The following is a 455,258-nucleotide window of genomic DNA, read 5'->3' on the forward strand; positions in this document are numbered from 1 at the left end:
TGGCCCTGCTCCGCGACACGACCACCGAACCGCGCCCCGACACCCAGCTGGAGGCGCTGACGCTGGCCGTGGCCGCCGACCTGCCGGTGCTCCTGTGGGGTGAGCCGGGGATCGGCAAGACGGCGGCCCTGACCCAGCTCGCCACGTCCCTGGACCTTCCGCTGACCACCGTGATCGCGAGCGTGCACGAACCGTCCGACTTCTCCGGACTGCCCGTCGTCGGCGACGACCCCGCGGCGCAGGGGGTACCGATGGCCCCGCCGGACTGGGCCGTGCGCCTGGTCCGGGCCGGCCGGGGTCTGCTGTTCCTGGACGAGCTGTCCACCGCGCCGCCGGCGGTTCAGGCCGCCCTGCTCCGGCTCGTGCTGGAACGGCGGATCGGTGCCCTGCGGCTGCCGCCCGCGGTGCGGATCGTGGCCGCCGCCAACCCGCGGTCCTCGGCGGCCGACGGCTGGGAGCTGAGCCCGCCGCTGGCCAACCGGTTCGTCCACCTGCAGTGGACACACGACCACGAGGTCGTCGTACGCGGCCTCGGCGGAACGTGGCCCCGGGCGACCCTGCCCCGGCTCGCGCCCGAGAAGCTGGCGCGGGCCGTGGACCTCGCCCGCCGCGCGGTGTGCGGGCTGCTCACCGCCCGCCCCACACTCGTGCACCAGATGCCCAGCAGCGAGACGCGGCGCGGCGGCGCCTGGCCGTCCCCCCGGAGCTGGGAGATGACGCTCTGCCTGATCGCCTTCGCGACCGCCGCCGGCTCCTCCCGGGAAGTGCTGTCCCTGCTGGTCAGGGGCACGGTGGGAGACGGTCCGGGGCTGGAGCTGCTGGCGAGCCTGGACCGGATGGACCTCCCGGACCCCGAGGTGCTGCTTGCCGACCCGGCGAGCGCCGAACTGCCCGAGCGCGGGGACCTGCGGCAGGCCACCCTCGACGGTGTGGTCGACGCGGTCCGCCGGAACCCGGAGAAGTCCCGCTGGGACGCGGCCTGGGCGCTCCTGGTCCGGGCACTGGAGACCGGGGCACCTGACCTGGTGGTCGTCCCCGCGACCACCCTCGCCTCGCTGCGCCGACAGGACTGGGACGTTCCGGCCACGATCGAGCGGCTCGCCGGAGTGGTCTCGCTGTCCCGGCGGGCGGACCACGCGGCGGCCCGGACCGCGGCCGCCGCGAAGGCGGGCCGATGAACGCGCGACAGGAGCCGCGCCCGGACGCGCCCACGACCCTGGACCTGGACAAGCTGTTCGCCGCCCGGCTGCACGCCGCCCGGGTCCGGCCCTACCTGGCGACGGCACTGTTCGCCCTGCACACCGTGGAGTCGCGGCGCGTCCCGACGATGGCGGTGGACCGGAACTGGCGGTGCTACGTCTCGCCGGCCTTCGTCGAGCGGACGCCGGTGGAGGAACTGGCGGGCGTGTGGGTGCACGAGGTGTCGCATCTGCTGCGCGACCACCACCGCCGCAGTGACCGGGTCGCGCGGGAACGCGGTTTGACCGGTCCCGGGGATCGGCTGCGGATGAACATCGCCGCGGACTGCGAGATCAACGACGACGTGTTCGGTGACGGGCTGGCCCGGCCCGAAGGCGCCGTCGAGCCGGAGACCTTGCGGCTGAGCCCGGGACAGCTGATGGAGGACTACCTTCGTCAGTTCCGGCTCGGACCGAGGATGCAGGACCTGGCCTGGCTGGACTGCGGGAGCGGCGCCGACGGGCTGGACCGGGAGTGGGATCTGGGGCCCGACGGCGCGCACGGGCTCAGCGCGCAGGAACAGGACGCGGTCCGGTTTCGGGTGGCGCACGGCATCTCCGGCCGCCCGGGTGAGGCCCCGCGGGGATGGCAGCGGTGGGCGGAGGAGGCGTTCCACCCGCCGCAGCCCTGGCGGGACCTGCTGGGAGCGGCGGTCCGCGCGGCGGCCTCCGGCACCGGGGCGGGCGAGGACTACACGTACGGCCGGCCGTCGCGCCGCTCGGCCTCGATGCCCGGCGTCGTGCTGCCGAGCCTGCGCCGCCGCCCGCCTCAGGTGTCGGTGGTCATCGACACCTCGGGGTCGGTCAGTGACACCGAACTGGGCAGCGCGCTCCTGGAGGTCGCCGCGATCGCCCGTGCCGTGGGCGGCCGTCGCGACCTGGTCACCGTGGTTCCGTGCGACGCGGCGGCCCGGATCGTGCACCCGCTGTGCCGTGGCGAGGGAATTCCGCTGCTGGGCGGCGGCGGCACGGACCTGCGCGCCGGCTTCGCCAAGGCGCTCCGGGCGCGGCCGGGGCCCGATGTCGTCGTGGTCCTGACCGACGGCCAGACGCCCTGGCCGGCCACCCGGCCGCCGTGCCGGACAGTGGTGGGCCTGTTCCCCCGGCATCACCAGTCCTGGAACGAGGACGACCCCGACTACGAACCGGACGCGCCGCCCGACTGGGCGCGCGTGGTCGACATCGGATCGGCTCCCGCGGCCCGGTGAGTCATGATGGAAGGGGCAGGGACAGGACTCGGCACCGCCACGGTGCGAAGGAGACCGGACCATGACCATTCATCCCGCCATTCATCCCGCCGAGCAGAGCATCCGCAGCACTCCGGAGGGGCTCCTGTGGGAACCCAGCGAACGCTGGGTGCGCGGGCGCAAGGGCGATGTGACCGTCGTGGACAGCAGGCACCCGGTCCTCGTCTGGGAACCCGGCGTCCCCGTACCGCAGTACGCGTTCCCGCGCGAGGAGGTCCGCGAGGATCTGCTGCGCCCGGCCGAGCGGCCCCCGACGGGCAGCCACACCGGGTCGCGGACCTTCTACGACCTCACGGTCGGCGGAGTGGTGGTGGAGAACGCGGCCTGGACGTTCCCCGCCGAGGACCTGGCCGGTCACATCGCCTTCGAGTGGTTCAGGCACTGGGACAGCGGTCTCGACCACTGGTACGAGGAGGAGGAAGAGATCTTCATCCACCCTCGTGACCCGCACAAACGCGTCGACGCCCTGCCCAGCGGCCGTCACGTCCAGGTGGAGGTCGGCGGCCTGCTCGTCGCCGACACCCACCGGCCGGTGCTGCTCTACGAGACGGGTCTGCCGACGCGGTACTACATCCCCCGCGCGGACGTCCGGCTCGACCTGTTCGAACCCACCGACCACAGCACCGGCTGCCCCTACAAGGGCGTGGCCCGGTACTGGACCTGGGCCGGGCCGGGCGAGGTGCCGCGGAACATCCTCTGGAGCTACCCGGATCCGTTGCCGCCGGTGGCCGCCGTGCAGGGGCTCCTGGCCTTCTACAACGAGGCCGTGGACATCACCGTGGACGGCGAGCGCCGGGCCCGTCCCGTGACGCCGTTCACCGACGGTCTCAAGGTCTGAACTCGGGGCCGTGGACAGCCCTCCGTCGCGGAAACGTTCAATCATCCTGCCCTGTGCCCCGTAGGCTCGCCCTCGTTGATCGACGAGGACTGTGGCGGCGAGCGTGCTGCCGCCTGTGCCGGGGGCGGGAACTTGACGCACGACAGTGAACTGATCCTGCCCTTACCGGCATTGCTGAAGGCGCACGCCGAGGCGTCCCCGTCGCGTGTGGCGTTCGCCGACGGCCATCGCGCCGTCACCTACGCCGAGTTGGAGCGGCGCACCGGCCGGCTGACCGCCCACCTGGCCCGGACGGGGCTTCGGCGCGGCGAACGGGTCGCGATCTGTCTGGGCGACCGCGTGGAGCTGGTGGAGAGTGTCCTCGCCGCCGTCCGGGCGGGGGCGGTGGGAGTGCCCCTCAACCCCCGGTCGTCCGACGCGGAACTCGCTCACTTCCTCGAGGACAGCGACGCCTCGGTCCTCGTCACCGACCCGTGGCACCTGGCCCGGCTGCGCCGCCTGGGCCCCGGGCACCGTGGCAGGCGCGTGCTGGTCACCGGCGAGGAAGCCGCCACCGCGGACTCACGTTCCGTGCCCGTGGATCTGCCCGACGGCGCCGCCCTCTTCGACGACGTGGCACGCACCGAGCAGTCCGAAGCGCCCCGGGACGACCTCGGGCTCGACGAGCCGGCCTGGATGCTCTACACCTCCGGCACCACCCACCGTCCGAAGGGCGTGCTGTCCACCCAGCGGGCCGCCCTGTGGTCGGTGGCGGCCTGCTACGCACCGCTGTTCGGGCTCTCGTCCGAGGACCGGGTGCTGTGGCCGCTCCCGCTGTTCCACAGTTTCGGGCACTCCTTCGCGGTCCTGGGCGTCACCGCCGTCGGTGCGAGCGCCCGGATCAGCGGCGGCCTCCTCGCGCCCGGTGGCCTGTGGGAAGAGCTCCGCGCGCCTGGTCCGGCACTGGGCGGCCCCTACACGGTGCTGGCCGGGGTGCCCGCCACGTACCACCAGTTGACGGCGTCGGCCGGTGAGGCGGTGATCCCCGCGCGTCTGCGGACCTGTGTCGTGGCGGGCGCGCCCAGTGCGCCGACGCTGCGTCACCGGGTCGAGGAGGTGCTCGGGGCGCCGCTGCTCGACGCGTACGGCAGCACCGAGACCTGCGGCATGATCGCGGTCAACCGTCCGGACGGGCCCAGGATCGACGGTTCCTGCGGGCCGCCGGTGCCGGGCATGGAGGTGCGGGTCGTCGACCCCGGCTCCGGCGACGACGCCGTGGACGGGGCCGAGGGCGAGATCTGGGTGCGCGGGCCGAGCCTGATGACCGGCTACCACCACCGGCCCGAGGAGACCGAGGCGGCGCTGCGGGACGGCTGGTACCGCACCGGGGACCTCGGCCGACGCGTCGACCACGGTCATCTCACCCTGACCGGCCGGGTCAGCGAACTGATCATCCGCGGTGGGGAGAACATCCATCCCCCGGAGGTCGAGCAGGTCCTGCTGCGTTGTCCCGGTGTGCGGGACGCGGTGGTGGTGGGCCGGCCGCACGATGTCCTCGGCGAGGTCCCGGTGGCCTACGTCGTCGCCGGGCCGGACGGCGTGGAGCCGCGGCAGGTGCTGGCCGAGTGCCGTGCCCGGCTGGCCCCCCACAAGTGGCCCGTGGAGATCCTGGAGATCGCGGCCGTACCGCGTACGGCGTCCGGCAAGATCGCCCGGCACGCGGTCCTCCCGGAACTGGCCCGGCCGACAACCCCCGCCCCGATCCCCGCTTCCGCCGCGACGGCGACCGACGGGGCCCTGCGCCGGCGGCTGCTGTCCCTGCCGCCGGAGGGACGGGAGCGGGCGCTGCGGGCGGCGGTCCTCTCCGAGGCGGCGGCGGTCTGCGGCTGCGGACCGGACGAACGACTCGACGGTGACCGTCCTTTCACCGATCTCGGGCTGACGTCGGCAGGCGCGGTCACGCTGATCGACCGCCTCGGTGAGGCGACCGGGCTGGCGCTGCCCTCGACGCTGGTCTTCGACCACCCCACGCCGGCCGCGCTGGCCCGGCGGGTGCACGAGGCCCTCTTCGCCCCGGTGTCCACGGCGTCGCCCGAGGTGCGTACGGCGGAACGCGCGGACGATCCGGTGGTGATCGTCGCGATGGGCTGTCGCTGTCCCGGCGATGTCGACTCCCCCGAGGACCTGTGGCAGCTGCTGTCGGAGAGGCGGGACGCGATCTCGGACTTCCCCACCGACCGGGGCTGGGACCTGGCCGCCCTGTACGACCCCGACCCGGACCGGATCGGCACCTCCTACACCCGCAGCGGCGGATTCCTGCACCGGGCCGCCGAGTTCGACGCGGGGCTGTTCGGGATCTCGCCGCGCGAGGCGCTGGCCATGGACCCACAGCAGCGGCTGCTCCTGGAGACCTCGTGGGAGGTCTGGGAGCGGGCCGGAATCGACCCGGCGGCGCTGCGCGACAGCGACACCGGGGTGTTCGTCGGTGTGATGCACGGCGACTACTCCGCCCGCTTCACCCACCACGAGCTGGAGGCCCACCTGGGCCTGGGCTCGGCCGGGAGCGTGGCGTCCGGGCGGATCTCCTACGTGTACGGTCTGCGCGGACCCTCGATCACCGTCGACACCGCCTGCTCGTCCTCCCTGGTCGCGCTGCACTGGGCGGCGCGGGCACTGCGCTCGGGCGAGTGCTCGCTCGCTCTGGCAGGCGGGGTCACGGTGATGGCGACACCGAAGCCGTTCACCGCGTTCAGCCGCCAGCGGGGGCTCGCTCCCGACGGCCGCTGCAAGTCGTTCTCGGCGGCGGCGGACGGCACCGCCTGGGGCGAGGGCGCGGGACTGGTGCTGCTGGAACGGCTGTCCGACGCCCGTCGCCACGGTCATCCGGTGCTGGCCGTGCTGCGCGGCTCCGCGGTCAACTCCGACGGCGCCTCCAACGGACTGACCGCTCCCAACGGGCAGGCCCAACAGCACCTGATCACCCAGGCGTTGGCCGACGCCGGACTCGGGCCGCAGGACGTGGACGCGGTGGAGGCGCATGGCACCGGCACCACGCTCGGCGACCCCGTCGAGGCGCGCGCCCTGCTCGCCACCTACGGCCAGGGACGGGGCGAGGACCGGCCGCCGCTGTGGCTGGGCTCGGTCAAGTCCAACCTCGGCCACACCCAGGCCGCGGCAGGGGTCACCGGGGTCATCAAGATGGTGCAGGCCATGCGGCACCAGGAGCTTCCCCGGACCCTGCACGCCGAGACACCCAGCCCGCACGTCGACTGGTCGGCCGGCCGGGTGGAACTGCTGACCGAGGCCCGCCCGTGGCCGGCGACGGACACCGGTCGGCGCCGGGCCGGTGTGTCGGCCTTCGGCATCGGCGGGACGAACGCGCACGTGATCCTGGAGGAGGCGCCTCGACCGCCCGACTCCCCGGCGCGGGCCGCGGCGCCGCCGGTACCCGTGCCGACGCGGGAGCCGGTGCGGGTGCCGGTGCCCTGGCTGCTCTCCGGCGCCGACGAGGCAGCCCTGCGGGCCCAGGCACGCGAGCTCGCGGCCCGTCTCTCGTCCCGGCCCGACCTCTCGGCTGCCGACATCGGTTTCTCCCTGGCCGTGTCGAGGTCGGCGCTCACCCACCGGGCGATGGTGCCGGCCGATGACAAGGACCGCGCACGGGCCGCGCTGACCGCGCTCGCCGAGGGCCGCGACACCGTCGGCTCGCTGCGGGCCGTCGCGGATCCGGGGCTGCGCACGGCTTTCCTGTTCACCGGCCAGGGAGCCCAACGCGCCCGCATGGGCGCTGAGTTGAGTGCGGCGTTTCCGGTCTTCGCGGCCGCGTTCGAAGAGGTCTGCGGGGAGCTGGACGCCCGTCTGGAACGGCCGCTGGGTCGGGTGCTGTCCGCCGCGCCCGGTACGGCGCAGGCCGCCCTGCTCGACCGTACGGACTTCACCCAGGCAGCTCTGTTCGCCTTCGAGGTGGCTCTGTTCCGGCTGCTTGAGTCGTGGGGCGTGCGCGCCGACCATCTGTCCGGCCACTCCGTGGGAGAACTGGCCGCGGCCCATGTGGCCGGCGTGCTGGACCTGCCCGACGCGGCGGCACTCGTCGCGGCCCGCGGCCGGCTGATGCAGGGCCTGCCCGCGGGCGGGGCGATGGTGTCCCTGGACGCGACGGAGGAGGAGGTGCTCGCCGCGCTCGCGGACGCCGCCGGTCGGGGCGCCCGGCCGGAGATCGCCTCGGTCAACGGCCCGCGCTCGGTAGTGATCTCCGGCGCACGGGACGCGGTGCTGGCCGTCGCGTCCCGGTTCGAGGCGCGCGGCCGCAGGACGGTACGTCTGCGGGTCTCTCATGCCTTCCACTCGCCCCTGGTCGAGCCGATGCTCGACGACTTCCGCCGGGTCGCCGAGGGACTCGACTTCCGGCCACCGCGGATCTCTGTGGTCTCGGCCCTGACGGGTCGTCCGGCCGGGGCGGCGGAACTGTGCTCCGCGGAGTACTGGGTACGGCACGCCCGACGGCCGGTGCGGTTCGCCGACGCCGTGCGATGGCTCGGCGACAACGGGGTCTCGGCGTTCCTGGAGGTCGGCCCCGGTGCCGCGCTCACGGTGGCGGCCGAGGACTGCCTGAGCGTTCCGGACGGCACAGGTCCGGTGTTCGCGGCCGCGACCCGCGGCGGCGAGCCCGAGCCGCAGACGCTGGTGTCCGCCGTGGCCCGCCTCCATGTGCGCGGGGCGCGCGTCGACTGGCCCGCGGTGTTCGAGGGGTCCGGGGCGCGGCGGGTGGACCTGCCGACGTACGCCTTCCAGCGACGGAGGTACTGGCTCGACGCGCCACGCAGCCCGGCGCCCGCGCAGGACGCCCAGCGTCATCCGCTGCTGGGCCCGGCGTTCACCGTGCCGGACACGGACCGGACGGTGTTCTCCGGTCTGCTCTCCCGTACGACCCATCCCTGGCTCGCCGATCATGTGGTCGCCGGGTCCGTCCTCGTTCCCGCGACGGTGTTCGTGGAGTTGGCCGTTCGCGCGGGCGACGAGGTCTCAGGCGGCGCGCTCGACGAACTGGTGGTCCTGGCCCCGCTGGTCCTGCCCACGGCCGGGAGCGTACGCGTCCAGGTGGTGGTGGGCGGGCCGGACGACTCCGGCCGGCGCACGGTCGACGTCTTCGCACGGTCCGACGATTCCGCCGCCGGGTCCGCGGCGCCCGCACCCGAGGCCGCCTGGATCCGGCACGCCTCGGGTCTCATCGGACCGACGGCCGAACAGGCCCCCACGGCCACCTCGCCCACGGGACCGTCGGTGTGGCCGCCGCGGGGCGCGACCGAGGTCGATCTCACCGACGCGTACGACAGGCTCGCGGACGGTGGCCTGGCGTACGGGCCGGCCTTCCGAGCGGTACGGGCGGCCTGGCGGCTCGGTGACGACCTGTTCGCCGAGGTACGGCTGCCCGAGGCGGAGTCGTCGGACGCGAACCGGTTCGGGATCCATCCGGCGCTGCTCGACGCGGCACTGCACGCGTCCGTGCTCTGCGGCGGGGAATCCGGCGCGATCCGCGTGCCGTTCGCGTGGAACGGCGTACGGCTGCACGCGGCGGGCGCCTCGGAGGTACGGGTCCGCGTCTCCCGGGCCGGGACGGACGCGGTCTCGGTGACGCTCGCCGACCCGGCGGGCCGACCCGTCGCGGAGGTCGCGTCCCTGACCACGCGGGAGATGCCGTCCGCGACGGACCACGACGTGGCGCGCCGCGCACTGCTGCGGCCCGACTGGATCACGGCTGATTCGCCCGGCGGCGAATCCCGCGCCGCCACCGGGTCCTGGGAGCTGGTGGATGAGGACGGGCTGGACCTGCGCGCGTCGATCCCCGAGATCACCGGCACCGGCACCGGCACGACCGGACCGGACACCGTCGTCGTCACCGCCGTCCATCCGGCCACGGACGCCGATCCGCTGACCGCCGTCCACGAGTTGACCGCCAGGGTGCTCCGCACGGTGCAGGACTGGCAGGACGACCCGCGTACCGCGGGCGCCCGTCTCGTGGTGGTGACGCGGAACGCCACCACGACGGAGCCGGATCTGGCCGGGGCCGCGGTGTGGGGGCTGGTGCGCACGGCACAGTCGGAGCTGCCCGGGCGGGTCGTCCTCGTCGACGTGGACGGGCGACCGGAGTCCCTGCGGCTGCTGCCCAGGGCGGTGGCCACCGGTGAGCCCCAACTGGCCGTCCGGGCTGGGCGGTTCAGCGTGCCCCGACTCTCCTCGGAGAGCACCAACTGGGCCGCTGGGGCCACCGGCTCCGGCAGGTTCAGTGCGGACGGCACCGTGCTGATCACCGGCGGTACCGGTGCGCTGGGCGCGGAGCTCGCCCGCCATCTCGTCGCCTCGCACGGCGTACGACACCTGCTGCTGACCGGACGGCAGGGGCCCGGGGCGCCGGGCGCCGAAAAACTGCGCGGTGAGCTGGCGGAGTTGGGTGCCGAGGTGCGGATCGTCGCCTGCGACGCGGGCGACCGTGCCGCGCTGGCCGAGCTGGTCAAGGGCTGTACGCCGGCGCTGACCGCGGTGGTGCATGCCGCCGGGGTCTTGGACGACGGCGTACTGGCGGCTCTGACTCCCGAGCGGATGGCCGCGGTGCTCCGGCCGAAGGCGGACGCGGCCTGGCATCTGCACGAGGTGACCCGGGACCTGGATCTGTCGGCGTTCGTCCTGTTCTCGTCGGTGTCCGGGCTGCTGGGACGCGCCGGTCAGGGCAGCTACGCTGCGGCGAACTCCTTCCTGGACGCCCTGGCCCACCACCGCACCGCGCTGGGGCTGCCCGCGCTGTCGCTGGCGTGGGGACCGTGGAACTCCGGCGGGGGCATGGCGGCGGAACAACTCCGGGAGCGGGACGGGAAGTACGAGGACGTGCTGAGGGCGTTCTCCGTGGAACAGGGCCTGGCACTGTTCGACGCGGCGCTGCGCGTGGCCGAGCCCGTGCTGGCGCCCATCATGCTGGACCGCGCCCGCCTGAGGGACGCCCCGGCGCCGCTGCCGCCGCCGCTGCGTGGAGTGGTACGCCCGCGCACGCCTGCGGCCGGGGCCGGACCCGCGCCCGGAGCGGAGCAGCCGTGGGAGCCGGGAGCCTGGCGTAAGGTGCTGGCCGCACTGCCCGTCGCGCAACGGGTGGACGCGCTCGCGGAGTTGATGCGCGCGGACGTGGCGGCCGTGCTCGGCCACCCGGACGCCGACGCGTTGCCGGCCGGCAGGTCCTTCGCCGAGCTGGGTTTCGACTCCCTGATGGCGGTGCAGGTCCGTAACCGGCTGAGCATGGCCCTGCGGCTCAGGCTGTCGGCGGCCGTGGTCTTCGAGCATCCGACGGCCCACCAACTGGCCCGCCACGTACTCGGCCAGCTCGACGACCTGCCCGACGACCCGCCCACCGCCGCCGAGGAGCACGGGGGGCATGAGGGGCACGCACCGGGGTCGGATCCCGCCCCTGCGGAGGACCGGCCCGCGCGGACCCTGTCGTCGCTCTACCGGCGGGTCTGCGAGGCCGGTCAGGTGGTCGCCGCGATGCGCATGCTGGTCACGGCGTCCTGGGCGGTACCGACGTACGGCCCGGCCGACATTCGGGCGCATGCCCTGCCTCCGCTGCGGCGCGCCGAGGGGCCCGGCGGCGGCCCGGTACTGGTGGTCTTCACCGGGTACCATCCGCCGTTCGCCGCCCCGGGCGGGGAGTGGGCCCGTTTCCACAGCTGCTTCCAGGGCGAGTTCGACGTCCTCGAACTCCCGCACCCCGGCGTCGGTGCGGGCGGGGCCGTACCGGCCGACCTGGAGACGCTCGCCCGGACCCACGCCGAGACGGTGCTCCAGCACGTCGGAGAGCGGCCGTTCGTCGTCGTGGGTGTCTGCACCGGAGGCGCCGCCGCACACGCCGTGACCCGGCGGCTCGAAGCGGTGGGGTCGGCTCCGCTCGGGCAGGTGCTGCTCGACACGTACCTCATCGACGACGGCAACAGCGACAAGGAGTGGCTGCTGTCGCTGCCCGCCGTCATCGCGCCCCGGCTGGGCGGCGACCAGTTCACCGGTGACGAGGACAGCGGGGTGGCCGCGCTGGGCGCGTACACCCGCATGTTCCTCGGCTGGGAGCCGGAACCCGTCCGCACCCCCACCCTGCTGGTCCGCGCCACGGAGCCGACCCCCGCGATGGCGGCGGGCGCGGAGCCCGACGAGTGGCCGACGTCGTGGCCGCTCCCGCACACCGTCGTCGATGTGCCCGGCGACCACTTCTCGTTCCTCCAGGACCACGCCCCCGGCACGGCGGCGGCCGTGCGCGCCTGGATCGGCTCGCTCGGCCGGCCGGGCGCGCGCTCGGCGCCGGCCACGGAAGGAGACCGGTGAATCCCCTCGGTGAGCGGACGGCGTCGGAGGAGTTCGACGTCGTCGTCGTGGGCGGCGGCCCGGCCGGTGCCACCGCCGCCACCGCCGTCGCGCTGCGCGGCCACCGCGTCCTCCTCCTCGAACAGGAGACGTTCCCCCGCTACCAGATCGGCGAGTCGCTGCTGCCCTCCACGGTGCACGGGGTGTGCCGGATCCTCGGCGTGGAGGACGAGGTGGCCCGGGCGGGCTTCAAGCCGAAGCGGGGCGGAACGTTCCGGTGGGGCCGCAACCCGGACCCGTGGCAGTTCTCGTTCGCGCTGTCTCCCCGGCTGGCCGACCCGACCTCGTACGCCTACCAGGTCGAGCGGTCCCGGTTCGACGCGATCCTGCTGGACAACGCCCGCCGGGTCGGCGTGGACGTGCGGGAGGGCTGCCGGGTCACCGGCGTCCTCGCCGACGAGGAACGGGTGCGGGGCGTCGGCTGGGCCGGGCCCGGCGGCGAGGTCCGCGAGGCGCGGGCCCGCCATGTCGTGGACGCCTCCGGCAACGGCAGCCGGATCCACGGCGAGGTCGGCGGCCGGCGGACGTACTCCGACTTCTTCCGCAATCTCGCAGTGTTCGGCTACTTCGCCGGTGGCGCACGGCTCCCGCGACCGAACGACGGCAACATCTTCTGCGTCGCCTTCGACGAGGGCTGGCTGTGGTACATCCCGCTGCGGGACGACCTCACCAGCGTCGGAGCGGTCGTGAGCAGGGAGAACGCCGCCGAGATCCAGCGGGACCCGGAGGCTGCCTGGCGTCGGATGATCGACGCGTGCCCCGAGGTCCGGGACCTCCTGCACGGGGTGCCCCGGGCCACCGAGGCGCCCTACGACCGGGTCCGGGTGCGCCGGGACTGGTCGTACTGGAAGTCCCGGCTGTGGCGGCCCGGCATGGTGCTGGTCGGCGACGCGGCCTGCTTCGTCGACCCCGTCCTGTCCTCCGGCGTGCATCTCGCCACGTACGGCGCCCTGCTGGCGGCCCGGTCCCTCAACAGCGCCCTCGACGGGACGCTCTCCGAGGACCGTCTGTTCGACGAGTTCGAGGCCCGCTACCGGCACGAGTACGGCCTCTTCCACGAGTTCCTGGTCGCTTTCTACGACATGCACCAGGACGAGCGGTCCTACTTCTGGAAGGCACGCAAGGTCACCCACGTCGGGTCGACGGAGGTGGAGGCGTTCGTGGACCTGGTGGGCGGACTGGCCTCCGGCGACGCCTCCCTCGGCGGGCCGACGGCGGCGGGCTCCCGCCTCGCGGCGGCCTCCTCGGGGCTCGACGAGGCCGTGGGCCGGCTCCCGGACTCCGACGGCCTGCGCAACCCGCTGTTCGAGTCGGCCACGGTGCGTCAGGTGTTCCAGGAGGGCGCCGTGCTCCAGGAGCGCGGCGTGTTCGGCGGCCCGCTGGAGAACGAGTCACCCGTGCGGCCGGGCGGCCTGGTGGCCTCGGAGGACGGCCTGACCTGGGAGGAGCCCGGTCGCTGAGTCCGGCGCGGGCGCCGGCCCGGCGTCAGGCGGCGGCCCGGCGTCAGGCGGTGCCGAGAAAGCTCAACCGCACCTGACGGTTCGGGTTGTCCCCGTTGGTGTCCACCAGGCACACCGACTGCCACGTCCCCAACTCCAGCCGCCCGTCCACCACCGGGAGCGTCGCGTGCGGGGGCACGATGGCGGGCAGGACGTGATCGCGGCCGTGGCCCGGGCTGCCGTGGCGGTGCTGCCAGCGGTCGTCGGCGGGGAGCAGGGTGCGCAGGGCGGCGAGGAGGTCGTCGTCGCTGCCGGCGCCCGTCTCGATGATCGCGACACCGGCCGTGGCGTGCGGGACGAAAAGATTCAGCAGGCCGTCGCGTCCGGCGGCCACCTCGCGCAGGAAGGCCTCGCAGTCGCCGGTGAGGTCGGCGATCCGCTCCGTGGAACCGGTGGCCACGTTCAGGACTCGGGTGGTGAAGGCGTCAGACATACCCCCATCCTCACCCCCACATCACGTTTCACACCCGCCCGGTCGACCACCAGCCGATACGAGCGTTTCGCTCTGCGAGACGCCATTGACCCTGGCCATGTCATCTGGCTACGTTCGACGGCATGTTGCGTTCAGCCATGCTCACCACGCGCGGTCATATCGACCTGCTGCGGGTGACCTCCGCCGCGTGTCGCCGCGGCTGCTGACGCCCATTTCGCGCTGCGCTTTTCTCGCCTTCGCTTCCCTCTCTTCGCTTTCTCCTCGCCCGGTCCGGATCTGACTGCCGTCTGATCCGCGCCGCCACCCCCGCACGTCCCGGTCACTCCTGAGACGTGGCGGCGTCCGGGCGCGCCCCTCACCAGCCGCTCTCCCGCCCATGGAGCACTCATGAGCATCAGCCACGCCCCACCTGGCTCTCCAGAACCCGATATTTACGGCATATCATCCTCTAGTCCCGCCGAGCCTGACGCCGCCGGGCAACGTCCGCTCGACCTCCTCCCCCTCGTCCCCAGCTCCACCCGCCGCACCCGCGTCCCCCGCTGGCTGCGTCGCACCACGGGTCCGCTGGTGTTGCTGGCTCTGTGGCAACTCCTCAGCAGCACCGGCGTGTTGACCCCCGAGGTGCTCGCCTCACCGGGACGGATCGCGCAGGTGGGCCGGGATCTGCTCGCCGACGGTTCGCTGACCTCCGCGATGGGCACCTCACTGCGGCGCGTGGCGGCCGGACTGCTGTTCGGCGTCGTCGTCGGCACCGGACTCGCCCTGGTCTCGGGCCTGTTCCGGATCGGCGAGGACCTCGTGGACGCTCCCGTCCAGATGCTGCGGACCGTGCCCTTCGTGGGTCTCATCCCGCTGTTCATCATCTGGTTCGGGATCGGCGAGACACCGAAGATCGCCATCATCACGCTCGGCGTGACCTTCCCGCTCTACCTCAACGTGTACGCCGGCATCCGCGGTGTGGACTCCCAGCTGATCGAGGCCGGGGAGTCCCTCGGACTGTCGCGGTGGGGTCTCGTCCGGCATGTCGTCCTGCCGGGCGCGCTGCCCGGGGCGATGACCGGCCTGCGCTACTCCCTGGGCATCTCGTGGCTGGCCCTCGTCTTCGCCGAGCAGGTCAACGCGGACTCCGGCATCGGGTTCCTGATGGTGCAGGCACGGGACTTCCTGCGGACCGACGTGATCGTGGTCTGCCTGATCGTCTACGCCTTCCTCGGCCTGCTGGCCGACTTCGTCGTCCGTACCCTCGAAAGGCTGCTGCTGCAATGGCGACCGACATTCACCGGCCGGTGAGCCCTCAGGTGTCCCCGCTCTCCACGGCGTCCGACGCGTCCACGGCACCCCCTGCGTCCCCGGCGCCCCCCATCTCCCAGGCCGTCCGCGTCGAGGGACTGACCCGCTCCTTCGACGGCCGCGCCGTCATCGACGACCTGCGACTCGACATTCGCCAGGGCGAGTTCGTCGCCCTGCTCGGCCGCAGCGGCTGCGGCAAGTCCACGCTGCTGCGCATCCTCGCCGGTCTCGACCGTGAGATCCAGGGCACGGTCCTCGTACCGCGCCGCAAGGCCGTCGCCTTCCAGGCGCCGCGGCTGATGCCGTGGAAGAAGGTGTGGCGCAACGTGCTGCTCGGACTGCCCGGAAGGCCAGAACGTGCCCTCGCCGACCGGGCCCTCGAAGAGGTCGGACTGGACCACCGCTCCGACGCCTGGCCCAAGACGCTCTCCGGCGGTGAGGCCCAACGTGCGTCACTGGCACGGGCGTTGGTTCGTGAGCCCGATCTGCTGCTGCTCGACGAGCCGTTCGGCGCACTGGACGCTCTCACCCGGATCAAGGCCCAGCGCTTGGTGGGCGAGTTGTGGCGGCGACGCGGCTGCGCCGTCCTGCTCGTCACGCACGACGTCGAGGAGGCCGTGCTGCTCGCCGACCGGGTCCTGGTGATGGACGACGGTGTCATCGCGCACGAGCAGCAGATCGACCTGGACCGGCCACGCGACATCACCGACCCGCGGTTCGCCGAGCTGCGCGCCGAACTCCTGGAGCGCCTCGGAGTCGACGCGGCCGCCGAAGCCGCCTGAACCACCGTGCCTGATCAGCCACGGCTGATCCGCCCCCCAGCAGCACAGCACAGAACGGATCCCCCATGCGACCACGCCTCGTCCCTGCCGCCCTGCTCCTGCCCTTCGCTCTCGTCCTCACCGCCTGCGGCGGCAACTCGTCGGCCAGTACCGGGATGGGCGACGGCACCGACGGTCAGGGCTCCCTCACGCTCGACGTCGGTGACCAGAAGGGTGGTTCCGAGGCCATCCTGCGGGCCGCCGGAGAGCTCAAGAACCTCAAGTACAAGATCAAGTGGTCCACGTTCACCTCGGGGCCACCACTCCTCGAAGCGGTCAACGCCAAGGCCGTCGACGTCGGCGGCGTCGGCAACACCCCGCCGGTGTTCGCGGCCGGCGCCAACTCCAAGATCTCGGTGGTGGCCGCCTGGCACGGTACGTCCAAGGGCGACACGATCCTCGTCCCCAACGACTCGAAGCTGACGGACCCCAAGCAGCTCAAGGGCAAGTCCATCGCCGTGGCACAGGGCTCCTCCGCCCACTACCAGCTGGTCGCCAGCTTGAAGAAGGTCGGGCTGACCATCGGCGACGTCAAGGTGAAGTACCTCCAGCCCGCGGACGCGCTGGCCGCGTTCACCTCCGGCAAGGTCGACGCCTGGGCGGTGTGGGATCCGTACACCTCACAGGTACTCCAGGCCCAGCAGGGCCGCGTGCTCACGACCGGCGACGGCATCACCAACGGCCTCAGCTTCCAGGTGGCCTCCCCGGACGCGCTGAAGGACAAGAAGAAGTCCGCCGCCGTCAAGGACTACCTGGACCGGCTGCGCCGCGCCTACGCCTGGGTGTACGACCACCCCAAGGCGTGGGCCAAGGCGTGGGCCGAGGACACCGGACTGCCGTACGAGGCGGCGCTGGCCGCGGTGAAGCGCAGCAACGCCTCCCGTGTTCCGGTCGCGGTCGACAAGCCGCTCATCGCCTCCGAGCAGGAGATCGCGGACGCCTTCACCGGCCTGAAGCTGATCCCGCGCAGGGTGGACTTCGGGAAGTTCGTCGACACCCGCTTCAACGGTGACCTGCCTCCGTCCACGACCACTCCGCGCGTCTTCAAGGAGAAGTGACATGACCGTACGTCTCCACTGGTTCCTGCCGACGGGCGGCGACGGCCGCACCCTGGTCGACCGGCACGCGTACGCCTCCAACGGGTCCGGCCCGGTGCGCGGGGTGCGTGCGCCCGACATCGAGTACCTGGCCCAGATCGCCAAGGCTGCCGAGCAGTTGGGCTTCGAGGCGGTGCTCACCCCGACCGGCACGTGGTGCGAGGACGCCTGGCTGACGACCGTGGCGCTGGCCCAGCACACCGAGCGGCTGAAGTTCCTGGTGGCGTTCCGGCCGGGGCTGATCTCGCCGACGCTCGCCGCGCAGATGGCGGCCACCTACCAGAGGGTCACGCGCGGGCGGCTGCTGCTGAACGTCGTCACGGGCGGTGACTCGACCGAACAACGCCGCTTCGGCGACCGACTCGACCACGACCGCCGGTATGCCCGTACGGACGAGTTCCTGTCGGTGGTCCGCGGGGTGTGGCGGGGTGAGCCGTACGACTTCCACGGCACGCACTACCAGGTCGACGGCGGGCTGACCGCGCTGCCGCCGGACCCGGTGCCGCAGGTGTTCTTCGGCGGGTCCTCCGCTGCCGCCGGGCCGGTCGCCGCGCGGCACGCCGACGTCTATCTGACCTGGGGCGAACCGCCCGCGCAGGTCAAGGAGAAGATCGACTGGATCCGCTCGCTCGCCGAGCGGGAGGGCCGCACGGTCCGGTTCGGGATCCGGTTGCACACCATCTCGCGCGACTCGGCGGCGGAGGCCTGGGCGACGGCGAACCGGCTGCTCGACGACCTCGACTCGGACAGCGTCGCGGCGGCGCAGACGGCGCTCGGCCGCAGTGAGTCGGTGGGCCAGCAGCGGATGCTGGCCCTGCACGGCGGCTCGCGCGACGAGCTGGAGATCCATCCGAATCTGTGGGCGGGCGTGGGTCTGGTGCGCGGCGGCGCGGGCACCGCCCTCGTCGGCAGCCATGCCGAGGTCGCCGACCTGATCGAGGAGTACCACGCGCTGGGCGTCGAGCACTTCGTGCTCTCGGGGTATCCGCACCTGGAGGAGGCGTACTGGTTCGGGGAGGGGGTGATCCCCGAACTGGCGTCCCGTGGGCTGGTCGAGACCGCGTCGGCCGGCAGGCCCTTCCTCGTGGGCGGCGGGCGCTGACCGCAGGGAAGATCCACCGGCTTCGCGGTGTTGGTAGAACCGTGAACAACACGCGCGAGGTCGAGGTGGTCGTCATAGGCGCCGGGCAGGCCGGACTGGCCGGCGCCTATCACCTGCGCCGCTCGGGGTACGAGCCGGACCGGGACTTCGTGGTGCTCGACCACTCCCCCGGCCCCGGCGGCGCCTGGCAGTTCCGCTGGCCGTCGCTGACGTACGGCAAGGTGCACGGGATGCACGCCCTGCCCGGCATGGAACTCACCGGCGCCGATCCGGCCAGGCCGTCCGCCGACGTCGTCACCGAGTACTTCGACAGGTACGAGCGCTTCTTCGACCTGCGGGTCAAACGGCCCGTGGAGGTCCGTGCCGTGCGCGAGGGCGAGGGCGGCCGTCTGCTCGTCGAGACCTCCGACGGGACCTGGGCGACTCGGGCGCTGATCAACGCGACCGGGACCTGGGACCGGCCCTTCTGGCCGCGTTACCCGGGCCAGGAGACCTTCCGTGGGCGCCAGGTGCACACCGCGCGCTACTCCGGGCCCGAGGAGTTCGCCGGGCAGCGGGTCGTCGTGGTGGGCGGGGGCGCGTCCGGCACCCAGCACCTGCTGGAGATCGCTCCGTACGCGGCCGCCACCACCTGGGTCACCCGGCGGCCGCCGGTGTTCCGCGAGGGGCCCTTCGACGAGAACGTGGGCCGGGCCGCGGTCGCGCTGGTCGAGGAGCGGGTACGGCAGGGGCTGCCGCCGAAGAGTGTCGTGTCGGTGACGGGGCTTCCGCTCAACGACGCGATCCGTCAGGGGATCGCGGACGGGGTACTGGACCGGCTGCCGATGTTCGACCGGATCACGCCCGACGGTGTGGCGTGGAACGACGGCCGGCACGTGACGGCCGACGTCATCCTGTGGGCGACCGGATTCCGGGCCGCCATCGACCACTTGGCGCCGCTGAAGCTGCGCGAGCCCGGCGGCGGCATCCGGGTGGAGGGCACCCGCGCGGTGGCCGATCCACGCATCCACCTCGTCGGCTACGGCCCGTCGGCGAGCACCATCGGCGCCAACCGGGCGGGACGCGCGGCGGTACGGGACATCAGGCGGCTGCTGGCCGAGGAACGCGTGGCCGCCTGATCAGCCGGTGGCGGCCGGGCTCCGCTGATGGAGCCGGTTGAACTCGGCGACATTGCGCTGGTGCTGCGCGTAGTCGGCCGTGAAGCGCGTATCGCCCCGCTTGACCGTGACGAAGTACAGCCAGTCGCCCGGGGGCGGACTGATCACGGCGCGCATCGCGTCCTCACCCGGGTTCGCGATCGGGGTCGGCGGCAGACCCATACGCTGGTATGAGTTGTAGGGGCTGTCGATCCGGGTGTCCGCCTCGGTGGTCTTCAGTGTGGAGCGGTTGAGCGCGTAGTTGATGGTGGAGTCCATCTGCAGCGGCATGCCGCGCTTCAGGCGGTTGAAGACGACCCGGGCCACCTTGCCCATGTCGGCCTTGGAAGCCGCCTCGGCCTGCACGATGCTCGCGACGGTGACGGCCTGGTAGACGTTCATGGCGTTGCGCTGCGCGCCGGCCGCGATCGGGGCGCCGTTGAACGTCTTGTCGGCGGTGTCGACCATGCACCGCAGCATCTGCTCCGGGGTCGTCTTCTCCTTGATCGGGTACGTCGCCGGGAAGAGGTAGCCCTCCGGGTTGCCCTTCGCGTCGGTCGGCAGCTTCAGGCCCGCCTTGCCCAGCGACTTCTTGGTGGTTCCCGCGGGCAGGGCGAGGGCCTTGTCGACGGCGTCGTAGACCTGGCCGGCGCGCCAGCCCTCGGGGATGACCAGGGCGGCGGGCTTCTTCTCCGCGTCGCTGTCCAGGGTCAGCAGCGGCACCGCCACGGCGGTGCCTGCCACGACGGCCCCGGTCACGATCAGGGCGAGACGGCCCCGGCGCGTCAGTCGGATCCTGCTCCGTGGCGGTGTGTTCATGTGCATGCGGGCACGGTAACCCGCCAATCTCTACAAACCCGACATATCGTCAGCTTGTCGACTCCAGTCGGGCGTCTCGGCGGACCAGGGCCGCGTACCGCCCGTCCCGCGCCAGCAGCTCCTCGTGCGAGCCGCGTTCGGCCACCTGCCCGGAGTCCAGCACCACGATCTGGTCGGCACCCCGGATGGTGGACAGCCGGTGCGCGATGGTGATCGTCGTCCGGTTGGCCGACAGGGCGTCGATCGCTTCCTGGACGGCGTGTTCGGTGCGGGTGTCCAGGGCGCTGGTCGCCTCGTCGAGGATCAGTACCGGCGGGTCGCGCAGGATCGTCCGGGCGATGGCCAGCCGCTGCTTCTCACCGCCGGAGAAGCGGTGGCCGCGTTCGCCGACGACGGTGTCGTAGCCGTCGGGCAGGGAGGAGATGTGGTCGTGGATCTGGGCTGCCTTGGCCGCCTGCTCGATCTCCCCGTCGGTGGCGTCCGGCTTGGCGAAGCGCAGGTTGTCGGCGACCGAGGCGTGGAAGAGGTACGTCTCCTGGGAGACGACGCCGATCGCCCGGGCGAGGGTGTCGAAGTCCAGGTCGCGCACGTCGACGCCGTCGAGGGTGACCCGGCCGCCCGTCACGTCGTACAGCCGCGGCACCAGATAGCCGAGCGTGGACTTGCCGGCGCCGGTCGGGCCGACGACCGCGAGACCGCTGCCCGCGGGGACGGTGATGTCGATGCCGTCGAGGATCGGGCCGTCCTTGCCGTCGTAGCGGAACTCGACGCCCTCGAAGCGGACCTCGCCCTTGACGCGGTCGAGACGCACCGGCTGGTCGCGCTCGGTGATGTCGATGGGCAGGTCGAGGTACTCGAAGATGCGCTGGAAGAGCGCAAGCGAGGTCTGGATCTGCACGCCGGTCGACAGCAGGCTCACGGCCGGGCGGAACAGGCCCTGCTGGAGCGAGACGAAGGCGACGATGGTGCCGATGGAGATCTGGGTGCCCTCCGTCTGGAGGGCGAGACCCGCGGTCCAGTAGATGAAGGCGGGCATCGCGGCCATGACGATCGAGATGACGGCCATGCGCCACCGTCCGGCCATGTTCGACCGCACCTCGAGGTCGACCAGTCCCTCCGACTCCTCGGCGAAGGAGCGGGTGAGCGAGTCGGAACGCCCCATCGTGCGGCCCAGCAGGATGCCGCTGACCGACAGCGACTCGGTGACGGTCGCCGCCATCGCGGCCATCTGCTTCTGGCGCTGGGTGGTGATCTTCTTGCGTTCGTTGCCGACCCGGCGGCTGATCCACACGAAGACCGGCAGCAGCACCAGGGAGACGACGGTGAGCCGCCAGTCGAGGGCCACCATCGCGATGATCGTGGCGACCACGCTGGTCAGGTTGGAGACCAGGGAGGTGGCGGTCGAGGTGACGGTGGCCTGCATGCCGCCGATGTCGTTGGCGATGCGGGACTGGACCTCACCGGTGCGCGTGCGGGTGAAGAAGGCGAGGGACATCCGCTGCAGTCGGCCGTAGACCGCGGTACGCAGGTCGTGCATGACGCGCTGGCCGACCGTGGTGGAGATCAGGGTCTGCAGCACACCGAAGACACTGGTGAGGACGGCGCTCAGGATCATGCCGAGCGCGAGCAGGCTCAGCAGGCCGGTGCGGCCCTCGGGGATGGCGACGTCCAGCGTCTCCTTCAGCAGGAACGGGGTCGCCACGGTGACCAGCGACGCGGCGCCGACCAGCAGACCGACGATCCCGAGCCGGGCCCGGTACGGCTTGAAGAGCTTGAGGATGCGGCGCACCTGCCGGGGCTGTTCGGTCGAGGTGCCGGGAGAGGGGGTCCAGTCGATGTGGTCGCGGGGCATGGTCTCCTACGGAGGGTGAGGTGATGAGGATTTACGGAGCTTAGCTCATTGTTACCTATACTCACAATGAACATGGTCCTGATATTGTTCCCCCATGACCACCCCTGATTCCGACGGCCTGCTCGCCGAGCAGCTGCTGCGGCTGACCCGTCGGCTGCAGCGCATCCAGAAGCGCCATCTGGAGCAGCGTGGTCTCGGCATCACCCCGGCCCAGTCCCGGCTGCTGCGCACCCTCGCGCACTGCGACGCGCCGCCCCGGATGGCGGACCTCGCGCAGCGGCTGGAGGTGGTACCCAGGGCCGTGACCACGCTCGTCGACGGGCTGGAGGCCAGCGGCAAGGTGCGCCGGGCGCCGGACCCGACCAACCGCCGGGTGATCCGTGTCGAGCTCACCGACGACGGACGCAAGGCCCTGCTGGAGCTGCACGGCGCACGCAGGTCCGCCGCGGAGGAGATCCTGGCCCCGCTGACGGGCGGACAACGGGAACTGCTCGGCGGACTGCTGGACACGCTGGTGGACGCGGCGCCGAAGCCGGGGCGTGGGCGGGGCTGCTGAGCGGCTGAGCGGCTGAGCGGCTGGGTCAACGCGCCGTGGGCCGCGCTCCGTACTGCTGGAGCGCGGCCCACGATCTGTCCTGTCGCGGTCGTCAGTCGGCTTCCTGGGCCGGTTCCTTGGCCGGCTGGGCCGGTACGGCCGCCAGCCCGCCGTCGGGATCGGCCGCGACCGGCGCCACCGGGGCGTCGGCGCCCGGCGCCTTCGTCGCGGACGACTCCCCCTTGCCGCCGTCCGCTTCCGGGACGACGGGCACGATCTCGTCATCGCCTTCCGTCGGCACGATCGCGCCGTCCAGGACCTTCTTCGCCCTGTCGGCGTCCAGCGCGCCCTCCCAGCGGGACACGGCGAACACGGCGACACAGTTGCCGAGCAGGTTGGTCACGACGCGCATCGAGTCCATGATGCGGTCCACGCCGAGCAGCAGGGCGACGGCGCCGGCGGGGATCGCGCCCAGCGAGGAGGCGGTCGCGGACAGGGCGAGGAAGGCCGAACCGGGGATGCCCGCCATGCCCTTGCTGGTCAGCATGAGCACCAGGACCACGGTGATCTGCTGGCTCAGGCTCAGGTCCACGCCCACGGCCTGGGCGATGAACAACGTGCCGATGGACAGGTAGAGCGAGGCGCCGTCGAGGTTGAACGAGTAGCCCGTGGGCAGCACCAGACCCACCGCGTCGTCGCGGGCACCGGCCCGGCGCAGCTTCTGCATCACCCGCGGCATGACCGACTCGGTGGACGCGGTGCCGAGCGCGAGCAGCATCTCCTCGCGGATGTAGCGGACGAACTTCCAGAGGCTGAGCCCGGTGACCGCCTTGAGAGCGACGCCGAGCAGCACGAGGAAGAGTGCGGCGGCGACATAGCACAGGATGATCAGCTTGGCGTAGGTCTCGATCACGCCGAGTCCGTACTGGCCGATCAGGGAGGCCATCGCGCCGAACACCGCGATCGGGGCGAGACGCATGATGAAGCCGACGATCGCGAAGATGATCTCCTGGGCCTGCTCGACGGCGGGCAGCACCTTCGGCACCTTGGTGTGGCCGAGGTGCAGCAGCGCGGCACCGACCAGGCAGGCCAGGATCAGCACCTGCAAAAGCTCGTTCTCGGCGAACGCGCCTATGAAACTCTGCGGCAGCGCGTTGAGGACGAACTCGGTGGTCGAGGGCAGCGAACCGCCCCCGGTCTGCGCGTCGACCGCCGAGGGGTCGAGCTGGGACGGGTCGACGTTCATTCCCGAGCCGGGTTGCACGATGTTGGCGGCGAGCAGCCCGATGAGCAGGGCGACGGTGCTCGCGACCTCGAACCAGACGAGGGCCTTGAGTCCGATCCGGCCGAACGCCTTCAGGTCACCGGCCTTGGCGATGCCGACGACGACCACGCAGAACACGAGGGGGGAGATGATCGTCTTGATGAGACGGGTGAAACCGTCACCGAGCGGTTGGAATTGCGTGGCCGCGTCCGGCCACAGCTTTCCGACGACGATTCCGAGGACGAGCGCGCAGGCGACCTGCGCGAAGAGAGAGGTACGCAGTATGCGTGCGACGCGTCGCGGCAGGGACGGGACGGACGGTGGCACGGGCACTCCTTGAGGGGGGACGGTGACACTCAGAAGCCTGAACGGGACTTCTGCGATACGGAAAGCGCATTCCGTGCCGTTCACTGTGGAGGTGCCGTCGATCCCGCACAAGACCACCGTGTTTCCCTCGCGTAAATCCCGCCCGCATGTGACGCATCGCACGCAACTGCCCTCAGCAGCCTCGGTGATCCCGGGTGAGCAGTCCCTGAACGGCCGTCAGAGAGCGGTCGTAGCACCCGGATGACCCGCGGATCCGATAACGCTCGCTCGTCTTACCGACCGCGTGCCGCTGGTCCCGGGGCACGTTCGCCGTGTACGTCGCGTCACCCGTGTAGGTGTCGTCCAGCCGCGTCCAGGCGGTGCGTCGACCGTCGCGCGCGTGAGTCACCGCGGCACGGTCACCGAGGGTCAACGCGGTCCGCAGCCGGTCGCCGGCGCCGAGCGTGGTGGTGCCGTCCATCGTGTACGTCCGCCGGGTGTGCGTCGTACGGGCCGGTCCGCGCCCGTCGACGGTGACCGACTCCTCGTCCGCCCAGGTGGCGTCCAGGGCGTCGACGGTTTCTCCGTCGGTCCAGCGGTGCGTAGAGGTGTTGGCGAGTGCGCGGCTGACGGTGGTCGTGACCCTGCCGTGCGAGGTGTCGACGTATCCGGCGACGGTCAGCCGATGCCCACCCTCGGTGGCCACGCGATGTTCCGTACCGGGCGTGTACGTCGAGGAGTTCACGAGGTCCGCGCTCCTGTGCGTGGTGAGCTTCCCGCCCACCTGCGTGCTCCCGGTGTCCTGGTCGACGAGAACGTTGACCGGGGTGCTCCAGCCGCTCTGCCCCTCGGGGACGCCGACGACCGATACCTCGACCCGGTGCGGGCGGCCGTCGTTGAGGATCCCCGCGAACGGCGTCAGGTCGTATTCGATCGGCTTGATGTCCATGGCGCGCGGACCCGGAACCACGTACCAGAGAAAGGGGTTGGACCAGCCTCCGGTCCACACGGTCGGGAACGGCGCGGCGATCCCGGCGAGGCGGCCGTCGACCTTGATCTGCACCTCACGGTAGGGGCCGCCCGCGGCCTGACAGGAGTACGGGGCCGAGTCGGGCACCGTCAGATACCAGTACTCCTCACAGCCGCCGCCGGATCCGGTGGCGTACACCTCGGCGACGATGCGTTCGCTGTTGCGCGGAGTGGTGAGGGTGTTGTCCTTGAGGGTCAGCACGCGGTCCGGCGCCGGGGCCTGCCTTCCCGCGTAGAAGGTGAGCGTGACCTTCACGTCGATGACTCCGGTGTACGTGTCGTCGACGACGTTCCCGATCAGCATCTCGACATCCCGGCTGCCGCGGAAGGTGTCGCTGTAGCGCGTGACGTCCTTCTCGACGGACCACTCGATGCCGTCGGGCGAGGGCTGGGGCGTCGACGTACGGAGGATCTCGACGCCGCCGACATGGACGTAACCGAGCCGGTCGAACTGCCGTCCCTTGACCTTGCCGTCCAACCGCAGCACCACCTTGCTCCAGCGGTCGCCGCATCGCTCGGGGGGCGTGTAGGAGCCCCGGTACGGCGTGAAGTCACGGAACTGCGCCTCGGCGAGGGTGACTCGGCAGGACTTCCCGGCGGGCTTCGGCACGGGTGGGGCCGCGGTGACCGGGTCGTGCCAGTCGGTCCCGAACTCGGCCGGTATGTCGGCGGGTTGGGCTGGGGTGTCTCCGGATCCGACGTCGGCTCGCGCGGGTTGGACCGGGGCCCGGGCGGCTGACGCTGATGCGGCTGAGTCGGCTTGGGCGAGGGGCAAGGCCGCCTGGGCCGGGCTCGTCCCGAGGAGGGTGCTCGCCAGGAGGGTCGCTCCGGCGAGCATGGACATGGTGATCCGTCTCTTCATGGCCGGTGTTCTACGGCGAGTCGGGCACCCTCCGCAATGAGGCCTCCCCCCGGAGACCTCAGGTCCGCAGGTCGGCCCTGTCCCCCATGACGACCACGGGATGCCGCTGCGGATCGAGGGTGCGCAGCAGATACCGCATCGCCGACCTGGGCAGGCTGACGCAGGCCGACGTGCCGCTGCCGTGGTCCATGTGCAGCCAGATCCCGCCGCCCTCGGACTGTCCTCGCGGGCGGGTCGGGTCGTTCGGCGGGGTGCCCTTGACCCGGTTGTAGTCGATGGCGATGACGTAGTCGAAGTCGTGCCAGTACGAGTTGGGCCACCAACGCGGGGCCGCGAAGGCGGCCGACCGGGTGTAGGGAAGCCGGGCCCCGGGGTCCGGGAGCACACCGCCCGCGTCGCTGAGCGTGAACACGCCGACGGGACTGCGGTGGTCACCCTCGTGGTGGTTCGTGGTCCAGCCCTTCTTGCCGTTGTGCGCGGGCCAGTTGCCGGTGCGGTCCCAGGTGGTGCCGTGCCGGGTGTAGAGGACCACGGTGGACTCGGCGGAGTTCCTGCCAGCGCCGTAGACCGCGACGACCTGGCGGGTGTCGGCGGGGATCCGCCGCCGCAGCCGGTCGCCGATGTCGGGGATGCGTGTCGGGTCGGTTTCCTGGCGGGTGTCGGCCGGGTTGCCCGCGGCTCTCGTCCCCGGTGCGCCCCGTCCGGCGGCCGGGCCCGGACCGCCGCAGCCGGGCAGCGAGACCAGGAGGGCTCCCAGGGCCGCCGTCGCGAGCGCGGCACGCCGTACATCACCACTGCGCATCGCTCCATGGTCGCATCGCGGGCAGCCGGTTCTGTTCGCCGCAACGGAAAACCGGTTGCTTCCGACCATGCCGCGACGCGAACCTTTCACGGTTTGTTGCCGCCGTTCGCGGCCCCCTCCCCCCACCCCCCTGACACGAGCCACTGGGACGTCATGCAGATTCAAGACCTTCCGTACCCCGACCCCGGTTCGCCGGACGCGCGCTCGGGTCCCCGCTTCCTGTGGTGGCTCTTCCGGAACCAGCTGGGCGGACAGCTCAAGTCGCTGGCCTGGGGCCTGCTGCACTTCGGGTCCGTCTCCGTACTGCCGTTCTGTGTCGGCCTGGCCGTGCAGGCCGTCGTCGACCGCTCCGGTCACCGGCTCGCCCTCGCGGGTGCCCTGCTCGCGGTGTGCTGCGTCGCCAACGCGGTCGGCGAGACCTTCCTGCATCGCACGGCGATCACCAACTGGATCACGGCCGCCGCGCGCGTCCAGCAGTTGCTGGCCCGCAAGGCCGCCCTGCTGGGCTCGGCGCTGACCCGACGGGTCGCGGCCGGCGAGGTCGTGGCCGTCTCCACGGGCGACGTCGAGAAGATCGGCTGGTTCGTGGAGGCCGTCTCCCGGTTCACCGCGGCGGCGGTCACCATCGTGCTGGTCTGTGTCGGCCTGGTCGTCTACCAGCCGGCGCTCGGCGTGGTCGTCGCGGTGGGCCTGCCGCTCCTCGCCCTGGCGGTGCTGCCGCTGCTGCCCCGGGCGACCCGACGTGCCGACATCCAGCGGGAGAAGGCGGGGCGCGCCACCGAACTGGCCTCGGACACCGTGGCCGGTCTGCGCGTCCTGCGTGGCATCGGCGGCGAGGACCTCTTCCTCGACCGCTACCGCCGCGCCTCCCAGGAGGTGCGCCACGCGGCCGTGCGCAGTGCCCGGATGTGGTCGCTGATCTCCGCGATCCAGGTCCTGCTGCCCGGACTGCTGCTGATCGGGGTCGTCTGGTACGGCGTCCGCCTGGCTCGGGAGGGCCGGATCGACGTCGGTGAACTGGTCACCGTCTACAGCTCGGTGATGCTCCTGACCTATCCGCTCAGGCACTTCGAAGAGATCGCGATGGCCTACTCCTTCTCCCGCCCGTCGGCCCGGCGTGCCGCTCGGGTGCTGTCGCTGGAGCGTGCCACGGACACCGGGGGCTCGCGCGCCGCCGAGACCCCGTCAGGCGACCTGTACGACCCGGCGACCGGTCTGCTCGCGGTCGCCGGCCGGCTCACCGCCGTGGTGTGCGGCGACCCGGACGCGGCGGGGCTGCTGGCGGAGCGGCTGGGCGGACACCCCTCGGAGGAGGGCGCGTCGGTCCTGCTGGGCGGTGTGCCGCTCGACGACCTGCCGCTCGACTCGGCCCGAACGGCCGTCCTCGTCCAGGACAAGGATCCGGTCCTGCTGTCCGGCTCGCTGCGTGAACTGCTCGACGTGCCCGCCTCGGGCGGTGTCGGCGCCGAGGAGGCGCTGGCGGCCGCGCAGTGCGGGGACGTCCTGACCGCCCTCGTGCAGGGGTCGGTCGACGCCGAGGACCCGATGGACGCCCGGATCACCGAGCGGGGACGGTCCCTGTCCGGCGGCCAGCGGCAGCGGCTCGCACTGGCCCGGTCGCTGGTGACGGACCCGGAGGTGCTCGTCCTCGACGAGCCGACCTCCGCCGTCGACTCGCACACGGAGGCACGGATCGCGGACGGGCTGCGGGAGCTGCGCACCGGACGCACGACCGTCGTGTTCACCTCCTCCCCGCTGCTCCTGGACCGGGCCGACCGGGTCGTGCTCGTGCACGAGAACGAGGTCGTGGCGGTCGGGGTGCACCGCGAGCTGGTGCACAAGGAGCCCCGGTACCGGGCCGTGGTGACCCGGGACACCGACGCGGAGGCCGCCGAACCCGAGCAGGGGACGACAGGGTCCGAGCGGGCCGACGTGCTGGAGGCGGGCGACGTGCCTGCTTCCGGCCAGGCATGGAGCGCGGGCCAGGCACTGGACACCGCCGAGGTACTGGACGCACTGGAAGAGATCGAGGAGACAGCATGATCGGCGTGGCGCCCCCGGCGTACGACCCGGCGGCCCCGACGACGGCGAACACCCTGCCCGTCGGCACCACCGCGACCGTCCGCGCCTACGTGGCCGAACTGTTCCACCGGCACCGCCGTGCCTTCCTGCTCCTGATGACCGTCAACACGGTGTCCGTGGTCGCCTCGATGGCGGGGCCGTGGCTGCTGGGCGGGCTCGTGGAGCGGGTGTCTGACGGGGCCCGCGAGCTCCACCTGGAACTGACGGCCGGACTGTTCCTGTGCGCGCTGGCCGTCCAGGCGGTGTTCGTGCGGGAGGTGCGGCTGCGCGGGGCCATGCTCGGCGAGCGGATGCTGGCCGACCTGCGCGAGGACTTCCTGGTCCGGTCCGTCGGGCTGCCTCCGGGGGTCCTGGAGCGAGCCGGGACGGGCGACCTGCTGTCCCGGATCACCACCGACATCGACCGGCTGTCCAACGCGATGCGGGAGGCCGTGCCACAGCTGACGATCGGCGTGGTGTGGGTGGCCCTGCTGCTGGGCGGGCTGGTGATCACCGCGCCGCCGCTGGCGGCAGCGGTGCTGCTCGCCGTACCGCTGCTGCTCGTGGGCTGCCGCTGGTACTTCAGACGGGCCGGAGCGGCCTACCGCTCGGAGGCCGCCGGGTACGCCGCCGTCGCCGCCGCGCTCGCGGAGACCGTGGACGCCGGACGCACCGTCGAGGCCCAGCGGCTCGGCGCCCGCCGCATCGCCCTGTCGGAGCGGCGCATCAAGGAATGGACGGCCTGGGAGCGTTACACGCTCTGGCTGCGGTCGGTGCTCTTCCCCGTCGTCAACGTCACCCATGTGATGATCCTCGCCTCGGTGCTGATGGTCGGCGGTGTGTTCGTGCTGCAGGGCTGGATCGGCATCGGGCAGCTCACCACGGGCGCGCTGATCGCGCAGATGCTCGTCGACCCGGTCGGGCTGATCCTGCGCTGGTACGACGAGCTGCAGGTGGCCCAGGTGTCGCTGGCCCGGCTGGTCGGGGTCCGGGAGATCCAGCCCGACGCCGGTGACGACGCGGTGGCCCCCGACGGGCGGGACGTGCACGCGGACCAGGTGCGTTTCGGCTACCTCGAAGGCGTGGACGTGCTGCGTGAGGTGTCGCTGGCGGTCGCCCCCGGCACCAGGATGGCGCTGGTAGGCCCGTCGGGTGCGGGCAAGTCCACGCTGGGCAGGCTGCTCGCCGGGATCTACGAGCCCCGGGACGGCCGGATCACCCTGGGCGGCGCCGAGCTCTCCCGGATGCCCGCCGAGCGGGTCCGGGCGCATGTGGCTCTCGTCAACCAGGAGCACCACGTCTTCGTGGGGTCCCTGCGCGACAACCTGCTCCTCGCCCGGACCGAGGCGGCCGACGCCGAGCTGTGGGCGGCGCTGGGCGCGGTGGACGCGGACGGGTGGGCGCGCGCCCTGGACGACGGCCTGGACACCGAGGTCGGCTCGGGCGGGCTGGCGCTCACTCCCGCCCAGGCGCAGCAGATCGCGCTGGCCCGGCTGGTGCTGGCCGACCCGCACACGCTGGTCCTGGACGAGGCGACCTCCCTGCTCGATCCGCGAGCGGCCCGCCATCTGGAGCGGTCCCTGGCCCGGGTCCTCGACGGCCGCACGGTGGTCGCGATCGCCCACCGGCTGCACACCGCCCATGACGCGGACGTCATCGCCGTCGTGGAGAGCGGCCGGATCAGCGAGCTGGGCAGCCATGACGAGCTGGTCGCGGCCGACGGGGCGTACGCGGCGCTGTGGCGGTCCTGGCACGGCTGACGGCGCGGCTCCGCCGGAGCGAGTGCGGTGTCGGGGGCGGCACGGGGCGAGGACGAGTGGTCCTCGGCCCGTGCCGTTGCGCGGTGCCGAAGTCGAGTGGAAGGCTGGAAAGCGGCACCGGCTCGGGGAGCGTTCGCGAACCGCGCGGTTCACCGACGGGCGCGGCTTGTGCACCGTACGTCTGCGGTCCGCCGCCGGCCACGGGGAGAAGGAGCCCGGCCCCATCACCTGGAGGTACCCGTGAACAGCGCCGACGGATGGGGAGACGACGTCTACCAGCCCGACGGATCCGAGATCCAGGACGACGCGGGGCTGCTCGACGCGGAGGACACCCTGGACAACGACGGAGTCGGTGACCCCCTCGACCGCGGCTGGTCGCCTCCGGACCGCCCCTGGGCGGTGGAGCACACCGGTGTGACGGCCGCGGAGCGCCACACGGGCGAGACGCTGGACCAGCGGCTCGCCGAAGAGCGTCCCGACCCGCCCGCGCCCGACGGCGACGGCCTCGGTGACTGCGACGGAACCGACGGGGAACTCCTCGACAACGAGGTCGGGGCGGCCCGCTCCGGCCGTCTGGTGGCGCCGGACGAGGGTGCGCACGAGGACGAGGAGAGTGCGCTGGTCGCCACGGACGTGGGTATCGACGGCGCTGCCGCCTCCGCGGAAGAGGCCGCGGTGCACATCGTCGACGAGGAGGCGCGGCCCGGCTGACCCCACCGGCCCCGTGCCGTCGGCCGTCCCACCGACGCCGCACAAGGAGGACCCATGCAGCAGGACAAACGGCCCGACTACCACCCCGTCGTCTTCCGCGACCGCTCCGCCGGGTACGCCTTCCTCACCCGGTCCACCGCGACCAGCGACCGGACCATCGAGTGGGACGACGGCGAGACCTACCCGGTCGTGGACGTGGAGATCTCCTCGGAGAGCCACCCCTTCTACACCGGCACGGCCCGCACGGTGGACGCGGAGGGCCGCGTCGCCCAGTTCGAACGGCGCTACGGCGGCGGGGCGGACCGACGATCCGGCGGGCCGTGAGTCCCAGGGGCCGAACCCGGCGGATCGTGAGCCCCCGCGGCCGAGGACGGCGGTCGCGTCGCGCGGCCCGCTCAGATGAAGTTGAGCGCCGCCGCGCAGCCCACTCCGCCGAGCAGCATGAACGCCGGCATCAGCACCTTCAGCTCTACCCAGCTGCCCGCCCGGAAGCGCATGAACTTCGGCGGACCGATCGGATACCAGCGCTTGCGGCCGAGCGGGATGGGCCACAGGATCGGGCAGCCCGAGACCGTCAGCGCGTCCCCTATGTCGTGCACGAGCGCGCCCAGCACGATCGGCAGCCCCAGCCACAGGTACTCCTGGCCCGGCGCCGTGAACAGCCAGTCCGAACCGTTGCCCGGCTTGTCCAGGACACCGGCGACGATCCACGCGCTGGTCGCGGCCAGCAGCCAGACCAGCACATCCGCACTGGAGCCACGGGTCGCCCGCCACAACAGACCCTCGATGGCCAGCACCATGTGCACGAACAGGATCGCCAGCACGGCCCAGCGGCCACCGGTGATCGCCGCCGCCGAGGCGCCCGCGCCGATCAGCGCGGCCCACACCCAGGTGTGCGTGAGTGTCCGGTGTCCACCGGAACGACGCGGGTCGCCCTGCTTCTTGGTGGCCTTGTAGACGGCGTAGGAGAGCTTGTCGACGATCTCGCACAGCCCGCGGGAGATGGGTCCGAAGGACCGCGAGATGGTGGCGGCCTTGTGGTCGAGATCGGGGGCGAGCGCGGCGCCGGCGCAGATCAGAGCCCCGGCGAGGAGGACCGGCCAGGGCATCGTGTGCCCTGCAGCCGCGGCTGCCGCGCCGACGCCCAGCCAGGCGGCGGCCCCCGACAGTGAGTGTGCTGGTCCCATCATGGCCGGTGTCCGCCCCATTCCTCGTGTGCCACTGTGCAGTTGACTTGGCGCGCTGACGCGCCGTCGGCGACACAGCGTAGCGTTCGTGATCTTCGCGCCCGCAGCCGATTCCCCCATCGGGCCGGAGGGCAGGCAAGATGGGTGGGTGACCCTCATCGATCAGCTGCCGCCGACCGCCGACCCCGACGCCCTCTATGACGCCTTCGAGTCGTGGGCCCAGGAGCGCGGTCTCACGCTCTACCCGCACCAGGAGGAGGCGCTGATAGAGGTGGTCTCCGGTGCGAACGTGATCGTGTCGACGCCCACCGGCTCCGGCAAGAGCATGATCGCCGCGGGCGCGCACTTCGCGGCACTGGCCCGTGACGAGGTCACCTTCTACACGGCACCGATCAAGGCGCTCGTGTCGGAGAAGTTCTTCGAGCTGTGCAAGATGTTCGGCACGGAGAACGTCGGCATGCTGACCGGCGACGCGTCCGTCAACGCGGACGCCCCCGTCATCTGCTGCACGGCCGAGGTGCTCGCCTCGATCGCGCTGCGGGACGGACGGCACGCGGATGTCGGCCAGGTCGTGATGGACGAGTTCCACTTCTACGCGGAGGGGGACCGCGGCTGGGCCTGGCAGATCCCGATCCTGGAGCTTCCCCAGGCGCAGTTCGTCCTGATGTCGGCCACCCTCGGCGACGTCGCGATGTTCGAGAAGGACCTGACGCGGCGCACCGGCCGGCCGACGTCCGTGGTCCGCTCGGCGACCCGCCCCGTGCCGTTGTCCTACGAGTACCGGCTCACTCCGCTCACGGAAACACTGACCGAGCTGCTGGACACCAAGCAGGCGCCGGTCTACATCGTGCACTTCACGCAGGCGCAGGCCGTGGAGCGGGCGCAGGCGCTGATGAGCATCAACATGTGCACGCGCGAGGAGAAGGACCAGATCGCCGACCTGATCGGGCACTTCCGCTTCACCACCAAGTTCGGCCGCAATCTGTCCCGGTACGTGCGGCACGGCATCGGCGTCCATCACGCCGGGATGCTGCCCAAGTACCGCCGCCTGGTGGAGAAGCTCGCCCAGGCCGGTCTGCTGAAGGTCATCTGCGGTACGGACACCCTCGGCGTCGGCGTCAACGTGCCGATCCGGACCGTGCTGTTCACGGCGCTGGCCAAGTACGACGGCGTTCGCGTACGCACGCTGCGGGCCCGTGAGTTCCACCAGATCGCCGGACGTGCCGGACGGGCGGGCTTCGACACGGCGGGCTACGTCGTCGCGCAGGCTCCGGAGCACGTGGTGGAGAACGAAAAGGCGCTCGCCAAGGCGGGCGACGACCCGAAGAAGCGCCGGAAGGTGGTCCGCAAGAAGGCGCCCGAGGGCTTCGTCGGGTGGACGGACAGCACCTTCGAGAAGCTCATCGCCTCCGACCCGGAGCCACTGACGTCCCGTTTCCGGGTGACGCACACCATGCTCCTGTCGGTGATCGCCCGGCCCGGCAACGCCTTCGAGGCGATGCGGCACCTTCTGGAAGACAACCACGAGCCGCGCAAGCAGCAGCTCAGGCATATCCGCCGCGCCATCGCCATCTACCGCTCGCTCCTGGACGGCGGGATCGTGGAGAAGCTCGACAAGCCGGACTCCGAGGGCCGCGTCGTCCGCCTCACGGTGGACCTCCAGCAGGACTTCGCGCTGAACCAGCCGCTGTCCACCTTCGCGCTCGCCGCGTTCGAGCTTCTCGACCCGGAGTCGCCGTCCTACGCCCTGGACATGGTGTCCGTCGTCGAGTCGACGCTGGATGATCCGCGGCAGATCCTCGCCGCCCAGCAGAACAAGGCGCGCGGGGAGGCCGTGGCCGCGATGAAGGCGGACGGCGTGGAGTACGAGGAGCGCATGGAGCGCCTCCAGGACATCAGCTACCCGAAGCCTCAGGAAGAGCTCCTCTTCCACGCGTACAACACCTACCGCAAGAGCCACCCCTGGGTCGGTGACCACCCGCTGTCCCCGAAGTCCGTCGTCCGCGACATGTACGAACGGGCCATGTCCTTCACCGAGTTGGTGTCCTTCTACGAGCTGGCCCGCACCGAGGGCATCGTGCTGCGTTACCTCGCCGGGGCCTACAAGGCCCTGGACCACACCGTCCCGGACGACCTCAAGTCGGAGGACCTCCAGGACCTGATCGAGTGGCTCGGCGAGATGGTGCGCCAGGTCGACTCCAGCCTGCTGGACGAGTGGGAGCAACTCGCCAACCCGGAGGTCATGACCGCGGAGGAGGCTCAGGAGAAGGCCGACGAGGTCAAGCCCGTCACGAGCAACGCGCGCGCCTTCCGCGTCCTCGTCCGCAACGCCATGTTCCGTCGTGTCGAGCTCGCCGCCCTCGACCAGGTCGAGGAGCTCGGTGAGATGGACGCGGACTCCGGGTGGGACGCCGACGCCTGGGGCGAGGCGATGGACAAGTACTGGGACGAGTACGACGACCTCGGTACCGGACCCGACGCCCGCGGTCCGAAGCTGCTGCTGATCGAGGAGGAGCCGCAGAACGCCCTGTGGCGGGTCCGCCAGATCTTCGACGACCCGAACGACGATCACGACTGGGGTATCAGCGCTGAGGTGGACCTCACGGCCTCCGACGCCGAGGGGCGTGCGATCGTTCGTGTCACCGAAGTCGGACAGCTGTGAGCACAGGAGAATCCCACCCATGACGAATCCGGCCGAGAAGCTCGTCGATCTGCTCGACCTCGAGCAGATCGAGGTCAACATCTTCCGCGGCCGCAGCCCGCAGGAGTCGCTGCAGCGTGTCTTCGGCGGCCAGGTGGCCGGCCAGGCACTGGTCGCCGCCGGCCGCACCACGGAGGGCGACCGTCCCGTGCACTCGCTGCACGCGTACTTCCTGCGTCCGGGCCGGCCCGGTGTGCCGATCGTGTACCAGGTCGAGCGGGTGCGGGACGGGCGGTCCTTCACGACCCGCCGGGTCACCGGGGTGCAGCAGGGCCGCACGATCTTCAATCTCACCGCCTCCTTTCACAAGCCTGAACAGGCGAGCTTCGAGCACCAACTGCCGCCGGCCCGCGAGGTTCCGGCACCGGACTCCCTGCCGACGGTCACGGACGAGATCCGGGAGCATCTGGGATCGCTGCCCGAGCAGTTGGAGCGGATGGCCAGGCGTCAGCCGTTCGACATCCGCTATGTGGACCGGCTGCGCTGGACGTCCGAAGAGGTCAAGGACGCCGAGCCGCGCAGCGCGGTGTGGATGCGTGCGGTCGGGCCGCTGGGCGACGACCCGCTGGTGCACACCTGCGCGCTGACCTACGCGAGCGACATGACCCTTCTGGACGCCGTCCGTATCCCGGTCGAGCCCCTGTGGGGTCCGCGCGGGTTCGACATGGCGTCGCTGGACCACGCCATGTGGTTCCACCGCCCGTTCCGCGCGGACGAGTGGTTCCTGTACGACCAGGAGTCCCCGATCGCCACGGGCGGACGCGGGCTGGCCCGCGGCCGGATCTACGACCTGGAGGGTCGGCTGCTCGTGTCGGTCGTCCAGGAAGGCTTGTTCAGAGCTCTCTAGGCCGGGAGCTTGCGCGCCGCAGCCGGCCGAACAGGACGCGGGACGGCTGCGGCCCGTCGGTCACGGCGGTGGCCGGCCGCGGTGCCGGGTGGCACTGTGTGGGGACAGGGCGAGGAGTGGCGCGAGGGGCGGGACGGTGATCGCGAGCCACCGCCAGAAACGCCGTCAGCTCGGCCCTGTACAAGCCGATCTCGTCCGCGTGCTCCGCCGTCATGATCCGCTGGGTGAGCCGCGCGACGGGCGAGCCCGGCACGCCGTGGGCGGGCGGCCCGGGTCGGAAACGGTTCACGTGGGAGCGTTCATAGGGGTCCGGGACGAACTCCGCGACGTGAACGGGATCAAGGAAGGCGGCCACCGCCCCGGCACGTCCCCACGGCTCCTCGGTCCGTCGCAGCAAAAACCCCAGGTGGCGTGTGCGCCAGTTGCGGGGGCGCAGGTCCAGGCCCTCGCCCAGCAGCTCGCGTGGTCCGGCCTGCATACGGGCGTGGAGCCGCGGGGCGTGCTCCTCGGCGCCTGCGACCTCCCGTAGCTCTTCGGCGAGGTAGAGCCAGATCACGGCGTGCCGTCGGGTGAGATGGAAGGTCACCGGCGACACCGTGCCCAGCCGGGCGAGGCAGGTGAAACGGTCGGGGCTCACGCCCATGACGGCCGCGCCCTCCTCGGTTCCCACGGTCCTCACCCGCGCCCGCAAGGAGCCGGGGAAGCCCTCGCTCGCGCGCAGCCGCTCGATCTCGGAGCGGGGGACGTGTCGGCCTCCGCCTCCTTCGTCAGGCAGTGTGCGGATGTGCCCGAGGTTCACGGCGAGGTCGAACTCGCTTCGCTTCAGTCTCAGTTCACGGGCCGCGCGACTGGACGCACAGGCAAGGTGACGTGGCCTCGTGATGGTGTCGGTCGGCATGTCCCGTCTCCCCCGTGGAGTGTGCTCACGCTGTGTGCGTTCGCGGTGACACAAACCGTAGCCGGTCCGACCCGCCTCCTGGCAGGCCTGTGGATAACTCCGCTGGAGCTATCGAAGCAGCAGGTCAGAGGTCCGATGCCGGGCTTCGCTCGGGCTGTCGGGCGTCCACGGCCAGGTGCTCACCGACCCGGTTGACGAGCAGCGTCATCTCGTAGGCGATCTGACCGATGTCCGCCTCCGCGCCGCTGAGCACACACAGGCAACTGCCGGTGCCCGCCGCGGTGACGAACAGCACCGCGTCGTCGAACTCGATCATGGTCTGGCGCACCTGTCCCGCGCCGAAGTGCCGTCCGGAGCCCTTGGCCAGGCTGTGCAGTCCCGAGGAGACGGCGGCGAGATGCTCCGCGTCCTCGCGGCGCAGTCCGGTGCTCGCCCCCGTCACCAGCCCGTCGGTGGACAGGACCAGAGCGTGCCGTACGTGTTCCACCCGCTCGGTCAGGTCGTCCAGCAGCCAGCCAAGTCCCTGGTTGTGCAGCATCGTTCCCCGTCTCCCCGTGCGACGTCTCCTCCCTGGCCGGAGGATCTCTCCTCGCCAGCCTTCCCCACGACCGGCGTCCGGGCAAGGAGGATGGGGACATGGCACAGAACATGACCGACACCGAATGGCGGGCGTTCGTCTCGCACGGCACCCGCACCGCGAAGCTGTCGACCGTACGGGCCGATGGGAGCCCGCACATCGCACCGATCTGGTTCCTGCTCGACGGGAACGAGGTGGTGTTCAACACCGGCAAGACCACAGTGAAGGGACGGAATCTGGCCCGGGACGGCCGGGTCGCGCTGTGCGTCGACGACGACCGGCCGCCCTTCCACTTCGTGGTCCTCCAGGGCCACGCCCGGGTGATCGAGGAACTCGACGAGGTCCGGCACTGGGCCGGCCGTATCGGGGCGCGGTACATGGGCGAGGAGCGGGCCGAGGAGTTCGGCGCCCGCAACGGCGTCCCCGGCGAACTGCTGGTCCGCGTCACGATCGACAAGGTTCTGGCGCAGAAGGACCTCGCCGACTGAGCACCCGCCCGTACCGGGTCACGGGCGGGTCATCCCACCGAGTCGAGCAGCCGGGCGGTGTGCATCCGCCCGGCGTACTCGACCAGGCTGATCAGGACCTCCTTGCCCGAGTCGCGGTCACGGGCGTCGCAGAGGACCACGGGTGTGCCCGGGTCCAGATCCAGGGCGCGCGAGACATCCTCGGCCCCGTAGGACCGTGCGCCCGTGAAGCAGTTCACAGCCACCACGAACGGGATGTGCCGGTGCTCGAAGTAGTCCACCGCGGGGAAGCAGTCCTCCAGGCGGCGGGTGTCGGCGAGGACCACCGCTCCGAGGGCTCCCTGTGACAGTTCGTCCCACAGGAACCAGAAACGGTCCTGGCCGGGGGTGCCGAACAGGTAGAGGGACAGACCTGAGCGGATGGTGATCCGTCCGAAGTCCATGGCGACCGTCGTGGTGACCTTGTGGTCGACGCCGTCGGTGTCGTCCACCAACTGCCCTGCTTCGCTGAGCAGTTCCTCGGTGCGCAGCGGCCGGATCTCGCTGACGGCACCGACCAGGGTGGTCTTGCCCACGCCGAATCCGCCGGCGACCAGAATCTTCAACGCCAGCGCGGTCGTGTCGCCGTCCTGGGCGTCGGAGTGCTCGGAGACCATCGATCACTTCTCTCGGGAGGGCCGGGTCGAGTCGGCGTCGTACGCGTCCGGGTGGTGGTGAACCTTCATCTACAGAGCTCGCAGTCCTTCGATCACCTCACGCAGGATCCGCTCGTCAGGCAGCCGCGCGGGCGGCACCGGGCGGCTGACGGTGACCAGGCCGAGTTCCAGCAGGTCACCGAGGAGGACTCTGACCACGCCCACCGGCAGATCGGCGCCCGCGCCGAGTTCCGCGACCGACTGGGTCTCGGTGCGGCACAGGTCGACCAGGGCGCGGTGTTCCGGACCGAGCGCGGTGTCGTCGTCGAAGCCGGGCGCGCCAGGGTCCAGCGTCACGAGGGCGATCAGGTCGAAACGCACTCCGGTGGGGCCCGGTTCGGTGCGGCCGCCCGTCATGGCGTAGGGACGCACCAGCGGCCCGGCCTCGCCGTCGTACCACTGGCTGCCCGGCTCTCGCGGGGCGTGTGTCAGGTTCTCGGTCATCTGGGTGGACCGCCTCGTGGCCTCATCCGGCTGCGGGGGGCCGCGCGCCGATGCGGGGGGCCGTGTACAGGTGCTCGCCGACGCGTTTGACCAGCCGTGCCATCTCGTAGGCGACCAGGCCTATGTCCGCCGTCACCGCGGTGAGGACGGCAAGGCAGGAACCGTCGCCCGCGGCGGCCACGAACAGGAAACCGTCGTCCATCTCCACCATGGTCTGGCGCACGCCTCCGGCCCCGAAGTGCCGGCCCGCGCCCTTGGCCAGGCTGTGGAAACCGGAGGCAACGGCGGCGAGATGTTCGGCGTCCTCGCGGTGCAGATCGGTGGAGGCGCCCACGGCGAGGCCGTCGTTGGACAGGACGACCGCGTGCCGCACCTCCCCCACCCGCACCACCAAGTCGTCCAGCAGCCAGTCCAGTTCGCCGGACCTCTGGGCGGCTCTCATGCTCGAGTCCTGGATCATGCGGGGTCTCCTTCGCTGCTGTCGCTGCCCGCTGGGAAGTCTGGGAAGTCTGGGGAGGCACCGTTGCCGGGCCGCCTGCCGCCGCCGCGGGTCCAACCGTCGCGGTAGGCAGCCATGCGGTCCCTCACGAGTTCGGGGGTGCGCCCCTCGTCGCTCGGGCGGGCGGACGTCCACGCCGGTTCCTCGGCCACCCGTTCGCGCAGTTGCGGGGCGAGGCTGGCCTGCCGGACCCGGCGGGGCAGGTCGTCTGAGTCCTCCAGGAAGGCGTCCTGGGAGGGGTCCCGGGAAGCGTCATCAGGGGTTTCCGGGGAGACGTCGTCGAGGTCGTCCGGCGAGACGTGGTAGAGGTCGTCCGGAGGACGGTGCAGACGCAGGGTGGCGACTCCGGGAGGCGGGTTGCCGGCCGTGGCCCGCGCGTCCGTGGCCGCCCGGACACCCGCGGGAGGTGAGTCGTCGACCGTGGCACGGCGCTTCGTGGTGGTCCGGGGAGCGGCCAGTGCGGGCCGGTCGGCCGAGGCGGGGACGGACTCCTGACGCGGGTCGGCGGCGGCCACGCGGGCGTGCTCGTGTTCCGCCCGCCGGGTCGCGTCCGCCGACCGGTGAGGCGCCGGTTGTGCCGCTCCGGCGTGCAGCAGCGCGGTGGGCAGCAGAACGACCGCGGTGGTGCCGCCGTAGGGCGAGGTCCGCAGGTGCACCTTGATGTCGTGCCGGGCGGCGAGCCTGCTCACCACGAAGAGCCCGAGCCGGTCGCTGTCGAACAGGTCGAGGGCCTCGGACTGTTCGATGCGCCGGTTCGCCTCGGCAAGGGTCTCCTTGCCCATGCCCAGGCCGCGGTCCTCGACCTCTACGGCGTAGCCGTTGCCGACGGGCTCGCCGGTGACCCGCACACGGGTGTGCGGCGGCGAGAACTGGGCGGCGTTCTCGATGACCTCGGCGAGAAGGTGGGTGAGGTCGGCGACGGCCGTGCCGGTGACGGACGCGTCCGGCAGTTGGCGCACCTCCACGCGCGCGTAGTCCTCGATCTCGGAGACGGCCGCACGGACCACGTTCGTCAGGGAGACCGGCAGGCGCCACGCGCGGCCGGGCGCGGCGCCGGAGAGGATGATCAGGCTCTCGGCGTGCCGCCGCATCCGGGTGGTGAGGTGGTCGAGCCGGAACAGGTCGCTCAGTTCGTCCGGGTCGTCGGAGCGGCGTTCCATGCTGTCGAGGAGGCTGAGCTGCCGGTGGACCAGGACCTGGCTGCGGCGGGCGAGGTTGACGAAGACGCCGGAGATGCCGCTGGCGAGTTCGGCGCGCTCGACGGCGGCCCGGAGCGCGGCGCGGTGCACGGTGCCGAGCGCCTCGGCGACCTGTCCGGCCTCGTCCTCGGCGGGCCGTCCGGGCGGTGCCTCGGCCCGGACGTCGATCTCCTCGCCCGCGCGCAGTCTCCGCATGGCCTCGGGGAGTTTGCGGCGGGCGATCTCCAGGGCACTGTTGCGCAGGCTCACCAGCTCGACGACCAGGCCCCGGCCGATGCGCACGGAGATCACCAGGGAGGCGGCGACGGCAAGGAGGCCGAGGAGGACGGCGGCGCCGGCCGGGGTGAGCAGACCGCGGGTGAACGGGTCGGCCCGGTCGGAGACTTCGCGTCCCGCGTCCGCCTCGATCGCCCGCATGTCGTCCCGCACCCGCGCGTGGGCGTCTTCCCAGGCGGCCCGCGGTGCCGCGGCGAGCGCACGTCCGCCCGGATCCGCGGCGAGGACCTTGTCCTCGGTGGCGCCGACGGTGCCGTAAGGGCTGCCCCCGGCGACGTCGAGCCAGGCTGCGCGTTCGTCGCCTCGCAGGTCGGCCACGGCGGACTCGGTGAGGGCCCGGCGGGTGTCGACGGCGCCGGTGAACAGCCGCAGCCTCTCGCCCGACAGCCCACCGGCCAGGCGTGCGCTGCCGAGGACGGCGTCCTCTTGGGCCAGCGCCTCCTGCGCGCGGGAGAACTCCAGCAGCACGCGCGCGTCGGAGCCGAGTTCCGCGTCCTGGATGCCGGTGAGGGCACCGCCCACGCCGAAGGCGTTGGCGATGGTCTTCGTGTACCGCCCGTACGTCTGGTGCCAGTCCGCCCGGTGGTCGAGTACGGCGGTGCGCAGTGCGGGCAGTCGTTCGGCTCCGGCGACGAAGGTCTCGAGCCGCTGTGCCACGCCGGCGGGCAGTTCCTCGCTGTCGGCGACGGTGTTGCCGTCGCCGAGCCGGAGCCTCGCCACGGCGCGGTCCGTGCGCACGCCGAGGTTCTTCAGGTCGCCGCTCTGCCCGGCTGCCGGGTCGGTGGCGTAGCGGACGGCGGCCGCCCGCTCGGTCTGGAGCGCGGCCACCGCCTCCGCGACCGGGGTGCGGATCGTGGTGTCCACGCGCTGCAACTGCCGGAGCCTGGAGATGTCCTGGGCGGTGGAGACGGTGGCGAACGCCCACAGGGCGAGCAGCGAGACGACCGGCACCATCAACAGGCAGACGATCTTGGCTCGCACCGTCCGCGGTCGGAGGCGCCAGCGTCCCCCGTGCGCGGGCGGCGCGTCCGGTATCGCGTCCAGGGGTTCGTCCGGGTGTTCGTCGGCGGGCGGTCCGGCGTGCGCGCGACGGCCGCGCGCGGGGGCCTGGTCCGGCGTCTCGGCGTCGGCTTCGGGGGTCCTACGTGGTGTAGGCATGGCCTCCTCGCTCGGGAGTGGGTCGGGGCGCCCGTGCGGGCGGGGCAGGCGGGACGGTCGCGGACGGCCCCTGGGTCAGACAGGGCCTAGGAGGCCGCGTTCTCGACCGGTCGCTGGGCCGAGGCGGAGGCCTGACGCTCCCCCGTGGTGGGCGACAGCGCGACGAAGGCCGAGGTCAGGAAGAGGTAGGAGCCGAGTCCGACGGCGAGGGGGAAGATGAACTGCATCGCCGTGGCTCCGGGCAGGGGCGCCCCGGACGGGGCGACGCGCACGCTCACCGCGAACATGCCGGTGTAGTGCATGCTGCTCACGGCCGCCCCCATGATCAGGGAGGCGAGGGTGACGGCGACGGGTGACTTGATGTTGAGGGCGGCCCACAGGGCCGCTGTCGCCGCGACCACCGCGATCAGGACGGAGAGCCCGACGAGCGCGGGATCGTAGGCGACGTCGCCGTGCAGGCGTACCGCGGCCATGCCCAGGTAGTGCATGCTCGCCACGCCGAGTCCGGTGGTGAGCCCGCCGAGGAAGAGGGCGCGGGTGCGGTCGCGGCCGTAACCGACGGCGAAGACGCCGGCGCTGACGACCACCACGGCGACGAGCAGGCTCGCGATCGTGAGCGGCACGTCGTAGCGGATGTCGGTGCCGTGGACGCTGAAGCCGAGCATCGCCACGAAGTGCATGGTCCAGATGCCGGTGCCGATCGCGGAGGCGGCGGTGACGAGCCAGTTCCGGCGCGAGCGTCCGGTGGCGCCGAGCGCGCGGACGGTGCAGCGCAGCCCGAGGGCGGCGCCGATGCAGGCCATCACGTACGACAGCACGGGGGTCAGCCACCCGAGGGCTGCGTGGTCCAGGTGTCCCATGGCCCCGGGACGCTAGTCGGGACAGGGACACACAAAGGGGGCTCATTTCGAAAACGGTTGGAATATGGCGCAGAGGTGTAGCTGAACGATCGCGGCACGCTCGAACGTGTGCACCCGACCGTCATCCGTGTCGGTGAGAGATCATGCGGGGCATGAGCGACGACCAGACACACGTGCGGGAGTTCTTCGCGGCCCGGGCCGCCGACTGGGACGCGCGATTTCCCGATGACGGCCCCGTCTACGCCGCAGCGGTCGCGGACCTCGGGCTGCGTGCGGGAGACCGTGTGCTCGACGCCGGCTGCGGCACCGGGCGCGCCCTGACGCCGCTTCGAGCGGCCGTGGGGCCTTCGGGAGTGGTCGTCGGGGTGGACCTGACCCCGGCGATGCTGGAGGCCGCGGTACGGGCCGGACGGGATCGCGACGGGCAGTTGGTGCTCGCCGACGTGGCAGCGCTGCCACTGCGCTCGGGGGCGCTCGATGCCGTGTTCGGGGCGGGGCTGGTCTCCCATCTCGCTTATCCGGCGAAGGATCTGCGTGAGTTGGCGCGCGTGGTGCGTTCCGGCGGCACGCTGGCCCTGTTCCACCCGATCGGCAGGGCGGCGCTGGCCGCGCGCCAGGGCCGGCGGATCACGCCGGACGATCTGCGCGCGGAACGGAACCTGCGTCCGCTGCTGGCCGGATCCGGGTGGCGCATGACGTCGTACGTCGACGAGGACGACCGCTTCCTGGCCCTGGCCGTCCGCGAGGGCTGACGGTCTTCGTCCGGCGACCGCGAGCGCCGCGCCGGTCAGCCCGTCCCTGGAGACGGCGGCCGCGTCGGTCGGTCCGAAGAACTCGGCGGCCGCGTCGATCCGTCCGTGGAACACGACCGCCGCCTTGGTTGGTCCATAGAAATCGACCGCCGCATCGGTCAGTCCGTGGAGGTGACCGCCCCAGGGGCCGTGTGGCGTACCGGGCAGCCACGGAGGCCCGGGACGGGGCGGGTGCCGAGGTCCTCCAGGCGGTAACCGTTCGGGTAGCCCTTGATCTCCCAGTTCTGCCGCGCGTGATGGGGCGCCCGCCGGGGTGGCAGCAGCCGGACGGCTCGTCCGCGCATCCGGACCGCGCCGCGGACGAGGTCGCGGGTGAGGGGGCCCGGGGGTGTGTAGCGGAAGGCCTTCAGGAGCGGTTCGTCGAGCAGGGCGAGCGTCGAGGCGCGCAGCAGCGGGGCGAGGGGGCGTGGATACCACGAGGCCATCAGGGCGAGCGTGGCGTCCGAGACCCGTCGGCCTTGCTCGTCCCAGGCGAAGTGCGCCTCTTCGTAGGCGTCGAGGCAGGTCTCGAACTCCTCGTAGGACTCCGGTACGTCCTTGATGCCCAGGTGCCGCCCCAGGGTGCGGTAGTGGACGGCGGAGGCGACGATCTCGTGGCGCGACAGCCTGCGCCAGGCGTAGGCGTCGATCCAGCGCCTGGGCACCACGACGAACGTGCAGAGTACGTACCGCATGTCGTCGTTGCTGATGTCGTAGCTGCGATGCATCTGGTTGACGCGGCGGATCGCGGTGCGGCCCTGCTCACTGTCGAAGCCGTGTTCGACGACGGCGTCGAGGAGGAGCGCCGTGTCGTCGTAGCGCTTCTGGGGCCGGTCCGTGAACTCCGCGGTCTCGGCGAGCAGGCGACCGATGCGGGGCACGGCGTAGGTGCGGTACAGGGCCAGTTCGAGTGCGCGGCTGAAGTCCCAGGGGAACTCGTACGCGGCGGAGAGGCGATAGATCTCCAGGGCGTCCTTCTCCGGGTCCATCCTCCGGATCTGTTCGAGCCGCGCGAAGCGCTTCACCGCGCCGTCCCCCTTCTGCCGCCGGAGCTTCAACTCTACGTTGAGTAGCAGAAGATGCACGACCAGTCAGGGCAGCCAAGGGGGCACGATGGTCAGCATGTGGGGCAGGGTCCGCGAGTCGGGTGCCGGTTTCCTCAACGCGTTACGCACCGAGGCCAAGTCCGGCCGGGAGGTTCGCTCGCACAACCTGTTCGAGGCCGCGGCCGCCCATGTCGCGGCCTGCGCGGAGGACGACCAGGAACGGATCGAGGAGACCGCGGGCTGGGTGTCCCCGGAGGCCCTGTCGTTCGGGGTGAACGAGCTGGCCTGCCGGGCCGTGATCGCGCTCGCGAGGGAGCGCGACGAGTCGCCCCGAACGGTGGCGCGTTCGCTTCTGGGCCTGCCGACAGCCTGAGGTATCGGCGACTGATGGTCGATTCGCCCCCTCCGGCCGGAAAACTGCAGGCCGGTCGGGCAGCGGAATCGTGACAAGGGCCTTCCTGGCGCACTAGATTGCGCGCCGTTGGACGAACCGAAGGGGAGGCTGGGATGGCCGGGACGGACGAGGACACCGTCGCCGCCGCGGACGACGCGCTCTATGTGCTGACGGCGGTGCTGCTGACGCCGGCGAAGTTCCCGAGCGTGCTGGGCGACGACTATCCGGAGGCCTGCGCGGCGCTCGGCCTCGCGCCGATGGCCGACGGATACGGTCTGGTGCTCGGCCAGGACGGCGACGGCTCCAGGTGGACGGTCGTCGTCGACGACGTGTCACTGGTCGCCGTCGCCATCGCGTCCTGGGACTGCGGCATGGAGCACGATCTGTCGCCGGACGAGCGCACGGTGGTCGCCGCACTGCCCGGCTGGCCCCTGGCGGTCGCCGTGTCGGCCCCGGGCGTGCCGGCGCCGCACGATCCCGGCCCCGAGGTCGCGGACTGCGCTCCGCTGACGCCGCCGGACACCTCCAGGTGGGGGCCGGCCCAGCGGCGGCTGGGCGCCGACGAGATCGCGCTCCAGTGGGCGACCTGGCGGGAGCAGATCAACGACGCCGAGTTCCCGACGCCGGGCGGAGATGACTCCTCCGTCTCCGGGGACGGCGAGTCCGCCGACGCTCCTGAGGGGGGCGCCGCCGCGGAGGGCACCGGAAGCGGGGTTCCGCGGCAGGAGGGGTCCTCGGGCGGCCACAGTGGCATCCGGCGTGTCCTCGCGGAGGCGCGTGCCTACGTGGACGCGCCGCCGCCGCTCGGCCGGGTCAGGTCGTCGTTCGCCCCCGGAGACGCGCGGACCCTGCGTGCCGACGGTCCCGGTTGGTCGCTCGTGGCGCGGACCGACGACATCGCGTTCGTCCTCCTCGACGAGGAGCCCGGTGAGGTCCTCCCGGTGGGCCGTGGGCCGGAGCTGCCGGGCCTGCTGGAGGCACTCGACAAGATGGCCGTACGCCCGCTGTGACGCCGTGCCGACCGGTCGCGCCGCAGCGGCCGGTCCGCACGACCACGGCCGGTCCCCGCGCCTACGAGCGGTACGGCATGTCCACGGGCGGTACGGCACGTCGACAAGCGGTACGGCACGTCGACAAGCAGTACGGCGCCAGCCCGGACCGCCCGACGGTCGAGTGCTCGCCGCTCGCGGACCACGCCGCCGGCCGGCCCGTGAGCGGCCCGCGATGTGGCCGACTCGGGCGCGCCGGCCGACGTCCTGGAGCGTCGAGGGGATCTCCTGTTCGCAGCCGAGGTGCCGCTCGGGCGCGGCGGGCCGTCAGCGGCCGAGCTCCTTGCGGGACACGCGGCGCAGCCTGCGCCGCTGTGAGGGGTCCAGCGTGAGGTAGGCGGCCGCGGGGACTCCCAGGATTATCAGAAGCGAGGCCCACCAGGGCAGCCAGATCAACAGGATCAGTCCGACCGCCACACCTCCTGCGGCGATCTTCGCGTTCTTCGACATGTGCGTCGCCTCCTTCGCGGCCACTGCCGCTCTCTGTCCAGAAGAACGGGTCCGTGCCTCCCACGGTTCCGGACCGTGACCCTGAGATACCCCTGAGGCATCCCTGAGGGGCACCCCTATCCGGCCCGCAGGGGCTCTCCCACCTCGTGCATGTGGCGCAGGGCCTGCCGGTAGGAGTCGACGAGCCCGGTCTGCGTGTAGGTGATACCCAGTTCCTCGCAGTGGGCGCGCACCAGGGGCTGGGCGAGCCGCAGATGCGGGCGGGGCATGCTGGGGAAGAGGTGGTGCTCGATCTGGTAGTTGAGGCCGCCGAGCAACCAGTCGGTCACGATGCCGCCGCGGACGTTGCGTGAGGTGAGCACCTGGCGGCGCAGGTGCCCCCAGGGTTCGCCGTTCGCGTCCGGCATCTCCATGCCCTTGTGGTTGGGTGCGAAGGACAGCCCCAGATGCAGCCCGAAGAGGGCCTGGTGGAGGGCGGCGAACGCGAGGGCCTGCCCGGGCGTCATGGACGCGAGCAGCAGCGTCACGTAGCCGACGAGGTGGCCGACCAGCAGCACCGCCTCCACCCGGCGCTCCCTGGGCGACTGGCGGCGCAGGTCCTTGAAGCCCTGGATCTTCAGGGCGATCCCTTCGAGGAGGGTGAGCGGGAAGAACAGCCAGGCCTGGTGCCGGGTGAGCCGGCGCCTGAAGCCGGTCCGCTCCTTCGCCTGCTCGCCGGTGAACACGAGGACGTCGGCGGCGACGTCGGGATCCTTGTCGATGTGATTGGGGTTGGCGTGGTGCCGGCTGTGCTTGTGGTTCCACCAGGAGAAGCTCATCCCGAGCAGCAGGTTGCCGTGGACGAGACCGATGAGGCGGCTCACCCCTCGGTCGCCGGTGATCTGCGCGTGCCCGGCGTCGTGACCTATGAAGGCCGTGCGCGCGCCGAACACGGCGAGCACCGGGGCGAGGAGCAGGACCCACCAGGAGCCGCCGAGCAGGACGATGCCGGTGACCACCCCGGTCAGAGCGAGCGCGTTGAGGGCGATGACGCGCGCGTACCAGCCGTGCCGACGCGCGAGGAGGCCCTGGCTCCTGACCGCGCGCAGCAGGGGCGTGAACTCGCTCGAGCCGGGCGGCGGGCCGGACGCGTCCCGTGGGCGGAGTGCGAGGGCTGGCGTGTTCTGGGGCATGTCGGAGCTCCGGGCTCTCTCAGGGAAACGCGCTGACCTGAGGAAACGTACGTTTTCATCACATGCGGCGACCATGAGGACACCCCCCGTGTGCGCGCGGGGGTCAGCACCGCGCGGCAGGGGGGTTGATGCCACCTCGCGACGAAGTGGCCCAGATCACGGTGTGAGCCTTGCGGGGAAGTCGTCGGAGTGCTGTACCCTCGGCGACTCCGGCTCAGTAGTCAAGTTTGAAGAATGCGCCATATCTGTGCAGTACCGGCAGCAGCCAGCCGGACACGGCCTCGGGTCCCAACTCAACCCGCTTTCCAGAGGAGCCTCTTGTTGTCGCAGGTCAACGACCCCGCCACGGGCCAGGTCGAGTGGGAGCAAGCTCACGTCTCCACTCTGTACGAGGTGCTCACCGGGCGGATCTCCGAGGCACAGACACGTCTGACGGATGTGCTCAAGGCCCCGGCCGAGAGCGCGAGCGAGGCGCACGAGCGGGAAGTCACCGCTGAGCGTCTGGCGAAGGAGATCGGTCGGCTGCGAGGAGCCGAGAACGGGCTGGTTTTCGGCCGGATCGACCGGGCCGACGGCACCGTCCTGCATATGGGCCGGATCGGCATACAGACCGACGAGGAAGACCTGCCCCTCCTGGTGGACTGGCGTGCGAACGCGGCGCGGCCCTTCTACGAAGCGACGCCGGTCCACCCGATGGGCCTGCGGCGCCGCCGCCACCTTCGTCTGGAGGAGCGCACGGTGGTCGCGGTGAGCGACGAGTTGCTGGACGGCTCCGCCCCGACGGATGGGGACGTCGTCGGTGACGGACCCCTGATGGAGGCCCTTTCAGCGCGGCGTACGGGTCGGATGCAGGCGGCGGTCGCGACGTTGCAGGCCGAGCAGGACGACATCGTCCGCTCCGCTCACCGCGGGGTGTCGGTGGTCCAGGGCGGCCCCGGCACCGGCAAGACGGTGGTCGCTCTGCACCGGGCGGCCTATGTGCTGTACGCGTTCCCGCGCGCGGCCGAGCACGGTGTCCTGATGGTCGGTCCGAACGCGCGGTTCCTGGAATACATCTCCCAGGTCCTCCCCTCGCTCGGCGAGAACGATGTCGTCCTGGCGACCTGCCAGGAACTGGCAGGCGTCTTACCGGACAGAGCGGAGCCGCTCGACGGAGCGCGGCTCAAGGGCAGCTCGGCGATGGCCGACGCACTGGCCGGCCTGGTGCGCGGTCATCAGGCTCCGAGCGGCGGCTTCACCGTGCGGATCGGACAGGAAACGGTTCGCCTGCGGGACGACCTTGTCACCAGGGCACGGGACGCCGCCTTGGCGAGCGGGTCGGGACACAACCCCGCGCGTCAGGTGTTCAAAGAACTCCTGGTCGAGGCCGTCACCGACGCGCTGGAGCGCAGCACGGGCGACATCCTGGAGCAGATCGACGCCGAAGTCGCCACGCTGACCGGCTTGGACCTCGACCGCGCGACGGCGTCCGACCTGCGCCGGCTCGGCCACGACGACGCACCCGGCGCGGGACCTGCCGATGAATTCGACGCGGAGGCCGTCCGGGCCGGCCTCCTTGACGACGCCCACGTCGACCGCACGGTGGACACGCTGTGGCCGCGACTGGTGCCCGGCGAACTCGTACGTGCCCTGCTGACAAGCCCTGACACTCTCGCCGAGCACCTGCCCGGGCTGACCGAAGACGAGCGGTCGCGACTGCTGCGCACCGCGGAAGACGCGTGGACCGATGCCGACGTGCCCCTCCTGGACGAGGCGGCGAGCTTGATCGACGGCCCGCCGCAGCGCACGTTCGGGTACGTCGTCGTCGATGAAGCACAGGAACTGACCGCCATGCAATGGCGGATGATCGTACGACGATGCCCGGGCAAGGCGATGACGCTGGTGGGCGACTTCGCCCAGGCGGGCCCGGCCACGACGGCACGTGACTGGAAGGAGGCATTGAGCCCCCACGTCGGCCCGCGCTTCAACCTCCATACTCTGACCGTCAGTTACCGCACCACTCAGGAGATCTTGGGTACCACCCGGGAGCTTCTCGTACGGATCGCTCCGGACCAGACGCCGACCCGGTCCCTGCGCCATGGGGAGGCTCCCCGCACCGTGCCGACGCAGCCGGATGCGCTTGGCGCCACGGTCGCCCGGGAGGTGCGGACCCAGGCCGCCGCTCACCCTGCTGAGCTCATCGGGGTGATCTGCGCCGAATCGAGGCTGGAGGAGCTGACGAGTGCGGGGATCGCCGAGCACGCGCGCATCGTGCCGGCGTCCGAAGCACGCGGCCTGGAGTTCGACGAGGTCGTCGTCGTGAGTCCCGAGGAGATCGTCACCGCCCGCCCCGGCGGGGAGAGGGATCTCTATGTGGCGCTGACTCGGGCCACCAAGAGGCTCTGCACGATCACCGTCCGGCCCGTGTGACGCATCACCGTGCGTCTGTGTCGCACCGAGGGAGCTCAGTCGTCGGCTCGGACGAAGACAGGCTTGAGATGGTTCTCCGGCAACGCGGTCGGGAGGTCCTCCCAGTCGATGACATGGGAGACGACCTTCCCCGGAGCGACCTGACCCGAGGCGGCGAGTGCGAGGGCGTCGGGGATATGGGCGCGTACGCTGTCGCGCGCGATGCGCAGGGTGACGCCGGTGAGATACATGTCGAGCAGGGGCAGTTCGCCGGGGCGGAAGTGATTGCCGGCCGATTCGCAGATCCCCTCCGGGGCCAAGCACTTGACGGCCAGGGCGAGTTGGTCGACACGACCGGTGGCCTCGACCGCGATGTCGAAGGCCTGCGGGATCGGCTCCATCGCTTCAGCCGTGGAGGCACCGAACCCCCTGGCGATCTCGCGGTGTCCGGGCTCCGGATCGACGTAGAGCACCAAGGAGGCGCCGAGGGCGCGAGCGATGTCGCAGACGTAGAGGCCGATGCTGCCGCGGGCGACGACCAGCACGCGCGCTCCGGGGCGGGCCTTGAGGTGGGGGGCGACCAGGCGCCAGGCCAGGGACCAGTTGTCGCTGGCGGAGGCCATGGCGACCGGATCGAGGCCGGCGGGCAGGGGTACGAGCATGGCGTCGGCGTAGGGCACGCGGACCAGGTCGGAGAAGAGCCCGCCCCAAGTGCCGCCGACCGGGGCGCCGTACATCGCCAGGTGGGGCACGGCGGCGCAGTGCGCGGTCAGCCCGGCGCGGCAGCGGTCGCAGCTGCCGCAGCTGATGGACCAGGGAACGACGACCAGGTCGCCGGGGGTTACGGCGCTCACCGAATCGCCGGTCTCGACGACCCTGGCGACGCACTCGTGGCCGAGGGCGAAGGGCGGCTCGACGAGGCCATGGCCGGCCAGAATGGACGAGTCGACGTCGCACGGGGTTGCGGCGACCGGAGCGACGATCGCCTCTCCGTCCGACCGGAGCTTGGGGTCGGGCGCCTCACGCCACTCGACGGTGCGCCTGGCGACGTACGTCAGTTCACGCATCGGCGCGCTACTCCTTCGCCGGGGCCGTGAGACGGATCATCGGCATGGGCATCTCTCCTGCTGGTGCGACGGCACAGGTCTATGACGGCCGTCATAGACGGCGGCCACGCTAGACTATGACGGCCGTCATATCCAGCGGCAGCAGAAGGGATCGTGCAGGTGACCAAGCCCAGCCCGTCGGCACGCGAGCGGATCGTGACCGGTGCGGCCGACATGATCAGCCGGCGCGGCCTGAACGCGACGAGCATCCGCGAGACGGCCAAGTACGCCAGGGCCCCGCTCGGATCGACGTACCACTACTTCCCCGAGGGCAAGCAACAACTGGCCACCGAAGCCGTCCGTTTCACGGGCGAGTGGACCGCCCGTTGCCTGCGCAAGGAGCTGGCGGCGGGTCCGGTCGTCGGCCTCCAGGCCTTTCTCGCCCTGTGGCGCAAGATCGTCGTCGACAGCGACTTCCGGGCGGGCTGCCCCGTACTCGCCGTCTCCATCGAGGAGCCGCCCGCCGACGAGACGCCTACCGCCCTCACGGCCGCCGCCGACGTCTTCACCACGTGGGAAAGCCTGCTCGCCACCTCGTTGCGGGAGCACGGCGCCGAGCCCGATCAGGCGGCTCAGCTCGCCACGCTCGTCGTCGCCGCCGTCGAGGGAACCGTGGCCATGTGCCGCGCGAAGCGCAGCACCCAGCCCCTCGACCACATCACGGAACAGCTGCAGGCGCTCATCCTCGCCACGATCAAGGACTGAGCCGCCCCCTGGTCGACAATCATGCCCGCGGCGCTGAAGCCCCTGATCAGGTCGGGCGGGACGTTCAGCCCGGGGGACGGCTCGACGGCCACCTCATCTGCCCGCCGGGTGCACATGAGGGCTCCCTGGCCCGTGGGAGTTCCGCCTCCATCACGCGGTTCACCACCGCCGAGCAACGACACGAGCTGCTCAGGCCACCGACCAAGATGGGCGACTCCTTGCGCGCACACGGGATCGGCATGCCCTCCCCCAAGCAAGGGTGACCCCCAACCCGCCGGGCCCGCACGATGTGCCGCAACCCCGCGAGCGACCGCTACAAGCAGCCCCTCCAAGCACCCCTTCCTTGCTAACCGGATAATTGTCCGGTACGTTTTCATGACAGCGGACAGTTGTCCGCTTAGGCCCCCCGCTACGCCACGTACGTGATCAGCGGGAGCGGAGGCGCTACCCACACCCCTGACCACACGGAAGGCACCAAGCCATGAATCTGCTCATCCTCGGTGCGACCGGCCCGACCGGTCGCCACGTCGTCGACCTGGCCCTCGAAGCCGGTGACACGGTCACCGCCCTGGCCCGCAGGCCGGAGGCGCTGGGCGACCTGGCAGATCGGGTCAACGTGGTCGCCGGAGACGCCACCTCGCACAACGACGTCGCGAAGGCCATGATCGGACAGGACGTCATCATCTCGGCTCTCGGCAGGAGCACATCCCTGCGCGCGGACGACCTGTTCACTCGCGCCGCGGCAGCCGTGACCGGCGCGGCCAAGGAAACGGGCATATCGCGCCTGGTGTGGCTGTCGTCGTTCGGCGTGGGTGACACCTACCGGTCGGCGAGCGCCTTGCAGAAGGTCTTCTACAGCACGTTCCTGCGGAACATCTACGCGAACAAGGAGATCTCCGAGAAGGGGATCCGCTCCAGCGGCCTGGACTGGACGCTGGTCTACCCGACCATGCTGACCAAGAACCCCGCCAAGGGCACCTACCTCGTCGGCGAGCGTCTCCCGATGAAGGGCAACCCGACGATCAGCCGCGCGGACGTCGCCGACTTCCTGTACAAGGCGGCCCGCAACCCCGAGTGGATCCAGCGCGACGCGGTCATCACGGACTGATGCTCCCGCCACATCCGGCTCAACCGGTCTTGGGACGGGCGAGTCCGAGGTCGTAGGCGAAGATCACGGCCTGGATGCGGTCGCGGGCGCCGATCTTGGCCAGGATGCGGCGGACGTGGGTCTTGACGGTGGACTCGGCCACGACGAAATGGGCGGCGATCTCGCCGTTGGTCCAACCCTTGCCGATGGCGACGAGGATCTCGCGTTCCCGGTCGGTGAGAGCGCGCAGTCTCGCTTCCTGAGCCGGGCCGTCGACATGTTCCGGTACGTGCTCGGCGTATTCGTCCAGGAGGCGACGGGTGAGCGCGGGGGCGATCACAGCGTCACCGCCGGCGACGGCCCGGATTCCGGCGAGCAGTTCTTCGGCACGCACGTCCTTCAGGAGGAACCCGCTGGCACCCGCGCGGAGGGCGGCATGGACGTATTCGTCGAGGTCGAAGGTGGTCAGCACGAGAATGCGGGAGCGGTCACCGGCGGCGACGATGCGGCGAGTGGCCTCGATGCCGTCCATGCCGGGCATGCGGATGTCCATGAGGACGACGTCGGGGCGTAGTTCCGCCGTCAGGCGGACGGCTTCGGCGCCGTGTGCTGCCTCACCGAGTACGGCGGTCTCGGGGGCGGACTCCAGCAGGAGGCGGAAGGCGTAGCGCTGAAGCGGCTGGTCGTCGACGATGAGCACAGTGGTCATCGGTCACCTCCTTGGGGAGTGAGGTCGAGGGTGACCTCCACGTTCCAGCCGCCGTCGGTCGCGGGTCCCGCGCTGACGACCCCGCCGTACAGTGCCGCTCGCTCACGTATGCCCACCAGTCCGTGTCCCTCCTCGCTGGGCGGTTCGGCCGGGCCCGGCGGGCCGGTGTCCTTGACCCGGATCTCCAGCCGGGTGCCCTCGACGACGATCGACAGGTTCACCCGGGTCTCGGCACCGGCATGCTTGAGCGTGTTGGTGAGGGCCTCCTGAACGATGCGATACGCCGTCAGCTGCACCCCCGTGTCCAGGGTGTCCATGTCGCCGACAGTGCGGTAGGCGACCTCCGGGCCGGCGGCCCGCACGCCGGCGCACAACATGTCGATGTCCATCATGCCGGGCTGCGGGCTGAGCGGGGCGCCGGACGACGACGTGTCCGCCGCCTCACGCAGCACACCGAGCACCCTCCGCAACTCGCCCAGAGCCTGACGGCCGGTGTCGCCGATCAGGTTCAGTGCCTCCTTGCCGCGTTCCGGAGCGGCATCGGCGGCGTACGCGCCGGCATCGGCGAGGGAGACGATGACGGCCAGGTTGTGTCCGACGATGTCGTGCATCTCGCGGGCCACCCGGGCCCGTTCGGTGGCGGTGGCCAGTTTGCTGCGCTGGTCGCGTTCGATCTCCAGCTGGGCCGCCCGTTCCCGCAGCCCGGCGAGCTGGGCCCGACGAATCCTGATCATGAGTCCGAGGGCCACTGCCGCGGTCGCCGTACTCAGCAGGAAGAAGAGGGCGTCCGCGACGGACACGGACGGAGACACGCGGAGCGCCGGCAGCACCATCGCGCCCGCCATGAGGGCGCAGGCCCAGGGCAGCTGCGTGAGCCTGCCGTGCAGGGCCAGGCTGTACAGGGCGACAAAGAGGGCGACGTCCGCGCGCAGTCCGGCGTTGAGTGACCACTGGAGCAGGAACACGGCCGCGATGACACCGAAGGCCACCAGCGGCTTCCGCCGCCGCCACAGCAGGGGCAGCACCAGCCCGGCCTGCAGTGCCAGCGTCGCCGCCAGGGGCAGCTCGGTGAACATGAGGTTCAGCTTCCGCGGGCCGTCGTCCCCCGCGCGCTCGGGCAGCACGTCCGGCAGACAGAACATCACGACGATCACCACGACCGTCGCGGTGTCCAGTGCCCATGGATGGGCGCGGTCCACCTGCCGCAACCGCTGGCCGCCGCGGTTGAGCCGGGCGACGAAGCGCCCCATGCCGCCGGTGTGATCGATGCTCACGGCAGTTCCCTGGGTGTCCGGACGCCTCAGACGTCTTTGCGCTTGAGCCGGTATGCCGCGCCCGCCAGCGCGAGCACCGTCCAGCAGAGGATCACCGCCAGGCCGGCTCCGGGGGACAGGGCGGAGGGGTCGGGTGTCAGGGTGTACATGGACTCCCCCGCGTTGCTCGGCAGGTAGGGACCGACGTTGTCCTGCCAGGAGCTGGGAAGGAGCCGGGTCAGACCGGGCGCCAGGACGAACACGCCGACCAGCACCGAGATGCCGCCCGCCACCGACCGCAGCAGCGCCCCCAGCGCGACACAGGTCACGCCGATCAGGCCGAGGTAGAGCCCCGCCCCCAGCAGGGACCGTACGACGCCCGAGTCCGACAGGCTCTGGGCCGCCGAGGTGCCGGAGACGATGCGGTTGCCGACCAGGAACGTGATAGCCACGCCGGCCGTACCGACCGCCGTGGCCACCAGCCCGTACAACCCCGCTTTGGACCACAGCACCGGCAGCCGACGCGGCACCGCCGCCAGCGTCGAGCGGATCATTCCGGTGGAGTACTCCCCCGCCATCACCAGCACACCGAGGACACCGAGGGCCAGCTGCGCGAAGGGGATACCGAACAGGGACAGGTCCACGGCCTTGGAGGTGGCGAAGTCGCGGTCCAGATTGCCGGCATTGAACTGCAGGGAAACGATCAGCCCGAACACCAGCAGGAACAGCAGGCCCAGGGTCAGAGTGATCCACGTCGAGCGCAGGGACCACAGTTTGGCCCACTCCGAGCGCAGTACCCGCCATCCGTTCACCTTGTAGCCGGGGCGATCCGGAGGGGTAGGGGTCAGTTGGGGCTCGGCGGTCGCGGTGAGAGAACTCATGCCACCCTCCCAAGGGTGTCGGCGCCGGTCGTGGTGCCGTGGTATTCCACCGCATCCCTGGTCAGGTCCATGAACGCCTGTTCCAATGACACCGCCCGCGCGCTCAGCTCGAACAGGGGGATTCCGTGCTCGGCCGCCTTCAGGCCGATCTCGCGTGCGGTGAGCCCCGTCACCTGCAGTTTCTCGGAACCGACCTGACCGGTGATGTCGACGCCCGGCCCCGCCAGGACGTCCCGCAACCGCGCCGGATCCTGCGTCGCCACATTCACCGTGTCACCGCCCGCCTCTCGGACCAGGTCCTGCACGGTCGTGTCGGCCAGCAACCGCCCGCGTCCCACGATGATCAGGTGGTCCGCCACCAGGGCCATCTCGCTCATCAGATGCGAGGAGACGAACACCGTCCGCCCCTCCTGCGCGAGCCCCGTCAGCAGGTTGCGGATCCACAGCACGCCTTCCGGATCGAGGCCGTTGACCGGCTCGTCCAGCATCACCGTCTGCGGATCCCCGAGCAGTGCCGCCGCGATACCGAGCCGCTGGCCCATGCCCAGGGAGAAGGCCCCGGCCCGCTTCTTCGCCACACTGCCCAGACCGGCCAGATCGATGACCTCCTCCACCCGGCTCCGTGGAATCCCGTGCGTCAGCGCAAGCGCGTTGAGGTGGTTGAAGGCCGACCGGCCCGGGTGGATCGACTTCGCCTCCAACAGCGCGCCGACCTCCTGCAAAGGCGCCCGGTGCTGAGCGTAGCGGCGACCGTTCACGGTCACGGACCCGCTCGTCGGGGCGTCCAGTCCAACGATCATGCGCATCGTGGTGGACTTCCCCGCGCCGTTGGGCCCCAGGAACCCGGTCACGGTCCCTGGCTTCACGGCGAAGTCCAGCCGGTCCACCGCGGTCTTCTCCCCGTACCTCTTGGTCAGTACCCGCGCCTCGATCATCAGCATGCCTTCCCTCGGCCCCGGGCGCCTGTCGGACGCCTCACCAGCAACGTTAGGAAGCGGACGGCCCCGATCCGGTCGACCCGCGGGCTGAACCACACGGATGACGTCATACCGTGGTACGACGCCGGTGTCCGACTCGGGGCGGTCCGATCGGCCGAAACGGAAGAGACTCCCCCACTCCCCCGTCGCCCCCTTGCCTTCGGCTCAGGGCTGCGGGAACTCCCCGGCCAGGGACGGGAACAGCGATTCGATATCGCTGGGAAAGCCGCTCGGCACCTCGGTCGGGAACCACGAGGGCAGATCGCTGGGCAGTCCGCTGGGCACCTCGGTCGGCGGACTGAACGACGGCAAGGGCGAGCGGCCGGTGCCGGCGCTGCTCCCGGCGGGCGGCTGCTCGTCCGGCGCGTCGTCGCTCCCCGAGCTCATGAGGACCACCGCGACGACCGCCACGGCGGCCACGAGAACGACCAGCAGGGCGTAGAGGGGGCCGCGCCACCTTTTCGAGGGTGGTCCGTGGTGGCCGTAGCCGTCAGGAGGAGGTCCGTCGTGGCCGTAGCCGTCAGGTGGCGGTCCGAAACCGCCGCCCGGAGGCGGGGTGTTGTCCGGCGGTCCGGGCGGTCGAGGGGGTACCGGCGGCATGCCCATACCCCCCAGAGTCGCCCCGAACCGGTCAAGTCGAGACCCCCGCACGGAAGTTGATACGGACTCATGCCATGGACCGCACGATTCCGGCACATTCCGCGTGGGGAGCTCAGCTGGAGCCGCTCAAGGCGGCACGCGCACGTGCGTCAGCCACGCGCTCCCAGCAAGTGGTCCATCGCCAGCTGGTCGAGCCGCTCGAAGGCCATCCCGCGCGCGGCGGCCGCCTCGACGTCGAACCCCTCGAAGGCCGTACGGTCCGCGAGCAGCCCCTTGAGGCCGTCGGCCGCGGTGGGCTGCGCCAGCTCGTCCAGCCGCGAGGCGCGCAGGGCTTCCTGGACCTCGGGGTCGGCGCGGAAGGCGGCCGCGCGGTCCTTGAGGATGAGGTAGTTGCGCATGCAGCCCGCGGCCGACGCCCACACACCGTCGAGGTCCTCGGTGCGCGGCGGCTTGAAGTCGAAGTGCCTCGGGCCCTGGTATCCCGCATTCTCCAGGAGGTCGACCAGCCAGAAGGCGGCCCGCAGGTCGCCCGCGCCGAAGCGCAGGTCCTGGTCGTACTTGATGCCGGACTGGCCGTTGAGGTCGATGTGGAAGAGCTTGCCCGCCCACAGGGCCTGTGCGATGCCGTGCGGGAAGTTCAGCCCGGCCATCTGCTCGTGGCCGACCTCCGGGTTGACGCCGTACAGCTCGGGCCGCTCAAGTCGCTCGATGAACGCCAGTGCGTGGCCGACCGTGGGCAGCAGGATGTCGCCGCGCGGCTCGTTGGGCTTGGGCTCGATCGCGAAGCGCAGGTCGTAGCCCTGGTCGGTCACGTACTCGCCGAGGAGGTCGAAGGCCTCCTTCATGCGGTCGAGGGCGTCGCGTACGTCCTTGGCGCCACCTGACTCGGCGCCCTCACGTCCGCCCCAGGCGACGTAGGTCTCGGCGCCGAGCTCGACCGCGAGGTCGATGTTGCGGATCGTCTTGCGCAGGGCGTAACGGCGCACATCGCGGTCGTTGGCGGTGAAGGCGCCGTCCTTGAAGACGGGGTGCGTGAAGAGGTTGGTGGTGGCCATCGGCACCTTCATGCCGGTCGCGTCGAGGGCCTCCCGGAAGCGCTTGATGTGGGCCTCGCGCTCGGCGTCGGACGAACCGAAGGGGATCAGGTCGTCGTCGTGGAAGGTCACACCGTGGGCACCGAGCTCGGACAGGCGCCGCACCGACTCGACCGGGTCGAGGGCCCGGCGGGTGGCGTCGCCGAAGGGGTCCCGTCCCTGCCAGCCGACGGTCCACAGGCCGAAGGTGAACCTGTCCTCGGGGGTGGGCTGGTAGTTCATGCCGCGGCTCCTTGTTGCTTGCGCTGATGGCTGCGTGCTTGCGACTGATTGATGCGTTGCTTGCGACTGCTGTGTCGCTGGGGACTCTGCGTGGCGTGCGACTGCGCAGTGCCGACTATTTCGTCATGGCGATTTACAAATTAGTATGCCGACGCGTCTCTGGGAAGGGACAAGATGTCTTCAGGCAGGGACGCATACGCAGTGAGAGACATGAGCCGCACTTAGGGAGAGCCCGATGTCAGCAGCCGAAGGTCCGCTCGTCGTCGGTGTGGACACATCCACCCAGTCCACCAAGGCTTTGGTCGTCGACGCGTCGACCGGACGGGTGGTGGCCGGCGGACAGGCCCCGCACACCGTGTCCTCCGGGGCCGGCCGCGAGAGCGACCCGCGCCAGTGGTGGGACGCGCTGGGTGAGGCCCTGCGCCAGTGCGGGGACGCGGCGCGCGAGGCGGCCGCGGTGTCGATCGGCGGGCAGCAGCACGGCCTGGTCACGCTCGACGCCCAGGGGGAACCGGTGCGTCCGGCCCTGCTGTGGAACGACGTGCGCTCGGCGCCGCAGGCACGCCGGCTGACCGAGGAGCTCGGCGGCGCCAAGTTCTGGGCCGAACGCACCGGCTCCGTTCCGGCCGCCTCCTTCACGGTCACGAAGTGGGCCTGGCTGGCCGAGCACGAGCCGGAGAACCTCCGCGCCACCAAGGCCGTACGTCTGCCCCACGACTACCTCACCGAACGGCTCACCGGCCAGGGCACGACCGACCGCGGCGACGTCTCCGGCACCGGCTGGTGGGCGTCGGCGACGGAGACGTACGACGACGAGATCCTCACCCACGTGGGGCTCGATCCCGCCCTGCTGCCCCGTGTGGTCCGCCCCGGCGAAGTGGCCGGTACCGTGCGCGACGGCCACGACCTGCCGTTCGCCAAGGGCACCCTGGTCGCTCCGGGAACCGGCGACAACGCCGCCGCCGCGCTCGGGCTCGGCCTGCGTCCCGGCACCGCCGTGCTGAGTCTGGGCACCTCCGGCACGGTCTACGCGGTGTCCGAGCGCCGCCCCACCGACCCGACCGGCACCGTGGCGGGCTTCGCCGACGCCCACGGCGACTGGCTGCCGCTGGCCTGCACCCTGAACTGCACCCTCGCCGTCGACCGCGTCGCCGCGCTGCTGGGTCTCGACCGTGAGGCGGTGGCGCCGACGGACGTCACCCTCCTCCCCTACCTGGACGGCGAACGCACCCCGAACCTTCCGAACGCCTCCGGGCTGCTGCACGGCCTGCGCCACGACACGACCGGAGGCCAGCTTCTGCAGGCCGCGTACGACGGCGCCGTCCACGCGCTGCTCGGCGCACTCGACCTGGTCCTCGACGAGGACGCCGACCGTTCGACCCCGCTGCTGCTGATCGGCGGCGGCGCCCGGGGCACCGCGTGGCAGCAGACCGTCCGCAGGCTGTCGGGGCGTCCCGTCCAGGTGCCCGAGGCCAAGGAACTGGTCGCGTTGGGTGCGGCGGCCCAGGCAGCAGGCCTGCTCACCGGCGAGAGCCCGGGCGCGGTCGCCCGACGCTGGAACACGGCGGCCGGGCCGGTGCTCGACGCCGTGGAGCGGGACGAGGCGGCCCTGGCAAGGATCTCCGGGGTACTCTCCGACGCGTCCCCGCTGCTGGAGCGGGGGACGGACCCGAGCTGACGGACACCTGGTGACGCACGACAGTCGACGTGCGCGGTCCGGCCGTCAGCCGGCGCCGGACACCATCGACCGAGAACGGGCGGAGGCATGACCGCACCGCTGCACGAGACCCACCCGGGCGGGCCCGGGCGTGCGCTGCCCGACACCCAGCAGGGCATGCGGCGGCGCAACCTCGCCCGGGTCATGCACGCCGTGAGTGCCGAGGGGCAGCTGTCCCGCGCCACCGTCGCCGCGCGCATCGGTCTCACCCGTGCCGCGGTGTCGAGCCTGGTCGACGAACTCATCCGGTCCGGACTGCTGGAGGAACTCGGTCCGGAGCGGCCCGGCCGGGTGGGCAGGCCGGGGTCGGCGCTCGCGGTCAGCGGGCGCGGACCGGCCGGGATCGGCGCCGAGGTCGGCGTCGACCACCTCGCGGTCTGCGCGGTCGATCTGCGGGGGCAGGTGCGGGCCCGGGCGGTGCGGCACGGCGCGAACCGGGGCCGCTCGCCCGGACCGGTGGTCGCGGAACTCGCCGACCTGGTCCGCCGGGTCGTCGCCGAGGCGGAGACCGAGGGGCTGTGGGCCGCCGGCCTGGCCGTGGCCGTACCGGGGCTGGTGGCACGAGACGCGCGGACCGTCGTACGCGCCCCGAACCTCGACTGGCACGACACGGACCTCGGTGCCCTGCTGCCCGCCGAGTTCACGCCGACCGTGGGCAACGAGGCCAACTTCGGTGCCCTCGCCGAGCTCTGGCTCGGCGGCGGCACCCCGCGCGACTTCCTGCACGTGTCCGCCGAGATCGGCATCGGTGCCGCGGTCGTCGTGGACGGCCGACTGCTGCGTGGAACCCGTGGTTTCGCCGGCGAGTTGGGACATGTGCCGGTCCACCCGGACGGGCCGGACTGCCCGTGCGGCGGACGCGGCTGCCTCGAGCAGTACGCCGGTGAGGAGGCGGTGCTGCGGGCGGCCGGTCTGGAGCCGGGCGAGGACCGCGTGGGGCTGCTCGCGCAGCGGGCCACGCAGGGCGACGAGACCGTACGGGCTGCCCTGCGCGGCGCGGGAGAGGCGCTCGGGACAGCGCTGACCGGGGCGGTCAACCTGCTGGACCCCGAGGGCGTCGTCCTCGGCGGTGCGCTGGCGGCGCTCGCGCCCTGGCTGCTGCCGTCACTGCGGGACGAGCTGGCCCGCCGCACGGCGGGGCCGGCCTGCCCGGTGTCCGTGTCCCGGCTGGGTTCCGAGGGGCCGTTGCTGGGGGCCGCGCACTCGGTGGTACGGGCGGTGCTGGACGATCCGGCGATGGTGGCCGAACGGGCCTGACCGCTGGGCGACTTCGCGGGGCGGGTCCTGCTGGTTCACGGGCGCGGGTCCTGCCGGTTCACGGGCGCAAGCCCGGCTGATTCACGGGCGCAGGTGCGGCCGACCCACATGTGCACGGCGGTTTCACTCGTCCGGGTGAGCGAGTTGTCCCCAACCGTGCCGTCGTCCACCGAGGCAGACGACGTCCGGCTGCCCAACCGGCAAGCGCCGTACCGTGATTCACGCGGGGCGCAGCGGTTGTGCACAGCTGCCGCGTCCGGCTGACGAGGGATCACATGTCGGCAAGGGCACCGACACCAACTGCGCCTGCGTGGCCAAGATCCGCAAACAACGGCCGTCCGAGCGCGAAACTCACAAAGGGTGCACGCCCTGCTTCGGCAGGCAGCGGCGACGCTACGAGGCTGAGCGCGCGCCCCCGCCCCACCAGTGAACCTCCCCCACCTTCGAAAGGCACTCCGTATGGAACGCGCAAGACCGTTCCCGAGCAGGCGACGGCTGTTGCAGGGCGCCGTCCTCGCCGCCGTCCCGACCGCGCTGCTGCCCGACGCGCTCGCCCGAGCGCAGGGCCGGGCCGTCGACTATCCGTCGGCCGAATGGCAGCCGGCGGTCGCGTCCAACTACACGGTCTCTCATCGTCCCGACTCCTATCCCCTCGACTTCGTGGTCATCCACGTCACCCAGGAGACCTACGCCGACACACTGGCCATCTTCCGCGACCCGCAGCGGCAGGTGTCCGCGCACTACGTCGTCAGGTCCGCCGACGGTCACGTCGCGCAGTGCGTCCGCGAGGCCGACATCGGCTGGCATTCGGGGAACTGGGACTACAACACCCGCAGCATCGGCGTCGAACACGAGGGCTGGGTGGACCGGCCCGCCTACTTCACCGACGCGCTGTACGAGCAGTCGGCCAGGCTGACGGCCGCGATCTGCGCGAACTACGGCATCCCCAAGGACCGGGAGCACATCATCGGACACTACGAGGTACCGGGCGCGGACCACACCGACCCCGGCCCCGACTGGGACTGGGACCGCTACATGAGACTGGTCGACCTCGCCTGACCTAAAGGACAGAACCACCGGCGGTGCCTGCTCGCCGTTCGGGAGCACGGTCGAAACGGTTGTCCGCGCGCGTACCCGGAGTGACGATGTCCCCAAGAGTTCGCCTGTCGGGGAGGCCGAGTTGTCCGAACCCTGGGTGGCCCTGGAGCCGGGGGCCGACCCCGCCGAGCGTGTGCGGATGCTGCTGCGCGCGCACGAGACGTTCACGGAGGCCGGCACCGTGCCGCGTCCGGTGCGTTCGGTGGTGGCCGACTCCTGGCGGCGTTCGGCGCGGGCAGGGGTGGGGCCCGACGGCACCGCGAGCGTGGAACTCTCGGACGGTGACCTCGGCGCGTACCGGGCCGAGCACCCGCTGGCACGGGTGATGCCGCTGTTCCGTGAACTGCTGGGCACGTTCGCCGCGGACGGCGAGCATCTGCTCGCCGTGTGCGACACGCGCGGCCGGCTGCTGTGGGTCGAAGGTCATCCGGCCACCCGCCGCCAGGCGGACCGGATGAACTTCGTCCCGGGTGCCCGGTGGGCGGAGACCGCCGTGGGGACGAACGCGCCGGGCACGGCGGTCGCCCTGGACCGGCCGGTGCAGGTGTTCGCGGCCGAGCACTTCATCCGGCGGGTACAGCCCTGGACCTGCGCGGCGGCCCCGGTGCACGACCCCCGCTCCGGGCGGGTGCTCGGGGCCGTCGACATCACCGGCGGGGACGGCCTGGCGCATCCGCACAGTCTGGGGTTCGTGCAGGCGGTGGCGCGAGCCGCCGAGTCCCAGCTGGCGCTGCTGCTGCCCGAGCAGCCGACACTCGACACGCCGCAGCTCAGCGCGCTGGGACGTGACGAGACCCAGCTGTGCGCCGGCGGGCGAAGGATCCGGCTCAGCCGTCGGCACAGCGAGATCGTGGTGCTGCTGGCCCGCCGTCCGGAGGGCCTGAGCGGCGAGGAGCTGCTGTGCGCGCTGTACGAGGACGAGTCGGTGACGCCGGTGACGCTGCGTGCCGAGCTGGCACGGTTGCGCCGGATACTGGGCCCGGGTCTGCTCGCGTCCCGTCCCTACCGCCTCACCGTGCCGGTCGAGTCGGATGTCGCCGTCGTCGAACGGCGGTTGGAGAGCGGCGCCGTGACGGCGGCGGCGAGTGCGTACACCGGTCCGCTGTTGCCCGGCTCGCAGGCACCGGCGGTGGTGCGGCTGCGGCGGCGCCTCGCCGACGGCTTGCGTTCGGCGCTGATCGCCCGCGGGGACCCGGACCTGCTGGCGGACTGGGCACACGCTCCCTGGGGCGAGGACGACCTGGACGTATGGCGGGCGCTCGCCGCGGTACGGCCGACGGCGGCGGTGCGGGCACGTCTGGCGGCGCTGGAGTCCGAGTTGGCGTCGGCGCCGCGACATCGGTAACGCGATCTGAGCTCTTCGAACCGCGGAGCACCGCAACGTACTTGCAACCTCCCGCTTCCTAGCCTCGGGCTGTCAGCTGCCCGACGGCGGGCAGCGCTTGTGAGGGAGGCAGAGCAGGATGACCCGATACGCGGCGCCCGGAACCGAGGGTGCGATCGTCTCCTACCAGGCGCGCTACGACCATTTCATCGGCGGCGAGTACGTGCCGCCGGCCCGCGGACAGTACTTCGAGAACCCGTCCCCCGTGAACGGGCAACCGTTCACGGAGGTCGCGCGCGGCACCGCGGCGGACGTGGAGAAGGCACTCGACGCGGCGCATGCGGCCGCCCCCGCCTGGGGCCGGGCCTCGGTGACCGAACGCTCCGACATCCTGCTGAAGATCGCCGACCGGATGGAGGCACACCTCGAACCCCTGGCGGTGGCGGAGAGCTGGGAGAACGGCAAGCCCGTCCGGGAGACGCTGGCGGCCGACATCCCGCTCGCCATCGACCACTTCCGCTACTTCGCGGGAGCGATCCGTGCGCAGGAAGGCTCACTCGGCGAGATCGACGACGACACGGTGGCGTACCACTTCCACGAGCCGCTGGGCGTCGTCGCGCAGATCATCCCCTGGAACTTCCCCATCCTGATGGCCACCTGGAAGCTGGCCCCCGCCCTGGCGGCGGGCAACGCGGTCGTCATCAAGCCCGCCGAGCAGACTCCGGTCTCCATCCACTACTGGATGAGCCTCATCGCGGACCTGCTCCCTCCCGGTGTGGTGAACATCGTCAACGGCTTCGGCGCGGAGGCCGGCAAGCCGCTGGCATCCAGCCCGCGGGTGGCGAAGGTGGCGTTCACGGGCGAGACCACGACGGGGCGGCTGATCATGCAGTACGCCTCGGAGAACATCAAGCCCGTCACCCTGGAACTCGGCGGCAAGTCGCCCAACATCTTCTTCGACGACGTATGGGCGCAGAACGACGACTTCCGCGACAAGGCACTCGAAGGCTTCACCATGTTCGCGCTCAACCAGGGAGAGGTGTGCACCTGCCCGTCCCGGGCGCTCATCCAGCGGGGCCACTACGCCGAGTTCCTGGAGGCGGCCGTGGCACGTACGGAGCTGATCAAGCCGGGTCACCCCCTGGACACCGACACCATGATCGGCGCCCAGGCCTCCAACGACCAGCTGGAGAAGATCCTCTCCTATCTGGACATCGGCCGGCAGGAGGGCGCGAAGATTCTCACCGGCGGTGAACGCGTCCAGTACGACGGCGAGTTGAAGGGCGGCTACTACGTCCAGCCGACCATCTTCGAGGGCGACAACCGCATGCGGATCTTCCAGGAGGAGATCTTCGGACCGGTGGTCTCGGTGACGTCCTTCGACGACTTCGACGACGCGATCAAAATCGCCAACGACTCCCTGTACGGGCTCGGCGCGGGCGTCTGGACGCGGGACATCAACACGGCCTACCGCGCGGGCCGGTCGATCCAGGCGGGCCGCGTCTGGACCAACTGCTACCACGCCTACCCGGCACACGCCGCCTTCGGCGGATACAAGCAGTCGGGAATCGGACGTGAGACGCACAAGATGATGCTGGAGCACTATCAGCAGACGAAGAACATGCTGGTGTCGTACTCGCCGAAGAAGCTGGGATTCTTCTAGACACAGAAAAAGGGCGCCTGACCAGGGCAGATGCCCGTCAGGCGCCCTTCGCGATCGAATGGGTGGCTGTACGGTGCCGCCGGGACGTACAGCCACAAGAACGCCGAGTGGTCCGACGCACGGATGGAGTTCAGCAGTACTGACGCACCACCATGATCACCGGCGGCCGAACACCAAGGTCCCCGACGGATTCAAGGCTTAGACTTCGGGGTGATCCGCGCGGTTGCCCCCCGAAAACCTGACCGCGCCTGCCAGTTCGGACAGGCATCCCTCAAGGAGGGCGCTAGTTGAAAGAGCGGTTACGGTTCTCGCTTCTGGGACCGGTCAGGGCGTGGCGTGGCCAGGACGAGATTGCGCTCGGCCCACCCCAGCAGCGGGCGGTGCTGGCCGTTCTGCTGCTGGCCGAAGGCTCGCAGGTGTCGGTGGGCAGACTCGTCGACGCGGTGTGGGGGACCGAAGCGCCGGCCTCCGCACGTGGCATTCTGCGTACCTACATTCACCGGCTCCGGAAGGTGTTGGAGCCCGCCGGGGACACGTCATCGTCCATGATCCGTGCCGCGGGGGACGGCTATCAACTCACCTCGCCGGGCGAGCTGGATCTGAGCGTCTTCCGGGAGCTGGTCGCCCAGGCCGAGCGGACGCGAGGTGCGGGAGACGCCCAAGGCGCGGCGAAGTGCCTGGGTGATGCGCTCGGTCTGTGGCGGGGGGCGGCGTTGGCCGGTATCCGGGGCGAGTACGCGGACAGCCAGCGGCAGCGGCTGAACGAGTTGCGTCTGTCGGCGGAGGCGGCCCGGCTGGCGGTCGAACTCGACCTGGGTGGCCATGAGAAGGCGGCCTCGGAGCTGACCGGTCTGGTCGCCGAGCATCCGCTGGACGAGCGGTTCCGGGAGATGCTGATGCTCGCCCTGTACCGCTCAGGGCGGCAGGCCGCGGCCCTCGCCACCTACCGCGAGGCGCAGACGCTGCTCGCGGGCGAGCTGGGCGTCGATCCCGGGCCGGCGCTGCAGGCGACGTACCAGCGCGTTTTACAGGCCGACGCCGGTCTCCTCACTCCACCGGTTCCGGTCGAGGCCACCCCCGTACCCGCCCCGGTCCCGGTCGAGCCCGCCCCCGTGTCCGCATCGGTCCCTGCCGTTCCGGCCCAACTGTCCACCGGTCCAGTGGTGTTCGTCGCCCGGGACTCCTCAGGAGAGGAGACCGGAGGTCCGGATACCCGTACCCGCCGGCTCCGCTGGATGCTGCTGGCCGGGTCCGGCCTGGCGACGGTCCTGCTCGCGTGCATCCCCTTCCTCATACCGGGCTCGGACTCCGACGAGGGCGATTCGACAGCGGGTTCTTCGACAGCGGGTTCTTCGACAGCGAGCCCCGCCCCCTCCAAGCCTGCTTCAGGCGTGGCAATACAAAGTCACGCCTCCGACAGGTGCATCGACGGCGGCACCCTCGGGGGCGCGCAGCTGCAGATCGTGGACTGCTCGAGCAGCGACAGACAGTACTGGCAGATCGTGTCCGAGGACAGGCTCATCCGGATCTCGGGCAAGTGCCTGGACGTCGCAGGCGGTTCGACAGACAACGGCGCGGCCATCCAATTGGCCGACTGCAACGGCAGCGGCTCCCAGAGGTTCCGGCTCAACCCCGCCCACGACCTGGTCAACCTTCAGGCTCACAAATGTGTGGAGGCCACGGATCCGCGCGGCAGCAACCGTACGCCGCTCCGGCTCTGGACCTGCACGGGCGCCCAGAACCAGAAGTGGAGCGCGGTCATCTGATCCATCGACCGCTCAGGCGCCGACCCCGACCTGCCCGTCCTGCTCCTGGCTCACCCGCCCAAGCTCGTCGACCGGGCGGCAGCCTCCGGCATCGACCGGCGCCCAGGTCGTTGCCTGGGGCGCCCGGATCTACGGCAGCGATCTCATGCGCCAACGCCGATCTGCCTCATCATGTCCTGCATGTCGAACAGGACGAACTCCTCGGTCATGAGGTCGTCCTGCCACTTCGCGATGGTCGTGAAGAACGTGGTGAACGACTTCCCCGTCGGCTCGATCACCTGGCCCCCGAGGGTCAGGGTGCCCGTAAAGGTTCCGCTGAGCCTGCCCATCGCGACCGACCACGCGCCCTGTCCGAACTGCACGTCGTAGGGGTCGTTGTGCACCTTCAGGTCGGGGAACGCCGCGACGAAGAACTCGGTGTCCCGTCGGTGCGGGGGGATGCCGACGGTCTCCGGCATCCCGAAGACATGCGCCGTGACATCCGGGGCGTGTCGGTGGTCGAGGAAGAAGTCGTAGTCCCGCGCGTTGAACGCGTCGTCAGCCGCCTTCATGAGGCGCAGCAGGCGCGCGGTCTGCTCGCTGGGCTCGCCCGTGCCGGTGCCTCGGTCGAAACCGTCGCGGTCGACCGCGGAAGGCGCCGCACCCGGGTAGCCGAGCTCGCTGTGCGGGGTGGAATCGATGCCGCTCATGTGCGTGATCCTTTGATCCTACGATGGGCTCTCTCATGGTGAGTTACTCCCTGAAGGAGTAAATTTCACGGTATGAGCCGCATGGAAGCCTCACAAGAACGCACTTTGGGGACAGCTGCTCACCTCCCGGTGAGCGACCCGCGGCCGGTCGGACGGCTGTCGATCCCGTCGGCGGACGATCCGAGGTGCTCGGTCAGGGATGTGCTGGACCGGATCGCGGACAAGTGGACCGCTTTGATCATCACGATCCTCGCGGAGGGGCCCATCGGGTACGCCGAGCTTCGCCGGTCGGCGGCCGGCGTCTCGCACAAGATGCTGGCGCAGACGCTGCGCAAGCTCGAGCGTGACGGCCTCGTGGACCGCACCGTCCTGGATGCGCGTCCGGTCAGGGTGACCTACTCGCTGACCCCGTTCGGGGAGACGATCGTCCCACCGCTCACGGCGCTACGGAACTGGGCGAACACCCATGGGCCCGAACTGGTCGCCAACCAGGTCGCCTGGGATCAGCGCACACCATGAGGGGATGAGGTGCCGTCGCCCTGTTGGCACCCGTGCCCCATCAGGTCCTCGGCAGGAGGACGACTCCGTCGTCGTCGGCGTGCAGAATGTCGCCGGTGGTGAACGTGACCCCACCGAACGACACGGGCTCGTCCACGGCGCCCGCGCCGGCCTTCCCGCTCTTGCGAGGGTTGGTCCCCAGGGCTTGGACGCCTATGTCCATCCCGGCGAGGACGGCGCTGTCGCGGACGGCTCCGTACACGACGACACCGGCCCAGCCGTTGGCACGCGCCCGCTCGGCCATCAGGTCCCCCAGAAGCGCGGTCCGCAGCGAGGCTCCACCGTCGACGACCGCGACATGGCCCTCACCGGGGGTGCGGAGCAACTCGTGCAGCAGGGCGTTGTCGCCGGGGCAGGAGAGGGTGCGTACCGGGCCGGCGAAGGAGCGGACGGCCCCGTACGAGGTGAACTGCACGTCACAGACTCGTAGTTGATCGCCGTACTCGTCGACGAGGTCGGCGGTGGCGAGCGGGGATGTACTGGGCATGGCAACTCCGGGGGTGGTGTCAGGAGGGCGCTGGTTCGATTCCTGACCCTGTGGGTGACGGCACCGCCCGACGCCGTCAGGGTCGTGTCAGATTCCGTTGCTGGAGTCGGGATGGCCGAGCCGCCACACCGCTGTCGCACCGAGGCTGGTGTCGATGTGCTTGCGCATGATCTCCGCCGCGCCTGCGCCGTCTCCGAGGGCGACGCATTCAACGAGCGCGTCATGCTCCCTGGCCTTCTGGTCCCGGGCGCCCTGGCCCGGGTCCGTACGGAGGGCCAGCAGACGATAACGGTCGGCCTTGTCCCACAGCGCCTCCAGCGTGCCGATGAGCAGGTCGTTGTGGGACGCCGTGTAGATCGCGGCGTGGAAGCGGCGATGGGCCACCAACTGCTCGACGCTCGGGTGCGGGTGGAGTGGGGCCAGTCCGGCCGCTGCGGCGCGGATGGCCTGGATGTCGGCGTTGGTACGCCGTTCGGCGGCCAGCGAGGCGGCCAGTGGGTCCAGGGACCGGCGGATCTCCAGCAGATCGCGCGCTTCTTCAGCGCGCAACGGTGAGACCCTGGCGTCCCGGTGGGCGTCCAGCTCGACCAGACCCTCGCTCTTGAGGCGGCGCAGCGCCTCGCGCAGCGGCGTGGTGCTGATGCCGATGAAGCTCGCGAGCTCCCGTTGCTGGATCACCGAGCCGGGCTCCAGTTCCCCGGAGAGAATCCGGTCGCGGACCTGGCGGTAGGCGAAGTCGCTCTTCGTCTCGAAAGCCTCAACCGGCTGCGACATGCGGTCCCCTCTGGCGTCATCACGACGGTTATAACCTACAGAGTCGGCGTCGACTCCGCTAGGGACATCTTACTCCCCGAGGTCATACAGAACCGTGCCGGGCCAGTTCAGCAGGCCTGCCGTCAGGCTCGACTTTCACATCCGCAGCCTTCGGGCCTTCGGAAAGGGTTGACGTCATAGGTTATAACCGTCACTGTTTGCGGCGACTCACCTGAGGCGCACGTCGGGTCTCTTCAAGGAGGAAGAGCATGACCGCAAACCCCCGCAGCACCGCGCCGGACGCCGGCCGGGCCGCCGCGACAGCACCCCGCCGCTGGTCCCGGGCCGCCCTCGCACTCGGTGCCGTGGCCTCCCTCGCTCTGGTCTCCGCCTGCGGCGCCGGAGAGGACGAGCCGGGCGCCGACAACGTCATCGAGTCCGGCAAGGCGCCCTCGTACTACCCCGCCGCGTACAAGGACGTCATCGCGGCGTCGAAGAAGGAGGGCGGCGCCCTCACCATCTACTCCAACACCGACCAGGAGAACTGGGCGCCGGTCTTCCGCGACTTCCAGAAGAAGTACCCCTGGGTCAAGAAGCTCTCCGCGAACAACCTCGACAGCGACGAGGTCTTCCAGCGGGTCCTCAGCGAGCAGGCGACCGGCGGCTCACCCGCGGACGTCCTGGTGTCCAACGCCTCGCAGGCATGGGCCGACTTCGCCGAGCGCTCCGGGACCCTGCTGCCCTACAAGTCGCCCGAGCTGGCCAAGCTTCCGGCCAACGCCGCGCTACTCCCGAACGTCTCCGCGATGTCGATGGACCCGCTGTCCATCATCTACAACTCCTCGCTGGTCAGCGGGAAGCCGACCGGGCTGAAGTCGCTGGCCGACATCGTGGCCAAGGACCCCGGCAAGTACAAGGGCAAGATCACCACCCGGGATGTGACCGGCGCGTTCGGGTTCTCGGTCTCCCACGCCTTCACCGAGGGCCGGCCCGGGGCCTGGTCGCCGCTGGAGAAGCTGCTGCCCCTCGGCAAGGCCGAGTCGTCCTCAGGGACCCAGCTGGAGAAGGTCCTCTCGGGCGAGTACCTCGCCGGCTTCTTCGTGAGCGCCGCCCCCGCCTATCCCAAGGTGGAGCAGAGCGGCGGCCTGCTGGCCCTGACGTTCCTCGACGACGGCACCGTCGTCATGCCGCGCGGCATCGGCATCGCCGCCAAGGCCCCGCACACCGCGACCGCGAAGCTGTTCAACGACTTCGTCCTCTCGGCGGAGGGGCAGCGCGCCGTCGCCGAGGGCGGCCTCACCTCGTACCGGGACGGCATCGAGGCCACCGACGGCCGCCACACCTACCAGGAACTGGTCAAGGCGGTCGGCCGGAAGAACGTCATCGACGTCAAGTACGCCAAGGTCCCGGACGCCGAGGTGAAGGCCTTCACCACACGCTGGGACGGACTCCTCGGCCGCTGATCCGCGAGACCTCCGAAAGGCGCTCAGAACATGCCTGCTACCAAGACGCCACCGTCGCCCTCGCCACCCGGCACCGACCTCCCGCCCCGGACCAGCGGCCACCCGGCCCCCCGGTACCGGCGCGTCCTCGGGCGCGGGCGCGAGGTGTGGCTGCACTACGCGGTCATCATCGTCCTCGCGCTGCTCGTGCTCGCGCCCATCGTGCCGACGCTGTACCAGTCGCTGCTCGACCGGCCGCTGTACGAAGCCGGCGGCGTGCTCAGCCTGGACAACTACGTCAAGCTGTTCACCGAGGCGGGCTTCGGCCGGGTGGCGCTCGACACGGCCTACTTCGCGGTCCTCACGACCCTCTTCACCCTGATCATCGCGATCCCGATGGCGGTGGCCGTCGTCAGGACGAAGATCCCGGGCGGACGTCTGCTGGCCGCCGCCATGCAGTGGCCGTTCTTCATCTCGTCCCTGATCCTCGGCTTCGGCTGGATCACCATGTACGGCCCGGCCGGCTTCGTCAGCGTGCAGGTCGCCGACGTGCTGGGCAGCGTCCCCTGGAACCTGTACTCCATCCCCGGAATGGCGCTCACGGAGGCCGTGGCCCTGGCGCCGATCGCGTACACGTTCTGCGCGCAGGCGCTGCGCCAGAGCGACGCCTCGCTGGAGTCGGCCGCCCAGGTCTGCGGTGCGGGGCCGCTGCGCATCCTCTTCCAGGTCATCCTGCCGATGCTGCGCCCGCCCATCGTCTACAGCTCGATCCTGGTCGTCTCGATCTCGGTGGAGACGCTGAGCGTGCCGCTGCTGTACGGCCAGCCGGCCGACATCCAGGTCTTCTCGACCTTCCTCTACCGCAACGGACTTCAGTCCATCAACCCCGACTACGGCGTGCTCGGCGCGGCTTCCGCCATCATCCTCTTCGTCACCGTCGGCCTGGTCGCGGTCCAGGCCAGACTCCTCAAGGACGCCCAGCGGTTCGTCTCGGTACGGGGCAAGGCCACCCGCCCCCGCCGCCTCGACCTGGGCCGGCTGAAGTGGATCAGCCTTCTCTCCATCGTCTGCTACGTCGTGCTGGGCGCCCTGGTGCCCATCGGAGGCCTGATCTTCCGCTCGTTCACCCTGGTCTTCACCCCGCTCCAGTCCCCGCTGAAGACCCTGACGACAGCCAACTACGAGCGCATCTTCAGCTACACCGCCTACGTCGACTCCATCGTCAACAGCCTGATCGTCGCGGGCGTCGGCGCTGTCTCGGTGAGCGTCCTCGGACTGCTGGCCGTGATGGTGGCGCGCCGCTCCACCTTCCGCTTCCGCAGAGCCACGGAGTACCTCGCCCTCGCCCCGCAGGCGATGCCCGGGATCATCGTCGGTATCGGCCTGTTCTGGGCCTTCGCCTACGCCCCGTTCGGTATCGGCTCCCTGCTCCAGGGCACCCTGTGGGCCATCATCATCGGCTTCGGACTGCGCGCCCTGCCCAGCGGGTTCGGCTCCCTGGCACCGTCGCTCCTGCAGATCGGCCAGGAACTCGACAACGCGGCCCGGGTCTCGGGCGCCGACTGGATCAAGGCCTTCACCATGATCCTGGCCAAGCTCCTCACCCCCGCCTTCGCCGGCGCGCTCGTCCTGACCTTCGTGACGATGCTCAAGGAGTACTCCCCGGCCGTCTTCCTCGGCTCGGCCGACAGCAAGATCATCGGCACCACGATGCTCGAACTCTGGGTCCAGGGAAACACCGGCTCCGTCGCCGCACTCGCCACCCTACAGATCGCCATCACCGCGGCCTTCGTCGGGCTCGCCGGACTCCTCCTGAAGGGACGCAACAACGATGCCTGACGTCAAGGTCTCGCACCTCAAGAAGCAGTTCGGCGGCAATGTCGTCCTCGACGACGTCGACTTCACCATCCGGGACGGCGAGTTCTTCACCCTCCTCGGTCCCAGCGGCTGCGGAAAGTCGACCACCCTCAACTGCGTCGCCGGGCTCGAACAGCCCACCAGCGGCTCGATCTCGGTCGGCGACACCCCCTTCGTGGACACGGAGAAGAAGCTCTTCGTGCCGCCCGAGGGCCGCAACCTGGGCATGGTCTTCCAGTCGTACGCCCTCTGGCCGCACAAGACCATCGCCGCCAACCTGGCGATGCCGCTCCAGATCCGCAAGGTCGACAAGGCCGAGCAGCGCCGGCTCATCGACGACGCACTGGACAAGGTCGGCCTGCTGCATCTGCGTGAGCGCTACCCCCACCAGCTGTCCGGCGGCCAGCAGCAACGCGTCGCCCTGGCCAGGGCGTTGGTGTACTCGCCGAGTGTCCTGCTCCTGGACGAGCCGCTGTCCAACCTGGACGCCAAACTGCGCGAGCAGGCCCGTGCCTGGCTCAAGCGGCTCCAGGAAGACCTCGGCATCACCACCGTCTACGTCACCCACGACCAGGACGAGGCCCTCGCCCTGAGTGACCGCATCGCGGTCATGTCCGGCGGCCACATGCTCCAGGTCGGCACTCCCCAGGAGATCTACGAGACCCCGGCCACCGCCGAGGTCGCCGCGTTCGTCGGCCGCTGCAACTTCCTCAAGGCCACGGTCACCGAGACCACGCGGGACGGTGCCGCCCTGAGGCTGGCGGCCAACGGCCAGGCCGTGTCCGTCGCTACGGCCCAGCGTCTGGACGCGGGCGAGAGCGTCACCGTCGCCATCCGGCCCGAGCGCCTGTCCGTCCTCGCCACCGCCGACCAGGCCGCGCCGGGCGCGAACGTCATCAGCGCCGAGGTCCTCACCACCTCGTATCTGGGCTCCCGCTTCGAGTACGACCTCAAGGTCGGCGACCTGGTCGTCCAGGTCGTCAGCGACCGCGGCGGCCTCACCGGCGCCATCGGCCTCGCCGTCGAGCCGGAAGCCTGCCTGGTCTACACCGACACGGTCGCGCTCTCGGAGGACGCCCAGGCCCTCCTGACCGTCACCGGCTGACACCCGCCCACAGCATCATCCGTCCACATCGACATCCCCATCGACAGAGGAGTCCCGTGACCACCGCCGACACCCCCCACCGCTACACCCTCGGCGTCCTGTACGGCGACGGCATCGGCCCCGAGATCGTCCCGGCCTCGGTGCTGATCGCCGACGCCGCTCTCGCGGCCGCAGGCGCCCCGCCCGTCACCTGGAAGGAACTGCCTCTGGGATTCCGGGCCATCGAGGAGTTGGGGGAGGCGACCCCCAAGGCCACCCTCGCCGCCCTCGCCGAGACCGACGGATGGCTCCTCGGCCCCCACGACAGCGCGGCCTACCCCGAACCGTTCCGCTCCGAACTCAACCCCAGCGGCACCATCCGCAAGCACTTCGACCTGTACGCCAACGTGCGCCCCGCCAAGTCGTTCGTGGGCGGCAACGCCCTCGTCCCCGGAACCGACCTGGTCATCATGCGGGAGAACACCGAGGGGTTCTACGCCGACCGCAACACCCACCGCGGCACCGGCGAGTTCATGCCCACACCCGACGTCGCCATCGCGATGGGCATCATCACCCGGACCGCGTGCGAGCGCATCGCGCGGGAGGCGTTCGAGCTGGCCTCGCGACGCCGCGGGAAGGTCACCATCGTCCACAAGGCCAACGTCCTCAAGCTGACCACCGGCTTGTTCCGGGACGTCTGCCGCGAGATCGCCCAGGGCTACCCCGGCGTCGCCGTCGACGATTTCCACATCGACGCCATGACCGTGCACCTGGTGCGGCGGGCCCACGAGTTCGACGTCGTGGTCACCGAGAACATGTTCGGCGACATCCTCTCGGACCTGGCCGGCGAACTGGCCGGATCGCTGGGTATCGCGCCCTCCCTGAACGCCTCGCAGGACCGCGCGATGGCGCAGGCCGCACACGGCTCCGCGCCCGACATCGCGGGGCGGGACCTCGCCAACCCGGTTGCGATGATCCTTTCCACCGCCATGCTGCTGGAATGGCTGGGCGCCCGGCACGAGGACGAGGCGCTGGTGCGTGCCGCGCGGATCGTCGAGGAGGGCGTGGCCGCCACCCTCGCGCAGGGCACCAGTACCAAGGACATGGGCGGTTCGGCGGGATGCCGTGAGTTCGCCGAGGCGGTCGCGACCTCGATCGGGCAGCTGTGAGCGGGCACCGGGCGGACCGGCCGCCCACGGTGGCCGTCATCAACGCCACCCCGGCGTCGGTCGAACCGGCGGGAACGGCCCTCGCCGAGGGCTACCCCGAGGCATCGGTGTGGAACCTGCTGGACGACCGTCTCATGAGCGACGCCGAAGCGTCCGGCGGACTCACTCCCGCCCTGTCCGACCGGATGCTGTCCCTGATCGCCTACGCCGTGCGCGGCGGCGCCGACGCCGTGCTGCTGTCCTGCTCCTTGTACGGGCCGGTACTGGAACAGGCCCGTCAGCTCCATGGGCTTCCCATGCTGAGCTCGGACGAGGAACTCTTCGCGGAGGTGGCCCGTCGGCGGTTCGGCAGTGTCCTGCTCCTCGGTGCGCTCGCCCCCGCGGTCCAGGACTCGGTGAACCGGCTGGAGCGGGTGCTCTCCGAGGTCGCGGACGGCAAGCGCACGGAAGTCATCGGCCGCACCGCGTCCGGCGCGGCCGGGGCCGCCGCGCGCCAGAACCTCGACGCCCTGGAGACGTCACTGACCGAGGCGGCCACCCCGTATCTGGGGGATGTCGACGCGGTGGTCCTCGGTATGTTCTCCCTCGCTCCCGCACGGGCCGGTGTGGAGAAGGCACTGGGTCTGCCGGTCCTGAGCGCTCCGCTGCTCGCCGCCCGTGCCCTGAGGGAGCAGGTCACGGCGGTGACCGCGCCGGGCCTCGGCGCCGTGCAGGAGGGCCCGCGATGACCGGCCGCCCGTGGCTCGGCTGCGTCGCCGACGACTACACCGGCGGTACGGACGTTGCCGCGGGGCTACGCCGCAGCGGTCTGTCGACGGCCCTGCTGTTCGGTGTCCCGGGCCCCTCCACGGCGATCCCGGACTGTGCGGCGCTGGTGGTGGCGTTGAAGACCCGCACGGCGCCCGCGGCCGAGGCCGTCGCACAGTCGGTGGCCTCCGTGCGGCGGTTGGCCGACGCCGGGGCGCAGCGGTTCTACGTGAAGTACTGCTCGACCTTCGACTCCACCGCCGAGGGGAACATCGGGCCCGTCGTCGACGCGGTCCTCGACGAACTCGGCGAGGACCAGACCCTCCTGTGCCCGGCGTCGCCCGAGCACGGCAGAAGCGTGTTCCACGGGCACCTCTTCGTCGGCGACCGCCTGCTGTCCGAGTCCTCGATGCGTACGCACCCGCTGACCCCGATGACCGACTCCGACCTGCGCCGGGTGCTCGCTTCGCAGACTCCGCACCCGGTCGGTCTGCTCGGCCACGACGCCCTGGCCGCCGGCCCCGACGCGGCCCGCCGGACCCTTGCGGACCTACGTGGGTCGGGCGTCCGGCACGTCGTGGCGGACGCCGTCGACGAGGCGGACCTCGAGGTGCTGGGAGCGGCCGCTCAGGGGCTGCGCGTCGTCACCGGTGGGGCCGGCCTGGCCCGCGCCCTGGCCGGGACCCGGCGTGCCGGGTCCGCCGAATCCCGACCGGCACGGTCCGTTGTCCCCACCGGCCTGCCTTCGGGTCCGTCGGTCATCGTCGCGGGCAGTTGCTCAGCTGCCACCCTCGACCAAGTGGCCCGCGCGCGAGCGGAGTTCCCGTCCTACCGGGTCACTCCTGCCACCAGCGACGATCCCGAGGAGATCTGGCGCGGGATCCGCGCATGGCTGAACGGACACGTGGGCGGTGGCCCCGCGCTGGTCTACGCGTCGGCCACCACCGAGGAACGGGCGGCGACCCAGCGGGTGTTCGGCGAGAAGACCGTTGAGATCCTCGAAGGACTGCTGGCCCGGGCGGCCGACCACGCCGTCGCGCTGGGCGCCCGCCGTGTCGTGGTCGCCGGCGGCGAGACCTCGGGGGCCGTCGTCCAGGCCCTGGGCATCACGTCGGTGGTGGTGGGTGAGGAGGCGGATCGCGGTGTGCCCTGGTGCCTGACCTCCGGCCCCGACCCGATCCGGCTCCTCCTGAAGTCGGGCAACTTCGGGGCCCCTGACCTTCTGGTGCGGGCGGTGAACACACCATGACCACCCACGAGAGCCACGCCCGGCGGCAGATCGCCGAGCTCGGCGCCTCCTTCTTCACCCGCGGACTCACCTTCGGCCGCACCGGAAACATCAGCGTCCGGGTCGGCGAACGCGTCCTGGTCACCCCCACCGGAAGCTCCCTGGGGGCGCTGGACCCGGACGCGCTGTCCGTCATCGACACCGCCGGAACGCATGTCGATGGTCCGGCACCCTCCAAGGAGGCGTTCCTGCATGCCGTGATGTATCGCGCCCGGCGGGAGGCCGGTGCCGTCGTCCACCTGCACAGCACCCACGCGGTGGCGGTCTCCTGCCTCGCGGACATCGATCCGCGCGACGCCCTGCCGCCCCTGACCGCGTACTACGCGATGCGGATCGGACGGCTCCCGCTGCTGCCGTACCACGCGCCCGGCGACAGCGCCCTGGAGAGCCTGGCGGAGTCCACCGCCGCACAGCACCACGCGATGCTGCTGGCGAACCACGGCCCAATCGTCGCCGCGACGGATCTCGCGGGCGCGGCGGACGCCGTCGAGGAACTGGAGGAAACGGCGCGGCTCTTCCTGCTGCTGCGCGGTGAGCGGACCCGTCCGCTCACCCGGGCGAGGGCGGCCGAGCTGCGACTCCGGTTCGCCCCCGACCCCCTGTCGTACCCGACTTCCCCGGGGTCACCCCCGATTCATCCGCCGTGGAGGCATTGTGATGGGCCGTAACCACCTGGCGGGCTCCGGGCTCGACGCCCTGGGCACCCGGGCGCGCCTCGACGTCGCCGGCCAGTCGCTGTCGTACCACCGCATCGACGGGCTGTCCCCCGCCGACCTCCCGGTCAGCCTGCGGATCCTGCTGGAGAACGTGGCCCGCTTCCACGACGGCACGAGCCGCGGCGACGACCAGGTGCGGGCGATCCTGTCGCGCGGAGCCACGGGAACACCGGTCGACCTGTACGCCTCACGGGTGTTCCTGCACGACACCAACGGTGTCCCCACAGTCGTCGACCTGGCCGCCATGCGGGACGCCATGGCCGCCCTGGGCGGCGACCCGGGTCTGGTCAATCCCGTCATCGCGTCCGAACTCGTCATCGATCACTCGGTCATCGCCGACGTCTTCGGACGCCCGGACGCGCTGACCCGCAACGTCGAGCTGGAGTACGCCCGCAACGGCGAGCGGTACCGCTTCCTGCGGTGGGGACAGCAGTCGCTCCAGAAGTTCGCGGTCGTTCCTCCCGGCACCGGGATCATGCACCAGGTCAACGTGGAGCACCTGGCCCGAGTGGTCATGGTCGAGGACGGCCTCGCGTTCCCGGACGTGTGTCTGGGCACCGACTCCCACACCACCATGGTCAACGGACTCGGCGTACTGGGCTGGGGCATCGGAGGCATCGAGGCGGAGGCCGCGATGCTCGGCCAGTCCATGTCGGCCCTCGTCCCGGACGTCGTCGGCGTACGCCTCACCGGCGAGCTTCCCGCCGGGGCCACAGCCACCGACCTGGTGCTCACCCTCACCGAACTCCTGCGGACCCACGGGGTCATCGGCAAGTTCGTCGAGTTCCACGGCACCGGTGTCTCGGCCCTGCCGGTCGCCGACCGGGTGACCATCGCGAACATGAGCCCCGAGTTCGGCTCGACCTGCGCGCTCTTCCCCGTCGACGGCGAAACCCTGCGCTATCTGCGGTTCACCGGGCGGTCCGAGGCTCAGGTCGCACTGGTCGAGGCGTACGCCAAGGAGCAGGGCCTGTGGCACCACCCCGCAAGCGCGCCCCGGTTCACGGAGACCGTCGACCTCGACCTGTCCACCGTCGTCCCCTCGCTGGCGGGTCCCTCCCGGCCCGAGGACCGTGTTCCGTTGGACCAGGCCAAGTCCCGCTTCCGTACAGCCGTGGAGTCCCTGCGTCAGCAGGGCGCGAGCGGCAGTAGGCGGACGCGGACCTCGAACACCGCCACCGTCGTCATCGACAAAACCACGCACGAGTTGTCCGACGGGGCGGTGGCGGTCGCGGCCATCACGTCCTGCACCAACACCTCCAACCCGGCGGTCATGGTGGCCGCGGGTCTGCTGGCCCGCAACGCCGTCAGGGCGGGACTGCGCAGCAAGCCCTGGGTCAAGACCACCCTGAGCCCCGGCTCACGGGTCGTCATGGGCTACTACCGGCGGGCCGGCCTCCTCACCGATCTGGAGGCCCTCGGCTTCCACTTGGCCGGGTTCGGGTGCATGACGTGCATCGGTGCCTCGGGCCCGCTCATCGGCGCGGTGTCCGAGGCGGTGGCCGACACGGGTCTGACCGTGACGTCCGTCCTTTCGGGAAACCGCAACTTCGAGGGCCGTATCCAGCCCGATGTCGCCATGAACTACCTCGCCTCGCCTCCCCTCGTCATCGCCTACGCCCTCGCCGGCACCATGGACATCGACCTCCGCACCGAGGCCCTCGGTCACACCCCGCAGGGTGAGCCTGTCCATCTGCACGACATCTGGCCGGATCCGGCGGAGATCGAGACCGTGATGGCCGCGAGCATCGACGCGGCCATGTTCACCGACGCCTACGCGAACGTCTTCGCCGGTGACCGACGGTGGCAGGACATCAGCGTGCCCACCTCCGAACGGTTCGCGTGGGACGCGGATTCCACGTACATCCGCCGGCCTCCCTACCTCGACGACATGACCCGGGAACCCGAGGCCGTCAAGGACATCACCGGGGCGCGGGTGCTGGTCAAACTCGGTGACCAGGTCACCACCGACCACATCTCCCCCGCCGGCGCCATCACCGCCTCCAGCGCGGCGGCCCGGTATCTCTCGCAACTCGGCGTACCTCGACCGGAGTTCAACACCTACGCATCCAGGCGGGGAAACCACCAGGTGATGATGCGGGGCGCGTTCGCCAACGTCAGGCTGCGCAACCAGGTGGCACCGGGCACGCGGGGAGGCCGGACCCGCAACTTCCTCGCCGACGGCCGCGAGGACTCGATCTACGATGCGGCGGCCGACTACCGCGCGGCCGACGTCCCCATGGTCGTCGTGGCCGGCCAGGACTACGGCGGTGGGTCCTCCCGGGACTGGGCCGCCAAGGGGCCGGCGCTGCTGGGCGTCCGCTCGGTGATCGCGCAGTCCTTCGAACGCATCCACCGGTCGAACCTCATCGCCATGGGCGTCCTGCCGCTGGAACTCATCGACGGCGGCCCCGACGACCTGGCACCCACAGGAGCCGAGACGATCACCATCCGCGGACTGGAAACCCTGAACACCGGTCAGATCCCGGCCACGGTCGGCGTCCTCTCCGACGGCCGCGAGTTCACCGCCCGAGTCCGCCTGGACACTCCCCGCGAGGCCGACTACTTCCGGCACGGAGGGGTCATGCCGTACGTCCTGCGCGGGCTGCTCGCGGGCGGGGCCGACACCGAGCAGGCCGATCCCACTCCGAAACACACGTCGACGAAGGAGGAACGATGACGCGTACCAGGCGAGAATTCGGCACGTTGGTCATGGCGGGCGTGGGGGCGACGGCGATCCCGTCCGCCCTGACCATGAGTACGGCGGCGGCCAAGGGCGCCGAGGAGGCCGGTCCGGCAACGGCCGGGGCTGCCGCGGAGGTGCCCTGGGGCGGACCGCTGGCGCCGGACAAGCCGCTGGCCAAGGCGTACGACGACGCGGCCAGGGCGCTGGCGGAGGTCGATGACAACCCGGTCATCCGCTGGCAGTACCGCGTGTGGTGCCGGACGGGTTATCGCAGCCCGGGCAGCGCGGGCACCGGGCAACCCGTCGACCAACTGGTCGACCCGGCCGTCGACTTCGTCTCCCCCAAGGGTTTCCTGTACAAGGACTACGTCCGTCCCATGCCGGCGGGCGGAGTCAGGTTCCTGGACAACGCCTGGTACTTCGGCACCGACTTCACCGGGCTCGTGATCGTCCGCACCCCGGACGGGCTGATCATGCTGGACGCGCTCACCACACCGGACGACATGCGCACCCAGTTCCTCGACCAGGCCGCCGCCGCGGGCCTCGACCCCCGGGACATCCGTTACGTCTTCCTCGGCCACGCTCATCCCGACCACGTCGGCGGCGCGAATCTGATCAGGGACGACTACGCGCCGAGAGCGAAGTTCGTCATGGGACAGCCCGACGCCGCGGCCATCAAGGCACAGCGCGCCGACCTCAAGAGGCGGAAGGACGAATACACCAAGGAGGAGTACCTGGCACGGCTCGCCAGGATCCCCAGCCGCATCGACATCGAGGTCGAGGCCTATCCGGGCCACACCGTCGGCATGAAGAGGATCCAGGTCGGCCGGCGGACCACGGCGGTCGCCATGCTCGCGCCCGGGCACACGGTCGGTCAGATGTGCGTCATCGTGCCGGTCGTCCACCAGGGGAAGACCCACAAGCTCGTGGTGTGGAGCGGTAACGACAACATCGAGGCGGCGGCCCAGTACGCGATCTCGACCGACTTCGTCCAGGGGCTCGCCGGCCAGGAGGGTGCGGACGTCTTCATCAACACGCACGCCTACCAGGGGGCCGTCTACAGCCATCTGCGCGCGCTCAAGGCCGACCCGTCAGGGCCGAACCCCTTGGTGATGGGCCCCGCCGGTGTCCAACGCCACCTGGGGATCTTCGGCAACGCTCATCGTGCGCTCGCCCAGCGCGTCCTCGACGGGACGTGGAAGGCGATGTAGCAGGAAAGGGAGAGCCCGGGGCCCGGTCCCACCGGGCCCCGAACCGGTGTCTCACTTCTCCAGGACGAAGATCGGCTTGTGGCCGGCGCGGCCTGAGGTCAGCACGTCGGGGATCTCGTCCCAGCCGTGGATCGAGCTGGTGACCAGCTCGGGGTGGAGCGTACCGGCGGCCACCGCCTCCAGGGTCGGTGTCATGTTCGGTCGCGCGTGGCCCTTGCCGTTGTGGAAGTGGACGCCACGCTGGTAGAGCGAGAGCAGCGGGAGCTGGACCTCGTCGAAGTAGATGCCGACGCTGTTGACGTATCCCTCGGGCATGACCGACAGCAGCGCCTTGCGCAGCCGCTCGGGGTTGCAGCTGGCGTCCACGGCGAGGTGGAAGTCCTTCTCGCGCCTGCCGTGGATGTCCTGGACCTCGGCGCCGAGCTGCTCGGCGACCTTCATCCTGACCGGGTCGTCGTCGTAGTACACGGTGCGGGCGCCGGCGCAGTGGACCGCGACGTCGACGCAGTACAGGCCGATGGAACCGGTTCCGCCGAAGACCGCGACCTTCGGGTCGGAGATCCCGGCGACGGTCGGCATCACCGTCTCCCAGCCGAGAGCGAGGTTGTCGCCGATCGAGGCCAGGTGCACGGGGTCGACCCCGGCGGGCAGCTTGGCGAGGTTGAAGTCCGCGTAGGGAACGCGGATGAGTTCGTCGAACGTCCCGCCCCAGGCCCCGTTCACCGGCAGGCCGTACTGGGCGTCGCCGTACAGGAGACAGCGGGCGGGGTGTCCGAGCTCGCACTGCGCGCAGGTACCGCACGCGATGTGCCAGGCGACGCCGACGACGTCACCGACCGCGACATCCGTGCAGTCGGGGCCGACCTCGACCACCGTGCCCACGCACTCGTGGCCGATCGGGAACGGGCCGAATCCGGAGAACGGCGTCTTGTCGTCGATGACATGGTGGTCGAGATCGCACGTCGTCGCCGCGAGCGGACGCACCAGCGCGTCCGTGCCCTCGACGAGGGTGGGGGCGTCGACCTCGTCGAAGCGCAGGTGCCCGGGGGCGACGAACATCAGGCTCTTCATGGGAAAGCTCCTCGGTTGCGTGGGGGATTCCGGGCCGGACGGTGTGTCCGTCGGCCCGGTGCCCGCGTGCGGTCAGATGGCGCCGGACTCCGGGGCGCCGGCGGGGATCGCCTCCAGGGCGAGCGCGTCCGGCGGGCCGACCAGTGCCTGCGCCAGGGCGACGCCGACCTCCCGCATCGCGGCGCCCTTCATGTGCGCGCCCAGTGCCTCCTGCGAGGCCCACTTCTCGATCATGACGAACTCACCGGTGGTGCCCGCCTTGCGGTGCAGCGCGTACAGCAGGCACCCGGGTTCGGCGTGCACCGCGGGTATCGCCGCCTTGAACGTCTTCTCGACCAGCTCTTCCTGGCCCGGCTTCGCGACGATGGTCGCCACCAGGACTACCGGCTCGGACATGAGTACACCTCTCGCTATCTCTCGCTATAACAGTCGTCATAATTTTGGCAGATGGTGCGGGCCGCCGGTCACAGCGGCTGGCTGGACCTTGGTTCTTCGCGCGGATTCCGAGCACCTCGATCCAGGCCCGCGAAAGCGGCCTTGACGTACTGGGCCGTGCGGTCGCTGCCGAGGATCCCGGTGCCCATGTTGTTCATGGCGTACGAGATCGCGGCCCGGCGTTCGAGGTCGATCACGACCACCGACCCGCCCCATCCGGTCCAGAAACAGATCCGTCCTGGTGGGAGATACGGCACCGCCGGGGACGGCAGTCCGAACCCGATACCGAAGCGCAGGTGCGCCCCGAGCACCAGGTCCGGCCCGTCGGTCTGCTCATGGAAGATCAGGTCGATGGTCGACGGCGACAGCAGGCGTACGCCGTCGAGCGTGCCGCCGCAGGCGATGACGGAGTGGATCCTGGCCAGTGACCGGGCGTTCCCGTGGCCGCCCGCCGCGCCGATCTCGGCACGACGCCACTCGGGGCGCCACGATTCGTCGGCACCGCCGAGGGGACCGGTGAAGGTCTTCATCGCCACCCCGTCCGGATCGGCGCCGGCGAGATCGCTCGACCGGTACGGCGGCGGTACGACATCGGCGACCCTGGCGAACTCGGAGTCCGGCAGGCCGATGTGGAAGTCGGCGCCGAGTGGACCGGCGATCTCCTCGGCGACGAACCGGCCCAGGGTGCGACCGTCGATCCGCCGGACCAACTCGCCTATCAGATGTCCGTAGTTGAGCAGGTGGTAGCCGGACGCGGTGCCTGGCGGCCACCACGGCGCCTGCGCGGCCAGGCGGGCCGTCGACGCCGGTACGTCAAGGACGTCCGCGACGGTCACCGGTCGGTCCCACCCCGAGACGCCGGAGGTGTGCGACAGCAGGTGCCGGACCAGCACTCCGTCTTTGTCGCGCGCGGCGAACTGGGGCCAGTACCGGGCCACCGGGGCGTCGACGTCGAGCAGTCCCCGCTCCACCAGCAGCAGCGCCGCCAGTGAGGTGACCGTCTTCGTGCAGGACCACACGTTGGTGATCGTGTCGCGCCGCCACGGTGCCGTACGGCCCTGGTCGGCCCATCCGCCCCACAGGTCGACCACCGGCTCCCCGTCGACCAGGACCGCGATCGAGGCGCCGAGTTCGTCGCCCGTGTCGAGGTTCCCGGACAGCCGCGCGGCCACCTCCGCGAAGCGCTCGTCGCACACTCCGTGCAGGTCCGCCACGGTCAGCCTCCGATCCGGACGGTGTCGTCGCCGGCCGGCCGCACCGACGCGCGCGGAACGCCGCGCAGTTCGCGACGAAGGCTGGCGCGGGCGATGTCGGCGGAGTCCAGCAGATAGGTCTGGCGCATCCGCCAGGGCGCGCGGTGGCCCTGCCGGGGAAAGTCCTGGACGCCCCGCTGGACGTAACCGGAGGCGAGCTCGATCATGGGCCGTTCCCGGACGCCGGGCTCCGCGGGCGGGGTGACCGCCGCGAGGTCCGCGCGGCGCATGTGGTTGAGGACCCGGCACACCAGCCGCGCGGTGAGATCCGCCCGCATCGTCCAGGACAGGTTGACGTAGCCGAAGCAGAGCGCGAAGTTCGGCACATCGCTGAGCATGGCGCCCCGCCACAGCAGGTGGCACGCGGGCTCGACCGGTTCGCCGTCGACGCTCACCGTGATGTGACCGAACGCCAGCATGCGCAGCCCCGTCGCGGTCACCACGATGTCGGCCGGCAGCACCGTGCCCGACCGCAGCCGCACGCCCTCGGCGACGAAGCGGTCGATGTGGTCGGTGACCACGTCGACCTCCTCGCGCTTGATCGCCTTGAACAGGTCCGCGTCGGCCGTGATGCACACCCTCTGGTCCCACGGCGCGTACGACGGGGTGAAGTGCTCGCGTACCGCCTCCTCCCCGATCCGCCGCACGGCGACCCTGGTCAGCAGCGCCCGCGCGCGGTCCGGGAAGCGTCGGCAGTAGTGGTAGAAGGCGTTGGAGTAGGCGGCGTTGCGTGCCCTGACGATCCGGTGCGCCAGCCCGGCAGGCAGTCGCCGCCGTACCTTGGCGGCGAACCGGTCCTTGCGCGGCAGCGCGGTGATCCAGGTCGGCGTGCGCTGCAGCATGGTCACTTTCGCCGCGTCGCGGGCCATCGCGGGGGCCACGGTGATCGCGGTCGCGCCACTGCCGATCACGACGACACGCTTGCCGGTGTGGTCGAGTCCGTCGGGCCAGAACTGCGGATGTGCCACCGTCCCGGCGAAGGACTCGATCCCCGGGAACTGCGGGTCGTGCCCGCGCTCGTAGTCGTAGTAGCCGGTGCACATATACAGGAACGTGCAGGTCACGGTGGACCGTCGTGGCCCGTCCTCGCCGGCGCTCCGCTCGACGGTCACCGTCCAACGGGCTTGCTCACTCGTCCAGTTGGCCGCGATCACCTTCGTGGAGCAGTGGATGTGGCGGTCGATGCCGAAGCGGTCCACGGTGCGTCGCAGGTAGTCGAGGATCTCGTCCCCGTCGGCCATGGAGTTCTCGCCGGTCCATGGCTGGAAGGGAAAACTGAGCGTGTAGATGTCGGAGTCGGCACGCACCCCCGGATACCGGAAGAGATCCCACGTCCCGCCCAGGGACTCCCGCGCCTCCAGTACGGCGTACGACCGGTCGGGGCACTGCGACCGCACCCGGTATGCGGCGTCGATACCGGATATGCCCGCGCCGACGATCAGGACATCGACATGCGCGGGCAGCGAGGCAGAGTGCGGGGAACCGGTCATGGCAGTCGATTATTGAAGCGCCCGGGCGGCTCCGCTTGACCCTGGACGACAAATATTTAACCCTGCGCGACACCCGGCGATGGGCGCCTGTCCTTGGCCTCACGACGGACCTGCGACGGCGTTTTACCGAACCACCGGCGCGCCGCACGCGTGAGTGCCGCCTGTCCGGCCAGCTCGACCAGTGACGCCACCTGCGAGAACGGCATGTCGGTCCCCGTCAGGAGCCGGTGCGCGGCGTTCTTGCGTACGTCGTCGAGTATCGCCTGGAACGAGGTGCCCTCCTGCGCCAGCCGCCGCTGCAAGGTGCGCGGATGCAGGTGGAGCCACTCCGCGATCAGATCGATCCGCGCCGGGAATGTGCCCAGCGCGCGGCTGACCGCCGACCTCACCGTGGGCGCGAGTCCCTCGCGGGGATCGGTGTAGTGCGCCTCCAGGTACTCCACGACCATGCGCCGTAGTTCGGGGTTGACCGGGGTCGACATCGGCTGGGCGAAGAGCTTCGTGGGCACCCGCAGCAGGGCCCGGCCGGTGTCGAAGTGGACCGGGGCGCCGAAGAACTTGGTGTACACGGACTCGTCCGTGAGCGGCGGATGGGGCAGGTAGACCCCGAGCAGCTCGTATCCGCCGCTCATGGTGATGAGATTGCGGTGCAGCAGCCCGAGGCCCGCGTCGATCGTCTGCGGCTCGTACGGGATGTCGGGATGCAGCATCCGGTACTCGACGGCTCCCACACCCGCATAGCGCTCGGGATCATCCGCACGTGACATGTGAATGCCCTGGTTGTGCACGAAGAGGAACCGTGACGCGCAGTCCAGGCCCTCCCCGACGGTGTCGCAGTTCCCGACCGCCAGGGCCAGCGGGCCGAGCATCGACATGTCCTGGTACGCCGCCAGACGCAGGCCGAGATCCGGACAGTCCAGTTCCTTCGTGGCGCGGCGCAGGATCCGTCCGGCCGTCACCGTCGGCAACAGTCCATGGTCGGAGTCCAGGTCACCGGGCGACACACCGAACTCGGCCAGCAGGCCCGCGCCGTCGCCGCCGAGCTGGTCGATGAGGCGGTCGATGCCCCGGATCGCAGCGGCCCGGATCTCCATCTGCATAGGTCAACGCTTTCAGTGAGGGGCGGGAGTTGGTGGCACGGGTGCCGCTGTGGGTCGAGAACTCACCCTGCCGACACGGGCCACGATCGAACTGGGTCCCCGCCCGGCGTTTCACGCTTCAGACGCCCAGCGCGGCGCGCACCGCCTTGACCCGCTCCTCGGTGAACACCCCGCTTTCCAGCAGCGGCAGGACCGACAGCACACCCCCGGACGAGCCCCAGCTGCCCTCGTCGATCACCCGGAAGTTGACCCACCAGGCCGGCGCCGGCTTCTCCAGCCCGCAGGCCGCCGCCAGAGCGGCCAGGACGCGCTCGATGACCTCGGCGCGCACCTCACGCTGCCAGGAGGCGTCCATGACCGCGATGTCGATCACCATCACATCGACCTCCGGTTCGACATCCGCCAGCAGCCGGCCACCGATGGCCATCATGTCCCGCTCACGCTCCACGAAGTGCACCTGGAACCCGACCCGGGCGGCCGGGGCGTGCTGCCCCACCTCGGGCACCAGAACCGCGTCCGTCAGAGTCCCGGCCAGCTCACGGCGCTGTTCCAGGCTCAGGCGACCCGTCGGGGTGTTCACGGTGATGATGGTCATGACATCCTCCTATGACAGTCGTTATAGGCGGCAGGTTACCTGCCCCTATAACGACTGTCCTACCCCGGCGGCCCCTCCGGGACGGTCCAGGACGAGCCAGGGTGGGATCGCCGCCGTCCGGCCGCCGTGGGCGGCTCGGCCCGCATATCGGGCGCAGGTCGCCGCCGGTGCGGCCTTGGACACCCGGTCGGCGGATGTCGGAGAACCGTCGAATGAGACGGCTGGATGTCGATTTCCCGGGCTCTGCGGGGTGTGGCTGGGCTTCTGGGCCCATTGGCCGGAAAGTGATCCCGGCGCGACCGATTGCGCGTCGATATGGAGGATTTTGTGAACGTCGCAACAACGGCGACCGGGTCACGGCAGAGTCCGAGGGCCACGCTCGTCATGGCCTGCGTCGGGGTGTTCGTCGCGTATCTGCCGGTCACCAGTGTCTCGGTGAGCCTTCCTGCCATTCAACGGGCCCTGCACACGTCGACGTCGCAACTGTCGTGGATCTCCGACGCGTTCGTCCTGCCCATGGCGGCCCTCATCCTGACCGCCGGTGTCTTCGGTGACGTGCACGGCCGCAAGAAGGTCTTCCAGGCGGGCTTGTTCTTCGCCGCCGTCGGAGCGACCGTCGCGCTCAGCGCGCAGTCGGTCCAGATGCTGTGGGTCGGGCAGGCGCTGGCCGGGCTGGGCGCGGCCGCGCTGCTGCCCACCACGTTGGCACTGATCAGCCACGCCGTGCCCGACCCGCACGAGCGGGCCAAGTTCGTCGGGTTGTGGGCCGCCGCCCTGATGACGGCGCTGGCCGCCGGCCCGCTGATCGCGGGCGTGATCCTCGATCATGCGGCCTGGCGCTGGATCTATCTGCCGTCGATACCGGTGGCCGTCCTCACCATGGCCGTCGCGGCGCCGCTGGTGGCCGACTCCAGGGCACCCGGCTCGCGTCGGCTGGACTGGCCCGGCCAGATCACCGCCGCACTGGCGATCACCTCGCTCGTCTACGGCGTGATCGAGGGCGGCGCCGACTCCTTCTCCGAGCCCCGGGTGATCGTCGCTCTGGTGCTCGCCGGCGTCAGCGCCCTCGCGTTCGTCCGGGCCGAGCGGCGCAGCGCGAGCCCGATGCTGGACCTGGCGCTCTTCCGCAGTGCCGCGTTCAGCGCCACCACACTGATCGCGATGATCAGCTTCCTGGGGCTGATCGGTTTCTTCTTCGTCCTCAGTCTCTACTTCGGCCTCGTGCAGCGGCTCGGCACCCTGGACGCGGGCTATCGGCTGCTGGCGGTGACGGCGGTGTGTCTGATCGTCGGGGTCGCCGTCGGGCCGTTGATGCGTCGTGTCTCGGCGCGGCTGCTGATCACCACCGGTCTGCTGATCACCACGGGAGCGCTGGTGTCGCTGACCGCGCTGGACGCGCACACGTCGTTCGGTGCGCTGGCCTGGCGGCTGGCCCTGTTGGGCCTCGGTCTGGGCCTGGTCGTCACACCCATGACTGCCACCGCGGTGGCGTCCGTGCCGCATCACCTGGCCGGTATGGCGGCAGCGGGCAACAACGCCTTCCGGCAGGTCGGCGGTGCGCTCGGCCCGGCCGTACTGGGTGTGCTGCTGACCACCAGGACCACCGACACGCTGCCCGGCCACCTCGCCGACGCGGGTGTGGACGGCGCGACGGCGCAGCGGATCACCGCGGCCGTGGACGCCGGCGGGCTGGGCGTGGTGGCCCGGATGGACCTGGGAGCGGACACCGGGCGCGCCCTGGGCGCCCTCTCGGAGGCCTTCATCGACGGCCTGCGCCTGTGCCTGATCGTGGCCGCCTCCCTCGCGCTGCTCGCCGCGCTCGTCGGGGCGGTGCTGCTGCGCACTCCCCGAGCCGCGACCCGGACGACGTCCGAGACGGCAGAGCCTTCCCCCCGTCGAGAGCCGCTGCCGGCCGGGATCGGTGGGCAGGACGCGCTGCGAGCCGCGTCCCCGCGGACGCCCGGGCACGGCTCCGCGAGTGGTGCGGTCGACGCGCCGGTGCCGGCGGGCTCGGGGGCGGTTCTCACCGGCCGGGTCAGTGCCGCCGACGGTGACAGCCTGGAGGGTGCCACGCTGACCCTCATCTCACCGGCCGGGCAGCAGGTCGGCCGGGCGGTCGCCCGCGACGCCGGCCGCTACCAGTTGGCCGCTCCAGCAGCGGGACCGTACGTGCTGATCGCCGCGGCCGACGGCCACCAGCCCCAGGCGACCACCCTCGTGCTCGGCGGGGAACCGCTGTCCCATGACGTGGCGTTGGCCGGAGTCAGCAAACTCGCCGGCACCGTCGTGTCGGCCGGTGACGGGAGGCCGGTGCGGGACGCCACGGTCATGGTCACGGACTCCCGCGGCGACGTTCTGGGCAGCGTCCTGACCGACGCCTCCGGCGGGTTCGACTTCGGTGAGCTGCCGGCCGCCGACCTCACCGTCACGGTGGCCGCCGAGGGCTTCCGGCCTGCCGCGCTCCCGGTCCAGGTGTCCGGGGCAGGAACCACCGAGGTGGAAGTGCCCCTGCGACCCGGCGCCCGGCTACGGGGTGTCGTGCGAGCGGGCGCCGGCCACCAGGCCCTGGCCGACGCGCGGGTGACGCTGGTGGACGCGGCCGGCAACGTGGTGGGCACCACGACCACGGGCCACGACGGCGCCTATGCCTTCACCGACCTGGACGCCGGAAGCTACTCGGTGATCGCCGCCGGGTATCCGCCCGTGGCCGACGCGATCACCGTGGACGGCCACGCTCCGGGCGACGTCCACCTGGAGCTGGCTCACCCGGGCAGCTGATCGCCATCCGGCCGATCGCGCGGACACGTACCGGGTCCGGTCCCCCCGGGGCACGGATGGCGGATCCGGTGCGGGGCGCCATCCGTGGGGACGGGAGCGCGCCCGCTGAGGCCCGGGCCCTTCAGGGCCCGGGCCTCACCCCACTGGCCGGGACCGCCTCCGACGACAGGGAACCGTCCGTCTCCCGTTGTCGGATCATGTCAGTGACACCCGCCTCGAACGCAGGAGACAACCGTGCACTCCCAGGTGCCCGACGCACTCGACCTGAAGCTGCTGCAGGCGTTGCAACTGGACGGCCGGGCGCCCTTCAACCGGATCGCGGACGTCCTGGGCGTGTCCGACCAGACCGTCGCCCGCCGCTTCCGCCGACTGCGCACGGCGGTGCGGTTGCGGGTGCTCGGCATCACCGACGAAAGCCGGCTGGGCCGCAGCACCTGGCTCCTGCGCCTGCGCTGTACGCCCGACGCCGCCGAACAACTGGCGGGCGCGCTCGCCCGGCGTCCGGACACCGCCCACGTCAGCGTGATCTCCGGCGGTACCGAAGTGATGTGCGCGATGAAGCCCCGCACCCGGCAGACCAAGGGACTCCTCCTCGACCGCCTCCAGCGCACCCCCCGTGTCACCTCGGTCAGCGCCCACTGCCTGCTGCACCACTTCTACGGAGGACCGGCCGGCTGGCTCAGCAAGATCAACGCCCTCAGTCCCGAGGAGCAGACCGCCCTCAGCCCCCCGGCCGTCGAGCCGGCCGGTGCTCCCGTCGCCCTGGACGACGCCGACGAAGCGCTGCTCGACGTCCTCAGCCGTGACGGACGCGCCCCGCTCACCGAACTGCAGGCGAGCACGAACCTGCCGGAGTCGGCGGTCAGACGACGCCTGGACCGCCTGCGTTCCACCGGAGTCCTCTACCTGGACGTGCAGTTCAACCACGAGCGCCTGGGGCACGGCGTCGTCGCCATGCTCTGGCTCACCGTCGCCCCGGCTTCCCTGGCCGACGTCGGACACACCCTGGCCACCCATCCCGAGGTGCGCTTCGCCGCGGCCACCACCGGCCAGGCCAACATCGTCGCCGCCACCCTCCACCCCAGCACCGGCGACGTGTACACCTACCTCAGCGACAAGATCGGAGCCCTGGACGGAGTTCGTTCCATCGAGACCGCCCTCACCCTGCGAGAAGTCAAACAACTCACCTACGAACCTGCCCGCTGAAGAGGACGGGCGGGAGCGGCCGCTCGAGCGGATGGTGGGCGGGACGGCCGACGGCGAAGGTATGTCACGCGAGGTCGGCGAGGTCCTCCTCGGTGAGGACGATGTCGGCGGCGGCCACGTTGTCCTCCAGGTGGGCGAGGGAGCCCGTGCCGGGAATGGCCAGGACCACCGGGGAGGCGGCGAGCAGCCAGGCCAGGCCGACCTGGCGCACGGTGGCACCGTGCCGGGCGGCCACCTTGGCCAGGCGCTCGCCGCCGAACTCCTCACCACCGCCGGTCGGCCAGAAGGGCACGAACGCGATGCCGGCCTCCTCGCAGGCCGCCAGCAGCTCCACGTCACCGCGCTTGGCGGCGCTGTACGCGTTCTGCACCGCCGCCACCGGCGCGATCGCACGGGCTTCGGCGAGGTGGTCGACATCGACGTTGCTCACGCCGAGGTGACGGATCAGGCCCTCCTCGCGCAGCGCCGCGAGCGCCTCGAAGCGGTCCGCGAGGGACTCCCCCCGCGGCACCCCTCCCCTGGCGCCGACGCGCAGGTAGACCAGGTCGAGGCGGTCCACGCCCAGGCCATCCAGGTTGGCCTCGACGAAGCCGCGCATGTCGGCCGCGGTGCCGTGGGAGAAGCCGTCGAGGCTGACGTGGGGACCCACTTTGGTGGCGATGACCAGTCCGTCGGGGTACGGGTGGAGCGCCTCGCGGATCAGGGTGTTCGCCCGCACCGCACCGTCGCCGCTGAAGTAGTAGTCGGCCGTGTCGAGGTGGTTGACGCCGAGTTCCACGGCACGGCGCAGCACGGCACGGCCGCCTTCGGGGTCGCGAGCGGGACCGCGCATGCCTTGTCGGGACGGCAGGCGCATGGCGCCGAAGCCGAGGCGATTGACGGGCAGGTCGCCGCCGAGGCGGAAGTCTTTGCTCATGACAGCAGCCTGCACGCTTGCCCACCTGGCGACGAGCGCCTGACAGTTTGCTGCCACGGCACAATGGACGCATGCCACAGACCATGGTCCTCCACGGTGATCTCGAGCTCCGGGCACGGGTCAGGCCCCTGGTGGAGCCGGACGACGCGGAGTGGGTCAACGTCGCACGCGATCTGGACACCTGGCCCGGTGCCCGCGAGGCCGCCCGCCTGCGGATGCGCGGTGAGGGGGCACACCACGCCCGCAAGCTGTACAGCCTCACGGTGCTCGCCGACGAACGCGACCGGGAGGCCCTGCGCGAGATGGTCGCCCATGGCATCCAGGTGCGCGTCGCCGCCGCGCCCTTCCTCCAGGGAACCGCCTTCATCGACCGGCGCACCATGATCCTCACCGGCCCCGCCTCACCCGCGTCCGGTCACCGCGACCGTACCTACACCATGAGCACGGAACCCGCTCTCGTCAGCGGCGCGTACGCACTGTTCGAGGCCGCCTGGGAGACGGCCACCGACCTGGCGGCCTTCCTCGCCCCCGGCCGGCCCCACATCGACGCGCAGGCCCGCGCGGTGCTGCGCACCCTTGGCTCCGGCATGACCGACATGGCGGCCGCGCGGGAGCTGGGCATGTCGCTGCGCACCTACCGCCGCAGGGTCGCCGAACTCCTCGTCGTCCTGGGCGCGGACTCACGCTTCCAGGCCGGGCTGCGCGCGGGCGAACTGGGCCTGACCCGCGGCTGATCGACCGCGGGCGGCCGTGGAGCAAAGCGCCGGTGAGCACGTCATCGGCACTCGGGGCTGTGTGATTGCCGTCAACGGCACAGAGGTGTGCGAACTCTGTCCGGACCTGTCCGACCGGCAGCGGGGGCTGCGAACGTGCCGCTGCCGCGCTCGGTAAGCGGCTGTGGTCACGTCCTCAGAGGTGATCCCTGGTCGGCGACAAGGCCCGCCGGCCGGTCGCGTGCCAGAACGCGTTGGCGACGGCCGCGGCGGAGCCAATGTTGCCGATCTCACCAATGCCCTTGACGCCCACCGGGTCGTCGGGGTCCGGGTCGTCCACCCAGTACGCCTCGACGGCGGGTATGTGCGCGTGCGCGGCGATGTGGTAACCCGCCAGGTCGGCGCCGACACGAGAGTCCGGTCGACAAGCCCGTCGTGGTGGACGGAGGGGAGGGTCAGAGCCCGGCGATCGTGGCAGAGGTGGCGCGCAGTGCTTCGGCGGCCTGACCGAGGTCGGCGTGGACGAGCCGGCCGGCGGCCTTCACGATCTGTCCGGCCACCAGGACCGTGTCGACGTTGTGCGGCTGCGCCGCCGTGACCACCGCCGCGATCGGGTCACGCTCGGCGGTGAGCATGTTGATGTCGTCCAGGCGCAGCAGGATGACGTCGGCCTGCTTGCCGGGGCGCAGCGAGCCGGTACGGTCGGCGAGGCCCAGCGCGGCGGCACCGTCCAGCGTGGCCATCCGCAGGATGTCCGCGGCGGTCAGCGGTGAGTCGTCGGCGATCTGACTGCCCAGCAGTGCCGCGCGCATCACGGAGAACATGTCGCCGGGTGCCGCGGACACCGCGTCTACTCCGAGGCCGGTGGTGACGCCGGCGCGCCGCAGGCGACCCGCCACGGGCGCCTTGTTGCCGAGCATGGCCTCCGCGCCGGGCGTGGTCGCGGCGGTGGCGCCCGAATCGGCGATCAGCTTCAACTCGTCGTCGCCGATCGTGTTGCCGTGGATGTAGAGGGTCCTCTCGCGCAGCAGTCCGGCGTCGCGCAGGGCGAAGACCGGCTGTGCGCTGACAGGGGTGGCGGCGACGTGAAACGTCACAAGCAGGTGCAGGTCGTCCGCCATGCGCCATTCCTCCGCCACCGTCCCGATCGGGGCGAAGGAGGGGCCGAGCGGGGCGTACGCCATGGTGACGAGCGCGTTGTCGTCCGCCAGGCGCTCGGTGCGCACCCGGTGCACGTCCGCCAGGTTCCCGTCCGTGGCGGTGATGGGGGTGCCGTAGCCGAAAACGGCACGCAGCCCCGCCGCATGCAGGGCGTCGATGGCGGCGTCCGCGTGCTCGGGCGAGTAGGCGATGTGCGAGTAGTCCAGCTGGGTGGTGATGCCGGAGTCCAGGCACTCCAGCGCACCGGCCAGGGTGGCGATGTACACGTCCTGAGGTCTGAACTTCGGGCCGCTCTGCCCCAGGAGGCGGAAATAGCCGCCGAGGTCGGTGCCCACGGCCGCGCCGCGCAGCGCCGACTGCCACACGTGCCGGTGAGCGTCCACGAACCCCGGGAGCACGATGCGGTCGGTGGCGTCGAGGACGGTGGCGCCGTCCGACGGCAGGCCGGGGCCTACGGCGGCGATCTTGCCGCCCTCGATCAGGACGTCGGTGCGGGGAAGGACGACCGGGTCGGGCTCGGTGTCGATGACGTGGCCGTTGCGGATCAGGATGCGAGTGTCGGACATGACGCCGCCTACCTCTCTGAGGGAAAGCTCAATATGAAGACGGACAACTCCCCGTCTTCGCGACGGAAGATCGGCTCATGGAAGCTGGTCGCCCCGGGGGGCGTCGACAGAGCGCCGGGGGCGCCGGGACGCGTCAGTCGGTGATCACAGCACTGCGGTGGACCCACTCATCGCCGCGCACGGTCTGGTACATGAAGGCGGCGACGTCAGCGCGACTGATGGCCGGGTTGCCCTTCATCGGCAGCCGGTCGCCGGCGTGGAACGTGCCCTGGGCGGGGCCGTGGGTCAGCCGGGTCGGAAGGACCACGGTCCAGTCCAGCCCGCTGTTGCGGATCCGCTCGTCCGCGATCTCCTTGTCGGCGTAGATCGCCCGCGTGACCGTACGGTAGATCAGCTTCTGGGCGGTACTCGCCCAGTCGTAGGTGTGACCGACACCGAACGACGACAGCCACACCAGCCGTGAGACACCTGAGGCGCGGGCCGCACCGACAACCGCTGCCGAGGACCGTGTGAACAATTCGCCGGCCGTCACCGCACTACCCCGGCCCAGGGCCGAGAGAATCGCGTCGTGACCGCCCGCCACCGTGGCGATGTCCCGTTGCGAGGTGGCGTCACCGATGACCGGCGTCACCTCCTCGGCCAGGTCACCCAGGGCCTCCGGGTCGCGTACGAAGGCCGTGACCGAGTCGCCCGAGCGCACAGCCAGATCGACGAGATGACGTCCGGTGGGGCCGGTCCCACCGAGAATGAGCAGTTTCATGACAGGGATACCTTCCACGAGAGGGACCCCGAAGCGGACAGTTATCCGTTACCGACGAAGGTAGTGGACAATTGTCCGGTCAGCAATCCCGCTTACCAGGTCGACGTCACCTCCGTCCCGGAGGCCGGGCACGCAGGCCGTCCATGACCAGGTCCAGGAGACGGCCGGCCTGGGCACGCCAGTCACCGTCGACGTCGACCTGCCAGATGCCGGCGATGACCCGGAGGAAGTCCTCACTCCAGGGAGGACGAGCATGCAGTGTCCACCGCCATGCTGGGGCCGCCCATGTCCAGCGTTGCGGTAGAAGGTCCCCTGCCCCACCCCCGCCTTCTCGGCGATCACGCTCAACGACACCTCCGCCGAACGCGACAGCTCGACCAGCACCACTTCCCGGATGCGCTCCCGGTTGCGCTGCGCGTCAGACCATGGAACATCCTCCGGCCAAGGCCTGCTCACGGAGAGAGTTCTCCCAGTCGTCCGAGTTCCGTCTCGGTGAGCCGGAACGTCTGTGCGCCGGCGATCTCCTCGGCCTGCTGCTGCTTGGAAGCACCCGGGATGGCCACGACGGTGTCGCCGTAGAAATGGATCAGCCAGTTGAGCGCCACCTGGGCGCGAGAGACGCCGTACGCGTCCGCGATGGCGCCCATCTCACGCATCAGTGGGCGGCTGCGGTCCAGGTCCCGGGCCCGGCCGAACATGACCTTGCGCAGCAGTGGCGCCTGCCGCATGGCGTCGGGGTCGTCATGGAAGCGTCCGGTGAGTATGCCGGTGTGCAGCGGCGAATACGCGATCAGCGTGATTCCGAGTCTGCGGGCGGCGTCCAGCACGCCGTTGCGCTCGATGCTGCGGTTCAGCAGGCTGATCTGCACCTGATTGGCCGCCAGCTCGACGCCTTCGGCACGCAGGGCCGCAGCAGCCCGGGTCATCTGCCGGGCGCTGAAATTGCTCACCCCGACCGACCGGATCTTGCCGGCCCGCAGGAGTCTCGCCATCTCGCGCATCTCGCTCTCGACAGACGACAGCCCCCACGGTTGATGGATCTGGTACAGGTCGATGGGATAGTCCTGCAGCGCACTGATCCGGTCACCGATCGTGCGGGCGATACTGGAGGCCCGGCGGCCGAACGGCAGCCACTTGGTGGCGATCACCACCTCGCCAGGCCGTACACCCGCCGTACGCAGCCCCGTGGTCAGCGCCCGTTCGGACTCCCCACTGCCGTACCCCTCCGCCGTGTCGAACCAGTTCACCCCGCCCGACAACGCGGACTGGACCACGGCGTTCGGCTCCCGCGTCGGGTAGACCCCGGCGGTCATGCCGGTCATGGCCATCTGCGCACACCCCAGACCGATCGGCGTGATCTCGATGTCGCTCCGGCCGAGCCTGCGCCTGTCAGCCATCTCACCCTCCAAGGAACATGGCGGTATCCGAGTCGATCTTCAGGTCTTGGGACGTTCAGGCACCCCGAGCGGCCCGCTGACCCGCGTCACGGTGGATCGCCGTCGGGGCCTCGGTGAGCGGACGCCTGTTAGGCGACCGGCATGCGCCAGGGCCTCGCACAGCAGGGGCACGTCGAACTTGGCGTCGTGCGTGAGGACGCACAGGACGGTGCGCGGGAGAGCCACGGCGGTGCCGTCGCGGTCGACGGCGAGGGTCGCCCCCAGCTCCCGTGGCGCGCTGCCACTGACGCCGACCACGGTGGCGACGGTGAACTCCCTGCCCTCGTCGAGCCATCGAGTCAACTCCTGTGCGATGTCCAGCACTTCACGCCTGCGCAGACAGAACGCGATGGGGTCCGACGGACGGGTGACCGGGAGCAGCCCTGCGGCCAGCCGGACGATATGGGCCGGTCGGAATCGACCAGCCATACGCTTCAATGGTGGGAAACGCCCGTAGCGGGTCATGGGACCTTGCCTGTGCGGCACAATCGCACCCCTAAGCGGACTACTGTCCGATACCCTGGGGAAACGTATCGGACAGCAGTCCGCTTAGCAAGTGGGCTCAACGGGCTCGGGGTGTGAACCCTGGAGGAAGGGGAGTGGAGCCTTGAGGAACGATGGACCTCAGCGCTCGGACGCGCAGCGCAACCGGGAGCGCATCCTGGAGGTGGCCCTGGTCGAGCTGTCGCGTTCGGCGGATGTGCCGTTGAGTGTCATCGCCAAGAAGGCGGGGGTGGGGCAGGGCACCTTCTACCGAAACTTCCCCAACCGCGAGGCACTCGTCCTGGAGGCGCACCGGCACGAGGTGCAGCAGCTCACCGAGGGTGCGACCGAGCTGCTCGAGACCAAGGCACCGGACCAGGCCCTGCGCGAGTGGATGGACAGGCTGGCCCGCTTCGCGGTGGCCAAGGTGGGACTCGCCGAGGCGATGCGCCAGACCATCGGCACGTCGACCGCCTCGGCGCAGCCTGGGTACGCGCTGGTGGTCGCGGCGATCACAGCGCTCCTCGACGCCAATCACGAGGCCGGCACCATCCGCCCCGGCGTGACCGCCGACGACTTCATCCTGGCCATCGCCGGCATCTGGCAGATCGATGTCCACGGCGACTGGCACGCCCAGGCCGCCCGGCTCCTGGACCTGATCATGGACGGCCTGCGCGCCGGCGCGCCCGGCCCACGCTGACGGCAGAGCGGGCGAACCAGCCACCGACACGGGGCCCAGCAGGAAGAGGGGGCAGTGGGCCCGGGTGTGGGTGACGTTGGTGGTGCCGCCGGTGGACAGCATCAGGGAACGTGCCAGCTGGTTCGGCTTCATGCGATACGGCTCACCGGACCTGCGCAAGGCCACCAGAACGTCGAACTCGGTCCCGGTCAGGCCGAGTTCGTCCAGTTCACGCCGCGTACCGCGATCCAGGGCCGTGGCAACGGATGCGTCAGCGACACCTGGGCCCTACCCGCTCTGCTCCTGCGCCAACTGCTTGACGCGCCACAGCACGGGCGACGTCTCCGCGTGCGCCACTCCCGGGAGGCTGCCGAACCGTTCGGTCAGGTACCGGAACAGCTCGTGGGAGTCACGGGTGGCGACGACGGCCACCAGGTTGCACGGGCCGCCGGCTATCGCCCCGACGTAGGAGACCTCGGGGTGGCGCGCGAGAGCCTCACCCACGTCCCGCAGCGCGGAGGGTACGGCGGTGACCCACAGGAAGGCCCTGGTGCCGAACCCGAAGCGGTCCGGCGCGTATTCCACGTCGAGATACACCGCTCCGGACCCGATCAGCTGGGAGAGCCGGCGTCTGACCGCCGTCTCGGAGCGGCCGGTGACCCGAGCCAACTCGGGGTAGGTGGTCCGGCCGTCCCGCTCCAGCGCGCGGACCAGCGGTTCGTCGTCCTCCGTGATCCGTACCGGCGCCGCCGCCTCCGGTTCGCCGACCGGGTCCCGCAGTTGTGCGGCCTCCTGTGGCGTGAGGGCGGGTGTCTTCTCCAACCAGCTGGACGGCCCTCCGAAAAACCTGTGCAGGAACTGGTAGGCGTGGATCCCTACGATGGTCGGGGTGCGCGGCAGCTTGGCGAGGATGAGGTCCTCGTACTCCCCGCGCGAGCGGACGCGCATCCTGCAGAAAACCTCGGTGCCGGCCGACGCCACGGTGATCCACGTCGTGTCGGGGCGGCGAGCCAGGGCCCTGGCGATGGTCTCCGAGCCGTCCGGCGTGCAGCGCAGCCGCAGCAGCCACTCCTCCTGCCCCAGGCGGATGCCGTCGCGCGCCCCCACCACGCGCAGCCCCACCGAGGAGCGCAGCTTCCTGAAACGCCGGGCGACCGTCTGGTCCGAGACGCCCAGCGCCTCAGCGATCCGGCTGAAGGGGGCGCGGCCCGCGACTTCCAAGGCGTGCACCAGTTTGAGGTCGACGAGGTCGAAGGCGTCGGATGGCACTTCCCCCACCCCCTCCCATGTCGGAATCCGGCAGTGGTGCCGTCGCGGCTAGGGAACGGTACCGCCCTGTCCCAGGCTGCGGAACGTTCACATCTCAAGTTTTCAGGAGAAGGCCGATCATGCCGAAGTGGAGGCCGCTGATCGCGGCTTGTCTGGGAACGTTCATGCTGTTGCTGGACGTGTCGATCGTCATCGTGGCCATGCCGGACATCGCGAAGGCCCTCGGCGCCTCGGTGTCCGACCTGCAATGGGTCATCGACGTCTACGCGCTCGCGCTCGCCGCCCTGATGCTGGGTGCCGGCGTGGCCGCGGACATCATCGGCCGCCGCCGGGTCTACATGGTGGGGACGGCGCTGTTCGCCCTGTCGTCCCTGGCCTGCGGTCTGGCGCCGAACGTGACGATGCTGGTGGTGTTCCGAGGCGTCCAGGGCATCGGTGGCGCCGCCATGTCCGCCACGACGCTCTCGCTGATCGCGGCCTCGTATCAGGGCCGGGACCGCTCGATCGCGCTCGGCGTGTGGGGCGCGGTGACCGGGGCGGCGTCCGCGCTCGGCCCGATCGTGGGCGGTGCGATCACGGAGAGCGTCGGCTGGTGCTGGATCTTCTTCGTCAACCTGCCGTTCAGCGCCCTGGCGATCTGGCTGACCCTGCGGGCGATCCGCGAGACGAAGTCCGCCGGCGGACGACACATCGACTGGGCCGGAACGGCGGCCTTCGCGCTGTTCGCGGGCGCGACCACGTTCGCCGTGGTCCGGGCCGGGGAGGTCGGCTGGGGGGCGTCACCCACGCTGCTCGCCTTCGCCCTCGCCGCGGTGGGACTGGTCGGCTTCGTGCTGATCGAGCACCGGGTGACCTCACCCCTGCTCGATCTGCGGCTCTTCCGCAGGCCCGCCTTCGTGGGTGTGATGACCGGGTCGCTCGCCCTGAACGGGGTGGCGTTCGGGGTGCTTCCGTTCACGTCGATCTGGCTGCAGAGCGTGCTGGGCATGGGTGCGATCGGTACGGGTCTCGTGCTGCTGCCGCTCGCCACGGCCGCGTTCGTCGTCGCCGGGCTGGGCGGCCGGCTGCTGCACTCGGTGCCGCCGCGGCCGGCGATCGGCGTCGGCCTGCTGCTGATCGGCGCCGGGACCCTGGGGCAGGCCGTTCTGCACGCCGGCTCGTCCTGGCCGGTGCTCATCGCGGGTCTCGTGGTGACGGGCTTCGGGGCCGGCCTGGTGAATCCCTCGGTCGCGGGCGCCGCCCTCGCGTCCGTGCCACCCGAGAACGCCGGGATGGCCAGCGGGGCGGTGAACACCTTCCGGCAACTCGGATACGCGTTCGGCGTGGCCGTCTTCGGTACGGTCGCCACCGCACGCATGGAACACTCCCTCTCCGCCGCCCCCGATCCCCGGGCCGCCGCCCACGCCCTCGCCGGCGGCGGGGCGGACGCGCTCAGCCGGTTCATCCCGGCGCGGGACCTGCACGCTGCCTTCGCCAGTGGGCTCGACGCGGCGTACGTCGTGGCCGGCGGGCTCGGCCTGCTCGCGGCGATCCTGGTGTTCGTCCTCGTGCCGAGTACGCGCGGCACCGGTCCGACGCCCGAGGGGCCGAAGGCACACTCGGCCCGCCTGGAAACGGAGACCGCCTGATCGCGACGGTGCACTCGACCAGATGTGCGGACAGCCGCGTAGGACGGGAGGACGACCATGATTGCCTGGGCTCGGCGCCATGCCCGCGCTGTGGACATCGCGTTCGTGGTCGGCTTCGCCGTGGTCATGATGCTGCCGTTGCCCCAGAGACCGGCGGCGTGGCAGAACAGCTCCCCGCTGTGGCACGCGATCCTGGCAGCCCTTCTCGCCGGCCCGCTGCTGCTCCGCTGGCGTCGGCCGCGTCCGGTCTTCGGGTTCCTGGTGCTGGCCACGTTGGCCACCTGGGCGCCGGCCGGTGGGTACGTCGGGCACCTAGCCCTCCCGATCGCCGGGTACGCCATGGCCGTGTCGGTCGAGCGTTCCCTCGCGGTACGGGACACCGCGGCGGCCCTGCTCGTCCTCCTGCTGCCCACGCTGTGGACCATCCCGGACGGCACCGCCGGAGCCGTGCTCGAGGCCGAGGCATGGACCGCGCTCGGCTGCGTCCTGGGAATGGCCACGGCGAGTCAACGTCGGTACTTCCGGGAGGCACGGGAGCGGGTGCGCGCGGCCGAGCTGTCCCGGGAGGAGGAGGCCGCCCGACGAGTGGCGGAGGAACGGCTTCGCATCTCCCGGGAACTGCACGACGTCATCGCCCACCACGTCGCGGTGATCAACGTCCAGTCCGGGGTCGCCGGGCATCTGCTGCGGACCGACCCCGACGCGGCCGAGCAGGCCTTGCACACGGCCAGGGTTTCCGCGCAGACCGTCCTGGCGGAGCTGGGCGGAGTGCTGGCCGTTCTCCGGCACGACACGGGCGCCGAGGGGCTGCGGGCACCGACTCCCGGGATCGACCGGATACCGGACCTGGTCGCGACCAGCAGCGGACAGGGACATGCCGTGAATCTCGAGGTCGAGGGGACGTCTCAGGAGACTCCCGACGGCGTCGGACTCACCGCCTACCGGGTGGTGCAGGAGGCGCTGACCAACGTCCACAAGCATGCCCCCGCGGCGGCCGCCCGCGTTCGGCTCAGCTGGGAACCACAGCGGCTCACGGTCTCGGTGACCAACGAGCCCGGGACGTCGCCGACCGATCCTCCGGCGGCGGGCAACGGGTTGGGCTTGATCGGTATGCGCGAACGAGTGGCGGCGGCCGGCGGTGCCCTGACTGCCCAAAGGCTTCCGGACGGCGGGTTCCTGGTCCGTGCGCAGCTTCCCCTGGAAGGGAGAACGTCATGACCGTCCGTGTCCTCCTCGCCGACGACCAGAGTCTGATCCGCAGCGGGTTCCGCGCGTTGATCGATTCCGCGCCGGACCTCGAGGTGATCGGCGAGGCCGGTGACGGTGACGAGGCGGTGGAGCTCGCCCGGACCTCGAAACCCGACGTCGTGTTGATGGACGTACGGATGCCGGGCCGGGACGGATTGTCGGCCACGGTCGAGATCTGCGCCGATCCCGGCCTGACCGGTACCCGCGTCCTGATCCTGACCACCTTCGAGGTCGACGAGTACGTCTTCGAGGCGCTGCGCGCGGGGGCGAGCGGGTTCATCGGCAAGGGGATCGCGCCCGGGGAACTGCTGGAGGCCATCCGCGTCATCCACCAGGGCGAGACCCTGCTGTCCCCGCAGGCCACACGTCACCTGGTCACCGCCTACCTGACCCAGCCCCGCCCCGGCGCGAACGCCCTGAACAAGCGACTCGAGGTCCTCACCGAGCGGGAACGCGAGATGGTGGCGCTGGTGGCCACCGGAGTCAGCAACGACGAGATCGCGGCCGAACTGGTTCTCTCTCCGCTCACGGTCAAGACGCACATCAATCGGGCGATGACGAAACTCCATGCCCGTGATCGCGCCCAGCTGGTGGTCATCGCCTATCAGACCGGACTGGTCGACCCCGGACAGGCCCGGCCCGACGCTCCACCCGGCTGACCGGTTCGGGCGGGCTCCACCCGTCTGCGACGAGGGGCGCTGGAAGTCCGCTGCTGCGCGGCAAGCCTGGCCCGCTGACCGGTTCTGCGGGTGTCCACCCGTCTGCTGCGTCCGCGGTACGTCGACGAGCCTGCGCCCGGACGATGCCCGGGACAAGCGCCGCTCGCCAAGGTGGACGGCATGGTCACCACTCGCGACATCACCGCCCAGGGCCTTCGGCCCCCGTCCACGATTTCTGCTCGCGGCCACGCGTCGACGGGCGAGCAGGAGCAGGGCCCTCCCCCGGGCTCACCACCACGACCACGCATACCGTTCACCGCGACAGGCCGTGCGGCCGGCGGCCGTCTCGTCCTGGCCGCGGCCGCCGTCTACGCCGTCCTGTGGATGTTCCTGCGGGACCAGACCGCCTCCCTGCAAGGGCAGTTCGGCGAGCTGGTCGGCGCGGAGGCGGTGCTGTCGATGACCGTGTCGGCCGTGCTGGCCGTCGGCTCCCCTCGGGTGGATGTGGCGTTCGGTGGTGCCGGGCGCCGTCAGCGCTGGCATCGCGGAACCGCGCTCATCGGCCTCGCGCTCGTCATCGCGCACCTGCCGATCGTCGTCGACAACTACGAGGACCCCGTCGGGGTCATCCTCGCCGTGGTGAGCCTCCTGCTGTTCGGGATCCTGACCGGGCTCGCGGTGCTGACCCCCGGCGGATGGTTCGGGCGTCGGCGCGGACCGCTCGGCTGGATAGCACGCCTGCGCTACGACCGCTGGAAGGCCATCCACCGGCTGACGGCCGGCGCGCTCCTGGCGGGGATGGGCCACGGCCTGCTCGACTCCAGCGCCCTCAGGCACCAGCCGGTCCTCGCCGCGATCTACCTCGCGATCTGCCTCGCCGGGACGGCCGCCCTCGGCTATCAGCTGATCCTGCGCCGGTCCCTCCTCCGCGGCTCCGAGCACCGCGTCCTGGACGTCCGGCAGGTCGCCGCCGACGTCCGGGTCATCACGATGCGCCCGATGGGTGAGCCGTGGGCACCGGCGCCGGGACAGTACGTGGACGTCGAGTTCGCCGGAATCCCACACGGCGCTCACCCGTTCACCGTCGTCCGCTCCGACTCGGACGGGACGCTCCAGATCGCCGTGAAGGCCAACGGCAACGACACCATGGCCATGCACGACAGGATCGGCACCGGTGCCCGGGCCTGGGTCCAGGAGCCGCGCGGGGACTTCCACTACCAGCGCGTGGACGAGCGGCAGATCTGGATCGCGGCCGGGATCGGCATCACGCCGTTCCTGAGCTGGATCCGTTCACTGTCAGAAGCTCACCAGGGCGTCGTCGACCTGTGGTACTCGGTCAGGGGCCTGACCGAGGCGCCCTTCCTCGACGAAGTCACCGCCGCGGCACGAGCCTTTCCCTGGCTGCACCTGCACCTGGTCGTCACTCAGCGGGACGGGCGCCTCACGGCGCAGCGAGTTCTCACCGAGGGCATGGCCGGACGAGACGCCTCGGCGTTCCTCTGCGGCCCGCCCGCCATGATCCGCACCTTCGCGCGGGATCTCCGGGCCCTGGGCCTCATCGGGTCCGTTCACCACGAGGCGTTCTCGCCCAGGTGAAGTCCGCCGGACCGCGCACCGGCTGTCGAGGAGTTCCGCCTCGGGGCCGGGCCGGCAGCGCACTCTACGGCGTGGCGCGACGGGTGCCCGCCAGGGCTTCCACGGCTGCAGCGACCTGGCAGGGGTTGGAGATCATGGTGAGGTGGCGGGCTCGGGGGATGAGGATGGGGGGTGGTGCGCCGATGCGCCGGGCGGTCTGCTGCGGGGTCTGTGTGCTGAACATGCCGTCCTGGGCGCCGAACACCACGGACTTGGGGATGCGGACGGCGGCGAGTCGGGCCACCTGGCCGGCGGGGAGGCCGGGCACACTCTGGCCGATCATGTTCCACAGCGCGGTCTCGGCGCCCGGTACCCGCAGCGGCCGGCGCCACTCGTCCACTCCGGCGGAGTTCAGCGGCGGGCAGGCCGGTCCGCACTGGGCGTCGTAGAAGGAGCGGATCAGCCAGTCGGAGCCGAGGCCGAGACGCAGCAGGCTGGTGCGGTAGGGGTCGATCAGCAGGTATGTGAGGCCGGACGGCGGACCGACGCCGGTGTCCAGGGCGTCCCCGTCGAGCAGCATCACGCCCCCGATTCGTGCTGGGGCGCGCAAGGACGCCTCGGTGACGACCGCGGCTCCGCTGGAGTGGCCCACCAGCAGCGGGCGTTCGCCGGGTCCGCCCAGATGCATGGCGCTGAGGAAGCCCAACAGCTGCCGGGTGAGGTGGGCGACGGAGTAGGGGCCACGGCGTTCGCTGTAGCCGTCTCCGGTCAGGTCCAGCGCGTAGACCCGGTGATCGCGGGCGAGGATCGGGGCGAGGCGTGACCAGGTGTCCGCCTGCTCGAAGGCACCGTGGACGAGGACGACGGGCGACCCGCTCGTCCCCCAGGTCCGGTACCGGGTGCGGACATCGGCCGCCTGCACATAACGCAGCCCTCGCGGCGGAGCGGCACGCCCCGCGGTGCACACGTTGTAGACCAGGGAGGCCGTGGTGACCGCCGCGAGCAGAACGGTGCAGAGGTATGCCGCGCGTCGCGGCCACCGCCTGAGCCGAGGACGGCGCCGCGGGGGCACGCTCTGCGCGGCGTCGGAATCCACCGGCCGGGTTTCGGCCGGACCGGCCCGATAGTCGGCGTCCACGTCGATGTGACTCAGAACCCGGGAAAGACGCGCCGTAGGTCGTCCAGTGTCAGTGCGGCACCGGTGAGGGACACGCTCGTCGGCGTGTACGCGGGCGCGTGCCGGCCGGTCGTGAGGCGCAGCCACCACTCCGCGGGCGCGCTCAGCACCGCGTCGGGGTCGGCCGGCGCGTCGCCGAGCGCGACCGTCTCGTCGAGGTGGAGGCCGAAGGACCTGTCGGGCGCGGTGGTCCGGATCGCGAGGCGGACCGGACGACCGTCCACGGCGTCGGCCTTGCCGAGGCGGCCGATGAGGAGACCGGCCTGGTCGAGCAGCGGCCCGGTCGCGTCCGACGCCAGGACGGCCGCCGGATCGAAGGCGACCTCGACGTCCCAGGTGTGGAAGGTGAACTCGCTGAGCCGCAGGCCCGCCACGGTGGCCACATCCACGGGCATCGGCAGGAAGCCGAGGTTGATCCGCAGGTTCTCGCGCGTCTGCGCGTCGAGGCTTTCGTAGCGGGTCACCAGCGTCTCGTTGGCGGGGACGAAGCCCTCCGCCCGCTCGCCCGGGGACATCGCGTCCCAGCGTGCCCACACCGACGTGTTGAAGTCCGCGTCCTTGGGGCCGGTGCCGTCCAGAGCGCCCTCGAGGACGGCCAGGGCGATCTCCGCACCGCTGCCCAGGTGGCTGAGCACCTGCGACACATCCCACGCGGCCGCTCCGGACTCCTTGGTGAGGTCGGCGGCACCGAAGCCGCGCACCAGTGAGGCAAGGTGATCGTGTCCGCTGCGCAGGGCGGCGATGATTCGGTCGGCGCGTTCAGTCATGCTCGTCTCCACAGTGGTAGGCGGTTTCCAACGGTCGTCTGCGTGCTCATACTGCGCCTCGTCCGCGAGCAACCGCGGGTGAGGGGCAGCGCGTACCCGTGCGAGCACCTCTCGGCCCTCAGTCCAACGGCCTTGCCGTTTCCAGCAGTTGCCGTCCGGCCGCCCTTGAGGTCGATGAGATGAACAGTGCACTGGCTGTCCAGCAGGATGACGTCGGCCTGCTTGCCGGGGCGCAGCGAGCCGGTACGGTCGGCGAGGCCCTTGTCACGCGGAGCCGCCTCAGACCGTGGTGACGACCTGGTCGTAGTCCAGGCGCGGGGAGCGCGGGAACCAGGCACCCTCGCCCGGCTTGCCGATGTTGACGACCATCAGGGGGGTGTGGTCGTCGTCCAGGAACTCCTTCTGGACACCCGCGAGGTCCACGCCCGTCATCGGACCGGCGGCGAGACCGGCGGCGCGCACGCCGATGATGAAGTAGGCGGCCTGCAGGGCGGCGTTCAGGGGGGCGTGCTTCTCTCGGAACGCGCGCTCACCCCAGACGAGGTCCTTGGCTTGCGGGAAGTGCGGGTGGAGCTGCGGCAGATGCTCGTGGAACTCGTTGTCCGCGGACAGGATGGCGACCAGCGGTGCGGCGGCGGTCTTCTGCTGGTTACCCTCGAAGAGGTGCTTCACGAGGCGCTGGCGGGCCTCGGCGGAGCGGACCAGCGTGATGCGCAGCGGCGACCCGTTCATGGAGGTCGGGCCATACTTGACCAGGTCGTAGATCGCCTGCACCTGCTCGTCGGTCACCGCCTCGTCGGTGAAGGTGTTGGCAGTGCGGGCCTCGCGGAACAGCAGGTCCTGGGCGGTGGGGTCGAGAACGAGAGACATGGGGAACTTCCTCGGGTGGCGTCTCGATCCGAAGCGGACAATTGTCCGTTTCGGCTGACGTGACGAAGGTACGCGAAGGACGCTTAAAGCCTCAATAAAAACCGGGGCGAGTGATCAGCGTCACAGAGGGCGCCCCGGGAACGGCTGACGGACCCCGGCCTGCCGGCCTCGGGCAGCGTGGAGGGCATTGTCCAGCAGCATGGCGATGGTCATCGGCCCCAGGTCCCTGGTCCGCGAGTGGCACATCGCCACCGTCGCGTCGCGAGCGAGCAGCAGCTGTGCCGCGGGCGCCCCACGAGGACTGTGGCCAACCCGGGGGCGGTGCCGCCCCGCGCCACCAACTCGCCGACTCCGGCGGCGACTTGCGCTCTCAGCGCCGAGGACGTGTCGCCGGGGGTGCCGCTCCCCCGGTTGCTCGCCCTCTACCAGCGCGGCCGGTTTCCGTTCGACGGACTCGTGACCAGGTACCCGTTCGACGGGATCGAGGAGGCCGCCGCCGACGTCAGTCCGGGGCGATGATCAATGCCGTCCTCAGGATGCCCGATCGTTCATTGAGGCGCTGTCAGGACCTGCACCTCGGCGAGTGCGAGTTGGTTGGTCCCGGCGAGTTGGACGCGGACGTATCGACCGGTGCGCCCCACGTCGATCGTGCTCGGCCTGCCGGCCTGTTCGCTCTGGTGCGTCGACCACACTCCTGGCTGAGTGAGGGTGTCGCTGAGCGAGGCGGAGGTGAACGGCGTGTCGGACACGAAGACGTAGTAGTCCGCGAGCCGGTCGGCGCAGCAGTCCGCCCGGTTGTGGACGGCGATCTTGTCGATCGGGTAGGAGGCTCCGGTGTCGACCTGCCACCAGGGTTGCGTGTCGGTCTTGGTGCCCGCGTAGTCACGCAGGTCGTCGTCCACGGCATAGCTCGCCGGGTAGTTGGACGAGATGGTCGAGGACTGCTCGGCGGGTTTGCCCAGCGCGACGTCGGGCGCCGGAACCACGCCGGACGCCGCGCCGGCGGGTGTCGTGACGGTCACCGAGGTCACTTTCGTGCCGGAGGGTGGGGTGGCAGTCAGGAAGGCAGGCGAGTGCACCGTCACGGACGCGGCGGGCTTACCGGCGAAGCTCACCCGGGTGCGGGCCGTGAATCCGTCCCCGGCCACGAAGACCTTTCCGTCCGCGGCCTGGGCGTAGCTGACCTGCGGGGCCCGGTCGGTCACCAGATCCCGGAAGTCGTCCTGCAGGCCGGCGTCACGTATCGTCCCCGACGGCAGGTCGCTCGCCGTCGGCCGTAGGGGTAGGGCCTTGTTGTCCGTGTAGGTGACGTCGATTCCGCCGGGCGGCGTGCAGTGGTACTGGCCGATGGGCTGCGCTGAGTAGTTGCCCGTCACGTCGAAGTGTCCGGTGGTCTGGCAGCCGCCCTGGGACAGCTTGCCGTTCCATTCGACATTGCCGTCCCAGTTGATCCACTTCGCTCCCGCGTCGTCGTACCAGGTGAAGTTGACGTTGCCCTGGTCGTAGGCGACGTTGCCGGTGGCGTGCAGTCCGTGCGCGATGCTCGCGGCGCGGTCGACGGAGCCGTCGGCGGCGAGGACGGTCCGGCCCTGGTGGCCCTCGGCGTAGATGGCGCCGCCGTCGCCGAGTACCTGCATGAAGCCGTGGATCAGGTTGGCGCTGATCGTGTTGTCGCTGTTGATGTTCGTGGTGTTGTCGGGGTGGTCGACGTTGTCGACGTGTCCCTGGATGACGCCCGCGCTGATCCCGGTGTACGGGACGTCCCGGATGTCGTTGTGCGTCACCGCGGTGTGCTGGGTGAAGAACAGCGTGATGGCCGCCGCGCTCGGGTAATCGGTGCCGACGTGCTCGATCAGGTTGTTGTCGATCGTGTTGTACGCGTTGATCTCCCGGTCGTCCGCGCCCACGTCGGACGGGTGCGGGTCGGTGGTGTCGCCGAGGATCACGCCGTTGCCGGCTATGCCGCTGAACACGTTGCCCTGGATCGTGTTGTGCCTGCTGCCGTACTCGAAGACCAGCCCCGCCGCGCCCAGGCCGGTGAACGTGTTCCGTTCGAAGGTCACGTCGTGCGCGGCACTCCACTGCACATTGCCCGGCTGACGGGTCAACGAGCCGAACGGGCAGGTGCCCGGCGGGGTTCCGAACGTGCATGTCCCCTGCGGGTGGGTGGGGTCGTCGCCGGTGAGCCGCAGGTTGTCCTGCACGTCGGCGAACCCGGCGGCCGAACTCGGCTCGTTCCAGGTCGCGTACGCGAACCGCAGCCCCCTGAACGTGATGTCGTGCACCGGCTGATCGAGGGTGCCGGCGCCAGTGACCAGCGCGGTCAGACGCGGTGCCTCGATGTCGAGACGGTTCACGTCCTGCCCCGGCAGCGGAACGTAGTTCAGCTCATGCCGCTTCGGGTCGAGATACCACTGCCCGGTGTGCAGGAACGGGTACGCGTTCTCCATCCGGGTCGGCGCGGTGCCCGGTTTCATGTTGGGCAGGCCTCCGGATGCCTGGGTGAACACCGGGCGGCTGGTGATGTTGCGCCAGCAGGGCTGCTGCATCAGCACGGTGGCCCCACTGACGGAATCGACACGGCAGCGCGACTCGGTCCAGTCCCCGTTCTTCCCGGTGTAGGCGAACTCCACCCGCGACATCGCGGCGGCACCGATCCGGTCCCGCAGTGCGGCGGCCCAGTCCGACGAGGTGGTGTAACCGCCGTCGGCGGCCGCGAAGGTGACGCCCTGCTCGTCCGGGGTGGTCTGCGCGATCGGCGCCTGCTTGCCGTCGACGTAGATCTGCCGTGTGGCGAGGCCCGTGGGAATCGGAGCGGACCAGACATTCTTCGCCGGATCGGTCAGCCGCCAACCCCTCACCCGCGTCGCGCCGTTCAGCACCGGACGAGCGCCGGGTGCGGAGGTCCAGGTCACCCGGTGCCCGTTGCGGCCGGAGTCGGCCGGTCCGAACCGCAGGGGCGCGGTGAGCCGGTACGTGCCGTCGGACAGCTCTACGACGACATCCCTGCCCGCGCCCTGGTCTCCGGCCAGCACCTGCCGCTCACGTTGCTGCGCGCCGAGCAAGGAGCAGGGCCGCGACAGGGTGCACGCCGATCCGGACCCGTCCGGTGCCACGCGGAGCAGCACAGGTGGTGCAGCGGGCGCCGCGGAGGAGGAGGTCGCGGTGCCGAGAGCGCCGACGAGCAGTGCTGCCGTCAGGCCGGACACCAAACGAACCAATCTATTCATCGGACCTCCGAGCGTCCGGCTGACACCCACATGGCCAGCTGTGGAATGAGCTCCTGCCCCCCGGCCGTCGCACAGCAGCCAGGGTGTTATCACCGTTCAGATAGGACGTCAAGCCAATGTAGCTGCGGTGACGGGCACGACGGGTGGACGACTTGGAACATCGATCAAGCCTTCCAACTTCGCGAAGGCATCCGATGTTTGCAGCCGGAGCGTAGGCGCAAGGCGCAACGGGGGTCAAGACGTGCGACCGCCGCCCGTCCGTCCGACGCGGTGTCGCCGTAGCGGCGGCGGATGAGGCGGGCGGGGTCGCCGCCGACGATGCCGGAGCCGGGAACGTCGTCGACGACAACGGAGCCGGAAGCGATGATCGCTCCGTGACCGATGCGGACGCCGGGGATCACCGTGGTCCGGTAACCGAACCGGACGTCATGCCCTTCCACATCAGCGGCGAGGTGACGAGCGGCTTCAGCAGCGCCCGGCGTCATGATTGCTTCCTTCCTGACGGGATGTGTGCACTCAGACCAGGGTGGAGATGCAGAACGGGTGGCCTGCGGGGTCCAGCAGGACCCTCCACCGATCAGGGTCGGGCTGGGACTGGGGCTTCACGGCCCCAAGGGTCAGCAGTTGCGCTTCGGCGGCATCCAGGTCATCGACGCCCACCTCGATGTGGGCCTGCTTTTCCTGGGACGAGTCCGGCCAGGTGGGACGGCGGTAGTCGTCCAGCCGGTTGAACCCCAGTCCGGCCCCGCCCTCCTGGCCGAGCAGGACGAAGTGGTCCGTGGAGAACAGCATGGGCAGGCCGAGGACCTCACCGTAGAAACGGGCCAGTACGGCGGGGTCGGGGCAGTCGAAGGTGACCGCCGAGTAGCGAAACGCGGGTGCGGACGTGTTGTTCGTGGTCATGACGAGGACACTATGACCGGACCAGGACAGATTCGGTCCTGGTCATGTGGAACACTTCAGCGCGTGATCAGCGCCTCCGCCCGCCTGCTGCGACTGGTCGCCTTGCTGGCCGCCCGGCCGAGCTGGACCTGCGCCGAGCTGGCCGGTCGGATGACGGTCACCGACCGCACCGTGCGGCGGGACATCGCCAAGCTCCGGGAACTCGGCTACGCGATCGAATCCGACCCCGGACCGTGGGGCGGTTACCGTCTCCGTGCCGGATCCCGGGTGCCTCCGCTGATCCTCGATGACGAAGAAGCACTCGCCGTCGCCATCGGGCTGCGCGAAGCGGCACTGAGTGGCGCTCTCGGCGGCGACCAGGCCGCACTGTCGGCGCTGCTGAAACTGCGGCAGGTTCTGCCGCAGCGGATCGCCCACCGGCTGGGCGAGATGGACGCCTCCTTCGTGCACACCCCCAGAGCCGACAAGCCGCAGATCACGCCCGGCCTGCTGCTGGAGCTGGCCGCAGCGTGCCGCCAGGGCGAGCGCGCCCGTCTCTCCTACCGCGACTGGGAAGGGAACGCCACGGTCCGAGACGTCGACCCGTACCGCCTCGTCCACACCGGACGCCAGTGGTACTTCGTAGCCCGGGACGTGGCACAGGGGCAATGGCGCACGTTCCGGGCCGACAGAGTCGACCGACTGCACCCCACCGGGCACCCGGTGGAATTCACCGACCCACCCGACCCGGCACTGCTCGTCTCCCGCTCCGTCTCGACCGGCCCCTACCTGCTCCAGGCGACGGTCCACGTCCCGATGCCCATGGACCAGGTCCTGCGGCTCATCCCATCGACAGTCGGCGCCCACCGCCCTGACGGCCCCGACGCCACGATCGTCGACATCGGCGGCCCCGACGCGGACGGGCTCGCCAAGTACCTCCTCAGCCTGGCCACACCCCTGCGCGTCCTGTCGCCCGAGACGGTACGCGAGGCCTTGCTGCGCCGTACCCGGGAACTCCTCGCGAACAACGCGAACGACCAGTCTGAGCAGCGGAGTTGAGGGGGAAGCGCGCGGCCGGGGCCGCCGTCCGGCCTCGTCCCCGTGTCACAGCGCCGTGAAGGTCCACAGCAGGTTGGTGCTGCTGTCGTACGTCCACTGCTTGGTGACGGAGCCGGAGGAGACGTTGCCGCCCCCGTCCAGGACGAGGCCCGTGGTGCGGTTGGCGATGGAGTAGCGGCCGTCTCCGCGGTGGGTGATCGTCCACTGCTGGTTGGCGGCGCCGTTCCAGGCGGCCTGGCGGGCGGGCGAGCCGCCGGTGGTGGCGCCCCAGCCGTCGGCGACCATGCCGTTGGTGCGGTTGACCAGCTTGTAGTAACCGCCGCCGACCTCGACCGCCTGCCACTGCAGGTTGGGGCTGCCGTCCCAGGTCCACTGCTTCAGGTCGGATCCGGAGGCGACGTCGCCGCCGCCGTCCAGGGACAAGCCGTCGGTGACGTTGGTGATCCGCAGGTATGTCGAGGGGTTGAACTGCACCTTCAGCGACGTGATCGCGTCGTTGTTGCCGGTGACCCGCAGGTCGGGGCTGTCGGCTGTGAAGGTCCAGGAGGTGCCGGTGAAGTCGTCCCCGGAGTAGCCGATCACCTGGCAGCCCGCGGCCGGCCGGAGGGAGGAAAGGGTCCGGGCGCTCAGTCCGGCTGACGTCAGGGCGCTCGCGGTGTAGTCGCCGAGGGCGAGCACGGCACCGGTGCCGGCGTAGTCGACGTCCGTGAAGCAGGCGGCCCCGGCCAACGGCCGCTGGCCGGGGATGACTCCGGAGAAGGCGAGCTTCAGGACGTAGGCATGGGCGCTGAACGGCGCCGAGGACGGCAGGGTCACCGTGAGACCGGTGGAGGTCTGGGTCGGCGTCGGCAGGCTGATGTAGCTGCCGGCGGTCGAGTCGAGCAGCTTCACCGAGGTCAGCGAGGAGAGGTCGATCCGGTTCGAGTCGAGGCTCTTGATCGTCACCGAGCTGCCCGGCCAGCCGAGGACGGTGGCGTACAGGACGTTGTTCGCCTTGTTGCGGGTGAAGCGGATGTCCTGCGCGGTACCGGCCGTCGGCTTGGTGAACGCTCCGCCGCCCATCTTGGTCGGGCCCTCGCCGTACGTGGTCCACGCCCGGGTGTCGTACACCGACTCACCGAAGCGCTTCAGGTAGTCCCCGATGCCGAGCAGGATGTCCTTCTGCGCCTGCGGAATCGTGCCGTCGGGCATCGGCGCGATGTTCAGCAACATGCTGCCGTTCTTGCTGATCCGGTCGAGGAACGAGTGCAGCATCTGCGGGATGGTGTAGTAGCCGATCCCCTGGGTGTAGCACCAACTGCTGCTCGAGATGCTGTCGTCGGTGAGCCAGTACGGGGAGGTGAGGTCGGCCGGGCCGCCGCGTTCGTAGTCGAAGACCTCCCCCTTGCCGTTGAGGCCGTCCTTGTAGGTGGCGACGACCTCTTTGCCCCAGCTGTTGGCCTGGTTGTAGTAGTACGACAGGAAGTTCAGTCGCTGGGTCTCGTCGACGGCGTCCAGCTTGAAGTCCTGCCAGAGGATGTCGGGCTGGGCGCGGTCGATGACCTCCTTGAGCTTGTCGTACCAGAGCTGGTTCTCCGCCGCCGTACCCAGCTGCCCGTAGAGCTTCTTGAGGCTGGGGTCGGTCTGGGCGGGCGCGTAGTCGTAGTAGCCGTTGTAGTGGTACGCGTGGTGCATGGCCACCAGCAGCTTGAGGTTCTTGGCCCGGATGGCCTTGGAGAACAGTCGCAGCAGGTTCAGCCCCGGGCCCTTGTCGACCGAGTTCCACTCGTTGACCTGGCTGTCCCACATGGAGAACCCGTCGTGGTGCTCGGCGACCGGGCCTGCGAACCTCGCACCGGCGTCGACGAACAGCTGCGCCCACTCGTCGGGGTCGAAGTTGCCGCCCGCCGACTTCAGCTTCGGGGCGAACTTGACCGTGTTGCCCGCCAGGTCCTGTGCTCCGACGATGAAGTTGTGGAACGGCCACGCCGACGGCTGGCCGTAGGTCGCGACGTGGTGCTTGTTGGCGTTACTGCCGCTTTGGTACATGTTGCGCGGGTACCACTCGCTGTCATAGGCGGGGACGCTGAAGGCACCCCAGTGGAAGTAGACACCGAACTTGGCGTCCTTGAACCATTCCGGGGCCGCGGGGTGCTGGTCCACCGAGTTCCAGTCGGGCGTGTAGGTGCCGGGCGCGGCCTGAGCGGGGCCCACGTCGAACACACCTCCGACCACGGTCGCCGCGGCCACACAGGTGGCACCGGCCAGGAACTGACGTCTGTTGACCGAACTCGACATGGAGACATCCCTGATGCGGAGTGGGGGGGCAGCGCCACTCACCGAGCCCGAGGCGCCGGCGGTTAGCACGAAGATCGACCATGTAACCCGGGATGTCAACGGGTATCAAGGGATGAAAGAAGCCAAGCGGCAGGCTTTTTGTCGCTTTCTTCCCCTTGTTTGCGTCTTGTGATCGTCTAGACATTCTATGTCTTGGAGACTGGACAGCGACCCGAACCTCACCTATACATACATCCCATCTCTCTCAAGGGGACCGGTCTCCTCTTGCCCCCCCTCACAGGAGTTGCCGCCGTGTCCGCCACCGAGCCCTCATCCGCCCGCATCACCGCCCTGGACATCCTGGACGTGCGGTTCCCCACCTCCGAACACCTCGACGGCTCGGACGCCATGAACCCCGAACCGGACTATTCGGCCGCCTACGTCGTCCTGCGTACCGACGCCGGCGACGGGCTGGAGGGCCACGCCCTGGCCTTCACCACCGGCCGCGGCAACGACGCCCAGGCCGCCGCCATCGCCACCCTCTCCCCGCACGTGGTGGGCCTGTCGGTGGAGGAGGTCTGCGCCGACCTCGGCGGCTTCTCCCGCTCCCTCGTCCACGACCCCCAACTGCGCTGGCTGGGCCCGGAGAAGGGGACCATCCACATGGCGACCGGCGCGGTCGTCAACGCCGCCTGGGATCTGGCGGCCAAGCGCGCGGGCAAGCCCGTATGGCGCTTCCTCAGCGACATGTCGCCCGAGGAACTGATCGCCCAGGTCGACTTCCGCTGGCTGTCCGACGCCCTCACCCCCGGGGAGTCCCTGGAGATCCTGCGCCGTGCCGAACCGGGCCGCGAGCGGCGCGTCGGCCACCTGCTCGACCAGGGCTACCCCGCCTACACCACCACGCCCGGCTGGCTCGGCTACTCCGACGAGAAACTGGCCCGCCTGGCCCGCGAGGCCGTCGCGGACGGCTTCACCCAGATCAAGCTGAAGGTCGGCGCGGACCTCGAGGACGACGTGCGGCGCCTGCGGGTCGCCCGCGAGGCCGTCGGCCCGGACATCCGCGTCGCTGTCGACGCCAACCAGAGATGGGACGTCCAGCCCGCCATCGACTGGGTGCGGGCCCTGGCCCCCTACGACCCGTACTGGATCGAGGAGCCCACCTCCCCCGACGACATCCTCGGCCACGCCGCCGTCCGCGAGGCCGTCAGCCCCATCAAGGTCGCCACCGGCGAACACATCGCGAACCGCGTCGTCTTCAAACAACTGCTCCAGGCCCGCGCGGTCGACATCGTGCAGATCGACTCCGCGCGCGTCGGCGGCGTCAACGAGAACATCGCGATCCTGCTGCTCGCCGCGAAGTTCGGGGTGCCGGTCTGCCCGCACGCCGGCGGCGTCGGACTGTGCGAGATGGTCCAGCACCTGTCGATGTTCGACTACGTCGCCGTCTCCGGCACCACCGAGGACCGGGTCATCGAGTACGTCGACCACCTGCACGAACACTTCGTCGACCCGGTTCGCGTGACCGACGGCCACTACCTGGCCCCGACCCTGCCCGGACTGGGCGCACAGATGCACCCGGAGTCCCTGAAGGAGTACAGCTACCCCGACGGTCCCGTCTGGTCCGCCCGACGCATCCGTCTATCATCAATGTCACCCTCGGTATGCGGAATCCGGAACAGGTCGGACGGAACGTGAAACTCCACGCTCAGCGGATCCCGGACAGTCTCTGCGACGCTCTCCGTGCTCAGGGACTGATCAGGTCGGACATGCCCGAGGGGCACGCTGAGGGAGGGAGTCGCGTTGTCTCTGACGGACAAGGCCATCGAGCAGATCCGTGAACTGATCCGGACCGGCGCCCTGCCCCCCGGCTCGAAGCTCCCGCCCGAGCCCGACCTGGCGGCCCAGTTGGGCCTGTCCCGCAACCTCGCCCGTGAAGCCGTCAAGGCGCTGGCCGTCGCCCGGGTTCTGGAGGTCCGCCGCGGCGACGGCACCTATGTCACCAGCCTCCAGCCGAGCCTGCTCCTGGAGGGCCTCAGCGGGGCGGTGGAGCTGCTGCAGGGCGATTCGGCCGCGCTGCAGGACCTCATGGAGGTACGGCGGCTGCTGGAACCGGTCGCCACCGCGCTGGCCGCCACCCGGATCACCGACGAGCAGTTGTCGGAGGTGGAACGGCACCTGGACGCCATGCGCGAGGCCCGCGAGGACGTCGAGCGGCTCAACGCCCACGACGCCGCCTTCCACCGCGCGGTCGTCTCGGCCACCGGCAACGAGTCGCTGCTCACCATCCTGGAAGGCATCTCCGGCCGCACCCTGCGCGCCCGCATCTGGCGCGGGCTGATCGACGCCCAGGCCGCGGGCCGCACCCTGGCGGAGCACGAGGCGATCTTCAACGCCCTCCGCACCAGGGATGCCGCCCTCAGCCAGGCCGCCGCTCTGCTGCACGTGAGCAACACCGAGCACGGGTTGAGAGCGCACCTCCGCTCAGGTGACGCCCACTCCCGGCCGTGAGGGCGGCAGGTGTCTCGTCAGCGGGCGGACAGGCTCACGGTGCCCCCACGACCGTGACGGCGATCGGGTAGCTGCCGACCTTGATCGGCGGGCCCGTCTCACCGTCGGCGGTCAGGATCGGTACCACGGTGCCGTCGGCGCCCACCGCGGCGTACGCCACCGCCCCGTCGGGGGTGTAGGCGAGCTGCGTGGGCTGCTGGCCGAGGAGAACATTGCTGCGGACCTTGCCGGTCGCGAGGTCGACGAAGGCGGCGGTGTAGGTGTCGTTCACTCCCACGGCGAGGGTCCTGCCGTCCGGGCTGACGGTCAGCCCGAAGGGTGAGCCGCCGACGTCGATCGGGGTGCCCGGGGTGTGCGTGGCAGTGTCGATCGGCAGGACCGTCTTCGCCGTCTGCTGCCCCACGTACACCGTGCCGCCGTCCTGGCTGACGGCGATGCCGAAGGGGCTGTTCGCCACCGGCACCGCGGTGCCCGCCGTACGGGCGGCGGTGTCCACGGGGACGACCTGGTTGCCGGTGCGGCAGGCGACCCACAGGGTGGCGCCGTCCGGGCTGATGGCCAGGTTCTCGGGTCCGGCGCCGACGGGGATCTCCGGGCCCGCCGTCAGGGTCGCCAGGTCGACCGGCTGCACGGCGTTGTCGCTGTACGCGGAGACCCACAGGGTGGTGCCGTCCGGCGACAGTGCCAGGCCCGCCGGGGTGGGGCCGACCGGCACCGTGGCGGTGACCTCGCGGGTGGCGGTGTCGATGACACTGACCGAGCCCGAGCCCTGGTTGGCGACGTACAGGGTCTTACCGGAAGGGTCGGCGACCATCGTGCCGGGCAGCTTGCCGGCGGTGATGGCGTCCTGCGCGGTGCCGGTGGCCAGGTCGATCGGGGTGACCGTGCCGGAGACGAAGTCCGCGTCGAAGGCGGTGGCGCCCTTCAGGCTCGCCGCCGTGGTCATCACCGAGCCGGTGGCGCCCTGGGTGGCGGAGACCGCCCGCAGTTGGGCGAAGCCGGTGGCCGCGTCCCGCGGGGCCGTCGCGGTCCACTTCAGGGTGGCGGTGGCACCCGCGTCCAGCCGGGCCGGCGGCGTGCCCTGGGGCTCGGCCGTCCAGCCGTCGGGGGTGTGGAGCGACACGTCCGGCAGGGCGACCGGGCGGCTGCCGTGGTTGGTGAGCGACACGGTGACGCCGGTCTGTTGGCCGGCCGGGACGACCGGGGCGCCGACAGTCAGGGCACCTGTCACCTGTGAGGCTGCGGGCGCCGCCGTCCACCGCTGGCCCGTGCCGCCGGTGTCGTACCGCTGGACGAGCGCCGTGCCCGCCCCGCCGGAGGGCGCGGTGAGCACGCGTCCGCTGAGCGCGGAGCGCACCACCAGCCCGTCAGCGGTCGGTTCGGCGAGCCACTTCTGGGCGTCCGAGTCGGCCGCGCAGTCCGCGGTGACGACGCGGGCGTTCTGCGCGTACGACTGGCCGGAGACCTCGGCGCAGCGTCCGTCCGCCTGCGAACGCAGGGTGTACACGCCGTCGGCGTCCTCCGTCAGCAGCCAACCCCCGGCCACATCAGCACCGTTGGCGGTGACGAGCGAGCCCGTACGGTCCCCGGCTCCGGCCGCGACGGCGTACGAGCCGTTGCCCGCCCGCAGGGTGTACACGCGGTCCCCGGGAAGCGCGCCCGCGCTGTCGTAACCGGGGGCGTGGCCTACGGCCTGCTCGACGGGCTGGAAGTCCGCGTAGGAGGAGACGAGCGCGGTGCCGCCCCAGTTCTTCTGGGCGAGCGCCCGCAGCGGCCCGAACAGGCCCTGTTCGACGGAGTGTTGGGTGTCCCCGTAGGCGGCGGGCCACACGCCCATGGCGGAGCCCAGCAGATGGGGGTCGTCGGCGGGCAGGGTGAGGCCGCCACTGAACAGGGAGGGCGTGAACGTCTCGTAGATCCACTGGGCGTTGGGCGGGCCGCCGCTGGCGTAGTACAGGGAGTCGGAGACGTTGACGAGGTCGTTGCCGTTGGCGGCGATCTCGGCGGGGGTCGTCCGGCCGTCCTGGTGGATCCAGTAGTCGACGACGACACCCGGGTCGAGCTTGGTGGGCAGGCCCTCGTAGAGCTGGTCGTTCCAGACGTGCAGGGTGCGGCCCTTGCTCGCGACGTAGTCGTGGACGCGGTTCTGCCACAGCACCCAGGAGTCGGCGGCGGGAGCGTTTGAACCAGCCTGCTCCTGGGCCCACTTCACCAGCGAGGGGTACTGCTCATAGCCCGCCGCGGAGCTCAGGTACTCGTCACCGCCGCCGTACCAGACGCCGCCCGGGAACTGCGGCATCTGCTCGTCGAGGAGGGACTTGACGTACGGCAGGGCTTTCGGATCAGCCATGTCGAGGTTCGACGGGCTGGCGGCCCCGGAGGAGTCGACGGCCCGCAGCTCCGGGTGGGCGGCGAGGTAGTAGTCCATGTGGCCCGGCGTGCCGACCTGTTGGACGACCTGCACGTGGTAGCGCTTCCCCGCGCTGACGATCTGGCGCACCTGCGCGGGCGAGTACACCGGGTCGGTGGCGGAGTTGTTCTCCGGGTGCGCGGTACTGGCGATCCGCATCTCCAGGTGCAGCTGGTTGTACTTGAGGTACGACATGTCCTTGATGAGCCGGACCAGCCAGGGCACCGAGAAGAACTTCGCGCAGTTGCACAGGGAGATGCCGCGGTACGGGTAGTCCGGCCAGTCCTTGCCGGTTCCGGCCGGGAGCGTGTGTTGCTGGGTGAGCATCTGGAGCACGGAGCGGGTGCCCCAGAAGACCCCGGTGTCGGTGGCACCGCTGACCACGGTGGTGGCGGCGACGGAGAGGCGGTATCCCTCGGCCTCGGGCCGTACGGACGGGTCGGTGCGCAGGACGACGTCGTGCGGCCGGGCGGGGCCCGGGACGACATCGATGTCACGGCCGAGCAGGTTGCCGAGGTCGGCGGCGAAGGTGCGGGCTGTGGCGGCGAGTTGGGGATCGTCGCTCACCACGCGGGTCGAGGCGTCGGCGGTGAAGGACCCGGCGGAGCCGGCCGCGGTGGTCCACTGCTTCAGTGCGGGAATCGTCCAGGGTCTGCCGGCGCCCGCCGCCACCGCGGGCGGCGCGGCTGACAACACGCCCAGTAGAAGCCCGGAGGCGACGAGCAGTGGCAGCAAAACACGGCGGATCGCGCTCATGCGGAACTCCTGCCCGAGGGTGGCCTCTGGTTCTCCGACCGGCATCCTGATGATAGGAGCCACCCATTCCTGATAACAAGATGAATCGTTGAACCAGAGCAGGCGGAGGAGGGTCGCTCAGGCGGTCGGGGGCTGTCCGGACCAGGCGGCGCGCAGGAGTCGGCCGAGGCCTTCCGCGGTCACCTCGCGGGGGTTGGCGTAGGGGTTGGCCAGCGCGACCTGCACGATTCGGTCGATGTCGCTCTCGGCCATGCCCAGTTCGCGCAAGGACCGTGGGGCACCGAGCTGGCCGGCGAGCTCCCACAGATGCGTGGCCGGGTCGGCGGAGGTTCTGAGGGCGCGGCCGAGCGCGGTGGCCGCCTTGGGTGCCGCGACCTGGTTGTAGGCGAGGGCGTGCGGGAGCACCACGGTGTGGGTGGGGGCGTGCGGCAGGTCGAGGGTGCCGCCAAGGGCGTGGCAGAGCTTGTGGTGCAGGGACATGGTGGTGGCGCCGAGGCAGGCGCCGCACAGCCAGGCGCCGTACTGGGCACGGGCGCGGGCGTCGAGGTCGGTGCCGTCGGCGACGACGTCCGGGAGTGCGGCGGCCAGTGCCCGCACGCCTTCCTCGGCCATCAGGTCGATGACCGGGGAGGCGTCCGGCGCGTAGAGGGCCTCGACGGCGTGCGCGATCGCGTTCATGCCGCTGGTGACGGAGACGGCTGGCGGAAGGGTCACGGTGAGCGCGGGGTCGTACAGCACCGAGACCGGCAGGACGCGCGGGTCCTTCCCGGTGCGTTTGACGCCGTTCTCCGTCATGCCCCACACCGGCGTCATCTCGGACCCGGCGTACGTCGTGGGGACGGCGATGATGGGCAGGCCGTACTGGAGGGCGACGATCTTCCCGAGGCCGATCGCCGAGCCGCCGCCGACGGCGACGCAGCCGTCCGCGTTCACCTCCTTCGCGCGCCTGCGGGCCTCGGCCGCCGACTCGGCGGGCACGTGCATCCGGGCGTGGGGGTGGATGTCCGCCGTTCGGGCGCCGATGAGACCGGCGACGGTCTCGGCGAGCTCCCGCTGTTCGGGCGAGCAGAGCACCATGACCCTCTTGAGGCCGGCGTGGTCGATCTCGTCGGCGAGCCGGTCGAGGGCGCCGTGGCCCATGACCACACGCATCGGGAGCGCCTGGTAGCTGAAGTCGAGCGGAGTGTTCATCGGGCGTCCTTGTTCGTCTCGGGCTCGACGGCGATGTCGAACTCGGCCAGCCGGAACGGAGCGGTGACCCGGTAGGCGCCGGCCTTTTCCTCGTCGTCGACCTGCGCGAAGTCGACGACCAGGCTCTCCTTGACGGCGAAGACGGCGTCCGAGTCCAGGTAGGGGCCGTCGGCGACGAAGATGTGCGTCGTCAGCGGCCGGTGGCCGTCGGCCTCGACGATGAAGTGGATGTGGGCCGGGCGGTACGGGTGCCGTCCGGTGGCGTCGAGCAGCACTCCCACCGGGCCGTCGGTCGGAATGGGGTAGTGGCTCGGCACGACCGTGCGGAACCACACGCGGCCTTCGTCGTCGGTGCGGAAGAGACCGCGTCCGTTGCCGAGCGGCTGGACGTCGGGCTGCTGCACGTCGTAGAAGCCGTCCTCGGTGCACTGCCAGACATCGACGTTCGCTCCGGCGAGCGGGCTGCCGTCCGCCGAGGTGACGCGGAGCGACACGACACCGGGCTGTCCGGTGCCCACGAGATCGATGGTGTCCCCGCTCTCCCGCTTCGGGGACTCCACGACGTGGAACGGCCCGAGGACCGTGCTCTCGGTGCCGCCGCCCTGCTCGTTCACCGTCTCGACCAGCATGGAGACACCCAGTACGTCGGAGAGGAGGATGAACTCCTGACGGGTGGGATCGCATGTCTGCCCGACCGCGGTGAGGTATTCCACGGCGTACTCCCACTCCTGGATCGTGGGGCGCAGCTCACGGACGTAACCGTGCAGATGGCGGACGAGTCCCTGGAGCAGGTCACGCAACCGGGGGTCCGGTGTGTCGCGGAAACTGTCGACGGCCGCGGCGGTGACGGCCTCCGCTGCTTCCTCGGTGCCGGACATGACATACCTCCAGGGGTGGCGGGCGTTCTTCGGCCGGGGCCGTGGTCGCGGCGTGCGGCCGCTCCCGTTGTGCGACGAGGGCGGCGCAGCGCGGACGGTCGACCGGGCTGAGGCCACGTTACGAAGTCTCAGCCGGGCGGCGATATCCGCGGAACGCGACGGGCAGCCGGATCACGCGACGACTTCCTCTCACCCCTTGTTCTCTCACCCCTTGTTGACGAGGCGAGGCGGGGTTAAGAATGACGCATGGGCCGGTCACTGTTGGCGAGCCATGTGCTGTGCCGCGATTCGGGCTTCGAGGATTTCCGCGAACGCCTCAACGACCTGTTCTATCCGGCCGAGGTGACTCCGTTGTCGGGCACCGAGGGCCCCGGCGGGGAACTCCGTGGCACCCGCACCGAGCACATCACCATCGGCCTGATGACGTTCGGGCAGCGCACCCGCGTCGATCCCGGGCGGACGCCGTCGCACTACCACGTCAATGTCGTGTTGCGAGGGTCCATCGAAGCAGCCACCGGACGGCAGGAGATGACGGCCGGCGCGGGTGACGCCATGGTCTTCACACCGACACAGCAGCACCGGCTGCTGAGCTGCGACCACGGCGCGAAACATCTGGGAATCAAGATCGACCGGAGCCTTGTCGAGGCGGAACTCGAGGCCCTCCTGGGCCGCCCGCTGCAGGCCCCGCTGGACTTCGCGTTCGGTTTCGATCTGACGTCCGCGCCCGCGCGCAGCTGGCGCAACACCCTGGACCTGCTGCTGGCCGAGTCCGACAGCACCGGTGGGCTCATCGGCCGACGCGTGGTCCAGCAGCACGTGGAGCGCCTCCTGGTGAGCAGTCTGCTGCTGGCCCAGACACACAACTACACGGAAGCGCTGCACCGTCCGCAGCCTCCCGCCTACCCGCGGACGGTACGCAAGGCCGTCGACCTGATCGACACCCGCCCCGAGACCGCCTTCACCGTCGGGGACCTGGCCCAGGCGGCGGGCGTCAGCGCCCGACGCCTCCAGGAAGGCTTCAGCGAGTACGTCGGCGTGACCCCGATGACCTATCTCCGCAACGTCCGTCTGGACCGAGTCCACGCCGAACTCCTGACGGGTGCCACGGCGGTCACCGAAGCGGCCGGGCGGTGGGGCTTCACCCACCTGAGCCGGTTCTCCGCCGCCTACCGCCGGCGCTTCGGTGTCGCGCCCTCCGAGACACTGAGCAGGTCGGGCGGCCCTGCCTCGGTGAACGAAGAGGCCTCGGGTGGGCGGCGCGGGTAGGCCGACCTGGGGGGGTGTTTCCTTCGGGCCTTCACGACAGGGGGACCTGCTCGGCGTCGTAGCCGTAGATCCAGCCGTTGCCCACCAGAGGGTCCGAACCGGCGAGTGCCGTGTCGCGTGCCTGCTGTTCGGGGCCGTCGGGCAGGTGGTTGATGTCGCGGCGGGCATGGCTGATCTGCTGGAGACGCGTGGTGCGTTCGATGCGCACCGCCTCGTACCGCTTCAGCGCCCGCTCGGGGTCGTCGGTGGACTCGGCCAGGCAGCGCGCCAGCACCGCGGCGTCCTCGATGGACTGGGCCGCGCCCTGGGCGAAGAAGGGGAACATGGGATGGGCGGCGTCCCCGAGCAGGGTGGCCCGGCCCCGGCTCCAGCGCCGCAGCGGCGCCCGCTCCAGCAGCGCCCAGCGGCCGGGCAGGCCGCCCGCGTCGATGAGGTCCGTCACCCTCGGGTCCCAGCCGGCGAACTCGGCGTGGAACTCCTCGATCGTGGCCGTCGCGCTCCATGACTCGTCGGTGTAGTCCCCGGCGGGGGCGAAGGCGACGACGTTGACGGCCCGTCCGCCGTTGATCGGGTAGTGCACGAAGTGCCGTCCGGGTCCCAGCCAGAGGGTCTGCGCGGGGCGCAGGGCGAGCTCGGGTGCGACGTCGGCGGGCACGACGGTGCGGAAGGCGCAGATGCCGGAGTACTCCGGCGGCGCGGGTTCGGCGACCGCGCCCCGCACCACGGAGTGCACGCCGTCGGCGCCGATGACGATGTCCGCCTGCGCGCTGCTGCCGTCGGCGAAGCGCAGTCGCAGGCCGTGCGGGGTCTCGTCCATCGAGGTGCAGCGGGCGCCCAGGCGGATCCAGTCGCCGGGCACGGCCGACTTGACGGTGTCCAGCAGGGCGGCCCGGTGGACGGCGTAGGTGCGCTCGCCGTAGAGCCGCTCGCACACGTCGCTCAGCTTCTCCACCGACAGCACGCCGCCGTCCGCCCAGCGGCGGAACTCCCAGCCCCAGTCCAGTGGCACGGCCCGGCGCAGGAGGTGTTCCACGACGCCGAGACGGCGCAGCAGCCGCACGGCGTTCGGGGCCACCACGAGTCCGGCGCCGACCTCGCCGAGCGCGGGCGCCTGCTCGTAGACGGTGGCGGTCAGCCCCGCGCGGTGCAGGAAGGCCGCGGCGGCCAGACCGCCGATGCCGCCCCCGATGACGGCGATCCGCGGACCGGACAGGTGGGTGGGCTCGGATCGGGTGGGCATGTTTCCACTCCTCTGCTGCAAGGGAGAGCGTCCTGCTGACCTGGATCCTGGCCGGGGCCCCGAGAGCACCGAAAGTGCTACGTTCATTCAATGGACAGGCCGTTCCGTGGCCCCGTCGGGGAGCGGAGGGCCGATGCCGCGCACCAGTCAGCCCGGTCGCAGTGTGAGTTCGCGGCTGCTCGACGTTCTCTTCGCGTTCCGGCCCGGCCGGTCGCGCCTGTCCCTGGCCGAGCTGACCAGGAAGACCGGCCTGCCTCATGCCACGGTGCGCCGGCTGGCCCTGGAACTCGTCGAGGCGGGGGCGCTGGAGCGGGCACCGGACGGCTCCTTCAGCGTGGGCATCCGGCTGTGGCAGTTGGGCACCCTGGCACCCCTGAGCGTCCCGCTGCGCACCGTCGCCCTCCCGTTCATGGACGACCTGCACACCGCGCTGCGCCAGCACGTCCAGCTCGCGGTGCTGGAAGGCAGCGAGGCCGTGCTGGTGGAGCGGCTGTCCGCGGGGAACGCGGTGGACGTCATGTCGAAGGTCGGCGGGCGGCTGCCGCTGCACTGCTCCGGCGTGGGCAAGGTACTGCTCGCCCACGCCGGCCCCGAGCTGATCGAGCAGGTCCTCGCGCGGGGTCTGTCCGCGTACACCGAACGCACGGTCACCGATCCGGCGCGGCTGCGGGAACAGCTGGACGAGTGCCGCGAGACCGGCGTGGCCGTCGTCCTCCAGGAGGCGACACCCGGGGCCGACTCGGTGGCCACCCGGGTCCTCGACGACGAGGGCAAGGTCGTCGCGGCCCTGTCGGTCGTGGTGAGCGCCGGTTCGGTCGATCCGCGGACGGTACGGCCGGCGGTCATCGCCTCCGGTCTGGCCGTGTCCCGCCGACTTGGCTGGCGTCCCTCGGCGGGAGTCGGGCACGCGGGGTCGTCCAGCTCTGCGTGACCCGTCAGGTGGTCAGCCCCGCGTCGCGGGCCAACAGGGCCGCCTGGACTCGGTTGGTGACTTCCATCGTGGCCAGGATGCGGCTGACGTGGGCCTTGACTGTGCTTTCCCGCATGGTGAGTTGGGCGGCGATGTCCGCGTTGGTGTCGCCTCGGGCCAGCAGGGTCAGCACATCCCGTTCGCGGGGGGTGAGCCGGTCAAGCCGGGCCCGGGCCGCCGTGGCCTGCGGCTGGTTGGTGGCGTGGTAGCGGTCGATGAGGCGGCGCGCCGCGCTGGGGTGGAGCATGGCCGAGCCGGCCGCCACCAGGTGGACGGCACGCAGAATTTCGGCCGGGTCGGTGTCCTTGAGCAGGAACCCGTCGGCTCCGGCGGCGAGGGCGTCGTAGACGTATTCGTCGAGGTCGAAGGTGGTCAGGGTGATCACCTTCGGGGCGTGGGAGAGGGACCGCAGCCTGGTGGTGGCGGTGATGCCGTCCATGCGGGGCATGCGCACATCGACGAGCGCGACGTCGATGCGGTGTGCGGTGGCTTGCTCGATGGCCTGGAGACCGTCGGCTGCCTGGGCGACGACCTCGATGCCCTGGTCGCCGTCGAGGAGGTCGGTCAGGCCGAGGCGGACCAGGGCGTCATCGTCGACGATCATGGCGCGGATCATGTGCGGGTGCCGTTCTGTTCGGTGCCGACCTGGTGGGGGATGCGAGCGGTCAGTCTCCAGGTCCCCGCTCCGGCGGGTCCGGCGTCCAGACGACCGCCGAGGGCGGTGACGCGTTCGCGCAGACCGACGAGCCCGTAGCCGGCGCCGACCGTGTCTGTGCGCGCGGCGCCAGGGGGGTTGGTGACCTCGACCCGTGTCGCGGGCGGCCGGTAGTCGACGCGGACGGTCACCGCGGCGCCGTCGGCGTGCTTGCGGGCGTTGGTCAACGCTTCCTGGACGATGCGGTACACGCCGAGACGATGGGTGGTGGGTGCCTGCTCGGGAAGACCGTCGACCGTCAGCTCTATGCGTTGCCCGGCGGCACGGGCCTCGTCGACCAGTTCCCGCACGTCTCTCAGAACGGGTGCGGGGGTGCCGTCCGTCGGAGTGGAGCCGGGGTCGCGCAGAACACCGAGGACGTCACGCAGGTCGGCCAGAGCTTCGGTGGATGTCGTCCGCAGCAGGCCCAGGCGTTCGGCGACCGGCGCGGGCAGGGTGTCGCTCTTGGTGACCAGGACACCGCTGTGCAGAGCGATCAGGCTCAAGCGGTGGGCGAGCACGTCGTGCATCTCCGCGGCGATACGGGACCGTTGTGTGGCACGAGCGGCTTCCACCCGCAGTTCCGCTTCGACCCGCAGGTGCGCCACCTGGGCGGCCAGCGCCCGCACAAGACGCCGCCGGTTGCCCAGCCACAGGCCGACAGCCATGGCCAGCAGCGGCACGAACAGGGTGGAGGCGTACCGCTGCTCTCCCCACAACGTGGTTGCCGGGTAGCTGAACAGGTTGGCGCCCAGCGCGGCGACGGCACATCCCGCCGCCACCCGCGCCCGGCCGTCCACGGCCAGATCGAACAGGACGACCGCCAGCAGCGGCAGCAGGGGCCACCCCAGCCACGCGGTGGCCACGGTGACCACCAGCGGCGCGACCGGCCCGCGCAGACCGGGCACCAGCAGGCCGACTCCGCACAGCAGGGCCGCGGCGGTGACCGGGGCCAGATAGTGACCGCCGCGGACCGCCGCACCGTTCAGTACGGCGACCAGCACGAGTACCGCGACGAGCGTCACGCGCCCCCAGGCAGCCCACCTCGGGCCTTCGCTCCAGCTCACCCTGGCCATCCTAGGCAGGCCGCGGTGTCTCCTGACCCGACGATCCGCTCCGCAGACCCCCTACTTTCGTAGGGGGAGGCGGTCGCACAACGACGGATGTGATGGTGGGCGCGGATTTCTAGCGTCGAAACCATGAACGACTGGACCACCTCCTCCCCCGACCCTGTCCTGGCGCGGCGCCGTACCGAAGGCTGGATGTTCCTGAGGGAAGCGGCCCGCGACCTGCGGACCACCGGGGCGATCGCCCCCAGCGGCAAGGCTCTCGCCCGCGCTCTGACCGATCCGCTCCGGGCCACGGCTCGCCCGTCGGCCGTCCTGGAAGCGGGCGCCGGAACCGGCGCGGTCACCCGTGTCCTGATACCTCAGTTGTCCCGGGGCAGCCGTCTGGACGTCGTCGAGGCCAACCCACGCTTCGCCGCGCGACTGCGTCACCTCGTCGCCACGCACCCCCATCCGGCGGGCCTGCCCGGGCGGGCTGCCGTGCACCAGACGTACGTCGAGCACCTCAGCACCGAGCAGCGCTACGACGTCATCGTCTCCGGGCTTCCCTTGACCAACTTCGCCCCTGAGCAGGTCGAGCGCATCATGGCTCGGTACATGGAGTTGCTGCGCCCCGGGGGCGCCCTGACCTACTTCGCGTACATAGGCACCCGCGGGGCCCGTGCGCTGACCGCGTCCCGAGCGGAGGCCCGTCGGCACGCCGAGGTGAACGAGGTCATGGCCGCATATCAGCGCCGCTACGCCACCGGCCGCTGGACCGTGTGGGCCAATCTGCCCCCGGCGCACGTCTGGCACCTGCGACGCCCTCTCGCCCCTCCCCACGACCGGGAGAGCCACCGGGTCGTGGCCGGTCGGTGAACGCGCTCTCCGACATCCTCGGCCACCTTTCCGCTGCTTGTGTCTACACCGTGGTGGCCCTGGCCGTGCTGGCCGAGTCGATCCTTCTGATCGGTGCCTTCGTCCCCACGCTCACGCTGCTGCTGACCGCGGGCGCGCTGGCCCGCACGGGCCAGGTCAGCCTCCCTGCCGTGGTCGGGACGGCGGCCGTCGCCGTCGTCGCGGGTGACTTCCTCGCCCACCGCACCGGAAGGCTCCTGGGTCATCGACTGCGTTCGGGTCGCGCGGGGCGTCGTATCCCCGGCGCGGCCTGGCGCCGGGCCGAGGCACTGATGACTCGCCATGGTGGTCGTGCCGTCTTCCTGGCTCGCTTCCTGCCGGTGGTCCGCACCCTCGCCCCTCACTTCGCGGGGGCCACCCGGCTGCCGTACCACCGCATCGCTCCCTACGGCGCCACCGCCGCCTGTCTGTGGGCCATGGCCGAAGTCGGCGCCGGATACGCCGCCGCGAGCTCTGTCCAGCGCGTTCTCTTCCTGGGTGGCCCTGCCATCGCCCTGCTCTGTCTGTGCGCGATCGGTGCCGCGGTCCCGTGGGTGAAGAGACGCCAGGCCTCCGCATCACGCTGAAGCGGTCCACCAGCGCTCGACCTCACAGTGCCGGCGCCAACGGCTCGCCCGGCAAGCCGAGTTGCGGGGGGCCGACACTCAGGCGGGCTTCGCCTCCTGGTTGGTGACGAAGTCGCCCGGCATCTCCGGGCTCCAGACAGCGGCCGGGCAGTCCCAGTCGTTCGGCTTCCAGTCCTCGGTCTGGTCGATGTCGGACACCATCCAGCTGGAGTGGTGCAGACCGGGGTGGGCCGCCGGGACGACCCGAAGACGTGGTGGTCGCCGGGGCCCGAGTTCATGAACGTGGCTGTGCCGGGGATGCGGTCCGACAGCCGGAGGCCGAGGATGCGGGCGTAGAAGGCCTCGGAGGCGACCAGGTCGGAGCTGAAGATCAGCATGTGTCCCAGGCGCTGGCGGCGGGGCTTCGCGTCCGCGTTCAGCGAGCGGGCCTGATCGGTCCGCCGGACGCGGTCGCCGACGTTGACGTCCTGCGCGTCGGTGGTGCCGAACTCGCGCCAGGAGGCGATCTGCTCGTCACGGAGGTTGATCAGGTTGCCCTCGTTGTCGTGCAACCACAATCCGCCGGGCAGGTCGGCCCGGTCTGACGTTCTGACGTCAGGACTGACCGTTGCCCGCGATCCCCAGCGCGGTGCGGGTGGCCACGGGTTCGTACTCCGGGGCGATGTCCGCCAGCACGTTCAGGGCGGTGCGCGCGAGATGATGTGCGATCACGCGTACCGCTTCGTCCTGGTCACTGAGCCGCAGCGCCTCAAGGAGTGCTTCGTGCTCGGCGTTCGCCCGGGCCCAGGAATTGTGTACGCCCAGTCGGGCCAGCCGGATGTAGCGCTCGCTGTGCTCGCCGAGCGAGGTGAGCATGCGCTGCAGGTGCGGTCCCACCGCCTGCGTCGCGATGCGGTGGAATTCCTTGTGCGCCGCGTGCCACTCGTCCGAGCGCTCGTCGGCCGCCATGTCCTGCATGCGCTTGAGTGCTTCGCCCATGGTCTCCAGGTCCCCGGGCGCGATCGACTTGGCCGTCACGCTCACCGCGAGCGCTTCGAGCATGATCCGGGCCCCGTAGACGCCGTCCAGATCCTGGGGGTCCACGGCGCGCACCTTCGCCCGCTGGTCGGGCTGTGCGTCGATGAGCCCTTCCTCCTGGAGCAGCCGGAACGCCTCACGCATCGGCGTGCGGCTGACGCCCAGCTTGCGTGCCATCTGAGCCTGCAGCAACGTGGACCCCGGCGGCAGTTCACCGCTGAGGATCATCTCCCTCAGCCGTCCGTGCACGTCCAGGGCGAGTCGGCGTCCGCCCGCGGTCGGCTCGGGTGCGGTGCCCGCCGACTTGGCCGGGACCGGCGGCGCGTCGTTTCCGTTGCCTGTCGGCCGTGGCTCCTCGGGGGTCTCACCCTTCCTGCTGCTCATGTCCGGAGTCTACCCAGGTGTATGCAGCTGCGGCACGCGGAAGCGACAACGTGCCGCATTCGGCGGATATATCGCTGGAGGCTCGCTTGAAGGCGTGGCTTCACTGTATCCACTCGCCGGGAGGCGCGACGGGTGTCACTCCAACGGCCGCCGGCCCGCCTCACCGTCCGGGGTGGGGCCGATCAGCGACTGGAGCGGGCGGGAGGGCTGCCAGTCCGGCATGAAGCGACGGCGCAGGCCGGCCACCGCCTCCAGGCCACGCAGGGTCACGCCGGGTGGGGTGGACAGTCCCGCGGGCCCGAGGAGGCCGGGCGCCGCGGCCCGTGCGACGCCCTCCGGCAGGCCGTGGCGCACCAGAGCCGCTTCCACGCCCGACGCCCCGGAGGCCAGGAGCTTCGCCGTGCTCAGACGACAGACCTCGAGGTAGGCGCGGATGTGCCGTGCGGTGGCGATGGCGCGGGCGGCCACCACCACTCCGGTGAGGAGACCGGGCGCCACCTGAAGGTGGCCACCGAGGCGCGGGTAGCCCTTCTCCGCGGCCAGGACGTCGAACGGCGGGTGGAGCGTGGTCCCGTCCACGGCGCCTGTCGGCAGGACCTGGAACCTCTGCAACGTGCCGCCCACCGCGACGAGTTGACTGTCGTCGACCGGCGAGTGGGCGACATCGGCGAGCACGGCACGCAGGACGAACGCGAAGGCGCTGTGCGCGTTGTCGACCGCCCACCGCAGACGTGAGCCAGGCGTCCGGGGCGAGGGCCGTGCCGGCCGAGCACGCGGGCGGGACCAGCAGGTCGGGCCCCGTCCCGGGCGCCGACCGGCTGTCGGCAGGCCACGCCGGTGTGGGGCACTGCCTGCGTGGACCTCAGGCCTCAGGGGTCTGCTCGAGCATCGCGAGGGTCAGGACGTTCCCGCCGATGCCCCAGCCGCCGTCGGCCACCTCCTCGACGAGGACCATGGTGTTGGCGCGGGCCCGTTCCCCGTAGATCTCCACGTAGAGTTCGGTGGTGCGGGTGACGATCTTCTCCTTCTGCTTCTCGTCGAGGGTGCCGGCAATGACCTTGAAGTTGGCGAACGGCATGGTGGGTCTCTTTCCTGGAAGTGGCGTCAAAGGGAGTTGCCTGCGGTGCGGTGTGGGGCATGCGGTGTCGGCGGCTTGACCGGCGTCCGCGCCTCGGTCAGACGATGCCGCCGTTGGCGCGGATGACCTGGCCGTTGACCCAGTGGCCGGCCGGCGAGGCGAGGAAGGCGACCACCTCGGCGATGTCGGCGGGGGTGCCGAGCCGTTCCAGTGGGGGCTGGGCCGCAAGGCGGGCGACGGTCTCCTCGTCCTTGCCGTCGAGGAACAGGTCGGTGGCGGTGGGGCCGGGGGCGACGGCGTTGACGGTGACGTCCCGGCCGCGCAGCTCGCGGGCGAGGATCATCGTGAGCGCCTCGACTGCACCCTTGCTGGCGCTGTAGGCGCCGTAGCCCGGAAAGGCGAGGCCGACCACGGACGTGGAGAAGGTGACCATCGCCCCGCCGCTGCGGATCTTCCGAGCGGTCTGCCGGGCGACGACGAAGCTGCCGCGGATGTTGGTGCGGTGCACCGCGTCCAACTCGGCGAGGTCCAGGTCGGCGACCGATGACAGGTACATTCGGCCGGCCGCGTGGACGACCACGTCGACGCCGCCGAACTCGGACTCGGCGGTGTCGAACAGCGCGGCGACCTGCTGCTCGTCGGCGACGTCGGCCTGGACGGCGACCGCCCGGCCACCGGCGGCCGTGACCTCCTTGACAGCGGCCTCGGCCAGCTCACGGTTGCCCGCGTAACCGACCACCACGGCGAATCCATCGGCGGCCAGCCGACTCACCGTCTCGCGACCGATACCGCGGGAGCCGCCGGTGACGATGGCGACCCGGGGGCGGTCAGCGAGATGGCCGGAAGGGTGGCCTTCGGGGTGGTTGAGCGCCCTGTGACTGGGCGCGGTATGACTGGGCTCGGTGTGACTGGGCGCGTTTTCCTGGGTCGACATGGAGACTCCCGCGAGAGTTGCCGGACAGGGACTGCCACGACGGGATGTTCGTGGCGGGAGGGGGCGGTCGGCGTCGTCACCTGCCGCTCCCTGGCGTACGGCTCCAGCGTGAACCGGCGCTGCCGCGCCAACCAGGGCTGTCCCTACCCAGGGGTTGCCACCCCCTGGCTCAGGCCCCCGGCAGGAGCGACGATGGGGAGCGTGAACCACTCCGAACTCGCCGCCTTCCTGAAGTCGCGACGCGCCCTCATCCGCCCGTCCGACGTCGGTCTCCCCACGGGCCCGCGACGCCGGGTGCCGGGACTGCGGCGTGAGGAGGTCTCCCAACTGGCGGGCCTGTCCGCCGACTACTACACCGAGTTGGAACGGGGACGCGGCGCCCAGCCCTCCGCTCAGGTGCTGGCCGCCCTGTCCCGGGCGCTGCGTCTGAACGGCGACGAGCGGGACCACCTGTTCCATCTCGCCGGCCGTCTCGTGCCCCCGGCCGCGCACGGCCCGACCGCGCACGTGCAGCCCGCCCTTCTCGGCCTGCTGGACCAGCTCACCACCACCCCCGCCCAGGTCATCACCGACCTGCACGAAACCCTGGTCCAGAACCACCTGGCCGCCGCGCTGATCGGCCGGCCCCCGACGGCGCGCGGTCCCGAAGCCAGCTTCGTCCACCGCTGGTTCACCGACCCGGGCGCCCGCGCCATCTACCCGGTGGAGGACCACCCCCACCACTCGCGGGTCTTCGTCGCCGACCTCCAGGCGGTCGCCGCACGACGCGGCGGTGACACCGAGGTGCAGCGGATGGTGGCCGCGCTACGGCGGCGCAGCCAGGAGTTCGCCGACCTGTGGGACACCCACGACGTCGCTCTGAGACGTACCGACCACAAACGCATCGTGCACGCCACGTTGGGCGTCATCGAGCTGGACTGCCACAGCCTGTTCAGTGAGGACGGACGTCAGCGTCTGCTGTGGTTCAGCTCCCCACCCGGCACCGAAGGCGCCGCCCAGCTGGAGCTTCTCTCCGTGATCGGCGCCCAGGACATGACGCCCCGTGCTCCCGAACTCGGACGCCCACAGACCTGAGTCCGACGAGCCTAGGAGTATCGCGGCCACCTCGCGCCGCTGCGTCGGGTGTGGTGCGGGGCTGCTGTCGAACGCATGGACAGCGACAACCTTCTGGGACAGTTCCTGCGAGCTCGGCGCGGCCTTGTGCAGCCCGAGGAGCAGGGCCGCGTGCGGAACCCCTCGGTACAGGTGGTCGACGCACTGGCCCGGGCGCTGTTGCTGGACGACGAGGCGACCACCCATCTGCACCGGCTGGCCCGGCCCGTGCCGGGTCGTTCCCGCAGGCACCCCTCGCGTCAGCGGGTGAGCCCCGCCCTGGCGCGGATGATGAACAGCTGGGACGGCACACCGGCCGTGATTCTGGGGCGCTGCATGGACGTGCTGGCGCACAACTCCCTGGGCGTGCCCTGTTCGCCGGCCACACCTACAGCGGGGACCTGATGCGGCTCGTCTTCCTCGATCCCGACGCCCGGGATTTCTACCCGGACTGGGACCGGGTCGCCGCCAACACCGTCGGCGGTCTGCGCGAGGCAGCGGGAACCGACTACGACGACCCGCGGATGATCGAGCTGGTGGGCGAGTTGTCGCTGAAGAGCGAGGCGTTCCGCACGTTGTGGTCGCGTCATGACGTCCGCCAGAAGAGACATGAGACCAAACGCCTCTCATCACCTTCGGTGTGCCGTACGTGACTCCACCCCTGGTGGACCAACTGGGCTGCGAGGTCGGGTCGTTCGTGCCCGTCCCGGGTGCTGCCGGCCCTGCCACCGCTTTCGCGCTACGGGCGCTGCCGCGCGGGCCGGATGACCAGCTCGTTGACGTCGACGTCGGCGGGCTGGCTGATCGCATAGGAGATCGCACGAGCGATGGCATCGGGCGGGATGGCGGCCGCGCGGTAGGCCTTCATCGCCGCCGCGGCTCCGGGTTCGGTGATGGTGTCGGCCAGTTCGGACTCGACGACGCCGGGTGAGACGGTGGTGACCCGGATGAACGGCTCGACCTCCTGCCGCAGCCCTTCGGTGATCGCCCGGGCCGCGTACTTCGTGGCGCAGTACACGGCGGCCGTGGGAACCACGGAGTAGGCGCCGACCGACGCGATGGTGACGAAGTGTCCGCTCTGTCGGCGCTGGAAGTGCGGCATGGCCGCGGCGATGCCGTGCAGCAGTCCCTTGACGTTGACATCGACCATCCGGTCCCACTCGTCCACCAGCAGGGAGTCGAGCCGCGACAGCGGCATGACTCCGGCGTTGTTGACCATCACGTCGACGTGCCCGCGAGCGGTGACCGTTTCGTCGACGAACCCGGCCACGTCGTCCCGGTCGGTGACATCGAGACGGCGCACGTCGATGCTGCCGCCGTCGGCTCGGACGCTCTTCGCCAGGTCGGCCAGCCGATCCTCTCGACGCGCACCGGCGACGACATGGTGGCCCTCCGCGGCGAGCCGCCTGGCGATGCCTTCGCCGATGCCACTGGTGGCACCCGTGACGAGTACGACCTTCCGGCCGCCCTGCTCGGTGATCTCCGAGGTTGTCCCAGTCATCGCGTCCTCCTCGCTCGGTCGGGGCGAAAACCCCGGCAACGGTTCGTTCACCCGTGAACTTGCCGTGTTTTCGACTGCCGGAGAAGGCTGGGATCTTCCTAGGAGCGCCGCACCCCCCAGGCCGGCCGACGAGGACACGGCGGCCTGGACGGACGCTCGACTCGCCGCGCCGCGCCGCCAGGAGAGAGCGGCCCGTCAAGCGGCTCGTCAGACGGCGACGAGTTCCATACCGAAGTAACCGCCGCTCACGGGGTAGGTTTTCGAGCGGCGCCAGCCCGAGGCCGCGAAGAGGGAGTCGAATTCGTCCAGATCGCGTTCCTGGCCGTTGGTCATCGTGAGCATGGCCATGTCCGCCCGGGTGGCGAAGTCGGGCTCGCCGATCTCGCCGATGACCATCTCCACGACCAGTGCGCGTCCCCCCTCGTTCACGGCTGACCGGCAGTTCCGCAGGATGTCCGTGCACTGGTCGTCGTCCCAGTCGTGCAGGATCGTCTTCAGGAGGTAGAGGTCCGCGGGAGGGACCTCCGTGAAGAAGTCGCCCGCGACCGCGCTGAAGCGGTCGGACAGACCACGCTTCTCGGCGGCGCCGCGTGCGCTCCCGACGGCGTGCGGCAGGTCGAGTACCTGTCCGCTCAGGTGGGGGTGGGCCTCCATCAGCGCCAGGACGAAATCACCGTTCGCCCCGCCGACGTCGACCACGCCGGACACCCCGTCGACGGAGACCGCGTCCACGACACCGTGCGTCACCAGGCCGGACAGGTCCCCCATCGCCTCAGCGAAGAGCGCGGCCTCGTCAGCGTTCTCAGGTTGCGCGAAGTACTCGAAGATGTCCGCGCCCAGCGCCCGCTTGCTCTGGGAGGTTCCTTGCGTTCCGGGTCAGTGTCCGCGCGGCCAAGCTGCACGACACGGTGATCGCCGACTTGTACGGTGAGTCGCTGGCCGGTGGCACCCGGGGTTCCTCCCACCACCTCGACGACACGGTCCTGGTGCATGTGATGCGGCGCGGCAGGTGGCGCTTCGTCCGACCGCGCGACGGCGGCGAGGCTTCGGTGCCGGCCGGGCAGTTCATCGTGCGGCACAACGGCCCGCCGGTGCGTTTCGAGATGGAGCCGCGTACGACGGCGAGTGTGCTGATCCTGCCTGCCTCGCTGCTCGGACCGCGGATCGGTGACCGGCCGGTCGTGGGGCCTGCCGACTCGGCCGAAGCGCGACTGCTCACGGCCTACACCAAGGTGGTCGAATCGACCCTGGACGACCTCACCCCGGCCGGTGCGCAGGCGGCCCGCAACTGCCTGGTCGAACTGGTCAAGGGGGTACTGACGCGGGGGTTCGACGACAAGGAGCCCCGGCTCGCGCCCGCGCTGGCCCAAGCGGCGAAGGAGCTCGTGGACAGCCGCCTCGCCGATCCCGACCTCTCCCCCTCCGCCCTGGCCCGCGAACTCAACGTCTCCGTACGGACACTGCACAGGGCGTTCGCAGCGGCCGATGAGACGGTGAGCGCGTATGTCCGCCGCAGACGACTGGAACACGCCCGGCTCGAACTCGCCTCACCGGGTGGCCGACCCAGCGTGTCGGAACTCGCCGCCCACTGGCGGTTCGCCGACAGCAGTCACTTCATTCGCGCCTTCAAGAAGCAGTACGGCCAGACGCCCACCCAGTTCGTCCGGTCGAACACCCGTGATGGAGCACGTCTGGAGCGCTAGACCCGTACTTCGCGGGTCGTTGATTCGTATGGTGTGACCGGTCCGGGGGTGTCCTGGGCCGGTGGTGTGGCGTTGGGTGGGGTGTGTCGATGACTTCCCGGTCCCCGCGGCCACGGTCTCAGCGTCAGCGCATTGAAGTGGTGGTGACGTCCGTGGTGGAGAAGCGTCTGGGCGCTCTGCCTGTCGCTGCCGCGTTTCTGCGCCGGCTGGATGTCGCCGGGATCGTCGACGAGGTGTGTCCTGGTGGCGCGAGTGCGCTGGTGACGCACGGGCAGGTGATCGAGGCGCTGGTGGCCAACCGGCTCACGTCGCCCGCGCCGCTGGTGCGGGTGGAGGACTGGGCCAGGTGCTGGGCGGTGGAGGAGGTTTTCGGGATCGAGCCCGGTCTGCTCAACGATGACCGTCTGGCCCGGGCACTGGATGCGATCGCCCCGCATCTGGAGCACATCGCGGGCACGGTCGGAGCGCGTGCGATCGGTGCGTTCGGGATCGATGTGGCCCGGATGCACTGGGACATGACCAGCATGTCCGTGCACGGGGCCTTCCCGGCTGAGGGCCAGGAGGAGGACTTTCCCGTCATCGGCTACGGGCATCCCAAGGACCGGCGCTTCGATCTGAAGCAGGTCCAGGCCGGGCTCGCGGTGTCGGCCGACGGCGGCATCCCGCTCCATGCCCGGGTCTTCGGCGGTGGTGCGGCCGAGGTCAGCCAGGTCGTCGGCGCGATGAAGGACCTGCGGGCCATGGCCGGTGAGCGCGACTTCCCGATGGTCGCCGACTCCAAGCTGGTGTCCTACTCCATCATCCGGGCCCTGCTGGCGGCCCGGGTCCGGTTCATCGCCCCGGCCCCGGCCGCGCAGGTCGAGGACGTGGTCTATGCCTCTCTCGATCCCGCGCAGGCCACCGTCGTGGACTGGGCGCCGGACCGGGACGCGGACAAACCGCCCGAGCTGCGCGAGACCTACCGCGTGCTGGAGGACACCCACACCCTGACCGGGCCCCGCAAGAGCGATCCTCCGCTCACCGTGCGAAGGATCCTGGTCCACTCCACCGCGAACGCCGCCGGCCGGCAGGCCGCCCGCAGCAAGCGTCTGGCCAAGGCTGCCGAGGACCTGAACAAGCTCACCACCGCGGCAGGCAGACGCCACTACAAGACCCGGGAGAAGATCGTTGCCCGGATCGGTGTCTTCGCCGCCATGCGCCGTGTCACCTCCTGCCTGCGCTGGACCGTCACCGACAACGGCGACGGCACCCCGGCCCTGACTTGGCACTTCGACCAGGACGTGCTGAACGCCGAGGCCGCTGTCGACGGCTGGTACGCACTGCTGACGTCCGTCCCCGCCGACCCCGCAGGCCCGGCCGAGGCCCTGATCCACTACAAGGGCCAGGGCGCCGTCGAGCGCCGCTAACACGACTTCAAAGGACCTCTCGCGGTCGCGCCGGTCTTCGTGCAGCACAACCGGCGCTTCGCCGCCCTGATCCAGGTCATCTGCCTGGCCCTGCTGGTCTTCTGTCTGATCGAGCGGCAGGTCAGACGCGCGCTCGGCCCCGAGCAGACCATGAGCGGCCTCTACCCCGACAACCGCCGCGTCCGCCCCACCGGCCGCATGATCTTCTACTACCTCGGCGAACTCACCCTGCGGATCGGCCACGTCACCGACCCGCCCACCGTCCAGATCACCCGCGGCGTCCAACTCCACCTCCTCGACCTACTCGACACCGACATCGGACAAACCCGCTGGCCACAGACCTGTGACTGAGTGTCCTGGCTGGTCAGTCCGGCCATTGCAGAGGGCCACGCAGCCTGGCGGGAACCTCAGCGTCTCCGGGCCCAGTCCGCCTGTGTGATGGGATGTCCGCCAACGCTCGCAGGGGGCGGGGATACGTCGCAGCGACGAACGAGGACAGGAGACAGGGGGCCATGACGAGCGGGCACCAGACTCACGGGGCAGGCTCCGGCCAGCAGCCGTTGCAGACACGCGCCCTGACCCGTGAGGCCGGGCGGGTACGGCAGCTCCTGGCCGCCGGGGAGTGGCGCCCCGCCGCGGCGGACTCCGAAGCAGCAGCGCGCGTTCTGGCTCGCCTCACGGCCCCGCCTCCAACCCGGCGGGCAGCAACCACACGGACGCTGGCCACGGACCGGGACCGGCGCCTCCAACGCATCCTGCGAACCACCCTCCACCACCTCGACGCAGGCACCGTCAGCCCGCCCGCAGCCGCCCTCCTCGCCGCCGTCGCCCGCGCCTTCCTGCCTTGGCACACCACCCCGAACCCACCGGGCGCAGCGGCGGCCCCGAGATACGGGTCCCCGGTGGGCACAGCGGACGGCCCGGCCGTGCCAAACACAGAGGCGGGCGAGGCCCTGCTCCCCGATCTGATCGCACTGTTCGCCGCGCTGGCCTCGGCGAGCTCACCCGGGACCGTCCCGCTCACGCCCCCGGCCGAGCCCTGGCAGGTTCAGTACACGGGCCGCTTCCGTCGTTACGGCAGACCCGCTTTCGGGGTGTGGACGGCCGAGACCATCGGCTGCCCGGCATGCGGGGGGAAGGCCGGCCCGTGGACAGTGACCTGCGACTGGCGCCTGATCTCGCTGGGCTGCCAGTGCGGGGCGGTGACCCACAAGCACGGCCTCGCCTTCTCCGAAGTCTGGCTCCTCCTACCAGACCTGTGACCGAGCGTCGTGGCCGACCGCCCACACAACGACGCTCAGTCACAAGACCTAAAACGGCGCCCCGCGAAGTCCGGGGCTAGACGGTGGAGCCCGCAGCCGACAGGTCCTGACGGTCCCGGGACCGCGGACACGGGGCCGGACAGCTCGTCGTCATCGTCGGGGGTGCGGAGTTCTCACCCCTTCGCCGCGTCGTACTCCTCACGCGCCGTCTGGATCGCCGCCATCCGTCGCTCCGTCCACTGCGCGAGGCCGCGGACCTGTTCGGCGGCCTCCCGGCCGAGGTCCGTGAGGGAGTAGTCCACGTGGGGCGGGATCACCGGCTTGGCGTCGCGGTGGACCATGCCGTCGCGTTCCAGGGTCTGCAGGGTCTGGGTCAGCATCTTCTCGCTGACCCTGCCGATCACCCGGCGCAGTTCGCCGAAGCGGTAGGAGCGGTCCAGCAGCGCGATCAGCACCAGGGTGCCCCAGCGGCTGGTGACGTGTTCCAAGGCCACGCGCTGCGGACACATCGTGTCGCCGCCGGCCATCCGCACACGGTCCACAAGCTTCGCCTCACTTACGTCCACACCCGTACCCTACTTCCCGAGCGGCACTTCCGAAAAGATAGTGCCCCTCCAGTGGAGCCGGCCGTCGCCCTGCCGACGGATCACGCCGTCTCCGTCGGCAGGGCAGGCGCGAGCTACTCGCCCCGGGATCCGGAGAACCGGCCGCGCACGACGACGAAGCCCGCCGCGGCCAGCCCCAGCAGACCCGCGATCAGCCCGGCGATCCCGAGCCCGCGGGCCGTCGAGTCGCCGGCGGACGCGGCCGACGTGGAGCTGCCGGCACTCTTCGGTGCCCCTGAAGGGGTCGTCGAGGTGGTCGAGGCGTCACCGCCCTCGCCCGTCGCGGCCTTGGCCGTGAGCTTGACGACCGGCGCCGGGTTCTCCGCCTCGTCGTCACCCGACGTCGCTACGTCGATCCAACGGACGATCTTGCCGTCGGAGTACGTCTGGAGTGCCTTGAAGGTCAACTGGCCCGTATTGTCCGGGAGTTGACCGAAGGCGACGTCGAAGTCCTCGTACTGGCCGGGCCTGATCCGCCCGCCGGTCCAGGTGATCTCCGAGGCCGCGTCGGTGATCGTGCCGTCGTCGGTCCTGACCGGCGTCTTCAGCTTCGTGTTCGTCACCTTGGCGGTCCAGCCGTCGTGCGGGGAGACGAGCACACCGAGGACGGGGTGGTCGGTGGGCAGGAAGACCTGGACCTTGGTGGTGTCGGCGGTGTCCTCCTCGTCGGGGACCCGGAAGGTGAGGAGGCCGTCGGTGGCGCCCTTGGCGTAGCTGTCTGGGTGGACGGTGACATGCGCGGACGCGGCGCCGGCGGCGGTGAGCACTCCGGCGGCGGCGAACGTGGCGACGAGGCCGACACGGCGCAGAGCAGTGCGTGTTCTGGACATGAGTGGGTGGGTCTCCGTACTGGGGGAGGGAGGTCAGGGTCGGATGACGTACGACATCTCCTCCGGCGGTCCGCGCCGGTGTACGGCGTACCGCAGCCGCAGCCGGTGCGACGGCCGGGTCTCATGGGCGAACCGACGTACCGGACGCGGTAGGACCGGTCCGCCCCGCGCTCCCTTCGCCACCTGCCACCAGGCGGCGAGCCCCGGTACGCACGCGACCGCCCACCGCAGCAGCGCCCACAACGCGGCCTCACCGCGCCGCAGCCACCAGGTCAGGACGACGGCCGCGCCGGCATGGGCGGCGGTGGCGTGCGGCGTCAGGGCATGGGCGTGGGCGTCGGCGGTGGACATCCGCATGCCCTGCATGGCCGTCACGGCATGCGGGCGGGCGGCGTCGAACACGAAGTGCAGCCCGCCCTGGACGGCCAGCGTCCCGCCGCCGATGCCGGTCAGTGACCGTTCCCGCCCGCTGAACAGGCAACCCGCCAGGAAGACGGGGACACCGCTCGCGAGCTGCAACCACACCGGCGGGGCCCCGCCCATGGCCAGCGCATGTCCCGCGGTGGCGAGCAGCACACACAGCACGGCGAACACCGCCGCGCGCAGGCTCCGGACCACCGGGGACGCACTCACATCCGCTGATGCTGCCACGCGGCCGAAGACGCTCTCTCCCCGCCTCCGCACAGACGGCCCGCCTCCTCCTCGGGAGTCGGACGCGGACCCTGTTCGGTTCCCGCCTCACCGGGTGAAAGCGGAGCAGTGGAAGCGGCCGAAGGAGCACCGGCGCACACTCGACGCCCGGCGCGCTTCTCGCCCGCACCGGCACCGCGCGTCCGCCTCGCCGCCGCCGGGTATCCCCCGGACAGACCTCGCGACCGCCGGCCCCGGACGCCGGCGCGACGCGACCCCATGCCCACGGAGGTGGAGCACCATGACCGACACCGGCGCGCTGCGACCCGTCGCGACGTTCTGCGGAGAGTGCGACTGCGGCTGTCCCCAGCTCTTCGTCGACCCGAACGCCCCGGCCGAGCAGCGGATCATCCTCACCGACGACTTCGGCCAGCGCGTGCAGATGAGCTTCGACCAGTTCTCCCACCTGGTCGCCGACGCCAAGGCGGGCAAGTTGGACGGTATCGCGCTGCCCTGACACGACGTGCCGGCGACTGTGACGCAGTCGTCGGGTCCGTGGGGGCTACGAAGTGGTAACGACACGCAACCGTGCGCCAGTTCGCATGGTCCAGTCCCCTATGAAGATCTCTTTCCTGCTCCACAACGCCTACGGAATCGGAGGCACGATCACCACCACCTTCAACCTGGCCCAGGCACTCGCCGAGCGCCATGACGTGGAGATCGTCTCCGTGCTGCGGCACCGCGAGCACCCGAGCTTCACCCTGGACCCGAGGGTCTCGCTGCGGCCGCTGGTGGACCTCAGGCAGGAGAAGGAGCACCCGTCACATCTGCGACCGGCGAAGGTCTTCCCCCGCTCCGAGTACCGGCACAAGCAGTACAGCGAGTTGACCGACCAGCGGATCGGTGAGTGTCTCGCCTCGATCGACGCCGACGTGGTGATCGGGACCCGGCCGGGGCTCAATGTGCATCTCGCGCTCCAGGCGCCGCGCCACGTCGCCCGCGTCGGGCAGGAGCACCTCACCCTGGACAACCACTCGCCCCGGCTGCGGAGCGCGTTACGCAACGCCTACCGTCGGCTGGACACGCTCACCACGGTGACCGAGGCGGACGCCGCCGCCTACCGGCGCAAGATGAGGCTGCCCGGGGTACGGGTGGAGGCCCTCGCGAACAGCGTGCCGGATCCCGGTCTTTCGGCCGCGGACGGCACCGCGAAGGTCGTCGTCGCGGCCGGCCGGCTGGTCCCGGTGAAGCGGTACGACCTGCTCATCGAGGCCTTCGCCATGGTCGTCGCGGAACGCCCGGACTGGCAGCTGCGCATCTACGGCAAGGGTGAGCAGCACGACCGGCTGCGGGAGCTCATCAGCAGGCTCGGGCTGTACAACAACGTCTTCCTGATGGGTGCGGTGGCGCCCATGGAGGCCGAGTGGGTCAAGGGCTCGATCGGAGCGGCCGCCTCCAACTTCGAGCCGTTCGGGATGACGATCGTCGAGGCCATGCGCTGCGGTCTGCCGGTGGTGAGCACCGACTGCCCGTACGGACCGGGTGAGATCATCAAGGACGGCGTCGACGGCCGGCTGGTGCCGGTCGGGGACCGTGACGCGATGGGTGCGGCCCTGCTGGAACTCGTCCGTGACGACGAGCGGCGCCGCCGCATGGGACGTGCGGCCCTGGAGAACGCGCGGCGGTTCGCCCCCGGCCCGGTGGTCGAGCAGGCCGAGCGTCTGCTGGCCGAGGCGGTCGCCGCGCGAAGAGCCGGACGACCGGTCGCCCAGGAACGCACCCCCGTGCGCCGGGTCCTGGTCAGCAAGGGATTCGCCGCCCGCGACACCGCGATCACCGCGGCGGGCAGCGCGCTGCGTGTCGTACGAGGGGGGCAGCGGTGAGCGGGAGCGCAGGAGAGACGGAAGGGACAGCGGCGGTGGGCTCGGAACCCGAGGTGCGGCCACGCGTCGGCTGTGCGGTCGACGCGGACGGCCGGATCACGTTCGACGTGCCGGCGCGGCCGGCGGAGGCCCGCCAGGTGCTGCTGCGGCTGCGTCCGAAGAAGGGACAGCCGGAGAAGATCCTCCACGTCCTCGACCTGGAGCCGGCCGGCGACGGCCGCCGACGGGCCGTCCTGGAGACCTGGCCCGTTCTCGCGGAAGGCCGGTGGGACGTCCACCTCCTCCAGGACCCCGACTCCCGGCGGCTGCGGCTGCTCCCGGGACCGCGCGACCTGCGGGTCCTCGTCGACGGTCACCTCCGTGACCGGCAGTCACCTCTCGCCGTCCGGATTCCGTACGTGACCAAGGACGGCCATCTGGCGATACGTGCCTGGCGACGCACCGCCCACGCGGAGGCCGCCGGCATCGAGGTCACGGACCGGTCGATGACGGTCGGCGCCCGCCTGCACGGCGCCTCGCTCGGGAAGGGAGCCGTGGTGCGCCTGCGCCGGCGGGGCGGCGACGGTGCCGTACGCACCCTGCAACCACACGCCGGGGACGACGACCGGAGCTTCTCCTTCACCGTCGACTACGAGGAGTTGGCCACCGGGACGGACGGCGGGAGCGGCATCTGGGACGCCTTCGTGCTGCCCGCGCCGGAGGCGTCGCCCATCCGGATGGCCAGGCTCCTCGACGATGTGGCGGACCGTAAAGAGGTGTTCGTCTATCCGACGGTCACGGTCGGAGGGGCCCTCGTGCACCCCTACTACACCGTCGACAACGACCTCTCCGTGAAGGTCACGAAGACCGGCTGAGGCCCAGGGCCGGCGACTACGCCGCCGCCCCGTCCTCCGACGCGATCTGCGTCACCTCGCCCGGCTTCTGCGCGAACTGCGTGTGGTACAGCTGCGCGTACCGTCCGTCCAGGGCCAGCAGGTCCTCGTGGGTGCCACGTTCCACGATCCGTCCGGCCTCGACCACCAGGATGAGGTCCGCGCTGCGGATCGTGGACAGCCGGTGGGCGATCACGACGGCCGTCCTGCCCTCCAGCGCCTCGGTGAGCGCCTCCTGGACGGCCGCCTCGGAGGTGTTGTCCAGGTGGGCGGTGGCCTCGTCGAGGATGACGACGCGCTGGCGGGCCAGCAGCAGCCGGGCGATGGTCATCCGCTGGCGTTCGCCGCCGGAGAGCCGGTAACCGCGTTCGCCGACCACGGTGTCGAGGCCGTCGGGCAGGGAGCGTACGAGGTCGTCCAGGCGGGCGCGGCGCAGGGCGTCCCACAGCTCCTCCTCGGTCGCCGTGGGGCGGGCGAGCAGGAGGTTGGCGCCCACGGTGTCGTGGAAGAGATGCCCGTCCTGGGTGACCATGCCGAGGGTCTCCCGAAGGGACCGCGCGCTCAGATCACGGACGTCGACCTCGCCGACCCGGACGGCGCCCTCGTCAACGTCGTACAGCCGCGGCAGCAGCTGGGCGACGGTCGACTTGCCGGCGCCGGACGAGCCGACGAGGGCGACGGTCTGTCCGGGTTCGGCGCGGAAGGAGATGCCGTGCAGGACCTCGGCGCCGCCCCGGGTGTCGAGGGCGGCCACCTCCTCCAGGGAGGCGAGGGAGACCTTGTCGGCTGACGGGTAGCCGAAGCGGACCTGGTCGAACTCGACGGCCACCGGACCGTCGGGGACCTCACGGGCGTCCGGTTTGTCCTCGATCAGCGGCTTCAGGTCGAGCACCTCGAAGACCCTCTCGAAGCTGACGAGGGCGCTCATCACCTCGACGCGGGCGCCGGCCAGCGCGGTGAGCGGGGCGTACAGGCGGGTCAGGAGCAGCGCGAGGGCCACCACGGCGCCCGGGTCGAGGGTGCCGCGCAGGGCGAACCAGCCGCCGAGGCCGTAGACGAGGGCCAGCGCCAGGGCCGACACCAGGGTCAGGGCGGTGATGAACACGGACTGGGCCATGGCCGTCCGTACGCCGATGTCCCGGACCTGGCGAGCGCGGACCGCGAACTCCTCGGACTCCTGATCGGGACGGCCGAAGAGCTTGACCAGGGTGGCGCCGGGCGCGGAGAAACGCTCGGTCATGCGGGTGCCCATCGCCGCGTTCAGCGCCGCGGCCTCCCGCTGCATCCGGGCCATCCGGCTGCCCATTCGCCGGGCCGGGATCACGAACACCGGCAGCAGCACCAGCGCCAGCAGGGTGATCTGCCAGGAGAGCGTGAGCATGACGGCGAGGGTGAGGACCAGCGTGACCAGGTTGCTGACCACTCCGGACAGGGTGTTGCTGAAGGCACGCTGGGCGCCGATGACGTCATTGTTGAGACGGGAGACGAGCGCACCCGTACGAGTGCGTGTGAAGAACGCGACCGGCATGCGCTGCACATGATCGAACACAGCGGTGCGCAGATCGAGGATGAGTCCCTCTCCGAGCGACGCCGACAGGCGTCTGCCGAGGATGCCGAGCGCCGCCTCCGCGACCGCGATCAGCGCGATGAGCAGGGCAAGCCGGACGACGGTGCCCTCGTCGTCGCCCGAGACGATCGCGTTGACGACCTTTCCGGCGAGCACCGGGGTGGCGACGGCGAGCAGCGCGGTCACCACCCCGAGGGCGACGAACCGGGCGATGCGGCGGCGGTGCGGGCGGGCGAACGCGCCGATGCGGCGCAGCGTCGCGCGGGCGAGGGGTCGTCGTTCCTGCTCGGCGTTCATGACACTGTGCAGTTGTGTCCAGGCCGTGGTCTCCATGCTCATAGGAAGGACCGTAGAGCCTCAAGCTTGCTTGAGGTCAAGGGAACCCCGCTGTCCGTCCCTGCGAAGGATCCGATGACCGTACGTAAGCCCATGTCCCCGCTTCCGCAACCCGCAGTTGGCGCAGGATGGGAAACCTCTCCGACTGTGACAGCGGTACATCTCCCCGATATCCCCGACCGCCCCGACTTCTTGCAGGTCTGCGACGTCAACGACGTCTCCGACCTCGCTGACCTCTCCGAGCGCTCCGACATCCCCGAGGGACGGCTCCCCCGCCGCGTCCCGATCCGTCGGCTGCGCCAGATCCTGTGCCTGCTTCCGCTCCTGCTCGTCACCGTCGTCGCCGTCCAGCACCGGTCGGTGCTCGCCGAGGGCTTCGGCCATCTGCGGCACGCCCAGTGGCCCTGGCTGGTGGCGGCGATCGGGGCGACGTGTCTGACCTGGGTCGCGGCCGCCGTGACCCGGCAGGGTGCCGTCGTCGAGGCGTTGCCGAAGCGGAGGCTGCTGGCCACCCAGTTCGCCGCTGGCGCGGCCAACCATCTGCTGCCGACCGGGCTGGGCGCGAGCGCCGTCAACCTGCGGTTCATGACGGTGTGCGGGCTTCCGCTGGCCCGTTCGTCCGCCGCGCTGGCGCTGTACATGCTGGCCGAGACGGTCGGCCGGCTGAGCCTGCTGGCCGCGCTGCTCTTCGCCTTCCCCGACGCGCTGCGGCTGGGTCCCCTCCTCCCTGACGGGGCGGTCGGCCCGCTGCTGCTGGTGGTCGGCGCGGCCCTGCTGGTCGCCGCGGGGGTGCTGGCGTCGGTACGACGACTGCGTACCGCCGCGTGCTCCTTCCTGCGCACCGCGTTCGGCGAGGCGCGCTCGGTGCACACCCGGCCCGCGCGGGCGCTGGCCCTGTGGGGCGGCGCGCTGGCGTTCCCCGCGTTGCAGGCGTCCGTGCTGACCGCGGTGGGCCAGGCGCTGGGGCTGCCGGTGCCGCCCGCGCACATGGCGGTCGCGTACCTGGCGGCGACGGTGGCGGTCGCGCTGGTGCCCACCCCGGGCGGCATCGGTTCGGTGGAGGCGGCGCTGGTCGTGGCGCTGGTGGCGGCGGGCGGCCCGGCCGCGGTCGCCACCGCCGTGGTCCTGGCCTTCCGGATCATCACCGTCTGGCTCCCGCTGGTGCCGGGGGCGTTGACGCTGGGCGCCCTGGTACGGCTGAAGGTGATCTGACCGGCTCCCGCGGCACCGACGCAGCCGGGGCCGGGCCGGTCGAACCGCCGGGGAAATCGTCCGAAACCACGCCGTCCGGCCGCCGTCCGGGTACGAACTCCTGTGCCGGATACGGCAGGATGAGCGGTCGCGCGGGCCACGGGGGGCCAGTTGGCCCGCACGATCGCACATCGGAATCGAGCAGGTGGCAACGTGACGCAACTTCACATCCGGCCGTCGGTGCAGGCCTTCGCCGCAGTCCTCCGTGCCGGAGGTGACCGGTGAAGCGAGCCCTCACCGTGGACGACCTGGTCATCGCGGGAATCGCCCTGGCCGCGGGCCTGCTGGCGGCGTTCCTGCTGCGGATGCTGCTGCGCTGGCTCGGCAAGCACGCCGACCGCACCCGCTGGGGCGGCGACGACGTCATCGTGGACGCGCTGCGCACGGTGGTGCCGTGGGCGGCCATCGCGGGAGGTGCGGCGTCCGCGGCGGCGGCGCTGCCGCTGCTCTCCGCGGTCCAGCACACCGTCAACCAGACCCTGACCGTGCTGCTGATCTTCGTCGTCACGGTGGCGTCGGCCCGGGTCGTCGCCGGCCTGGTGCGGACGGTGACCCAGTCCCGCTCCGGGGTCGCCGGGTCGGCCACGATCTTCGTGAACATCACCCGGGTGCTGGTGCTGGCGATCGGCTTCCTGGTGGTGCTGCAGACGCTGGGCATCTCCATCGCGCCGATGCTCACCGCCCTGGGGGTCGGTGGTCTGGCGGTCGCCCTGGCTCTCCAGGACACCCTGGCGAACCTCTTCGCCGGTATCCACATCCTCGCCTCCAAGACCGTCCAGCCCGGCGACTACATCAAGCTGAGCAGCGGTGAGGAGGGATACGTCGAGGACATCAACTGGCGTCAGACGACGGTCCGCGCGCTCTCCAACAACCTGGTCGTGATCCCCAACGGGGAGCTCGCGAAGACCAACATGACCAACTTCATGCGTCCCGAGCAGCAGTTGACGATCCTGGTCCAGGTGGGCGTCGCCTACGACAGTGACCTGGAGCACGTGGAGCAGGTCACCTGCGCGGTCGTCACCGAGGTGATGACCGAGATCACCGGCGCCCTCCCCGATCACGAGCCGGTGGTCCGCTTCCACACCTTCGGCGACTCCAGGATCGGGTTCACGGTGATCCTGGGCGTCGGCGAGTTCAGCGACCAGTTCCGGATCAAGCACGAGTTCATCAAGCGGCTGCACCGGCGCTACCGCGAGGAGGGCATCCGGATTCCGGCGCCCGCGCGGACGGTCGCCCTGCAACAGGGCACGGTGGTCATCCCGCAGCAGCGCGGCGCCGCGGAAACCGAGCCGGGCGAAGTCGCCTCCACCCGGCTCGACTGAGCCGCCGCCCCGGGCCGGGCCCTCGCCCCGCCCGGGCCTCGCCCCGCCCGGGCCTCGCCCCGCCCGGGCCTTTACAGGGTGGCCGAGTTGTCGTGGTAGTGCCCGTTCCTCCGGGTGTTCGGCGCGACGAGCGTCGCGGTCGCCGGGGTGACCGTCCAGTCCGGGTGGCCGGGCATCCGCGGGGTCTTCGTGCCGTACAGCCAGTCCCGCAGGAAGCCCGACAGGTCCTGGCCGGACACCTCGGAGGCGAGGGTGATGTAGTTCTCCGTGGTCGCCGCGGAGTTGCGGTACCGGTCCAGGAAGGCGCGCTCGACGGAGCCGAAGGCGTCCTCGCCGATCAACTGCCGCAGCGCGTACAGGACCAGGACGCCGCCGAGGTAGCGCTGGCTGTCGAAGAGGTTCGTCGCGTTCGGTGAGGCGACCGGACCGGAGGTTTTTCGCCACTGGTCGCCGCGCGCGTAGGTGTCCTTCATCCGGGCTTCCATGGTGGTCAGCCCGAGAGAATCGGTCCAGCCGCGCTCGTAGCGGTAGAGCAGCCCGTAGAAGTCGGCGTGGCCCTCGTTCAGCCAGAGGTCGGCCCAGGTGGCGGGGCTGACGCTGTTGCCGAAGTAGGAGTGGACCAGCTCGTGCATCATGTGCGAGCCGATCTTCGACTCGTCCTGGAGCAGGAAGTTCGGCTTGTAGAGGGTGAGGGTCTGGGTCTCCAGTCCCGTGAAGTCGAAGGCGTTCGCGGCGTCGGAATTGCAGGGCAGCAGCCCGTACGTCTCGAACGGGAACGCGCCGAGCCGCCTCTCGATCCAGCTCAGCTGCCCCGCGGTGAGGGAGAGCGCCGGTTCCAGGGCACTGGCGCGGGCGGTCGGCACGACGTCCCTCAGGGGCAGTCCGCCCGGGCCCTTGCGGTCCTTGACGATGTAGTCGCCGACCGTGATCTGCACCAGTTCGGTGGCCATCGGCTCACGCGACCGGTAGGTGTACGCGGTCCGGCCGTCGGTGAGGGTCTCGGTACTGACGAGGAGGCCGCTCGCGACCCCGCGCAGGCCGCTGGGCACGGTGACGCGGAAGGTGAAGGCCGCCTTGTCCTGCGGGTGGTCGTTGCAGGGGAAGACGGTGTGCGCCGAGTTCGGCTGGGGGCAGACGGCGAAACCGTCCGGGGTGGGGACCCAGGCGGTGTGCGCGAGGGACCGGCGCGGGTCGGCGGTGTACGCCACCACGACGGTGGCCGTGCTCGTGTCCGGCAGCTCGCGCACGGGCGTGACCCGCAGTTTCTCGCCGACCTGCTCGAAGTCGGCCCCGCTGCCCGCGACGCGGACGGACGTGATGTCCAGGCCGAGGGCGTCCAGGGAGAACCGGCTCAGGGCCTGGGTGGTGAGGATCTCCAGTGTCGCCGTGGCGGTGACGAGCCTGGTCGTGGCGTCGTACGCGAGGTCGAGGGCGTACGCGCGGACGCGGTATCCGTCGTTGCCGAGGCTCGGGAAGACGGGGTCGCCGAGGGTCTCGGCGCCCGGGGAGGCGGCCGCCGGGGCGGCCTGGGCGGCAGATCCCACGGTCAGCGCCGTGGCCACGCCTATCAGGGCGGTGGCCGGTGCGGTCACTCTGGTGCGATATCTCATGGTCCGCTTTCGCTCGGGCGGCCGGGTGGTCGGGTCCGGCCGCCGGTCAAAGGGCGATCACCGTGCATGACCACGGGAACGGACCCTCGGTTGCCTCGGCGGATGCGTCGCGTCTCGCTGGAGTGTGTCCAGAAGTACCCGAGGACCCCTGTCGAGACCGGGTGGGTCACGAGATATCTTGATGTCGAGCAATGTTGCAGACGTGGAGCGGAGCACCCGGTGACTGACTCGACCATCATCTATACGCACACTGACGAGGCCCCGGCCCTGGCGACGTATTCCTTCCTGCCGGTGGTCCGGACGTACGCCTCGCAGGCGGGTGTCGCCGTGGAGACGCGGGACATCTCGCTGGCCGGGCGCATCATCGCGTTGTTCCCGGAGTACCTCACCGAGGACCAGCGGATCCCGGACGCGCTGGCGGAGCTCGGCGAGCTCGCCAAGACGCCCGAGGCGAACATCATCAAGCTGCCGAACATCTCGGCGTCGATCCCGCAGCTGAAGGCCGCGGTCGCCGAGCTCCAGGCGCAGGGCTACGCACTGCCGAACTACCCGGACGACCCGAAGACCGACGAGGAGCGGGACATCCAGGCCCGCTACGACAAGGTCAAGGGCTCCGCGGTCAACCCGGTCCTGCGGGAGGGCAACTCCGACCGTCGCGCCCCCGCGTCGGTCAAGAACTACGCCAAGAGCCACCCGCACCGCATGGGCGCCTGGACCCCCGAGTCCAAGACGAACGTGGCGACGATGGGTGTGGACGACTTCCGCTCCACCGAGAAGTCCGTCGTGATCTCCGAGGCGGGCACGCTGCGCATCGAGCTGGTCGGCGACGACGGCTCCACCACCGTGCTGCGCGAGTCGGTACCGGTCCTCGCCGGCGAGGTCGTCGACGCCTCGGTCATGCACGTCGCGCCGCTGCGTGAGTTCCTGACCGCGCAGATCGCCCGCGCCAAGGCCGAGGATGTGCTGTTCTCGGTGCACCTCAAGGCCACGATGATGAAGGTCTCCGACCCGATCGTCTTCGGTCACGTGGTGCGCGCCTTCTTCCCGAAGACCTTCGCGAAGTACGGCGAGACGCTGGCCGCGGCCGGCCTGACCCCGAACGACGGTCTGGGCGGTATCCACAAGGGCCTGGAGGCTCTGCCCGAGGGCGCCGAGATCAAGGCCTCCTTCGACGCCGAGCTCGCCGAGGGCCCCGCGCTGGCGATGGTCGACTCCGACAAGGGCATCACCAACCTGCACGTGCCGTCCGACGTGATCGTCGACGCGTCGATGCCGGCCATGATCCGCACCTCCGGCCACATGTGGGGCCCGGACGGCCAGGAGGCCGACACCCTCGCGGTGCTGCCGGACTCCTCGTACGCCGGTGTCTACCAGGCCGTGATCGACGACTGCCGCGCCAACGGCGCCTACGACCCGTCGACGATGGGTTCGGTCCCGAACGTCGGTCTGATGGCGCAGAAGGCCGAGGAGTACGGCAGCCACGACAAGACCTTCGAGATCCCCACCACCGGCACGGTCCGCCTCGTCGACCAGGCCGGCGACGTGGTGATCGAGCAGACGGTCTCCGCCGGTGACATCTTCCGCGCCTGCCAGACCAAGGACGCCCCGATCCGGGACTGGGTGAAGCTGGCCGTCACCCGCGCCCGCGCCACCGGCAGCCCCGCCGTGTTCTGGCTGGACGAGACGCGTGCGCACGACGCCAACCTGATCGCCAAGGTCCAGGCGTACCTGGCTGAGCACGACACCGAGGGCCTGGACATCCGGATCCTCAACCCGGTCGAGGCGACCAAGCTGTCGGTCGAGCGCATCCGCCGCGGCGAGGACACCATCTCCGTCACCGGCAACGTGCTGCGTGACTACCTGACCGACCTGTTCCCGATCCTGGAGCTGGGCACCAGCGCCAAGATGCTGTCGGTGGTCCCGCTGATGGCGGGTGGCGGTCTGTTCGAGACCGGCGCCGGCGGCAGCGCCCCGAAGCACGTGCAGCAGCTGGTCAAGGAGAACTACCTGCGCTGGGACTCGCTCGGTGAGTTCTTCGCGCTGGTCCCGTCCCTGGAGCAGTTCGCGACGGCCACCGGCAACACCCGCGCCAAGGTCCTCGCCGACACCCTCGACCGCGCCACGGCGACCTTCCTCAACGAGGACAAGTCCCCGACCCGTCGCGTCGGCGGCATCGACAACCGCGGCAGCCACTTCTTCCTGTCCCTGTACTGGGCGCAGGAGCTGGCGAAGCAGACCGACGACGCGGACCTGGCGAAGGCCTTCGCGCCGCTCGCCGAGACCCTCACGGCGAACGAGCAGAAGATCGTCGACGAGCTGAACGCCGTCCAGGGCAAGCCGGCCGACATCGGCGGCTACTACCAGCCCGACCCGGCCAAGGCCGCGAAGGTCATGCGCCCGTCGACCACGTGGAACGACGCGCTGGCCACCCTGAGCTGACGCCGAGCCCCTCCCGGGGCAGTCGCGTGACTCCGCCCCGACCGGCGACCAGCCGGCCGGGGCGGAGCCGTATGCACAGCGCCTGCCGTCGCCGCCGCGTACACCGGCGAGGGCGGCGGTCCTTACGCCCTGACCCCGCTTGCCACCGCTGTGGCACCTTGATCGTGCACCACACCGCCGACCACGTCCCCGGGAGCAGCGCCATGACCTCCGCCGCACCGTCCTTCGAGCTGCTGCCCGGCGCCGGTGAGTCGCCGGTGATCCTTCATGTGCCGCACTCCTCGCGGGAGATACCGGCCGATGTGCGGGACGGCATCCTGCTCGGTGACGCGGAACTGGAGCGGGAACTCGACCACATCGTCGACGCGCACACCGCCGAGCTCGCCGCCGCGGCGACGAGGCTGTCCGGCGTCGCTCCCTGGCGGTTCGTCAACCGGCTGTCCCGGCTGGTCGTCGATCCGGAGCGGTTTCCGGACGAGCGGGAGGAGATGCTCGCGGTGGGGATGGGCGTCGTGTACACCCGCACCACGCACGGCGCCCCGCTGCGGTCCGCGGACACCGATCCCGAACCGTTGGTCGCGCGGTACTTCGAGCCGTACGCGCGGGCGATGACCGACGCCGTGGCCGGGCGGCTGGCCGCCACCGGGCGGGCCGTCGTCATCGACGTGCACTCCTATCCGACCGCGGCGCTCCCCTACGAGTTGCACGGCGCCGGGCCCCGGCCGCCCGTCTGTCTGGGCACCGACCCCTTCCACACCCCCGAAGGCCTGCTGGGCGCTGCCCGGGAGGCCTTCGGGGGGCTCGGCGAGATCGGGCTGGACAGCCCGTTCGGCGGGACCTACGTGCCGCTCGAGTTCTACGGCCTGGATCCCCGGGTGAGCGCGCTGATGGTGGAGATCCGCCGGGACACGTACATGAGCGAGCCGGGCGGGCCCGCCGGGCCGGGTCTCGGCCGCCTCGCGCAGGCCCTGGCCGACCTCGTGGGGGCGGTGAGCGGCTGAGGAAACGTCAAAAGGACGTACTGGGTGCGGAACCAGCCCTCTTCCTTGAACGGTCACCCGGTCCGCGCCACGTGGGCCGCCCAGTCGAGGATCTGCACGGCCGCTCCGGCGGCCTCCAGGCCCCGGCAGTGGGCGTGGTGCCGGCGGGCGATGCCGTCGAGGTCGAGGAGGGGGCCGAAGGCCGGGTGCGCGGCCAGGCGGCGGGCGTAGGCCCACAGGGCGTGGTGTCCGGCGACGCGATGCACTGCGGCGGCGTCGAGGTGGTTGCGGTGCACGGTGTCCAGTCGCACCAGGGTGACCCACAACTCGACGTCGGCGACGGTGAGATGGTCACTGATCAGGTAGTCCTGGAACGCCAGCCGCCGCTCCAGCACGCCGAGCGCGGCCAGCAGTGTCTCGAGCGCCCTCGCCCGCTCGGACGGGTCGGCCCCGGCCCGGCCCGCGCGCTGCGCGGCCTCGTTGATGTCCCGGGCACACATCCGCTCGACGGCCTCGATCTCGCTCTCCGTCCCGCACGGGTACAGCGCGGGCCGCCCGGCCCCGAAGTGCCGGGCCAGGTCGCGTGTGATGTCCGGGGCGTGGGTGGAGACGATCCGCCCGGACCAGTCGTCGCTGAGCACCGGCCCGACGGCCGGGCCGGTGTACCGGTGGGCGCTCGCGTCGTACAGCGGACGCAGCACGGAGTGACCGCCGTCGGGGCTGTCGGGCACGGCGTCCAGACACGTCACCGGACAGGCGTCGCCGAGACCGAGGAGAGCGTGCACGACGGCGATGCGCAGGCCGTCGGAGCAGACAGGTGACAGATGGAGGCGATAGCGGCGGGGCACAGCGTAGTGGCCACTGCGCGCGTCCCGGCCGATCCGGCCGCGGAACGCGGGGGCGCACTGGGCGGACGGAGCGGCGGCGAGCGGTGTGACGGACATGGATCTCCCCGGGGGTGATGCGCGGACGTACGCGCGGCGGAAGCGTTCGTCGGGCCGTGGCCGGCCGCTGTCCACCCGGGCGCGACGGCCGGTGGGGGCACCGGGGTGCGGCGGGCGCGCGGGGTGGGGCGGCTCAGCCCGGGGCGCTGATCGCGCTGCGGACCCGCTGCAGATCGATGTGCCGGCGGGAGGTCAGAAGAGGGGACGGTCGAGACGTACGGCTCACCCGGCCGGACACCGCCTCAAGACGCCCCATGATTCCCTACCTGTTCACTAGGATTCCTTTCCGAGTGTCGATCCGCAGCGAGTCGGCGTCAAGGGGGCGTCCAGTGGGCGGGCACCGCCCTGCGGGCCGCTACTCCGGCGGTGTCGGCGTGTCGTGGGTGCGGTACATCGCCTGGACGTCCAGCTCCAGCTGCACCGTCGGACCGACCACCGCGATGCCGCGGGCCAGCATCGTCCGCCAGTTGAGGGTGTAGTCCTCGCGGTGCAGCTCCGCCTTGGCCAGGGCCGCGCAGCGCAGTTCCTCGCCGTAGCCGCCGTTGACCATGCCCAGGTACGTGGTGTCCAGCGAGACCGAGCGGCTCACGCCGTGCATGGTGAGGCCGCCCTGCAGCGACCACTTGGTGCCGCCCCGGTAGGCGAAGCGGGTGCTGACGAAGTCGATGTACGGGTAGCGGTCGACGTCGAGGAAGTCGGCGGAACGCAGGTGTGTGTCCCGGGTGTTGTTGCCCGTGGTGATGCTGGACGCGTCGATGCGCACCTGGACACGGGACTGGGTCATGTCCTGGGCGATCTGCAGGCCGCCCTGGAAACGTTCGAAACGGCCGTGCACATGAGCCATGCCGACGTGTTTGGCGACGAAGCGGATCGCCGTGTGCGGCGGGTCGAAGAGCCAGGTCCCGGGAACCGGGAGTTCGAGTTGCCGGGCTGACTGGAGCCACACGCGCCGCGGGGAGGGACCGGCGTCCGCGACGATGTCGAAGGTCTCGCGGTGCGGTTCCAGCCCCTCGGCCACGATCAGCAGGCTGTAGCTGCCCGGGGGCAGGACCGCCATGAAGAAGCCGTACGGATCCGTGGCACCGCGCGCCGCGACCCGGTGGTTACGGAGTTCCGTCACCGTCACCTCGGCGGCGCCCATGGGTTCGTTCAGCGGGTCCAGGACCTCGATGACGGCGGCACCCGCACCGGCCGGGACGGGAACCGTGAGGCCCGCGGCGCCTCCGGGGGCACGATTGAGGCGCCGCCGGAGCAGTCCGAGGGGCATGGTGTTCACCTTTCGGTTTTCGTGAGTCAGTGAGTCGGTGAGTCAGTGAGTCGGTGAGTCTGTGAATTTGTGGAGCGGCGGGTGTGTGGATCGGCGGCTTTGTGGGTCATTGGGTTCGCGGGCCGCCCACCTGCGGGGCCGCGGCTGTTCCAGGGGCTGCTTCCCGTGGTTGCCGTCAGGCATGCCCGAGGATCTGGCGCACCGCCGCGTCCAGCAGCCGCTCGGCGTCCTCAGGGGTGGTGGCCGCCGTGGCGTGCCGGAAGGCGACGTACCCGTCCGGCCGTACGAGCAGCGCTCCCCCGTCGGCCACCTCACTCAGGCGCGCCCAGTCCCCGTACGGGTCCTCGTACTCCTGGCCGGGCCCGATGACGACGGAGGCGATCTCCAGGTCCTGGGCACGGGCCGCCCGGAGCCAGTTGGCCCCGCCGATGCCCGTGATCAGGGTGAAGCGGCCCCTTCCGACGGTGTCGATCGTGGACAGGGTGCGCGTACCCGAGGTGATCCAGGCGTGCGGGAGCCTGGCGCCGGGGCGGGAGGTCGGCTGGTGGTACAGCTCGGGATCGCGGTCGAAGCCGGGGTCGGCCGTGCCGTCGGGGACGACCGCCGCGGAGGCGTACCGCTGGTTGAGGTCGACGCCGTGCGCGTTGAACTCGTACACCTTGAACGCGATCGCCGCGCGCAGCTTCGCTCGCTGCTCCTGAGCCGCGGGGGTGTCGTCCTTACGCGCGTCGATGTTGGCCCACAGCTGCTCGGGCGTCTGCGGGGCGAGCCCGTCGAGGGCCTCGAAGACGGGGGCGGTCTCGCCGATGGACTTGTTGGCGCGGGTGACGATCTGCCTGCCGATCGGCGCGCGTTCGGCGGTGTAGGTGTCCAGCAGCTCCGGGGCCGCGGTGCCGTCGAGGACGAGCTTGAGCTTCCAGGCCAGGTTGTAGGAGTCCTGGATGGAGGTGTTGGAGCCGAGGCCGTTGGACGGCGGGTGGCGGTGGGTGGCGTCTCCGGCGCAGAACACCCGGCCGCTGGAATAGGTCTCCGCGTACATCTCGTTGACGGTCCAGGCCGAGGACGACTTGATGGTGACGGGGATCTCGTCGTCTCCGACCAGCTGGCGGACGATCGACTCGGCGTACTCGGTGGTGAGGTCGGGGGCGCCCGCGGTGACGTCGTACCCCCAGACGATCATCCACTCGTTCCAGGGCCGGACGCAGCGCACCAGGCCGGCGCCGATGCCGCCGACGGTGGCACCCGGGGCGAGCACCCAGTACAGGGTGGACGGGCGGTGGGCGGTGTACTTCGACAGGTCCGCGTCGAAGACGATGTTGATGCTGCCGGCCACCCCCATCTGGCCGCCCATCGGCAGCCCGGCGTCCTCGGCGACCTGCGAGCGGCCGCCGTCGGCTCCGATCAGGTACTTGGCACGGATGGTGTACTGGTCGCCGCGCAGCCGGTCCTCGACGGTGACCGTCACCCCTGAGGCGTCCTGGACGTAGGACTTGTAGACCGTGCTGAAGCGCAGGTTCGTACCGCGCGCGACGGCCGCGTCGACGAGCACCGGCTCCATGAGGTGCTGGGGCATGTCGCACATGCGGGTGGGGCTGGCGAGTTCGTGTGCTGCCTGGACGAGCGGGTCGTTGCCCCAGGAGCGGACCCGGCCGAGTTCCTCGCCGGCCAGGCTGGTGCAGAAGGTCGTGTCGCCCATCAGGTGCTGGGGCGTGGCCTTGGCGACGACCTCCTGCTCCACGCCGAGGTCGCGCAGGACCTCCATGGTGCGCTGGTTGGTGATGTGCGCGCGGGGTGTGTCGGCGAGGCTCGCGTAGCGGGTGACGACGATGTTCGGTACGCCGTAGGTACTCAGGGCGAGCGCTGCCAAGGCGCCCGCGGGGCCACTGCCGACGATGAGTACGTCGGTCTCGACATCGGGCTCGACGGTGTGCACGGGGAACGCTCCAGGGAATGAGAACAGGCGCCGACTGTTCAAGATCATGTACGGGAACGCGGAAGTCCGGGTGTCTCAATAAGAGACACCAGATGGGACATGCCACAGTTTGTTGCGCATTCAATCGCTACCGGTAGGGTGAGCGACGCCGTGACCACCGCAGAGCATCCCTCCGCCCGCCCCGCGCTCGCTACGCTGCGCGAGGCCCGCCGGCAGTTCCTGATGGGACGTCGACTGCCGGACGACGTGCCGGAGGACATCGCCGCCGCATGGCGGCGCGCCCGGTTCCTCGGCGTACGGCACGATGTACGGGATCCCGCACCGCGGCATTCCGTACGACCGGCTCCGTCCTCTCCGCTGGCGGCGGTCCGGCCCGTGCTGGAACGGATCGCCCCGGCCCTCGACAGCGGGCGGGCGTCGCTCGTTCTCACCGACGAGCGGCTGCGGGTGCGGTGGTCGACCGGGTTCGCGCCGGTCGACCTGCGTCACCTGGACCTGTCCGAGCAGGTGGTCGGCAACAACAGCGCGGCCCACGCCCTGCGCACCGGCCGCCGCGCCGAGGTGCACGGCCCCGAGCACTTCCTCGATCTGTGGCAGGACATCTGTGCGGTCAGCGTGCCCGTGCGGGCGCCGGGCAACGGACAGGCCCTGGGCACGGTGACGGTGGCCTCCAGGCTGTGCGCCGAGTGCGGGCCGCATCCGGGGGCTCCGCTCGCCGAGGCCGCGGCGATCGCCGTGGAGGCGGAACTCCTCGCGGGGTCCCAGGCGGCGGAGCGGGTGCTGCTGGACGCGTATCTGCGGGCCGCCGGGGAGCGAGGGCGCGCGGTCGTCGCCCTCGACGGACGCAGCCGTCTGGTCAGCGAGGCCGCGGGGCGACTGCTGTCACCCGAGGCGCTGGAGGAACTTGAGCGGCGGACCATCGACCTGCTGAGAAACCCGGACCACTGGGCGAGACCGGGGGCGGGGACCGAGACCGGGGCGGCCTGGGGGTCTCGCGGGTCCACGGGCGGTGCGGCGGCCTCCTGCCGCTTCCCGTTCGCGGACGGCTCCGGGGGTTTCGCGACCGTCACCCCCGTGCCGCACCTCGGCTCGGTCGTCGGTGCGGTGGCCGTGCTGGAGGCGGCGGGGCAGACGGTGGAGGCGGCGGGGCAGCCGGTGGCGGCGGCCGGGCCGGCTGTCGTGGGGCTCGTCGGCCGGTCCCTGCCCTGGCGGCACGCGGTCGGCCGGGCGATGGAGCTGGCCCGGTCCCCCGAACCTCTGCTGCTCGTCGGCGAGCGCGGCACCGGGAAGATCTCGCTCGCCCGGAAACTCGTCACGAACCCGTCGGTCGTGGACGCGGCGGAATCCGAAATACGGTCGGAACTGGGCGAGTTGACGGAGGGCGGCCGCCCCCTCCTGGTCCGTCACGTCGAGCGTCTCACGCCGCCCGACACGGCAGCCCTCAACTCGCTGCTGGAAGCACATCCGGGCGCACCCCTCGTCGTCACCTACACCCCCGGCCCGCCTCCCGGCCCGTGCCTGCAACGGTTCCTGGACACCCTCGCCGCCCGCTCGGTCACCCTGCCCGCACTGCGCGAGCGGACGGAGGACATCCGGGACCTGCTCGCGGCCCTGGCTCCCCCGCCCGCGCCGGGACGTCCCCCGCTGACCTGGACGCTGGACGCGCTGCGCGCTCTGGAACGGCATCCGTGGCCCGGCAACCTCACCGAACTCTCCCGCGTGGTACGGGCGTTGGCCGAGACCCGGAGCACGACGGGCCCCGTCCGGCGCGCCGAGCTGCCGGACTCCGTACGGGAGGGACCCGCGGCCCGGCGCCTCAGCCCGATGGAACACGCCGAGCGCGCCGCCATCCTGGAGGCCCTGCACCGCCACGGCGGCAACAAGGCTCGGACGGCGACGGCACTGGGTATCGCCCGCGCCACGCTGTATCGGAAGCTACGGGGTTATCAGAGCCATCAGGGCTGAGCCGGGTACGGCCCAAGGCCCCGCCGGCCTCGTGTTCATCACCGGTCGGCCCGCGCGGGGACGTCGTCGAGGAAACCGCCCGACTGGTGCTCCCAGAGCTTCGCGTAGGCGCCGTCCGCGGCGAGCAGCTCCTGGTGGGTGCCCTGCTCGACGATCCGTCCGCGGTCGAGGACGACGAGTCGGTCCATGCCGGCGACGGTGCTCAACCTGTGCGCCACCACCAGTGCCGTCCGCCCCTCCATGAGCCGCCACAGCGCCTCCTGGACGAGGATCTCGCTCTCGGAGTCCAGGGCGCTGGTCGCCTCGTCGAGCAGCAGGATCGGCGCGTCACGCAGGATCGCCCGGGCGAGTGCGACGCGCTGACGCTGCCCGCCGGACAGCTTGATGCCCCGCTCCCCCACCATGGTGTCGAAGCCCTCGGGCAGCGCGTCGGCGAACTCCGTGACGTGTGCCGCCTCGGCCGCGCGGCGGATCTCCGCGTCGGTGGCGTCCGGTCGGGCGAACGCGATGTTCTCCCGCAGGGTGCGGTGGAACATCGCCGGGTCCTGCGGCACGTAGGCGATCAGGCTGCGCAGGTCTGCCTGGCGCAGCCTGCTGATGTCCTGGCCCCCGATCAGGATCCGGCCCCCGTCGATGTCCGTCATCCGGAGTAACAGCCGGCTGAGCGTGGTCTTGCCGCCGCCCGACCGGCCGACGAGACCGATCCTCGCCCCGCTGGGCACCGCCAGGTCGAGGCCCTGGAAGAGCGGCTCCGCTCCCGCGTGGGCGAACTGCACCTTATCGAAGCGGACGTCGGCGGCCCCGGGCCCGAGCGGCTCCGGCGACGCCGGGTCGAGCACGGTCGGCGGGGTCAGCAGCAGCTCGGTGAACTGCGCGGCCTCCGTCATCGAGCTCTCCAGCCGACGGTAGATCTGGTTGAACTCGAACATGATCCGCGTCGCGTTGGTGTAGTACGTGAAGGCCACCACCACCGCCTCGACACCGAGCCTGCCCCCGCCGAGCGCGACCGCGAGCAGCAGTCCCAGCACGTTGGTCAGTACGGACATCGGCGCGACCAGCGTGTCGATGCGCAGGTTGCCGTAGTCCCACGACCTCAGCGTGAGCCGCCGCGACACGGCGACCCGGGACCGATGCTCCGCGGCCTCGCGTTCCTCGGCGGCGAACGCCCGGACGGTGTCCATGTTCATCAGGCTGTCCGCGACATGGCCCGACACCCGGGCGATCGCCTCCTCGCGCCGGTCGACGAGCGCCTGGCGGCGGCGGATCAGGGGCACCACGCACACCGCGGTCAGCGCGATCATCACCAGCAGCCCGGCCACGAGCAGCGGTTCATAGCGCCACAGCACCACCGACCCGAACGCCAACGGCACGAAGCTGCCCACCACCTGGAACGTCAAGGTGTCGACGAAATCCTCGAAGCGGGAGGCGAAGCTCAGGACCCGCTTGGTCAGCGACCCGGCGAAGTTGTCGTGGAAGAACGCGGCGTCCTTGGCGAACAGCTCGTCCATGCCGATCACGTACAGGTGCTCGATCCCGCGGGCGTCAAGACGGTTCATGCAGTGCAGGCCGACGCGCCACATCGCCTCCGCGAGCAGCAGGACACCGGCGAAGCCGAGGACGTAGGGCAGCGTGGTACCGACGGCGATACCGGGGTCGTCGGCGATGTTGCCGACGAGCTTCGCGACGATCAGCGGTGCGATGTAGTTGAGGCCGATGTTGCCCAGCGCGCACGACAGCATCGCGGGCACCGTCAGCCACCGGAGCCTGACCAGCTCCCGTCCGTAGTAACGAAGTGCGAGGAGCACGGAGCCCCTGGCCCTGGTCCTGCCCCAAGGGGCCTCGCGCGATTCCGACGATCCCATCCTCACTCCGTGATCTCGTACGGCACCCCGCCATATGCGTCGAAACCGCAGTGTCCTGCGACGGCGGCGACGGCGTCCACGCGTTTTTCTCAGCCAAAGCCCTGATGGCACGCTGACCGACCAAGCTCCTTCCGCAGGCGCCTCACGTCGCCCCACCGCACCCCACCTCTGTGCTTCTGGTCACACGGTCATCGCCTTCTGTCATTTACTAGGACGTCCTACTATTTCTTCAGCCAGAGCTCCCCCGATCTGTCCGGGAAGGCCCCGATGAGCGACCTGCACCGCCCCGTGCATCCTGTCCGCCTGGTCACCGCGTCCGCCCTGTTCGACGGGCACGACGCGTCGATCAACATCATGCGACGGATCTTCCAGTCCCAGGGCGCCGAGGTGATCCACCTGGGACACAACCGGTCGGTGCGGGAGGTCGTGGACGCGGCGCTGGAGGAGGACGCCCACGGTGTGGCGGTCTCCTCCTACCAGGGCGGACATGTCGAGTACTTCGAGTACCTGGTCGAGTCTTTGCGCGCCCAGGGAGCGGACCACGTCCGTGTGGTGGGCGGTGGCGGCGGCGTGATCGTGCCCGAGGAGATCACCCGGCTGCGCGGGAGCGGGGTGACCATCTTCTCTCCCGAGGACGGGCAGCGGCTGGGCCTCGCGGGGATGGTCAACTCGGTCGTGCGGGACTGTGACTTCGACCTGTGGGACGGCAAGCCCGCCGACCCGGCCGCCGTGCTGGCCGGTGACCGGTTCGCGGTCGCCCGCGCCATCACCGGCGCCGAACTCGGCAAGCTGCCGCCACGGTTCCTGGCGGACCTCGGTGCCCCGGCCCGGCCGGTTCCGGTCCTCGGCATCACCGGCACCGGAGGGTCGGGGAAGTCGTCGCTGACCGACGAATTGGTGCGCCGCTTGCGTGTGGACCAGCAGGACAAGCTGCGGATCGCGGTGATCGCGGTCGACCCGACCCGGCGCCGTGGCGGCGGGGCGCTGCTCGGTGACCGGATCCGGATGAACTCCCTCGACGGGAGCCGGGTCTTCTTCCGGAGCCTGGCCACCCGCGGCAGCCGCGAGCTGCCCGAGCACCTGTCCGACGTGATCGACGTCGTGAAGGCCGCCGGGTTCGACCTGGTGATCGTGGAGACGCCGGGCATCGGCCAGGGCGACGCGGCGATCGTGCCGTTCGTCGACACCTCGCTGTATGTGATGACGCCGGAGTTCGGTGCCGCCTCGCAGCTGGAGAAGATCGACATGCTCGACTTCGCCGACGTGGTGGCGATCAACAAGTTCGAGCGGCGCGGCGCCAAGGACGCGATGCGCGACGTCGGCCGTCAACTGGTCCGCAACCGTGAGGCGTTCGGCATGCGGCCCGAGGACATGCCGGTGTACGGCACGTCGGCGGCGACCTTCAACGACGACGGCGTCACCGCCCTGCACCAGCACCTGAAGACGGTGCTCGCCGAGAAGGGGCTGCCCCTGTCGGAGGGCGCGCTGGCGCCGGTCGACGTGCGCCATTCCTCCGGCATCCGACAGGTGGTGCCGGCGGACCGGGTGCGCTACCTCGCCGAGATCACCGACACCGTCCGCGCCTACCACACCGAGACCGGCCGCCTGGCCGAGGCGGCCCGGCGGGTGCAGCGCCTGGAGACGGTCAGGGGTGAGCTCGTCGACGCCGGCTCCGACCCCGGGAACGTGCAGTCGCTGCTCGACAACGCCCGCAGGCAGCTCCCGCCCGACATCGTCGAGCAGATCGAGACGTGGCCGTCCGTCGTCGCCGCCTACTCCGGTGACGAGCAGGTCGTGAAGGTCCGCGACAAGGAGATCCGCACCAAGCTGACCCGCGAGTCCCTCTCCGGCAACAAGATCCCCCGCGTCGCGCTGCCCCGCTTCACCGACCACGGGGAGCTGGTGGGGTTCTGGCGCCGGGAGAACCTGCCCGGCTACTTCCCCTTCACCGCGGGGGTGTTCCCCTTCAAGCGCGACGGTGAGGACCCGGCGCGGATGTTCGCCGGCGAGGGCGACCCGTTCCGCACCAACCGACGCTTCAAGCTGCTCTCCGAGGGCCAGCCGGCCACCCGCCTGTCCACCGCCTTCGACTCCGTCACCCTCTACGGCCGCGACCCGGACGAACGCCCCGACATCTACGGCAAGGTCGGCACCTCCGGCGTCTCGGTGGCCACCCTCGACGACATGAAGACGCTCTACGACGGCTTCGACCTGGTCGCGCCGACGACCTCGGTCTCCATGACGATCAACGGGCCCGCGCCGACCATCCTGGCGTTCTTCCTCAACACCGTCGTCGACCAGCAGAGCGACCGCTTCCGGGCCGTCGAGGGCCGTGACCCCTCACCCGAGGAGGCGGCCGACCTGCGCGCGCACGCGCTGGCGAACGTGCGGGGCACCGTGCAGGCCGACATCCTCAAGGAGGACCAGGGCCAGAACACCTGCCTGTTCTCCACCGAGTTCTCGCTGCGGATGATGGCGGACATCCAGGAGTGGTTCATCGAGAACAAGGTCCGCAACTTCTACTCGGTGTCCATCTCCGGCTACCACATCGCCGAAGCCGGCGCGAACCCCATCAGCCAGCTCGCCTTCACCCTGGCCAACGGCTTCACCTATGTGGAGGCGTACCTGGCCCGGGGCATGCGCATCGACGACTTCGCGCCCAACCTGTCGTTCTTCTTCTCCAACGGCATGGATCCCGAGTACTCCGTCCTCGGCCGCGTCGCCCGCCGCATCTGGGCCGTCGCGATGAAAGAGAAGTACGGCGCGGGTGAGCGTTCCCAGAAGCTGAAGTACCACGTCCAGACCTCCGGACGCTCCCTGCACGCGCAGGAGATGGACTTCAACGACATCCGCACCACTCTCCAGGCGCTCATCGCCATCTACGACAACTGCAACAGCCTGCACACCAACGCCTACGACGAGGCGGTCACCACCCCCACCGAGGACTCCGTCCGACGGGCCCTGGCCATCCAGCTGATCATCAACCGGGAGTGGGGCCTCGCGATGAACGAGAACCCCCTCCAGGGGTCGTTCATCATCGACGAGCTCACCGACCTGGTCGAAGAGGCGGTCCTGCAGGAGTTCGAGCGGATCAGCGAACGCGGCGGCGTGCTCGGCGCGATGGAGACCGGCTACCAGAGGGGCCGCATCCAGGACGAGTCGATGCTCTACGAGCAGCGCAAGCACGACGGCACCCTGCCCATCATCGGCGTCAACACCTTCCGCAACCCGCACGCCGACACCGCCGAACCGGGCGCCATCGAACTCGCACGCGCCACCGAGGACGAGAAGCAGTCCCAGCTGGATCGGGTGCGCAGCTACCAGGCCTCCCACCACGAGCCGGCCCACGTCGCCCTCACCGCCCTCAGGCACGCGGCGATGGAAGGCGGCAACGTCTTCGCCGTCCTGATGGACGCCGCCCGGGTCTGCTCCCTGCAGCAGATCACCGACGCGTTCTTCGAGGTCGGCGGCCAGTACCGCCGTAACGTCTGACCCAACGAACAGGACAACAGATGGATCCCGTCACCCGTCTCGGCGTCGTCGGCTGCGGCCTCATGGGCTCCGGCATCGCCGAGGTCGCCGCCCGCAGCGGCATCGACGTCCGCGTCGCCGAAGCCACCCCCGACGCGGTCGAGGCAGGCCGCCGCCGTATCACCGCCTCCCTCGACCGGGCGGTGGGACGCGGCAAACTCGGCGAGGAGCACCGCGAACAGGCCCTCGCCCGGCTCTCCTTCACCCACGATCTCAGCGACCTCGCCGACCGTCAGTTCGTCATCGAGGCCGTCGCCGAGAACCGCGACATCAAGACCGACATCCTGCAGAAGCTGGACAAGACGCTGGAGGACCCGGCGGCGGTCCTGGCCACCAACACGTCGTCGATCCCCATCGTCGACCTCGCCGTGGTGACCGGACGGCCGGGCCAGGTCATCGGCATGCACTTCTTCAACCCCGTGCCCGTGCAGCACCTGGTCGAGCTGATCCCCGCCCTCACCACCAGCCCGGACACGATCGAACGCACCCGCGCCCTGGCCGCGGCGCTCGGCAAGCAGCCCATCCAGGCACCCGACCGCTCCGGCTTCGTGGTCAACGCCCTCCTGGTGCCCTACCTGCTCAGCGCGGTCCGCATGGTGGAGTCCGGCGCCGCGCGCCCCGACGACATCGACCAGGGCATGGAACTCGGCTGTGCCCACCCCATGGGCCCGCTCCGCCTGCTCGACCTCATCGGCCTGGACACCGCCCAGGCCGTCGCCGAGTCCATGTACGAGGAGTTCAAGGAGCCGCTCTACGCGCCGCCCGCCCTGTTGCGCCGCATGGTCGCCGCCGGCCACCTCGGGCGCAAGAGCGGTCGCGGGTTCTACGCGTACGACTAGGGCGTGTTGCCAGGCGTCGCTCGGCAGGCGGGACTTTCGCAACGTGCCCTAGCCGGCGCCGGCCGGCTGAGGTCGGCGGGCCCGGTCACCGCGGCATGCTCCCGTCGGGCTCCGGTGCGGGAGCACGGTCGACGATCGGGCCCCCCACCGTGCCGTACCGGCGCAGCAACCACACTCCGTACCCGGCGTGCAGGACGTAGACGCACACCTGCCACCAGTCGGGAGCCGCGCCCGGGGAGCGGATCTGGAAGAAGTCGTCAAGCGCGTGCACGACGACCATCGGCCACACCGACCCGATCGCCCAGCGCAGAGCGGCGCAGGTGAAGCCGAACAACCCGGCCGACAGCATCTGCCACAGGGTGTCGCCCAGCGGCGCCCCGAAGAACAGATGGTTCTGCAGGTGCCCGGCGCCGAACAGGACACCCACACCGACCGCGGCGCGCAGCGGGCCGAGCGGGGTGAGTGCCTGTTGCACCAGGCCGCGGCTGTACACCTCCTCGTTGATCCCCACCCACAGCAGTGAGACGAGGGAACCGACCAGGACGGTCGGGGTGCCGGTGAGGCCCGCGAGGGCGTACGCGCCGGCGACCAGGAGCATGGGCGCCGCCAGCCACCAGCGCCGCGGCCTGCCCAGGGAGGCGACCCCGGACACGCGCAGCCACCCCCAGCGCCACAGCACGAAGCAGGCGCCCGCGGTGCAGACCGCGTTGACCAGCGCGGCCCCGAGATCCGGGAACCAGGACGGGGCCAGCGGCGGCAGGACCACCTTGGCGCACAGCACCAGCACCACGTGCCAGGCGAGCGTCAACTCCAGCGCGCCGACGAGGGGATGACGGGACACGTGCTGCTTCCAGCGCTCCATCACGGGCTGAGCGTACCGACGGACATCGGCCGCGTCCCCCGGCGTTTCAGGACACCGCTGAACCGACTCGCCGGCCGGGAACCCTCCCAGGAGGGGCAGCCGCACGAGGACTCAGTCGCCGTTCCTGGAGTTCTCCCACTGCAGGAACCTCTGGCGGGCCCAGAGGCTCAGCAGTGCCGTTCCGCCGACCAACAGCGGCACCGGGTCCCGGGCAGGCGGAGCAAGCACATATCCCAGTGCGGTGGCCGTGCAGACGGTCAGCGGAATGAACGCCGCCGCGCCTTCCATCCCCCATCGCACCCTCGGTTGCGCAGTGCCCAGGACGCTCGCCCCGCCGGGCACCCAGGGGCTGACAGCGACCACCAGCAGCCCCGCGGTGACGCAGGCGTCGACCAGCTGACAGGCCATCACGTCGGGGCCGTGCGGGCCGACCGCCCACAGTCGCCCGGTGTCGCCGATCAGCATGAGGGACACCCCGGCGATCCCGACCCACAGGGTGCCGCTCTGGTCGCTCCGTACGAGACGGCGCAGGGCGAACAGAAAACTGAGGAACGCGACCTCCGCGGCCCACAGGACACCGACCATGCCCGCCCCGAGCCGCCAACCGTCAACGGCCCCCCGCAGCAGCACCCACCCCGTCATGAACACCGCCCCGGTCGTGACGACCCCGTCGAGGACGCGCCGCCGCCACACCTGCCGACCTGTACCGGCGTCGGCCGCGACCACCAGACCGGCCACCCCCAGGCCGATCGTCAGGGTCACGCCGGTGACCACCACAGAACCCAGCACCGACGGCCCGTCCCCTGCCGATGCCGGAGGCTGAACGGACAGCACGGTGACCGCTCCCCGGTACACACCTCCGGCTACCGCGGAACCCCCCAGCAGCAGCAGACGCGTCCGCACCCTTCCGCTCGTTCCCCTCGCGCGGAGCATCAGGGAGGCCGCCAGCCCCCAGCACCCGGCGGACGGCCCGAAAGCCGTCATCCGCACCGCCCCGCCACCGGCGGCCCACAACACGCCGAACGTCAGCACTGTTCCCAGGAGACCTGCCACGCCCACCGCGCCCCAGGTCCGCGCCCAGGTCCTGTGGAAGCGGCCCACCCGGCGCCTGAGCACGCCCGGCGACTTCCCCAACCCCGACATCAGGTGCGCCTTTCCACCGGCCCGCCGCCCGCAGGGCCTCACCCTCAGGCCCTGGATCCATGGGGGAAGCGTAAGATCCGGCACCCGGCACAGATCGAAACCATCGGTTCATTCACTCGTACTGCGTAAGCCGGGCGCGGAACCACCTGGATGTGCCGCGGGGAACCGGTCCCCCGGGAATGGCCGAGGGGCCGTTTCAGATCTCCTCTGAAACGGCCCCTGAGCTGCGACTTCGTAAAGTCGGGACGACAGGATTTGAACCTGCGACCCCTTGACCCCCAGTCAAGTGCGCTACCAAGCTGCGCCACGTCCCGATGCGCTCGCACGGTCGCCCGTGTGAGCGCGCGGGTCAACCCTACCCCATGCGCGCACGTCAGCCGCGCGCGCCGGGAGCCGCGACCACCTGCTCCTCGGCGGCGGCGCCGCCCGCGGCGCGGAGGCGGCCCGTCGTACGGCCGTCGCGTCGGACCGGCACCAGCAGCGCGGCCAGCGCCGCGGCCAGGCAGAGCACGGCGAGCAGGGTGAAGCCGTGGGTGTAGCCGGAGGCGTACGGCAGGCCCGAGGGCTGGAGGCGGCCGGTGACCAGGACGCTGGTGACCGCGGCGCCGATGGAGCCGCCGATGGTGCGGATGTTGGCGTTCATCCCGGTGGCCGCGCCGGTCTGGTCGGCGGGGACGCTGCCCACGATCAGGTTGGCCATGGAGGCGAAGGCGAGACCGATACCGAGGCCGAACAGTCCCGCGACGAGGGCGATCTGCCATTGCTCGTCGTGCCAGAGGGCGAGGATGCCGCAGGCGAGCGCGCCGAGCGCGGCGCCGGTGGTCAGGAGGGCCTTGGCGCCGAGGGCCGGTTCCAGGCGGCCGCTGAGCACGCCGGAGAGGAACATCGCGAGCAGCATCGGCAGCATCAGCAGTCCGGCGGCGGTGACGCTCGCGCCGAAGCCGTACCCGGCCGACGACGGCGTCTGCACGAATCCCGGCAGGAAGGACCAGATCGCGTACATGCCGGCGCCGAAGAGGAGTGCGGCGGTGTTGGTGGTCCACACGGTCGGCAGCCGCATGACCCGCAGGTCGATCAGCGGGGTGCTGGAGCGGGCCTCGACGGCGAGCCACAGCGCGAACAGGACGAGGGCGGCGGCGAACAGGCCGAGCACCCGCGCCGATCCCCAGCCCCACACGGCCGCCTGACTGAGCGGCAGCAGCAGGGCGACCAGCCACGCCGACAGCAGCGCGGCGCCGAGCCAGTTGACCTGCCCCCGCGCCCTGGTGGGCGACTCGGGCACATACCGGACGGCTATGAGCGTGGCGGCGGCCACGATGGCGACCGGGATCCAGAACAGCCACCGGTAGTCCAGCGCGCTGACGATGGGTCCGGCGGCCACCATGCCGACGCCGCCGCCCGCCGCGATCACCGCGGACAGGTTGCTGATGCTGCCGCTCACCTCGGAGGGAGCGAACTCGTCCCGGATGATGCCGAAGGACAGCGGGAACAGGGCGCCGCCGACGCCCTGGACGACCCGGGCGACGATCAGGAGTCCGATGCTCGGCGCGAGCGCGGCGAGCAGACAGCCGACGGCGACGGTCACCAGGACGGCGACGAGGGTGCGCTTCTTGCCGATCAGGTCGCCGACCCGGCCGAGGATCGGGGTGAAGATCGAGGCGGACAGCAGATAGGCGGTCATCACCCAGGTCGCGGTGGACTGCGAGGTGTGCAGCGCGTGCTGGACGGTCGGCAGAGCCGGCGCGATCAGCGACTGCAACATGGAGAACACACCGGCGCCGGCCGCGAGGACGGCGAAGGTGAGACGGGTGGACTTGGTGGGCATGAAACGTGCCTCTCCGAACACGGGGTGCGGCCGAAGCCTCGACCCACGGTCGTGCGGCCCGGTGCGCGCATGGGCGGCACGGGGGACGGCCGTGGTGAGCGGTCGCGGAAAGGTGATGGACCCACGGGCCGCGTCGTCGCGGGGCCGTGGTGAGTACGGTGCGGGGATCGCGGGGGTGTCGTCCCGTCGCCGATGCGTGCGGCCGCACGCATCCAGGGCGGGCGCACCCCGCACTGGTAAAGTGGAGGTACCCCTCCACTGTAGCGGAGGGGTACCTCCGCTTCAACCTCGTCCCCCGCCCGGGAGGCAGCCGTGACCCCCCAGCCGTTCCCCGTCAGCGAGCTCGTCGCGTCCCGGCGACCCCACCGGAAGGACGCCGCCCGCAACTACGACGCCCTGCTGGCCGCCGCCCGCGAGGCGTTCGCGGAGCACGGCGCGGAGGCCTCCCTCGAGGACATCGCCCGGCGCGCGGGCGTCGGCATCGGCACGCTGTACCGGAACTTCCCCACCCGCCGCCAGCTCTTCGAGAGTGTCTACGCGGACGAGGTCAACGCCCTGTGCCAGGCCGCCGAGGAGGTGGCCGACCGGGGTCCCTGGGAGGCTCTGACCGCCTGGCTGGACCGGTTCGCGGGGTACATGGTCACCAAGCGTGCCGTCCGCGAGGCACTCAACGACGAGTCGGAGATCTTCGCCGCGTGCCGCGAGTCGATGTACGCGGCCGGCGGCCCGCTGCTCGAACGGGCCCAGAAGGCGGGCGAGGCGCGCACCGACATGGACTTCACCGACCTGCTGCGGATGGTCGCGGGCATCACCGGGACGACCTTCGACGACGACGCCCAGCGCGACCGGGTGCTCTCCGTCGCCCTCGACGGTGTGCGCGCCAGACACTGAGACCCGTTTCGACGCGAGGCCCCGCCCGGCACGCCGGTGAGCAGGTTCCTCGTGCTCAGTGCGCGCCGACCAGTCCCTGCTCGGCGCCACCTATCGCCTTGATCTCCTCCAGCGTCTTGCCCTCGCGCCACGCCTTCGCCGACTCACCCCGCTCACCGAAGGTCAGGCAGGCGATGGTGACCTTCTCCCCGCGGGAGGCGGCCAGCGCGATGGCTCCGCCGGTCCGCCACACGAAGTCCCCGGCGTGCGCGGTGATGACGAGTGTCGACAGGTGTGCGCCCGCCTCGCGCGGCTCAGTCGCGCAGCGCCTCGATCACGCTGGTGAGGTGGGCACGGACGGCCGCCCCGGCAAGATTGTCGACAATTTTGTCCGCCGTATTGGTTCAGGGTGCGGGCGGGATCTCCAGCCGCTCTCGTCCGGTACCGGTCCGGCGGATCAGGTCGCGGACGCGGGGTCCGGCGCGCCCGTCGGCGGTGGTGCCGTCGTTCCGCGGATCTCCAGGGTGGGCGTGGCCAGGTGGGTCCGGCCCGCTCCCCCGGCTCCCTCGAAGCGGTCCAGGAGGCAGCGGGCGGCGCGTCGGCCGACCTCGTGCCCGGCGTTGTCGACCGTGGTGAGCCACAGGTGGCGCAGCCGGGAGATGCTCGTGTTGTCGTAGCCGGTGACGGACAGGTCCTCGGGGACCCGCAGGCCCAGTTCCTCGGCGGCCGAGAGCACGCCGACGGCGGCGATGTCGTTGACGGCCACGACGGCGGTCGGCCGCTCGCGTCGGCTCAGCAGCCGGACAGCCGTGCGGAAGCCGCCCTCCTCCGTCATGTCTCCGGCCTCGACGAGCGCCCGGCCGGCCGGGCCGTGGGCGCGCATCACCGCCTCGAAGCTGCGCCGGCGCAGCTCGCCGACGGCTCCGTAACCCGCGAGGTGCGCGATGCGGCGGTGGCCGAGCGCGATGAGGTGCTCGGTGACCAGCCGGGCGCCCCGCTCGTCGTCACCGGCGACGACGTCCACCCCGTCCGGCACCGGCTCACGGGCGCCCGCGACGACGACCGGCATCCGTGCGGCGACCGGGCCGAGCGCGGCCGCGTCGGGGAGGGTGCCGACCACGACCAGGCCGTCGACCTGGAGGTCCAGGAAGGGCCGGGCGAGGTCCTGGCCGGTGCGACGGTTGAGGCGGGCGTCGCCCAGCAGCATGTGCAGACCGTGGTCGTGCAGCAGCGAGTTGAGGCCGTCGAGCAGGTCCACGAACCAGGGGTTGCGCAGGTCGTTGAGGAGCACGCCCACCGTGCGGGTGCGCTGCTCGCTGAGGCTGCGGGCGGCGGCGTTCGGCCGGTAGCCGAGTTCGCGGACGGCCCGCAGCACCGCCTCCCGTCGCTCCGGCCGTACCTGCTCGGAGCCGCGCAGCACCAGCGAGACCAGCGACTTGGAGACCCCGGCCCGCTCGGCCACGTCCCGGATCGTCGGCTGTCTCATGTCCTGGACCGTTCCACGGCTTATCGGTCTTGTCAAAGGGCAGTGAAGGGCCGACGGAGGGCGGACAGAGGGCAGGCGACGGGGCTTGACACCCGTCGGCGTGCCGCCCAGGGTGGAACGGGAAGAGGAATGGACCGGTCCAAAAGAGGGTGGCTCATGGTGGATACGCTCGGTGTCGCGGTCGTCGGGTTCGGCTGGATGGGCCGGGTGCACACCCAGGCGTACGCCCGGGTCCCGCACCACTATCCGCGGCTCGGCCTGCGCCCGGAGCTGGTGACCGTCGCCGAGGAGGTGCCCGGCCGGGCCGAGGAGGCCGCCGAGCAGTTCGGCTTCGCCTCGACGACCCGTGACTGGCGGGCCGTCGCCGACGATCCGCGGGTCAAGGCGGTCAGCATCACGGCCCCGAACTTCCTGCACCGCGAGATCGGTGTGGCGATGGCCCGGGCCGGCAAGCACATCTGGATCGAGAAGCCGGTCGGCCTCAGCGTGGCGGACGCCCGGGCGGTGGCCGACGCGGTCACCGCGGCGGGCGTCCAGGGCGCGGTCGGCTTCAACTACCGCAACGCGCCCGCCGTCGAGACGGCCCGGTCGCTGATCGCCTCCGGCGACATCGGCACGGTCACCCATGTCCGGATCCGGCTGTTCAGCGACTACGCGGCGCACCCCGAGGGGGCGCTCAGCTGGCGGTACGAGCGGGAGCGCGGCGGCAGCGGAGTGCTGGGCGACCTGGCCTCGCACGGCGCCGACCTGGCCCGCCATCTGCTCGGCGACATCACCTCCCTCACCGCCGACACGGCGATCTTCGTACCGGAGCGGGCCCGTCCGACCGGTGTCACCGCCGGCCACAGCCGTGCCTCGGGCGGCGAACTCGGCCCGGTGGAGAACGAGGACTACGTCAACTGTCTGCTGCGCTTCGCCTCCGGCGCCCGCGGCGTGCTGGAGGCCTGCCGGGTCTCGGTCGGCGAACAGAACAACTACGGCTTCGAGGTGCACGGCACCAAGGGCGCGGTGTTCTGGGACTTCCGCCGGATGAACGAACTCGGCGTCAGCCGCGGCGACCGCTACCAGGACCAGCCGGTCAGCACGGTGTATGTCGGCCCGGGCGACGGCGAGTTCGGCGCGTTCCAGCCCGGAGCGGCCAACGCGATGGGGTACGACGACCTGAAGGTCGTCGAGGCGTACCGCTTCCTCCGGTCGGTCGCCGAGGGCACCTCGCACGGGGCCACCCTCACGGACGCCGTGCACAGTGCCGCCGTACTGGACGCCATGGCGCGGTCCGCCGAGAGCGGGACCTGGGTGGACGTACACCCGGGAGAGTGGCTCTAGGACCACCCCGGATCCGGTTCTCAGGCCCCGCGACGGCAGGCCCCGGGGACGGCAGGCTACGAGATGTCGGCACACACGCCGGCCGATCCGCCTCACCGACTTCCGGGGGAATCCATGAACGAGATCTTCGCCAGGCGCCTGACGGGCCTCGCGGGCATCATCAGCGCCGCCGCCCTGATCGTCGAAGTACCGCTGTACTTCGTCTACTCGGGCCCGCCGCCGGACGCGAACGTCCTGACCAGGCTGCTGCTGGGAATCGTCGCGCTGGCGTTGCTGGTGGTGTTCATGACTGCCTTCCGGGAACTGGTCAAGCGGGTGAGTCCCGCCCACGAATGGGTCGGGTCGATGGCCTTCGCCACCGGACTGGTCTACGCGACGGTCACCCTGGTCTCCAGCGGTCTGGAGGCGGGCGCGGTCATCGCGGCCGACCGCCCGATCGACCCGACCATCGACGTCAGTGGCACCTACATCCTGTACGGGTCGATCTCCCGGCTGATGCTGGCGCTGTTCCTGACCGCGTTCGGGTACGCCGTCTCCCGCACCCGGCTGCTGCCGCGCTGGACCGGCCGGTCGGCGTACGTCCTCGCGGGGATCAACGTGGCCTTCGTGCCGTCCCTGTTCTTCGGCAACACCCCGGCCCACTTCTACGCGGCGAACGGCTGGGGCACCACCGCGCTGATGGGCGCCGTGCTCAGCTACTGGCTGCTGGCCCTGGGCATCTCGTTCTACCGCAGCGCCGGAACACCGGTACCGGTACCGACGCCGACGCGCTGAGAGCGGCGGCCCCGCCTCACCCTGCCGTCGCCTGGGGCGGCATGTTGTATGGCGTGACCACCTGGATCGCCGAGGGCAGGGTCGGGCCGGCCGGGGGCAGGGCACCGTGGGCGCGCATCACGATGTGGCAGGCCTCGCGCATGTCCTGGCGCAGGTCGTGGTGGAGGACGGCGGACAGGCGGTGCTCGCGCAGCAGGCGGGTGTTGTCGTGGTCGAGGTCGTGTGCCACGAAGACCGCGCACGGTCGGTCCAGGTCCTCGAAGGCCCGCAGGGTGGCGATGTTGCCGCCGCCGATCGAGTAGACCGCACGGATGTCCGGGTCGCGTCGCAGCGCGGCCCGGACCAGGTCGTACTGGGTGGCGTCCAGCCCCTGCCCCTCGGCGATCTCGACCAGGGCGCGCCGCGGGTGCCGGGCGCGCATCGCGCCGCGGAAGCCCATCTCGCGCTCCTCCTCGTTGCGGAAGAAGCCGCTGCTGAGGCTGGTGAGCACATTGCCGGGACGGTCGCCGAGCCACTGGCCCATCAGGTAGGCGGCGGTCGCCCCGGCGGCCCGGTTGTCTATGCCGACGTAGGCGAGGCGCGCCGAGGAGGGCAGGTCGGTGACGAGGGTGACGACGGGGATGCCCGCCTGAGCCAGCCGTCCGACGGCGGCGGCGACCTCGGGGACGTCCGGCGCCTTGAGCACCACCCCTTGCGATCCGCGCCGGGCGATCCGCTCCAGGGTCCTGGTCAGTTCCTCCACGGGGCCGGTCTCCCGGAAGTGGAAGCGTGAGCGCACGACCGCCGGGTGCAGGGACGGCAGCTCGGCCTCCAGGGCGGCCTGTACGGCGGTGGAGAACCGCTCCGGGGTCTGCATCACGATGTCGATCATGAAGGTACGGCCGACCAGCCGGACCTGGGTGCGCTGGCGGTCCAGGTCCGCGATGGCCTGACGGACCTCACGCTGGGTGCTCTCCCGCACCCCGCCCCGACCGTTCAGGACCCGGTCGACGGTGGCCTCGCTCAGGCCCGCCTGACGTGCGATCTCACGGATCGGGAAGGGGTGGCCCACCGACGGCTCCTTGAGGGGTTTTTGATGGCTTGCCGCTGGTTGTTCGAGGGGTTTGTACTGACAAGAATGACAGAGCCGTGTCGCTGCCCCGCGACCGGCCCGTGTCGCATCCCGTGACCGAAAGAAGGACGACGATGTCCCTCACCGCCGCTCAGCAGCGGGCCTGGCTGACCGAGCAGGACTGTGATCTCGACGTCTTCCGCTCACTCGTCGAGCGCACGACGGACCTCGCCGACCATCCGCACGCCTCGGCCGTGGAGGACAACGTCCTCGTCTACGACAGTGAGCGCCTGCGCTCGGCGGGCCCGACCCGTGAGCTGCGGGCCGAACTGATCCACGCCCTCGCGGACGGCCCCGGCATCGTCGTCTTCCGGGCCGCCTTCCCCGACCCGGCCGTCGTCGACCGGCTCACCGGTGTCTTCGACGCCCTGATCACCGAGCAGCGCGCCTCGGGCGCCGCCGCCGGCGACCACTTCGCCGCGCCGGGCGCCAACGACCGGGTGTGGAACGCGCTGGAGAAGGCGGCCCTCTACGACCCCGAGGCGTTCGCCGACTACTACGCCAACGACATCCTCGCGCTGGTCTCGGGCGCCTGGCTGGGCCCGGGCTACCAGGTGACCTCGCAGGTGAACGTGGTCAACCCGGGCGGCGCGGCGCAGACCGTGCACCGCGACTACCACCTGGGGTTCCTCTCCAACGAGGCGGCCGCCGCCTACCCCGGGCATGTGCACCGTCTCTCGCCCGCGCTCACGCTGCAGGGCGCGGTGGCGCACTGCGACATGCCCGTGGAGTCGGGCCCGACGCTGTACCTGCCGTACTCGCAGACCTTCGAGCCCGGCTACCTCGCCTGGCGACTCCCCCGGTTCCAGGCGTACTTCAAGGCCCACCACGTCCAGCTCCCGCTGGCGAAGGGCGACGCCGTCTTCTTCAACCCGGCGCTGTTCCACGCCGCCGGCACCAACCACACGCTGGACGTACGCCGCGTGGCCAATCTGCTCCAGGTGTCCTCGCCGTTCGGCCGGGCGATGGAGACGGTGGACCGCCAGGCGGTGGCCAACGCGGTCTTCCCCGTGCTGCGCAGGCGTCTGGCCGACGGTGCGGGTGAGGAGTGGCTGGAGCGGGTGATCGCGGCGAGCGCCGAGGGCTACCCGTTCCCCACCAACCTCGACAGCGACCCGCCCGTCGACGGTCTGGCCCCGCCTTCCCAGGCGGACGTCGTACGGCGGGCGCTGGAGCAGGGATGGACCCCGCGGGCCCTGCGTGACGAACTGCGGGCCGGCGCCGTACGGCGCGAGAGCTGAAAGGGCTAGGAACTCATGGGACTTCTCGACGACAAGGTCGTCCTCGTCAACGGCGGCAGCCAGGGCGTGGGCGCCGCCATCGCCCGGGCCGCGGTCCGGGAGGGGGCGCGGGTCGCCGTCACCGGCAGGCGCCCGGAGCCCGGTGAGGCGCTGGTGGCGGAGCTGGCGGCGGCCGGCGGCAAGGCGATGTTCGTGCGGGCCGACCTGGCGGACGCCGAGCAGGCGAAGGGGTCCGTGGCCGAGGTGGTCGGGGCGTACGGCCGCATCGACTGCCTGGTGAACTCGGCCGGCCTCACCTCCCGGGGCACGCTCCTCGACACCACACCCGAGCTGTTCGACCAGCACATCGCGATCAATCTCAAGGCCCCGTTCTTCGCCATGCAGGCCGCCGTCGCGGACATGGTGGGCCGCGGTGCGCCCGGCACCGTCGTCAACATCATCACCTCCTCCGCGCACGGCGGGCAGCCGTTCCTCGCCCCGTACGTCGCCGCGAAGGCCGGGCTGATCGGTCTGACCCGCAACGCGGCGCACGCGCACCGCTTCGACCGGGTGCGGATCAACGGCCTGAACATCGGCTGGACCGCGACCGAGGGCGAGGACGCCACGCAGAAGGCCTTCCACGGCGCCGGGGACGACTGGCGCGAGGAGGCCGCCGCCCGGCTGCCGATGGGCAAGCTCGGCCAGCCGGACGAGATCGCGGACTTCGTCGTCCTCCTGCTGTCCGAACGGTCCGGAGTGGTCACCGGTTCGGTGATCGACTGGGACCAGAACGTCCTCGGCGGCCTCGACTGACCCTCCCCCCTCCGCTCGTAAGAACCCGCTCGTAACCCGCTCGTCAGACTCCGCTCGTCAGACCCCGCACCCAAGGAGCACCACCCTCATGCGCATCGGAATCCTCGGCCTCGGCCGTATCGGCGCCTTCCACGCCGAAACCCTCTCCGGGCTCGACGCGGTCGAGTCGCTCGTCCTGGCCGACCCGTTCGCGGACGCCGCCAAGTCCGCCGCCGAGCGGTTCGGCGGTGAGGTCGTGGACTCCCCCGAGGCCGTACTGGCGGCCGGGGTGGACGGCATCGTCGTGGCGGCGGCCACCGACGCGCACCCCGCGCTGATCCTGGCCGCCGTCGAGGCGGGTGTGCCCGTGTTCTGCGAGAAGCCCGTCGCGAAGACCATGCGCGAGGGCGTCGAGGTACTCAAGGCCGTCCAGGGCACGAACGTGCCGATCCAGATCGGCTACAACCGCCGCTTCGACGCCGGCTTCGTCGCCGCCCGGGCCGCCGTGCGGGGCGGCGAGCTGGGCAAGCTGCACACCATCCGGTCGACCACGCTGGACCCGGCGCCGCCGCCGGCCGCGTACATCGCCGCCTCGGGGGGCATCTTCCGGGACTGCTCGGTGCACGACTTCGACATCATCCGCTGGGTGACCGGCCGGGAGGTGACCGAGGTGTACGCGGTCGGCGGCAACCGGGGTGCCGACTACATCAAGGAGGCGGGCGACGCCGACACCACCGGCGCGATCCTCACCCTGGACGACGGAACCATCGCGGTGGTCTCCAACTCCCGCCACAACGCCCGGGGTTACGACGTCCGCATGGAGATCCACGGCTTCACCGACTCCATCGCCGTCGGCCTGGAGGACAAGCTGCCGCTGCGTTCGGTCGAGCCCGGCGTGACCTTCCCGGCCGGTACCCCGCACGACTTCTTCATGGACCGCTTCACCGCGGCCTACCGTGCCGAACTCACCGCGTTCACCGAGGTCGTGGCCGGCACCCGGCCCTCCCCGTGCACGATCGAGGACGCCCTGGAGGCGGGCTGGATCGCCGACGCCTGCACGCTGTCGCTGCACGAGCACCGCCCCGTCACCATCCAGGAGGTACGCCAGGCATGAGCGGACCGGGTCCGAAACCGCTGCGCATCGGCGTGCTGGGCGCGGCACGCATCACCGAACGCTCCCTGGTGGACCCGGCCCGGGCGGCCGGCCACCGCCTGGTCTCGGTGGCCGCCCGCGAGCGGTCGCGGGCCGAGGCCTTCGCGGCGGCCCACGGCGTGGAGCGGGTGGCGGACTCCTACGCCGACCTGCTCGCCGACCCCGAGGTCGACGTCGTCTACAACCCGCTCGCCAACGGCCTGCACGGGCCGTGGAACCTGGCCGCCCTCGCGGCGGGCAAGCACGTCCTGACGGAGAAGCCGTCGGCGAGCAACGCCGAGGAGGCAGCCGAGGTACGGGAGGCGGCGGTGAAGGCGGGCACCGTCTTCATGGAGGGCTTCCACTACCTCTTCCACCCGGTCACCCGGCGCCTGCACGAGATCCTGCGCAGCGGTGAACTCGGGGAGCTGCGACGGGTGGAGACCATGGTCGCCATACCGGCGCCGGAGGACGGCGACCCCCGCTGGTCGCTGCCCCTGGCCGGCGGCGCCGTGATGGACCTGGGCTGCTACAGCCTGCACGCGGTGCGGATGCTGGCCCCCTGGGCGGGCGGCGCGCCGCGGCTGGGCTCGGCGCGGGGCGGGCAGCGGGCGGGGGCGCCCGGGGTCGACGAGTGGCTGGACGCCGAGCTGGAGTTCCCGGGCGGGGCCACCGCGTCGGCGCGCTGCCACATGGCGTACGACCGGCTGGAGATGAGCTGCCGGATCGTCGGTTCGCGGGGCGAGGCGAGCGCGCCGAACTTCGTGCTGCCGCAGCTGGACGACCGGGTCGTGGTGCGGACGGCGCAGGGCGAGCGCACGGAGCGGCTCGGTACCCGGTCGTCGTACGCGTACCAGCTGGAGGCGTTCGCGGCGGGTGTCCGCGAGGGCACCGAGCTGCCGCTGGGCGCGGACGACGCGGTGGCGACGATGGCGCTGATCGACGAGTGCTACCGCGCGGCGGGGTTCGAGCCGCGGCCGCGCACCACGCTCGCGGACTGAGGGCTCCAGGGGAATCCCGCGGAAAGAGGGCCGGGGGTTCCCCGGCCCTCTTCCGTGTCCCGGTCAGGAAAGTCGTCGGGAGGGCCGATGGCGGAAAGCCGTCAGGAGGACCGACGGCGGAAAGGCGTCGGGAAGACCGACGGCCCGTCATTCCCGGTACAGCACGGGCTGCTCGACGAGGTCGACCTCGACCCTGCCGCCCTCCTCCAGCGACCGCACTCCGGCCTCGCACACCGCCGCCGCCGCGTAGCCGTCCCAGACGCTCGGGCCGGTGACCTCGCCGCGGCGGGTGGCGTCGACCCAGGCCTGGATCTCGCGGTCGTAGGCGTCGGCGAAGCGTTCGGTGAAGTCCTGGTCGATCGTGCCGCCCCAGCGGCCCGCCATGTTGGTGACCATGGCGTGGCCGTCGCCGATGCGTGCGGTGCCGCGTTCGCAGACCACTTCGGCCTGGACCTGGTAGCCGAAGCCGCAGTTGACGAACATCTCGACGTCGACGATCGCGCCGCCGTCGGTCTCGAACACGACGAACTGGGGGTCCTGGAGGTCGTCGGGCGCGTTCGCCGACGGTCGCGGACGCAGCACGGTGACCGCCGTGATCTCGTGCCCGAGCAGCCAGCGGGTCACGTCCGTCTCGTGCGCGACGGAGTCGCTGATGAGCATGTCGCTGGTGAACCCGGACGGACTGGCCGCGTTGCGATGCCGGTTGTGCAGCATCAGCGGGCGACCCAACTGCCCCGTGTCCAAGAGGGACTTGAGCTTCATGTACTCGGCGTCGTAACGCCGCATGAAGCCGACCTGGACCCGGCGTCGCCCCAGCCTCACCTCCGCCTCCATGACCCGTGCCGCGGCGGCCGCGTCCGGGGTGAGCGGCTTCTCGCACAGGACGGGCAGGTCGCGCTCGAAGGCCGCCAGCAGGGCCGCCTCGTGGGCGGGGCCGGGGGAGGCGACGAGGACGGCGTCGACGTCGGCCGCCGCCATCGCGGCGGCGGGGTCGGTGTGGGCGGTGCAGCCGTCGACGGGTGCCGCGACGGCCCTGGCGCGTTCCGCGTCGACGTCCACGACGGCGGTCACCCGGGCTCCGCTGACGCGTTGCTGGATCCGGCGCACATGGTCGGCGCCCATTCGTCCGGTGCCGATGACGGCGATTCCGAGCGGATCACGCTGGGTCATGGTCGTCCCTCCGGGATTCGGGCGCCGCGGGAACTCAGGAGGCGGGGGCTCTTGGACCGGAGGGGCCGCGGTGCAGGCCGGTGAGGACCGTACCCGCGGACACCTTCAGGTTCCGTCCGTCCGGGACGCCGTCTCAGGCCTTCTCCTCGCCGACGGTGGTGGCGGGGGCGGGGGTGGTGGCGGGCAGGTCGCCCTCTCCGGGGAGCTCGTCGACGTCGACGCCGCGTACCTGGGCGAGTTCGTGTTTGAGCGCGGTGAGTTCGGCGCCGCCTGCCATGTGGTCGGTGAGCTCGTCGAGGCTGACCTGGTCGCGGGAGGCGTTCAACTCCATGGTGCCCAGGCGCAGGACGCTGAAGTGGTCGCCCACCATGTAGGCGTGGTGGGGGTTGTGGGTGATGAAGATGACGCCGAGGCCGCGGTCGCGGGCGGCGGCGATGTACTTCAGCACCACGCCGGACTGCTTGACGCCGAGGGCGGCGGTGGGCTCGTCCAGGATCAGGACGCGGGCGCCGAAGTAGACGGCGCGGGCGATGGCCACGCACTGGCGCTGACCGCCGGAGAGGGTACCGATGGGCTGTTCCAGGTCGTCCAGGACGATGCCCATGTTGCGCAGTTCCTGGTCGGCGGTCTTCTTCATCGCCTCGATGTCGAGGCGGCGCACGGGCCAGGGGCCCTTGGTCATCTCGGAGCCGAGGAAGAAGTTGCGCCACACCGGCATCAGGGGGACGGTGGCGAGGTCCTGGTAGACGGTGGCGATGCCCTTGTCGAGGGCCTCGCGCGGGGTGGAGAACCGCACGGGGGCGCCGTCGACGAGGAAGTCGCCCTCGGTGTGCTGGTGCAGCCCGGAGATGATCTTGATGAGGGTGGACTTGCCGGCGCCGTTGTCGCCCAGCACGCAGGTGACCTTGCCCGGATGGACCGTCAGGTCCACGCCGTGCAGGGCACGGACGTTGCCGTACGCCTTGCCCGCCCCCCGCAACTCGACGATCGGGGCGTCGTCCTGCTGCTCGGGCTCGGTGTCCGCGAGGACGGCTCCGTGCGTACCGGTCTTGTTGGTCGTCATAGGGGTCACCTCCGGGTCGCCGACTGGCGGACCCACAGATTGATCAGGACGGCGCCCAGGAGCATCACGCCGAGGAATGCCTTGAACCAGTCGGGGTTCCAGCCGGCGAAGACGATGCCCTGGTTCACCATGCCGAACATGAAGGCGCCGAAGACCGGGCCGATCGCCGAACCGTAGCCGCCGGTCAGCAGACAGCCGCCGATGACCGCCGCGGCGATGTAGATGAGCTCCTGGCCCACGCCCTCGCCGGACTGCACGGTGTTGAAGGTGAACAGCTGGTGCATCCCGACGAACCAGGCGCCGAAGCCGACCAGCATGAACAGGGAGATCTTCGTGAAGGTCACGGGCACGCCGACCGCCCGTGCGCTCTCCTTGTTGCCGCCGACCGCGAAGATCCAGTTGCCGTACTTGGTGCGCAGCAGCACCCAGGTGGCCAGCGCCGCGAAGATCAGCCAGTACACGATGGTGATCTTCACCGTGACACCGCCGACCTGGAAGGTCGAGGCGAAGATCTTCTTCGCCTGGTCGAAGCCGTCCATGGTGCTGATGTCGTCGGTGGCCACGTTGGTGGTCACCAGCTTGGTGACCGCGAGGTTCACACCTTGCAGGATCAGGAAGGTGCCCAGCGTGACGAGGAAGCTGGGCAGGCCGGTCTTGACCACCATCCAGCCGTTGAAGAAGCCGATCGCCAGCGACACGATCAGCGCGACGATCACGCCCATCCACACGTTCAGGGTGAGTTGGTAGCTGAGCATGCTCGCGGTCAGCGCCGAGGTGATCACCGCGACACCGGACGACAGGTCGAACTCGCCGCCGATCATCAGCAGCGCGACCGGCAGGGCCATGATCCCGATCGTCGACGACTGGTACAGGATCGTGGACATCGCGCTGCCCTCGCGCACCGGGGGCGCGGCGATCAGGAAGAACACGTACACGGCGGCGGCACCGAGGAAGACACCGACTTCGGGGCGGGCCAACAGCCTCAGGGCCAGGGGGCGTTGCGACGTCCGGCCGTCGGACTGCTTCGGGCCGGGGGCCGGCGGTGTGGTCACCGCCGGCTCAGCCTGCTGGGTCATACCGCTCACCGGGTGCCCTTCGCGGCGTACGCGGCGATCTTGTCGACGTTGGTCTTGTCGACGAAGGCCGGACCGGTCAGCACGGGCTGCTCACCGCCACCGCTGTAGTTGCCGTTGTTCTTGTAGAGCCACAGGGAGTCCACCGCGAGGTAGCCCTGGAGGTAAGGCTGCTGGTCGACGGCGAACTGGATGGTTCCCTTGTCGATCGCCCCGGTCAGTTCCTTGTTGAGGTCGAAGGTGGCGATCTTCGCCTTGCTGCCCGACTCGGACACCGACTGGACCGCGGTCAGCGCGAAGGGGGCGCCCAGGGTCACGACATAGTCGATCGACTTGTCCTGGCTGAGCTTGGCGGTGATCGTCGACTTCACGGACGGCATGTCGGCGCCGTTGACGAAGAGCGTCTGGGTCTTGCCCTTGAACGTCTTCTTCACGCCGTCACAGCGCTGGGTGAGGCCGATGTTGCCCTGTTCCTGGACGACACAGACGGTGCTCTTGGCGCCGGCCTCGTTCAGCCGCTTGCCGAGCGCCTCGCCCGCGACGGTCTCGTCCTGGCCGAAGAACTCCATCAGGCCGAGCTTCTGCCAGTCGCTCACTCCGGAGTTGAGGCCGACCACGGGTATGTTCGCGGCCTTCGCCTTGCTCACGACGTCCTTCATGGCGTCCGGCTTGGCGAGGGTGATGGCGATGCCGTCGACCTTCTGGTCGATCGCGTTCTGCACCAGGTTGGCCTGGTTGCCCGCGTTCGGGTCGGCCGAGTAGACCAGCTTGATGTTGTCCTTGGCGGCCGCGGCCTCCGCACCCTTGCGGACGATGTCCCAGAAGGTGTCGCCGGGCGCCTGGTGGGTGACCAGCGCGACGGTCATCCGGGGAGTGGTGGCCTTGCCCGCGGAGGCACCCGACCCACTCTCCTCGGCCTTCTTGCCGCCGGAGCTGCTGGAGCAGCCAGCGAGGGTGAGGGCCGCTGCCGCGGCCACCGCCACGACGGGTACGACTCTGCGGGAACGGAAGCGAGAAGAGCGGTCCATCTTTCCTGCACCTCACTGTGCGACGGGAGAACGTCGGGAAAGGGAAGGGATCACGGGGGATCCGAGGAGGCCCGGGACCTGGCGGGTTCCGGGTCGTGCGCCGCGAAAAAGCGACAACTGCGCTGGGACGGGATCCAATCCCTTGACACGGCCGCTGTCAATACTTTGTAAAGACATCATTTCACGAGCAGGTCCGAATGTAAGTACAAACTATTGACAGTGTCACCCTTCGAGTCCTACACCTGGAACAACGGGTCCCGTGGGACCCGCTTCCCCAGTCCGGACCGAGGAGTGTCGCGCATGGCAGGCTCAGCCCAGCACTTCGACGTGATCAGTATGGGCCGTATCGGAGTTGATCTCTACCCGCAGCAGGCCCGAGTGCCGTTGGCGCGCGTGGAGACCTTCGGGAAGTTTCTCGGCGGTTCGGCGGCGAACGTGGCGGTCGCCGCCGCCCGGCTCGGCCGCCGCGCCGCGGTGATCACCCGCACCGGCGACGACCCCTTCGGCAGCTATCTCCACCAGACGCTCACGGAGTTCGGCGTCGATGACCGCTGGGTGACGCCGGTGGAGGGTCTGCCGACCCCGGTGACGTTCTGCGAGATCTTCCCGCCGGACCACTTCCCGCTGTACTCCTACCGTCGGCCGAGCGCCCCCGACCTGCGGATCCACACCGACGAGTTGGACTACTTCGCCATCCGGTCGGCCCGGATCCTGTGGATCACCGGTACCGGTCTGAGCGGGGAACCGAGCCGGTCGGCCACGCTCGCCGCGCTCAAGGCCCGCGGCCGGTCCGGGACGACCGTCTTCGACCTGGACTGGCGGCCGGCCCTGTGGAACGACACCTCCTGGGCGGACGCGGAGGAGGCCCGCCCGTACTACCGGGAGGCCCTGCGGCACGCCACCGTCGCCTTGGGCGATCTCGACGAGTGCGAGATCGCCACCGGAGTGCGCGAACCGCGGGCGTGCGCCGAGGCGTTGCTCGCGGCGGGCGTCGAACTGGCCGTGGTGAAACAGGGCCCGGACGGCGTGCTCGCCGTGCACCGGGACGGTACGGCGGTAGCGGTGCCGCCGCTTCCGGTCGAGGTGGTCAACGGGCTCGGCGCGGGCGACGCGTTCGGCGGCGCGCTGTGCCACGGGCTGCTGTCCGGCTGGGAGTTGCCGGACGTCCTGCGGTACGCCAACGCGGCGGGCGCCCTGGTCGCCTCCCGCCCCGCCTGCTCCGCCGCGATGCCGACCTGTCCCGAGGTCGAGGACCTGCTCGCCGGCGTACCGCGACCACGCGCGGCGCAGCCGCTCCCCGCCCAGCCGCACCTCGTGGACCCGGGCGCGACGCTCCCGAGCGCGACGGCCTGACCGGAACCCTTCGTGAGTGCCCGCCCCCTGTCCCCCGCCCCTTCCCAGTGAGGTCCCGATGAGTCACCCCACGAGCGTCCGCCTGACCGTCGCCCAGGCGCTGGTGCGGTTCCTGTCCGTCCAGTACACCGAGCGGGACGGCGTACGGCACCGGCTGATCGCCGGTACCTGGGGCATCTTCGGCCACGGCAACGTGGCGGGTGTCGGCCAGGCGCTTTTGGAGGCAGGCATCGGGGAGGGGGCCGCGATGCCGTTCCACCAGGGCCGCAACGAGCAGGCGATGGTGCACGCGGCGGTGGGTCACGCACGTCAGCTCAACCGCCTCTCCGCGCAGGCGGTGACCACCTCCATCGGGCCGGGCGCGACGAACCTCGTCACCGGCGCGGCCCTCGCCACCGTCAACCGCCTGCCGGTGCTGCTGCTGCCCGGCGACTACTTCGCCACCCGCGCCGCCGACCCGCTCCTTCAGCAGCTGGAGCACCCGACCGAGGCCGACGTGTCCGTCAACGACACCCTGCGCCCGGTCTCGCGTTACTTCGACCGCGTCACCCGGCCCGAGGCCCTCATCCCCTCGGCGCTGAACGCGATGCGGGTGCTGGCGGATCCCGCCGAGACCGGCGCGGTCACCCTCGCACTGCCGCAGGACGTGCAGGTGGAGGCGTACGACTGGCCGGCGGAGTTCTTCGCCGACCGGGTGTGGCGCGTACGGCGTCCCGCGCCCGACCCGGTCGAACTGGCCGAGGCGGTACGGGCGATCCGGGCCGCCGAACGCCCGCTGATCGTCGCGGGCGGCGGCGTGCACCACAGCGAGGCCGAGGCCGCGCTGCGAGCCCTGGTGGACGCCACCGGCATCCCGGTCGCCTCCACCCAGGCGGGCAAGGGCTCGCTGCGCCACGACCATCCCGCCGACCTCGGCGGCATCGGCCACACCGGCACCGCGGTGTGCGACGACATCGCCCGCACCGCGGACCTGGTGATCGGTGTCGGAACCCGCTACAGCGACTTCACCACCGCCTCCGGCACGCTCTTCCAGCACCCGGGCGTCCGGTTCCTGAACCTCAACATCACGGCGTTCGACGCCCACAAGCTGGCGGCCCGAACGCTCGTCTGCGACGCGAGAGCCGGCCTGGAGGCGCTCGCCGCGGGCCTCGACGGCCACCGGGTGGATCCCGCGTACGCCACCGAGTACGGCGCCGGCAAGGAGCGCTGGGAGCGGGTCGTGGCAGCCGCCTACCGTGCCGACGACGAGCACGCCGTACCGACCCAGACCCAGGTGCTCGGCGCGCTGGACTCCGTGGTCGGCGACGACGACGTGGTGATCAACGCGGCCGGCTCACTCCCCGGCGACCTGCACAAGCTGTGGCGGGCCCGCGGCCCGCGCCAGTACCACCTGGAGTACGGCTACTCCTGCATGGGCTACGAGATCCCGGCCGCGATCGGCGTCCAGCAGGCCACGCCGGGCACCGCCGTGTGGGCGCTGGTCGGCGACGGCACGTACCTGATGATGCCGACGGAGATCGTCACCGCCGTCCAGGAGGGTCTGCCGGTCAACCTGGTCCTGATCCAGAACCACGGCTACGCCTCCATCGGCGGCCTCTCCGAGTCGGTGGGCGGTGAGCGTTTCGGCACCGCCTACCGCTACCGGGCCGCCGACGGGACCTTCTCCGGCGCCCCGCTGCCCGTCGACCTCGCCGCGAACGCGGCCAGCCTCGGCATGGACGTACTGCGCGCCAAGACCGTGCGGGAGTTGCGCGAGGCGCTGGGCACGGCCCGCGCCTCGGACCGTCCGACGTGTGTGTACGTCGAGACCGGCGCCGATGGCCCGAGCGCTCCCCCGGCCGAGGCCTGGTGGGACGTGCCGGTGGCCGAGACCGCCTCCCGCGCGGCCGCCGTACGGGCCCGTGAGGAGTACGACCGCGAGGTCGCCACCCGCCGCCACCACCTGTGATGCCCCGCTCCCGGCCTTTGGAGGAAGGTACGTCCATGGCGAAGACCGGCGGGGATCCGCGTGCCATGGCCGCCCCCGCGCTCAGCTCCCTGGACTTCGCGCTGGACCGCGGCAGTCCGGTGCCGCTGTACTACCAGCTCGCCCAGCAGCTGGAGGCGGCGATCGAGCACGGCGTCCTCGCCCCCGGCAACCTGCTGGGCAACGAGGTCGACCTGTCCGTACGTCTCGGCCTGTCCCGTCCGACGGTCCGCCAGGCCATCCAGTCCCTGGTCGACAAGGGACTGCTGGTGCGCCGCCGCGGGGTCGGCACCCAGGTGGTGCACAGCCAGGTCAAGCGCCCGCTCGAACTCAGCAGCCTCTACGACGACCTGGAGGCGGCCGGACAGGGACCCGCCACCCGGGTGGTGCGCAACGAGGACGTCGTCGCGTCCGCGGACGTGGCGGCCGCCCTCGGGGTCGCCGAGGGCTGCGAGGTCACGTGCCTGGAGCGGCTGCGCTCCACCCACGGCCAGCCCGTGGCCTTCCTGGTCAACTACCTGCCCGCGGGCCTGCTCGACCTCGACACCGCCCGCCTCGGGTCGACCGGCCTCTACCGCATGCTGCGCACCGCCGGCATCACCCTGCACAGCGCCCGCCAGACCGTCGGCGCCCGCAGCGCCACCGCCGAGGAGGCCCACCTCCTCGACGAGAGCCAGGGCGCCGCCCTGTTGACCATGCAGCGCACCGCGTTCGACGACACCGGCCGCCCGGTCGAGTACGGCACCCACATCTACCGCGCGTCCCGGTACACCTTCGACTTCCAGCTGCTGGTCAGACCCTGATCCCCGTTCCTCGACGGCACCGCGCGGTCAGCCGCCACAGGGAGGTGACCTCGGCCGCGCGGGCGGTGTGCAGAGGATCGCGGGGGTCCCGTGACCTCGGGTGCCTGGGGCGGGTGTCGAGCCGCCCGACGACGCGCAGGCCGGCCTCGTCGATGAGGGCGAGCAGGTCCTGGCGGCTGCGCAGACCGAAGTGTTCGGCCAGGTCGGAGAGGACGAGCCACCCCTCGCCGCCGGGGGTGAGGTGGGCGGGGAGCCCGTCGAGGAAGCCGCGGAGCATGGCCGAGTCGGGGTCCTGTACGCCGCGTTCGAGGTCCGAGACGGGCCGTCCCGGCAGCCACGGCGGGTTGCAGACGACGAGGTCGGCGCGGCCGTCCGGGTACAGGGCCGGTCCGGTCACGGCGACGCGCGCGGCGACACCGAGCCGCTGGACGTTGTCGCGCGCACAGGCCAGGGCGCGCGGGCTGATGTCCGTGGCCACGACCTGTTCGAGGCCGCGCCGGGCGAGGACGGCGGCCAGCACTCCCGTCCCGGTACCCAGGTCGAACGCGGTACGGCCGGGGACGGGAGCCTGCGCGACGAGGTCGACGTACTCACCGCGGACCGGGGCGAACACCCCGTAGTGCGGGTGGACCCGGGCCCTCAGGGCCGGTACCGCCACGCCCTTGAGCCGCCACTGCCAGGCACCGAGCACGCCGAGCAGTTCCCGGAGCGAGATCACCACGGGGCCGCGCGACGGACCGTAGGCCGCCGTGCACGCCTCCCGTACGTCGGGTGCCCGGCGCAGGTTCAGGGTGTGACCGTCCTCCAGCTGGACGAGCAGCCTGCCGAGGACCCGGGCGCGGTGGGCCCGGGCCCGGCGGTGCAGACGGTAGGCCTGCACCGGGTCGCTCTCCGGCACGCGCGCGGTGCGGTCGACGCGTCGGCCCATGGCGGTCAGGAGCTGACGGGCGCTCTGATAGTCGCCCCGCCAGAGCAGCCCGACACCCTCGCAGGCCAGGCGGTGCGCGGTGGCGGCGCGCAGGCTCTCGTCGGCGACGACGATCCGGCGCGGCGGCGGGGTCTGGCCCTCGGAGTGCCAGCGGGCGGCGTGGGTGGTGTGGTCCTCGGTCCAGTGGATGGTGGACACGACGTACTCCTCGTGAAGGAACGTGCAGGGGCACGAAGAGCACTTCGACGAGGGGCGTGGCGAACCGCCCGTGACGGGCACGGGCGATCGCCCGGGCCATGGCACGGGTCAGTCGGGCCGACAGGCCCGGGTTCGGGCCGGGGGTCGGGCCGGGGAGGTTACCGCTCCCGCGTCGAAGCGCGTGAGGAGCGGTCGCCGAGCACCATGCCGAGTGTCACGAGGGGTCCTTCACCGTAGAGGGCCGGTCAGGTTATCAGTCGTCCCCGAGCTCCCTTCGAGTCGAGGGCGCGCGCGGGGGGTTGGGAGGCTCAGCGGGCGAACGGCCCCTCCAGGGCGGCCCATTGCAGGAGCATGATGGTCTTGGCGTCGGCGATCTCCCCGGTCCGGATCATCTCCAGGGCGCGGCGGAAGGGCAGTTCGAGGATCTCGATGTCCTCGCCCTCCTCGTCCAGGCCGCCCCCTTCGTGGGTGTGGGTCGAGGGTCCGTAGGCGGCGGCGTAGAAGCTGACGCGTTCGGTGACCGAGCCGGGGCTCATGTAGACGTCGAAGACGTGCCGGACCTCGCCGATGGTGTGCCCGGTCTCCTCCACGACCTCCCGCCGTACGGCGATCTCCGGGTGCTCGTCCTCGTCGTCGAGGAGCCCGCCGGGGGTTTCGACCAGCATGCCGTCGGGATGTCCGTTGACGTACACCGGGAACCGGAACTGCCGGGTGAGCAGCACGGTCTCCCGTTCGGTGTCGTACAGCAGCATGGTGGCGCCGTTGCCGCGGTCGTGGGTCTCGCGCTGCTGGGTCGTCCAGGTGCCGTCGGCGTGCCGGTAGTCGAAGGTGGTGGCACGCTCGACGTACCAGTGGCTGGAGAGCAGGGTCACGTCGCGCACCCTGACGCGCGGGTTGCCGGTCAGGTCGAGGCCGGTGCGGTCGAGTCCGGTGCGTCCCCGGCGGTCGGGGGTGTCGGCACCGGCGGTCATCGGGGGCCTGCCGGGAGGGAGGCGGAGTACGAGTTGGTCATGCCCGCTTCTACCACTGCGGGCCGGGCGCTCGGGGGTCACCTGCGGTTTCCGTGTCCCGCGCGCCCGGGACCAGAGGTTCAGGGCGGCTCAGGAGCGGGTCTTGTGAACCATGGAGAACTCGTCGGCCTCGGCGAGGTCGAAGTCCCCGTGGTCGCTGCCGAGCCCCTGCGCCACCAGCGCGGCCGCCGCGCAGCCGAGAACGGCCGCCTCACGGGGTGTGCGGCTGAGGCTGATCCCGCGCAGGAAGCCCGCGGAGAACGCGTCGCCGCACCCGGTGCTGTCGACGACGTCGATCGCGAAGGCGGGGACCGTCTCGGTGCCCTCGGCTGTCACGACCAGCGCGCCGTCGCCGCCGCGGGTCACCGCGACCACGCCGACACCGGCGGCCAGGAGCTTCTGGGCGCCTGCCATCAGGTCGTCCTCGCCGGTGAAGCCGAGGAGTTGGTCGTCGTTGGGCAGCAGATGGTCGACGTACGGCAGCGCCTGCTCGATCTGGTCGAAGCCGCCGAGTACACCGGGCGCGAGCAGGTCCATGGAGGTGACCACACCGTGCTCCTTGGCGTGCGACAGGATGCGCGCGGCGACGTCGACACCGATCAGCTCGGGGCCGCCGAGATGCAGGTGCGTGGCCTCGGCGATGGCGTCCCAGGGCACGTCGTCGAGGCCGTAGGTGACGTTGGCGCCCAGCAGATGGAGGGAGGGGCGGTCGCCGTTGGGACGGATGGGCAGGACGCTCGCGGAGGTGGAGGTGTCGACGCGGCGGACCAGCAACTCGGTGTCGATGCCCGCCCGGTTGAGCAGGCTCACCAGCAGGTCACCGGTGGGGTCGGTACCGATCGCGCCGGCGGTGCGGACCGAGGCGCCCAGCTTGGCGAGGGTGAGGGCGGTACCGCCGGCCGTTCCGGCGGCGGTCATCCGGATGTCGTCCACCAGGGTCGCGCCCTGTCCCTCGGGTATCTCCTCCACCGGGCGTACCAGTACGTCCAGTACGTGCACGCCCATCGTGACGACCTTCATCGGGGTCCCTCCTGCTCGGGTGACAAGGGCTGGGTGGTGCCGTAGTTCCTTGCGAGCGCGGCCTCGATCACCGCGAGCTGCTGCTGTTCGTCGAGGACGCGGGGCGGGCCCAGGGCCGCCGCGCGCTGGTAGACACCACAGGCCCACTCCAGCAGCAGCGCGTGTTCGACCGCCTTGTCGAGGGTCGGTGCGTGGGTGAGCGAGCCGTGGTTGGCCATCAGTGCGGCGCTGCGGCCCTCGAGCGCCGCGAGCACCGATTCGGCGAGTTCCGGGGTGCCGAAGGTGGCGTACGGCGCCACCCGCACGGTGCCGCCCAGGGTGAGCAACTGGTAGTGAATGCAGGGTAGTTCGTCGAGGACGCAGGACAGAGCGGTGGCCATGGGGGCATGCGTGTGCACGACCGCGCCGGTGCCGTGGCGTCGATAGACGCCCAGGTGCAGGTCCAGCTCCGAGGTCGGGCGCAGGGTGCCGGCCACGGTCTTCCCGTCGAGATCGACGACGGTCACCTGGTCCGGGGTCAGCTCGGCGAGCACCGCGCCGGTAGCGGTGATCGCGACCCGCTCCCCCGCACGCACGCTGACGTTCCCCGCCGTACCGATGAGCAGGCCCTCGGCTCCCAGCCGGCGGCACGCGGCGGCTACCGCGGCCCGCTCCTCGTCCAGCGCCGAGCTTGAGTCGGTCATGCGCGCGACGCTAACCTAAACCTGAAACAATGTCACATTCACTTGTGGAGGTCGTTGTCGCGTGAACGAGCCGACCACCGACCTCGGCCGGACGGCGGGGCTCGCCTCCCTCCGGCGCACCCCCCAGCAGGCGCGCAGCAGGGCGCGCCTGGCCCGGGTTCTGGAGACCGCCGAGCGGGTGCTGGTCGACGAGGGGGTCGAGGCGCTCACCACCACCCGGATCGCGGCGGAGGCGAGGGTGTCGGTGGGGTCGCTGTACCAGTACCTTCCCGACCGGGGCGCGATCATCGAAGCACTGGCGGCCGGCTACTTCGCGAAACTCGAAGCCACGATGGACGACCTCGTCGGGGCCGCGGCGGCCGAGCGCTGGAGCGACCCGGTCGGTGTCCTCATCGACGCGTACACCGAGATCTACCGCACCGAACACGGTTTCCGCGCCCTCTGGTTCGGCAGCGGCCTGACCGAGCGGACCCGCACCGCGGACCGCGAGCACAAGCGCCGGATGGCCGACGGGATCCGCCGCATCCTGCTCGCCCTCGGCCTCGCCACCGACGACGAGGCGCTCGCCCGTTCCTGCCATGCCGCGATCCTCACCGCCGACGCGCTCGCCCAGGAGGCGTTCCGCAGCGACACCCGGGGCGACGCGGCCCTCCTCGACGAGGCGAAGACCATGCTGCGCGGCTATCTGACGGCCGTCACGGCACGCTACTGAGCCCTGGCCGGTCCGCCGGTGGTGAAGCGGGTCCGCCACAGGTCCCGGAGCAACGCGATCTCGGCCATGTGGTGGATGAATTCGATGTTGGCCCCCGCCAGCACGGAGGCGAACGGGTAGTCGGCGTCGTTGCTGTACGGGTACTGCGAGAACCCGACCGTGTCGAGCTCCTCCTCGGTGACGGTGGCGACGCTGTCGCGCCAGCGGTCGATCACCTCCCAGAACCGCTCGAGTGCCAGGCCGGCGGAGGGGGTGAAATCGACCAACAGCTTCGGCTCCTGGCGCCGTTCACCGAAGGTCCACTCCCAGGGGCCCGCGAAGTGGAAGTGCAGATGCCCCAGCCGCCACGCGATGGTCGTGACCGGGGTGTCGTCGGGCTCCGGCTCAGCGGTGCCGGCGAGGATCTGCTCGACCCGTTCGACGCTCACGCTCCAGTCATCGGCGATCTCGGCGACGGTCATGCCGCCGGCCGCCTGCCGGGCGACCTCGGCGTACTCGCCTGCCGGGATCTGCCCCGCGCCCAGATCGAGCACCCACTCGCCCGGCCCGAACGCCCTGGGCGTCACCGCCTCGCCCCGGCGCCGGATCGACCAGCAGTCGGGCACCGGCTCCCACAGGTACTCCTCGTCGCCGAGCCCCGCCAGGCGCGCCCGGGCCGTGTCCCTGGCGTCGTCGAACTGGCCGAGCAGTAAGCCCAAACGGTCGGTCCGCACACCCTCGGTCCCCATGCCTGACTCCCTCGCCGTCGCGTCTCGTACCTCATCGCTCAGGCGGAAGCTAACGGCTCGTCCCACGGGGCGCGACCGATTTCCTCGGGGAAGACAGCCCGGAGACCGGCCGCACCTGCTGGATCGCCGGGTACGGGATGCGGATCCGTGCCCTGTGCGGCGCGGTCGTCAGTCCGCCCGCACCGGGTGCGTGAGGTTCGCTCCGGTCGACGGGTCGAACACGTGGGCCTTGGCCATGTCGACCCGCATCTCGACCGGTTCGCCCTCACGGGCACGCGTGGCGGCGTCCAGGCGGGCCACGATCTGATGGGTGTCGGCGCCGGTGTCCCGCACGCCCGAGTCCGCGGCGAGCTCCTCCAGTTCGGTGGTCGTCGCGGGGCCGCCCTCCGCGGTGAAGTAGACGTACACGTCGGAGCCCAGCGACTCCAGTACGTCCACGGTGGCGGTGAACGTCGGGCCCGTCCGTTCCCGCTCGTGGGACAGCGCCGCGTCCTCGAAGGCCTCAGGTCGCAGCCCTAGGATGACCTCGCGGGGCGCGTTCGCCTCTTCCAGCGCCTGCCTCGTACGGTCGTCGAGGGGCAGGTCGCCCAGGGGCGAGCGCAGGGCACCGTCCTCCAGGGTGGCGTTGAGGAAGTTCATCGCCGGGGAGCCGATGAAGCCGGCGACGAAGATGTTGCGCGGGAGGTCGTACAGCTCGGCGGGTGTGCCGATCTGCTGGACCAGGCCCTGCCTCATGACCACGACGCGGTCGCCGAGCGTCATCGCCTCGGTCTGGTCGTGGGTGACGTACACGGTGGTCGTGCCCAGGCGCCGCTGCAGCCGGGAGATCTGGGTGCGCATCTGTACCCGGAGTTTGGCGTCCAGGTTGGACAGCGGCTCGTCCATCAGGAACGCCTTGGGATCACGGACGATCGCCCGTCCCATCGCCACCCGCTGGCGCTGACCGCCCGAGAGGTTGGCGGGCTTGCGGTCCAGGTGCTCGGTCAGGTCGAGGATCCGGGCGGCTTCCGTCACCTTGGCGTTGACGGTGTCCTTGTCCACCTTGGCCAGGCGCAGCGGGAAGCCCATGTTCTCCCGGACGTTCATGTGCGGGTACAGGGCATAGCTCTGGAACACCATGGCGACGTCGCGTTCCTTCGGAGCCAGGTCGTTGACGACTCGGCCTCCGATGCGCAGGGTTCCCTCGGTGATGTCCTCAAGTCCGGCGATCATGTTCAGGGTGGTGGACTTGCCGCAGCCCGACGGACCGACCAGGATCACGAACTCGCCGTCGGCGATCTCGAGGTCCACGTCCTTCACGGCGAGGGCCCCGTCGGGAAAGCGCTTGGTGACTCCCTCAAGGATGATCTCGGCCATGGATGGTGCCTCCTTGCCTTCATGCCTTCCGGGTCCGAGCACTGGGGTCGGTGTCTCGGTCCGGTGGCCGGTCTGCCGCGGTCGGCCCGTTCACCCCTTGACTGCCCCGGAGGTCAGTCCGGCGACGATCCGCCGCTGGAAGAACAGGACGAAAACGATGATCGGGATGGTGATGACCACAGCGGCGGCGGCGATCGACCCTGTGGGCTGCTGGAACTGGGAGCTCCCGGTGAAGAAGGCGATCGCGGCCGGCACCGTGCGCGCGGCCTCGGTGGAGGTCAGCGAGATCGCGAACAGGAAGTCGTTCCAGCAGAAGATGAACACGAGAATGGCCGTGGTGAACACGCCCGGCGCGGCCAGCGGCACGATGACCCTGCGGAAGGCCTGCGCGGGCGTCGCCCCGTCCACCTTGGCGGCCTTCTCCAGGTCCCAGGGGATCTCCCGGAAGAACGCCGACAGGGTGTAGATCGCCAGCGGCAGCGAGAAGGTCATGTACGGGATGATCAGCCCGATCCAGGTGTCGAAGATCCCGATGTTCCGCTCGATGTTGAACAGCGGTGACACCAGCGAGATCGGCGGGAACATGGCGATCAGCAGCGACATGCCGATGAGGACCCGCTTGCCGGGGAACCGCAGCCGGGCCACCGCGTAGGCGGCCATGGTGCCGAGCACCACCGCGATGACGGTGGCGATCAGGGCGATGCCGATCGAGTTGATCAGCGCCCTGGTGAACTCGGAGGTCGCGAAGATGCCCCGGTAGTTCTCCCAGGTCCAGTCCCTCGGGATGTAGTCGCCGTCGGTGAGGGTGCTGGGGTCCTTGAACGACAGCGCGGCGATCCACCACACCGGGAACAGGGCGTACAGCACCACCACGACGTTGATGACGGCCCATCGGGCCGCGTGCGTCTTTCCTACGGCGGCCATCAGCGCTTCACCTCCGCGCCCGGAGCGGCCGCGCCGAACAGCTTGACGAACGTGAAGGCGATGATCCCGACACAGATGAAGATCAGGACCGAGATCGCCGACCCGATGCCCAGGTTCAGCGCGGTGAACAGGTTGTCGTACCCGAGGATCGACACGGAGCCCGTGTCCTGGGCGCCCGCGGTCAAGATGTAGATGTTGTCGAAGATCCGGAACGCGTCCAGGGTGCGGAAGAGCAGCGCCACCAGGATGGCCGGCTTCATCAGCGGCAGCATGACCTTGATGAACCGCTGCCAGGGCGTGGCGCCGTCCACCATGGCCGCCCGCAGGGTCTCCTCGGGGACCAGGGCGAGGCCCGCGAGCAGCAGCAGCGCCATGAACGGGGTCGTCTTCCACACCTCCGCGAGGACGATCAGCCACAGGGCGGGCCACTGTTCGGTCAGCGGGGCGTCCCCGCTGGGCAGCAGTCCGGCGAGGTAGCCGAGGTCCGGTGTCCAGGCGTACTGCCAGGAGAAGGCGGCGACCACGGTGACGATGCCGTACGGGATGAGGACCGAGGTGCGCACGACGCCGCGCGCGAAGATCGTGCGGTGCATGACCAGGGCGAGGCCCATGCCGAGGGCCAGTTCGATGGCCACGGACACGACGGTGATGAACAGCGTCACCCAGAACGCGTCCCACCAGAACGTCGAGGTCAGCACGGCCCCGTAGTTGCTCAGGCCCACCCACTTCGCCTGTCCGGGAAACCGCAGGTCGTAGCGCTGGAGAGACAGGTAGACGGCGTATCCGATGGGGTAGGCGGTCACCGCGAGCATGACGATGACGGCGGGTGCGCACAGCAGCCAGCCGAGCCGTCGCTCCTGCCGGGCGCCCGCCGAGACCGCCGCCCGCTCCTGCTTGGAGGGCTCCGTCTTCGGGGGCTGGGGGGCTCCGGCCGGTTCGGCTTGCGTGCTCACGGGATCACACCCTCGGATCGCAGGGCATCGTCGATCTGGTCCCTGATGGTGTTGATGGAGCTCACCGGCTCGATCGCCGACGGCGGGGAGAGCGTGTGGGAGATCGCGATCGAGATGTTCTGGTAGGCCGGAGTGAGCGGACGTACGCTCGCCGCTTCCAGGGAGGTCAGCACCTCACGGGAGAACGGGTATGCCTTCATGAACGCCGGGTCGTCGTACAGGGCGCGCAGGGTGGGCGGCAGTCCGCCGTCGAGCGCGGCGGTGAGCTGGTTCTCCCGGTCGCGCAGGCACAGGGCCGCTTCGAAGGCCAGGTCGGGGTGGCGCGAGTAGGCGCTCACGGCCAGGTCGATGCCGCCGATGGTGGGACGGGCGGGGCGGCCCGCGTCGGCCCGGGGGTACGGGGCCCACCGGAAGTCCTTGAACAGGTCCGGGTTGTTCGCCTTCATCGACGGATAGACGAACGGGTAGTTGATCTCGAACGCCGCCGTTCCCGACTCCATGGCGAGGCGGTTCTGGTCCTCCATCTGGTTGGACAGGGAGGGGTCCGCCGCCGGGGATTTCGCCAGCCGCCGCATGATCTCGGCGGATCTGACGGCCGGCGGGCCCAGGGAGGGCTCGGTCGCGGCCGGGTTGAGGATGGAGCCGCCCGCGCTGTTGATCAGCGTGTTGAACCAGACGGTCAGGCCCTCGTACTGGGCGCCCTGGATCTCCACGAAGTGCGGTTTGCCCTGCTTGGCGAGGGCGCGGGCCATGGCGATCATCTCGGCCCAGGTCTTGGGCGGGGTGGGGACCAGGTCCTTGCGGTACCAGAGGAGTTGGGTGTTGGTGTTGTACGGGACCGCGTACAGCTTGCCCTTCCAGGTCGAGGTCTGCAGCGGTACCCGCAGGGTTCCCTCGGTGGCCTGCTGCTTCGCCGCTCCGGTCCACTCGCGGATCCAGCGGGCCTCGGCGAACTCCGCGGCCCAGGTGACGTCCAGGCCCAGGATGTCGAGGGAGTCGTCCTGGGCGGCGAGCCTGCGGACCATCTGCTGCCGCTGGCCGTCGGCGGCGCGCGGAAGCTTGTTGTAGCTGATCCGGTAGCGGCCGCCCGACGCCTGGCTGCACCGGTCGGCTGCCTTCTGGAGCGCACCGGAGTCGTCGGGGAAGTTGTACCAGTTGAGGGTGGGCCTACCGGAGCCCTCGTCGCTGCCGCAGGCGGCGAGCACCGACGCCAGCAACGGCAGTACGGCGAACGCCCGCAGCCATCGCGTCCCGCTGCGACGTCTCTTCTGACCCGAAACGGGCCGGCAGCCGCACCTCACGTTCACGCGCTCCACACCTCGCTTCCGGACGGTGGCACGGGACCAGGGCCTCGCGGCGTTCCTCCGGCGAACACTAGGTGCCACAAAAAGCAAGATCAAGCACATATCGCACCAAATCACCCACGTCGGCTCTTCGGTGGAACCGAGTCAAGGTGCGTTACGGGGCCACCCCATGGCGCCCGGCCCCCATCCGGCGCCCGTCCAGCGCCCGTCCGACCCCCAGGGACGACGAAGAGGCCACCTCCGGTCCACCGGAAATGACCTCCGACCTGCTACTTCACAAGTCGGGACGACAGGATTTGAACCTGCGACCCCTTGACCCCCAGGAGTGAGCGTCGAAGGTACTTTCTGGATATAGCAGACTTAACCAGGACGCAGGGTGGGTGCAGAAAGCTCCCTCTGGGGCACACTCGTCGGCTACGACTTCACGGCAAGGGCCGAAGGTGGCACCCGGGCACCCCGATTGGGCGGGTGCGGAGGTTCGTTGTCGACCTGCTGCTTCTCGGCGGTGACATGGCTGTTACGGCCTGTGAAGCCGCCGCCCTGGCGGACGGCGCCTCCGCCCGAGGCCGGCGAGCCCCGTCGGCCGGCAGCGGTGGGCGCCGCGGCGCGTCGCCTCGGGGCCAGTACCGCGCGCAGCGCCGGGGTCAGGCTGTGACGGATCTCGGACGGGGTGAGGGCGGCGGGGGTGGGGAGGGGGTTGAGGTAGCGGGTGTAGATGAGGCCGCCCAGGATCGTCACTACGGCCGTGGCGCGGGCGGTCGCGTCCCGGCCGCCGAGAAATTCAACAAGCCGGCCCAGCAGCTCGCGTTCCAGGTATTCGCGGATCACCTCGGCGGCTTCGTCGCCCTGGATGGTGAGCTGCTGGAAGTCGGCGTCCTCCCACAGGTCGGTCACCGCGTCGATCAGGCGGTCGGGGAGGGTGGCCGGATCGCCGCCGAGGACGTCGTCCACCGCCAGCGCACTGGCGCACTGGAACTGCATCATGTCTGCGAACAGGCCCTTTTTCGAGCCGAAGTGGTACGCGATCAGCGCCGGGTCGACTCCGACGGCCCCGGCCACCGCGCGCAGGGTGGTGCCCCGGTAGCCGTGCTCCAGGAACAGCGAACGGGCCGCCGAGACGATCGACTCACGGGTCGGCGGGTTGCCGCGGGGGCGGCCTCGGGTGCGGGCGGGGGCAGGGCGGGCGTTATTCATCAGCGTTGAGCCTGCGTGGAGTGAGCAGCACAGTCAAGGGCGTTCCCGCTACCCCACGAAGGGATGACCCGACACCATGCGTATCGCAGTCTTCGGCGCCAACGGACCGACCGGCCGCCGCCTCACCGAGCAGGCCCTGGACGCCGGCCACGAGGTCGTCGCCGTGACCCGCAGACCCGGCTCCCTGTCCGCGCGGCCCGGCCTTGCCGTGGCCGTCGCCGACGCCACCGACCCGGCGGCTGTCGACGCCGCGATCGACGGCACTGACGCCGTCCTCTCAGCGCTGGGCGCGCGCTTCAGCAAGGAGACCATCACCACCTACTCCGCGAGCGCCACCGTCATCACCGGGGCCATGGCCCGCCACGGCATCAAGCGGCTGCTCGCCGTCAGCTCCAGCATCGCCGACCCGAACTGGCGCCCTACCGGCGCGCACTTCTTCAACCATGTGCTCGACCCGCTGGTGAACCGACGTCTCGGCCGTACCCTCCACGAGGACATGCGCCGTATGGAGGCCGTGATCCGTCAGACGGGCCTCGACTGGACCTTCGTCCGGCCTTCGGGCCTGTTCGAGCACCCCGTCGTCACGGACTACCACACTGCCGAGACCAGCGCCGACGGCGTCTTCACCGCCCGTGCCGACCTCGCCGCGAGCATGCTGCGCGAATTGACGGAGCGGCGGTACGTCCGTACGGCCATGGGCGTCATCACCACGGCCGTGAAGCCGAACATCGCCAAGCTGATCTGGGACGAGGGCGTGCAGAAGAAGTGAGCCGCCCCACCTTCCAACTTTCGTCCGTCGCACGAGCGTTCCTCACTCTCCCGCACACGGCCACCCTCACCACCCTCCGTCCCGACGGCACCCCGCACGTCACCCCTGTCCGCTTCACCTTCGACGCGGCCACCGGCCTGGTCCGGGTGACCACCCGGGCGGGGGCCCGCAAGGCCCGGAACGTGAAGGCGGCCGGCCCGGCGGCCCGTGTGGCGCTCTGTCAGGCGGACGGCTTCCGCTGGATCACACTCGAAGGCCGGGCCGCCGTCACCGATGCCCCCGCTCATCTGGCCGAGGCGGTCCGCCGCTATACCGTCCGCTACCGCGCGGACCCGCCCACCCCGCTGGACCTGGTCGTCGTCGAGATCGCCGTCGCCCGCGTCCTGAACCTCATCCTCTGAATCCCCCGTGTCGAAAGCGAAGTGACACCGCCATGCCCACCCTCCCCATCCTCGATTCCACCCTCTACTACCGCGAGTCCGGCGACCCCGACGGGCTGCCCTTCGTCTTCCTTCACGGCAACCCCACCTCCTCCCACCTGTGGCGGAACGTCCTGCCGGGGGTGGCCGCGCCCGGCCGCCGCCTTCTGGCCCCCGACCTCATCGGCATGGGTGACTCCGGCAAGCCCGACCTCGCCTACTCCTTCGACGACCACGCCCGCTACCTCGACGCGTGGTTCGACGCCCTCGGCCTTACCGACGCCGTCCTCGTCGGCCATGACTGGGGCGGCGCGCTCGCTTTCGACCGCGCCGCCCGCCTCCCGGGCACCGTCCGCGGCCTCGCCTTTACGGAGACCATCATCAAGCCGCTGGTCGGCGACGAATTCCCGGCAGCCGGGCGGAAGTTGTTCGGTCTCCTCCGCACCCCCGGGGTAGGCGAGGAGATGATCCTGGAGAAGTCGCTGTTCATCGAGGGGCTCCCGGACACACTCGCCACCCCGCTCGACCCTGCCGACCTGGAGGTCTACCGCCGCCCCTTCCCGACCCCGCACAGCCGCCGCCCGGTACTGGCGTGGACGCGCATGATGCCGCTGGACGCCGAGCCCGCCGACGTCGTGGCCCGCATCGAGCGGTACGACGCCTGGCTGGCCGCCAGCCCCGAAGTCCCCAAACTGCTCGCCGCGTTCGAGCCGGGACCGGGCTCGATGACCGACCAGGGGACCGTGGCCTGGTGCGAGGAGAACATCGCGTGCCTGGAGGTCTCCCGCCACGGCCTGGCCGGCCACCACACCCCGGAGGACCGCCCCGAGGAGCTGGCCTCGGCGATCAACGACTGGGCCGACCGTCACGGGCTGGCACGCCCGTAGGCGTCCTCGATCACGGCGGTGCCGATCCGCGCCGCCCGCGACCTCCTGCCCGACCCCGGCACCCCTCTGCCACCACATCCCGTCCCGGACCTGCGCGAACTACGCGCCGGCGTCGTCCTCCACCAGTTCGAAGCCTCCACGCAGCGCACCTTGACCGGGTCAAGGTGCGCTTCACCCCAATCAAGTGCGCCGGCCCCCAGCCAGTCCCCAAGAATGATCAAGGGGCCATTTCAGATCTCCTCTGAAATGGCCCCTGACCTGCGACTTCGTAAAGTCGGGACGACAGGATTTGAACCTGCGACCCCTTGACCCCCAGAAGTAAGGGGCAAGGGTAATTTTCTGGATAGAACGGATCTAATCAGGACGCATGATGTGCGCAGCAGGATCCCTCGTGCGCCATCGCGCACACTGTGTGGTCCCCAGCTGGTCCCCACCGACGGTCATAGCTCTGCCGCCAGGACGCTCCCTGAAACGTGTCGACGCCATGGCTAGGTCCACCGGCTGGACGCTGCCGCACAGGTACCGTCTCCCCGAGGGCGACATCTTCTCTCTGGGGCATACTCGTCGACTACGACTCCGTAAGCCGTCTGCCCGGAACGGAAACGCCCCGTATAGTCGCCCACCACGTCATGCCAGAAAGCCCGCTCTCGGTAGCCTCTCTGGTGAACTACGCAAGCCTTCGGTAAGCCCCCGTAGTCGGTTGCTGGTGCCCTGGAGCGGGGTGAGTTCGCTGTCGGATGGGATGGCGTCCCGTGAAGTGGTGTAGCCGGGCAGTGGCCCGGAACGCGCGGGTGTCTGCCCGGGGCGTACATCCGCTGGCGGTGCATGCTCCCTGAACAAGGGCAGACCACCGCACAAGTCTCCCTGGTGAACGGCCAGTTCAACCGGAGGAGCATTCGATGGCCCTGTCCCAGTCTGAGCTGATGCGGCTGCTTGAGTCACTGCGTCAGGCCGATGGAGTTGAAGCAACCAGGGTGGTCTGCGAGCGCATCCTGCAGCAGCTCATCGAGGCCGAGGCCGCCCAGTTGATCGGTGCCGCCCCGGGCGAGCACCCCGACAAGCGCACGACCTGGCGCAACGGCCACCGCGACCGGCTGCTGACCACCCAGGCCGGCGACCTGGACCTGAAGATCCCGAAAGTGCGGACCGTATCGTTCTTCCCCTCCCTACTGGAACGCCGACGGCGCATCGACCGGGCGCTGTTCGCCGTGGTGATGGAGGCATACGTGCACGGCGTGTCCACCCGCAGCGTGGATGACCTGGTCAAAGCACTTGGGGCGGACTCCGGGATCTCCAAGTCCGAGCTCTCGCGGATCTGCGGTGAGCTGGACGAGGAACTGACCGCGTTCAAAGAACGGCCGCTCGCCTGTCGCATAGCGGAGGTGCGCGCAGAGCGAGGGGTGAACCGCCGGGTTCGGTAGAGATCTCAGAGGGCCGGCGCTGTCGGCGAAGTACACAACGCCGGTGCCGGCCACCGGCGATGCCTCGATCGGGGAGTCGTTGGGCAGTGTCCAGCGTCGCTGTCCGGTGTCCGCGTCGACCGCCACCAGATCGAAGAGATCATCAAGGACATAGACGGCGCCGTCGGCTATGGCCGGCGTCCGGTAGGGAATGCCTCCGCCGGGTACCTTCCACAGCGTTCTGTCGCCGACGTCGACACCAGTCATCGCTCCCCTGCCCAGGCATCGTTGGCCTTCCGCGTTCACCCGGCGCCCTTGTGCGCGACCAGACCGCGCAAGCCGGCAATGAAACGAACCCCGACATGTCGCTTTTGGGCAGCGCAACCGTGAATCCGCGTGCTCCTACAGCCCGTTGGCCTCACCGGCCTCGCAACTCTCGGGTCCCGTTACGGTCGAAGCCGACGCGAGACGGCTACGACGGATCGATGGGACAACGCGGACCGGCCGGAGAGTTGGACGCCGCACGGGCGGTGGACTCCCGGCCCGGCGCCGCGGGACGGCGTCCACAGCCGATGGCAGCGCCGCGTGCCCGCCCATCCCGTCCGTGGCCGGACGAGCCGCGCGGGGGGCGGTATCCGCGAGGTTCGGGCCACAGGCACCGGCCTGTCGCGCACGTCGCGCGGGCTCTCGGCATCCGTCCCGAGGCTCCGCGCGACGGGGTGAGACGGGTCTCGGCTGAACGCGTTCATCGTCTGGTGAGCGGGAGGCTCAGGACCCCGCGGTCGTGCCCGACGATCAGGTCCGGACCCGCGGTGGCCAGACAGGTGAGCACCACATCCAGGGCGATGTGCCCCACCGCGCCGGTCTCCGGTTCCCATACCCGCAGCCGGTGACCGTGACGGGTGCCGGTGACCAGGACCGTATGGCCGCCGTGCAGGGTGGAGGCGGTGATGACCGGCAGGCCCCCGGTGCCTGTCGAGGCGGGCAGACCGTCGCCGACCGGGGCACCGGTGGCAAGGTCCCACAGCATGACCACGCCCTGGTTGTCCCCGGTGGCCAACATGGTTCGGTCGGGTGTGGGCACAGCCGCCACGGCTGCCACCCGGTGGTCGGCATCGGCGAGGGCACGGGCGCTCAACTGCACGGCCGCGCCGCGTTCCCAGGGGTCCTCGACGGCCGGGTCCCACACATGAAGGCGGCCCGCGGTGTCCGCGGCCGCGATCAGTGTGTGGTCGGCGGAGATCGGGACGGCGGCGATCGACTGGATCGGACTGCCATAGGGGTTGAGGCGCCCGACGCACTCACCGGTTTCCGGATCCCACAGCCGGACGGCGCCTTTGGGGGTGGCGGTGACGAGCAGGGTGCGGCCGTCGGGGACGATCGCGGTACACATTCCGGTCACCCCGCCAGGCCAGTCCCCGGCCGGTTCGCGGATCGGCTGCCCGGTGGCGGGGTTCCACAGGGCGATCGTCCCGGTGTCGCCTCCGCTCGCCAGAAGGACGCGGCCGTCGGGCAGGGGCAGGGCCGTCATCGAGCGGATACGGTCACGATGTCCTGGCAGCGGGGCATGGACGAGCCGGGCGTCGGCCACGTCCCACAGGCACACCACGCCCCTGTCCCCGGCGCCGGCGCCGGCGCCGGCCACGAGCGTCGGCCGACCCGGGCGGGACACCACCGCCAGCGCGTTCACACCCCCGGATGAACCGGGCGCCGAATCGGAGAACACCGACATACGGCCCCAGGGGGTGCCGTCGGCCGCGAGCACCGCGTTCCCGTCCTGCCGGAACCGAATCGCCGCTTCACCTGTTCGTCCGGGCGCCGTCGACTCCACCGTGGCGGCCGACTCGTCGGAGTCCGCCCGCGCCTCCGTGGGACGGTGCCGGGGGCTCGCACCGGCCGGGTTCTCCGCCAGGCCGTCGGCGATCGTCCACGTCCGCTCGCAGTCCCAGCAGCGGAAGTCTCCGGTGAGCGCCATCAGTTGGCTGGCCAACTCCCTTGCGTCCTGTTGCGGGGTGCCCGCGACCGCCACCATGACGACGACCAAACACAGGACGGCTTGCCCCGGTGTTTCGGGGGGTACCCCGACCATCGCGACTTCGCGTGCCACCCGCAGGAAGGGCTCCCACTCCTCTCCCACCGCTTCCTCTCGCAATACTGCAGCGACCTCGCCCCAGGTATGTCCTCCCTGCCTGACATGGGCGGGATCAGGCAGCCCCGGAGCCTCGGCGGGCGGACGTGCAGGGTCGACGAAGAAGTCGGGGATCTCGGTATCGCTCTCGCACTCGGGACATATCAGCAGGAGGTCAGCTTCCCGGGGATCGGGGAACCGCCACAGCGCTTCGCCCATGTGGTGGCCGGCGAAGGCCACGCAGGCGAGCACGAGGTGGGCGCAGACCTGCGGAGCAGTATCGGCGGCAAGGAGGCTTCGGGTGGCCGCCCGCTCGGCGAGACGCAGTGCGGCGCCGAACCCCGTCTCGAGATCGGCCGGGACAGGGGGCCTGTCCTCCGCGGTCACGATGCATCCCAAGTCCACCCAGAAGTCGGCGGTCTGTCCCGGAGGCAGGGCCGCTGCCGCCTCGACGAGATGCGGGAGAGCGGCATAGGCCCCGTCGAAGACGGTCCCGTCGTCCATCAGACCGCCGGCCAGGTACGTCCAGGTCTGCCTCCATCCATCGCCGCTCCCGGTGGCAGCCGCGGAGGACAACTGCTCCAGGAGTGCTTTCACCTCTTCGACCTTCACACCGTCGAGGTCAAGCCAACGAGGGCTGTGCAGGGGCAGCTTGGGAATCATGGAACGAGTCTCGCAGGCAGCACTGACAATCAGGAGGCTGCCCCGGATCAGCTCATCATCCGATCGGCGACCACTGCCACGGAACGGGGGACGATCCGCTCCAGGACCGGCAGAACAGGATCCCAGTCGCCCGCAACCATCACGACCTGCGCGGCGAGCCTGCGGGCGTGGGACGGCTCGGACAACTCCACGAGTGCGGCCAAGGCGCGGGCTCGTGTCGCGCGGTGGGCGATCGAGCGGGTGAGAGCCTCGGCCCGGGCGTGATCGCCGTGCCGGGCCGTCTCCCGGACGACCGCGACCAGTGCCTCGCCCTGCGCCCAGCGGTCGTTGATCGAGTGAACGAGAGCCTCGGCCCAGTCTGGATCGCCACGCCGGGCCAGCTCCCGGACCACTTCGATCAGCGCCCTGTCCTGTGCCCTGCGGTCGTTGATCGTGTGGGCGAGAGCCTCGGCACCGCCCGTGTCACCGGACCGGGCCAGTTCCCCGACGACGTCCGCCTGCCGCGCCACGGACAGATCGGGGTCGAGACGGCCGGCGAGGGCCATGGCCCGCTCGACCTGCCCATGCCTGGCCAGCAGGAGTGTCACGGACCTCAGCAGAATGTCGTGATTACGGCCGTCGCCGGTCTCGAGCAGTGTCTCGGCCCGGTCGGCAAGGGCCAGGACCACGTCCTGGTCGGCGCTGTGAACGACCGCGTCCAGCACACAGGCCATGTCCCAGGCGTCGAGCGGGGATCCGGGAGGGAACGGGCGAACGGCGGCCTCGTCCAGGTCTCCTTCCGGGACCACCATGTCCTGTTCGGCGGCTTCGCCGAGCGCCCACCCGCATACCGTGCCCCCGGCGCCGACGGCCGGTCCGGGCGGGGTGCGCAGGAGAGCATCGAGCCGGTCAAGGTCTCCCGCCAGCGCCTCGCGGGCCAACACCACTGCCAGGGGCCGTGGCTCGGACCACCCTGTCGAGTTGCGGGAGCGGGTGATGTCCTCCACGCGGTCGGCAAGTGCGGCGGCCCGGTCATGGTCGCCGCTTGCGACGGCCACCTCCACGAGGAGGGCGAGCACCTGTTCCGTCCCGTCGGCGGCGTAAGAACTCACCACGTCGTCGGCGCGAGCGGCGAACCTGAGCGCCTCATGGATGTCGCCGCTGTCCGCCACCGCCTTCGCCAACAGGGCCCAGGCCCACCCCCAGTTGTGCGGGTAGCGGATCCTCTCCGCCAGAGCGACGGCCCGGTCACGCTCACCGGCTCGGGCCCACGCCGGCACGAGGGCGACCAGTGCCTGGTCCCGCACCTGCCGTCGGGGAATCGACTCGGCCAGCGCCTGAGCGCCGCCCAGGTCTCCCGCGCCCGCCGCGGCCTGCACCAGCGCCAGTAGTTCCGTACCCTGCTTGAGCTCGTCACTGATCGTGTACGCCAGCTCAGCCGCGCGGACGAGGTGGCCGGTACGGGCAAGCGCTCTCGGGAACCATCCACTGGTGAGACCGGTGTTCGAGTGCCTGCCCACCGACAGCCGCAGAAGGGTCAGCAGGCAGGGCTCGAACCCCCCTTGCGCGATGTCCCTTCTCACGTCGTTCTCGGGTGCCAAGCCGCGACGTAGCTCCCGTTCCCGCGCCATGAAAAGCTCTGGCCCCCACTGGGCCAACCCCTCTGACATGTCTGGTGCCCCCTTGGCGAAGCCCCTCAACTGCGCACCTGCGCAGGCGGCCCAACAGTAACGGGGCCCCGACCTGACGGAGTCTCGCCAGTGGCCTGGCCGAGACGCTGGTCCCGTTGGCGCGCAGGAGGGCGACAGCGTGCCCGCGCAGCTGAATCGCCGCAGAGATCCACGCACCCGCTGAGCCCGTTGTTTCAACAGGGCAGCAGTGAACCTCTCGTGGCTCTCAGCTCGGACATCAGCTTCGACGATGCCTCGGCTGCGTGATTTCCCCGATGCGGTGATCCCCAAGAGCATCTACAGTCGTCTCGGTCACATTTCTGGGGGCGTATGAAATATCGAATGCTGACCGCCGGTGTGGTGAACCTGCTGATGGGAGACGGCGAGACAACTCCGAAGGGCATCGAGACCACCGCCCTGGAAATGGTCCGCACGGGCCGACTGCAGGGTGAAGAGAAAGCCGACGGTACGGTGACCGTACGGATCGTCCCGCAGACCGCCGACTCGGCACCGCTGCGGCCCGTCGAGGAACTGGTGGTCGAACGGATCCGCCGACGCTGCCGAAGCGGTGTCGACCGCGTGCCGATAGGCGCCCTCGGGCCAGGCGACGGCGACGAGTTCTGGGTATGGTGGCGCGGCTTTCAAAACAGTGTCCGCAACGAGGCGACCGCCCTTGGCCTCATACGGCCGGCCCGGAACAAGTACGTGACGCTGCTGTATCGGGGTGCGCCCCTCGCGGCCTGGTTCGGCGCCCTGTGGGCCTGCGTTTCGTTCAGTCCCGAGTGGATGCGGATCATTCTCACAATGGTCCTCGTGCCCAGCCTGTTCGGGCTGCTGCGGCTGTCAGACGTCCCGCTCGAATCCAGGCCCAGGTTGACGGCCGCCGGACGGCAGGCCGCGCGCGAGTGGCGGACCCACGACCGCGCTGGAGAGCATCGGCTGCCCAAACGCCAAGTGGGAGTGGCTGGTCCCGAATCGGCGCTTCCCGTGCGCGAGCCGCAGCGGATCTGGTCCGCGTACGGCAGATCGTGGCACGTCGTGGACGCCGGGCCGCTGGACACCCCGCGCTGGGGACACCTGTGGCAGCTCGTGCTGCTGACCGTGGCCGTGTGCGCCGCCTTTGGCGCCCTGGTCGCGGTGACCCTGACCGCGCACCGCCCGGCGTTGGCCTGGGAATGGGACACCGCTCCGTTGCTCGCCGGCGTACTGCTGTGGGGTTTGTGGCTGCCGGCCCGACGCCGGGTCCTGGCCGTTCCCGACGAGGCGAGCTTTCGCGGTGCGGTCATCTCACGCTGGGACTATTACACCCACTACGACGACCCGCCCACGGACATCACGCACTACTGCTCCTCCATCGAGGACCCGGCAACACGGAAAGCCTGGTCCTTCGAGGTCGACCAGTGGACGCGGCCGATGTTCTCACGCGCAGCGAACCCCGAGCTCAAGGACCGGTTCCGGGTAGGGGACGTCGTCGATGTCCACTGCAGCCCGCGTCGGCGGAAGATCCATCAGATCAGTGTGGTCGAGGCCGTGTCGCGGACCGAGTGACGATTCCAGCGACGAGGCGTCGTAACCGCTATCGGTTCGAACTACCACGCAGCCGTAGACGCTGGGGCGGCCAGAACCTCCGGGTACGCGTCCAGGATGGAGGCACAGAGGAAGCCCAGCAGCGGACTGGTCGGTACAAAGCGGTACTTCCCGCCAGACGGTGGCGACGAACCTCGCGCCTCGGCCGTCCGCCGGTCCCTGCGTCCAGGGCGCGAGCTATACCGCAACGCGGGCATCCTCTCAGCCGAGTTGTGTCCGACCCCCCGGACGGCCCTCTAGGTGCCGGATGGCCCCTGTCTCACGCTGGCCCAAGCCGCACTCGTCCACGTCGACCCTTGAAGCCTCCACTCCCGAGACCTACTTGACAGTCGGCGCCGACGACCTGCTCCGCCACTGACCGACGTCGAGGCCACCGGCACGGTGAAGTTCGCAGACCATGCATGCACATGCCGCAGGGAACCTCATCGCCGCTGGGGGCGCCCTGGACCTTATTGGGCCGTCCGGCTGCATCAACGGGCAGCATTAGGGTTCAACAGCCGTAATTGGCACGAGCCAGCAGGCCCATCGACATCCGTGCCACACGCCGCCTCAGGGCCAAGCCGGCGCGATGCCAGACGTCGATAGCTGCCAGCCTCCGGGAGGTCACGTCCGATGAAGTGGTGTACCGACGGCCATTCCACGAGACGGGCCCCGCCGCCATCAGCTGTCCGGGACGCACTAGAAAATCACAGGTCAAACCATGTATCCGCGCCACCGGCCTGCCATCTGCGGCGCACTTTGACTGGGTCAAGGTGCGCCACAGCCCCTTCAACGTGAACTGGTCCCCAAGCGGTCCCCAAGAATAATCAAGGGACCGCTTCAGATTTCCTCTGAAACGGCCCCTGACCTGCGACTGTCTCCAGTCGGGACGACAGGATTTGAACCTGCGACCCCTTGACCCCCAGTCAAGTGCGCTACCAAGCTGCGCCACGTCCCGATGCGCCCCCCACGGTGAGCCGTGGGAACGCGCGGACAGAACTTTACCGCACGTCGGGGGCCTGCTCGATGAGGGAGGGCGTGGGGTGGTCGCGGCCGTCGGGGGCCGGCGCGGGACAATCGACGTATGGGCAGTGCATCCGCAGGACGGCAGGCCGGCGCGCGGGACCGGGACGACGAGGGGCGGGCCCGCAACGCCCGGCCCCGGGACGGGCTGGGGCGGCCACTGCCGTACGGCTCGGACGGTGTCGCCCGGCAGCCCGAGGGTGTTGTCCGGGCCCCGCGGGAGAGCGTCGCGGAGGCGCAGTCGCTGTTGGACGGGGGAAAACCGTTCCACGCGCACGAGGTGTTCGAGGACGCCTGGAAGTCGGGGCCCGAGGGCGAACGCGCGTTGTGGCGGAGCCTCGCCCAGCTCGCCGTGGGCCTGACCCACGCGGCCCGGGGCAACGTGACCGGCGGCGCCCGGCTGCTGCGGCGCGGCGCGGACGCGCTGGCGGAGTGGGCGTCGGCCACCGGGCGTCACCGACCGTACGACATGGACCTGCCGGGGCTCTCGGCGTGGGCACGGGAGCTGGCGGAGACCGTGGAGCGGGACGGCGGGGGCGTGGACGCGCGGGATCGGGCGCCGCGGCTGCGGGGGGTGTCGTAACCACGACACCGGGATCGCCGGAAACCGCGGCGCCCGCGGGCGTCGGCGTGGACGCGGTGTCCGCGGTGTCGGTGGGGTGGGGCAGACTCGGGGCGTGCGAAAGATTCATGTCATCGGTATCGGCGCGGGCGACCCCGACCAGCTCACCCTGCAGGCCGTCAAGGCGCTGCGCGACACGGACGTGTTCTTCGTCCTGGACAAGGGCGAGGTGAAGGCGGACCTGGTGGGACTGCGCCGGAACATGCTGGACGCACATGTGCCGCGGGGGACGTACCGCGTGGTCGAGGCGCGTGATCCGGAGCGCGACCGGGCCGCGGGCGGCGCCGCGTACTCCCCGGCCGTCGGGGACTGGCGCAGCGCCCGCGCGGAGATCTACGCGCGGCTGATCGCCGAGGAGTTGGGCGAGGGCGAGAGCGGCGCGTTCCTGGTGTGGGGCGACCCCGCGCTGTACGACAGCACGATCGGGATCCTGGACGAGATCCTCGACCGGGGCACGGTGGACTTCGTCTACGAGGTCGTGCCGGGGATCAGCAGCGTCTCGGCGCTGGTCGCCCGGCACCGCACCGGCCTGAACCGGGTCGGCCGGCCCGTGCAGATCACCACCGGCCGGCGGCTCGCCGAGGGATTCCCCGAGGGCGTGGACGACGTGGTCGTGATGCTCGACGCCCATCAGACCTTCCTCCGGTACGCCGACCAGGACATCGACATCTACTGGGGCGCCTACATCGGCACGCCGGACGAGATCCTCGCCGCCGGCCCGATCGCCGAGACCGCGCCCCGTATCGAGCGGCTGCGCGCCGAGGCCCGCGAGCGCAAGGGCTGGATCATGGACACGTATCTGCTGCGCAGGCGTCGCCGGGACTGACGGCCCGCGCGCGAAGGGCGTGGGCCCCGGTCAGTGCGGGTCGAGGCCGAGCCAGGCCAGTACCCCCGCCACATCGGGCACCGTGGTGACGGCTTCGGGCAGGGGCGGTCGCTGTACGACCACCACCGGCAGGCGCAACGCGCGTGCGGCCGTGAGCTTGGCGGCCGTGGCCCCTCCCCCGCTGTCCTTGGTCACCAGGACGTCGATGCGCTGGTCGCACAGGAGCGCCGTCTCGTCGGCCACGGTGAACGGCCCCCGGGCCAGGAGGACTTCGGTGTGCGGCGGCGTCGGCGGCTGGGGCGGTTCCACCGACCGTACGACGAAGTGCAGGTCCGTGAGGTCGGCGAAGGCGGCCAGGCCCAGCCGTCCGGTGGTCAGGAACACCCGTCGGCCGAGCCGCGGCAGCAGGTCCGCGGCCGCCGACAGGGAGGTGACCGGATACCAGCGGTCCTCGGGGCCGGGGTGCCAGCCCGGGCGGCGCAGCACCAGCGCCGGGACACCGGTCGCCGCCGCGGCCCGTGCCGCGTTCGCGGTGATCGACTCGGCGAAGGGGTGGGTGGCGTCGACGAGTGCGTCCACGCGCTGCTCGCGCAGCCAGTCGGCCAGCCCGTCCGCTCCCCCGAAGCCCCCGATCCTGACCTCGCCGGTGATTGCCCCCGGACGCGCCACGCGCCCGGCGAGCGAGGTCGTGACCCGGACACCAGGACGCGCCACCAGGGCGGCGGCCAGCTCACGGGCCTCGGCGGTGCCACCGAGGATGAGGACGTGCGTGGACATGGCGAGAGCCTACGAGGTCCCGGACGCGGGCGTACGCCAGCCGCCGCTGCTGGAACCTGTCCCAGCAGCACCTAGCGGAGCAGCAGTTGCAGGCCGCCCACGATCGTCGCCGCGATCACCAGCCGTTCGAACAATCGCTGGTTGATCCTGTTCACCGCCCATTTGCCGATGAACGCCCCCGGCACCACGAACACGGCGAGCGCCGCGTCGAGGAGCAGCGAGTGGCCGTCGATCAGGCCGAGGCCGACGCTGAAGGGCACCTTGGACACGTTGACGATCAGGAAGAAGAAGGCGGAGGTCCCGAGGAAGCCGAGCTTGCGGAAGCCCGCGGAGAGGAGATACATCGACATCACCGGGCCGCCCGCGTTGGCAACCATCGTGGTGAAGCCGCCGAGGACGCCGTACGAACGGGCCTTGACGCGGCCCGCCCGGCTGGCGACGGTGTCCGGCTGCTCCTGCGCGTCGGCCGTGCGACGGCGCCACACCGTCACTCCGGCCATCAGCAGCAGGATCGCGCCGATCGAGGTCCGGACAACCCCGTCGTCCGCCCACACCAGGAACAGCGTGCCGGCGACCACGCCCACGGCGACCGCCGGGAACAGCCGCCACAGGGTGGGCCAGTGGGCGTGCCGACGGTAGGTGAGCACGGCGAGCACGTCTCCGGCGATCAGCACCGGCAGCAGGACGCCGGTGGAGGCCCGGGCGGGCAGGACGGCCGCGAAGATCGCCAGGCTGACGGTGTTGGCCCCACTGACGGCGGTCTTGGAGAAACCGACGAGGAGGGCGGCGAAGGCGAGGGCGGCGAACTCCCAGCCGGATATGTGCCAGAGGGTCATCGTGTTCATGCGAACACCGATGCTATGTGCAAGGAACCGGGGCCCGGAGGAGCGTCTCGTCAGGTGGCCGGTGCCGGCACGGTTCCCGCGTCGTGGTGCGGCAGCGCCGTATGGATGGGTCGGCCGGCCCCTGGGAAGATCCCCAGGAGCCGCACCGACCCCCCGGAGGAGACATGACCGACTCCCGCGAGCACGTCCTGCCAGGAACCCGGGGCGCGATCAGCGCGCGGGAGTGGCCGGCCGAGCGACCCCGGTATGTCGCGCTGCTCGTCCACGGGTACGGCGAGCACATCGGCCGGTACGAGGAGCTCGCCGGGGTTCTGGTGGGGCACGGAGCGGCCGTGTTCGGGCCCGACCACGTCGGGCACGGAAGGTCGGCGGGCGAGCGCGTCCTGATCGAGGACTTCGAGGACGTGGTCACCGACGTGCACACCGTGGCCTCGGCCGCCCGGAGCGCGTATCCGGACGTACCGGTGGTGATGGTCGGGCACTCCATGGGCGGTCTGATCGCGGCCCGCTACGCACAGCGTCACGGCGACGCCCTCGCCGCGCTGGTGCTGTCCGGACCGGTGATCGGCACGTGGGAGCTGCCCGAGCGGCTGCTGGCCCTGGACGAGATCCCCGACACGCCGATCAGCCCGGCCGCGCTGTCGCGCGACCCTGCGGTGGGGGCGGCCTACGCGGCGGATCCGCTGGGGTGGCACGGACCGATGAAGCGGCCCACGCTGGAGGCGTTCGCGCGCACCCTGAAGACCGTGTCCGGCGCCGGTGACGTGGGTCGGCTCCCGCTGCTGTGGCTGCACGGCGAGGAGGACCGGCTGGTGCCGCTCGCCGGGAGCCGGGTCGGCGTCGAGGAACTGAGCGGCGGCCGGCTGACCGAGCGGGTCCGCCCGGGTGCCCGGCACGAGGTGTTCCACGAGACGGACCGGGCGACGGTCTTCGCGGAGGTGACTCGCTTCGTGGACGAGGTGCTCACCAGCTGAGACAGCACACGTCAGGCGAGGCCACGAGGTGTTTGCACCACTTCGACCTGGGCACCCGCGCTGCCATGGAGTGGTTGCGCCGTGCTGCCTGCGTGGGGACGGACCCCGAGGTGTTCTTCCCCGTGGGCACGACCGGACCCGCGCTGCGAGACATCGCGGCCGCCAAGCGGGTCTGCGCCCGCTGCCCGGTGGTCCCCGAGTGTCTGGCGTTCGCGCTGGACTGCGGGCAGACCTCGGGCGTGTGGGGCGGGACCTGCGAGGAGGAACGGGACGCGCTGCTCCGTTCGGCCGGACAAGACGCCAGAAGGAGAAGCATCGTATGACTGTCGTGAAGAGCACGATTCCCGACTCCGCCCGGCAGGTGGTCGGGGACGCGCTGCAGAGCACTCTGGTGGACCTCGTCGGGCTGTCCCTGATCGGGAAGCAGGCCCACTGGAACCTCGTGGGACCGCGTTTCAGGTCGATCCACCTGCAGCTCGACGAGGTGGTGACGGCCGCGCGCGAGTTCTCCGACACCGTGGCGGAGCGCGCCGCGGCGCTCGGGCTGCCGCCGGACGGCCGGCCGGAGACCATCGCGTCGGCGTTCACACTGCCGAGCCCGAAGGACGGCTGGGTACGGGACACCGAGGTCGTCCAGGTAATGGTCGAGGCCCTGGAGGCGGCCATCGGGCGACTGCGCGAGCGTATCGAGGCGACCGACAAGGCCGACCCCGTCTCCCAGGACCTGCTGATCACCATCACCGCCGAGCTGGAGAAGCAGCGCTGGATGTTCGACGCGGAGAACTGGCCCAGGGCCGACTGACCGGCACCCGTACCATCCCGGTCCGAACTCGTATGCAAGGAGGGGCACTTGATGACCGACGCCCTCGAAATGGACGCCCTGTGGGAGGACTTCCACCGCGCGGTGAACATGACCTCACAGGAGCTGGCCGCCTGGCTGCGGGTGCGTGAGGCCGACGAGAACGCGGAGCCGCTGCCGGAACACGCGGGCACGCCCACGGGAGAGCACGTCCTGGCCATCCTCCAGAAGCGGCGCACGGATCTCACCGAGGACGACATCCGCGTGATGTACGACGTCGTGGACACCGTCTCCGAACAGATGACCGCGGAGAACGAGCCCGAGGCGGAGGAGACGCGCCGTCGGCAACGCCTGATGACGATCGGCCACGACCCGCTGAGGCCGTGATGTGAGCAGTGAACGGCAGGGTGCGCGTCACCGCGTCACCCCCCGGCAAACGCGTCGCCCCCCGGCAAAGACGAACAGCGTCGCCCCGGCCCCAAGCGGGCCGGGGCTGCCGCGGTGCGGCGGAACGGGCGGGCACGAGCCGCGCCGCCGCGGCGTCAGTCGTCCTTCGGCCGGCCCGCGATCAGTCGTTCCAGGCGGTCGAAGCGCTCGTGCAGGGCGTGGACGTCGGTGCCGATCTCGCGGGCGATCCGGCCGCGCCGTTTTCTCTCCCGGCCCACGAACCAGGTGGCCAGGGCCGCCGTGACCATGCCGTACGTGGTGATGCCGACGACCATCATCACCGCGCCGACGATCCGGCCCCAGAGGGTCACCGGGTAGAAGTCGCCGTATCCGACGGTGGTCGCCGTCTCCACCGACCACCACAGGGCTCGCGGATAGGTCGTCAGGTTGGCGTTCCTCGCGCCCTGTTCGGCGGCGATCACGGCCCATGAACCGGTGAGCATCACGACCACGAGGATGATCAGCGCGGCACCGGCCGCCCTCAGGTGGAGGGAGTGTCCCTCGCGGTCGAGCAGCGCCGCGACCGCCCTGGCGAGGAATCCGGGCAGCATGACCGCTCCTTGGGGTCCGGGGGCCGGGTGCGGACGGTGTCGTACACAGGACAGTGTCGTCGTGGGGGCGCGGTCGGGCATGCCGGGCGGGGCGTTCGAGTCGCCGTCGTCGAAGCGGTCCGCTCACCCGAACGGGCCGGTGCGCTGGTGTGCCGCGAGGGCCGGTGGTCGGCTGGGGGCATCTGTCGATCCTGGAGGCGTCCCGTCATGACCGCTCGTCCGCCCCGCGCCCCTCGCCGCACGGTCACGGGGGGTGCCCCCGCCGTCCGCTTCCTCGCGTCGGCCCTGGCGGCGGGTGTGCTGCTGACCACCTCGGCCTGCTCGGACGACGACAGCGGCGGGCAGGGTTCGGATGTCTCCGCGTCGCCCGTCGTGGACGGGACCCGGGTACCCTCCCCGCTCACCACGACGTCACCCACTCCCTCGGGCGGCCCCCGCCTCACCGTGGCCGGAGCGCGGGCCGCGCTGATCACCGAGGCTGACATCGAGGACGACTGGACGAAGGTCGCCGACGCCGCGTCCTGGCGCGACAAGCTGCTGGTCGACAAGGTGGACGTCGCCGACTTCCTCACCGCCAAGGCCGACGCCGCCCATTGCCAGCGGCTGCTCGACTCGCTCTACGACCAGGACCTGCTGGGCAAGCCGTCGGGGGCGTCCGCGCTGACCGGCTTCGAGGAGGCCGACTCCCGGCTGCTCTACCAGGTCGCCTCGTACGGCCAAAAGGCCCTGGACGACTCCCTGGACTGGCTGAAGTCCCTGCCGACCCAGTGCGACCAGTTCACCGCGGTCGACTCGGCGGGCGACAAACGCACGGTCCAGGTGACCGAGAACCCGGTGCCGAAGGAGGGCGACGCCCGGCAGGGACTGCAGGTGGTCGTGCAGGGCACCGCGGACGACGTGCCCACCACGCTCACCCTGGACGTGGCCGTCGTACGGGTGGGCACCGACGCGATCACCGTGACCGCCGGCGGGCCCCACGGCGGCGCGAACGACTCCGTCGAGCGGGCGGTCCAGCAGGGCACCCCGCGCCTGAAGGACGTGCTGGCGGGCCGGACACCGGCCGCGGACCCGAGTGAGGTCGACTGACCGCCTCCCGCGTCTCCCCCGCCCGCCCTCGCCGCCCTGCCGTCCACCGCCGCCCGCACCTCCGCGGCCGTTCCCGGGACAACGCTGATCATCGGGCGGCACAATGGCGACGACGGCAGGCGCGAGAAGGAGCACAGACGTGAGCGACGGCCACACCCCCTCAGACACGCCCGCGAGGCTGAACACCGCTGTGGCGCACAACGCGCGCGTCTGGAACTACTGGATCGGCGGCAAGGACAACTACGAGGTCGACCAGCAGGTCGGGGCCCAGGTGGCGGGAATGTTCCCGATCATCCGGGAGGTCGCCCGCGCCGACCGCTGGTTCCTGGGCCGCGCGGTGCGGTTCCTGGCCGAGGAGCGGGGCGTACGGCAGTTCCTCGACATAGGCACCGGGCTGCCCACGGTCGACAACACCCATGAGATCGCCCAGCGGATCGCACCGGACTCGCGGATCGTCTACGTCGACAACGACCCGATCGTCCTGGTCCACGCCCGCACCCTGCTCACCAGCACCGCCGACGGCGTCACCGACTACATCGACGCCGATGTGCACGACCCGGACGCCATCCTCGAACGCGCCGCGAAAACCCTCGACTTCGACCAGCCGATCGCGGTGATGATGCTGGGCATCCTCAACTTCGTGCTGGACGCCGAGAAGGCCCGGGACATCTCCCGCCGAGTCATGGCCGCGATGCCGTCCGGCAGTTACCTGGCCCTCACCCACCCCACCTTCGACGCGGACCTCGGCGGCGAGGGCCAGATCCCGGCGATGACGTTCTGGAACGAGAACGCCACCCCGCCGATCACCGCCCGCAGCCGCGCGGACATCGCCGCCTTCTTCGACGGACTTCAGCTGCTGGAGCCGGGGCTGGTGTCGTGTTCGCAGTGGCGTGCCGAACCCGACTCCCCCGTCGTGGTACCGCAGTTCGGCGCGGTGGCCGTGAAACCCTGACGCAGGCGCCGACCCGGCCACGGGTCCGGCCGGGCTCGCCGAGGAGGACGTATGACCACGCTTGCCGACCCCGTCCCCGGCGGGCGTCCCGGGGACGTCGAACGGGCCGCGGCGCTCGCCGGGGAACTGTCCGGGCGCGGCGTGCACGGCATCGTCCTCGCCTACGTCGACACCGCGGGTGTCACCCGGGTGAAGACCGTCCCGACGGCCCGGCTCACCGCGGCGGCGGCCTGGGGTGTCGGCATGTCCCCGGTGTTCGACACCTTCCTGGCGAACGACTCGATCGTCACCACCGACGTGCTCGGTTCCCCGGACGGCGATCTGCGGCTGTATCCCGACCTGGACCACCTGGTGGTGCTGGCCGGGCAGCCGGGCTGGGCGTGGGCGCCCGTGGACCGGATCACCCAGGAGGGCGCGCCTCATCCGGGGTGCGGCCGGACCGTCCTGCGCCGGATCGTCCGGGAGGCCGCCGACCACCACGGCCTCACCTTCCGGGCCGGTATCGAGGTCGAGTGGTCCGTGAGCCAGGTGCCGTCCGGCGGGGACTTCGTGCCGGCGACGACGGGACCGGCGTACAGCGCCACCCGGCAGGTCGAGCTCAGCGACTACACCGCCGACCTGCTGGCCGCGTTCGCCGCGCAGGGGGTCGAGGTGGAGCAGCTCCATCCCGAGTACGCGGCCGGGCAGTTCGAGGTGTCCGTGGGCGCGCTCGATCCGGTGGCGGCGGCCGACCGGAGCGTGCTGGTGCGGCAGACCGTCCGCGCGGTGGCGGCCCGTCACCACCTCGCCGTCTCCTTCGCTCCGGCGGTCTTCGCGCAGGGGGTCGGCAACGGCGGCCACATCCACCTCTCCGCCTGGCGGGACGGCGTGAACCTGCACTCCGGGGGCGCGGGCCGGTACGGCATGACCAAGGAGGCCGAGTCGTTCACGGCGGGAGTCCTCGCTCACCTGCCCGCCCTCACCGCGGTGACCGCTCCGAGCCCGGCGAGCTACCTCCGGCTCAGACCGTCGCAGTGGGCCGGGGTGTTCACCGCCTGGGGCCGCGAGACCCGGGAGGCGGCGGTACGGGTGATCACCGGAATGTCGGGCGCGCGCGACCAGGCCGCGAACCTGGAGGTGAAGCCGGTCGACCTGGCCGCCAACCCGTATCTGGCGCTCGCCTGCCTGATCGCCGTCGGCCTGGACGGGGTGACGTCCTCGGCCGCGCTGCCCGAGGAGATCACCGGGGACCCGGCCCGGTTCGGGGCCGAGGAGGCGGCGGCCCGCGGTGTGCGCCGACTGCCCACCTCGCTGGACGAGGCGGTCGAGGAGTTCCGCGAGGACGCACGGCTGCGGGACGCGCTGGGCCCGGTCCTCGCGGACGCGGTGATCGCCGTACGGCTCGGGGAGAGCGCCGCCGTCCACGGGCTGGACGACGAACAGGTGGCGGCGGCGTACCGGTGGACGTACTGACGTGGGCACGGGACCCGTCCACGAGAAGCTCGCCGCGGTGCGGCTGGTGGACCACCACTGCCACGGGGTGGCCACGGACGACCTGGACCGTCCGGCGTTCGAGTCGCTGCTCACCGAGGGCGAGCCCTGGCCGGGGATCTCGCCCTTCGACAGTCCGGTCGGGGTGGCCGTACGCCGCCACTGCGCTCCCCTCCTCGACCTGCCGCGGCACGCCCCCGCCGACGAGTACCTCGCCCGCCGGGCCGAACTCGGCGCCCTCGAGGTAAACCGCCGGTTCCTGACCGCCGCGGGCACCGGTGTGTTCTGCGTGGACACCGGCCACACGCCGATCCCCCTCAGCACACCACGGCAGGTGGCGGAGGCCGCCGACGCCACCGCGTACGAGGTGGTGCGGCTGGAGAGCGTCGCCGAGTCCGTGGCCGCCGGCGGAGTCGAACCGGACGGGTACGCCGATGCGTTCCGTGCGGCGGCGGAGGCGGCCGTGCGACGGCCGGGTGTGGTCGCGGTGAAGTCGGTCGCCGCCTACCGCACCGGCTTCGACCTGGATCCCGTGCGGCCCTCGGCCGCGGCGGTCACCGAGGCGGCCCGCCGCTGGCTCGCCGACGGGGGCCGGCTGGCTGACCCGGTGCTCGTACGGCAGCTGCTGTGGACGGCCGTGGACCTGGGGCTGCCGCTTCAACTGCACACCGGGTTCGGTGACGCGGACATCCGTCTGCACCGGGTCGATCCCACGCATCTGACGGACTGGCTGCACCTGACGACCGGCACGATCCCCGTGCTGCTGCTGCACTGCTGGCCCTACCAGAGGCAGGCCGCCTACCTGTCGGCGGTGTTCGAGCAGGTGTACCTCGACGTGGGTCTCACCCTGCACCATGTGGGCCCCGCCCGGGCCCGGGCGATCCTGGCGGAGGCGCTGGAGATCACCCCGTTCCGCAAACTGCTGTACAGCTCCGACGCCTATGGTGTGGCCGAGTTCTACCACCTCGGCGCGCTGGCCTTCCGCCAGGGCCTCGCCGGTCTCCTGCAGGACCGGGTGGACGCCGACGAGCTGAGCCTGCCGGACGCCCTGCGGATCGCCGCCTGGGCCGGTGCGGACAATGCTCACCAGGTCTACCGCTTTCCAGCCACCTCCTGAAAGTATGATCAAGCAATGTCTGACATGACCGATACCACGCCCGGTTGGCTGAGTTCCGACGAGCTCGAGTCCGCGCGCGCCCGCATGCCGATCCTGTACGTCGAGGCGGTGCCCGTGCGCGTCGACGACAGCGGCGAAGTCACCAGCATCGGACTGCTGCTCCGCATCGGTCCGGACGGGACGGTCAGCCGGACCCTGGTGTCCGGCCGGGTGATGCACCACGAGCGCGTCCGGGACGCCCTGCTGCGCCACCTGGAGAAGGACCTCGGCCCGGTCGCCCTGCCCCGGGTGCCGACCTCCCTGCAGCCCTTCACCGTGGCGGAGTACTTCCCGACCCACGGCGTCACCCCGTACCACGACCCGCGCCAGCACGCGGTGTCGCTCGCCTACGTGGTCCCGGTCACCGGCGACTGCCGCCCCCGGCAGGACGCCCTGGACCTGGTCTGGTTCAGCCCGCAGGAGGCCCTGTCCCCGGCGGTGCAGAGCGAGATGCCCGGCGGCCACGGAGTCCTGCTCAAGCAGGCACTGGCGCATGTGGGCTGCGTGGTCTGAGGCCCGCCGTCCTGCTGGGGGCGGGCGCTGTTCAGGCGCCCGTCACAGTGAGGCCCCGGCGCACTGGACGAGCTGCTGGCCGGTGATCGCGCCGCCGTCCGGTCCGAGCAGGAACGCGGTCAGCCCGGCGACCTCGTCGGCGGAGACGAACCGGCCGAGGGGCGGATGTGCCGGAGGCGTGCGGGCGCGGCCGGGGTCGGACAGCATCGGCGTGTCGGTGGGGCCGGGGGCGACGACGTTGACGGTGATGCCGCGGCCGGCCAGCTCGGCGGCCCAGGAGCGGGCGAGCGCGGGCAGCGCGGCCTTGGTCGCGGCGTACTGGCTCTTGCCGGGCACACCGGTCGCGGTGCGGCTGCCGACGAGGACCACACGGGCCCCGTCGGGCAGCCGGTCCGCGAGCGTGTCGACGAGGATCGTGGCGGCCTGGACGTGCACCCGCCACATCAGCTCGCCGTCGTCGGCGGACAGTTCGCCCAGCGGTGCGGAACGCTGCAGGCCCGCGGCGTGGACGACCGCGTCGGGGGCGGGTACCCGGTCGAGGATCCGGACCAGCGCGGTGGGCTCGGCCAGGTCCGCCGGGAGCCAGGTCAGTCCCGGCGCGGGTACCGGGCGGCGTCGGCTGATCCCGGTGACCCGCCATCCGTCCCGCAGCAGGCGACCACTGATCGCCTCGCCGATGCCCGAGCTGACGCCGGTGACCAGGGCGTGCCGCGCCTCAGACATGACAGACCCGGGCGTGGGACAGGGTCACGGCGTGTGCTCCGGCTCGGTGGAGTGCGCCACCTCGGTCAGGACCACCTCGACGCCGCGCCCGCGCAACTCGTCCACGATCGACGGGTCGGCGCCGTCGTCGGTGACGAGGGTCCAGTCGGCGGGGAGCTTCGCCCAGGCGTGGAAAGGGCGGCGGCCGAGTTTCGCCGCGTGCGCGAGGACGTAGACATGGTCGGCGCGGCGGGCCATCAGTTCCTTCAGCCGCGTCTGGCGCAGGTCGGCCTCGCAGATGCCGTGCTCGGGCGAGATGCCGTCGGTGCCGAGGAAGACCCGGTCGAAGGTCATCCGTTCCAGCGCCGCCTCGGTCAACGGGCCGACGAAGCCCTGGCTCAGGGGCCGCAGGGTGCCGCCGAGACACTCGACGTGCACGGTCTCGACGTCGGAGAGCTCCTGCAGGGCCGTCAGCCCCGTGGTCGCGACCGTCAGTTCCTTCGCGGAGCGCAGTTCGTGGGCGAGGGCGCCCACGGTCGATCCGGCGTCCAGCAGCACGGTCTCACCGGCACGCACCTCGGCGGCGGCCCGGCGCGCGATGGCACGCTTCGCCTCGAACGCCTCACCCGTGCGCTGCCGGAGCGACGCCTCGGGGTGGGCGGTCAGCGCCATGGCGCCGCCGTAGGTCCGGGCCAGACGGCCGTCGGCGGTCAGCCTGGCGAGGTCCCGGCGGATCGTGGAGGCCGTGACGCCGAAACGCTGCGACAACTCCTCGACGCTGGTGAGGCCGGTCGTGGTGGCCACGTGCAAAATCAGTTCACGCCGGGCCTTGGATTCGATGGGAGACATCTGTCGTGGAGTCCTTTTCTGCGGAGTCCTCTGCGGCGCGGACTGCGAATACCGCGCGGACCGCGAAGCGGCGGTCTCAGCGGACCGGTACGGACGACATCTCGGCTGCCTGGCGCATGGCCTCGACCATGCTACCGGCCTCGGCCACACCCTTGCCCGCGATGTCGAAGGCCGTTCCGTGGTCCACCGAGGTACGGATGACGGGCAGCCCGACGGTCAGGTTGACGCCCGCCTCGATGCCCAGCACCTTCACCGGGCCGTGTCCCTGGTCGTGGTACATCGCGACGATCAGGTCGTAGTCACCGCGCCCGGCGAGGAAGAAGGCCGTGTCCGCCGGGAGGGGGCCGCGGGCGTCGATGCCGTCCGCGCGCAGCACCTCCAGAGCGGGGACGATCTTCTCCTCCTCCTCGCCGTAGCCGAACAGTCCGTTCTCGCCGGCGTGCGGGTTGATGCCGCAGACACCGATGACCGGCTTCGCGACACCGGCCCGGACCATCGCCTCGTGACCGCGGCGCACCGTGCGTTCGACCAGGCCGGGCTCGATCCGCTGCACGGCGTCGATCAGGCCGATGTGGGTGGTGACGTGAATGACCTTCACCTTGGGGGTGGACAGCATCATCGACACCTCGTCCGCGCCGGTGAGGTGGGCCAGCAGTTCGGTGTGGCCCGGGTAGAGATGCCCGGCCAGGTGCAGGGCCTCCTTGTTGAGCGGCGCGGTGCAGATGCCGTGCACGACGCCCTTCATCGCGAGGCCCGCGGCGACCCGTACGTACTGGTAGGCGGCCTCGCCGGCGGGGGCGGACAGTTCGCCCCAGGGCAGGTCGGCGGGGAGCAGACCGAGGTCGACGACGTTGACCCGGCCCGGCGGGAACTCGGCCTCGGCCGGGCTGGTCACGGTGACGATGTCGCAGTCGGTGCCCTGGATCGCGGCGGCCTGCCGGAGCCGTTCGGCGTCGCCGATGACGACGGGGCGGCAGCGGGCGAGGGTGTCCGGGTGCAGCAGCGCCGGGACGATCACCTCGGGGCCGATGCCCGCGCCGTCCCCCATGGTCACCGCGATGAGCGGCAGCGAACGGTGGTGGTCGGCGGTCGGGGTCACGTTCACCGGGAGGTCTCCTTGCGGTGGGAGGTGGGGAAGGTCCGGCCGGAGCGCCGTGGCGATCCGCAGCAGGGAGTCGGGGTCGCCGAAGCTGCCGGGCCGGGTGACGACATGGCGTCCGTCGGGTGTGCGTGCGTGGACGGCGCCGTGGTGGATCTGGCCGAGCGGCGCCAGGTGCGGAACACCGAGCGCGTCGAGGACGCGGCGGGCGGTCTCACCCCCTGTCAGGACGAGGTCGGCGTCGCCCGCCCGGTCGGCGGCGAGGCGGGCGAGTCCGGACACCAGACGGCGGGCCGAACCGGGCCGGATGCCCGGGCCGCTGTCGATGCTGAGGACGGTGACACCGTCCGACGCGTCGTCAGACGGATCCGACGCGCCCTCGGGTGACGGGGCGTCGGAGTTCGGGACGCCGGAGTTCGGGACGTCGGAGTTCAGAGCGTCGGGGTGCACGCGTACATGGCGCGCGCCGAGCTCCGTAAGGTGCGCGATCTGCGCAGGCGCCGCGGGGTCGGCGGTCCCGACGACGACCAGAAGGGGACGTCGCCGACGCCTCCCGGCCGGAGCCGCAGCCCGAGTGCCCTGCTCCGCCCCGGTCGGCGCCGGTACCCCCTCGGTACGCCTCAGCAGGCGGCCGACCGACGCGGCCAGGCCGCCCGTGCCCACCAGACGGACCCCGGGCCCGCACGCGAGGGCCGCCTCGACGATCAGGTCGAGGTCGGTGTCCGTCTCGGCGTCGCACACCGGCAGGTGCCCGAAGGCGATCGCGGCGCGCAGTGCGGCGGGCAACGCGTCGCCCCGTACCGCGTCCAGCGGGACGAGCGTCGTACGGCCGTCGTCGAGCGCGGCGGGGATCGACGACGGGGGTGCGGCGCTCTCCGCCCGCCAGGCGTCCGTGGTGTGCAGGGGGACGCCGTCGAGATGGACGACCCCGCCGCGGACCGTGCGGCCGACGGCGGGCAGGGCGGGGGCGACGACGACGCCCTCGGCGCCGTCGGCACAGGCGGCCGTCTCGGCGGCGAGGTTGCCCCGCAGGAGCGAATCGACCTTTTTCAGCACCAGCACGTCCGGGGGCACGGCGTGCAGGGCCTCGCGTACCCGCCGGGCCGCCTCGGCGGCGGGCAGGTTCCGGCAGTCGAGGTCGACCACGAGTGCCTCGCCGTCCGGCAGCGGGGCCGAGGAAACCAAGGAAAGGGGACCGAGCACGATCCGGCTCGGCACACCGAGCGCCACCGCCGTCTCCGCCGCCCCGGACAGGTCGTCGGCGAGGGCGAGGACACGCCGCGGCGCCCGCTCGCCGCGCAAGGGGGAGGGGAAAGACACGTCATCCTCCTGGACCCGTAGTGGACCGGTGGTCGAACGAGGCACGCGGGGCGACCTCGCCGCTCGATGATGACACAGCCTGCGCGATGTGCGCGAGACCCCTTGCGTGATTCGCGCAACCGTGGAACGGTTTCCGGCGCGACAGAAACCGACGGCGTCCTGCGGGACCGGACGTCGTCCCGAGCCCGTCGCCGCACAGAAACCCCGAGAGGTCGACGATGACCCGAACTCCCCCGAGTGAGACGCCCAGCCGTCGCACCCTGCTGCGCGCCGGCGCCGCGGGCGGCGCCGGTCTCGCTCTCTCCCCGCTGGTCGGCTGCGCCGGCCCCACCGGCTCCCCCGGCCCCGGCACCCTCACGCTCGGGCTGAACCGCTCACTGGTCAGCCTGGACAACAAGCTCAACCAGTTCGACGCCGCGGTGACCGTGCAACGGGCGGTGCGCCAGGCCCTCACGGCCATCGGTCCGGACATGCGACTCGGACTGGTCCTCGCCGACCGGTTCGAGATGACCGCACCGACCACCTGGAGCGTCCGCCTGCGCGACGGGATCCGCTACTCCGACGGACGGCCGGTGACCGTCGACGACGTGGCCACCGCGGTGCGGATGTACGGAAAGGTCGCCGGCTCGTTCATCCTCGGCCTGTTCCCCGAACTCCCCGAGGTGGAGGCGACCGGCGAGCGCACCTTCCGGCTCCACACCCGCAAGCCGGTGCCCGTCCTGGACCGGCTGATGGCCAACATCCTCATCACCCCCGCGAAGGACAACCGCCCCGAGGAACTCCGCTCCGGCGTCGGCACCGGCCCCTACCGGGTGGCCGGCGCGAACAGCGGCGCGGGCGAGTACACCCTGGCCCGGGTCCCGGACTACTGGGGCAGGCGGCCGTCCGTCGAACGGGTCCGGGTCCGCTTCGTGCCCGAGGAGTCGAGCCGGGTCGTCTCCCTGCGCAGCGGCGAACTGGACGTCATCGACACCATCACCCCCGACTCCGCCGAACAGCTCACCGGGCTGCCCGGCGTGCACCTGGAGCGGACCTCCGGGGTGCGGATCTGCCAGCTCTTCTACAACTTCCGCAAGCCGAGGAAGCACCCGCTCGCCGACCCCCGGGTGCGCCGGGCTCTGTCGTACGCCATCGACGGCGAGTCCATCGTCCGGGACGTGCTCACCGGCTCGGCCGAGCAGGCCCGGGGAGTCGTCCCCCTCAGTCTCCAGGGCGCCGAGCGCACCGGCGGCTACGTCCACGACCCGTCACGGGCGCGGCAGTCGCTCCGGGCCCTGGGCGCCGACGGACTGCGGATCAGGATCATCTGGGAGTCGGGCGAGTTCGCCGCGGACGCCTCCGTGATGGAGGCCGTCGCGGAAATGCTGAAGGAGGTCGGTGTCCGCGCCGACCTGCGACAGTTCGAGCCCGGCGGCGACATCCTCAAGTGGCGCCAGGGCAAGGGCGGCGACTGGGACGTCATCGGCAACGGCTTCCCCGGCCCCACCGGTCAGGCCGTCACCATGCTGCAGGCGATGTACGCGGGCACCGCCGAGGACGAACGCACCGGTGACGCGTTCATGGGCTATGTCGTCCCGAGCATCGCCCGCCAACTGTCCGACGCGGCCACCGAGACCGACACCGCCACCCGCGACCGCAAACTGGCCGTCGCGCAGCACGCCGTCTGGGACAGCTGGCCGGCGATGTGGGCCTTCGTACCGAAGACCGTCCTCGCCCGGCGCGCCCGCGTCGAGGGCATCCGGCTGCTGCCGGTCAACTCCTACGACCTGACCGCCCTGCGGCTGGAGGGCTGAGCCGTGACCACGTACCTCGCCCGCCGTCTCGGGCAGAGCCTGCTGACCGTCTTCCTGACCCTCTCCACGGTCTTCGTGCTGGTCAGGCTCGCTCCCGGAGACCCCGCCTCCGCCTACGCGGGGCCGACCGCCACCAGCGCCGACCTGGAGCGGATCCGCAGCCAGTTCGGCCTCGACAAACCCCTGATCACCCAGTACGGCGTCTTCCTGCGCGACCTCTTCAGCGGCGATCTCGGCACCAGTTACTCCTTCCACGACTCCGCCCTCAACGTGGTCCTGGACCGTATGCCGTACACGATCACGCTCTCCGTCGCGGCGATCGCCGTCACCGTGGCCGTCGCGGTCCCCCTCGGCGTGTGGATGGCACGCCGCGCCGACACCGCGCGCGAACTCGGAGCCAACGTCCTGACCATCGCCGGGCAGTCCATGCCGGACTTCTGGACCGGCGTGATGCTGCTGACCGTGTTCGCCGTGCTGATGCCGGTGCTGCCCGCCTCCGGCTTCACCTCCTGGAGCGGCCTCGTCCTGCCGACGCTCACCATCGCGACCCTCCAACTCGCCCTCATCTCACGGCTCGTACGCCGCGAGATGACCGCGGCGCTCGCCTCGCCCTACATCACCGTGGCCCGCTCACGCGGTGTCTCCGAACGGGCCCTGACCTGGCGGTACGCCCTCGCCAACTCGTCCGTCCCGCTGGTCACCGCGATCGGCACCCGCTTCGCGGCACTGCTCAACGGAGTCGTCGTGGTCGAGGTCGTCTTCGGCTGGCCAGGGGTCGGCTCCCTCGTCGTCCGCGCCCTGGAGACCCGCGACTACCCGCTCATCCAGGCGACCGTCCTGGTCACGGCGACCCTCGCCATCCTCGTCCAGCTCCTCGTCGACCTCGCCTACCCGCTGCTCGACCCGCGGGTACGACTCGGAAAGGCGGCCTGACATGTCCGCCACGCTCACCCCGTCCGACTCCACCGCCCGGCCCAGCGCCGTCACCGCGAGGCAGCTGGCCCGCGCCACCGCCACGAGGCAGCGGCGCACCGCCCGCCACAAGCTGTGGGCCGGAGCCCTGTGCACCGCGCTGGTCGCCCTGCCGGTGGCCCTCGCGTCCCTGCTTCCGCTGCCGGACCCGGACGCCCAGAACCTCGCGGGGCGCCGGCTGCCGCCGCTCACCGACGGGCACCTGTTCGGCACCGACCAGCTCGGACGCGATCTGCTCTCCCGCATCCTGCACGGTGGTCAGGTGTCGCTGTCCGTGGGCATCCTCGCCGTCCTCGTCTCCGGCGTCATCGGGATCACCGCGGGCTCGGCGGCCGGCTACTTCGGGGGCTGGATCGACACGGTCGTCAGCCGGCTCCTGGAAGCGCAGCTGGCGCTGCCCCTGCTGATGATGCTGCTGCTCGTCGTCGCCCTCTTCGGCCCGTCGGTCACCGTCATCACGTGCGTGATCGCCATCGCCCAGTGGCCGGAGGTGGCCCGGCTGACCCGCTCCCTGGTCCTCGTCGAGCGCGAGAAACCCTATGTGGCGGCCGCCCGTCTGCTCGGCATGCGCAGCTGGTCCGTCCTGGGGCGGCACATCGTCCCCAACATCCTGCGCCCCGCGAGCCTGGTGGTCCTGCTGCTGCTCGCCCAGGCCGTGCTCCTGGAGAGCGCCCTCAGCTTCCTGGGCGCCGGACCGCAGCGGCCGTTCGCCACCTGGGGCCGCATCATCTCCGACGGCCAGGACTACATCACCACCTCCTGGTGGCTGGTCACGCTCCCCGGCCTGGTCATCGCCGTCCTCGTGGTCGGCGTCAACCTCATGGGAGACGGTCTGCGCGACCGCATCCGCACGACGAAGCCGGCGAAGGGAGCCTGAGCCATGACCCGCGACACCCCGCCGCCCTCCGGCGCCCTGCTGGAGGTCGAGGACCTGCAGATCGAACTGCTCACCCACCGCGGCGTCGTCCGCGCCGTCGACGGCGTGAGCTTCACCGTCGGACGCGGTGAGACCGTCACGCTGATCGGAGAGTCCGGCTCCGGCAAGTCCACCACGGCGATGGGCGTGCTGCGGCTGCTGCCCGAAAGACTCGCCGTGCTGTCCGGCACCGCCCGCATCGGCGGCGAGGACGTCGTCGCCGACCCCGAGGCGGCCCGGCGGGTGCGCGGTCGCACCGTGTCCCTGATTCCCCAGGACCCGATGACCGCGCTCAGCCCCGTCCACACCATCGGGCGGCAGCTCGGCGACGCGCTGCGGCTGCGCCACCCCGGCGTGTCCCGGGCGGAGGCCCGCGAGCGCGGCACACACCTGCTGGACCAGGTACGGATCAGCAGGCCCGAGACCCGCTGGAAGGCGTACCCGCACCAGTTCTCCGGCGGCATGCTGCAGCGCATCCTGATCGCCGTCGCGCTGGCCGCCGAACCGCGGCTGCTGGTCGCCGACGAACCCACCTCCGCCCTGGACGCGACCGTCCAGGCGAGCGTCCTCGACCTGCTGATGGAACTGCAGGAACGCACCGGCGTGGGCATGCTGATGATCACTCACGACCTCGGGGTCGCCCGGCTGGTGTCCGACCGCATCCACGTCATGAAGGAGGGCCGGTTCGTCGAGTCGGGGCCGGCCGAGCAGATCGTCGAGCGGCCCGCGCACCCGTACACCGGGAAACTGCTCGCGGCCGTCCCGAGCCTCGGGCCCTGGGACGAGGACGGGCTCGACGCCCACAGCGCACAGGGAGCAGCCCGATGAGCCCAGCAGCAGTGACACCGGACGCGGCCGACCCGTCAGCGTTCCTCGCCGTCGAGGACCTGGTCGTCGACTACCCCACGCCGACCGGCACCGTGCGGGCCGTCGACCACGTCAGCTTCAGCGTGCCCCGGGGCGGCTCGCTCGCCGTCGTCGGCGAGTCGGGCAGCGGCAAGTCGACCATCGCCTGCGCGATCGTACGGCTGCTCAAGCCCGCCTCGGGGCGGATCGTGCTGGACGGCACCGACCTCGCCGCGCTGCCCGAGCGGCGCCTGAGGCCGCTGCGGTGCCGCGTCCAGATGGTCTTCCAGGACCCCTACGGATCCCTCGCCCCGCACCTGACCGCCCTGGAGATCGTGGCCGAACCGCTGCGCGTGGCGGGCGTGCGGGACAAGGCCGAACGGCGCCGCCGCGCCGCCGAACTGCTGGACCGGGTAGGACTGCCGACCACCGCGCTCGAACGACGTCCCGACGAGTTCTCCGGCGGCCAACGGCAGCGCATCGGTATCGCCCGCGCCCTGGCCTCGAAGCCCGACCTGCTGGTGTGCGACGAGGCCACCTCGGCCCTCGACGTGTCCGTGCAGGCCCAGGTCCTCGATCTGCTGCGCGAACTGCGCGAGGAGACCGGCATCACGTACATCGTCATCGCCCACAACCTCGGCGTGGTGCGCGAGATCAGCACCGACGTCGTCGTCCTGAAGGCGGGACGGGTCGTCGAGCGCGGCCGTACCGCCGATGTGCTCGCCGCCCCCGCCGACCCCTACACCCGCGCGCTGCGCCGCGCGGCCCTCGACCCCACGGCGATCAGGGGACTCAAACCCCGCACCCGGGCGGCCACGACCCCGGCCACGGCGGAGTCACGCACGTCCGACACCCCCGACACCCCCCTCACCGTCTCACCGGAAGGAACCGTCACATGACCACCGGCATCGAACTGCCGAACGTGCCCGTGCCCCTGTCCCGGCTGGTGCTCGGCACCATGACGTTCGGGGACACCGTCGACCGGGCGGGCGCCGCGGACATGCTCGGGACGGCGTTGGAGGCGGGCATCACCGGGGTGGACACCGCCAACGGCTACGCCGGCGGCGAGAGCGAACGCATTCTCGCCGAGCTGCTGCCCGCGCACCGCGACCGGATCGTGCTCGCCACCAAGGCGGGCATGCCGCACCCCGACCAGGGGGAGCACGCCCCGCTGTCCGCCCCCGGTCTGCGGGCCGCTCTGGACGGCAGCCTCAAACGCCTCGGCACCGACCGGGTGGACCTCTTCTATCTGCACCAGCCCGACCGGACCACACCCCTCGCCGAAACCCTCGCCACCGTCGCCGAGTTCGTCGCCGAGGGAAAGGTCCTCGCGCTCGGGGTCTCCAACTACGCGGCCTGGCAGATCGCCGAACTCATGCGCGTCGCCGACGAGGTGGGCGCCCCACGCCCGGTCGTCGCCCAGCAGCTGCACAACCTGCTCGCCCGCCGGATCGAGGAGGAATACGTCGAGTATGCGGCGTACGCCGCCGCCACCGGTCTGCGCACGATGGTCTACAACCCGCTCGGCGGCGGCCTCCTCACCGGACGGCACCGCTACGAGAAGGCACCCGAGGGCGGACGGTTCGGCGACTCCCGGCTCGCTGACATGTACCGGCAACGCTACTGGGACCCGCGCCTGTTCGACGCGGTCGCCGAACTGACCCGGGTCGCCGAGGGCGCGGGCATCCCGCTCGCCGAACTGGCTCTGCGCTGGCTCCTGGACCGGGACTCGACCGACGCCCTGCTGCTCGGCGGTTCCCGCACCAGCCACCTGCGCGCCAACCTCGCCGCCGCCCAAGCCGGACCGCTGCCCGCCGACGTCACCGACGCCTGCGACGAGGTCGGCGCCGGCCTGCGCGGCCCCATGCCCGCCTACAACCGCTGAGCCTCCCCCACGGAACCCCGAAGCACCCTCCCGCGCTGCCCCTCTCTTCCCCCCCGCCCCTGTGAGGAACAACCGCCCATGACCCCCGCAGAGTTCACCGCCGCCCTGCGCGCCCGCGAGCGACTGCTCGGCTACTGGTGCCTGATGGACGCGCCGGTGGCCACCGAACGCATCGCCCGCCTCGGCTACGACTACGTCGCCCTGGACGCCCAGCACGGCCTGTTCGGCTACTCCGGCATGCTCAACAACCTCCTCGCGATCGACAACCGGGGCTCCACGGCCGTCGGCCTGGTCCGGGTGGAGGCCAACGACCCCGCCCCGATCGGCCGTGCCCTCGACGCGGGCGCGACCGGAGTGATCGTGCCGCTGGTCGACACGGCCGCGCAGGCCGCCGAGGCCGTCGCCGCCGTCCGCTATCCGCCGCTCGGCCGGCGCTCCTACGGTCCGATGCGCTCGGCGCTGAGGATCGGCCCCGACCCGGCCGACGCGCACGACGCCACGGTCGTCCTCGCCATGATCGAGACGGCCGAAGGGCTCGCCGACGTGGAGGCGATCTGCGCGACGCCGGGCCTCGACGGCGTCTACGTCGGCCCTTCCGACCTGCGCATCGCCCTCGGCGGCGCCTCGTCCACGGACCCGGCCCTGGCCGACGCGTTCGAGGCCGCGCTCGGCACCGTACGCGAGGCGGCGGCCGCCGCGGGGATCGCCGCGGGCATCCACAATCCGGACGGCACGAGCGCCGCCAAGCGCCTCGCCGAGGGCTTCACCTTCGCGACCGTCGCCTGCGACCTGGTGCACCTCGAGCAGACCGCCCGCGATCACCTGGCCGCTGCCCGGACCCCTGGAGAAGCACGGTGACGAACCCACTCCTCGACGCCTTCGACCGCATCGACACCACGCTGCCGACACCGGCCGTGCAGAACCACGCCGCCAACCTCACCGTGCTGGCCGGCGGGGAGCTCGGCTGCGTCTGGTTCGGCGGCACGCAGGAGGGCATGGCGGACATCAGTGTGTGGTTCTCGCGCCTCGCACCGGGCACCACCACATGGACCGAGCCGGTCCGTCTCTCGGACGACCCGACACGCTCCGAGCAGAATCCCGTGCTCTTCCCCACCCCCTCCGGCGCCCTGTGGCTGCTGCACACCGCCCAACGGGGCGGAGACCAGGACACCGCGGAGGTACGGCTGCGCGTCAGCCACGACAACGGCACGACCTGGGAGGCGACCCGCACGCTGTTCGCCGCGACGCCCGGGGGCGGTGGCGTCTTCGTCCGTCAGCCCCCCGTCGTCCTGCCCACCGGTCGTCTGCTGCTGCCGGTCTTCCGCTGCCTGACCTCGCCCGGCGAGAAGTGGTCGGGCGACCTCGACACCAGCGCCGTCATGATCAGCGACGACGAGGGCGGCACCTGGCGCGAGGAGCCCGTGCCCGGATCCACGGGCCTGGTCCACATGAACGTCCACCGGTTGCCGGACGGCTCGCTGCTCGCCCTCTACCGCAGTCGGCGCGCCGACGCCGTGCACCGGTCCGTGTCGCTGGACGACGGTGACACCTGGAGCGAGCCGGAGCCGCTCGGGCTGCCGAACAACAACTCCTCCATCCAGTACGTCCCGTTGGACGACGGGCGTCTGGCCCTCGTCTACAACCACAGCAGCGCCGCCGACGCGACCGCCCGCCGCGTCTCCCTCTACGACGAGATCGACGACACGGGCGGACTCGCCGACCACAGGGCACCGGGCGGCTCTGCGACCACGGCCGTCCGGCAGACTCCCTCGACCGCGTTCTGGGGTGCCCCGCGCGCCCCGCTCAGCCTCGCCCTGTCGTCCGACGGCGGCCTCAGCTGGCCGCTGCGCGCCGACCTGGTGACCGGAGACGGCCACTGCCTGACCAACAACTCCCGCGACGGCCTCAACCGCGAGCTGTCCTATCCCTCGGTCACGCAGACACCGGACGGCGCCCTCCACATCGCCTACACCCACCACCGCAAGGTCATCCGCCATATCCGGCTCAGCCCGCGGGAGCGGTGAGGTGAACGCCCGCTCCCCGGGCCTTCGGGCCCGCGGGCGGCGGTCGCGTTCGACGTCGAACCCATTGACCGAGATGCCGGCGGCGCCCCAACGAGCTGATCATGGAAGCCGCACACAGCCATGCGAAAAAGGGCCCCCGCAGGCTTTCGCCTGCGAAGACCCTTCGCACTGTCGGGACGACAGGATTTGAACCTGCGACCCCTTGACCCCCAGTCAAGTGCGCTACCAAGCTGCGCCACGTCCCGATGCCCGTCTGACCTGGGGTTTCCCCCGGTCGATCGCGCATGGAAACAATACCGCACTCGGGTCGGTGGTCGCGCACCCGTTTGTCCGCGACCGCCCTCGAACAGAGTCCGGCGAGCCTCGGTCGTGGCAGCCGAAGCCCCCTCCACCCCGGCTGCCACGTTCGTCCCGGATCATGCCACGCGGCACTGACAACGCCCGAGGAGTCCTCAGTCCCCGGTCGGCACTCCCAACTCGGGGTAGGCCTCCAGGAGTCGGGAGGGCGCCGCCTGGCGCCAGGAGTCGGCGAGGATGTCCCGCAGTTCGTCCTCCTCCAGGGCCGAGAGACGGGCCCGCACCCAGGCGAACTGCGCCTCGTGAGAGGCGATCCAGAATTTCGCCGGCTCCGCCAGGACCAGTTCGTCGCGCTCCTCCTTGGGGCAGCGCACCGCGAGGGAGGTCTCGTCCTCGGGCAGCGTGGCGAACATCTTCCCCGCCACCCGGAACGTGGGCATGTTCCACGCGACCTGCTCCGTCGTGTCCGGCAGGGACAAGGCGATCCGTCGTACGTCTTCGGCATCCGGCATGACAGGCACGGTAGCGGCTCCCACTGACACTCACCTGGTGAGAACGGTCGCCAGGGATTCAGGGCGAACGCGGACGCGCGCGGCGGCGGCGTCGCGGCCGGGTTCACGACCGGGCCGCTGTCCACACGGCCGGGTCACATCGGCGCCACGTCCGCCAGCGCGTCCAGCACGGGGCGGATCAGAGGGTGTCCCTCCGCTCCTCGGCGTACCGCCGCGAACACCCGACGGGTGGGCGCGACCCCGTCGACGGGGCGCACCACCACGCCCGTAAGGTCCATGCCGCGCAGGGCGGAGCGGGGGACGAGGGCGACGCCCGCGTCCGCCGACGCCAGGGCGACCACCGCGCGGAAGTCGTCCGAGGAGTGTTCGAGGCGGGGCTGGAATCCCGCGCTCTCACAGGCGAGGACCACGACGTCGTGACAGGGGTTGCCCGGGTAGGGGCCGATCCAGGGGTCCTTCGCCAGTTCCGCGAGGGGCACCTCGTCGTCGTCGGCGAGGCGGTGGCCGACCGGGACGACGGCGTCGAAGGGCTCCGCGTACAGCGGAACGTGGACCAGACGGGGGTCGTCGGCGGGCGGAGCGCCGCGGTACTCGACGGCGACCGCGACATCGACCTGCCGGTCGAGGACCATCGGCAGGCTGGCGTCGCCCTCGGCGTCCTGGACGCGGATGCGGATGCCGGGCGCGGTTCCCTGGAGGCGGGCCACCGCGGGCGCGACCACCAGGGCGATGCCGGTGGCGAACGAGGCGACGGTGACCGTGCCGGCCTCCCCCGAGCCGTAGGCGGCGAGCTCTGCCTCGGCCCGCTCCAGCTGGGCGAGGACCGTGTGGGTGTGCCGGAGCAGGATCTCGCCGGCCGGAGTGAGCCGTACCCCTTTGGCGCCGCGCTCGACCAGCCGGTGGCCCGTCTCCTGTTCCAGGGCCGCCAGCTGCTGCGAGACCGCCGAGGGGGTGAGATACAGCGCGGCGGCAGCCGCCGTCACCGTGCGGTGGTCGGCCACCGCACGAAGGATGTGGAGCCGCCGCGCTTCGATCATGCGAGGGATTATCGCAAGGTGTCCGGCCGGTCGACGGCGGTCAGTTCCGCCCCTCGGCCTCCCCCTCGGTCTTCCTCTCGGTCGCTCCATCCTCTTCGCCCGCCAGCTCCGCCCGCGCCGCCACGAACGCGTCCACCGCGCGGTTCACGTCGCCCGTGGAGTGTGCGGCCGACAGCTGCACGCGGATGCGGGCCTGCCCCTGCGGTACGACCGGGTAGGAGAAGCCGATCACGTACACCCCGCGTTCCAGCAGCAGCTCCGCCAGGCGGCCGGCCCGCGCCGCGTCCCCGATCATCACGGGGGCGATCGCGTGGTCGCCGGGCAGTACGTCGAAGCCCTCCTCGGACATCCGGCGGCGGAACAGGGCGGTGTTCTCGGCGAGCCGCACCCGCAGGTCGTCCGCCGACTCCAGCAGGTCGAGCACCTTGAGGGAGGCCGCGGCGATCACCGGGGCCAGGGTGTTCGAGAAGAGGTACGGCCGGGAGCGCTGGCGCAGCAGCGCGACGATCTCCGCGCGGGCGGCGACGTATCCGCCGGAGGCTCCGCCGAGCGCCTTGCCGAGGGTGCCGGTGATGATGTCGACGCGGTCCATCACGCCGTGCAGTTCGGGGGTGCCGCGCCCGCCGGGGCCGACGAAACCGACGGCGTGGGAGTCGTCGACCATGACCATCGCGTCGTAGCGGTCGGCGAGGTCGCAGATCTCGCGGAGCGGAGCCACATAGCCGTCCATCGAGAACACACCGTCGGTGACGATCAGCCGGCGCCGGGCCGTCTGCGCGTCCTTCAACTGCCGTTCCAGGTCCGCGAGATCGCGGTTGGCGTAGCGGAAGCGGCGGGCCTTGGACAGGCGGATGCCGTCGATGATCGACGCGTGGTTCAACGCGTCGGAGACGACCGCGTCCTCGGGCCCCAGCAGCGTTTCGAACACACCGCCGTTGGCGTCGAAGCAGGAGGAGTACAGGATCGTGTCCTCCTGACCGAGGAAGGACGACAGGCGGCCCTCCAGTTCCTTGTGCACCTCCTGCGTGCCGCAGATGAACCGTACGGAGGCCATGCCGTAGCCCCAGCGGTCCAGGGCCGTGTGAGCGGCGGCGATCACTTCGGGGTGGTCGGCGAGGCCGAGGTAGTTGTTGGCGCAGAAGTTGAGGACCTCGCCCGGGCGGCCGCCCCCGGACACACCGACGGTCGCGGACTGCGGGGTGTCGATGACGCGCTCGGGCTTGTGCAGACCGGCGGCGCGGATCTCGTCGAGGGTGGCGCGCAGGTCGTCGCGCACGGAGTCGAACATCGGGAAGCTCCTGAGGTGCTCGCGCTGGAGGGGAGTCGGGAAGGAAGTCGCGTCGTTCAGGCGGTCCAGTCGAGGATGACCTTGCCGCCGCGACCGCTCGCCGCGTCGGCGAAGGCCGCCTCGAAGTCGCGGTGGCCGTACCGGCCGGTGATGACGGGCGTGAGGTCGAGCCCGCCTTCGAGCAGGACCGACATGGCGTACCAGGTCTCGAACATCTCCCGGCCGTAGATCCCCTTGACGGTGATCATCGAGGTGACGATCCGGGCCCAGTCGACCGGGAACTCCTCGGACGGCAGGCCCAGCATCGCGATCCGGCCGCCGTGCGTCATGTTGGCGATCATGTCGCGCAGGGCCTCGGGGCGGCCGGACATCTCCAGTCCGATGTCGAAGCCCTCGCGCAGGCCGAGTTCCCGCTGCCCGTCGGCGACGGTCGCCCGGGTGACGTCGAGCGCGAGGCTCACGCCGATCTTCCGGGCGAGCTCCAGCCGCTGCTCGCTCACGTCGGTGACCACCACGTTGCGGGCGCCCGCGTGCCGGGCCACCGCGGCGGCCATCAGACCGATCGGGCCCGCGCCGGTGATCAGGACGTCCTCGCCGACCAGCGGGAACGACAGCGCGGTGTGCACGGCGTTGCCGAACGGGTCGAAGATCGCGGCGACGTCGAGGTCGACCGGGACGCGGTGCACCCACACATTCGCGGCGGGCAGCACCACGTACTCGGCGAACGCCCCGTCGCGGCCGACGCCGAGGCCGACGGTGGCCCGGCACAGGTGCCGCCGGCCGGCGAGGCAGTTGCGGCACTTGCCGCACACCAGGTGGCCCTCGCCGCTGACCCGGTCACCCGTCGTGATGTCGGTGACGTCCCGCCCGGTCTCGACGACCTCGCCGACGAACTCGTGCCCGACCACGAGCGGGGTACGGATCGCCTGCCGCGCCCAGCCGTCCCAGGACCGGATGTGCAGGTCGGTGCCGCAGATGCCGGTGCGCAGCACCTTGATCAGTACGTCGCCGGGTCCGACGGCGGGCTCCGGGACGTCCACGAGCCACAGCCCGGGTTCCGCCTTCTCCTTGACCAGCGCCTTCAACGCTACGGCTCCTGAAGTGAGACCCCGGGGCCCGGGCATGCCGAAGAAGCCCGCGTCCGGGGAGAGGGGTGTGATCGCGAAGCAATCTGCCGTACGGCGGCGCCGCCGTCCATCGAGGATTTCTTAAGCCGCGCCACAGCTGCGCTTCACACCCCCCGCATCAACCTGCGGATCGGCTGCACGCACCACATGGTCGTAGGAGGACACACAGCACCCGAACGTCAGCGAGAATCGAACGGGGACGACCTGTCCGGATCGGCCGGCCCCGGAGCTCTCGCCCAGCACTCGGCCAACTGACGTGGAGCCGCTCATGACCACCGCACGGGACCTCGCGATCGTCGCCCTGGATGTGGCGGCCGACCAGCCGGTGGAGCAGGGCGATCTGTCGCTCGTGCTCGCGGGAGCCGAGGTGTGCGACCTCATCGAGGCGCACGCGCTCGTCCTGGACGGCGATCGCATCCTGCCGAGCGTCCAGGTACCCACCGGCGACCGCCTGCTGGACGAGGCGGCCTCGGCGCTCGTACGGCAGGATCCGTACGAGTCGGTCGAGGACTGGCTGTGGCGCCGGGGCCGAGGGCTGTCCTCCGCCTACGTCGACGACCTGCACCGGATCGGCCTGACGACCCGGCCGCGGGGCCGCCGGATCGCGCTGCGGACCGGGCGGACCACGCTGGTGGACTCGGCGGCCCGGCGCGAGGCCGCGGAGCGCTGGACGGCGGGCGAACCCGTCCTCGCCACCCTGGCCGCGGCGGCCGGGATCGGCGACGAGCCGGCCGACGGCGCCGAGGACCTCGCGGGCGACGCGGTCACGACCGTACTGGCCGCCGTCGGCGACGCGGTGATGGAGCTGGAAGCGGTACGCCAGCGGAAGGCGATCGAGAACGCCGCGTTCGACAACGTGTGGCGCGGTTACTAGGAGGGCCGGGTCAGGCCGGTTGTGGAGTGATTGCCGCCGTCAAAGCAGTGGGAGTCCGTCGGTCTCGGGTCGCTCCAGCCGGGCCGCCAGCTCCGCCGCCGAGGCCTTGATGGTCTCCAGGCCGGCCCTCCCCCACGGCCGTGGCTCCACGTCGAGGACGCACATGGTGCCGAGCACCATCCCCGTGCTGTCGATCAGCGGTGCGCCCAGATAGGAGCGGATGCCGAACTCGTCGACGACCGCGTTGCCCGCGAACCGCGGGTAGTCACAGACGTCCTCCAGGACCAGCGCCTTGCGCCGGACGACCACATGGGGGCAGAAGCCCTGGTCGCGGGAGAGCTCACGTCCCATCACCGGCGTGCTGCCGTCGGCCTTCACGACGCGCGGCGCCACCGTCGGCAGGTGCAGGCCCGCGAAGAACTGCCGGTTCTCGTCGATGAAGTTGACCATGGCGTACGGCGAACCGGTGAGCTCGGCGAGGTGGGCCGCGTAGGCGTCGAGGGCGGGCTCCGGGTGTTCTCCCAGGCCCAGCAGGGCCAGCCGCCGGGCACGGGCGGGGGCCTCCGTGTCCTCGGGGGTGAGCAGCAGTCGACCGGCCGGGCGGGGCAGGTCGTACCTCATGGGCGGGCTCCGTCGCTGTGGACGTACGTCATATGCGGCTCCATGGCGGGGTGTGCGGGGATCACATGTGGGCGCCGTGGCTCGGCGCGGGGGCCGGGCTGTGGGCGATGAGGTGCCGTACCAGGGTGAGCAGGGTCTGCACCCCTGAGCTGGAGATCCGGGCGTCACAGCGGACGACCGGGATCTCCGGCGCGAGGTCGATGGCGGCACGGACCTCCTCGGGGTCGTAACGGTACGAGCCGTCGAACTCGTTGATCGCGACGATGAAGCCGAGGCCACGCTGTTCGAAGAAGTCGACGGCGGCGAAGCACTCCTCCAGCCGGCGGGTGTCGGCGAGGATCACCGCGCCGAGCGCACCCTCCGACAGCTCGTCCCACATGAACCAGAACCGCTCCTGTCCGGGGGTGCCGAACAGGTACAGCACGTGTTCCGGGTCGAGGGTGATGCGGCCGAAGTCCATGGCCACCGTCGTCTCGACCTTGTTCTCGATGCCTTCGAGGTTGTCGGTCGCGGCGCCGACCGTGGTGAGCAGTTCCTCCGTGCTGAGCGGGGCGATCTCGCTGACCGCGCCCACGAAGGTCGTCTTGCCTACTCCGAACCCTCCCGCCACCAGGATCTTCAGTGCGGTGGGGAAGGGGTCAGAGCTGTCGTCGTAGTCCATCGAGCACTGCCTCCAGAAGGGCCCGGTCAGTCTGGTCGTGGTGGAACTCGGGGGGCTTGGTGGTCAGCGCCCCGCAGTCGACGAGGTCCGCCAGCAGCACCTTGGTGACCACCGCCGGCAGCTTGAGGTGTCCGGCGATCTCGGCGACCGAGACGGGCACCCGACACATGTCGAGTACCTGGGCGTGTTCGGGGCCGAGGTAGCCGAGGGGGGTGGCTCCGGTGGCCATCACCTGCGACAGCAGGTCGAGCGCGATGCTGGGCCGGGTGCGGCCGTTGCTGACGGTGAAGGGGCGCACCAGCCGACCGGCCGCGTCGTCGAGCCAGGGCTCGTCGCCGACCGCCGCCACCCTCAAGGCCTCATCGCCGTGGGTTCGACGGCGTGCTGTCGGGGTGCGGTCATCAGGTAGGGGCGGACGCTCTTGACCAGCATCGCCATCTCGTAGCCGAGCACGGCGGCGTCAGCCTCGCGGCCGGCCAGCACGGCGAGACAGGTACCGGAACCGGCGGTGGTCACGAACAGCAGGGTCGAGTCGAGTTCGACGACGACCTGCCGGACGTGTCCGCCGTCGCCGAAGCGGACGCCGGCGCTGCGGCCCAGGGAGTAGAGGCCGGAGGCCAGGGCCGCCATGTGGTCGGCGCTGTCGGGGTCGAGGCCGTGGACCGACTTCACGAGCCCGTCGCAGGAGAGGAGTACGGCGCTGGTGGTGTGCGGTACGCGCTGCACGAGGCCGCTCATCAGCCAGTCGAGATCGGATACCTGGCCGGTCGGCGCTTCGCTCGCCATGGTGGATCGACTCCTTGAGGTACGAAGGTCTGCGGGAGCGCTGGGGGGTGGGGTGTACACGGGGGTGGTCATCCGGCGGGTGCGCTCCCGTCGTGCCGGGTGTGGTGATCGAGGCCGAGGTCGAGGTCCAGACCGGGCACGGTCCCGCTGTCCCGCGCACCGCGTGCTTCGAGGGACACGGGCGGGTGCGGGGGGCGCGCCTCGGTTATGCGGGACCGGTCCGTGGGGAGCGGATACAGGGGGCGTACGTCCATGGAGGGAGCCGGGGTCATGTTGGTGGCGTCCATGTGAGTAGCGCCTGTGTCGGCTGGCCCCGTGTAGGTCGACGCCATGGGGGTGGGCGCCATGTGGGTCGGCTCCATGTAGGTCGGGGCCGTGTGGGTCGGGCCCGGGTCGACTGGCGCCATGGGGATGGACGCCATGGAAGTCGTCATGTCGCCGGGCGTCGCCTCCAGGTGCTGCTGGGTCTCGGCGAGGCCGATCCCGCGTTGGAAGGCCGCCATCAGGCCCGGGTCGTGGCCCTGCAGCTGGCCGGCCGGGGACTCCGAGTCCTGGCGTGGCGTCGGGCCGTCGCGCAGCTGGGGTGCGATGTGCTCCTGGGCCCGGCGTCTGGGCAGTTGGGGCTTGCCCATGGTGCCGCGTACGGCGCCGACACGCGGGGTGGGCGGGGCGACCGTGTGCTCCGCGACGAGCGGCCGGTCGTCGGCCCTGATGCCGGGCGCGGCCTCCGCGGGCGTGGGCCGCTCCCCGCGGGCACCGCGCACGGGAAGCGGGGCAGGCCCAGCGGCGTGCGAACCGGACCCCGACCCCGAACGTGAACGCGAGGCGGACTGCTGCGGACGCCCGCCGGATGACGGCCGGGAGGACAGTGTGGGCGGCGTACCTCCCGGTCCGGGCGGCGCCTCCCGGGGCGTCACCTCCAGCCCGGTCTGACGCGGCGGCACCGCCGAGTCCGCGGTGCCGGTCGTCCCGGGTCGGTCGTCCGGCGGCTGCGGTACGGCTCCGGAGGCGCCCGGCGCCGCGCCCAGGAGGGCCTGCGGTACGACGAGCACGGCCTGGACGCCGCCGTAGATGTTGGTCTGCAGCCGGACGTGGATGCCGTGCCGTCTGGCGAGTTGCGAGACGACGAAGAGACCGATGCGACCGTCCGCCAGCAGGCTGGCCACATTCACCTGATCGGGGTCGGCGAGCAGGGCGTTCATCCGGCTCTGCTCGCCGACGGGCATGCCCAGTCCGCGGTCCTCGACCTCGACGGCGAGTCCGGAGGTGACGAGGTTGGCGCGCAGCAGCACCTGGGTGTGCGGGGCGGAGAACACGGTGGCGTTCTCGACGAGTTCGGCCAACAGGTGGATCACGTCGGCGACGGCGTGACCGCGCAGCTCACCGTCGATCGGCGGCACGAGTTTGACGCGGGAGTACTGCTCGACCTCGGCGATGGCCGAACGCAGCACCTCGGTCATGGAGACCGGGTTGCTCCACTGCCGACGCGAGACGGCACCGCCGAGCACGGCGAGGTTCTCGGCGTGCCGGCGGATGCGGGTCGCGAGGTGGTCGACGTGGAAGAGACCCTTGAGGAGGTCGGGGTCCTCGATCTCGTTCTCCAACTCGTCGAGGATCGAGATCTCGCGGTGCACCAGCGACTGCAGTCGGCGGGCGAGGTTGAGGAAGACCTCCAGCTTCTGTTCGCTGCCCGCCTGGCTGGAGAGCTGTGCGGCCTGGACGACGGCGGTGACGGCCCCGTCGTGCGCCCGGGTCAGGTCCGCGGCGAGGAGTTCGAAGTCGTCGGCGTCCTCGGGCGGGCCGCCGCGCGGATCGCGCGGGGGCGGGGCCTCGCCCCGGCGCAGGGCGTCGACCAGGGCACGCAGATCGGCCTCGCCGCGCGTGCTGCTTCGGCGCAGGGCGCCGATCCGGTCGCTGACGGACCGGGCCGCGCGGTCGGCCGCCACGGCGGCGATCAGGATGCCGGCGCAGGTCACCGAGACCGCGCCGCCGAGCACGCACCACAGGGGGAGGCTGGGCCGCACTCCGGTGGAGCGCACGACGAACAGGACCGCGGCGCAGCCGCTGAGGGCGACGGCGACGGGTGGCAGCACGGCAAGACGCAGCAGCTGGGGCCGTATGTGGGTCTCGGGGAGCGCGGGAACGGCGCGGGCGGCCGGCCGACCGTGCCGCCCGCCCTCACGGCGGTCTGCGCGGGCGGCCGGTGCGCGGAGGTGAGACATCGGTGTCCTCGTCGTACTGGTCCGTCGGTCCTGGTTGCCAGGGTGCGCATGCCGGTATGCGTGCCGGTGGACACGCGCATGCGGGCGTCGGTCGGGAGAACCGAACTTTTCGGCCCTGCGTCGCCCGACGGGCACTGACAGTAGTCGTCAGCGCATCATGTGCGGTGGGCAGTTGACAAACTCACCCGAGGAGCGTCCCGCTCTGGTATGAGGTCTCGTACGACAGACCGATAAGTTCCACGAGGACAGGTCGATGCACGATCGATGTGCGATCACACCTGGTCAGAAGCGGTCAAGAAAAAGCGGCGAGGGCCGGGGAGCGCTGTGCTCCCCGGCCCTCGCCGCCGCTCGATCCGCGTCCGCGGTCAGCCCGCGACCACCGTCTCGGGGTCCCCGGTGCCCTCGACCGCCCCCTTGGCGATGTCACTGTGTGTATCGGCCTTGGCCTCATCTCCGGCCGTCGGTTCGGCCGGGGTCCTGACCTCCGCCGCGCCGCGCGTGTCGCCGAGCGCCTCGGCGGCCGGCCAACCGCCCGCCGGTTCGAGCGCCACACTCCGCCACCAGGGGTTGGCCGGAACGTTGTCGGCGCTCGGCTCGAAGGGTTCGCCGGGCCGGGGCAGGGCGATCGGGGCGCCCGTCGCCAGGGAGGCGGCGAGGGTGCCCTCACCAGGGTCGGACCACGCGTGCGTCGCCAGGTTGAAGGTCGCCCAGTGGATCGGCAGCATCACGCCGTGCGGCTGTCCGCCCTGGAGGTCGAGGTGGGCGCGCATGCCCTCCTCGGGGGTCATGTGGATGTCCGGCCAGAACTCGCTGTAGGCGCCGATCTGGATCATCGTGGCGTCGAACGGGCCGTGCTCGGCGCCGATGTCCTTGAAGCCCTCGAAGTAGCCGGTGTCGCCGCTGTGGTAGATCCGGTGCTCGTCCCCGGCGACGACCCAGGAGGCCCAGAGCGTGTGCTGGGTGTTGCGCAGGCCGCGACCGCAGAAGTGGCGGGCCGGGGTCGCGGTCAGCGTGAGCCCGCCGACCTTGGTGGCCTCGTGCCAGTCCAGCTCGCGCAGCCGGTCGGCGGACACTCCCCAGTGCTCCAGGTGGGCGCCGACGCCCAGCGGCACCGCGAACAGGGTGTCGGTGCCGGCCAGCGCGTTGATCGTGGGCATGTCCAGATGGTCGTAGTGGTCGTGCGAGATCACGACGACGTCGACCGGGCCGAGGGCGGCCAGCGGGAGGGGCGCGGGGTGCAGGCGCTTGGGCCCGGCGAAGGGGAACGGGGAGCAGCGCTCACCCCAGACGGGGTCGAAGAGCACGCGCCGTCCGTCGATCTCGGCGAGCACGCTGGAGTGGCCCATCCAGGTCAGCCTCAGCCCGGTGGCGGGGGGCTTGGCTATGTCGGCGAGCGTGGTCGGGTGGACCGGAATCGTGCCGTTCGGGCCTCGGCGGGCGCGCTCGTCCTTGTCGAAGAACTGCTTCGCGAGCTCCAGCGTCGAACCGGAGGGCCGGGTCCGGGCGGTGCCCCCGGGATTCTGGAAGACCCCGTCCTTGAAGTGGGGCGATCTGCGGATGCGCGCCATGCGCTCACCGCTCGGGTCCGCACCGAAGGCCGCGGGCCGCAGCGCGCGGAGCCCGGAGCTCGGGGAACGGAATCCGGTCACGGTGTACCTCCAGGGGGAGTCGGTGAGGCAGTCCAGTATGGACGGTCCCGCTGACAGAACAGTCGCCGCCGGTGATTCCATTCCGCTTTGACAGGGCGCGACCCCGTTCGAATACTGACCCACCAGTCAGTAGTCGTCCCTGGCGAGCGCCATGCGGCCCCGGGAGGCTCGTCATCCCGACCGAGGAGACCGCATGACCAGCCCTCTGATGTCGCTCACCTGGACCGACCACGTCACCGGACGCCGGGGTTTCCTGGTCGTCGACCGGTTGGTGCGCGGTGTCTCCAGCGGCGGGCTGCGGATGCGCGCGGGCTGCACCCTGGACGAGGTGGCCGGTCTGGCGCGCGGAATGACCATGAAGGAGGCCCTGCACTACAACCCGGAGGGCCGGTACATCCCTCTGGGCGGCGCCAAGGGCGGCATCGACTGCGATCCCCGGGATCCGGGGGCGTACGAGCTCCTGGTGCGGTACCTGCGGGCCATGCGGCCGTACATCGAGAGCTGCTGGACCATGGGCGAGGACCTCGGTCTCACCCAGGATCTGGTGGACCGGGCGGCCGCCGAGGCGGGGCTCGTGTCGTCCGTGCAGGCCGTGTATCCGCTGCTCGACGACGAGACGGCGGCCCGGCGGCGGCTCGCGGACGCGTTCGCCGTCGAGGTGGACGGGATCGGGCTCGACGAACTGGTCGGCGGCTGCGGCGTCGCGGAGTCGGTGCTCGCGGCCCTGGACCGGGCCGGTGTGCCGCACACCGGCACCCGGGTCGCCGTTCAGGGCCTGGGCACCATGGGCGGTGCCACCGCGCGCTTCCTCACGCGCGCGGGGCTCACCGTCGTGGCCGTCGCCGACGTCAAGGGCACAATCGCCAACCCGGCCGGTCTCGACATCGAGTCCCTGCTCGGTGCGCGGGACGCCTACGGGACCGTCGACCGCGCGGCCCTGCGACCCGGCGACCGTGAGCTGCCCGGCGACGCGTGGCTGTGCGCGCGGGCGGAGGTACTGGTGCCGGCGGCGGTCTCGTACGCCGTGGACACCGCGAACCAGGAACGGATCACCGCGCGCTGGATCGTCGAGGCGGCCAACATGCCGGTCCTGCCGGAGGCCGAGGAGTCGCTGGCCGCGCGTGGGGTGACGGTCCTGCCGGACGTGGTCGTCAACTCCGGGACGAACGCCTGGTGGTGGTGGACGCTGTTCGGCGACATCGGCCCCACCGCGGACGAGGCGTTCACCCACACCCGCCGCTCGATGCGCGCGCTGGTCGAACAGATGCTGGCCCGCGCGGAGGCCGACGGGACGACCCCGCGGGCGGCGGCACACGCCATCGTCGCGGACCGGCTGCCGGTGATCGCGGAGCGCTTCGGGTGGTACCGGTGACGTCGGGCCCGGCCCGCCGCCGCCCACGGTGACGATCAGGAGGTCGAGGACACCCCCTAGGCTGACTGCGTGACGAGAGTGCGGTTGAGCGTGACGGAGCGGCGCGAGGAGTTGCTGCGCGCCACCGTCGAGCAGATCGAGGCGCGGGGCGCGGTGGCGGTCAGGATCGCCGACGTGGCCTCGGCACTGGGCGTGAGCAACGCGTTGGTGCTCTATCACTTCTCGACGAAGGAGAAGCTGGTCGCCGCCGCCTTCACCTACGCGGCCGAGGACGACCTCGCCCAGCTGCGCAAGCTGCTCGGCCGGCGCACCACGGCACTGCGCCGGCTGCGGGCGGCCGTGCGCTGGTACGCCCCGACGGGCCAGGCCAAGGGCTGGCGGCTGTGGATCGAGGGCTGGGCGGCGGCGCTGCGCGAGCCCGCCCTGCGGGAGGTCACGCGCGACCTCGACCGGCAGTGGAAGGCGGCGCTCGCCGAAGTCATCGCCGAGGGTGTGGCCGCGGGCGAGTTCGCCTGCCCGGACCCGACCGGCACCGCCCTGCGCCTCACGGCCCTGCTCGACGGTCTCGCCGTACAACTGACGTCCTACGGGGGCGCGGTCCCGCAGGCGCGGGCGCAGGAGTGGGTGGACGAGGCGGTGGCCCGGGAACTGGGGCTGGCGCGGGAGGCGTTGACCCCGTAGGGCCGCGCCGGACGACAGGCCCGTGACGTGCCGGGCCTGATGACGTGCGCGTGGTTGGCCGGCCGGCCACGACCCGCGGGGCGGGGCCGGCCGGGCAACCACGCGCCCCTCAAGCCACCCAGCTGATCCGCGTCTTGATGTCGTCCGGCGACAACGCGCCCTTGGCCGTCACATGGTCCCCCGACGACTCCCCGCGCAGCCGCCGTCCGATCCACGGCACCAGGTACTCGCGCGCCCAGTGCACGTCGTCCCGCCGGATCTCCAGGGTGCCGCGGGCGGGCTGCGGCGGCCAGGGCTGGTCCGGGTCGGCCGGGACCTCCAGGCCGAGGACCTGGCCCGCGCGCAGCGCGACACGCGTATGGCCCTCGGGTGAGAGGTGGAGCCGGTCACCGTCCCAGGCCCTGCGGTCCTGAACGGTCTTCAGGGACCACAGGTCGAGCACGGGACAGCCGTAGCGGTCGGCGATCGCCCGCACATGCCCGTTGTAGGTGGCGATCTTGCCGCGCAGATGCTTGAACACGGGCACGCCGCGGGTGTCGAACCCGGTCGTCACCATCACCGTGCCGGCCACGGAGGTCAACCGCACCACCGCCCGCTCGAAGCGCTCCGCGACCTCGTCGGGGTCGGTGCCGGGCCGCAGGATGTCGTTGCCGCCCGCACAGAAGGAGACCAGCTCCGGGGCCAGTTCCACGGCCTTCGGCAGCTGGTCCGCCACGATCTGGTCGAGCAGTTTCCCGCGCACGGCGAGGTTCGTGTACCGGAAGTCGCCCTCGGGCCGCCGGTCCGCGAGCAGGACCGCGAACCGGTCCGCCCAGCCGACCAACGCCCCGTCGGGGCCGGGGTCGCCGACGCCCTCGGTGAAGCTGTCCCCCACCGCCACGTACGACCCGATCACTGATCTGTTGTCACTCTTCGAATCGTCTGCCACATCGGCCCATGATTCACCTTCGGATGTGAGCTACGCGACCGTAGGAAGGGGTTGACGTGCGGTGAGATAAGCCACCTTCCAAGGATTGGTCAAGCCAGGAATAGCCTTCTCGTCAGTGCTGTTGACGCGGCAATCGCCACACCCGGAATCCGGAGATCCGGAAGTGGCTCCAGGTGGTCCGGAAGCCGAAGTGCCCGCTCGTGTACGGCTCGGGGTCGGTGAGGTCGAAAACGAGCCGTCCGTTGTTCCACCACCGCACGGTCGAACCGTCCGAGACGATCCGGACCCGGTTCAGCCGGTTCGCCACCAGCAGGGGCTCCGTGTAGTCGTACACCAGCGGACGCACGCCCGCCTCGCCGACGTAGCGGCGCATCCTGGTCGTGGTGTTCGTGTTGGCGCCGTATCCGACGTAGTACGTCTTGAGGTGGTCGTACTCGGCGAGCGCACCGCTCCTCGTGGAGGCGAACAGGTCGTCCGGGGAGCGGACGTCGACGGCGTTCCAGAAGTTGTTGAGGTCCGACACCCGGTCGTTGACCCCGCCCTGCGACACCGGTGTGGCGGTGTACTCCAGGACGTACGGTCCTTCGAGCCGCTGCCTGAACCAGACGGTCGCGCCGGCGGGCACGTCGACCTCCAGGATCCCGTGGGAGGCGGTGACGGTGCCGCCCTTCTCGAGTTCCACGGCCCATCGGCCGAGGCCGTGACGGAAGTCGTCACGGGCGATGAGGTGGCGGTGGCGGGGCGAGGCGCTCGCGGTTGCCGCCGGGGCGAGGGCGGCCATTGCGGCGCCGGCGGCCAAGGTCGCGAAAGCTCTGCGCGTGGTCGTCACGGGAGACGACTCCTTCCGGGCGATCGACAGGTACGGCAGGGGGAAAGCGCTTACACAGAAGCGGAGTTCACTGTGCCCGTTCACCCCGCGCGCTGTCGACGGATCACGCTCTTCGGGCCTCAGGACCGCGATGCGATGGTCGGGAATTGGCCAGTGGAGGGACGGAACGTATCGCTGTGGACCCGGACATACGAAAGCGGGCCGGACGTACCGAACGCCGGCCCCGGACACACCGAAGGCCGGACCCGGGGATCAGGGGTCCGGCCTTCGGCAGCGTGTGAGGCAGGTGGTCGTGCGGGCGTCAGCCGACCGAGACCCCCTTGGAGCGGAGGTAGGCGATCGGGTCCACGTCCGAGCCGTAGTCCGGCGTGGTGCGGATCTCGAAGTGCAGGTGCGGGCCGGTCACGTTGCCGGTCGCGCCGGAGAGACCGATCTGCTGGCCCTCGGTCACCGTCTGACCGCTGGAGACGGAGATCGAGGACAGGTGCGCGTACTGCGCGTAGTAGCCGTCGGCCAGCCTGATGACGACCTGGTTGCCGTACGCGCCGCCCCAGCCCGCGGAGACGACCGTGCCCGCGCCGACGGCCTTGAGCGGGGTACCGGTGGGGACGATGAAGTCGACGCCGGTGTGGTAGCCGCTGGCCCACATGCTGCCCGGCACGTGGTAGCCCGTGCCGATGGTGGCGCCATCGACCGGCAGGGTGAAGCCGTTCGCGGTGCTGGTGGTGGCGGCGCTCTGCTCGACGACCGTCGACGTCTGCGACGCGGACGACGCGGACGACGAGGACGCCGACGATGACGACTTCGATTGCGGCTTCGGCTTCGGCTTCGGCTTCGACGAAGAGGCCGACGACTCGGCCTTCTTGCCGATCGTGAGCTTCAAACCGGGGTGAATCAGCGACGGATTGTCGCCGACGGCCTCACGATTGTCGGCGTAGAGCTTCTGCCAGCCCCCGCTGACGTGCTGCTCCTCGGCGATCTTCGCGAGACAGTCTCCGGCTCGCACGACATAGGTCTTCACACCGGAAGTCCGTGCGGCCACCGACTTCTTCGCGGCAGTCGGAACTGACGACTGAACGACATTCTCGGAAATGGACTGGGCACTCGCCGCATGGGCGCCGGTGGCCCCCAGAAACGGGAGGGCGAGTGCCGCGCCGCCGGCTCCGGCGACGGCGATGGAACGGGCGAAGCGCTGGGTCTTCGGTTGGCGATGCTTACCCCTCGCGGGCATGGCGAATTCCTCTCCGGCGCCTGCGAGGTGAGCTGTCGGGTGCGGACTGGAGATGTCCGGCCATACCGAGGTACGACTTGACCCCAAGCCTGTTCCGGAGACCGGAACAGGCGGTTCTACCTGTGGGTCCCCCGCTCCTGCCATGTACGGGTGAGTGTGTGCGGTCTCCGGGCGGCGGCAGGATTGGGCGTCCGTCCGGATCGGTGGCGAACGTAAGCGACTAAGACGCACAGGGACAAGCGGAAGGTTGCACCCAAATGCGCTTCCGTTGATCCGTAATGGGAATTCCTGGTCACCCTCGGTAAATCAAGGGTCATCCACTTCTCGAATTCCCTTGAAAGGCATAAGAATTACGTGAACATGACGCGCGACGGACGGTCACGAATATGACACTCCTCACGCCCCACTCCCCAGGTCGCCCCATTTCAGGCAGAGTTGGAATGAAGACGCCAATTCGGGCAGAACTCTCAGATGCGGCGCAGCCGGATAACCGTCGCATCGAGGTCACCCCGGAGGCCGGTCCGCAGTCCATGGTGCAGCAGTACGGCCCCTCGGTGAACTTCGCCCGTTTCACGGCATTCGTACGATGCCGCCGGGTCGAGTCCGCGCAGCCGCAGCGCCGGCACCGGCTCGCCGTGGTGCTGCGCCTGGAGCCAGGCCAGGACGACCGTCTCGTCACCGAGGACGTACTGCACCGCGCTCGATCCGCCCGTGGGCGGGCGCAGTCGATAGAGGTCGCCACGCTGGACGAGGGGACGGATCTCCTTGTAGAGAGTCACCCAGTCACGGGCCTCGGCGAGCTCTTCCTCGGTCCATTCGGCGAGGTCCCCGCCGACTCCGAGCACCCCGGCCATCGCGCTGACGAACCGGAACCGCAAGGTGCTGACCCGGCCGTTGAGCTGAGTGTTGGGGCTGTCCGTGACCCAGGCGGCCATCACCCGCGCGGGGTGGATCTGGCTGAAGCCGTGCTGGATCGCGAGCCGGTCGAGCGGGTCGGTGTTGTCGGAGGTCCACACCTGGTCGGTACGGCTCATGATGCCGAGGTCGATCCGGCCGCCACCGCCGGAGCAGGACTCGAAGGCGACGCCCGGGTGCGCCTCGCGCAGCCGGTCCAACAGGCGGTACAGCGCGTTCACGTGATCCACCCACAGGCGCTGCGGGTAGGGGTCCTCGGGCCAGCCCGCGTCGGTGAAGCAGCGGTTGAAGTCCCACTTCACATAGTCGATCGGGGCGCTGGAGAGCAGCCCGTGCAACTGCTGCCAGAGGTACTCCTGGACGTCCTCGCGCGCGAGGTTCAACACCAGCTGGTTGCGCTGTTCCGTCCGCTTTCGCCCTGGTTGGTACTGCACCCAGTCCGGGTGGGCGCGGTAGAGGTCGCTGTCCGGATTGACCATTTCCGGCTCGACCCAGATGCCGAACTGCATACCGAGGTCGTGCACGGAGTCTGCGAGGGGCCTCAGGCCGCCGGGGAAGCGGTCGGGGTTGGGCGTCCAGTCGCCGAGCCCGGCGCGGTCGCTCGTGCGCTTCCCGAACCAGCCGTCGTCGATGACGAACAGCTCGACGCCCATCGCCGCGGCCCGGCGGGCCAGCACCCCCTGCTGCTCCTCGGAGATGTCGAACTCGGTGGCCTCCCAGGAGTTGAACAGCACCGGCCGGTCCCGGTCCGCGTCCGGGATGACGTACGCCCGCTGGTAGGCGTGCCAGGCGCGGCTCGCCCCGCCGAAGCCGGCGTCGCTCCACAGGCCGGCGAAGACGGGGGCGGTGAAGGACTCCCCCGCCTCCAGACGGAGCAGGCCGGAGTCGTCGTACCCCGCACCGCCGGTGATCTGCACGCGCATGTCGGGCAGTTCGGCCACCGCGATGCGCCAGGACCCGGACCAGCCGAGGGCGCAGCCGTAGACCTCGCCGCGCTCCTCGGTCGCGTCGGTGTCGAGCGCGACCCACGGCAGGTACTGGTGCCCGGTGTGGCCGCGGCGGCTGCCGATGACCTTCTCGCCGTAGGTCAGGGGGGCGCGCGTCAGCTGGGACTCCGCGGCCCAGCGGCCGTGCAGGTGCGACAACCGCCAGCCGGTCTCGCGGTCGGGCAGGGTCCAGGTGGCGGAGTCGGCGCGCAGGAGCTCCACCGTGGGGCCCTCGTTGTCCAGGCTCACCCAGCGCTCCACGACGTCGTGCCGCATGCGGTAGTGCAGGGTGATCGTGAGGCCGCCGTCGCGGAATCTGAGCCGCAGTTCGTCGTCCTCGGCACGCTCGTAAGCCTCGAAGACCCACTCGGTGCCGCGCCGCTCGTCGGTGCGCACGGACAGGGCGGGGCGGACGAAGCGGGGGCCGCCCTCGACCGGGTACTCCTCACGCCCGTCCAGCGCAGACTCGAAGCCCCGGTGGTCCGGCAGGGGGAGCAGGGCGAGGGCCTCGGCGTCGGCGAGCGCGATCCGCGCTCCCCAGTGCAGGTGCAGCAGCTCGTGACCCTCGGTGAGATGGAGGGCGTAACTGCTGGTCGGCCCGGACAGAATCCACGTACGGCCATTCTCGGCGATCTCCAGCATAGGGTCCCTCACAGATACGAACAGTCACGAACAGGTGCACTCAAGCATCAACATCATCAAGGTCGGCGTGCCCTTGACGCAACGCCTGTGGACAACTGCTTGGCCTACGAAGCCATGTCGTATGGTCGGGTGAGTGCCCGCCGTCGAGCCGCGTCGACGGCACCGACTGGGAGGATCCCCCGTGACACAGCAGGTCCCGTCGACCGAACCCGAGCTGTCCGGAGTGCGTAACTTCCGTGACGTGGGGGGCCTGCCGACCGTGGACGGCCGCCGGGTGCGGCACGGGGTGCTGTTCCGCAGTGGCCACCTCGCGCACGCGACCGCCGAGGACGCGGCGTTCCTCGCCTCCCTGAACCTGCACACGATCTTCGACTTCCGCAACGCGGCGGACCAGAAGCTGGAGGGGCCCGACGTCGAGCTGCCGGGGGTGCGCAATGTGAACCTCCCGCTGACGGATCCGGCCCACGGCAGCGAGTTCTGGACGATGGTCCGCGACGGCCGGATCGACGAGCTGCGCGAGACCCTGGGCGACGGCAAGGCCGCGGACCGGATGATCAGGTCCTACCGCGCCATCATCAAGAAGCGCACCGCCGAGCACTCCCTGGTGCTGCGCTCGCTCGCCGAGGACAGTGTCCCCGCGCTCATGCACTGCGCGGCGGGCAAGGACCGTGCGGGGCTGTCCGTGGCGGTGACACTGCTCGCCCTGGGCGTCGAGCGGGAGGCGATTTTCGCCGACTACCTGGAGTCGAACGCGAAGCACCGCCGCTACAAGGTGCGGCGCTCCAGCTCCGCCTCGGCCTACACCCCCGAGGTCATGGAGCTGCTGAGCCCCCTCTTCGAGGCCCGTGCCGCATATCTGACGGCCGCCTTCGAGACGATCGAGGAGACCTGGGGCGACGTCGACACGTACCTGGAGAAGGGGGTCGACGTCACCCCGGAGATCCGGGAGCGGCTGCGCGAGCGACTGCTGGACTGAGGGCCCGGGTCCGGGAGTTCGCACCCGGAGGCCTGGCTGGCCCTCCGGCAGGTCACTTCTGGGCGCCCAGCTCGAACAGGAAGTAGATGAAGGCCGCGAACACGTGGCCGACGGCGATGTAGATGATGAGGCGCACCCACAGGGCGCGGGGGAACTTCTCCTCCATGTCACTCATGGCATGTCTCCAGGGGTGGGGCCCAGGCACAGTGTGGCCGTGGGGCTCTGCAGCAGGGTGTGGACGAACAGGAGCTCGACCCCGTCGGGGTCCTGGGCGGCGATACGGTGCGGGGTCAGCGAGTCGAAGTGCGCGCTGTCGCCCGGTCCGAGCCGGTGCGTGGTGTCCCCGAGGCTCAGCCGCAGCCGTCCCCTGAGGACGTGCAGCCATTCCTCGCCGGGGTGCACCCGCACGACGTCGCCCTGGGAGCCGTACGGGACGTGGACGCGCAGGGCCTGCATGCCTCGGCCGGACGCGCCGGCCTGCCAGTAGGTCCAGCCGCCGGCCGCGGTCGGTTCCATGTCGGCGGCGCGCACGATCGCGTCCCGTTCCGCGGCCGTCTCACCGAGCAGCTCCGAGACCGTCGTACCGTAGATACGGGCCAGCGCGAGCAGCATCGGCAGCGAGGGCTGGCGCTGCCCGGTCTCCAGCCGGGAGAGGTGGGCGGGCGACAGCCCCGCGGCCCGGGCGGCGGCCTCCAGGGTGAGGGAGGCGCGGCGGCGCAGGCCACGCAACTGTGGCGCGACCTCGGGCAGGTCGGCGACCGGCCCGGACGGCGACTCGTTGTCGGCTTCCGGTGGGATCATGTATCCATTGAGCCGCGGATTTGCCTCAGCGGCAAATTCCTTGCCTCAGAGGCAAAAAACACCGGTCCCACGTACGCGGAGCCTCCAGCATCCCGGGTGCCCCGCGCACGGTCGTCCGTCTATCGGTTGGCCACCGCCTGCTTGATCAGCGTCTTGCTGAAGTCCCACATCAGCCCGCCCCCGCTGTGCGCGTCGTCCATCACGTCGGTGAAGGCGTCCACGAACCGGTTCACCTCCTCTTCCCCGATGACCAGGGGCGGGATCAGCTTGATCACCTCCAGGTGGTCGCCGGAGACCTGGGTGAGGATGCGGTGCCGTTGCAGCAGCGGGACGACCACCATCTGCGCGAACAGTCCCTTGCGGGCGGCCTGCAGCATGGTCCAGCGGCTGCGCAGCTTCAATGACCGGGGTCTGCCGAACTCGATGCCGATCATCAGCCCCCGGCCGCGGACGTCGGCGAGCAGCTCGTACTTGTCGACCAGCGCCGACAGCCGGGACTTCAGCAGGTCGCCGGTGGTCCGGGCGCCCGCGACGATCTGCTCGCTCTCCATCACGGACAGCACGGCCAGTCCCGCCGCCATGGCCTGCGCGTTGGACCCGAAGCTCGCCGAGTGCACCAGCACCCGGTCCATGGACGAGTAGACCTTCCGGAAGATCCAGTCCTTGCCGAGGGTGGCACCGACCGGCACATAACCGCCGGACAGCGCCTTGGCCACACACACCAGGTCGGGTTCGACGCCTTCCTCGTGCTGGTAGGCGTAGAAGTCGCCGGTGCGTCCCAGTCCCGTCTGCACCTCGTCGGCGATGAGCAGCGCCTTGTGCCGGTGCAGCAGCTCCTGGGCTGCCCGCAGATAGCCCGGTGGCGCCTCGTGCACGCCCTTGCCCTGGATGGGCTCGACGACCAACGCGGCGACGTCGCCCTTCTTCACCTCCCGGGCCAGGGCGCCGAGATCACCGAGCGGGACGGCCGTGTCGGGCAGCAGCGGGGCGAAGCCGTCCCGGAAGCCGTCCTCGCCGTTGACCGACAGCGAGCCGGTGGTCAGGCCGTGGAAGGCGTGCTCGCAGTACAGGATCCTGGGTTTGCCGGTGGCGTAGCGGGCGAACTTCAGCGCGGTCTCGACCGCCTCCGTCCCGCTGTTGCCGAAGAACACCCGGTCCAGGTGCGGACTGTGGGCGAGCAGCTTCTCGGCCAGCAGCCCGGGCAGCGGCTGACAGTCGAAGCGGGTCAGGTCGGCGAGCTGGGCGTCCAGGACGTCGTGCAGGGCCTTGCGGACGACGGGGTGGTGGCGGCCGAGGCCCATCACCCCGAATCCGGCGAGCATGTCCAGGTAGTCGTTGCCGTCCGCGTCCCAGAAGTGGGCGCCCTCGCCGCGCTCGTAGACCTTGTCGAAGCCGATGGTGTGCAGCATGCGCGGGAGCTGGTGGTTCAGGTACTTGGTGTGCAGCTCGTAGCGCTCGGCTCCGCGCTCGGCCAGCAGCGCGCCGAGGTCGAACTCCCCGGCCTGCGAGGAGGGCGACGCGGATTTGGCGGTCGTCATTCCTGTTCCTCCTTGGACAGCGCTTTCCGTTCCGTCGTGACCGACGTTTTCCTCTCGGACGACGGCTCTTGTTCCGCCCCGGACGGCGGTACCTGGACGGCCGGGCCCGAGTTCTGGGCGGGCAGGACCGCCGCCTTGACGGCCAGACTCGCGCCGATGCGTCCGGCGACCTCCACCGGGGTGAGGCCGATGTCGGCGAGCACCTCGCCCCGCTTGGCGTGCGCGAGGAACTGCTCGGGGATGCCGAAACGCCGTACCGGTACGTCGACTTCGGCATCGCCCAGGGCGAGCGCCACCGCCGCGCCCACCCCGGAGGCGCGGCTGTTGTCCTCGACGACGGCGACCAGGCGGTGTGCCGCGGCGAGGCCGGGGAGCGCCGGGTCGACGGGCTTGACCCAGCGGGGGTCGACCACGGTGCAGCCGATGCCCCGGGCCTCCAGCAGCTCGGCGGCCTGGAGGCAGACCGGCGCCATCACGCCCACGGCGACCAGGAGCACCTCGGGCCGGTCCGCGCGGTGCAGGACGTCCAGGCCGCCCACCCGGTCGACCGCCGGAATCACCGGCCCCACCGATTCCTTCGGGAAGCGGACCAGGGTGGGCGCGTCGTCCACCGCGACGGCCTCCCTGAGCTGAGCCCGCAGCTGGTCGGCGTCGCGCGGCGCGGCGATCCTGAGGCCGGGCACGACCTGGAGGATCGACATGTCCCACATCCCGTTGTGGGAGGGCCCGTCGACGCCCGTCACTCCGGCCCGGTCCAGCACGAAGGTGACGCCGCAGCGGTGCAGGGCGACATCCATCAGGAGCTGGTCGAAGGCGCGGTTCAGGAACGTCGCGTAGACGGCGACGACGGGGTGCAGTCCGCCCGTCGCGAGGCCGGCCGCGGACACCGCCGCGTGCTGTTCGGCGATGCCGACGTCCCACACCCGGCCCGGGAAGCGGGCCGCGAAGGCGCCGAGTCCCACCGGGTGCAGCATGGCCGCCGTGATCGCCACGACGTCGTCGCGCTCCTCCCCGATCCGCACCATCTCCTCGCCGAACACCGAGGTCCAGGACGGCCCGCCGGACGGCGTGAGCGGCTCGCAGGTGAGCGGGTCCATCACCCCGACGGTGTGGAAGTGGTCCTCCTCGTGCGCCAGCGCCGGTTCGTAGCCGCGCCCCTTCTCGGTGAGGCAGTGCACGAGCACCGGCCCGTGGAAGCGTTTGGCACGCCGGAGCGCCGACTCGACGGCCTTGAGGTCGTGCCCGTCGATCGGGCCGACGTACTTGAGTCCGAGGTCCTCGAACATGCCCTGCGGCGCGAAGGCGTCCTTGAAGCCCTTCTTGGCGCCGTGCAGCGATTCGTAGACCGTGCCGCCGACCAGCGGGGTCCGCAGCAGTACGTCCTTCCCCCAGGCCAGGACCCTCTCGTAGCCGTCGGTCGTACGCAGCGTGGCCAGGTGGTTGGCGAGGCCGCCGATGGTCGGCGCGTAGGACCGTTCGTTGTCGTTGACGACGATGATCAGCGGCCGGTCCTTGGCGGCCGCGATGTTGTTGAGCGCTTCCCAGGCCATGCCGCCGGTCAGCGCGCCGTCGCCGATGACCGCGACCACATGGCCCTGCCCGCCCTGCACCTGGCGGGCCTTGGCGAGACCGTCGGCCCAGCCGAGGGCGGTGGAGGCGTGGCTGTTCTCGATGACGTCGTGCTCGGACTCCTCGCGCGAGGGGTAGCCGGAGAGGCCGCCCTTGCCGCGCAGTTTGGAGAAGTCCTGACGTCCTGTCAGCAGCTTGTGCACATAGCTCTGGTGGCCGGTGTCCCACAGGATGCGGTCCAGGGGCGACTCGAAGACCCGGTGGAGCGCGATCGAGAGTTCCACCACCCCCAGATTGGGCCCGAGGTGCCCGCCGGTCCTGGCGACCGCCTGCACCAGGAACTCCCGTATCTCTTCGGACAGTTCACCGAGTTCCGCCTCGGACAGCGCCTTCAGGTCACGTGGTCCCCGGATGTTCTCCAGAATGGTCACGTCAGGCCCCCTATCGGTCCGTGCTGTTCAGCTCACGGTGACGGCCGGCTCCCCCGAGGCGACGCCGTCCTGCTCCATCTGTTCGGCGATCTTCATCGCCTCTTCGATCAGGGTCTCCACGATCTTCGACTCGGGGACGGTCTTGATGACCTCGCCCTTCACGAAGATCTGCCCCTTGCCGTTGCCGGAGGCGACGCCGAGGTCGGCCTCGCGGGCCTCCCCCGGGCCGTTCACCACGCACCCCATGACGGCGACCCGCAGCGGCACCTCCATGCCCTCCAGGCCCGCCGTGACCTCGTCGGCCAGCTTGTAGACGTCGACCTGGGCGCGCCCGCAGGACGGACACGACACGATCTCCAGCCGCCGCTGCCTGAGGTTCAGCGACTCAAGGATCTGGATGCCGACCTTGACCTCCTCGACGGGCGGTGCGCTCAGGGACACCCGGATGGTGTCGCCGATGCCCCGGCTGAGCAGGGCCCCGAAGGCCACCGCCGACTTGATCGTCCCCTGGAAGGCGGGGCCGGCCTCGGTGACACCCAGGTGCAGCGGATAGTCGCACTGCTGCGCCAGCAGCGTGTAGGCCTGGACCATCACCACGGGGTCGTTGTGCTTCACCGAGATCTTGATGTCCCGGAAGCCGTGCTCCTCGAAGAGCGAGGCCTCCCACAGGGCCGACTCCACCAGTGCCTCGGGCGTCGCCCTGCCGTACTTCTGGAGCAGGCGCCGGTCCAGCGATCCGGCGTTGACCCCGATCCGGATCGGCGTGCCGTGGTCCTTGGCGGCCCGCGCGATCTCCTTCACCTTGTCGTCGAACTGCTTGATGTTGCCGGGATTGACGCGCACGGCCGCGCAGCCCGCCTCGATCGCGGCGAACACGTACTTCGGCTGGAAGTGGATGTCGGCGATCACCGGGATCTGCGACTTGCGCGCGATGGTCGCGAGGGCGTCCGCGTCGTCCTGCGTGGGGCAGGCGACGCGGACGATCTGACAGCCGGACGCGGTGAGTTCGGCGATCTGCTGAAGGGTGGCGCCGATGTCGGACGTACGGGTCGTCGTCATGGACTGCACCGACACCGGGGCCCCGCCCCCGACCGCGACCGGCCCGACCTGGATCCGCCGCGACACGCGCCGCTCGGCGATCGGTCGGACCGGTACCTCGGGAACGCCCAGGGAAACGGCGTTCACGGCGCTAGTCGCGGTTTCCGTTGACGGTCTCGCGCATGGCCCGCAGCGACTCCTTGAGCGACCCCATGGTGGCCAGCACCGCGGTGGGCTCGTAGCCGCAGTGCGCCATGCAGTTGGCGCAACGCGGGTCCTTGCCGCGGCCGTACTTGTCCCAGTCGGTCTCCTCGATGAGTTCGCGGTACGTCGGCACGTACCCGTCGCTCATCAGGTAGCAGGGGCGCTGCCAGCCGAAGAGCGAGTAGTTCGGGATCGCCCAGGCCGTGCACGGGAAGTCGACCTTGCCCTCCAGGAAGTCCAGGAAGAGCGGGGAGTGGTTGAGCCGCCAGCGGCGCCGGTTGCCGCCCGAGAACGCCTTCTTGAACAGCTCGCGGGTCTGCTCCACGCCCAGGAAGTGCTCCTGGTCGGGTGCCTTCTCGTAGGCGTAGGCGGGCGAGATCATCATCTCGTCGACCTTGAGGTCGTCGTTGAGGAAGTTGAGCACCTCGATGATGGTCTGGGGGGTGTCGGTGTTGAAGAAGGTCGAGTTGGTGGTGACCCTGAAGCCCCGCCGCTTGGCCTCCTTGATCGCCTCCACGGCCTCGTCGAAGACGCCCTCCTTCGCGACCGACTCGTCGTGCCGCTCCCGCAGCCCGTCGATGTGCACGGCGAAGGCGAAGTAGGGAGAGGGGGTGAACTTGTCCATCTTCTTGCGCAGCAGCATGGCGTTGGTGCAGAGGAAGACGTACTTCTTCCTGGCCACCAACTGCCGTGCGATCTCGTCGATCTGAGGGTGCATCAGCGGCTCACCGCCGGCGATGGACACCATCGGCGCACCGGACTCCAGAACCGCTCCGACGGCCTGCGCCACCGGCATGCGCTGCTTCAGTACCCCGGCCGGGTGCTGGATCTTGCCGCAGCCCTCGCACTTGAGATTGCATGCGAAGAGAGGTTCCAGCTCCACGATGAGCGGGAACTTGTCCCGCTTGCGGAGCTTTTGTTCGGCCAAGTATGTAGCGACCTTGATGGACTGACGCAGCGGCATGGCCATCTGGCTCACCTCCGGGGGAGCAGCAAGGAACGGTGCCATTCATAGAAAGCGGGAAGGACCGATCGAAGTACACGGAAAGCTGATATTCCACCGCGCACCGTGCCGATCCGGACGAGTTCATGTTCTGGAGCGTCCACGACCACCCGGACGGCCGCAACCGGGCGCTCACGCGTGCGGGCGGCGGTCAGGAGCGTGGCCGCGGACTCCATGTCGACCGCGATCGCGCCGGTCGCGAGCAGATCCGACCGTTCGTGACCGCGGACGACGTGATCGGAACCGGTGAGCGGCCCGGTGTGGACGGTGCGCCCGGGAAACGCCCGTGCCAGCTCCTTCACGAGCCGGTCGGTGCCGACGCACGGCACGGTGCCGCGCGGGTCCCGGGTCTCCTCGGCGACGACCAGGTCACCGGGGTGCATACCGGGGGCCAGCCCGGCGCAGAAGCCCGTGGCGAGCACGGCGGCCCCGTCGAGCTCCGGGTCGGCCAGGAGTCGGGTGACGGCCCGCTCGGCCGCCTTCGGTCCCATGCCGGTGCGCAGCACGGTGACCGGCCCGTCGGCGCCGCCGCGGTCGCCGATGCGCAGGGCGAGGTGCTCGATGCCGAGCGCGCAGGCGATCAGCAGCGGTGCCGGAGCGGGCTGGGTGCCCATCACCCGGCTCCGGCCCCGGAGAACGGCTCTCCGTGGACGTACCGGCCCAGCGCGGTGAGCGGGAACACCTGCCGGTAGAGGTGGTAGTTGATCGAGAAGTCCCATGGGAAGCCGGTGCCGGTGAAGTACGGCTCGTCCCAGGAACCGTCCTCGCGCTGGGTGCTCGCGAGCCACTCGATGCCACGCTCGACGGCTTTGGAGTCCCGCTCCCCCGCCGCCAGCAGCGCCATCAGCGCCCACCCGGTCTGTGAGGCGGTGGAGGCGCCCCGTCCGCTCCACTCCTTGGCGTGCTTGTAGGAGCGCAGGTCCTCGCCCCAGCCGCCGTCGTCGTTCTGTACCTTCTCCAGCCAGGCCACCGCCCGTCGGATCGCCGGGTGCGAGGCGGGGATCCCGGCCGCGGTCAGGGCGGGCACCACCGACCCGGTGCCGTAGACGTAGTTGACGCCCCAGCGTCCGAACCACGATCCGTCCGGCTCCTGTTCGGCCAGCAGCCATTCGATGCCGCGCCGGGTGCGTGGATCGTGCGAGAGACCCTCGACGGCCAGCATCTCCACCACGTGCGCGGTGACGTCGGCGGACGGCGGGTCGATGACCTCCCCGAAGTCGCAGAACGGCAGCCGGTTGGGGAACGGGCTGGTGTTGTCGACGTCGAAGGCGCCCCACGCGCCGTTCTTCGACTGCATGCCGAGGTTCCAGCGCACCCCGCGCCCGATCGCGTTCTCCACCCGCTCCGGGTCGTGGTGCTTGACCCGGCGCAGCGCGAGAACGACCTCCGCGGTGTCGTCGATGTCCGGGTAGTTGTCGTTGTGGAACTCGAACGCCCAGCCGCCCGGCGGGAGTTGGGGCCGTTTCACCGACCAGTCCCCGGGCCGCACGATCTGTTCACCGAGCATCCAGTCGGCTGCCTTGACCAGTTGGGGATGATCGGCGGGCACCCCCGCGTCGGCGAGCGCGATGGTCGCCAGGCAGGTGTCCCAGACCGGGGACTGGCAGGCCTCGATCATCCGGGCCCCGTCCTCGCGCCACACGGCGAACCGGTCCAGCGACTCGAGTCCCGCGCGCATCACGGGGTGTTCGAGGTCGTAGCCGAGCAGGTGCAGGGCGATCACCGAGTACACGGCCGGCGGCTGGATGCCGCCCCAGCAGCCGTCGTTCTCCTGCCGCTCGATGATCCAGCGGGCGGCGGAGTTCATCGCGGCCTTGCGCAGCTTGCGCGGTGCGACCCTGCGCAGCGCGTGCAGGGCCTTGTCGAGTCTTTGGAAGGCGCCGTCCCAACTCACCACGGGTGCCAGGGGCTTGGGCGGATTGGGGAGGGCCGGGTCGGTGTGCAGCTCGTCGAGCGGGAAGGGCGCGGGCCGCACCGGCCGCTTCGCGGAGACGATCGTCAGCGGGACGATGGTCTGCCGGGCCCAGCACCCGAAGTCGTAGATGTTGAGGGGCACCCAGGTGGGGAAGTAGATCAGCTCGGGCGGCAGTTCGGGCAGGTCCTCCCACTTCCACCAGCCGAACAGCGCCAGCCAGATGCGGGTGAAGACCCGGGCGGCGGCGATTCCGCCGCGCTCGCGGATCCAGGCGGAGGCCTTCGCCATGTGCGGGGCGTCCGGTGCGTCGCCGGCGAGGCGCAGGGCGACGTACGCCTCGACGGTGGTGGAGAGTTCGCCCGGGCCGCCGTAGAAGCTCGCCCAGGCGCCGTCCTCGCGCTGTTCGCCGCGGACGAAGAGCGCGGCGGCCCGGGTCGTCTCCTCGTCGCGGATGCCCAGGAACTGCCGCAGCAGCAGATCCTCGGCGTCCATGGTGACGTTGGTCTCCAGGTCGCCCTTCCACCAGCCCTCGGCGTCCTGTCGGGACAACAGGAAGTCGGTGGATCGTCGCACGGCACGTACGGCGGTGTCCCGTACGTCCGCGCTCACGGACATGGTGGTGGCTGTTTCGCTGGCCGAGGCTGCGCGGGGCGGCAGGGCCCCGGTGCTTCCGTCGGTCGTCGCTGTCATGGCTTCCCCTTCGTGCAGTCGTACGAGTCGTGCTGCTGTGGGTCCGCCGTCGGCCGGTGCTGTTCTTCCCGCGACACCGGCCGGCGACTACGCGAGGGCTATTCGACCGATAGTGATCATCTCTTTCGTACGACGACGAAGTCGGCCAGCGCCGTGAACCGCGCCCGTACCCGGTCGGGCATGTCCACGGCGTCGAGGGCCTCGATGGCGATGGTGTGCTGACGGCGAGCTTCCTCGGTCGTCCACTCGCGGCCGCCCGCGTCCTCGATGAGGGCGGCGCGGGCCGCGAACTCCTCCTCGGAGAAGTTCTCGAAGTCGCTGCTCTTGGCGTCGGCGGCGAGGATCTCGCCGAGCCGCTCGGAGGCGGCACCGCCCGCCGCGAGCGCGGCCACGACCGGCAGGGACTTCTTGCGCTGGCGCAGATCGCTCCAGGTCTGCTTGCCGGTCGACACCGGGTCGCCCCAGATGCCGAGGAGATCGTCGACGGCCTGGAAGGCGAGGCCGAGGTGGTAGCCGTACTTCTCCAGCGCGTCGGCGGTGCGGTCGTCCGCGCCGCCGAGCACCGCTCCGATGGAGCTGGCGCAGGCCAGCAGGGCGCCGGTCTTGTTGCCCTCCATCTCCAGGCACTCCTCGACGCTGACGCGGTCGCGGTGCTCGTAGGAGATGTCCTGCGCCTGCCCGTCGATCAGTGCGCGGGTCGCGGTGGTGAGGCGGCGGGTGGCGCGTCCCGCGTCGGCCGTGCCGAGTTCCAGGAGGACCTCGTTGGCGAGGGCGAACAGGGCGTCGCCGACCAGGATGGCCTGGGCGGGGCCGTGCACCTTCCAGACGGTGTCGCGGTGCCGGCGCTGTTCGTCACCGTCCATCAGGTCGTCGTGCAGCAGGGAGAAGTTGTGGACCAGCTCGACGGCAACCGCGCCGGGGATGCCGGTCTCGGGCGCGGCGCCGGTGACCTCGGCGGACAGCACCGCGAGGGCGGGCCGGACGGCTTTGCCGCCGTCGCCGTCCGCGGGGTTGCCCTGGGCGTCGATCCAGCCGAAGTGGTAGGCGGCGACGGTGTCCATGGGAGGTGCCAGGCGGTCCACGGCCGCCCGCAGCACCGGTGTGGCCAGGGTCCGGCCGCGCTCCAGGAGCGCGGCGACGTCCACCGCGGTCCTCCGGGCGGCCGTCTCGGCCTGGGGCACAGTGGGCACAGTCTCTCCTCTTGTTGCGGTACCGGAGGTGCGGGGACCTGCCGTGCCGTGCTGATCGGCCTTCACCGGGCCCCACCTCGCAGTGAGACGCCGGTTCCCTCCCGTGTCGGGCCGGGGACCTGGGGGGTGTCGTCTCCCGGGACGACGCGATGGGCCGTTTCCTCGAACTCGAAGAGACGGTGGGGGCGGGGGCGGCCCAGGGCGGAGAGCGCGGCGTCGGCCGCGCTCACTCCGCTGCGGACCGCGCTCTCCATGGTCGCGGGCCACCCGGTGGCGGTCCACGCCCCGGCCAGGTAGAGGCCGGGTGCCTTGGTGCGGGCACCGGGCCTGAGGCGCCCGACGCCGGGGGTGGGCGCGAACGTCGCCGTGCGCTCCCTGGTCACGAAGAAGTCCCGCACCTCGGCCCCCCGGGTGCGGGGCAGCAGCCGTTCCAGCTCGGGCAGATAGCGCTCGCGCAGGGCGGCGACCGGTTCGTCGATCTCGTCGTGCGCGGCCGACTGGGAGAGGGCGAGGTACTGGCCCCGGCGCAGCCCGGACGCCTCGGTCCGGTCGAACACCCACTGCACGGGGGTGCCGAGGGCCGCGAAGAACGGTGCGTCCAGCACCTTCCGGTCGTAGACGACATGGACGTTGAGGATGGGTGCGGTGCCCATCCGCAGCAACCGTTCGGGGGCGTCGAGGGCCCCGTCGGGCAGCAGATCGTGGGCCTCGCGCTGCGGTACGGCGAGGACGACGGCGTCCGCCCGGAGCGTCCGCCCGGGAACCTGAACGTTCCACGTCCCGTTCTCGTCAGTAGAGATGGAGGTGACGCGTGTACGGATCTCGGTACGCACGCCCGCGGAGTCGAGCGCCTTGCGGGCCAGCCGGTCGTGCAGTTCGCCCAGCGGTACGTGCGCCCACCCGATGTCGGCCGCGCCCGGGTCGGACAGCAGACCGGTCTTGAACACCATCGCGGCGAGCCCGAGCGAGGCGTCGCCCGCGACCGCGTTGAGGGTGGCGACCCCGACCAGGTCCCACAGGGCCTCGACGGCACGCGCCGACTGACCGTGTGCGGTCAGCCAGCTGCCGAAGTCCTGGGTGTCCAGGGTCGGATCGGCGAGGTCGAGCCCCTTGAGCGCGAGCGCGGCCCGCCCGACCTTGGCACGTTCGGTGAGCGAGAGATGCGGATACGTGGCGAGGCTGCGCCCCAGATGCAGGGGCACCGGCAGCGCGTCGCGCCGCAGCCTGCCGAGCCGCCGTCCCTCGGGCCGGTCGACATCGAGTACGGGCACGTCGAGGCGGTCCTGCAGCGGAGCCAGCGCCGCGCCCTCGATCCGGTCCAGGAACCAGCGGTAGGCGGTGCAGCAGCGCAGGTAGACGTGCTGTCCGTTGTCGACGGTCAGTCCGTCGCGCTGGAAGGAGAAGGCGAGCCCGCCCAGGCGTGGCCTGCCTTCGAGCAACGTCACCCGGACTCCGGCGTCGGCGAGCGCGAGCGCGGCGGTGATTCCGGCCAGTCCGCCACCGATCACGACGGCGTCCGACCCGAAGCGTCCGTCCGCGAGCGGCTCGTCGGACCGCGTGCCGTCGGTCATCGTGCGCCCTCCCCTGCCCGGCCCCCGCACAGGTCGAACGGGGCACGGCTGATCGTCGCAGTCAGGGACGCCGTAGCCCGCCGGAGGGTTGCGTGCCGCTTTTCTCCGGCGGCATCACCTTGGACCGGATTGTCCATCAGGTGCGCCTCCTGACGGTCATACGGGTCACATGCCGGGCGTCCAGGCCGGACAGGCCGCGCACGGCGACATACGCCTTCTCCCGCCCGGGCAGCGAGACCCGGCCGCGCAGCACGGCCTCCGGGTCGCGCTCGATCCGGTCCAGGAGGCGGCGGTAGATGCCGGCCATGGCGGCGACACAGGCGCCGCTGCGCCGGTCGAGCATGGGGAGCAGCCGGTAGCCCTCGGCGAACAGGGCGCGGGCCCGGCGCACTTCGAAGTGCACGAGGCCCGCGAAGTCGGCGCCCTCCGGTGGTTTCGGCCCGTTGAAGCCGGCCGAGCAGCCGAACTTGGCGAGGTCGTCGGCGGGCAGGTAGGTACGCCCTCCTTCGGCGTCCTCGCGGATGTCCCGCAGGATGTTGGTGAGCTGGAGCGCGAGCCCGAGCGTGTCGGCGTACTCCGGCGCGCGTTCCACGCCACGCGCCCCTGGTTCCGTACCGAACACCCCGAGCGACAGCCGCCCGATGGCGCCCGCCACGCAGCGGCAGTAGACCTTCAGGTCGTCCCAGGTCTCGTAGGTCTCGCCGTGTACGTCCCTCAGCACACCGTCGATGAGTTCGTCCAGGCCGCCGAGCGGGATGGGAAAGACATCGGCGGCGTGCGCGAGGGCGACCGCGACGGGATCGGTGTCGTCCTCGCCGACCGCTCCGTCGCGGACCCGAGCCAGCATCGCCCGGGTCTCGTCGAGTCTCTTGCTCTTGACCTCGTCCGCCAGCACGCCGTCGCCGATGTCGTCGACGCGCCGGGAGAACGCGTACAGCGCCGACATCGCACGGCGCTTGGGCGTCGGCAGCAGCCTGATGCCGTAGGCGAAGTTACGGGCCTGCTGCCCGGTGACGGTCTCGCAGTAGCTGTAGGCGGCGAGTACCGGTGCGGACACGTATGGTTCCGACTCCACGGTCCGGATCACCCCTCTCCTCGCAGAGTGACGCCCACCTCGCGCAGCAACCGCAGTGTGCCGGGCTTGGGCGGGCCGGGAAGTACGTCGTATTCGGCGGCGGCGATCGCTCGGAGCGCCGCCCTTCCTCCCGCCACGAACCCTGCGAGCAGCAGCTTCAACCTGCCGTGGACGCTACCCACGAGAGGGGCGCCTTCATTCAGGAGGTCGCGGGCGCGTTGTGCTTCGTACGCAACCAGCGCACGCACCGAGGCGCCCCCGGTTTTCCTGGCGAGATCCGTTTCCTGGACGTGAAAGCGCTTCATGTCCTCGGCGGGCAGGTAGACGCGGTCGCGACCGAGGTCCTCGGCGACGTCCTGGAGGTGCTCGACGATCTGCAGGGCCGTGCAGATCTCGTCGGAGCGGCGGATCCGCTCGGGGGTCGAGGTACCGGTCACGGCGAGGACCAGGCGCCCGACGGGGTTGGCGGACAGCTCGCAGTACGCGAGGAGGTCGCCGTAGGTCTCGTAGCGCGTGACCGTCTGGTCCTGGCGGTTCGCGGCGATCAAGCCGAGGAAGGGCTCGGGGGTGAGCGCGTGACGGCGGACGGTCGGCTGGAGGCGGCGCAGCAGCGGGTGGCGTGGGGTGGCGTCGAAGACACGGCGGAGGTCGGCTTCGAAGGCGTCAAGGAGCGTCATCCGGTCCTCGGCCGCCGCGGGCGGCACACCGAGCAGACGGGCGTCGGCGCCACCGGGTGCGAGGTCGCCGTCACCGATGTCGTCGACGAGGCGGGCGAAGCCGTAGACGGCCATGAGGTCGGTGCGCCAGGCCGCGGGCAGAAAGAAGGGCGCCACGGGAAAGTTCTCCGCGGCGGCCTTGTCGAGCGTGCCGCGCTCCGCCGGGCCGGGGCGGATCGTACCGGTTCCCGTCATCGCCGGCTACCCGGAGCGGGGACGGCACACGCTGCGTGGAGCTGGGGAGTTTCCGTAGCCATTGCCGTCACATCTCCCGTTCTACACCGCCGACCCAATGCGCACTATTTCGGACACGCCGCCCGACCGTTCGTGCGACGGCTCGGCGGAGGATGTCGTGCATTATCGCCCCACTTGCCGCGTTTTCGGGACCGGTACAGCTTACGTTGTACAACGCGGCGTGGTTCGCTGGGGTGTCCTGCAGATCACAACAACACACCGATTGGGCCCAAGATTCCCAAGCCGGGCCGAAGTTGACGTTTCCTTTGCAGACGCGGAGGCCCGCCGGAGCAGTTCCGGCGGGGTCCGGGGAAGCGCAGCGGTCCCTTTTCGCCCGGGCGCGGATGGGCTACTTGCCCGTGAACTTCTCGTACTCCTTGAGGACCTCGTCGGTCGGGCCGTCCATACGCAGCTCGCCGCGTTCCAGCCACAGGACGCGGTTGCAGGTGTCACGGATCGACTTGTTGTTGTGGCTGACGAGAAACACCGTGCCGGCCTCCTTGCGCAGCTCCCGGATGCGCTCCTCGGAGCGCTTCTGGAACTTGCGGTCGCCGGTGGCCAGCGCCTCGTCGATCATGAGGACGTCGTGGTCCTTCGCGGCGGCGATGGAGAAGCGCAGGCGGGCCGCCATCCCGGAGGAGTAGGTGCGCATCGGGAGGGTGATGAAGTCGCCCTTCTCGTTGATCCCGGAGAAGTCGACGATCTCCTGGTAGCGCTCCTTGATCTGCTCGCGGGACATTCCCATGGCCAGCCCGCCCAGTATGACGTTCCGCTCGCCGGTGAGGTCGTTCATCAGGGCCGCGTTGACGCCGAGCAGGGACGGCTGGCCGTCGGTGTACACCTTGCCCTTCTCGGCGGGCAGCAGGCCGGCGATGGCGCGCAGCAGGGTCGACTTGCCGGAGCCGTTGGAGCCGATCAGGCCGACCGCCTCGCCGCGGTAGGCGACGAAGGAGACACCCTTGACGGCGTGCACCTTGCGCACCCCGCGCGCCGCATCGTCGGAGCCTCGCTTGACGATGCGGCTGAGGGCCGCGGTGGCGCTGCCCTTGCCGGTCTTGGCTCCGTTGACGCGGTAGACGATGTGCAGCTCGTCCGCGATGACGGTGGGGATCCGCGCGTCCTCGATGTTCTCAGCCACGGCCGTACCGCTCCTCCGCCTTCCAGAAGTACACGAAGCCGCCGAGCGCGAAGAGCGCGGCCCAGCCGCCGGCCGCCGCCCACACGTGGTCGGGCAGGTTCTCGGAGCCGTAGCCCTCGATGAGGGCGAAGCGCATCAGGTCCATGTAGATCGCGGCCGGGTTCCACTGCAGAATATTGGCGATCCAGGCCGGCTTGTCCTCCAGCATGATCTTGATGGAGAACATCACGCCGGACGCGTACATCCAGGTACGCATCACGAACGGCATCAGCTGGGCGAGGTCGGGGGTCTTGGCGCCCGCCCGGGCCATGATCAGCGACAGGCCGGTGTTGAAGAGGAACTGCAGGGCGAGCACCGGGACGATCAGCACCCAGGACAGGTCCGGGTAGCTGCCGAAGGCGATCACCACGATGAACACCACGACCATCGAGAACAGCAGTTGCTGGAGCTGCTGCAGCGCGAAGGAGACCGGCAGCGAGGCGCGCGGGAAGTGCAGCGCGCGGACCAGGCCGAGGTTGCCGGAGATCGCGCGGACGCCCGCCATCACCGAGCTCTGGGTGAAGGTGAACACGAACACGCCCGTGACCAGGAACGGGATGTACACGTCCCGCGGCATGCCGCGTCCGGCGTTCAGGATGACGCCGAAGATGAAGAAGTACACGGCCGCGTTCAGCAGCGGGGTGGCCACCTGCCACAGCTGCCCGAGCTTGGCCTGGCTGTACTGGGCGGTCAGCTTCGCCCGCGAGAACGCGAGGATGAAGTGGCGCCGGTCCCAGAGCTGGCGGACGTACTCGGCCAGGGACGGCCGGGCGCCGCTCACGGTCAGTCCGTGTTTGGCGGCGAGCTGAGCCGCCGTGAGGCCCTCGTCGGCGGGCCCGGGCACGCTCACCGCGACCGTGCCGTCGTGCGTTGTCTCACTCACTAGTGGAAACTTTCGTGTTCGAGATGCGCAGCCCGTGCGGGCATGCCATGGCCGAGGGCCCCGGTACGGGCCCGGGGCCTCGGTACGGCCCGGTTGCTGTCGGATACGAGCTTGTCAGATGACGGGGGGCCGGCCCAGTCGAGTCAGCCGCCACACGGTACGCCACTTCATGGCCCGGCGCGGCCCGCACGGTGTGCTCCAGCCTTCCCGGAAACCGCCGAACCAGGCCTTCAGCGCGGACCGCGAGGGGCGCCGAAGCAGCGTGAGCAGCAGCCAGACACCCAGGTAGACGGGGACCAGGGGCGCGGGGAGGTTCCGGCGGGCGAGCCAGACCCGGTTGCGGGCGACCATGCGGTGGTAGACCGCGTGCCGTGAGGGCGCGGTCGTCGGGTGGTACAGCACCATGTCGGACCGGTAGTCGATCATCCAGCCCGCGTCGAGGGCCCGCCATGCCAGGTCGGTTTCCTCGTGTGCGTAGAAGAACTCGTCGGGAAGTCCGCCGACTTCGGCGAAGACCTTCGTACGGACGGCGTTGGCGCCGCCGAGGAAGGTGGTGACCCGGGAGGAGCGCATCGGGTCGGCGGCGCGCAGCCGCGGGACGTGGCGGCGCTGGGTGACTCCGGTCTCGGGGTCGGCGATGCGGAAGCTGATGATGCCGAGTTTCGGGTCGGACGCGAAGGCCTGCCGGCACAGCTCGGCGGTGTCGTGGCCGGCCAGGAGGCCGTCGTCGTCCAGGAACATCATGACGTCGACGTCGCGGCCGCCGGGGCCGAAGGCCTCGATACCGACGTTGCGGCCACCCGGGATGCCGAGGTTCTCCGGCAGCTCGATGGTCCGCACACCTTCGGGGACGTCCGGGACGGGCGAGCCGTTGCCGACCACGACCACCTCGACCCGGTCGCCGTCCTGCTTGGCGACCGAGTCGAGCAGGGCGCGCAGCTCGTCGGGGCGGTTGCCCATGGTGATGATCACCGCGCCGACCTTCAGGCCCGGGTTCATCGCAGCCTGCTCGACACGAGGATGGACACGAGGTGCAGCACGGTCTGGAGCAAGGCGATGCCGGCCAGCACGGCGACGCCGAGCCGGGTGAAGAACAGGTCGCCGCGCGCCTGGTCGACGATCGCCAGGACGAGGATCAGCAGGGACGCCTCTATACCGAGCACCAGCCGGTGGAACTTCAGCGCGGCGGCGGCCTTGCGGGCCAGCGCCATCCCGGAGGAACGCGGCTCGGACGCGGCCTCCTTGACCGGCGGCAGTCCGTTCTGGTGGCGGGCCACCCCGACCAGGTCGGTCTCGGCCTTGATCAGGATCGCGCCGAGGGCGGCGAGCGTGCCCAGGAAGGCCCACAGCCAGTCGATCCGCCCGGAACCCCACAGGTCGGCGGCGCGCAGACCGAAGCCGACGAGCACGGCGGCGTCGGTCAGATAGGCGCCGACCCGGTCCAGGTAGACCCCGCCGAGGGAGTACTGCTTTCTCCAGCGGGCGATCTCACCGTCGACGCAGTCCAGCAGCAGGTACAGCTGGACCATGACCACGCCGAGCACGGCCCCCGGGATCCCCGGCACCAGCAGGGCCGGGGCCGCGAGGACGCCGCAGACGGTCATCAGGTACGTGAGCTGGTTGGGCGTGACCCTGGTGTTGACCAGGTAGCGGTCGACCCGCAGGGACACCTCTCGCATGTAGAGGCGCCCCATCCAGTGCTCACCGCTGCGCCGGTCCTTCACCCCCGCGGGGTGGACGACCGGACGGAGTTCAGCTACCGATGGCCTTGACATAGTCGGCGTAGATGTCCTTGATCTGTTCGGTCTTGAGGTCGAGGTGTTCGAGGATCGTGTATCGGCCGGGCCGGGTCTGAGGGGCGTACTCCACGGCACGGACGAACTCGTCCGTGGTGAAGCCGATCTCCTCCGGCAGCACCGGCAGCCCGTGGCGGCGCAGTACCTCCGCCATGGAGGCCGACTCCTCGTGGGCTCCGCGCAGGTACATCGCGAAGGCCGCGCCGAGTCCGCACTGCTCGCCATGGGCGGCGGCCCGCTTGGGGTAGAGCACGTCGAAGGCGTGGTGGATCTCGTGGCAGGCCCCGGAGCACGGCCTCGAGTCACCGGACACGGACATGGAGATCCCGCTGAGGACCAACGCCTCGGCGAGTACTTGCAGGAAGGCGTCGTCACCGACTCCGCCGGGGTGGCGCAGTACCGCTTCGCCGGCCTGGCGGGCCATCGCCGCGGCGAGACCGTCGACCTTCTCGCCGTTGACCCGGTTGGCGAGCTCCCAGTCGGCGACCGCGGAGATGTTGGAGATGACGTCGCCGATGCCGGAGCGGACGAAGCGGACGGGTGCCTCGCGGATCACGTTCAGGTCGATGACGACCGCGATCGGGTTCGGCACACCGTACGAGCCGCGGCCCGCGTCGTTGTCGAGGGTGGCGACCGGTGAACACAGGCCGTCGTGCGCGAGGTTGGTGGCCACGGCGACCATGGGGAGGCCGACCCGCGCCGCCGCGAACTTGGCACAGTCGATGATCTTCCCGCCGCCGAGTCCGACGACCGCGTCGTAGTGGCCGGCCTTTATGTCGCTCGCCAGCCGGACCGCGTCGTCGATGGTGCCGCCGCCGACCTCGTACCAGGTGGCGCCGGGCAGCGTGGGGGCGATCCGCTCCCGCAGCCTGGCGCCCGAGCCGCCGCTGACGGCGATCGCGAGTTTGCCGGAGTGCGAGATGCGTTCGTCGGCGAGGACGCAGCCCAGGTCGTCGAGAGCACCCGGACGGATGTCGACGACGAGCGGGGAGGGGATCAGCCGGGTCAGTACTGGCACGCGATCTCCCGTCCGCGGGCGAGATCGTCGTGGTTGTCGATCTCCACCCACTTGACGTCGCCGATCGGCGCCACGTCGATACGGAAGCCGCGGTTCACCAGTTCCTGGTAGCCGTGCTCGTAGAACTGCTGCGGGTCCGTCTCCCAGACCGCCTTGAGCGCGTCGGCCAGTTCGGGGGCCGCGTCGCCCTCGATGAGGGTGACGCCGATGTATTCGCCGGTCGCCTCGGCCGGGTCCATCAGCTTGGTGATCTTCGTCATGCCCTTGCCGGGGTCGACGACGACCTTCATCTCCTCGTCCGCGAGGGACTTCACCGTGTCCAGGGCGAGGATGATCTTCTTGCCGTCGCCGCGGGCGGCGAGCAGCGTCCTCTCGACGGAGACCGGGTGGACGGTGTCGCCGTTGGCGAGGATCACGCCGTCCTTGAGGGCGTCACGTCCGCACCACAGGGAGTAGGCGTTGTTCCACTCCTCGGCCTTGTCGTTGTCGATCAGGGTGAGCTTGAGGCCGTACTTCTCCTCAAGGGCCGCCTTGCGGTCGTACACGGCCTCCTTGCGGTAGCCGACGATGATCGCGACCTCGGTCAGACCGATCTCGGCGAAGTTGCCGAGCGTCAGGTCCAGGACCGTCGGTTCGCCCTCTATGCCCGCGGGCCCCACCGGCACCAGTGCCTTGGGAAGGCTGTCGGTGTAGGGGCGCAGACGCCGTCCGGCGCCGGCCGCCAGCACGAGGCCGATCATGCGGGTTCTCCTTCGTCGTGTACGGCGGGCGCGCCACCCTGGTGGGCGGCCACCCAGAAACGGATGCTCTCGACGAGCACCACCAGGGCGACAGCCACGGCGAGGACCGTGAGCGCGACCGTGAACTGCGAGGCGGTGAGCACCGCGGCCAGGACGGCGACGAGCAGCGTCCGCCCTTCGTGCCCCCCGATGACGCGCACCAGCCAGGCCGGGGGTGATCCGGCGTCGCCGCGGATGCGGTACACCGTGTCGTAGTGATGGTAGGCGACGGCCGACACCAGGCCGAAAGCCGCAGGAAGGGCCCCTTGCACGTCCGCCTGGGCCGCCAGGATCAGGACGGTGCCGTATTCGGCGGCGCGGAACAGCGGGGGGACGAGCCAGTCGAGGGAGCCCTTGAGGGGGCGGTACAGCGCCTGGCCGGCGGTGACGGTGTAGACGACGGCACCCGCGACCGGGGCCCAGGTCACACCGGAGAAGAGGGCCACGGCGAGGACGGCCGTTCCCGCGAGCGCCACCAGCAGCGGGGCGCCGAGCCGGACGCGGGTGGCACGCGCCACGAGAGTGGCGAGCGGCCCGTTGTCCGCGAGGTCCGCGAGTGCCCGCGCCGCCCGGTCCGTGCGCTGTGCCTTACGTGTCAGGGATCGCAGCACCCGGCCCGCGGTGGTGTACGTCGCGGCGAACGCGCACCCGATGAGCAGTGCGTAGAAGGTGATACGAGGAGTCGTGGCCGCCGTCAGGATCGCGATCATCGCCCAGCGCTCGCCGATCGGCAGCACGATCATCCGGCGGATCCACACCGTCCAGCCGACGCTGTCGAGCTTGTCCGAAAGGGCGGCTGTGGGGCTTGTGTTGGCGGTCGCGTCGTGGTTCGCCTCGTTGAAGGAGAAGTCGACGACGTGCCGGCAGGTCTGCAGGATCATCGCGCCGAGCGCCAGCGCCCAGACGTCGTCGCCGCCGCGGGCCGCGCCCAGTGCGAGGCCCGCGTAGTAGGCGTACTCCTTCGCCCGGTCGAAGGTGGCGTCCAGCCAGGCGCCGAGCGTGGAGTACTGGAGGGAGTAGCGGGCGAGCTGTCCGTCGGTGCAGTCCAGGACGAAGGACGCGATCAGCAGCACACCGGCCGCGACGAAGCCGCCCCGGGTGCCGGTGGCCGCGCAGCCCGCCGCTATCAGGGCGGTGAGCAGGGACGCGGTGGTGACCTGGTTGGGGGTCAGGCCCCGGCGGGCGCACCAGCGGGCGATGTAGCGGGAGTACGGGCTGATGAAGTAGGTGGTGAAGAACCCGTCGCGGGCCTTCACGGCCGACTTCAGGCGTATCGCCTCGTCGTCGACGGCGGCGACGGCCTGCCGGGCCTCGTTGCCGGCCTGCGGGTCGGCCGGCACGGCGGCGACCAGGCGGCCGAGTTCGGGGCGGTGCACGGCGGTGCCGTCGGCGTCGAGGGCGGTGACGATGCGGTCGGCGAGGCTGTCCACGGCGAGGGCGGTACCGCCGCCCGCGGAGTTCTCGCGCGCCATCGCCCGGGTCAGGGCCTGACGGCCGGCCGGCTGGGCGGTCACGGCCCCGGTGACCGCGGAGAGCGGGAAACGGGGGTCGGTGAGGCCGAGGCGCAGCGCGTGCAGGTGGCCCACGAAGCGGGCGTCGACCACGGCGACCCGCTGGTCACCGGGGACCTGGGCGAGCTGGGTCTCCGCCTCCGCGGCGTCCGAGGCGAGCCGGACGTCGAAACCGAGGGACCGCAGATCGCCCTCGATCGACGATCCGGGGACCGGCTGACCGGTGAGGATGGCGGTCGACAACCGAACTCACTCCCTGGGTGCCGACGCGCGGGCGCCGGGCGTGTGCATGGTGGGGGCGCCCCTTGGCGTCGCATGGCTTTACCAGGCGGGCGGCATGTCGGCAGAGGCTATCGGATACCCGGAAGACCGCGTTCACCGCCCGTTCAGGTGCCGATCAACGTCGTCTCCTCCGGCCTTCGCCGCGATCATCATCGTGGATCGCGGGCCCCTCCCACAAACTTGCGCCTGCAGACCGGGCATCCGGGACATTGCGCCGGGCGTCCGGGCCTCGGCATAGGGTGGGCGACCATGACATGGCTGATCACCGGCGGTGCCGGGTACATCGGGGCACATGTGGCGCGGGCCATGACCGAGGCCGGTGAGCGCGTCCTCGTCCTGGACGACCTGTCGGCCGGGGTGCCCGCGCGACTGCCGGCCGGCGTCCCGCTCGTGCACGGGTCGTCGCTGGACGCCGGCCTGCTGAAGCGGGTGTGCGCGGAGCACGCGGTGTCCGGGGTGGTGCACCTGGCCGCGCGCAAGCAGGTCGCCGAGTCCATGGCCCGGCCGACCCATTACTACCGGGAGAACGTCGGTGGTCTCGCCACTCTCCTGGAGGCGGTCGCCGAGGCCGGGATCCGGCGTTTCCTGTTCTCCTCCTCGGCCGCCGTGTACGGCAGCCCCGACGTGGACCTGATCACGGAGGAGACTCCGTGCGCCCCGGTGAACCCGTACGGCGAGACCAAGCTGGCCGGGGAGTGGCTGGTGCGGGCCGCGGGCGAGGCGCACGGCATCGCGACGACGTGCCTGCGCTACTTCAACGTCGCCGGGGCCGCCGCGCCGGAACTGGCGGACACCGGGGTGTTCAACATCGTCCCGATGGTCTTCGACCGGCTCACCCGCGACGAGGCCCCGCGCATCTTCGGCGACGACTATCCGACACCGGACGGCACCTGCGTGCGTGACTACATTCACGTCGCCGATCTGGCTGAGGCCCATCTCGCGGCGGCGCGGCGGCTGACCGGGGAGGCCGTCCACGGGGACCTGACCGTCAACATCGGCCGCGGCGAGGGCGTCTCGGTCCGCGAGCTGATCACGGTGATCGGTGAGGTGAGCGGCGACCGGCGGGCACCCGTCGTCGAGGCCCGGCGCCCCGGGGACGCGCCCCGCGCGGTCGCCTCGGCCGCCCGGGCCGCCGAGACGCTCGGCTGGACGGCGCGGCGCGGGGTGGCGGAGATGGTCGAGTCGGCGTGGCGCGGATGGCTGCTGCGGCACCGCCTCCGACCCGCCGCACGACCCTGACCTGCATAACGTTTCCGCAGGTCACGGCACATGACAACGGTGTTCAGTGCCGCGTTGCCGGGTACCCCCCACCCGTAGTTCACTGTGATCCCGGACGGAACACAGGAGGCGTTTTCCATGGGGGCTGGGCACGATCACGGACACACGCACGGCCCGCCGGCCGGCGGTACCGCGACCACGGCGTACCGCGGGCGGCTGCGGGTGGCACTGTCGATCACGCTCACCGTGATGGTGGTCGAGATCATCGGCGGTGTGGCCGCCGACTCGCTCGCCCTGGTCGCGGACGCGGCCCACATGGCGACGGACGCCCTGGGCCTGGGCATGGCGCTGCTGGCGATCCACTTCGCCAACCTGCCGCCGAGCGACCGGCGCACCTTCGGGTACGCCCGCGCGGAGATCCTCGCCGCGCTCGCCAACTGTCTGCTCCTGCTCGGGGTCGGCGGGTATGTGCTGTACGAGGCGATCCAGCGGTTCGTCACCCCCGCCGCCACCGAGGGCGGACTGACCATCGTGTTCGGCCTGATCGGTCTGGTCGCGAACATGATCTCGCTCACGCTGCTGATGCGCGGTCAGAAGGACAGCCTGAACGTGCGCGGCGCGTTCCTGGAGGTCGCGGCGGACGCGCTGGGCTCGCTGGCGGTGCTGGTCTCGGCCGTGGTGATCCTCACCACGGGCTGGCAGGCGGCCGACCCGATCGCCTCGCTGCTGATCGGTCTGATGATCGTCCCGCGCACCTTCAAGCTGCTGCGCGAGACCCTCGACGTCCTGTTGGAGGCCGCCCCCAAGGGCGTCGACATCGCGGAGGTCCGGGCCCACATCCTGGCCCTGGACGGCGTCGAGGACGTCCATGACCTGCACGCTTGGACGATCACCTCCGGGATGCCGGTGCTGTCCGCGCATGTGGTGGTGCGCTCCGACGTGCTCAGCGCGATCGGCCACGAGAAGATGCTGCACGAGCTCCAGGGCTGCCTCGGCGACCACTTCGACGTGGAGCACTGCACCTTCCAGCTGGAGCCGGTCGGGCACGCGCAGCACGAGGCCCGACTGTGCCACTGAGACGCCAGTTCGGTCGGTGCGATGCGCGTTCTGACGGAATGCAGCGATCCGGTGCACCTGGGCGTTCTCCTGCCCGCCGCCCCGCCCCGAGCGGTTCCGTGGCCGCCGCGCCGGGCACGACCACTGCCGGGAGTGTCGGTTTCGTACGGCACACTTGGGGCGCGTAGACCGATGTGAAGGATGGGTATGCCGATCACACCTGCCACCGCGACGCACAGTCCGTCGAACGGCACCGCAGACGCGATCTTGCTGGAACTGGTCGACGAGAACGGTGTGACGATCGGCACCGCGGAGAAGCTCGCCGCACACCAGCCGCCGGGACAGCTGCACCGCGCCTTCTCCGTGTTCCTCTTCGACGAGCTGGGCCGACTGCTGCTCCAGCAGCGTGCGCACGGCAAGTACCACTCCCCCGGTGTGTGGTCCAACACCTGCTGCGGGCACCCCTATCCCGGCGAGGCACCCTTCGCGGCGGCGGCCCGGCGGACGTACGAGGAGCTCGGGGTCTCCCCGTCGCTGCTCGCCGAGGCCGGCACGGTCCGCTACAACCACCCGGATCCGGACTCGGGCCTGGTGGAGCAGGAGTACAACCACCTCTTCGTCGGTCTGGTGCAGTCCGCACCGCGGCCGGACCCGGAGGAGGTCGGCGAGACCGTCTTCGTGACCCCCGCCGAGTTGGCCGAGCGGCATGCGAAGGACACCTTCTCGTCCTGGTTCATGACCGTCCTGGACGCGGCCCGGCCGGCGGTCAGGGAGCTGACGGGTCCGTCCGCCGGCTGGTGACCGCCCTATCGCAGGCGGGTGGGCCGCAGCGGCAGCGCGGCCCAGATCACCTTGCCGCCGCTCGCGGTGTGCTCCACGTCGCACACCCCGCCTGCCTCCCGGGTGATCTCGCGCACGAGCAGCAGGCCACGGCCACCGGTGCGACCGTGGTCGGTCTCCAGGGCGGTCGGCCGGTAGGGGTGGTTGTCCTCCACGGACACCCGCAACCACTCGGCGGCGACGGCGATCTCCACGGCGAGTGTCGGCGACAGCAGCGCCGCGTGCCGCACGGCGTTGGTGACCAGCTCCGAGACGATCAGCAGCACGCCTTGCGCCAGGTCCTCCGAGACCGGCACGTCCTGGCGGTACAGCAGGTCCCGTACGGCGTGTCGCGCCTGCGGGACGGAGGCGTCGACCGTCGGCGCGGTGAACCGCCAGACGCCTTCGTACGGCAGCGGATCCGGCGGCCCGGGGTCGAGGGGCTCGTCCGCCCCGTCTACAGGGCGAGGGGCTGACCCGCGCCCGTGGTCGTCCATCGTCAGGTCGCCACCCTTACGCTCGGTTGTCACCACACCTCGAGTGTTGGGAACCGGCTCCCCCGCCCAGAGACCTGAACAGAAATCAGCGGGTATCGAGCGCTTCCGACCATTGACGTACGTCACAGTCGAATAGGGGACCTCCTTTGTCCCCTTCACTCCGTCTTCGTGAACTATTCGGGATGTACACGTTGGGCGACGGCCCCGCCCCGTTCGCTCCGCCCGGCCCGCGCCACCCTCCCCGCGCCGGGCTGCTCGGCGGCTGGATAGCATCCGGCGCATGGAGCCCCAGCTGCTGCACGCTGTCGCCGACTCGGTCGCCACCGTCGTCATCCACCACCCGGCCAAGCGCAACGCGATGACCGCCGAGATGTGGCGGGCCCTGCCACCGCTGCTCGACAGGCTCGCGGCCGATCCGGACGTGCGGGCACTGGTGCTGACCGGTGAGGGCGGGACGTTCTGCGCGGGCGCCGACATCTCCACGCTCCAGGGGTCGCCCCAGGAGGCGCAGGGGCTCGCGGTGCGCGCCGAGGAGGCCCTCGCGGCCTTCCCGAAGCCGACGCTGGCCGCGGTGCGCGGACACTGCGTGGGCGGCGGGTCTCAGCTCGCGGCGGCCTGCGATCTGCGGTTCGCCGAGGAGGGCGCGCTGTTCGGGGTGACACCGGCGAAGCTCGGGATCGTGTACGCGGCGTCCTCCACCCGGCGACTGGTGTCGCTGGCGGGCCCGGCGACGACCAAGTACCTGTTGTTCTCCGGGGAGTTGATCGACACCGAACGGGCACTGCGCTCGGGTCTGGTGGACGAGGCGCTGCCCGCGGGCGAACTCGGCAAGCGGGTCGCGGAGTTCACCCGGGTCCTGGTGTCCCGCTCACAGCTGACGCAGGCCGCGGCGAAGGAGTTCGCGGACGGACGCACGGACCGGGACGCCCACTGGGCGGAGCAGGCACGCGGCAGCGGCGACACCGCCGAGGGTGTCGCCGCGTTCCTGGAACGCAGACAGCCACGCTTCAGCTGGAACGTGCCTACGTCAGGATGAAGCGGCTCTTGGAGCGGAACTCCTCGACCAGGTGGGCGGGCGCCTTGCGCGGGGATCCACAGTCGTAGGGCGGCTGCGGGTCGTACTCCGTCAACAGTTGGACGGCCCGAGCGTGTTCGTCGCCGGCGATCCGGCCGAGCAGGGTCAGCCCCATGTCGATGCCGGAGGAGACGCCGGCCGCGGTCACGTACTTGCCGTCGAACACGACCCGCTCCTCCGTCGGCTCGACCCCGAACTCCCTCAGGAAGTCGAGGGCCAGCCAGTGCGAGGTCGCCCGGCGGCCGGCGAGGAGTCCGGCCGCGGCGAGCAGCAGGGAGCCGGTGCACACGGAGGTCGTCCAGGTGCTGGTGGCGTCGGCGGTGCGCAGCCAGTCCAGCAGAACGGCGTTCTCCATCTGCGGGGTCTGCCCCGGCCCGCCGGGCACGACCACGATGTCGGGGCTCGGCACCTCGGCGAGCGTCCTGTCGGCGGTGAGGGCGAGGTTGCCCGTGTCGTTGCGCACGGGCCCGGTCCGCTCGGCCACGAAGACGGTCTCCGCGTCCGGGAGACGGCCCAGGGTTTCGTACGGGCCGACGGCGTCCAGGGCGGTGAAGCGGTCGAAGAGGACGATGGCGATCTGCATCTGCTTCCTTCCAGGAGGCGTTCAGAGGGCGGCTGCGGGGCGGAACCGGCGGCGGTACTCGGCCGGAGCGGCCCCGAGAGCCTTGACGAAGGCGCGGCGCATGGCCTCGGGGGTGCCGTAGCCGCTGGCGCGGGAGATTTCCTCGACGCCGGCGGAGGTGTCCTCCAGGAGGCGGCGGGCGTGTTCGATCCGGACCCGGTCGACGTATCGGCCGGGGGTCGTACCGGTCTCGGCGCGGAAGGCCCGGGCGAAATGGCGGGGCGAGAGGCTGGCGCGTTCGGCGAGGGACTCGACGGTCAGGTCGGCGGCGGGGTGCTCGGTGATCCACTGCTGGACCTCGCGGAGCGGCTCGCGCTGGGCTGTCTGGGCGGCCAGCTGGGCACTGAACTGGGCCTGGTTGCCGGGGCGGCGCAGGAAGACGACCAGGTGGCGGGCCACGACGAGTGCCGCGTCCCGGCCCAGGTCCTCCTCGACCAGGGCGAGAGCGAGGTCGATGCCCGAGGTGACGCCGGCGGAGGTGGAGACGTGTCCGTCGCGCACGTAAATGGGGTCCGGGTCCACCTCGACGGCCGGGTGGTCGCGGGCGAGTCTGTCGCAGTAGGCCCAGTGCGTCGTGGCGCGGCGGCCGTCCAGTAGTCCGGCCTCGGCGAGCCGGATGGCGCCGGTGCACACGGAGACCAGGCGCCGGGCGCGTGGGCCGTGGTCACGCAGCCAGTCGGTCAGCCGCCGGTCGGGGCTGCGGGTGCCCTGACCGCCCGGCACGAGCAGGGTGTGCGGGTCGGGCGCGTCGTCGAGCGCCTCGTCCGGCACGAGGGTCAGACCGCTGGAGGTGCGCACGGGGGCGCCGTTCATGGCGGCCGTGCGGATGCGGTACGTGCCCGGGGTGTGCTTCTCGGCGCCGGCGAAGACTTCCAGGGGGCCGGTGACGTCCAGGCTCTGTACGCCGTCGAAGAGGACGAGGAGAACGGTTCGCTGCGCCATGCACACGATTCTTCGGGGACACGGGGATGGCCGCAATGACGTTGAGCCCACCTTTCCTGCCATTGGCCAGCCGCGAAGCCAACCCGGACCCGGACCTGGACCCGGAAGAGGTACCGACCGGTCGGTAACGTGCTCGTCATGACTACCGTTGCCCTGGACCCGCGTGCGGGCCGTCAGTGTCACAACGTCCTCAACACCCTGCACGCGACGCACTACTTCTCCCCCGATCTGAGCCGGGAGCTGGGCGCGGTCGGTGTCACGCACCCCCGGGCCGTCAACTTCGCGGTACGGGCGGCGGCGCTGGGGCCGGTCGGGGCGGGCGCGGTGACGGCGGCGTTCTACAACTACAAGCACGCACTGGTGGCCCGCCATGTGCCCGCGGTGTGGGAGACCGCCACGCCCGAGCAGGTCCTGGCGGCACGCGCGCGTGCCGTCGACGCGACGCTGCGCCGCCTGCTGGGCGAGGAGACGGTCGCGTCGGCGGAGATGGCGGAGGCCGCCCGCCTGGCTCTGCGCGCCGTCGAGGGCTGCTCGCGCTCCGCACGCCCGCTGTACTCCGCGCACGCCGACCTGCCGGTGCCGACCGAGCCGCACCTGGCGTACTGGCACGCGGCCACCCTGCTGCGCGAGCACCGGGGCGACGGGCACCTCGCGGTTCTGGTGTCCGCTGAGCTCGACGGTCTGGAGGCCGTGGTCACGCACACGGCGACCGGCAAGGGCATGACGCCGAAGTGGGTGTCCGACAGTCGTGGCTGGACCCGGGAGGAGTGGGACGCCGCGGTCGGGCGGCTGCGCGGGCGTGGCCTGCTCGACGAGGACGGCGAGCTGACCGAGCGGGGGCTCGCGCTGCGCGAGGAGATCGAGCGGGAGACGGACCGGCTGGACCGGGCCCCGTACGAGCACCTGGGCGCGGACGGCGTGGCGCGCCTGACCGAGCTCGGCGCGGGTTTCGCGCGCGCCGCGCTCACCGCCGGCGCCTTCCCCGCGGATCTGCTCGGCAAGCGCTGATCATTTGGTCACGGCCAAGAAGCATGCCTGGCCGTCCGCGAGGTACCCGTTCCTCTCCCGGTCGTGGTGGCCGGGAGAGGAAAGGGGAAACTCGTGTTCCGTGCGATCGCAGACGTACTGCGCCAGATCGGTGGGGCCATCGCCACCGTCGTGACGCTGCCCTTCCGGGCGCTGGCCCGCCTCTTCGGCGGCGCGTCGAGCTCGGCCCGCGGCAGGGCCTGAGCCGCGGGACGTCCGCCGGGCCCGCGGCCACGCGCCGCGGGCGGCGGCCCATCCCGGCCCGCCGGGAAACCGCCCTGACCCCCAGTTGTCCGTGCCACCTGCCACAATTGCCGCGCAACCTCAGTGGAGAAGGCGGTACGGGATCGTGACGACACCCGGGTCCATCGAAGTAGGGTCCATCGAAGGCAGGATCGCCGAGGAACTCGGCGTACGGGAGCGGCAGGTCAAGGCTGCCGTGGAGCTGCTCGACGGCGGTTCCACGGTTCCCTTCATCGCCCGCTACCGCAAGGAAGCGACCGAGATGCTCGACGACGCGCAGCTGCGCACGCTCGAGGAGCGGCTGCGCTATCTGCGGGAGCTGGAGGAGCGGCGGACGGCGATCCTGGAGTCGGTGCGCGAGCAGGGCAAGCTCACCGAGGAGCTGGAGGCCCGGATCCGGGGTGCCGAGACCAAGGCGCGCCTGGAGGACATCTACCTGCCGTTCAAACCGAAGCGGCGCACCAAGGCGCAGATCGCGCGCGAGGCGGGCCTGGAGCCGCTGGCCGAGGGGCTGCTCGGCGACCCGAGCGTGGACCCGCTCGCCGCGGCCGCCGCGTTCGTCGACGCCGACAAGGGCGTGGCCGACGCGCAGGCCGCCCTCGACGGTGCCCGGTCGATCCTCACCGAGCGGTTCTCCGAGGACGCCGACCTGATCGGCGAGCTGCGCGAACGCATGTGGGTGCGCGGGCGACTGGCCGCCAAGGTCCGGGACGGCAAGGAGGAGGCGGGCGCCAAGTTCGCCGACTACTTCGACTTCGCCGAACCGTTCACCGAGCTGCCCTCGCACCGCGTCCTGGCGATGCTGCGCGGTGAGAAGGAGGAGGTCCTCGATCTCGTCCTGGAGCCGGAGGAACCCTCCGAGGAGCCCGGGCCGTCCTCGTACGAGGCGATGGTCGCGCACCGCTTCGGCATCGCCGACCGGGGCCGTCCCGCCGACAAGTGGCTCAAGGACACCGTCCGGTGGGCCTGGCGCACCCGGCTCCTGGTGCACCTGGGCATCGACCTCAGGCTGCGGCTGCGCACGGCCGCCGAGGACGAGGCGGTGAACGTCTTCGCGGCGAACCTGCGTGACCTGCTGCTCGCCGCACCGGCCGGCACCCGCGCGACCCTGGGCCTGGACCCCGGGTTCCGTACCGGCGTGAAGGTCGCCGTCGTCGACGCGACCGGCAAGGTGGTCGCGACCGACGTCATCCACCCGCACGTCCCGGCGAACCGGTGGGACGAGGCGATCGCCAAGCTGGCGCGGCTGGCGAAGGAGCACGCGGTCGAGCTGATCGCGATCGGCAACGGCACGGCGTCCCGCGAGACCGACAAGCTCGCCGGTGAACTGATCACCAAGCACCCGGAGTTGAACCTCACCAAGGTGATGGTGTCCGAGGCGGGCGCGTCCGTGTACTCGGCGTCCGCGTTCGCCTCGCAGGAGCTGCCCGACATGGACGTGTCGCTGCGCGGCGCCGTGTCGATCGCGCGCCGGCTCCAGGACCCGCTGGCCGAGCTGGTGAAGATCGACCCGAAGTCGATCGGGGTCGGCCAGTACCAGCACGACCTGTCCGAGGTGAAGCTGTCGCGTTCGCTGGACGCAGTGGTGGAGGACTGTGTGAACGGCGTCGGGGTCGACGTCAACACGGCCTCGGCCCCGCTGCTGTCCCGGGTCTCCGGCATCACGTCCGGGCTCGCCGAGAACATCGTCACGCACCGCGACGCCAACGGGCCCTTCACGTCGCGTACCCAGCTCAAGGGCGTGGCGCGGCTGGGCCCGAAGGCGTACGAGCAGTGCGCGGGCTTCCTCCGGATCCGCGGCGGCGACGACCCGCTCGACGCGTCCAGCGTGCACCCCGAGGCGTACCCGGTGGTGCGGCGGATGGTGAAGACGTCCGGGCAGGAGGTCGCCTCGCTCGTCGGCAACACCGGCGTGCTGCGCTCGCTGAAGCCGCAGGAGTTCGTGGACGACACCTTCGGTCTGCCGACCGTGACGGACATCCTCAAGGAGCTGGAGAAGCCGGGGCGCGACCCGCGGCCCGCGTTCAAGACGGCCACCTTCAAGGACGGTGTGGAGAAGATCTCCGACCTGACCTCCGGGATGATCCTGGAGGGCGTGGTCACGAACGTGGCGGCCTTCGGGGCGTTCGTGGACGTCGGCGTCCACCAGGACGGCCTGGTGCACGTCTCCGCGATGTCGAAGACGTTCGTGAAGGACCCGCGGGACGTGGTGAAGCCGGGCGACATCGTCAAGGTGAAGGTCCTCGACGTCGACATCCCGCGCAAGCGGATCTCGCTGACGCTGCGGCTCGATGACGAGGCGGCCGGGCAGGAGCGGCAGCAGGGCTCGGGCGGCGGCGAGCGGCGGCAGCGGGGCGGGCGTCCTCCGCAGCAGCGGCAGAACCGCGGTGGCGGTGGCGGTGGCGGCGGTTCGCGTCAGGCGCCGCCGCCCGCCAACAGCGCGATGGCCGACGCGCTGCGCCGCGCGGGACTCACCGATCCCAACAAGGGCAGGCGCTGAGCGCCCGGGCCCGGACCGTCCGGCGACGCCGGGTCCGGGCCCGGTCCCCTCGTAGGGTGAGGTCATGTCGATCTCACGCGTCATCACCTGGGACGTCACCACGAGCAGGGGCTACGAGACCGCTTGGCTGGAGCTCGACGGGGACAGGCTCCGGGCCCGCGGCCGTGCGGTCGGGACGACCCCCGAGCCCTACTGGATCTCGTACACGCTCGACACCGCCGAGTCCTTCGTGACCCGTCGGCTGCGCGTGGAGGCCGAGACGGCCTCCGGCACCCGTGCTCTCGACCTGCGGCACGACGGCGAGGGCCGGTGGACCGCCGACGGGGAACGGCTGACCGCCCTCGACGGCGCTCTCGACTGCGATCTGGGCCTGTGCCCGCTCACCAACACCATGCCGGTGCTGCGCCACCGGCTCCATCTCACCCCGGGCGAGCGGGAGTTCCTGATGGCCTGGGTGTCCGTGCCGGACCTGACCGTGCACGCGTCGGCGCAGACGTACACGCATCTCGGGCGGACGGAAATCGGCGGGCGGATCCGCTTCGTCTCCGGCGACTTCCGCAGCGACATCGAGTTCGACGCGGACGGGTGCGTCGTCGACTACCCGGCGTTGGCGCGTCGCCTGGCCACCCCGTAGGTCAGCGCTCCGTCACCTTCCCCGCCGCCACCTCCAGACGCCGCGTGGTGCGGACCGCGTCCAGCATCCGGCGGTCGTGGGTCACCAGCAGCAGCGTGCCCTCGTACGAGTCAAGCGCCGACTCCAGTTGTTCGATGGCCGGCAGGTCGAGGTGGTTGGTCGGCTCGTCGAGGACCAGGAGGTTGACGCCGCGGCCCTGCAGCAGGGCCAGCGCGGCCCGGGTGCGTTCGCCCGGAGAGAGAGTCGAGGCCGGGCGCAGGACGTGCTCCGCCTTGAGGCCGAACTTGGCCAGGAGGGTGCGGACGTCGGCCGGTTCGGTGTCCGGGACGGCCGCGCCGAACGCGTCCAGCAGGGATTCCGAGCCGTGGAACAGCTTCCGGGCCTGGTCGACCTCGCCGACCAGGACCCCGGAGCCGAGGGAGGCGGAGCCGGCGTCCACCGGGACGCGGCCCAGCAGGGCGCCCAGCAGGGTGGACTTGCCCGAGCCGTTCGCGCCGGTCACCGCGATCCGGTCCGCCCAGTCGATCTGAAGGGACACCGGCCCGAGCACGAAGTCGCCGCGCCGCACCTCGGCGTCCCGCAGGGTCGCGACGACCGCGCCGGACCGCGGGGCCGCCGCGATTTCCATGCGCAGTTCCCACTCCTTGCGGGGCTCCTCGACCACGTCGAGACGCTCGATCATGCGCTGCGTCTGCCGGGCCTTCGCGGCCTGCTTCTCGCTGGCCTCGCTGCGGAACTTGCGGCCGATCTTGTCGTTGTCGTTGCTCGCCTTGCGCCGGGCGTTCTTGACGCCCTTGTCCATCCAGGAACGCTGCATCTGGGCACGTCCTTCGAGCGCGGAGCGCTTGTCGGCGAACTCCTCGTAGTCCTCACGGGCGTGCCGGCGCGCCACGTCCCGCTCCTCCAGATACCCCTCGTAGCCGCCGCCGTACAGCGTGATCTGCTGCTGCGCCAGGTCGAGTTCGAGGACCTTGGTGACCGTGCGGGTGAGGAACTCGCGGTCGTGGCTGACCACGACGGTGCCGGCGCGCAGGCCGCTCACAAAGCGTTCGAGGCGCTCAAGGCCGTCCAGGTCCAGGTCGTTGGTCGGCTCGTCGAGGAGGAAGACGTCGTAGCGGGACAGGAGCAGCGAGGCCAGTCCGGCTCGTGCGGCCTGGCCGCCGGACAGGGACGTCATCGGCTGGTCCAGGTCCACGGTCAGGCCGAGCGAACCGGCGACCTCCTCGGCCCGCTCGTCCAGGTCGGCGCCGCCGAGGCCGAGCCACCGCTCCAGGCTCGTGGCGTACGCGTCGTCCGCGCCCGGTGCCCCGTCGACGAGGGCCTGGGTGGCCTCGTCCATCACCCGCTGGGCCTCGGCCACGCCGGTGCGGCGGGCCAGGAAGTCCCGCACGGTCTCCCCCGGCCGGCGTTCCGGCTCCTGCGGAAGATGGCCGACGGTCGCCGTCGGCGGGGACAGCCTGAGTTCGCCCTCCTCCGGTGCGGTCAGCCCGGCGAGCAGCCTGAGCAGGGTGGACTTGCCGGCGCCGTTGGCTCCGACCAGACCGATCACGTCGCCGGGCGCGACGACGAGGTCGAGCCCGGCGAACAGGGAGCGGTCGCCGTGCCCGGCGGTGAGGTTCTTGGCGACGAGAGTGGCAGTCATCAGACCGCCGATCCTAATGGGCGACGTCGCCGGTCCGCGCCCGGTCACCCGTGCGCCATCGCCTCCACCAGCACACTCCCCGAGGTCCGAGCCACCACGAAGGACTCCCCCTTCACCGCCTTGGGGTCCAGGGCGATGCGGTGGCGGCCCGGTTCCAGGACGCCGTCGAAGAGTTCGTGGGTGTGGGTGCGGTAGAGGCGGTCGAGGCGGTAGGCGGTGAGGCGGACCCGGCACGGTGAGGTGACCTCGACGCCCGCCTCGCCGTCGGCGGCGACCAGGCGGGTGAGGCGGCGCCGCTCCATCGGGCTGCGGTCCAGGGCGTGCTCGATCTGGGCGACGAGGAGGGGCACGATCGGGGCGAGGCCGTCGACGTAGGCGACCTCGACACCGGCCTCATCGAAGGAGTGGCGTACGGCGGCCCGTTCCTCCTGGGTGATCGCGCGGCCGAAGGCGACGGCGCCGTAGGCGCGCAGTTCGTCGGCGGGGACGTCGTGTGCGTCGCGGGTGATGTCGGCGCCGATGCCGATGGTGCGCAGCGTGGCGGCGAGCTTGGCCAGCAGGGCGACGCGGGCGCCGATCAGCAGGACCCGGCGGCGGTGCCCGGCGGGTGCGGCCCCGTCCAGCAGGGCGGCCAGCGCCGAACGGTACTCGGCGCCGCGAAAGCGGAAGGGGCCGATGCCGTGGTAGCCGTTGAGCTCCAGGTCGGCGCGCTGGTCCGTCTGCCAGGCGAAGTCCCGCCAGACGAAGTCGTCACCGTCGTGTTCGATCACCGCGGTGACGGCGCCGCACGCCAGGTCCTCGCACTCGGGGCAGCCGTAGACGACGTAGCGGCCGTCGGGCAGCGGCGCCCCGGTCTCCAGGAGCAGGCTGCGGACCTGGGCGGTGAAGATCGCCGGTGGGACGTCGGAGGCGAGCGGGGAGACGGCGTCGAGGTCGGAGAGCTGGAAGAGCAGCGGGCGTCCGTCGACGATGAAGTCCACGAAGTCGCGGTGCACCTGGTAGCCCCCGTCGGCGAGGACTCCACCGGCACGCATCGCCGGTGCCAGGCCGAAAGTCGCGTATGCGGCAGACATGCTGTGAGTATCCCCAGAGTGGGACCAATATGAGCACGGCATGACATATTCCGCGGTTGCCTCGGCGTGGTGGTGGCCCGGGGATGTGCCCGGGAGGCGGCAGAACTGGCCGCCTCCCGGTCGTGCGGGGCCCGTGGGCCGGGTTCAGCAGTCGGTGACCGCCTCGCCGGCCGTGAGGTGGTAGGGGGCGCGTTCGTCGAGCAGCAGCGGGACGAGGGCGCGCTCGGACTGGCGGAGCGGGACGTAGGTGCCCTTCGTCCGCACTCCGTGCAGGGCGAGTTCGTCCCGCACCTCGGCGTACTGGTCGGCGGTGAGCCGGTAGCCGCAGGGCGGGTCCTGGATCACCTCGGCCGGTTCTGGCGGGTCGTTGTCGGCGCCGCCGAGGTAGACCGGTCCGGCGTCGGCGTGACCGGCGCGTCGGGCCGAGTCGGTCACCGCCTCGATCCGGGCCCGGCGCTCGTCGGTGAACCGCACCAGGCCTTTGAGGGCGGACAGTTGCGAGGTGACCCGGCGCCGGTTGTTGACCGCCTCCGTGACGTCCGTGAGCGGCTCGACCCGGCTCTCGATGAGCAGGCCCACCGCGTGCTTGACGCCGGACATGTTCCGCAGGATGCGTTCCTGCCCGTCCCCGGCGACCTGCCGGATCGGCTCGCCGGTGTCCGGGTCGGTCCAGATGCCGTACGTGCCGGTCGAGTGGCCGGCGCTCTGGGCGGCGGGGCGGACGTACCTCTCGGACAGGGTTCGGGCCTCGTCGTGGACGGCCGGGTCCGTGTTGAGGTTGCGCGGCCACAGGTCGAAGAGGTCCTTGTCGTAGTACGGGGGTGTGGCGCCGTACTCGTGCAAGTCGTAGATGACGTCGGGGCGTTGGTCCCGGATGACCGCTGCCGCCGCGCGTGCCTCGGCGGTCCGCAGGGCGAGGTGGTCGCGGTTGACGTCGACGCCGTCGGCGTTGCCGCGGGTGTCGGCGGCGCGGCCGTCGGGGTTGGCGGTCGGGACGACGAGCAGGGTGGTGCGTTCCAGGAACCTGCGGGTCGGGGCGTCCCTCGCGTACGCCAGGTCGCGGATGGTGGTCAGGCAGGCCTCGCGGCCGGACGGTTCGTCGCCGTGCTGGCTGCACACGAGCAGCACCTTGTTCGGGGCGTGCCGGGCGCCGATCCGGACGAGTTGGAGGGGGCGGCCCTGTTTCGTCGTCCCGATGGGGGCGACCGAGACACGTGTGCTCGCCCGGTCCACGGCGGCGAGGAAGGCCTGTTCCTCGGGCTGAGAGGTCCAGCGGGCTCCGTTCGACTGCTCGAAGCCGGTGCGGGGCGGCGCCTGCGTGGCGGCTGCCGGTACCGCGACCAGGCTGGCGGCCAGGGCCGCGGTCGTGAGGGTCAGGGCACGGATCATCAGTTTCCCTCCGGGACACGGTGGGTGCCGCGCGGCACGGTCACGCCGTCGAGGGTGGTGGCCTCGGGTGCGGCGGACGCGGAGCCGGCGGTGGCGTGTGCGAAGGCGGCCGTTCCGCCGACGAACGGGACGCGGGCCGCGGTGCGGGACAGGTCGAGGGTGAGGGTGGGCCTGGTGGACGGGGGGTCGATGAGGTCCTTGTCGGTGCCGGCGATGATCAGCGCGAGGCGGTGGCCGGCCGGGACGACGTGGTCGGTGGCGCCCAGGTCGAGGGTGATGGTGTACGCCTTGCCCGGGGTGAGCGGACGGCCCTTCGCGTCGGACGCGTGGTTCCCGAGGTCGGCCCAGCCACGGCTGACGACCGTCTGGTCGACGGCGGTGGTCTTCGCCCGCGTCTCCTTGAAGCAGGCGCTGTCACCGGCGGTGCTCGCGCCCCAGCAGGTGCGGTCGGTGAGCGTGGTGATGCCCTCGCCGGCGGCGCCGTAGTCCCGGATGGTGTCGGGGCCGAGGTCCACCAGGACGGCGGACAGGTGGGCCGTGGAGGTGGTCGGGGTGGCGGTGACGGTGACCTTCGAGGCCCCGGACAGGCGCAGGTCGCGGGTGAGCGGTCCGGTGGTGAAGCCCGCCTTGTCGGGGGTCGGGCTGTCGATCCGGGCGGCCCAGTCGGTCTCGCTGAGCTGCGGGTCGTCGGTGAAGGTCTCGGTGCCGTGGCGCTTGCGCAGGCCTAGTGTGCCGACGCCCTCCTGGCCGCCCTCGGCGGGGCGCAGGGTGGTGGTGCCGGTGCCGCGCGGCGGCCACGCCTTCGAGGTGACCCACTGGTCGGGGTGGCGTTCGATGTCGGCCATGGGCTCGCGGTCGATGCCGTTGTCGTAGCCGAGGAGTTCGTGGTCGAACCAGCGGTGCAGGGTGTCGACCCAGGTGGCGCGGCGGAAGTCGAACGGGTCGACATGGCCGGTCTGGGAGAGCCAGATCTTGCGCTCGACGCCGTTCTTCGCGAGTGCGTCCCACCACGGGCCGACGTGCTGCATACGGACGTTGAGGTCCTGCATGCCGTGGATGAGGAAGACGCTCGCCTTCACCTTGGAGGCGGCCTTGACGTAGTCGCGCTCGGCCCACAGCGGGGTCAGGTCGCCGGTGCGCGGGGCCCCGTCGACGAGTTTCTGCTGGACGGCGGCGCATCTGGCGCGGGCGTCGGGGCTGTCGACGTAGTCGGACAGCCAGTCGGGGCCGGAGTCGTAGAGGGGGGCGCCCTTGGAGAAGTAGTAGTCGTACCAGGTGGAGATGGCGCTGATCGGCACGATGGTCTTCAGGCCCTTGACGCCGGTGGCGGCCACTCCGTTGGCGATGGTGCCGTCCCAGCTCTTGCCGATCATGCCGGTTCGGCCGTTGGTCCAGGTCGCCTGGGCGCGGGTGCCGCCGGTGCGCGTGGTGTAGGCCTTGCCGCGGCCGTTCAGCCAGTCGATGACGGCCTTCGCGGACTGGATGTCGGAGCGTCCGCCGACGTCCACACAGCCGTCGGAGCGGTTGGTGCCGGCGAGGTCGACACCGACGAAGGCGTAGCCGCGCGGCACGAAGTAGTTGTCGTAGAACAGCGGCGCCTGGACGATGTTGCCCTGGGCGTCATAGGTCTTGAGCTGGCTCTCGTTGCCGCGCCCGCAGCAGGAGTAGTACGGGCTGGCGTCCATGATCACGGGCACCTTGCGGCCCTGCTGGGCGGGTTCACGGGGGCGGACTATGTCGGCGGCGACGCGGTCGCTCCTCCCGTCGCCGTCGCCGTCGAGTCCGGTGTCCACCCAGACGGCCTCGCGGACGGCGTTGTCGTACGAGTAGACGGGCCGGCTCTCGCGCGGGGCGGGGTGGGCCACGGCCGGGGTGAGGAGGGCGGCCGTCAGGGCTGCGACGGCCACCGAGGCGAGCGATCTCCAGGTCGTGAAGCGCATGGGTGTCGGCATGCGCGGGACGGTACATCGGTCAACTCCCGTGCAGAAGAGGGCAATCACGTGCCTGGGGTGCGCAAAGTGCTACACGGACGGGACTCAAGACGGCCGAATGGCACGCGTGTGACAGCCCTGGCCGTGGACGGGCCAGGGCTCACAGGGTTTCCTGCTGTGCGCCGGGGACGGCCCTCCCACCAGCGCCTCGGCTACTCACGCCGAGTGCGCCATCCTCTCCGGCTGATGCCAGGGAGGGATCTCGTGGTGCTTCGATTCGCCGCTGGGCAGGGCCAGCAGAAGACCGAGGGGGTGGAGACGGCTGAGGCGGATGACGGCTGCGGCGACTCCGGTCACGACGAAAATCGCGATCACGGTCCACGCGATACCGAGCGCGATACAGGCGAATGCCAGGCCCACGACACCGGCGAGCAGAAGGACGAGACCGAGCGTGGTGATCAGCAATTCCTGTCTTCGTCTGTGACGGGTGCGTGCTTGTTCCCATGTCGCGGCGGAGCCGCTCAGGACGTCGACGAGTGCTTTCGCGTAGACGAAGTTGAGGAACTGGTCGAAAAGGACCTCCGGCACGATCGCGGCGGCGAGCAGCAAGGCCTTCCAGCCACCGCCCTTGACCGCCCAGACACGTTCGAAGGCCGCGATGCCGGTGATTGCCAACCAGAACAACGGCACGCCGGGGAAACCCTTGGTCAGGGTGGTGTACAGCAGGACGGTGAGGAAGAAGGGGACGAAGGCCACGCTCATGTAGGTGAGCACCTGCCGGCAGGTGTAGGGCAGCAGGACACGAGTGAAGCCGTAGGCCTTGAGGTTCTCCAGGGCGCCGCGTTGCCACCGCAGCCGCTGGTAGTAGAGCCGGGACCAGGTGGGCATGACTTCGGTGCCCACGATGCAGGCGCAGGGGGACACACAGCGGTATCCCAGGTGCTTGAGCGCCAGGGTCAGTTCGTTGTCCTCGGTCAGCGACTCCACGTCGTAGACGTCCTCGCCTCTGGGCAGTTCGCCGGACGCGCGCGCCCGGCGGACATGACGCAGGGCCTTGACCGGATACAGGGAGGCAGTGCCGGTCAGGACGTCGGCTCTGCTGTGGCGACGGTGGAGTTCACGTGCATAGCGCACGTACTCGTTGTCCTGGACGTGGCAGACCAGCCCGCGCAGGGGGTAGCCGAAGAAGATGGCGCCCACACCGCCGACCGGCGCGGCATCGGGCTCCTCTTCATGCAGGCGGCGAGTCGCCCGGGCGATGAACTCGGGGGTCAACGAGGTGTCGGAGTCCATGACGAGGACCGCGTCGTCGTCGGACAGCCGCGGCAATAGCTGGACCATGACCTGGTTGAGGGCGCCTGCCTTGGCCTGCGTGTTCCCGACGGACTCGATGACCCTCGCGCCGTGGGCCGCGCTGATCTGAGCGGTGCGGTCGGTGCATCGGTCGGCGACCACGATGACCTCGTCCGCCGGCCTGGTCTGGGCCGCGAGTGACTGGAGGGTCTCGGCGATGAGGTCTTCCTCGTTGTGCGCGGGCACCAGCACGATGATCCGTACGGGTCGGTGGTGGCGAAGGTCCGGTACGTGCCCGGGCAGGGTCTGCCCGTCGGGGGTCAATTCCCTGTGATGGTGCACGAACGCGTGCGCCCAGGCTTTGCGCCGGGTGTGTCCCCCAGTCGGACGGCTCCTCGGTGACACCTTGAACATCCCGCAACGCCCATCGGCCAGGACGAGTCCCTCGCGACGCCCACGGGAGCGGGTACCTGCTCCTGCTGGACGTCGGGGCGCACAGGCGAAAGGCGGCAGGCGAGCTCTTGACGTCGTTGAGGAGGCTGTCCTCGTCCAAGCGCCGCGACACCGCCGCTCGGGGGCCCGAACCGGCCCGTCCGGCTTGGTTCACTTGCCGCTGTACGACGGTCGTGCCCTACAGTCGACCTACCTCGAGCATGCCCCCGGCGAAGACCGCCCGGCAAGTGGATGTTGCGGCCGGCCCACGTCCTTGCTGGTCAGAAGCCCTTGACGAAGTCGATCACGTACCACTTGTTCGTGGTGGCGTTGTAGATCGCGGTGAGGAAGTCCCGTTTCCCGGCCGTCGTGGTGAGCGTGACCGTCGGGATGGTGGTGCCCCGGACGAAGATTGAACTGAGGGCGAGGGTGCGGTTTCCGGTGGCGTCCTGGATGAGTTCCCAGGTGACGCGCTGGCCGTTGGTGGGGTTGGTGGGCGTGCCCAGAGTCCGGTTGCCCTGGAGGGTGACGCGGAAGAGGTTGCCGAGTGCCGCGTTGGTGGCGATGGTGGGGGCGTCGGTGAGTGTGACGGGGGCGGGGTTGACCTTGGCGTCGACGTAGTCCTTGCGGGTCAGATGCTCGGCAGAGGTCGGCGCGGTGCCGGAGGAGACGCTGCCCTCGTAGAAGGCGGAGTCCGCGCCGTAGACGAACCCGGTGGCGACCGTGCCGCCGGCGGTGTCGTTGATGATGTTGGTGTTGCCCGCCAGCGACAGGGGTTCCACGTTGCTGAAGTCGCCGAGGGTGGCCGAGCAGCCGGAGTCGACCTTGATGGAGTTGACCGCCGCGCCGGTGGGTGTGTTCTCGGCGAATCCGAGGATGCTGACCCCTCGGGCGCCGCCGGTGACCCAGATGCTGACGTTGGGGCTGTTGTAGGTGAAGGGGTTGAACAGGCCCACGCCGATCGCTGCGTTGATCTTCCAGCTGTAGCCGTCGTATCCGGTGCCGCGGTTGACCGCGGATTCGGCGCCGCATCCGGTGAAGCTGATCGCCTGGCTTCCGATGCCGGTCACCTCGTAGCCGATGCCGCAGTGGTCCGCGGCGCAGCCGACGAAGGAGCAGTAGGCCATCGTGTCGAGACGGAAGCCTGCGTTCGTGATGATGTCGGCGTAGCAGGAGACGAACGAGCAACTGGTGCCTGCCGCACCTCCGGAGACACCGTGGATGTCCCAGCCGTGGTTCCCGTTGTTGGCCGAGGTCACGCCGGTGAACGTGGACACGATCGGGTTGGACAGGTCGATTCCGGTGTTGCCGAAGAACTTGACGGTCACCCGCGAGAACGCCAGGGAGACGGTCGCGGGGTTCGCCGATCGCGTCAGCACGATCCCTTTGCCGCTGCCGCTTCCCGGCCCCTGGAGCGTGAGGTCCTGAACGGTCAGCCTCGTGATGTCCGAGCCGCTCAGGCCATGGGCGGTGGTGCTGCTCTGCGCGAGCACCGACGAGCCGTCGCTGACACCTTGAAGGATCAGGTTGGAGCGGGCCACCAACGCGGAGGAGATCTTGTAGGTGCCCGCCGGGAAGACGACCGTTCCGCCGGAGGCGGGCACCGCGTTGATCGCGGTCTGGATGGCGCTGGTGTCGTCGGTGACGCCGTTGGCGGTCGCACCGTAGTCCAGGACGTTGAACCAATAACTGGTGGCCATGATCGCCTCCGTCAGTTCTGGGACGTACCGTCGACCTCGCGCTATCACACTGCGAACTCGAGCGGTCACTCTAAGAGAGCATACCCACCTGGTGTCTCCTTATGGCCGCTCGGCGACGGGCTCCTTGGCCATCGGCTCCTTGTCCACCGGCTCCTTGGCGGGCCCGCTACTTCGCGAAGTCCGACAGTTCCCGGTCCGCTGTCTCCGACACCCGGCGACGGACGCCGAACCAGCCGCCGATCAGCAGGAGGGCGATCACGGGGACGAGGAAGAGGGTCTTGCGGCCGACCTCGGGGTCGTTCCACATCATCGCCAGGCAGGCCAGGAGGAAGGCGATCGTGGTGATCTCCGTGACCGGGCTGAACGGGAGACGGAAGAAGGGGCGGGTCACCAGGCCCGCACGCGCGCGGCGGACGAAGACCAGGTGGCAGATCATGATGATGACCCAGGTGCTGATGATGCCGAGCGAGGCGACGTTCAGCACGATCTCGAAGGCCTGGCTCGGCATGAGGTAGTTCAGGCCGACGCCGAGCACGCACACCGCGCAGGTCAGCAGGATGCCGCCGTACGGCACCTGGCTGCGGTTCATCCGGGCGGTGAACTTCGGCGCCGAGCCCGCCATGGCCATGGAGCGCAGGATGCGGCCCGTGGAGTACAGGCCGGAGTTGAGGGACGACATCGCGGCGGTGAGGACCACCAGGTTCATCACGTCGCCCGCGGCCGGGACGCCGATCTTGGACAGCACGGTGACGAAGGGGCTCTGGTCGGCCGAGTAGAGCGAGCCGGGCAGGAGGAGGGCCAGGAGGACCACGGAACCGACGTAGAAGAGGCCGACGCGCCACATGATCGAGTTCACCGCGCGCGGGACGACCTTCTCCGGCTCGGCGGTCTCGCCGGCGGCGACGCCGACCAGTTCCAGGGCGGCGTACGCGAAGATCACGCCCTGCATCACGAGGACGACGGGCATCATGCCGTGCGGGAACACGCCGCCGTTGTCGGTGATCACGCCGACGCCGGGCGTCCGTCCGCCCACCTCGTGCTGGGTGGCCAGCAGGAAGATGCCGATCAGCATGAAGCCGACGAGGGTGGCGACCTTGATGATCGCGAACCAGAACTCCATCTCGCCGAAGATCTTCACCGAGATCAGGTTCACCACCAGCACCACCGCGAGGGCGATCAGTGCGAGCACCCACTGCGGGATGTCGGTGAACAGGCTCCAGTAGTGCGTGTAGAGCGCGATCGCGGTGATGTCGGCGATACCGGTCGTCGACCAGTTCAGGAAGTACATCCAGCCGGCGACGTACGCGCCCTTCTCACCGAGGAACTCGCGCGCGTACGACACGAACGAGCCGGAGGAGGGGCGGTAGAGGACCAGTTCCCCGAGCGCCCTGACCACGAAGAAGGCGAAGATCCCGCAGACCAGGTAGGCCAGCGCGAGCGCCGGGCCGGCGTCGTGCAGACGGCCGCCGGCGCCCAGGAAGAGGCCGGTGCCGATCGCGCCGCCGATGGCGATCATGTTGACGTGGCGGGGCTTGAGGTCCTTGCTGTAGCCGGCGTCGCCCGCGTCCGCGGGCGCTTGGGCCACGTCGGTGCGGGAGGCGGTCTGTGCCGATTGCGCGGCGTCCTTGCTCACGGTGAATCCACTCTCTGGTGCGCCCCTGCGGGCCTCGCTCGGGTGTCCGGACATGCCTTGGCCCGTGCCCTGGGCGGCGACACGGACCGAGGGGGCGCCTTCCCCGCAAACCACACCGCACGCGATGGCGCACGTCACACATCGGGGGCGGAAGAGGTTTCACACCGTTGGTGAGACAGCGATACTGCTGCACATGACGACCGAGGCCGAGGAGCCGACTCTCACGATCGACGAGCTGGCCGCGCGGGCGGGTGTCACGGTCCGCACGGTCCGCTTCTACGGCACCAGAGGTCTGCTGCCGCCGCCGTCGATCGGTCCACGGCGGGTCGGCCACTACGGCCGGGAGCATCTGGCACGTCTCGCGCTCATCGAGGAGTTGCAGCAGCAAGGCATGACGCTGGCGGCCATCGAGCGCTACCTGCGGCAGCTGCCGCCCGGGCTGAGCGCGCACGACCTCGCCATCCACCGGGCCGTGGTGGCCTCATGGGCGCCGGACGCGGCGGAGACCCTCACGCGCGCGGAACTGGAGCGGCGGGCGGGCCGGAAGCTCGGCGACGAGGACGTGGAGCGGCTCGTCGCGATGAACGTGATCGAACCGTACGCCGGCCGGTACCGCGCCGACCTCGGCCTGCTCCGGATCGGCGCGCAGCTGCTCGACGTACCGCTGTCGCAGGAGGCGATCCGCGCCGCGCGCGAGGTCCTCATGGAGCACTCGCGCGCGGCGGCCCACGAGCTGGCGCGGCTCTTTCGCGACGAGGTGTCCCAGCGAGCGGCGCGGGAGGTGAGGTCGCTGTCCGAGCACATGCGCCCCCTGGTGGTGCAGGCCCTCCTGACCACCTTTCAGCGGTCGCTGACGGAGGAACTGCGCGAGTTGCTCACCGACGCGCCTACGGACGGGGCACCCGACGCGGCCGGGTCATCGGGGGGCCGGTCCGCCTGAGGGGCGGTGCGGGTGCGGGTGCAGGCACGGGGGCGGCGCCCCCGCCCGCACCCACCCCCGCCCAGACGTTCAGCTCCCGTCGCGGAACGTCTCCCCCCGCTCCGCCTTCTCCACCAGCAGCGTGGGCGGCGTGAACCGCTCGCCGTAGCGCTCGGCGAGTTCCCGTGCGCGGGCTACGAAGCCGGGCAGGCCTCCTTCGTAGCCGTTGATGTACTGGAGGACGCCGCCGGTCCAGCCGGGGAAGCCGATGCCGAAGATGGAGCCGATGTTGGCGTCGGCGACGGATGTGAGGACGCCTTCCTCAAGGAGCCTGACGGTGTCGAGGGCCTCCGAGAAGAGCATGCGTTCCCGCATGTCCTCGAAGGGGATCTCGGCGCCCTCGCGGGTGAAGTGCTCGCGCAGGCCCGGCCACAGCCCGGTCCGCTTGCCGTCCTCCCCGTAGGTGTAGAAGCCCGCGCCGCCCCCGCGTCCGGTGCGCCCGAACTCGTCGACCATGCGGTCGATGACCGCCTCGGCGGGGTGAGCGGTCCAGGTGCCGCCCGCCTCCTCGACCGCCCGCCTCGACTCGCCCCGGATCTTGCGCGGGAGCGTGAACGTCAGTTCGTCCATCAGCGAGAGGACCTTGGCCGGGTAGCCCGCCTGAGCCGCCGCCTGTTCCACCGACGCGGGCTCGATGCCCTCGCCGACCATCGCCACGCCCTCGTTGAGGAACTGCCCGATGACACGCGAGGTGAAGAAGCCGCGCGAGTCGTTGACGACGATCGGTGTCTTCCTGATCTGCCGGACCAGGTCGAAGGCGCGCGCCAGGGCCTCCTCGCCGGTGTGCTCGCCCTTGATGATCTCGACGAGCGGCATCTTGTCGACCGGTGAGAAGAAGTGCAGTCCGATGAAGTCGCCCTGGCGCTCGACGCCTTCGGCGAGCGCGGTGATGGGCAAGGTGGAGGTGTTGGAGCACAGCAGCGCGTCCGGCGCGACGATGTGCTCGATCTCCTGGAACACCTTGTGCTTGAGCGAGGTGTCCTCGAAGACGGCCTCGATGACGGCGTCACAGCCGGCCAGGTCCTGCGGGTCGGCCGTGGGCGTGATACGGGCCAGCAGCGCGTCGGCCTTGTCCTGGGCGGTACGGCCACGGGAGACGGCCTTGGCGCACAGCTTCTCGGAGTACGCCTTGCCCTTGAGGGCCGCTTCCAGCGACACGTCCTTGAGGACCACGTCGATCCCGGCTCGGGCGCACGAGTAGGCGATCCCGGCGCCCATCATCCCGGCGCCGAGGACGGCGACCTTGCGCACCTGGCGCGGCTCGACGCCCTTGGGCCGGTTGACGCCGGAGTTGACGGCCTGGAGGTCGAAGAAGAAGGCCTGGATCATGTTCTTCGACGTCTGGCCCGCGGCCAGCTCGACGAAGTAGCGGCCCTCGATGACCTGCGCGGTCTCGAAGTCGACCTGGGAGCCCTCGACCGCGGCGGCCAGGATGGCCCGCGGGGCGGGATAGGGGGCGCCGCCCGTCTGCTTGCGCAGGGTGGCCGGGAAGGCGGGCAGGTTCGCGGCGAACTTGGGGTTGGCGGGGGTGCCGCCGGGGATCCGGTGGCCCGGCCTGTCCCAGGGCTGCTGGGACTCGGGGTGGGCGTCGATGAAGGCGCGGGCCTTGGCGAGCAACTCCTCCTGGGTGGCGACCACTTCGTCGACCAGGCCGTTGTCCAGGGCGCGCCGCGGGCTGTACTGGGTGCCCTGCAGGAGGACCTTGAGCAACGCGTCGGCGATGCCCAGCAGGCGTACCGTACGGGTCACGCCGCCGCCTCCGGGGAGCAGCCCGAGGGTGACCTCGGGGCAGCCGAACTTGGCGCCGGGCGCGTCCAGGGCGATGCGGTGGTGGCAGGCGAGGGCGATCTCGTAACCGCCGCCCAGGGCCGCGCCGTTCATCGCGGCGACGACCGGCTTGCCGAGGGTCTCGATGCGGCGCAGGTTCCGCTTGATCTCCATGCCGCCGTCGAAGAGGTCCTGCGCGGTCTCGGGCGTGACGCGGATGAGGTCGCGCAGGTCGCCACCGGCGAAGAAGGTCTTCTTGGCGGACGTGAAGATGACGCCCCGGACGGTGTCCTTCTCGGCTTCCAGGCGGTCGGTGACCACCGCGAGGGAGTCACGGAACGCCTCGTTCATGGTGTTCGCGGACTGGTTCGGGTCGTCGAGGACGAGGGTGACCACACCGGTGCGGTCCTGTTCCCAGCGGATGGTGGTGCTCTGTGTCATGGCGAGGGTCTCCGTAGAAGTCTCTTGAAAGCCGCTGGGGTTCAGACGCGTTCGACGATGGTCGCGATGCCCATGCCGCCGCCGACGCAGAGGGTGGCGAGGCCGTACCGCTTGTCCTGGCGCTCCAGTTCGTCGACGAGCGAGCCGAGGATCATGGCGCCGGTCGCGCCCAGCGGGTGCCCGAGGGCGATCGCGCCGCCGTTGACGTTGACCTTGTCGAGGGACAGGCCCATGTCCCTGACGAAGCGCAGCACCACGGCCGCGAAGGCCTCGTTGATCTCGACGAGGTCGATGTCGTCGATGGTCAGCCCGGCCTTGGCGAGGGCCTTGCGGGTGGCGGGGGCGGGGCCGGTGAGCATGATGGTGGGCTCGGAGCCGGAGACGGCGGCGGAGACGATCCGGGCGCGCGGGGTCAGGCCGTAGCGCTCGCCGACCTCCTGGGAGCCGATCGCGACCAGCGAGGCGCCGTCGACGATGCCGGAGGAGTTGCCCGCGTGGTGGACGTGGTCGATCTTCTCGACCCAGTGGTACTTCTGGAGGGCGACGGCGTCGAATCCGCCGAGGTCGCCGATGTCCGCGAAGGACGGCTTCAGCTTCGCGAGGGAGTCCGCGGTGGTGCCCGGGCGCGGGTGCTCGTCGTGGTCGAGGACGACGAGGCCGCTGCGGTCCTTGACCGGGACGACGGACCGGTCGAAGCGGCCCTCCTTCCAGGCGGTGGTCGCGCGCTCCTGCGACAGGGCCGCGTACTCGTCGACGTCCCGCCGGGAGAAGCCCTCGATGGTGGCGATGAGGTCGGCGCCGATGCCCTGCGGCACGAAGTTGACGGCGAGGTTGGTCATCGGGTCGTTGAACCAGGCGCCGCCGTCCGAGGCCATCGGCACCCGGGACATCGACTCGACGCCGCCCGCGAGGACGAGGTCCTCCCAGCCCGAACGGACCTTGGCGGCGGCCATGTTGACGGCCTCCAGACCCGAGGCACAGAAGCGGTTCTCCTGTACGCCGGCCACGGTGTCCGGCAGTCCGGCGGCGATGGCCGCGGTCCGGGCGATGTCGGAGCCCTGGTCGCCGACCGGGCTGACGACGCCGAGGACGATGTCGTCGACGGCGGCCGGGTCGAGGTTCGGGAAGCGGTCGCGGATCTCGTGGATGAGTCCGACGACCAGGTCGATGGGCTTCGTGCCGTGCAGGGCGCCGTTCGCCTTGCCGCGGCCGCGGGGGGTGCGGATCGCGTCGTACACGTACGCTTCGGTGCTCACAGGTCCAGCCTTTCGGGGAGGGTCAGCCCAGCAGGGAACGGCCGATGATCTCCTTCATGATCTCGGTCGTCCCGCCGTAGATGGTCTGGATGCGGCCGTCGGTGAAGGCCCGGGCGACGGGGTGCTCCGACATGTAGCCGTAGCCGCCGTGCAGTTGCAGGCAGCGGTCGGCGACCCGTTTCTGCAGTTCGGTCGCCCACCACTTGGCCATGGAGGCGTGCACGGCGTCGAGTGCGCCGTCGGAGTGGTCCGCGACGCAGCGGTCGAGGAAGGCTCGGGTGACGGCGCACTCGGTGGCCATCTCGGCCACCTCGAACCGGATGTGCTGCTTGCTCGCCAGGGGCCGGCCGAAGGCCTCGCGCTCCTTGACGTACCGGGTCGTGATCTCCAGCAGGTGCTCGGCGGCGGCGATCGCGGCGACGGCGATGCTCAGCCGCTCCTGCGCGAGGTTCGTCATCAGGTGGACGAAGGCGCCGTCGCGCTCGCCGAGCAGGTTCTCCTTGGGGACGCGGACGTCGTGGAAGAACAACTCGGCCGTGTCCTGGGCCTTCTGGCCTATCTTGTCGAGGTTGCGGCCGCGCTCGAAACCCGCCGTGCCGCGCTCGACGACCAGCAGGGAGAGGCCGTGGGCGCCGCCCTCCGGTGTCGTCCTCGCCACCACGATCACCAGGTCGGCGAGGACGCCGTTGGAGATGAACGTCTTGGTGCCGTTGAGCAGCCAGTGGTCGTCCTGGTCCGCGGCGTGCGTCCTGATGCCCTGGAGGTCGGACCCGGCGCCCGGTTCGGTCATGGCGATGGCGGTGATCAGCGTGCCGTCGCAGAAGCCGGGCAGCCAGCGCCGCTTCTGCTCCTCGGTCGCGAGCGAGGTCAGGTACGGGCCGATGATGTCGTTGTGCAGGCCGAGGGCGAGTCCGGGGGTGCCCGCGCGGGTGAACTCCTCGGCGAGGACGGCGCTGTAGCGGAAGTCGGCGGTGCCGCCGCCTCCGTACTCCTCGTCCACCGCGAGTCCCAGCAGGCCCTGCTTGCCGGCCGCCCGCCAGGCGTCGCGGGAGACGATGCCGTCCTTCTCCCACTGCTCGTAGTGCGGCAGCACCTCCCTGGCCAGGAAGGCGCGCACGGTCTCACGGAACGCCTCGTGCTCGGGGGCGAACAGCTGCCGTTTCATTCGATGCCCTTCGCTTCAAGGCCCGTCAGGAGACGTGGTACGCCCCAGTCGCGTGCCACCTCCGCGGTGTCGGCGCCCGGCCGCGCGGGGTCCGTACGGACGGTGGTCGGCGTCGCCGAGAAGCGCGGCGCGGGTGCGGGCTGGGTGATGCCGCCGTGGTCGACGAAGGTGCCGCGCGCGGCGAGGTGCGGATGGTGCGGGGCCTCACGCAGCGACAGGACGGGCGCCACGCACGCGTCGGTGCCCTCGAAGACGTCCGTCCACTCGTCGCGGGTGCGGGATCTGAACCGGGCCGCGACCGCCTCGCGCAGTTCGCTCCAGCGGGTCCGGTCCTTGCGGGCCTCCGCGAAGTCCGTGAGGCCGAGCAGCCGCAGGAACAGGTCGTAGAACTGGGGTTCCAGGGCGCCGACCGCCATGTGCCCGCCGTCGGCGGTCTCGTAGGTCCCGTAGTACGGGCAGCCGCCGTCGAGGAGGTTGGCGCCCCGCCGGTCCTGCCAGCCACCGGCGGCCAGCATGCCGTGGATCATCGCGGACAGATGGGCGGTGCCGTCGACGATGGCGGCGTCGACGACCTGTCCGGTGCCGGTGGCTCGCGCGTGGTGGAGGGCGGCGAGGACGCCGACGACGAGGTAGAGGGAGCCGCCCGCGAAGTCCCCGAGCAGGTTGGCGGGGACGGCCGGGGGCCGGTCCGGGGCGCCGATCATGCCGAGGGCGCCGGTGACGGCGATGTACGCGATGTCGTGGCCGGCACGCGGGGCCAGGGGTCCGTCCTGGCCCCAGCCGGTCATCCGGCCGTAGACCAGCCTCGGGTTGCGGGTGTGGCAGGCCTCGGGGCCGACGCCGAGACGTTCGGCGACTCCGGGACGGTAGCCCTCGACCAGGATGTCGGCGTGTTCGGCCAGGTCCAGGACGCGGGATGGGCCGTCCGCCGCCTTCAGGTCCACGATCACCGAGCGTTTGTTGCGGTGGGTGATGTCGTACGCCGGGTCGACCGCGAGTCCGGAACCCTCGGGCCGGTCCACGCACACCACGTCGGCGCCCAGGTCGGCGAGGAGCATGGCGGCGAACGGGCCGGGCCCGATGCCGGCCAGCTCGACCACGCGTACGCCACTGAGCGGACCCGGTCCTGGCGTCGTTGCCATTCAGCCCCCACGGTTGTGACAACACTGCTGTAACACCAGCGATGCTAAGAAGGACGTGGCACCGGGCACAAGACCCGGCGAGCAAGCGCTTAGACAAGTGTGGCGGCCTTCCGGTCGGACCGCACCCTCCTCACGCTAGCCTCGGCCACCGACAACGCCGCGCAGGCCAGACCGAGGGATGTCATGAGCAGGCCGAACACACCAGACCGTCCGTACGACATCGTCCTCTTCGGGGCCACCGGGTTCGTGGGAACGCTGACGGCGGAGTACCTCGCCGCACACGCGCCCGAGGGGCTGCGCTGGGCCGTCGCCGGACGCAGCGAGGCGAAGCTCCAAGAGCTGCGCGAGCGGCTGCCCGGCGGTACAGAGGTCGGGGTGCTGCGGGCGGACGTGTCCGACCCGGCCTCACTGCGCGCGCTCGCCGAGCACGCCCGCGTGGTGGCGACGACGGTGGGCCCCTATGCGACGTACGGCGAGGATCTCGTCGCGGCGTGCGCCGACACCGGCGCGGACTATCTCGACCTCACGGGTGAGCCGGAGTTCGTGGACCTGATGTACGTCCGCCATGACGCACGCGCGCGTGAGACGGGCGCCCGGCTGGTGCACGCGTGCGGATTCGACTCGGTGCCCCACGACCTGGGCGTGTACTTCACCGTCCAGCAGTTGCCGGAGGGTGTGCCCCTGACGGTGGACGGGTTCGTGAGCGCGGACGCGGCCTTCTCGGGCGGTACGTTCGCCTCGGTGCTCAACCAGTTCGCGCGCGGGCGTCAGGTGGTGGCCGCCGCGCGGGACCGGCGGCGGCACGAGCCCCGGCTGGTCGGACGGCGGACCTCCGCCCCGGCCGGCGCGCCCCGGTTCGCACCGGAGGTCGGCGCGTGGGCACTGCCGCTGCCGACGATCGACCCGCAGATCGTGCGCCGGTCCGCGACGGCGCTGGAGCGCTACGGGCCCGACTTCCGTTACCGGCATTACGCGGCGATCCGGCGTCTGCCGGTCGCGGTGGGCGGGGTCGTGGCGGTGGCGTCGTTGCTCGCGGCGGCCCAACTTCCGCCCGCCCGGCGCTGGTTGTCCGACCGGGTGAAGCCGGGAGAAGGGCCCGGCCCGGAGAAGCGCGCGAAGAGCTGGTTCCGGATCCGCTTCGTGGGTGAGGGCGGCGGACGGCGCGTGTTCACCGAGGTCGCGGGCGGGGACCCCGGCTACGGCGAGACGGCGAAGATCTTCGCCGAGGCGGCGCTCTCCCTGGCCTTCGACGACCTGCCGCCGAGCGCCGGTCAGGTCACCCCGACGGTCGCGATGGGCGACGCGCTGCTCGAACGGCTGCGGTCGGCGGGGATCACGTTCCGGGTGGCGGCGAGCCGCTAGGGGGTGTCCGCCTAGGGGGTGTCATGGGCTGTAGGCCCCCGCCGGGCCTACAGCGACCACCCGAGCACGGTGTAGATCATCCCGCCGATCCAGGCGAGCCCCATCGCCACGGCGAGGACCAGCGCGCCCGTCACCGCGCGCTCGACGGGCCGGGTCGGGTCGGACAGGGGCTTGGCAGCTCGGTGCGTCGTCATGCGGCACAGCCTGCCGACCGGGACGGCGGACCGGCATCCGTACAGATACTCAGACCAGGTACTCAGATGACGAAGCAGCCGTCAGGAGGTGGCGTCCCGGAGCGCCGCGCGGCACAGCGCGTCGGCCCTGCGGGTCGTCTCCGGCAGACGGTACTCGGGGGCCAGCGCGAGGGTGTGGGCGCAGGCGTTGTCCAGGCTCACGCGGTGGCCGACGGAGACGAAGACCGGTTTGACGGCGTCCCGGGTACGGAGGGCGCGGCCGACCTCCTCGCCGCCGATCCGGCCGCCGGCCTTGTCACCGTCCGCGTTGTCACCGCCAGCCTTGTCACCGTCGGCTTCGCCGCCACCGGCGAGCAGCGGGGACGCGCTGCCGCGCCGGGCGTCGGGATCGTCGTAGGTGAAGGTGAACGGGTTCTTGGCGACGCCGATCGTGGGCAGTCCGGTCAGGACGCCGAGGTGACTGGCGAGGCCGAAACGGCGCGGGTGGGCGAGGCCGTAGCCGTCGCAGACGACCAGGCCGGGCGGGCACGGCAGCCTGTCGAGGGCGGCCATGACCGTGGGGATCTCACGGAAGGCGAGCAGGCCGGGCACGTACCGGAAGGACACCCGGCCGACGGCCGTGGCCTGCGCGACGACCGTGAGGCTCGCCGCGTCCAGGACGACGGCCGCGGCCACCACCAGGTCGCGCGCGTCGTCGTACGCGACGTCGACGCCGGTCACCAGGCCGGTGCCGGGCGGCGGGCCCGGCTCGTCGAGCACCACCCGCCCCCGCAGCTCGTCCTGGACCGCGCGGGCCTCGGCCTCGGTCGCGGGCCAGCCCGCGGGAATAAGTACGGTCGTCATGGTGGTGACGAGCGTACGGTTCCCGCGGACCGTGGGGGTGTCGGGGTCGCCGGGGGCGCCACGGTCAGCTCTTGCCGCCCAGCGCGCGCTTGAGCTGGCTCTTGTTCATGTCCGAGCGGCCCTTGACACCCCGCTGCCTGGCCTCCTGGTAGAGCTGGTCGTAGGTGGGACCCTGGGAGCCCTTGCCCGACCGCTGGCCGCCGCGCCTGCCGGACGACATGTCCTGGGTCGAGGTGCGGCTGGCGGTCTTCGACTCGCCGGACCGGGCGCGTTCCTTGTTGACCGTGCGCGCCGCGATCTCCTTGGCGCGCCCGGTGCTCTCGCCCCGGTCCTGAGCGCTCTCCTTGATGTGCTCGTACTGGCGTTCCCGCTTGGAGCTGGAACCACTGGGCATGTTCGCTCACTCCTCTCACGTCCGGTGAACGGGTACCCGGATTCCGACCCCCACGGCACATCTCCGACGCTCAGTTTTCCAGGCGGGCCACCCGACCCTTCTCGCCGGCCGCCCAGCAGCCCAGGTCGGGCGCGCAGTCGACGGTGTCGTACGAGCCCGTGTCGACCGTCCGCCAGGAACGTCCGCCGTCCGTGGTCAGATCCGTGCCGGTCGGGCCGACGGCGAGGGCGGCGGTGCGGCTGTGCGGGAGCCAGGCGACGCCGGAGCGGTAGGCGGGCGGCGGCTCGGCGGCGGGCCGCCAGGAACGGCCGCCGTCGCCGGTGCGGGCCGCGGCCCGCGGGGAGGGCTGGTCCGCATTGAAGTCGCCGCCGACGGCGAGACCGTGCACGCGGTCGCGGAAGGCGAGCGCGAAGACACCACGGGCCGGGTCGCCCGCCGGGATCGGCGTGTCGGACGCCGTCCAGGTCAGCCCGCGGTCGGCGGAGTGCAGCACCCGTGCGCGTGCGGCCCCGCCGGTGGCCAGCCACACGTCCCGGGGGCCGGAGGACACCAGGCACTGGCCGCTCGCCGCGAACCCCGCCTCCCCTTCCTGCGCGGCCGGCATCCCGGCGTTCGGCAGCACCTTCCAGGTTCGGCCGCCGTCACCGGTCGACAGGATGCGGAACTTCCCGTCCACCGGGTCGCTCATGGCGAGGCCGTGGCGTCGGTCGAAGAAGGTGAGGCAGTCGTAGAAGGCCTTGGCGTCGGTGTTGCGGAAGGACTCGGTCCAGGTCGCGCCGCCGTCCTCGGTCCGGTACACCCGGGACGCCTCCCCCTCGCCGATGGCCAGCACCACGGCCCTTCGCGCGTCGAACGCCTCGATGTCCCGGAACTGCAGCTCCGCGGCCCCCGGCGGCGAGACGTTCCGCCAGCTCGCCCCGCCGTCGGTGGTACGCAGCACGGTGCCCTGTGTCCCGGCGACCCACGCGGTGCTCCGGCCCACGGCCGCGAGGCCCCGGAAACGGACCTGGGGGCTGTCGGTGCCCTTGGCCTCCCAGTGCGGCGTCCGACTCAGAAAGGCCCGGCTGTCCGGTGCCTGCGCCTGCGCGGGTACCGCCGTCAGGACGGACACTGCCGCCACGCAGGCCGCCCCCGCCGCGGCCACCCGGCTCGAACCTGTCGTACGTGCCGTATGTGTCCTTCGTGTCATACGGGTGGAGCGTGTCGTGCGTGTGGTGCGTCGCGTGATCCCCAAGCGCCTCATGGCGGGCGAAGCTAGCCCACCGCCGGGGCGCGGTCCAGAGGCCCGCGTCCGCCCTGTGCGGGTTTGCCGCACTCGCCACAAGTGCCCCTCGCGACCCATGAGATGAGCTGGGTCACTCGCGTGAATGAACACGGTGACAGAGGTCACTCGATAAAGGTGTGCACGGATTGAGCCATTCCGGCGTCTCTTCCATTGCCCGGCCTCATCCCCGGAAGTCCTTCCCGCCGTCACAAGGGAGCAAGGCGTTGTCCATCGTCATCGATCAGCCCGTCGAGGCCCGTCTCGTCGCCGCCGCGCCACGGATGCCGAGCATCCCCGCCACGCTGCACTACGACCGGCGTGACCCGTTCGCCGTCCGTATGACCTTCCCTGCCCCCGCCACCCTGGAGGGCGTGGAGGTCTGCTGGACCTTCAGCCGCGAGCTGCTGAGCGCCGGGCTCCGGGGGCCCGAGGGCCAGGGCGACGTACGGGTGCGGCCGTACGGTTACGACCGCACCGTCCTGGAGTTCCACGCCCCCGAGGGCACCGCCGTCGTCCACGTCCGCTCGGGCGAGCTGCGGACGTTCCTGGAGGCGACCGCCGAGCTGGTGCCGGTCGGCCTGGAGCATCTGCAGCTGAACCTGGACCACGACCTGGCGGAGCTGATGCGGGACGCCTGCTGAGCCGCCCCGCTCCCGACACCCGCCCGGCTCCCCGGTTCCCCGGTTCCCCGCACCAGCCGCGCGTCGAGTTCACCCTGCTCGAACGCGTCCGGCAGTGACACTCGCAGCTCCCGCGCCGGGGCGAGCAGGGCCGGCCCGTTCGGCGTCCCGTCCGCCCGCGTCATTAATCCGTTGACAGCCCTCGGCGCCCTTCCTAACGTGTTCAGCGGTTCTGTTGCCGCCGATAGGAGAAGGACGTTGCTCGTCTGAGGTTCTGAGACACCAGGCCACACACCTGAGGTGTGTGCGCTGTGTGCGACCTCTGCGTTCGAGCCGTCCTCCGTTTGTGGAACAGGGCCTCTCTCATGCCCCGGGACTCTCCCCCGTCGGTCGCAGGTGTCTCGATACGCGCTTGCACCTGATCGCTTCGAGCAATCGCGGAGACCCCGTATGCATATCGCCATCACCTGTACCTCCCTCGCCTTCGCCTGGCCCGACGGCACCCCCGTCCTCGACGGCCTCGACGCCTCCTTCGGCCCCGGCCGCACCGGCCTCGTCGGTGTCAACGGATCAGGAAAATCAACCCTGTTGAAGCTGATCGCCCAAGAGCTCTCCCCCGCCGACGGCGCCGTACGCGTCGCGGGCGAGGTCGGCTACCTTCCGCAGAACGTCACGCTGGACACCACGGTGAGGGTCGACCAGGCCCTCGGCATCGCCGCGCGGCGGGCCGCGCTGCACGCGATCGAGGCCGGTGACGTGGCCGAGGAGCACTTCGAGACGGTCGGCGACGACTGGGACGTGGAGGAGCGGGCCCTCGCCACCCTCGGCGAACTCGGGCTCGGGCACATCGACCTGGACCGCACCGTCGGCGAGGTGTCGGGCGGCGAGTCGGTCCTGCTGCGGCTGGCCGCCCTGCTGCTGCGCCGACCGGACGTCCTGCTGCTCGACGAACCCACCAACAACCTCGACCTGTACGCGCGTCGGCGGCTGTACGCGGCCGTCGCGTCCTGGCCGGGCGTCATGGTCGTGGTCAGCCACGACCGCGAACTCCTCGACCTGGTCGACCAGATCGCCGATCTGCGCGCCGGGGAGATCACCTGGTACGGGGGCAACTTCTCGGCGTACGAGGAGGCGCTCGCCACCGAACAGGAGGCCGCCGAGCGGATGGTGCGGGTCGCGGAGAACGACCTGAAGAAGCAGAAACGTGAACTGGTCGACGCCCAGGTCAAGTTGGCCCGGCGCAAGCGCTACGGCCAGAAGATGGCGGACCAGAAGCGCGAGCCGAAGATCGTCATGGGGGCCCGCAAGCGCGCGGCGCAGGAGTCCGCGGGCAAGCACCGCATCATGCACGAGGAGCGGCTCGCCGACGCGAAGGAGCGGCTCGACGAGGCGGTGGAGGCCGTACGGGACGACGACGAGATCCGCGTCGAACTGCCGTACACGGCGGTACCGCCGGGCCGTGACGTCCTCACTCTGCTGGATCTGGAGCTGGCGTACGGCGCGCGGGTGGCCGGCGGCTTCGACGTGCGGGGTCCGGAGCGGATCGCGCTGATCGGGCGCAACGGCGCGGGCAAGACGACGCTGCTGCGGACGATCGCCGGGGAACTGGAGCCGGTCTCGGGCGAGGCGAGGACCCATGTCCCGCTCCGGTTCCTGCCGCAACGGCTGGACGTCCTCGACGGCGAGCTGACGGTCGCCGAGAACGTGGCCCGGTTCGCGCCCGGCGCCACCAACAACCGGGTCCGGGCCCGACTGGCCCGCTTCCTGTTCCGGGGCGCCCGCGCCGACCAGCGGGCGGCGACGCTCTCCGGCGGCGAACGCTTCCGGGCGGCGCTGGCCGCGTTGATGCTGGCGGAGCCCGCGCCGCAGTTACTGATGCTGGACGAGCCGACCAACAACCTGGACATGGCGAGCGTGCGGCAGCTGACGACCGCTCTGGCGTCGTACGAGGGAGCGCTGATCGTGGCCAGTCACGACCTGCCGTTCCTGGAGTCGATCGGCATCACCCGCCGGCTGCTGCTGGAGGACGGGGAGCTGAAGGACATCACCAAGGAATCCGACTGGTCCCCCTTCTGACCTCGGACAGCCGCCCGACGTGATCACCTCGCCGAAGCCGCCCGGCGGCGGCGGGGTGACCTTCGGGGCGCCCCGCGCCGGCTCCTCGCCGGCTCCTCCTGAGCTCCTCACCGAACCCTCGCCGAACCCTCGCCGACCGAAGTCGATCATGGCGGGCCGCCCCGGGGACGGCCACAGCCCGACGCCAAGGGTTTGGCCCGTGCGCGCGGGGCGCTGCATGATGGCTGATCGACGCCGCACCACGGGCGCCTCGACAGCCGCCGATACGGAGATCCCCTCGTGCCCAGCCAGAAGGCCCTCGTCCGCCGCCCCAGCCCGCGCCTCGCCGAAGGTCTGGTGACGCACATCGAGCGGGAGAAGGTCGACCTCGGCCTCGCGCTCGAACAGTGGGAGGCGTACGTCGAGGCCCTGGGCGAACACGGCTGGGAGACCATCGAGGTGGACCCGGCGGACGACTGCCCGGACTCGGTGTTCGTCGAGGACACCGTCGTCATGTACCGGAACGTCGCACTGATCACCCGGCCCGGCGCGGCCTCCCGGCGGGACGAGACGATGGGCGTCGAGGAGGCCGTGGCCCGTCTCGGCTGCTCGGTGAACTGGATCTGGGAGCCGGGCACCCTGGACGGCGGTGACGTGCTGAAGATCGGCGACACGATCTACGTCGGCCGGGGCGGGCGCACCAACGCGGCCGGTGTCCAGCAGGTGCGGGCCGCCTTCGAGCCGCTCGGGGCGCGGGTCGTCGCGGTGCCGGTGAGCAAGGTGCTGCACCTGAAGTCGTCCGTGACGGCACTGCCCGACGGAACGGTGATCGGGCACATCCCGAAGGTCGACAAGCCGTCGCTGTTCCCGCGCTTCCTGTCCGTACCGGAGGAGTCCGGGGCGCACGTCGTGCTGCTGGGCGGCGACAAACTGCTGATGGCGGCGAGCGCACCGAAGACGGCGGAGCTGCTGGCCGATCTCGGTCACGAGACCGTCGTGGTCGACATCAGCGAGTTCGAGAAGCTCGAAGGCTGTGTGACGTGCCTCTCGGTGCGCATGCGCGAGCTGTATGCCTGAACGGGCGGCTCCGGTACGCCGATTGGGCCCCGGACCTGCGACTCCCGAGGTCGCTTGTCATGCCTGCGTAACCGGGCTGATCAGGGATCTTTACAGCCGCCTTAACCTACGGTCTCGTAACCTACGGATACGTAGCCTACGATTCCGTAGGTATTGCGCCGGCACCGCTCGCCGGACGCTTCCGAACCTGTTCCACGTCCCCTGGAGTACCCGTGACGATCACTTCCCCTCACCTCGGCAGCTCGTCCTCCGCCTGGACCGACGCCCGGCTGCTGTACGCGCTGGAGGAAGTCGTCGAGCAGGAGCTCAACCGGCACTTGAAGGTCGCCAAGGACTGGATGCCCCACGAGTACGTGCCGTTCAGCGACGGCCGCAACTTCCCCGGCATCTTCGAGGACGGCCAGGCCTGGGAGAAGGAGCAGTCCAAGGTCACCGACATCGGCCGCATCGCGCTGGTCGTGAACCTGCTCACCGAGGACAACCTCCCCAGCTACCACCACGAGATCGCCTCGCTCTTCGGCCGTGACGGCGCCTGGGGCACCTGGGTGCACCGCTGGACCGCCGAGGAGGGCCGGCACGGCATCGTGATGCGCGACTACCTGCTCACCTCGCGCGCGGTCGACCCGGACCAGCTGGAGCAGTTCCGCATGGCCCACATGGCCGAGGGCTTCGAGTCGGACAACCGTCACTCGATGCTGCACTCGGTGGCCTACGTCGCCTTCCAGGAGCTGGCCACCCGCGTCTCGCACCGCAACACCGGCCACCAGTCCGGGGACCCGGTCTGCGACCGCATGCTGGCGCGCATCGCGACCGACGAGAACCTGCACATGGTCTTCTACCGGAACCTGCTGAAGGCGGCCTTCGAGCTCGCGCCCGACCTGACGATGCAGGCGGTCCGCGACGTGATCGTGAACTTCCGCATGCCCGGCCACGGCATGCCGGGCTTCGAGCGGGCCGCCGCGCAGATGGCGATCGGCGAGATCTACAACATGCGCATCCACCACGACGACGTGATCCAGCCCGTGCTGCGCTTCCTGAAGGTCCTGGAGATCGACGGGCTCGGCCCGGAGGGCCTCAAGGCGCAGGAGGAACTCGGCCTGTACCTGGGCGGCCTGGACGCGGAGGCCTCGAAGTTCGACGAGCGGCTGGCAGCGCGCAAGGCACGGATGGCGGCCCGCGCGAGCGCCTGACGACCTCTGCTCCTGGCCCGGCGGGGCCCTCACGGCATTGCCGTACGAGGGCCCTGCGGTCGTTCCGGGTGGTGGCCCGGCCGCCTCGGCGCACGTTTCCGGGCGCGGGCGGGGTGGTGCGGGCGCCAGGGCCGGATGGCCGCAGGGTCCGCCGGCGCGCCCGACCGGCGCGTCAGGGTCGGGTGCGCCTCAGGTGCAGCCGTTCCTTCTCCGACAGGCCGCCCCACACGCCGAAGCGCTCGTCGTTCACCAGCGCGTACTCCAGGCACGCGGAGCGCATGTCGCACATGCCGCAGATGCGCTTCGCCTCGCGTACCGAGCTGCCCGGCTCGGGGAAGAAGAACTCCGCGCCGGTCTGCGCGCACAGGGCCTGGGTCTGCCAGGCGGAATCGGCCGGGGTGATGGTGTCGATGTGCATGGGCGAGATCGTGCCGGGCGGCGAAAAACATTCCATCAACGGAGGATCAACGCCTCGTCCACGACCTCCGGCCGACCGATGATGACCCGTCCGGGCGCCCCGGCGCACGGCGGCGCGCGGGGCCGCGGTACGACAAGCTGGGGTCAGCCGGTCACCCAGGGTGCCCGGTCAGGTCGGCGCAACCCCGAGCGGTTGTCAGCGGGCGGTGCGAGACTCGGCAGTGCAGGCAACGGGACCCTTCAAAGGAGGGCAGCGATGCTCACCACCCGCTATGTCACCGGCGCTCCCAACTGGCTCGATCTCGGCACCCCCGACATCGACGGCGCCTCCTCCTTCTACGCCGACCTGTTCGGCTGGCGGTTCCGTCCGGGCGGGCCCGAGGCAGGCGGTTACGGGTTCTTCCAGCTCGACGGCAGGACAGCCGCGGGCGGTATGCAGACCACCCCGGAACAGGGCCCGCCCTCCTGGACCGTGTACTTCCAGACACCGGACGCGGACGCCACCGCGAAGGCGGCCGAGCAGGCGCACGGCTCGGTGCTCATGCAGCCGACGGACGTCATGGACCAGGGCCGGGTGGCGGTCCTCGCCGACCAGGCAGGGGTCACCTTCGGTATCTGGCAGCCCGCGGCCAACAAGGGCCTGGACGTCGTACGGGAGCCTGGTTCGCTGTGCTGGCTGGAGCTGTACACGCGGGATCTGCCCGCGGCGGCCGGGTTCTACAACGCGTTGTTCGGCTGGGAGACCTCCGCCCTCACCTTCGCCGGGGGCACCTACACCACCGTCCACCCGCAGGGGACCGAGCCGGAGGCCATGTTCGGCGGCATGGTCCCGCTGGAGGACGACCCGGGCAGGGCGACGTCCGGGGCCTGGCTGCCGTACTTCGAGGTCCCGGACGCGGACCGGGCGGTCAGCACGGCGCAGCACGGGGGCGGCACGGTCCGCCTGCCCGCGACCGACCTGGAGGACGTCGGCCGGATCGCCGAACTCGCCGACCCGTATGGTGCCCGCTTCGCGGTGATCAAGAGCTCGCCGCCCCGGCAGCAGTAGGGAGGGGCGCGGCGGCCGGTTTTCACGCGGAGGCGCGGCGGACCAGTGTCGTCGGCAGGACGACACCGGGCGGCGCGTCCGTCTGCGGCGGGGTGTCGCGGCGGTCGAGGCCCCGCAGCAGCGACCGGGCCATCAACCGGCCCATCTCCTCGATGTCCTGACGGACCGTCGTGAGCGGTGGATCGGTCTGTTCGGCGACGGGCAGCATGTCGTCGAAGCCGATCACGGCCACGTCCTCGGGGACCCGCCGCCCCCGCTCGCGCAGCACCCTGAGGGCCCCGGCGGCGGTGAGGTCGTTGGCGGCGAACACGGCGTCCACGTCGGGGCAGCGGTCGAGGAGTTCCCGCATCGCCCGCTCACCGCCGGCCGGCGTGAAGTCGCCGCTCACGACGAGCCGTGGGTCGGTGTCGGGCAGGACGTCCCGGAACCCGTCGAGCCGGTCGGCCGCCGATGTCTGGTCCAGGGGGCCGGTGATGTGGGCGACGCGGGTTCGGCCGAGGCCGACGAGATGACGTACGGCCTCGCGGGCGCCGCCGCGGTTGTCGCTGTCGACGTACAGCGCGCCGCCGCCGCTGCCGTCGTCCCAGCCGGGACGGCCGCCGAAGACGGTCGGGACGCCTGCCCGGCGGATCAGTCCGGGCAGCGGGTCGTCGAGGTGCAGCGAGAACACCAGCGCCCCGTCGACATGGCCGCCGGCGAGATAGCGGCCGACCCGGGCGTGGTCGTCACGGCCCTCGGTGAGCAGCAGCACCAGCTGGTTGTCGTGGGCCGTCAACTCCTTGGAGATACCGCGCAGTTGCAGGGCGAAGAAGGGGTCGGCGAAGACCCGGGTCTCCGGTTCGGCGACGACCACGGCGATCGCGTCGTGACGTCTGGTCACCAGGCTGCGGGCCGCCTGATTGGGTACGTACCCGAGTTCCTCGACCGCCCGCCGCACCCGCTCCACGAGCGGTTCCCGCACCCCGTCACCGCCGTTGACCACACGGGAGGCGGTGGCCCGTGAGACCCCGGCCCGGGCGGCCACGGCCTCCAGCGTGGGACGCGGCGCTGTCTCGGGCACGTGCGGCTCCTCGTCGGTGGGTGCCGCTCAGGATAGTCCCGGCGGCGGCACCGGCGTGAGAGCGCTCTCGACACCACGGACAGGGCCGTCAGACATGAGGGTGCGGCTCGTACCCCGGGATCGTCCCGTCCTTCTTCTTCACCAGGAACAGCCCCACCATCCCCATGTCGGCGTGACTCTGGACATGGCAGTGGTACATCCACGCGCCCGCTCCGACCCCCTCCCCCGCGATCACCTGGAAGCCGAAGGAGTCGGCGGGTCCCACGATCTTGTTGTCGAGGACCCGGCTGGGGTCGTCGGGCCCGGTGAGCAGGCCGGTGCGGTTGTCCGCCCAGCGATGACCGTGCATGTGGAAGGTGTGGTAGAACTCGCCGTGCGTGATCATCACGAACTCGACCCGTTCACCCACCGTGGCCTCGAAGTTCGGGCCGGAGTGCGCCAACTTGTTGTTGATCATCATGTCGTTGAAGACGATCGTGTGGGTCAGGTCCGGCAGCACGTCGCCCTGGCGGCGGACGATCACCGGTCCGTACAGGCCCTTGCGGATACCGCCGGTCCCGTGCTCCGTGCCCACCACGTGGTCGTGGTAGTGCCAGTAGCCCGCGCTGCCCTCCCGCCAGGTGCCGTCCGCGCGCCGGCCCGGGGCGTGGGTGCGCCAGGTGTAGGTGCGGGTGCCGCCCGGCTCGACATGACTCTTGTTCAGCTTCGTGCCGTCGCTGGTGATCTCGTAGTCCATGCCGTGTACATGCAGGCTCGCCGCCACGTCCAGGGTGTTCTCGAACTCGATGTGCAGCGTGTCGCCCTCGTTGAGTTCGATGAGCGGTCCGGGGACGGTCGCCTTCCCCTTCTCCAGGCCGTAGCCCAACTGTCCGTCGGCCAGCTTCTCGGCGTACAGCTTGATGCGCCTGACCTCGCCCCCGGCCGGGGCGGTCCGCACCCGTGAGCCGGCGCTCGCCGCCTCGGGCGCGACGGACAACGATGTCGCGGCGACCGCGCCACCCAGCAGCACGCGCTGGTTGAATCGGCGTCTGTCCATGCGGAACTCCCCACCGTGGGACGGAACTTGCGGAGTAGTACCTGTGATGAACCTGTGACCGTACCGGTCTCGCGGCAGTTTACCCACACTCAGGACAAAGTTTGCGCTTTTCCGGTCATAGGTATTGGCGAGCCGCGAAAAGAGGTCTAGCTTCCTTGGCGCTGTCGCCGTGACCGAGGAGGTGCCCATGCACTTACGAGGGCTGAGTACACAAGGCGCGAAAAACATCAGAAGACGGGCGTGGGTGGCCACCGTGGCCACCGGAGCCGTCGCCGCCGGACTGCTGTCGGGACCGACCGCCATCGCGCGTCCGGACCCGGGGCCGCCCCTGACAACGATGTCCGTGAAGTCACCGCCGGGTGGCTCGAACGTACGCGTGCTGATCTTCCACGGATCCGCGGCGGCCGGGGACGAGTCCCCCGTCGTGAACGCCGGGATCGAGGCGATCGAGAAGATCGGGCTGACCGGCCCGGAGAACCAGCGCTACAAGGTGGAGGCGACGAGCGACGCCTCGGTCTTCACCGACGAGACGAAACTGGGCCGCTTCAACTCGATCGTGTTCCTGACCGGCGGCGGAGACATCCTCGACCCGGAACAGGAGGCGGGTCTTGAGGCCTACATGGAGGCCGGCGGCGGTTTCGTCGGCATCCATGACGCGGCCCGCGCGGAGCCGTACTCGGACTGGTTCACCGGACTGGTCGGCGCCCGTCCTGCCACCTCCAGTCCGACGGCCGTGCAGCGGGCGACGGTCGAGGTGGGAGACCGGCAGCACCCGGCCACCAAGGACCTGCCGGTCCAGTGGAAGCGCCCCGACCAGTGGTTCAACTGGACGAAGAACCCCTCGGGCGACGTGCACACCGTGGCCCGGGTGCGCGAGTCCACGTACCAGCCCGGTGCCGGCGCCAACGGCTGGGACCATCCGGTGAGCTGGTGCCGTGACTACGACGGCGGGCGTTCCTTCTACACCGGTATGGGCGGCACGGTGTCGTCGTACGACGAGACGGACTTCCGTGCCCACCTGCGCGGCGCGCTGCTGTGGACCACGCGGCTGTCGCAAGCCGACTGCAAGGCGACGATCAACGGCAACTACCAGGCAGAGCGGCTCACCCAGCCCAACCAACCCGGTCAGAACGACCAGATCGGCGAGCCGCACGGCCTGGTCACCGCGCCCGACGGCCGGGTGTTCTACATCGGCCGGGGCGGCGCCGACTCCTCCCAGCCCGTCATCACCGACTGGAACAACCCGGACATCGGCAAGGGCAAGGGACAGATCCACATCTACGATCCCAAGACCAAGAAGGTCACCCTGGCGGGCGAGTTGACGGTCTTCGGGAACAAGGGCGGCGGCGACGAACTGGTCAAGGTCGAGGAAGGCCTGCTCGGCATCGAACTCGACCCGCGTTTCGAGCAGAACGGCTGGGTGTACCTGCACTACACACCCCACTCGGGGCTCGACCGCGACAAGCAGATGGCCGAGCGGCGCGTCTCCCGCTTCACTCTCGACCAGGCCACCGACAAGCTGGACCTGAGCAGTGAGAAGGTGCTGCTCAAGTGGCCGGTGCAGGTCCACAGCTGCTGCCACTCGGGCGGCGGGATGGCCTGGGACTCCAAGGACAACCTGTACATCGCCACCGGAGACAACAACTCCAGTGGGTTCAGCGGCGGTTACTCCGGCAACAACCCGCAGCCCAGCTACAAGGGCGTCTCCTTCGCCGACGCGCGCCGCACGGCCGGCAACACCAACAACCTCAACGGCAAGATCCTGCGCATCCACCCGGAGTCCGACGGCACGTACACGCTGCCCGCCGGGAACCTCTTCACCGGCAAGGAGACCGACGAGGGCGGCGGCAAGACCCGCGGCGAGATCTATGCGATGGGGGTGCGCAACCCGGCCCGGATCTTCGTCGACCAGCGGACCGACATCCTGTACGCGGGCTGGGTCGGCCCGGACGCGAGCGCGCCGTCCACGACCTGGGGCCCCGCCAAGTACGACACCTTCGCCGTGATCACCAAGGCGAGCAACCGCGGCTGGCCGTACTGCATGGGCAACAAGCAGCCCTACCGGGACCGCAACCTGCCGGACCCCGACCAGCCGCTCGGCTGGTACGACTGCGACCACCCGAAGAACGAGTCCCCGAACAACGACGGCCTGGTCAACCTGCCGCCGGTCACCGGGAACAACATCTGGTACTCCCCGCAGGGCGGCGCGCCGGACTACCCGCGAAACGCGAGCGGTGTCCCGTCGTACAAGCAGGAGGAGGCCACCTACCGGCTGCCGTGGCTCAAGGGCGGCGGGCAGGCCGCGATGAACGGGCCGGTCTACCGCTACGACCCGTCGAGCAGCAGCGGGACGAAGTGGCCGTCCTACTGGGACGGCAAGTGGTTCGTCGGTGACTTCTACGACGCCGACCAGCCGCGCAACGCCGTGCTCACCGATCCCAAGACGCACGGTGACGGCGGTCTGCCGGTGCACTCGGAGTCCCTGAAGAAGATCGTGCCGATCGGCAACGACGGCATCAAGAACCTCATGGACTGGAAGTTCGGCCCGGACGGCGCCCTGTACGTCCTCGACTACGGCCGTGGTTTCTTCACCTCGGACTCCAGGTCGGCGCTGTGGCGGATCACCTACAAGGGCGGCGGGCCCACTCCGGCCGCCGACCAGCTGGCGAGGGGGACGCAGTGATACGCACACCAGGCCGACGAGGCCGACGAAGAGTCCTCACGGCCCTGTTGGCCGCGCTGCTCATGATGCTCGGGCTCCAGACGCTGCCCGCGGCGGGGCAGACCCGACAGGCCCCGGAGCAGGCCGCCGCGCAGGTCCTCACCTGGACCGCCGGCGACGACATCACCCAGTACGCCTCGGTGCCGAAGACGGCGGAGGCGGGTCCGGCGACGATCGTCTTCGAGAACAGCAAGGCGACCGGCAACACCACCGGCATGCCGCACACCTTGACGTTCGTGACGTCCGATCCCGAGTTCAACGACGACGTCCAGCTGAACATCCTCGCCAACCCCAACGACGACCAGGGCGGCCGCTACACCGCCGAGGTCACGCTCACGCCGGGCCGCTACTTCTACCACTGCACGATTCCCGGCCACGGGCAGATGCAGGGCATCCTGGTGGTGACCGAGGGCAGTGGCGAGGACACCACACCGCCCGAGACGGCCGCACGGGTGACCGGAACACAGAACGCCCAGGGTGAGTACGTCGGCGCGGCGAGCGTCGCGGTCAGCGCGACGGACGCGGGCGGCTCCGGAGTCGACACCGTCCAGTACGCGGTCGGCGACACCGGCGAGTGGCTGCCGTACACCGCGCCGGTCGTCGTCGACCAGGTCGGCAGCCATCGGATCCGTTACCGGGCGCTGGACAAGGCGGGCAACGTGTCCGCCGAGAAGAGCGTCACGTTCACGGTCGTCGCACCGCCCTCCGACGATCCGACCGCGCCGGAGACCTCGGCGACGGTGAGCGGTGAGCGCAACGCCGACGGGACGTACATCGACATGGCCACGGTCACCGTCAGCGCCTCCGACACCGGATCCGGGGTCAACACCGTCGAGTACGCGGTGGGTTCGGGTGCCTGGCAGCCGTACACCGCCCCCGTGATGGTGCACCAGACCGGCACGCACACCGTGCGCTATCGGGCCACCGACAAGGCGGGCAACGTGTCCGCCGAGAAGAGCGTCACCTTCACGGTGGTCGCGGCGGCTCCTCAGGACACCACCCCGCCGGTGACGGGCGTGACCGTGGACGGCACCCGGAACTCCGACGGCGCGTATGTGCGCAGCGCCAAGGTGACCGTGAGCGCCACCGACGGGGGCGGTTCGGGTGTCGACCGGATCGAGTACTCGCTCGACGCCGGCCCGTACCTCGCGTACACCGCGCCCGTGGTGGTCGACCGCGCCGGTGCGCACACCCTCGCGTACCGGGCGAGCGACAAGGCGGGCAACACCTCCGCGGCCCGCACGGTGAGTTTCACGGTGGCATCCGGTGGCGGCGTGCCTGCACCCAACTGCCCCGAGTACGACGAGCGGTTGACGGTGATCGTCGGCACGGTCGACTCGGGTGTGCCCAACCGGGTGACCAACAACCGGTGCCGGATCAACGAGTTGATCGAGGACGAGAAGGAGTGGACCTCGAACGCGCTGTTCCTCAAGCATGTGAGGACGGTTCTGGACAAGCTGCTCAAGGAGGGGGTGCTCGACCAGCGCGAGTACACCGCGATCCAGCGGGCGGCCCGGGAGTCGGGCCTCGGCACTCCCGGCCAGACCGAGGGGTACCGCACCATCATGGACGGCACCGCGGAGTCCTTCGCCAAGTGGCAGCAGGTGGGCGGTGGTTCCTTCGGGCTGAATCCGGACGGCTCCATCACCTCGGGCACCACGCGGGACGGGCTCGGCATGCTGTGGTTCCCCGAGCGCAAGTACGGCGACTTCTCGCTCAAGCTCCAGTGGCGTGACGACGCCCCGGGCACCGGTAACGCCAACTCCGGTGTGTTCGTGCGGTTCCCGTGGGTGCTCGACCACCCGGAGGAGTCGCGGCCGGAGTGGGTCGCCATCAAGTACGGGCACGAGGTGCAGGTGCTCGACCGTCCCGACGGCGACATGTACAAGACGGGGTCGGTGTACGGCTTCGACCGGGTGGGGCTCGCCGGTGCCGGCGTCACCCAGAAGGGCACCTGGAACGACTACGAGATCCGGGTGGTCGACCAGCACTACTCGATCTACCGCAACGGTGTGCTGATCAACGAGTTCGACAACAACGGCGGCCAGGACTTCACCCCGCCCCGCTCGGACGACCCGGGCACGGACGGGCGGCGGTTCGCCTCCGGCTACATCGGGCTCCAGGTGCACAGCGTCACGGACGTGGTCTCGTACCGGGACATCCGTATCAAGGGGCTGTAGGGCCCGAGGGGGGTGTCTTCGGCGGGTCCACCGTCTCGGACACCCCCTTCTTCGCCCTGCTCGGCTGGACCCGCGTGGGCTCTCCCGGCATCTTCGGATACTCCGGCGGGTACGGCAGGTCGCCCAGCCCGTGGTCGTGCTCGTCGCGGCGGGCGAGGTCGAGCAGGGCCTCCAGGGAGAAACGGTGGTCGTCCATGTCCGCGTGCACGTCGCCGAGTTCGGCGAACCGCGCGGGCATGGACGCGATGTCGAAGTCCCGGGGGTGCGCGGTGCCGACCTCCTCCCAGCGCAAGGGCGCCGACACCGGGGCGTGGGGTCGCGGCCGTACCGAGTACGCGGAGGCGATGGTGCGGTCCCGGGCCGTCTGGTTGTAGTCGACGAAGATGCGGGCGCCCCGCTCCTCCTTCCACCACTTGATGGTCACGGCGTCCGGCATCCTGCGTTCCATCTCCCGGCCGACCGCGATCGCGGCACGCCGCACCTGGGTGAAGGTCCAGCGTGGCTCGATGGGGACGAAGACGTGCAGGCCGCGACCGCCGGAGGTCTTGGGCCAGCCGCGCAGGCCACCGAACTCGTCGAGGACGGCGCGCAGTTCGTGGGCGGCGCGGACGGCGTCGGCGTAGTCGGTGCCGGGCTGCGGGTCGAGGTCGAGGCGCAGTTCGTCCGGGCGGTCGACGTCGTCGCGCCGCACGGGCCAGGGGTGGAAGGTGAGCGTGCCGAACTGGGCGGCCCACAGCACGGCGGCCTCCTCGGTGGGACACATCTCGTCGGCGCTGCGGCCGCTGGGGAAGGTGATGTGGGCGGTGGGAATCCAGTCGGGCATGTTCTTGGGCGCGCGCTTCTGGAAGAAGGACTCGCCGGTCACGCCGTCCGGGTAGCGCTCCAGGGTGGTGGGACGGTCGCGCAGGGCACGCAGGATGCCGGGACCGACGGCCTGGTAGTAGCGGGCGAGGTCCAGCTTGGTGAAACCACGCTCGGGAAAGAAGACCTTGTCCGGGCTGGACAGCCGTACGGTCCGGCCGCCCGCCTCCAGTTCCACCGCTGCACCCATGCGAGACACGGTAGGCGTACCTCGCAAGCCCCGCACACCGGGCGTTTGCTGACAGGCAGGGGCAGAATCGGAGCATGGACCTGCCGGTGATGCCACCCGTGAAGCCGATGCTCGCCAAGTCGGTGGCGAGCATCCCGCCGGGCATGCAGTACGAGGCCAAGTGGGACGGGTTCCGGGCGATCGTGTTCCGGGACGGGCCCGAGGTCGAACTGGGCAGCCGTACCGGGAAGCCGCTGACCAGGTACTTCCCCGAGCTGGTGGCGGCGCTCAAGGAGCGGTTGCCTCAGCGCTGTGTGCTGGACGGGGAGATCGTCATCGCGCGGGAGGGGCGGCTGGACTTCGACGCGCTGACCGAGCGGATCCACCCGGCTGACTCCAGGGTGCGGATGCTGGCCGAGCGGACACCGTCGTCGTTCGTCGCCTTCGACCTGCTGGCGCTGGCGGACGAGTCACTGCTGGACGTACCCCTGAGCGACCGCCGGGACCTGCTGGCCGGGGCCCTGTCCGGGGTCACGCCGCCCGTGCACCTGGCGCCGTCGACGACCGACGTCGAGGTGGCCCGGCAGTGGTTCGAGCAGTACGAGGGGGCCGGCCTGGACGGAGTCGTCGCCAAGCCTCTGTCCGTGCGCTACTTGCAGGACGCGCGCGCCATGTACAAGGTCAAGCACGAACGGACGGCTGACGTGGTGGTCGCCGGATACCGGCTCCACAAGAGCGGCCCGGTCGTCGGTTCGCTGCTGCTCGGTCTGTACGACGAACGGGGCGCCCTCCAGCACGTCGGCGTGTCCGCCGCCTTCCCCATGAAGCGGCGCGCCGAGCTGATCGGGGAGCTGGAGCCCCTGCGCATGGAGGATGCCTCGGGTCACCCCTGGGCGGCCTGGGCCGAGGAGGCGGCGCACGAGAGCGCCCGGCTGCCCGGCGCGCCCAGCCGCTGGTCCGGCAAGAAGGACCTGTCCTGGGTGGCGCTGCGGCCGGACCGGGTGGCCGAGGTGGCGTACGACCACATGGAGAACGGCGCGCGCTTCCGGCACACGGCCCGTTTCCGCCGCTGGCGCCCCGACCGGACCCCCGAGAGCTGCACGTACGCGCAGTTGGAGGAGCCGGTGCGTTACGACCTGGCGGAGATCCTCGGCGGCCCCTGACCCGGGTCCGGCCCCTGACTCAGGGCTTCATCAGCACCTTGACCGCGCCCTCCTCCTTCTTCTGGAACATCTCGTACGCGTGCGGAGCGTCCGTCAGCGGCAGCTTGTGGGTGGCGAAGTCGTCGACGCCGAGCGGGTCCTCGTCGGTGAGGTACGGGATGATCTCGTCGCTCCAGCGGCGGACGTTGGCCTGGCCCATCCGGATCTGGATCTGCTTGTCGAACACGGTGAGCAGCGGCAGCGGGTCGGCCATGCCGCCGTACACCCCGGACAGCGAGATCGTGCCGCCCCGGCGCACCAGCTCGATGGCGGTGTGCAGGGCGCCGAGCCGGTCGATGCTGAAGCGTTCCGCGAACGGTCCGCTGATGCCGCGCGGCAGCAGGGCCACGGCCTGCTGGGCGAGCTTGGCCGCCGCGTTGCCGTGCGCCTCGATGCCGACGGCGTCGATCACCGCGTCCGGTCCGCGTCCGGCCGTCTCGTCGCGGATCGCCTGGACCAGTTCCTTCTCGCTGTCGAAGTTCCTGATGTCGAACGTCTCCACGCCCCGCTCCCGGGCCCGGCGCAGTCGCTCGTCCACCAGGTCCACACCGAACACCCGTCCGGCGCCGCGCACCTGGGCGACGCGACAGGCCATGTCGCCGATCGGGCCGAGGCCGAGTACGGCGACGCTGCCGCCCTGCGGGACGTCGGCGTAGGCGACCGCCTGCCAGGCGGTGGGCAGTACGTCGGAGAGGTAGACGAACCGGTCGTCGGCCGGGCCCTCCGGCACCTTGATCGGGCCGTACTGGGCCTGCGGCACCCGGAGGTACTCCGCCTGGGCACCGGGCACGGAGCCGTACAGGCGGGTGTAGCCGAACAGGGCGGCGCCCATGCCCTCGCTGGTGACCTGGGTGGTCTCGCACTGGGTGGGCAGGCCGGTCATGCACATCCAGCAGTTGCCGCACGCGATCTGGAACGGGACGACCACCCGGTCGCCGGCCGCGAGGTCCGGAACCCCGGCGCCGACCTCCTCGACGATGCCGATGGGCTCATGCCCAAGGATGTCGCCCGGTGTCATGAACGGGGAGAGCACCTCGTAGAGGTGCAGGTCGGAGCCGCACAGCCCGGTGGAGGTGACGCGGATGACGGCGTCCGTCGGCTCCTCGATCTTCGGATCGGGCACGTTCTCCACCCGTACGTCCCGTTTGCCCTGCCAGATCACTGCCTTCATCACCACTCCCTGGGTCACGTGGACGTGTTCGGGTCTCGGATCTGCGGTGCTGCCCGGGTACCCGAGCCCCTCACCGCGAACCGCCGGATCAGGCCGATCGGCCTGATGAAACGCGCGCAATCAGAATCGAGCAGGTATGGGCACAATGAACTTATAAGCGCACAATCGACGACACGAGACAGGTGGCCACGGTGAGCATCGGGCAGAAGGCGCGCACCCGCCGCACCGCCTCGGCGGCGGCACTGCTGGCCGCCACCGTGACAGCGTCACTGGCGGCGGGCTGCACGGGCTCACACGACCCGACCGACAACAGCCGCGGCGAGCCGCGCACGCGCCAGCAGAGCCCCAGCCCGGCCGAGAGCGGAGCACATGGCGCCTCCCCACTGGCCGTGAAGATCGACAACGCAGCGGCGGCCAGACCCCAGACCGGTCTGAACTCCGCGGACATCGTGTACGCCGAGCAGGTCGAGGGCGGCCTGAGCCGGCTGATGGCGGTGTACGCGACGAAGCTGCCGAAGGCCGTGGGGCCCGTACGCAGCGCGCGTGAGTCGGACTTGGAGCTGCTGCGTCAGTTCGAGCGGCCGACACTGGCCTTCTCCGGGGCACAGAGCAAGCTGTTGCCGCTGATCAACAAGGCCCCGCTGGACGCGCGGCCGCCCGGGAAGGCGGCCGGCGCCTACTATCGCGGCACCGACAAGCCGGCCCCGCACAACCTCTACCTGCGTCCGAACAAGCTGCTGTCATCCGCGCCGGGCGCCGACGCGCTGACCACCGGCTTCCACTACGGCTCCGCGCCCGGGGGCGGGCAGCCCGAGAAGTCGCGGACCGTGCGCTACCCCTCGGCCCGCTTCACCTTCAGCTGGTCCGCCGAGCAGGGCCGCTGGCTGGTCTCGATGGACGGCACACCGGCCGTGACGACCGACGGCGGGCGCATGGCTCCGGCCACGGTGGTCGTGCAGCACGTGAAGATCCGCGCGTCGGCGTTCCACGACTTCCTCGGCAACAACACGCCGTTCACCGAGACCGTCGGCTCGGGGAAGGCGGAGGTACTGCGCGGCGGACGGGCCTACGACGTGAACTGGAAGCGCGCCCCGGCCACCGACGGTACGGATTTCACGACGGCGGACGGTAAGCCGATGAACTTCGCCCGGGGTCAGGTGTGGGTGGTGTTCACCAAGGCCTGAGCCGCGCCCGCGGACCTCAGGGCCTGGCGGCGAGGGGTTCCCCGGGATGGCGCAGCCCCTCCGCCGCGTCCGACACCCGGCGGATGAGGTCGAAGAAGACGGTCTGCTCCTCGGCCGAGAGCGGGGCCAGGAACACCTGGTTCATCCTGGCCGTACGCACGGTGAGCTTGCGGTGGGTGCGCAGCCCGTCGTCGGTCGGGCGCAGCAGGAAGCGCCGGCCGTCCCGCGCGTCGCGCACCTTGTCGAGCAGCCCCCGCCGGCCGAGGCGGCTGATCACCTCCGCGATGGTGGAGCGGTCCAGACCCACCCGCTCCCCCACCGTGCGCTGGTCGAGGCCGGGCTCGGCCACCAGCGCGTTCAGGACCGCGAACTGCGGAGAGGTGATCTCCTCGGAGACCATCGTGTTCCACAACAGGTAGTGCGCCTGCTGAAGCCGCCGGGCCAGGTGCCCGGGGTGGGTGGAGAGGTCCACGGCGGCCATGTGCGCTCCCGAGGTCGTATCCGTTGGTGTATTCGTTGGTGCATTCGTTGGTGTACTGAACAATACCGGGCGGTGGCATCGCTGTCTGCGGCCTGCGACGACTTACATACGTCAGCTGAACTCGCGATTCTTCAGGGTATTGACGCCGCACCGCTCCGGTGGCAGCGTGAGGTACACCTCACCAAAATAATCAGTGCCCTGACTAATTGCTTCACCAGTCACCTCGACGGGGCGCGACGAGACCGTCCGGAACCCAGGAAGCCCCATGCCTCTGACCCAACACGACATCGACCTGGAGATCGCGGCCGAGCGCGCCGCGTACGAGAAGCGGATCGCCGGCGGCGCCCCCGTCGAGCACCAGCCGCGCCGCGACTACGCCCCCTACCGCTCCTCGGTACTGCGGCACCCGAAGCAGCCGCCGATCGCCATCGACGTCAGCAACGACCCGGAGCTGGTGGAGCTGTCCTCCCCCGCGTTCGGCGAGCGGGACATCACCGAGATCGACAACGACCTCACCCGGCAGCACAACGGCGAGCCGATCGGCGAACGCATCACCGTCTCCGGCCGGCTGCTGGACCGCGCGGGGCGACCGGTCCGGGGCCAGCTGGTCGAGATCTGGCAGGCGAACTCGGCCGGCCGCTACGCGCACCAGCGCGAGCAGCACGACGCCCCGCTGGACCCGAACTTCACCGGAGTCGGCCGCACACTGACCGACGACAGCGGCTTCTACCGGTTCACGACGGTGCAGCCGGGCCCGTACCCGTGGCGCCAGCACGTCAACGCCTGGAGGCCGGCCCACATCCACTTCTCGGTCTTCGGCACGGCGTTCACGCAGCGGCTCGTGACGCAGATGTACTTCCCGAGCGACCCGCTGTTCCCCTACGACCCGATCATCCAGTCGGTGACGGACGACGCGGCGCGGCAGCGGCTGGTGGCGACGTACGACCACAGCCTGTCGGTGCCGGAGTTCTCGATGGGCTACCACTGGGACATCGTGCTCGACGGGCCGCACGCCACCTGGCTCGAAGAAGGGCGCTGACCTGCCATGACGAAGATCGACACAAGCCGCCCGGAGACCGTGCTGCCCACCCCCTCGCACACGGTCGGCCCGTTCTACGGACATGCCCTGCCGTTCCCCGGCGGCGGCGACATCGCCCCGGTCGGCCACCCGGACACGATCGCGCTCCAGGGCCATGTGTACGACGGCGAGGGCAACCCGCTCCCGGACGCGTTCCTGGAGCTGTGGGGACCCGACCCCGAGGGCCGTCTGCCGCGGGTCGACGGCTCGATGCGGCGCGACCCTGCGAGCGGCGGCTTCCTCGGCCGCAACGGCGTGGAGTTCACCGGCTGGGGCCGCGTCCAGACCGACGCCAACGGACACTGGTCCGCGCGCACCCTCAGGCCCGGCGCCCGCGGACGGAGCGCCCCGTACCTCAGCGTGTGCGTGTTCGCCCGCGGACTGCTGGTGCACCTGTACACCCGGATCTACCTGCCGGACGACGAATCGGCGCTCGCCGTGGACCCGCTGCTCGCACGGCTGGACGCGCAGCGGCGCGACACGCTGATCGCCGCCCGGCAAGGCGACGGCACGTACCGTTTCGACATCCGCCTTCAGGGCGAAGGCGAGACGGTCTTCCTGGAGTTCCAGTGACATCTGCCCCATCGGACGCCGGCCTGCTCGCCCCCGGGTGGGCGCTCTCCCCCGCCGCGGCCACCACCAGCGACGACGCGTTCCTCCAGGCGCTGCTCGACGCGGAGGCCGCGCTGACCCGCGTGCAGGCCGCGGTGGGGCTCGCGCCCGCCGAGGCGGCGACGGCGGTGACCGAGGCGGCCGACGCCGGCCGCTTCGACACGCGGTCGCTCGCGGAACGCGCACGGGCCGGCGGGAACCCCGTCATCCCGCTGGTGGCCGATCTGACGAAGGCGGTCGGCGAGGAGCACGGCCCCTACGTCCACCGGGGCGCCACCAGCCAGGACATCATGGACACGGCGACGATGTTGGTGGCGGGGCGCACGCTGGCCCTGGTCCTCGACGAACTCGGCCGCACCGAGCGGGCGCTGGCCGGCCTGGCCGCCGACCACCGGGACACGGTGATGCCGGGCCGGACGCTGACCCAGCACGCCGTCCCGACGACCTTCGGGCTGAAGGCGGCCGGGTGGCGGTCACTGGTGCTGGACGCGCGGGACCGGGTGACGGCGGTACGGGACACCCTGCCCGCCCAACTCGGCGGCGCCGCGGGTACGTTGGCCGCCTTCGAGACGTACGGCGCGGCGGACCCCCTCGCGCTGCCGCGGGGCTACGCCCGTGAACTCGGCCTCCGGGCTCCCGTCCTGCCCTGGCACACCCTGCGCACTCCGATCGCCGACCTGGCCGGCTGTCTGGCCTTCACGGCGGGGGCGCTCGGCAAGATCGCCGTGGATGTGCTGACCCTCTCCCGCACCGAGATCGCCGAGGTGACGGAGGGCGACGGCGGCGGCTCGTCGGCCATGCCGCACAAGGCGAACCCGGTACGGTCCACTCTGGTCGCCGCCGCGGCCCGGCGCGCTCCACAGCTCGCCGCCACCCTGTACGGGTCGCTGGCGGCACAGGACGAGCGGCCGGCCGGTGCCTGGCACGCCGAGTGGGAGCCGCTGCGGGACCTGCTCCGGCTGGTCGGCGGCGCGGCCCGGGACACCGCCGAACTGACCGAGCATCTGCGCGTCCACGCCGACGTCATGCGCGAACACCTGGGCCTCACCCACGGGTTGATCGTCTCGGAGCGACTGTCCGCCGAGCTGACACCGCTACTCGGCCGGGCCCGGGCCAGGGAGCTACTCACCGAACTCGCCCGGCGCACCTACCGCGAACACCGGCCGCTACGTGAACTCCTCGCCGAGGAAACGGAGTTGAAGGACATCGACCTCGACGGGCTCACCGACCCCGCCCGCTACACGGGTGCCGCCGCCGCCCTCACCGACCGTGCTCTGGAGCGACGTTGACCGACAAGCTGCTCAACCACCGTGCCGAGGGGCCCGCCACCGCTCCCCCGCTGCTGCTCGGGCCCTCGCTGGGCACCTCGTACGCCCTGTGGGACAAGATCGCCCCCGAGTTGTCCGCCACCCACCGGGTCATCCGCTGGGACCTGCCCGGGCACGGGGGCTCCGCGGCCGACCTGATCGGGCCGGGCGCGACCGTCGCCGACCTGGCCGACCTGGTGCTGAAGCTCGCCGACTCCCTCGGCGTCGACCGTTTCGGGTACGCGGGCGTGTCCCTGGGCGGCGCGGTCGGGCTGCATCTGGCCGTGCACCATCCGCAGCGGCTGTCGTCGCTGGCGGTGATCTGCTCCTCGGCGCACTTCAACGGCTGGAAGGCGTGGCAGGAACGGGCCGAGCGGGTCCGGCGCGAGGGCGTGCGGTGGCTCGCGGAGGGCGCCGACGCCCGCTGGTTCACACCCGGGTTCACCGTGCCGGAGCTCGTGCGCGACCATCGTGACGCCGACCCGGAGGCGTACGCCGCGTGCTGTGACGCGCTGGCCGCGTTCGACCTGCGGGACGCGCTGGGCGGCATCTCCGTACCGACCCTGCTGATCGCCGGCCGACAGGACCCGGCGACCCCGCCGGCGCATCTGCGGGAGATCGCGGACGCGGTCCCGGGTGCGACGCTCATCGAACTGCCGGGCGCCTCGCACCTGGCGCCCGCGCAGTGCCCTCAGGCGGTGCTGACGGCGCTGCGAGCGCACCTCGGACCGGGCGCCCCGCGGGGCATGGAGGTGCGGCGCGAGGTGCTGGGCGACGCCCACGTGGACCGGGCGCAGGCCCGGCAGACGCCGTTCACCGCACGCTTCCAGGACTTCATCGCGCGCTACGCGTGGGGCGAGATCTGGACCGACGAGACCCTCACCCGCCGCGAGCGCAGCATGATCACACTGACCGCGCTGGTCGCGCACGGCCACTACGACGAGCTGGCCATGCATGTGCGGGCGGCCCGGCGCAACGGGCTCACCCCGGACGAGATCGGCGCGGTGCTGCTGCAGACGGCCGTGTACTGCGGGGTCCCGGCGGCGAACTCGGCCTTCGCGACGGCCCAGCGGGTGCTGGCGGAAGAGGAGGCGGAGGCGGAGGCGGGAGAGGACGGCACCGCGGGGTGATCCCGCTGGGGCGGGCCCGGACTATCGCGGCCCGCGCACGTCCTCCAGCGCCGCGCTCGCCCGGTCCGCCAGTCCGTCCGCCCCGCAGGAGAGCGCCAGCGCCAGGCCCCGGTTGAGTTCGGTGACCGAGCGGGACAGGACGCCGTACTCGACCCGGGCCGCGGCGTGTTCGTACTGGCAGGGCGAGGCCTCCAGATAGGCGACGGCCTGCCCGGCCAGCCGGACCGCGCGCTGACCGGTCTCCAGGGCCGCCGCACAGCGCAGGGCCTCGCCTATGGCGGTGTCCGTGCCGAAGCGCTCGGCGTGCCGGCGGGCGTCGGCGGCGAGCCGCGCGGCACGGCTCGGGTCCTCCACGGCGAGGGCGCGGGCGAGGTCGACGGCCCAGGGGACCAGTACCGGGTTGTGGTGGCCGCGCGCGGCCGCGGCCTTCTCGGCGGCCTCCAGTTCGTTGACGCCGTCCTTGGTGCGGCCGACCGCGAGCAGGAGACGGCCGCGTACCGAGCGGGGGTCGGGCAGCACGATGGTGGACGGGTACGGCGGAGCGAAGCCGTACTGCTCGGCGATCGACCAGGCCTCGTCGACATGGCCACGGGCGAGCAGCGTGTCGACCAGGTTGCAGGTCGCCGACCAGTACAGCGGCAGCCCGCGGCCGACGCGTTCGGCGATGCGCAGCGACTCGCGCAGGGACGCCTCCGCCTCCCTGAGCCGCCCTCGCCTGCGGTGTCCGAGACCGACGTAGGCGTGCGCCAGGGCGAGGTGGCCGCCGCTCCAGCCGGACGACTCGTAGGCGCGCAGGGCCTGGTTGAACAGGCTCTCGGCGCGGTCGAGCCGGTCGGTGTAGGCGTACGAGGAGGCCAGCATCATGGGGAGTTCGACGCCCCACTCGGTGTCCGTCCAGCCGAGGCCGGGTGCGAGCAGGCCGTTGACCAGGGCACGGTCGGACAGTTCGACGATCTCCTCGGCGTTCTCCCCGTGGGTCATGGCGTCGAAGCCGCGCAGGATGAGCAGGGCACGCTCGGCGTTGTCCCGGCCGGCGCAGGTCCGGGCGAGTTCGGCGAGTCGCTGCGAGCGTCCCGGGGAGACCGTCTCGCCCGCGTGGATGCCCTCCCACATGTACTGCACGGCCTGCAGCCGCATCCGGGCGGGCCCGGGTGCCTGCCGGGCGGCCTCCGTCTCGACCGTGCGGACGGCCTCTTCCAGCTGGTCGTTGTGCAGCAGTGCCTGGGAGAGGCGGAAGACGGCGTCGACGCGTTCGGCGCCGTCCAGGCCCGGCATGGCTAGCGCGGACTGGAGGTGGTCGATGGTCCGGGCGGGCGCGGTCAGCAGGGTGGCGCAGCCCAGTTCGTAGAGCACGTGCGCGTGGACCTCGGGCGACGGGGGTTCCAGCAGGGCGCGTTCGAGGCAGCGGCGGGCCGCGTCGGGGGCGCCGACGGCGAGGTGGTCGCGGGCGGCCTCGCGCAGCTGCTCCACGAGTTCCTCGTCGTCGTCCGGGTGGACCTGGAGGAGGTGCCGGGCGGCGGCCGCCGCGCCGCGCCCGGAGTCGGTGACGACCTGGGCGGCGATGCCGTGCATCGCGGTGCACAGGGCGGGCGGGATGGAGTCGTAGACCGCGGTGGCGATCAGCGGGTGGACGAACTCCAGGTCGCCGTCGTCCGCCTGGGCGTTCGCCGGGTCGGACGGGGTCAGGATGCGGGCGCTGCACAGCAGTTCGGCACAGCGCTCCGCCTCGGCGCGGCTCAGGGTGGCGAGCCTGGCCACCAGGCCGACGGAGATGTCGGTGCCGAGGATCGCCGCCGCCCAGGCGAACCGGGTCGCGTCGATGCCGAGTTCCTCCAGGCGGGCGACGAGACCGCCGCCGCGGGCCGCGCGGTTCAGGGCGCGCAGTTCGCCGGCCGCGCCCTCGGAGGGTTGCAGTCCGCTGTCGCGCACCTTGGCGAGGAGTTCGACGGTCTCGTACGGGTTGCCGTCGGTGACGGCCCACACCTCGCGGCAGAAGGGGGCGTCGGCGTGGTCGCCGAGGGTGGCGCGGGTGAGGCCGGCGGTCGCCTGCGGGGTGAGGGCGCTCAGGGTGGTGGCGGGGGCGTCCGCGGTGGCGGCGACGGCGTCGAGGAGCCGGGCGCTCTCGCCGGTGGCCTCTCCGGTGCGGCGGGCCATCACGACCAGCACGGACAGGTCGTCGAGGCGCTCGGTGAAGGCGGCGAGCCAGCGCAGGGTCTCCTGGTCGGCCCAGTGCGCGTCGTCGATCAGCAGCACCAGCGGCCAGTCGCGCCGGGCCAGCCGGCACACCGCGGCGACCAGTCCGTCGGTCACGTTCTGCGGGTCGGCCTGCCGCTCGCCGGGCTCGGTGAGACCGAGGGCGGGGCCGGCGATGTCGTACCAGTCGCCGAGGTACTCGCGTATCTCCTCCGGCATCAGCGACACCAGGGCGGGCTGAAGGAGCTGCCGTACGACGTTGAAGGGGACGGACCGGAGTGTCTCACCGCCGCGGGCCGACCACACCGTGCAGCCGAGCCGTTCGGCGATGCGGCGGGTCTCGGCGAGCAGGGCCGTCTTGCCGAAGCCGGCCTCGCCCCTGATCACCAGCAGGCTGCCCGAGGAAGCGCTGTCCGCGCACAGGGCGCGCACCGCCCGTACGACGGAGTCGACTTCCGCGTCGCGCTCCCACAGGGCTGCCGAGGCGGCCGTCGTGGGCTGTACCTCCGTCATCCCCCTACCTCCCCAAAGTCGCCCGAACGGCGTACAGAACTCGAGCGTAGCCGTCCGGCTGCCGAAGCGGAGGCGGGTCCGGGTACCTGTTGCCGTGACGGGTGACGTCGGGTACGGCGGTCGACGCGTCTTGCCCTTGACCAGCCCTCATGAAACCTGACCGGTAGTCAGAAATGCTCGGGGCGGGGCGGTGGCATGGGGCCGTCACCGCGGGCGCCGGACGGATCACGGGCCGGGCGGCGGCGGGTCACAGGTTCCTGGTCGTGCTGTCTGCGGATGCCACGCGTACCGGACTGACACCGATCGGAACGGGCCGACCGTGATCCCTCTCATCCCTCTTTCACCGAGTACTCATACGGTGGGGGCATGACGCAGGCGACTCCTCCCGGCTGGTATCCCGACCCCGGGCAGACAGATGACGCTCCCGCCACCGAACGCTGGTGGGACGGTAAGGCATGGACGGACCAGACCCGTCCCACGGGATCGGCCGCCGCATGGGGGCCGCCACAGGCACCGGCCCCGGGACCGTACCCGGCACATCCCGGCTACCCGGGGTACCCGGCCCAGCCTCCGAGCGGCTCGCGGCGCGGGCTGCGCACCGGTATCGCGGTGGGCGCCGCCGCCGTGGTCCTGGCCTGTATAGGCGTGGGCGTGTACGCCCTGTCCAGCGGCGACAGCCGGGCCGCCGACACCGCCGACTCGCGGCCGGGGCCGGGCAGTTCGGGCGGCCCCTTCGGCGGGCCGGGCGGGTCCGGCGGGTCCGGTGGGTCCGGCGGCCAGTCGCCCCGACCCGACGAGTCGCCCGGGCCCGGCAAGTCCGAGGCGCCGAAGATCGAAAGCGGCTCGGTGACCGACGCGATCGACGGGATCAGTCTGCCGATCCCGAAGGGCTGGTACGGCCAGGAGATCTCGGTCGGCGCGCAGCTCACCTCGAAGGACTCCTACGACTGCCCCGGCGACACCTCCCAGAAGTGCACGAAGGGCGGCGCGTACTCCGCGCCCGCGCTGGCGCTCGGCACCAAGGGGAGCACACCGGAGGAGGTGGCGAAGGCCGACATCTCGGCCAACGCCAAGGAGTCCTACGGCTCGGGCTACGGCAAGATCACCTCGCATGACGTGCTGGCCTCCGAGGCGGTGACGGTGGCCGGGCAGAAGGGCTACCTGGTCCGCTGGAAGGCGGTCACGAGCAAGGGCTCCGACGGGTACGTCCAGTCGCTGGTCTTCCCCTCCCCCGCCAACGCCCAGCAGCTCGTCGTGGTCCGCTTCGGTGTCGACGTCGAGCAGACACAGGCCGTCCTCGACCAGGTCACCAAGGGCATCAAGGTGTCGAAGGGCGGCGGCAGCGGCCAGAACGTCTGACCGTTCCCGAGGACTGGGCGGACGGGGGCCCTGTCGCCGGAACCCCTGCGACCAGAAGGCCGGATGGAGCTCCCCTCCGCTCAAAGAGGAGCCCCACCCGGCCGGGGTGCGCGCCGCCCCCGTCCCCACGGTGCGGCGCGAGCAGGTCACCGCCCAGTCATCCCATGGACGGCGGCCTGGGTCTTCGGTGATCCGGACCCTCAGGTGGCCGGCGGGTCTGCCGGGTGCCTGGATCCGAGGCACCCCGGGGCGGGCCCAGGGGGTCAGGCCCCGGGGGTCAGGCCCCGGGCGCGGGTTGCCCGGTCGACGTGGCCGACGTCGCCTCACCGCCGCCTGATCCGCCGGACAGGCCCAGCGCGGGCAGCACCGCGGCCTCCACGAAGCGGACCATGTAGTCCTCGTCCGCGTACTTTCCCTCCAGGACGTGCCGGGCGCGCGTGACGCCGAACATCTGCGTCGGGACGTACTCCAGCGCCGGATGGTCCGCGGCGACCTCGCCCCGCTCGACGCCCCGCCGGAGGATCTCGCGCAGCGCGGCGAGCTCCGGCTCCACGAGCGCCTCGCGCAGCGCCTGAGCCAGCTCGTCGTCCTGGGTGACGGCATGGCCGAGGGCGTGGACCAGCTTGGTGTCGTTCGTCGACCGGGCGCCCGCGGTCCGGGCCGCCTCGCGCAGGTCCTCGGCGAGCGAACCGGTGTCGATGCCGGTGAAGCGCATCCGACGGTTGGCGCGCAGTGCCGCCGCCACGAACTGGGGCTTGGTCCGCCACTGCCGGTACAGCGTCGACTTGCTGCATCGGGTGCTGGCGGCGACGGCCTCCATGCTCAGGGAGTCGTACCCGCACTCCCGGATCTGTTCGAGGACAGCGTCGAAGAACTCCCGCTCACGCTCGGGCGTGATCTTGGAGCGGCGCGACGCGGCAACCGTCTCAGGTTCGTCCGCGGCCTGCGACGTCATCTGTTCGTCTCCTCGCTGGGGTCGAGCGGCTCAGGGCTCGCGTTCCAGTGTGTCGTACGTCATCGATACGCCAGTGTACCGGTACACGACCGTATCGGTACACTCACGTTTCGGTACACTATCGTTTCGGTACGCACCCGTATCGATGAGTGTCCGTGCTGGACGCGTGAGCGTTCATACGGCACGGCACTCGCACCACCGTCAGCGAAGGGGCCGGGGGATGAACGCCCGCACCGAGCCTGTAGAAGCGCGACCGGACGCAACCACCCGGCCGCCGCTCGTCCGTGAGCTCCTGCTCGTCGCAGGGCTCTTCCTCGTCTACAAGTTCGGCCGGCAACTGGCGACGGGCCACACCGCAGAGGCCTTCCGCGACGCGCACCGGGTGTGGAACCTGGAGCGGGCCGTCCACCTGCCCGGCGAGGGCTCGGTCCAGTCCCTGCTGCTGCACGGCGACACACTCGCGCGCGTCGCGAACACCTATTACGCGACCGTGCACTTCCCGGCCACCGTGGCCTTCCTGGTCTGGCTGTATCTGCGCCGCCCGGCGCACTATGTGTGGGCGCGCCGCGTCCTGGCCGCGCTGACCGCCGCGGCCCTCGTCACGCACCTGGTGTTCCCGCTCGCCCCGCCGCGCATGCTGGCCGCGACCGGTCTGGTGGACACCGCCCGGATATACGGCCCCTCGGTGTACGGCCCGCCGCGGACCGACCACCTGTCGAACCAGTTCGCGGCGATGCCGTCGCTGCACTTCGGCTGGGCGCTGATGGTGGCGATCGGCCTGATCGTGGCGACCCGGTCGCGCTGGCGGTGGCTGTGGCTGCTGCACCCGCTGCTGACCCTGCTGGTGATCGTCGGCACGGCGAACCACTACTGGCTCGACGCGATCGCGGCCGGTGCCCTGCTCGCTCTCGCGCTCGCGGTGATCCACCTGCCGCACCGGACGGCCACGACCGCCGGACGTGCCCACCGGACACTCGTACCGGCCGATGAGAACGTCCTGGTCGGAGCGGGCCGATGAACGCCACCCTGCTCGCCGTCGCGCTGTCCTTGTTCTCCGCCGTCGCCTATGCCGCCGCGGCCGTCGCCCAGGAACGGCTGGCCTCCCGCAACCCCGGCTCGGGCCTGCTGCGGATGCTGGGCTCGGGCGCCTGGTGGTGGTCGGTCGGGCTCAACGCGGGGGCCGCGCTGCTGCACGTGGTCGCCCTCAAGTACGGTCCGCTGACCGTGGTCCAGCCGCTGGGGGCGCTGACCCTGGTCGCGGCGGTGCCGCTGGGGGCGCGCGTCGCGGGACGGCGGGTCGCCGCGGTGGAGTGGCGGGGCACCGCGCTCACCCTGGTCGGCCTGTCCGCGATCCTGGTCACGGCGTCCGGGCCCGCCCCGGAGGGCGTGCTGAGCGTGCGCGAGGCGCTGGCGGTCGCGGGCGTGACGGCGGCCCTGATCGGTGTGCTGGCGCGGCCGGGTGCCCGTCCCGGCCTTCGGCACGCGAGCGCCTCCGGCTTCGCGTCCGGAGTCGCCTCGGCGCTCACCCAGACGGTGACGGTGGCCGTGACGGACCGCACCGGGTCGCTGTTCGGCGTGCAGGTGATCGGAGTCGCGCTGCTGGTCGCCGCCTTCGCGACCTGCGGACTGCTGCTGTCGCAGACCGCCTACCGGGGCGGCCTCGGCGCCCCGCTCGCGATGGTGACCCTGGCCAATCCGACGGCCGCCGCGGTGATCGGGCTGACCCTGCTCGGCGAGCGGCTCCAGGGCGGCACGGCGGGTGTGCTCCTCGCACTCGCGGGAGCGGGACTCGCGTCGTGGGGCGTGGTACTGCTCACCCGGGCGACGCCGACTGCCGCGGTGGACGCCCCGCCGGTGGACGACCACTCCATGGACGACCACCCCGTGGCGGCGGTGCTGCGGCTGGAGCCGGCGACGGCGACGGCCGAACCGGCGCTGGTGCCCCGGCCGACGACGCCGGGACACCTCACACCTTTGTGACCATCGCTACGACGGGCCCGGTCGCCCGGCCGGGGACCGGCCCTGCCGAAACGCCGGGCCCGGCCGGGCATCGAACCAAGCGCGAAAGGTGCGGCCGGGCGACGAGTTCGGCAGGCTGCCGGGTTCCGCAGGGCGACGGGGCCCGTAGGGCGACAGGGCCCGCACGGCGACAGGATCAGCCGAGTCCGCGCGAGTCCTGCTTGAGCGCCGTGTCGACGGTCAACGCCGTCGCCACGACCAGGCTCAGCAGCGGCTCGGGCAGCTGGTAGTGGATCTGCAGGACGTAGTTGTCCGCGGTGGTGAACATCGTCTTGGCGAGGCCTTCCCAGGTCTTGGTGATCCGGGCGACCTCGTTCTCGGTGTGGTCGACGATCGCGAAGTTCCAGGCCCGCCAGTTCTCCGCCTTGATGGCGCCGACCTGCTGCCCGTTGACGTTCATCGCGAAGTTGATCTTGCCGATCATGTTCTGCTGGACGATCTCACCCACCGGCGAACCGTCCGGACGCTGCACGACGACCCGCGACTTGAGGAACTTCGCGGGCCGGGTCAGCAGCAGCACGGGCTGACCGTGGGCGTCGCGGATCTCCAGCTTGTGGGTGAGGAACTGGTCGATGCTGGCGACGAAGCGCAGGATCTTCTTGAGCATGCTCTGCCCGACCTGGACGACCGAGCCGAGCTGGTTGCCGTTCTGATCCATGACCTTGTACTCGTTGGTCACCTCGATCAGCTTGGCCTTCTGGTTCACCACCAGCACCGGCTCGCTGAACAGGGTCCCACCGCCGGGGCCGCTCGCCGCGACCCCGGCCTGCTGCTGCACCTGTCGCTGCACACGCGGGTCCGGACCCGCCTGCTGCTGCGGCATCTGAGGCGCCGCCTGTTGCGTCGGCTTGCCCTGCGCCGCCTGCTGGTCCGGGTTGGTGTGCTGGGTCCACTGGGCGCCGTCCCAGTAACGGAGCGTCTGAGGCGCCCCGTGCGGATCCGGGTACCAGCCTGCAGGAGTGTTCGATTGCGTGGTCACCGGGGCACATTACCCCGGGACCAACGTTTTCCGGCCAGCCCCGGCAGACCTTGGCGCGGAGGCTTTACTCCGTCGTGATGGCCGGGTCGCTGACCCCCGGGCGCCCGTTCTCGACATGTCCGGCAAACCGCCGCACAAAGGCCGAGTCTGTCTCGGAGTTGACGGTCAGGTCGTACCAGCGTCTGCTCGCCGCGAGGTCGAAGGTGTGCTTCACGGTGGCCCCGGCCCGCACGGTGAAGGTCCTGGCCCGGCCGCCGTAACCGTCGGTGACCTTCAACCGCACCGTGCCGGAGCCCTTGTTGGTGAAGGTCAGCTCGACGTCGTCGCCGGTGTGGCGCGCGGTGACCTCGGGCCCCACCGCCTTGTTGGCCCCCTTGAAGGCGCGCAGGAAACCGTTCGGACCGTGCACGGTCAGGTCGTACGACCCCTTCGAGTACGCCGAGTTCCAGGTGTCCGACACGCTCTTGCCGGCCTCGGTGGTGTAACTCCACGGACCGTCGGTGCGGTTGCCGGAGGTGACCAGGAACGCGGCGCCCGCCTTCGGCCCGGAGGCGAAGGTGAGGGTGAACTTCCCGTTCGCCGGGTCCACCGAACCGTCCACCCGGGGCGTGTACTTGAGCGGGCGGGCGGGGCGCAGGCCGCGCTCCTGCCGGGGCAGCGCCGGGTTCGCGGGCGGCGTCGGCACGTAGTCGGGGTGGCGCGCGCGGTCCGGCGGCTGGTAGCCGTCGGTGTCCGGGAGCGCGACCGGGCGGGTGTCCGTGCGGGAGAAGTCGAACGCGGCGCTCAGGTCACCGCAGACGGCCCGCCGCCAGGGCGAGATGTTCGGCTCGTGCACCCCGAAGCGGCGCTCCATGAACCGGATGATCGAGGTGTGGTCGAGCGTCTCGGAGCAGACGTAACCGCCCTTGCTCCAGGGCGAGACCACGAGCATCGGCACCCGCTGGCCGAGACCGTACGGCCCGGCCACATGGGCGCTGTCGCCCTTGAAGAGGTCGAGGCCGGCGTCGACCGTGGACTTGCCCTGCGCGGCGGAGGCGGGCGGGAACGGCGGGATCAGGTGGTCGAAGAAGCCGTCGTTCTCGTCGTAGGTGATGAACAGGGCCGTCTTCGCCCACACCGTCGGGTCGGCGGTCAGCGCGTCCAGGACCTGGGCGATGTACCAGGCACCGTAGTTCGCGGGCCAGTTGGGGTGCTCGGTGAAGGCCTCGGGGGCGACGATCCAGGAGATCTTCGGCAGCTTGCCGCCCTTCACGTCGGCCTTCAGCTGGTCGAAGAAGCCCTCGCCCTTGCGCGCGTCGGTGCCGGTGCGGGCCTTGTCGTACAGCGGGTCGCCGGGCTTCGCGTTCCGGTACTGGTTGAAGTAGAGGAGCGAGTTGTCGCCGTAGTTGCCGCGGTAGGCGTCCTGGATCCAGCCCCAGGAGCCGTTCGCGTCGAGGCCGTCACCGACGTCCTGGTAGATCTTCCAGGACACCCCGGCCTTCTCCAGGCGCTCGGGGTAGGTGGTCCAGCCGTAGCCGACCTCGTCGTTGCCCAGGACGGGGCCGCCGCCCTGGCCGTCGTTGCCCGTGTAGCCCGTCCACATGTAGTAGCGGTTCGGGTCGGTCGAGCCGATGAAGGAGCAGTGGTACGCGTCGCAGATGGTGAAGGAGTCGGCGAGCGCGTAGTGGAACGGGATGTCCCCACGGTTCAGGTACGCCATGGTCGTGGCGCCCTTGCTGGGCACCCACTTGTCGTACGCGCCCCCGTCGAAGGCGGCGTGGCCGTCGTTCCAGCCGTGCGGGAGGTCCTGGATGAAGGCCAGGCCCAGGTCGTCGGCGTCCGGGTGGAACGGCAGGACGTCCTTGGTGCCGTCCGACTGGTGCCACACCGTCTTGCCGTCGGGCCGGGTCACCGGGCGCGGGTCGCCGAAGCCGCGGACGCCCCGCAGCGAGCCGAAGTAGTGGTCGAAGGAGCGGTTCTCCTGCATCAGGACGACGATGTGCTCCACGTCCTCGATGGACCCCGTGCGGTGGTTCGCCGGGAGGGCAGCTGCGCGCTGGATGCTGTTCGACAGCGCGGTCAACGCCGTGGTGGCGCCCCCGAGCTGGAGGAATCTGCGCCGGTTGACTTCGGGCATGGCTGGGTGCCTCTCATCCTGAGCCGCGGATGGCCGGAACGTGAGTTGAGCGGATGCGCGCGGTGCGAGCTTCCCAAGCCCACCAAACGTCTGTGAAGGGTCTGGTGGCGCTGATGTGAAAGTCGTCGGTACGGGAGGTGTCAGGACACTGGAGCGAGGGATGGCCGCGACCATGACACCGCGCCGTACGGGCCCCTCCCCCGGCAGCGGCAATCCCGCACGACAGAAGGCTCACCCGGCGCTACGAGGTTCACGACCGCCGGTACGGCACCGATCTGCCGCTTCACCCCGAGGAGGTCGAACTGGCGCCGTTCGCCGACGATCCGGCCGTCGGCCACGCAGAAGAAGTTCATGGCCCGCACCGAGATCTTGGCTGCCGAAGTGTCACCTGATGACCACCGGCTGACCGCTGTCCGCCCGGCGATCTACCGGAGTCCAGGGAATGCTTGGTGAGCGTCACCGCGAGCGATCAGCCGCCGACACGCCGCGCGAAACGCCCTCACCGCACCGGAAGGAATCTCACGCCATGACCGCAACCGCGCCCAAGGCTCCGACTGCACCAGGGGTGCGGTCCTGGTGGGGAATCCCGTTCGCCACCGCCGAGCGATACCGCAGCCCCGTGGTCGCGGACTTCGATCCGGATCGCCCCTATGACCGCAAGGGCGTCGTCTCTGTCCAGCCCGACAGCGGCGACTGGCTCGAAGCGGACAGCGGGATGGGCGAGGACTGCCTGAACCTCAACGTGTGGGCTCCGGAGGAGTCGGCCGGGACGGCTCTCCCGGTGGCCGTGTACATCCACGGCGGCGGATTCGAGTTCGGCGCGAACACGCAGACCACCTCGAACGCCGCCGGTCTCGCCGCGACGGGGCGCGTGGTGGGTGTGTCGGTCAACTACCGGCTCGGCGCGCTGGGCGCTCTCTCGCTGTCGCAGTACGGCGGACGGCTCGCCGAGGCCAGCAATCTGGGCCTGCAGGACGTCATCGCCGCGCTCACCTGGATCAAGCAGAACATCGCCGCCTTCGGTGGCGACCCTGACAACGTCACCGTCTTCGGCCACAGCGCCGGCGCCTACTCCGCCCTCGGGCTGCTCGGGGCCTCCTCCGCGGACGGCCTGTACCGGCGGTTGGCCGGGTTCTCCGGCGCGCCCTCGCGTCTCGTCCCGGCCTGGTGGGCCGAGGAGCTCGCGGAGCGGTTCGTCACCGAACTCGGTGTCGCGGGCAACCCCGACAAGCTGATCGATCTCGACGTGGCCTCCCTGGTGGCCGCCCTGCGCAAGGTCTGCCCGACGGATCTCGGAGTCCGTGGCGGCATGGACAACCAGAGCCTCGGCGTCGTCCTGGACGCCGGACAGCCCGGCGGGGTGCTGCACGCCCACCCCCTGGACGTCCTGGCCTCGGGCTCGCACCGGGACATCGACGTACTCCTGAGCACGGCCAGTGACGAGATGGGCTGGTGGGTGGCGAACGACCTCGACCGGTTCGACCCGCACACCGTCGACCGCGTCACGGACGAATTCGCGGGGTGGCGCATTCCCCGCTCCCGCGCCAAGAGGATCGTCGATACCTACGACCAGGGCGGCCGCACCGCCGCCGAGGTCCGCGCCGCGGCCCTGACGGACTACATCTTCACGCTCCCCGCAGCCCGCGGCGCTCTGGCCCACGCCGCCGCGGGCGGCAACGCCCATCTCCTGGCGATCGGGCCCGCCGAGGGCGCGCCCGCCGTGCACGGCACCGAGATGTACGCCCTGGTCGGCCAGGAACAGCCGGGCCGCAGCCCCGAACAGGCCGGCCGTGACACGCGTATCCGCGACATCGTCCTCGACTTCGTCACCGGCGAGCAGACCCGCCTGTGGCCCGCCGTCACGGACCGGCCCACCTCGGGGAGTGTCGGCAACCCTCCCTTCGAGCCCAGCGCCCACTACCAGGCGGTCCTCGACCTGTTCGAGAACATCGCCCGTCCCTGACCCTTTCACCGGGCGATCGGGAACAGCGCACCAGGGGCGAGCAGAGTAAGGAACCCGACATGAGCCAACCGACAGCAGCAGGCGGTGACACCGCACCGGGGACGATGCGGGCCGTCGTCGTCACCCGGCCCGGCGGCCTCGACGCACTGGAGATCCAGGATGTGCCGGTGCCCGCACGCGAGCCCGGCTGGGTGCGGATCAGGGTGAAGGCCTTCGGCGTCAACGAGTCCGAGGTCACCACCCGCAAGGGCGAGTCGGACGCGGAGGTCACCTACCCCCGTGTGCCCGGCATCGAGGGCGTCGGCGTGGTCGATGACGTCGACGAGAACAGTCCGCTGCGGCCGGGACAGCAGGTGGCCACGATGATGGGCGGCATGGGCCGCTCGTACGACGGCGCGTACGCCCAGTACGTGACCGTCCCCGCGGCGCAGGTCATCCCGTTCGAGACCGGCCTGCCGTGGGAGGTCGTCGGTGCGCTTCCGGAGATGTTCCAGACCGCCTACGGATCGCTGACCACCGGCCTGGACCTCAAGGCCGGGCAGACGCTGCTGATCCGCGGCGGCACCTCCACGGTCGGGCTGAGCGCGGCCACGATCGCGAAGGACCTCGGAGCCACCGTGCTGTCCACCACCCGCAGCGCGGAGAGGGCAGGCGAACTGCGGGCCGCGGGCGTCGACCATCCGCTCGTGGACAACGGCACGATCGCCGACCAGGTGAGCGAGCTGATACCGGAAGGCGTCGACGCCGTACTGGAGCTGGTGGGCTGCTCGGTCCTCGCCGACACCCTCCGCACCGTCCGCCGGCACGGCACGGTCTGCTTCACCGGAGCCCTGGCGGGCCAGTGGACGATCCCCGATTTCACCCCGTTCATGATCCCCAACGGGGTGCGGCTGACGTCCTACGGCGGTCAGGCCGCCGACCTCCCGGCCGACGTCTTCGCCCACCAGCTCCAGGCCATCGCCGCGGGGCGCCTCCAAGTCCCGGTCGCGAAGGTCTACCACGGCCTGGAACAGGTCCGTGACGCCCAGGCCGACGTCGAGTCCGGCACCACGCCGGGCAAGCACGTCGTCGTCCTGGACGACTGAGACCTGGGCGACGAGAAACGCCAACCGGAAGTCCTCCGACGAACGGTGGAGCGTCGTCGACAACCGCGGCTACCTCGACAACTACGCCTAGAAGTCGGCCACTTCGACCCGGTCCTCGAGGAACTGGTCGTGGGACGCGACAAGGCGGAGACGAACGCGGCCGAGCTCGGTATCGGCCCCGAGCGGCTCATGATCACCGGAATCAGTGCCGGCGGCGGCCTCGCGGCGGGGACCGCACTGCTCGCCCGCGACCGCGCCTTTCCCCGCTCAGCCACCAGGTTCTGATCTGCCCCATGCTCGACGACCGCTTCGAGACGCACGAACAGGCGGCCGCCCCTGATGGCTGGCCGACCGCTGTTCCCGCAGCTCCGCCCCTGTACGGCGTCCGCTGCGGATACCCCGGCTGCGCCTCCTTGGCCGGTCACTGGCTCGCCGTCGTCCTGGCAGCCCGTCTCACCGTCGCCTGCTCCCACCCGGCAGGCGTACGTGCCATCTGGCTAGTGATAGTAAACTCAGCTATACGGTGCAGGCTGCGGGGCGTATGTGGCCACCGGAACGAGTACCCGGCGTCGATGTGGAGGTGAGTTCTGTGCCGTCAGGAAGGCACGTGTCCGGCCCTATGGATGACGAGCCGGCCTGTTCCATGGAGCGGAGCCTGCAGATACTCGGCGAGCGGTGGACTCTGCTGGTGCTGCGTGAGGTCCTCTACGGCAGGCACCGGTTCGCTGAGATTCAGTCTTCTCTCGGCATCGCGTCGAACCTGCTCAGTGACCGGCTCAAGGTTCTCGTCGACGCCGGAGTGCTGCGGACACTGACGTACCAGGAGGCCGGCAGCAGGCCGCGGCAGAGCTACCATCTCACGCCGGCCGGGCTCGAACTTCAGCCCGTCCTGGGTGCGCTGCAGCAGTGGGGTGACCGTCACCGCCCGCGGCCCGCGGGTCCCTCCGCCTGCCGGCGGACCCGCTCCACGGGCCGGGCCGTCCACGTGGGGTTCCTCGATGAGGACGGTCGCGAGGTTCCCATGGAGGATGTGTCGCTGATGGCGCCACCCGACCCTCAGAACTCACCCCTCAACCAGTCCGGCTGAGTCCGGCTGAACGCGCCCCCGCCAACGAACACGGCGGAACGGCCGGGGAGCCAGGCGCCCCACAGGACCCGCGCCGGGACGGTACACAGGGAACCTGCCCGCACGCCAGTGAGCACTCCTGAGTCCATGGATCCCTTGACGGCCCGGGCGGTCACCGAGGCTCCCTCCTGACACTCCCTGCTGCCGCCCGCGTCAGGATGCGCGAGAGCCTTCGCGGACTGCGCCACGAACAGCAGCAAGAACCCCACCCGCATCACCTCCCCTCGGGCGGCTCGCGCCGCCATCCGCGCGAAAGTGGCCCACGTCACACCCCTGCTGGATTCACCGCCGCAATGACGGCGGCGCGGTGGGGAGGCCCCCGCCGAGCGCAACCGGCTGACCAAACAGGGCCGGTGAGCGTACAGACCCCGTGCGTGGGTCGGCGCGGTCAGTCTGTGGTGAAGCTGGACAGTACGGCGGCCGGGAGGCGGCTGCCTGCCGAGCCGTGGGGAAGGATCTCGGTGATGCGGGCCAGATCGGCGGCGGAGAGGTGGACGTCGGCGGCGCCGGCGTTCTCCTCGATGCGCTTGGTGCTGCGGGTGCCGGGAATGGGCGCGACGTCCTCGCCCTGGGCGAGCAGCCAGGCCAGCGCGAGTTGGGCGGTGGTGATGCCCCTGGTGTCGGCCAGATTCTTGAGCTGTTCGGTGGCGTGCAGGTTGTACGTGTAGTTCTCGCCCTGCCAGCGCTCGTCCCAGCTGCGCATGTCGTCCGCGGGGTATTCGCTGGCGGGCTTGACCTGGCCGGTGAGGAAGCCGCGGCCGAGCGGGGAGTAGGGCACCAGGCCGATGCCGAGTTCCCGCAGGACGGGAAGGATCTCCTCCTCGACCTCCCGCTCGAAGGGCGAGTACTCGTACTGGAGCACGGAGACCGGGGTGACGGCGTGGGCGCGGCGGATGTACTGGGGGCCGACGTTGCTCAGGCCGAAGTACTTGACCTTGCCTTCGGCGATCAGTTCGCCGACCACCCCGGCGACCTCCTCGACCGGAATGTCGGGGTCGGAGATGTGCTGGTAGAAGAGGTCGATGTGGTCGCTCTGCAGGTAGCGCAGGCTGTTCTCGGCGACCTTGCGGATGTTTTCCGGGCGGCTGTCGAAGGCGGGGCTGTTCGCCGGGGCGGTCATGTCGAAGCCGAACTTGGTGGCAAGGACCACCTCGTCGCGGAAGTCTTTGACTGCCTTGCCCAGGAGGATCTCGTTGCTGCCAGTGCCGGCGCCGTACAGCTCGGCGGTGTCGAAGAAGTCGATCCCGAGTTCGTGGGCGCGGCGGATGGTCGCGATGCCCTCGTCGTCGTTCGAGGCGCCGTAGGCCATGGACATGCCCATGGTCCCCAGGCCGAGCGCCGAGACGCGCAGACCCTGAGAGCCCAGCTTGCGGTGCTGCATGAGTTTCACTCCCTGAGTGGTTCGCCGGCTTCACCCGCAGAGGTCAAACCGAACTGTTCCGTTTGACTCTATGCGACGATCGCCCAGCCGCCAAACCAAACGGTTCGGTGCTCTATCCTGGGGCCATGCCCCAGTCCCGCGACTCCGGCCGGACCGCAGCGTCCGCCGCCGGCGACACCACGCGCGAGCGCGTCCTTACCGCTGCCATGGAGGAGTTCGCCGCCCATGGCATCGCCGGCGCCCGCGTGGACCGCATCGCCAAGCTCGCCAGGACCAGCAAAGAACGCGTCTATGCCTACTTCCGCAGCAAAGACGCGCTCTATGCCGACGTCGCTGCACGGGAGTACCTCGTCATCGCCGAGGCCACCCAGATGGACCCGTACGACCTCCCTGGCTACGCGGGCCGCCTGTTCGACTACTTTGTCGCCCGTCCGGACCATCACCGCCTGATCGCCTGGGGCCGCCTCGAACTGCCGGGCGCCGCAGCCGATGCCGACGATCCCGCCCAGGCAGTGATCGCCCGCAAAATCGACCAGCTCCGTCAGGTGCAACAGGCCGGACAGCTCGACCCCGCCTGGGACCCGGCCGACGTCCTCGCCCTGGTCAACCAGATCGCCATGACCTGGGCGTCGCAACCCGAACTCAGCGAGGCCGCCGCCGCACACGCCGTGGACCCCACCACCGCCGCCCGCCGCGCCGCAGTGGTGACCGCTGTCGAGCAGCTTTTCCCTCGAGCGCGCTGAGGTCCCCCTGACCGGCGGCAGCCCTGCTCGAACATTCCCCGAGCGGACGGGACGGGAGTGTCATGAATCAGGCTGGCCCAGTGCGCGAACAAGCTCGGCCTGGAGGGGTTGCACTGTGTGGCCCAGCGGCGCGCAGCACTGCACCGGGCCATCGTGGATCTGGTGCACCACGTCCGCCGGGCTCTACCTGGGCGCCGAAGCCTGATCCCCGAGGGAGCCGACAGCGGTGGAGGGAGGTTCGGATGTGCCCTGCCCCGAGCTGAGCCCGTCCAGCAGGAGATCACCGAGCTCGGAGAAGGCGTCGCCGGCGGTCAGGCCGGTCCTCTCCAGAAGGACCCCAGACTGGACCGCGTCGATGGTGACCGCTACGACGTGGGCGGCGAAGTGGCCGTTGAGCCCGCGGAAGACGCCGGTCTGCACGCCCTCTTCGATCAGTTCGTGGACCCGGTGTGCCGCCGCGGCAGAGTTCTTGCGGTAGATCTGCGCCGTCGGTTCGTAGCCGACCATGTCGTCGTAGAAGGCATGGGAGTGGCGGCGCATGGCCGTGCCGACGCCGGTGAGGTAGACCCGGATGCGCTGCCTGGGGTCCGGCTCGGCCTGCACAGCCTGTTCGATCTCGGCTGTCGCATCCCGGAAGAAGGTGCGGGTCACCGCCAGTACCAACTGTTCCTTCGTGGAGGCGAGGCTGTACAGCGTCGCCTTGGAGCACTCGAGCCGTTGGGCGAGCTCGTCCATGGTCACCGCGGTGAAGCCTTCGGCCAGGATGATCGCCTCAGCCTGGAGCAGCAGTTCGTCCCGTCGGCGTGTGTCGACGACCCGCCTGCGCGCTGTTCGGCGCGGGCGTCGGTCACGCGAGTCAGTCTGGGCCGTCACCGTGGCAGTCTCCCATGAGGATCTCCGCCGGAAGCGGCGAGTGGTCGTCCGGGCCGGAAGGCCGACCCCTTGCAAATGGGTACCAGCGTACCTCCTAACGTACCCACGGGGAATGCCCCCGTGAGGAGGCTCGGACAAGAGGTGTCGGCCCTCGTAGCGACGTCCGCAGCAGCATCGGGACACCGTCATCGCGAGGCGGCCGCCAGTACCTCGCGGTCCCAAGAACCGCTTCGTGACCACAATGTGCTTGCACATCTGCGAACCGGGCCGGCTGTCCGTCATGCGTCGGTCCTCGCTGCGCGGGTGGCGAAGGCGGCCGGGGTGAGGCCGGTGCGGTCGCGGAAGAAGCGGCCGAAGTTCGCGGGGTCGGTGAAGCCCAGGTGGACGGCCACCGCGCGGGCGTCCCACCGGGCACCTCCCAGCAGGCGCCGGGCTTCCAGGAGGCGCCGCTCGTCGATGAGTTCGCGTACTCCCTTGCCGGTGGCGTCCCGGGCGGCGCGGCTGAGGGTGCGGACCGAGCAGCCGAGCAACTCGGCGTAGTCCGCAGCTTGGTGCAGTTCGCGGAAGTGCAGCTCCAAGGCGTCCAGGAAGCGTCCGTACCTGTCGGCGCGGCCGGTGCCGGCCGTGGCCGTGCCGATGGGGGCGATGCCCGGGGAGTTGGCCAGGCGCAGCAGCAGCGATTCGAGCAGGCTGCGCCGTAGGGCGTGGTGGATGTCGAGGGGGCGGCGCCCCAGTGCGCGGTGTTCGTCGAGGAGTTGGAGTGCCGTCTGCTGGAGCCAGACGCTGTCGTCGGGGTGCGGGCTGAGCACGGCAGGGGCCCCGTGCGCGGTGAGCGGGGCCAGGAGACGGGCGAGGTCGGGCCGCAGCACGTCCGGTTCGAACAGGATGAACGGGCCGCGCGCCGCGCCGGGCGCATGCCAGCGCTGTGCGTGCCCGGGACGCACCCACAGCCACTGGCCGGGGGCGACGGTCCGCGTGACGTGGTCGACGTCGTGCCGCAGCTCACCCTCGGTGACCGCGATGAGGTAGTGGAAGGTGGCACGGCCCGGACGGGGCGGGTTCCACGGCCAGTCATCGTGCTGGGCGAAGAAATCCTCGACGGTACTGACCTCGAGGCCGTAGGGAGTACCGACCGGGGGCTGGAAACCGTAGAGCGGAACCGCAGCCGGTCCGGTTGGGGTTCCACTCAGGTCGGGGTGTCGCTTGTCGACCATCACGTGTCCGCAGCCTACAGCCCTTCTGGTCGGCTTCGGCGGAAGGATGGGACGTACCGCCGCGACCGTGCGCCCTCCGCGACCGCGCCGCCCTCCGCATCCTTCGATGCCACAGTCCGTCACCACCCGAGGAAGGCAACGCCCCATGAACGGATCGGCCCTGCACACGACCGCCGCCGACTGCGCGGAGGAACTCCCCGGAGCCCGGCTGGAGCATCCCTTCGGCCCGGGCTGGGAGGTCTACAAGGTGGGCGGCAAGGTGTTCATGCTGATGACCGAAGTCCCGGGGCGGCCCGTCGTGATCCTCAAGGCGGACCCCGGCGAGGCCCAGGCCCTGCGGGAGCAGTACAGCCACATCACCCCCGGCTACCACATGAACAAGAAGCACTGGATCACCCTGGAGAGCGGAGAAGGCGTCGACAAGGAGCTTGTCAGCGAGCTCGTCACCGACTCCTACCTGCTCGTCGTCGCCCACCTGCCCAAGGCCGAGCGGCCCGTCGACCCGCGCACCTACGGCACCGGCACGCGGGCGGCCCGGTGAACGCGGCCGGTGACCGGCTCCAGGACACCGCCCGACAGGCGGCCATGGCCCTCCCCGACGTCAGCCACGGATACCCCTTCACCCCGGCACTCGACGTGTACAAGGTCGCGGGCAAGGTGTTCCTGATCGTCACCGACGACCCGGACGAACAGATCATCACGGTCAAGTGCGAACCCGACCACGCGCGGGCACTGGAGCGCGGATACGCCTCGATCACCCCGGGCCGCTATCTCGACAAGAGGCACTGGATCTCACTGGGGCCGGGCCCCGGTATCACCGAGCGGCTGATCACCGACGCGGTCGAGGACTCCTACGAACTGGTCGCCGAGCGGCTACCGCGACGCGACCGCCCCGCCGCCCGATGAGCGCCGCACCCTTCCACGACAGCGAGTGCGGCTGGGAGACGGGCGAGGGGTGCGGGTATGTCGGTGGCGGACCGAGCGGAAACCGGTGGCGACACGTGCCAGGCCGGGCGTCCAGATGTCGTTGTCACCAGGACACCTCGCCGTGACGGTCCCGGAAGGTTCCGGTCGGTCCGTCCGCCCCGATGGTGGCGAGTTCGACGATGGCGTCGGTCCCCTCGGTCACGGTCTGCGGGCCGCTGTGCCCGTTGAAGTCGGTCGCGGTGTAGCCCGGGTCGGCCGCGTTCACCTTCACGTCCGGCCAGGACTTCGCGTACTGCGTGGTGAGCATGGTCACGGCGGCCTTCGACGCCGTGTAGAGCGGCGCGAGGTTCTTCGACTCGACGCGCTCGGCGTCGTGGGTGGCCGCGAACGACCCCATGCCGCTGGACACATTGACGATGACCGGGTGCGCGGACTTGCGCAGCAGCGGCAGGAACGCGTGCGTCACCCGGACGATCCCCACGACATTGACCTCGAACACCTCGCTGGCGTCGGCGGCCGTGATCTGGTCGGCGGGGCTGTGTGTCCCCAAGACACCGGCGTTGTTGATCAGGACGTCGATGCCGCCCTCGCGAGCCTCGATGTCGGCGGCTGCCGCGGCGACCGACGCGTCGTCGGTCACGTCGATCTGGATGAAACGGGCACCGAGCGCGTCGGCGGCCGCCCGGCCGCGCTCCGGATCACGCGCACCGACGAGGACGGTGTGGCCGGCCTCGATCAAGCGGCGGGCGGTCTCGTACCCGAGGGACTTGTTGGCTCCGGTGATGAATGTTGTGGTCATGCGTCCACTCTCGGCTCGTGACGAGAGGACAACCAGTGCCCTCTGCGACGGTAGGACTGTCAGTACCAGGCACGACGACGGCCCGGCGGACACAATGGACGAGTGGACGAGACCCTGGGCACGGCATTGCACCGCTGGCGCGACCGGCTTTCTCCCCTCGACGTCGGGCGGACCTCGCGGCCCGGACGACGTGCGGTGGGACTGCGGCGCGAGGAGCTGGCCGAGCTCGCAGGGCTGTCGGTCGACTATGTGGTGCGGCTGGAGCAGGGGCGCGCGAAAAGCCCGTCGGCGCAGGTCGTCGCGAGTCTGGCCAGGGCCCTGCAGCTGCAACCCAGGGAGCGCGATCACGCCTACCGGCTGGCCGGCCTCCTCCCGCCACAGGAGGGAACGGTCTCCACGCATGTGCCGGCCGGCGTCCAACGGATGGTGGCTCGTCTCGGGGACTGTCCCGTGGGCGTGTTCAGCGCCGACTGGACCCTGCTGTCCTGGACTCCCTCATGGTCGGTGCTGATGGGCGACCCCAGCGCACGGACCCACGTCGAGCGCAACCTGGTGCGATCGGTCTTCGTCGCGGGGCCCGGCGGGCTCGCGGCCTGGCCCGTGCTCCAGGACGGCGACGCCCTGAAGACCGCCCTCGTCGCCGATCTGCGCACGGCTCTCGTCAACTACCCCCGCGACCGTGCACTGATCGACCTGGTCGCGGAAATGCGCTCCACCAGTGCGGAGTTCACCCGGCTGTGGGACGAGGGCGCGGTCGGTCCGCACGTCTCGGCCCGCAAGACCGTCGTACACCCCCAGGTCGGCGAGGTGACGTGCGACTGCGACGTGCTCACCGTCCCGGGCTGCGACATCAGACTCGTCGTCTACACGGTGGCAGCGGGATCCGCCGACGCGGAAAAACTGGAGTTCCTGCGCGTCACGAACGGCGTCCGCGCCGACGGCCCCTCACCCTCGGGGCCCAGCCTGTTCTCCACGCCGTGACAGCCGGGCCGACCGCTGACGAAGACGACCGTACACGCGGCAGACCAGGAGTCAGCTGTCCAGCGTGACACCGGCGCAGGGTGGTCGGCCCCGGCAAGCCACCTTTGACCATGACGCGGCCGTTGTTCGTCGGTACGGGACCGAGGGGTCGCGATTGCCTTCCAGAAGCGCCGGCTGGGCGCGGTCAAGGCCGGTCCATGGACTCGCGCCGTTTCGGTCAAGCTGTCGCATCCCGCGCCCGCTGGTACGGGTCGGCAGTCCACGACGCGAGGAAGCGCAGTCCGTCATGGGACGAGGTCCCGGGCTCCGCGGTCAAGACCACAAGCTGCTGCGCGGGGTCAGCCGTGCAGGTCAGGCTGTCCCAGTCGAGGGTGAGGTCACCGGCGATCGGATGCCGCAGCCTGTTCGTGCCGACCCGCAAGCCGGGCATTGGGCGGCCTGCCCACCACTGCCGGAAGTCGGCGTCGGTCACCGACAGTTCGCCGACCAGCGCGGTGAGCTCACGATCGCCGGGGCACTTGACGGCCTCCACGCGTAGGTGGGTGACGCAGGTCCGGGCGATCGTCCTCCAGTCGAGGTAGAGCTCCCGGATGGCGGGGTCGGTGAAAAGTAGCCAGGCGTAGTTGCGCTTCTTGTCCGGAACACGTTCGAAGTCGGTGAGGAGAGCCGCTGCCATCGCGTTCCAGGCGAGGATGTCCATGCGCCGCCCCAGGACGAGCGCGGGGGTCCCGCTCAGCTCGTCCAGGAGACGCCTGAGTTGGGGCTGGACCTTCTGCGCCGGTCTGCGGCGCGGCGCGCACTCACATGTCGCGGCCAGCGCGAACAGGTGGTCACGCTGGTTGTCGTCGAGGTGCAGGACACGGACGAGAGCGGCGAGCACCGGCCTCGGCACAGGGGCACACCCCTGCTCCAACCTCGCGTAGGAGTAGGTGCTGATCCCCGCGAGACGGGCGACCTCCTCACGGCGCAGCCCCGGTACCCGTCGGGGCGCCCCGAATTCGGGTAGGCCCACCGTTCGCGGACTGAGTTGTGCCCGGCACGCCTTGAGGAATTCTCCCAGTTCAGGCACATGCTGATTGATGCACATGGCATTCAGTGTCGCAGTATTCACCTGAAAAATGAGAGGGAGAGTTTTCTCCCAGGGTCTGGTAGGTAAGTCTCGAGTTCCTGATCGGGATCGCTGCCGCAGGTGAAGGTGTCCCAGTCGAGGACGAGTTCGCCGACGAGTGCGTGGTGGAACCGCGTCATGCCCAGCCCTGCGCGACGCCACGTGACGGCCTCCCCACCACCGGAGATCGTCGAGCAGCCGGCACAACTGCGGGTGCGCCTTCGGTGCGGTCCGGCGGCGGGGCCGGGACAGCCAGTGTCACACCGCTCGGTCCGCACGAGGGGGGTAAGAATCCCTCCCCTGGATAAGTGATACCCCGGGTGGAATTCTGCCCATTGCGGATTCCCTCGGAGGTGGCAGGGTCAATGGCGTGTTGATCAGAGGCGGCCTACGGAGAGCATCCACCCGAACGAGCTGAACGGCCCACCCCCGGGTCAGAATTACTTTCACACGTCACCGATATCGCGTATTTCCATGCTGCAGGCGGAGGAGGCGAGTAAGAACTGTGCGACCGAAGCGGGCCTCGCCGCCCCGGCCTTCGACGCCGCTCACCAGGGCGCAAGTGAGGGCGAACCCCGCTTCCTGAACGCGTGGGTGCTGCGCGGAGTCGACCAGATCGCCCAGCCCAACTCCTTCGACGGTACGTCCCACTTCGACCTACACGGCGAGGACGAATGCGTCTCCCCGCCCTCGCCGAGCTCACCTCGTTCTTCGGTGAGCACCCGTCCCGGCACCCGGTTCAAGACCGAGCGTCCTGAATCCCCCCACACATGCTAGGAGCACCACCCCATGTCCGAACGGAAGAAGTTCGCGCCGCCGGCGATCCAGGAGTTCGCCCCCAAGCTCGCGGAGGTGACCGACACCGTCCTGTTCGGCGACATCTGGGAGCGGCCGGGTCTGTCTCCGCGCGACCGCAGCCTCGTCACCGTCACCGCTCTCGCCGCCCTGTACCGAACCGACCAGCTCGGCTTCCACCTCGGCAAGGCGCTGGAGAACGGCGTGACCAAGGACGAACTGATCGAGACCATCACCCATCTCGCCTTCTACGCCGGATGGCCCAACGCCATGAGTGCGATGACCCAGCTCAAGGAGATCGCGGAGAAGTCCGACCAGTCCGGCTGATGCTCCTCCGCCCGCACATACCCCGCATCACGGGCCACACCCCCCCCCGGGTGAGGAGCACTGGCACGGTGCCCCGCCCGACTACAACGGCCCGCGCGTCAGCACCCGTACCCACCCCTGACGCCACGACAGACCGCAAGGAACTGGGAAGCCACCATGCGAGCAACCATCATTCACGCGCCCGGGGACATCCGGGTGGAGAACGCCCCCGAGCCGAAGATCGTGGCGCCCACGGACGCGGTCATCCGCACCGTCGCCACCTGTGTGTGCGGCTCCGACCTGTGGAGCTACCGCGGCATCAACCCGGTCACCGAGCCGCAGCCGATCGGCCACGAGTACGTCGGCATCGTCGAGGAGGTCGGCAGCGACGTCTCGGCTGTCAAGCCCGGCCAGTTCGTCATCGGCTCCTTCATCGCCTCCGACAACACCTGCCCGATCTGCCGGGCCGGCTTTCACACCTCCTGTCTGCACCGGGACTTCCCCAACGGCTGCCAGGCCGAGTACGTCCGCGTCCCCCTCGCCGACGGCACCCTGGTCGCCACCCCGGAGCAGCCGGCCGCGGAGCTGATCCCCAGCCTGCTGACGCTCTCCGACGTCATGGGCACCGGCTGGTACGCCGCCACCGCGGCCGAAGTCCGGCCCGGTTCGACGGCCGTGGTCGTCGGCGACGGCGCGGTGGGCCTGTGCGGCGTCATCGCCGCCAAGGAACTGGGCGCCGAGCGCATCATCGCCATGAGCCGGCACGAGTCCCGCCAGAAGCTGGCCCTGGAATTCGGCGCGACCGACATCATCGCCGAACGCGGCGAGGAAGGCGTCGCCCGCGTCAAGGAACTGACGAACGGCATCGGCGCCGACTCGGTCCTCGAATGCGTCGGTACCCAGCAGTCCATGCACCAGGCCCTGCAGTCCACCCGCCCCGGCGGCAACGTCGGCTTCGTCGGCATGCCGCACGACGTGCAGATCGACGGGCAGGAGCTCTTCTTCTCCCACGTCGGTCTGCGCGGTGGTCCCGCCCCCGTGCGCGCCTACCTTCCCGACCTGATCGAGCGCGTCGTCGGCGGCCGTATCAACCCGGGCAAGGTCTTCGACCTCACCCTGCCCCTGGACGAGGTCGCAGAAGGTTACAAGGCCATGGACGAGCGCCGCGCCATCAAGGCCTTGCTGCGCCCGTGACCTGAAGCCCGGGCGGTGGTGGGCGCCTGGCCCCGCCTCAGGAGTTCCCGCATGTCCGCCCCGCTTGCCGCCTTCTCGACCGGAGAAAACCGATGACGAAATGGACGAACGACGAGCTCGACCGCATCGCCGCGGCCGACGAGTTGGAGATGGCGCCGCGCCGCGCCGACGGCACACTGCGGGGTCCGGTGCCGGTCTGGGTCGTCCGCGACGGCGACGACCTGTACGTCCGTTCCTTCCGCGGCACGGACGGCGGCTGGTGGCGCACGGCCCGCGCCGGCCACGAGGGGCACATCCGGTCCGGAGGCGTCGACAAGGACGTCACCTTCGTCCAGGTGACGGACTCCGAGGTCGACGACCGCGTCGACACCGCGTACCGCACCAAGTACGGCCGTTTCGGCGACGCGTACGTCAACCCCTTGGTCGCGGCGCGCTCCACGACACTGCGACTGGTGCCCCGATGACCGAGACGATCCCGGTGGAAGCCGCTGAGCCACCACCGACAGTCATGCCCGCACAGGAGTAGGCACCATGCTCGGTCTTGAACTCGTTGTCGTCCTGGGTGCGGCCGTGCTGGTGGGCAACGTTCTGGGGCAGCGCTTCCACGTCGCGCCGCCCGTCGTGCTGCTCGTCGTGGGCGCGCTCATCGGCCTCGTCCCGGCCGTCCGCCAGACCCAACTCCCGCCCGAAGTCGTGTTGTTGCTCTTCCTTCCCGTGTTGCTGTACTGGGAGAGTCTGACCACGTCGATGCGGGAGATTCGTACGAACCTGCGCGGCATCGTCCTGCTGAGCACGGTCCTGGTGATCCTCACCGCAGGGGCTGTGGCGGTCGCCGGGCACGCGCTGGGACAGCCGTGGGGACCGGCGTGGGCCCTGGGCGCGGCCGTCGCTCCCACCGACGCCACAGCGGTCGGCGCACTGGCCGGCTCCCTCCCTCGACGTCAGATCACCGTGCTGCGCGCGGAAAGCCTCGTCAACGACGGCACCGCACTGGTCATCTACGGTCTGGCGGTCGGTATCACCGTCGGCGAGGAACACCTCACACTGCCGCACGTCGGAGCGCTGTTCCTGCTGGCCTACGGCGGAGGGGCCGCGGTCGGAGTGGCGGTCGCCTGGGTCAACATGAATCTGCGGCGCCGGCTGGACGATCCCCTGCTGGGCAATCTCGTCATGATTCTGGCGCCGTTCACGGCGTATCTGCTGGCCGAACAGATTCACGCCTCCGGTGTCCTCGCGGTCGTTGTGAGCGGCCTGATCATGGCCCAGGTGGCTCCGAGCCTCATCCGCGCCGATCACCGCCGTCAGGCACTGGCCTTCTGGCCGCTGGCCACCTTCATCATCAACGGCACGCTGTTCGTCCTGGTCGGAGTGGAACTGCAGTACGCACTGCGCCATCTGAGCCGATCCGACCTCCACCATGCCCTGGTCGCGATCGGAGCGATCAGCGTGGTCCTGGTCGCGGTCCGGTTCGCCTTTCTGTTCTCCTCCGCCTACCTGATCCGCGTGCTCGACCGGCGTCCCGAGCAGCGACTGCGGAGAATCAGTGACCGGGCCCGCGTCGTCAGCGGGCTGGCGGGCTTCCGGGGCGCGGTGTCGCTGGCCGTGGCACTCTCCGTACCGGAGAACCTCGACTCGGGTGAGTCGTTCCCCGGCCGAGCGTTCATTGTCTTCGTCACCTCAGGCGTCATCGTGGTGACCCTCGTGGTGCAGGGGCTGCTGCTACCGGGCGTGGTGCGCTGGGCCCGGCTGCCGCGCGACACCTCCGTCGACGAGGAGCAGGTCCTCGCCGAGACGACGGCAACCGAGGAAGCCATCAAGGCGCTGCCCCAGCTCGCCGTTGACCTGGGCACCACCCCGAAGGTCATGGAGTGGCTGCGCCAGGAGTACGAGGCCAACCTGGCGACCGCACGAGCAAGGGGTGCCGGCACCCACGACGATCCAGCCCTGCTCCACAACCGCCACTACACCGACCTCCGCCTCGCCCTGATCGCCACCAAGCGTGCGACCGTCGTCCGCCTGCGCGACGAGTCGCAGATCGACGACACCGTGCTCCGCCGTCTCCAGGCGGCACTGGACAACGAAGAGGTCCGGTTGGCCAGAGGCGAGCAGGTGGAGTAGGCCGATTGCGGTATGTGCTTTGACGACGCGAGCCCCACGAGAAGGAATCCCGCTGCGATGTCCTCCAGCCTCATCGATGTCCACGCCCACCTGCTTCCCGACTTCTACGTCCAGCAGGCGACGGCGGCCGGCCACGCGCACCCCGACGGCATGGGCGGCTGGCCGACATGGTCCGTGCAAGCCCATCTCGATCTGATGGACCGCAACGGCATCGAGAAGGCGATGCTCTCCATGTCCTCCCCCGGTGTGCACTTCGGCGACGACAAGGCGGCCCGCCTCCTTGCCCGGCGCGTCAACGAGTACACCGCCGAACTGGCCCGGGACCACCTGGGGCGTTTCGGCACCTTCGGGTCGCTTCCCCTGCCGGACGTCGACGGCGCGTTGGAGGAGATCGCCTTCTCCTTCGACGAACTCGGCGCCGACGGCGTGGCGTTGCTGACGCACACCCACGGGGTGTACCTGGGCGACCAGCGCCTCGACCCGGTCTTCGCGGAGCTCGACCGGCGGCGCGCGGTGGTCTTCCTGCACCCCACCTCGCCCGCGTGCTGGGAACAGTCGGCGCTCGGCAGACCCCGTCCGATGGTCGAGTACATCTTCGACACGGCCCGAACCGTCACGGACCTGGTGATGGCGGGCGTCCTGACGCGTCACCCGAACATGCGGGTGATCGTCCCGCACTGCGGCGGCGCGATTCCCGTCCTGGCCGACCGCATCAACGAGTTCATGAGCCTGTTCCTGCATGCGCGGCAGCCGTCCGGCCCCGACGCGGTGCAGCAACTCCGCGGCCTGTACTACGACATGGCGGGCACAGCCTTCCCACGCCAGGTCCCCGCACTGCTGAAGCTCGTCGACCCTGACCGCGTGCTCTTCGGCAGCGACTACTGCTGGACGCCTGCGCAGCTGGCCGACGCCCACATCGCGGCGATCGACGCGGCCGAACCACCGGCGCGGGACACGACATGGCGATCGCTCACGACGGCGAACGCCAAGCGCCTGTTTCCGCGGACAACGCGGTGAACCGCAGTACGCCGTAATGCGCGACGACACCGGACGCGGCGGCGGCCCGCCCATCACCTGGAGCCCACTCACCGGTATTGCCGGCAACAAGGAGGAAGAATGCACACCCGAACGCTCGGACGTGACCTGCAAGTCTCCGCCATCGGTCTCGGGGTCATGGGAATGTCCCAGAGCTACGGCCCCAACCCTGGCGATCGCACCGACATGATCGCCGTACTGCGTAGCGCCCTCGACCGCGGAGTCACGTTCTTCGATACGGCGGAGGTGTACGGCCCCTACGTCAACGAAGAACTCCTCGGAGAAGCACTCGCTCCGGTGCGGGACCAGGCAGTGATCGCCACAAAGTTCGGATTCCGCATCGAGAACGGCACCTCCACGGGACTCAACAGCCGGCCCGAGCAGATCCGCGCCGTCGCCACGGCTTCCCTCAAACGGCTCAGGGTCGAAACGCTCGACCTTTTCTATCAGCACCGCGTTGATCCTGAGGTGCCGATCGAAGACGTCGCCGGAACCGTGGGGGAGCTCGTACAGGAAGGTAAGGTGCGCTGTTTCGGGCTTTCGGAGGCCAGTGCGCAAACCATCCGCCGCGCGCACTCGGTCCACCCGGTGACGGCAGTACAGAGCGAGTACTCGCTGTGGACCCGGGACCCCGAGCATGAGGTTCTGCCGACCTGCTCGGAACTCGGCATCGGATTCGTACCCTTCAGCCCGCTCGGCAAGGGGTTCCTGACCGGGACGGTGGACGCCACGACGCCCTTCACCGCCGACGACGTCCGTACGAACATTCCACGCTTCACAGCCGAGAACCGGGCGACGAACCAAGCCCTCGTCGACCACGTCACACAGCTTGCGCAGGCCAAGGACGCCACACCGGGCCAGGTCGCGCTCGCCTGGCTGCTCGCGCAGCATCCGTCGATCGTTCCCATCCCCGGAACTCGGCGCACCGCACGCATCGAGGAGAACATCGGCGCGACCCGACTGCCCCTCTCCGCCGACGAACTCGCCGACCTCAACGGACTCGCCGGCCGCGTCGGGGTACAGGGGAACCGCTACAACGAGCACCACATGTCCCTGGTCGACAAGTAGCTTGGCCTGTCCATTTCGCCTGGCCGTTTTCCTGCACCGCTCCTTCTGCGGGCCCACCCAGTGCCCAGGGACCCATGGGGCCCACCCAGTGCCCAGGGTTCCCCCTCCCTCGACGATTGAAGAACCCCTTCATGCGCATCGACACGCACGCTCACGTCTACCCCAGCGACTACCTGGACTTCCTGGCCGACTCGGGCGTCACGACCACCGGCGGCCAGCGCGGGCTGGGGGCCGACGACACCGACAAGGAACTCGAGGCCCGCTTCTCCCTGATGGAACGGGCCGGTGTGGACCGGCAGGTGATCTCGGCCTCCCCACTGACGGGCGCCCTGCCGGATCCGGATCAGGCCGCCGCAGCCGCACGCATGATCAACGACCGGTACGTCGCCCTGGTGGACCGCCACCCCGACCGCTTCCTGGCCTTCGTCGTGCTTCCTCTGCCGCACGTCGACGCGGCCTTGGCCGAACTCGACCGCGTCCTCGACGCGCCGGGGGTGGTGGGCGTGGCCCTGACCACCTCGGCCGCGGGCCGGGCGCTCACCGACCCGGCCTTCGCACCGGTATGGCAGGAACTCGACCGCCGCGGCACCGTGATGTACCTCCACCCCGCCGGCGACGGCGTCGCCTCCCCGCAGATCACCGACCACCACCTCACCTGGATGGTCGGCGCGCCCGTGGAGGACACCGTCGTAGCGGCCCAGCTCATCACCCGTGGGTTCGTGACGCGCTACCCCCATGTACGCATCCTCAACTCCCACTTCGGCGGCGCGTTGCCCATGCTGCTGGAGCGGTGGGACAATCTTGCCCACTTCGAGGCACCTGACGCCCCTCTCCCTCCGAGCCAGGCGGCGCGCTTGATGTGGTACGACACCGTCGCCCACAGTTCCCAGGCGGCACTGCGAGCCGCGGTCCAGGCGGTCGGCGCGGACCGACTCGTCCTCGGCAGCGACTTCCCGTACCAGGGCGGCGAGCACTACCTCGACACCGTCGCCTACATCGAGCGGGCAGGTCTCGACGCAGCGGACACCCAGGGCATCCTGGCCGGCAACGCCGAAGCACTTCTGGGACTGTCCTGATCCTCGGGGGGCCGTCGAGACCAACCGATGGAGTCAGCGGGAGACCGGAGGCCTGCCGGCCCCGGGGACGTGTTCCTGCGGTAGGCGCAAGGTGAACGTCGCACCCTTGCCCGGTCCAGCGGATTCCGCGGTGATGTCTCCGCCGTGGGCCCGGGCGATGCCCCGCGCGATGGTCAGGCCGATGCCGCTGCCACCGGCAGCAGCGGGTCGACCGGGATGCTCGAGGCGTTCGAAGCGGTGGAAGATGCGTTCGAGGTCGTGTGCGGCGATGCCGACGCCGTCGTCCATGACGCGGACGAACACGTGGCGCACGGGAGCAGGTTCGGTGTGCACGGACAGCACCACATGCCCGTGCGGATCGCATGCGGCCAGTGCGTTGCCCAGCAGGTTCACCAGGACCTGAGTGATCCGGTCCGGGTCGCAGAACGTGCCGACGGGTGTGCCTGCGTCCACGGCCAGGGCTACCGTCTGGTCGTCGTACTGCGGGCGCAGACGCTCGGCCGTGGCCCGGGCCAGCGTGGCCACGTCGGTGGGCTTGCGGTGAAGATCGAAGGCCGCCTCCTCGGACCGGGACAGGCTGGAGAGGTCGCCCGCCAAGCGCTGCAGCCGGTGGAGGTCGTCGGCGAGGGAGGCGAACATTGCCTCATCGGGGGCGAAGATGCCGTCGGCCACACCCTCGATCTGGCCACGGAGGATGGTGATGGGGGTGCGCATCTCGTGGGCGACCTCGGAGATGAGCCGGGCACGGCGGCGTTGGGTGTCGGCGAGGGCTGCCGCCAGCGTGTTGACGTCCTGGACCAGCGCTGCCAGACCCGGCTCGCTGGGGAGTTCGAGGATGTCGTCGTAGTGTCCCTCGGCGAGCCGGCGCGTGGCGGCGCGCACCCTGTCGAGGGGACGCAGCAGAAACCGGGTCAGGGCGAGGGACGCCGGGAAAGCCGCGGCCCCTCCGAACAAGAGGCCGATCTGGAGGACTACGTCGCCTTCGATGTCGTCAAAACCGAGCCACACCTCGATCAGCGCGCTGATCGCCGCCATGGCCGCCAGAGCCAGGAGGAGGACCATGACGTGTGACAGCACCAGCCGGTTACGCAGCGACATCCGCTGCTGGATTCGGCGCATCCGCGCCCGAAATCGGCGGTAGGCCGGGAAGCCGGAGAGCGGCATGGATGGGTGTCCTTCCTGGCTGCCGGCTAGGCGGGGCGCCCGACGAACCGGTAGCCGATGGTGCGGACGGTGCCTACGAACCGAGGGGCGCTCGCCTCGTCGCCCAGCGCGCGCCGCAGCGTACGGATGTGCACGTCCACGACGCGCTCGTCGCCGAAGAAGTCATCGCCCCACACCTGGGCCAGCAGGCCGCGCCGGGTGAAGACGCGCCCGGGGACACGGGCCATCGCGAACAACAGATCGAAGTCGAGAGCGGACAGCTCCACCGTCCGGTCGGCATCGACCAGCACGGTCCGCGTCACGTGATCGACAGTCAGTCCGTCGAAGCGCAGCACGCCGTCCTCGTGGTCCGCCTCGGACCGGCTGTCGGTGCGCCGCAGGACGGCCCGCACCCGTAGTGCCAGTTCGCGGGGGCTGAACGGCTTGGTGACGTAGTCGTCGCTGCCGGTGGTGAAGCCGATCAGCCGGTCGACCTCCTCGTCGCGGGCGGTGAGCATGATGACCGGGATCTGGCTCGCCTCCCGGATGCGACGCAGGACCTGGAAACCGTCGAGGCCCGGAAGCATCACGTCGAGTACCACGAGGTCCGGCCGGTCACGGGTGACCGCCCGCAGGGCGGACGGTCCGTCCGCGGCTTCGACGACGTGGAACCCGTCCGCCTCCAGGTAGCCGCGCACGGTCATGCGGATCTTGGGCTCGTCATCGACGACCAGAACGCGCTGCGTGCTCATCGTGCTCGCTTTCCATCGCCGAGGTAAGAAGAGGGAGGGGGAAGGCCGTGATGGCCGCGGGGCACTGGCGGCATGGAGGCAGAGGGCCTCGAGTGCAGCCAGCGTACGGTGTCTGTCGTGGCCGGCGACGCGCTGTGGGCCGACCTCGCCCAGGGAGCGCCGCGCTGCCGAGCAGCTCGACGGGGGTCAGCAAGGGCGCCAACGGCACCGGGCGGACGCGGTAGCCGGTGCGGCCGGAGTGGACGAGGTGTGGCGGCGCCGTCGCCTCTGCGCAGAGCCCCTCCACGCCCGCGCCCCTTGGCGGGGCATCGGGCGGCAGGCCGGGCCGGCGTACGGTCGCGGTTCAGTGAGAGCCTGAGCGGCGTATACGCGCCTTCAACTTCGGGAACTGCTCAAGGGCGTTGGTCCGCTCGAGAGCCATCCGCTCGCGACGGCTGTAGATCTCGTCGACGGTCGGTTCGGGGTCGCCTGCCTTGAGATTCGGCAGGCTGCCCTTGAGGAAGGGCATCGTCTCGGCGTTGTCGGCCGCGTAGAGGTGGCGGGTCGCCGGCCAGTCGCTGCCGAACATGATGTGGTCGGCGGGGACAAGGGACGACAGCGGCTCCAACTGCGCGGCGGTGAACGCCTGTGCGTCGTCGAAGAACATCCGCTTGATGTACTTGAGAGGGCCTTCCGGCAGCACCTCGTTGAACGGCGGGAACGCCGAGTGCCGGGTCGCGAGCCGGTAGGCCAGGAAAGGCAGTGCCCCGCCGCTGTGCGTGAAGTGCCAGCGGATGTTCGGGTAGTCCCGCAGGACACCGTTGTAGATCAGGCTCGTCATCGCACGGGTCGCGTCGAACGTGTACTCGAAGACGTTGTTCCCGGCCGGGATGTCGGGGCCGAAGCAGAGCTTCGGGGCCGGGTTCACCTCCGGACCCGTCGGGTGGACGTAGACGTAGGCACCTCGGTCGTTGAGGATCTCGTACAGCGGTGCGAACGAAGGATCCCCCAGGTAGGTGCCTTTGTAGTTGGTGAGCAGGCAGATGCCGTCGAGATCCAGTTCGCCGAGCGCGCGGTCCACCTCGGCCACCGAGCCCTCGATGTCGGGCATCGGGGTGACCGCGAAGATCCCGAACCGGTCACCACGGGTCTGCACGAGGTCGCGTGCGTAGTCGTTGACCGCGCGGGCGGTGGCGCGCCGGTCGTCGACCGGGCCGACGGTGACCTGGAGGTCGCCGAACGACAGGACGCTGGCCTGGATCCGGTACTGGTCCATGAAGGCCACGTGCCGATCGACCGACCACGGACCGTACGCCCCGGTGATGGCGCCGAGGAGGCCGTAGCGCTTCAGGTAGTCGTTGTACACGTCGGGCGAGTAGTGCGCGTGGGTATCGATACGCCAGTTGCCCTTCGGCAGCCCCTGCCCGGACGGGGCCGCCTCCCCCGTTGCCATGGCCGCCGGCATCGCGGCCGCCGCCGCCCCGACAAGCGCCGCGGCCGATGCCCCTTCGATCATCCTTCGACGCGAGATGTTCCGTCGCAGGTTCATGTCCCGTTCCCCTCTTCATTCTGTACGCGAGTCAGGTCGCATGTACGTGCGTGCGTCACGGCCCCGTCGCCCGGTCCGGGCAGTGCCTGCACAGGACGGCGATGCTCCCCACCGGAATGGAGTCCGCTCTCTCCTCGGGTGGGCGTGCGCACGGTCCCGGCCGATCGAGGAGCCGTAGCGGCCAAGTCGCTCTCCCGGCCGGGCCAGTCGCCGCCCACCGGTCGATCCCGCCGCACAGCAGAGTGATCAACCTTGTCCACCGGCGGGACGAGGAGTACGTGCATGACCGCCAGACAACAGCCGCCTCATAAAGCACGTACCACTCAGCACATGAAGCCTCCATGAAGCCGATCGCCGCACTCGCGACCGTGCCTTCGAGAGCTTCGTACCGGTTGCGGGGCGTCGGTCAGGTCGGTGGTCGACCACACCGGCCCGGCCGGCCAAGGGGGGCGATGACAGGTTGTCAGGATTCCCCGTCAGCTGCCTGACGCGGTTGTTCCCCTCCGTCAGGAGCTTTCGGTGACTACTACCGGGAGTCCTGTGTCGGCAGGCTGCAGCGTGGTGAGCCATTGGGTCACGACGGCGTCGATGAAGGCGTCGGTGACCTGGCCGCGGTCGAGGAAGAGGCGGGCGAGGACGGGCCCGTACAGGAGGGTGAACTCGTCATCGCTGATCTGGATGCCCGAAGGCTCCAGCAGCTTGTTGAAGCCGGTGTAGCGGTCTTCGCCGATGCGGACGAGCGCCCGAGCACTGTCGGGGTCGTGGTCGGCCTGGGCGGTGACGGCCAGGGCCGCGGCTCGCACGGCCGGCACGCTGACGCCGGCGCGCAGGCTCTTCAGCCAGGCGGTGGCCACCTCACGCACGTCGCTGCCCGGTTCGGGGTAGGTGCCGAGGTCGGGGCCTTCGAGGACGAGGTCGAAGAGCAGCGCGGCCCTGGTGGGCCAGTGCCGGTAGAGGGTCTGGCGGGTGACGCCTGACCGCTCGGCCAGCAGGGCGTAGGTCAGCCCGGCCGGTCCGACCTGAGGCAGCAGTTCCCGCGCGACAGCCAGCACACGGTTACGGGTGCGCTGCACGCGCGGGTTGCCCGGGGTCGGCTGACGGCGGTGGAGGGGCTGCTTCATGCCGCCACCCTACCGGCACATCATACGGCGCGTGTGATTGACGTCACACGCCCAAATCATACGCCCTGTGTGATAGACCTGAGGAAGTAATCACACGCACTGGATGATTCTTGCGTGTCGACGCATTCGAAAGGCAGACGGCCATGTCATCTCGCAACCTGATCGCACCCACGTTCGCCCGCACTCGCCTCGGTTCCGGCCCTGGCCTGCTCCTCGCCCACGGCGCCGGCAGCAGCCTGGCCGGCACCTACGGCCCCGTTCTGGAAGCCCTCGCCGCCCGCCACACCGTCGTCGGCATCGACTACCCCGGCAGCGGCGACACCCCCCGCTCCACTACCGCGCTGTCCGTCGACGACCTCGCCGACCAGCTCGTCGCCGCCGCCGACGCGGAGGGCCTCGACCGCTTCGCCGTGTCCGGCTACTCCCTCGGCGGCCCGGTCGCCATCCGAGCCGCCGCCCGCCACCCGGAGCGCGTCAGCGCACTCGTCCTGACCGCCGCCTTCCCGCACCGCGACAACCGGCTCGCTCTCGCCTCTTCGATCCAGAGCAAGATCGCCGCGTCCGGCGACCGCGAGCTGCTCGCCGAATTCCTGCTCATGATGGCCCTCGGCACCCAGGCACTTGAGTCGATGCCGGCCGAGCAACTCCAGCAGACCCTCGGCTACACCGCCGCCTCCATCGCCGACGGCAGCTCCGAGCAGACCGACCTCGTCGGCCACGTCGACGTCCGGGACGACCTCCCCGGCATCACGGTCCCCACCCTGGTCGTCTCGACCACCGACGACCGGCTCGTCTCCACCGGCCTGCACCGCCGGATCGCCGAGACGATCCCCGGCGCCCAGCTTGCGGACATAGCCACCGGCCACCTGCCGATGCTGGAGCGGACCGAGGAGTGGCTGCAGCTCATCACCGACTTCCTCGACAAGCACCACGCCTGAACGCACACCAGTAGAGGGGCCACGCGGCGGACACCGGCGTAGCCCCTCCCCCGGACCGCCCATCGATCACGACTCGCCAACAGCGAACTGGGCCGCCTCCCGGCCCCGGATCACTTCCATCTCTGTGGGTTCGTAGACCCACTCCCCCGCGATTCCTTGGAGAACTCATGCTCAGCTTCGGCCACCTCGACGAGTCCACCCACTTCCACGACCAGCAGAAGGAGAAGGCCGGCCCGGTCACCATCATCAACACCTTTGTCGCCCCGGAAGGCAAGGAGGACGAGGTGGTGGCCGCCTGGACGGGCGACGCGGAGTACATGAAGAAGTCGGGGAGTCTCCTCTCCGTGCAGCTGTACCGGGGTATCGGCGGCAGCCGGCTCTTCACCAACGTCGCGGTCTGGAAATCCACCGAGCACCTCCGTGCGGCACTCGGCACGCCGGAGTTCGCCTCGCACCTGGGGGGCTACCCTGCCGGCACCGTCGCCTACCCGCACCTGTACCAGAAGTTCGCTGTCGAGGGCGTCTGCGAAGGGGAATGACGACCGAGCCGATCTGGCGGTACCTGGAGCTGTTTCCCCAAGTACCGCCGGAAAGCCGGCGTTTGGCTCCCTCCGGGGAGGCGGGAGCGTCACCGCGACGTCATCGGCCCGCCCTCTGCGCCGCGAACGCCGTCACACCGCCTCGACGGAGTCTGCCTTGCCGCGGACGACATCCCGCAGCCGCTTCTTGTCGATCTTTCCGACCTTCGTCAGTGGCAGTTCGTCCATGACCAGCAGGTCTTCGGGCAGTTTGTAGCGGGCCACCTGCATGGCGGTAAGGGCCGCACGGACCGATTCGAGGCTCAGGTCCGTCCCCGGTTCGACGACCACGACCGCGCACACCCGCTCCCCCAGGTCGGGGTCGGCCTTTGCGACGGCCGCGACGCGGGCGACACCGGGCAGGCGGTAGATGAGGTTCTCGACCTCCTCGGCGGAGATCTTCTCCCCTCCCCGGTTGATCAGGTCCTTGTCACGTCCCTCGACGACGAGGTTGCCCGACGGGTGCACCCGGACGACGTCACCGGTGCGGTACCAGCCGTCGGGGGTGAACGCGCGGGCGTTGTGCTCGTCGGCCCGGTAGTAACCGCGTGGTGTGTAGGGGCCGCGGGTGAGGAGGGCGCCCATGCTTCCGGGAGGTACGGGGTTGTCGGAGGCGTCGACGACGAGGATCTCGTCGTCCGGGCACATGGGGCGCCCCTGCGTCTCGATCTTGATGTCGTCGGGGTCGTCGGGGCGCGTGTAGTTCAGCAGCCCCTCTGCCATGCCGAACACCTGCTGGAGCGTGCCGCCGAGTACGGGTTCGGCGCGGCGGGCGACCTCCGGGGCGAGGCGGGCGCCACCGACCTGTAGCAGCCGTAGCGCGGGCGGGGCGGGGTGGCGGCCGGAGGCCACCGCGTCGATCCAGCGCTGGACGACGGCCGGCACGGCGGCGGTGACCGTCACACCCTCGGCGGACATCAGCGGCAGCACTCTGTCGGGGTCCGGGGTGCGCGCCAGGACCACCCGGCCACCGTTCATGAGGGTGCCCAGGATGCCGGGGCAGGCGAGGGGGAAGTTGTGTCCGGCGGGCAGTGACACCAGGTAGACGGTGTCGGAGTCGAGGCCGCAGACCTCGGCGCTGCGGCGGGCGTTGTACTCGTAGTCGTCGTGGGTGCGGGTGATGAGCTTCGGCAGTCCTGTCGTCCCGCCGGAGAGCAGGAAGACGGCGATGTCACCGCTGTCCGGAGCGATCCCGTCGAGTCGGGTCCGTGCGGCGGCCGGGTCGTCGGCCGGCTCGGCCAGCGCGCGCAGATCCGTGGCCTCGGCGCCCACCGTGCCGCCCGCGACGAACAGGTGACGGACGCTCGGCGTGGCTTCGGCGACCTCCAGCCCCAGAGCCTGGTGGTCGAAGTCACCGAGTCGGTCCGGTACGGCGATCGACGTCACCTGGGCATGGGCGGCCAGGTAGCGGAGTTCGTGACCGCGGTGCGCGGGCAGTGCCATGACGGGGGCGATCCCGGCCCGCAGACAGGCCAGGGTGAGGGTGACGAACTCCCAGCCGTTGGGCAGCTGGACGAGCATCGCGTCACCGGGTTCGAGGCCGGAGTCCAGGAGGCGGCACGCCAACCCGTCTGCTCGGTCGACGAGTTGGCGGTATGTGAGGCGCGTGTCGCCGTCCACGACGGCCACCGCGTCGCCGTAGGTCTCCGCCCATTCGTGGAGGTACGACCCGAGTGGCCTGCCGCGCCAGTATCCGGCCTCGCGGTAGCGGTCTGCCGCTTCCTTGGGCCAGGGTACGAATCCCTCACGCATCGTCGGATCCTCCTTGATCCCTTGGGTCACGCAGGAGCAGTACGGCGTCGAGCGCGACGAGGTCGCCGTCGGGCAGGACTCGCAGGGGGTTGATCTCGCACTCGGCCACGGCCTTCTCGGCGGCGAGCGAGGAGAGGGCGAGGAGCACCTGGGTGAGCCGGGCGCGATCGACCGGGGCGGCGCCGCGCGCGCCGAGGAACATCTCGCGGGTGGCGAGCTCGTCGAGCATCGAGTCGGCCTCGTGCGCGGACAGGGGGGCGAGGCGCAGGGAGACGTCGCCGAGAATCTCGGCGGCTGTTCCGCCCGCGCCCAGCGCGAGCACGGGCCCGAAAACCGGGTCGCGGCGTACGCCGACGATGAGTTCGGGACCCGCCGGGGCCATCTGCTCGACCAGCAGAGCGGGACTCGCGGGCATCCGGGCGAGGGCGTCGTCGAGCTCCTCATGGGTGCGGACGCCGACCTGGACGCCACCGACCTCCGTCTTGTGGAGCACCTCCGCGTCGAGGATTTTCACGACGAACGGTCCGCCGAGCTCGTCGAGAGCCGCGTGGGCGGCGGCGGGGTCGGCGCACTCACGCCGTTCCGGCGTACGGATACCCAGGCCCGCGAGGACTGCCTTGGCGGTGTGCTCGTCGACAGGACCCGACGGGGGAAGGGTGAGTGCACCGGGGGCGGGAGCATCGGCGGCCTCCAGGCGGGCGCGGGCCGCCGCGTCCTCGACCAGCGCGCGCACCATGGCCGATCCGGAGGCCGGCGTGGCCGCGCAGGGGATGCCGGCCAGGCCGAGTTCCCGGCGGGTGTGCCGCGCCTGCTCCACGGGTCCGCCGACGATCGCGACGAGCGGAGTGGCGGTACGGGCGGCGTTCAGCGCGGCCGGGAGGTCCACGGTGGTGGGTTCCAGCAGCCCGTACACGGCGGTGACGTCGATACCGGGGTCCTCCGAGACCCGCTCCACGATCTGCGTGATCGTGGGCGAGGGCCGACCGGTGTCGACGGGGTTGTTCTGGTAGGTGAGGGCGGGGAGCAGCTCACGCAACTCCTTCACCGTGCGTTCGACCAGCGGGGGAACCTGCACTCCGTGGGAGCGCAGGTCGTCGGTGAGCAGCAGACCGGGTCCGGCCTGGGCGGTGACCAGGCCGACGCCTGCCCGGGGATGCGCGGGGAGTCGTACGCGGCTGAGCGCGGTGACGGCGTCGACGAGGTCGCGTTCGTCATCGACGAGGACGGCTCCGGCCTGACGCAGGGCCGTCCTGGTCACGCGCCAGGAGGTGGCCAGGGCGCCGGTGTGGGAGCGGGCGAAGTCGCCGATGTCGCTGCGGCCCACGACCAGGGCCACGACGGGAACCCGGTCGGTCAGACGGCGCACCGCCTCGGTGAGGCGGCGCCCTTCCGCAGCCGTCTCCACGTGCAGGGCGACGGCCCGTACGCCGTCGTCCAGGGCGAGGTGGTCGAGCACGTCGGCCTGGGTGACGTCCAGGCTGTTGCCCAGCCCCACGCCGAGGCGCAGGCCGACGCCGGCCTCGGCCAGGGCGAACGCCAGCGCGTGGTTGACGCCGCCGCTCGCGGCCACAACCGCCACCGGCCCCGGATCCAGGTCGGGCGCGCCCGGGACGAAACTAGCCGTGAGCCGTCGGTGGGGGGCGAGGAATCCTGAGGTGTTCGGCCCGAGGAGACGGATACCGGTGTCCCGCACCACCTCGGCCAACGCCTGTTGGTGCAGCACTCCGCTGCCCCCGGCTTCGGCGAACCCGCCGGCGCAGACGAGTGCTGCGCGGGCACCGACAGCTGCCGCCTCGCGCAGGGCGTCGGGAGTGGCGGCCGCCGGAATGCAGGAGACAACCAACTCGGGTGTGATGCCGTGGGCTGCGGCAGCCTCGCCGATGGTCGGGAAGAAGCCCCGATCGAGGTCCGGGCGGCCGGAGTTGACTTTCAACACCGGCCCTGGGAAGGAAGCCAGGGAGTCGGTCATTGCCGCGCCGAGCTTCCCGGGCGTGGCCGATGCGCCCAGCAAAGCAATGGCTCGGGGTGCGAACAGCGCGTCCAGGGAGCTCACTTGGTGCCTCCAACGAGGTCGGCCCGGCCGGAAAGCACGAGCGTGGTCGCGGTGTCGTCGTCGTACGCGCCGACGATGGCGGAGGGCAGGCTGTGTGCGAGCCGGGCCTCCTCCGCGACCAGCACGCGGGTCAGCGACGTACCGCCCCGCACACCGACGAGCAAGGCGCCCGCCTCTGCCGTCTCACGCACCTGGTCAAAGGCGAGCGGCAGCCCCTCCTCCGTTGCCGGAGCGTCAATCCACACGCCGGCCCCGAACGACTGATCGCTGAAGGGGACCATCGGGATGCCGGTGCCGTCGGTCCCGGTCAGGAGGTCGTCGCCGACCGTCACCCGGCGCGAGGGAAGGCGGTACGGCCCGGTACGGAAAGGCGTCTTCAGAGGCTCCGCCTCGTGGCGGTGCCGCCACCATCCGTCGACGCGGTCCACGTACATGGCGTCGCGCACGGCGATCTTGCCGCGCGGGATGCTGCGGGTGAGGAAGTGGAAGGCGAACTGTGTCGGATCGTCGAGCGTACGGACGTAGCGGCCGAAGTGCTCCCACCACGACAGGCTGGGTCGCGCCGAGTTCTGGATCTTCTCGACCTTGGGTCGGCGGCGGTCCTCGTAGAGGTCGAGTGCCTCCGGCATGCTGTGCGGCGCCTGTCCCAGGGCCTCGGCGAGTGCTACCGCGTCCTCCATGGCCATCTTGGTACCGGACCCGACGGAGAAGTGCGCGGTGTGCGCCGCGTCGCCCAGCAGCACCCAATTGCCCCGCCGCCACGAACTTGCCCTGCGCGTGGCGAAGTTGGCCCAGCGGGAGTTGTTGCCGACCAGCGGGTGCCCGTCGATCTGCTCGCGGAACAGGTCCTCCAGGTATGCCTTGGTCTTCTCGTCGCTCAGGCCCGGCGGGGTCGACGGATCGAAGGCGTCAAGTCCGGCCCTGGCCCAGGAGTCCGCGTCGGTCTCGACTATGAAGGTGCTGAGCGAGTCGCTGATCGGATAGGCGTGGACGGCGAAGACACCGTGGGGGCCGTCCTGGTGGACAAAGGTGAGCCCGTCGAACATGTAGGAGGTGCCGAACCAGATGAACTTCGCGCTCGCCACCTCGGCGGTCGGTCCGAAATCGTCGCCGAACAGGGTGCGAAAGCGGCTGTTGGCGCCGTCGCACACCACGACGAGGTCGAAGTCGTCCAGTTCGGCGGGATCGCGAACCTCGTGCTGGAAGCGCATCTGCACGCCCTCGGCGCGGGCCCGTTCCTGCAACAGGCTCAGCAGCGTCTTGCGGACCACGGCCGCCATGCCCATACCGCCCACGCGCTCCCGGGCTCCGTGCACCCGGACCTCGATGTCGTCCCAGTGCCTGCCGTGCTTCTCCAGCGCCTCGCTGAGGACGGGGTCGGCGGCGTCGATGGCGTCGAGCGTGGCGTCGGAGAAGACCACTCCGAAGCCGAACGTGTCGTCGGGACGGTTGCGTTCGAAGACCACGACCTCGGCGCCGGGCCGGCTCCGCTTCAGCAGCGTGGCGAAGAACAATCCGCCGGGACCTGCGCCGATGCAGGCAACTTTCATCGTCTTTCCTTCGTGCTCACAGCCACGCGGGCAGCTTCGGCAGGGATCCCCCGCCGGTCGGGTACAGGGGACTGGGCACGGGGCGCCCGGTCACGTAGGCGGCCAGGCCGGGCAGATCACCACTGACCACGACCGGCTCGGCGCCGCCCGAGTCGCCCAGAAGCCAGGTGTGGGCGCCCTCCTCGGACCTCAGCCGGACGGAGGGGCAGTCCGGTCGACCCTGGAAAGACGTGGCCACGTCGTCGACGAGGGCCGCGCACACGTCGGGCGGGACATCGTCGAAGCTGGTGTCCATGTCCAGGTCGACGGCGTGGACCCATACCTCGCGCACCCGCATCCAGGGCACCTGGGATGCGGGCACCTCACGCCCTCGCGCCGTGCGCACAGTCGCCCCCCAGCACTCGTCGGGCAGCGCGGCGAGTTCCCCAGCGAGACGACTGTCGGCCGCGAGCAGATCGGCACGCAACTCCTCGGCCGGCCGCCGGGCGTTCTCCTCTATCTCACGCGCACGCTGGTCGCCACTTGCGTACATGGGCGTCTCAACCCCTGTCCGCGCCCAGGTCAGCAGGTTGACGAGTGCGTCGGCATTGCGGGCGACGTGGGCGACCACGTGGGCCCGGCTCCAGCCCGGCAGGTACGAGGGCTTGGTGAATCCAGGGTCGGTCAGCCGGTGCACGGCGGCTTCGAAGGCCGCCGTGCCCTTGGCCGCCTGCTCCAGCACCATGGCCGGGCCCGCGCTCACCGTGTCTCCCGGCGGCAGGTGTTGCGAGTCTCGCCGATTCCCTCGATCCGGGTGACGAGGAGTGAACCGTCCTGCAGATAGCGGGCGGGCTTGCGGGCGTGGCCGACCCCGCCCGGGGTTCCGGTGGCGATCACGTCGCCGGGCACGAGGGTGACGATCTCGGACAGGTACGCGACCAGGGTGGCCGGGTCGAAGACGAGGTCACCGGTGTCGGCCTTCTGGACCGTGTCGCCGTCGACTTCACAGGTCAGGCTCAGGCCCTGGGCGGAGACCGCGGGGTCGTCGACGGTCACCAGCCACGGTCCGATGGGGGTGGTGGCCTCGAAGGTCTTGCCCTGGTCCCACTGGGTGGTGCGGTACTGCCAGTCGCGGGCGGTGACGTCGTTGAGCACGGTGTACCCGGCGATCGCGGCTCGCGCCTGCTCCGGGTCGGCGCGGCGGACCTCGGCCCCGATGACGACGCCGAGTTCGGCCTCCCAGTCCATCTGCGTGGACGCGGCGGGCAGGGTCACGTCGTCGTAGGCGCCGACCAGCGCCCGCGCGAACTTCGAGAAGAGCGTGGGGTGCGAAGGGAGTTCGCGGCCCATCTCCAGTATGTGGGTGCGGTAGTTGAGGCCGACGCACACGACCTTCTCCGGCGCGACGACCACGGGGGCGTAGTCCAGGGCGCCTTCGTACGCGTCACCGTCGGCGTCCGCGGCACGGGTCGCCCAGTCGCCGTGGCGCAGGAAGGCCACCAGGTCGCTCTCGCCGAGGTCAACGGCCTTGTCCTCGTCGACGCGGACAGCGCGCGTGGTGCCGTTGACCCGGATGGTGGCGAGCTTCACTTGTGTTCTCCTCGAAAGGTGCGGGCGAGACCGAGGGCCTCGTAGACGGGCTCGTCGCTGAAACGGAACAGGTCGACCTCGGTGCGGGCGGACAGCGAGACCTCGCACCAGGACGGGACGACGAACAGGTCGCCCTTGGCGATCTCAAAAACCTTGTCGCCGACCTGGGCGACCGCCTCACCCTCGAACACCTGCCAGACCGCGGAGCCGACCGTGCGCACCGGGGTGGTCCGGGTGCCGGCCCGCAGTCGGCGCATCTCGGTGCGCATCGTGACCAGGGCGTCCCTGCCGGTGGTGGGGTTCGAGAAACGGACTCCGGCGTGCCCGGGCTCGAGCACGCCGGGTACGCCCTCCTGCTCCAACTCCAGCTGAGCGGTCAGGGCGGCGTCGGTGTGCTCCCAGCGGTACGCGTTCAGCGGGGAGTTGGGCTGGTCGGGCCGGCCGATCGGGCGCAGCCCGGGGTGGCCCCACAGTCGCTCGCCGCGCGAGCGCTCGGGGGTCTCGCGGGTGGAGAGCTCGTCGGGGCCGAACTCGAAGAAGCCGGCGTCCAGCTTGGAGACGAGCGGGATGTCGAGACCGTCGAGCCAGGCCATCGGCCGGTCGGTGACGTTCTGGTGCTCGTGGAAGGCCCAGCTCGGCGTGAGCAGCAGGTCACCCCGCCGCATCGCCACCGCGTCCCCGTCGACGTTGGTCCACACGCCCTCGCCTTCGACGATGAACCGGAAGGCGCCCTGGCTGTGCCGGTGCGAGGGAGCGACCTCGCGCGGCCCCAGGTACTGGATCGCGGTCCACAGGGTCGGCGTGGCGTAAGGAAGGCCCGGAAGGCCGGGGTTGGACAGGGCCATGGCGCGGCGCTCGCCGCCACGGCCCACCGGCACGAGCTCTCCGGAGCGCTCCGCGATGGGCAGCAGCTCCGCCCACCGCCACAGGTGCGGCACCGCGGCAGACTGCGGCGACATCGGCATCAGGCCGTCCACCTGCGTCCACAGCGGGATCAGACCCGCGTCCTCGAAATCCGCGTACAGCTCGTCGAGCAGCTTGCGCTCGGTCTGTTCGCTGGTGGTGTCGGTCACGGAAACCTCCAGGTCGTGTGTTCGGCGACCGCCGGAAGAAGCGCGGCTCATCGCGCTGTCCCCGACGCTACGTGCCGTTTCCCCTGACAGGAATCCTTGATGGGTACGATTCCTCTATGGAGAATTCAGCCGATCATTCGCCCGGCCCCTCGTATCCGGTGAGCGCCGCCGGCAACGCCCTGCGCGTCGTCCGGCTGCTGCACGAGCTCGACGAGTTGCGGGTGATGGACGTCGCCGACCGGCTCGGCGTCGCGCGCTCGACCGCTCACCGGGTCCTCGCGATGCTCGTCTTCGAGCGATTCGCCGTGCAGGACCGGCACAAGGTGTACCGGCCGGGTCCGGCTCTGCAGGCGATCAGGGGAAGTCAGGCGGCCCCTCCCCCGGACCTGATCACCATCGCCCACCCCCATCTGCAACGGCTGGCGGACGCCGTCCGGGAGACGACCCACCTGATGGTGCTCGAGGGCAACGGCAGCCGCTTCCTGGACGGCGTGGAGGGCTCCCAGGCGCTGCGCGTCAGTTACCGCACCGGCACACTCCTGCCCGCGCACGTGACCTCGGGCGGCAAGGCCCTGCTCGCGGCACTGCCGGCGGACCGGCTCCGGGCCCTCTACCCCAACGGACTCCCCGAGGACCAGGCCAAAGTTCCTAAGGACTTCGAGAGCCTGATGAACGAGCTGGTGTCCGTGCGCCGCCACGGCTACGCCCTCAATTTTCAGGAGAGCGAGCGCGGAGTGCACGCCGTCGGCGCGTGTGTGCGCGACCGCACCGGCGCCGCGGTGGCCGCCGTGGTCGTGGCGGCCCCGTCCGTCCGCTGCACCCGCGCACGGCTCGCTGAACTGTCCCAGCCTCTCCTCTCGACCGCACGGGACATCGGTCAGGCCCTGTGAACGGCAGCGGCGCACGCCACCTCGACCCGCCGGGGTGGCGCGCGCCGTAGCGGTCTTCGAGGAATGTCACACGATCTCTGCTCACAGCCCCAGAACGCGCTCGGCGTTGCCGTGCGCGATGCTCGCGAGGTCGGCCGGCGCGTACGGTGCGGAACGCAGGAACCCCACCGCTTCGGCGCTGGACTCAAACGGGTAGTCGATGGAGAACAACACCCGGTCGACACCGACGGCATGGACGGCTCCCAGCAGCGCGGCATGGGACATGACTCCACTGGTGGTGACGTACACGTTGTTCCGCAGGTAGTACGAGGGCAGGTGGCGCACCCGGTGCTCGGCGGGCACCTGGTCGTAGCGGCTGTCGAGCCGGGCCATCTGGAACGGCAGCAGCTCGCCCATGTGCCCCAGCATCACCGACGCGCGCGGGAACTGGTCGAACACTCCGCCGTAGATCAACCGGAGCGCATGGGCACCCGTCGTCGCGGTCCAGCCCCAGGACGGCCCGACCAGCACGGGGTACCCGTCGAAGACGCGCCAGTTGTCGGCCGGGACAACAGCCGGATGCAGATACAGCGTCACGCCGAGGCGCTCCAGTTCGGCCCATACCGGCCTGAACTGCGGCTCGTCCAGGTAGTGCCCCCGCACATGGTCGTTGTACAGCACGCCCTTGAGCCCGAGTTCCTCCACCGCCCGGCGCAGCTCCACGACCGCGGCCTTCGGGTCCTGCAGCGGAAGGACCGCGAAGCCAGCGAACCGTTGCGGATGTGCGGCGACCGCCTTGGCCAGATGGTCGTTGACCCGCCGCGCGACGGCCACCGCCTCCGCCGGGTCCTCGATCACTTCCAGGCCCGGCGTGGAATACGAGAGGACCTGGACATCGACGCCGTTGGCATCCATGTCCGCCAGGCGCAGGTCGGTCAGATCGTCCAGGCGACGGAACCACTCCTGCTTGATCGCCTCCGGCACCTCCATGCGCTGACGGATCGCTCCCTCCTGCCGGATGACTCCGGGAATGGAGAACGCCTCTTCCACGGCCACGATGCGCATCTTTTTCTCCTTTTTGGCGTTCCGATGGTCCTTCGAGCCGGCCACCGCCGTGGAGGCACGGCTGCCGGGCACCGACTCGGCGGCGAGCGCGGGTTGTCCCGCGGCCAGGCCGCCGGCCATGGCGGCTCCTCCGGCAGCGGCGGTCGCGGCGATGAATCTTCGCCGGGTGGACTCGGCAGGAGGCTCGGTGCGGGGCTCGTCGGGCGGATTCATGGCTTGGAAGGAACGGTCGTCGGGCATGTCCACTCTCCCTCTGGGGCGCGCGGGGGATTGCCAGGGTCCTGCCGATGGCTGGTGCGCTCCGCGAGGGTGCGCGTCGTTCGCGATGGGGCCGATGGCCCTTCGAGCCGCAGCCGTTGAAGGCCTGGCAGCTGTCAGGGGGTGGGCCGGTCGTGACCGGCCCACAGAGTCGACGGGACGCGTCCGGCGACCGGGCCCGAGGGCGAGTACACCGAATCCCGCCCACATGCCTCTCTTGAACTGGAGCCAAGCTAGTTCTAGGGTACTTTCCAGTCAAGGCCAGTAAGGTAGCCAGATACGCTCGCCTCTAGCTCATGACTCATAGTCAAGAACTCGGGCGGTCTGTCATCCTGTACCGACCGCCTTCTGGTCCGCCCCGGATGAGCCGCGTGGTCGGGGTCTGCTCTGTCAGGTCTTCCCGGGGCGGGTGAGGTGCCGGCGGCTGCGCCGGGCCTGCGATGAACCACGTAACGATCTGAAGGAACGTGAGAGTGGAACAGACCATGATGGCGGTCCGCCTGTTCGAACATGGCGGCCCCGAGGTGCTCAAGTACATAGAGGCACCGATCCCCGATGTCGGTCCCGACGACGTCTTGTTGCGCGTGCACGCCACGGCCGTCAACAGCTGGGACCTGCGCTACCGCGCGGGCAACTTGCCGCAGCCTCTCCCGGGACGGCCGGCCTGGCCTCTGCCGTTCCAGCTCGGCCGTGACGCGGCCGGTGAGATCGTCGCCACCGGCGAGAACGTCACCCGCTGGCGCCCCGGCGACAGGGCGGTCCAGCTCCCGCACCCGCCATGCCGTAACTGCGCCCTGTGCGTACGCGGACTCGAAAACCTGTGTGTCGACACCGCCTATCCCGGACACCAGGTCTTCGGCGGATACGCCCAGTACGTCGCGCGCCGCCAGGACGCCGTCCTGCCCATCCCCGACGGCGTCGACTACGAGACGGCCGCGGCCACCATGTGGACCTACACCACCCCGCTCAACTGCGCCCGGCAAGCGCCCGTCGGCCCCGGCGACACGGTGGTCATCACCGGCGCCAGCGGCGGAATGGCGATCGCCTGCGCACAACTGGCCAAGCTGAGCGGAGCCACCGTCATCGGCACCACAACCAAGCCGGACCGCGACGAAGCACTCCGCAAGCTCGGCTACGACCACATCGTGCACTCCACCGATCCCCGGATGCCGGCACAGGTACGGGAGCTGACCCACGGCCTGGGTGCCGACGCCGTCTGGGACTGCGTCGGCGGCAACGACTTCTTCCAGCTCTCCCTTGCCTGCACACGCCTCGGCGGCACGGTCATCGTCCTGGGCACACCGACCGACCAGGGATCCCGCCTCGACCTGGACGCGCTCGCCCTCATCGGCCAACAGGTCAAGATCGCCAGCGTGCGCGGCGCCACCCTGCGCGACCAACAACTGTGCCTGGAACTGCTGGCGGACGGAAAAATCAACCCCATCATCGACCGCGCCTACCCCCTCGAAGAAGCAGCCGAAGCCCACACCTACCTCGAAAGCCAACGGCAGACCGGCAAGGTACTCCTCCTGCCCTGACGCCCAGCCCATTACCGAAGGGGGCGGAGCCCGAAGAGCAGGACGCATCACGCCGCAGGTCACCGTGGAGCCGCGTACGAGCAGCCGTCGGCGTCGCGGTAATTTTCCGATGCGGTCGTCCTTGCGCGCGGTGTCTCCCCTCCTTCAGGGAGACACCCGGGACTGCGTCGAGAGCGCTCAGCCTCGCGCGGCGAACGCAAGCGCCGCTTCCTCGAAGGACGCGGGTCCACGGCCGAGCAGCATCCGCAGGACGTTGCTGTTGCCGCGCAGGCCGTGCCGGCCATAGTCCTGCCACATGGCGCGCATATCCGAGGCCCGGGACGCGGAGTCGGCCGCTCCCGGCGGGAGCGGTGCGTCCGCCCAGTCCACCGTCCTCGCCTCCAGATCCACTCCTCGTGCCCGCCCGGCGAAGCGCACCGCCTCGGCCAACGTCAGGGCGGGGCCCGCGAGTTCGTAGGTCGCCGAGTCGTGCCCCGACTCGGACAGCACCCTGACGCCGACTTCGCCGAGGTCACGCAAGTCGATGAACGAGAACTCGTTGTCGACGTCGAACGGCACCTCGACGGGGCCGGCCGGAGCCCTCCCCCACGTCGACAGGACGATCTGCGCGAACATCGAGGGCTGAAGGATCGTCCAGCTCAGCCGCGAGGCCCGCACTGCGGCCTCGGCGTTCGCCTTGCGCAGGTGGTGGCGCAGCCCGGGGGTGTGCGGGTGGAGGACGGACAGGTACACGAACCGGCGCGCGCTCGCGTGCTCAGCCGCCTCAAGTGCCCTGATCGCGAGCACGTCTTCCTCCGGGTGGAACGCCGGCGGAATCATGAACACGAAGTCCGCGTTCCTCAGCGCCTGACGGACGGTGTCCGGCTTCTCCAGGTCGGCCTCGACGATGTCGTCCACGCCCAGGGCAGCCACTTGTTCCCGCCCTGCCGGGCCGTGCACCACGGCCCGGACCCGGAATGGAGCTCGCAGCGCGGCCTCCAGCACGTACGTGCCGCAGAGCCCGGCCGCCCCGATCACCGCGATCAGGGGCGGTTCCTGGCTGCGTACGGCTTCTGATGCGGACACTTTCCCGGCGTCCTCTCGCTGTTGTGAGGCGGCTCCGTGGAGCCGTGACGTGCTCGTGTGTCGGGTCAGGGGTTGATCACGGTCATCCACATCGGGTCGTCGGCACGTTGCTCCATGGCGTCCATGGCCTTGAGCGCTTCGGTGAGCGGGAACCGGTGGGTGATGAGCTCGTCGGCGGTGAGGGTGCCTGTCTCGAGCAGACGCAGGACATCCGTCGTGTCCTGGCGGGTGCACGCGCGCGTGGCGACGAAGCGCCAGCAATGCATCATCAGGGCGATGGGGGGCAGCGACAGCGGGGTGGAGTTGCCACCCATGTGCACGAGTGTGCCGCCGGTGGCCAGGCCGGCCATGGTCTGGCTGAGGGCGGGACCGTCCGGGATGAAGTCGATGACGGCATGGGCTCCCTCGGGTGCCAGCTCGCGGAGCCTGCGGGTGAGAGTGCCGTCGCTCGGCCAGTTCTCAGGGAGTTCGTCGAGTGCGACGACGCCGGCCGGTACGCCGCCGGCGAGCCCGGCGACGCGGTGGAGGCGCTCGGTGTCGCGGCCGACGAGGATCAGACGGGCGACTTTGAAGTGCTCCGCGAGTTTGACCGTCGCGGTTCCCATGGTGCCGGTCGCGGCGGTGACCACGAGAGTGGCCCGTTCCGGAAGGTCGGCGCACTTGAGTGCGCGCACGGCGTTGGCCAGATCCTGGACCTTGGCCGCGACGTCGAAGCCGACGGAGTCCGGCAGCGAATCGATCAGCCAGTGCGGGACACAGACGTACTCCGCGAGCCCGCCGTCGTGGTACTGCTCATACAGGGGCATCGGGGCATCCCCGAAGGCGGCGTGGCCGAGCATGGCCTGCTGGGCGCACATCATGTCCCGGCCGGTACGGCAGTAGTCGCACTCACGGCAGTTCAGCAGGGGGTGGACCCGCACCCGGTCGCCGACCGCGTGGCCCGTGACATCACGGCCGACGGCGGAAACGACTCCCGCGGCCTCGTGGCCGAGGGTGGTGGGCAGATGCTTGAGCGCTCCCATCCGCAGCAGGCGCATGATCCCCGGGGCCAGGCCGGCGGAGGCGACCTTCACGACCACGTCGAGCGGACCTGGCTCGGGGACGGGCATCTCGTCCAGGACGAGTGCTTCGGCGCCCTGGTGTGCTCGCAGGGCAAGCATCGTGGCCATCAGCGGACCTCCACTCTGAGGCTCGGAAGCCGTTCGGGGGTATAGGCGTCCGCCGTACGCGTGGTCTCGGCGACCTGGGGCAGTTCCTGGTGCGAGAGGAGACTGACGTAGTCACCGGGCTCGGTCACGACGCTGGCGTGGGAGATGCCGAGCGGGATGCGCACGAAGTCGCCCGGCTGAAGGTCGACGATGCCCCGCTGGGTGATCAGCGTGCGGTGGCCATGGGCCTGGTACTGGATTTCGTCGGCGTCGAGGGTGCGCCGGTAGCGGCGCTGTCCGCCAGGAACGGTGGTGACCATGCCGAGGCGGATGCCAGCGGTCGCGTACAGCCAGGTGACGTCCTGACCGGGATCGGCTCGCAGCACTGCCATCCGCTGGTCCTCCTGGTGCACCTGCTCGAGCAGGAGCTGTTCGTCGACCCCGAAGACGGTGATGTCGTGGCCGAGCGCGGCCATGCACTGAGTGATCGCCTCGTTGGCCTCGCCGGGCTGCCAGCCGGGGAACGGCGGGAGCATGACCTCGGACTCCCGCTGGGCCGGTGCCAGTTCGGTGACCGGTGCGGGGATGTAGAACAGCAAGTGGCTGTCCTCGCGGCCGTAGTTGTCGTGGGCGACGCCGCGCGGGATGCGGGAGAAATCGCCGGGCTGGAACTCGATCACCCCGAGTTCGGACATCAGCGTCCGCTCGCCGCCGATCTGGTAGGAGATCTCGTCGACGTCGCAGTTGCGGTGGTAGAACGGCTGCCGGCCGTCCATTTTCTGCCACTCGACGCGGATCTCGTCGTTCTCGTAGACGCCGCGCGGAGGGGCGAACGCCTCCGGCTCGTACTGCTGCGGGTAGTGCACCACGGTCAGCGGCGGGTGCTCCTGCCACAGTTTGACGGGCACTTTGGGGGGATGCGGCGGCGAGAGCAGCAGGTCCTCGTCGCGGACGATACTGCGCAGCGGATGGTCGGAGCCCAGGACCATGACGTCTTCAACGACGCTCACGGGGACCTCCTTGTCCTTCAGTCAACGGGTGGATCAACCCGGGTGACGGGGATGGAATGTGCGCCGCGGCCTGCCGGCCGAAGCCCGTGACTGTGGTCACCTCTTGCGGCCCCAATACATCTCGATGCCCTTCCATTCCATCACCTGAGGGCTGTCGACCTTGTCCCCGAACGCCTCGCGGATCTGCTCTCCGGAGTAGTAGGGGATGTCGTCCACGGGGACGTGCGCGAAGAGTTTGTCGAACCACTGCCGAAGATGGACGTCGGAGTTGATACGGGAGAAGAACGTCGATCCCTTCAGGACCGCTTCGGCCAGCACGATGCGCCGGCCGGACTTCATCACCCGCAGCAGGTCCGCAGCCGTCTCGTGCCAGTCGTCACAGTGCTGGGTCGCCTGCAGCACGGCGACGCAATCGTATGCCTCGTCGTCCACCGAGTCCGTGTACGGCCAGCGCCAGCAGCCGATCTGCCCGTTCCGGCCGGGGACCTTGCCGAGGACGGCGTTTCGTCCGTCCTTGATGATCTCCACGGTGTCGATGACGCCTTCCGGCCCCACCAGGGCCCGCATGTCCTCGACCCAGCCGGAGGGCGCGATGCCCTCACCGATGAGCAGAACCCGGTCTCCGCGACGGAGTTCGAGGAGACCGTAGACGATCTCGGAGATCGGCCGGGCCAGCTCCTGCCAGATGTACGGCAGGCCACCGGCGATGGCCATGGCCATTTCCCATGTCGTCCGCAGCTTGACGTCGTGGATCTCCGGGCCGAAACGCTCCTCGTCCCACGGCTGGATGTACCCCCACGGGTCTCCGCCACCGAAGCTGTCCTTGGCTTCCGTACTCATGTCGTCATGTCCTCCGTTGTCTGCCGGAAGGTGAAGGTGTCGAGGCTCTTGGCGGCGGTGACCTCGGCCGCCCGGCCGGGAACCGGCATCGCTGCGATCAGCGGGAGTCGCCATGACGCTCCCCTGCCTCTTGAACCGAAGACGAGCGTAGCACCGCACACGATCGGCCAGAAGTCTTGTGTTTTTCCAGGTCTTCCATGCAACGACATGCGCGTGTAATTCTGACCCCGGTTCAAGAGATGGGGACTTTGAGCGGTCCGACCCTTGCTCAGGAAGGCAGATATTCGATGTCTGACCAGCACGAGAGAGCCACATCCCGGCGCGTCCTGGTCGTGGGAGCAGGGCCTGTGGGCCTCGCCCTCGCGACCGAGTTGGGGTGGCGTGGTGTACCGGTCACCGTGATCGATCAGGGCGACGGCCACGTGCCCTTTCCAGCAGGTGAGGCGATCTTTTCGCGCACCATGGAACATCTGCGCCGCTGGGGTTGCGCGGAAGAGGCACGCACGGAGTCGGCACCGCCCCCGGACTACCCGCACCGCACGGTGTTCGCCACCTCCGCCACCGGGCGCGTCCTCACCGACTTCGACTACGGGGTCACCAACCGGTCTTCGGGCGTGTACACCCAGCTGACGCCGGAGGGTCCCGCGTTCCTGTCCAAGTTCTCCTTCGTGCCGTTGCTCGCGCGCACGGCCAGTGCACTGCCGGGAATCGAGATCAGGTACGGCACCCGCCTGGAGACGATGGAGCAGGACTCCGAAGGTGTCCTGGCCGTGGTGCGCGACGTGGCGAGCGGTGCCACCGAGACCCTGGCCGGCACGTACCTGGTGGCCTGCGACGGAGGCCGCAGCGGCATCCGTCGGGCACTCGGCATCGAGTTCGAGGGCATGTTCGCGCAGGGTCACAACTTCGCCGTGCACTTCCGTGCGCCACAGCTACTGGACCTGCTCCGGGAGCGGCTGGGCGGCCCCGCGGTGCAGATCCACACCCTGTCGTCGGCACGCAGGCCGTACATCACGGTCGTCAACGGCGTGGACGAATGGCGGCTCTCGGTCTACCTGGACGAGGAGCCCGACCCCGATGACGCGGTCGCCTGGATACGCGAGGCCGCCGGTGCGCCGATCGACGTGGAGATCCTCGCAGCGCAGCCCTGGAGCGGACACTGCGTCGTGGCCCGCACCTACCGTGAGGGGCGGGTGTTCCTCGCGGGCGACGCGGCGCATCTGCTGTGGCCCAAGGGAGGCTTCGGCGCCAACACCGGGATCGGTGATGCCGTGGACCTCGGCTGGAAGCTCGCCGCGACACTCCAGGGATGGGGAGGCCCGGCGCTCCTGGACAGCTACGAGCAGGAGCGGCGGCCGATCGCCGTCCGCAACGTCACCGAAGCCTCCAGCAACTGGAGGGCCGACGCGCAGCTCGTCCCCGATCCGATGCTCGACCGCATGGACGCGGAAGGCGAACGGCTGCGACGTGAGCTGGGCGAGGAGATCCGCCGGTCCCGGGCCAAAGAGTTCCGCTGCACGGGCGTCCAGCTCGGATACCGCTACAGCGGCTCCCCGGTCTGCGTGCCGGACGGCAGTCCGGAGCCGCCCGACGAGCCGGACGAGTACGTTCCATCGACATGGCCCGGCTGCCGCGCACCGCACGTCTGGCTGCCCGACGGCAGTTCGGTGCTCGATCACTTCGGGCGCGGGTTCACGCTCGTGGTCTCGGGTTCCGCGGACCCGACGCCTCTGGTGAAGGCCGCCCGCCGGTGTGGTGTGCCGTTGACGGTGCTGCTCCTCGCCGACCCGGTCGCCGAGGAGCTGTACGAGCGGCCGCTGGTGCTCGTCCGTCCGGACGGTCACGTCGGCTGGCGGGGCAGGCAGGCTCCCGCGGATCCCGCCGCCGTGCTCGACATACTGCGCGGGGCGACGCTCCCGCCCCGGGACGCGGAAGCGGCCGGTGCGGGGCGGGCGGTATCAGCGGGAGTCGGGCCTCACCTCGTCTGAGATACCGCGTTCAGCGCTTCCGCCCCTTGGCCGCTGAACTCCTGGCCACGACGGACTCCAACAGAAACCGGATCATCTCGTGGGCCGGTCTGTTCCAGTCGTTGGGCACGTGCGCCCCTTCGAAGACGGCGACCGCTACATCGCGGACGAGCGCGGCATCGATGCCAGGGGCGTCATCGAGGCCGCGCTCGGCCATGAACTCGTCGACCAGTCCGACGATCCAGTTCAGGAAGGTGCTGTGGGCCTCGCGAACTGCCTCCGAATGGGGAAGCCGGTCGTGCATGGCCTGGTGCAGCGGCCGGGAATAGCGCATGTCGGACAGCCCGCGCACCAGGCGGCTCAGTGGGTCGGCACCGGCCTGCTCCTCGTTCAGGATGCGGATCTCGCGGCTGAGCATGCGGTTGATGACGGCGGCGAAGATGTGGTCCTTGGAATCGAAGTACCAATAGACGTTGCCCCGGGCCACGCCGGCGGCGGAACTGATGTCCGCCATCGTCGTCTTGGCGTAGCCCTTCGCCAGAAAGAGCTCGGTGGCCGCGGCTAGCAGATCACCCGCGCGCTCCTCCCGGGGAATCTGTTGGCGGTTCCGCGGCATTCCGACTCCTCACGTGAGTTCACCCCATCTCACGTGAGTGTAGACACCCGGCAGGCAGCCCCCCTGCTCAGGAGGAAGGAGTGCTGTGCCCACCGGGCCCCGGCGAGGAGTCCCTGGAGATTGTCCACGGGTACTCCTCGTCGCAGTGATGGACCGGGTTGTTCATTCTTCGTGTCCCGTCACCTCGAGGGACGGCGCCCAGCGCGGGATCTCGCCCCTCCCGGAGACCAGGCGGATGTTCTTGCTGTAGCCGTACTCGCCCAACGTTTCCGCCGCGGTTTCCCGGCCGAAGCCGCTCGCACCGACACCGCCGAAGGGCACGCCCGTGAAATTCCGGTTGTAGTTGTTCACGAAGACGAACCCGGTGTGCAGGGCGCGGCTGACCCGCAGCGCGCGCTCGGAATTCGGCGTGAACACTGCGGCGACCAGGCCGAAGTCGGTGCCGTTGGCGATCCTGACGGCCTCGTCTTCGTCGCGGAACGGGATCATCGAGATGACCGGGCCGAAGATCTCCTCCTGCGCGATGCGCATGTCCGGGCGAACGCCGGTGAACAGCGTCGGCGCGACGTAGAAGCCGCCTGCCAGGTCCGGGTCGTCGGGGAGCGGCGCCTGTGCGGCGATCGTGGCACCCTCCTGAACGCCGATGTCGATGTAGTCGAGCACCCGCTTGCGCTGGGCGGCGGACACCATCGGTCCGATGTGCGTGCCAGGGTCGGCGCCGTTGCCGACACGCAGCCGCTTCACCGCGTTGCCATAGCGGCGCGCGACCTCGTCGTAGATGTCGGCGTGTACCAGGACGCGGGACGCTGAAGTGCAGGCCTCACCCTGGTTGAAGAGACCTCCCTCGATAGCCCACGGCACCGCCAGGTCGAGGTCCGCGTCCTCGAAGATGATGAACGGGTCCTTGCCGCCGAGCTCCATCAGGGTCGGGGTCAGGTGGTCGGCCGCGGTCTTGATGACGGAGACGCCGGTGGTGGGCGACCCGGTGAACGAGACCTTGCCGACGAGCGGGTGCCCCGCGAGCTGCGACCCGACCGGGCCGGTGCCAGGAATGATGTGCACCACGTCGTCGGGCAGGACGGACTGGATGATCTCCACCATGCGCAGGGCCGACAGCGGGGCCTGCTCCGGCGGCTTGATCACCACCGCGTTGCCGACGGCCAGTGCCGGGGCCAGCTTGCTCGCGGTGTGGATCGGCGGCCAGTTGAACGGCACTATCGCGGCGATGACGCCGTAGGGTTCGAGCACCGTGATGTCCAGCAGACTTCCGCCGTCGTTGACCTGGCCGGGCATGGAGTCGCACAGGCTCGCGAAGTACTCGAAGATCCCGATTGCCGCGTTCACGTCCCCATTGCGCGCCTGGGAAAGGGGTTTGCCGTTGTCGCTGCACTCCAGGGCCGCGATCTCGTCGGCGTGCTCGCGCACCGCCTGGGCGACCTTGCGCAGCCAGCTGCCGCGTTCGCGGGCGGTGCGGGCCTTCCAGGAGAAGTGCGCGTCGTAGGCCGTCTGAACAGCCTGGTCGACTTCCTTGACACCTGCGCCCTGCACGACGGCAAGCGGCGCGCCGGTCGCGGGGTTGTCGACGGTGAACTGATCGGCGGCGTCTTCGGACGACCACCGGGTGCGGATCGCGCCTTCGGGTTGTGACGACCTTGCCATGGTCCTGCTCCGTTCAAGGAATTACTGCGGGGTGACGACTCGCTCGCCGGATACGGCAGCCGCCGGTTGGTGACGGCCCCTCAGGGCCTGAGGACGATCTGGCACCGCTGCAGCCGGATCGCCCCGAGCCGGGCAGGCCCTGCCCTGGAGACGACGACTGTCTCGCCTCCACCGTCAGCTGATCAGTCGGTCTACTGGCCGCCTTCGGCCAGGATCCTGTTGCGTACGCCGGCGAGGGCTCCCGCCATCGCGCCCGCGGGCCTGCCGAAGGTGGTCGCCGAGAACTGGGCGGGGCCGGTCTTGGCCGTGAAGGAGTGCGGGTAGGCGAACTCCCGGAGTCCTTCCTCGCCCTGCTTGCGCCCGTAGCCGCTGTCGCCGCGACCGCCGAAGGGCACGGCGGGGTTGATGGAGAACACCAGGGCGTCGTTGATGCTGGTCATTCCGACGCGGAGCTGACGGGCGATGGCTTCGCCGCGGTCGCGGCTGAAGACGGCGCTGCCCAGTCCGTACCGCCCTGCGTTGATGTGCGCGATGGCCTCCTCCGTGTCGGTGACCTTGACGACGGCCAGCGTGGGCCCGAACGTCTCCTCCGTCGCCGCCAGGGCGTCGGGGCTCACGCCGACGAGGATGGTGGGAGTGACATAGCGCTCCCCCACTGCCTCGATGCCACCGACAGTGGCTGTAGCGCCGCGATCGAGAGCGTCCTGGATGTGCTCCCGGATGATCGGGATCTGGGTGGGCAGGGGAACCGGCCCGATCTCCGCGTCCTCGTCGCTGCCGACGCGTACCTGTTTGGCGAGGTCGCTGATCTTCTCGACGAACTCGTCGTGAACCGACTCGGCGACGTAGGCCACTTCAAGGCTGATGCAGCCGTGTCCAGTGTTCTGCATGGCGCCCCAGACGACGTGCCTGGCGGCTTCGTCCAGGTCGGCGTCCTCAGCCACGATGACGCCGTCCTTGCCCCCGAGTTCCAGCAGAACGGGGGTCAGGGTCTGCGCGCACTGGGCGGCCACCGTCTTGCCCGTGGTGACGCTGCCGGTGAACGCGAGCTTGTTCAGGCCGGCCTCGATGAGCGCTCCGCCGGTGGCCCCGAACCCGTTGAGGCACTGGAGGACATTCGGGAAGTCAGGGACCGCACGCTGCCAGGTCCGGACGATCCACTCCCCGACGCCAGGCGTGATCTGGCTGGGCTTGAGGATGGCGGCGTTTCCGGCCGCGACCGCCTCGATCAGGATGGCCCCCGGCGTCAGGAGAGGGAAGTTCCACGGGCCGATGACACCGACGACGCCGTAGGGCTGGTATTCGACCCACGCTCGCTGGTTGGGCACGGTGGGGCTGGCGGGGACCTCCCGGCGTCCCAGCACGCGCTCGGCGTTTTCGATGGCGTACTGCACATGCTCCAGAATCCCGAGCACCTCGACGCGGGCGTCGTCGAGGGGCTTGCCGTTCTCGGTGTGGATGAGGGCGGCTCCCTCCTCGCCGCCTACGGCTATCTCCCGCCGCCACGCGCGCAGTCGCTCCGCGCGGCCCTCGAATCCGAGGTCCCACCAGGGCCCGGCGGACGAGCGTGCGGCAGCGACAGCCGCGACCGCCTCTTCCTTGCCGGCCACGGGGTACCGGGCGAACTCCGTCCCGGTGGCCTGATCGACGGTGACCACCTGGGTCCCGTTCTGGCCGATGGCTCCGTCACGGGTGATCGTTGGAGCGTTGTTGATCATGAACTTTCCCACTTTCTTGCGCCCGCCGGCACCCGAGCAGCACCCCGCGGGTGGTGGCAGATGGGGGACATGGTCTTCGGCGCGATGAAGGGCAGCCGCGTAACACGGGTGCGCGCGCCGCCATGAATGACTTCAGCGATGGCTCATGAGCCTGGCAAGCCTTAGATTATCAAGCAGATGCTTGATGTCAAGCACTTGATAGACAGCAAGATCCTTGCGTCCCAGTGAGCGCGACGCTGCCACGCCGGTGCGGCCCGCAGGCCGACCCGAGTGGTGGAGGCAGCCGACGGGCGGGCAGTCGACTGGTGGCACTCACCTACCCGCCGGCTGTCACTGCCCTAATCCCGCTGCTCCGTGTAGCGAACCGCGGGTGTCGGCTGGTTGCCGCCCGTGACAAAAGCGGCCTCTGCGGCGAGCAAGGCGTCCAGGGCTGAGTCCTGACCCTCCAGACCAGGGGCACAGACGGTCTCACCCAGGCGCAGCCCGGCCAGGCTGGCCGAGGCCACGCCCTCTGGCGACATCGCCCAGGGGATGCTGCGGCCGGCGCCGCTGTTCCACTCCGTTGCCACGACGCCGGGGCACACCACCTGGACGCGAACCGGGGTGTCGGCGAGCTCACCGGCGAGGGTGCGCGTGAAGCCCAGGATGGCGGCCTTCGCGGCGACGTACAGGGTGCGCCGGGGTGCTCGCGAGTCAGCAAGGCCCGCACTGAAGGCGAGGAGTGAGGCGACGGTGACGATCACACCTTCCCCTGCCGCGAGCATTCCGGGGAGTGCGGCGTGGACCAGCCGAATGGGGGCGACGGCGTTGAGGGTGAGCAGGCGGTCGATGTCGGCAGGGTCGACGTCGGCGAGCGGGGCGTAGCCGCCGGCGCCGGCATTGCTGATCAGCATGCGCACATCCCCGGCGGCGAGCCGGTCGGTGACAGCGGCGATGCCGTCAGGGGCCATGAGGTCGGCGGGCAGCACCTCGACGGCTGCTCCATGGGCGCGGAGTTCCTCGGCAAGATCGGCGAGCCGGTCGGCTCGTCGCGCGACCAGGACGAGGTCGTGATCGTCCGCCAGGAGACGGGCGTAGGCGGCGCCGATGCCGGAGGAGGCGCCAGTGATCAAAGCGATGGGGCGAGTCATGGGACCAGCGTTCATCAACCACTAGGCGCATGTCAAACGCTTGATGATCCTGAAGTGTCGTATCCTTCTCGCGTGATTCGCAATGATGAGGAGCCTGTCGGACTCGGCGCGCTGGACCGGGTGACCTGGGCGTTGCGCCGCGCGGAGCTGGCGGTGCAGAGCCTCAAGGAGCAGCGGCTGCGTCCGCTGGGCATGGTGGCGGCGCACTACACGCTCCTGATCTCCGTGCACGACGAGCCGGGACTGACCGGCGCCGAACTTGCCCGCCGCCTCAACGTGACCCCACAGGCCATCGCCTCACTGGTGGCGCGCCTGGAGGGCCGCGGGCAGCTGGAGAGACGTGAGCATGCGCGCCACCGGCACGTCCAGGAGCTGCACCTCACCGACGCCGGTCGGGAGGCGTTGCGCGCGGCCGACGCGGTGATCGCCGACATCGAGCGGCAGGTCACCGATGGTCTCGGCTCGGAGACAGCACAACTGCGAGCGCTGCTCGACCAAGTGACCGAGGCGGTTCGCGAGGTCTCAGCGCGCGGTCCCGTCGGCTGAGCGTCCCCCGAGCGGTGGCGTCATCACCGGCTCACACCAGACCCTTTCGCGCGACGCACGACATCAGCCGCTCGGCCACAGCAAGAGGTATTCACATCCTTGAGGACAATCAAGTAACTTGACAAGTGCCCAGGTACCGTATTCTCACCGGGTGACCAAGGATGTTGAACGGCCGATCCCTGCCGAGCACCTGACCCGGGTGACCTGGGCCCTGCGGCGGGCGGAGTGGGCTGTACAGGCCCGGAAAGAGCAACGGCTACGACCGCTGGGCATCGCGGCCGCGCAGTACACCCTGCTGATCTCCGTCCACACCGACCCCGGCCTGACCGGCGCGGAACTGGCCCGCCGCCTGAACGTCACCCCGCAAGCAGTGGCCTCCCAGGTGGCCCGCCTGGAGGAGCGGGGTCAACTGGAACGCCGGCCGCACCCGCGCCACCGCCACGTGCAGGAGTTGCACCTCACCGACGCCGGCCGCGACTCCCTGCGGGATGCCGAGGCCGTGATCGTGGACATCGAACTGCGGATCGCCGAGAAGCTCGGTCCGAAGAAAGCCACACAGTTGAGGGCACTGCTGGACGAGGTGGCCGACGCGGTCCGGGAGGCGTGAGATTGTGGGCTTGCCGACCTGCTCCCCTGAGATCAGCGTGGGTTCACGGGTGGTGGGTACCTCGCCAGTCGGCTTTTGGCCGACGGTCATGCAGCGCATTCCCGTAGCAGGGCATCGGGATTGAGCTCGGCAAGCACGCGGAGCAGCAGGGAGTGAATGACTGCCCGCTCGGCGGGGGCCAGGGCCACCATCGCTTCCCCGTCAAGTCGTTCCACCACCTCCCGCGCCAGATCGGCGAGCTTCGCGCCGGCTTCGGTGATGGTCAGCTGGACGGTTCTACGGTTCGAAGGGTGATCGTGGCGAGCCAGAAGGCCGCGATCCACCAGTGCGTTGACGGCAGCGCCATGGACTGGGGAGTGAGGCCGGTTCTGCGCGCGATCTCCGCCGCGGAGGTTCCCGGCGCCGAGATCGCGCGCCGCTCGGGCATCACGGCCCAGTCCATGGGAGCCGCAGTGAGCCAACTCGTCGAGAGAGGACTCCTACGACGTGAGCCGCACCCGACCAGCCGCCGCAGCATGCGCCTGTTCGCGACCGCCGAGGGTGAGGCGACTGCCGCTCGTGCCGCTTCGATCGCCCGGCGGATCGAACGGGAGACGACATCCCCACTCTCCCCGGACGACAAGGACAGCATTCACCGTCTGCTCTACCGTTTGGTCGAGGAACTGAACCCCGATGCCCTCGCCATCGACAGTCGCTCCTTGAACTAGCCCTGGGGCCCTGGCTGTCCAGCCGACGAGCGCATCGCCCGCACCGCCGGCGTCGGCAAAGCGGCCATCTACCGCCGCTGGAGCGACAAAGAGGACCTGTTCGTCGACGTCATACGCGCTGCCGAGTCCGCCGAACCCGAACTCCCCGGCACCTCGATGCGGGACGACCTCGTCGTTCTGCTGGAGTCGCTGCGGCAACGCAGCCTGGTCAGCCGCTTGTCGGCGATCCTGCACAACGCGCACGCCCAGACGAGGAGCAGCCCGAAGATATGGGCCGCCTACCATGCCGGCGTGATCACTCCCCGACGTGACCTCGGACTGGCGATCCTGCGTCGAGGCCGGACGAACGGGGAACTTCGTACGGACGTCGACCTGGAACTGGCCATCGAAATGTTCGTCGGTCCTCTGCTCATCCGCTCGTTCGTCGGCCCCGACCCCGACCTCCCTGACGGACTGGCCGAGCAGATCGTCGACACCGTGCTCCACGGCCTACGACCCGTCAGCTTCCCGAGCGCTTGATCCGTTGCATGCGCGGGCACAGGTCTGGTGGTTCACGGCACCAGGACGATTTTTCCGCTGGTGTGACCTGCCATGATCTCGCGATGGGCGGCAGCGGCTTCGCTGAGCGGGTAGCTGCCGGCGATCAGGACTCGCAGTCGCCCGGCCTCCGCAGCCTCGGTGAGCCGCAGGCGGGCGGCGGCACGGATGTCCGTGCCCGGATCCGCGCCGGGACCGCCGCCGAGAAGCTTGATGCCGGCCTGGGCCCCGCGCACGAAGCCCGCGATGGTGGCGATGCGGGAACGGTCCGCCACGAGTTCCACGGAGACGTCCACCGCCTCGTCGGTGCCCACCAGGTCTGCCGCCGCGTGGACGCCCTCCGGTGCTGCCGCACGTACCCGGTCGGCCAGACCGGGCCCGTATGCGACCGGCACCGCCCCCAGTTTGACACCGGTTTGGGCCAGCGGGGCGAGCGTCGCCGGACAACTCCATGCCGGTGGCGGCATTGCTTTACGCCTGCTCGGGGCGGGAGGAACCCGTGACATTCACTGGTGCTCGGGGCGGAGTTCAACCGGGCTGGAGATTTTCGGGCCCCGTGGTTCCGGGCTCAACCCATGGCAGGAACAGTGGGCTACAGGGCGGGGGCGTCAATGCCCCAGGACTTGACGAAGGTGGGTACTACCTCGATCCAGTTCGGCCCGAACCCCGGCCCCAGCACCTCGCCACCCTCCGTGTGCAGGACCGTCGTCCCCTTGATGAGGATCGCGCGCGGCTGCCATGTCTGCTCATCCGGCACGTCGTCGACCACCAACGCCGCCTGCGGGTTGCCCCTGAGGTGCCGAACGTACAGCCGCTCCTGGCCTTGTCCTTCCAGCAAACGCCCTCCGATCTTGATCACCTCGTGCTCAGGATCGAAGTGGTACCGGATGGGCACCACATGCGGCATGCCCGACTTACCTGTCGTGGCGAGTCGCCCAAGGATGTGTTCTTCCAGGAAACCGACTTCCTGCGCGTTGAACCTACTCACATCGATCCCCATTTGGTTGGTTGAATTCGACGTCTCCGAAACTCGTTCTGCCTGGCCGCGATGTACAGGGTGCGGCGGTTGCCTGTCCATCCGGCGCCGACAGCGAGCAACGACCTGCACCGCCGCACCGGCCTGGCGGAGTACGCGGCACCAATGCCGGAGGAAGGGCCCGCTCTCAGAGCAAGGGTCCGAGTCATGACCTCAAACTACTTCAGGGGGCTGCCGCTGATCAAGCGTTTGATGCCTATGAAGGTACCTTACGCTCGGGCCTGGAAGCGGAGGCAGCCACTCCCTCCAGGCCTGACGGGCCGCCAACCCACGGATCGAGAGTGGGACGAGGTCGTCGGACTGGAGGAGGCCGACGGCCTCGCCGTCGCTTTCGACGTAGAGCCGGACGGCATCCAGACGACCGTCGCCACAGAACGAGCGGCGCAGATGTACGACGTACCGAATCCGTGGATCAGGCGATTACCAAGATGGTGGAATTCTTCGCCATTCTCCAATGGCCCACAATGCATCAGCCGAGTATGCGCAGAAACCGGGTACGGGACTGGCCGCTCTGCGGCGTAGGCCGTCGGACCGGATTCGCATACCGGGAGAGCGGTAGGCAGGGGAAAATTTCTTACCCCTCACAGCGTGCGCTTCCGATGCAATGCTCGGCCATACACCGGACGAAGACTTTCGAGGAGCCCGATCATCATGTCCCCTTCCGGCCGCACCACAATCGCCGTGGGCTTTCATTCAGGCACGGCCACACGGCCACACGGCCGCCGTCGCGGAGGCCGTGGCGCGGCGAAAGCCGGCGCTGGTTCACACATGCCTGAGTGGCTCAGCACAGCATGTACTCGATCAGCCTGGGCCTGATGCCGGGCTGGGATTTCACCAAGGGCAGCGAGAACAACATCTCCCCCGCACAAGGAGCGAACACATGTCCGAATCCCCGAATCTCGCTCTCATCCGGCGGGTCTACGCATCCCGGATGGCGCCCGAGGTCACCAAGGAGGTCATGGCCCCGGATCTCGTCTGGGACATCACCCCCGGCTTCCCGAACAGCGGCGTCTACCACGGCTGGGACAGCGTGGCGAAGGACTTCTTCGGCACGCCGATGCCGAACATCGTGTCCTTCGGCGCGGTGCCCGAGGACTTCTACGCGGACGACGAAGGCCACGTCTTCGTGACCGGGCACTACCACGCCGAGACCACGTCCGGCAGCACGGCCGACGTCCGATTCATCCACTTGTGGACGGTCCGTGACGGCAAGGCCGTCAGTATGCGGCAGGCCGCCGACAGCCACGTCCTCCAGGAAGCCCTCAAGGGCTGAGGCCACCCCCTCAAGGAGAGTCACCCATGGCGAAGATCCTCTTCGTGATCACCGCGTCCGACCACTGGACGTTGGCCGACGGAACCAGGCAACCGGCCGGCTTCTGGGCCGAGGAGGCGATCGGCCCCTACCAGGTCTTCAAGGAGGCCGGATTCGAGATCGCGGCGGCGACGCCCGGCGGCGTGCCGCCCACCGCCGACGCCCTCAGCCTCACCCCCGACTTCAACGGCGGCGAGGAAGGTGCCCAGCGCATGCGGACCGCCCTGCACGAGGCGACCGAGCTGGCGCACCCGATCCGCATCGAGGACGTGAACATCGACGACTACGTGGCCGTGTTCTATCCCGGCGGCTGGGGCCCGATGGAGGACCTGCCCGACGACGCCGCCTCCGGCACGCTGCTCACCGACTGGCTCGCCTCGGGCAAGCCTGTGTCGCTGGTCTGCCACGGCCCCGCAGCGCTGCTGGCCACCATCGGCCCGGACGGGACATCCCCGTTCGCCGGCTACCGGCTGACCGGCCTCTCCAACGCCGAGGAGAAGCTGAACGGTCTCGCGGACCGCGCGAAGTGGCTGCTGCAGGACCGCCTCGTCGACGAACTCGGCGCGGACTACCGCGAGACCGAGCCGTTCGCCCCGCACGTCGAGACGGACCGCACCCTGTACACCGGGCAGAATCCGGGCTCTGCGGTACCCCTGGCCCAGGAACTGCTCAAGGCACTGTGAGCTGACACCAGAGCCATCTGCTCGCTCGGGCGGCCGTACGCACTCCGGGCCGCCCGAGTCGTCTTCCACCTGTTGTCGTTCAGGGCGGAGCCGTACCAATCTCATATATGGGTAAAGCCCACGATGGACAGGATCTCCCACCCTCACAGCACCCGGCTCCTGTGTGCGAGGCTGCACATCATGAACCGCGACCCTCATCTGAACGAGCTGGGTGAGTTTCTCAAAGCCCGCCGTGCCGAGCTCACTCCTTCCGAGGTCGGACTCCGCGCCGGGGAACGGCGGCGGGTGAGCGGTCTGCGCCGTGAGGAGGTGGCCCTTCTCGCCTCGATCAGCACCGAGTACTACACGCGCATCGAGCAGGGCCGTCTCCAGGCATCGGCTCCCCTGCTCGACGAACTCGCCAAGACACTCCGCCTCAACGACGACCAGCGCACCTACCTCTTCGATCTCGCGGCGAAAGAGAGGGTGCGCCCCTCCGCGTCACGCGAGCGCCAGCAGGTGGATACCCAGCTACAGCGCATGCTGGACGATCTCACCGCCTCCCCGGCCTTCGTCATCGGCCGGCGCACCGACATCCTGGGCTGGAACCAGCTCGCCGCCGCCCTGTGGACCGATTTCGGGCGCTACCCGGAGCAGGAGCGCGTGTTCGTCCGGCTGCTGTTCACCGAACCCTGGATGCGCGAACTGTATGCCGACTGGGAGGAGGTCACCCGGCTGGCCATCGCCCAACTGCGTATGGAAAGCGCCCGCTACCCCGACGACCAGCGCCTCGCCGCTCTGGTCGAGGAACTCTCCGGCCGCGATCCACAGTTTCGGCAGTGGTGGACCGAACACGATGTCGCGATGCGGGGCAAGGGCGTCAAGAAGCTCCATCACCCGGTGGTGGGAGAGCTGACCCTCGACTGGAACACACTCACCTGCGGCACGGACCCCGACCAGCACATCATCGTGTGGAACGCCGAACCCGCCACCCCGTCCCACGACGGGCTGCGCCTCCTGGCCTCCTGGGCCGCGGACCAGAAGCGGACACCATCCGACACCGCCACCTGAGCCCTCTCCCCCTAACGGACACCTGAACGGCCGCCCGGGAGGCTGTCGAGCAGGCGCCGATCGGTGCTCCGCCGCACTCGGCGGACGTGTGGGCCTGGAGACACCAGCGTGAGAGATCCGGATTGCCTGGGAAAACCGCCGACACGCTGGGCCGATCGCCACGGATCCCGAGGATTGAGATAGTCGGGTCCATCATATGAACGCCCTCTTGGGGTGGGTGCCACCTTCTGTCACGATCCCTAGCAGTCAGATAGGAAAACTAGGGATCAGGGGGTGGCCGTGGGAGCGCTCAGCTGCGCAGACCGGGTGCTGCCCGTGCTGACCTCGCGTCGTCACATCGACTTCGGCCGTACGTCCAGCGCTATCTGTCGGCCGGTCTGAGACCTCAGCACGCCATCCCACACCTCTTTGATCACCCCTCCTTCCCTGAGAGGACACCTCCGTGTCTGCCGCAAGACCGCTCACCACTCTGCGCACCCTCGCCGTCATAGCCGCGCTCCCCCTCCTGCTCACCGCCTGCGGCTACGGCTCCAAGTCCACCGATGACGGCAAGCAGACCCCGGCGGCCGCGGCGGGCGCCAAGAAGCTCTCCGCCGACGAAGTGAAGATCGGCTACTTCCCCAACCTCACGCACGCCACCGCTCTGGTGGGTGTCCAGGAGGGCCTGTTCCAGAAGGAACTGGGCGGCACCACGATCAAGGCATCGACCTTCAACGCCGGCCCCTCCGAGATCGAGGCGCTGAACGCCGGGTCCATCGACATCGGCTGGATCGGCCCCTCCCCCTCCATCAACGGCTACACCAAGTCGAACGGCAAGAACCTGCGCATCATCGGCGGTTCCGCCTCCGGCGGCGTGAAGCTCGTCGTCAACCCGAAGAAGATCAAGTCCCTGAAGGACGTCAAGGGCAAGACGATCGCCACCCCACAGCTCGGCAACACCCAGGACGTCGCGTTCCTCAACTGGATCGCGGACCAGGGCTGGAAGGTCGACGCCGAGAGCGGCAAGGGCGACGTCTCCGTCGTCCGCACGGACAACAAGATCACCCCGGACGCCTACAAGTCCGGCTCCATCGACGGCGCCTGGGTGCCCGAGCCGACCGCGTCCAAGCTGGTCGCCGAGGGCGCGAAGGTGCTGCTGGACGAGTCGTCGCTGTGGCCGGACAAGAAGTTCGTGATCACGAACATCATCGTGCGGCAGGACTTCCTCAAGGAGCACCCGGACGTCGTCGAGGCCGTGCTGCGCGGTTCGGTGAAGACCAACGCGTGGATCAACGCAAACCCGGACGAGGCGAAGGCCTCCGCCAACAAGGCGCTGGAAAAGCTGTCGGGCAAGGCGCTTCCCGCCGACGTCATCGACCCCGCCTGGAAGTCCATCCAGTTCACCGACGACCCACTGGCCGCCACCCTCAACACCGAGGCGGAGCACGCCGTGAAGGCCGGCCTGCTGGAGAAGCCCGACCTGAAGGGCATCTACGACCTCACCCTCCTCAACAAGGTCCTCAAGGCCGAGGGCAAGGACGCGGTCGACGACGCTGGTCTCGGCGCCGAGTAACCAGGAACCGGACCCGATGAGTCCCCAGGAGGTGACGACCATGGCCACCACGATCGCCAAGGCTGCCGAGGACGCCACGGCGGTGACGTACGCCGCCCGTATCGAACACGTCTCGAAGTCCTTCCCCGCGCCGGGCACACCCGGCGGACGGCAGCTCGTACTGGACGACATCACGCTCGACGTCGCACCGGGCGAGTTCGTCACCCTCCTGGGGGCCTCCGGCTGCGGCAAGTCCACGCTGCTCAACCTGGTCGCGGCACTGGACCAGCCGTCCACGGGCACGATCGCCACGGACGGCCGGCCCGCCCTGATGTTCCAGGAACACGCGCTGTTCCCCTGGCTGACCGCGGGCAAGAACATCGAACTCGCCCTGAGGCTGCGCGGAGTCGCCAAGCAGGAGCGCCGCGCGGAGGCGGAACGGCTGCTGGAACTCGTACGGCTGCAGGATGCCCACCGCAAGCGGGTGCATGAGCTGTCGGGCGGGATGCGCCAGCGGGTCGCGCTGGCCCGGGCGCTGGCCCAGGACAGCCGACTGCTCCTGATGGACGAGCCGTTCGCCGCGCTGGACGCCATCACCCGTGACGTACTGCACGACGAGCTGACCCGCATCTGGAGTGAGACGGGGCTGTCGGTGCTGTTCGTGACGCACAACGTGCGCGAGGCGGTACGGCTTGCCCAGCGGGTGGTGCTGCTGTCCTCCCGCCCGGGCCGCATCGCCCGGGAGTGGACCGTCGGCATTCCGCAGCCGCGCCGCATCGAGGACAGCGCGGTCGCCGAGCTGTCCGTCGAGATCACCGAGGAACTGCGTGGGGAGATCCGCCGCCATGGCCAGCACTGACACCGGCGTCGACGCCGAGAAGGACGGCTCCACGGCGGACGGGCAGACCCGGGACGCTTACGGTCTGGCGGGGCTGGAAGCAGGCCTCGACGCCCTGGACTCGGTGCAGGCCGGCCGTACGCCGCTGCGCGAGACCCTGATACGCAAAGTCCTGCCCCCCGTCACCGCCGTGGCACTGGTGCTGGTCGTCTGGCAGTTGCTGGTGTGGGCGAACGTCGCCCCCGACTACAAGCTGCCCGCGCCCTCCGACGTGTGGAGCGAGGTGCGCGATGCCTGGGCCCAGGGCACCCTGCTCGACTACATCTGGACCAGCGTCTCCCGCGGTCTGCTCGGCTTCCTGCTGGCACTCGCCATCGGTACGCCGCTCGGCCTGCTCGTCGCCCGGGTGGCCTTCGTCCGGGCGGCCATCGGCCCCATCCTGTCCGGTCTGCAGTCGCTGCCGTCCGTGGCCTGGGTGCCGCCCGCCGTGATCTGGCTGGGCCTGAACGACAAGATGATGTACGCCGTGATCCTGCTCGGCGCGGTCCCGTCCATCGCCAACGGCCTCGTCGCGGGCGTCGACCAGATCCCGCCGCTGTTCCTGCGGGCCGGCCGGACGATGGGCGCGACCGGCCTGCGCGGGGCCTGGCACATCGTGATGCCGGGGGCGCTCCCCGGCTATCTGGCGGGACTCAAGCAGGGCTGGGCGTTCTCCTGGCGGTCCCTGATGGCCGCCGAGATCATCGCCTCCTCGCCCGATCTGGGCGTCGGCCTGGGCCAGTTGCTGGAGAACGGGCGCAACAACTCCAGCATGCCGCAGGTGTTCCTGGCCATCTTCCTGATCCTGCTCGTCGGCATCGCCATCGACCTGCTGCTCTTCAGCCCGCTGGAGCGGCGGGTGCTGCGCAGCCGCGGCCTGCTGGTCACCCGCTGAACGAACGGATCCCGATCGACACGCAGTACGCGCCCGATCCCGTCAGCCACCGGCGCACCCGCACACGGCACAGGCCCGGGCTGGCGCCGACAGCGGCGAGGAACTCCGCACCGAGCACGGTCCCGATGCCCGATGCCCAGGACGATGTCGGCGAGTGCACGCTCGCGAAACCGGCCCTCGATGAGCTTGTCCGTCTCGGAGATCTGCTTGTCGACCGGACGCCGGTCAGGGATTCGTCCAGGCCTCGGGGTCCTCCGCGAGGCTCAGGACCTCGTCGGGCAGCTTGGCCGCGGCCACGTGGGCCAGGGTGACCTCGCCGAGAATCTTGCGAACATTGGCGCGTGCGGCGATCCACAGCGGCAGCAGGGACTCCGCGGGACCACAGTAGGAGAGTTCGGGTGGGCGCACCCCCCGCACCGACACCAGGGGGCCGTCCGCCACACGGATGACGTCCGCGATGGCGATCGAGTCCGCCGGGCGGGCGAGCCGGTAGCCGCCCTTCCCGCCCCGCTGGCTGACCACGAGACCGCCCCGGCGCAGGTCGCCGAGGATGCCCTCCAGGAATTTGTGCGGGATGCCCTGCGCCGCGGCGATCGCCTCGGCCTTGAGCGAGGCCTCGTCCCCTGCTGCGGCCAGCTCCAGGGCCGCCCGCACCGCATAGTCCGCCCGCGCCGAGATCCGCATGCCGCGATTATCCATCACCGCCGTGTCCGCCCGTCACCGGCTGCGCCGTCAGGCGGGAAGGGTGAAGGACGGGTGCGCACCGTTGAGGAAGTAGCCCCGATCTCGCGCAGTCTGTGGGCGGCTGGTTCGCGCAGGGAGTGGGTCCGGGCGTTACGCCAGAAGCGGTCGAAGCCGTGCCGAGTGGAAGCGGCGTCGGCTCCGACGACGTCCAGGGCACGGGTGGTGATCTCCTGCGCGGCCCGGGAGGCCGCGGCCTCGGCCACGCTCGCGAGGACGGCGATCTCCGCGCACTCCTCGTCGTCGAGATCCTCGCCCTGCGCGAGGCCGCACAACAGGGCATCCACCGCCTGGTCGGCGAGAGCGGACGCGGCACGTGCGACGACGGCGAGCTCGCCGTACACGGTCAGCGCGTACGGATCCTGCGGGGGGCTGCCCGGCCAGGGCTGGGGCGAGAAGGGCTGCCAGGGCGACCGTACGGCCCTTGCGTGCTCGTGGACCTCGGCCAGCAGTCCCTCGGCGACGCCGAGACAGAACTGCGCGGAGACCAGACGCGCGGTCGGCACGGCAAGAGAGGCGAAGGGTGACAGGACGCCCTCGTCCAGCGAGAGCGTGCCGAACACGTCGTCCGCCGCGACCGGCACGGAGTCGAACTCCACGGCGCCACCGGCTGCCCGCCGCTGGCCGAAGGTAGGCGAGTTCGCGATGGCGCGCGACCGGGGCGGTCGTCCCGCCCCGAGAGCCTCCGCCGCGATCACGTGGTCATCGCGGGCCCCCGGCGCCGGCGAACGGCACTTGGGCCGAGGGGGCGGCCTGTTGTCCGTACGGGTGCCGCCACAGGCCCTGCGCCTGGAGTTTCGGCAGGACACCCTCGCCGAACCAATACGCCTCCTCCAGGTGCGGATAGCCGGAGAGCACGAACTCGTCGATGCCGAGAGCGTGGTACTCCTTGATCCGCTCGGCGACCTCGTCGTGGCTGCCGACCAGGGCGGTGCCCGCGCCGCCGCGCACCAGGCCGATGCCCGCCCACAGGTTGGGGTGGATCTCCAGGCGGGTGGCGGTCCCCCCGCTCGAGCGAAGTCGAGAGTGGGAGAGGCTGCCGCCGCCGTGCAGGGCGAGCATGCGCTGCTGGCCCTCGGACTCGCTGCGGGCCAGGCCCGCCTGGATGGTCTTGACCGCCTCCGGGTCGAAGCCGTCCAGGAGCCGGTTCGCTTCGGCCCAGGCCTGCTCGGAGGTGTCGCGGGTGATGACATGCAGGCGGATGCCGAAGCGGACGCTACGGCCCTCCCTGTCGGCCAACGCCCGGATCCAGGCGATCTTCTCCGCGACGGCGGCGGGCGGCTCGCCCCAGGTGAGATAGACGTCGACATGCTTGGCGGCGACTTCTCCCGCGATCGGCGAGGAGCCCCCGAAGTACACCTCGGGGACCGGGTCGGGCACCCGTGCGAGCTTCGCGTCCTCGACATGGAGGTGCTCGCCGCGCAGGTCGACGGACTTGCCCGTCCACAACCCTCGTACGATCTCGAGGAATTCGCCGGTACGGCGGTAGCGCGCGTCCTTGTCGAGGAAGTCTCCGTAGGCCCGCTGCTCGTGGCTTTCGCCGCCGGTGACGACGTTGAGCAGGAGCCGTCCGCCGGTCTGCCGCTGGAAGGTGGAGGCCATCTGCGCGGCGAGCGTCGGTGAGACGAAGCCGGGCCGGAAGGCGACGAGGAACTTCAGGTGCTCGGTGTTCTGGCTGATCATCGCGGTGGTCAGCCACGCGTCCTCGCACCAGGCTCCCGTCGGCGTGAGTGCGCCGACGAAGCCCAGGTCTTCGGCGGCGCGGGCGATCTGGCTGAGGTAGGCGACCGTCGGCGGCCGGTCGCGCCCGGACTCGGTGGCGGGGGTGCCGTGGCCGCCGCCGACGACGTGGCGGCTGTCTCCGTTGGTCGGCAGGAACCAGTGGAAGGTGAGGGACACGCGGGACTCCGATCAGGGGTGCAATCAGGGGACGTTCGTCAGCGCCGGGGCGGAGAGCCGGTCCAGCTCCTCGCGGGGAAGCCGGCGTTCGGCGTCGTCGGTGATGACGTGTGCGGTCATGGCGTCAGCTCGCCGCGGCCAGGAGCGGGGTACGGCCCAGCGCCAGTGAGAAATGGTCGACGACCTGGGTGAGGGCCTCGGCGGCGGCCGGTGCGACAGTGGTCGAGCCGTCGTCGTGGGCGGTGATGTCCTTGTCGAGGGTGAACCAGCCCTGCACGATGTGCGCGGCACCCATGGAGTTGAGGACCGGACGCAGGGCGTAGTCGATGGCGAGGACATGCGCGGTGGAGCCGCCGGTGGCGAGCGGGAGGACCGTCTTCCCGGTGAGTGCGTACTGCGGGAGCAGGTCGAGGAGCGCCTTGAGGACTCCGGAGTACGACGCTTTGTAGACGGGTGTTCCTACGACGACGCCGTCGGCGCTCGCGAACAGCTCGGTGGCCTCGACGATCGCCGGATGCCGGAAGTCCGCGCCGAGCAGGGCCTCGGCGGGGATGGTGCGAACGTCGAGCGGGACGACCTCGTGCCCCTGAGCGGTCAGTCGCTGGTCCAGGTGGCGCAGCAGGCGGTTGGTGCGGGAGGAGGCGGAAGGGCTGCCGGAGACGGACAGGACGGTGGCCATGGGTCCTCTTTCAGGGAGAAGGGGGCGCCTCCGCCGGGGAGGCGCTCTGGGGGCGGTCAGGAGTACCAGGTGGGCAGGCCGGCGCCTTCACTGCTGGAAGGAGTGCCCCCGTCGGCGCCATTCCTCCGCGAGCAGTTCGTACGAGCGGACCCGGTCCGTGTGGTCATGAGTGATCGTCGTGATGAGCAACTCGTCCGCGCCCGTGGCCTCCTGCAGTTGTTCCAACTGGTCGGCGACCCGGCCCGGCGAGCCGACGAACTGGGTGTCGAGGCGGTCTTGGACGAGGGCACGGCTCTCGTCGGTCCATGTGTGGGCGCGCGCTTCCTCCGGCGTCGGGAACTCGATGGCGCCCTCGGCGGTGCGGATGCTGCGCACCCACGGGCCGTATCCGGTGGCGAGTTCACGGGCTGTTGCGTCGTCCTCGGCGACGACGACGTCCGCCGAGACGCTGACGTACGGCTTGTCGAGGAACTCGGAGGGCTGGAAGAAGGACCGGTAGCCCTCCACCGCCTCCAGGACCGTGGCCGGGCTGACGTGATAGTTGGCCGCGAACCGCAGACCGTTGCCGCCCGCCACCTCGGCGCTCTGACCACCGCTGCTGCCCAGGATCCACACCTCCACGTCGGCGCCCTCCCCTGGCACGACGTGTGCCTCGACGCCCTCCGGCGAGCGGTAGGTGCCGGCCAGCAGGGCGAGGATGTCGTCGATCTGCTCGGCGTAGTCCTGTGACTCGGCGCCCGGCAGCAGGAGCAGCTTGCGCTGCAGCGCGACGCGGGGTGAGCCAAGCAGATGCTCGAAGGAGAAGCGGGGTGGGATCAGCAGGCCGTTCGGGGTGCGGCCGTCGACGACGGGGGTCGCCGTCGGCGACGGCGTGGCCGGCTGCCCCGGCGGGCGGCCACCGGAGCGGCCCAGGCCCAGATCGAAGCGGCCCGGGTGCAGTGTGTCGAGCAGGCCGAACTCCTCCACGGTGGACAGCGCCGTGCGGTGCCCGAGCTGCACGGCCCCGGAGCCGAGCCGGATGGTGGAGGTGGCGGAGGCGGTCAGCGCCAGGACGACGGCGGGTGAGGTTCCGGCCACGCCGGGATTGAGGTGGTGCTCGGCGAACCAGTAGCGGGCATATCCGAAGCGCTCGGCCTGTTGTGCGAGGTCGATGGAGTTGCGCAGGGCATCGGCTGCCGTCGAGCCGGAGGAGATCGGGACCAGGTCGAGGACGCTGAGGGAGATGTCAGACACGGGCGGACTCCTGAGTGAGCGGTGATGCCGGAAGCACGGGGCCCCAGGCGAACGGCGGATCGGGGATCTCCCGACGCAGGACGGGGGCGACCTCGGACTGGAACAGCTCGAGGGAGGCACGGTGCTGGGACTCCGTCAGCCCGCTCGCGTCGGCATGCAGGTGGAGCACGGTGTGCCCGAACTGTTCGTAGTAGCGGTGCACCTTGTCGATGACCTGTTGCGGGCTGCCGATCAGGGCGGAGCTGCGTTCGACGAAGTCCTCCAGGGCCTCGAACACGACCGGCAGGCCGGCCTTCTTGAAGAACGCCAGGTTGGACTCGAAGATCGGCCGGTACGCGGCCAGCGCCTCCTGGGAGGTGGGGGCCACGTAGATGCCGGCCGTCCCGGCGCCGACCGCGATGTCGGCCGGGTCGCGGCCGTAGAACTCCCAGCGCTCGCGGTAATGGCGGATCAACTCGGCATACGGCTCGATGGGGTTGGTGACGTTCGCGGAGAACAGCGGGTCGCCGTAGCGAGCGGCGAGGTCGACCGACTCCTTGCTGGTGGCGCTGCCGTGCCAGACCCGGACCGGCTGCTGGTACGGCCGCGGCCACACCTCGGCGTCGGTCAGCGGTGGGCGGAAGCGGGTGTCGGCGGTGACCTTGTCCTGCCGCCAGATCTGCCGGAACACCTCGTAGCTCTCGGAGTTGCGGTCCCACTGGTCCTCGGGAGTGACGTGGAACAGGTCGCGCTGGGCGGCGCCGTTGCCCTTGCCGATGATCAGATCCAGGCGGCCGCCCGAGAGGTGGTCGAGGGTGGCGTAGTCCTCATACGCGCGGACCGGGTCCAGCAGGCTGAGCGTGGTCACGGCCGTGAACAGGCGGATCCGCTTGGTCAGGGCTGCCACATGACTCAGTACGACGGTCGGGGAGGAGGAGATGAACGGCCGCTCGTGGCGCTCCCCCACGCCGAAGCCGTCGAAGCCCAGCTCCTCGGCGAGCAGGGCGTTGTCGAGGACCTCGCGGAACCGGTCATGGGTGGACTTCCGCACCCCGGTGACGGGGTCCGGGCGGTGCACGACGAGCGTGATGGCGAGGAATTTCACGACGCGGCGCGCTCATCGTCGGCCACCTGGTCCGGGTGCGCCAGGCCCAGGTGGTCGCGGAGGGTGGGGCCCTCGTACTCCGAGCGGAAGACGCCCTGTTCCTGCAGCAGCGGGACGACCTTGTCGGCGAAGTCGTCCAGGCCGGTCGGGGTGATGTGCGGGACGAGGATGAAGCCGTCGCTCGCGTCGGCCTGGACGTAGTCGTTGATGGTCCTGGCGATGGACGTCGGGGAGCCGACGAAGGTCTGCCGGTTGCCGGTGTTGATGACGAGGTCGCGGATGGACCAGTTGTTGGCGGCGGCGAGCTCACGCCACTCGCGTGCGGTGGCCAGCGGGTCGCGGTACATCCGAACCTGGGCGCGGCCCTTGGAGATGTGGTTGTCGCTGACGTCCGGGTCGATGTCCGGCAGCGGGCCCTCGGGGTCGTAGGAGGACAGGTCCCGGTTCCAGACGAACTCCAGGTGCTTGATGGCGGTGGCCCCGCTGACCTGCTGGCGGCGCACCTCCCTGGCCAGTTCCGCCGCCTCGGCGTCGGTGTCGGCGAGCGCGAAGGAGGCGGCGGGCAGGATGAGCAACTGGTCCTGCCGGCGGCCGTACTTGGAGAGGCGGTTCTTGACGTCGGTGTAGAAGACCTGGCCCTCCTTGAGGGTGGCGTGCCGGCTGAAGATCGCGTCGGCGCTGGACGCGGCGAACTCCCGGCCCTCCTCGGAGTCGCCGGCCTGGAAGATCACCGGGCGGCCCTGCGGGGAGCGCGGGACGTTGAACTGGCCGTGGATGTCGAAGTGTTGGCCTGAGTGCACGAAGGAGCCGGCCTTCGCGTCGCGCAGGAACACGCCGGACTCCTGATCGGCGAGGATCTCGTCGCCGTGCCAGGAGTCGAAGAGTTCGTTCGCCGTGGCCAGGAACTCCTTGGCGCGGGAGTAGCGCTCGTCCTGGGGCAGGAAACCGCCGCGGCGGAAGTTCTCGCCGGTGAAGGCGTCCCAGGAGGTGACGACGTTCCACGCGGAGCGGCCGCCGGAGAGGTGGTCGAGGCTGGCGAACTGGCGGGCCACCTCGTAGGGCTCGTTGAAGGTGGAGTTGATGGTGCCGGTCAGACCGATGTGCTCGGTGACGGCGGCGAGCGCGGTGAGGATCGTGAAGGTGTCGGGGCGGCCGACGACGTCCAGGTCGTAGATTTTCCCGCCCTGTTCGCGCAGCCGGAGTCCCTCGGCGAGGAACAGGAAGTCGAACTTGGCGCGTTCGGCGGTCTGCGCGAAGTGGGCGAAGGAGCTGAACTCGATGTGGCTTCCGGCCTTCGGGTCGCTCCACACGGTGGTGTTGTTGACGCCCGGGAAGTGCGCGGCCAGATGAATCTGCTTCAGCGGCTTGCTGGTCATGTCGGTACGGGTCCTTCCGGCTCAGATGGCGGCGTAGCGGTTGGCGGGGCGGGCGAGGCCCAGCAGGCCGCGCAGGGTGTCGGCCTCGTACGCGGTGCGGAAGAGGCCCCGGCGCTGGAGTTCGGGGACCAGGCCACGGGTGATGGCGGGCAGGTCGTGCCCGGCGACGGCGGGCCGCAGCCGGAAGCCGCTCAGACCTTGCTCCGCCAACTCCTGGAGTGTGTCGGCGAGTTGGGCGGGCGTACCGGCGAAGACGAGGGCGTCGCTGGTGTACGGCTCCCCGGCGAGGACATCGAGGCGTGCGCGGCGGTCCTCCGCGGCGGCCTGGTCGTCGTCGAGGAAGACCACCAGGTCGCCGAAGACGTGCAGGGGTTCGCCGTCGCGTCCGGCCGCCTCCTGCTCGGCGCGGATCTCGGCGACGATGGCGCGGGCCTGGCCGGCGTCGTGCGGGGTGACGTAGCCGACGTCGGCCTGGCGGGCCACCAGCCGGTACGGGATCGTCTGGTGGGCGAGGGCGGTGACCAGCGGCTGGCCCTGCGGCGGGCGCGGGGTGATGGAGGGGCCCTTGACGCTGAAGTGCCTGCCGTCGAAGTCGACGTAGTGCAGCTTGTCACGGTCGATGAAGCGGCCCGTGGCGGCGTCCCGGATCTCGGCGTCGTCCTCCCAGCTGTCCCAGAGCCTACGTACCACCTCGACGTAGTCGGCGGCCTCGTCGAAGTGCTCGGCGAGCCGCTCCTGACCGGCCGGGGTCTGCAACTCCTCCAGACCGAGCGGCGGGAAGGTGCGGCGGCCGAAGTGGTCGGCCTCGTGAGGGCGGGCGCTGATCTGTACGCGCAGGCCCGCGCGGCCGGTGCTGACGTAGTCGAGGGTGGCGATCGCCTTGGAGATGTGGAACGGCTCCGTGTGGGTGGTGATCACGGTCGGGACCAGACCGATGTGGCGGGTGAGGGGTGCGATGCGGGAGGCGATCAGTACGGCGTCCAGGCGTCCGCGGACCTGGTCGGTACGGCCGTCCGGCTCGCCGTTGGGGGTCCCCCCGGTCGAGCGAAGCCGGGACTGCGGGTGCGAGGACTGCAGGCCGAGCCCGTCCTCCAGGGTCACGAAGTCGATCAGGCCGCGCTCGGCCTCGGCGACCAGGTCGGCCCAGTAGCCGGCGGTGAACAGGTCCCGGGGGCGGGCGACCTGCTCGCGCCAGGAGGCGGGGTGCCAGCCGGTGCCATCGAGGGCCACGGCAAGGTGCAGGTGGGAAGCGGGAGTTGAGGACACGAGGTGCCTTCCTGGAGGTCCGTACGAGAGCACCGGCCCGGGAGAAGGTGGGGCACGGCGGCTGGGAGACCGAAGGGAGATGGGGCCCCGGCCGAAGGCTGGGGGAGGGTCAGGAACTACAGAGGGCGCCGGCCACGCGCTGAAGGTCGATGTGGTACCGGGAGTGGAGGCGGACGGCACGGAGTACACGGGTCACGTGTCGCACCTCCGTCCGAACGGTCCAGGCACTCACCTTCGACAAGGACAACGGCACAGCTATGCCGTTTCTTCCAGAGCGGCGGCCCCGGTGTGCCGGACGAGCGAGAAGACCGTACGACAGCGCAGGGTGAAGCCGATCGACTCGTACAACCGGATCGCGTTGGCGTTCGTGGCCGCGGCGTGCAGGAAGGGGCGTTCGCCACGTTCCTTGATGCCGGCGGCGACCGCGCGGACCAGACGGGTGGCCAGGCCCCGGCCGCGGTGGGCGGGGTCGGTGCACACGGCGCTGATCTCCGTCCAGCCCGGCGGGTGCAGCCGCTCGCCGGCCAGGGCGATCAGCCGGCCCTGATGGCGGATGCCGAGGTAGGTGCCCAGTTCGACGGTGCGGGGCAGATAAGGGCCCGGCTCCGTGCGGGCGACCAGGTCCAGGATCTCGGGCACGTCGTCGGGACCGAGCCGTACGGCCTCGGCGTCGGGCTCCGCGCGCAGGGCGGTGTCCACGAGCTGGACGCCGTGTCCGGTGCGCACGACCTCCCAGCCCTCCGCCGCCTCGGTCACACCCCGCACCGCGGCGGTGCCGCCGGGGCCGACGAGTGCGGCGAGGTCGGCCCAGGCACGCGGGTCGTCCTCGTCGGAGAGGGCATGGAAGGGGGCCACGTCCTGCTGGTAGCGGACGGCGTGGGCGATGGGGGTCCCCCCGCTCGAGCGAACTCGAGAGTGGGGGAGTTCGGCGAAGCGGGCGTGCGGACCGGTGAGGGCGGCCCAGGCGGGGTTGTCCAGGATGTGCGAGGACCTGGCGTCGAGGGCGATGACGGACATGGCGTGGCGGTCTCCGGTGTGCGGTTCGGGGGGTCCGGCGCGAGGGGGCTCCACCGCGAGGGGGCTCCACCGTGAGGCGGCGGTGGAGTCCCCGGCACGCGGTGGTCAGGAGTTGTCGAGCGGCAGTCCGGGCGGGTTGACCTCGGACTTGGCGACAGCCTCGTTGGAGAGGTTGTAGGCCTTGAGCCACTCGGCGTACTGGCCGTTCTTGATCAGGTGGTTGATGGCGTCGGCGAGCGGCTTGGCCAGGCCGCTGTCCTTCTTCGCGGTGGCCGCGATCAGGCCCTGCAGGCTCCCGCCGGCGCCGGAGTAGGTGCCTGCGGTGCGGGTGGCGTTGGGCGTGTTCGCGACCTGGCGATTGTGGTAGGCGATGCCGGGGTTGGGGCCGAAGTAGGCGTCGATCTTGCCGCTGGACAGGGCCAGGTAGACGCTGTTGCTGTCCTGGAAGTACTTGACGGTGAGCTTCTTGCCCTCCTTGGCCAGCTTGGCCTTCCACTCCAGGAGGATCTTTTCCTGGTTGGTGCCGGAGCTGACGGAGACGGTCTTGCCGGCGAGGTTCTCGTAGGTGTCGTCGAAGTTCCAGGTGCTCTTCTTCGGCACGGTGAAGGCGAGGTTGTCCTGCCGGTAGGAGGCGAACTCGTACTTCTTCTTGCGCTCCTCGGTGTCGGTGACGTTGGAGAAGGCCACGTCGACCTTGCCGCTGTCGATGCCGACGAAGAGGTTCTCCCAGGTGGAGTTCTTCACCTCGGGCTTGAGTCCGAGGACGGCGGCGACCAGGCGGCCGAAGTCGGGCTCGGCGCCGGTGAGGGTCTTCTGGTCGCCGCCGACGTAGGCCAGCGGCGGGAAGCCGGCCGGCAGGGCGCCGATGCCGATCTCCAGCTTGCCGCTCTTCTTGACGGCGGCGGGCAATTCGGCGCTGATGGCCTTGACCTCGGAGACCTTGATGGAGGTCTGCCGGGCGGCGCCGTTGGAGACCTGTCCGATGACGACCTCGCCGGACCTGGCGCTGTCGGTGGAGGTGGCCGCCTCGCTGTTACCACCGCAGGCGGCGAGCCCGCTGGCCAGGGAGGCGACGGCGGTCGCCGCGGTGATGCCGCGTATCAGGCTGCGTCGGGTGAAGTGGGTGGGCATGGCCGTTCCTTGTCGCTGGAGGTGATGAGGGTGGCTTGGGGGGGAAGTCGAGGGGTGCGGCGGTCAGAGGACCTTGCTGAGGAAGTCCCTGGTCCGCTCGTGCCGGGGCTTGTCGAGGACCTCGGAGGGCGGGCCCTGCTCGATGATCTTTCCGCCGTCGATGAAGACGACCCGGTCGGCGATCTCCCGGGCGAAGCCGATCTCGTGGGTGACGATGAGAAGGGTGGTGCCGCTGGTCGCCAGGTCCTTGATGACGGCGAGGACTTCGCCGACCAGTTCGGGGTCCAGGGCGGAGGTGGGCTCGTCGAAGAGGATGACTCCGGGGCGCAGGGCGAGGGCGCGCGCGATGGCGACGCGCTGCTGCTGGCCGCCGGAGAGCTGGCGGGGGTAGGCGCCGGTCCTGTCGGCCAGGCCGACGCGGGCGAGCAACTCGCGGGCCAGTTCCTGGGCTTCGGGCTTGGTGAGCCTGCCGGTGGCGACCGGGGCGGCGGCCACGTTGTCCAGGACGGTCAGGTGCGGGAAGAGGTTGAAGTTCTGGAAGACGAAGCCGATACGGCCGCGCTGGGTGAGGATGGCCCGCTCGCTCAGCTCCTTGAGCCGCTCGCCCTGCCGCTTCACGCCGATCGGCTCGCCGTTGACGCTGACGTAGCCGATCTCGGGCTTCTCCAGGTGGTTGATGACCCGCAGCAGGGTGGACTTGCCGGAGCCGGAGGGGCCGAGGATGACGGTGACCTCGCCGGGGCGGACGGTCAGGTCGACGCCGTCCAGCACCCGGTGGGTGCCGTACCACTTGTGCACGTCGTGGACCTCGACGGTGGCGGCCTCGACGTCCGCCAGGGCTTCGAGCGTCTCGGCGGTCATACGGCGGCCTCCCGGCGGATGCGGGCCCGCAGGTCGGTGAGCCCGGTACGGAGCTTCTGCAGCGGCGTCGGCGGCAGGCCGCGGGTGGCACCGCGGGCGTAGTACCGCTCGACGTAGAACTGGACGACGGAGACGACACTGGTCAGGATCAGGTACCAGACGGTGACCACCAGCAGCAGCGGCACGATGTCGCCGGGGTAGGTGGAGCCCATCGTCTGCGCGGAGCCGAACAGGTCCAGCAGGGAGACGTAGAAGACCAGCGAGGTGCCCTTGATCAGGCCGATGAGCTGGTTGACGTAGTTCGGGATGATCGAGCGCAGCGCCTGCGGAAAGACGATCTTCCGGAACTGGTAGCTCTTCGGCAGGCCGAGCGCCGCAGCCGCCTCGTGCTGGCCCTGGTCGACGGAGAGGATGCCGCCACGGACTACCTCGGCCGCGTAGGCGGCCTCGTTGAGGCTGAGGCCGATGACGGCGACGACCATGTCGGTGGCGAGTCTCGACTCGTCGAAGGAGAAGAAGGCCGGGCCGAAGGGGACACCGACGCTCAATGTCTTGTACAGGGCACTGAAGTTGTAGAGGAAGATCAGCACCACGATGAGCGGGATGGAGCGGAACGCCCAGACGTAGGTCCAGCTGACCGCGCGCAGCACCGGGCTCTTGGAGAGCCGGGCCAGCGCGAGCAGGATGCCGCCGACGAGGCCCAACACCGCGCTGTAGGCGGCGACTTCGAGGGTGATGAGCAGGCCGTCGAGGATGGTGGGGCGCAGGAACCAGTAGCTGAAGCGGTCCCACTGGTAGAAGGGGTTGGAGACCAGACCGTGCACGAACTGGGCGACCAGGACCAGCACGACCGCGGTGGCGATCCAGCGTCCTGGCCGTCGTAGCGGCAGAACTCGCTGGGCAGTGAGGGCTTTCGACGGTTCGTCGGCGGCCGCCGCCTTGGGGAAGGTGACGGTGGCGCCAGGGGGTTCACTCATGGTGGGCTCCGGCTGGGTGGGAACACCCCGGAGGCGCGGCGGCACGCGGGGGCGCACACGACGGCGAGGTACCGGGGGCGGGAGGACGACGGCACACCGCGCGGGCGGTGTTCGTCAGGGAAGGCGGGGGCTGCGGGGAGGTGTCAGCCCCGACAGCGGGCGCGGCCCGGTGCGGTACACAGTGCGCTGTTCACGCGGAGCAGATCGACGGTGCGGTCGGCGACGAGCAGGTTCGCGTACGGCCGCACGCAGCCCTGAGGGCGGCGTACGGCCGTCCTGGGAGCTGCGTACATGGCGTCACCGTCACTGTTCCGGCCCTTGTGGGCCTCGCGCTTACCGAAACATCGTCGGTCGGGTCGTCACCTGGGGCACCCCACCGCGGAGCGAGGGTTGCCGGTCAGCAAGCCAGGGCTTGTCGCTGACGCTCATGACCGTTCTGAGCCGTAAGTTAAGACAACTGCCCGAACGAATGTCAACGCCGGTCCACCAGGTGAGCGGGCTGATGGGCTGCGTGTGCCACCCAGTCCAGGATCTGGACGGCTGCTCCGGCGGCCTCCAGGCCGTGGCAGCGGGCGTGGTGACGGCGTGCGATGCCGCCGAGGTCGAGGTTTCCGCCGAACGCCGGGTGGGCGGCCAGGCGGCGGGCGTAGGCCCACAGGGTCGGGTGGTCGGCGATGCGCTGGACGGCGAAGGCGTCGAGGTGGTTGCGGTGCACGGTGTCGAGTTGGACCAGGGCGACCCACAACTCGACGTCGGCGGCGGTGACTTCGTCGCGGACCAGGTGCGCGCGCCCTGCGAGCCGGCGCTCCAGGGCGCCGAGCGTTTCCAGCAGCGTGGTCAGTGCCATGTCACGGTCCACCGGCTCGCCACCGGCCGATCCGGCGCGCTGCGCGGCCTGTTCGATGCCCTGCGCGCACATCCGCTCGACCGTCTCGATCTCCGACTCTGCGCCGCACGGGTAGAGCGAGAGACGGTCACCGTCAAACCGGCGGTCGAGGTCGAGCATGATGTCCGGGGCATTGGTGCTGACGATCCGTCCGGACCAGTCGTCGCTGAGCACTTGCGCGACGGCCGGACCGGTGTACCGGTGGGCGCTGGCCTCATACAGTCGCCGCAGGGCCGAGTGGCCGCCGTCGGGGCTGTCGGGGACGGCTGGCAGGAAGGTGACCGGACAGACGGTGTCCAGGCCCAGCAGGCCGTGGGCGATGGCGATGCGCAGGCCGTCGGGACAGGCGGTCGACAGATGGAGTCGGTACCGGCCGGGAACGGCGTAGTGGCCGCTTCGTGCGTCCCGGCCGATCCGGCCCCGGAAGGCGGGCGCGGGTCGGTCGGAGGTGTGGGCGGCCAGCGGTGTGACGGTCATGGCTCTCCCCGGGAGCGGGCGCGGACGTACGTGCGGCGGAAGCGACGTCGGGTGAGGGAGCGGAGCTCTCCCGTACGCACCGGACGGCACGACGCCCGAGGGCGTCTCCGGTGCGGGATGGGCGCGGCTCAGCCCGGGGGTTGACAGCGCTGCAGACACGCAGCAGATCGATGTGACGGCGGGAGGTCAGAAGAGGCGAACGGCTCACTCGGACAGTGACCGACTCCAAGCGCCTCATAATTTCCCTACCTATTCACTAGGATTCCCTCAGTGAGTGTCGATCCGACAGCGAACCACGTCAAGAGGGGCGTCCCGCATCGCGGACGCCCCGATGGACGGCGGCCCGCCTGCACGGTCGGGGCATCATCGGGACGACAGGTTGTGCTGGGCCTGGATCCTGCGACGATCCAGGCTTTGGTCAGTCCGGATACTCCGGTCCGACCGCGGTGCGGGCGCCGAGCGTCCTTCCCCTGCCCCAGCCGAGCTCACGCCGGTAGCCGCCGAGCAGACCGGAGTCCTCGAGCTCTGTCACATCACGGAAGCGCGAGCCGGGAGCCACCGCGGTCACCAGTGGGGCGACGAACAGCGCGTCGGCCGGGCAGTACGCCTCGCACTGGAAGCAGGTCTGGCAGCTGTCCTGGCGCGCGATCGCCGGAACGCCGTCAGCGCCGCGATCGAAGACGCGCGTCGGGCACACCTCGATGCACCGGTCGCAGGCGATGCAGCGATCCGGGTCGACGATCTCGATCATGCGGCTCGCCCTCCGCTCGCGACCAGTTGCCTTTGCACCGACTCCGGGCGGCTCCAGACCTCGTCCAGCCCACCGGTGAGCAGCCGGTGGTGCTGGGCCGGGTCCTGCGCCGGCCGGTCGACCCGCTTGTGCATACCGCGCGACTCGGTGCGCTGCAGCGCCGCGTGGTACATCCAGCGGCCGTGGGCCACCATCGCGGCCGCTTCCCTGGCCCGGAACAGCGCCTCGCCGCTCGCTCCCAGCCCTTCACGGACCGCGGACCACGTCTCGTGCAGCGAACGCAGCGCCGGCTCCAGACGGTCCGCGTGTCGCAGATAGTTGCGGTCGTACGGCAGGACCTCGCGTTGTACGGCGGTGACGACCTCGCTGTGGCCGACGCTCACCGCGCCCGTGGGGCGCAGGCCCGCCGTGCCCACTGGGCGCACGGCGCGGTCCGGACGGCCGCGCCCGGCGGCGAACGTGGCGGCGCCCCGGCCCGCCCAGCTGCCCGAGGACGCCGCCCACGCGGCGTTGTGGCTGCCGCCGCCGGTGAAGCCGCCGCAGATCAGCTCGCGGGTCGCGGTGTCGCCGGCCGCGTACAGGCCGGGGACGTCGGTGGAGCAGTCGTGGCCGGCGATGCGGACACCGCCGGTCCCGCGCACCGTGCCCTCGGCGAGCAGGGTGATCTCGAACAGGTCGGTGAAGGGGTCGATGCCCAGCCGGTCGAAGACCAGGAAGGTGTTCGGCTGGCCCTTGCGCATCGCCAGCTGCTCGTCCGGTGTGGCCTTGTCGAAGCGGGCGTAGACCGGCTCCGTGAGCAGGGCCCTCGCGATCACCGACCGGCCGCCCTTGCTGGCCGCGCCTTCCAGCACCGAGCCGTCGGCACGGTAGAAGGTCGCCCACGAGTAGTAGGCGGTCTTGGTCAGCGACGTGCCCTTCGGGGCGATGGCGTAGGCGTTGGAGAACTCCATCCCGGACAGCCGCGCCCCCGCCTCGACGGCCAGCAGCGCGCCGTCCCCGGTGTTGACGTCGCAGCCGAGCGTCTTCGACAGGAACGCGCATCCTCCTGCGGCGAGTACCACCGCCCCGGCCTCGATGCGGACGGTCTCACCGGTCGTACGGTCCATCGCCCGCGCCCCCGAGACGACGCCGTCGGCGTCGGTCAAGAGCTCCAGCGCCGGGGTGTGGTCGAGGATGCGGACACCGAGTCGCCGCACCCGGGTGCGCTGGCGCCGCATGTACTCGGGCCCCTGGAGGTCGCCGCGCAGCTGACGGCCCTGGGCGTCGACGGGGAACGGGTAGCGCTGGACGCGGGCCAGTTCGTCCATGCGCGCGTGCGTCTCGTCGAGGACGCGCGCCATCCAGTCCCGGTCGGCGAGGAACCCGCCGAGTGCCTCACGGCTCGCCATGGCGGCCTCGCGCAGCTCGGGGACATCGTCCACGTACCAGATGCCGGTGCCGACGGATGCGGTCGCTCCGCTCGCGCCCGTGTATCCCTTGTCGGCGAGGACGACGTCGGCGCCGGCCTGAGCGGCCTTGATCGCGGCCCAGGTGCCCGCGGGGCCGCCGCCGATCACCAATACGTCGGTGGACAGGGTCTGTTCGGGTTCGGTGCTCGTCATGATGTGTTCCTTCCCGTACGGGGTTCAGGGTTTGAGTCGGCCGGTGGCGAACATCGCGGCCGACCAGGCCGTCAGCGTCGCCGCCAGACCCCAGACCACGGCAAGGGCCCAGCCGGCGCTGACGTCGCCTTTGCCGAGGAACCCGATCCGTTCGACCTGGACCAGCCAGAAGACGGGGTCGAGGTGGCTCACGTAGTTCCAGAACGGCGGCAGTTGATGGATCGAGTAGAAGACGCCGCCGAGGAAGCCCAGCGGCAGCAGGATGATCGACTCCATGGAGTAGACATGGTCGAGGGACTTGGCGTGACCGCCCGCGATCACGCCGACCTGCGCGGCGACCAGGAGCACTCCGAGCGTGCCGAACAGCAGGACGAGGGGGCGGGCCGGAGCGCCGCCGTGGGTGAGCGGCAGGGCCACCGTCAGGACGCCCGCGCCCACGACGACGCCTCGGGCGACGCCGGCGCCCACCAGTGCCGCGTTGATCTCCCACCACCTGAGCGGGCTCGCGAACACGTCGTTGATGTACTGGTCCCGGCGGGCCTCGAACAGACTGGTCGTCCCGTTGAAGAAGCCGACGTTGACGATCGCCTGGGCGAAGAGGCCGGGCACGATGAAGCTGCCGTAGCCGACGCCGTCGATCGTGTCGACGTGCGAGCCGAGAGCCGATCCGAAGACCACGACGAACAGCACGGTCGACAGCACCGGACCGACGACGCTGTAGCGCCAGATCCTGAGGAAACGCAGGACCTCGCGCTCCAGGAACCACAGGAACGGTGAGCGCTGCGGCCGGAAGGACTCGTCGTACGCCGGGAGGGCTTGCGTCTCGGTGCTGCTCACGAGGCCATCTCCTCGGCCGTGATCACCCGGTCGTAGACCTCCGAGATGTCCCGGGCCGCGTACCGCTCCCGCAGCGAGGCGGCGGAGCCGCGGTCGACGATCCGGCCCGCTCGCAGCAACGCGATCTCGTCGCACAAGGTCTCCGCCTCCTCCAGGTAGTGCGTCGTCAGCAGGACCGTGGTGCCGGCCGCGTTGAGGCCCTTCACGACCCGCCAGATCTCCGAGCGCAGCTCGACGTCGACGCCGGCGGTCGGCTCGTCCAGGATGAGCAGGCGGGGGCGGTGCATGAGGGCCCGCGCGAGGACGAGGCGCCGTTGCATGCCGCCGGAGAGTTCGTAGGCGCGTACGTCGGCCTTGTCGTCGAGGCGGAACAGGGCGAGCAGTTCGTCCGCGCGCCGGGTGGCCGCCTTCCGCCCGATGCCGTGGAAGCCCGCGTGGTAGACCAAGATCTGCCGGATGGACAGGAACCGGTCGACGTTGATCTCCTGCGCGGCCAGACCCAGCAGTCTCCGGGCCTGACGGCTGCGGTGGTCGTGTCCGAAGATGGAGAGGGTGCCGGCGCTGGGGCGCACGATGTTGCACACCGAGCCGATGAGCGTGGTCTTCCCGGCGCCGTTCGGGCCGAGCAGCCCGAAGAACGCGCCGTCCGGTATCTCCAGGTCGAGCCCGGCCACCGCGGTGAAGCCGTCCCCGTACGTCTTGCGCAGGCCCTCGACCCGCAGCGCGGGCGGACTCCCGCCGCTCCGAGAAGTGGAAGCGGCGGGCGTCGCGAGCGGGTCAGCCAGGGGAAGCGGGCCGGCCGTGGGAAGCGGATCAGGCCCGGAAAGCGGGTCAGCCATGGAACTGGTTCGCGGGCACCGGGAGCCCGTAGTGCTCACGCAGGGTGGTGCCTTCGTACTCCTCGCGGAACAACCCCTTGCCGCGCAGGATCGGCAGCACGTGCTCGACGAAGGCCGCCAGGCCCGACGGGAGCGCGGGGGCCATGATGTTGAACCCGTCCGCGGCACCGCCCTCGAACCAGGCGATGATCGTGTCCGCCACCTGCTCGGGTGTGCCGACGAACTCGAAGTGGCCGCGTCCGCCCCCGAGCCGGGAGATGATCTGCCGGACCGTCAGCTGCTCGCGCACCGCGAGATCGATGATCAGGTCGGAACGGCTCTGCGAGCCCTCCAGCTTCGGCCTCGCCAGGATGAACTCCGGTAGCTGCTGGTCGAGTTCGAAGACCGACGGCTCGGTCTCGAACACCGCGGCCAACTGACGCAGCCCGTACTCCGGGACGCGCAGCTCATCGAACTGCCGCGCAAGCGCCCGGGCCTCCTCCTCGGTCGAGCCGAGGTACGGGACGATGCCCGGCAGGACGATGACGCCGTCCGGGTTGCGCCCCGCGGCCCTGGTCCGTGCCTTGATGTCGGCATAGAAGCCGGCCGCGCGCTCGTATGTCGTGTGCGCTGTGAAGATGGCCTCGGCGTGGCGGGCCGCGAAGTCCTTGCCGTCCTCGGAGGAGCCGGCCTGGACGAGCAGTGGGTAGCCCTGCGGCGGACGCTCGACGTTGAGCGGGCCGGCCACCTTGAAGTACCTGCCCTCATGGCCGAGCCGGTGCAGGCGGGCGGGGTCGGCGTAGCGGCCGGTGGTCCGGTCCGCGACGACGGCCTCGGACTCCCAGCTGTCCCACAGGGCCTTGGCGACCTTCAGGAACTCGTCGGCGCGGGCGTAGCGCTCGGCGTGGCCGGGGCGGTCCTCGAGGCCGAAGTTGGCGGCCTCGTCGGCCCCGGCCGAGGTGACGATGTTCCAGCCGGCACGGCCGCCGCTGACGTGGTCGACCGACGCGAGCCGACGGGCGAGGTTGTACGGCTCGTTGTACGTCGACGACACGGTCGCGATGAGGCCGATCCTGCTGGTCGCCTGGGACAGCGCGGTGAGCAGCGTCAGCGGCTCCAGCTGGCCCGGCGGCCGGAACTCGCCGGTACCGATGAGGGCCGGGCCGTCCGCGAGGAACAGCGAGTCGAACTTGGCGCTCTCGGCGAGCTGTGCCAGCTCGATCCAGTGCCGGAGATCGAAGTCGGCGCGGGGATTGCTGTGCGGGAGCCGCCACGCCGCCTCGTGGTGGCCCGCCTCCATGAGGAAGGCGTTGAGGTGGAGCCTCCTCCGTCCCGCGCTCATGAGGTGACCTTGAGCTTGGAGCTGTCGTAACCGGCCGGGAGGAGGTTGTCGACGATCGACGGGACGTCGACCTTGTTGGTGATCTGACCGGCCTCCAGGAAGGCGTCGGCGAGCTTCTGCTCCAGTTCGATGTCCGACTGCTCCACCGGAGTCACCCGGTTCGAGTAGGCGGCCAGGGACGCCTTGGCGTCGGCCAGTGGGATGCCCTGCTCCTTCGACAGCGCCTGCGCGTATTTGTCGGGGTTCTTGACCGCCCAGGCGAACTCTCGCGACAGCCTCTTCAGGACGTCCGTCAGAGCCGCACGCTTGGTCTTGTCCTTCAGCGACTTGTCGCTCGCGACGTAGTAGCTGCTGGTCTGGTCGATCGGCGGGAGGCCCTTCACCAGGATCCGCGCGCCGTTCTTGACCGCGATTGCCGACTGCGGGTTCCAGATCGACCAGGCGTCCACCTTGCCGGTGTTGAACGCTGTCGCGCCGGCCGCCGGGTCGAGGAAGACCAGCTTCACGTCCTTGGGGGTGAGACCGACGCTCTTCAGCGCGTTCAGGGCCAGACCGTGGGCCGAACTGCCCTGCGGGACAGCGATCTTCTTGCCCTTGAGGTCGGCTGCCGTCTTCAGCTTCGAGCCCTTCGGCACGATGATGTTCTCCACCGCCTGGTCGGGCGTGAGGGAGCGGTTGACGGCGACGACCTTGAAGCCGTACTCCTTCGCGGCGCCGGTGATCGGCGGTACGTCGCCGACGCTGCCGAGGTCGATGTCGCCCGAGGCGGCGGCCTGCACGAGCGGCGGGCCGTAGGTGAACCGGGCGAACTCCACCTTGTAGGGCGCGTTGTCGAACACGCCGGTGAGCTTCGCCAGTTCCTGGCTGCCGTCACCGCCGTTGTCGCCGATGGTGAAGGTGTACTTGCTCCACTCGGGGTGCTTGGCGTCACTCGCGTCGACGGCGTTGCTCAGCGGCGCGGCGGTGTCCGACGACGATCCTCCGCAGGCGACGAGGGTACTCGCCAGAGCGAGCGAGCCAACTGCGCCGATGAGTCTCGTGGTTCTCTTTCGCATGGGTGTCGTGCTTTCTGTGCTGGGTGACGGTGTTCGGGGAAGTCAGTGCTGGCCGGCGAGGCCGAGGTCTTCTAGGAGCCGGGCGCGCAGTTCCTCGCGTGCGATGCTCGCCTCGCGGTCCGCGGCGGTGAGGTGCACCTCGTGCGAGGTGCCGATGCGGCCGTTGCTCAGGACGACGATGCGGTCCGCCAGGGCGATCGCCTCGTCGACGTCGTGGGTGACGAGCAGCATGGCCGCCTGATGCTTGGTCCGCAGTGCGCGTACGAGGTCGTGCATGCGCAGCCGGGTGATGGCGTCGAGGGCGGCGAACGGCTCGTCGAGCAGGACGAGTTCGGGCTCGGAGACGAGCGCCCGCGCGAGTGAGACCCGCTGGGCCTCGCCGCCGGAGAGCTCCTTGGGCCATGCCTTCTCGCGGCCCGCGAGGCCGACCTCGGCCAGGACGTCGCGTGCCCGCTGCTCAGCGTCGTACCCGTGCAGGCCGAGCGTGACGTTGCGCAGTACCCGCTGCCATGGCAGCAGCCGGTCGGCCTGGAAGACGATCGCACGCCGCGCCGGGACCTCGACGCGCCCGTCATCGGGCCGGTCCAGTCCGGCGAGCAGCCGCAACAGGGTGCTCTTGCCGCAGCCCGAAGGACCGAGCAGGATCACCAATTCCTCGTCGGCGATGGTGAGGTCGAGGTGGTCGAGCACCACTCGGTCGCCGAACTGCCGGACCACCTGCTCGACGACGACCCCGGTCCGTCGACGGGGTTCGGTCGCAATCGTGCCGCTCATGACGCCTCATAACTGGGTCGCCACCGCAGCAGCACCCGCTCGAGAGCCCGGACGAACTGGTCGGCGAGCAGACCGAGGAGCGAGTAGATCACCAGCCCCACGAAGACCTGGTTGGTCTGGAGATACGTCTGCCCTTGGGTGATGAGGAAGCCGAGTCCCTTGTCGGCGTTGACCGTTTCGGCGGCGACGAGGCCCAGGACGCTGTACGCGAGCGAGAACCGCAGGCCCACCAGGAACCCCGGCAGGGCTCCCGGCACCAGCACCCGCGTCACCAGGCGCCACGTGCCCGCGCCCGTCGTCCGCGCCATCTCGATGAGCCGCTGGTCGACGCCCCGGATCGCGGCGAACAGGTTGAGGTACATCGGGACGCCGGCTCCGAAGGAGATCAGCAGCACCTTCGTGAGCTCGTCGATACCGAACCACACGATCATCAGCGGCAGCACCGCGAGGAGCGGGATCGTGTTCAGCACCTGTACCAAGCCGTTGAACAGGTACTCACCGCTGCGTAGCAGCCCGCCGAGCACCCCGCTGACGATGCCCACCGTCAGACCGATCGCGAGACCGATGCCGGCCCGCTGCAGCGAGATGGCCAAGTCGGGCCCGAGGACACCCTGTTGCCACAGATCAGCGGCGGACCTCACGATCGAGGTCGGCGCGGGGGCGTAGGTGTTCGACACCACTCCGGTCCGGGCGAGGATCTCCCAGGCGATGAGGATCGCGACCGGAGTCGTGTAGATGCCCAGCGGCCAGCGCAGGCGCTCGCGGAGGGTGCTGAGCGGCGTCCGGCGGCGGGCGTCGCTCGGCAGGAACACCTCGCGTTCCCGCGTGCCCGTCGTCTCGGCGTCCGGGACCTTGGTGACGGCCGGCGCCTTGAGGCTGAGCTCGGTCATGCCGCCACCGCCAGCACGCTGCTGTAGTGCGAGGCATCGCCGACGAGCTGCTCGCTGCGGCGGCCGTCGACACCCGTCGGTACCTCTCCTGCGATGGTCACCCGGTTGAGGCGGCGCGGGTGGTCGTCGTAGTTGTCCACCGCGTAGTGCTGGGTGATCCGGTTGTCGAAGATCAGCAGCTGGTTCGGGGACCATGTCCAGCTCAGGATGTTCTCGGGACGGGTCACGTACGACTGGAGGATGCGCAGCAGATCCGCCGAGTCCCTGCTCGACAGGCCGACGATCCGCTTGGCGAACCCGCCGATGAACAGCCCGCGTTCGCCGGTGAGCGGGTGAACTCGTACGACCGGGTGCTCTGCCTCGTAGGGCGTCGAGACGAAGGCCCGGTCGTACTCCTGTCGCTGTGCCGTGCTGGCTGCGGGGCGGGCGTAGTCGTACTGGTTGGTGTGCACGACGCGCAGCGTGTCCGCGAGGGAGCGCAGCGGTTCGGGCAGGTCGCGGTAGGCCGCGGCGGCGTTGGCGATGAGAGTCTGGCCGCCGTAGGGCGTGGTCACGATGGACCGGAGCGTGGTGAGCTGCGGCGGGTTGGCCACGAAGGTGACGTCCGTGTGCCACTCGTTGGCCTTGGAGGTCGCGCTGTCGACGGCGAGGACATTCGTGGTGCCGCCGGCGGCCGGCACGTTCGGGTGGGCGGTGGTGAGTTCGCCGAACCACCCGGCCACGCGCTCCTGACCGACGTTGTCGAGCTGCACGTCGTCGAACACGATCGCCTTGTGCTCGTTGAGGGCGTCTCGGAGCGTCGTGACTGTCGAGAGGTCGGGTGGCGCCGCGAGGTCGACGCCTTCGACGACCGCGCCGATGCGGCTGGTGAGCTTACGGATGGACACGGGCATGAGGGAGTCCTTCTCGGGAGGAAGCGGGCGCGCGGCTGAGAGCTGGGTGCTCCGTGCTGGGAGCGGAGAACGGAGAGCAGAGAGCAGAGAGCGTGAGTGAACGGCCGACTCGCGACCCGATCAACGGGAGATCGGGCAGTCGGTACGAGGACGACGCAGGGGAGAGCGCACCTCAGCCTGTGCGGACAGGGCGAAGAGATCAGGCCGGAGGAGCAACCGCTCAGGAGGCGGACACGGCTGTCCCACAGGGCGACGCCGCATTACGGGCGTTTCGGACCGCTTCCGCACGACACGCGCGCGCACCGGTTGCCGCCGGGGACCACTTACCGGGTCAGCGACAACAAAACGCGCTGGAGACGTGCGCCAGATCGATGTGGCGCCGCCGAGTGAGGTCCACGCGCGGGTTCATGGCACGGGAGTTCAGCAGACGTCCACCACGTGGGTCAATAACTTTCCGGACAGGTCTCGCATCGCGGACACGGAACCGGCGTGGACGCTGCGGACAGCCGTACGTGCCTTTGACGCGCGCGTCGGGGGCCAACGTCTGCGCGGCCGCACCGACCACTCGTCCCGCTCGGCGCGCTTCGCTTCCCCTCGAACAGGAACCCCCATGGCCCCTCCCCTGCGGCCGTGGGTATCACGTGGTAAGCCCTTCAGAGCGACTTGCCGGGGTTGAGAATGCTCCGCGGGTCGAACGCCTCCCTGAGTCTGCGCTGCAACGCGTGCGCCGCGGGCCCCAGTTCGTCCGCCACCCATTGCCGCTTGAGCACCCCCACACCGTGCTCGCCGGTGAGCGTGCCGCCGAGTCGCAGGGCCAGCGCGAAGATCTCGCCCGCCGCTTCCCAGGCCGCGTCCGGCAGACCTGGCAGGGACGGGTCGACGACGATGATCGGGTGGAGGTTGCCGTCCGCCGCGTGCGCGATGGTGAAGACCGGCACGTCATGGCGTACGGAAATGGCCCGGATCTCCGAGGCCGCCTCGGCGAGCCGGGAGCGGGGCACCACGATGTCCTCAATCAGCGGCCGGCCGAGGCGTTCCAGCGCGGGCAGGGCCAGTCGGCGGGCGGCGAGGAGCACCTCGGCCTCGGCGGGATCCGTGGTCGTTTCCACGGTTGCCGCCAGCGGCTTCAGAAGCCGGGCGACCGACGCCGCCTCGGCCGCCGCGCCCGCGCCGTCGCACTGGACGAGCAGCAGGGCCGCGCCCCGCTCCCGCAGCGCCGGGTCGATCGCCTGGAGCACCGGCCCGTCGACGAGTTCTGCGAGCGCGGGCTCGACACCGGCACGGGCGATGGCGTACGACGCCTCGGCGGCCCGCTCGAACGAGGAGAAGTACGCGGCGAGCGTGGCCGTCGCCACCGGGATCGGACGCAGCCGCAGGGTGGCCGACGTGATCACCGCCAGGGTGCCCTCCGAGCCGGTGAGCAGGGCGGTCAGGTCGTAGCCGGTGACTCCCTTGACTGTCCGGCGGCCGGTCCGCAGCACACTGCCGTCGGCCAGCACCGCCTCCAGGCCGAGCACGCTGTCCCGGGTCACCCCGTACTTCGCGCAGCGCAGACCGCCCGCGTTCGTGGCGATGTTCCCGCCGATCGTGGACAGGGCGGCGCTCGCCGGATCGGGCGTGTACCGCAGCCCGTGCGCGGCGGCGGCGCGGTCAAGATCGGCGGTGATCACGCCGGGTTCGACGACGGCGAGCTGGTCGTCCGCCGACAGTTCGAGCACCCGGTTCATCCCCGACAGGTCCAGGACGAGCGCGCCCTCGCCCGCCGAGGCTCCGCCTGACAGGCCGGTGCCCGCACCGCGCGGCACCACCGGCACCCGCAGGGCGTGCGCGTGCCGGAGCGTGACGGTCACGTCCTTGGTGCGCCGGGCGTGCACGACGGCCAGCGGACTGCCCACGGGCCGGGTACCGGACCGGTCGGTGGCGTACGGGGCGAGCGCTCCATGGTCCGTGGTCAGCCGGTCGGGGGCCAGGTCACGGGCCAGGAGGCCCAGGAGCTGGGCGGACGCGGTTGTTGCGGGTGCGGTCACAGGTTCCGGTCCTTCGTCGCACGTGCGGTCACGGGTTCAGTGCCTTCGTTCCGATCGCCAGCAGGGAGATGTCCTCCTGGGGTGCGTGCACGGGACCGCACTGGATGTCACGGAAGTGCCGCTCCAGCGGATTGCCGCGCGCCAGGCCCGGATTGCCGAGCAGTCGGACCGCCAGCTCCACGGCCCGTACTCCGTGCCGGTCGGCCAGCACTCGGGCGCCCAGGGACTGTTCGGGCGTGTACACGGTGTCGCCGGCGTCGACCCGGGCGGCTCCGCCGAACACGAGCTGTTCGGCGGCGGTGAGCAGCACCTCGATCTCCCCGGCGGTCCGCCTGAAGCGTTCCGTACGGGCCACCGGATGACCGAGGTTGGCGGGCACCCGCTCGTGGGCGAAGGTGTGGAAGAAGGACTGCGCGGCCCGTGCGACACCCAAGTAGAGCGCGGCGAGCGGGAGATGGATAAAAGCGCCGGCCCTGTTGTCCTGCTCGGCCGCCGGACCGTACGAGGTGAGCCCGATGACCTGCTCGTACGGGACGTGCACCTCGCGGAACGTCACCTCGTGACTGCCGCTGGCCCGCAGCCCCAACTGGTCCCAGCGGTCGGTGATTTCGATGCCGGGAGACTCGCCCGGCACCAGGAACGTGCCCACCCGTGGCTCCGGCTCGTCGGTGGTGGCCCACACCAGGAACCAGGCGAGCCCCTCGGCGCCGGTCACGAACCGCTTGGTGCCGCTGACCGACCAGCCGTCGGGGGTGCGCCGGGCGTGTGTGGCGGGTAGGCCGCCTCTCGCCGGGGAGCCCAACTCCGGTTCTACGCGGGCGTGGTTGATGAGCGTAGGACGCTCCTCGGACTCCTTGAGCAGTCGCGCGTACAGCTCGTCCGGCCAGTGCGGCTGAGCCGCCTGCCTGCTGTGCGTGGTGAGGGTCATCGCGGCGATCAGGGCGACCGAGGGGTCACCCTGCCCCAGGGTGTGCAGGATGCGCGCGGTCTCCTCGACGCCGGCGCCCCGGCCGCCGTACCGCTCGCCGACGGTGGCGGTGAGCAGCCCTGCCTCGTGCACGGCTTTGAGGGAGGCGGCGGGAAAGGCGCCGGAACGGTCGTAGCCGGGGGCCAGTTCCGCGAGGCGGGCTACCAGGTCCGTGGTCACAGCGCCTTCCTCAGGTCGGTGTTCAGCTCGCGGCTCCAGAAGGACTTGACGTCCAGGGGTGACTTCAGCGCGCCGAGTTCGGCGAAGACGTCGGCGACCTTCTGCTGGGAGGTGATCGTGTCGTCTTTGACCGTGCGGGCCTGCGTCGGCCGCTGCGCCTGCTGGGCGCGGAAGTCCTTCTCCGCCTGGGCCAGGGGCTGGTGAGTGGTGGTGGCGATCACCTTGGCGAACGCGTTCTGCCGGCCGTCACGGACGTACGCGTACGCCTTGGTGATCCGCGCGATCAGATCGGCGGTGGCGGCCCGCTGCCCCGCGCTCTTGAGGACACTGTCCCGCGCCGTCCAGAGGAAGTTGCCGGACAGGATGTCCTTGCCCGAGCCGATCGTCGTGGCGCCCTGCTGGTGGGCGGTGATGATCGACGTACCGTACGAGGCGAAGGCGTCGATGCTCCCGCCGTTGAGGGCGGCGAGACCGTCGTTGGGCAGCAGCGGCTTGGCGTCGACATCGGACCACTTCAGGCCCGCCTGCTTCAGCAACTCGTACAGGAAGTAGTGGGCGGTCGTGTTCTGGACGTAGCCGACCTTCTTGCCTTTCAGGCCCGCGATGTCGGTCACCTCGGAGCCCTTGGGGGCCACGACCTCCTGGTTCAGGGTCGAGCCGCGCTGCACGGCGACGACCTTGAAGTTGGGCCTGCCGTCGGCGGCCGCGAAGATGGGCGGGATCTCGCTGGACGAGGCCACGTCGAGGGCTCCGGCGCGGATGGCCTGGAGCTGCTGTTCACCGCCCTGGAACAGGCTCCACTTGACCTTGTAGGGGGTGTCGTCGAGGTGCGCGAACTTGAGGATCGCCTCCTCTGCCTTCCAGCCGGTGGCTCCGACACGCAGGGTTACCGACGACTCGTCGGACGCGGACGTCGCCGTCGCGTTGCCCCCGCAGGCCGCCGCGAACGGCAGCAGAAGGGCGAGGGCGGCGGCGGACGCGCGCAGGGAACGGCGGAACAACACGGAATCTCCATGAGGGTCTTCGCAAACGGGTTCGGTGAACGGGGAGCCAGGCAGCTCGGGTCAGGCGGCCTGGGAGGCGGCGGCTCGGTGGGCGAGTTCCTGCCGGACCAGCGGGACGACGTAACGGGCGTAGTCGATCGCGTCGTTGAGCGGGTCGTAGCCGCGGATCGACAGCAGGTCGCAGCCGATGTCGACATAGTCGAGGAGGGCCTTGGCAACCGTCTCGGGAGAGCCCACCAGGGCGGTCGAGGCTCCCGCGGCATTGGTGGCGACTGCCGGAGCGGTCCACAGGCAGCGGTCCTGGACCTCGCCGCGCTCCGCGATGTCGAGCAACCGCTGCGATCCGACGTTCGCCGGGCGCCCGGTGGTCCGGTAGTGGCGCAGCAGCTCCGTGTTCTTGGCCTGGTCCTTCAGCACACCCAGCGTCCGGTGCGCCTTCTCCCAGGCCAGTTCGTCGGTGGGCGCGATGATCGGTCGGAACGACACCCAGATACGGGGGTGGGGGCGTCCGGCGGCGTCCGCGACCGCGTTGACGGCGGCGATCTGCTCGGCGGTCTCCTTCAGCGGCTCGCCCCACAGTCCGAAGATGTCGCCCTGTTGGCCGCCGACCCGGTAGGCGTCCTGTGACGACCCGCCCACGGAGACGGGGATGAGCCCGCCCACCGGTTTCACATCGGAGTAGTAGCCCTCGAACCTGAAGTACTTGCCCTCGTGCGAGACAGGTCCGTCGGCCGTCCAGACCTTCCGCAGGATCTGGATGTACTCGTCCGAACGCTCGTATCGCTCGCTCTTGTTGAGGTAGTCGCCCTCCCGGCGCTGCTCCTCGTCACTGCCGCCGGAGATGATGTGCAGGGACAGTCGGCCGTCGCTGATCCGGTCGAGGGTCGCGAGGGCGCGGGCCGCGTGCGTGGGGAAGACGACGCCGGGCCGGTGCGCCAGGATCGGGCGGACGCGTTCGGTGTGGGTGGCGACGAACTGGGCGACCTGGAAGGCGTCCGGCGAGGCGGAGTGATAGGCGACCAGAGTGTGGTCGAAGCCGCCGTCGTCCAGGGCACGGGCGTACCTGCGCAGATAGTCGGGGTCGAAGCCGGTCCGGCTCGCCGCGGCCGGGCCCGAGGCCCCGGAGTCGGTGTGGACGGCGCTGATGAACTCGACGGGCATGGCGAACTTCCCTTCTCGGAACGTCAGTTGAGTTCCACGGAGGTCACTTGAGGACGGAAGTGTCGGCGGACTTGGCCACGTCGACATTCGGCTCCAGGACGCCGATGCCGTTCATGAGGTCGGCCACACCCTGGACGGTGCGGTTCACGTCGGAGTCGATCGGCAGCACCTGGCTGTACGCGGCCGAGGCGAGCGTCTTGGCCACGGAGGCGTCGGCGCCGTTGCGCTGCTCGATGGCCTTGGCGTACGCCTCCCGGTGCGTGCTCGTCCACTTCAGGGCCGTACCGAGGCGGCGCAGGAAGTCACCGAGGGCGGTCTTCTTCTGCTGGTCCGCCAGGGTCTTCTCGGAGGCGCCGATGAAGCCGTAGCCGCTGACGCGCCCGTCGGCGCCGTCGACGAGGAGTCTGCCGCCCTGCTCCAGACCGACGGCCTGGTAGACGCCGAAGGTCGCCCAGACCTTGACCTTCCCCGAGGCGAACGCGGCCTGTGCGTCGGTCGGCAGCAGGTACTGGACCTTCACGTCCGAGTAGGTGAGGCCGTTCTGCTTCAGGGCGTTCGCGAGCAGGTACTCGGCAACACTGCCCTTCGCCGAGGACACCACGACCTTCTGGCCCTTGAGGTCCTTGACGCTGTCGATGCCGGAGTCCTTGCGCACCACGATCCCGACATGCTTGCCATCGTTCTTGAGCGCGGCCACGTTCTTGAACGTCACCCCGCCGCTGAGCGCCTGGAGGGCCGGCAGGTCGGCGGAGTACCCGGTGTCGGCGGCGCCCGCCTGCACGGCCTGGTACAGAGGGGCCGCACCCTCGAACTCCGCCCACTTCACCTTGTACTTGGCGCCCTTCAGCGCGCCGGAGGCGGCGACGATCGTCTGGAGGGTCTTGGCCTGGTCACCGATGGTGAGGGTGACCTCGTCCTGGCTTCTGGCGGTGTCCGCGGAGGAGTCGGCGCCGCACGCCGTGAGCGCCAGCAGAGCGGAGAGGCTGAGTCCGGCGGCGACGGTGGTGCGGATCACGAGAGGGTCCCTTCAAGAGCCTTGGCATCGGCCGGGGTGTTGGTGGGGGTGACGCCGAGCCAGCCGAGGAGCCGGGCGCGCAGGGCGACGAACTCGTGGGCCGTGAGGTCCCGGGGACGCGGCAGGCCGACGGTAAGGTCGTGGGCGATCCGGCCCTCGTCCATCACCAGGACGCGGTCGGCGAGCAGCAGCGCCTCCTCCACGTCGTGGGTGACGAGGAGGATCGCGCAGCCGTGCCGCTGCCACAGTTCGGCGACCAGCTGTTGCACCCTGCCTCGGGTGAGGGCGTCGAGGGCACCGAACGGCTCGTCCAGGAGCAGGAGTTCGGGCTCGCGGACCAGGGCGCGGGCCAGCGATACACGCTGGGCCTGGCCGCCGGAGAGGGTTTTGGGCCAGACGCCGGCCCGGTCCGCGATACCGACCTCGTCCAGCGCCTTCTCGGCGCGCGACCGGTCGGGGCGGCCGGGCAGGCCGAGGACCACATTGCGCCATACCTTCAGCCAGGGCAGCAGCCGCGGCGACTGGAAGGCCGCGCTGCGGCGTGCGGGTACGGTCACCTCGCCGCCTATCTCCTCGTCGAGCCCGGCGAGGATCCGCAACAGCGTCGACTTGCCGCAGCCGCTGTGCCCGAGCAGGGCCACGAACTCACCCTCCCGGAGGTCGAGATCGAGGTCGTGCAGAACGGTGTTGCCGTCGAAGGCCCGTGAAAGCCCGCGGATTTCCACACTGTTGGTCATGTTGCTATGCCTCACCCTCGAAGTTGGCCCGCCAGGTCAGCAGACGGCGTGACAGGACGCGTACGGCGAAGTCGCAGGCGAGACCGAGCAGCGCGTAGACGGCCAGGCAGAGCACGATGATGTCCGTGCGGAAGTACTGCTGGGCGTTGCTCATCAGATAGCCCAGGCCCGCGTCCGCGTTGATCTGCTCGGCGAAGACGAGGGCGAGCCAGGCGGTGGAGAGGGCGTACCGGAGCCCCACGAGTGCCCCGGGCAGCGCGCTCGGCAGGATGACGTACCGGATCAGGCCCAGCCGGCCGAGCCCCATCATCCGCGCTGCTTCGACGAGTTGGGAGTCGGTGGAGCGGATGCCGCCGTAGATGTTGAAGTACAGCGGATAGGTGACACCCAGCGCGACCAGCGCGATCTTCGGGGTCTCCTCGATGCCGAACCAGACGATGAACAGCGGGATCAGCCCCACCCAGGGAATCGCCCGGAACATGCCCATCGAGGAGTCGATGACGTCCTCGCCGAGCCGGAACAGGCCGGCCAGCAGGGACAGGCTCAGGGCGACGGTCGCCCCTATGAGGAAGCCGATGGCAGCCCGGCGCCCCGACGCAGCAATGGCACTGGGGAGTTCGCCGTTCTGGGTCAGCTCGACGGCCTGCTTCACGACGTCCACGGGGGACGCGAGGACCGATTCGGGAAGCACACCGGTGGCCGAGGTCAGGAACCAGAGCAGGACCAGACCCACGGGCCCGGCCGTCCGGCGCACGGAACGGGGCACCCGGAAGCGGCGGGTGGCGCGGGCGGCGCCCCGGATGGTCACCCGGGCCGGGGGCGGCACCTTGTCGGTCAGGAAGTCGGGGCGCGGCAGGGCCCGGGTGGCCGCCGCGTCGAGCGGATTCGTCGTCATGTGCGGGATTCCTCTCGCGTCGCCTCAGGACGGCAGCGGACCGGTCGCGGCCGGGCGGGCGGGATCGGCGGACCAGGCGGACCAGGAGCCGGGGAAGAGCGTCGCCTCGAAACCGGCGAGGGCGAGCGCGGCGATCTGGTGGGCGGCGGTGACGCCGGAACCGCAGTACACGCCGATCCGGGATCCGGCACCGGCGCCGAGCTCCTCGAACCGCTTGCGCAGCACCTCGGGCGGCAGGAACGTCCCGTCCGCCGCGAGGTTCTCCCCGGTCGGCGCCGAGATCGCTCCCGGGATGTGCCCCGCCCGCGGGTCCACGGGCTCCGCCTCGCCCCGGTACCGCTCGGCGGCACGCGCGTCCAACAGCAGTCCGCCACCGGCGAGTTCGGCTGCGCCGTCGGCATCGGTGACCGGCCGTCCGCCCGGCTTCAGCACGACGTCGCCCGGCGCGGGAGCGGCAGGCACTCCGGTCTCCAGCGGCAGGCCCGCCGCCCGCCAGGCCCCCAACGCTCCGTCCAGCAACGTCACATCTGTCGCTCCGGCGTACCGCAGGAGCCACCAGGCGCGGGCCGCCGCGGTGTTGCCCAGATCGTCGTACACGACGACCGGTTGCCCGGCGTGAAGGCCCCATCGGCGGGCCGCGGTCTGCAACTCCGCCAGGTCCGGCAGCGGATGGCGGCCCTCCTGCGGGCTCGGTGCCCCGGCGAGCTCGGTGTCCAGATCGACGTACACCGCGCCCGGGATGTGCCCGTGGGCGTAGTGATCGCGGCCGTGCGGGTCACCGAGCGCCCAGCGGACGTCGAGCACCACCGGCGGCCGGTTCGAAGCGAGCAGCTCGCTCAGCTCGGTGACGGTCGTCGTCACGCGGGCGCTCATACGAGACCCTCCGCGATCGCGGGCAGCTCCGGCGAGAGGCGCAGCCGCTCCAGGAAGAGCACGATGGTGGCCGCGGCTGTGCGGTGCAGCGCGTCGTTGAGGACGTCGTGCCGGCCGCCGCTGAAGGTCACGACCCGTACGCCCGGGTGGCCCTCGTAGGCGCTGAGCGCCCGGTCGAGCGGGCTCACCACGTCGTCCGTGCCGTGCAGGGCCAGCACGGGAACGCCTGCGAGATCCAGTCGCAGATCCGGCAGAACGGGCGGCTCGTCGAGAGCACCGCGCCGGAAGCGGAGGTCGTTCGTGAGGCGGGCCTGGTGGGTGGGGCAGGCGGTGCGTGCCTCGACCTCGGTCTCCCAGCTTCCGGAAGCCCAGGGGCCGGTGGGCAGACCCGCCAGGATCAGCGCGTCGACGCCCGCGGTCTGCTCGGCGGTGAGCCGAGCGGCGTACCGGGCGCCCGTGTCCGAACCGACGAGCACCTTGGGGCCGGGCAGCGACTCGTCGGCGAGGAGCTTGGCCGCCTCATCGAGCACGGAGGGGTCCGCGGAGGCGTCGCCGAGGGCGCGCACCCGGTAGGCGTCGAAGGCGAGACGGCGGCCGAACCGCTCGTACACGCCCCCGTGTTCGCCCCGCCCGGCCAGCACGATGAGCGTGCCGCGCGCGGCGAGGCCTTCGGGTTCGTCCCAGGAGGAGGAAGGAGAGGAGGGCATGGGGAAGCAACTCCCGTGTCGGGGCAGGAAAAAGGAACACGTGAAGAGCGGCAGGGGATGCCGACACGTGTCAGAACAATCGGGGTGTGATCAGCTCAGGCCCGGCGAGAGCGCCGGTGTGGAGAGCGGGAACGCCGGTACGCGGCGGAGATCAACGACAGCGCGTGCTGCACCCGACGCCGAAGTCGATGACTCGGCGCTGCGTCAGAAGGGCAGCGGAAGCGGTCGTGGGAACCATGCGTTCATCATGACCGGCCGGGACGGATCGCGTCCAACGACGATTCCGCATCGAAACCGATCAGCAATCGCGATCGATGCCGGATACCGGCTACGGTCGCCGTATGCCCCAACCTGTCCTCGACATCGTGGCCTTGCGCAGCCTGACCGCGATCGCCGACTGCGGCGGCTTCCACCGCGCGGCTCAATCTCTCGCGCTCAGCCAGTCCGCGGTCAGCCAGCATGTACGCCGACTGGAGAAGACGCTCGGGGGCCCGGTCGTCGAACGTGAGGGCCGAGGCATGCGGTTCACCCCTCAAGGGCGCCTTCTCGTCGAGCAGGCTCGGCGCATCCTCGCCGTCCACGACGAGGCGGTGCGCGCACTGCTCGACGTCGACGGCGACACCGTCACGATCGGTTCCACCGAGCACGCCGCCGACCAGTTCCTGCCACGCCTCACCGCGGCCGTCCAGGAGGTACGGCCCGGCTGCCGGGTGCGGTTCCGCATCGACCGCTCGGCGCGGCTGGTCGAGGCCGTGGAGCGGGGCAGCGTGGATGTCGCGGTGTACGTGACGGAGGCCGCGGCCACTGAGGGCACGCCGGTCGGCGGCCTTCCCCTGCTCTGGCACGCAACGCCCGGCTGGGAGCCGCCGACCGCGCCGACTCCCGTGCCGCTGGTCGCCATCGAGGACCCCTGCGCGATCCGCCGCCGGGCCATAGCGACGCTTGCCGCGCACGGAGTGCAGGCCACGGTCGTCGGCGACGCGGGCTATCTGGCCGGCGTCCTCGACATCGCCCGCACGGGCCAGGGCGTGGCCCTGCTCGCCGCGGTCGGCCCGGCACCGGACGGCCTGACCCCCTACGAGGGGCTCCCGCCGGTCACCCCGATCCCCATGAGCGCCCTGGCCCGCCCGGGGGCGGATCCGGCGACGGTGGCGGCGGCGTTCGACGCCGTAGGAGGGCTGCTGCGCTGAGACCGATTACATGTTTCGGGGCTCCTGACCGGCAGCGCAAGCCATTGTCCCGGCGGCTGCTGAGAGAGCCTCGACCGTCACCGGGTCGGTCGGCAGGAACGCCTCCAGCATCAGCTCGGCAAGCGTCACATCGACGGCGGCGGCGAAGGTCGTCACCGTTGTCATCAGGGAGAGCTCACTGTACGAGGACTGCAGACGGAGCGGAACGGCGAAACCCAGTAGCCCGGCGGACGGCTCCAGCTCGGGGACGTAACCGGTGAGTTCGGCGCGCAACTCCTCCAGGGGCCAAGGCGTACCTAGTGCCCCGACAGGCAACGTTCGCCCCGTCGCGACGCCCGGCACGCTCCCCCACTGCCTTAAGGGCGTGGGAGGTGCCCCCACTCGCCGCACCGGCCGAAAGCCCAAGTACATCCAGTACGAGGACTTCCGGCCGGCACGCCGAGAGCACGCTCCCCCACTCTCGGCTGCGCTCGAGCGGGAGGGGCCCCCACGACGCCGCTCCTTTACGGGCAAACGTTGCCTGCCGCGGCACTAGACGTGGCGCGCCCATTCGGCGAGGTTGCGAATACGGGGGGCCAGACCGTCGGGATGCAGCGCCAGGCGGTACCCATTCTTGCCCGGGCCCACCAGCTCGGGGCCACACCCTCGGTGACCAGGTCGAATGCAGTGTTCGCGGCGATCAGGTCACCGCCCCGGTCCACGACTGGGGCGTGTTGCGAAAGTCCCGCCTGCCTGGCGACGCCTGGCACGCTCCCCCACTGCCGTAAGGGCGTGGGAGGTGGCCGCGGAAGATGTGGTCGATTGCCGTGCGCACAGGGGCCAGCACCGGATCATCCAGTGAGGTCTCGGGGTAGGCGGGCGCGTACCCGGCGGCGAGCAGCAGTTCGTTGCGCTCCCGCGGCGGCAGCTCCAGTGCCTCGGCCAGGCGCACGACCACGTTCCGTCCGGGGACAGACCTACCGGATTCAATGAAGCTGAGGTAGCGCTGGGTCCGGCGCGCCGAAGAGTTCCTCACCGTGGCCCGCGCCCTGTGGGACGGCTGGGAGGACGGCGCAGTCGCCGACTCCGTCGGCGCGCCTGCCTGGTCGGCGCCCGGTGCCGTACACCAGGTGCGCCACAAGGGACCACAGTTCGACGTCGACCTCTCTCCCACCCTGCCGCGCAGCGCCCAGGGCCACCCAGTGATCTTCCAGGCCGGTGACTCCGGCGAGAGACGCGACTTCGCCGCCCGCAACGCCGACGTCATCTTCTCCGCGCACGGCACCGACCTCGACGACGCGCTGGCCTTCGCCGACGACATCCGGCGCCGGCTGCGCGCGGTCGGGTGGCCCGACGACGATCTGCGGATCCTGCCCGGCACCGAGATCATCCTCGGCGCCACCGAGGAGGAGGCCCAGGAGAAGAAGCGCTGGATCCGACTCCAACAGGTCACCCCGGCCACGGCCTTGGGGATCGCCGGACTGCTGTGGGGCATCGACCTGTCCAACCGCGACGCCGACGGGCCCCTGCCCAAGGAGGACCCCGTCGTCACGGAGAACGACGGCTCCTTCGGTGCCCGGCGCATCGCCGACCCGCGTGCCATCGTGGCCGAATGGCGGGCGAAGGCGGAGGCGCACCCCTGGTCGCTGCGTGAGACCGTCATCGCACTCGGCCCGCAGCGCGGGCACGTCGGCACTCCGTCCGGTCTGGCCGACAAGTTCGCCCGCTTCGTACGGCACGGCGCGATCGACGGCTTCAACGTCACGCCGTACCTCATCCCCGACGGCCTGGACGGCCTCGACGACCTGCTCGTCCCAGAACTGCAGGAACGCGGCATCTACCGCACCGAATACACCGGCAGCACCCTGCGCGAGAACCTCGGCCTGCGCGCACCCCTCACCCACCGGTCCGCACCGGACCGACGACAGGCGGGCTGAGCCCCCGAGCCGGCCCGTGTTCACATGACTGACAAGAAGCTGTCACACGCCGACCGGAATGCGGGTTCGGCCGACGCCCGTTCTGACTGACATGACTGTTGGAGTAGCGCTCAACGCGTCCGACGCGCCGAACCAGGTCGACGCCACCGTCCAACTGGCCCAGGAGGCCGCGGAGTTCGGTGTCACGTCGGCCTGGTTCGGGCAGACCTTCGGCGCGGACTCACCCCAGCTCGCGGCGATCGTCGGGCGCGAGGTACCCGGACTACAGGTCGGCACCTCCGCGATCCCCGTATTCGGCCGGCACCCGCTGCTCGTCTCCAGCCAAGCCCAAACGGCCCAGGCCGCGACCCACGGCCGCTACCACCTCGGTCTGGCTCTGGGCACGAAACTGCTGACGGAGACGGGCTTCGGCCTGCCTTTCGAACGACCCATCGCCCGGCTGCGCGAATTCCTCACCGCCCTACGGCAGTTGACCGGGACCGGCACGGCCGACTTCCACGGCGAGCTGCTCACCGCCACCACACCGATCACGGCGCGGGTTCCGGGTGCCGAGAACGGCGTCCCCCTGCTCGTCGCCGCGATGGGGCCGCAGGCTCTGCGGGCTAGTGGTGAGCTCGCCGACGGAATCCTGCCCTATCTGGCGGGACCGCGCGCCCTGGAGAACCACATCGTGCCCGCCCTGACAGCCGCGGCCGAGGGCGCCGGCCGCCCCGCGCCCAGGATCGTGGCCCTGGTGCCCGGCGTGGTCACGGACGACGTAGACGCGGTGCGGGCCAAGGCAACCGAGAACCTCGCCTTCTACGAACAGTTCCCGTCCTACGCGCGGGTCATCGAACTCTCCGGCGGCCGACGGGCCGCCGACCTGGCCGTGATCGGCGACGAGAAGACGGTCGAGGCCGAGATTCGGCGGTACCGCGACGCCGGCGCCACCGAGGTCGTGTTCTCGGTCACCGAGATCGCGGGAGGAGCCGATCGCCGACGCACCTGGCGGCTCCTCGGCGAACTGGCCGGCTGAGTACACCTGTCGGCTCGACAACCCCCTGCACCCCCTGCCCGAAGGCACCCCCGTCACAAAGGAGATTCCCTATGACCACCGAGGCCACCACCACGGACCTCCACGCCTTCACCGAGACCTGGCTGGAGTGGTACCGCGCCCAAGAGGCCCGGCTCGCCGCCCCGCACGGCTTCTTGGCGATCACCGGCCTGCACTGGCTCGACGGCCGACCCCAGCGCTTCCCGGACGCGCCCGGCGCGTGGCGCACCGGCCCCGAAGGAGTAGTCGTAGACCTCGACGAGGGTGAGGAATTGGTCGTCGACGGGACGCCGGTGCACGGCGAGCACCGCTTCGGCGTGCTTCCCGAGCGCGGCGGCGTCGACGCTGTCTGGAAAGACGCCGTCATCGAGGTCGCCAAGCGCGGCGGCCAGGACATCGTGCGCCCCCGGCACCCGGACGCGCCGCTGCGTACGGCTTTCACCGGAACGCCCGCCTACGCCCCCGACCCGCGCTGGGCCGTGACGGGCCGCTACATCCCGTTCGACACGCCACGACCGACCACCGTGGGCGCCGCAGTCGAGGGCCTTGAGCATGTGTACGACGCTCCGGGCAGGGTCGAGTTCGAGCTGGACGGGCAGCTGCTGTCGCTGACCGCGTTCCCCGGCCATGGTGCGGGACGGCTGATGGTGCTGTTCACCGACGCGACCTCCGGCCTCACCACGTACGCCGCCAACCGGGCCCTGGCCCTCGATCCGCCCACCGCCGACGGCACGGTCGTCGTGGACTTCAACCGCGCCACGAACCTGCCGTGCGCCTACACCGACCTGGCCACCTGCCCGCTGCCCCCGGCCGAGAACCGGCTGCCGGTCGCGATCGAGGCCGGTCAGAAGATCCCCCGCGAGCGCGGCGGCTCCTGACCTGGACGCACTCCCGCCCCGACTCCCCTGACACGGCGTCCTGTTGCGCCATTGACGTACGACAAGACCGCTCCGTACGATCACGAACGGCATTGAGTGTCAGCGTCAAGCCCTGGCTCGCTGACCGGCAACCCTCCCGCGCGGTGGGGTGCTCCAGGTGAAAGCCCGGCGGGATCACCGACGATCCCCGCAAGCGCGTGGCCCCGTGACCGGGGCCGGATATGTGGAGGACCGATATGCGGCACGGTGGTGACCTCAGCGCCCGCTTCGCCGGCGCCACCGTGTTCTCCCGGCTCTCCCGTCGGCGCCACATCGACCTCAAGCGCTCGACCAGCTGTCTCTGTCGGGCCTGACGGGCCTTCCCGCCGCTGGTCGCAGTACGGCACCTGTCGTCGCCGCACCCGCATGCGCTTGATCTCTGCCTGTCTTTGATCCCCCGTTTCGCCTGATCCCCTCTGCACAGCGCTCCCCCGGCACCGGCGTCGCGCCGGCCGGGGTCGCACGCCCACGCACGGCCGTGCCCTGCGCCACAGCCGTGCCTGGTGACTCGAGTAGGAGAAGCCCTCCGTGACTGCACTTTCCGATGTCAGAACCTCCCGGTGGGCGGCACTGACCGCCCTTGTGACCACCAGTGTTCTGCTGACCGCCTGCGGATCGGGCGGCGGCGATTCCGGCAGCGGCGCCGGGCAGCCCAAGTCCGGCGGCACCCTGACCTTCGCGGTGGGTTCGGACGCCGGCTGCGTGGATCCGCAGCAGGTCGCCAGCAACGAGACCATCTACTCGGTGCGCCAGGTCGTGGACTCACTGACGGACCAGGACCCCAAGACCGGCAAGATCGTGCCGTGGCTGGCGAAGAGCTGGGATGTCAGCTCCGACGCCACGACGTTCACTTTCCATCTGAGGTCGGGCGTCACCTTCAGCGACGGCACGAAGCTGACCGCCCAGGTGGTCAAGGACAACTTCGACGCGGTGCCCGAGCTGGGCGCGCTCGGTACCCTGGCCCAGGGTTATCTCAGCGGTGTCAAGAGCACCACGGTAGTCGACCCGCTCGCCGTCAAGGTCACCTTCGAGCAGCCCAACGCGCAGTTCCTGCAGGCGACTTCGACGCACTCGCTCGGCATCGAGTCGTCGGCGAGCGTGAAGAGGACCCCGCAGCAGAAGTGCAGCGACGGGGTGATCGGGTCCGGGCCCTTCGTGTTGAAGCAGTACGTGCAGAACCAGTCGCTCACCCTGGCCAAGCGCACCGGATACGCCTGGGGTTCCGCGCGGTGGTCCAAGAAGGGCGAGGCCTACCTGGACAAGCTGGTGTTCAAGGTCGTTCCGGAGGCGGGTGTACGGGCCGGAAGTCTCCAGTCCGGCCAGGTCGACGCGATCAGCAGCGTGGGCAAGGCCAACGAGGCGGCGCTCAAGGGCGGTCAGGTCAGCCTCCAGCGACGGGCCAACCCCGGCCTCGTGTTCGGTCTCGGCCTCAACAACTCACGACCGCTGCTCAAGGACGCCAAGGTGCGCCAGGCAGTCCTGTTCGCCATCAACCGGCAGCAGATAGCCGACACGGTGTTCCCGACCGGAACCCAGCCGGCCACCAGCGTCCTCGCGCACACCACGCCCGACCATGCCGACCTCGCCTCCGGCCTGACCTTCGACGCCGCCAAGGCCAAGTCCCTGCTGAACGCGGCCGGTTGGAAGGCCGGAAGCGACGGCATCCGCTCCAAGGGCGGCAAGAAGCTGAGTCTGACCATCAAGTGGTTCCCCAACGCGGCCACCAACCAGCCCGCGCTGGAGCTGATCCAGCAGCAGTTCAAGGCCGTCGGTGTCGACGTGACCCTCAAACAGCTCCAGGTCACTCAGTTCGCCCCGACACTCCAGTCGGGCGACTACGACGCGGTGTGGGGGAACGTGACCCGCGCCGACCCCGACATCCTTCGCAGCTCCTTCTCCACCAAGCTGGCCAACTTCTACCGCCTGCCCCCGAGTTCCCTGGACACGGCACTGTCCGAGCAGGCCGCCACCATCGACTCGGCCAAGCGCAGGCAACTGGTCACCCAGGCACAGCAGTTGCTCGTGCGGAACGCCTACTACGCGCCGGTGGTGGAGCTCCAGACCCAGCTGGGCGTGTCGAAGAAGGTGCACGACCTGGACTTCGACGCCTCGAGCCGGCTTCAGCTGCATGACACCTGGATCGGCTAGCCGCATGCGCCGCTATGTGATCAAACGGCTCGCACAGGCGGTTGGCGTGCTGTGGGCGGCGTACACGGTCTCGTTCCTGGTGCTGGACTATCTGCCGGGCGACCCGGTCACGGCGATGGCCAGTGCCGGAATGGACTCGGGGCAGGTCGACCCGCGGCAGATCGCCGCCCTGCGGCACGAGTACGGCTTCGACAAGCCGGTGCTGGTGCAGTACGCCGAGTACCTCGGCCGGGCGGTGCGCGGAGACTTCGGCGACTCGGTGTCCACCGGTCGCCCTGTCACCTCGACGCTGGCCGACGCCCTGCCGCAGACACTGCAGCTGACCGGCGCGGCACTGCTGCTCGCGGTGGTCCTCGGCGGCGGTCTGGCGGTGCTGGCGACCTACACCGCCCAGCGCTGGCTGCGGCAGCTACTGCTGTCGTTGCCGCCGCTGGGGGTGTCCGTTCCGACGTTCTGGGTGGGGCTGCTGCTGGTCGAGACGTTCTCCTTCCGGCTGCACTGGTTCCCCGCGTTCGGCAACGACGGATTCAAGGGGCTGGTGTTGCCGGCGCTGACGCTGGCGGTGCCGACGGGTGCGCAGATCGCGCAGGTGCTCGCCAAGAGCCTGCTCACCGCACTGGACCAGGCGTATGTGGAGACCGCCCGGGCCAAGGGCGCCGGCCGGTGGCGGGTCCATCTGCGGCACGCGCTGCGCAACGCGTCCCTGCCGGCGCTGACGGTCGTCGGCCTGCTGGTGGGGCAGCTGATCGCCGGTTCGGTCGTCGTCGAGACGGTTTTCTCCCGCGACGGCCTCGGCCGCGTCACCGCGGCGGCGGTCACGGCCCAGGACATCCCGCTGGTCCAGGGGGTGGTGGTGTTCGGGGCGCTGATCTTCGTGACGACGAACCTGGTCATCGACCTGGTCTATCCACTCCTCGACCCCCGGATCGTGGTGGCCTCGGACAGAAAGGCGGCCCTCGCATGAGCCAGAGCCTTGTCGACGACCCCGCCGAAGCGGCACTGGGACTGGCCCGCCCGGTCGCGGCGGGGCCGGAGCCTGATCACGGGCGCCGCGTGGACGTACGGCGGCTGCTGCGGTTCGTGGTGCGCCGCCCGGGGCTGCTGCTGTCGGTGGTCGTCCTCGTGCTGGTGGTGCTGGCCTCGTTCTGGCCCGACCTGTTCACCTCGCAGGACCCGCTGAAGGGCGTGCCGTCGCAGAACTTCCGCGGCCCGAACGGCAGTCACTGGTTCGGCACCGACGAGTTGGGCCGCGATGTGTTCTCCCGGGTCGTCCACGGCGCCCAGCTCTCCCTGAAGGCAACGCTGATCGCCGTGCTGGTCGCGTTCGTGGTCGGCGGGCTGCTGGGGGTGGTCGCCGGGTTCGTGGGCCGCTGGGTGGACGACGTGCTGATGCGCTTCGTCGACGTGCTGCTGTCGATCCCCGCGCTGTTCATGTCCCTGGCCCTGGTCACCGCGCTGGGCTACGGCACGGTGAAGGTGGCGGTCGCGGTCGGCATCGCCAGCGTCGCCGGTTTCGCACGAGTGGCGCGCTCGGAGGTGCTGCGGGTGCGGCAGGCCGTCTTCGTCGAGGCCTCACGCGCCAGTGGAGCGCGCTGGTACTCGGTGCTGGGCCGGCATGTGCTGCCGGGCGCGGCGGGCCCGGTGATCGTGCTGGCCACCCTCGACTTCGGCTCCTCCATCCTGGCCGTGTCGGCGCTGAGCTTCCTCGGCTACGGGGCGCCCCCGCCGGCCCCGGAGTGGGGCACGTTGATCTCCGACGGCCGCAACTACCTCGCCAACGCCTGGTGGCTGACCGCGCTGCCCGGCCTGGCGATCGCCGCGACCGTACTGGCCACCAACCGCGTCGCCCGGGCGCTGGACGGCGAATGGTCCCGGCAGCGATGACCGACGAACGTGAGAACGGTGAGGACGGTGAGGACGTGAGCACAGCCCCGCTGGAGAGCACACCAGTCCTGGAGATACGCGGCCTGTCGGTGTCGTACCGCACACGCGGCGGCACGGTCGAGGCCGTCCGCGGCGTGGACCTCGACGTGTGGCCGGGGCAGGTGACGGCGGTGGTCGGCGAGTCCGGCTCCGGCAAGAGCACGACCGCGCACGCGATCACCCGGCTCCTGTCGGCGAACGGCCGTATCGACGCGGGCACCGTCCGCTTCGGCCGGCACGACCTGGCCACCCTGTCGGAGGCGGAACTGCGTACCGTACGCGGGGCGCGGATCGGACTGGTCCCGCAGGATCCGACGGTCTCCCTCAACCCGGTCAAGCGGATCGGCGACCAGGTCGCCGAGGTGCTGCGCATCCATGGTCTGGCGACCCGCCGATCGGCTCCCGCCGAAGCGATCGCCGTGCTGGACCGGGCCGGGCTGCCCGACGCGGCCGTACGCGCCCGGCAGTACCCGCACGAACTGTCCGGCGGCATGCGGCAACGCGCCCTGATCGCCATCGCCATCGCCGCGCAGCCCGAGCTGATCATCGCCGACGAACCCACCAGCGCGCTCGACGTCACCGTGCAACGGGTCATCCTCGACCATCTCCAGCGCCTCACCGAGGAGTCGGGCACGGCGGTCCTGCTCGTCACCCACGACCTCGGGGTCGCCGCCGACCGGGCCCAGCGGCTGGTGGTGATGTCCCAGGGCAAGGTCGTCGAGGCGGGCCCCACCCGTGACATCCTGGCCGACCCACAGGACGACTACACCCGGCACCTGCTGGCCGGCGCCCCGAGCCTGACCACCGCCCGGCGCCGCACTCCGGCCTCCCTCCCCAAGGCTGAGACCGCGCCTCTGGTCGAGGTACGCGACCTGGTCAAGGAGTTCAGGCTGCCCCGCGCCGGGGACGGGTCCCGCACCCTGCGCGCGGTCGACGACGTCGGCTTCACCCTCCACCGGGGCCGGACCCTGGCCCTGGTCGGCGAGTCCGGCTCGGGCAAGTCCACCACCGCCCGCCTGGTACTCCGCCTCACCGACGCGAGTGCCGGGCAGATCCTCTTCGACGGCACCGACGTCACCACCGCCAAGGGCGCCCAGGCCAGGCAACTGCGCCGCCGCGCCCAGCTCGTCTACCAGAACCCGTACGCCTCGCTCGACCCCCGCTTCTCCATCGCCGAGGTGATCACCGAACCGCTGCGCGCCTTCAAGGTCGGCGACCGCGCCTCCCGGCTCGCCCGGGCCCGCGAACTGCTCGACCGGGTGGCGCTGCCCGCCGCCACGCTGGAGCGCCGCCCGGCGGAACTGTCCGGCGGACAGCGACAGCGCGTGGCCATCGCCCGCGCCCTCGCGCTCTCCCCCGACCTGGTGGTCTGCGACGAACCCGTCTCCGCGCTCGACGTGTCCGTCCAGGCCCAAGTCCTGGATCTGCTGGCCGAGTTGCAGGCCGACACGGGAGTGGCGTACCTGTTCATCTCGCACGACCTGGCCGTCGTACGTCAGATCGCGCACCAGGTCGCCGTGATGCGGGCCGGCCGCGTCGTCGAGACAGGCCCGCCGGAGGAACTGTTCACCCGCCCCCGCCACGAGTACACCCACGAACTGCTCGCGGCGATCCCCGGCGGCCGCGTCCCCACCCCCGCCGCCGAGACCACCACGAGCTGAGGACCACGGTCACATGAGCACACCCACCATCACCTCACTGGCTTTTCTCACCCCGGGCAACTTCGCCGACGACGACCCGTACACCGGTCTGGAGGAGACACTCCAACTCTTCGAGTACGGCGAGCGGTTGGGCTTCGACGGCGCCTGGATCCGCCAGCGCCACCTAGAACACGGCGTCGGCTCGGCCGCCGTGTTCCTCGCTGCGGCCGGCCAGCGCACCGAGCGGATCGAGCTGGGCACCGCGGTCATCCCGATCGGCTACGAGAGCCCGTTCCGCCTGGCCGAAGACCTGGCGCTGGCCGATGTACTGTCCCGCGGCCGCCTCCAGGCCGGCTTCAGCACCGGCATGCCGCACGCCGAACTGCTCGGCGACCTGGTGTACGACGGCGACTGGCGCGGCTTCGACCTGTCGTACGGCAGGATCGCCCGCCTCGTCGACAACCTGCGCGGCCACTACCTCGGTGGCCCGGACACCGTGATCCACTCGCCCGGCAACGTCCAACGCCCGCGGCTGCAGCCGCACAACCCCGCTCTGGTGCAGCGGATCTGGTACGGCGGAGGCAGCCTGGCCTCGGTCCGCTGGGCCGCCGAGAACGGTCTCAACCTGCTGTCCGGCAACATCGTCTCCGGCGAGGACACCGACGACTTCACCACCGCCCAGCTGAACCTGCTCTCCGAGTACCGGCGCAGCCTGGGCGACGACCGGCCGACGGCGCGCGTAGCGCTCGGGCGGGTGATCGTGCCGTTCGACAGCGCCGACGCGGCCACCCGGACCCGCTACCGGGACTACGCCGCCAGCCGGCACGAGCGCACCCTGAAGCCGCAGACCCTGGCCGCGCTCGGCCCGAAACGGTTCCTGTTCGCCCCGGACGTGGTCGGCACCGCGGAGCAGATCCTGGAACAGCTGGCGGCCGACCCCGTCCTCGCGCAGCTGTCGGAGCTGCGCCTTGAGCTGCCGTACGAGTTCCACCGGGAGGAGTACGAACAGATCCTCCACGACGTACGGCACCTGATCGCCCCCGAATTGGGCTGGCGCCCCGCTTCCCCGGTGTCGCAGGCAGCGAGCCGGTGAGCCCTGGTCCGCAGCGCCCAGTCCGCCTGGAGGTGCACACCCGCGAGCCGTTCGCCGAGGCCCACCGCCTCCCCGGCACCGGGGCGTACGAAGTGCTCACCGCCACCGCCCACTACGCCGTGGACCCGAGGGCAGCCGCCAACCACGCGATCCCCGACCTCGACTCGTACCCCCCGACGGCACCGGCAAGGTGCGCTTCAGCGGTGGGAACAGCTGTCTGATGCGCTGCGGCCACACGATCGTCTTCGGTGCCTGGCAGGGCGATCTGCTGCCGGGCGACGGACGACTGCTGCTCGACCTGCCCGTGGCGAGAAGGGGCGCGGACCTCGTGCGCGGCCTGACGACAGCCGAGTTCATCGTGGAGCAGCCCACCGGCCCGTTACCGCTGTCCCGCTGGTCGAGCGGCTCGGCGTCGTACCGGGATGTCGATGGTCCATCACCACCGTCCGCGCCGTTGACCGTCCCCGTGCGCCGTGACAAGGGCACCACGGCGGCCTCCCGGTTCCCGTCCGCAGCACTGAGGCCTGGGTGATGTTCCCGCACTCCCCCCGGTGTGCGGGGAGGAGTGCGAAGCGGACGGTGTCGGTGGGGGCGAGCGGTCAGGTCGCGAGGCCGGCCTTCGTCAGCCACTCCTTTGCGACGCTGCTGGCGTCCTCCTTGTCGTTGACGAGCTTCTTCATCATCTTCAGCAGGTCGTCGGTGGTGAGCTTGGCCGAGACGCCGTTGAGCGCCGCCTTGGCCGTGTCGTTGACCGCGGACTTGTAGACCAGTGGCGTGACGTTCTGCGAGGAGAAGAGGTTCTTCGGGTCCTCCAGTACCACCAGCTTGTCCTCGACGATGGCGGGATCGGTGGTGTAGATGTTCGCGGCCTGCACCTTGCCCGAGTTCAGCAGCTTGAGCAGGGTGCTCTGGGCGCCCGCGTCGAGCGGCTGGAACGTCCCGAACTCGACGCCGTAGATCTTCTTCAGACCGATCCAGCCCTGCGTACGCGTCTTGAACTCCGAGCCGGCGCCTATCGTCCACTTGCCGGCGACGGGCTTGAGGTCGGCGAGAGTCTTGAGGTTGTACTTCTTGGCCGTCTCCGCGGTGACCGTGACCGAGTCCTTGTCCTGGGCCTCGGCGGAGTCGAGGATCTCGACCGCCGACGGGAGCTTCTTCTTCAGCTCGGCGTTGATGTCCTCCGTGCCGGTCGCGGTGCTGGACTTGTCGACCGCCGTCGCCAGCAGGGCGCCGTTGTACTCCGGGAAGACCTGGATGCCGCCCTTGACCACCTGGTCGTAGTAGACCTCACGGGCCCCGATGTCGAACTTGCGGGTCACCTTCAGGCCCTTGGCCTCCAGGGCCTGGGCGTAGATCTCGGCGAGCAGCTGGTTCTCGGGGAAGTTCGCCGAGCCGACGACGATGGACTTGCCGTCGCCGCTGTCGCCGCCGCTGCCCGACAGCGGGTTGTCGTCGCTGTCACCGCCGCCTCCGCAGGCGGTCAGCGACAGGGCGGCGAACAGGGCGAAGGCGGCGCCGCGGTGGATGCCTCTCATGGGTGTTTCCTTTCTCGGAGCCCGAGGGCTCGGACAAACGCGAGGCTCGGACGAACTCACGTGTCGGACGAACTCGGCACGACGGCCTCAGGACTTGGCTGCCGAGACCCGCAGGCCCGGCGAGAGGATGACGCGCCGCAGCACGGTGAACAGGATCTGGACGACCAGCGCCAGGACGACCACGACCGTGGAGCCGCCGATGACCAGCTCGTAGTCGTTGCGGGACAACCCGTCGACGATGAACCGGCCCAGCCCGCCGAGACCCGGATAGGCAGCGACGGTCGCGGTCGCCACCACCTGGATCGCGGCGACCCTGAGGCCGAGAAGGATCAGCGGCAGCGCCATCGGCACCTCCACTCGCACCAGGACCTCCCACTCGGTCATCCCGACCCCGCGCGCGGCGTCCCTGGTGGCGGGGTCCACGCCCCGGACGCCCTCGAAGGTGTTGATGAGGATCGGCGGGACCGCGAGGGCGACCAGGGCGACCAGTACGGGAGTGGTGCTGAGCCCGGCAAGCGTGACGACGAGGACCACCAGGCCGAAGGTGGGGATCGCCCGCGCGAGGTTGGCGACGCTGGCCACGGCGAACGCCCCGCGGCCGGTGTGCCCGACGAGCAGGCCGAGCGTCAGGCCGATCAGGGCGGCGAACAGCAGCGACACGCCGCTGTAGGTGAGGTGCTCCAGCAGCCGCTGCGGGATTCCCTCCGCACCGTGCCACTGCTTGGAGGACGTCAACCAGTCCCCCACGAGGCCGAGTTGGTTCAGGAGGTCGTTCATGTCGCCGTCACCTTGCTCCGGGACCAGGGGGTGAGCAGCCGCTGCGCGAGGACGAGGAGCGCGTCGGTGGTGAGCGCGAGCAGCATGATCAGGACGATCGCGGTGACGATCGGGGTGGGGAAGTCGAGCTGGAGACCACGGGTGATGTAGTAGCCGAGGCCGCCCTGTCCGATCAGTTGTCCCACGGCGACGAGGCTGATGGAGGAGACGGCTGCGACGCGAACGCCGGCGATGACGACGGGTACGGCGATGGGCAGTTCGACCTGGACGACACGGCGTACCGGGCCGAATCCCAGCGCGGTGGCCGCCTGCCCAACCGGTTCAGGCACCGAGGCCAGCCCGTCCACGACGTTGGGCACCAGGACCGACAGCGTGTACAGCGTCAGCGGGATCATCACGGTGCGTTCCGTCAGTCCGGTGTACTTGACGAAGATCATGAACAGGGCCAGTGACGGGATCGAGTACAGGATGTTGGCCACGGTCAGCACCGGTGCGTAGAGCCATCGCCAGCGGTGGCAGAGGACGCCGAGCGGGACCGAGATGATCAGCCCGAACAGCACCGGCAGCAGGCCCAGTCGCAGGTGAATCGCGGTGTAGTCGGCCAGCTCGCCGATGTGGTCGCCGATCCAGTCCCACCGGACCAGCGGTTCACCGCCGCTCATTGCTCACCACCGCCCGGACCGGCGGCATCGGCAGCGTGCTCGGCCTTCGCAGGCGCCGGCTGCTCTCCGATCGCCGCCTCCGCCGCCGCGGGCACCTCACCCGCTTCGGGTCCCTCGGTGGTGGCCGCGACCGCGGCCAGTTCGTGCGCGTCCGCGACTCCGACGACGGCGCCGTCCGCGTCCACGCCCACCGCGAGTCGGGACGGCGACAGGAGGGCCGAGTCGAGAGCGGCCCGCGCCGAGTCGCCGACGAGGCTGAAGGTGTGGCCGAGCGGCTTGAGGAGCGCGTCGGTGAGGGTGCCGCTCTCCGGCAGCTCCGCGACCGCGGCCCAGCCGAGCGGTCTCCCTTCGCCGTCGACGACCAGCACCCACGGCTCGTCCGCCGCCCTGGCCCGTGCCACTGGAGCGGTCGTCGGCAGCACCGCGCCGTCGCGCAGCGGCACTTCGGCCGCCTTGACGAAGGAGAGCCGCCGAATGCCCCGGTCCTGTCCGACGAACCCGGCCACGAAGTCGTCGGCGGGCTGGGCGAGGAGCCGCTCGGGGGTGTCGAACTGGGCGAGTCTGCCGCCGGTACGGAACACCGCTATGTTGTCGCCGAGTTTGATCGCCTCGTCGATGTCGTGGGTGACGAACACGATCGTCTTGTGCAGCTCTTTCTGCAGCCGGATGAATTCCGCCTGGAGCTCCGCCCGCACGATCGGGTCGACCGCGCTGAACGGCTCGTCCATCAGCAGCACCGGCGGGTCGGCGCCCAGCGCCCTGGCCACGCCGACGCGCTGCTGCTGCCCGCCGGAGAGCTGGTTCGGGTAGCGCTTGGCCATCTCGGCCGGCAGGCCGACCAGTTCCAGCAGCTCCGCCGCCCGCGCCCGCGCCTTCTTCCGGCTCCAACCGAGCAGCAGCGGCACGGTCGCGATGTTGTCGAGGATGGTCCGGTGCGGGAACAGCCCGGCGTGCTGGATCACGTACCCGATGCCGCGGCGCAGCTCGGGGGCGTTGACCTCCCGTATGTCCCGGCCGCGCAGGCTCACCGTCCCGGCCGTCGGCTCCACCATGCGGTTGATCATGCGCAGGGTCGTGGTCTTGCCGCAGCCGGAGGGGCCGACCAGGACCGTGATGCCGCCCTCGGCGAATTCCAGGGACAGTTCGTCCACGGCTGTGGTGCCGTTCGGATAGTTCTTGCTCACCGCGTCGAATTTGATCAAGACTGCCCCTCACCTGACTGCATATGCCTATGCAGATTTTCGAGTGAGTGAATGGCAGTCAATGGCCGACTGTGAACGCCGCGTTACGTTCCTACGAAATCAGGCCAGGGGCGCCCGAAATGCCCCGTTCCACCACTGATGTTCCACTCACAATTGGCCTGCTCGAACGCAAGGAGACGCTCCATGGAACCGGTCTGGTTCACCTTCCTGAACGGCTCGGACATCGCACAGCTCGAACTGACCGATGACGAGATACTCGACGCCGTCGAGGACGGCCTGCGCGCCCAGGGCCTCGGGGAGACGGTCATCGAACCGCGCGTCCACCTCGTGCCCGACCCGGCCTTCAACGGCCACTTCAACGTCCTGCGCGGCTACATAGCGCCGCTCGCGCTGGCCGGTGTCAAGATCGTGGGCGACTACGTGGGCAACTACCGGCAGGGCCTGCCCTCCGAGATGGCGCTGCTCAACCTCTTCGACCCGCGCACCGGTATGCCGGTGGCCGTTCTCGACGCCACGGCCATCACCGAGATGCGCACCGGCGCCCTCACCGCGCTCGGGGCACGTCATCTGGCCCGCCCGGACGCCAGGGTGCTCGGACACATCGGCGCCCGCGCCACCTCGTACTGGAACGTCCGCCTGCTCGACCGGGTCTTCGACCTCACCGAGATCCGTGTCCACTCGCGCCGCCCCGAGAGCCGGGAGGCCTTCGCCGAGCGGCTGCGGCGGGAGCTGGGCAAGCCCGTCCTCGTGACCGAGGACTGGAAGGCCTGCGTGGAGGGCGCGGACATCGTCGTGGAGGCGTCCCGGCTGGAGCGCCCGGAGCCGCTGCTGAAGACCGAGTGGATCGCCCCCGGCGCCCTCGTCGTGCCCTACGGAACGAACAGCGCTGTCGAACTCTCCCTCACGGACGTGATGGACAAGATCGTCGTAGACGACTGGGGCCAGGCGCACGCCGGACCGTTCGGCGCGCTGCGCGCTCATGTCGACAGCGGCAGACTCGACGAGACCAATCTGCACGCCGAGTTGGGCGAGATCGTGGCCGGTCGCAAGCCCGGCAGGGAGAGCGCGGACGAGACGAACCTGTTCTGGCACCGCGGGCTTTCCCTCTCCGACATCGCGCTGGGTGCGGCCATGCTGAAGAAGGCCGAAGAGCGCGGCCTCGGCCAGAAGCTGCGGTTCTCATGACGCGGATCGTCATCGACGGGCGGACGCTGTCCTACGAGGACGTCGTCGCCGTCGCCCAGCACGGCGCCGAGGTCATTCTGGCGGACGAGGTGCTCCCCCGTCTCACCCGCGACCGGGCCGTCGTCGACGACGTCGTCGACCGCCAGGTACCGACGTACGGGCTGACGACAGGGCTCGGCACCCGGGCGTCGTACGCACTGCCACGCGAGGAACTGGAGGAGTTCAGCGTCCGCACCGTCCGGGGCCGGGCCAACGCGGTCGGCGATCCGCTGCCGGTCCCCCTCGTACGCGCCGCCGTCCTCGCCCGCGTCAACGGCATCGCCGGCGGAGGCAGCGGGGTCCGCCCGGAGATCGCGCGACTGCTCGTGGACATGCTCAACGCGCGTGTCCATCCCGTGATCCCCGAGGTGGGGTCGATCGGCGCCTCCGATCTCTGCCAGATGGCCCATGTCGGCCTGGTCGTCATCGGTGAGGGCAGCGCCGAGCTCGCAGGTGAGGTGCTCGACGGCGATACGGCACTGCGGCAGGCCGGGCTCGCTCCTGCCGCACTCGGCCCCAAGGACGGCCATGTGCTGTGCAGCGCCAGCCCGCTGGCGGCCGGGCCGGGTGCCCTCGCCCTGCACGAGGCGGCCGCCGTGCTCACACTGGCCCAGGCAGTCACGGCTCTGACCTATGAAGGTTTCCGGGCGAACACGAGCCCGCTCGATGCCCGCGTACGGAACCTGCGCGCCGCCCCCGGTCAGTCTCGCGCGGCCGCCGAACTGCTCGCCCTGCTGGACGGCGGCCTGCTGGGCGACCCCCGGCACGCGCGCCGCGTCCAGGATCCCATCAGCCTGCGCTGCGCGGCCCAGGTGCACGGGGCCCTGCACACCGCACTGGACTTCGCCGACGCAGCGCTCCGACCGGAACTGAACGGCTGCGGCGACAATCCCGTGGTGCTGGCCGATACCCGCGAGATCCTCTCCTCCGGCAACTTCCACACCCCGGCCCTGGCCCTCGCCTTCGACACCCTCGCGCTGGCCCTGACGCAGACCGCGTCGCTCTCCGCCGAGCGCATGCGTCGGCTGCTCGCCCCCGCTGTGAGCGGACTGCCCGCCAACCTGTCGCCGTACGGTCCGGAGCGCTCCGGCTTCGCACCGCTGACGAAGACGGCGCAGGCACTCGTCGCCGAGATCCGCATGCTGTCCGTACCGGTGTGCACCGACCCCCGCCATGGCGCCGACTCCGTCGAGGACGACTCGACCAACGCGGCGCTCGGGGCACGGCGGCTGGCCACGATCCTCGTCCGACTACGGCAGTTGCTCGCCGTGGAGGCCGTCGTCGCCGCCCAGGCCGTGGACCTGGCCGCTCCGTCCGCCCTGGGACGGGGACCTCGGCTGCTGCACCGGGCAATCCGGGAGGTCGTGCCCCACCTGGACGACGACCGGCCCTGCGGGATGGACGTGGAGGCGGTGCACCACGACGTCCTGGGTTCCGACGATGTCCGCAGCGCACTACGCACCACGTCGACCGGAACGGAAGAAATGTCATGACCGACATCGACGTGCACCAACATCTGTGGAGCCCCCAGCTGGTGGCGGCCTTGCGATCCCGCGGCACACCGCCGTTCCTCGACGGCTGGACGCTGTTCCTGGACGGTGAGCCGCCCTACGAGATCCCGCCCGCCGACCACGACGTGACACGGCGCGCAGAACTCGCGTCCGCCGACGGCCTCGGCCGGGCGCTCGTCTCGCTCTCCGCCCCGATCGGCGTGGAGTGGCTGCCCTCGGCGCAGGCACGCCCCCTGCTCGACGCCTACCATCAGGGCGCGGCCGCGCTCCCCGAGCCGTTCGGGGCGTGGGCCGCCGCCTGCGTACGGGACATCGACGCGAAAGTGACGGCCGAGGACCTCGACCAGGGGTTCGTAGGTCTCCAGCTACCGGCGAACGCCCTTGCCGACGCCGTCGGTTACGCGCGGTGCGCCCCGCTGCTCGACCTGCTCGAAGAACGTGACCTCCCGCTGTTCGTCCACCCGGGGCCCGCGGCCGGTGATTCCTCGGGGCCCGGTTGGTGGCCTGCGATGGTCCCCTACGTCCAGCAGATGCACTCGGCCTGGTTCGCCTTCCGGGCCTTCGGCCGTGCGCACCATCCGCGGCTTCGGGTGTGCTTCGCGCTCCTGGCCGGGCTCGCTCCGCTGCACGGGGAGCGCTTCGCCGCCCGAAGCGACGGGGGTGGCATCGGGGTGGACCCGAATGTGTTCGTCGAGACGTCCTCGTACGGTCCGCGCGCCGTCGAAGCGATCACCCGCGCCCTCGGTACGGACGCCGTCGTCCAGGGCTCTGACCGGCCCTACGCGGAGCCGCCGAAACAGCCCGGATTCGGTCTGGGCAGAGAGGCGGCATACGCCTTCCGCATCGCCAATCCGCGACGACTGCTCACCGGCGACAGCCATGACAGTCGATCGTCCATCCGATGAGACAACCGGCCACGGGCCGCACGAAGGAATGACCATGAACGCGATCGCGATCGACACCACCGCCCTCGCCGAACTCGGCGTGCAGGACCGTCCGTTCCTGCCCGAGGAGTGTGCCGACCGGGCCCGCCGCGCGGCGGCTTTCGTCGACACCACCGCACTCGACCGCTCCGGCCCCGGCTCGTATCTCCTGCTGTGGCGGACCGAGCACTCCGAGGCGTGGCTGAACACCTGGTGGGAGTCGCGCGACACCGGTTACCACGATCACCAGGGATCCTGTGTCGGCGTGCACGTGATCGAAGGCACCGCGTGGCAGGAGGGCTTGCCTGTGGGCGGTCCGCGCCGCGCCCGGCGGTACGAGCCGGGCGAGTCGTTCTCCTTCCCCGGCTCGGGAATCCACCGGATGGACCACGACGCCGGTGCCGTCACCATCCACGTCTACTCGCCGCCCCTGCAAGCCATCGGACACTACGAGGTCATCGACGGTGAACTGCACCGCACTCCGGGCCTGCCGGATGAGAGCTCACCCGCGAGCCCCCATCTGCTCGACGCCCTTAACCTAATCCGTCGGTGACCAGGGAGCCCCGGACGGACCGCACCGGCCAATTCTGCACAAGGCAGTCAGGCGGGGCTCGCACTGACGACACCCCACCCGAGCCCCGCCAGCGGTCGATCGACGACCTGCTGGCCCGCGCCCGCACCCACCTCGACCGGTTCACTCCCCGGCAGGCGGCCCGTGAACTCGCCGACGGCGCCCTTCTGGTGGACGTCCGCACCGACCTGGTGTGCCGGGCGGAGGGCGAGACCCCCGGCTCGCTGGTGATGGACCGCAACGTGGTGGAGTGGCGGCTCGACCCCTGCAGCACCTGGCACATCGAGGAAGCCGATGACCACTCCCTGCGCTCCATTGCCATGTGCTCGCAGGGCTAGATGTCGAGCATGGCAGCGGCCGGACCGCACGATCTCAGCCTGCTGCGGACCACCGACATCATCGGCGGTTACGAGGCCTGGCGCGCTGCGGGTCTGCCGGTGGTGCCCGGCGGCACGATGCCCGGCTCATACGTGGCCGCGGTACCGTCCCCGATCAGCCTCGACCCGGGCGGGCAGCGCATGCTGGTCGACGGTGCCCCCGTCGCCCTGACCCCGCTGGAGTTCCGGCTGCTGACCACGCTCCTGCGGGGCAACGCCGGGTGATCGCTCGCGAGGACCTGCGCACGGGCCTGGGCGAATGGGCCGGCGGCACCAGCCGCTCCGTCGACCTCCACATCCACCGCATCCGCCGCAAACTCGGCCCCCGCGCCGCGTCCCTCCTCACCACGAAACGGGTCTCGGCTTCCGCCTGCGCGCCAAGCCCGCACCGACCGCAGGGCCCTGAACCCTCTTGGGAACATCACTACGCTTCTTGATCGCCAGGCGGCCCTCGTACTCGCCGTCGCCGCCTCCGGCTCACCTGAGCGCGAGCCGAGTGGCCGTACCCCGCGGCACTCGACTCAGGCGACTGGGGGTTGACAGAACAAGGTTCTGACCAGCCTCTTCACAGAAGTTCTTCCGCCTGACAGAAGCCGTCTTGCCGAGCCGATGCAAGCCTCACGACCCTGATTCCAACCACGGCACGCGGGGCGAGGGCGCCCCGCCGACAGGGACGGGAACTGCCATGCCGCACATGACCGCTTTCGCCAGGAACCAGTGGTACGTAGCCGCCTACAGTCACGAGGTAGGGCGCGAGGAGTTGCTCGGACGGACGATTCTGGGTGAGCCGCTGGTGTTCTACCGGACCGAGGAGGACGGCACGCCCGTCGTGCTGCACGACCGCTGTGTGCACCGCCGTTACCCGTTGTCCGAGAGCCGGTTGGACGGCGACCGGATCGTGTGCGGCTATCACGGCTTCACCTACGACACGACCGGCGCCTGCGTGTACGTGCCGGGACAGAAGCGCGTTCCGCGCACCGCGCGGGTCACCTCCTACCCGGTCGTCGAGCAGGACTCCCTGGTGTGGGTGTGGATCGGGGACCCGACGCTCGCCGACCCGCAGACGATTCCGCGGGCCCGTCACCTCGACTCCCCCGGCTGGACGACCGTCCGGGGCATGGAGCCCATCGACGCCGACTACGGGCTCCTCGTCGACAACCTCCTCGACCTGTCCCACGAGACGTATCTGCACGGTGGCTACATCGGCACCCCCGAGGTCGCGGAGACGCCGATCACCACCGAGGTGGACGAGGGCGCGGGGATCGTGCGGGTGAGCCGGCACATGGACGACGCCGCGTGCCCGCCGTTCTACGCCCGCTCGACCGGGATCGAGGGGCGGATCACGCGGTGGCAGGACATCGAGTACCACGCGCCCTGCCTGTATCTGCTGCACAGCCGGATCGCCCCGGTCGGTGTGCTGCCGGAGGCGGACGGCAGCGACCCGAACGGCTTCCACACCGAGATCACGTACGCCATCACCCCGTCCGCCGACGGCAAGGTGTACGACTTCTGGATGGTCTCGCGGGACTGGGCGATCGAGGACAGCGAGGTCACCGAGTTTTTGCGCGGCAACAACCACACGGTGGTCATGCAGGACGTCGACGCGCTCAACCTCCTTCAGCGGACGCTCGGTTCGGAGCGCACCGGCTACCAGGAGCTGAGCATCAACATCGACACCGGTGGCCTGGCCGCCCGTCGCATCCTCGCCCGGCTGGTCGAGGAGGGCGACAAGCCCGTGGAGAAGGTGCTGTGAGCGGGTTGTCGTCGACAGGGCCGCGCGAGATCTACCGCATCGACTGGCTGCCGGGCACCGACGTCCTGCACGGCACCTGCCACTGCGGGGCCGAGCACAGCGCCCAGGACCCGGTCGAGATGTGGGAGTGGATGCTCGGCCACCCGGAAGGGCACTCGGATGGCCACCAGTCACGAGGAAGCGACTCATGAGCGTGTACGAGACCGAACTCGTTGTTCAGGGCAGGGAGTTCGCCGCGGACGGGGTGCTCGCCCTGACTCTGCGGCACCCCCTGGGCGAGGAGCTTCCGGGCTGGGAGCCGGGCGCCCATGTCGACGTGGTCCTCGGGCCGGACCTGGAACGGCAGTACTCGCTGTGCGGCGATCCCGCGGACCGGACGGCCTGGCGGGTAGCCGTGCTGCGCGAGCCGGACGGGCGCGGTGGATCCTCGTATGTGCACGAGCGGTTGGGGCTGGGCCACACGGTGCGGGTGCGCGGTCCGCGCAACCACTTCGCACTGCGGCCCGCCCCGTCCTACCGCTTCGTCGCGGGCGGCATCGGCATCACCCCCATCCTGCCGATGCTGGCCGCGGCCGAGGCGGCGGGCGCCGAGTGGAGCCTGCTCTACGGCGGCCGCACCCGCGGGTCCATGGCATTCACCGAGGAGTTGGACGGGTACGGCGACCGCGTCACGATCGCCCCCCAGGACGAGTCGGGTCTGCTGGACCTCGCGTCCGTGCTCGACGACGTACCCGAGGGCACCCTCGTGTACTGCTGCGGCCCCGAGGCACTGCTGGACGCGGTGGAGCAGCGGTGCCCGGCCGGGGCGCTGCACGTCGAACGCTTCCAGCCGAAGGCCCGAGCAGTGGGCGGGGACAGCGAGTTCGAGGTCGAGCTGGCCCGCAGCGGCCGGACGCTCAGCGTCCCCGCGGACGTGTCGGTCCTGGACACCGTGCGCCAGGCCGGTGTCGAGGTGCTCTTCTCCTGCACGGAGGGGACCTGCGGGACCTGCGAGACGGACGTCCTCGAAGGCACCCCGGACCACCGGGACTCGGTGCTCAGCGACGAGGAACGGGAAGCCGGCGAGACCATGCTCATCTGTGTGTCCCGGTGCCGGGGCAAGCGGCTCGTGCTGGACCTGTGACGCGCGCGCGGCAGCGGGAAGGAATCGCCCGGGCGCAGGCCACTGAACCGGCCCGGGATCGGCTCGGGGGTCCTTACCGGGCCGCCCACAGACCCCGTACGTGGCCGAGGTGACGGGTCATCACCTCGCGCACCGCGTCCCCGTCCCGGGCCGTCAGCGCGTCGAGGAGTTCCAGGTGTTCCTGGGCGGAGGCCAGCAGGCGCCCCGCCTCCAGGAGGGCGGTGAGGCCGTAGAGGCGGGAACGCCCCCGGAGGTCGCCGACGACCTCGACGAGGTGCGCGTTGCCTGCCAGGGCGAGCAGACCGAGGTGGAAGCGGGTGTCGGCCTCGACGTACCCGATGAGGTCACCGGCCACGGCGGCCCGCACGATCTCCCGGGCCGCGGGGCGCAACGCCTCCAGCGAGACGGGGTCGGCCGTCGTCGCCAGGCCCACCACAGTGGGGATCTCGATGAGCGCGCGGATGTGGGTGTACTCGTCGAGCTGTTTCTCGGAGACCGCGGTGACCCGGAAGCCCTTGTTGGGGACGGTGTCGACCAGGCCCTCCTTGGCCAGGTCCAGCATGGCCTCGCGGACCGGCGTCGCCGAGACACCGAAGCGGGCGGCGAGCGTCGGCGCGGAGTAGACCTGCCCCGGCCGCAGTTCACCGGCGATCAGCGCGGCCCGCAGGGCGTCCGCGACCCGCTCCCGGTAGCTGTGCTTCTTGCCGCCGAGGGACGGCAGGGCCGGGGCACCCGCGGTGGGGGCG

410 protein-coding genes, 3 tRNA genes, 12 pseudogenes and 3 riboswitches (2 of these 428 running past the window's edge) are annotated in these 455,258 nt (G+C 70.7%); of the genes and pseudogenes, 191 read left to right on the forward strand and 234 right to left on the reverse strand.

What is annotated here, in order from left to right:
• The 5 genes from ACFYRY_RS04645 to ACFYRY_RS04665 all read left to right on the forward strand — a co-directional run.
• On the forward strand, positions 1–1,178 hold the 3' portion of the coding sequence (locus tag ACFYRY_RS04645) for an AAA family ATPase (protein WP_389139943.1). Its footprint begins 67 nt before the window's first position; 1,178 of the gene's 1,245 nt are visible here — the last part of the coding sequence; its start codon lies off the left edge, out of view; its stop codon occupies positions 1,176–1,178.
• Positions 1,175–2,446, forward strand: a complete 1,272-nt coding sequence (locus ACFYRY_RS04650) for a VWA-like domain-containing protein (protein ID WP_389139945.1) — start codon at positions 1,175–1,177, stop codon at positions 2,444–2,446. The genes ACFYRY_RS04645 and ACFYRY_RS04650 overlap by 4 nt, the downstream gene beginning before the upstream one ends.
• Before the next feature lie 61 nt (positions 2,447–2,507).
• Positions 2,508–3,323, forward strand: coding sequence for a DUF427 domain-containing protein (locus ACFYRY_RS04655; RefSeq protein ID WP_389139948.1), 816 nt, complete (start codon positions 2,508–2,510; stop codon positions 3,321–3,323).
• Positions 3,324–3,455: 132 nt separating this feature from the next.
• Positions 3,456–11,657 (forward strand): type I polyketide synthase, encoded by an 8,202-nt coding sequence (locus ACFYRY_RS04660; RefSeq protein WP_389139951.1) that lies wholly within the window; start codon positions 3,456–3,458, stop codon positions 11,655–11,657.
• Entirely contained in the window at positions 11,654–13,156 is a 1,503-nt protein-coding gene (locus tag ACFYRY_RS04665) for a tryptophan 7-halogenase (RefSeq protein WP_389139954.1), read from the forward strand. The genes ACFYRY_RS04660 and ACFYRY_RS04665 overlap by 4 nt, the downstream gene beginning before the upstream one ends.
• 43 nt (positions 13,157–13,199) lie before the next feature.
• On the opposite strand, the gene ACFYRY_RS04670 is transcribed toward ACFYRY_RS04665, so the two are convergent.
• The gene (locus ACFYRY_RS04670) at positions 13,200–13,628 is read right to left on the reverse strand and encodes a secondary thiamine-phosphate synthase enzyme YjbQ (protein ID WP_389139956.1); all 429 of its coding nucleotides are present in this window, start codon (positions 13,626–13,628) and stop codon (positions 13,200–13,202) included.
• A 137-nt stretch (positions 13,629–13,765) separates the two neighbouring features.
• Here ACFYRY_RS04670 and ACFYRY_RS04675 point away from each other — a divergent pair, with 137 nt between their 5' ends.
• From ACFYRY_RS04675 to ACFYRY_RS04700, 6 genes are all read left to right on the forward strand, one after another.
• Positions 13,766–13,834 carry a putative leader peptide gene (locus tag ACFYRY_RS04675; protein WP_351156842.1) on the forward strand — a complete coding sequence of 23 codons (69 nt, stop codon included), beginning with the start codon at positions 13,766–13,768 and terminating at the stop codon, positions 13,832–13,834.
• Between the two features lie 181 nt (positions 13,835–14,015).
• Positions 14,016–14,918, forward strand: coding sequence for an ABC transporter permease (locus ACFYRY_RS04680; protein WP_389139959.1), 903 nt, complete (start codon positions 14,016–14,018; stop codon positions 14,916–14,918).
• On the forward strand, positions 14,891–15,700 hold the full coding sequence (locus ACFYRY_RS04685; RefSeq protein WP_389139962.1) for an ABC transporter ATP-binding protein: 810 nt from the start codon (positions 14,891–14,893) through the stop codon (positions 15,698–15,700). Before ACFYRY_RS04680 ends, ACFYRY_RS04685 begins: the two co-directional genes overlap by 28 nt.
• A 65-nt stretch (positions 15,701–15,765) precedes the next feature.
• Complete coding sequence (locus ACFYRY_RS04690) at positions 15,766–16,797, forward strand: ABC transporter substrate-binding protein (protein ID WP_389139965.1); 1,032 nt, start codon at positions 15,766–15,768, stop codon at positions 16,795–16,797.
• A 1-nt stretch (position 16,798) separates the two neighbouring features.
• On the forward strand, positions 16,799–17,938 hold the full coding sequence (locus ACFYRY_RS04695) for an LLM class flavin-dependent oxidoreductase (RefSeq protein ID WP_389139967.1): 1,140 nt from the start codon (positions 16,799–16,801) through the stop codon (positions 17,936–17,938).
• 41 nt (positions 17,939–17,979) lie between these two features.
• Positions 17,980–19,056 carry an NAD(P)-binding domain-containing protein gene (locus ACFYRY_RS04700; protein WP_389139969.1) on the forward strand — a complete coding sequence of 359 codons (1,077 nt, stop codon included), beginning with the start codon at positions 17,980–17,982 and terminating at the stop codon, positions 19,054–19,056.
• Here the strand turns inward: ACFYRY_RS04700 and mltG are convergent, their stop codons facing one another.
• Positions 19,057–19,899 (reverse strand): endolytic transglycosylase MltG, encoded by an 843-nt coding sequence (gene mltG, locus ACFYRY_RS04705; RefSeq protein ID WP_389139972.1) that lies wholly within the window; start codon positions 19,897–19,899, stop codon positions 19,057–19,059.
• A gap of 43 nt (positions 19,900–19,942) precedes the next feature.
• Positions 19,943–21,745 carry an ABC transporter ATP-binding protein gene (locus ACFYRY_RS04710; RefSeq protein ID WP_389139974.1) on the reverse strand — a complete coding sequence of 601 codons (1,803 nt, stop codon included), beginning with the start codon at positions 21,743–21,745 and terminating at the stop codon, positions 19,943–19,945.
• A gap of 94 nt (positions 21,746–21,839) precedes the next feature.
• Between ACFYRY_RS04710 and ACFYRY_RS04715 the strand changes: the two genes are divergently transcribed.
• Positions 21,840–22,301 (forward strand): MarR family winged helix-turn-helix transcriptional regulator, encoded by a 462-nt coding sequence (locus ACFYRY_RS04715; RefSeq protein WP_389139976.1) that lies wholly within the window; start codon positions 21,840–21,842, stop codon positions 22,299–22,301.
• 91 nt (positions 22,302–22,392) lie between these two features.
• Here the strand turns inward: ACFYRY_RS04715 and ACFYRY_RS04720 are convergent, their stop codons facing one another.
• The 3 genes from ACFYRY_RS04720 to ACFYRY_RS04730 all read right to left on the reverse strand — a co-directional run bounded on the left by ACFYRY_RS04720 (position 22,393) and on the right by ACFYRY_RS04730 (position 26,543).
• Entirely contained in the window at positions 22,393–23,871 is a 1,479-nt protein-coding gene (locus ACFYRY_RS04720) for a cation:dicarboxylate symporter family transporter (RefSeq protein WP_389139978.1), read from the reverse strand.
• A 172-nt stretch (positions 23,872–24,043) separates the two neighbouring features.
• Positions 24,044–25,741 carry a peptide-N4-asparagine amidase gene (locus tag ACFYRY_RS04725; RefSeq protein WP_389139981.1) on the reverse strand — a complete coding sequence of 566 codons (1,698 nt, stop codon included), beginning with the start codon at positions 25,739–25,741 and terminating at the stop codon, positions 24,044–24,046.
• 58 nt (positions 25,742–25,799) lie between these two features.
• Positions 25,800–26,543 (reverse strand): hypothetical protein, encoded by a 744-nt coding sequence (locus ACFYRY_RS04730; protein WP_389139983.1) that lies wholly within the window; start codon positions 26,541–26,543, stop codon positions 25,800–25,802.
• 153 nt (positions 26,544–26,696) lie between these two features.
• On the opposite strand from ACFYRY_RS04730, the gene ACFYRY_RS04735 reads away from it, so the two are divergent.
• The 4 genes from ACFYRY_RS04735 to ACFYRY_RS04750 all read left to right on the forward strand — a co-directional run bounded on the left by ACFYRY_RS04735 (position 26,697) and on the right by ACFYRY_RS04750 (position 31,399).
• Positions 26,697–28,586, forward strand: a complete 1,890-nt coding sequence (locus ACFYRY_RS04735) for an ABC transporter transmembrane domain-containing protein (protein ID WP_389139985.1) — start codon at positions 26,697–26,699, stop codon at positions 28,584–28,586.
• Positions 28,583–30,364, forward strand: a complete 1,782-nt coding sequence (locus ACFYRY_RS04740) for an ABC transporter ATP-binding protein (RefSeq protein WP_389139988.1) — start codon at positions 28,583–28,585, stop codon at positions 30,362–30,364. The genes ACFYRY_RS04735 and ACFYRY_RS04740 overlap by 4 nt, the downstream gene beginning before the upstream one ends.
• Positions 30,365–30,604: 240 nt before the next feature.
• Positions 30,605–31,075: a DUF5709 domain-containing protein gene (locus ACFYRY_RS04745; protein ID WP_389139991.1), complete on the forward strand. Its 471-nt coding sequence runs from the start codon at positions 30,605–30,607 to the stop codon at positions 31,073–31,075.
• A 54-nt stretch (positions 31,076–31,129) separates the two neighbouring features.
• On the forward strand, positions 31,130–31,399 hold the full coding sequence (locus ACFYRY_RS04750) for a type B 50S ribosomal protein L31 (RefSeq protein ID WP_389139993.1): 270 nt from the start codon (positions 31,130–31,132) through the stop codon (positions 31,397–31,399).
• Positions 31,400–31,470: 71 nt separating this feature from the next.
• On the opposite strand, the gene ACFYRY_RS04755 is transcribed toward ACFYRY_RS04750, so the two are convergent.
• Entirely contained in the window at positions 31,471–32,265 is a 795-nt protein-coding gene (locus tag ACFYRY_RS04755) for a metal-dependent hydrolase (RefSeq protein WP_389139996.1), read from the reverse strand.
• A gap of 145 nt (positions 32,266–32,410) precedes the next feature.
• On the opposite strand from ACFYRY_RS04755, the gene ACFYRY_RS04760 reads away from it, so the two are divergent.
• Positions 32,411–34,924, forward strand: a complete 2,514-nt coding sequence (locus ACFYRY_RS04760) for a DEAD/DEAH box helicase (protein WP_389139998.1) — start codon at positions 32,411–32,413, stop codon at positions 34,922–34,924.
• 19 nt (positions 34,925–34,943) lie between these two features.
• Positions 34,944–35,810: an acyl-CoA thioesterase gene (locus tag ACFYRY_RS04765; protein WP_389140001.1), complete on the forward strand. Its 867-nt coding sequence runs from the start codon at positions 34,944–34,946 to the stop codon at positions 35,808–35,810.
• Here ACFYRY_RS04765 and ACFYRY_RS04770 read toward each other — a convergent pair.
• Positions 35,797–36,708: a DUF6397 family protein gene (locus ACFYRY_RS04770; RefSeq protein ID WP_389140004.1), complete on the reverse strand. Its 912-nt coding sequence runs from the start codon at positions 36,706–36,708 to the stop codon at positions 35,797–35,799. The two genes, ACFYRY_RS04765 and ACFYRY_RS04770, sit on opposite strands and share 14 nt — an antisense overlap.
• Positions 36,709–36,832: 124 nt before the next feature.
• Complete coding sequence (locus ACFYRY_RS04775; protein WP_389140008.1) at positions 36,833–37,246, reverse strand: roadblock/LC7 domain-containing protein; 414 nt, start codon at positions 37,244–37,246, stop codon at positions 36,833–36,835.
• A 98-nt stretch (positions 37,247–37,344) separates the two neighbouring features.
• On the opposite strand from ACFYRY_RS04775, the gene ACFYRY_RS04780 reads away from it, so the two are divergent.
• Positions 37,345–37,773 carry a PPOX class F420-dependent oxidoreductase gene (locus ACFYRY_RS04780; protein WP_389140011.1) on the forward strand — a complete coding sequence of 143 codons (429 nt, stop codon included), beginning with the start codon at positions 37,345–37,347 and terminating at the stop codon, positions 37,771–37,773.
• Positions 37,774–37,802: 29 nt separating this feature from the next.
• Here ACFYRY_RS04780 and ACFYRY_RS04785 read toward each other — a convergent pair whose 3' ends face one another.
• The 5 genes from ACFYRY_RS04785 to ACFYRY_RS04805 all read right to left on the reverse strand — a co-directional run bounded on the left by ACFYRY_RS04785 (position 37,803) and on the right by ACFYRY_RS04805 (position 42,883).
• The gene (locus ACFYRY_RS04785; protein ID WP_389140013.1) at positions 37,803–38,408 is read right to left on the reverse strand and encodes an ATP/GTP-binding protein; all 606 of its coding nucleotides are present in this window, start codon (positions 38,406–38,408) and stop codon (positions 37,803–37,805) included.
• Positions 38,409–38,477: 69 nt separating this feature from the next.
• The gene (locus ACFYRY_RS04790; protein WP_389140015.1) at positions 38,478–38,891 is read right to left on the reverse strand and encodes a DUF742 domain-containing protein; all 414 of its coding nucleotides are present in this window, start codon (positions 38,889–38,891) and stop codon (positions 38,478–38,480) included.
• 22 nt (positions 38,892–38,913) lie between these two features.
• Complete coding sequence (locus tag ACFYRY_RS04795; protein WP_389140017.1) at positions 38,914–39,351, reverse strand: roadblock/LC7 domain-containing protein; 438 nt, start codon at positions 39,349–39,351, stop codon at positions 38,914–38,916.
• Positions 39,348–42,023, reverse strand: coding sequence for a nitrate- and nitrite sensing domain-containing protein (locus ACFYRY_RS04800; protein ID WP_389140019.1), 2,676 nt, complete (start codon positions 42,021–42,023; stop codon positions 39,348–39,350). Before ACFYRY_RS04800 ends, ACFYRY_RS04795 begins: the two co-directional genes overlap by 4 nt.
• A gap of 86 nt (positions 42,024–42,109) precedes the next feature.
• Complete coding sequence (locus ACFYRY_RS04805; RefSeq protein ID WP_389140021.1) at positions 42,110–42,883, reverse strand: MHYT domain-containing protein; 774 nt, start codon at positions 42,881–42,883, stop codon at positions 42,110–42,112.
• A 152-nt stretch (positions 42,884–43,035) separates the two neighbouring features.
• On the opposite strand from ACFYRY_RS04805, the gene ACFYRY_RS04810 reads away from it, so the two are divergent.
• Complete coding sequence (locus tag ACFYRY_RS04810) at positions 43,036–43,635, forward strand: class I SAM-dependent methyltransferase (protein WP_389140024.1); 600 nt, start codon at positions 43,036–43,038, stop codon at positions 43,633–43,635.
• Between the two features lie 158 nt (positions 43,636–43,793).
• On the opposite strand, the gene ACFYRY_RS04815 is transcribed toward ACFYRY_RS04810, so the two are convergent.
• Positions 43,794–44,699 (reverse strand): oxygenase MpaB family protein, encoded by a 906-nt coding sequence (locus ACFYRY_RS04815; RefSeq protein WP_389140026.1) that lies wholly within the window; start codon positions 44,697–44,699, stop codon positions 43,794–43,796.
• Positions 44,700–44,796: 97 nt separating this feature from the next.
• On the opposite strand from ACFYRY_RS04815, the gene ACFYRY_RS04820 reads away from it, so the two are divergent.
• A complete protein-coding gene (locus ACFYRY_RS04820) occupies positions 44,797–45,093 on the forward strand; it encodes a hypothetical protein (RefSeq protein WP_389141082.1) in 297 nt (98 codons plus the stop codon).
• Between the two features lie 134 nt (positions 45,094–45,227).
• Complete coding sequence (locus tag ACFYRY_RS04825) at positions 45,228–46,124, forward strand: hypothetical protein (RefSeq protein WP_389140029.1); 897 nt, start codon at positions 45,228–45,230, stop codon at positions 46,122–46,124.
• A 306-nt stretch (positions 46,125–46,430) separates the two neighbouring features.
• Here ACFYRY_RS04825 and ACFYRY_RS04830 read toward each other — a convergent pair whose 3' ends face one another.
• Positions 46,431–46,613, reverse strand: a complete 183-nt coding sequence (locus ACFYRY_RS04830; protein ID WP_356773418.1) for a hypothetical protein — start codon at positions 46,611–46,613, stop codon at positions 46,431–46,433.
• Positions 46,614–46,729: 116 nt separating this feature from the next.
• The gene (locus ACFYRY_RS04835) at positions 46,730–47,785 is read right to left on the reverse strand and encodes a fatty acid desaturase family protein (RefSeq protein WP_389140032.1); all 1,056 of its coding nucleotides are present in this window, start codon (positions 47,783–47,785) and stop codon (positions 46,730–46,732) included.
• 321 nt (positions 47,786–48,106) lie between these two features.
• Between ACFYRY_RS04835 and ACFYRY_RS04840 the strand changes: the two genes are divergently transcribed.
• Positions 48,107–50,194: a HelD family protein gene (locus tag ACFYRY_RS04840; RefSeq protein WP_389140034.1), complete on the forward strand. Its 2,088-nt coding sequence runs from the start codon at positions 48,107–48,109 to the stop codon at positions 50,192–50,194.
• Positions 50,195–50,229: 35 nt separating this feature from the next.
• Here the strand turns inward: ACFYRY_RS04840 and ACFYRY_RS04845 are convergent, their stop codons facing one another.
• Positions 50,230–51,240, reverse strand: coding sequence for a zinc-binding dehydrogenase (locus tag ACFYRY_RS04845; RefSeq protein ID WP_389140037.1), 1,011 nt, complete (start codon positions 51,238–51,240; stop codon positions 50,230–50,232).
• 159 nt (positions 51,241–51,399) lie between these two features.
• Between ACFYRY_RS04845 and ACFYRY_RS04850 the strand changes: the two genes are divergently transcribed.
• Both ACFYRY_RS04850 and ACFYRY_RS04855 read left to right on the forward strand, forming a co-directional pair.
• Positions 51,400–51,984 (forward strand): TetR/AcrR family transcriptional regulator, encoded by a 585-nt coding sequence (locus ACFYRY_RS04850; RefSeq protein WP_389140040.1) that lies wholly within the window; start codon positions 51,400–51,402, stop codon positions 51,982–51,984.
• Positions 51,985–52,465: 481 nt separating this feature from the next.
• Positions 52,466–53,092: an NAD(P)-dependent oxidoreductase gene (locus tag ACFYRY_RS04855; protein WP_389140042.1), complete on the forward strand. Its 627-nt coding sequence runs from the start codon at positions 52,466–52,468 to the stop codon at positions 53,090–53,092.
• A gap of 19 nt (positions 53,093–53,111) precedes the next feature.
• Here ACFYRY_RS04855 and ACFYRY_RS04860 read toward each other — a convergent pair whose 3' ends face one another.
• The 6 genes from ACFYRY_RS04860 to xylA form a co-directional block, all read right to left on the reverse strand.
• Positions 53,112–53,780, reverse strand: coding sequence for a response regulator (locus ACFYRY_RS04860; RefSeq protein ID WP_389140045.1), 669 nt, complete (start codon positions 53,778–53,780; stop codon positions 53,112–53,114).
• Positions 53,777–55,030 (reverse strand): sensor histidine kinase, encoded by a 1,254-nt coding sequence (locus ACFYRY_RS04865; protein WP_389141084.1) that lies wholly within the window; start codon positions 55,028–55,030, stop codon positions 53,777–53,779. The genes ACFYRY_RS04860 and ACFYRY_RS04865 overlap by 4 nt, the downstream gene beginning before the upstream one ends.
• A 50-nt stretch (positions 55,031–55,080) precedes the next feature.
• Complete coding sequence (locus ACFYRY_RS04870) at positions 55,081–55,914, reverse strand: ABC transporter permease (RefSeq protein ID WP_389140048.1); 834 nt, start codon at positions 55,912–55,914, stop codon at positions 55,081–55,083.
• Positions 55,911–56,849 carry an ATP-binding cassette domain-containing protein gene (locus ACFYRY_RS04875; RefSeq protein ID WP_389141086.1) on the reverse strand — a complete coding sequence of 313 codons (939 nt, stop codon included), beginning with the start codon at positions 56,847–56,849 and terminating at the stop codon, positions 55,911–55,913. Before ACFYRY_RS04875 ends, ACFYRY_RS04870 begins: the two co-directional genes overlap by 4 nt.
• Positions 56,850–57,056: 207 nt before the next feature.
• The gene (locus ACFYRY_RS04880; protein ID WP_389140050.1) at positions 57,057–57,497 is read right to left on the reverse strand and encodes a hypothetical protein; all 441 of its coding nucleotides are present in this window, start codon (positions 57,495–57,497) and stop codon (positions 57,057–57,059) included.
• Between the two features lie 143 nt (positions 57,498–57,640).
• Complete coding sequence (gene xylA, locus ACFYRY_RS04885) at positions 57,641–58,807, reverse strand: xylose isomerase (protein WP_389140052.1); 1,167 nt, start codon at positions 58,805–58,807, stop codon at positions 57,641–57,643.
• Between the two features lie 235 nt (positions 58,808–59,042).
• Between xylA and xylB the strand changes: the two genes are divergently transcribed.
• The 6 genes from xylB (at position 59,043) to ACFYRY_RS04915 (ending at position 67,632) form a co-directional block, all read left to right on the forward strand.
• Positions 59,043–60,485, forward strand: a complete 1,443-nt coding sequence (gene xylB / locus ACFYRY_RS04890) for a xylulokinase (protein WP_389140056.1) — start codon at positions 59,043–59,045, stop codon at positions 60,483–60,485.
• Positions 60,486–60,572: 87 nt separating this feature from the next.
• Positions 60,573–61,781 carry an ROK family protein gene (locus ACFYRY_RS04895; RefSeq protein ID WP_389140059.1) on the forward strand — a complete coding sequence of 403 codons (1,209 nt, stop codon included), beginning with the start codon at positions 60,573–60,575 and terminating at the stop codon, positions 61,779–61,781.
• A 459-nt stretch (positions 61,782–62,240) separates the two neighbouring features.
• Positions 62,241–62,840, forward strand: coding sequence for an N-acetylmuramoyl-L-alanine amidase (locus tag ACFYRY_RS04900; protein WP_389140061.1), 600 nt, complete (start codon positions 62,241–62,243; stop codon positions 62,838–62,840).
• Between the two features lie 121 nt (positions 62,841–62,961).
• Positions 62,962–64,224, forward strand: coding sequence for a GAF domain-containing protein (locus ACFYRY_RS04905; protein ID WP_389140064.1), 1,263 nt, complete (start codon positions 62,962–62,964; stop codon positions 64,222–64,224).
• A 118-nt stretch (positions 64,225–64,342) separates the two neighbouring features.
• Positions 64,343–65,866, forward strand: a complete 1,524-nt coding sequence (locus tag ACFYRY_RS04910) for an aldehyde dehydrogenase family protein (protein WP_389140067.1) — start codon at positions 64,343–64,345, stop codon at positions 65,864–65,866.
• Between the two features lie 287 nt (positions 65,867–66,153).
• Positions 66,154–67,632 carry a BTAD domain-containing putative transcriptional regulator gene (locus ACFYRY_RS04915; RefSeq protein ID WP_389140070.1) on the forward strand — a complete coding sequence of 493 codons (1,479 nt, stop codon included), beginning with the start codon at positions 66,154–66,156 and terminating at the stop codon, positions 67,630–67,632.
• 143 nt (positions 67,633–67,775) lie between these two features.
• On the opposite strand, the gene ACFYRY_RS04920 is transcribed toward ACFYRY_RS04915, so the two are convergent.
• The gene (locus ACFYRY_RS04920) at positions 67,776–68,321 is read right to left on the reverse strand and encodes an ester cyclase (RefSeq protein ID WP_389140073.1); all 546 of its coding nucleotides are present in this window, start codon (positions 68,319–68,321) and stop codon (positions 67,776–67,778) included.
• A gap of 72 nt (positions 68,322–68,393) precedes the next feature.
• Here ACFYRY_RS04920 and ACFYRY_RS04925 point away from each other — a divergent pair, with 72 nt between their 5' ends.
• Entirely contained in the window at positions 68,394–68,840 is a 447-nt protein-coding gene (locus tag ACFYRY_RS04925) for a winged helix-turn-helix transcriptional regulator (protein WP_389140075.1), read from the forward strand.
• A 40-nt stretch (positions 68,841–68,880) separates the two neighbouring features.
• On the opposite strand, the gene rraA is transcribed toward ACFYRY_RS04925, so the two are convergent.
• Positions 68,881–69,366: a ribonuclease E activity regulator RraA gene (gene rraA, locus ACFYRY_RS04930; RefSeq protein WP_389140078.1), complete on the reverse strand. Its 486-nt coding sequence runs from the start codon at positions 69,364–69,366 to the stop codon at positions 68,881–68,883.
• An 87-nt stretch (positions 69,367–69,453) separates the two neighbouring features.
• Positions 69,454–70,140: a GntR family transcriptional regulator gene (locus ACFYRY_RS04935; RefSeq protein WP_389140081.1), complete on the reverse strand. Its 687-nt coding sequence runs from the start codon at positions 70,138–70,140 to the stop codon at positions 69,454–69,456.
• 248 nt (positions 70,141–70,388) lie between these two features.
• Between ACFYRY_RS04935 and ACFYRY_RS04940 the strand changes: the two genes are divergently transcribed.
• Genes ACFYRY_RS04940 through ACFYRY_RS04980 form a run of 9 tightly spaced genes read left to right on the forward strand, consistent with a single transcriptional unit; the run spans position 70,389 to position 82,319 of the window.
• Positions 70,389–71,582: an ABC transporter substrate-binding protein gene (locus tag ACFYRY_RS04940; RefSeq protein WP_389140084.1), complete on the forward strand. Its 1,194-nt coding sequence runs from the start codon at positions 70,389–70,391 to the stop codon at positions 71,580–71,582.
• A 30-nt stretch (positions 71,583–71,612) separates the two neighbouring features.
• The gene (locus tag ACFYRY_RS04945) at positions 71,613–73,400 is read left to right on the forward strand and encodes an ABC transporter permease (RefSeq protein ID WP_389140087.1); all 1,788 of its coding nucleotides are present in this window, start codon (positions 71,613–71,615) and stop codon (positions 73,398–73,400) included.
• Complete coding sequence (locus ACFYRY_RS04950; RefSeq protein WP_389140091.1) at positions 73,393–74,523, forward strand: ABC transporter ATP-binding protein; 1,131 nt, start codon at positions 73,393–73,395, stop codon at positions 74,521–74,523. The genes ACFYRY_RS04945 and ACFYRY_RS04950 overlap by 8 nt, the downstream gene beginning before the upstream one ends.
• A gap of 56 nt (positions 74,524–74,579) precedes the next feature.
• Positions 74,580–75,671 carry an isocitrate/isopropylmalate dehydrogenase family protein gene (locus tag ACFYRY_RS04955; protein ID WP_389140094.1) on the forward strand — a complete coding sequence of 364 codons (1,092 nt, stop codon included), beginning with the start codon at positions 74,580–74,582 and terminating at the stop codon, positions 75,669–75,671.
• Positions 75,668–76,399 (forward strand): aspartate/glutamate racemase family protein, encoded by a 732-nt coding sequence (locus tag ACFYRY_RS04960; RefSeq protein WP_389140097.1) that lies wholly within the window; start codon positions 75,668–75,670, stop codon positions 76,397–76,399. The genes ACFYRY_RS04955 and ACFYRY_RS04960 overlap by 4 nt, the downstream gene beginning before the upstream one ends.
• Positions 76,396–77,667 carry a 3-oxo-tetronate kinase gene (gene otnK / locus ACFYRY_RS04965; protein ID WP_389140100.1) on the forward strand — a complete coding sequence of 424 codons (1,272 nt, stop codon included), beginning with the start codon at positions 76,396–76,398 and terminating at the stop codon, positions 77,665–77,667. The genes ACFYRY_RS04960 and otnK overlap by 4 nt, the downstream gene beginning before the upstream one ends.
• Entirely contained in the window at positions 77,664–78,374 is a 711-nt protein-coding gene (gene otnC, locus ACFYRY_RS04970) for a 3-oxo-tetronate 4-phosphate decarboxylase (RefSeq protein ID WP_389140102.1), read from the forward strand. Before otnK ends, otnC begins: the two co-directional genes overlap by 4 nt.
• The gene (gene acnA, locus ACFYRY_RS04975; protein ID WP_389140105.1) at positions 78,364–81,102 is read left to right on the forward strand and encodes an aconitate hydratase AcnA; all 2,739 of its coding nucleotides are present in this window, start codon (positions 78,364–78,366) and stop codon (positions 81,100–81,102) included. Before otnC ends, acnA begins: the two co-directional genes overlap by 11 nt.
• Positions 81,099–82,319, forward strand: a complete 1,221-nt coding sequence (locus ACFYRY_RS04980; RefSeq protein WP_389140108.1) for an MBL fold metallo-hydrolase — start codon at positions 81,099–81,101, stop codon at positions 82,317–82,319. The genes acnA and ACFYRY_RS04980 overlap by 4 nt, the downstream gene beginning before the upstream one ends.
• Positions 82,320–82,370: 51 nt before the next feature.
• On the opposite strand, the gene ACFYRY_RS04985 is transcribed toward ACFYRY_RS04980, so the two are convergent.
• From ACFYRY_RS04985 to ACFYRY_RS05010, 6 genes are all read right to left on the reverse strand, one after another.
• Positions 82,371–83,390, reverse strand: a complete 1,020-nt coding sequence (locus ACFYRY_RS04985) for a zinc-binding dehydrogenase (RefSeq protein ID WP_389140111.1) — start codon at positions 83,388–83,390, stop codon at positions 82,371–82,373.
• A gap of 72 nt (positions 83,391–83,462) precedes the next feature.
• Positions 83,463–83,786 (reverse strand): putative quinol monooxygenase, encoded by a 324-nt coding sequence (locus ACFYRY_RS04990; protein WP_389140113.1) that lies wholly within the window; start codon positions 83,784–83,786, stop codon positions 83,463–83,465.
• Between the two features lie 68 nt (positions 83,787–83,854).
• Positions 83,855–85,039: a serine hydrolase domain-containing protein gene (locus ACFYRY_RS04995; protein WP_389140115.1), complete on the reverse strand. Its 1,185-nt coding sequence runs from the start codon at positions 85,037–85,039 to the stop codon at positions 83,855–83,857.
• Between the two features lie 2 nt (positions 85,040–85,041).
• On the reverse strand, positions 85,042–86,568 hold the full coding sequence (locus ACFYRY_RS05000) for a flavin-containing monooxygenase (RefSeq protein WP_389140118.1): 1,527 nt from the start codon (positions 86,566–86,568) through the stop codon (positions 85,042–85,044).
• Between the two features lie 56 nt (positions 86,569–86,624).
• A complete protein-coding gene (locus ACFYRY_RS05005) occupies positions 86,625–87,668 on the reverse strand; it encodes an AraC family transcriptional regulator (protein ID WP_389140120.1) in 1,044 nt (347 codons plus the stop codon).
• 118 nt (positions 87,669–87,786) lie between these two features.
• On the reverse strand, positions 87,787–88,263 hold the full coding sequence (locus ACFYRY_RS05010) for a 4-oxalocrotonate tautomerase family protein (RefSeq protein WP_389140123.1): 477 nt from the start codon (positions 88,261–88,263) through the stop codon (positions 87,787–87,789).
• A gap of 384 nt (positions 88,264–88,647) precedes the next feature.
• Between ACFYRY_RS05010 and ACFYRY_RS05015 the strand changes: the two genes are divergently transcribed.
• Together ACFYRY_RS05015 and ACFYRY_RS05020 are read left to right on the forward strand one after the other, a co-directional pair.
• A complete protein-coding gene (locus tag ACFYRY_RS05015) occupies positions 88,648–91,041 on the forward strand; it encodes an MFS transporter (RefSeq protein ID WP_389141088.1) in 2,394 nt (797 codons plus the stop codon).
• Positions 91,042–91,275: 234 nt separating this feature from the next.
• Positions 91,276–92,247, forward strand: coding sequence for an Lrp/AsnC family transcriptional regulator (locus ACFYRY_RS05020; RefSeq protein WP_389140125.1), 972 nt, complete (start codon positions 91,276–91,278; stop codon positions 92,245–92,247).
• A 64-nt stretch (positions 92,248–92,311) separates the two neighbouring features.
• Here ACFYRY_RS05020 and ACFYRY_RS05025 read toward each other — a convergent pair whose 3' ends face one another.
• Positions 92,312–93,163 (reverse strand): aldo/keto reductase, encoded by an 852-nt coding sequence (locus tag ACFYRY_RS05025; protein WP_389140127.1) that lies wholly within the window; start codon positions 93,161–93,163, stop codon positions 92,312–92,314.
• 71 nt (positions 93,164–93,234) lie between these two features.
• Here ACFYRY_RS05025 and ACFYRY_RS05030 point away from each other — a divergent pair, with 71 nt between their 5' ends.
• Positions 93,235–93,897 (forward strand): DNA-binding response regulator, encoded by a 663-nt coding sequence (locus ACFYRY_RS05030; protein ID WP_389140130.1) that lies wholly within the window; start codon positions 93,235–93,237, stop codon positions 93,895–93,897.
• A gap of 175 nt (positions 93,898–94,072) precedes the next feature.
• Here the strand turns inward: ACFYRY_RS05030 and ACFYRY_RS05035 are convergent.
• The 6 genes and pseudogenes from ACFYRY_RS05035 to ACFYRY_RS05060 all read right to left on the reverse strand — a co-directional run.
• Positions 94,073–94,285: pseudogene (locus ACFYRY_RS05035) on the reverse strand (hypothetical protein); the annotation flags it as partial.
• A gap of 46 nt (positions 94,286–94,331) precedes the next feature.
• Entirely contained in the window at positions 94,332–95,603 is a 1,272-nt protein-coding gene (locus tag ACFYRY_RS05040) for an amidohydrolase family protein (protein WP_389140133.1), read from the reverse strand.
• Positions 95,604–95,736: 133 nt separating this feature from the next.
• Entirely contained in the window at positions 95,737–96,363 is a 627-nt protein-coding gene (locus ACFYRY_RS05045; protein WP_389140136.1) for an NAD(P)-dependent oxidoreductase, read from the reverse strand.
• A 233-nt stretch (positions 96,364–96,596) separates the two neighbouring features.
• Entirely contained in the window at positions 96,597–96,650 is a 54-nt protein-coding gene (locus tag ACFYRY_RS05050) for a beta-ketoacyl synthase N-terminal-like domain-containing protein (RefSeq protein ID WP_389141090.1), read from the reverse strand.
• 165 nt (positions 96,651–96,815) lie between these two features.
• Entirely contained in the window at positions 96,816–97,760 is a 945-nt protein-coding gene (locus ACFYRY_RS05055) for an aldo/keto reductase (protein ID WP_389140138.1), read from the reverse strand.
• Between the two features lie 222 nt (positions 97,761–97,982).
• Positions 97,983–98,123, reverse strand: a pseudogene (locus ACFYRY_RS05060) (XdhC family protein); the annotation flags it as partial.
• A 283-nt stretch (positions 98,124–98,406) separates the two neighbouring features.
• Between ACFYRY_RS05060 and ACFYRY_RS05065 the strand changes: the two are divergent.
• Entirely contained in the window at positions 98,407–98,982 is a 576-nt protein-coding gene (locus ACFYRY_RS05065; protein ID WP_389140141.1) for a TetR/AcrR family transcriptional regulator, read from the forward strand.
• A gap of 267 nt (positions 98,983–99,249) precedes the next feature.
• On the opposite strand, the gene ACFYRY_RS05070 is transcribed toward ACFYRY_RS05065, so the two are convergent.
• Positions 99,250–100,239 (reverse strand): Lrp/AsnC family transcriptional regulator, encoded by a 990-nt coding sequence (locus ACFYRY_RS05070; protein WP_389140144.1) that lies wholly within the window; start codon positions 100,237–100,239, stop codon positions 99,250–99,252.
• Between the two features lie 110 nt (positions 100,240–100,349).
• On the opposite strand from ACFYRY_RS05070, the gene ACFYRY_RS05075 reads away from it, so the two are divergent.
• From ACFYRY_RS05075 to ACFYRY_RS05090, 4 genes are all read left to right on the forward strand, one after another.
• The gene (locus ACFYRY_RS05075; protein ID WP_389140147.1) at positions 100,350–101,858 is read left to right on the forward strand and encodes an MFS transporter; all 1,509 of its coding nucleotides are present in this window, start codon (positions 100,350–100,352) and stop codon (positions 101,856–101,858) included.
• A gap of 57 nt (positions 101,859–101,915) precedes the next feature.
• Entirely contained in the window at positions 101,916–103,076 is a 1,161-nt protein-coding gene (locus ACFYRY_RS05080; protein ID WP_389140149.1) for a sensor histidine kinase, read from the forward strand.
• Positions 103,073–103,765 carry a response regulator gene (locus ACFYRY_RS05085; protein WP_389140152.1) on the forward strand — a complete coding sequence of 231 codons (693 nt, stop codon included), beginning with the start codon at positions 103,073–103,075 and terminating at the stop codon, positions 103,763–103,765. Before ACFYRY_RS05080 ends, ACFYRY_RS05085 begins: the two co-directional genes overlap by 4 nt.
• Positions 103,766–103,945: 180 nt before the next feature.
• Complete coding sequence (locus ACFYRY_RS05090; RefSeq protein WP_389140154.1) at positions 103,946–105,361, forward strand: hypothetical protein; 1,416 nt, start codon at positions 103,946–103,948, stop codon at positions 105,359–105,361.
• Between the two features lie 64 nt (positions 105,362–105,425).
• Here the strand turns inward: ACFYRY_RS05090 and ACFYRY_RS05095 are convergent, their stop codons facing one another.
• From ACFYRY_RS05095 to ACFYRY_RS05105, 3 genes are all read right to left on the reverse strand, one after another.
• A complete protein-coding gene (locus ACFYRY_RS05095; protein WP_389140157.1) occupies positions 105,426–106,478 on the reverse strand; it encodes an alpha/beta fold hydrolase in 1,053 nt (350 codons plus the stop codon).
• An 11-nt stretch (positions 106,479–106,489) separates the two neighbouring features.
• Positions 106,490–107,284 carry a maleylpyruvate isomerase family mycothiol-dependent enzyme gene (locus ACFYRY_RS05100; protein WP_389140159.1) on the reverse strand — a complete coding sequence of 265 codons (795 nt, stop codon included), beginning with the start codon at positions 107,282–107,284 and terminating at the stop codon, positions 106,490–106,492.
• 279 nt (positions 107,285–107,563) lie between these two features.
• Positions 107,564–108,154 (reverse strand): malonic semialdehyde reductase, encoded by a 591-nt coding sequence (locus ACFYRY_RS05105; protein WP_389140162.1) that lies wholly within the window; start codon positions 108,152–108,154, stop codon positions 107,564–107,566.
• Between the two features lie 237 nt (positions 108,155–108,391).
• On the opposite strand from ACFYRY_RS05105, the gene ACFYRY_RS05110 reads away from it, so the two are divergent.
• Positions 108,392–108,673 (forward strand): hypothetical protein, encoded by a 282-nt coding sequence (locus ACFYRY_RS05110; protein WP_389140165.1) that lies wholly within the window; start codon positions 108,392–108,394, stop codon positions 108,671–108,673.
• Positions 108,674–108,702: 29 nt separating this feature from the next.
• On the opposite strand, the gene ACFYRY_RS05115 is transcribed toward ACFYRY_RS05110, so the two are convergent.
• The 3 genes and pseudogenes from ACFYRY_RS05115 to ACFYRY_RS05125 form a co-directional block, all read right to left on the reverse strand.
• Positions 108,703–111,363: a discoidin domain-containing protein gene (locus ACFYRY_RS05115; protein ID WP_389141092.1), complete on the reverse strand. Its 2,661-nt coding sequence runs from the start codon at positions 111,361–111,363 to the stop codon at positions 108,703–108,705.
• A 293-nt stretch (positions 111,364–111,656) separates the two neighbouring features.
• Positions 111,657–111,824 (reverse strand): annotated as a pseudogene (locus tag ACFYRY_RS05120) (antibiotic acetyltransferase); the annotation flags it as partial.
• 76 nt (positions 111,825–111,900) lie between these two features.
• Positions 111,901–112,287: a VOC family protein gene (locus ACFYRY_RS05125; protein WP_389140167.1), complete on the reverse strand. Its 387-nt coding sequence runs from the start codon at positions 112,285–112,287 to the stop codon at positions 111,901–111,903.
• A gap of 63 nt (positions 112,288–112,350) precedes the next feature.
• On the opposite strand from ACFYRY_RS05125, the gene ACFYRY_RS05130 reads away from it, so the two are divergent.
• Positions 112,351–113,325, forward strand: a complete 975-nt coding sequence (locus ACFYRY_RS05130) for a helix-turn-helix transcriptional regulator (RefSeq protein ID WP_389140170.1) — start codon at positions 112,351–112,353, stop codon at positions 113,323–113,325.
• A 45-nt stretch (positions 113,326–113,370) separates the two neighbouring features.
• Here the strand turns inward: ACFYRY_RS05130 and ACFYRY_RS05135 are convergent, their stop codons facing one another.
• Entirely contained in the window at positions 113,371–115,602 is a 2,232-nt protein-coding gene (locus ACFYRY_RS05135; RefSeq protein WP_389140173.1) for an alpha-L-fucosidase, read from the reverse strand.
• A 291-nt stretch (positions 115,603–115,893) separates the two neighbouring features.
• Here ACFYRY_RS05135 and ACFYRY_RS05140 point away from each other — a divergent pair, with 291 nt between their 5' ends.
• Together ACFYRY_RS05140 and ACFYRY_RS05145 are read left to right on the forward strand one after the other, a co-directional pair.
• Entirely contained in the window at positions 115,894–117,279 is a 1,386-nt protein-coding gene (locus tag ACFYRY_RS05140; RefSeq protein ID WP_389140175.1) for an L-fuconate dehydratase, read from the forward strand.
• A 105-nt stretch (positions 117,280–117,384) separates the two neighbouring features.
• Positions 117,385–118,092: a FadR/GntR family transcriptional regulator gene (locus ACFYRY_RS05145; RefSeq protein WP_389140177.1), complete on the forward strand. Its 708-nt coding sequence runs from the start codon at positions 117,385–117,387 to the stop codon at positions 118,090–118,092.
• Between the two features lie 34 nt (positions 118,093–118,126).
• Here ACFYRY_RS05145 and ACFYRY_RS05150 read toward each other — a convergent pair whose 3' ends face one another.
• The 3 genes from ACFYRY_RS05150 to ACFYRY_RS05160 form a co-directional block, all read right to left on the reverse strand.
• Complete coding sequence (locus ACFYRY_RS05150) at positions 118,127–121,258, reverse strand: family 20 glycosylhydrolase (protein WP_389140180.1); 3,132 nt, start codon at positions 121,256–121,258, stop codon at positions 118,127–118,129.
• Between the two features lie 117 nt (positions 121,259–121,375).
• Complete coding sequence (locus tag ACFYRY_RS05155) at positions 121,376–122,449, reverse strand: maleylacetate reductase (RefSeq protein WP_389140183.1); 1,074 nt, start codon at positions 122,447–122,449, stop codon at positions 121,376–121,378.
• A complete protein-coding gene (locus ACFYRY_RS05160; RefSeq protein ID WP_389140186.1) occupies positions 122,446–123,327 on the reverse strand; it encodes a dioxygenase in 882 nt (293 codons plus the stop codon). Before ACFYRY_RS05160 ends, ACFYRY_RS05155 begins: the two co-directional genes overlap by 4 nt.
• 246 nt (positions 123,328–123,573) lie before the next feature.
• Here ACFYRY_RS05160 and ACFYRY_RS05165 point away from each other — a divergent pair, with 246 nt between their 5' ends.
• A complete protein-coding gene (locus tag ACFYRY_RS05165) occupies positions 123,574–124,593 on the forward strand; it encodes an AraC family transcriptional regulator (RefSeq protein WP_389140189.1) in 1,020 nt (339 codons plus the stop codon).
• A gap of 31 nt (positions 124,594–124,624) precedes the next feature.
• Here ACFYRY_RS05165 and ACFYRY_RS05170 read toward each other — a convergent pair whose 3' ends face one another.
• Positions 124,625–125,833 carry an FAD-dependent monooxygenase gene (locus tag ACFYRY_RS05170; protein ID WP_389140192.1) on the reverse strand — a complete coding sequence of 403 codons (1,209 nt, stop codon included), beginning with the start codon at positions 125,831–125,833 and terminating at the stop codon, positions 124,625–124,627.
• A gap of 133 nt (positions 125,834–125,966) precedes the next feature.
• Here ACFYRY_RS05170 and ACFYRY_RS05175 point away from each other — a divergent pair, with 133 nt between their 5' ends.
• Positions 125,967–126,764, forward strand: coding sequence for an IclR family transcriptional regulator (locus tag ACFYRY_RS05175; RefSeq protein ID WP_389140195.1), 798 nt, complete (start codon positions 125,967–125,969; stop codon positions 126,762–126,764).
• 4 nt (positions 126,765–126,768) lie between these two features.
• Here the strand turns inward: ACFYRY_RS05175 and ACFYRY_RS05180 are convergent, their stop codons facing one another.
• Together ACFYRY_RS05180 and ACFYRY_RS05185 are read right to left on the reverse strand one after the other, a co-directional pair.
• Positions 126,769–127,419: a response regulator gene (locus ACFYRY_RS05180; protein ID WP_389140197.1), complete on the reverse strand. Its 651-nt coding sequence runs from the start codon at positions 127,417–127,419 to the stop codon at positions 126,769–126,771.
• Entirely contained in the window at positions 127,416–128,564 is a 1,149-nt protein-coding gene (locus tag ACFYRY_RS05185) for a sensor histidine kinase (protein WP_389140200.1), read from the reverse strand. Before ACFYRY_RS05185 ends, ACFYRY_RS05180 begins: the two co-directional genes overlap by 4 nt.
• A 132-nt stretch (positions 128,565–128,696) precedes the next feature.
• Between ACFYRY_RS05185 and ACFYRY_RS05190 the strand changes: the two genes are divergently transcribed.
• Both ACFYRY_RS05190 and ACFYRY_RS05195 read left to right on the forward strand, forming a co-directional pair.
• Positions 128,697–129,422, forward strand: coding sequence for a class I SAM-dependent methyltransferase (locus tag ACFYRY_RS05190; protein ID WP_389140203.1), 726 nt, complete (start codon positions 128,697–128,699; stop codon positions 129,420–129,422).
• Positions 129,419–130,027 carry a DedA family protein gene (locus ACFYRY_RS05195; protein WP_389140205.1) on the forward strand — a complete coding sequence of 203 codons (609 nt, stop codon included), beginning with the start codon at positions 129,419–129,421 and terminating at the stop codon, positions 130,025–130,027. The genes ACFYRY_RS05190 and ACFYRY_RS05195 overlap by 4 nt, the downstream gene beginning before the upstream one ends.
• A 78-nt stretch (positions 130,028–130,105) precedes the next feature.
• On the opposite strand, the gene ACFYRY_RS05200 is transcribed toward ACFYRY_RS05195, so the two are convergent.
• Positions 130,106–130,228 (reverse strand): hypothetical protein, encoded by a 123-nt coding sequence (locus tag ACFYRY_RS05200; RefSeq protein ID WP_389141136.1) that lies wholly within the window; start codon positions 130,226–130,228, stop codon positions 130,106–130,108.
• 101 nt (positions 130,229–130,329) lie between these two features.
• Positions 130,330–130,404: pseudogene (locus tag ACFYRY_RS05205) on the reverse strand (hypothetical protein); the annotation flags it as partial.
• Between ACFYRY_RS05205 and ACFYRY_RS05210 the strand changes: the two are divergent.
• The gene (locus tag ACFYRY_RS05210) at positions 130,405–130,611 is read left to right on the forward strand and encodes a hypothetical protein (RefSeq protein ID WP_389141138.1); all 207 of its coding nucleotides are present in this window, start codon (positions 130,405–130,407) and stop codon (positions 130,609–130,611) included.
• 10 nt (positions 130,612–130,621) lie between these two features.
• On the opposite strand, the gene ACFYRY_RS05215 is transcribed toward ACFYRY_RS05210, so the two are convergent.
• From ACFYRY_RS05215 to ACFYRY_RS05230, 4 genes are all read right to left on the reverse strand, one after another.
• Positions 130,622–131,428 carry a GntR family transcriptional regulator gene (locus ACFYRY_RS05215; protein ID WP_389140208.1) on the reverse strand — a complete coding sequence of 269 codons (807 nt, stop codon included), beginning with the start codon at positions 131,426–131,428 and terminating at the stop codon, positions 130,622–130,624.
• 135 nt (positions 131,429–131,563) lie between these two features.
• The gene (locus ACFYRY_RS05220; RefSeq protein ID WP_389140211.1) at positions 131,564–132,103 is read right to left on the reverse strand and encodes a hypothetical protein; all 540 of its coding nucleotides are present in this window, start codon (positions 132,101–132,103) and stop codon (positions 131,564–131,566) included.
• A 187-nt stretch (positions 132,104–132,290) separates the two neighbouring features.
• Entirely contained in the window at positions 132,291–132,506 is a 216-nt protein-coding gene (locus tag ACFYRY_RS05225) for a 4-oxalocrotonate tautomerase family protein (RefSeq protein WP_356768561.1), read from the reverse strand.
• 97 nt (positions 132,507–132,603) lie between these two features.
• Positions 132,604–133,440: an SDR family oxidoreductase gene (locus ACFYRY_RS05230; RefSeq protein ID WP_389140214.1), complete on the reverse strand. Its 837-nt coding sequence runs from the start codon at positions 133,438–133,440 to the stop codon at positions 132,604–132,606.
• A 201-nt stretch (positions 133,441–133,641) separates the two neighbouring features.
• On the opposite strand from ACFYRY_RS05230, the gene ACFYRY_RS05235 reads away from it, so the two are divergent.
• Positions 133,642–134,514: a helix-turn-helix transcriptional regulator gene (locus ACFYRY_RS05235; protein WP_389141094.1), complete on the forward strand. Its 873-nt coding sequence runs from the start codon at positions 133,642–133,644 to the stop codon at positions 134,512–134,514.
• 309 nt (positions 134,515–134,823) lie between these two features.
• Positions 134,824–135,185, forward strand: a pseudogene (locus ACFYRY_RS05240) (hypothetical protein).
• 86 nt (positions 135,186–135,271) lie between these two features.
• Here the strand turns inward: ACFYRY_RS05240 and ACFYRY_RS05245 are convergent.
• On the reverse strand, positions 135,272–136,033 hold the full coding sequence (locus ACFYRY_RS05245; RefSeq protein WP_389140217.1) for an SDR family oxidoreductase: 762 nt from the start codon (positions 136,031–136,033) through the stop codon (positions 135,272–135,274).
• 207 nt (positions 136,034–136,240) lie between these two features.
• Entirely contained in the window at positions 136,241–136,873 is a 633-nt protein-coding gene (locus tag ACFYRY_RS05250; RefSeq protein ID WP_389141096.1) for a methyltransferase, read from the reverse strand.
• A gap of 68 nt (positions 136,874–136,941) precedes the next feature.
• On the opposite strand from ACFYRY_RS05250, the gene ACFYRY_RS05255 reads away from it, so the two are divergent.
• The 4 genes from ACFYRY_RS05255 to ACFYRY_RS05270 all read left to right on the forward strand — a co-directional run bounded on the left by ACFYRY_RS05255 (position 136,942) and on the right by ACFYRY_RS05270 (position 140,404).
• Entirely contained in the window at positions 136,942–137,736 is a 795-nt protein-coding gene (locus ACFYRY_RS05255; RefSeq protein WP_389140219.1) for a helix-turn-helix domain-containing protein, read from the forward strand.
• Between the two features lie 152 nt (positions 137,737–137,888).
• On the forward strand, positions 137,889–139,142 hold the full coding sequence (locus ACFYRY_RS05260) for an IS1634 family transposase (protein WP_389140222.1): 1,254 nt from the start codon (positions 137,889–137,891) through the stop codon (positions 139,140–139,142).
• A gap of 39 nt (positions 139,143–139,181) precedes the next feature.
• Positions 139,182–139,493, forward strand: a complete 312-nt coding sequence (locus tag ACFYRY_RS05265; protein WP_389140224.1) for a hypothetical protein — start codon at positions 139,182–139,184, stop codon at positions 139,491–139,493.
• 575 nt (positions 139,494–140,068) lie between these two features.
• Positions 140,069–140,404 (forward strand): hypothetical protein, encoded by a 336-nt coding sequence (locus ACFYRY_RS05270; RefSeq protein WP_389140227.1) that lies wholly within the window; start codon positions 140,069–140,071, stop codon positions 140,402–140,404.
• Positions 140,405–140,577: 173 nt separating this feature from the next.
• On the opposite strand, the gene ACFYRY_RS05275 is transcribed toward ACFYRY_RS05270, so the two are convergent.
• The 3 genes from ACFYRY_RS05275 to ACFYRY_RS05285 all read right to left on the reverse strand — a co-directional run bounded on the left by ACFYRY_RS05275 (position 140,578) and on the right by ACFYRY_RS05285 (position 142,472).
• Positions 140,578–140,931: a winged helix-turn-helix transcriptional regulator gene (locus tag ACFYRY_RS05275; protein ID WP_389141098.1), complete on the reverse strand. Its 354-nt coding sequence runs from the start codon at positions 140,929–140,931 to the stop codon at positions 140,578–140,580.
• A 152-nt stretch (positions 140,932–141,083) separates the two neighbouring features.
• Entirely contained in the window at positions 141,084–141,839 is a 756-nt protein-coding gene (locus ACFYRY_RS05280; RefSeq protein ID WP_389140229.1) for a YcnI family protein, read from the reverse strand.
• Positions 141,840–141,872: 33 nt separating this feature from the next.
• Positions 141,873–142,472: a hypothetical protein gene (locus ACFYRY_RS05285; RefSeq protein ID WP_389140231.1), complete on the reverse strand. Its 600-nt coding sequence runs from the start codon at positions 142,470–142,472 to the stop codon at positions 141,873–141,875.
• Positions 142,473–142,770: 298 nt separating this feature from the next.
• On the opposite strand from ACFYRY_RS05285, the gene ACFYRY_RS05290 reads away from it, so the two are divergent.
• The 3 genes from ACFYRY_RS05290 to ACFYRY_RS05300 all read left to right on the forward strand — a co-directional run bounded on the left by ACFYRY_RS05290 (position 142,771) and on the right by ACFYRY_RS05300 (position 145,206).
• Positions 142,771–142,986, forward strand: coding sequence for a hypothetical protein (locus ACFYRY_RS05290; RefSeq protein WP_389140233.1), 216 nt, complete (start codon positions 142,771–142,773; stop codon positions 142,984–142,986).
• A gap of 100 nt (positions 142,987–143,086) precedes the next feature.
• The gene (locus ACFYRY_RS05295) at positions 143,087–144,352 is read left to right on the forward strand and encodes a glycosyltransferase family 4 protein (protein ID WP_389140235.1); all 1,266 of its coding nucleotides are present in this window, start codon (positions 143,087–143,089) and stop codon (positions 144,350–144,352) included.
• 35 nt (positions 144,353–144,387) lie between these two features.
• Positions 144,388–145,206 carry a hypothetical protein gene (locus tag ACFYRY_RS05300; RefSeq protein ID WP_389140237.1) on the forward strand — a complete coding sequence of 273 codons (819 nt, stop codon included), beginning with the start codon at positions 144,388–144,390 and terminating at the stop codon, positions 145,204–145,206.
• A gap of 16 nt (positions 145,207–145,222) precedes the next feature.
• On the opposite strand, the gene ACFYRY_RS05305 is transcribed toward ACFYRY_RS05300, so the two are convergent.
• Complete coding sequence (locus ACFYRY_RS05305) at positions 145,223–147,124, reverse strand: ABC transporter ATP-binding protein (protein WP_389141100.1); 1,902 nt, start codon at positions 147,122–147,124, stop codon at positions 145,223–145,225.
• A 150-nt stretch (positions 147,125–147,274) separates the two neighbouring features.
• Between ACFYRY_RS05305 and ACFYRY_RS05310 the strand changes: the two genes are divergently transcribed.
• Complete coding sequence (locus ACFYRY_RS05310; RefSeq protein ID WP_389140239.1) at positions 147,275–148,339, forward strand: YbhN family protein; 1,065 nt, start codon at positions 147,275–147,277, stop codon at positions 148,337–148,339.
• A gap of 260 nt (positions 148,340–148,599) precedes the next feature.
• Positions 148,600–149,700: a mechanosensitive ion channel family protein gene (locus ACFYRY_RS05315; protein ID WP_389140241.1), complete on the forward strand. Its 1,101-nt coding sequence runs from the start codon at positions 148,600–148,602 to the stop codon at positions 149,698–149,700.
• A 71-nt stretch (positions 149,701–149,771) separates the two neighbouring features.
• On the opposite strand, the gene ACFYRY_RS05320 is transcribed toward ACFYRY_RS05315, so the two are convergent.
• Positions 149,772–151,310 carry a M1 family metallopeptidase gene (locus tag ACFYRY_RS05320; protein ID WP_389140243.1) on the reverse strand — a complete coding sequence of 513 codons (1,539 nt, stop codon included), beginning with the start codon at positions 151,308–151,310 and terminating at the stop codon, positions 149,772–149,774.
• A 219-nt stretch (positions 151,311–151,529) separates the two neighbouring features.
• On the opposite strand from ACFYRY_RS05320, the gene ACFYRY_RS05325 reads away from it, so the two are divergent.
• Positions 151,530–153,749, forward strand: coding sequence for an NADP-dependent isocitrate dehydrogenase (locus tag ACFYRY_RS05325; RefSeq protein ID WP_389140245.1), 2,220 nt, complete (start codon positions 151,530–151,532; stop codon positions 153,747–153,749).
• A 203-nt stretch (positions 153,750–153,952) separates the two neighbouring features.
• Complete coding sequence (locus ACFYRY_RS05330) at positions 153,953–154,750, forward strand: N-formylglutamate amidohydrolase (protein WP_389140247.1); 798 nt, start codon at positions 153,953–153,955, stop codon at positions 154,748–154,750.
• 53 nt (positions 154,751–154,803) lie between these two features.
• Here ACFYRY_RS05330 and ACFYRY_RS05335 read toward each other — a convergent pair whose 3' ends face one another.
• From ACFYRY_RS05335 to ACFYRY_RS05350, 4 genes are all read right to left on the reverse strand, one after another.
• Entirely contained in the window at positions 154,804–155,673 is an 870-nt protein-coding gene (locus tag ACFYRY_RS05335; RefSeq protein WP_389140249.1) for a glutathione S-transferase C-terminal domain-containing protein, read from the reverse strand.
• A gap of 133 nt (positions 155,674–155,806) precedes the next feature.
• Positions 155,807–155,929, reverse strand: coding sequence for a putative leader peptide (locus tag ACFYRY_RS05340; protein ID WP_389140251.1), 123 nt, complete (start codon positions 155,927–155,929; stop codon positions 155,807–155,809).
• Positions 155,930–156,028: 99 nt separating this feature from the next.
• Positions 156,029–156,940 carry a YceI family protein gene (locus tag ACFYRY_RS05345; protein WP_389140253.1) on the reverse strand — a complete coding sequence of 304 codons (912 nt, stop codon included), beginning with the start codon at positions 156,938–156,940 and terminating at the stop codon, positions 156,029–156,031.
• A gap of 175 nt (positions 156,941–157,115) precedes the next feature.
• On the reverse strand, positions 157,116–158,873 hold the full coding sequence (locus tag ACFYRY_RS05350) for an FAD-dependent oxidoreductase (RefSeq protein WP_389140255.1): 1,758 nt from the start codon (positions 158,871–158,873) through the stop codon (positions 157,116–157,118).
• 150 nt (positions 158,874–159,023) lie between these two features.
• On the opposite strand from ACFYRY_RS05350, the gene ACFYRY_RS05355 reads away from it, so the two are divergent.
• The gene (locus ACFYRY_RS05355; protein WP_389140257.1) at positions 159,024–160,838 is read left to right on the forward strand and encodes a helix-turn-helix domain-containing protein; all 1,815 of its coding nucleotides are present in this window, start codon (positions 159,024–159,026) and stop codon (positions 160,836–160,838) included.
• A gap of 38 nt (positions 160,839–160,876) precedes the next feature.
• Here the strand turns inward: ACFYRY_RS05355 and ACFYRY_RS05360 are convergent, their stop codons facing one another.
• The gene (locus ACFYRY_RS05360; RefSeq protein ID WP_389140259.1) at positions 160,877–162,700 is read right to left on the reverse strand and encodes an ABC transporter ATP-binding protein; all 1,824 of its coding nucleotides are present in this window, start codon (positions 162,698–162,700) and stop codon (positions 160,877–160,879) included.
• A 267-nt stretch (positions 162,701–162,967) separates the two neighbouring features.
• Between ACFYRY_RS05360 and icmF the strand changes: the two genes are divergently transcribed.
• Together icmF and ACFYRY_RS05370 are read left to right on the forward strand one after the other, a co-directional pair.
• Entirely contained in the window at positions 162,968–166,192 is a 3,225-nt protein-coding gene (icmF, locus tag ACFYRY_RS05365) for a fused isobutyryl-CoA mutase/GTPase IcmF (RefSeq protein WP_389140261.1), read from the forward strand.
• 20 nt (positions 166,193–166,212) lie between these two features.
• Entirely contained in the window at positions 166,213–167,070 is an 858-nt protein-coding gene (locus ACFYRY_RS05370; RefSeq protein ID WP_389140263.1) for a 3-hydroxybutyryl-CoA dehydrogenase, read from the forward strand.
• Between the two features lie 85 nt (positions 167,071–167,155).
• Here the strand turns inward: ACFYRY_RS05370 and ACFYRY_RS05375 are convergent, their stop codons facing one another.
• The 4 genes from ACFYRY_RS05375 to ACFYRY_RS05390 all read right to left on the reverse strand — a co-directional run bounded on the left by ACFYRY_RS05375 (position 167,156) and on the right by ACFYRY_RS05390 (position 170,900).
• Positions 167,156–167,932, reverse strand: coding sequence for a CPBP family intramembrane glutamic endopeptidase (locus ACFYRY_RS05375; protein ID WP_389141102.1), 777 nt, complete (start codon positions 167,930–167,932; stop codon positions 167,156–167,158).
• A gap of 111 nt (positions 167,933–168,043) precedes the next feature.
• Entirely contained in the window at positions 168,044–169,075 is a 1,032-nt protein-coding gene (locus tag ACFYRY_RS05380; RefSeq protein ID WP_389140265.1) for a hypothetical protein, read from the reverse strand.
• Between the two features lie 240 nt (positions 169,076–169,315).
• Positions 169,316–169,389: transfer RNA gene (locus ACFYRY_RS05385), tRNA-Pro, on the reverse strand.
• Positions 169,390–169,448: 59 nt separating this feature from the next.
• Positions 169,449–170,900 carry an MFS transporter gene (locus ACFYRY_RS05390; protein ID WP_389140267.1) on the reverse strand — a complete coding sequence of 484 codons (1,452 nt, stop codon included), beginning with the start codon at positions 170,898–170,900 and terminating at the stop codon, positions 169,449–169,451.
• A gap of 312 nt (positions 170,901–171,212) precedes the next feature.
• Between ACFYRY_RS05390 and ACFYRY_RS05395 the strand changes: the two genes are divergently transcribed.
• Positions 171,213–171,791, forward strand: a complete 579-nt coding sequence (locus ACFYRY_RS05395; protein WP_389140269.1) for a TetR/AcrR family transcriptional regulator — start codon at positions 171,213–171,215, stop codon at positions 171,789–171,791.
• A 91-nt stretch (positions 171,792–171,882) separates the two neighbouring features.
• Here the strand turns inward: ACFYRY_RS05395 and ACFYRY_RS05400 are convergent.
• Together ACFYRY_RS05400 and ACFYRY_RS05405 are read right to left on the reverse strand one after the other, a co-directional pair.
• Positions 171,883–172,062, reverse strand: a pseudogene (locus tag ACFYRY_RS05400) (PIG-L family deacetylase); the annotation flags it as partial.
• Between the two features lie 165 nt (positions 172,063–172,227).
• Positions 172,228–173,256, reverse strand: a complete 1,029-nt coding sequence (locus tag ACFYRY_RS05405; RefSeq protein ID WP_389140271.1) for a LacI family DNA-binding transcriptional regulator — start codon at positions 173,254–173,256, stop codon at positions 172,228–172,230.
• A 156-nt stretch (positions 173,257–173,412) separates the two neighbouring features.
• Between ACFYRY_RS05405 and ACFYRY_RS05410 the strand changes: the two genes are divergently transcribed.
• Both ACFYRY_RS05410 and ACFYRY_RS05415 read left to right on the forward strand, forming a co-directional pair.
• A complete protein-coding gene (locus ACFYRY_RS05410; RefSeq protein WP_389140273.1) occupies positions 173,413–174,582 on the forward strand; it encodes a Gfo/Idh/MocA family protein in 1,170 nt (389 codons plus the stop codon).
• A 114-nt stretch (positions 174,583–174,696) separates the two neighbouring features.
• On the forward strand, positions 174,697–175,356 hold the full coding sequence (locus ACFYRY_RS05415) for a hypothetical protein (RefSeq protein WP_389140275.1): 660 nt from the start codon (positions 174,697–174,699) through the stop codon (positions 175,354–175,356).
• A 16-nt stretch (positions 175,357–175,372) separates the two neighbouring features.
• Here ACFYRY_RS05415 and ACFYRY_RS05420 read toward each other — a convergent pair whose 3' ends face one another.
• Entirely contained in the window at positions 175,373–176,407 is a 1,035-nt protein-coding gene (locus ACFYRY_RS05420; RefSeq protein ID WP_389140277.1) for a LacI family DNA-binding transcriptional regulator, read from the reverse strand.
• 134 nt (positions 176,408–176,541) lie between these two features.
• Between ACFYRY_RS05420 and ACFYRY_RS05425 the strand changes: the two genes are divergently transcribed.
• The 4 genes from ACFYRY_RS05425 to ACFYRY_RS05440 all read left to right on the forward strand — a co-directional run bounded on the left by ACFYRY_RS05425 (position 176,542) and on the right by ACFYRY_RS05440 (position 180,612).
• Positions 176,542–177,708 (forward strand): phytanoyl-CoA dioxygenase family protein, encoded by a 1,167-nt coding sequence (locus tag ACFYRY_RS05425; RefSeq protein ID WP_389140279.1) that lies wholly within the window; start codon positions 176,542–176,544, stop codon positions 177,706–177,708.
• Positions 177,709–177,723: 15 nt separating this feature from the next.
• The gene (locus ACFYRY_RS05430; protein WP_389140281.1) at positions 177,724–178,500 is read left to right on the forward strand and encodes an SDR family oxidoreductase; all 777 of its coding nucleotides are present in this window, start codon (positions 177,724–177,726) and stop codon (positions 178,498–178,500) included.
• 88 nt (positions 178,501–178,588) lie between these two features.
• Positions 178,589–179,593 carry a Gfo/Idh/MocA family oxidoreductase gene (locus ACFYRY_RS05435; RefSeq protein WP_389140283.1) on the forward strand — a complete coding sequence of 335 codons (1,005 nt, stop codon included), beginning with the start codon at positions 178,589–178,591 and terminating at the stop codon, positions 179,591–179,593.
• A complete protein-coding gene (locus ACFYRY_RS05440) occupies positions 179,590–180,612 on the forward strand; it encodes a Gfo/Idh/MocA family protein (protein WP_389140285.1) in 1,023 nt (340 codons plus the stop codon). Before ACFYRY_RS05435 ends, ACFYRY_RS05440 begins: the two co-directional genes overlap by 4 nt.
• 147 nt (positions 180,613–180,759) lie before the next feature.
• On the opposite strand, the gene ACFYRY_RS05445 is transcribed toward ACFYRY_RS05440, so the two are convergent.
• The 4 genes from ACFYRY_RS05445 to ACFYRY_RS05460 form a co-directional block, all read right to left on the reverse strand.
• On the reverse strand, positions 180,760–181,782 hold the full coding sequence (locus ACFYRY_RS05445; protein ID WP_389140287.1) for a Gfo/Idh/MocA family protein: 1,023 nt from the start codon (positions 181,780–181,782) through the stop codon (positions 180,760–180,762).
• 133 nt (positions 181,783–181,915) lie between these two features.
• A complete protein-coding gene (locus ACFYRY_RS05450) occupies positions 181,916–182,845 on the reverse strand; it encodes an ATP-binding cassette domain-containing protein (protein WP_389140289.1) in 930 nt (309 codons plus the stop codon).
• 5 nt (positions 182,846–182,850) lie between these two features.
• A complete protein-coding gene (locus ACFYRY_RS05455) occupies positions 182,851–183,921 on the reverse strand; it encodes an ABC transporter permease (RefSeq protein WP_389140291.1) in 1,071 nt (356 codons plus the stop codon).
• Positions 183,922–183,926: 5 nt separating this feature from the next.
• Positions 183,927–184,946 carry a sugar ABC transporter substrate-binding protein gene (locus tag ACFYRY_RS05460; RefSeq protein WP_389140293.1) on the reverse strand — a complete coding sequence of 340 codons (1,020 nt, stop codon included), beginning with the start codon at positions 184,944–184,946 and terminating at the stop codon, positions 183,927–183,929.
• Between the two features lie 300 nt (positions 184,947–185,246).
• Between ACFYRY_RS05460 and iolC the strand changes: the two genes are divergently transcribed.
• Genes iolC through ACFYRY_RS05475 form a run of 3 tightly spaced genes read left to right on the forward strand, consistent with a single transcriptional unit; the run spans position 185,247 to position 189,068 of the window.
• The gene (iolC, locus tag ACFYRY_RS05465; protein ID WP_389140295.1) at positions 185,247–186,299 is read left to right on the forward strand and encodes a 5-dehydro-2-deoxygluconokinase; all 1,053 of its coding nucleotides are present in this window, start codon (positions 185,247–185,249) and stop codon (positions 186,297–186,299) included.
• A gap of 58 nt (positions 186,300–186,357) precedes the next feature.
• The gene (iolD, locus tag ACFYRY_RS05470) at positions 186,358–188,247 is read left to right on the forward strand and encodes a 3D-(3,5/4)-trihydroxycyclohexane-1,2-dione acylhydrolase (decyclizing) (RefSeq protein WP_389140297.1); all 1,890 of its coding nucleotides are present in this window, start codon (positions 186,358–186,360) and stop codon (positions 188,245–188,247) included.
• 35 nt (positions 188,248–188,282) lie between these two features.
• Positions 188,283–189,068 (forward strand): GntR family transcriptional regulator, encoded by a 786-nt coding sequence (locus tag ACFYRY_RS05475; RefSeq protein ID WP_389140299.1) that lies wholly within the window; start codon positions 188,283–188,285, stop codon positions 189,066–189,068.
• On the opposite strand, the gene ACFYRY_RS05480 is transcribed toward ACFYRY_RS05475, so the two are convergent.
• The 4 genes from ACFYRY_RS05480 to ACFYRY_RS05495 all read right to left on the reverse strand — a co-directional run bounded on the left by ACFYRY_RS05480 (position 189,058) and on the right by ACFYRY_RS05495 (position 192,907).
• Positions 189,058–190,194, reverse strand: coding sequence for a methyltransferase (locus tag ACFYRY_RS05480; RefSeq protein ID WP_389140301.1), 1,137 nt, complete (start codon positions 190,192–190,194; stop codon positions 189,058–189,060). The two genes, ACFYRY_RS05475 and ACFYRY_RS05480, sit on opposite strands and share 11 nt — an antisense overlap.
• A 308-nt stretch (positions 190,195–190,502) precedes the next feature.
• Positions 190,503–191,165, reverse strand: coding sequence for an NUDIX domain-containing protein (locus tag ACFYRY_RS05485; protein WP_389140303.1), 663 nt, complete (start codon positions 191,163–191,165; stop codon positions 190,503–190,505).
• A gap of 129 nt (positions 191,166–191,294) precedes the next feature.
• Positions 191,295–192,224: a carbohydrate kinase family protein gene (locus tag ACFYRY_RS05490; protein ID WP_389140305.1), complete on the reverse strand. Its 930-nt coding sequence runs from the start codon at positions 192,222–192,224 to the stop codon at positions 191,295–191,297.
• Entirely contained in the window at positions 192,221–192,907 is a 687-nt protein-coding gene (locus tag ACFYRY_RS05495; protein WP_389140307.1) for a class II aldolase/adducin family protein, read from the reverse strand. Before ACFYRY_RS05495 ends, ACFYRY_RS05490 begins: the two co-directional genes overlap by 4 nt.
• Positions 192,908–192,968: 61 nt before the next feature.
• Between ACFYRY_RS05495 and ACFYRY_RS05500 the strand changes: the two genes are divergently transcribed.
• Entirely contained in the window at positions 192,969–193,619 is a 651-nt protein-coding gene (locus ACFYRY_RS05500; protein WP_389140309.1) for a TetR family transcriptional regulator, read from the forward strand.
• Here the strand turns inward: ACFYRY_RS05500 and ACFYRY_RS05505 are convergent.
• The 6 genes and pseudogenes from ACFYRY_RS05505 to ACFYRY_RS05530 form a co-directional block, all read right to left on the reverse strand.
• On the reverse strand, positions 193,613–194,347 hold the full coding sequence (locus ACFYRY_RS05505) for a DinB family protein (RefSeq protein ID WP_389140311.1): 735 nt from the start codon (positions 194,345–194,347) through the stop codon (positions 193,613–193,615). The two genes, ACFYRY_RS05500 and ACFYRY_RS05505, sit on opposite strands and share 7 nt — an antisense overlap.
• Before the next feature lie 168 nt (positions 194,348–194,515).
• Positions 194,516–195,703 carry an ABC transporter ATP-binding protein gene (locus ACFYRY_RS05510; protein WP_389140313.1) on the reverse strand — a complete coding sequence of 396 codons (1,188 nt, stop codon included), beginning with the start codon at positions 195,701–195,703 and terminating at the stop codon, positions 194,516–194,518.
• Between the two features lie 90 nt (positions 195,704–195,793).
• Positions 195,794–196,627: a carbohydrate ABC transporter permease gene (locus ACFYRY_RS05515; protein WP_389140315.1), complete on the reverse strand. Its 834-nt coding sequence runs from the start codon at positions 196,625–196,627 to the stop codon at positions 195,794–195,796.
• Positions 196,627–197,580 (reverse strand): carbohydrate ABC transporter permease, encoded by a 954-nt coding sequence (locus tag ACFYRY_RS05520; protein ID WP_389140317.1) that lies wholly within the window; start codon positions 197,578–197,580, stop codon positions 196,627–196,629. The genes ACFYRY_RS05515 and ACFYRY_RS05520 overlap by 1 nt, the downstream gene beginning before the upstream one ends.
• On the reverse strand, positions 197,577–198,887 hold the full coding sequence (locus ACFYRY_RS05525; protein WP_389140319.1) for an ABC transporter substrate-binding protein: 1,311 nt from the start codon (positions 198,885–198,887) through the stop codon (positions 197,577–197,579). The genes ACFYRY_RS05520 and ACFYRY_RS05525 overlap by 4 nt, the downstream gene beginning before the upstream one ends.
• Before the next feature lie 603 nt (positions 198,888–199,490).
• Positions 199,491–200,078, reverse strand: a pseudogene (locus ACFYRY_RS05530) (TetR family transcriptional regulator); the annotation flags it as partial.
• A 76-nt stretch (positions 200,079–200,154) separates the two neighbouring features.
• On the opposite strand from ACFYRY_RS05530, the gene ACFYRY_RS05535 reads away from it, so the two are divergent.
• From ACFYRY_RS05535 to ACFYRY_RS05550, 4 genes and pseudogenes are all read left to right on the forward strand, one after another.
• Positions 200,155–200,847, forward strand: coding sequence for an NAD(P)-dependent oxidoreductase (locus ACFYRY_RS05535; protein ID WP_389140321.1), 693 nt, complete (start codon positions 200,155–200,157; stop codon positions 200,845–200,847).
• Positions 200,844–201,248, forward strand: coding sequence for a pyridoxamine 5'-phosphate oxidase family protein (locus tag ACFYRY_RS05540; RefSeq protein ID WP_389140323.1), 405 nt, complete (start codon positions 200,844–200,846; stop codon positions 201,246–201,248). Before ACFYRY_RS05535 ends, ACFYRY_RS05540 begins: the two co-directional genes overlap by 4 nt.
• Before the next feature lie 32 nt (positions 201,249–201,280).
• Complete coding sequence (locus tag ACFYRY_RS05545; protein WP_389140327.1) at positions 201,281–202,153, forward strand: haloalkane dehalogenase; 873 nt, start codon at positions 201,281–201,283, stop codon at positions 202,151–202,153.
• 899 nt (positions 202,154–203,052) lie between these two features.
• A pseudogene (locus ACFYRY_RS05550) lies at positions 203,053–203,517 on the forward strand (transposase); the annotation flags it as partial.
• 75 nt (positions 203,518–203,592) lie between these two features.
• Here the strand turns inward: ACFYRY_RS05550 and ACFYRY_RS05555 are convergent.
• From ACFYRY_RS05555 to ACFYRY_RS05565, 3 genes and pseudogenes are all read right to left on the reverse strand, one after another.
• Positions 203,593–203,820 (reverse strand): annotated as a pseudogene (locus ACFYRY_RS05555) (PQQ-binding-like beta-propeller repeat protein); the annotation flags it as partial.
• A 478-nt stretch (positions 203,821–204,298) separates the two neighbouring features.
• Positions 204,299–206,344 (reverse strand): WD40 repeat domain-containing protein, encoded by a 2,046-nt coding sequence (locus ACFYRY_RS05560; protein ID WP_389140329.1) that lies wholly within the window; start codon positions 206,342–206,344, stop codon positions 204,299–204,301.
• Between the two features lie 47 nt (positions 206,345–206,391).
• On the reverse strand, positions 206,392–207,924 hold the full coding sequence (locus tag ACFYRY_RS05565) for a hypothetical protein (RefSeq protein WP_389140331.1): 1,533 nt from the start codon (positions 207,922–207,924) through the stop codon (positions 206,392–206,394).
• Between the two features lie 411 nt (positions 207,925–208,335).
• On the opposite strand from ACFYRY_RS05565, the gene ACFYRY_RS05570 reads away from it, so the two are divergent.
• The gene (locus ACFYRY_RS05570; protein WP_389140333.1) at positions 208,336–209,541 is read left to right on the forward strand and encodes a DUF2207 family protein; all 1,206 of its coding nucleotides are present in this window, start codon (positions 208,336–208,338) and stop codon (positions 209,539–209,541) included.
• A gap of 902 nt (positions 209,542–210,443) precedes the next feature.
• Here the strand turns inward: ACFYRY_RS05570 and ACFYRY_RS05575 are convergent.
• Positions 210,444–210,517: transfer RNA gene (locus tag ACFYRY_RS05575), tRNA-Pro, on the reverse strand.
• A gap of 126 nt (positions 210,518–210,643) precedes the next feature.
• Between ACFYRY_RS05575 and ACFYRY_RS05580 the strand changes: the two genes are divergently transcribed.
• Together ACFYRY_RS05580 and cobF are read left to right on the forward strand one after the other, a co-directional pair.
• A complete protein-coding gene (locus ACFYRY_RS05580; RefSeq protein WP_389140335.1) occupies positions 210,644–211,165 on the forward strand; it encodes a DUF309 domain-containing protein in 522 nt (173 codons plus the stop codon).
• 94 nt (positions 211,166–211,259) lie between these two features.
• The gene (cobF, locus tag ACFYRY_RS05585; protein ID WP_389140337.1) at positions 211,260–212,030 is read left to right on the forward strand and encodes a precorrin-6A synthase (deacetylating); all 771 of its coding nucleotides are present in this window, start codon (positions 211,260–211,262) and stop codon (positions 212,028–212,030) included.
• A gap of 30 nt (positions 212,031–212,060) precedes the next feature.
• On the opposite strand, the gene ACFYRY_RS05590 is transcribed toward cobF, so the two are convergent.
• On the reverse strand, positions 212,061–212,807 hold the full coding sequence (locus ACFYRY_RS05590; RefSeq protein WP_389140339.1) for a cobalt-precorrin-6A reductase: 747 nt from the start codon (positions 212,805–212,807) through the stop codon (positions 212,061–212,063).
• Positions 212,808–212,878: 71 nt separating this feature from the next.
• Positions 212,879–213,652 (reverse strand): sulfite exporter TauE/SafE family protein, encoded by a 774-nt coding sequence (locus ACFYRY_RS05595; RefSeq protein ID WP_389140341.1) that lies wholly within the window; start codon positions 213,650–213,652, stop codon positions 212,879–212,881.
• 164 nt (positions 213,653–213,816) lie between these two features.
• Between ACFYRY_RS05595 and ACFYRY_RS05600 the strand changes: the two genes are divergently transcribed.
• The 4 genes from ACFYRY_RS05600 (at position 213,817) to ACFYRY_RS05615 (ending at position 215,812) form a co-directional block, all read left to right on the forward strand.
• Positions 213,817–214,626, forward strand: coding sequence for an alpha/beta hydrolase (locus ACFYRY_RS05600; protein ID WP_389140344.1), 810 nt, complete (start codon positions 213,817–213,819; stop codon positions 214,624–214,626).
• A 65-nt stretch (positions 214,627–214,691) separates the two neighbouring features.
• Positions 214,692–214,949, forward strand: a complete 258-nt coding sequence (locus ACFYRY_RS05605; RefSeq protein WP_389141104.1) for a WhiB family transcriptional regulator — start codon at positions 214,692–214,694, stop codon at positions 214,947–214,949.
• Complete coding sequence (locus ACFYRY_RS05610) at positions 214,946–215,428, forward strand: Dps family protein (RefSeq protein ID WP_389140346.1); 483 nt, start codon at positions 214,946–214,948, stop codon at positions 215,426–215,428. The genes ACFYRY_RS05605 and ACFYRY_RS05610 overlap by 4 nt, the downstream gene beginning before the upstream one ends.
• A 51-nt stretch (positions 215,429–215,479) precedes the next feature.
• The gene (locus tag ACFYRY_RS05615; protein WP_389140348.1) at positions 215,480–215,812 is read left to right on the forward strand and encodes a DUF3140 domain-containing protein; all 333 of its coding nucleotides are present in this window, start codon (positions 215,480–215,482) and stop codon (positions 215,810–215,812) included.
• A 155-nt stretch (positions 215,813–215,967) separates the two neighbouring features.
• Here the strand turns inward: ACFYRY_RS05615 and ACFYRY_RS05620 are convergent, their stop codons facing one another.
• Entirely contained in the window at positions 215,968–216,423 is a 456-nt protein-coding gene (locus ACFYRY_RS05620; RefSeq protein WP_389140350.1) for a potassium channel family protein, read from the reverse strand.
• Positions 216,424–216,630: 207 nt separating this feature from the next.
• On the opposite strand from ACFYRY_RS05620, the gene ACFYRY_RS05625 reads away from it, so the two are divergent.
• From ACFYRY_RS05625 to ACFYRY_RS05645, 5 genes are all read left to right on the forward strand, one after another.
• Positions 216,631–217,509, forward strand: a complete 879-nt coding sequence (locus ACFYRY_RS05625; protein ID WP_389140352.1) for a hypothetical protein — start codon at positions 216,631–216,633, stop codon at positions 217,507–217,509.
• A gap of 139 nt (positions 217,510–217,648) precedes the next feature.
• On the forward strand, positions 217,649–218,461 hold the full coding sequence (locus tag ACFYRY_RS05630) for an SAM-dependent methyltransferase (protein WP_389140354.1): 813 nt from the start codon (positions 217,649–217,651) through the stop codon (positions 218,459–218,461).
• Between the two features lie 51 nt (positions 218,462–218,512).
• Complete coding sequence (locus ACFYRY_RS05635) at positions 218,513–219,913, forward strand: glutamine synthetase family protein (RefSeq protein ID WP_389140356.1); 1,401 nt, start codon at positions 218,513–218,515, stop codon at positions 219,911–219,913.
• 1 nt (position 219,914) lies between these two features.
• The gene (locus ACFYRY_RS05640; RefSeq protein WP_389140358.1) at positions 219,915–221,048 is read left to right on the forward strand and encodes an amidohydrolase family protein; all 1,134 of its coding nucleotides are present in this window, start codon (positions 219,915–219,917) and stop codon (positions 221,046–221,048) included.
• 24 nt (positions 221,049–221,072) lie between these two features.
• Entirely contained in the window at positions 221,073–221,600 is a 528-nt protein-coding gene (locus ACFYRY_RS05645; protein WP_356768780.1) for an NUDIX hydrolase family protein, read from the forward strand.
• Between the two features lie 42 nt (positions 221,601–221,642).
• Here ACFYRY_RS05645 and ACFYRY_RS05650 read toward each other — a convergent pair whose 3' ends face one another.
• The 3 genes from ACFYRY_RS05650 to pdxA form a co-directional block, all read right to left on the reverse strand.
• Positions 221,643–222,323 carry an SDR family NAD(P)-dependent oxidoreductase gene (locus ACFYRY_RS05650; protein ID WP_389140360.1) on the reverse strand — a complete coding sequence of 227 codons (681 nt, stop codon included), beginning with the start codon at positions 222,321–222,323 and terminating at the stop codon, positions 221,643–221,645.
• 24 nt (positions 222,324–222,347) lie between these two features.
• A complete protein-coding gene (locus tag ACFYRY_RS05655) occupies positions 222,348–223,151 on the reverse strand; it encodes a DeoR/GlpR family DNA-binding transcription regulator (RefSeq protein WP_389140362.1) in 804 nt (267 codons plus the stop codon).
• A 76-nt stretch (positions 223,152–223,227) separates the two neighbouring features.
• Positions 223,228–225,570: a 4-hydroxythreonine-4-phosphate dehydrogenase PdxA gene (gene pdxA, locus ACFYRY_RS05660; protein ID WP_389140364.1), complete on the reverse strand. Its 2,343-nt coding sequence runs from the start codon at positions 225,568–225,570 to the stop codon at positions 223,228–223,230.
• A gap of 218 nt (positions 225,571–225,788) precedes the next feature.
• Between pdxA and ACFYRY_RS05665 the strand changes: the two genes are divergently transcribed.
• The 8 genes from ACFYRY_RS05665 (at position 225,789) to ACFYRY_RS05700 (ending at position 234,006) form a co-directional block, all read left to right on the forward strand.
• Complete coding sequence (locus tag ACFYRY_RS05665) at positions 225,789–227,363, forward strand: ABC transporter substrate-binding protein (protein ID WP_389140366.1); 1,575 nt, start codon at positions 225,789–225,791, stop codon at positions 227,361–227,363.
• 3 nt (positions 227,364–227,366) lie between these two features.
• Positions 227,367–228,296 (forward strand): ABC transporter permease, encoded by a 930-nt coding sequence (locus ACFYRY_RS05670; protein WP_389140368.1) that lies wholly within the window; start codon positions 227,367–227,369, stop codon positions 228,294–228,296.
• A gap of 1 nt (position 228,297) precedes the next feature.
• Positions 228,298–229,212 carry an ABC transporter permease gene (locus ACFYRY_RS05675; RefSeq protein WP_389140370.1) on the forward strand — a complete coding sequence of 305 codons (915 nt, stop codon included), beginning with the start codon at positions 228,298–228,300 and terminating at the stop codon, positions 229,210–229,212.
• Positions 229,213–229,215: 3 nt separating this feature from the next.
• Positions 229,216–230,079, forward strand: a complete 864-nt coding sequence (locus ACFYRY_RS05680) for an ABC transporter ATP-binding protein (protein WP_389140372.1) — start codon at positions 229,216–229,218, stop codon at positions 230,077–230,079.
• Complete coding sequence (locus tag ACFYRY_RS05685) at positions 230,076–230,996, forward strand: ATP-binding cassette domain-containing protein (protein ID WP_389140374.1); 921 nt, start codon at positions 230,076–230,078, stop codon at positions 230,994–230,996. Before ACFYRY_RS05680 ends, ACFYRY_RS05685 begins: the two co-directional genes overlap by 4 nt.
• Entirely contained in the window at positions 230,993–231,982 is a 990-nt protein-coding gene (locus tag ACFYRY_RS05690) for an aldo/keto reductase (protein ID WP_389140376.1), read from the forward strand. Before ACFYRY_RS05685 ends, ACFYRY_RS05690 begins: the two co-directional genes overlap by 4 nt.
• Positions 231,983–232,060: 78 nt before the next feature.
• Complete coding sequence (locus ACFYRY_RS05695) at positions 232,061–232,840, forward strand: HpcH/HpaI aldolase/citrate lyase family protein (RefSeq protein ID WP_389140378.1); 780 nt, start codon at positions 232,061–232,063, stop codon at positions 232,838–232,840.
• On the forward strand, positions 232,837–234,006 hold the full coding sequence (locus tag ACFYRY_RS05700; protein ID WP_389140380.1) for an exo-alpha-sialidase: 1,170 nt from the start codon (positions 232,837–232,839) through the stop codon (positions 234,004–234,006). Before ACFYRY_RS05695 ends, ACFYRY_RS05700 begins: the two co-directional genes overlap by 4 nt.
• A 171-nt stretch (positions 234,007–234,177) precedes the next feature.
• Here ACFYRY_RS05700 and ACFYRY_RS05705 read toward each other — a convergent pair.
• The 5 genes from ACFYRY_RS05705 to tdh form a co-directional block, all read right to left on the reverse strand.
• Positions 234,178–234,251 (reverse strand) — tRNA-Pro (locus tag ACFYRY_RS05705).
• Between the two features lie 207 nt (positions 234,252–234,458).
• Complete coding sequence (locus ACFYRY_RS05710) at positions 234,459–234,815, reverse strand: MmcQ/YjbR family DNA-binding protein (RefSeq protein WP_389140382.1); 357 nt, start codon at positions 234,813–234,815, stop codon at positions 234,459–234,461.
• Between the two features lie 134 nt (positions 234,816–234,949).
• The gene (locus ACFYRY_RS05715) at positions 234,950–235,852 is read right to left on the reverse strand and encodes a LysR family transcriptional regulator (protein WP_389140384.1); all 903 of its coding nucleotides are present in this window, start codon (positions 235,850–235,852) and stop codon (positions 234,950–234,952) included.
• 40 nt (positions 235,853–235,892) lie between these two features.
• Positions 235,893–237,140: a glycine C-acetyltransferase gene (locus ACFYRY_RS05720; RefSeq protein ID WP_389140386.1), complete on the reverse strand. Its 1,248-nt coding sequence runs from the start codon at positions 237,138–237,140 to the stop codon at positions 235,893–235,895.
• Between the two features lie 56 nt (positions 237,141–237,196).
• Positions 237,197–238,225, reverse strand: coding sequence for an L-threonine 3-dehydrogenase (tdh, locus tag ACFYRY_RS05725; RefSeq protein WP_389140388.1), 1,029 nt, complete (start codon positions 238,223–238,225; stop codon positions 237,197–237,199).
• A 310-nt stretch (positions 238,226–238,535) separates the two neighbouring features.
• Between tdh and ACFYRY_RS05730 the strand changes: the two genes are divergently transcribed.
• The gene (locus tag ACFYRY_RS05730; protein ID WP_389140390.1) at positions 238,536–239,141 is read left to right on the forward strand and encodes a GPP34 family phosphoprotein; all 606 of its coding nucleotides are present in this window, start codon (positions 238,536–238,538) and stop codon (positions 239,139–239,141) included.
• Positions 239,142–239,180: 39 nt separating this feature from the next.
• Here ACFYRY_RS05730 and ACFYRY_RS05735 read toward each other — a convergent pair whose 3' ends face one another.
• From ACFYRY_RS05735 to ACFYRY_RS05760, 6 genes are all read right to left on the reverse strand, one after another.
• Complete coding sequence (locus ACFYRY_RS05735; protein WP_389140392.1) at positions 239,181–239,762, reverse strand: GAF domain-containing protein; 582 nt, start codon at positions 239,760–239,762, stop codon at positions 239,181–239,183.
• Positions 239,763–239,823: 61 nt separating this feature from the next.
• A complete protein-coding gene (locus ACFYRY_RS05740; RefSeq protein ID WP_356768750.1) occupies positions 239,824–240,423 on the reverse strand; it encodes an ATP/GTP-binding protein in 600 nt (199 codons plus the stop codon).
• Complete coding sequence (locus ACFYRY_RS05745; protein ID WP_389140394.1) at positions 240,401–240,772, reverse strand: DUF742 domain-containing protein; 372 nt, start codon at positions 240,770–240,772, stop codon at positions 240,401–240,403. Before ACFYRY_RS05745 ends, ACFYRY_RS05740 begins: the two co-directional genes overlap by 23 nt.
• Positions 240,773–240,774: 2 nt before the next feature.
• Complete coding sequence (locus ACFYRY_RS05750; protein WP_356768754.1) at positions 240,775–241,209, reverse strand: roadblock/LC7 domain-containing protein; 435 nt, start codon at positions 241,207–241,209, stop codon at positions 240,775–240,777.
• 68 nt (positions 241,210–241,277) lie between these two features.
• Positions 241,278–243,431, reverse strand: coding sequence for an ATP-binding protein (locus ACFYRY_RS05755; protein ID WP_389140396.1), 2,154 nt, complete (start codon positions 243,429–243,431; stop codon positions 241,278–241,280).
• Positions 243,432–243,796: 365 nt separating this feature from the next.
• The gene (locus tag ACFYRY_RS05760) at positions 243,797–245,080 is read right to left on the reverse strand and encodes an MBL fold metallo-hydrolase (protein WP_389140398.1); all 1,284 of its coding nucleotides are present in this window, start codon (positions 245,078–245,080) and stop codon (positions 243,797–243,799) included.
• Between the two features lie 193 nt (positions 245,081–245,273).
• On the opposite strand from ACFYRY_RS05760, the gene ACFYRY_RS05765 reads away from it, so the two are divergent.
• Entirely contained in the window at positions 245,274–246,452 is a 1,179-nt protein-coding gene (locus tag ACFYRY_RS05765) for a Glu/Leu/Phe/Val dehydrogenase dimerization domain-containing protein (protein WP_389140400.1), read from the forward strand.
• 69 nt (positions 246,453–246,521) lie between these two features.
• A complete protein-coding gene (locus tag ACFYRY_RS05770; RefSeq protein WP_389140402.1) occupies positions 246,522–247,133 on the forward strand; it encodes a TetR/AcrR family transcriptional regulator in 612 nt (203 codons plus the stop codon).
• Between the two features lie 109 nt (positions 247,134–247,242).
• Here ACFYRY_RS05770 and ACFYRY_RS05775 read toward each other — a convergent pair whose 3' ends face one another.
• The 4 genes from ACFYRY_RS05775 to ACFYRY_RS05790 form a co-directional block, all read right to left on the reverse strand.
• Positions 247,243–248,028 carry an SGNH/GDSL hydrolase family protein gene (locus ACFYRY_RS05775; protein ID WP_389141106.1) on the reverse strand — a complete coding sequence of 262 codons (786 nt, stop codon included), beginning with the start codon at positions 248,026–248,028 and terminating at the stop codon, positions 247,243–247,245.
• A 145-nt stretch (positions 248,029–248,173) separates the two neighbouring features.
• A complete protein-coding gene (locus tag ACFYRY_RS05780) occupies positions 248,174–248,890 on the reverse strand; it encodes a DUF6250 domain-containing protein (protein ID WP_389140404.1) in 717 nt (238 codons plus the stop codon).
• Between the two features lie 301 nt (positions 248,891–249,191).
• Positions 249,192–250,121 carry a peptidoglycan DD-metalloendopeptidase family protein gene (locus ACFYRY_RS05785; protein ID WP_389140406.1) on the reverse strand — a complete coding sequence of 310 codons (930 nt, stop codon included), beginning with the start codon at positions 250,119–250,121 and terminating at the stop codon, positions 249,192–249,194.
• Positions 250,122–250,125: 4 nt separating this feature from the next.
• Positions 250,126–250,288, reverse strand: a riboswitch (cyclic di-AMP (ydaO/yuaA leader).
• A 300-nt stretch (positions 250,289–250,588) separates the two neighbouring features.
• Complete coding sequence (locus ACFYRY_RS05790) at positions 250,589–252,664, reverse strand: alpha-galactosidase (protein ID WP_389141108.1); 2,076 nt, start codon at positions 252,662–252,664, stop codon at positions 250,589–250,591.
• Positions 252,665–252,845: 181 nt separating this feature from the next.
• On the opposite strand from ACFYRY_RS05790, the gene ACFYRY_RS05795 reads away from it, so the two are divergent.
• Complete coding sequence (locus tag ACFYRY_RS05795; protein ID WP_389140408.1) at positions 252,846–253,640, forward strand: tyrosine-protein phosphatase; 795 nt, start codon at positions 252,846–252,848, stop codon at positions 253,638–253,640.
• Between the two features lie 52 nt (positions 253,641–253,692).
• Here the strand turns inward: ACFYRY_RS05795 and ACFYRY_RS05800 are convergent, their stop codons facing one another.
• The 20 genes from ACFYRY_RS05800 to ACFYRY_RS05895 form a co-directional block, all read right to left on the reverse strand.
• Entirely contained in the window at positions 253,693–253,815 is a 123-nt protein-coding gene (locus tag ACFYRY_RS05800; RefSeq protein WP_389140410.1) for a DUF6126 family protein, read from the reverse strand.
• Positions 253,812–254,441 carry a helix-turn-helix domain-containing protein gene (locus tag ACFYRY_RS05805; protein WP_389140412.1) on the reverse strand — a complete coding sequence of 210 codons (630 nt, stop codon included), beginning with the start codon at positions 254,439–254,441 and terminating at the stop codon, positions 253,812–253,814. Before ACFYRY_RS05805 ends, ACFYRY_RS05800 begins: the two co-directional genes overlap by 4 nt.
• 119 nt (positions 254,442–254,560) lie before the next feature.
• Positions 254,561–255,979, reverse strand: coding sequence for an aspartate aminotransferase family protein (locus ACFYRY_RS05810; RefSeq protein ID WP_389140414.1), 1,419 nt, complete (start codon positions 255,977–255,979; stop codon positions 254,561–254,563).
• Positions 255,976–257,979 carry a 1-deoxy-D-xylulose-5-phosphate synthase gene (dxs, locus tag ACFYRY_RS05815; protein ID WP_389140416.1) on the reverse strand — a complete coding sequence of 668 codons (2,004 nt, stop codon included), beginning with the start codon at positions 257,977–257,979 and terminating at the stop codon, positions 255,976–255,978. The genes ACFYRY_RS05810 and dxs overlap by 4 nt, the downstream gene beginning before the upstream one ends.
• 27 nt (positions 257,980–258,006) lie before the next feature.
• Positions 258,007–259,164 carry a flavodoxin-dependent (E)-4-hydroxy-3-methylbut-2-enyl-diphosphate synthase gene (gene ispG, locus ACFYRY_RS05820; RefSeq protein ID WP_389140418.1) on the reverse strand — a complete coding sequence of 386 codons (1,158 nt, stop codon included), beginning with the start codon at positions 259,162–259,164 and terminating at the stop codon, positions 258,007–258,009.
• 4 nt (positions 259,165–259,168) lie between these two features.
• The gene (hpnH, locus tag ACFYRY_RS05825) at positions 259,169–260,191 is read right to left on the reverse strand and encodes an adenosyl-hopene transferase HpnH (protein WP_389140420.1); all 1,023 of its coding nucleotides are present in this window, start codon (positions 260,189–260,191) and stop codon (positions 259,169–259,171) included.
• 5 nt (positions 260,192–260,196) lie between these two features.
• A complete protein-coding gene (locus tag ACFYRY_RS05830; RefSeq protein ID WP_389140422.1) occupies positions 260,197–260,838 on the reverse strand; it encodes a 1-hydroxy-2-methyl-2-butenyl 4-diphosphate reductase in 642 nt (213 codons plus the stop codon).
• Complete coding sequence (shc, locus tag ACFYRY_RS05835) at positions 260,838–262,829, reverse strand: squalene--hopene cyclase (RefSeq protein WP_389140424.1); 1,992 nt, start codon at positions 262,827–262,829, stop codon at positions 260,838–260,840. Before shc ends, ACFYRY_RS05830 begins: the two co-directional genes overlap by 1 nt.
• Positions 262,830–262,945: 116 nt before the next feature.
• Entirely contained in the window at positions 262,946–264,010 is a 1,065-nt protein-coding gene (locus ACFYRY_RS05840; RefSeq protein ID WP_389141110.1) for a polyprenyl synthetase family protein, read from the reverse strand.
• Between the two features lie 71 nt (positions 264,011–264,081).
• On the reverse strand, positions 264,082–265,590 hold the full coding sequence (gene hpnE, locus ACFYRY_RS05845) for a hydroxysqualene dehydroxylase HpnE (RefSeq protein ID WP_389140426.1): 1,509 nt from the start codon (positions 265,588–265,590) through the stop codon (positions 264,082–264,084).
• Complete coding sequence (locus ACFYRY_RS05850) at positions 265,587–265,727, reverse strand: DUF6380 family protein (RefSeq protein WP_389140428.1); 141 nt, start codon at positions 265,725–265,727, stop codon at positions 265,587–265,589. Before ACFYRY_RS05850 ends, hpnE begins: the two co-directional genes overlap by 4 nt.
• On the reverse strand, positions 265,727–266,677 hold the full coding sequence (hpnD, locus tag ACFYRY_RS05855; RefSeq protein ID WP_389140430.1) for a presqualene diphosphate synthase HpnD: 951 nt from the start codon (positions 266,675–266,677) through the stop codon (positions 265,727–265,729). The genes ACFYRY_RS05850 and hpnD overlap by 1 nt, the downstream gene beginning before the upstream one ends.
• The gene (hpnC, locus tag ACFYRY_RS05860) at positions 266,674–267,576 is read right to left on the reverse strand and encodes a squalene synthase HpnC (RefSeq protein ID WP_389140432.1); all 903 of its coding nucleotides are present in this window, start codon (positions 267,574–267,576) and stop codon (positions 266,674–266,676) included. Before hpnC ends, hpnD begins: the two co-directional genes overlap by 4 nt.
• A gap of 388 nt (positions 267,577–267,964) precedes the next feature.
• Positions 267,965–268,753, reverse strand: a complete 789-nt coding sequence (locus tag ACFYRY_RS05865) for an ABC transporter ATP-binding protein (RefSeq protein WP_389140434.1) — start codon at positions 268,751–268,753, stop codon at positions 267,965–267,967.
• Complete coding sequence (locus tag ACFYRY_RS05870) at positions 268,746–269,675, reverse strand: ABC transporter permease (RefSeq protein WP_389140436.1); 930 nt, start codon at positions 269,673–269,675, stop codon at positions 268,746–268,748. The genes ACFYRY_RS05865 and ACFYRY_RS05870 overlap by 8 nt, the downstream gene beginning before the upstream one ends.
• A 114-nt stretch (positions 269,676–269,789) precedes the next feature.
• A complete protein-coding gene (locus ACFYRY_RS05875) occupies positions 269,790–270,674 on the reverse strand; it encodes a glycosyltransferase family 2 protein (protein WP_389140438.1) in 885 nt (294 codons plus the stop codon).
• Complete coding sequence (locus tag ACFYRY_RS05880) at positions 270,671–271,450, reverse strand: CDP-alcohol phosphatidyltransferase family protein (RefSeq protein ID WP_389140440.1); 780 nt, start codon at positions 271,448–271,450, stop codon at positions 270,671–270,673. The genes ACFYRY_RS05875 and ACFYRY_RS05880 overlap by 4 nt, the downstream gene beginning before the upstream one ends.
• On the reverse strand, positions 271,428–272,489 hold the full coding sequence (locus ACFYRY_RS05885; protein ID WP_389140442.1) for an iron-containing alcohol dehydrogenase family protein: 1,062 nt from the start codon (positions 272,487–272,489) through the stop codon (positions 271,428–271,430). Before ACFYRY_RS05885 ends, ACFYRY_RS05880 begins: the two co-directional genes overlap by 23 nt.
• The gene (locus tag ACFYRY_RS05890; protein ID WP_389140444.1) at positions 272,477–273,229 is read right to left on the reverse strand and encodes a sugar phosphate nucleotidyltransferase; all 753 of its coding nucleotides are present in this window, start codon (positions 273,227–273,229) and stop codon (positions 272,477–272,479) included. Before ACFYRY_RS05890 ends, ACFYRY_RS05885 begins: the two co-directional genes overlap by 13 nt.
• Entirely contained in the window at positions 273,226–275,022 is a 1,797-nt protein-coding gene (locus ACFYRY_RS05895) for a DUF5941 domain-containing protein (RefSeq protein ID WP_389140446.1), read from the reverse strand. The genes ACFYRY_RS05890 and ACFYRY_RS05895 overlap by 4 nt, the downstream gene beginning before the upstream one ends.
• A 288-nt stretch (positions 275,023–275,310) precedes the next feature.
• On the opposite strand from ACFYRY_RS05895, the gene galE reads away from it, so the two are divergent.
• The 3 genes from galE (at position 275,311) to idi (ending at position 278,136) form a co-directional block, all read left to right on the forward strand.
• Positions 275,311–276,300 carry a UDP-glucose 4-epimerase GalE gene (gene galE, locus ACFYRY_RS05900; protein WP_389140448.1) on the forward strand — a complete coding sequence of 330 codons (990 nt, stop codon included), beginning with the start codon at positions 275,311–275,313 and terminating at the stop codon, positions 276,298–276,300.
• Positions 276,301–276,417: 117 nt separating this feature from the next.
• Entirely contained in the window at positions 276,418–277,356 is a 939-nt protein-coding gene (locus ACFYRY_RS05905; protein ID WP_389140450.1) for a cation diffusion facilitator family transporter, read from the forward strand.
• Positions 277,357–277,542: 186 nt separating this feature from the next.
• Positions 277,543–278,136 carry an isopentenyl-diphosphate Delta-isomerase gene (gene idi / locus ACFYRY_RS05910; protein ID WP_389140452.1) on the forward strand — a complete coding sequence of 198 codons (594 nt, stop codon included), beginning with the start codon at positions 277,543–277,545 and terminating at the stop codon, positions 278,134–278,136.
• Positions 278,137–278,141: 5 nt separating this feature from the next.
• Here idi and ACFYRY_RS05915 read toward each other — a convergent pair whose 3' ends face one another.
• A complete protein-coding gene (locus tag ACFYRY_RS05915) occupies positions 278,142–278,651 on the reverse strand; it encodes an ATP-binding protein (RefSeq protein WP_389141112.1) in 510 nt (169 codons plus the stop codon).
• Between the two features lie 280 nt (positions 278,652–278,931).
• Here ACFYRY_RS05915 and ACFYRY_RS05920 point away from each other — a divergent pair, with 280 nt between their 5' ends.
• Complete coding sequence (locus ACFYRY_RS05920) at positions 278,932–279,687, forward strand: enoyl-CoA hydratase/isomerase family protein (RefSeq protein ID WP_389140454.1); 756 nt, start codon at positions 278,932–278,934, stop codon at positions 279,685–279,687.
• On the opposite strand, the gene ACFYRY_RS05925 is transcribed toward ACFYRY_RS05920, so the two are convergent.
• Entirely contained in the window at positions 279,674–280,309 is a 636-nt protein-coding gene (locus ACFYRY_RS05925) for a DJ-1/PfpI family protein (protein ID WP_389140456.1), read from the reverse strand. The two genes, ACFYRY_RS05920 and ACFYRY_RS05925, sit on opposite strands and share 14 nt — an antisense overlap.
• 21 nt (positions 280,310–280,330) lie before the next feature.
• Positions 280,331–281,290, reverse strand: a complete 960-nt coding sequence (locus ACFYRY_RS05930; RefSeq protein WP_389140458.1) for a GlxA family transcriptional regulator — start codon at positions 281,288–281,290, stop codon at positions 280,331–280,333.
• Positions 281,291–281,428: 138 nt separating this feature from the next.
• Between ACFYRY_RS05930 and ACFYRY_RS05935 the strand changes: the two genes are divergently transcribed.
• The 4 genes from ACFYRY_RS05935 (at position 281,429) to ACFYRY_RS05950 (ending at position 285,693) form a co-directional block, all read left to right on the forward strand.
• Positions 281,429–282,298 carry a hypothetical protein gene (locus ACFYRY_RS05935; protein WP_389140460.1) on the forward strand — a complete coding sequence of 290 codons (870 nt, stop codon included), beginning with the start codon at positions 281,429–281,431 and terminating at the stop codon, positions 282,296–282,298.
• 93 nt (positions 282,299–282,391) lie between these two features.
• The gene (locus ACFYRY_RS05940) at positions 282,392–282,520 is read left to right on the forward strand and encodes an LPFR motif small protein (protein ID WP_389140462.1); all 129 of its coding nucleotides are present in this window, start codon (positions 282,392–282,394) and stop codon (positions 282,518–282,520) included.
• A gap of 145 nt (positions 282,521–282,665) precedes the next feature.
• Complete coding sequence (locus tag ACFYRY_RS05945; RefSeq protein ID WP_389140464.1) at positions 282,666–285,059, forward strand: Tex family protein; 2,394 nt, start codon at positions 282,666–282,668, stop codon at positions 285,057–285,059.
• 64 nt (positions 285,060–285,123) lie between these two features.
• Positions 285,124–285,693 (forward strand): putative glycolipid-binding domain-containing protein, encoded by a 570-nt coding sequence (locus ACFYRY_RS05950; RefSeq protein WP_389140466.1) that lies wholly within the window; start codon positions 285,124–285,126, stop codon positions 285,691–285,693.
• 1 nt (position 285,694) lies between these two features.
• Here the strand turns inward: ACFYRY_RS05950 and ACFYRY_RS05955 are convergent, their stop codons facing one another.
• The 7 genes from ACFYRY_RS05955 to ACFYRY_RS05985 form a co-directional block, all read right to left on the reverse strand.
• Entirely contained in the window at positions 285,695–287,335 is a 1,641-nt protein-coding gene (locus ACFYRY_RS05955; protein WP_389140468.1) for an ABC-F family ATP-binding cassette domain-containing protein, read from the reverse strand.
• 44 nt (positions 287,336–287,379) lie between these two features.
• Positions 287,380–288,408: an oxidoreductase gene (locus ACFYRY_RS05960; RefSeq protein ID WP_389140470.1), complete on the reverse strand. Its 1,029-nt coding sequence runs from the start codon at positions 288,406–288,408 to the stop codon at positions 287,380–287,382.
• A gap of 144 nt (positions 288,409–288,552) precedes the next feature.
• Entirely contained in the window at positions 288,553–289,797 is a 1,245-nt protein-coding gene (locus tag ACFYRY_RS05965; protein ID WP_389140472.1) for a M14 family metallocarboxypeptidase, read from the reverse strand.
• Entirely contained in the window at positions 289,797–291,749 is a 1,953-nt protein-coding gene (locus ACFYRY_RS05970; protein WP_389140474.1) for a Xaa-Pro dipeptidyl-peptidase, read from the reverse strand. Before ACFYRY_RS05970 ends, ACFYRY_RS05965 begins: the two co-directional genes overlap by 1 nt.
• A gap of 195 nt (positions 291,750–291,944) precedes the next feature.
• Positions 291,945–293,345, reverse strand: a complete 1,401-nt coding sequence (locus ACFYRY_RS05975) for a glycosyltransferase (RefSeq protein ID WP_389140476.1) — start codon at positions 293,343–293,345, stop codon at positions 291,945–291,947.
• Positions 293,346–293,734: 389 nt separating this feature from the next.
• A complete protein-coding gene (locus ACFYRY_RS05980; protein ID WP_389140478.1) occupies positions 293,735–295,153 on the reverse strand; it encodes a glycosyl hydrolase family 28-related protein in 1,419 nt (472 codons plus the stop codon).
• Positions 295,154–295,319: 166 nt separating this feature from the next.
• Positions 295,320–296,786, reverse strand: coding sequence for an amino acid permease (locus ACFYRY_RS05985; protein ID WP_389140480.1), 1,467 nt, complete (start codon positions 296,784–296,786; stop codon positions 295,320–295,322).
• Positions 296,787–296,979: 193 nt separating this feature from the next.
• On the opposite strand from ACFYRY_RS05985, the gene ACFYRY_RS05990 reads away from it, so the two are divergent.
• A complete protein-coding gene (locus tag ACFYRY_RS05990; protein ID WP_389140482.1) occupies positions 296,980–297,726 on the forward strand; it encodes a MerR family transcriptional regulator in 747 nt (248 codons plus the stop codon).
• A 69-nt stretch (positions 297,727–297,795) separates the two neighbouring features.
• Here ACFYRY_RS05990 and ACFYRY_RS05995 read toward each other — a convergent pair whose 3' ends face one another.
• The 4 genes from ACFYRY_RS05995 to ACFYRY_RS06010 are packed head-to-tail and all read right to left on the reverse strand — an operon-like array spanning position 297,796 to position 303,536.
• Complete coding sequence (locus ACFYRY_RS05995; protein WP_389140484.1) at positions 297,796–299,973, reverse strand: 3-hydroxyacyl-CoA dehydrogenase NAD-binding domain-containing protein; 2,178 nt, start codon at positions 299,971–299,973, stop codon at positions 297,796–297,798.
• A gap of 41 nt (positions 299,974–300,014) precedes the next feature.
• A complete protein-coding gene (locus ACFYRY_RS06000) occupies positions 300,015–301,229 on the reverse strand; it encodes an acetyl-CoA C-acetyltransferase (protein ID WP_389140486.1) in 1,215 nt (404 codons plus the stop codon).
• A 22-nt stretch (positions 301,230–301,251) separates the two neighbouring features.
• A complete protein-coding gene (locus ACFYRY_RS06005) occupies positions 301,252–302,394 on the reverse strand; it encodes an acyl-CoA dehydrogenase family protein (protein ID WP_389140488.1) in 1,143 nt (380 codons plus the stop codon).
• Positions 302,391–303,536: a CaiB/BaiF CoA transferase family protein gene (locus ACFYRY_RS06010; protein ID WP_389140490.1), complete on the reverse strand. Its 1,146-nt coding sequence runs from the start codon at positions 303,534–303,536 to the stop codon at positions 302,391–302,393. Before ACFYRY_RS06010 ends, ACFYRY_RS06005 begins: the two co-directional genes overlap by 4 nt.
• A gap of 183 nt (positions 303,537–303,719) precedes the next feature.
• Between ACFYRY_RS06010 and ACFYRY_RS06015 the strand changes: the two genes are divergently transcribed.
• Positions 303,720–304,898 carry a saccharopine dehydrogenase family protein gene (locus ACFYRY_RS06015; protein ID WP_389140492.1) on the forward strand — a complete coding sequence of 393 codons (1,179 nt, stop codon included), beginning with the start codon at positions 303,720–303,722 and terminating at the stop codon, positions 304,896–304,898.
• Between the two features lie 47 nt (positions 304,899–304,945).
• On the opposite strand, the gene mmpA is transcribed toward ACFYRY_RS06015, so the two are convergent.
• The 4 genes from mmpA to ACFYRY_RS06035 all read right to left on the reverse strand — a co-directional run bounded on the left by mmpA (position 304,946) and on the right by ACFYRY_RS06035 (position 307,518).
• Positions 304,946–305,092: a morphogenic membrane protein MmpA gene (gene mmpA / locus ACFYRY_RS06020; protein WP_389140494.1), complete on the reverse strand. Its 147-nt coding sequence runs from the start codon at positions 305,090–305,092 to the stop codon at positions 304,946–304,948.
• An 81-nt stretch (positions 305,093–305,173) separates the two neighbouring features.
• Positions 305,174–305,935 carry an endonuclease V gene (locus ACFYRY_RS06025; protein WP_389140496.1) on the reverse strand — a complete coding sequence of 254 codons (762 nt, stop codon included), beginning with the start codon at positions 305,933–305,935 and terminating at the stop codon, positions 305,174–305,176.
• Between the two features lie 64 nt (positions 305,936–305,999).
• Positions 306,000–306,329: a plasmid stabilization protein gene (locus ACFYRY_RS06030; protein WP_389140498.1), complete on the reverse strand. Its 330-nt coding sequence runs from the start codon at positions 306,327–306,329 to the stop codon at positions 306,000–306,002.
• Positions 306,330–306,399: 70 nt separating this feature from the next.
• Positions 306,400–307,518, reverse strand: a complete 1,119-nt coding sequence (locus tag ACFYRY_RS06035) for a WD40/YVTN/BNR-like repeat-containing protein (protein ID WP_389140500.1) — start codon at positions 307,516–307,518, stop codon at positions 306,400–306,402.
• Between the two features lie 299 nt (positions 307,519–307,817).
• Between ACFYRY_RS06035 and ACFYRY_RS06040 the strand changes: the two genes are divergently transcribed.
• The 4 genes from ACFYRY_RS06040 to ACFYRY_RS06055 all read left to right on the forward strand — a co-directional run bounded on the left by ACFYRY_RS06040 (position 307,818) and on the right by ACFYRY_RS06055 (position 312,535).
• Positions 307,818–308,234: an SsgA family sporulation/cell division regulator gene (locus ACFYRY_RS06040; RefSeq protein ID WP_389140502.1), complete on the forward strand. Its 417-nt coding sequence runs from the start codon at positions 307,818–307,820 to the stop codon at positions 308,232–308,234.
• 429 nt (positions 308,235–308,663) lie between these two features.
• Positions 308,664–310,289, forward strand: a complete 1,626-nt coding sequence (locus tag ACFYRY_RS06045; RefSeq protein ID WP_389140504.1) for an ABC-F family ATP-binding cassette domain-containing protein — start codon at positions 308,664–308,666, stop codon at positions 310,287–310,289.
• A 279-nt stretch (positions 310,290–310,568) separates the two neighbouring features.
• Positions 310,569–311,345, forward strand: a complete 777-nt coding sequence (gene ddaH, locus ACFYRY_RS06050) for a dimethylargininase (protein ID WP_389140506.1) — start codon at positions 310,569–310,571, stop codon at positions 311,343–311,345.
• 212 nt (positions 311,346–311,557) lie between these two features.
• Positions 311,558–312,535: an acyl-ACP desaturase gene (locus ACFYRY_RS06055; RefSeq protein WP_389140508.1), complete on the forward strand. Its 978-nt coding sequence runs from the start codon at positions 311,558–311,560 to the stop codon at positions 312,533–312,535.
• Between the two features lie 172 nt (positions 312,536–312,707).
• On the opposite strand, the gene ACFYRY_RS06060 is transcribed toward ACFYRY_RS06055, so the two are convergent.
• A complete protein-coding gene (locus ACFYRY_RS06060; protein ID WP_389140510.1) occupies positions 312,708–312,953 on the reverse strand; it encodes a WhiB family transcriptional regulator in 246 nt (81 codons plus the stop codon).
• Positions 312,954–313,208: 255 nt separating this feature from the next.
• Between ACFYRY_RS06060 and ACFYRY_RS06065 the strand changes: the two genes are divergently transcribed.
• Positions 313,209–314,000, forward strand: coding sequence for a VOC family protein (locus ACFYRY_RS06065; protein ID WP_389140512.1), 792 nt, complete (start codon positions 313,209–313,211; stop codon positions 313,998–314,000).
• 22 nt (positions 314,001–314,022) lie between these two features.
• Here the strand turns inward: ACFYRY_RS06065 and ACFYRY_RS06070 are convergent, their stop codons facing one another.
• Both ACFYRY_RS06070 and ACFYRY_RS06075 read right to left on the reverse strand, forming a co-directional pair.
• Positions 314,023–315,060: a LacI family DNA-binding transcriptional regulator gene (locus ACFYRY_RS06070; protein WP_389140514.1), complete on the reverse strand. Its 1,038-nt coding sequence runs from the start codon at positions 315,058–315,060 to the stop codon at positions 314,023–314,025.
• An 88-nt stretch (positions 315,061–315,148) separates the two neighbouring features.
• Complete coding sequence (locus ACFYRY_RS06075; protein WP_389140516.1) at positions 315,149–316,096, reverse strand: multicopper oxidase domain-containing protein; 948 nt, start codon at positions 316,094–316,096, stop codon at positions 315,149–315,151.
• A 187-nt stretch (positions 316,097–316,283) separates the two neighbouring features.
• On the opposite strand from ACFYRY_RS06075, the gene ACFYRY_RS06080 reads away from it, so the two are divergent.
• A complete protein-coding gene (locus ACFYRY_RS06080; RefSeq protein WP_389140518.1) occupies positions 316,284–318,779 on the forward strand; it encodes a ThuA domain-containing protein in 2,496 nt (831 codons plus the stop codon).
• Positions 318,780–318,841: 62 nt separating this feature from the next.
• Positions 318,842–320,998, forward strand: coding sequence for an OmpL47-type beta-barrel domain-containing protein (locus ACFYRY_RS06085; protein ID WP_389141114.1), 2,157 nt, complete (start codon positions 318,842–318,844; stop codon positions 320,996–320,998).
• Here ACFYRY_RS06085 and ligD read toward each other — a convergent pair.
• Positions 320,985–322,049: a non-homologous end-joining DNA ligase gene (gene ligD / locus ACFYRY_RS06090; protein WP_389140520.1), complete on the reverse strand. Its 1,065-nt coding sequence runs from the start codon at positions 322,047–322,049 to the stop codon at positions 320,985–320,987. The two genes, ACFYRY_RS06085 and ligD, sit on opposite strands and share 14 nt — an antisense overlap.
• 74 nt (positions 322,050–322,123) lie before the next feature.
• Between ligD and ACFYRY_RS06095 the strand changes: the two genes are divergently transcribed.
• Positions 322,124–323,191, forward strand: a complete 1,068-nt coding sequence (locus ACFYRY_RS06095) for an ATP-dependent DNA ligase (RefSeq protein ID WP_389140522.1) — start codon at positions 322,124–322,126, stop codon at positions 323,189–323,191.
• A 19-nt stretch (positions 323,192–323,210) separates the two neighbouring features.
• Here the strand turns inward: ACFYRY_RS06095 and ACFYRY_RS06100 are convergent, their stop codons facing one another.
• Positions 323,211–324,401 carry a zinc-dependent alcohol dehydrogenase gene (locus ACFYRY_RS06100; RefSeq protein ID WP_389140524.1) on the reverse strand — a complete coding sequence of 397 codons (1,191 nt, stop codon included), beginning with the start codon at positions 324,399–324,401 and terminating at the stop codon, positions 323,211–323,213.
• Positions 324,402–324,598: 197 nt separating this feature from the next.
• Here ACFYRY_RS06100 and ACFYRY_RS06105 point away from each other — a divergent pair, with 197 nt between their 5' ends.
• Positions 324,599–325,585, forward strand: a complete 987-nt coding sequence (locus ACFYRY_RS06105; RefSeq protein ID WP_389141116.1) for a DUF3048 domain-containing protein — start codon at positions 324,599–324,601, stop codon at positions 325,583–325,585.
• A 16-nt stretch (positions 325,586–325,601) separates the two neighbouring features.
• On the opposite strand, the gene ACFYRY_RS06110 is transcribed toward ACFYRY_RS06105, so the two are convergent.
• Positions 325,602–326,066 (reverse strand): MarR family winged helix-turn-helix transcriptional regulator, encoded by a 465-nt coding sequence (locus ACFYRY_RS06110; RefSeq protein WP_389140526.1) that lies wholly within the window; start codon positions 326,064–326,066, stop codon positions 325,602–325,604.
• Positions 326,067–326,331: 265 nt separating this feature from the next.
• On the opposite strand from ACFYRY_RS06110, the gene pcaH reads away from it, so the two are divergent.
• Genes pcaH through pcaD form a run of 4 tightly spaced genes read left to right on the forward strand, consistent with a single transcriptional unit; the run spans position 326,332 to position 330,193 of the window.
• On the forward strand, positions 326,332–327,105 hold the full coding sequence (pcaH, locus tag ACFYRY_RS06115; RefSeq protein WP_389140528.1) for a protocatechuate 3,4-dioxygenase subunit beta: 774 nt from the start codon (positions 326,332–326,334) through the stop codon (positions 327,103–327,105).
• 6 nt (positions 327,106–327,111) lie between these two features.
• Positions 327,112–327,717: a protocatechuate 3,4-dioxygenase subunit alpha gene (gene pcaG / locus ACFYRY_RS06120; RefSeq protein WP_389140530.1), complete on the forward strand. Its 606-nt coding sequence runs from the start codon at positions 327,112–327,114 to the stop codon at positions 327,715–327,717.
• A complete protein-coding gene (pcaB, locus tag ACFYRY_RS06125) occupies positions 327,714–329,045 on the forward strand; it encodes a 3-carboxy-cis,cis-muconate cycloisomerase (protein ID WP_389140532.1) in 1,332 nt (443 codons plus the stop codon). Before pcaG ends, pcaB begins: the two co-directional genes overlap by 4 nt.
• Complete coding sequence (gene pcaD, locus ACFYRY_RS06130; protein WP_389140534.1) at positions 329,042–330,193, forward strand: 3-oxoadipate enol-lactonase; 1,152 nt, start codon at positions 329,042–329,044, stop codon at positions 330,191–330,193. Before pcaB ends, pcaD begins: the two co-directional genes overlap by 4 nt.
• A gap of 21 nt (positions 330,194–330,214) precedes the next feature.
• Here pcaD and ACFYRY_RS06135 read toward each other — a convergent pair whose 3' ends face one another.
• Positions 330,215–332,899 carry an ATP-binding protein gene (locus tag ACFYRY_RS06135; protein ID WP_389140536.1) on the reverse strand — a complete coding sequence of 895 codons (2,685 nt, stop codon included), beginning with the start codon at positions 332,897–332,899 and terminating at the stop codon, positions 330,215–330,217.
• 366 nt (positions 332,900–333,265) lie between these two features.
• On the opposite strand from ACFYRY_RS06135, the gene ACFYRY_RS06140 reads away from it, so the two are divergent.
• Positions 333,266–334,258 (forward strand): DUF2510 domain-containing protein, encoded by a 993-nt coding sequence (locus ACFYRY_RS06140; protein WP_389140538.1) that lies wholly within the window; start codon positions 333,266–333,268, stop codon positions 334,256–334,258.
• Between the two features lie 277 nt (positions 334,259–334,535).
• Here ACFYRY_RS06140 and ACFYRY_RS06145 read toward each other — a convergent pair whose 3' ends face one another.
• Complete coding sequence (locus ACFYRY_RS06145) at positions 334,536–335,213, reverse strand: TetR/AcrR family transcriptional regulator C-terminal ligand-binding domain-containing protein (protein ID WP_389140540.1); 678 nt, start codon at positions 335,211–335,213, stop codon at positions 334,536–334,538.
• 220 nt (positions 335,214–335,433) lie between these two features.
• On the opposite strand from ACFYRY_RS06145, the gene ACFYRY_RS06150 reads away from it, so the two are divergent.
• Positions 335,434–336,231, forward strand: a complete 798-nt coding sequence (locus ACFYRY_RS06150) for a phosphatase PAP2 family protein (protein WP_389140542.1) — start codon at positions 335,434–335,436, stop codon at positions 336,229–336,231.
• Positions 336,228–337,193 carry a hypothetical protein gene (locus ACFYRY_RS06155; protein ID WP_389140544.1) on the forward strand — a complete coding sequence of 322 codons (966 nt, stop codon included), beginning with the start codon at positions 336,228–336,230 and terminating at the stop codon, positions 337,191–337,193. Before ACFYRY_RS06150 ends, ACFYRY_RS06155 begins: the two co-directional genes overlap by 4 nt.
• A 175-nt stretch (positions 337,194–337,368) precedes the next feature.
• Here ACFYRY_RS06155 and ACFYRY_RS06160 read toward each other — a convergent pair whose 3' ends face one another.
• Positions 337,369–338,211, reverse strand: coding sequence for a phospholipid scramblase-related protein (locus ACFYRY_RS06160; RefSeq protein ID WP_389140546.1), 843 nt, complete (start codon positions 338,209–338,211; stop codon positions 337,369–337,371).
• Between the two features lie 64 nt (positions 338,212–338,275).
• Complete coding sequence (locus ACFYRY_RS06165) at positions 338,276–340,327, reverse strand: phosphocholine-specific phospholipase C (protein WP_389140548.1); 2,052 nt, start codon at positions 340,325–340,327, stop codon at positions 338,276–338,278.
• A 526-nt stretch (positions 340,328–340,853) separates the two neighbouring features.
• On the opposite strand from ACFYRY_RS06165, the gene ACFYRY_RS06170 reads away from it, so the two are divergent.
• The 4 genes from ACFYRY_RS06170 to ACFYRY_RS06185 all read left to right on the forward strand — a co-directional run bounded on the left by ACFYRY_RS06170 (position 340,854) and on the right by ACFYRY_RS06185 (position 344,462).
• Positions 340,854–342,290 (forward strand): carboxylesterase family protein, encoded by a 1,437-nt coding sequence (locus tag ACFYRY_RS06170; RefSeq protein ID WP_389140550.1) that lies wholly within the window; start codon positions 340,854–340,856, stop codon positions 342,288–342,290.
• 59 nt (positions 342,291–342,349) lie between these two features.
• A complete protein-coding gene (locus ACFYRY_RS06175; protein ID WP_389140552.1) occupies positions 342,350–343,375 on the forward strand; it encodes an alcohol dehydrogenase catalytic domain-containing protein in 1,026 nt (341 codons plus the stop codon).
• A gap of 129 nt (positions 343,376–343,504) precedes the next feature.
• Positions 343,505–343,660, forward strand: a complete 156-nt coding sequence (locus tag ACFYRY_RS06180; RefSeq protein ID WP_389140554.1) for an alpha/beta hydrolase fold domain-containing protein — start codon at positions 343,505–343,507, stop codon at positions 343,658–343,660.
• 322 nt (positions 343,661–343,982) lie between these two features.
• Positions 343,983–344,462, forward strand: coding sequence for a winged helix-turn-helix transcriptional regulator (locus ACFYRY_RS06185; protein WP_389140556.1), 480 nt, complete (start codon positions 343,983–343,985; stop codon positions 344,460–344,462).
• A gap of 427 nt (positions 344,463–344,889) precedes the next feature.
• Here the strand turns inward: ACFYRY_RS06185 and ACFYRY_RS06190 are convergent, their stop codons facing one another.
• Positions 344,890–345,882 (reverse strand): aldo/keto reductase, encoded by a 993-nt coding sequence (locus ACFYRY_RS06190; RefSeq protein ID WP_389140558.1) that lies wholly within the window; start codon positions 345,880–345,882, stop codon positions 344,890–344,892.
• A gap of 125 nt (positions 345,883–346,007) precedes the next feature.
• Here ACFYRY_RS06190 and ACFYRY_RS06195 point away from each other — a divergent pair, with 125 nt between their 5' ends.
• Entirely contained in the window at positions 346,008–346,625 is a 618-nt protein-coding gene (locus ACFYRY_RS06195; RefSeq protein WP_389140560.1) for a TetR family transcriptional regulator, read from the forward strand.
• 183 nt (positions 346,626–346,808) lie between these two features.
• On the opposite strand, the gene ACFYRY_RS06200 is transcribed toward ACFYRY_RS06195, so the two are convergent.
• A complete protein-coding gene (locus ACFYRY_RS06200) occupies positions 346,809–347,498 on the reverse strand; it encodes a TetR/AcrR family transcriptional regulator (protein ID WP_389140562.1) in 690 nt (229 codons plus the stop codon).
• A gap of 278 nt (positions 347,499–347,776) precedes the next feature.
• Positions 347,777–348,715: a helix-turn-helix domain-containing protein gene (locus tag ACFYRY_RS06205; RefSeq protein WP_389140564.1), complete on the reverse strand. Its 939-nt coding sequence runs from the start codon at positions 348,713–348,715 to the stop codon at positions 347,777–347,779.
• Between the two features lie 142 nt (positions 348,716–348,857).
• Here ACFYRY_RS06205 and ACFYRY_RS06210 point away from each other — a divergent pair, with 142 nt between their 5' ends.
• The gene (locus tag ACFYRY_RS06210) at positions 348,858–349,253 is read left to right on the forward strand and encodes an MmcQ/YjbR family DNA-binding protein (RefSeq protein WP_389140566.1); all 396 of its coding nucleotides are present in this window, start codon (positions 348,858–348,860) and stop codon (positions 349,251–349,253) included.
• Positions 349,250–349,618 carry an MmcQ/YjbR family DNA-binding protein gene (locus ACFYRY_RS06215; protein WP_389140568.1) on the forward strand — a complete coding sequence of 123 codons (369 nt, stop codon included), beginning with the start codon at positions 349,250–349,252 and terminating at the stop codon, positions 349,616–349,618. The genes ACFYRY_RS06210 and ACFYRY_RS06215 overlap by 4 nt, the downstream gene beginning before the upstream one ends.
• Before the next feature lie 124 nt (positions 349,619–349,742).
• Here ACFYRY_RS06215 and ACFYRY_RS06220 read toward each other — a convergent pair whose 3' ends face one another.
• Positions 349,743–350,438, reverse strand: a complete 696-nt coding sequence (locus tag ACFYRY_RS06220; RefSeq protein ID WP_389140570.1) for an SDR family NAD(P)-dependent oxidoreductase — start codon at positions 350,436–350,438, stop codon at positions 349,743–349,745.
• 102 nt (positions 350,439–350,540) lie between these two features.
• On the opposite strand from ACFYRY_RS06220, the gene ACFYRY_RS06225 reads away from it, so the two are divergent.
• Entirely contained in the window at positions 350,541–351,419 is an 879-nt protein-coding gene (locus tag ACFYRY_RS06225; RefSeq protein WP_389140572.1) for a helix-turn-helix transcriptional regulator, read from the forward strand.
• 217 nt (positions 351,420–351,636) lie between these two features.
• On the opposite strand, the gene ACFYRY_RS06230 is transcribed toward ACFYRY_RS06225, so the two are convergent.
• Together ACFYRY_RS06230 and ACFYRY_RS06235 are read right to left on the reverse strand one after the other, a co-directional pair.
• Positions 351,637–352,506 (reverse strand): helix-turn-helix transcriptional regulator, encoded by an 870-nt coding sequence (locus ACFYRY_RS06230; protein ID WP_389140574.1) that lies wholly within the window; start codon positions 352,504–352,506, stop codon positions 351,637–351,639.
• A 20-nt stretch (positions 352,507–352,526) separates the two neighbouring features.
• Positions 352,527–352,805 (reverse strand): hypothetical protein, encoded by a 279-nt coding sequence (locus tag ACFYRY_RS06235; protein WP_389140576.1) that lies wholly within the window; start codon positions 352,803–352,805, stop codon positions 352,527–352,529.
• 196 nt (positions 352,806–353,001) lie between these two features.
• Here ACFYRY_RS06235 and ACFYRY_RS06240 point away from each other — a divergent pair, with 196 nt between their 5' ends.
• The 8 genes from ACFYRY_RS06240 (at position 353,002) to ACFYRY_RS06275 (ending at position 360,119) form a co-directional block, all read left to right on the forward strand.
• Positions 353,002–353,304, forward strand: coding sequence for a hypothetical protein (locus ACFYRY_RS06240; protein WP_389140578.1), 303 nt, complete (start codon positions 353,002–353,004; stop codon positions 353,302–353,304).
• Between the two features lie 12 nt (positions 353,305–353,316).
• Entirely contained in the window at positions 353,317–353,649 is a 333-nt protein-coding gene (locus ACFYRY_RS06245; RefSeq protein WP_389140580.1) for a carboxymuconolactone decarboxylase family protein, read from the forward strand.
• Positions 353,650–353,805: 156 nt separating this feature from the next.
• Positions 353,806–354,822 (forward strand): zinc-dependent alcohol dehydrogenase family protein, encoded by a 1,017-nt coding sequence (locus ACFYRY_RS06250; protein WP_389140582.1) that lies wholly within the window; start codon positions 353,806–353,808, stop codon positions 354,820–354,822.
• 92 nt (positions 354,823–354,914) lie between these two features.
• Positions 354,915–355,286, forward strand: a complete 372-nt coding sequence (locus ACFYRY_RS06255; RefSeq protein WP_389140584.1) for a DUF2255 family protein — start codon at positions 354,915–354,917, stop codon at positions 355,284–355,286.
• Between the two features lie 67 nt (positions 355,287–355,353).
• Positions 355,354–356,940, forward strand: coding sequence for a Na+/H+ antiporter (locus tag ACFYRY_RS06260; RefSeq protein ID WP_389140586.1), 1,587 nt, complete (start codon positions 355,354–355,356; stop codon positions 356,938–356,940).
• A gap of 57 nt (positions 356,941–356,997) precedes the next feature.
• Positions 356,998–357,957, forward strand: a complete 960-nt coding sequence (locus tag ACFYRY_RS06265; protein ID WP_389140588.1) for an amidohydrolase family protein — start codon at positions 356,998–357,000, stop codon at positions 357,955–357,957.
• A 99-nt stretch (positions 357,958–358,056) separates the two neighbouring features.
• Entirely contained in the window at positions 358,057–359,043 is a 987-nt protein-coding gene (locus ACFYRY_RS06270; protein ID WP_389140590.1) for an aldo/keto reductase, read from the forward strand.
• 131 nt (positions 359,044–359,174) lie between these two features.
• Positions 359,175–360,119, forward strand: a complete 945-nt coding sequence (locus ACFYRY_RS06275) for an amidohydrolase family protein (RefSeq protein ID WP_389140592.1) — start codon at positions 359,175–359,177, stop codon at positions 360,117–360,119.
• 33 nt (positions 360,120–360,152) lie between these two features.
• Here the strand turns inward: ACFYRY_RS06275 and ACFYRY_RS06280 are convergent, their stop codons facing one another.
• From ACFYRY_RS06280 to ACFYRY_RS06295, 4 genes are all read right to left on the reverse strand, one after another.
• Positions 360,153–361,283, reverse strand: a complete 1,131-nt coding sequence (locus ACFYRY_RS06280) for a sensor histidine kinase (protein ID WP_389140594.1) — start codon at positions 361,281–361,283, stop codon at positions 360,153–360,155.
• A 26-nt stretch (positions 361,284–361,309) separates the two neighbouring features.
• A complete protein-coding gene (locus tag ACFYRY_RS06285) occupies positions 361,310–362,014 on the reverse strand; it encodes a response regulator transcription factor (protein ID WP_389140596.1) in 705 nt (234 codons plus the stop codon).
• A 343-nt stretch (positions 362,015–362,357) separates the two neighbouring features.
• Positions 362,358–363,542 carry an amidohydrolase family protein gene (locus ACFYRY_RS06290; protein WP_389140598.1) on the reverse strand — a complete coding sequence of 395 codons (1,185 nt, stop codon included), beginning with the start codon at positions 363,540–363,542 and terminating at the stop codon, positions 362,358–362,360.
• Between the two features lie 506 nt (positions 363,543–364,048).
• Positions 364,049–364,663: a TetR/AcrR family transcriptional regulator gene (locus ACFYRY_RS06295; protein ID WP_389140600.1), complete on the reverse strand. Its 615-nt coding sequence runs from the start codon at positions 364,661–364,663 to the stop codon at positions 364,049–364,051.
• Between the two features lie 143 nt (positions 364,664–364,806).
• Between ACFYRY_RS06295 and ACFYRY_RS06300 the strand changes: the two genes are divergently transcribed.
• A complete protein-coding gene (locus tag ACFYRY_RS06300; RefSeq protein WP_389140602.1) occupies positions 364,807–365,601 on the forward strand; it encodes an alpha/beta fold hydrolase in 795 nt (264 codons plus the stop codon).
• Between the two features lie 167 nt (positions 365,602–365,768).
• Entirely contained in the window at positions 365,769–366,140 is a 372-nt protein-coding gene (locus ACFYRY_RS06305) for an antibiotic biosynthesis monooxygenase family protein (RefSeq protein ID WP_389140604.1), read from the forward strand.
• A gap of 132 nt (positions 366,141–366,272) precedes the next feature.
• Here the strand turns inward: ACFYRY_RS06305 and ACFYRY_RS06310 are convergent, their stop codons facing one another.
• The 6 genes from ACFYRY_RS06310 to ACFYRY_RS06335 are packed head-to-tail and all read right to left on the reverse strand — an operon-like array spanning position 366,273 to position 374,227.
• Complete coding sequence (locus ACFYRY_RS06310) at positions 366,273–367,931, reverse strand: (2,3-dihydroxybenzoyl)adenylate synthase (protein ID WP_389140606.1); 1,659 nt, start codon at positions 367,929–367,931, stop codon at positions 366,273–366,275.
• Positions 367,924–369,984, reverse strand: a complete 2,061-nt coding sequence (locus ACFYRY_RS06315) for an acetate--CoA ligase family protein (protein ID WP_389140608.1) — start codon at positions 369,982–369,984, stop codon at positions 367,924–367,926. Before ACFYRY_RS06315 ends, ACFYRY_RS06310 begins: the two co-directional genes overlap by 8 nt.
• On the reverse strand, positions 369,981–371,534 hold the full coding sequence (locus ACFYRY_RS06320; protein ID WP_389140610.1) for an FAD-dependent monooxygenase: 1,554 nt from the start codon (positions 371,532–371,534) through the stop codon (positions 369,981–369,983). Before ACFYRY_RS06320 ends, ACFYRY_RS06315 begins: the two co-directional genes overlap by 4 nt.
• Before the next feature lie 16 nt (positions 371,535–371,550).
• The gene (locus ACFYRY_RS06325; RefSeq protein ID WP_389140612.1) at positions 371,551–372,276 is read right to left on the reverse strand and encodes a maleylpyruvate isomerase family mycothiol-dependent enzyme; all 726 of its coding nucleotides are present in this window, start codon (positions 372,274–372,276) and stop codon (positions 371,551–371,553) included.
• Complete coding sequence (locus ACFYRY_RS06330; RefSeq protein ID WP_389140614.1) at positions 372,273–373,103, reverse strand: fumarylacetoacetate hydrolase family protein; 831 nt, start codon at positions 373,101–373,103, stop codon at positions 372,273–372,275. Before ACFYRY_RS06330 ends, ACFYRY_RS06325 begins: the two co-directional genes overlap by 4 nt.
• Positions 373,100–374,227, reverse strand: a complete 1,128-nt coding sequence (locus tag ACFYRY_RS06335) for a cupin domain-containing protein (RefSeq protein WP_389140616.1) — start codon at positions 374,225–374,227, stop codon at positions 373,100–373,102. The genes ACFYRY_RS06330 and ACFYRY_RS06335 overlap by 4 nt, the downstream gene beginning before the upstream one ends.
• A 65-nt stretch (positions 374,228–374,292) precedes the next feature.
• Between ACFYRY_RS06335 and ACFYRY_RS06340 the strand changes: the two genes are divergently transcribed.
• A complete protein-coding gene (locus tag ACFYRY_RS06340; RefSeq protein ID WP_389140618.1) occupies positions 374,293–375,066 on the forward strand; it encodes an IclR family transcriptional regulator in 774 nt (257 codons plus the stop codon).
• An 81-nt stretch (positions 375,067–375,147) separates the two neighbouring features.
• Here the strand turns inward: ACFYRY_RS06340 and ACFYRY_RS06345 are convergent, their stop codons facing one another.
• Positions 375,148–376,350: an amidohydrolase family protein gene (locus ACFYRY_RS06345; RefSeq protein WP_389140620.1), complete on the reverse strand. Its 1,203-nt coding sequence runs from the start codon at positions 376,348–376,350 to the stop codon at positions 375,148–375,150.
• A gap of 491 nt (positions 376,351–376,841) precedes the next feature.
• On the opposite strand from ACFYRY_RS06345, the gene ACFYRY_RS06350 reads away from it, so the two are divergent.
• A complete protein-coding gene (locus ACFYRY_RS06350) occupies positions 376,842–377,906 on the forward strand; it encodes a zinc-binding alcohol dehydrogenase family protein (protein ID WP_389140622.1) in 1,065 nt (354 codons plus the stop codon).
• A 177-nt stretch (positions 377,907–378,083) separates the two neighbouring features.
• Here ACFYRY_RS06350 and ACFYRY_RS06355 read toward each other — a convergent pair whose 3' ends face one another.
• The 4 genes from ACFYRY_RS06355 to ACFYRY_RS06370 all read right to left on the reverse strand — a co-directional run bounded on the left by ACFYRY_RS06355 (position 378,084) and on the right by ACFYRY_RS06370 (position 381,969).
• Entirely contained in the window at positions 378,084–378,971 is an 888-nt protein-coding gene (locus ACFYRY_RS06355; RefSeq protein WP_389140624.1) for an SDR family oxidoreductase, read from the reverse strand.
• Positions 378,972–379,036: 65 nt separating this feature from the next.
• Positions 379,037–380,140: an alcohol dehydrogenase catalytic domain-containing protein gene (locus tag ACFYRY_RS06360; RefSeq protein WP_389140626.1), complete on the reverse strand. Its 1,104-nt coding sequence runs from the start codon at positions 380,138–380,140 to the stop codon at positions 379,037–379,039.
• Positions 380,140–381,129: a hypothetical protein gene (locus ACFYRY_RS06365; protein ID WP_389140628.1), complete on the reverse strand. Its 990-nt coding sequence runs from the start codon at positions 381,127–381,129 to the stop codon at positions 380,140–380,142. Before ACFYRY_RS06365 ends, ACFYRY_RS06360 begins: the two co-directional genes overlap by 1 nt.
• Before the next feature lie 96 nt (positions 381,130–381,225).
• On the reverse strand, positions 381,226–381,969 hold the full coding sequence (locus ACFYRY_RS06370; RefSeq protein WP_389140630.1) for a hypothetical protein: 744 nt from the start codon (positions 381,967–381,969) through the stop codon (positions 381,226–381,228).
• A gap of 287 nt (positions 381,970–382,256) precedes the next feature.
• On the opposite strand from ACFYRY_RS06370, the gene ACFYRY_RS06375 reads away from it, so the two are divergent.
• On the forward strand, positions 382,257–383,957 hold the full coding sequence (locus ACFYRY_RS06375; protein WP_389140632.1) for an FAD-dependent monooxygenase: 1,701 nt from the start codon (positions 382,257–382,259) through the stop codon (positions 383,955–383,957).
• Positions 383,958–383,967: 10 nt separating this feature from the next.
• Here the strand turns inward: ACFYRY_RS06375 and ACFYRY_RS06380 are convergent, their stop codons facing one another.
• The 4 genes from ACFYRY_RS06380 to ACFYRY_RS06395 all read right to left on the reverse strand — a co-directional run bounded on the left by ACFYRY_RS06380 (position 383,968) and on the right by ACFYRY_RS06395 (position 389,059).
• The gene (locus ACFYRY_RS06380; RefSeq protein ID WP_389140634.1) at positions 383,968–384,552 is read right to left on the reverse strand and encodes a TetR/AcrR family transcriptional regulator; all 585 of its coding nucleotides are present in this window, start codon (positions 384,550–384,552) and stop codon (positions 383,968–383,970) included.
• A 162-nt stretch (positions 384,553–384,714) separates the two neighbouring features.
• Positions 384,715–386,211, reverse strand: a complete 1,497-nt coding sequence (locus ACFYRY_RS06385) for an aldehyde dehydrogenase family protein (protein ID WP_389140636.1) — start codon at positions 386,209–386,211, stop codon at positions 384,715–384,717.
• A gap of 191 nt (positions 386,212–386,402) precedes the next feature.
• On the reverse strand, positions 386,403–387,929 hold the full coding sequence (locus ACFYRY_RS06390; protein ID WP_389140638.1) for an aldehyde dehydrogenase family protein: 1,527 nt from the start codon (positions 387,927–387,929) through the stop codon (positions 386,403–386,405).
• A gap of 338 nt (positions 387,930–388,267) precedes the next feature.
• Positions 388,268–389,059 carry an SDR family NAD(P)-dependent oxidoreductase gene (locus ACFYRY_RS06395; protein ID WP_389140640.1) on the reverse strand — a complete coding sequence of 264 codons (792 nt, stop codon included), beginning with the start codon at positions 389,057–389,059 and terminating at the stop codon, positions 388,268–388,270.
• 72 nt (positions 389,060–389,131) lie between these two features.
• Between ACFYRY_RS06395 and ACFYRY_RS06400 the strand changes: the two genes are divergently transcribed.
• Entirely contained in the window at positions 389,132–389,605 is a 474-nt protein-coding gene (locus ACFYRY_RS06400; RefSeq protein WP_389140642.1) for a MarR family winged helix-turn-helix transcriptional regulator, read from the forward strand.
• Positions 389,606–389,756: 151 nt separating this feature from the next.
• A complete protein-coding gene (locus ACFYRY_RS06405) occupies positions 389,757–390,212 on the forward strand; it encodes a MarR family winged helix-turn-helix transcriptional regulator (protein WP_389140644.1) in 456 nt (151 codons plus the stop codon).
• 86 nt (positions 390,213–390,298) lie between these two features.
• On the opposite strand, the gene ACFYRY_RS06410 is transcribed toward ACFYRY_RS06405, so the two are convergent.
• On the reverse strand, positions 390,299–390,535 hold the full coding sequence (locus ACFYRY_RS06410; RefSeq protein WP_389140646.1) for a hypothetical protein: 237 nt from the start codon (positions 390,533–390,535) through the stop codon (positions 390,299–390,301).
• On the opposite strand from ACFYRY_RS06410, the gene ACFYRY_RS06415 reads away from it, so the two are divergent.
• Positions 390,509–390,919: a MarR family winged helix-turn-helix transcriptional regulator gene (locus tag ACFYRY_RS06415; protein WP_389140648.1), complete on the forward strand. Its 411-nt coding sequence runs from the start codon at positions 390,509–390,511 to the stop codon at positions 390,917–390,919. The genes ACFYRY_RS06410 and ACFYRY_RS06415 overlap by 27 nt on opposite strands.
• 27 nt (positions 390,920–390,946) lie before the next feature.
• Positions 390,947–391,438, forward strand: a pseudogene (locus ACFYRY_RS06420) (TetR/AcrR family transcriptional regulator); the annotation flags it as partial.
• 32 nt (positions 391,439–391,470) lie between these two features.
• On the opposite strand, the gene ACFYRY_RS06425 reads toward ACFYRY_RS06420, so the two are convergent.
• Both ACFYRY_RS06425 and ACFYRY_RS06430 read right to left on the reverse strand, forming a co-directional pair.
• Positions 391,471–391,851 carry a zinc-binding dehydrogenase gene (locus ACFYRY_RS06425; RefSeq protein WP_389140650.1) on the reverse strand — a complete coding sequence of 127 codons (381 nt, stop codon included), beginning with the start codon at positions 391,849–391,851 and terminating at the stop codon, positions 391,471–391,473.
• A 197-nt stretch (positions 391,852–392,048) separates the two neighbouring features.
• A complete protein-coding gene (locus ACFYRY_RS06430; protein WP_389140651.1) occupies positions 392,049–392,456 on the reverse strand; it encodes a pyridoxamine 5'-phosphate oxidase family protein in 408 nt (135 codons plus the stop codon).
• Between the two features lie 916 nt (positions 392,457–393,372).
• On the opposite strand from ACFYRY_RS06430, the gene ACFYRY_RS06435 reads away from it, so the two are divergent.
• The 6 genes from ACFYRY_RS06435 (at position 393,373) to ACFYRY_RS06460 (ending at position 398,840) form a co-directional block, all read left to right on the forward strand.
• Positions 393,373–393,765: a nuclear transport factor 2 family protein gene (locus ACFYRY_RS06435; protein WP_389140653.1), complete on the forward strand. Its 393-nt coding sequence runs from the start codon at positions 393,373–393,375 to the stop codon at positions 393,763–393,765.
• A gap of 26 nt (positions 393,766–393,791) precedes the next feature.
• The gene (locus ACFYRY_RS06440; protein WP_389140655.1) at positions 393,792–394,487 is read left to right on the forward strand and encodes a type 1 glutamine amidotransferase domain-containing protein; all 696 of its coding nucleotides are present in this window, start codon (positions 393,792–393,794) and stop codon (positions 394,485–394,487) included.
• Positions 394,488–394,667: 180 nt separating this feature from the next.
• A complete protein-coding gene (locus tag ACFYRY_RS06445; protein WP_389140657.1) occupies positions 394,668–395,537 on the forward strand; it encodes a helix-turn-helix domain-containing protein in 870 nt (289 codons plus the stop codon).
• Between the two features lie 442 nt (positions 395,538–395,979).
• A complete protein-coding gene (locus ACFYRY_RS06450; protein WP_389140659.1) occupies positions 395,980–397,089 on the forward strand; it encodes an aliphatic sulfonate ABC transporter substrate-binding protein in 1,110 nt (369 codons plus the stop codon).
• A 16-nt stretch (positions 397,090–397,105) separates the two neighbouring features.
• Positions 397,106–397,927 carry an ABC transporter ATP-binding protein gene (locus ACFYRY_RS06455; protein WP_389140661.1) on the forward strand — a complete coding sequence of 274 codons (822 nt, stop codon included), beginning with the start codon at positions 397,106–397,108 and terminating at the stop codon, positions 397,925–397,927.
• On the forward strand, positions 397,914–398,840 hold the full coding sequence (locus ACFYRY_RS06460; protein WP_389140663.1) for an ABC transporter permease: 927 nt from the start codon (positions 397,914–397,916) through the stop codon (positions 398,838–398,840). Before ACFYRY_RS06455 ends, ACFYRY_RS06460 begins: the two co-directional genes overlap by 14 nt.
• 225 nt (positions 398,841–399,065) lie before the next feature.
• On the opposite strand, the gene ACFYRY_RS06465 is transcribed toward ACFYRY_RS06460, so the two are convergent.
• The 33 genes from ACFYRY_RS06465 to ACFYRY_RS06625 all read right to left on the reverse strand — a co-directional run bounded on the left by ACFYRY_RS06465 (position 399,066) and on the right by ACFYRY_RS06625 (position 430,994).
• Positions 399,066–399,524 carry an RrF2 family transcriptional regulator gene (locus tag ACFYRY_RS06465; protein WP_389140665.1) on the reverse strand — a complete coding sequence of 153 codons (459 nt, stop codon included), beginning with the start codon at positions 399,522–399,524 and terminating at the stop codon, positions 399,066–399,068.
• A gap of 14 nt (positions 399,525–399,538) precedes the next feature.
• Entirely contained in the window at positions 399,539–400,180 is a 642-nt protein-coding gene (locus ACFYRY_RS06470) for an acyl-CoA dehydrogenase family protein (RefSeq protein ID WP_389140667.1), read from the reverse strand.
• A gap of 103 nt (positions 400,181–400,283) precedes the next feature.
• Positions 400,284–401,480 (reverse strand): LLM class flavin-dependent oxidoreductase, encoded by a 1,197-nt coding sequence (locus ACFYRY_RS06475; RefSeq protein WP_389140669.1) that lies wholly within the window; start codon positions 401,478–401,480, stop codon positions 400,284–400,286.
• 124 nt (positions 401,481–401,604) lie between these two features.
• Positions 401,605–402,159, reverse strand: coding sequence for an NADPH-dependent FMN reductase (gene ssuE, locus ACFYRY_RS06480; protein ID WP_389140671.1), 555 nt, complete (start codon positions 402,157–402,159; stop codon positions 401,605–401,607).
• A gap of 87 nt (positions 402,160–402,246) precedes the next feature.
• A complete protein-coding gene (locus ACFYRY_RS06485) occupies positions 402,247–403,392 on the reverse strand; it encodes an LLM class flavin-dependent oxidoreductase (RefSeq protein WP_389140673.1) in 1,146 nt (381 codons plus the stop codon).
• On the reverse strand, positions 403,385–404,476 hold the full coding sequence (locus ACFYRY_RS06490) for an LLM class flavin-dependent oxidoreductase (protein ID WP_389140675.1): 1,092 nt from the start codon (positions 404,474–404,476) through the stop codon (positions 403,385–403,387). Before ACFYRY_RS06490 ends, ACFYRY_RS06485 begins: the two co-directional genes overlap by 8 nt.
• Positions 404,473–405,852 carry an NtaA/DmoA family FMN-dependent monooxygenase gene (locus ACFYRY_RS06495; protein WP_389140677.1) on the reverse strand — a complete coding sequence of 460 codons (1,380 nt, stop codon included), beginning with the start codon at positions 405,850–405,852 and terminating at the stop codon, positions 404,473–404,475. Before ACFYRY_RS06495 ends, ACFYRY_RS06490 begins: the two co-directional genes overlap by 4 nt.
• 21 nt (positions 405,853–405,873) lie before the next feature.
• The gene (locus ACFYRY_RS06500; protein ID WP_389140679.1) at positions 405,874–407,118 is read right to left on the reverse strand and encodes an LLM class flavin-dependent oxidoreductase; all 1,245 of its coding nucleotides are present in this window, start codon (positions 407,116–407,118) and stop codon (positions 405,874–405,876) included.
• Positions 407,119–407,227: 109 nt separating this feature from the next.
• The gene (locus ACFYRY_RS06505; RefSeq protein WP_389140681.1) at positions 407,228–407,371 is read right to left on the reverse strand and encodes a putative leader peptide; all 144 of its coding nucleotides are present in this window, start codon (positions 407,369–407,371) and stop codon (positions 407,228–407,230) included.
• Positions 407,372–407,373: 2 nt separating this feature from the next.
• A complete protein-coding gene (locus ACFYRY_RS06510; RefSeq protein WP_389140683.1) occupies positions 407,374–408,135 on the reverse strand; it encodes a GNAT family N-acetyltransferase in 762 nt (253 codons plus the stop codon).
• Positions 408,136–408,240: 105 nt separating this feature from the next.
• Positions 408,241–409,266: a transporter substrate-binding domain-containing protein gene (locus ACFYRY_RS06515; RefSeq protein ID WP_389140685.1), complete on the reverse strand. Its 1,026-nt coding sequence runs from the start codon at positions 409,264–409,266 to the stop codon at positions 408,241–408,243.
• A 63-nt stretch (positions 409,267–409,329) separates the two neighbouring features.
• Positions 409,330–410,127, reverse strand: coding sequence for an amino acid ABC transporter ATP-binding protein (locus ACFYRY_RS06520; RefSeq protein WP_389140687.1), 798 nt, complete (start codon positions 410,125–410,127; stop codon positions 409,330–409,332).
• Complete coding sequence (locus ACFYRY_RS06525; protein WP_389140689.1) at positions 410,124–411,104, reverse strand: amino acid ABC transporter permease; 981 nt, start codon at positions 411,102–411,104, stop codon at positions 410,124–410,126. Before ACFYRY_RS06525 ends, ACFYRY_RS06520 begins: the two co-directional genes overlap by 4 nt.
• A 143-nt stretch (positions 411,105–411,247) precedes the next feature.
• Entirely contained in the window at positions 411,248–411,397 is a 150-nt protein-coding gene (locus ACFYRY_RS06530) for a hypothetical protein (RefSeq protein ID WP_389140691.1), read from the reverse strand.
• Between the two features lie 31 nt (positions 411,398–411,428).
• A riboswitch (SAM riboswitch) is annotated at positions 411,429–411,537 on the reverse strand.
• 39 nt (positions 411,538–411,576) lie between these two features.
• Positions 411,577–412,467 carry a glutathione S-transferase C-terminal domain-containing protein gene (locus tag ACFYRY_RS06535; RefSeq protein ID WP_389140693.1) on the reverse strand — a complete coding sequence of 297 codons (891 nt, stop codon included), beginning with the start codon at positions 412,465–412,467 and terminating at the stop codon, positions 411,577–411,579.
• Positions 412,468–412,885: 418 nt separating this feature from the next.
• Positions 412,886–413,218: a 4Fe-4S binding protein gene (locus ACFYRY_RS06540; RefSeq protein ID WP_389140695.1), complete on the reverse strand. Its 333-nt coding sequence runs from the start codon at positions 413,216–413,218 to the stop codon at positions 412,886–412,888.
• Entirely contained in the window at positions 413,215–414,819 is a 1,605-nt protein-coding gene (locus ACFYRY_RS06545) for an FAD-dependent oxidoreductase (protein WP_389140697.1), read from the reverse strand. Before ACFYRY_RS06545 ends, ACFYRY_RS06540 begins: the two co-directional genes overlap by 4 nt.
• Before the next feature lie 24 nt (positions 414,820–414,843).
• A complete protein-coding gene (locus ACFYRY_RS06550; RefSeq protein WP_389140699.1) occupies positions 414,844–415,656 on the reverse strand; it encodes an ABC transporter permease in 813 nt (270 codons plus the stop codon).
• A complete protein-coding gene (locus ACFYRY_RS06555; RefSeq protein ID WP_389140701.1) occupies positions 415,653–416,495 on the reverse strand; it encodes an ABC transporter ATP-binding protein in 843 nt (280 codons plus the stop codon). Before ACFYRY_RS06555 ends, ACFYRY_RS06550 begins: the two co-directional genes overlap by 4 nt.
• A complete protein-coding gene (locus ACFYRY_RS06560) occupies positions 416,488–417,816 on the reverse strand; it encodes an LLM class flavin-dependent oxidoreductase (protein WP_389140703.1) in 1,329 nt (442 codons plus the stop codon). Before ACFYRY_RS06560 ends, ACFYRY_RS06555 begins: the two co-directional genes overlap by 8 nt.
• Positions 417,813–418,871, reverse strand: a complete 1,059-nt coding sequence (locus ACFYRY_RS06565) for an ABC transporter substrate-binding protein (protein WP_389140705.1) — start codon at positions 418,869–418,871, stop codon at positions 417,813–417,815. The genes ACFYRY_RS06560 and ACFYRY_RS06565 overlap by 4 nt, the downstream gene beginning before the upstream one ends.
• 42 nt (positions 418,872–418,913) lie before the next feature.
• Positions 418,914–419,645 carry an ABC transporter ATP-binding protein gene (locus ACFYRY_RS06570; protein WP_389140707.1) on the reverse strand — a complete coding sequence of 244 codons (732 nt, stop codon included), beginning with the start codon at positions 419,643–419,645 and terminating at the stop codon, positions 418,914–418,916.
• The gene (locus ACFYRY_RS06575) at positions 419,642–420,535 is read right to left on the reverse strand and encodes an ABC transporter permease (RefSeq protein WP_389140709.1); all 894 of its coding nucleotides are present in this window, start codon (positions 420,533–420,535) and stop codon (positions 419,642–419,644) included. Before ACFYRY_RS06575 ends, ACFYRY_RS06570 begins: the two co-directional genes overlap by 4 nt.
• Positions 420,532–421,428: a TauD/TfdA dioxygenase family protein gene (locus tag ACFYRY_RS06580; protein WP_389140711.1), complete on the reverse strand. Its 897-nt coding sequence runs from the start codon at positions 421,426–421,428 to the stop codon at positions 420,532–420,534. Before ACFYRY_RS06580 ends, ACFYRY_RS06575 begins: the two co-directional genes overlap by 4 nt.
• A gap of 653 nt (positions 421,429–422,081) precedes the next feature.
• Complete coding sequence (locus ACFYRY_RS06585; RefSeq protein ID WP_389140713.1) at positions 422,082–423,455, reverse strand: FAD-binding oxidoreductase; 1,374 nt, start codon at positions 423,453–423,455, stop codon at positions 422,082–422,084.
• Between the two features lie 28 nt (positions 423,456–423,483).
• On the reverse strand, positions 423,484–424,602 hold the full coding sequence (locus ACFYRY_RS06590; protein WP_389140715.1) for an acyl-CoA dehydrogenase family protein: 1,119 nt from the start codon (positions 424,600–424,602) through the stop codon (positions 423,484–423,486).
• Positions 424,599–425,606, reverse strand: a complete 1,008-nt coding sequence (locus ACFYRY_RS06595) for an ABC transporter substrate-binding protein (protein WP_389140717.1) — start codon at positions 425,604–425,606, stop codon at positions 424,599–424,601. Before ACFYRY_RS06595 ends, ACFYRY_RS06590 begins: the two co-directional genes overlap by 4 nt.
• Before the next feature lie 60 nt (positions 425,607–425,666).
• Positions 425,667–426,767: an LLM class flavin-dependent oxidoreductase gene (locus tag ACFYRY_RS06600; RefSeq protein ID WP_389140719.1), complete on the reverse strand. Its 1,101-nt coding sequence runs from the start codon at positions 426,765–426,767 to the stop codon at positions 425,667–425,669.
• Between the two features lie 43 nt (positions 426,768–426,810).
• Entirely contained in the window at positions 426,811–427,782 is a 972-nt protein-coding gene (locus ACFYRY_RS06605) for an ABC transporter substrate-binding protein (RefSeq protein WP_389140721.1), read from the reverse strand.
• Entirely contained in the window at positions 427,779–428,519 is a 741-nt protein-coding gene (locus ACFYRY_RS06610) for an ABC transporter ATP-binding protein (protein ID WP_389140723.1), read from the reverse strand. Before ACFYRY_RS06610 ends, ACFYRY_RS06605 begins: the two co-directional genes overlap by 4 nt.
• A 4-nt stretch (positions 428,520–428,523) precedes the next feature.
• Entirely contained in the window at positions 428,524–429,414 is an 891-nt protein-coding gene (locus ACFYRY_RS06615; protein ID WP_389140725.1) for an ABC transporter permease, read from the reverse strand.
• Positions 429,415–429,438: 24 nt separating this feature from the next.
• Positions 429,439–430,287 carry a sulfurtransferase gene (locus tag ACFYRY_RS06620; protein WP_389140727.1) on the reverse strand — a complete coding sequence of 283 codons (849 nt, stop codon included), beginning with the start codon at positions 430,285–430,287 and terminating at the stop codon, positions 429,439–429,441.
• Positions 430,284–430,994: an alpha/beta hydrolase gene (locus ACFYRY_RS06625; protein ID WP_389140729.1), complete on the reverse strand. Its 711-nt coding sequence runs from the start codon at positions 430,992–430,994 to the stop codon at positions 430,284–430,286. Before ACFYRY_RS06625 ends, ACFYRY_RS06620 begins: the two co-directional genes overlap by 4 nt.
• Before the next feature lie 341 nt (positions 430,995–431,335).
• Between ACFYRY_RS06625 and ACFYRY_RS06630 the strand changes: the two genes are divergently transcribed.
• Positions 431,336–432,184, forward strand: a complete 849-nt coding sequence (locus tag ACFYRY_RS06630) for a LysR family transcriptional regulator (protein ID WP_389140731.1) — start codon at positions 431,336–431,338, stop codon at positions 432,182–432,184.
• 6 nt (positions 432,185–432,190) lie between these two features.
• Here ACFYRY_RS06630 and ACFYRY_RS06635 read toward each other — a convergent pair.
• Positions 432,191–432,466 (reverse strand): annotated as a pseudogene (locus ACFYRY_RS06635) (transcriptional regulator); the annotation flags it as partial.
• A 252-nt stretch (positions 432,467–432,718) separates the two neighbouring features.
• Positions 432,719–433,199, reverse strand: a pseudogene (locus ACFYRY_RS06640) (helix-turn-helix domain-containing protein); the annotation flags it as partial.
• A gap of 1 nt (position 433,200) precedes the next feature.
• Between ACFYRY_RS06640 and ACFYRY_RS06645 the strand changes: the two are divergent.
• From ACFYRY_RS06645 to ACFYRY_RS06695, 11 genes are all read left to right on the forward strand, one after another.
• Complete coding sequence (locus ACFYRY_RS06645) at positions 433,201–434,100, forward strand: LLM class flavin-dependent oxidoreductase (protein ID WP_389140733.1); 900 nt, start codon at positions 433,201–433,203, stop codon at positions 434,098–434,100.
• Between the two features lie 91 nt (positions 434,101–434,191).
• Positions 434,192–435,115, forward strand: coding sequence for an LLM class F420-dependent oxidoreductase (locus tag ACFYRY_RS06650; protein WP_389140735.1), 924 nt, complete (start codon positions 434,192–434,194; stop codon positions 435,113–435,115).
• 71 nt (positions 435,116–435,186) lie between these two features.
• Positions 435,187–436,011: a DUF1684 domain-containing protein gene (locus ACFYRY_RS06655; protein ID WP_389140737.1), complete on the forward strand. Its 825-nt coding sequence runs from the start codon at positions 435,187–435,189 to the stop codon at positions 436,009–436,011.
• 88 nt (positions 436,012–436,099) lie between these two features.
• A riboswitch (SAM riboswitch) is annotated at positions 436,100–436,213 on the forward strand.
• 34 nt (positions 436,214–436,247) lie between these two features.
• Complete coding sequence (locus ACFYRY_RS06660) at positions 436,248–436,364, forward strand: putative leader peptide (RefSeq protein ID WP_389140739.1); 117 nt, start codon at positions 436,248–436,250, stop codon at positions 436,362–436,364.
• Positions 436,365–436,578: 214 nt separating this feature from the next.
• Positions 436,579–438,198 carry an ABC transporter substrate-binding protein gene (locus ACFYRY_RS06665; RefSeq protein ID WP_389140741.1) on the forward strand — a complete coding sequence of 540 codons (1,620 nt, stop codon included), beginning with the start codon at positions 436,579–436,581 and terminating at the stop codon, positions 438,196–438,198.
• 4 nt (positions 438,199–438,202) lie between these two features.
• Complete coding sequence (locus ACFYRY_RS06670) at positions 438,203–439,162, forward strand: ABC transporter permease (protein ID WP_389140743.1); 960 nt, start codon at positions 438,203–438,205, stop codon at positions 439,160–439,162.
• Positions 439,159–440,082, forward strand: a complete 924-nt coding sequence (locus ACFYRY_RS06675) for an ABC transporter permease (protein WP_389140745.1) — start codon at positions 439,159–439,161, stop codon at positions 440,080–440,082. Before ACFYRY_RS06670 ends, ACFYRY_RS06675 begins: the two co-directional genes overlap by 4 nt.
• Positions 440,079–441,782 (forward strand): dipeptide ABC transporter ATP-binding protein, encoded by a 1,704-nt coding sequence (locus ACFYRY_RS06680; RefSeq protein WP_389140747.1) that lies wholly within the window; start codon positions 440,079–440,081, stop codon positions 441,780–441,782. Before ACFYRY_RS06675 ends, ACFYRY_RS06680 begins: the two co-directional genes overlap by 4 nt.
• A 13-nt stretch (positions 441,783–441,795) precedes the next feature.
• Positions 441,796–442,854, forward strand: coding sequence for an LLM class flavin-dependent oxidoreductase (locus ACFYRY_RS06685; RefSeq protein ID WP_389140749.1), 1,059 nt, complete (start codon positions 441,796–441,798; stop codon positions 442,852–442,854).
• Positions 442,851–443,075, forward strand: coding sequence for a hypothetical protein (locus ACFYRY_RS06690; protein WP_389140751.1), 225 nt, complete (start codon positions 442,851–442,853; stop codon positions 443,073–443,075). The genes ACFYRY_RS06685 and ACFYRY_RS06690 overlap by 4 nt, the downstream gene beginning before the upstream one ends.
• Positions 443,075–443,386 carry a hypothetical protein gene (locus ACFYRY_RS06695; RefSeq protein ID WP_389140753.1) on the forward strand — a complete coding sequence of 104 codons (312 nt, stop codon included), beginning with the start codon at positions 443,075–443,077 and terminating at the stop codon, positions 443,384–443,386. The genes ACFYRY_RS06690 and ACFYRY_RS06695 overlap by 1 nt, the downstream gene beginning before the upstream one ends.
• A gap of 67 nt (positions 443,387–443,453) precedes the next feature.
• Here the strand turns inward: ACFYRY_RS06695 and ACFYRY_RS06700 are convergent, their stop codons facing one another.
• The 4 genes from ACFYRY_RS06700 to ACFYRY_RS06715 form a co-directional block, all read right to left on the reverse strand.
• Positions 443,454–444,380: an ABC transporter substrate-binding protein gene (locus ACFYRY_RS06700; RefSeq protein ID WP_389141118.1), complete on the reverse strand. Its 927-nt coding sequence runs from the start codon at positions 444,378–444,380 to the stop codon at positions 443,454–443,456.
• 96 nt (positions 444,381–444,476) lie between these two features.
• On the reverse strand, positions 444,477–445,166 hold the full coding sequence (locus ACFYRY_RS06705; RefSeq protein WP_389140755.1) for an ABC transporter permease: 690 nt from the start codon (positions 445,164–445,166) through the stop codon (positions 444,477–444,479).
• Positions 445,163–445,828, reverse strand: coding sequence for an ABC transporter permease (locus ACFYRY_RS06710; protein ID WP_389140757.1), 666 nt, complete (start codon positions 445,826–445,828; stop codon positions 445,163–445,165). The genes ACFYRY_RS06705 and ACFYRY_RS06710 overlap by 4 nt, the downstream gene beginning before the upstream one ends.
• Complete coding sequence (locus tag ACFYRY_RS06715; protein ID WP_389140759.1) at positions 445,825–447,030, reverse strand: ABC transporter ATP-binding protein; 1,206 nt, start codon at positions 447,028–447,030, stop codon at positions 445,825–445,827. The genes ACFYRY_RS06710 and ACFYRY_RS06715 overlap by 4 nt, the downstream gene beginning before the upstream one ends.
• Before the next feature lie 183 nt (positions 447,031–447,213).
• Between ACFYRY_RS06715 and ACFYRY_RS06720 the strand changes: the two genes are divergently transcribed.
• From ACFYRY_RS06720 to ACFYRY_RS06760, 9 genes are all read left to right on the forward strand, one after another.
• Positions 447,214–448,215 carry an ornithine cyclodeaminase family protein gene (locus ACFYRY_RS06720; protein ID WP_389140761.1) on the forward strand — a complete coding sequence of 334 codons (1,002 nt, stop codon included), beginning with the start codon at positions 447,214–447,216 and terminating at the stop codon, positions 448,213–448,215.
• Positions 448,212–449,747 (forward strand): histidine ammonia-lyase, encoded by a 1,536-nt coding sequence (hutH, locus tag ACFYRY_RS06725; RefSeq protein WP_389140763.1) that lies wholly within the window; start codon positions 448,212–448,214, stop codon positions 449,745–449,747. The genes ACFYRY_RS06720 and hutH overlap by 4 nt, the downstream gene beginning before the upstream one ends.
• Positions 449,744–450,670, forward strand: coding sequence for an amidohydrolase family protein (locus ACFYRY_RS06730; protein WP_389140764.1), 927 nt, complete (start codon positions 449,744–449,746; stop codon positions 450,668–450,670). Before hutH ends, ACFYRY_RS06730 begins: the two co-directional genes overlap by 4 nt.
• A 34-nt stretch (positions 450,671–450,704) precedes the next feature.
• On the forward strand, positions 450,705–451,241 hold the full coding sequence (locus ACFYRY_RS06735; protein WP_389140766.1) for a hypothetical protein: 537 nt from the start codon (positions 450,705–450,707) through the stop codon (positions 451,239–451,241).
• Positions 451,238–451,597, forward strand: a complete 360-nt coding sequence (locus ACFYRY_RS06740) for a sulfurtransferase (protein ID WP_389140768.1) — start codon at positions 451,238–451,240, stop codon at positions 451,595–451,597. Before ACFYRY_RS06735 ends, ACFYRY_RS06740 begins: the two co-directional genes overlap by 4 nt.
• Positions 451,598–451,606: 9 nt before the next feature.
• The gene (locus tag ACFYRY_RS06745) at positions 451,607–451,861 is read left to right on the forward strand and encodes a hypothetical protein (RefSeq protein WP_389140769.1); all 255 of its coding nucleotides are present in this window, start codon (positions 451,607–451,609) and stop codon (positions 451,859–451,861) included.
• A gap of 460 nt (positions 451,862–452,321) precedes the next feature.
• Entirely contained in the window at positions 452,322–453,389 is a 1,068-nt protein-coding gene (locus tag ACFYRY_RS06750) for a Rieske 2Fe-2S domain-containing protein (protein WP_389140771.1), read from the forward strand.
• Entirely contained in the window at positions 453,386–453,580 is a 195-nt protein-coding gene (locus ACFYRY_RS06755) for a hypothetical protein (protein ID WP_389140773.1), read from the forward strand. The genes ACFYRY_RS06750 and ACFYRY_RS06755 overlap by 4 nt, the downstream gene beginning before the upstream one ends.
• The gene (locus ACFYRY_RS06760; protein ID WP_389140775.1) at positions 453,577–454,512 is read left to right on the forward strand and encodes a PDR/VanB family oxidoreductase; all 936 of its coding nucleotides are present in this window, start codon (positions 453,577–453,579) and stop codon (positions 454,510–454,512) included. Before ACFYRY_RS06755 ends, ACFYRY_RS06760 begins: the two co-directional genes overlap by 4 nt.
• A gap of 73 nt (positions 454,513–454,585) precedes the next feature.
• Here the strand turns inward: ACFYRY_RS06760 and ACFYRY_RS06765 are convergent, their stop codons facing one another.
• Positions 454,586–455,258, reverse strand: the 3' portion of a protein-coding gene (locus ACFYRY_RS06765) for a GntR family transcriptional regulator (protein ID WP_389140777.1). The gene runs 20 nt beyond the window's last position; only the last 673 of its 693 coding nucleotides appear in the window; the start codon falls outside the window, past its right edge; it ends in the stop codon at positions 454,586–454,588.

It is taken from the genome of Streptomyces sp. NPDC005263, assembly GCF_042872365.1.
In the GTDB taxonomy this organism is placed as follows: Bacteria; Actinomycetota; Actinomycetes; order Streptomycetales; family Streptomycetaceae; genus Streptomyces.

Bases quoted from the DNA above. Each gene is read 5' to 3' on its own strand.
- ACFYRY_RS04935 (WP_389140081.1), bottom strand. From the start codon at position 70,140: ATGTCGCAGCCGGTTGAGGCTTTCGAGACGAAGAGCGACTTCGCCTAC.
- ACFYRY_RS06045 (WP_389140504.1), top strand. From the start codon at position 308,664: ATGCATATCGCCATCACCTGTACCTCCCTCGCCTTCGCCTGGCCCGAC.
- ACFYRY_RS06085 (WP_389141114.1), top strand. From the start codon at position 318,842: ATGATGCTCGGGCTCCAGACGCTGCCCGCGGCGGGGCAGACCCGACAG.
- ACFYRY_RS06750 (WP_389140771.1), top strand. From the start codon at position 452,322: ATGCCGCACATGACCGCTTTCGCCAGGAACCAGTGGTACGTAGCCGCC.
- ACFYRY_RS06285 (WP_389140596.1), bottom strand. From the start codon at position 362,014: ATGAGCACGCAGCGCGTTCTGGTCGTCGATGACGAGCCCAAGATCCGC.
- ACFYRY_RS05875 (WP_389140438.1), bottom strand. From the start codon at position 270,674: ATGAACCCGGGCCTGAAGGTCGGCGCGGTGATCATCACCATGGGCAAC.
- ACFYRY_RS06360 (WP_389140626.1), bottom strand. From the start codon at position 380,140: ATGGCCACGATGCTTGCCCTGCGAGCACACCAGGGCGCCGAAGCACTC.
- ACFYRY_RS05960 (WP_389140470.1), bottom strand. From the start codon at position 288,408: ATGTCTGCCGCATACGCGACTTTCGGCCTGGCACCGGCGATGCGTGCC.
- ACFYRY_RS06150 (WP_389140542.1), top strand. From the start codon at position 335,434: ATGAACGCCCGCACCGAGCCTGTAGAAGCGCGACCGGACGCAACCACC.
- ACFYRY_RS05475 (WP_389140299.1), top strand. From the start codon at position 188,283: ATGGCGAAGACCGGCGGGGATCCGCGTGCCATGGCCGCCCCCGCGCTC.
- ACFYRY_RS05710 (WP_389140382.1), bottom strand. From the start codon at position 234,815: ATGCCGGATGCCGAAGACGTACGACGGATCGCCTTGTCCCTGCCGGAC.
- ACFYRY_RS05370 (WP_389140263.1), top strand. From the start codon at position 166,213: ATGGATCCCGTCACCCGTCTCGGCGTCGTCGGCTGCGGCCTCATGGGC.
- ACFYRY_RS05935 (WP_389140460.1), top strand. From the start codon at position 281,429: ATGACTACCGTTGCCCTGGACCCGCGTGCGGGCCGTCAGTGTCACAAC.
- ACFYRY_RS06275 (WP_389140592.1), top strand. From the start codon at position 359,175: ATGCGCATCGACACGCACGCTCACGTCTACCCCAGCGACTACCTGGAC.
- ACFYRY_RS05650 (WP_389140360.1), bottom strand. From the start codon at position 222,323: ATGTCTGAGGCGCGGCACGCCCTGGTCACCGGCGTCAGCTCGGGCATC.
- ACFYRY_RS05880 (WP_389140440.1), bottom strand. From the start codon at position 271,450: ATGTCAAGGCCATCGGTAGCTGAACTCCGTCCGGTCGTCCACCCCGCG.
- ACFYRY_RS05950 (WP_389140466.1), top strand. From the start codon at position 285,124: ATGTCGATCTCACGCGTCATCACCTGGGACGTCACCACGAGCAGGGGC.
- ACFYRY_RS06630 (WP_389140731.1), top strand. From the start codon at position 431,336: ATGCCCCAACCTGTCCTCGACATCGTGGCCTTGCGCAGCCTGACCGCG.
- acnA (WP_389140105.1), top strand. From the start codon at position 78,364: ATGGGCCGTAACCACCTGGCGGGCTCCGGGCTCGACGCCCTGGGCACC.
- ACFYRY_RS04765 (WP_389140001.1), top strand. From the start codon at position 34,944: ATGACGAATCCGGCCGAGAAGCTCGTCGATCTGCTCGACCTCGAGCAG.
- ACFYRY_RS04780 (WP_389140011.1), top strand. From the start codon at position 37,345: ATGGCACAGAACATGACCGACACCGAATGGCGGGCGTTCGTCTCGCAC.
- ACFYRY_RS05460 (WP_389140293.1), bottom strand. From the start codon at position 184,946: ATGGACCGCTCTTCTCGCTTCCGTTCCCGCAGAGTCGTACCCGTCGTG.
- ACFYRY_RS05990 (WP_389140482.1), top strand. From the start codon at position 296,980: ATGACGACCGAGGCCGAGGAGCCGACTCTCACGATCGACGAGCTGGCC.
- ACFYRY_RS05830 (WP_389140422.1), bottom strand. From the start codon at position 260,838: ATGGGCACCCAGCCCGCTCCGGCACCGCTGCTGATCGCCTGCGCGCTC.
- ACFYRY_RS06025 (WP_389140496.1), bottom strand. From the start codon at position 305,935: ATGACGACCGTACTTATTCCCGCGGGCTGGCCCGCGACCGAGGCCGAG.
- ACFYRY_RS06545 (WP_389140697.1), bottom strand. From the start codon at position 414,819: ATGACGAGCACCGAACCCGAACAGACCCTGTCCACCGACGTATTGGTG.
- ACFYRY_RS05905 (WP_389140450.1), top strand. From the start codon at position 276,418: ATGGGGGCTGGGCACGATCACGGACACACGCACGGCCCGCCGGCCGGC.
- ACFYRY_RS05930 (WP_389140458.1), bottom strand. From the start codon at position 281,290: ATGGCGCAGCGAACCGTTCTCCTCGTCCTCTTCGACGGCGTACAGAGC.
- ACFYRY_RS06320 (WP_389140610.1), bottom strand. From the start codon at position 371,534: ATGAAAGTTGCCTGCATCGGCGCAGGTCCCGGCGGATTGTTCTTCGCC.
- ACFYRY_RS05635 (WP_389140356.1), top strand. From the start codon at position 218,513: ATGACCACGCTTGCCGACCCCGTCCCCGGCGGGCGTCCCGGGGACGTC.
- ACFYRY_RS05495 (WP_389140307.1), bottom strand. From the start codon at position 192,907: ATGACCGACTCAAGCTCGGCGCTGGACGAGGAGCGGGCCGCGGTAGCC.
- ACFYRY_RS04865 (WP_389141084.1), bottom strand. From the start codon at position 55,030: ATGGGGCGCTTCGTCGCCCGGCTCAACCGCGGCGGCCAGCGGTTGCGG.
- otnK (WP_389140100.1), top strand. From the start codon at position 76,396: ATGACCGGCCGCCCGTGGCTCGGCTGCGTCGCCGACGACTACACCGGC.
- hpnC (WP_389140432.1), bottom strand. From the start codon at position 267,576: ATGACGGGAACCGGTACGATCCGCCCCGGCCCGGCGGAGCGCGGCACG.
- ACFYRY_RS06240 (WP_389140578.1), top strand. From the start codon at position 353,002: ATGCTGCAGGCGGAGGAGGCGAGTAAGAACTGTGCGACCGAAGCGGGC.
- ACFYRY_RS06670 (WP_389140743.1), top strand. From the start codon at position 438,203: ATGCGCCGCTATGTGATCAAACGGCTCGCACAGGCGGTTGGCGTGCTG.
- ACFYRY_RS05955 (WP_389140468.1), bottom strand. From the start codon at position 287,335: ATGACTGCCACTCTCGTCGCCAAGAACCTCACCGCCGGGCACGGCGAC.
- xylB (WP_389140056.1), top strand. From the start codon at position 59,043: ATGTCAGCAGCCGAAGGTCCGCTCGTCGTCGGTGTGGACACATCCACC.
- ACFYRY_RS06440 (WP_389140655.1), top strand. From the start codon at position 393,792: ATGGCGAAGATCCTCTTCGTGATCACCGCGTCCGACCACTGGACGTTG.
- ACFYRY_RS05040 (WP_389140133.1), bottom strand. From the start codon at position 95,603: ATGTCCGACACTCGCATCCTGATCCGCAACGGCCACGTCATCGACACC.
- ACFYRY_RS05440 (WP_389140285.1), top strand. From the start codon at position 179,590: ATGAGCGGACCGGGTCCGAAACCGCTGCGCATCGGCGTGCTGGGCGCG.
- ACFYRY_RS05025 (WP_389140127.1), bottom strand. From the start codon at position 93,163: ATGAGCAAAGACTTCCGCCTCGGCGGCGACCTGCCCGTCAATCGCCTC.
- ACFYRY_RS06190 (WP_389140558.1), bottom strand. From the start codon at position 345,882: ATGCAGCACCGCAAGCTGGGCTCTCAGGGTCTGCGCGTCTCGGCGCTC.
- ACFYRY_RS06625 (WP_389140729.1), bottom strand. From the start codon at position 430,994: ATGCCCTCCTCTCCTTCCTCCTCCTGGGACGAACCCGAAGGCCTCGCC.
- ACFYRY_RS04750 (WP_389139993.1), top strand. From the start codon at position 31,130: ATGCAGCAGGACAAACGGCCCGACTACCACCCCGTCGTCTTCCGCGAC.
- ACFYRY_RS05045 (WP_389140136.1), bottom strand. From the start codon at position 96,363: ATGAAACTGCTCATTCTCGGTGGGACCGGCCCCACCGGACGTCATCTC.
- ACFYRY_RS05785 (WP_389140406.1), bottom strand. From the start codon at position 250,121: ATGCCCGCGAGGGGTAAGCATCGCCAACCGAAGACCCAGCGCTTCGCC.
- ACFYRY_RS04740 (WP_389139988.1), top strand. From the start codon at position 28,583: ATGATCGGCGTGGCGCCCCCGGCGTACGACCCGGCGGCCCCGACGACG.
- ACFYRY_RS05810 (WP_389140414.1), bottom strand. From the start codon at position 255,979: ATGACGACCGCCAAATCCGCGTCGCCCTCCTCGCAGGCCGGGGAGTTC.
- galE (WP_389140448.1), top strand. From the start codon at position 275,311: ATGACATGGCTGATCACCGGCGGTGCCGGGTACATCGGGGCACATGTG.
- ACFYRY_RS05735 (WP_389140392.1), bottom strand. From the start codon at position 239,762: ATGAGGTACGACCTGCCCCGCCCGGCCGGTCGACTGCTGCTCACCCCC.
- ACFYRY_RS06735 (WP_389140766.1), top strand. From the start codon at position 450,705: ATGAACGCGATCGCGATCGACACCACCGCCCTCGCCGAACTCGGCGTG.
- ACFYRY_RS06260 (WP_389140586.1), top strand. From the start codon at position 355,354: ATGCTCGGTCTTGAACTCGTTGTCGTCCTGGGTGCGGCCGTGCTGGTG.
- rraA (WP_389140078.1), bottom strand. From the start codon at position 69,366: ATGCCCAGTACATCCCCGCTCGCCACCGCCGACCTCGTCGACGAGTAC.
- ACFYRY_RS06460 (WP_389140663.1), top strand. From the start codon at position 397,914: ATGGCCAGCACTGACACCGGCGTCGACGCCGAGAAGGACGGCTCCACG.
- ACFYRY_RS06535 (WP_389140693.1), bottom strand. From the start codon at position 412,467: ATGACCGTCACACCGCTGGCCGCCCACACCTCCGACCGACCCGCGCCC.
- ACFYRY_RS04870 (WP_389140048.1), bottom strand. From the start codon at position 55,914: ATGAGTTCTCTCACCGCGACCGCCGAGCCCCAACTGACCCCTACCCCT.
- ACFYRY_RS05740 (WP_356768750.1), bottom strand. From the start codon at position 240,423: ATGGACTACGACGACAGCTCTGACCCCTTCCCCACCGCACTGAAGATC.
- ACFYRY_RS06680 (WP_389140747.1), top strand. From the start codon at position 440,079: ATGACCGACGAACGTGAGAACGGTGAGGACGGTGAGGACGTGAGCACA.
- ACFYRY_RS06165 (WP_389140548.1), bottom strand. From the start codon at position 340,327: ATGCCCGAAGTCAACCGGCGCAGATTCCTCCAGCTCGGGGGCGCCACC.
- hpnH (WP_389140420.1), bottom strand. From the start codon at position 260,191: ATGGCCATGCCGCTGCGTCAGTCCATCAAGGTCGCTACATACTTGGCC.
- ACFYRY_RS06280 (WP_389140594.1), bottom strand. From the start codon at position 361,283: ATGCCGCTCTCCGGCTTCCCGGCCTACCGCCGATTTCGGGCGCGGATG.
- ACFYRY_RS06175 (WP_389140552.1), top strand. From the start codon at position 342,350: ATGAGCCAACCGACAGCAGCAGGCGGTGACACCGCACCGGGGACGATG.
- ACFYRY_RS06210 (WP_389140566.1), top strand. From the start codon at position 348,858: ATGAACGGATCGGCCCTGCACACGACCGCCGCCGACTGCGCGGAGGAA.
- ACFYRY_RS06510 (WP_389140683.1), bottom strand. From the start codon at position 408,135: ATGTCCGTCATCGCCCTCGACGCCAGGTCCTCGCACATCCTGGACAAC.
- ACFYRY_RS05965 (WP_389140472.1), bottom strand. From the start codon at position 289,797: ATGATCCGTGCCCTGACCCTCACGACCGCGGCCCTGGCCGCCAGCCTG.
- ACFYRY_RS05275 (WP_389141098.1), bottom strand. From the start codon at position 140,931: ATGGCCGGCGGCGACACGATGTGTCCGCAGCGCGTGGCCTTGGAACAC.
- ACFYRY_RS05030 (WP_389140130.1), top strand. From the start codon at position 93,235: ATGCCACAGACCATGGTCCTCCACGGTGATCTCGAGCTCCGGGCACGG.
- ACFYRY_RS06255 (WP_389140584.1), top strand. From the start codon at position 354,915: ATGACGAAATGGACGAACGACGAGCTCGACCGCATCGCCGCGGCCGAC.
- ACFYRY_RS06555 (WP_389140701.1), bottom strand. From the start codon at position 416,495: ATGGCTGACCCGCTTTCCGGGCCTGATCCGCTTCCCACGGCCGGCCCG.
- ACFYRY_RS06395 (WP_389140640.1), bottom strand. From the start codon at position 389,059: ATGACTCGCCCCATCGCTTTGATCACTGGCGCCTCCTCCGGCATCGGC.
- ACFYRY_RS04830 (WP_356773418.1), bottom strand. From the start codon at position 46,613: ATGTCGAAGAACGCGAAGATCGCCGCAGGAGGTGTGGCGGTCGGACTG.
- ACFYRY_RS05055 (WP_389140138.1), bottom strand. From the start codon at position 97,760: ATGGCTGACAGGCGCAGGCTCGGCCGGAGCGACATCGAGATCACGCCG.
- ACFYRY_RS04670 (WP_389139956.1), bottom strand. From the start codon at position 13,628: ATGTCTGACGCCTTCACCACCCGAGTCCTGAACGTGGCCACCGGTTCC.
- ACFYRY_RS05850 (WP_389140428.1), bottom strand. From the start codon at position 265,727: ATGGACAATCCGGTCCAAGGTGATGCCGCCGGAGAAAAGCGGCACGCA.
- ACFYRY_RS04735 (WP_389139985.1), top strand. From the start codon at position 26,697: ATGCAGATTCAAGACCTTCCGTACCCCGACCCCGGTTCGCCGGACGCG.
- shc (WP_389140424.1), bottom strand. From the start codon at position 262,829: ATGACAGCGACGACCGACGGAAGCACCGGGGCCCTGCCGCCCCGCGCA.
- ACFYRY_RS06030 (WP_389140498.1), bottom strand. From the start codon at position 306,329: ATGCCCAGTGGTTCCAGCTCCAAGCGGGAACGCCAGTACGAGCACATC.
- ACFYRY_RS04980 (WP_389140108.1), top strand. From the start codon at position 81,099: ATGACGCGTACCAGGCGAGAATTCGGCACGTTGGTCATGGCGGGCGTG.
- ACFYRY_RS05090 (WP_389140154.1), top strand. From the start codon at position 103,946: ATGGTCACCACTCGCGACATCACCGCCCAGGGCCTTCGGCCCCCGTCC.
- ACFYRY_RS06380 (WP_389140634.1), bottom strand. From the start codon at position 384,552: ATGCCGCGGAACCGCCAACAGATTCCCCGGGAGGAGCGCGCGGGTGAT.
- ACFYRY_RS05425 (WP_389140279.1), top strand. From the start codon at position 176,542: ATGTCCCTCACCGCCGCTCAGCAGCGGGCCTGGCTGACCGAGCAGGAC.
- ACFYRY_RS05340 (WP_389140251.1), bottom strand. From the start codon at position 155,929: ATGGGGCGTCTTGAGGCGGTGTCCGGCCGGGTGAGCCGTACGTCTCGA.
- ACFYRY_RS06525 (WP_389140689.1), bottom strand. From the start codon at position 411,104: ATGAGTGAACCCCCTGGCGCCACCGTCACCTTCCCCAAGGCGGCGGCC.
- ACFYRY_RS06620 (WP_389140727.1), bottom strand. From the start codon at position 430,287: ATGAGCGCCCGCGTGACGACGACCGTCACCGAGCTGAGCGAGCTGCTC.
- ACFYRY_RS06495 (WP_389140677.1), bottom strand. From the start codon at position 405,852: ATGACCAGCAAGCCGCTGAAGCAGATTCATCTGGCCGCGCACTTCCCG.
- ACFYRY_RS05125 (WP_389140167.1), bottom strand. From the start codon at position 112,287: ATGACCACGAACAACACGTCCGCACCCGCGTTTCGCTACTCGGCGGTC.
- ACFYRY_RS05435 (WP_389140283.1), top strand. From the start codon at position 178,589: ATGCGCATCGGAATCCTCGGCCTCGGCCGTATCGGCGCCTTCCACGCC.
- ACFYRY_RS06710 (WP_389140757.1), bottom strand. From the start codon at position 445,828: ATGAGCGGCGGTGAACCGCTGGTCCGGTGGGACTGGATCGGCGACCAC.
- otnC (WP_389140102.1), top strand. From the start codon at position 77,664: ATGACCACCCACGAGAGCCACGCCCGGCGGCAGATCGCCGAGCTCGGC.
- ACFYRY_RS04755 (WP_389139996.1), bottom strand. From the start codon at position 32,265: ATGATGGGACCAGCACACTCACTGTCGGGGGCCGCCGCCTGGCTGGGC.
- ACFYRY_RS06435 (WP_389140653.1), top strand. From the start codon at position 393,373: ATGTCCGAATCCCCGAATCTCGCTCTCATCCGGCGGGTCTACGCATCC.
- ACFYRY_RS05980 (WP_389140478.1), bottom strand. From the start codon at position 295,153: ATGGCCACCAGTTATTGGTTCAACGTCCTGGACTACGGTGCGACCGCC.
- ACFYRY_RS05320 (WP_389140243.1), bottom strand. From the start codon at position 151,310: ATGAGATATCGCACCAGAGTGACCGCACCGGCCACCGCCCTGATAGGC.
- ACFYRY_RS05755 (WP_389140396.1), bottom strand. From the start codon at position 243,431: ATGTCTCACCTCCGCGCACCGGCCGCCCGCGCAGACCGCCGTGAGGGC.
- ACFYRY_RS04945 (WP_389140087.1), top strand. From the start codon at position 71,613: ATGCCTGCTACCAAGACGCCACCGTCGCCCTCGCCACCCGGCACCGAC.
- ACFYRY_RS04835 (WP_389140032.1), bottom strand. From the start codon at position 47,785: ATGCCCCAGAACACGCCAGCCCTCGCACTCCGCCCACGGGACGCGTCC.
- ACFYRY_RS05715 (WP_389140384.1), bottom strand. From the start codon at position 235,852: ATGATCGAAGCGCGGCGGCTCCACATCCTTCGTGCGGTGGCCGACCAC.
- ACFYRY_RS05000 (WP_389140118.1), bottom strand. From the start codon at position 86,568: ATGACCGGTTCCCCGCACTCTGCCTCGCTGCCCGCGCATGTCGATGTC.
- ACFYRY_RS04925 (WP_389140075.1), top strand. From the start codon at position 68,394: ATGAGCCGCATGGAAGCCTCACAAGAACGCACTTTGGGGACAGCTGCT.
- ACFYRY_RS04795 (WP_389140017.1), bottom strand. From the start codon at position 39,351: ATGATCCAGGACTCGAGCATGAGAGCCGCCCAGAGGTCCGGCGAACTG.
- ACFYRY_RS05105 (WP_389140162.1), bottom strand. From the start codon at position 108,154: ATGTCTCTCGTTCTCGACCCCACCGCCCAGGACCTGCTGTTCCGCGAG.
- ACFYRY_RS05380 (WP_389140265.1), bottom strand. From the start codon at position 169,075: ATGTCGGGGTTGGGGAAGTCGCCGGGCGTGCTCAGGCGCCGGGTGGGC.
- ACFYRY_RS05200 (WP_389141136.1), bottom strand. From the start codon at position 130,228: ATGGTGTCCGACATCGACCAGACCGAGGACTGGAAGCCGAACGACTGG.
- idi (WP_389140452.1), top strand. From the start codon at position 277,543: ATGCCGATCACACCTGCCACCGCGACGCACAGTCCGTCGAACGGCACC.
- ACFYRY_RS06135 (WP_389140536.1), bottom strand. From the start codon at position 332,899: ATGACGGAGGTACAGCCCACGACGGCCGCCTCGGCAGCCCTGTGGGAG.
- ACFYRY_RS04775 (WP_389140008.1), bottom strand. From the start codon at position 37,246: ATGCTGCACAACCAGGGACTTGGCTGGCTGCTGGACGACCTGACCGAG.
- ACFYRY_RS05750 (WP_356768754.1), bottom strand. From the start codon at position 241,209: ATGGCGAGCGAAGCGCCGACCGGCCAGGTATCCGATCTCGACTGGCTG.
- ACFYRY_RS05215 (WP_389140208.1), bottom strand. From the start codon at position 131,428: ATGAGCAGCAGGAAGGGTGAGACCCCCGAGGAGCCACGGCCGACAGGC.
- ACFYRY_RS06570 (WP_389140707.1), bottom strand. From the start codon at position 419,645: ATGAGCGGCACGATTGCGACCGAACCCCGTCGACGGACCGGGGTCGTC.
- ACFYRY_RS05230 (WP_389140214.1), bottom strand. From the start codon at position 133,440: ATGTCGACCCAGGAAAACGCGCCCAGTCACACCGAGCCCAGTCATACC.
- ACFYRY_RS05170 (WP_389140192.1), bottom strand. From the start codon at position 125,833: ATGCCCACCCGATCCGAGCCCACCCACCTGTCCGGTCCGCGGATCGCC.
- ACFYRY_RS06065 (WP_389140512.1), top strand. From the start codon at position 313,209: ATGCTCACCACCCGCTATGTCACCGGCGCTCCCAACTGGCTCGATCTC.
- ACFYRY_RS05005 (WP_389140120.1), bottom strand. From the start codon at position 87,668: ATGCAGATGGAGATCCGGGCCGCTGCGATCCGGGGCATCGACCGCCTC.
- ACFYRY_RS04770 (WP_389140004.1), bottom strand. From the start codon at position 36,708: ATGCCGACCGACACCATCACGAGGCCACGTCACCTTGCCTGTGCGTCC.
- ACFYRY_RS05245 (WP_389140217.1), bottom strand. From the start codon at position 136,033: ATGACTGGGACAACCTCGGAGATCACCGAGCAGGGCGGCCGGAAGGTC.
- pcaG (WP_389140530.1), top strand. From the start codon at position 327,112: ATGACGAAGATCGACACAAGCCGCCCGGAGACCGTGCTGCCCACCCCC.
- ACFYRY_RS05600 (WP_389140344.1), top strand. From the start codon at position 213,817: ATGACCGACTCCCGCGAGCACGTCCTGCCAGGAACCCGGGGCGCGATC.
- ACFYRY_RS04695 (WP_389139967.1), top strand. From the start codon at position 16,799: ATGACCGTACGTCTCCACTGGTTCCTGCCGACGGGCGGCGACGGCCGC.
- ACFYRY_RS05190 (WP_389140203.1), top strand. From the start codon at position 128,697: ATGAACGACTGGACCACCTCCTCCCCCGACCCTGTCCTGGCGCGGCGC.
- ACFYRY_RS05595 (WP_389140341.1), bottom strand. From the start codon at position 213,652: ATGAACACGATGACCCTCTGGCACATATCCGGCTGGGAGTTCGCCGCC.
- pcaH (WP_389140528.1), top strand. From the start codon at position 326,332: ATGCCTCTGACCCAACACGACATCGACCTGGAGATCGCGGCCGAGCGC.
- ACFYRY_RS06430 (WP_389140651.1), bottom strand. From the start codon at position 392,456: ATGGGGATCGATGTGAGTAGGTTCAACGCGCAGGAAGTCGGTTTCCTG.
- ACFYRY_RS04790 (WP_389140015.1), bottom strand. From the start codon at position 38,891: ATGACCGAGAACCTGACACACGCCCCGCGAGAGCCGGGCAGCCAGTGG.
- ACFYRY_RS04990 (WP_389140113.1), bottom strand. From the start codon at position 83,786: ATGTCCGAGCCGGTAGTCCTGGTGGCGACCATCGTCGCGAAGCCGGGC.
- ACFYRY_RS04650 (WP_389139945.1), top strand. From the start codon at position 1,175: ATGAACGCGCGACAGGAGCCGCGCCCGGACGCGCCCACGACCCTGGAC.
- ACFYRY_RS06005 (WP_389140488.1), bottom strand. From the start codon at position 302,394: ATGAAACGGCAGCTGTTCGCCCCCGAGCACGAGGCGTTCCGTGAGACC.
- ACFYRY_RS04895 (WP_389140059.1), top strand. From the start codon at position 60,573: ATGACCGCACCGCTGCACGAGACCCACCCGGGCGGGCCCGGGCGTGCG.
- ACFYRY_RS05150 (WP_389140180.1), bottom strand. From the start codon at position 121,258: ATGAGCGCGATCCGCCGTGTTTTGCTGCCACTGCTCGTCGCCTCCGGG.
- ACFYRY_RS06245 (WP_389140580.1), top strand. From the start codon at position 353,317: ATGTCCGAACGGAAGAAGTTCGCGCCGCCGGCGATCCAGGAGTTCGCC.
- ACFYRY_RS05665 (WP_389140366.1), top strand. From the start codon at position 225,789: ATGACCCGAACTCCCCCGAGTGAGACGCCCAGCCGTCGCACCCTGCTG.
- ACFYRY_RS05100 (WP_389140159.1), bottom strand. From the start codon at position 107,284: ATGACTGAACGCGCCGACCGAATCATCGCCGCCCTGCGCAGCGGACAC.
- ACFYRY_RS06615 (WP_389140725.1), bottom strand. From the start codon at position 429,414: ATGACGACGAATCCGCTCGACGCGGCGGCCACCCGGGCCCTGCCGCGC.
- ACFYRY_RS05970 (WP_389140474.1), bottom strand. From the start codon at position 291,749: ATGCCGACACCCATGCGCTTCACGACCTGGAGATCGCTCGCCTCGGTG.
- ACFYRY_RS05800 (WP_389140410.1), bottom strand. From the start codon at position 253,815: ATGAGTGACATGGAGGAGAAGTTCCCCCGCGCCCTGTGGGTGCGCCTC.
- ACFYRY_RS05485 (WP_389140303.1), bottom strand. From the start codon at position 191,165: ATGACCGCCGGTGCCGACACCCCCGACCGCCGGGGACGCACCGGACTC.
- ACFYRY_RS06530 (WP_389140691.1), bottom strand. From the start codon at position 411,397: ATGTACGCAGCTCCCAGGACGGCCGTACGCCGCCCTCAGGGCTGCGTG.
- ACFYRY_RS05010 (WP_389140123.1), bottom strand. From the start codon at position 88,263: ATGACCATCATCACCGTGAACACCCCGACGGGTCGCCTGAGCCTGGAA.
- ACFYRY_RS05645 (WP_356768780.1), top strand. From the start codon at position 221,073: ATGACCGATACCACGCCCGGTTGGCTGAGTTCCGACGAGCTCGAGTCC.
- ACFYRY_RS04855 (WP_389140042.1), top strand. From the start codon at position 52,466: ATGAATCTGCTCATCCTCGGTGCGACCGGCCCGACCGGTCGCCACGTC.
- ACFYRY_RS05225 (WP_356768561.1), bottom strand. From the start codon at position 132,506: ATGCCGTTCGCCAACTTCAAGGTCATTGCCGGCACCCTCGACGAGAAG.
- mmpA (WP_389140494.1), bottom strand. From the start codon at position 305,092: ATGACGACGCACCGAGCTGCCAAGCCCCTGTCCGACCCGACCCGGCCC.
- ligD (WP_389140520.1), bottom strand. From the start codon at position 322,049: ATGGGTGCAGCGGTGGAACTGGAGGCGGGCGGCCGGACCGTACGGCTG.
- ACFYRY_RS05295 (WP_389140235.1), top strand. From the start codon at position 143,087: ATGAAGATCTCTTTCCTGCTCCACAACGCCTACGGAATCGGAGGCACG.
- ACFYRY_RS06565 (WP_389140705.1), bottom strand. From the start codon at position 418,871: ATGCGAAAGAGAACCACGAGACTCATCGGCGCAGTTGGCTCGCTCGCT.
- ACFYRY_RS06540 (WP_389140695.1), bottom strand. From the start codon at position 413,218: ATGATCGAGATCGTCGACCCGGATCGCTGCATCGCCTGCGACCGGTGC.
- ACFYRY_RS06080 (WP_389140518.1), top strand. From the start codon at position 316,284: ATGCACTTACGAGGGCTGAGTACACAAGGCGCGAAAAACATCAGAAGA.
- ACFYRY_RS05590 (WP_389140339.1), bottom strand. From the start codon at position 212,807: ATGTCCACGCACGTCCTCATCCTCGGTGGCACCGCCGAGGCCCGTGAG.
- ACFYRY_RS06445 (WP_389140657.1), top strand. From the start codon at position 394,668: ATGAACCGCGACCCTCATCTGAACGAGCTGGGTGAGTTTCTCAAAGCC.
- ACFYRY_RS06610 (WP_389140723.1), bottom strand. From the start codon at position 428,519: ATGACCAACAGTGTGGAAATCCGCGGGCTTTCACGGGCCTTCGACGGC.
- ACFYRY_RS06305 (WP_389140604.1), top strand. From the start codon at position 365,769: ATGCTCAGCTTCGGCCACCTCGACGAGTCCACCCACTTCCACGACCAG.
- ACFYRY_RS06385 (WP_389140636.1), bottom strand. From the start codon at position 386,211: ATGGCAAGGTCGTCACAACCCGAAGGCGCGATCCGCACCCGGTGGTCG.
- ACFYRY_RS05305 (WP_389141100.1), bottom strand. From the start codon at position 147,124: ATGGAGACCACGGCCTGGACACAACTGCACAGTGTCATGAACGCCGAG.
- ACFYRY_RS04800 (WP_389140019.1), bottom strand. From the start codon at position 42,023: ATGCCTACACCACGTAGGACCCCCGAAGCCGACGCCGAGACGCCGGAC.
- ACFYRY_RS06655 (WP_389140737.1), top strand. From the start codon at position 435,187: ATGACCACCGAGGCCACCACCACGGACCTCCACGCCTTCACCGAGACC.
- ACFYRY_RS06010 (WP_389140490.1), bottom strand. From the start codon at position 303,536: ATGGCAACGACGCCAGGACCGGGTCCGCTCAGTGGCGTACGCGTGGTC.
- ACFYRY_RS05625 (WP_389140352.1), top strand. From the start codon at position 216,631: ATGACCGCTCGTCCGCCCCGCGCCCCTCGCCGCACGGTCACGGGGGGT.
- ACFYRY_RS05180 (WP_389140197.1), bottom strand. From the start codon at position 127,419: ATGATCCGCGCCATGATCGTCGACGATGACGCCCTGGTCCGCCTCGGC.
- ACFYRY_RS04845 (WP_389140037.1), bottom strand. From the start codon at position 51,240: ATGCGTGAACTGACGTACGTCGCCAGGCGCACCGTCGAGTGGCGTGAG.
- ACFYRY_RS06250 (WP_389140582.1), top strand. From the start codon at position 353,806: ATGCGAGCAACCATCATTCACGCGCCCGGGGACATCCGGGTGGAGAAC.
- ACFYRY_RS04900 (WP_389140061.1), top strand. From the start codon at position 62,241: ATGGAACGCGCAAGACCGTTCCCGAGCAGGCGACGGCTGTTGCAGGGC.
- ACFYRY_RS05330 (WP_389140247.1), top strand. From the start codon at position 153,953: ATGACCTCCGCCGCACCGTCCTTCGAGCTGCTGCCCGGCGCCGGTGAG.
- ACFYRY_RS06170 (WP_389140550.1), top strand. From the start codon at position 340,854: ATGACCGCAACCGCGCCCAAGGCTCCGACTGCACCAGGGGTGCGGTCC.
- ACFYRY_RS06295 (WP_389140600.1), bottom strand. From the start codon at position 364,663: ATGAAGCAGCCCCTCCACCGCCGTCAGCCGACCCCGGGCAACCCGCGC.
- ACFYRY_RS06340 (WP_389140618.1), top strand. From the start codon at position 374,293: ATGGAGAATTCAGCCGATCATTCGCCCGGCCCCTCGTATCCGGTGAGC.
- ACFYRY_RS05405 (WP_389140271.1), bottom strand. From the start codon at position 173,256: ATGAGACAGCCGACGATCCGGGACGTGGCCGAGCGGGCCGGGGTCTCC.
- ACFYRY_RS05765 (WP_389140400.1), top strand. From the start codon at position 245,274: ATGACCAGCCCTCTGATGTCGCTCACCTGGACCGACCACGTCACCGGA.
- ACFYRY_RS06675 (WP_389140745.1), top strand. From the start codon at position 439,159: ATGAGCCAGAGCCTTGTCGACGACCCCGCCGAAGCGGCACTGGGACTG.
- ACFYRY_RS05545 (WP_389140327.1), top strand. From the start codon at position 201,281: ATGCCCACCCTCCCCATCCTCGATTCCACCCTCTACTACCGCGAGTCC.
- ACFYRY_RS05925 (WP_389140456.1), bottom strand. From the start codon at position 280,309: ATGCAGATCGCCATCGTCCTCTTCGACCGCTTCACCGCCCTGGACGCC.
- ACFYRY_RS05560 (WP_389140329.1), bottom strand. From the start codon at position 206,344: ATGATTCCCAAGCTGCCCCTGCACAGCCCTCGTTGGCTTGACCTCGAC.
- ACFYRY_RS05080 (WP_389140149.1), top strand. From the start codon at position 101,916: ATGATTGCCTGGGCTCGGCGCCATGCCCGCGCTGTGGACATCGCGTTC.
- ACFYRY_RS06035 (WP_389140500.1), bottom strand. From the start codon at position 307,518: ATGACACGAAGGACACATACGGCACGTACGACAGGTTCGAGCCGGGTG.
- ACFYRY_RS05570 (WP_389140333.1), top strand. From the start codon at position 208,336: ATGCTGACCGCCGGTGTGGTGAACCTGCTGATGGGAGACGGCGAGACA.
- ACFYRY_RS05075 (WP_389140147.1), top strand. From the start codon at position 100,350: ATGCCGAAGTGGAGGCCGCTGATCGCGGCTTGTCTGGGAACGTTCATG.
- ACFYRY_RS05995 (WP_389140484.1), bottom strand. From the start codon at position 299,973: ATGACACAGAGCACCACCATCCGCTGGGAACAGGACCGCACCGGTGTG.
- ACFYRY_RS06560 (WP_389140703.1), bottom strand. From the start codon at position 417,816: ATGAGCGCGGGACGGAGGAGGCTCCACCTCAACGCCTTCCTCATGGAG.
- ACFYRY_RS05410 (WP_389140273.1), top strand. From the start codon at position 173,413: ATGGTGGATACGCTCGGTGTCGCGGTCGTCGGGTTCGGCTGGATGGGC.
- ACFYRY_RS05690 (WP_389140376.1), top strand. From the start codon at position 230,993: ATGACCACCGGCATCGAACTGCCGAACGTGCCCGTGCCCCTGTCCCGG.
- ACFYRY_RS06195 (WP_389140560.1), top strand. From the start codon at position 346,008: ATGCCCCAGTCCCGCGACTCCGGCCGGACCGCAGCGTCCGCCGCCGGC.
- ACFYRY_RS05345 (WP_389140253.1), bottom strand. From the start codon at position 156,940: ATGCCCCTCGGACTGCTCCGGCGGCGCCTCAATCGTGCCCCCGGAGGC.
- ACFYRY_RS05675 (WP_389140370.1), top strand. From the start codon at position 228,298: ATGTCCGCCACGCTCACCCCGTCCGACTCCACCGCCCGGCCCAGCGCC.
- ACFYRY_RS04715 (WP_389139976.1), top strand. From the start codon at position 21,840: ATGACCACCCCTGATTCCGACGGCCTGCTCGCCGAGCAGCTGCTGCGG.
- xylA (WP_389140052.1), bottom strand. From the start codon at position 58,807: ATGAACTACCAGCCCACCCCCGAGGACAGGTTCACCTTCGGCCTGTGG.
- ACFYRY_RS06465 (WP_389140665.1), bottom strand. From the start codon at position 399,524: ATGCGGATCTCGGCGCGGGCGGACTATGCGGTGCGGGCGGCCCTGGAG.
- ACFYRY_RS05535 (WP_389140321.1), top strand. From the start codon at position 200,155: ATGCGTATCGCAGTCTTCGGCGCCAACGGACCGACCGGCCGCCGCCTC.
- ACFYRY_RS05360 (WP_389140259.1), bottom strand. From the start codon at position 162,700: ATGGGATCGTCGGAATCGCGCGAGGCCCCTTGGGGCAGGACCAGGGCC.
- ACFYRY_RS04810 (WP_389140024.1), top strand. From the start codon at position 43,036: ATGAGCGACGACCAGACACACGTGCGGGAGTTCTTCGCGGCCCGGGCC.
- ACFYRY_RS05390 (WP_389140267.1), bottom strand. From the start codon at position 170,900: ATGCCCACCAAGTCCACCCGTCTCACCTTCGCCGTCCTCGCGGCCGGC.
- ACFYRY_RS05720 (WP_389140386.1), bottom strand. From the start codon at position 237,140: ATGTTCGACTCCGTGCGCGACGACCTGCGCGCCACCCTCGACGAGATC.
- ACFYRY_RS05610 (WP_389140346.1), top strand. From the start codon at position 214,946: ATGACTGTCGTGAAGAGCACGATTCCCGACTCCGCCCGGCAGGTGGTC.
- ACFYRY_RS05280 (WP_389140229.1), bottom strand. From the start codon at position 141,839: ATGTCCAGAACACGCACTGCTCTGCGCCGTGTCGGCCTCGTCGCCACG.
- ACFYRY_RS04825 (WP_389140029.1), top strand. From the start codon at position 45,228: ATGGCCGGGACGGACGAGGACACCGTCGCCGCCGCGGACGACGCGCTC.
- ACFYRY_RS06520 (WP_389140687.1), bottom strand. From the start codon at position 410,127: ATGACCGCCGAGACGCTCGAAGCCCTGGCGGACGTCGAGGCCGCCACC.
- ACFYRY_RS05490 (WP_389140305.1), bottom strand. From the start codon at position 192,224: ATGAAGGTCGTCACGATGGGCGTGCACGTACTGGACGTACTGGTACGC.
- ACFYRY_RS06270 (WP_389140590.1), top strand. From the start codon at position 358,057: ATGCACACCCGAACGCTCGGACGTGACCTGCAAGTCTCCGCCATCGGT.
- ACFYRY_RS06335 (WP_389140616.1), bottom strand. From the start codon at position 374,227: ATGAGCCGCGCTTCTTCCGGCGGTCGCCGAACACACGACCTGGAGGTT.
- ACFYRY_RS04690 (WP_389139965.1), top strand. From the start codon at position 15,766: ATGCGACCACGCCTCGTCCCTGCCGCCCTGCTCCTGCCCTTCGCTCTC.
- ACFYRY_RS05175 (WP_389140195.1), top strand. From the start codon at position 125,967: ATGCCGCGCACCAGTCAGCCCGGTCGCAGTGTGAGTTCGCGGCTGCTC.
- ACFYRY_RS05915 (WP_389141112.1), bottom strand. From the start codon at position 278,651: ATGGACGACCACGGGCGCGGGTCAGCCCCTCGCCCTGTAGACGGGGCG.
- ACFYRY_RS05290 (WP_389140233.1), top strand. From the start codon at position 142,771: ATGACCGACACCGGCGCGCTGCGACCCGTCGCGACGTTCTGCGGAGAG.
- ACFYRY_RS06455 (WP_389140661.1), top strand. From the start codon at position 397,106: ATGAGTCCCCAGGAGGTGACGACCATGGCCACCACGATCGCCAAGGCT.
- ACFYRY_RS06230 (WP_389140574.1), bottom strand. From the start codon at position 352,506: ATGTGCATCAATCAGCATGTGCCTGAACTGGGAGAATTCCTCAAGGCG.
- icmF (WP_389140261.1), top strand. From the start codon at position 162,968: ATGAGCGACCTGCACCGCCCCGTGCATCCTGTCCGCCTGGTCACCGCG.
- ACFYRY_RS06060 (WP_389140510.1), bottom strand. From the start codon at position 312,953: ATGCACATCGACACCATCACCCCGGCCGATTCCGCCTGGCAGACCCAG.
- ACFYRY_RS04860 (WP_389140045.1), bottom strand. From the start codon at position 53,780: ATGACCACTGTGCTCATCGTCGACGACCAGCCGCTTCAGCGCTACGCC.
- ACFYRY_RS05680 (WP_389140372.1), top strand. From the start codon at position 229,216: ATGACCCGCGACACCCCGCCGCCCTCCGGCGCCCTGCTGGAGGTCGAG.
- iolC (WP_389140295.1), top strand. From the start codon at position 185,247: ATGGCAGGCTCAGCCCAGCACTTCGACGTGATCAGTATGGGCCGTATC.
- ACFYRY_RS06390 (WP_389140638.1), bottom strand. From the start codon at position 387,929: ATGATCAACAACGCTCCAACGATCACCCGTGACGGAGCCATCGGCCAG.
- ACFYRY_RS06300 (WP_389140602.1), top strand. From the start codon at position 364,807: ATGTCATCTCGCAACCTGATCGCACCCACGTTCGCCCGCACTCGCCTC.
- ACFYRY_RS05605 (WP_389141104.1), top strand. From the start codon at position 214,692: ATGGAGTGGTTGCGCCGTGCTGCCTGCGTGGGGACGGACCCCGAGGTG.
- ACFYRY_RS06075 (WP_389140516.1), bottom strand. From the start codon at position 316,096: ATGGACAGACGCCGATTCAACCAGCGCGTGCTGCTGGGTGGCGCGGTC.
- ACFYRY_RS04685 (WP_389139962.1), top strand. From the start codon at position 14,891: ATGGCGACCGACATTCACCGGCCGGTGAGCCCTCAGGTGTCCCCGCTC.
- ACFYRY_RS04710 (WP_389139974.1), bottom strand. From the start codon at position 21,745: ATGCCCCGCGACCACATCGACTGGACCCCCTCTCCCGGCACCTCGACC.
- ACFYRY_RS06310 (WP_389140606.1), bottom strand. From the start codon at position 367,931: ATGCGTGAGGGATTCGTACCCTGGCCCAAGGAAGCGGCAGACCGCTAC.
- ACFYRY_RS05505 (WP_389140311.1), bottom strand. From the start codon at position 194,347: ATGGGGACCGAGGGTGTGCGGACCGACCGTTTGGGCTTACTGCTCGGC.
- mltG (WP_389139972.1), bottom strand. From the start codon at position 19,899: ATGCACATGAACACACCGCCACGGAGCAGGATCCGACTGACGCGCCGG.
- ACFYRY_RS06575 (WP_389140709.1), bottom strand. From the start codon at position 420,535: ATGACCGAGCTCAGCCTCAAGGCGCCGGCCGTCACCAAGGTCCCGGAC.
- ACFYRY_RS06685 (WP_389140749.1), top strand. From the start codon at position 441,796: ATGAGCACACCCACCATCACCTCACTGGCTTTTCTCACCCCGGGCAAC.
- ACFYRY_RS06600 (WP_389140719.1), bottom strand. From the start codon at position 426,767: ATGCCCGTCGAGTTCATCAGCGCCGTCCACACCGACTCCGGGGCCTCG.
- ACFYRY_RS05890 (WP_389140444.1), bottom strand. From the start codon at position 273,229: ATGATCGGCCTCGTGCTGGCGGCCGGCGCCGGACGGCGTCTGCGCCCC.
- ACFYRY_RS06110 (WP_389140526.1), bottom strand. From the start codon at position 326,066: ATGGCCGCCGTGGACCTCTCCACCCACCCCGGGCACCTGGCCCGGCGG.
- ACFYRY_RS05455 (WP_389140291.1), bottom strand. From the start codon at position 183,921: ATGACCCAGCAGGCTGAGCCGGCGGTGACCACACCGCCGGCCCCCGGC.
- ACFYRY_RS06095 (WP_389140522.1), top strand. From the start codon at position 322,124: ATGGACCTGCCGGTGATGCCACCCGTGAAGCCGATGCTCGCCAAGTCG.
- ACFYRY_RS05450 (WP_389140289.1), bottom strand. From the start codon at position 182,845: ATGACGACCAACAAGACCGGTACGCACGGAGCCGTCCTCGCGGACACC.
- ACFYRY_RS05655 (WP_389140362.1), bottom strand. From the start codon at position 223,151: ATGTCTCCCATCGAATCCAAGGCCCGGCGTGAACTGATTTTGCACGTG.
- ACFYRY_RS04940 (WP_389140084.1), top strand. From the start codon at position 70,389: ATGACCGCAAACCCCCGCAGCACCGCGCCGGACGCCGGCCGGGCCGCC.
- ACFYRY_RS05615 (WP_389140348.1), top strand. From the start codon at position 215,480: ATGACCGACGCCCTCGAAATGGACGCCCTGTGGGAGGACTTCCACCGC.
- ACFYRY_RS06695 (WP_389140753.1), top strand. From the start codon at position 443,075: ATGCGCTGCGGCCACACGATCGTCTTCGGTGCCTGGCAGGGCGATCTG.
- ACFYRY_RS04985 (WP_389140111.1), bottom strand. From the start codon at position 83,390: ATGAAGAGCCTGATGTTCGTCGCCCCCGGGCACCTGCGCTTCGACGAG.
- ACFYRY_RS06730 (WP_389140764.1), top strand. From the start codon at position 449,744: ATGACCGACATCGACGTGCACCAACATCTGTGGAGCCCCCAGCTGGTG.
- ACFYRY_RS05920 (WP_389140454.1), top strand. From the start codon at position 278,932: ATGGAGCCCCAGCTGCTGCACGCTGTCGCCGACTCGGTCGCCACCGTC.
- ACFYRY_RS05015 (WP_389141088.1), top strand. From the start codon at position 88,648: ATGGCCTGCGTCGGGGTGTTCGTCGCGTATCTGCCGGTCACCAGTGTC.
- ACFYRY_RS06015 (WP_389140492.1), top strand. From the start codon at position 303,720: ATGAGCAGGCCGAACACACCAGACCGTCCGTACGACATCGTCCTCTTC.
- ACFYRY_RS04875 (WP_389141086.1), bottom strand. From the start codon at position 56,849: ATGATCGAGGCGCGGGTACTGACCAAGAGGTACGGGGAGAAGACCGCG.
- ACFYRY_RS06375 (WP_389140632.1), top strand. From the start codon at position 382,257: ATGTCTGACCAGCACGAGAGAGCCACATCCCGGCGCGTCCTGGTCGTG.
- ACFYRY_RS06140 (WP_389140538.1), top strand. From the start codon at position 333,266: ATGACGCAGGCGACTCCTCCCGGCTGGTATCCCGACCCCGGGCAGACA.
- hpnE (WP_389140426.1), bottom strand. From the start codon at position 265,590: ATGACCGACGGCACGCGGTCCGACGAGCCGCTCGCGGACGGACGCTTC.
- ACFYRY_RS04805 (WP_389140021.1), bottom strand. From the start codon at position 42,883: ATGGGACACCTGGACCACGCAGCCCTCGGGTGGCTGACCCCCGTGCTG.
- ACFYRY_RS04950 (WP_389140091.1), top strand. From the start codon at position 73,393: ATGCCTGACGTCAAGGTCTCGCACCTCAAGAAGCAGTTCGGCGGCAAT.
- ACFYRY_RS04820 (WP_389141082.1), top strand. From the start codon at position 44,797: ATGTGGGGCAGGGTCCGCGAGTCGGGTGCCGGTTTCCTCAACGCGTTA.
- ACFYRY_RS06345 (WP_389140620.1), bottom strand. From the start codon at position 376,350: ATGCCCGACGACCGTTCCTTCCAAGCCATGAATCCGCCCGACGAGCCC.
- ACFYRY_RS06155 (WP_389140544.1), top strand. From the start codon at position 336,228: ATGAACGCCACCCTGCTCGCCGTCGCGCTGTCCTTGTTCTCCGCCGTC.
- ACFYRY_RS05165 (WP_389140189.1), top strand. From the start codon at position 123,574: ATGGGCCGGTCACTGTTGGCGAGCCATGTGCTGTGCCGCGATTCGGGC.
- ACFYRY_RS06650 (WP_389140735.1), top strand. From the start codon at position 434,192: ATGACTGTTGGAGTAGCGCTCAACGCGTCCGACGCGCCGAACCAGGTC.
- ACFYRY_RS04655 (WP_389139948.1), top strand. From the start codon at position 2,508: ATGACCATTCATCCCGCCATTCATCCCGCCGAGCAGAGCATCCGCAGC.
- ACFYRY_RS06220 (WP_389140570.1), bottom strand. From the start codon at position 350,438: ATGACCACAACATTCATCACCGGAGCCAACAAGTCCCTCGGGTACGAG.
- ACFYRY_RS06370 (WP_389140630.1), bottom strand. From the start codon at position 381,969: ATGAGTACGGAAGCCAAGGACAGCTTCGGTGGCGGAGACCCGTGGGGG.
- ACFYRY_RS05085 (WP_389140152.1), top strand. From the start codon at position 103,073: ATGACCGTCCGTGTCCTCCTCGCCGACGACCAGAGTCTGATCCGCAGC.
- ACFYRY_RS04730 (WP_389139983.1), bottom strand. From the start codon at position 26,543: ATGCGCAGTGGTGATGTACGGCGTGCCGCGCTCGCGACGGCGGCCCTG.
- ACFYRY_RS06745 (WP_389140769.1), top strand. From the start codon at position 451,607: ATGGCAGCGGCCGGACCGCACGATCTCAGCCTGCTGCGGACCACCGAC.
- ACFYRY_RS06290 (WP_389140598.1), bottom strand. From the start codon at position 363,542: ATGAACCTGCGACGGAACATCTCGCGTCGAAGGATGATCGAAGGGGCA.
- ACFYRY_RS05790 (WP_389141108.1), bottom strand. From the start codon at position 252,664: ATGCTGGAGATCGCCGAGAATGGCCGTACGTGGATTCTGTCCGGGCCG.
- ACFYRY_RS05695 (WP_389140378.1), top strand. From the start codon at position 232,061: ATGACCCCCGCAGAGTTCACCGCCGCCCTGCGCGCCCGCGAGCGACTG.
- ACFYRY_RS06145 (WP_389140540.1), bottom strand. From the start codon at position 335,213: ATGACGTCGCAGGCCGCGGACGAACCTGAGACGGTTGCCGCGTCGCGC.
- ssuE (WP_389140671.1), bottom strand. From the start codon at position 402,159: ATGGCCACCGTCCTGTCCGTCTCCGGCAGCCCTTCCGCCTCCTCCCGC.
- ACFYRY_RS06705 (WP_389140755.1), bottom strand. From the start codon at position 445,166: ATGAACGACCTCCTGAACCAACTCGGCCTCGTGGGGGACTGGTTGACG.
- ACFYRY_RS05135 (WP_389140173.1), bottom strand. From the start codon at position 115,602: ATGTCGAGTTCGGTCAACAGACGTCAGTTCCTGGCCGGTGCCACCTGT.
- ACFYRY_RS05620 (WP_389140350.1), bottom strand. From the start codon at position 216,423: ATGCTGCCCGGATTCCTCGCCAGGGCGGTCGCGGCGCTGCTCGACCGC.
- ACFYRY_RS05805 (WP_389140412.1), bottom strand. From the start codon at position 254,441: ATGATCCCACCGGAAGCCGACAACGAGTCGCCGTCCGGGCCGGTCGCC.
- ACFYRY_RS04920 (WP_389140073.1), bottom strand. From the start codon at position 68,321: ATGAGCGGCATCGATTCCACCCCGCACAGCGAGCTCGGCTACCCGGGT.
- ACFYRY_RS04880 (WP_389140050.1), bottom strand. From the start codon at position 57,497: ATGGGCATGCCGCCGGTACCCCCTCGACCGCCCGGACCGCCGGACAAC.
- ACFYRY_RS05445 (WP_389140287.1), bottom strand. From the start codon at position 181,782: ATGACCCAGCGTGATCCGCTCGGAATCGCCGTCATCGGCACCGGACGA.
- ACFYRY_RS06265 (WP_389140588.1), top strand. From the start codon at position 356,998: ATGTCCTCCAGCCTCATCGATGTCCACGCCCACCTGCTTCCCGACTTC.
- hutH (WP_389140763.1), top strand. From the start codon at position 448,212: ATGACGCGGATCGTCATCGACGGGCGGACGCTGTCCTACGAGGACGTC.
- ACFYRY_RS05375 (WP_389141102.1), bottom strand. From the start codon at position 167,932: ATGGAGCGCTGGAAGCAGCACGTGTCCCGTCATCCCCTCGTCGGCGCG.
- ACFYRY_RS04785 (WP_389140013.1), bottom strand. From the start codon at position 38,408: ATGGTCTCCGAGCACTCCGACGCCCAGGACGGCGACACGACCGCGCTG.
- ACFYRY_RS05515 (WP_389140315.1), bottom strand. From the start codon at position 196,627: ATGGCCGCCGTAGGAAAGACGCACGCGGCCCGATGGGCCGTCATCAAC.
- ACFYRY_RS05155 (WP_389140183.1), bottom strand. From the start codon at position 122,449: ATGAACACTCCGCTCGACTTCAGCTACCAGGCGCTCCCGATGCGTGTG.
- ACFYRY_RS05430 (WP_389140281.1), top strand. From the start codon at position 177,724: ATGGGACTTCTCGACGACAAGGTCGTCCTCGTCAACGGCGGCAGCCAG.
- ACFYRY_RS06720 (WP_389140761.1), top strand. From the start codon at position 447,214: ATGGAACCGGTCTGGTTCACCTTCCTGAACGGCTCGGACATCGCACAG.
- ACFYRY_RS06760 (WP_389140775.1), top strand. From the start codon at position 453,577: ATGAGCGTGTACGAGACCGAACTCGTTGTTCAGGGCAGGGAGTTCGCC.
- ACFYRY_RS06660 (WP_389140739.1), top strand. From the start codon at position 436,248: ATGCGGCACGGTGGTGACCTCAGCGCCCGCTTCGCCGGCGCCACCGTG.
- ACFYRY_RS06100 (WP_389140524.1), bottom strand. From the start codon at position 324,401: ATGAAGGCAGTGATCTGGCAGGGCAAACGGGACGTACGGGTGGAGAAC.
- ACFYRY_RS04910 (WP_389140067.1), top strand. From the start codon at position 64,343: ATGACCCGATACGCGGCGCCCGGAACCGAGGGTGCGATCGTCTCCTAC.
- ACFYRY_RS06580 (WP_389140711.1), bottom strand. From the start codon at position 421,428: ATGCCCGTGTCCATCCGTAAGCTCACCAGCCGCATCGGCGCGGTCGTC.
- ACFYRY_RS05685 (WP_389140374.1), top strand. From the start codon at position 230,076: ATGAGCCCAGCAGCAGTGACACCGGACGCGGCCGACCCGTCAGCGTTC.
- ACFYRY_RS05415 (WP_389140275.1), top strand. From the start codon at position 174,697: ATGAACGAGATCTTCGCCAGGCGCCTGACGGGCCTCGCGGGCATCATC.
- iolD (WP_389140297.1), top strand. From the start codon at position 186,358: ATGAGTCACCCCACGAGCGTCCGCCTGACCGTCGCCCAGGCGCTGGTG.
- ACFYRY_RS05510 (WP_389140313.1), bottom strand. From the start codon at position 195,703: ATGGCCGAGATCATCCTTGAGGGAGTCACCAAGCGCTTTCCCGACGGG.
- ACFYRY_RS05160 (WP_389140186.1), bottom strand. From the start codon at position 123,327: ATGTCCGGCACCGAGGAAGCAGCGGAGGCCGTCACCGCCGCGGCCGTC.
- ACFYRY_RS04680 (WP_389139959.1), top strand. From the start codon at position 14,016: ATGAGCATCAGCCACGCCCCACCTGGCTCTCCAGAACCCGATATTTAC.
- ACFYRY_RS04725 (WP_389139981.1), bottom strand. From the start codon at position 25,741: ATGAAGAGACGGATCACCATGTCCATGCTCGCCGGAGCGACCCTCCTG.
- ACFYRY_RS06515 (WP_389140685.1), bottom strand. From the start codon at position 409,266: ATGCCCACCCACTTCACCCGACGCAGCCTGATACGCGGCATCACCGCG.
- ACFYRY_RS05335 (WP_389140249.1), bottom strand. From the start codon at position 155,673: ATGTCCGTCACACCGCTCGCCGCCGCTCCGTCCGCCCAGTGCGCCCCC.
- ACFYRY_RS05580 (WP_389140335.1), top strand. From the start codon at position 210,644: ATGGGCAGTGCATCCGCAGGACGGCAGGCCGGCGCGCGGGACCGGGAC.
- ACFYRY_RS05730 (WP_389140390.1), top strand. From the start codon at position 238,536: ATGACCACCGCACGGGACCTCGCGATCGTCGCCCTGGATGTGGCGGCC.